General features: G+C 60.3%; 422 protein-coding genes, 10 tRNA genes and 7 pseudogenes (1 of these 439 running past the window's edge). 232 read left to right on the top strand and 207 right to left on the bottom strand.

Translation table 11 applies throughout. The features are described from left to right. Positions 1-1,268, bottom strand: the 5' portion of a protein-coding gene (locus tag VLA07_RS16315; protein ID WP_333989682.1) for a heavy metal sensor histidine kinase. Its footprint begins 82 nt before the window's first position; 1,268 of the gene's 1,350 nt are visible here — the first part of the coding sequence; it begins with the start codon at positions 1,266-1,268; its stop codon lies beyond the left edge, outside the window. Continuing rightward, complete coding sequence (locus tag VLA07_RS16310) at positions 1,268-1,948, bottom strand: heavy metal response regulator transcription factor (RefSeq protein WP_027611462.1); 681 nt, start codon at positions 1,946-1,948, stop codon at positions 1,268-1,270. Before VLA07_RS16310 ends, VLA07_RS16315 begins: the two co-directional genes overlap by 1 nt. A gap of 154 nt (positions 1,949-2,102) precedes the next feature. Between VLA07_RS16310 and copI the strand changes: the two genes are divergently transcribed. Both copI and queF read left to right on the top strand, forming a co-directional pair. Further along, positions 2,103-2,636 carry a copper-resistant cuproprotein CopI gene (gene copI, locus VLA07_RS16305; RefSeq protein WP_333989681.1) on the top strand — a complete coding sequence of 178 codons (534 nt, stop codon included), beginning with the start codon at positions 2,103-2,105 and terminating at the stop codon, positions 2,634-2,636. 61 nt (positions 2,637-2,697) lie between these two features. Beyond that, complete coding sequence (gene queF, locus VLA07_RS16300; protein ID WP_333989680.1) at positions 2,698-3,528, top strand: NADPH-dependent 7-cyano-7-deazaguanine reductase QueF; 831 nt, start codon at positions 2,698-2,700, stop codon at positions 3,526-3,528. 177 nt (positions 3,529-3,705) lie between these two features. On the opposite strand, the gene VLA07_RS16295 is transcribed toward queF, so the two are convergent. Both VLA07_RS16295 and VLA07_RS16290 read right to left on the bottom strand, forming a co-directional pair. Continuing rightward, complete coding sequence (locus VLA07_RS16295) at positions 3,706-3,969, bottom strand: DUF4404 family protein (RefSeq protein WP_333989679.1); 264 nt, start codon at positions 3,967-3,969, stop codon at positions 3,706-3,708. A 109-nt stretch (positions 3,970-4,078) separates the two neighbouring features. After that, the gene (locus VLA07_RS16290) at positions 4,079-4,699 is read right to left on the bottom strand and encodes an HAD family phosphatase (RefSeq protein WP_333989678.1); all 621 of its coding nucleotides are present in this window, start codon (positions 4,697-4,699) and stop codon (positions 4,079-4,081) included. Positions 4,700-4,896: 197 nt separating this feature from the next. Here VLA07_RS16290 and VLA07_RS16285 point away from each other — a divergent pair, with 197 nt between their 5' ends. Further along, positions 4,897-5,586, top strand: a complete 690-nt coding sequence (locus tag VLA07_RS16285; RefSeq protein WP_115989289.1) for an MlaA family lipoprotein — start codon at positions 4,897-4,899, stop codon at positions 5,584-5,586. Positions 5,587-5,638: 52 nt separating this feature from the next. Here the strand turns inward: VLA07_RS16285 and VLA07_RS16280 are convergent, their stop codons facing one another. Continuing rightward, a complete protein-coding gene (locus tag VLA07_RS16280) occupies positions 5,639-5,938 on the bottom strand; it encodes a PilZ domain-containing protein (RefSeq protein WP_096797162.1) in 300 nt (99 codons plus the stop codon). Between the two features lie 274 nt (positions 5,939-6,212). On the opposite strand from VLA07_RS16280, the gene rssB reads away from it, so the two are divergent. Together rssB and rssC are read left to right on the top strand one after the other, a co-directional pair. After that, positions 6,213-7,397, top strand: coding sequence for a two-component system response regulator RssB (gene rssB, locus VLA07_RS16275; protein ID WP_041074010.1), 1,185 nt, complete (start codon positions 6,213-6,215; stop codon positions 7,395-7,397). Beyond that, on the top strand, positions 7,394-7,876 hold the full coding sequence (rssC, locus tag VLA07_RS16270; RefSeq protein WP_003226553.1) for an anti-sigma factor antagonist RssC: 483 nt from the start codon (positions 7,394-7,396) through the stop codon (positions 7,874-7,876). Before rssB ends, rssC begins: the two co-directional genes overlap by 4 nt. Positions 7,877-8,091: 215 nt before the next feature. On the opposite strand, the gene tal is transcribed toward rssC, so the two are convergent. Together tal and VLA07_RS16260 are read right to left on the bottom strand one after the other, a co-directional pair. Continuing rightward, entirely contained in the window at positions 8,092-9,018 is a 927-nt protein-coding gene (tal, locus tag VLA07_RS16265; protein ID WP_027611470.1) for a transaldolase, read from the bottom strand. A gap of 207 nt (positions 9,019-9,225) precedes the next feature. Beyond that, entirely contained in the window at positions 9,226-10,176 is a 951-nt protein-coding gene (locus tag VLA07_RS16260) for a glycosyl hydrolase family 5 (protein WP_333989677.1), read from the bottom strand. Positions 10,177-10,467: 291 nt separating this feature from the next. Here VLA07_RS16260 and VLA07_RS16255 point away from each other — a divergent pair, with 291 nt between their 5' ends. From VLA07_RS16255 to VLA07_RS16220, 8 genes are all read left to right on the top strand, one after another. Continuing rightward, positions 10,468-10,908, top strand: a complete 441-nt coding sequence (locus VLA07_RS16255) for a low molecular weight protein-tyrosine-phosphatase (RefSeq protein ID WP_007968224.1) — start codon at positions 10,468-10,470, stop codon at positions 10,906-10,908. 38 nt (positions 10,909-10,946) lie between these two features. Next, positions 10,947-13,175 carry a polysaccharide biosynthesis tyrosine autokinase gene (locus tag VLA07_RS16250; RefSeq protein ID WP_103368824.1) on the top strand — a complete coding sequence of 743 codons (2,229 nt, stop codon included), beginning with the start codon at positions 10,947-10,949 and terminating at the stop codon, positions 13,173-13,175. A gap of 39 nt (positions 13,176-13,214) precedes the next feature. Then, positions 13,215-14,297, top strand: a complete 1,083-nt coding sequence (locus VLA07_RS16245) for a glycosyltransferase (protein ID WP_333989676.1) — start codon at positions 13,215-13,217, stop codon at positions 14,295-14,297. A 14-nt stretch (positions 14,298-14,311) separates the two neighbouring features. Further along, complete coding sequence (locus VLA07_RS16240; RefSeq protein ID WP_258675351.1) at positions 14,312-15,424, top strand: polysaccharide pyruvyl transferase family protein; 1,113 nt, start codon at positions 14,312-14,314, stop codon at positions 15,422-15,424. After that, positions 15,421-16,650: a polysaccharide biosynthesis C-terminal domain-containing protein gene (locus VLA07_RS16235; protein WP_333989675.1), complete on the top strand. Its 1,230-nt coding sequence runs from the start codon at positions 15,421-15,423 to the stop codon at positions 16,648-16,650. The genes VLA07_RS16240 and VLA07_RS16235 overlap by 4 nt, the downstream gene beginning before the upstream one ends. Further along, positions 16,641-17,744 carry a hypothetical protein gene (locus tag VLA07_RS16230; RefSeq protein WP_333989674.1) on the top strand — a complete coding sequence of 368 codons (1,104 nt, stop codon included), beginning with the start codon at positions 16,641-16,643 and terminating at the stop codon, positions 17,742-17,744. The genes VLA07_RS16235 and VLA07_RS16230 overlap by 10 nt, the downstream gene beginning before the upstream one ends. A gap of 12 nt (positions 17,745-17,756) precedes the next feature. Continuing rightward, positions 17,757-18,800, top strand: coding sequence for an acyltransferase family protein (locus VLA07_RS16225; protein ID WP_333989673.1), 1,044 nt, complete (start codon positions 17,757-17,759; stop codon positions 18,798-18,800). A 110-nt stretch (positions 18,801-18,910) separates the two neighbouring features. After that, a complete protein-coding gene (locus VLA07_RS16220) occupies positions 18,911-20,038 on the top strand; it encodes an SGNH/GDSL hydrolase family protein (protein ID WP_333989672.1) in 1,128 nt (375 codons plus the stop codon). Positions 20,039-20,128: 90 nt separating this feature from the next. Here the strand turns inward: VLA07_RS16220 and VLA07_RS16215 are convergent, their stop codons facing one another. After that, positions 20,129-20,533 (bottom strand): mannose-1-phosphate guanylyltransferase, encoded by a 405-nt coding sequence (locus tag VLA07_RS16215; protein WP_333989671.1) that lies wholly within the window; start codon positions 20,531-20,533, stop codon positions 20,129-20,131. Positions 20,534-20,570: 37 nt separating this feature from the next. Beyond that, the gene (gene galU / locus VLA07_RS16210) at positions 20,571-21,404 is read right to left on the bottom strand and encodes a UTP--glucose-1-phosphate uridylyltransferase GalU (RefSeq protein WP_333989670.1); all 834 of its coding nucleotides are present in this window, start codon (positions 21,402-21,404) and stop codon (positions 20,571-20,573) included. Positions 21,405-21,793: 389 nt separating this feature from the next. Here galU and galE point away from each other — a divergent pair, with 389 nt between their 5' ends. The 6 genes from galE to VLA07_RS16180 all read left to right on the top strand — a co-directional run bounded on the left by galE (position 21,794) and on the right by VLA07_RS16180 (position 27,991). Further along, positions 21,794-22,810: a UDP-glucose 4-epimerase GalE gene (gene galE / locus VLA07_RS16205; protein WP_333989669.1), complete on the top strand. Its 1,017-nt coding sequence runs from the start codon at positions 21,794-21,796 to the stop codon at positions 22,808-22,810. Between the two features lie 231 nt (positions 22,811-23,041). Further along, positions 23,042-23,278 (top strand): hypothetical protein, encoded by a 237-nt coding sequence (locus tag VLA07_RS16200; RefSeq protein WP_003226528.1) that lies wholly within the window; start codon positions 23,042-23,044, stop codon positions 23,276-23,278. Positions 23,279-23,422: 144 nt separating this feature from the next. Continuing rightward, positions 23,423-24,484: a polysaccharide biosynthesis/export family protein gene (locus VLA07_RS16195; protein WP_333989668.1), complete on the top strand. Its 1,062-nt coding sequence runs from the start codon at positions 23,423-23,425 to the stop codon at positions 24,482-24,484. Between the two features lie 8 nt (positions 24,485-24,492). Next, the gene (locus tag VLA07_RS16190; protein ID WP_333989667.1) at positions 24,493-25,158 is read left to right on the top strand and encodes a YjbF family lipoprotein; all 666 of its coding nucleotides are present in this window, start codon (positions 24,493-24,495) and stop codon (positions 25,156-25,158) included. Beyond that, positions 25,155-25,916, top strand: coding sequence for a capsule biosynthesis GfcC family protein (locus VLA07_RS16185; RefSeq protein WP_333989666.1), 762 nt, complete (start codon positions 25,155-25,157; stop codon positions 25,914-25,916). Before VLA07_RS16190 ends, VLA07_RS16185 begins: the two co-directional genes overlap by 4 nt. Beyond that, entirely contained in the window at positions 25,913-27,991 is a 2,079-nt protein-coding gene (locus VLA07_RS16180) for a YjbH domain-containing protein (RefSeq protein WP_027611486.1), read from the top strand. The genes VLA07_RS16185 and VLA07_RS16180 overlap by 4 nt, the downstream gene beginning before the upstream one ends. Positions 27,992-28,961: 970 nt before the next feature. Here VLA07_RS16180 and VLA07_RS16175 read toward each other — a convergent pair. From VLA07_RS16175 to VLA07_RS16165, 3 genes are all read right to left on the bottom strand, one after another. Further along, on the bottom strand, positions 28,962-30,356 hold the full coding sequence (locus VLA07_RS16175) for an undecaprenyl-phosphate glucose phosphotransferase (protein ID WP_115989302.1): 1,395 nt from the start codon (positions 30,354-30,356) through the stop codon (positions 28,962-28,964). Positions 30,357-30,742: 386 nt separating this feature from the next. Then, positions 30,743-31,387, bottom strand: a complete 645-nt coding sequence (locus VLA07_RS16170) for a winged helix-turn-helix domain-containing protein (RefSeq protein ID WP_027611488.1) — start codon at positions 31,385-31,387, stop codon at positions 30,743-30,745. A 278-nt stretch (positions 31,388-31,665) separates the two neighbouring features. After that, positions 31,666-32,406 (bottom strand): winged helix-turn-helix domain-containing protein, encoded by a 741-nt coding sequence (locus VLA07_RS16165; protein WP_333989665.1) that lies wholly within the window; start codon positions 32,404-32,406, stop codon positions 31,666-31,668. A 507-nt stretch (positions 32,407-32,913) separates the two neighbouring features. Here VLA07_RS16165 and VLA07_RS16160 point away from each other — a divergent pair. Beyond that, entirely contained in the window at positions 32,914-33,747 is an 834-nt protein-coding gene (locus VLA07_RS16160) for an undecaprenyl-diphosphate phosphatase (protein WP_123588482.1), read from the top strand. A gap of 52 nt (positions 33,748-33,799) precedes the next feature. On the opposite strand, the gene dusA is transcribed toward VLA07_RS16160, so the two are convergent. From dusA to VLA07_RS16145, 3 genes are all read right to left on the bottom strand, one after another. Further along, entirely contained in the window at positions 33,800-34,795 is a 996-nt protein-coding gene (gene dusA / locus VLA07_RS16155) for a tRNA dihydrouridine(20/20a) synthase DusA (RefSeq protein WP_247269293.1), read from the bottom strand. Positions 34,796-35,021: 226 nt separating this feature from the next. Beyond that, entirely contained in the window at positions 35,022-35,372 is a 351-nt protein-coding gene (locus VLA07_RS16150; protein WP_333989664.1) for a DUF7079 family protein, read from the bottom strand. 89 nt (positions 35,373-35,461) lie between these two features. Further along, positions 35,462-35,692 carry a hypothetical protein gene (locus VLA07_RS16145; protein WP_121186301.1) on the bottom strand — a complete coding sequence of 77 codons (231 nt, stop codon included), beginning with the start codon at positions 35,690-35,692 and terminating at the stop codon, positions 35,462-35,464. 875 nt (positions 35,693-36,567) lie between these two features. On the opposite strand from VLA07_RS16145, the gene VLA07_RS16140 reads away from it, so the two are divergent. The 5 genes and pseudogenes from VLA07_RS16140 (at position 36,568) to VLA07_RS16125 (ending at position 40,545) form a co-directional block, all read left to right on the top strand. Beyond that, positions 36,568-36,930, top strand: coding sequence for a DUF6124 family protein (locus VLA07_RS16140; protein ID WP_097088612.1), 363 nt, complete (start codon positions 36,568-36,570; stop codon positions 36,928-36,930). 447 nt (positions 36,931-37,377) lie between these two features. Then, positions 37,378-38,454 (top strand): annotated as a pseudogene (locus VLA07_RS27255) (methyl-accepting chemotaxis protein); the annotation flags it as partial. Then, the gene (locus VLA07_RS27250) at positions 38,440-39,312 is read left to right on the top strand and encodes a methyl-accepting chemotaxis protein (RefSeq protein WP_442969546.1); all 873 of its coding nucleotides are present in this window, start codon (positions 38,440-38,442) and stop codon (positions 39,310-39,312) included. The pseudogene VLA07_RS27255 and the gene VLA07_RS27250, both read left to right, overlap by 15 nt. Before the next feature lie 135 nt (positions 39,313-39,447). After that, on the top strand, positions 39,448-40,227 hold the full coding sequence (gene rimA / locus VLA07_RS16130) for a S6 modification regulatory phosphodiesterase RimA (RefSeq protein WP_115989347.1): 780 nt from the start codon (positions 39,448-39,450) through the stop codon (positions 40,225-40,227). Positions 40,228-40,329: 102 nt separating this feature from the next. Further along, complete coding sequence (locus tag VLA07_RS16125; protein ID WP_150369173.1) at positions 40,330-40,545, top strand: hypothetical protein; 216 nt, start codon at positions 40,330-40,332, stop codon at positions 40,543-40,545. 132 nt (positions 40,546-40,677) lie between these two features. Here the strand turns inward: VLA07_RS16125 and VLA07_RS16120 are convergent, their stop codons facing one another. From VLA07_RS16120 to VLA07_RS16095, 6 genes are all read right to left on the bottom strand, one after another. Beyond that, positions 40,678-41,463, bottom strand: a complete 786-nt coding sequence (locus tag VLA07_RS16120) for a transporter substrate-binding domain-containing protein (RefSeq protein ID WP_333989661.1) — start codon at positions 41,461-41,463, stop codon at positions 40,678-40,680. A 58-nt stretch (positions 41,464-41,521) separates the two neighbouring features. Then, a complete protein-coding gene (copD, locus tag VLA07_RS16115; protein WP_333989660.1) occupies positions 41,522-42,391 on the bottom strand; it encodes a copper homeostasis membrane protein CopD in 870 nt (289 codons plus the stop codon). Between the two features lie 3 nt (positions 42,392-42,394). Continuing rightward, positions 42,395-42,769: a copper homeostasis periplasmic binding protein CopC gene (copC, locus tag VLA07_RS16110; RefSeq protein WP_027611506.1), complete on the bottom strand. Its 375-nt coding sequence runs from the start codon at positions 42,767-42,769 to the stop codon at positions 42,395-42,397. A 32-nt stretch (positions 42,770-42,801) separates the two neighbouring features. After that, positions 42,802-43,668 carry a copper resistance protein B gene (locus VLA07_RS16105; RefSeq protein ID WP_333989659.1) on the bottom strand — a complete coding sequence of 289 codons (867 nt, stop codon included), beginning with the start codon at positions 43,666-43,668 and terminating at the stop codon, positions 42,802-42,804. 11 nt (positions 43,669-43,679) lie between these two features. Beyond that, positions 43,680-45,386 (bottom strand): copper resistance system multicopper oxidase, encoded by a 1,707-nt coding sequence (locus VLA07_RS16100; RefSeq protein WP_333989658.1) that lies wholly within the window; start codon positions 45,384-45,386, stop codon positions 43,680-43,682. 102 nt (positions 45,387-45,488) lie between these two features. Beyond that, positions 45,489-45,959 (bottom strand): hypothetical protein, encoded by a 471-nt coding sequence (locus VLA07_RS16095; protein WP_027611509.1) that lies wholly within the window; start codon positions 45,957-45,959, stop codon positions 45,489-45,491. A 165-nt stretch (positions 45,960-46,124) separates the two neighbouring features. Between VLA07_RS16095 and VLA07_RS16090 the strand changes: the two genes are divergently transcribed. The 4 genes and pseudogenes from VLA07_RS16090 (at position 46,125) to VLA07_RS16075 (ending at position 49,501) form a co-directional block, all read left to right on the top strand. Further along, positions 46,125-46,790, top strand: coding sequence for a ribonuclease T2 (locus VLA07_RS16090; protein WP_027611510.1), 666 nt, complete (start codon positions 46,125-46,127; stop codon positions 46,788-46,790). A gap of 135 nt (positions 46,791-46,925) precedes the next feature. Beyond that, positions 46,926-47,036, top strand: a pseudogene (locus VLA07_RS16085) (PAAR domain-containing protein); the annotation flags it as partial. A 148-nt stretch (positions 47,037-47,184) separates the two neighbouring features. Further along, positions 47,185-47,709 (top strand): hypothetical protein, encoded by a 525-nt coding sequence (locus VLA07_RS16080; RefSeq protein ID WP_097088632.1) that lies wholly within the window; start codon positions 47,185-47,187, stop codon positions 47,707-47,709. 223 nt (positions 47,710-47,932) lie between these two features. Continuing rightward, positions 47,933-49,501: a sensor domain-containing diguanylate cyclase gene (locus tag VLA07_RS16075; protein ID WP_333989657.1), complete on the top strand. Its 1,569-nt coding sequence runs from the start codon at positions 47,933-47,935 to the stop codon at positions 49,499-49,501. Between the two features lie 92 nt (positions 49,502-49,593). Here VLA07_RS16075 and VLA07_RS16070 read toward each other — a convergent pair whose 3' ends face one another. Then, a complete protein-coding gene (locus VLA07_RS16070; RefSeq protein ID WP_096796939.1) occupies positions 49,594-49,893 on the bottom strand; it encodes a hypothetical protein in 300 nt (99 codons plus the stop codon). Between the two features lie 90 nt (positions 49,894-49,983). Then, positions 49,984-50,568, bottom strand: coding sequence for a GNAT family N-acetyltransferase (locus VLA07_RS16065; protein WP_333989656.1), 585 nt, complete (start codon positions 50,566-50,568; stop codon positions 49,984-49,986). A gap of 127 nt (positions 50,569-50,695) precedes the next feature. On the opposite strand from VLA07_RS16065, the gene xth reads away from it, so the two are divergent. Together xth and VLA07_RS16055 are read left to right on the top strand one after the other, a co-directional pair. Beyond that, positions 50,696-51,490: an exodeoxyribonuclease III gene (gene xth / locus VLA07_RS16060; RefSeq protein ID WP_223009435.1), complete on the top strand. Its 795-nt coding sequence runs from the start codon at positions 50,696-50,698 to the stop codon at positions 51,488-51,490. A gap of 100 nt (positions 51,491-51,590) precedes the next feature. After that, entirely contained in the window at positions 51,591-52,418 is an 828-nt protein-coding gene (locus VLA07_RS16055; RefSeq protein ID WP_333989655.1) for an arylamine N-acetyltransferase family protein, read from the top strand. A 2-nt stretch (positions 52,419-52,420) separates the two neighbouring features. Here the strand turns inward: VLA07_RS16055 and VLA07_RS16050 are convergent, their stop codons facing one another. Together VLA07_RS16050 and VLA07_RS16045 are read right to left on the bottom strand one after the other, a co-directional pair. Continuing rightward, positions 52,421-52,753 carry a BrnA antitoxin family protein gene (locus VLA07_RS16050; protein WP_333989654.1) on the bottom strand — a complete coding sequence of 111 codons (333 nt, stop codon included), beginning with the start codon at positions 52,751-52,753 and terminating at the stop codon, positions 52,421-52,423. 3 nt (positions 52,754-52,756) lie between these two features. Next, on the bottom strand, positions 52,757-53,041 hold the full coding sequence (locus VLA07_RS16045; RefSeq protein ID WP_333989701.1) for a BrnT family toxin: 285 nt from the start codon (positions 53,039-53,041) through the stop codon (positions 52,757-52,759). A gap of 253 nt (positions 53,042-53,294) precedes the next feature. Between VLA07_RS16045 and VLA07_RS16040 the strand changes: the two genes are divergently transcribed. Beyond that, a complete protein-coding gene (locus VLA07_RS16040; protein ID WP_333989653.1) occupies positions 53,295-54,818 on the top strand; it encodes a nucleobase:cation symporter-2 family protein in 1,524 nt (507 codons plus the stop codon). A 186-nt stretch (positions 54,819-55,004) separates the two neighbouring features. Here VLA07_RS16040 and VLA07_RS16035 read toward each other — a convergent pair. Further along, positions 55,005-55,080 (bottom strand) — tRNA-Asn (locus tag VLA07_RS16035). A gap of 228 nt (positions 55,081-55,308) precedes the next feature. On the opposite strand from VLA07_RS16035, the gene VLA07_RS16030 reads away from it, so the two are divergent. After that, positions 55,309-55,539: a hypothetical protein gene (locus tag VLA07_RS16030; RefSeq protein WP_247269304.1), complete on the top strand. Its 231-nt coding sequence runs from the start codon at positions 55,309-55,311 to the stop codon at positions 55,537-55,539. Here the strand turns inward: VLA07_RS16030 and VLA07_RS16025 are convergent. Then, positions 55,536-55,736: a hypothetical protein gene (locus VLA07_RS16025; RefSeq protein ID WP_247269305.1), complete on the bottom strand. Its 201-nt coding sequence runs from the start codon at positions 55,734-55,736 to the stop codon at positions 55,536-55,538. The two genes, VLA07_RS16030 and VLA07_RS16025, sit on opposite strands and share 4 nt — an antisense overlap. Before the next feature lie 225 nt (positions 55,737-55,961). Then, a complete protein-coding gene (locus tag VLA07_RS16020) occupies positions 55,962-57,158 on the bottom strand; it encodes an amino acid aminotransferase (protein ID WP_333989652.1) in 1,197 nt (398 codons plus the stop codon). A gap of 337 nt (positions 57,159-57,495) precedes the next feature. Here VLA07_RS16020 and uvrB point away from each other — a divergent pair, with 337 nt between their 5' ends. Continuing rightward, positions 57,496-59,511 (top strand): excinuclease ABC subunit UvrB, encoded by a 2,016-nt coding sequence (gene uvrB / locus VLA07_RS16015; protein WP_007969222.1) that lies wholly within the window; start codon positions 57,496-57,498, stop codon positions 59,509-59,511. Between the two features lie 114 nt (positions 59,512-59,625). Here the strand turns inward: uvrB and VLA07_RS16010 are convergent, their stop codons facing one another. Continuing rightward, a complete protein-coding gene (locus tag VLA07_RS16010; protein WP_333989700.1) occupies positions 59,626-61,116 on the bottom strand; it encodes an MDR family MFS transporter in 1,491 nt (496 codons plus the stop codon). A 49-nt stretch (positions 61,117-61,165) separates the two neighbouring features. Continuing rightward, positions 61,166-62,215 carry an HlyD family secretion protein gene (locus VLA07_RS16005; RefSeq protein WP_333989651.1) on the bottom strand — a complete coding sequence of 350 codons (1,050 nt, stop codon included), beginning with the start codon at positions 62,213-62,215 and terminating at the stop codon, positions 61,166-61,168. Between the two features lie 229 nt (positions 62,216-62,444). Here VLA07_RS16005 and gltX point away from each other — a divergent pair, with 229 nt between their 5' ends. The 10 genes from gltX (at position 62,445) to VLA07_RS15955 (ending at position 68,482) form a co-directional block, all read left to right on the top strand. After that, positions 62,445-63,926 carry a glutamate--tRNA ligase gene (gene gltX / locus VLA07_RS16000; RefSeq protein WP_285373646.1) on the top strand — a complete coding sequence of 494 codons (1,482 nt, stop codon included), beginning with the start codon at positions 62,445-62,447 and terminating at the stop codon, positions 63,924-63,926. A 203-nt stretch (positions 63,927-64,129) separates the two neighbouring features. Next, positions 64,130-64,205, top strand: a tRNA-Ala gene (locus VLA07_RS15995). Positions 64,206-64,284: 79 nt separating this feature from the next. Further along, positions 64,285-64,360 (top strand) — tRNA-Glu (locus tag VLA07_RS15990). Positions 64,361-64,413: 53 nt separating this feature from the next. Further along, positions 64,414-64,489 (top strand) — tRNA-Ala (locus VLA07_RS15985). Between the two features lie 81 nt (positions 64,490-64,570). Then, positions 64,571-64,646 (top strand) — tRNA-Glu (locus tag VLA07_RS15980). A gap of 181 nt (positions 64,647-64,827) precedes the next feature. Further along, positions 64,828-65,367 (top strand): TetR/AcrR family transcriptional regulator, encoded by a 540-nt coding sequence (locus VLA07_RS15975; protein WP_007969225.1) that lies wholly within the window; start codon positions 64,828-64,830, stop codon positions 65,365-65,367. Positions 65,368-65,397: 30 nt separating this feature from the next. Then, the gene (locus tag VLA07_RS15970; protein WP_096796149.1) at positions 65,398-66,231 is read left to right on the top strand and encodes an alpha/beta fold hydrolase; all 834 of its coding nucleotides are present in this window, start codon (positions 65,398-65,400) and stop codon (positions 66,229-66,231) included. A 46-nt stretch (positions 66,232-66,277) separates the two neighbouring features. Then, a complete protein-coding gene (locus tag VLA07_RS15965; RefSeq protein ID WP_027611525.1) occupies positions 66,278-66,727 on the top strand; it encodes an acyl-CoA thioesterase in 450 nt (149 codons plus the stop codon). 230 nt (positions 66,728-66,957) lie between these two features. After that, positions 66,958-67,917, top strand: coding sequence for a tRNA dihydrouridine synthase (locus VLA07_RS15960; protein WP_095140142.1), 960 nt, complete (start codon positions 66,958-66,960; stop codon positions 67,915-67,917). A gap of 121 nt (positions 67,918-68,038) precedes the next feature. Continuing rightward, complete coding sequence (locus tag VLA07_RS15955; protein ID WP_007969230.1) at positions 68,039-68,482, top strand: Hsp20 family protein; 444 nt, start codon at positions 68,039-68,041, stop codon at positions 68,480-68,482. Positions 68,483-68,530: 48 nt separating this feature from the next. Here VLA07_RS15955 and VLA07_RS15950 read toward each other — a convergent pair whose 3' ends face one another. Both VLA07_RS15950 and VLA07_RS15945 read right to left on the bottom strand, forming a co-directional pair. Continuing rightward, positions 68,531-71,809, bottom strand: coding sequence for a sensor domain-containing protein (locus tag VLA07_RS15950; protein ID WP_330207050.1), 3,279 nt, complete (start codon positions 71,807-71,809; stop codon positions 68,531-68,533). Positions 71,810-71,877: 68 nt separating this feature from the next. After that, positions 71,878-72,768 (bottom strand): LysR family transcriptional regulator, encoded by an 891-nt coding sequence (locus VLA07_RS15945; protein ID WP_103367614.1) that lies wholly within the window; start codon positions 72,766-72,768, stop codon positions 71,878-71,880. 141 nt (positions 72,769-72,909) lie between these two features. On the opposite strand from VLA07_RS15945, the gene leuC reads away from it, so the two are divergent. The 23 genes from leuC to VLA07_RS15830 all read left to right on the top strand — a co-directional run bounded on the left by leuC (position 72,910) and on the right by VLA07_RS15830 (position 98,034). Then, positions 72,910-74,328 (top strand): 3-isopropylmalate dehydratase large subunit, encoded by a 1,419-nt coding sequence (gene leuC, locus VLA07_RS15940; RefSeq protein ID WP_096796153.1) that lies wholly within the window; start codon positions 72,910-72,912, stop codon positions 74,326-74,328. 13 nt (positions 74,329-74,341) lie between these two features. Continuing rightward, positions 74,342-74,986 carry a 3-isopropylmalate dehydratase small subunit gene (gene leuD / locus VLA07_RS15935; RefSeq protein ID WP_333989650.1) on the top strand — a complete coding sequence of 215 codons (645 nt, stop codon included), beginning with the start codon at positions 74,342-74,344 and terminating at the stop codon, positions 74,984-74,986. Positions 74,987-75,122: 136 nt separating this feature from the next. Next, positions 75,123-75,890, top strand: a complete 768-nt coding sequence (locus VLA07_RS15930; protein ID WP_333989649.1) for a class I SAM-dependent methyltransferase — start codon at positions 75,123-75,125, stop codon at positions 75,888-75,890. 55 nt (positions 75,891-75,945) lie between these two features. Then, positions 75,946-77,028, top strand: a complete 1,083-nt coding sequence (gene leuB / locus VLA07_RS15925; RefSeq protein WP_027611530.1) for a 3-isopropylmalate dehydrogenase — start codon at positions 75,946-75,948, stop codon at positions 77,026-77,028. 66 nt (positions 77,029-77,094) lie between these two features. Next, on the top strand, positions 77,095-78,207 hold the full coding sequence (gene asd / locus VLA07_RS15920; protein ID WP_003226428.1) for an aspartate-semialdehyde dehydrogenase: 1,113 nt from the start codon (positions 77,095-77,097) through the stop codon (positions 78,205-78,207). A 247-nt stretch (positions 78,208-78,454) separates the two neighbouring features. Then, complete coding sequence (locus VLA07_RS15915; RefSeq protein ID WP_027611531.1) at positions 78,455-79,465, top strand: aspartate-semialdehyde dehydrogenase; 1,011 nt, start codon at positions 78,455-78,457, stop codon at positions 79,463-79,465. A gap of 209 nt (positions 79,466-79,674) precedes the next feature. Beyond that, entirely contained in the window at positions 79,675-82,305 is a 2,631-nt protein-coding gene (locus VLA07_RS15910) for a FimV/HubP family polar landmark protein (protein WP_333989648.1), read from the top strand. Between the two features lie 267 nt (positions 82,306-82,572). Further along, positions 82,573-83,397, top strand: a complete 825-nt coding sequence (gene truA, locus VLA07_RS15905; protein ID WP_333989699.1) for a tRNA pseudouridine(38-40) synthase TruA — start codon at positions 82,573-82,575, stop codon at positions 83,395-83,397. A gap of 64 nt (positions 83,398-83,461) precedes the next feature. Beyond that, on the top strand, positions 83,462-84,106 hold the full coding sequence (locus VLA07_RS15900) for a phosphoribosylanthranilate isomerase (protein WP_183780985.1): 645 nt from the start codon (positions 83,462-83,464) through the stop codon (positions 84,104-84,106). 200 nt (positions 84,107-84,306) lie between these two features. Beyond that, positions 84,307-85,227 carry an acetyl-CoA carboxylase, carboxyltransferase subunit beta gene (gene accD, locus VLA07_RS15895; RefSeq protein ID WP_027611535.1) on the top strand — a complete coding sequence of 307 codons (921 nt, stop codon included), beginning with the start codon at positions 84,307-84,309 and terminating at the stop codon, positions 85,225-85,227. Further along, positions 85,224-86,531 (top strand): bifunctional tetrahydrofolate synthase/dihydrofolate synthase, encoded by a 1,308-nt coding sequence (gene folC, locus VLA07_RS15890; protein ID WP_333989647.1) that lies wholly within the window; start codon positions 85,224-85,226, stop codon positions 86,529-86,531. Before accD ends, folC begins: the two co-directional genes overlap by 4 nt. Further along, positions 86,515-87,180 (top strand): SPOR domain-containing protein, encoded by a 666-nt coding sequence (locus tag VLA07_RS15885; protein WP_097088670.1) that lies wholly within the window; start codon positions 86,515-86,517, stop codon positions 87,178-87,180. Before folC ends, VLA07_RS15885 begins: the two co-directional genes overlap by 17 nt. A gap of 98 nt (positions 87,181-87,278) precedes the next feature. Further along, positions 87,279-87,839: a CvpA family protein gene (locus VLA07_RS15880; protein WP_007961197.1), complete on the top strand. Its 561-nt coding sequence runs from the start codon at positions 87,279-87,281 to the stop codon at positions 87,837-87,839. 41 nt (positions 87,840-87,880) lie between these two features. Beyond that, the gene (gene purF, locus VLA07_RS15875; protein ID WP_003226416.1) at positions 87,881-89,386 is read left to right on the top strand and encodes an amidophosphoribosyltransferase; all 1,506 of its coding nucleotides are present in this window, start codon (positions 87,881-87,883) and stop codon (positions 89,384-89,386) included. A gap of 73 nt (positions 89,387-89,459) precedes the next feature. Further along, entirely contained in the window at positions 89,460-90,671 is a 1,212-nt protein-coding gene (locus VLA07_RS15870) for an O-succinylhomoserine sulfhydrylase (protein ID WP_027611539.1), read from the top strand. Continuing rightward, a complete protein-coding gene (locus tag VLA07_RS15865) occupies positions 90,668-91,444 on the top strand; it encodes an SDR family oxidoreductase (protein WP_003226413.1) in 777 nt (258 codons plus the stop codon). The genes VLA07_RS15870 and VLA07_RS15865 overlap by 4 nt, the downstream gene beginning before the upstream one ends. A gap of 217 nt (positions 91,445-91,661) precedes the next feature. Beyond that, a tRNA-Val gene (locus VLA07_RS15860) sits at positions 91,662-91,737 on the top strand. Between the two features lie 55 nt (positions 91,738-91,792). After that, positions 91,793-91,869: transfer RNA gene (locus VLA07_RS15855), tRNA-Asp, on the top strand. Positions 91,870-91,963: 94 nt separating this feature from the next. Further along, positions 91,964-92,040: transfer RNA gene (locus tag VLA07_RS15850), tRNA-Asp, on the top strand. Positions 92,041-92,459: 419 nt separating this feature from the next. Then, positions 92,460-95,291 (top strand): xanthine dehydrogenase family protein molybdopterin-binding subunit, encoded by a 2,832-nt coding sequence (locus VLA07_RS15845; RefSeq protein ID WP_333989646.1) that lies wholly within the window; start codon positions 92,460-92,462, stop codon positions 95,289-95,291. Next, positions 95,284-95,823, top strand: a complete 540-nt coding sequence (locus tag VLA07_RS15840) for a (2Fe-2S)-binding protein (RefSeq protein ID WP_086793210.1) — start codon at positions 95,284-95,286, stop codon at positions 95,821-95,823. The genes VLA07_RS15845 and VLA07_RS15840 overlap by 8 nt, the downstream gene beginning before the upstream one ends. Positions 95,824-95,825: 2 nt before the next feature. Further along, positions 95,826-97,061, top strand: a complete 1,236-nt coding sequence (locus VLA07_RS15835) for a c-type cytochrome (RefSeq protein WP_333989645.1) — start codon at positions 95,826-95,828, stop codon at positions 97,059-97,061. 1 nt (position 97,062) lies between these two features. Further along, a complete protein-coding gene (locus tag VLA07_RS15830; protein WP_333989644.1) occupies positions 97,063-98,034 on the top strand; it encodes an XdhC family protein in 972 nt (323 codons plus the stop codon). A gap of 147 nt (positions 98,035-98,181) precedes the next feature. On the opposite strand, the gene VLA07_RS15825 is transcribed toward VLA07_RS15830, so the two are convergent. After that, positions 98,182-99,465, bottom strand: coding sequence for an NAD(P)/FAD-dependent oxidoreductase (locus VLA07_RS15825; protein WP_333989643.1), 1,284 nt, complete (start codon positions 99,463-99,465; stop codon positions 98,182-98,184). A 184-nt stretch (positions 99,466-99,649) separates the two neighbouring features. Here VLA07_RS15825 and VLA07_RS15820 point away from each other — a divergent pair. Continuing rightward, positions 99,650-99,726: transfer RNA gene (locus VLA07_RS15820), tRNA-Val, on the top strand. A gap of 524 nt (positions 99,727-100,250) precedes the next feature. After that, on the top strand, positions 100,251-100,706 hold the full coding sequence (locus tag VLA07_RS15815) for a DUF2214 family protein (RefSeq protein WP_333989698.1): 456 nt from the start codon (positions 100,251-100,253) through the stop codon (positions 100,704-100,706). 213 nt (positions 100,707-100,919) lie between these two features. On the opposite strand, the gene csrA is transcribed toward VLA07_RS15815, so the two are convergent. Then, positions 100,920-101,114: a carbon storage regulator CsrA gene (gene csrA / locus VLA07_RS15810; RefSeq protein ID WP_003179932.1), complete on the bottom strand. Its 195-nt coding sequence runs from the start codon at positions 101,112-101,114 to the stop codon at positions 100,920-100,922. A 250-nt stretch (positions 101,115-101,364) separates the two neighbouring features. On the opposite strand from csrA, the gene VLA07_RS15805 reads away from it, so the two are divergent. Beyond that, complete coding sequence (locus VLA07_RS15805; RefSeq protein WP_047293271.1) at positions 101,365-101,733, top strand: sporulation protein; 369 nt, start codon at positions 101,365-101,367, stop codon at positions 101,731-101,733. 86 nt (positions 101,734-101,819) lie between these two features. Then, entirely contained in the window at positions 101,820-102,731 is a 912-nt protein-coding gene (locus tag VLA07_RS15800; RefSeq protein WP_333989642.1) for a siderophore-interacting protein, read from the top strand. Positions 102,732-102,786: 55 nt separating this feature from the next. On the opposite strand, the gene VLA07_RS15795 is transcribed toward VLA07_RS15800, so the two are convergent. The 3 genes from VLA07_RS15795 to VLA07_RS15785 all read right to left on the bottom strand — a co-directional run bounded on the left by VLA07_RS15795 (position 102,787) and on the right by VLA07_RS15785 (position 105,037). Further along, the gene (locus tag VLA07_RS15795) at positions 102,787-103,476 is read right to left on the bottom strand and encodes an endonuclease (RefSeq protein WP_003226397.1); all 690 of its coding nucleotides are present in this window, start codon (positions 103,474-103,476) and stop codon (positions 102,787-102,789) included. 4 nt (positions 103,477-103,480) lie between these two features. Then, complete coding sequence (locus VLA07_RS15790; RefSeq protein ID WP_333989641.1) at positions 103,481-103,771, bottom strand: DUF1654 domain-containing protein; 291 nt, start codon at positions 103,769-103,771, stop codon at positions 103,481-103,483. Positions 103,772-103,948: 177 nt separating this feature from the next. Continuing rightward, complete coding sequence (locus tag VLA07_RS15785) at positions 103,949-105,037, bottom strand: asparaginase (protein WP_333989640.1); 1,089 nt, start codon at positions 105,035-105,037, stop codon at positions 103,949-103,951. Between the two features lie 349 nt (positions 105,038-105,386). Here VLA07_RS15785 and VLA07_RS15780 point away from each other — a divergent pair, with 349 nt between their 5' ends. The 8 genes from VLA07_RS15780 (at position 105,387) to VLA07_RS15745 (ending at position 113,025) form a co-directional block, all read left to right on the top strand. Further along, positions 105,387-105,842 carry a hypothetical protein gene (locus tag VLA07_RS15780; protein WP_027611549.1) on the top strand — a complete coding sequence of 152 codons (456 nt, stop codon included), beginning with the start codon at positions 105,387-105,389 and terminating at the stop codon, positions 105,840-105,842. Positions 105,843-106,044: 202 nt separating this feature from the next. Beyond that, complete coding sequence (locus tag VLA07_RS15775) at positions 106,045-107,001, top strand: sugar ABC transporter substrate-binding protein (RefSeq protein WP_003226388.1); 957 nt, start codon at positions 106,045-106,047, stop codon at positions 106,999-107,001. 57 nt (positions 107,002-107,058) lie between these two features. After that, on the top strand, positions 107,059-108,612 hold the full coding sequence (locus tag VLA07_RS15770) for a sugar ABC transporter ATP-binding protein (protein WP_027611550.1): 1,554 nt from the start codon (positions 107,059-107,061) through the stop codon (positions 108,610-108,612). Then, complete coding sequence (locus VLA07_RS15765; protein ID WP_007961238.1) at positions 108,609-109,586, top strand: ABC transporter permease; 978 nt, start codon at positions 108,609-108,611, stop codon at positions 109,584-109,586. The genes VLA07_RS15770 and VLA07_RS15765 overlap by 4 nt, the downstream gene beginning before the upstream one ends. A 3-nt stretch (positions 109,587-109,589) precedes the next feature. Continuing rightward, the gene (locus VLA07_RS15760) at positions 109,590-110,609 is read left to right on the top strand and encodes a LacI family DNA-binding transcriptional regulator (protein ID WP_027611551.1); all 1,020 of its coding nucleotides are present in this window, start codon (positions 109,590-109,592) and stop codon (positions 110,607-110,609) included. Positions 110,610-110,633: 24 nt separating this feature from the next. Next, positions 110,634-111,551: a ribokinase gene (gene rbsK, locus VLA07_RS15755; protein ID WP_027611552.1), complete on the top strand. Its 918-nt coding sequence runs from the start codon at positions 110,634-110,636 to the stop codon at positions 111,549-111,551. Beyond that, the gene (rbsD, locus tag VLA07_RS15750; RefSeq protein WP_027611553.1) at positions 111,548-111,952 is read left to right on the top strand and encodes a D-ribose pyranase; all 405 of its coding nucleotides are present in this window, start codon (positions 111,548-111,550) and stop codon (positions 111,950-111,952) included. The genes rbsK and rbsD overlap by 4 nt, the downstream gene beginning before the upstream one ends. Positions 111,953-111,996: 44 nt before the next feature. Beyond that, complete coding sequence (locus VLA07_RS15745) at positions 111,997-113,025, top strand: nucleoside hydrolase (protein ID WP_096796176.1); 1,029 nt, start codon at positions 111,997-111,999, stop codon at positions 113,023-113,025. A 33-nt stretch (positions 113,026-113,058) separates the two neighbouring features. Here VLA07_RS15745 and VLA07_RS15740 read toward each other — a convergent pair whose 3' ends face one another. Beyond that, the gene (locus VLA07_RS15740; protein WP_333989639.1) at positions 113,059-113,271 is read right to left on the bottom strand and encodes a hypothetical protein; all 213 of its coding nucleotides are present in this window, start codon (positions 113,269-113,271) and stop codon (positions 113,059-113,061) included. Between the two features lie 132 nt (positions 113,272-113,403). On the opposite strand from VLA07_RS15740, the gene VLA07_RS15735 reads away from it, so the two are divergent. Both VLA07_RS15735 and VLA07_RS15730 read left to right on the top strand, forming a co-directional pair. Next, on the top strand, positions 113,404-113,709 hold the full coding sequence (locus VLA07_RS15735) for a hypothetical protein (RefSeq protein WP_247269524.1): 306 nt from the start codon (positions 113,404-113,406) through the stop codon (positions 113,707-113,709). A gap of 168 nt (positions 113,710-113,877) precedes the next feature. Then, the gene (locus tag VLA07_RS15730) at positions 113,878-114,195 is read left to right on the top strand and encodes an I78 family peptidase inhibitor (protein ID WP_007961248.1); all 318 of its coding nucleotides are present in this window, start codon (positions 113,878-113,880) and stop codon (positions 114,193-114,195) included. A gap of 72 nt (positions 114,196-114,267) precedes the next feature. On the opposite strand, the gene VLA07_RS15725 is transcribed toward VLA07_RS15730, so the two are convergent. Continuing rightward, positions 114,268-114,480, bottom strand: coding sequence for a cold-shock protein (locus VLA07_RS15725; RefSeq protein ID WP_003179963.1), 213 nt, complete (start codon positions 114,478-114,480; stop codon positions 114,268-114,270). A gap of 292 nt (positions 114,481-114,772) precedes the next feature. Beyond that, positions 114,773-115,072, bottom strand: coding sequence for a hypothetical protein (locus VLA07_RS15720; protein ID WP_003226370.1), 300 nt, complete (start codon positions 115,070-115,072; stop codon positions 114,773-114,775). A 381-nt stretch (positions 115,073-115,453) separates the two neighbouring features. Here VLA07_RS15720 and thrS point away from each other — a divergent pair, with 381 nt between their 5' ends. The 11 genes from thrS to VLA07_RS15665 all read left to right on the top strand — a co-directional run bounded on the left by thrS (position 115,454) and on the right by VLA07_RS15665 (position 124,275). Further along, positions 115,454-117,376, top strand: a complete 1,923-nt coding sequence (thrS, locus tag VLA07_RS15715) for a threonine--tRNA ligase (protein ID WP_247269523.1) — start codon at positions 115,454-115,456, stop codon at positions 117,374-117,376. Beyond that, positions 117,376-117,927 carry a translation initiation factor IF-3 gene (gene infC, locus VLA07_RS15710; RefSeq protein WP_170929410.1) on the top strand — a complete coding sequence of 184 codons (552 nt, stop codon included), beginning with the start codon at positions 117,376-117,378 and terminating at the stop codon, positions 117,925-117,927. The genes thrS and infC overlap by 1 nt, the downstream gene beginning before the upstream one ends. A 60-nt stretch (positions 117,928-117,987) precedes the next feature. Continuing rightward, positions 117,988-118,182, top strand: coding sequence for a 50S ribosomal protein L35 (gene rpmI, locus VLA07_RS15705; protein WP_002553160.1), 195 nt, complete (start codon positions 117,988-117,990; stop codon positions 118,180-118,182). 28 nt (positions 118,183-118,210) lie between these two features. Beyond that, on the top strand, positions 118,211-118,567 hold the full coding sequence (rplT, locus tag VLA07_RS15700; protein WP_002553161.1) for a 50S ribosomal protein L20: 357 nt from the start codon (positions 118,211-118,213) through the stop codon (positions 118,565-118,567). A 109-nt stretch (positions 118,568-118,676) separates the two neighbouring features. Next, a complete protein-coding gene (pheS, locus tag VLA07_RS15695; RefSeq protein WP_003226365.1) occupies positions 118,677-119,693 on the top strand; it encodes a phenylalanine--tRNA ligase subunit alpha in 1,017 nt (338 codons plus the stop codon). Between the two features lie 26 nt (positions 119,694-119,719). Next, positions 119,720-122,098, top strand: a complete 2,379-nt coding sequence (gene pheT / locus VLA07_RS15690) for a phenylalanine--tRNA ligase subunit beta (RefSeq protein WP_333989638.1) — start codon at positions 119,720-119,722, stop codon at positions 122,096-122,098. Positions 122,099-122,101: 3 nt separating this feature from the next. After that, on the top strand, positions 122,102-122,404 hold the full coding sequence (ihfA, locus tag VLA07_RS15685; protein WP_002553164.1) for an integration host factor subunit alpha: 303 nt from the start codon (positions 122,102-122,104) through the stop codon (positions 122,402-122,404). Further along, the gene (locus VLA07_RS15680) at positions 122,385-122,741 is read left to right on the top strand and encodes a MerR family transcriptional regulator (RefSeq protein ID WP_003179985.1); all 357 of its coding nucleotides are present in this window, start codon (positions 122,385-122,387) and stop codon (positions 122,739-122,741) included. Before ihfA ends, VLA07_RS15680 begins: the two co-directional genes overlap by 20 nt. A gap of 88 nt (positions 122,742-122,829) precedes the next feature. Next, a tRNA-Pro gene (locus VLA07_RS15675) sits at positions 122,830-122,906 on the top strand. A 90-nt stretch (positions 122,907-122,996) separates the two neighbouring features. Beyond that, positions 122,997-123,659, top strand: a complete 663-nt coding sequence (locus VLA07_RS15670) for a DUF2625 family protein (RefSeq protein ID WP_333989637.1) — start codon at positions 122,997-122,999, stop codon at positions 123,657-123,659. 193 nt (positions 123,660-123,852) lie between these two features. Then, entirely contained in the window at positions 123,853-124,275 is a 423-nt protein-coding gene (locus VLA07_RS15665; RefSeq protein ID WP_097088693.1) for an RDD family protein, read from the top strand. Positions 124,276-124,306: 31 nt separating this feature from the next. On the opposite strand, the gene VLA07_RS15660 is transcribed toward VLA07_RS15665, so the two are convergent. Both VLA07_RS15660 and rtcR read right to left on the bottom strand, forming a co-directional pair. Then, positions 124,307-124,567 carry a hypothetical protein gene (locus VLA07_RS15660; protein ID WP_247269521.1) on the bottom strand — a complete coding sequence of 87 codons (261 nt, stop codon included), beginning with the start codon at positions 124,565-124,567 and terminating at the stop codon, positions 124,307-124,309. 174 nt (positions 124,568-124,741) lie between these two features. Then, the gene (rtcR, locus tag VLA07_RS15655; protein WP_333989636.1) at positions 124,742-126,349 is read right to left on the bottom strand and encodes an RNA repair transcriptional activator RtcR; all 1,608 of its coding nucleotides are present in this window, start codon (positions 126,347-126,349) and stop codon (positions 124,742-124,744) included. Between the two features lie 204 nt (positions 126,350-126,553). Here rtcR and VLA07_RS15650 point away from each other — a divergent pair, with 204 nt between their 5' ends. The 5 genes from VLA07_RS15650 (at position 126,554) to VLA07_RS15630 (ending at position 131,936) form a co-directional block, all read left to right on the top strand. After that, positions 126,554-128,098 (top strand): RNA-binding protein, encoded by a 1,545-nt coding sequence (locus VLA07_RS15650; RefSeq protein WP_333989635.1) that lies wholly within the window; start codon positions 126,554-126,556, stop codon positions 128,096-128,098. 335 nt (positions 128,099-128,433) lie between these two features. After that, positions 128,434-129,660, top strand: a complete 1,227-nt coding sequence (locus VLA07_RS15645) for an RtcB family protein (protein WP_027611573.1) — start codon at positions 128,434-128,436, stop codon at positions 129,658-129,660. Positions 129,661-129,674: 14 nt separating this feature from the next. Next, a complete protein-coding gene (locus tag VLA07_RS15640; protein WP_333989634.1) occupies positions 129,675-130,463 on the top strand; it encodes a nucleotidyltransferase domain-containing protein in 789 nt (262 codons plus the stop codon). An 8-nt stretch (positions 130,464-130,471) separates the two neighbouring features. Further along, positions 130,472-131,500: an RNA 3'-terminal phosphate cyclase gene (gene rtcA / locus VLA07_RS15635; RefSeq protein ID WP_333989633.1), complete on the top strand. Its 1,029-nt coding sequence runs from the start codon at positions 130,472-130,474 to the stop codon at positions 131,498-131,500. Positions 131,501-131,606: 106 nt separating this feature from the next. Further along, positions 131,607-131,936 carry a hypothetical protein gene (locus VLA07_RS15630; protein ID WP_007961262.1) on the top strand — a complete coding sequence of 110 codons (330 nt, stop codon included), beginning with the start codon at positions 131,607-131,609 and terminating at the stop codon, positions 131,934-131,936. Between the two features lie 57 nt (positions 131,937-131,993). Here the strand turns inward: VLA07_RS15630 and VLA07_RS15625 are convergent, their stop codons facing one another. Further along, positions 131,994-132,407: a VOC family protein gene (locus VLA07_RS15625; protein ID WP_097088705.1), complete on the bottom strand. Its 414-nt coding sequence runs from the start codon at positions 132,405-132,407 to the stop codon at positions 131,994-131,996. 202 nt (positions 132,408-132,609) lie between these two features. Here VLA07_RS15625 and VLA07_RS15620 point away from each other — a divergent pair, with 202 nt between their 5' ends. Beyond that, positions 132,610-134,421, top strand: coding sequence for an ABC transporter ATP-binding protein (locus VLA07_RS15620; protein WP_333989632.1), 1,812 nt, complete (start codon positions 132,610-132,612; stop codon positions 134,419-134,421). Here the strand turns inward: VLA07_RS15620 and VLA07_RS15615 are convergent. From VLA07_RS15615 to VLA07_RS15605, 3 genes are all read right to left on the bottom strand, one after another. Further along, complete coding sequence (locus VLA07_RS15615; protein ID WP_333989631.1) at positions 134,418-135,362, bottom strand: alpha/beta hydrolase; 945 nt, start codon at positions 135,360-135,362, stop codon at positions 134,418-134,420. The two genes, VLA07_RS15620 and VLA07_RS15615, sit on opposite strands and share 4 nt — an antisense overlap. Positions 135,363-135,471: 109 nt before the next feature. Continuing rightward, positions 135,472-136,470 carry an NAD(P)H-quinone oxidoreductase gene (locus VLA07_RS15610; protein WP_333989630.1) on the bottom strand — a complete coding sequence of 333 codons (999 nt, stop codon included), beginning with the start codon at positions 136,468-136,470 and terminating at the stop codon, positions 135,472-135,474. A 61-nt stretch (positions 136,471-136,531) separates the two neighbouring features. Next, entirely contained in the window at positions 136,532-137,722 is a 1,191-nt protein-coding gene (locus VLA07_RS15605; protein ID WP_333989629.1) for a YbfB/YjiJ family MFS transporter, read from the bottom strand. A gap of 109 nt (positions 137,723-137,831) precedes the next feature. Between VLA07_RS15605 and VLA07_RS15600 the strand changes: the two genes are divergently transcribed. Both VLA07_RS15600 and VLA07_RS15595 read left to right on the top strand, forming a co-directional pair. After that, positions 137,832-138,707 carry a LysR family transcriptional regulator gene (locus VLA07_RS15600; protein WP_285375844.1) on the top strand — a complete coding sequence of 292 codons (876 nt, stop codon included), beginning with the start codon at positions 137,832-137,834 and terminating at the stop codon, positions 138,705-138,707. A 171-nt stretch (positions 138,708-138,878) separates the two neighbouring features. Then, on the top strand, positions 138,879-139,367 hold the full coding sequence (locus tag VLA07_RS15595; protein ID WP_333989628.1) for a hypothetical protein: 489 nt from the start codon (positions 138,879-138,881) through the stop codon (positions 139,365-139,367). A 51-nt stretch (positions 139,368-139,418) separates the two neighbouring features. On the opposite strand, the gene VLA07_RS15590 is transcribed toward VLA07_RS15595, so the two are convergent. After that, on the bottom strand, positions 139,419-140,141 hold the full coding sequence (locus VLA07_RS15590) for a pirin family protein (RefSeq protein ID WP_333989627.1): 723 nt from the start codon (positions 140,139-140,141) through the stop codon (positions 139,419-139,421). A 220-nt stretch (positions 140,142-140,361) separates the two neighbouring features. Here VLA07_RS15590 and VLA07_RS15585 point away from each other — a divergent pair, with 220 nt between their 5' ends. Together VLA07_RS15585 and VLA07_RS15580 are read left to right on the top strand one after the other, a co-directional pair. Further along, the gene (locus VLA07_RS15585; RefSeq protein WP_285375843.1) at positions 140,362-141,312 is read left to right on the top strand and encodes a GlxA family transcriptional regulator; all 951 of its coding nucleotides are present in this window, start codon (positions 140,362-140,364) and stop codon (positions 141,310-141,312) included. A gap of 90 nt (positions 141,313-141,402) precedes the next feature. Further along, complete coding sequence (locus VLA07_RS15580; protein ID WP_103367637.1) at positions 141,403-142,872, top strand: ATP-binding protein; 1,470 nt, start codon at positions 141,403-141,405, stop codon at positions 142,870-142,872. On the opposite strand, the gene VLA07_RS15575 is transcribed toward VLA07_RS15580, so the two are convergent. Next, positions 142,837-145,644: an ATP-binding protein gene (locus VLA07_RS15575; protein ID WP_333989626.1), complete on the bottom strand. Its 2,808-nt coding sequence runs from the start codon at positions 145,642-145,644 to the stop codon at positions 142,837-142,839. The two genes, VLA07_RS15580 and VLA07_RS15575, sit on opposite strands and share 36 nt — an antisense overlap. Positions 145,645-145,999: 355 nt before the next feature. On the opposite strand from VLA07_RS15575, the gene VLA07_RS15570 reads away from it, so the two are divergent. Continuing rightward, a complete protein-coding gene (locus VLA07_RS15570) occupies positions 146,000-146,569 on the top strand; it encodes a flavodoxin family protein (RefSeq protein WP_027611586.1) in 570 nt (189 codons plus the stop codon). A 34-nt stretch (positions 146,570-146,603) separates the two neighbouring features. On the opposite strand, the gene VLA07_RS15565 is transcribed toward VLA07_RS15570, so the two are convergent. Beyond that, on the bottom strand, positions 146,604-147,059 hold the full coding sequence (locus tag VLA07_RS15565) for a helix-turn-helix domain-containing protein (protein WP_027611587.1): 456 nt from the start codon (positions 147,057-147,059) through the stop codon (positions 146,604-146,606). Positions 147,060-147,366: 307 nt separating this feature from the next. On the opposite strand from VLA07_RS15565, the gene VLA07_RS15560 reads away from it, so the two are divergent. The 5 genes from VLA07_RS15560 (at position 147,367) to ycaC (ending at position 152,101) form a co-directional block, all read left to right on the top strand. Then, positions 147,367-148,290: a LysR family transcriptional regulator gene (locus VLA07_RS15560; protein WP_027611588.1), complete on the top strand. Its 924-nt coding sequence runs from the start codon at positions 147,367-147,369 to the stop codon at positions 148,288-148,290. A 214-nt stretch (positions 148,291-148,504) separates the two neighbouring features. After that, entirely contained in the window at positions 148,505-148,921 is a 417-nt protein-coding gene (locus VLA07_RS15555) for a DoxX family protein (RefSeq protein WP_098964597.1), read from the top strand. After that, positions 148,914-149,540 (top strand): antibiotic biosynthesis monooxygenase, encoded by a 627-nt coding sequence (locus tag VLA07_RS15550; protein WP_095136682.1) that lies wholly within the window; start codon positions 148,914-148,916, stop codon positions 149,538-149,540. Before VLA07_RS15555 ends, VLA07_RS15550 begins: the two co-directional genes overlap by 8 nt. 30 nt (positions 149,541-149,570) lie before the next feature. Continuing rightward, complete coding sequence (locus VLA07_RS15545) at positions 149,571-151,409, top strand: amidohydrolase (RefSeq protein ID WP_333989625.1); 1,839 nt, start codon at positions 149,571-149,573, stop codon at positions 151,407-151,409. A 68-nt stretch (positions 151,410-151,477) separates the two neighbouring features. Further along, the gene (ycaC, locus tag VLA07_RS15540) at positions 151,478-152,101 is read left to right on the top strand and encodes an isochorismate family cysteine hydrolase YcaC (RefSeq protein WP_007961287.1); all 624 of its coding nucleotides are present in this window, start codon (positions 151,478-151,480) and stop codon (positions 152,099-152,101) included. A gap of 199 nt (positions 152,102-152,300) precedes the next feature. Here the strand turns inward: ycaC and VLA07_RS15535 are convergent, their stop codons facing one another. Beyond that, positions 152,301-153,728 (bottom strand): mechanosensitive ion channel family protein, encoded by a 1,428-nt coding sequence (locus VLA07_RS15535; RefSeq protein ID WP_333989624.1) that lies wholly within the window; start codon positions 153,726-153,728, stop codon positions 152,301-152,303. Between the two features lie 177 nt (positions 153,729-153,905). Further along, entirely contained in the window at positions 153,906-154,922 is a 1,017-nt protein-coding gene (locus VLA07_RS15530) for an alpha/beta hydrolase (protein ID WP_247269504.1), read from the bottom strand. Between the two features lie 129 nt (positions 154,923-155,051). Here VLA07_RS15530 and VLA07_RS15525 point away from each other — a divergent pair, with 129 nt between their 5' ends. Next, on the top strand, positions 155,052-155,939 hold the full coding sequence (locus VLA07_RS15525; protein WP_007961294.1) for a LysR family transcriptional regulator: 888 nt from the start codon (positions 155,052-155,054) through the stop codon (positions 155,937-155,939). A 381-nt stretch (positions 155,940-156,320) separates the two neighbouring features. Then, entirely contained in the window at positions 156,321-157,127 is an 807-nt protein-coding gene (locus tag VLA07_RS15520; RefSeq protein ID WP_247268877.1) for a class I SAM-dependent methyltransferase, read from the top strand. A gap of 290 nt (positions 157,128-157,417) precedes the next feature. Here the strand turns inward: VLA07_RS15520 and VLA07_RS15515 are convergent. The 17 genes and pseudogenes from VLA07_RS15515 to VLA07_RS15435 all read right to left on the bottom strand — a co-directional run. Then, positions 157,418-157,675 (bottom strand): annotated as a pseudogene (locus VLA07_RS15515) (N-acetyltransferase); the annotation flags it as partial. Beyond that, complete coding sequence (locus VLA07_RS15510; protein WP_333989623.1) at positions 157,675-158,466, bottom strand: ChbG/HpnK family deacetylase; 792 nt, start codon at positions 158,464-158,466, stop codon at positions 157,675-157,677. The pseudogene VLA07_RS15515 and the gene VLA07_RS15510, both read right to left, overlap by 1 nt. Further along, positions 158,438-159,622 (bottom strand): GNAT family N-acetyltransferase, encoded by a 1,185-nt coding sequence (locus VLA07_RS15505; protein WP_333989622.1) that lies wholly within the window; start codon positions 159,620-159,622, stop codon positions 158,438-158,440. The genes VLA07_RS15510 and VLA07_RS15505 overlap by 29 nt, the downstream gene beginning before the upstream one ends. A gap of 4 nt (positions 159,623-159,626) precedes the next feature. Further along, complete coding sequence (locus VLA07_RS15500) at positions 159,627-160,316, bottom strand: GNAT family N-acetyltransferase (RefSeq protein WP_047293345.1); 690 nt, start codon at positions 160,314-160,316, stop codon at positions 159,627-159,629. 67 nt (positions 160,317-160,383) lie between these two features. Further along, entirely contained in the window at positions 160,384-162,303 is a 1,920-nt protein-coding gene (locus tag VLA07_RS15495; protein ID WP_333989621.1) for a hypothetical protein, read from the bottom strand. Further along, positions 162,300-163,604 (bottom strand): lipopolysaccharide biosynthesis protein, encoded by a 1,305-nt coding sequence (locus VLA07_RS15490; RefSeq protein WP_027611601.1) that lies wholly within the window; start codon positions 163,602-163,604, stop codon positions 162,300-162,302. Before VLA07_RS15490 ends, VLA07_RS15495 begins: the two co-directional genes overlap by 4 nt. Next, positions 163,601-164,602: a polysaccharide deacetylase family protein gene (locus VLA07_RS15485; protein WP_333989620.1), complete on the bottom strand. Its 1,002-nt coding sequence runs from the start codon at positions 164,600-164,602 to the stop codon at positions 163,601-163,603. The genes VLA07_RS15490 and VLA07_RS15485 overlap by 4 nt, the downstream gene beginning before the upstream one ends. A 13-nt stretch (positions 164,603-164,615) precedes the next feature. Further along, complete coding sequence (locus VLA07_RS15480; protein ID WP_333989619.1) at positions 164,616-165,752, bottom strand: glycosyltransferase; 1,137 nt, start codon at positions 165,750-165,752, stop codon at positions 164,616-164,618. Next, positions 165,745-166,713: a glycosyltransferase gene (locus VLA07_RS15475; protein WP_333989618.1), complete on the bottom strand. Its 969-nt coding sequence runs from the start codon at positions 166,711-166,713 to the stop codon at positions 165,745-165,747. Before VLA07_RS15475 ends, VLA07_RS15480 begins: the two co-directional genes overlap by 8 nt. Then, positions 166,710-168,077, bottom strand: coding sequence for an O-antigen ligase family protein (locus VLA07_RS15470; protein ID WP_333989617.1), 1,368 nt, complete (start codon positions 168,075-168,077; stop codon positions 166,710-166,712). Before VLA07_RS15470 ends, VLA07_RS15475 begins: the two co-directional genes overlap by 4 nt. Further along, positions 168,074-169,165, bottom strand: a complete 1,092-nt coding sequence (locus VLA07_RS15465) for a glycosyltransferase family 4 protein (protein ID WP_202370311.1) — start codon at positions 169,163-169,165, stop codon at positions 168,074-168,076. Before VLA07_RS15465 ends, VLA07_RS15470 begins: the two co-directional genes overlap by 4 nt. Continuing rightward, positions 169,162-170,754, bottom strand: a complete 1,593-nt coding sequence (locus VLA07_RS15460) for a GumC family protein (RefSeq protein ID WP_333989616.1) — start codon at positions 170,752-170,754, stop codon at positions 169,162-169,164. The genes VLA07_RS15465 and VLA07_RS15460 overlap by 4 nt, the downstream gene beginning before the upstream one ends. 17 nt (positions 170,755-170,771) lie before the next feature. Continuing rightward, positions 170,772-171,797, bottom strand: coding sequence for a polysaccharide biosynthesis/export family protein (locus VLA07_RS15455; RefSeq protein ID WP_333989615.1), 1,026 nt, complete (start codon positions 171,795-171,797; stop codon positions 170,772-170,774). Between the two features lie 21 nt (positions 171,798-171,818). Then, complete coding sequence (locus VLA07_RS15450) at positions 171,819-172,466, bottom strand: CpsD/CapB family tyrosine-protein kinase (RefSeq protein WP_007961335.1); 648 nt, start codon at positions 172,464-172,466, stop codon at positions 171,819-171,821. Continuing rightward, a complete protein-coding gene (locus tag VLA07_RS15445) occupies positions 172,466-173,212 on the bottom strand; it encodes a sugar transferase (protein WP_096796214.1) in 747 nt (248 codons plus the stop codon). The genes VLA07_RS15450 and VLA07_RS15445 overlap by 1 nt, the downstream gene beginning before the upstream one ends. Positions 173,213-173,230: 18 nt before the next feature. After that, positions 173,231-174,268, bottom strand: coding sequence for an NAD-dependent epimerase (locus tag VLA07_RS15440; protein WP_097088761.1), 1,038 nt, complete (start codon positions 174,266-174,268; stop codon positions 173,231-173,233). Further along, the gene (locus VLA07_RS15435; RefSeq protein WP_096796216.1) at positions 174,265-175,617 is read right to left on the bottom strand and encodes a UDP-glucose dehydrogenase family protein; all 1,353 of its coding nucleotides are present in this window, start codon (positions 175,615-175,617) and stop codon (positions 174,265-174,267) included. Before VLA07_RS15435 ends, VLA07_RS15440 begins: the two co-directional genes overlap by 4 nt. Positions 175,618-176,006: 389 nt before the next feature. Here VLA07_RS15435 and VLA07_RS15430 point away from each other — a divergent pair, with 389 nt between their 5' ends. The 7 genes from VLA07_RS15430 to VLA07_RS15400 all read left to right on the top strand — a co-directional run bounded on the left by VLA07_RS15430 (position 176,007) and on the right by VLA07_RS15400 (position 183,339). After that, entirely contained in the window at positions 176,007-177,704 is a 1,698-nt protein-coding gene (locus VLA07_RS15430) for a sulfatase-like hydrolase/transferase (protein WP_096796217.1), read from the top strand. Between the two features lie 195 nt (positions 177,705-177,899). Further along, positions 177,900-178,553, top strand: coding sequence for an ABC transporter ATP-binding protein (locus VLA07_RS15425; protein ID WP_096796218.1), 654 nt, complete (start codon positions 177,900-177,902; stop codon positions 178,551-178,553). Next, positions 178,550-181,021 (top strand): ABC transporter permease, encoded by a 2,472-nt coding sequence (locus tag VLA07_RS15420; protein WP_333989614.1) that lies wholly within the window; start codon positions 178,550-178,552, stop codon positions 181,019-181,021. The genes VLA07_RS15425 and VLA07_RS15420 overlap by 4 nt, the downstream gene beginning before the upstream one ends. Continuing rightward, a complete protein-coding gene (locus VLA07_RS15415; RefSeq protein WP_333989613.1) occupies positions 181,011-182,081 on the top strand; it encodes a lipocalin-like domain-containing protein in 1,071 nt (356 codons plus the stop codon). The genes VLA07_RS15420 and VLA07_RS15415 overlap by 11 nt, the downstream gene beginning before the upstream one ends. 151 nt (positions 182,082-182,232) lie before the next feature. Continuing rightward, complete coding sequence (locus VLA07_RS15410) at positions 182,233-182,475, top strand: hypothetical protein (RefSeq protein ID WP_333989612.1); 243 nt, start codon at positions 182,233-182,235, stop codon at positions 182,473-182,475. Positions 182,476-182,486: 11 nt separating this feature from the next. Beyond that, positions 182,487-182,669 (top strand): hypothetical protein, encoded by a 183-nt coding sequence (locus tag VLA07_RS15405; RefSeq protein ID WP_247268864.1) that lies wholly within the window; start codon positions 182,487-182,489, stop codon positions 182,667-182,669. 85 nt (positions 182,670-182,754) lie between these two features. Beyond that, positions 182,755-183,339 (top strand): hypothetical protein, encoded by a 585-nt coding sequence (locus VLA07_RS15400; RefSeq protein ID WP_247268863.1) that lies wholly within the window; start codon positions 182,755-182,757, stop codon positions 183,337-183,339. 329 nt (positions 183,340-183,668) lie between these two features. Here the strand turns inward: VLA07_RS15400 and VLA07_RS15395 are convergent, their stop codons facing one another. Continuing rightward, a complete protein-coding gene (locus VLA07_RS15395; protein ID WP_103367660.1) occupies positions 183,669-184,475 on the bottom strand; it encodes a glycosyltransferase family 2 protein in 807 nt (268 codons plus the stop codon). A gap of 286 nt (positions 184,476-184,761) precedes the next feature. On the opposite strand from VLA07_RS15395, the gene VLA07_RS15390 reads away from it, so the two are divergent. After that, positions 184,762-185,736, top strand: a complete 975-nt coding sequence (locus tag VLA07_RS15390) for a tetratricopeptide repeat protein (protein ID WP_333989611.1) — start codon at positions 184,762-184,764, stop codon at positions 185,734-185,736. A gap of 50 nt (positions 185,737-185,786) precedes the next feature. Here VLA07_RS15390 and VLA07_RS15385 read toward each other — a convergent pair whose 3' ends face one another. The 14 genes and pseudogenes from VLA07_RS15385 to VLA07_RS15320 form a co-directional block, all read right to left on the bottom strand. Then, on the bottom strand, positions 185,787-186,986 hold the full coding sequence (locus tag VLA07_RS15385) for a hypothetical protein (protein WP_333989610.1): 1,200 nt from the start codon (positions 186,984-186,986) through the stop codon (positions 185,787-185,789). A 67-nt stretch (positions 186,987-187,053) separates the two neighbouring features. Then, positions 187,054-187,401: a hypothetical protein gene (locus tag VLA07_RS15380; RefSeq protein WP_333989609.1), complete on the bottom strand. Its 348-nt coding sequence runs from the start codon at positions 187,399-187,401 to the stop codon at positions 187,054-187,056. Next, positions 187,398-190,644 (bottom strand): annotated as a pseudogene (locus tag VLA07_RS15375) (RHS repeat-associated core domain-containing protein); the annotation flags it as partial. The pseudogene VLA07_RS15375 and the gene VLA07_RS15380, both read right to left, overlap by 4 nt. 181 nt (positions 190,645-190,825) lie before the next feature. Beyond that, positions 190,826-191,125, bottom strand: coding sequence for a DUF3349 domain-containing protein (locus VLA07_RS15370; RefSeq protein WP_103367665.1), 300 nt, complete (start codon positions 191,123-191,125; stop codon positions 190,826-190,828). A 3-nt stretch (positions 191,126-191,128) separates the two neighbouring features. After that, positions 191,129-195,976, bottom strand: a complete 4,848-nt coding sequence (locus VLA07_RS15365; RefSeq protein ID WP_333989608.1) for a DUF1308 domain-containing protein — start codon at positions 195,974-195,976, stop codon at positions 191,129-191,131. Continuing rightward, a complete protein-coding gene (locus VLA07_RS15360) occupies positions 195,973-196,716 on the bottom strand; it encodes a DUF4123 domain-containing protein (protein WP_333989607.1) in 744 nt (247 codons plus the stop codon). The genes VLA07_RS15365 and VLA07_RS15360 overlap by 4 nt, the downstream gene beginning before the upstream one ends. Continuing rightward, positions 196,706-198,748, bottom strand: coding sequence for a type VI secretion system Vgr family protein (gene tssI / locus VLA07_RS15355; protein ID WP_333989606.1), 2,043 nt, complete (start codon positions 198,746-198,748; stop codon positions 196,706-196,708). The genes VLA07_RS15360 and tssI overlap by 11 nt, the downstream gene beginning before the upstream one ends. A 135-nt stretch (positions 198,749-198,883) precedes the next feature. Beyond that, positions 198,884-199,399 carry an Hcp family type VI secretion system effector gene (locus VLA07_RS15350; RefSeq protein WP_003226246.1) on the bottom strand — a complete coding sequence of 172 codons (516 nt, stop codon included), beginning with the start codon at positions 199,397-199,399 and terminating at the stop codon, positions 198,884-198,886. A 455-nt stretch (positions 199,400-199,854) separates the two neighbouring features. After that, positions 199,855-201,243, bottom strand: coding sequence for a 2-oxoadipate dioxygenase/decarboxylase HglS (gene hglS, locus VLA07_RS15345; RefSeq protein ID WP_333989605.1), 1,389 nt, complete (start codon positions 201,241-201,243; stop codon positions 199,855-199,857). An 88-nt stretch (positions 201,244-201,331) separates the two neighbouring features. Further along, on the bottom strand, positions 201,332-202,552 hold the full coding sequence (gene glcF, locus VLA07_RS15340; protein WP_333989604.1) for a glycolate oxidase subunit GlcF: 1,221 nt from the start codon (positions 202,550-202,552) through the stop codon (positions 201,332-201,334). A gap of 2 nt (positions 202,553-202,554) precedes the next feature. Next, positions 202,555-203,604: a glycolate oxidase subunit GlcE gene (glcE, locus tag VLA07_RS15335; RefSeq protein ID WP_333989603.1), complete on the bottom strand. Its 1,050-nt coding sequence runs from the start codon at positions 203,602-203,604 to the stop codon at positions 202,555-202,557. Next, positions 203,604-205,103, bottom strand: coding sequence for a glycolate oxidase subunit GlcD (glcD, locus tag VLA07_RS15330; RefSeq protein WP_333989602.1), 1,500 nt, complete (start codon positions 205,101-205,103; stop codon positions 203,604-203,606). The genes glcE and glcD overlap by 1 nt, the downstream gene beginning before the upstream one ends. Before the next feature lie 184 nt (positions 205,104-205,287). Then, positions 205,288-206,214, bottom strand: coding sequence for an alpha/beta fold hydrolase (locus VLA07_RS15325; protein ID WP_333989601.1), 927 nt, complete (start codon positions 206,212-206,214; stop codon positions 205,288-205,290). A 21-nt stretch (positions 206,215-206,235) separates the two neighbouring features. Further along, complete coding sequence (locus tag VLA07_RS15320; protein ID WP_333989600.1) at positions 206,236-207,687, bottom strand: flavin-containing monooxygenase; 1,452 nt, start codon at positions 207,685-207,687, stop codon at positions 206,236-206,238. A gap of 190 nt (positions 207,688-207,877) precedes the next feature. On the opposite strand from VLA07_RS15320, the gene VLA07_RS15315 reads away from it, so the two are divergent. Next, positions 207,878-208,951 carry a diguanylate cyclase gene (locus VLA07_RS15315; protein ID WP_333989599.1) on the top strand — a complete coding sequence of 358 codons (1,074 nt, stop codon included), beginning with the start codon at positions 207,878-207,880 and terminating at the stop codon, positions 208,949-208,951. A gap of 128 nt (positions 208,952-209,079) precedes the next feature. Next, on the top strand, positions 209,080-210,315 hold the full coding sequence (locus VLA07_RS15310) for a M20/M25/M40 family metallo-hydrolase (RefSeq protein ID WP_333989598.1): 1,236 nt from the start codon (positions 209,080-209,082) through the stop codon (positions 210,313-210,315). 963 nt (positions 210,316-211,278) lie between these two features. On the opposite strand, the gene VLA07_RS15305 is transcribed toward VLA07_RS15310, so the two are convergent. The 8 genes from VLA07_RS15305 to VLA07_RS15270 all read right to left on the bottom strand — a co-directional run bounded on the left by VLA07_RS15305 (position 211,279) and on the right by VLA07_RS15270 (position 219,565). Beyond that, positions 211,279-212,148, bottom strand: coding sequence for an isocitrate lyase/PEP mutase family protein (locus tag VLA07_RS15305; RefSeq protein ID WP_007968750.1), 870 nt, complete (start codon positions 212,146-212,148; stop codon positions 211,279-211,281). Between the two features lie 185 nt (positions 212,149-212,333). Beyond that, positions 212,334-213,368 (bottom strand): arginine N-succinyltransferase, encoded by a 1,035-nt coding sequence (astA, locus tag VLA07_RS15300; protein ID WP_098964544.1) that lies wholly within the window; start codon positions 213,366-213,368, stop codon positions 212,334-212,336. A 61-nt stretch (positions 213,369-213,429) separates the two neighbouring features. Beyond that, positions 213,430-214,446 carry an arginine N-succinyltransferase gene (locus VLA07_RS15295; RefSeq protein ID WP_333989597.1) on the bottom strand — a complete coding sequence of 339 codons (1,017 nt, stop codon included), beginning with the start codon at positions 214,444-214,446 and terminating at the stop codon, positions 213,430-213,432. 118 nt (positions 214,447-214,564) lie between these two features. Then, positions 214,565-215,914, bottom strand: a complete 1,350-nt coding sequence (locus VLA07_RS15290) for an APC family permease (protein WP_183780776.1) — start codon at positions 215,912-215,914, stop codon at positions 214,565-214,567. An 85-nt stretch (positions 215,915-215,999) separates the two neighbouring features. Continuing rightward, the gene (locus VLA07_RS15285) at positions 216,000-216,752 is read right to left on the bottom strand and encodes an N-formylglutamate amidohydrolase (RefSeq protein WP_097088806.1); all 753 of its coding nucleotides are present in this window, start codon (positions 216,750-216,752) and stop codon (positions 216,000-216,002) included. Then, positions 216,736-218,067: a glutamine synthetase gene (locus VLA07_RS15280; protein WP_333989596.1), complete on the bottom strand. Its 1,332-nt coding sequence runs from the start codon at positions 218,065-218,067 to the stop codon at positions 216,736-216,738. Before VLA07_RS15280 ends, VLA07_RS15285 begins: the two co-directional genes overlap by 17 nt. Beyond that, on the bottom strand, positions 218,064-218,708 hold the full coding sequence (locus VLA07_RS15275) for an isochorismatase family cysteine hydrolase (protein WP_027611640.1): 645 nt from the start codon (positions 218,706-218,708) through the stop codon (positions 218,064-218,066). The genes VLA07_RS15280 and VLA07_RS15275 overlap by 4 nt, the downstream gene beginning before the upstream one ends. Positions 218,709-218,710: 2 nt before the next feature. Then, complete coding sequence (locus tag VLA07_RS15270; protein ID WP_027611641.1) at positions 218,711-219,565, bottom strand: MurR/RpiR family transcriptional regulator; 855 nt, start codon at positions 219,563-219,565, stop codon at positions 218,711-218,713. Between the two features lie 389 nt (positions 219,566-219,954). Between VLA07_RS15270 and VLA07_RS15265 the strand changes: the two genes are divergently transcribed. Further along, positions 219,955-220,470 (top strand): histidine phosphatase family protein, encoded by a 516-nt coding sequence (locus VLA07_RS15265; protein WP_442969545.1) that lies wholly within the window; start codon positions 219,955-219,957, stop codon positions 220,468-220,470. Beyond that, on the top strand, positions 220,470-221,225 hold the full coding sequence (cobF, locus tag VLA07_RS15260; RefSeq protein WP_330206981.1) for a precorrin-6A synthase (deacetylating): 756 nt from the start codon (positions 220,470-220,472) through the stop codon (positions 221,223-221,225). Before VLA07_RS15265 ends, cobF begins: the two co-directional genes overlap by 1 nt. A gap of 134 nt (positions 221,226-221,359) precedes the next feature. On the opposite strand, the gene ftrA is transcribed toward cobF, so the two are convergent. Next, positions 221,360-222,334 carry a transcriptional regulator FtrA gene (gene ftrA, locus VLA07_RS15255; RefSeq protein ID WP_330206980.1) on the bottom strand — a complete coding sequence of 325 codons (975 nt, stop codon included), beginning with the start codon at positions 222,332-222,334 and terminating at the stop codon, positions 221,360-221,362. Between the two features lie 102 nt (positions 222,335-222,436). Between ftrA and VLA07_RS15250 the strand changes: the two genes are divergently transcribed. The 4 genes from VLA07_RS15250 to VLA07_RS15235 all read left to right on the top strand — a co-directional run bounded on the left by VLA07_RS15250 (position 222,437) and on the right by VLA07_RS15235 (position 226,088). Beyond that, positions 222,437-222,865 carry a rhodanese-like domain-containing protein gene (locus VLA07_RS15250; RefSeq protein ID WP_098964535.1) on the top strand — a complete coding sequence of 143 codons (429 nt, stop codon included), beginning with the start codon at positions 222,437-222,439 and terminating at the stop codon, positions 222,863-222,865. Positions 222,866-223,110: 245 nt separating this feature from the next. Beyond that, a complete protein-coding gene (locus VLA07_RS15245) occupies positions 223,111-223,890 on the top strand; it encodes an ABC transporter substrate-binding protein (RefSeq protein WP_003226194.1) in 780 nt (259 codons plus the stop codon). 198 nt (positions 223,891-224,088) lie between these two features. Then, on the top strand, positions 224,089-225,201 hold the full coding sequence (locus VLA07_RS15240; RefSeq protein ID WP_333989594.1) for a succinylglutamate desuccinylase/aspartoacylase family protein: 1,113 nt from the start codon (positions 224,089-224,091) through the stop codon (positions 225,199-225,201). A 170-nt stretch (positions 225,202-225,371) separates the two neighbouring features. Then, positions 225,372-226,088 (top strand): alpha/beta hydrolase, encoded by a 717-nt coding sequence (locus tag VLA07_RS15235; protein ID WP_333989593.1) that lies wholly within the window; start codon positions 225,372-225,374, stop codon positions 226,086-226,088. A gap of 3 nt (positions 226,089-226,091) precedes the next feature. Here the strand turns inward: VLA07_RS15235 and VLA07_RS15230 are convergent, their stop codons facing one another. Together VLA07_RS15230 and VLA07_RS15225 are read right to left on the bottom strand one after the other, a co-directional pair. Continuing rightward, complete coding sequence (locus VLA07_RS15230; protein WP_086792572.1) at positions 226,092-226,658, bottom strand: hypothetical protein; 567 nt, start codon at positions 226,656-226,658, stop codon at positions 226,092-226,094. Between the two features lie 85 nt (positions 226,659-226,743). Then, positions 226,744-227,526, bottom strand: a complete 783-nt coding sequence (locus VLA07_RS15225; protein WP_333989592.1) for a hypothetical protein — start codon at positions 227,524-227,526, stop codon at positions 226,744-226,746. A 132-nt stretch (positions 227,527-227,658) separates the two neighbouring features. On the opposite strand from VLA07_RS15225, the gene VLA07_RS15220 reads away from it, so the two are divergent. Together VLA07_RS15220 and VLA07_RS15215 are read left to right on the top strand one after the other, a co-directional pair. Continuing rightward, on the top strand, positions 227,659-228,195 hold the full coding sequence (locus tag VLA07_RS15220; RefSeq protein ID WP_333989591.1) for a chalcone isomerase family protein: 537 nt from the start codon (positions 227,659-227,661) through the stop codon (positions 228,193-228,195). 71 nt (positions 228,196-228,266) lie between these two features. Then, on the top strand, positions 228,267-229,586 hold the full coding sequence (locus tag VLA07_RS15215) for an Nramp family divalent metal transporter (protein WP_027611651.1): 1,320 nt from the start codon (positions 228,267-228,269) through the stop codon (positions 229,584-229,586). Positions 229,587-229,812: 226 nt separating this feature from the next. Here VLA07_RS15215 and VLA07_RS15210 read toward each other — a convergent pair whose 3' ends face one another. From VLA07_RS15210 to VLA07_RS15200, 3 genes are read right to left on the bottom strand one after another with little or no spacing between them, the layout of a single operon-like run. Next, a complete protein-coding gene (locus VLA07_RS15210; RefSeq protein WP_027611652.1) occupies positions 229,813-230,994 on the bottom strand; it encodes an acetyl-CoA C-acetyltransferase in 1,182 nt (393 codons plus the stop codon). Positions 230,995-231,005: 11 nt separating this feature from the next. After that, on the bottom strand, positions 231,006-231,671 hold the full coding sequence (locus VLA07_RS15205; RefSeq protein ID WP_027611653.1) for a CoA transferase subunit B: 666 nt from the start codon (positions 231,669-231,671) through the stop codon (positions 231,006-231,008). Between the two features lie 24 nt (positions 231,672-231,695). Further along, complete coding sequence (locus tag VLA07_RS15200) at positions 231,696-232,394, bottom strand: CoA transferase subunit A (RefSeq protein WP_007919568.1); 699 nt, start codon at positions 232,392-232,394, stop codon at positions 231,696-231,698. Between the two features lie 150 nt (positions 232,395-232,544). Here VLA07_RS15200 and VLA07_RS15195 point away from each other — a divergent pair, with 150 nt between their 5' ends. Beyond that, positions 232,545-233,420, top strand: coding sequence for a LysR family transcriptional regulator (locus VLA07_RS15195; protein WP_333989590.1), 876 nt, complete (start codon positions 232,545-232,547; stop codon positions 233,418-233,420). Positions 233,421-233,526: 106 nt separating this feature from the next. On the opposite strand, the gene VLA07_RS15190 is transcribed toward VLA07_RS15195, so the two are convergent. The 4 genes from VLA07_RS15190 to VLA07_RS15175 form a co-directional block, all read right to left on the bottom strand. Next, a complete protein-coding gene (locus VLA07_RS15190; protein WP_330206974.1) occupies positions 233,527-234,369 on the bottom strand; it encodes an NAD-dependent protein deacetylase in 843 nt (280 codons plus the stop codon). Positions 234,370-234,524: 155 nt separating this feature from the next. After that, the gene (locus VLA07_RS15185; protein ID WP_183780735.1) at positions 234,525-235,571 is read right to left on the bottom strand and encodes a class I SAM-dependent methyltransferase; all 1,047 of its coding nucleotides are present in this window, start codon (positions 235,569-235,571) and stop codon (positions 234,525-234,527) included. A 310-nt stretch (positions 235,572-235,881) separates the two neighbouring features. Beyond that, positions 235,882-237,183 (bottom strand): HAMP domain-containing sensor histidine kinase, encoded by a 1,302-nt coding sequence (locus tag VLA07_RS15180; RefSeq protein ID WP_333989589.1) that lies wholly within the window; start codon positions 237,181-237,183, stop codon positions 235,882-235,884. Then, positions 237,180-237,920 carry a response regulator gene (locus VLA07_RS15175; RefSeq protein ID WP_027611658.1) on the bottom strand — a complete coding sequence of 247 codons (741 nt, stop codon included), beginning with the start codon at positions 237,918-237,920 and terminating at the stop codon, positions 237,180-237,182. Before VLA07_RS15175 ends, VLA07_RS15180 begins: the two co-directional genes overlap by 4 nt. A 296-nt stretch (positions 237,921-238,216) precedes the next feature. Between VLA07_RS15175 and VLA07_RS15170 the strand changes: the two genes are divergently transcribed. Beyond that, positions 238,217-238,480: a DUF2790 domain-containing protein gene (locus tag VLA07_RS15170; RefSeq protein ID WP_027611659.1), complete on the top strand. Its 264-nt coding sequence runs from the start codon at positions 238,217-238,219 to the stop codon at positions 238,478-238,480. A 44-nt stretch (positions 238,481-238,524) separates the two neighbouring features. Here the strand turns inward: VLA07_RS15170 and VLA07_RS15165 are convergent, their stop codons facing one another. Beyond that, positions 238,525-238,986, bottom strand: coding sequence for a GNAT family N-acetyltransferase (locus tag VLA07_RS15165; protein ID WP_333989588.1), 462 nt, complete (start codon positions 238,984-238,986; stop codon positions 238,525-238,527). A gap of 228 nt (positions 238,987-239,214) precedes the next feature. On the opposite strand from VLA07_RS15165, the gene VLA07_RS15160 reads away from it, so the two are divergent. Both VLA07_RS15160 and VLA07_RS15155 read left to right on the top strand, forming a co-directional pair. After that, positions 239,215-239,487 (top strand): DUF4242 domain-containing protein, encoded by a 273-nt coding sequence (locus VLA07_RS15160; RefSeq protein WP_007962415.1) that lies wholly within the window; start codon positions 239,215-239,217, stop codon positions 239,485-239,487. A 30-nt stretch (positions 239,488-239,517) separates the two neighbouring features. After that, a complete protein-coding gene (locus VLA07_RS15155) occupies positions 239,518-240,330 on the top strand; it encodes a class I SAM-dependent methyltransferase (protein WP_247268832.1) in 813 nt (270 codons plus the stop codon). 134 nt (positions 240,331-240,464) lie between these two features. Here the strand turns inward: VLA07_RS15155 and pcsA are convergent, their stop codons facing one another. Next, positions 240,465-241,187 (bottom strand): phosphatidylcholine synthase, encoded by a 723-nt coding sequence (gene pcsA / locus VLA07_RS15150; protein WP_027611662.1) that lies wholly within the window; start codon positions 241,185-241,187, stop codon positions 240,465-240,467. Between the two features lie 260 nt (positions 241,188-241,447). Between pcsA and VLA07_RS15145 the strand changes: the two genes are divergently transcribed. The 4 genes from VLA07_RS15145 (at position 241,448) to ligD (ending at position 247,357) form a co-directional block, all read left to right on the top strand. Then, complete coding sequence (locus VLA07_RS15145) at positions 241,448-242,212, top strand: tellurite resistance TerB family protein (RefSeq protein ID WP_333989587.1); 765 nt, start codon at positions 241,448-241,450, stop codon at positions 242,210-242,212. Between the two features lie 165 nt (positions 242,213-242,377). Continuing rightward, the gene (locus VLA07_RS15140) at positions 242,378-243,757 is read left to right on the top strand and encodes an iron-containing redox enzyme family protein (RefSeq protein WP_333989586.1); all 1,380 of its coding nucleotides are present in this window, start codon (positions 242,378-242,380) and stop codon (positions 243,755-243,757) included. 10 nt (positions 243,758-243,767) lie between these two features. Next, on the top strand, positions 243,768-244,721 hold the full coding sequence (locus tag VLA07_RS15135; protein WP_333989585.1) for a class I SAM-dependent methyltransferase: 954 nt from the start codon (positions 243,768-243,770) through the stop codon (positions 244,719-244,721). A gap of 17 nt (positions 244,722-244,738) precedes the next feature. After that, positions 244,739-247,357: a DNA ligase D gene (gene ligD, locus VLA07_RS15130; RefSeq protein ID WP_333989584.1), complete on the top strand. Its 2,619-nt coding sequence runs from the start codon at positions 244,739-244,741 to the stop codon at positions 247,355-247,357. Here the strand turns inward: ligD and VLA07_RS15125 are convergent, their stop codons facing one another. Together VLA07_RS15125 and VLA07_RS15120 are read right to left on the bottom strand one after the other, a co-directional pair. Continuing rightward, on the bottom strand, positions 247,358-247,780 hold the full coding sequence (locus tag VLA07_RS15125; RefSeq protein WP_103367694.1) for a hypothetical protein: 423 nt from the start codon (positions 247,778-247,780) through the stop codon (positions 247,358-247,360). A 68-nt stretch (positions 247,781-247,848) separates the two neighbouring features. Further along, on the bottom strand, positions 247,849-248,163 hold the full coding sequence (locus tag VLA07_RS15120) for a DUF2388 domain-containing protein (RefSeq protein WP_007962425.1): 315 nt from the start codon (positions 248,161-248,163) through the stop codon (positions 247,849-247,851). 189 nt (positions 248,164-248,352) lie between these two features. On the opposite strand from VLA07_RS15120, the pseudogene VLA07_RS27245 reads away from it, so the two are divergent. The 3 genes and pseudogenes from VLA07_RS27245 to mqo form a co-directional block, all read left to right on the top strand. Continuing rightward, positions 248,353-249,108 (top strand): annotated as a pseudogene (locus VLA07_RS27245) (MCP four helix bundle domain-containing protein); the annotation flags it as partial. Next, positions 249,103-249,966, top strand: a complete 864-nt coding sequence (locus VLA07_RS27240) for a methyl-accepting chemotaxis protein (RefSeq protein WP_409347901.1) — start codon at positions 249,103-249,105, stop codon at positions 249,964-249,966. The pseudogene VLA07_RS27245 and the gene VLA07_RS27240, both read left to right, overlap by 6 nt. Before the next feature lie 448 nt (positions 249,967-250,414). Beyond that, on the top strand, positions 250,415-252,061 hold the full coding sequence (gene mqo, locus VLA07_RS15110; protein WP_027611669.1) for a malate dehydrogenase (quinone): 1,647 nt from the start codon (positions 250,415-250,417) through the stop codon (positions 252,059-252,061). Between the two features lie 70 nt (positions 252,062-252,131). Here the strand turns inward: mqo and VLA07_RS15105 are convergent, their stop codons facing one another. The 3 genes from VLA07_RS15105 to VLA07_RS15095 all read right to left on the bottom strand — a co-directional run bounded on the left by VLA07_RS15105 (position 252,132) and on the right by VLA07_RS15095 (position 255,076). Further along, positions 252,132-252,563: a nuclear transport factor 2 family protein gene (locus VLA07_RS15105; protein WP_333989583.1), complete on the bottom strand. Its 432-nt coding sequence runs from the start codon at positions 252,561-252,563 to the stop codon at positions 252,132-252,134. A 608-nt stretch (positions 252,564-253,171) separates the two neighbouring features. Continuing rightward, a complete protein-coding gene (locus tag VLA07_RS15100) occupies positions 253,172-254,038 on the bottom strand; it encodes a CAP domain-containing protein (RefSeq protein WP_333989582.1) in 867 nt (288 codons plus the stop codon). Between the two features lie 264 nt (positions 254,039-254,302). After that, positions 254,303-255,076 carry an alpha/beta hydrolase gene (locus tag VLA07_RS15095; RefSeq protein ID WP_333989581.1) on the bottom strand — a complete coding sequence of 258 codons (774 nt, stop codon included), beginning with the start codon at positions 255,074-255,076 and terminating at the stop codon, positions 254,303-254,305. 112 nt (positions 255,077-255,188) lie between these two features. Between VLA07_RS15095 and VLA07_RS15090 the strand changes: the two genes are divergently transcribed. Beyond that, positions 255,189-256,148: an aldo/keto reductase gene (locus VLA07_RS15090; RefSeq protein ID WP_190953435.1), complete on the top strand. Its 960-nt coding sequence runs from the start codon at positions 255,189-255,191 to the stop codon at positions 256,146-256,148. A 4-nt stretch (positions 256,149-256,152) separates the two neighbouring features. Here the strand turns inward: VLA07_RS15090 and VLA07_RS15085 are convergent, their stop codons facing one another. Further along, entirely contained in the window at positions 256,153-257,046 is an 894-nt protein-coding gene (locus VLA07_RS15085; protein WP_096796479.1) for a LysR family transcriptional regulator, read from the bottom strand. A gap of 97 nt (positions 257,047-257,143) precedes the next feature. Between VLA07_RS15085 and VLA07_RS15080 the strand changes: the two genes are divergently transcribed. Continuing rightward, on the top strand, positions 257,144-257,620 hold the full coding sequence (locus VLA07_RS15080; protein WP_333989580.1) for a (R)-mandelonitrile lyase: 477 nt from the start codon (positions 257,144-257,146) through the stop codon (positions 257,618-257,620). A 94-nt stretch (positions 257,621-257,714) separates the two neighbouring features. Here VLA07_RS15080 and paoC read toward each other — a convergent pair whose 3' ends face one another. The 4 genes from paoC to VLA07_RS15060 all read right to left on the bottom strand — a co-directional run bounded on the left by paoC (position 257,715) and on the right by VLA07_RS15060 (position 263,666). Beyond that, positions 257,715-259,907: an aldehyde oxidoreductase molybdenum-binding subunit PaoC gene (paoC, locus tag VLA07_RS15075; protein ID WP_333989579.1), complete on the bottom strand. Its 2,193-nt coding sequence runs from the start codon at positions 259,905-259,907 to the stop codon at positions 257,715-257,717. Continuing rightward, on the bottom strand, positions 259,904-260,860 hold the full coding sequence (locus tag VLA07_RS15070; RefSeq protein ID WP_333989578.1) for an FAD binding domain-containing protein: 957 nt from the start codon (positions 260,858-260,860) through the stop codon (positions 259,904-259,906). Before VLA07_RS15070 ends, paoC begins: the two co-directional genes overlap by 4 nt. Next, complete coding sequence (paoA, locus tag VLA07_RS15065; RefSeq protein ID WP_097088855.1) at positions 260,857-261,480, bottom strand: aldehyde dehydrogenase iron-sulfur subunit PaoA; 624 nt, start codon at positions 261,478-261,480, stop codon at positions 260,857-260,859. The genes VLA07_RS15070 and paoA overlap by 4 nt, the downstream gene beginning before the upstream one ends. A gap of 431 nt (positions 261,481-261,911) precedes the next feature. Then, complete coding sequence (locus tag VLA07_RS15060) at positions 261,912-263,666, bottom strand: L-lactate permease (RefSeq protein ID WP_333989577.1); 1,755 nt, start codon at positions 263,664-263,666, stop codon at positions 261,912-261,914. 241 nt (positions 263,667-263,907) lie between these two features. Between VLA07_RS15060 and VLA07_RS15055 the strand changes: the two genes are divergently transcribed. Next, complete coding sequence (locus VLA07_RS15055) at positions 263,908-264,114, top strand: hypothetical protein (protein WP_096796473.1); 207 nt, start codon at positions 263,908-263,910, stop codon at positions 264,112-264,114. A 45-nt stretch (positions 264,115-264,159) separates the two neighbouring features. Here the strand turns inward: VLA07_RS15055 and VLA07_RS15050 are convergent, their stop codons facing one another. Continuing rightward, a complete protein-coding gene (locus VLA07_RS15050; protein WP_096796472.1) occupies positions 264,160-264,432 on the bottom strand; it encodes a hypothetical protein in 273 nt (90 codons plus the stop codon). Between the two features lie 315 nt (positions 264,433-264,747). On the opposite strand from VLA07_RS15050, the gene VLA07_RS15045 reads away from it, so the two are divergent. Beyond that, positions 264,748-265,827, top strand: a complete 1,080-nt coding sequence (locus tag VLA07_RS15045) for a hypothetical protein (RefSeq protein WP_333989576.1) — start codon at positions 264,748-264,750, stop codon at positions 265,825-265,827. Between the two features lie 2 nt (positions 265,828-265,829). Further along, positions 265,830-266,183 carry a DUF1428 domain-containing protein gene (locus VLA07_RS15040; RefSeq protein WP_150368970.1) on the top strand — a complete coding sequence of 118 codons (354 nt, stop codon included), beginning with the start codon at positions 265,830-265,832 and terminating at the stop codon, positions 266,181-266,183. Positions 266,184-266,301: 118 nt separating this feature from the next. Here VLA07_RS15040 and VLA07_RS15035 read toward each other — a convergent pair whose 3' ends face one another. Then, positions 266,302-266,496: a hypothetical protein gene (locus VLA07_RS15035; RefSeq protein ID WP_333989575.1), complete on the bottom strand. Its 195-nt coding sequence runs from the start codon at positions 266,494-266,496 to the stop codon at positions 266,302-266,304. A gap of 105 nt (positions 266,497-266,601) precedes the next feature. On the opposite strand from VLA07_RS15035, the gene thpR reads away from it, so the two are divergent. Then, a complete protein-coding gene (thpR, locus tag VLA07_RS15030; RefSeq protein ID WP_333989574.1) occupies positions 266,602-267,141 on the top strand; it encodes an RNA 2',3'-cyclic phosphodiesterase in 540 nt (179 codons plus the stop codon). Positions 267,142-267,383: 242 nt separating this feature from the next. On the opposite strand, the gene VLA07_RS15025 is transcribed toward thpR, so the two are convergent. From VLA07_RS15025 to VLA07_RS15005, 5 genes are all read right to left on the bottom strand, one after another. Continuing rightward, positions 267,384-268,481, bottom strand: coding sequence for a polyamine ABC transporter substrate-binding protein (locus VLA07_RS15025; protein ID WP_139054667.1), 1,098 nt, complete (start codon positions 268,479-268,481; stop codon positions 267,384-267,386). A 173-nt stretch (positions 268,482-268,654) separates the two neighbouring features. Beyond that, positions 268,655-269,527: an ABC transporter permease subunit gene (locus VLA07_RS15020; RefSeq protein ID WP_123588330.1), complete on the bottom strand. Its 873-nt coding sequence runs from the start codon at positions 269,525-269,527 to the stop codon at positions 268,655-268,657. After that, positions 269,524-270,405: an ABC transporter permease subunit gene (locus VLA07_RS15015; RefSeq protein WP_371260449.1), complete on the bottom strand. Its 882-nt coding sequence runs from the start codon at positions 270,403-270,405 to the stop codon at positions 269,524-269,526. The genes VLA07_RS15020 and VLA07_RS15015 overlap by 4 nt, the downstream gene beginning before the upstream one ends. Positions 270,406-270,434: 29 nt before the next feature. After that, the gene (potA, locus tag VLA07_RS15010; protein ID WP_007962457.1) at positions 270,435-271,577 is read right to left on the bottom strand and encodes a polyamine ABC transporter ATP-binding protein; all 1,143 of its coding nucleotides are present in this window, start codon (positions 271,575-271,577) and stop codon (positions 270,435-270,437) included. A gap of 368 nt (positions 271,578-271,945) precedes the next feature. Further along, on the bottom strand, positions 271,946-272,707 hold the full coding sequence (locus VLA07_RS15005) for a gamma-glutamyl-gamma-aminobutyrate hydrolase family protein (protein WP_333989573.1): 762 nt from the start codon (positions 272,705-272,707) through the stop codon (positions 271,946-271,948). 282 nt (positions 272,708-272,989) lie between these two features. Here VLA07_RS15005 and VLA07_RS15000 point away from each other — a divergent pair, with 282 nt between their 5' ends. From VLA07_RS15000 to VLA07_RS14980, 4 genes are all read left to right on the top strand, one after another. Then, positions 272,990-274,366 carry a glutamine synthetase family protein gene (locus tag VLA07_RS15000; RefSeq protein WP_025111315.1) on the top strand — a complete coding sequence of 459 codons (1,377 nt, stop codon included), beginning with the start codon at positions 272,990-272,992 and terminating at the stop codon, positions 274,364-274,366. A gap of 182 nt (positions 274,367-274,548) precedes the next feature. Continuing rightward, positions 274,549-276,039, top strand: a complete 1,491-nt coding sequence (locus tag VLA07_RS14990) for an aldehyde dehydrogenase (protein WP_333989572.1) — start codon at positions 274,549-274,551, stop codon at positions 276,037-276,039. Positions 276,040-276,090: 51 nt separating this feature from the next. Next, positions 276,091-277,374, top strand: coding sequence for an NAD(P)/FAD-dependent oxidoreductase (locus VLA07_RS14985; protein WP_103367713.1), 1,284 nt, complete (start codon positions 276,091-276,093; stop codon positions 277,372-277,374). 394 nt (positions 277,375-277,768) lie between these two features. Beyond that, on the top strand, positions 277,769-278,317 hold the full coding sequence (locus VLA07_RS14980; RefSeq protein WP_095136571.1) for a cupin domain-containing protein: 549 nt from the start codon (positions 277,769-277,771) through the stop codon (positions 278,315-278,317). A 154-nt stretch (positions 278,318-278,471) separates the two neighbouring features. On the opposite strand, the gene VLA07_RS14975 is transcribed toward VLA07_RS14980, so the two are convergent. Then, entirely contained in the window at positions 278,472-278,801 is a 330-nt protein-coding gene (locus tag VLA07_RS14975) for a hypothetical protein (protein ID WP_333989571.1), read from the bottom strand. Between the two features lie 369 nt (positions 278,802-279,170). Between VLA07_RS14975 and VLA07_RS14970 the strand changes: the two genes are divergently transcribed. Further along, the gene (locus VLA07_RS14970; protein ID WP_333989570.1) at positions 279,171-279,455 is read left to right on the top strand and encodes a hypothetical protein; all 285 of its coding nucleotides are present in this window, start codon (positions 279,171-279,173) and stop codon (positions 279,453-279,455) included. A gap of 77 nt (positions 279,456-279,532) precedes the next feature. Here the strand turns inward: VLA07_RS14970 and VLA07_RS14965 are convergent, their stop codons facing one another. Further along, positions 279,533-279,964, bottom strand: coding sequence for a hypothetical protein (locus VLA07_RS14965; RefSeq protein ID WP_247268812.1), 432 nt, complete (start codon positions 279,962-279,964; stop codon positions 279,533-279,535). 167 nt (positions 279,965-280,131) lie between these two features. On the opposite strand from VLA07_RS14965, the pseudogene VLA07_RS14960 reads away from it, so the two are divergent. The 3 genes and pseudogenes from VLA07_RS14960 to VLA07_RS14950 form a co-directional block, all read left to right on the top strand. Beyond that, a pseudogene (locus VLA07_RS14960) lies at positions 280,132-280,518 on the top strand (hypothetical protein); the annotation flags it as partial. A gap of 18 nt (positions 280,519-280,536) precedes the next feature. Beyond that, positions 280,537-280,959 (top strand): HD domain-containing protein, encoded by a 423-nt coding sequence (locus VLA07_RS14955; RefSeq protein ID WP_247268810.1) that lies wholly within the window; start codon positions 280,537-280,539, stop codon positions 280,957-280,959. An 86-nt stretch (positions 280,960-281,045) separates the two neighbouring features. Next, on the top strand, positions 281,046-282,065 hold the full coding sequence (locus VLA07_RS14950) for an AbrB family transcriptional regulator (RefSeq protein WP_333989569.1): 1,020 nt from the start codon (positions 281,046-281,048) through the stop codon (positions 282,063-282,065). Here VLA07_RS14950 and VLA07_RS14945 read toward each other — a convergent pair whose 3' ends face one another. Genes VLA07_RS14945 through VLA07_RS14935 form a run of 3 tightly spaced genes read right to left on the bottom strand, consistent with a single transcriptional unit; the run spans position 282,066 to position 285,745 of the window. Further along, on the bottom strand, positions 282,066-283,085 hold the full coding sequence (locus tag VLA07_RS14945) for a DUF2955 domain-containing protein (protein WP_333989568.1): 1,020 nt from the start codon (positions 283,083-283,085) through the stop codon (positions 282,066-282,068). It lies immediately after the preceding gene. Further along, positions 283,075-284,199, bottom strand: a complete 1,125-nt coding sequence (locus tag VLA07_RS14940; RefSeq protein ID WP_333989567.1) for an HlyD family secretion protein — start codon at positions 284,197-284,199, stop codon at positions 283,075-283,077. Before VLA07_RS14940 ends, VLA07_RS14945 begins: the two co-directional genes overlap by 11 nt. Continuing rightward, positions 284,192-285,745, bottom strand: a complete 1,554-nt coding sequence (locus VLA07_RS14935; protein WP_333989566.1) for a TolC family protein — start codon at positions 285,743-285,745, stop codon at positions 284,192-284,194. The genes VLA07_RS14940 and VLA07_RS14935 overlap by 8 nt, the downstream gene beginning before the upstream one ends. Before the next feature lie 130 nt (positions 285,746-285,875). On the opposite strand from VLA07_RS14935, the gene VLA07_RS14930 reads away from it, so the two are divergent. Beyond that, positions 285,876-286,394, top strand: a complete 519-nt coding sequence (locus VLA07_RS14930) for a transporter suffix domain-containing protein (RefSeq protein WP_095136561.1) — start codon at positions 285,876-285,878, stop codon at positions 286,392-286,394. Positions 286,395-286,483: 89 nt separating this feature from the next. On the opposite strand, the gene VLA07_RS14925 is transcribed toward VLA07_RS14930, so the two are convergent. Continuing rightward, complete coding sequence (locus VLA07_RS14925) at positions 286,484-287,260, bottom strand: NAD(P)H-dependent oxidoreductase (RefSeq protein WP_108183059.1); 777 nt, start codon at positions 287,258-287,260, stop codon at positions 286,484-286,486. 84 nt (positions 287,261-287,344) lie between these two features. Between VLA07_RS14925 and VLA07_RS14920 the strand changes: the two genes are divergently transcribed. Further along, positions 287,345-288,238 carry a LysR family transcriptional regulator gene (locus VLA07_RS14920; protein WP_027611699.1) on the top strand — a complete coding sequence of 298 codons (894 nt, stop codon included), beginning with the start codon at positions 287,345-287,347 and terminating at the stop codon, positions 288,236-288,238. 252 nt (positions 288,239-288,490) lie between these two features. Then, positions 288,491-289,276: a DeoR/GlpR family DNA-binding transcription regulator gene (locus tag VLA07_RS14915; RefSeq protein ID WP_330206236.1), complete on the top strand. Its 786-nt coding sequence runs from the start codon at positions 288,491-288,493 to the stop codon at positions 289,274-289,276. 456 nt (positions 289,277-289,732) lie between these two features. Here the strand turns inward: VLA07_RS14915 and VLA07_RS14910 are convergent, their stop codons facing one another. The 8 genes from VLA07_RS14910 to VLA07_RS14875 all read right to left on the bottom strand — a co-directional run bounded on the left by VLA07_RS14910 (position 289,733) and on the right by VLA07_RS14875 (position 297,645). After that, positions 289,733-291,016: an NAD(P)/FAD-dependent oxidoreductase gene (locus tag VLA07_RS14910; RefSeq protein ID WP_333989565.1), complete on the bottom strand. Its 1,284-nt coding sequence runs from the start codon at positions 291,014-291,016 to the stop codon at positions 289,733-289,735. Between the two features lie 147 nt (positions 291,017-291,163). Continuing rightward, positions 291,164-292,528, bottom strand: coding sequence for a glutamine synthetase family protein (locus VLA07_RS14905; RefSeq protein ID WP_333989564.1), 1,365 nt, complete (start codon positions 292,526-292,528; stop codon positions 291,164-291,166). Between the two features lie 516 nt (positions 292,529-293,044). Next, the gene (chrA, locus tag VLA07_RS14900) at positions 293,045-294,388 is read right to left on the bottom strand and encodes a chromate efflux transporter (protein ID WP_333989563.1); all 1,344 of its coding nucleotides are present in this window, start codon (positions 294,386-294,388) and stop codon (positions 293,045-293,047) included. Between the two features lie 68 nt (positions 294,389-294,456). Beyond that, positions 294,457-294,918, bottom strand: a complete 462-nt coding sequence (gene moaE, locus VLA07_RS14895; protein WP_333989562.1) for a molybdopterin synthase catalytic subunit MoaE — start codon at positions 294,916-294,918, stop codon at positions 294,457-294,459. 2 nt (positions 294,919-294,920) lie between these two features. Continuing rightward, positions 294,921-295,172: a MoaD/ThiS family protein gene (locus VLA07_RS14890; RefSeq protein ID WP_095136553.1), complete on the bottom strand. Its 252-nt coding sequence runs from the start codon at positions 295,170-295,172 to the stop codon at positions 294,921-294,923. After that, positions 295,169-295,654 carry a cyclic pyranopterin monophosphate synthase MoaC gene (gene moaC / locus VLA07_RS14885; RefSeq protein ID WP_027611706.1) on the bottom strand — a complete coding sequence of 162 codons (486 nt, stop codon included), beginning with the start codon at positions 295,652-295,654 and terminating at the stop codon, positions 295,169-295,171. Before moaC ends, VLA07_RS14890 begins: the two co-directional genes overlap by 4 nt. Then, positions 295,651-296,502, bottom strand: a complete 852-nt coding sequence (gene fdhD / locus VLA07_RS14880) for a formate dehydrogenase accessory sulfurtransferase FdhD (protein ID WP_333989561.1) — start codon at positions 296,500-296,502, stop codon at positions 295,651-295,653. The genes moaC and fdhD overlap by 4 nt, the downstream gene beginning before the upstream one ends. Positions 296,503-296,745: 243 nt before the next feature. After that, positions 296,746-297,645, bottom strand: coding sequence for a LysR family transcriptional regulator (locus VLA07_RS14875; RefSeq protein WP_096796451.1), 900 nt, complete (start codon positions 297,643-297,645; stop codon positions 296,746-296,748). Between the two features lie 285 nt (positions 297,646-297,930). Between VLA07_RS14875 and moaB the strand changes: the two genes are divergently transcribed. Further along, a complete protein-coding gene (moaB, locus tag VLA07_RS14870) occupies positions 297,931-298,470 on the top strand; it encodes a molybdenum cofactor biosynthesis protein B (protein ID WP_027611709.1) in 540 nt (179 codons plus the stop codon). Next, complete coding sequence (locus VLA07_RS14865; RefSeq protein ID WP_333989560.1) at positions 298,467-299,672, top strand: molybdopterin molybdotransferase MoeA; 1,206 nt, start codon at positions 298,467-298,469, stop codon at positions 299,670-299,672. The genes moaB and VLA07_RS14865 overlap by 4 nt, the downstream gene beginning before the upstream one ends. A 257-nt stretch (positions 299,673-299,929) precedes the next feature. Here the strand turns inward: VLA07_RS14865 and VLA07_RS14860 are convergent, their stop codons facing one another. Beyond that, a complete protein-coding gene (locus VLA07_RS14860; protein ID WP_103368906.1) occupies positions 299,930-300,829 on the bottom strand; it encodes a bestrophin family protein in 900 nt (299 codons plus the stop codon). 35 nt (positions 300,830-300,864) lie between these two features. Then, the gene (gene moaA, locus VLA07_RS14855) at positions 300,865-301,863 is read right to left on the bottom strand and encodes a GTP 3',8-cyclase MoaA (RefSeq protein ID WP_333989559.1); all 999 of its coding nucleotides are present in this window, start codon (positions 301,861-301,863) and stop codon (positions 300,865-300,867) included. A 357-nt stretch (positions 301,864-302,220) separates the two neighbouring features. Here moaA and VLA07_RS14850 point away from each other — a divergent pair, with 357 nt between their 5' ends. From VLA07_RS14850 to VLA07_RS14830, 5 genes are all read left to right on the top strand, one after another. After that, complete coding sequence (locus VLA07_RS14850) at positions 302,221-304,545, top strand: FdhF/YdeP family oxidoreductase (protein ID WP_333989558.1); 2,325 nt, start codon at positions 302,221-302,223, stop codon at positions 304,543-304,545. 107 nt (positions 304,546-304,652) lie between these two features. After that, on the top strand, positions 304,653-306,056 hold the full coding sequence (locus VLA07_RS14845; RefSeq protein WP_333989697.1) for a cytochrome ubiquinol oxidase subunit I: 1,404 nt from the start codon (positions 304,653-304,655) through the stop codon (positions 306,054-306,056). A gap of 3 nt (positions 306,057-306,059) precedes the next feature. Next, entirely contained in the window at positions 306,060-307,076 is a 1,017-nt protein-coding gene (gene cydB / locus VLA07_RS14840; protein WP_096796447.1) for a cytochrome d ubiquinol oxidase subunit II, read from the top strand. Next, on the top strand, positions 307,063-307,218 hold the full coding sequence (locus VLA07_RS14835) for a DUF2474 family protein (protein WP_098964444.1): 156 nt from the start codon (positions 307,063-307,065) through the stop codon (positions 307,216-307,218). The genes cydB and VLA07_RS14835 overlap by 14 nt, the downstream gene beginning before the upstream one ends. A 626-nt stretch (positions 307,219-307,844) precedes the next feature. Further along, the gene (locus tag VLA07_RS14830) at positions 307,845-308,303 is read left to right on the top strand and encodes an REP-associated tyrosine transposase (protein WP_247268794.1); all 459 of its coding nucleotides are present in this window, start codon (positions 307,845-307,847) and stop codon (positions 308,301-308,303) included. Positions 308,304-308,922: 619 nt separating this feature from the next. Here VLA07_RS14830 and VLA07_RS14825 read toward each other — a convergent pair. Continuing rightward, positions 308,923-309,774 carry a CAP domain-containing protein gene (locus VLA07_RS14825; RefSeq protein WP_333989557.1) on the bottom strand — a complete coding sequence of 284 codons (852 nt, stop codon included), beginning with the start codon at positions 309,772-309,774 and terminating at the stop codon, positions 308,923-308,925. A gap of 199 nt (positions 309,775-309,973) precedes the next feature. On the opposite strand from VLA07_RS14825, the gene VLA07_RS14820 reads away from it, so the two are divergent. After that, positions 309,974-310,594: a cell wall hydrolase gene (locus VLA07_RS14820; RefSeq protein WP_333989556.1), complete on the top strand. Its 621-nt coding sequence runs from the start codon at positions 309,974-309,976 to the stop codon at positions 310,592-310,594. Here VLA07_RS14820 and VLA07_RS14815 read toward each other — a convergent pair. Beyond that, positions 310,591-311,478 (bottom strand): LysR family transcriptional regulator, encoded by an 888-nt coding sequence (locus VLA07_RS14815; protein ID WP_027611719.1) that lies wholly within the window; start codon positions 311,476-311,478, stop codon positions 310,591-310,593. The two genes, VLA07_RS14820 and VLA07_RS14815, sit on opposite strands and share 4 nt — an antisense overlap. Positions 311,479-311,581: 103 nt before the next feature. Here VLA07_RS14815 and VLA07_RS14810 point away from each other — a divergent pair, with 103 nt between their 5' ends. Continuing rightward, positions 311,582-312,970, top strand: coding sequence for an MFS transporter (locus VLA07_RS14810; protein WP_333989555.1), 1,389 nt, complete (start codon positions 311,582-311,584; stop codon positions 312,968-312,970). On the opposite strand, the gene VLA07_RS14805 is transcribed toward VLA07_RS14810, so the two are convergent. After that, positions 312,918-313,631 carry a murein L,D-transpeptidase catalytic domain family protein gene (locus tag VLA07_RS14805; protein WP_027611721.1) on the bottom strand — a complete coding sequence of 238 codons (714 nt, stop codon included), beginning with the start codon at positions 313,629-313,631 and terminating at the stop codon, positions 312,918-312,920. The two genes, VLA07_RS14810 and VLA07_RS14805, sit on opposite strands and share 53 nt — an antisense overlap. A 150-nt stretch (positions 313,632-313,781) precedes the next feature. On the opposite strand from VLA07_RS14805, the gene VLA07_RS14800 reads away from it, so the two are divergent. The 3 genes from VLA07_RS14800 to VLA07_RS14790 all read left to right on the top strand — a co-directional run bounded on the left by VLA07_RS14800 (position 313,782) and on the right by VLA07_RS14790 (position 318,415). Next, positions 313,782-315,398, top strand: coding sequence for a L,D-transpeptidase family protein (locus VLA07_RS14800; RefSeq protein ID WP_333989554.1), 1,617 nt, complete (start codon positions 313,782-313,784; stop codon positions 315,396-315,398). 426 nt (positions 315,399-315,824) lie between these two features. Further along, the gene (gene glsB / locus VLA07_RS14795) at positions 315,825-316,733 is read left to right on the top strand and encodes a glutaminase B (protein WP_027611723.1); all 909 of its coding nucleotides are present in this window, start codon (positions 315,825-315,827) and stop codon (positions 316,731-316,733) included. 179 nt (positions 316,734-316,912) lie between these two features. Then, positions 316,913-318,415, top strand: a complete 1,503-nt coding sequence (locus tag VLA07_RS14790) for an aldehyde dehydrogenase family protein (protein WP_333989553.1) — start codon at positions 316,913-316,915, stop codon at positions 318,413-318,415. A 155-nt stretch (positions 318,416-318,570) separates the two neighbouring features. Here the strand turns inward: VLA07_RS14790 and VLA07_RS14785 are convergent, their stop codons facing one another. The 3 genes from VLA07_RS14785 to cynS form a co-directional block, all read right to left on the bottom strand. Further along, positions 318,571-319,230, bottom strand: a complete 660-nt coding sequence (locus VLA07_RS14785) for a carbonic anhydrase (RefSeq protein WP_333989552.1) — start codon at positions 319,228-319,230, stop codon at positions 318,571-318,573. Between the two features lie 12 nt (positions 319,231-319,242). Next, on the bottom strand, positions 319,243-319,479 hold the full coding sequence (locus tag VLA07_RS14780) for a DUF2790 domain-containing protein (protein WP_097090279.1): 237 nt from the start codon (positions 319,477-319,479) through the stop codon (positions 319,243-319,245). Between the two features lie 83 nt (positions 319,480-319,562). Beyond that, entirely contained in the window at positions 319,563-320,030 is a 468-nt protein-coding gene (cynS, locus tag VLA07_RS14775) for a cyanase (protein WP_097090280.1), read from the bottom strand. A gap of 119 nt (positions 320,031-320,149) precedes the next feature. On the opposite strand from cynS, the gene cynR reads away from it, so the two are divergent. After that, entirely contained in the window at positions 320,150-321,028 is an 879-nt protein-coding gene (gene cynR / locus VLA07_RS14770) for a transcriptional regulator CynR (protein WP_333989551.1), read from the top strand. Between the two features lie 186 nt (positions 321,029-321,214). Here the strand turns inward: cynR and VLA07_RS14765 are convergent, their stop codons facing one another. From VLA07_RS14765 to VLA07_RS14755, 3 genes are all read right to left on the bottom strand, one after another. Then, on the bottom strand, positions 321,215-321,544 hold the full coding sequence (locus VLA07_RS14765; RefSeq protein ID WP_007966852.1) for a hypothetical protein: 330 nt from the start codon (positions 321,542-321,544) through the stop codon (positions 321,215-321,217). 511 nt (positions 321,545-322,055) lie between these two features. Further along, positions 322,056-322,559, bottom strand: coding sequence for a GNAT family N-acetyltransferase (locus VLA07_RS14760; RefSeq protein ID WP_333989550.1), 504 nt, complete (start codon positions 322,557-322,559; stop codon positions 322,056-322,058). A gap of 176 nt (positions 322,560-322,735) precedes the next feature. After that, positions 322,736-324,667, bottom strand: coding sequence for a DNA topoisomerase III (locus VLA07_RS14755; protein ID WP_333989549.1), 1,932 nt, complete (start codon positions 324,665-324,667; stop codon positions 322,736-322,738). Between the two features lie 278 nt (positions 324,668-324,945). Here VLA07_RS14755 and VLA07_RS14750 point away from each other — a divergent pair, with 278 nt between their 5' ends. Next, positions 324,946-326,352, top strand: coding sequence for a serralysin family metalloprotease (locus VLA07_RS14750; protein ID WP_333989548.1), 1,407 nt, complete (start codon positions 324,946-324,948; stop codon positions 326,350-326,352). A 283-nt stretch (positions 326,353-326,635) separates the two neighbouring features. After that, positions 326,636-327,004, top strand: a complete 369-nt coding sequence (locus tag VLA07_RS14745; RefSeq protein WP_333989547.1) for a DUF427 domain-containing protein — start codon at positions 326,636-326,638, stop codon at positions 327,002-327,004. A 149-nt stretch (positions 327,005-327,153) separates the two neighbouring features. Here the strand turns inward: VLA07_RS14745 and VLA07_RS14740 are convergent, their stop codons facing one another. Both VLA07_RS14740 and VLA07_RS14735 read right to left on the bottom strand, forming a co-directional pair. Further along, positions 327,154-328,776, bottom strand: coding sequence for an MFS transporter (locus VLA07_RS14740; RefSeq protein ID WP_097090285.1), 1,623 nt, complete (start codon positions 328,774-328,776; stop codon positions 327,154-327,156). Between the two features lie 125 nt (positions 328,777-328,901). Then, a complete protein-coding gene (locus tag VLA07_RS14735) occupies positions 328,902-330,569 on the bottom strand; it encodes a GMC family oxidoreductase (protein ID WP_333989546.1) in 1,668 nt (555 codons plus the stop codon). Positions 330,570-330,702: 133 nt separating this feature from the next. Here VLA07_RS14735 and VLA07_RS14730 point away from each other — a divergent pair, with 133 nt between their 5' ends. The 11 genes from VLA07_RS14730 (at position 330,703) to VLA07_RS14680 (ending at position 338,479) form a co-directional block, all read left to right on the top strand. Then, a complete protein-coding gene (locus tag VLA07_RS14730; RefSeq protein WP_333989545.1) occupies positions 330,703-331,587 on the top strand; it encodes a LysR family transcriptional regulator in 885 nt (294 codons plus the stop codon). Between the two features lie 184 nt (positions 331,588-331,771). After that, positions 331,772-332,119 carry a metalloregulator ArsR/SmtB family transcription factor gene (locus VLA07_RS14725; protein ID WP_095136524.1) on the top strand — a complete coding sequence of 116 codons (348 nt, stop codon included), beginning with the start codon at positions 331,772-331,774 and terminating at the stop codon, positions 332,117-332,119. Positions 332,120-332,144: 25 nt separating this feature from the next. Next, positions 332,145-332,615, top strand: a complete 471-nt coding sequence (locus VLA07_RS14720) for an arsenate reductase ArsC (RefSeq protein ID WP_047597636.1) — start codon at positions 332,145-332,147, stop codon at positions 332,613-332,615. 12 nt (positions 332,616-332,627) lie between these two features. Beyond that, complete coding sequence (arsH, locus tag VLA07_RS14715; protein ID WP_333989544.1) at positions 332,628-333,326, top strand: arsenical resistance protein ArsH; 699 nt, start codon at positions 332,628-332,630, stop codon at positions 333,324-333,326. Positions 333,327-333,398: 72 nt separating this feature from the next. Beyond that, entirely contained in the window at positions 333,399-334,238 is an 840-nt protein-coding gene (locus VLA07_RS14710; RefSeq protein WP_095136521.1) for a helix-turn-helix domain-containing protein, read from the top strand. A gap of 68 nt (positions 334,239-334,306) precedes the next feature. After that, entirely contained in the window at positions 334,307-334,885 is a 579-nt protein-coding gene (locus VLA07_RS14705; RefSeq protein WP_333989543.1) for a LysE family translocator, read from the top strand. 170 nt (positions 334,886-335,055) lie between these two features. Continuing rightward, positions 335,056-335,604, top strand: a complete 549-nt coding sequence (locus VLA07_RS14700) for a cytochrome b (RefSeq protein WP_098964407.1) — start codon at positions 335,056-335,058, stop codon at positions 335,602-335,604. 204 nt (positions 335,605-335,808) lie between these two features. Beyond that, positions 335,809-336,720 (top strand): tetratricopeptide repeat protein, encoded by a 912-nt coding sequence (locus VLA07_RS14695; protein ID WP_333989542.1) that lies wholly within the window; start codon positions 335,809-335,811, stop codon positions 336,718-336,720. A 55-nt stretch (positions 336,721-336,775) separates the two neighbouring features. Continuing rightward, a complete protein-coding gene (locus VLA07_RS14690; protein WP_333989541.1) occupies positions 336,776-337,663 on the top strand; it encodes a tetratricopeptide repeat protein in 888 nt (295 codons plus the stop codon). Between the two features lie 107 nt (positions 337,664-337,770). Then, positions 337,771-337,986 (top strand): DUF4287 domain-containing protein, encoded by a 216-nt coding sequence (locus VLA07_RS14685; RefSeq protein ID WP_150368900.1) that lies wholly within the window; start codon positions 337,771-337,773, stop codon positions 337,984-337,986. Between the two features lie 13 nt (positions 337,987-337,999). Beyond that, on the top strand, positions 338,000-338,479 hold the full coding sequence (locus VLA07_RS14680) for a GNAT family N-acetyltransferase (protein WP_333989540.1): 480 nt from the start codon (positions 338,000-338,002) through the stop codon (positions 338,477-338,479). 240 nt (positions 338,480-338,719) lie between these two features. Here VLA07_RS14680 and VLA07_RS14675 read toward each other — a convergent pair whose 3' ends face one another. After that, the gene (locus tag VLA07_RS14675) at positions 338,720-339,259 is read right to left on the bottom strand and encodes a thioesterase family protein (protein ID WP_095136509.1); all 540 of its coding nucleotides are present in this window, start codon (positions 339,257-339,259) and stop codon (positions 338,720-338,722) included. A 508-nt stretch (positions 339,260-339,767) separates the two neighbouring features. Here VLA07_RS14675 and VLA07_RS14670 point away from each other — a divergent pair. The 6 genes from VLA07_RS14670 (at position 339,768) to VLA07_RS14645 (ending at position 344,469) form a co-directional block, all read left to right on the top strand. Continuing rightward, entirely contained in the window at positions 339,768-340,130 is a 363-nt protein-coding gene (locus VLA07_RS14670; RefSeq protein WP_096796364.1) for a DUF6124 family protein, read from the top strand. A 140-nt stretch (positions 340,131-340,270) separates the two neighbouring features. Beyond that, positions 340,271-341,812 (top strand): T6SS phospholipase effector Tle1-like catalytic domain-containing protein, encoded by a 1,542-nt coding sequence (locus VLA07_RS14665; RefSeq protein ID WP_007966883.1) that lies wholly within the window; start codon positions 340,271-340,273, stop codon positions 341,810-341,812. Beyond that, positions 341,812-342,465: a DUF2931 family protein gene (locus VLA07_RS14660; RefSeq protein WP_096796366.1), complete on the top strand. Its 654-nt coding sequence runs from the start codon at positions 341,812-341,814 to the stop codon at positions 342,463-342,465. The genes VLA07_RS14665 and VLA07_RS14660 overlap by 1 nt, the downstream gene beginning before the upstream one ends. A gap of 11 nt (positions 342,466-342,476) precedes the next feature. Then, entirely contained in the window at positions 342,477-343,133 is a 657-nt protein-coding gene (locus tag VLA07_RS14655) for a DUF2931 family protein (protein ID WP_096796367.1), read from the top strand. 11 nt (positions 343,134-343,144) lie between these two features. Beyond that, entirely contained in the window at positions 343,145-343,801 is a 657-nt protein-coding gene (locus tag VLA07_RS14650; RefSeq protein WP_333989539.1) for a DUF2931 family protein, read from the top strand. 11 nt (positions 343,802-343,812) lie between these two features. Further along, positions 343,813-344,469: a DUF2931 family protein gene (locus tag VLA07_RS14645; protein WP_096796369.1), complete on the top strand. Its 657-nt coding sequence runs from the start codon at positions 343,813-343,815 to the stop codon at positions 344,467-344,469. 760 nt (positions 344,470-345,229) lie between these two features. On the opposite strand, the gene VLA07_RS14640 is transcribed toward VLA07_RS14645, so the two are convergent. From VLA07_RS14640 to VLA07_RS14625, 4 genes are all read right to left on the bottom strand, one after another. Continuing rightward, positions 345,230-348,289 (bottom strand): NACHT domain-containing protein, encoded by a 3,060-nt coding sequence (locus tag VLA07_RS14640; protein ID WP_333989538.1) that lies wholly within the window; start codon positions 348,287-348,289, stop codon positions 345,230-345,232. 172 nt (positions 348,290-348,461) lie between these two features. Further along, positions 348,462-349,586 (bottom strand): DNA alkylation repair protein, encoded by a 1,125-nt coding sequence (locus VLA07_RS14635; protein ID WP_333989537.1) that lies wholly within the window; start codon positions 349,584-349,586, stop codon positions 348,462-348,464. A 2-nt stretch (positions 349,587-349,588) separates the two neighbouring features. Continuing rightward, a complete protein-coding gene (locus tag VLA07_RS14630) occupies positions 349,589-350,194 on the bottom strand; it encodes a glutathione S-transferase (protein ID WP_333989536.1) in 606 nt (201 codons plus the stop codon). 61 nt (positions 350,195-350,255) lie between these two features. Further along, complete coding sequence (locus VLA07_RS14625) at positions 350,256-351,164, bottom strand: MurR/RpiR family transcriptional regulator (protein ID WP_115989509.1); 909 nt, start codon at positions 351,162-351,164, stop codon at positions 350,256-350,258. 414 nt (positions 351,165-351,578) lie between these two features. Here VLA07_RS14625 and VLA07_RS14620 point away from each other — a divergent pair, with 414 nt between their 5' ends. The 3 genes from VLA07_RS14620 (at position 351,579) to VLA07_RS14610 (ending at position 354,126) form a co-directional block, all read left to right on the top strand. After that, positions 351,579-351,983 (top strand): TraR/DksA family transcriptional regulator, encoded by a 405-nt coding sequence (locus VLA07_RS14620; RefSeq protein WP_003225981.1) that lies wholly within the window; start codon positions 351,579-351,581, stop codon positions 351,981-351,983. A 225-nt stretch (positions 351,984-352,208) separates the two neighbouring features. Next, positions 352,209-353,813, top strand: coding sequence for a methyl-accepting chemotaxis protein (locus VLA07_RS14615; protein ID WP_333989535.1), 1,605 nt, complete (start codon positions 352,209-352,211; stop codon positions 353,811-353,813). Positions 353,814-353,925: 112 nt separating this feature from the next. Next, positions 353,926-354,126, top strand: a complete 201-nt coding sequence (locus tag VLA07_RS14610; RefSeq protein ID WP_333989534.1) for a hypothetical protein — start codon at positions 353,926-353,928, stop codon at positions 354,124-354,126. Positions 354,127-354,132: 6 nt separating this feature from the next. Here VLA07_RS14610 and VLA07_RS14605 read toward each other — a convergent pair whose 3' ends face one another. Next, a complete protein-coding gene (locus VLA07_RS14605) occupies positions 354,133-354,369 on the bottom strand; it encodes a DUF2789 family protein (protein ID WP_095136495.1) in 237 nt (78 codons plus the stop codon). Positions 354,370-354,415: 46 nt separating this feature from the next. Then, positions 354,416-354,691: a hypothetical protein gene (locus VLA07_RS14600; protein ID WP_027612961.1), complete on the bottom strand. Its 276-nt coding sequence runs from the start codon at positions 354,689-354,691 to the stop codon at positions 354,416-354,418. 402 nt (positions 354,692-355,093) lie between these two features. On the opposite strand from VLA07_RS14600, the gene VLA07_RS14595 reads away from it, so the two are divergent. The 3 genes from VLA07_RS14595 (at position 355,094) to VLA07_RS14585 (ending at position 356,914) form a co-directional block, all read left to right on the top strand. Further along, complete coding sequence (locus VLA07_RS14595) at positions 355,094-355,564, top strand: hypothetical protein (protein WP_007966910.1); 471 nt, start codon at positions 355,094-355,096, stop codon at positions 355,562-355,564. Between the two features lie 8 nt (positions 355,565-355,572). Further along, positions 355,573-355,770 (top strand): hypothetical protein, encoded by a 198-nt coding sequence (locus tag VLA07_RS14590; RefSeq protein WP_027612962.1) that lies wholly within the window; start codon positions 355,573-355,575, stop codon positions 355,768-355,770. Between the two features lie 127 nt (positions 355,771-355,897). After that, entirely contained in the window at positions 355,898-356,914 is a 1,017-nt protein-coding gene (locus VLA07_RS14585; protein WP_333989533.1) for an ABC transporter substrate-binding protein, read from the top strand. 131 nt (positions 356,915-357,045) lie between these two features. Here the strand turns inward: VLA07_RS14585 and VLA07_RS14580 are convergent, their stop codons facing one another. Together VLA07_RS14580 and VLA07_RS14575 are read right to left on the bottom strand one after the other, a co-directional pair. After that, complete coding sequence (locus VLA07_RS14580; protein ID WP_333989532.1) at positions 357,046-359,178, bottom strand: TonB-dependent receptor; 2,133 nt, start codon at positions 359,176-359,178, stop codon at positions 357,046-357,048. 92 nt (positions 359,179-359,270) lie between these two features. Continuing rightward, complete coding sequence (locus tag VLA07_RS14575; RefSeq protein ID WP_333989531.1) at positions 359,271-359,660, bottom strand: DUF2946 domain-containing protein; 390 nt, start codon at positions 359,658-359,660, stop codon at positions 359,271-359,273. A 94-nt stretch (positions 359,661-359,754) separates the two neighbouring features. Between VLA07_RS14575 and VLA07_RS14570 the strand changes: the two genes are divergently transcribed. Then, positions 359,755-360,195, top strand: a complete 441-nt coding sequence (locus tag VLA07_RS14570; protein WP_333989530.1) for a DUF3995 domain-containing protein — start codon at positions 359,755-359,757, stop codon at positions 360,193-360,195. Between the two features lie 127 nt (positions 360,196-360,322). Here VLA07_RS14570 and VLA07_RS14565 read toward each other — a convergent pair whose 3' ends face one another. The 7 genes from VLA07_RS14565 to VLA07_RS14535 all read right to left on the bottom strand — a co-directional run bounded on the left by VLA07_RS14565 (position 360,323) and on the right by VLA07_RS14535 (position 367,563). Further along, positions 360,323-360,685 (bottom strand): Na+/H+ antiporter subunit G, encoded by a 363-nt coding sequence (locus tag VLA07_RS14565; RefSeq protein ID WP_333989529.1) that lies wholly within the window; start codon positions 360,683-360,685, stop codon positions 360,323-360,325. Then, on the bottom strand, positions 360,682-360,960 hold the full coding sequence (locus VLA07_RS14560; protein WP_003225959.1) for a K+/H+ antiporter subunit F: 279 nt from the start codon (positions 360,958-360,960) through the stop codon (positions 360,682-360,684). Before VLA07_RS14560 ends, VLA07_RS14565 begins: the two co-directional genes overlap by 4 nt. Beyond that, positions 360,957-361,445 (bottom strand): Na+/H+ antiporter subunit E, encoded by a 489-nt coding sequence (locus VLA07_RS14555; protein WP_115989518.1) that lies wholly within the window; start codon positions 361,443-361,445, stop codon positions 360,957-360,959. The genes VLA07_RS14560 and VLA07_RS14555 overlap by 4 nt, the downstream gene beginning before the upstream one ends. After that, positions 361,442-363,121, bottom strand: coding sequence for a monovalent cation/H+ antiporter subunit D (locus VLA07_RS14550; RefSeq protein ID WP_098964383.1), 1,680 nt, complete (start codon positions 363,119-363,121; stop codon positions 361,442-361,444). The genes VLA07_RS14555 and VLA07_RS14550 overlap by 4 nt, the downstream gene beginning before the upstream one ends. After that, positions 363,118-363,462, bottom strand: coding sequence for a Na+/H+ antiporter subunit C (locus VLA07_RS14545; RefSeq protein ID WP_003225953.1), 345 nt, complete (start codon positions 363,460-363,462; stop codon positions 363,118-363,120). The genes VLA07_RS14550 and VLA07_RS14545 overlap by 4 nt, the downstream gene beginning before the upstream one ends. Next, positions 363,462-366,380, bottom strand: a complete 2,919-nt coding sequence (locus VLA07_RS14540) for a monovalent cation/H+ antiporter subunit A (RefSeq protein ID WP_097090310.1) — start codon at positions 366,378-366,380, stop codon at positions 363,462-363,464. Before VLA07_RS14540 ends, VLA07_RS14545 begins: the two co-directional genes overlap by 1 nt. 247 nt (positions 366,381-366,627) lie before the next feature. Beyond that, positions 366,628-367,563 carry a DMT family transporter gene (locus VLA07_RS14535; RefSeq protein ID WP_333989528.1) on the bottom strand — a complete coding sequence of 312 codons (936 nt, stop codon included), beginning with the start codon at positions 367,561-367,563 and terminating at the stop codon, positions 366,628-366,630. Positions 367,564-367,648: 85 nt separating this feature from the next. Here VLA07_RS14535 and VLA07_RS14530 point away from each other — a divergent pair, with 85 nt between their 5' ends. Both VLA07_RS14530 and VLA07_RS14525 read left to right on the top strand, forming a co-directional pair. Further along, positions 367,649-368,212: a helix-turn-helix domain-containing protein gene (locus VLA07_RS14530; protein WP_103368869.1), complete on the top strand. Its 564-nt coding sequence runs from the start codon at positions 367,649-367,651 to the stop codon at positions 368,210-368,212. Beyond that, positions 368,213-369,607 (top strand): FAD/NAD(P)-binding protein, encoded by a 1,395-nt coding sequence (locus tag VLA07_RS14525; protein WP_333989527.1) that lies wholly within the window; start codon positions 368,213-368,215, stop codon positions 369,605-369,607. A gap of 190 nt (positions 369,608-369,797) precedes the next feature. Here the strand turns inward: VLA07_RS14525 and ppnN are convergent, their stop codons facing one another. Further along, on the bottom strand, positions 369,798-371,171 hold the full coding sequence (gene ppnN, locus VLA07_RS14515) for a nucleotide 5'-monophosphate nucleosidase PpnN (protein WP_333989526.1): 1,374 nt from the start codon (positions 371,169-371,171) through the stop codon (positions 369,798-369,800). Positions 371,172-371,392: 221 nt separating this feature from the next. On the opposite strand from ppnN, the gene VLA07_RS14510 reads away from it, so the two are divergent. Beyond that, the gene (locus tag VLA07_RS14510) at positions 371,393-371,920 is read left to right on the top strand and encodes a DUF3087 domain-containing protein (RefSeq protein WP_097090313.1); all 528 of its coding nucleotides are present in this window, start codon (positions 371,393-371,395) and stop codon (positions 371,918-371,920) included. On the opposite strand, the gene VLA07_RS14505 is transcribed toward VLA07_RS14510, so the two are convergent. Next, the gene (locus VLA07_RS14505; RefSeq protein WP_027612976.1) at positions 371,917-372,303 is read right to left on the bottom strand and encodes a DUF2784 domain-containing protein; all 387 of its coding nucleotides are present in this window, start codon (positions 372,301-372,303) and stop codon (positions 371,917-371,919) included. The genes VLA07_RS14510 and VLA07_RS14505 overlap by 4 nt on opposite strands. Before the next feature lie 152 nt (positions 372,304-372,455). On the opposite strand from VLA07_RS14505, the gene VLA07_RS14500 reads away from it, so the two are divergent. From VLA07_RS14500 to VLA07_RS14490, 3 genes are all read left to right on the top strand, one after another. Beyond that, complete coding sequence (locus VLA07_RS14500) at positions 372,456-373,154, top strand: AzlC family ABC transporter permease (protein ID WP_183780536.1); 699 nt, start codon at positions 372,456-372,458, stop codon at positions 373,152-373,154. Continuing rightward, positions 373,154-373,465: an AzlD domain-containing protein gene (locus VLA07_RS14495; protein ID WP_166497451.1), complete on the top strand. Its 312-nt coding sequence runs from the start codon at positions 373,154-373,156 to the stop codon at positions 373,463-373,465. The genes VLA07_RS14500 and VLA07_RS14495 overlap by 1 nt, the downstream gene beginning before the upstream one ends. 62 nt (positions 373,466-373,527) lie before the next feature. Continuing rightward, entirely contained in the window at positions 373,528-373,671 is a 144-nt protein-coding gene (locus VLA07_RS14490; protein WP_178085259.1) for a hypothetical protein, read from the top strand. Positions 373,672-373,711: 40 nt separating this feature from the next. On the opposite strand, the gene VLA07_RS14485 is transcribed toward VLA07_RS14490, so the two are convergent. The 4 genes from VLA07_RS14485 to VLA07_RS14470 all read right to left on the bottom strand — a co-directional run bounded on the left by VLA07_RS14485 (position 373,712) and on the right by VLA07_RS14470 (position 376,884). Further along, positions 373,712-373,984, bottom strand: a complete 273-nt coding sequence (locus VLA07_RS14485; protein ID WP_097090314.1) for a hypothetical protein — start codon at positions 373,982-373,984, stop codon at positions 373,712-373,714. 278 nt (positions 373,985-374,262) lie between these two features. Continuing rightward, positions 374,263-374,943, bottom strand: a complete 681-nt coding sequence (locus VLA07_RS14480) for an SOS response-associated peptidase (protein ID WP_333989525.1) — start codon at positions 374,941-374,943, stop codon at positions 374,263-374,265. A 48-nt stretch (positions 374,944-374,991) separates the two neighbouring features. Next, positions 374,992-375,837 carry an ABC transporter permease gene (locus tag VLA07_RS14475; protein ID WP_333989524.1) on the bottom strand — a complete coding sequence of 282 codons (846 nt, stop codon included), beginning with the start codon at positions 375,835-375,837 and terminating at the stop codon, positions 374,992-374,994. Positions 375,838-375,897: 60 nt separating this feature from the next. Then, positions 375,898-376,884 carry an aliphatic sulfonate ABC transporter substrate-binding protein gene (locus VLA07_RS14470; protein ID WP_333989523.1) on the bottom strand — a complete coding sequence of 329 codons (987 nt, stop codon included), beginning with the start codon at positions 376,882-376,884 and terminating at the stop codon, positions 375,898-375,900. A gap of 293 nt (positions 376,885-377,177) precedes the next feature. On the opposite strand from VLA07_RS14470, the gene VLA07_RS14465 reads away from it, so the two are divergent. The 3 genes from VLA07_RS14465 to VLA07_RS14455 all read left to right on the top strand — a co-directional run bounded on the left by VLA07_RS14465 (position 377,178) and on the right by VLA07_RS14455 (position 379,508). Further along, a complete protein-coding gene (locus VLA07_RS14465; RefSeq protein ID WP_027612983.1) occupies positions 377,178-378,125 on the top strand; it encodes an ABC transporter substrate-binding protein in 948 nt (315 codons plus the stop codon). Positions 378,126-378,256: 131 nt separating this feature from the next. Then, on the top strand, positions 378,257-379,156 hold the full coding sequence (locus VLA07_RS14460) for a polysaccharide deacetylase family protein (RefSeq protein ID WP_247268947.1): 900 nt from the start codon (positions 378,257-378,259) through the stop codon (positions 379,154-379,156). A 109-nt stretch (positions 379,157-379,265) separates the two neighbouring features. Next, the gene (locus VLA07_RS14455; RefSeq protein WP_097090319.1) at positions 379,266-379,508 is read left to right on the top strand and encodes a DUF1652 domain-containing protein; all 243 of its coding nucleotides are present in this window, start codon (positions 379,266-379,268) and stop codon (positions 379,506-379,508) included. Between the two features lie 4 nt (positions 379,509-379,512). Here VLA07_RS14455 and VLA07_RS14450 read toward each other — a convergent pair whose 3' ends face one another. Beyond that, positions 379,513-379,875 carry an NUDIX hydrolase gene (locus tag VLA07_RS14450; RefSeq protein WP_096796396.1) on the bottom strand — a complete coding sequence of 121 codons (363 nt, stop codon included), beginning with the start codon at positions 379,873-379,875 and terminating at the stop codon, positions 379,513-379,515. Positions 379,876-380,097: 222 nt separating this feature from the next. Here VLA07_RS14450 and VLA07_RS14445 point away from each other — a divergent pair, with 222 nt between their 5' ends. Then, positions 380,098-380,295: a DUF2188 domain-containing protein gene (locus VLA07_RS14445; RefSeq protein WP_247268948.1), complete on the top strand. Its 198-nt coding sequence runs from the start codon at positions 380,098-380,100 to the stop codon at positions 380,293-380,295. A 62-nt stretch (positions 380,296-380,357) separates the two neighbouring features. Here the strand turns inward: VLA07_RS14445 and VLA07_RS14440 are convergent, their stop codons facing one another. Next, complete coding sequence (locus tag VLA07_RS14440) at positions 380,358-380,597, bottom strand: hypothetical protein (protein ID WP_027612987.1); 240 nt, start codon at positions 380,595-380,597, stop codon at positions 380,358-380,360. A gap of 185 nt (positions 380,598-380,782) precedes the next feature. Here VLA07_RS14440 and VLA07_RS14435 point away from each other — a divergent pair, with 185 nt between their 5' ends. Together VLA07_RS14435 and VLA07_RS14430 are read left to right on the top strand one after the other, a co-directional pair. Next, on the top strand, positions 380,783-381,118 hold the full coding sequence (locus VLA07_RS14435; RefSeq protein WP_003225912.1) for a hypothetical protein: 336 nt from the start codon (positions 380,783-380,785) through the stop codon (positions 381,116-381,118). A gap of 184 nt (positions 381,119-381,302) precedes the next feature. Continuing rightward, complete coding sequence (locus tag VLA07_RS14430; protein ID WP_183780526.1) at positions 381,303-381,908, top strand: DUF6338 family protein; 606 nt, start codon at positions 381,303-381,305, stop codon at positions 381,906-381,908. 140 nt (positions 381,909-382,048) lie between these two features. On the opposite strand, the gene VLA07_RS14425 is transcribed toward VLA07_RS14430, so the two are convergent. After that, positions 382,049-382,933, bottom strand: a complete 885-nt coding sequence (locus VLA07_RS14425; protein WP_285373798.1) for a LysR substrate-binding domain-containing protein — start codon at positions 382,931-382,933, stop codon at positions 382,049-382,051. Between the two features lie 159 nt (positions 382,934-383,092). Here VLA07_RS14425 and ydiJ point away from each other — a divergent pair, with 159 nt between their 5' ends. Next, positions 383,093-386,119 carry a D-2-hydroxyglutarate dehydrogenase YdiJ gene (ydiJ, locus tag VLA07_RS14420; RefSeq protein ID WP_333989522.1) on the top strand — a complete coding sequence of 1,009 codons (3,027 nt, stop codon included), beginning with the start codon at positions 383,093-383,095 and terminating at the stop codon, positions 386,117-386,119. On the opposite strand, the gene VLA07_RS14415 is transcribed toward ydiJ, so the two are convergent. Beyond that, entirely contained in the window at positions 386,052-386,741 is a 690-nt protein-coding gene (locus VLA07_RS14415; RefSeq protein ID WP_333989521.1) for a paraquat-inducible protein A, read from the bottom strand. The two genes, ydiJ and VLA07_RS14415, sit on opposite strands and share 68 nt — an antisense overlap. Continuing rightward, complete coding sequence (locus VLA07_RS14410) at positions 386,738-387,334, bottom strand: paraquat-inducible protein A (RefSeq protein ID WP_003225887.1); 597 nt, start codon at positions 387,332-387,334, stop codon at positions 386,738-386,740. The genes VLA07_RS14415 and VLA07_RS14410 overlap by 4 nt, the downstream gene beginning before the upstream one ends. A 182-nt stretch (positions 387,335-387,516) precedes the next feature. Between VLA07_RS14410 and VLA07_RS14405 the strand changes: the two genes are divergently transcribed. Then, complete coding sequence (locus tag VLA07_RS14405; RefSeq protein WP_333989520.1) at positions 387,517-388,686, top strand: DUF1624 domain-containing protein; 1,170 nt, start codon at positions 387,517-387,519, stop codon at positions 388,684-388,686. Between the two features lie 3 nt (positions 388,687-388,689). Here VLA07_RS14405 and VLA07_RS14400 read toward each other — a convergent pair whose 3' ends face one another. Continuing rightward, the gene (locus VLA07_RS14400) at positions 388,690-389,586 is read right to left on the bottom strand and encodes a LysR family transcriptional regulator (RefSeq protein ID WP_333989519.1); all 897 of its coding nucleotides are present in this window, start codon (positions 389,584-389,586) and stop codon (positions 388,690-388,692) included. Between the two features lie 102 nt (positions 389,587-389,688). Between VLA07_RS14400 and VLA07_RS14395 the strand changes: the two genes are divergently transcribed. Beyond that, positions 389,689-391,233, top strand: a complete 1,545-nt coding sequence (locus tag VLA07_RS14395; RefSeq protein ID WP_333989518.1) for an MFS transporter — start codon at positions 389,689-389,691, stop codon at positions 391,231-391,233. Between the two features lie 132 nt (positions 391,234-391,365). On the opposite strand, the gene VLA07_RS14390 is transcribed toward VLA07_RS14395, so the two are convergent. Next, positions 391,366-392,757: an aldehyde dehydrogenase family protein gene (locus tag VLA07_RS14390; RefSeq protein WP_333989517.1), complete on the bottom strand. Its 1,392-nt coding sequence runs from the start codon at positions 392,755-392,757 to the stop codon at positions 391,366-391,368. Positions 392,758-392,860: 103 nt separating this feature from the next. Here VLA07_RS14390 and ptrR point away from each other — a divergent pair, with 103 nt between their 5' ends. Beyond that, on the top strand, positions 392,861-393,739 hold the full coding sequence (gene ptrR, locus VLA07_RS14385) for a putrescine utilization regulator PtrR (RefSeq protein WP_115990545.1): 879 nt from the start codon (positions 392,861-392,863) through the stop codon (positions 393,737-393,739). 83 nt (positions 393,740-393,822) lie between these two features. Further along, on the top strand, positions 393,823-394,485 hold the full coding sequence (locus VLA07_RS14380) for a M24 family metallopeptidase (RefSeq protein ID WP_285373803.1): 663 nt from the start codon (positions 393,823-393,825) through the stop codon (positions 394,483-394,485). 3 nt (positions 394,486-394,488) lie between these two features. On the opposite strand, the gene VLA07_RS14375 is transcribed toward VLA07_RS14380, so the two are convergent. Next, entirely contained in the window at positions 394,489-395,112 is a 624-nt protein-coding gene (locus tag VLA07_RS14375; protein ID WP_333989516.1) for a glutathione S-transferase family protein, read from the bottom strand. Between the two features lie 104 nt (positions 395,113-395,216). Continuing rightward, on the bottom strand, positions 395,217-396,632 hold the full coding sequence (locus tag VLA07_RS14370) for a purine-cytosine permease family protein (protein ID WP_096796404.1): 1,416 nt from the start codon (positions 396,630-396,632) through the stop codon (positions 395,217-395,219). Between the two features lie 360 nt (positions 396,633-396,992). Here VLA07_RS14370 and VLA07_RS14365 point away from each other — a divergent pair, with 360 nt between their 5' ends. Continuing rightward, entirely contained in the window at positions 396,993-397,904 is a 912-nt protein-coding gene (locus VLA07_RS14365) for a LysR family transcriptional regulator (RefSeq protein ID WP_333989515.1), read from the top strand. Positions 397,905-397,928: 24 nt separating this feature from the next. Here the strand turns inward: VLA07_RS14365 and argE are convergent, their stop codons facing one another. The 5 genes from argE to VLA07_RS14340 all read right to left on the bottom strand — a co-directional run bounded on the left by argE (position 397,929) and on the right by VLA07_RS14340 (position 402,146). Next, on the bottom strand, positions 397,929-399,077 hold the full coding sequence (gene argE / locus VLA07_RS14360; protein ID WP_333989514.1) for an acetylornithine deacetylase: 1,149 nt from the start codon (positions 399,075-399,077) through the stop codon (positions 397,929-397,931). Next, positions 399,074-399,751 (bottom strand): DUF1028 domain-containing protein, encoded by a 678-nt coding sequence (locus tag VLA07_RS14355; protein ID WP_333989513.1) that lies wholly within the window; start codon positions 399,749-399,751, stop codon positions 399,074-399,076. The genes argE and VLA07_RS14355 overlap by 4 nt, the downstream gene beginning before the upstream one ends. A 118-nt stretch (positions 399,752-399,869) precedes the next feature. Then, positions 399,870-400,286 (bottom strand): RidA family protein, encoded by a 417-nt coding sequence (locus tag VLA07_RS14350; RefSeq protein WP_003225869.1) that lies wholly within the window; start codon positions 400,284-400,286, stop codon positions 399,870-399,872. Between the two features lie 58 nt (positions 400,287-400,344). After that, positions 400,345-401,664, bottom strand: coding sequence for a flavin-containing monooxygenase (locus VLA07_RS14345; protein WP_333989512.1), 1,320 nt, complete (start codon positions 401,662-401,664; stop codon positions 400,345-400,347). A gap of 251 nt (positions 401,665-401,915) precedes the next feature. Next, complete coding sequence (locus tag VLA07_RS14340; RefSeq protein ID WP_027613005.1) at positions 401,916-402,146, bottom strand: hypothetical protein; 231 nt, start codon at positions 402,144-402,146, stop codon at positions 401,916-401,918. 41 nt (positions 402,147-402,187) lie between these two features. On the opposite strand from VLA07_RS14340, the gene VLA07_RS14335 reads away from it, so the two are divergent. Continuing rightward, entirely contained in the window at positions 402,188-402,556 is a 369-nt protein-coding gene (locus VLA07_RS14335) for a lysozyme inhibitor LprI family protein (RefSeq protein WP_258679482.1), read from the top strand. A gap of 37 nt (positions 402,557-402,593) precedes the next feature. Here VLA07_RS14335 and VLA07_RS14330 read toward each other — a convergent pair whose 3' ends face one another. The 5 genes from VLA07_RS14330 to VLA07_RS14310 form a co-directional block, all read right to left on the bottom strand. After that, the gene (locus VLA07_RS14330) at positions 402,594-404,723 is read right to left on the bottom strand and encodes a TonB-dependent receptor family protein (protein WP_333989511.1); all 2,130 of its coding nucleotides are present in this window, start codon (positions 404,721-404,723) and stop codon (positions 402,594-402,596) included. A 202-nt stretch (positions 404,724-404,925) separates the two neighbouring features. Beyond that, positions 404,926-406,470: a class I SAM-dependent methyltransferase gene (locus tag VLA07_RS14325; RefSeq protein WP_333989510.1), complete on the bottom strand. Its 1,545-nt coding sequence runs from the start codon at positions 406,468-406,470 to the stop codon at positions 404,926-404,928. 204 nt (positions 406,471-406,674) lie between these two features. Next, a complete protein-coding gene (locus VLA07_RS14320) occupies positions 406,675-407,169 on the bottom strand; it encodes a PaaI family thioesterase (protein ID WP_098964346.1) in 495 nt (164 codons plus the stop codon). Between the two features lie 8 nt (positions 407,170-407,177). Continuing rightward, positions 407,178-408,335, bottom strand: a complete 1,158-nt coding sequence (locus VLA07_RS14315) for a GGDEF domain-containing protein (RefSeq protein ID WP_333989509.1) — start codon at positions 408,333-408,335, stop codon at positions 407,178-407,180. 103 nt (positions 408,336-408,438) lie between these two features. After that, complete coding sequence (locus VLA07_RS14310; RefSeq protein WP_047598324.1) at positions 408,439-408,687, bottom strand: hypothetical protein; 249 nt, start codon at positions 408,685-408,687, stop codon at positions 408,439-408,441. A 170-nt stretch (positions 408,688-408,857) separates the two neighbouring features. On the opposite strand from VLA07_RS14310, the gene VLA07_RS14305 reads away from it, so the two are divergent. The 3 genes from VLA07_RS14305 to VLA07_RS14295 all read left to right on the top strand — a co-directional run bounded on the left by VLA07_RS14305 (position 408,858) and on the right by VLA07_RS14295 (position 411,095). Next, complete coding sequence (locus tag VLA07_RS14305) at positions 408,858-409,502, top strand: ATPase (RefSeq protein ID WP_333989508.1); 645 nt, start codon at positions 408,858-408,860, stop codon at positions 409,500-409,502. Between the two features lie 86 nt (positions 409,503-409,588). Then, positions 409,589-409,930, top strand: a complete 342-nt coding sequence (locus VLA07_RS14300) for a hypothetical protein (RefSeq protein WP_095136448.1) — start codon at positions 409,589-409,591, stop codon at positions 409,928-409,930. A 217-nt stretch (positions 409,931-410,147) separates the two neighbouring features. Continuing rightward, on the top strand, positions 410,148-411,095 hold the full coding sequence (locus VLA07_RS14295; protein WP_150368843.1) for a bifunctional helix-turn-helix transcriptional regulator/GNAT family N-acetyltransferase: 948 nt from the start codon (positions 410,148-410,150) through the stop codon (positions 411,093-411,095). A gap of 3 nt (positions 411,096-411,098) precedes the next feature. Here the strand turns inward: VLA07_RS14295 and VLA07_RS14290 are convergent, their stop codons facing one another. Beyond that, a complete protein-coding gene (locus tag VLA07_RS14290) occupies positions 411,099-411,995 on the bottom strand; it encodes a LysR family transcriptional regulator (protein WP_333989696.1) in 897 nt (298 codons plus the stop codon). Between the two features lie 168 nt (positions 411,996-412,163). Here VLA07_RS14290 and VLA07_RS14285 point away from each other — a divergent pair, with 168 nt between their 5' ends. Next, a complete protein-coding gene (locus tag VLA07_RS14285) occupies positions 412,164-413,174 on the top strand; it encodes a zinc-dependent alcohol dehydrogenase family protein (RefSeq protein WP_097090345.1) in 1,011 nt (336 codons plus the stop codon). Positions 413,175-413,201: 27 nt separating this feature from the next. Here the strand turns inward: VLA07_RS14285 and VLA07_RS14280 are convergent, their stop codons facing one another. From VLA07_RS14280 to VLA07_RS14260, 5 genes are all read right to left on the bottom strand, one after another. Next, positions 413,202-414,221: an XdhC family protein gene (locus tag VLA07_RS14280; protein ID WP_247268965.1), complete on the bottom strand. Its 1,020-nt coding sequence runs from the start codon at positions 414,219-414,221 to the stop codon at positions 413,202-413,204. An 11-nt stretch (positions 414,222-414,232) separates the two neighbouring features. Continuing rightward, a complete protein-coding gene (locus VLA07_RS14275) occupies positions 414,233-415,585 on the bottom strand; it encodes a c-type cytochrome (protein ID WP_247268966.1) in 1,353 nt (450 codons plus the stop codon). Positions 415,586-415,602: 17 nt separating this feature from the next. After that, the gene (locus VLA07_RS14270) at positions 415,603-417,855 is read right to left on the bottom strand and encodes a xanthine dehydrogenase family protein molybdopterin-binding subunit (RefSeq protein WP_333989507.1); all 2,253 of its coding nucleotides are present in this window, start codon (positions 417,853-417,855) and stop codon (positions 415,603-415,605) included. Next, entirely contained in the window at positions 417,855-418,310 is a 456-nt protein-coding gene (locus VLA07_RS14265; RefSeq protein ID WP_011333895.1) for a (2Fe-2S)-binding protein, read from the bottom strand. Before VLA07_RS14265 ends, VLA07_RS14270 begins: the two co-directional genes overlap by 1 nt. An 89-nt stretch (positions 418,311-418,399) precedes the next feature. Then, positions 418,400-419,332 (bottom strand): AraC family transcriptional regulator, encoded by a 933-nt coding sequence (locus VLA07_RS14260; protein ID WP_333989506.1) that lies wholly within the window; start codon positions 419,330-419,332, stop codon positions 418,400-418,402. 243 nt (positions 419,333-419,575) lie between these two features. On the opposite strand from VLA07_RS14260, the gene VLA07_RS14255 reads away from it, so the two are divergent. Then, on the top strand, positions 419,576-420,772 hold the full coding sequence (locus tag VLA07_RS14255; RefSeq protein ID WP_183780468.1) for an MFS transporter: 1,197 nt from the start codon (positions 419,576-419,578) through the stop codon (positions 420,770-420,772). 14 nt (positions 420,773-420,786) lie between these two features. Here VLA07_RS14255 and VLA07_RS14250 read toward each other — a convergent pair whose 3' ends face one another. The 4 genes from VLA07_RS14250 to VLA07_RS14235 form a co-directional block, all read right to left on the bottom strand. After that, positions 420,787-421,785, bottom strand: coding sequence for an NADP-dependent oxidoreductase (locus VLA07_RS14250; RefSeq protein ID WP_333989505.1), 999 nt, complete (start codon positions 421,783-421,785; stop codon positions 420,787-420,789). Positions 421,786-421,852: 67 nt separating this feature from the next. After that, a complete protein-coding gene (locus VLA07_RS14245) occupies positions 421,853-422,722 on the bottom strand; it encodes an alpha/beta fold hydrolase (RefSeq protein ID WP_333989504.1) in 870 nt (289 codons plus the stop codon). Positions 422,723-422,794: 72 nt separating this feature from the next. Next, positions 422,795-423,583: an SDR family NAD(P)-dependent oxidoreductase gene (locus VLA07_RS14240; protein ID WP_333989503.1), complete on the bottom strand. Its 789-nt coding sequence runs from the start codon at positions 423,581-423,583 to the stop codon at positions 422,795-422,797. A gap of 39 nt (positions 423,584-423,622) precedes the next feature. Then, the gene (locus VLA07_RS14235; RefSeq protein WP_333989502.1) at positions 423,623-424,723 is read right to left on the bottom strand and encodes an alkene reductase; all 1,101 of its coding nucleotides are present in this window, start codon (positions 424,721-424,723) and stop codon (positions 423,623-423,625) included. Positions 424,724-424,869: 146 nt separating this feature from the next. Between VLA07_RS14235 and VLA07_RS14230 the strand changes: the two genes are divergently transcribed. Next, the gene (locus VLA07_RS14230) at positions 424,870-425,454 is read left to right on the top strand and encodes a TetR/AcrR family transcriptional regulator (RefSeq protein ID WP_333989695.1); all 585 of its coding nucleotides are present in this window, start codon (positions 424,870-424,872) and stop codon (positions 425,452-425,454) included. Positions 425,455-425,568: 114 nt separating this feature from the next. On the opposite strand, the gene VLA07_RS14225 is transcribed toward VLA07_RS14230, so the two are convergent. The 5 genes from VLA07_RS14225 to VLA07_RS14205 all read right to left on the bottom strand — a co-directional run bounded on the left by VLA07_RS14225 (position 425,569) and on the right by VLA07_RS14205 (position 429,050). Then, on the bottom strand, positions 425,569-425,955 hold the full coding sequence (locus VLA07_RS14225; protein ID WP_047294860.1) for a cupin domain-containing protein: 387 nt from the start codon (positions 425,953-425,955) through the stop codon (positions 425,569-425,571). Positions 425,956-425,999: 44 nt separating this feature from the next. Continuing rightward, the gene (locus tag VLA07_RS14220) at positions 426,000-426,851 is read right to left on the bottom strand and encodes an AraC family transcriptional regulator (RefSeq protein ID WP_333989501.1); all 852 of its coding nucleotides are present in this window, start codon (positions 426,849-426,851) and stop codon (positions 426,000-426,002) included. Between the two features lie 66 nt (positions 426,852-426,917). Further along, complete coding sequence (locus VLA07_RS14215) at positions 426,918-427,286, bottom strand: hypothetical protein (protein ID WP_150368815.1); 369 nt, start codon at positions 427,284-427,286, stop codon at positions 426,918-426,920. Between the two features lie 230 nt (positions 427,287-427,516). Next, positions 427,517-428,356, bottom strand: a complete 840-nt coding sequence (gene yghU / locus VLA07_RS14210; protein ID WP_333989500.1) for a glutathione-dependent disulfide-bond oxidoreductase — start codon at positions 428,354-428,356, stop codon at positions 427,517-427,519. 73 nt (positions 428,357-428,429) lie between these two features. Then, positions 428,430-429,050 carry a LysE family translocator gene (locus tag VLA07_RS14205; protein WP_330206162.1) on the bottom strand — a complete coding sequence of 207 codons (621 nt, stop codon included), beginning with the start codon at positions 429,048-429,050 and terminating at the stop codon, positions 428,430-428,432. A 176-nt stretch (positions 429,051-429,226) separates the two neighbouring features. Between VLA07_RS14205 and VLA07_RS14200 the strand changes: the two genes are divergently transcribed. Next, on the top strand, positions 429,227-430,120 hold the full coding sequence (locus tag VLA07_RS14200; protein ID WP_333989499.1) for a LysR substrate-binding domain-containing protein: 894 nt from the start codon (positions 429,227-429,229) through the stop codon (positions 430,118-430,120). A 33-nt stretch (positions 430,121-430,153) separates the two neighbouring features. On the opposite strand, the gene VLA07_RS14195 is transcribed toward VLA07_RS14200, so the two are convergent. Further along, complete coding sequence (locus VLA07_RS14195) at positions 430,154-431,083, bottom strand: LysR family transcriptional regulator (protein ID WP_333989498.1); 930 nt, start codon at positions 431,081-431,083, stop codon at positions 430,154-430,156. Between the two features lie 126 nt (positions 431,084-431,209). Here VLA07_RS14195 and VLA07_RS14190 point away from each other — a divergent pair, with 126 nt between their 5' ends. From VLA07_RS14190 to VLA07_RS14180, 3 genes are all read left to right on the top strand, one after another. Continuing rightward, positions 431,210-431,485: a DUF2798 domain-containing protein gene (locus VLA07_RS14190; protein WP_027613035.1), complete on the top strand. Its 276-nt coding sequence runs from the start codon at positions 431,210-431,212 to the stop codon at positions 431,483-431,485. 199 nt (positions 431,486-431,684) lie between these two features. Continuing rightward, complete coding sequence (locus VLA07_RS14185) at positions 431,685-433,472, top strand: thiamine pyrophosphate-requiring protein (protein WP_333989497.1); 1,788 nt, start codon at positions 431,685-431,687, stop codon at positions 433,470-433,472. A 479-nt stretch (positions 433,473-433,951) separates the two neighbouring features. Then, positions 433,952-434,665 (top strand): DUF72 domain-containing protein, encoded by a 714-nt coding sequence (locus VLA07_RS14180; RefSeq protein ID WP_333989496.1) that lies wholly within the window; start codon positions 433,952-433,954, stop codon positions 434,663-434,665. A 45-nt stretch (positions 434,666-434,710) separates the two neighbouring features. Here VLA07_RS14180 and VLA07_RS14175 read toward each other — a convergent pair whose 3' ends face one another. Continuing rightward, positions 434,711-435,529, bottom strand: a complete 819-nt coding sequence (locus VLA07_RS14175; RefSeq protein WP_333989495.1) for an alpha/beta fold hydrolase — start codon at positions 435,527-435,529, stop codon at positions 434,711-434,713. Positions 435,530-435,717: 188 nt separating this feature from the next. On the opposite strand from VLA07_RS14175, the gene VLA07_RS14170 reads away from it, so the two are divergent. The 6 genes and pseudogenes from VLA07_RS14170 (at position 435,718) to VLA07_RS14145 (ending at position 452,014) form a co-directional block, all read left to right on the top strand. Beyond that, complete coding sequence (locus VLA07_RS14170; protein ID WP_239777530.1) at positions 435,718-436,167, top strand: winged helix-turn-helix transcriptional regulator; 450 nt, start codon at positions 435,718-435,720, stop codon at positions 436,165-436,167. A gap of 154 nt (positions 436,168-436,321) precedes the next feature. Continuing rightward, positions 436,322-438,028: a ShlB/FhaC/HecB family hemolysin secretion/activation protein gene (locus VLA07_RS14165; RefSeq protein WP_333989494.1), complete on the top strand. Its 1,707-nt coding sequence runs from the start codon at positions 436,322-436,324 to the stop codon at positions 438,026-438,028. 24 nt (positions 438,029-438,052) lie between these two features. Beyond that, positions 438,053-449,830 (top strand): two-partner secretion domain-containing protein, encoded by an 11,778-nt coding sequence (locus tag VLA07_RS14160; protein WP_333989493.1) that lies wholly within the window; start codon positions 438,053-438,055, stop codon positions 449,828-449,830. A 2-nt stretch (positions 449,831-449,832) separates the two neighbouring features. Next, positions 449,833-450,225, top strand: a complete 393-nt coding sequence (locus tag VLA07_RS14155) for a hypothetical protein (RefSeq protein WP_115989569.1) — start codon at positions 449,833-449,835, stop codon at positions 450,223-450,225. 681 nt (positions 450,226-450,906) lie between these two features. Next, positions 450,907-451,308 (top strand): hypothetical protein, encoded by a 402-nt coding sequence (locus VLA07_RS14150; RefSeq protein ID WP_333989492.1) that lies wholly within the window; start codon positions 450,907-450,909, stop codon positions 451,306-451,308. Between the two features lie 159 nt (positions 451,309-451,467). Beyond that, a pseudogene (locus tag VLA07_RS14145) lies at positions 451,468-452,014 on the top strand (hypothetical protein). Positions 452,015-452,434: 420 nt separating this feature from the next. On the opposite strand, the gene VLA07_RS14140 reads toward VLA07_RS14145, so the two are convergent. Together VLA07_RS14140 and VLA07_RS14135 are read right to left on the bottom strand one after the other, a co-directional pair. After that, positions 452,435-453,478, bottom strand: a complete 1,044-nt coding sequence (locus VLA07_RS14140) for an LLM class flavin-dependent oxidoreductase (RefSeq protein WP_150368787.1) — start codon at positions 453,476-453,478, stop codon at positions 452,435-452,437. 158 nt (positions 453,479-453,636) lie between these two features. Then, positions 453,637-454,122 (bottom strand): flavin reductase family protein, encoded by a 486-nt coding sequence (locus VLA07_RS14135; RefSeq protein WP_003225754.1) that lies wholly within the window; start codon positions 454,120-454,122, stop codon positions 453,637-453,639. A 323-nt stretch (positions 454,123-454,445) separates the two neighbouring features. Between VLA07_RS14135 and VLA07_RS14130 the strand changes: the two genes are divergently transcribed. Together VLA07_RS14130 and VLA07_RS14125 are read left to right on the top strand one after the other, a co-directional pair. Next, on the top strand, positions 454,446-455,867 hold the full coding sequence (locus tag VLA07_RS14130; protein ID WP_333989491.1) for a purine-cytosine permease family protein: 1,422 nt from the start codon (positions 454,446-454,448) through the stop codon (positions 455,865-455,867). 296 nt (positions 455,868-456,163) lie between these two features. Then, positions 456,164-457,264, top strand: coding sequence for a polyamine ABC transporter substrate-binding protein (locus VLA07_RS14125; protein ID WP_333989490.1), 1,101 nt, complete (start codon positions 456,164-456,166; stop codon positions 457,262-457,264). Positions 457,265-457,337: the final 73 nt, after the last annotated feature.

Raw genomic sequence — 457,337 nt, 5'->3', positions numbered from 1 at the left:
ACGATCGATTGGGTAATCGCCAGCCCCAGCCCCGCATGTTCACTGCTGCCTTCCTGCCGCGCCGGATCTGCTCGATAAAACCGGTCAAACAGCCGTGGCAACAACTCTGCCGAAATGCCTTCGCCACTGTTCTCCACCGACACCTGCGCTATGTGCGGTTGATCGACGATGGACAGGCGCACGCTGCCTGACGCCGGGGTGAAGCGCAGCGCGTTATCCAGCAGATTCGACAAGGCCCGGCGCAGCATGCTGCGATCGCCTTCTATACGCGCATGACCTTCGCGGCTCAGCGTCACCCCGGCGTCCTCGGCCAGTGGCGCAAAAAACTCCAGCAATACATCGCTCTCATCCGCCAGCTCCAGCACCTCACGCTTGGGCATCAGCAAACCGTGGTCAGCCTTGGCCAGATAAAGCATGTCGTTGACCAGTTGGGCCATCCATTGCAGTTCTTCGAGGTTGCTGTGCAGGGCTTCGCGGTAATCCTCGATCGGTCGCGGGCGGGTGAGGGTGACCTGGGTGTGGGTCAGCAGGTTCGACAGCGGAGTGCGCAGTTCATGGGCGATGTCGGCAGAGAACGCCGACAGCCGTTGAAACGAGTCGTCGAGGCGTCCGAGCATGGCGTTGAAGCTGTGGGCCATTTCTGCAAGTTCTGGCGGCATTTGCGCTTCCGGCAGTCGGGCGTTGAGCGAATGTGCAGAAATCCCACGGGCGACTGCGCTCATACGGCGCAACGGACGCAAACCGCTGCGCGCGGCCCACGCGCCGAGCAGCGCGGTGGCCAGGGCCGACAAGCCGACGGTCAGCCAGATCAGATGCTGCATGCGCTGCAGGAAGTGCTGGTGATGAGTGATGTCCAGCAGCAGAGTGAGCTGTGGCGAGTCGGTTTTGTCAGGGTAGAGCGGGGCGTTGAGCACGCGGTAGTCGGCGCCGTCATGGCTGATGGTCGACAGGCCCGGCTGTTGCGGCAAGTCCTGCGGTAAATTGATCGAGCTGTCGTACCAGCGCTGGCCGTCACTGCCGGTAATACGCAGCGCCAGATCGGCCTGACGGCTCAGCTCATCCGCCAGCCGCGCCTCACGCTGAACGGGTTGCACATCCTGCAAGGCACGGCGCAAACCGATCAGCTTGCCGTCCAGCAATTGCTGATCGAGCTCAATGAAGTGCGCCTCGCTGGCGCGGCTGAACAGCACCCCGGCGAATAGCGAGACCACGGCGGTGCAGGCGGCAAAGAGCAGCGCCAGACGAGAAGTCAGCGACAGGCGACGCATCAGGCCGGACGCTCTTCAAGCACGTAACCCATGCCGCGCACGGTGTGGATCAGTTTGTTGGGGAAGTCATCGTCGATCTTCAGGCGCAGGCGACGGATCGCCACTTCGATCACGTTGGTGTCGCTGTCGAAGTTCATGTCCCAGACTTGCGAGGCAATCAGCGATTTCGGCAGCACTTCACCCTGACGGCGCAGAAGCATTTCCAGCAGGGCGAATTCCTTGGCGGTGAGGTCGATGCGCTGGCCACTGCGTTCGACCCGACGGCGAATCAGGTCCAGACGCAGGTCGGCCAGTTGCAGACTGGTTTCCTGGGGCAGGGCGCTGCCCCGGCGCAGCAGGCTGCGCACCCGGGCCAGCAATTCGGAAAAGGCGAACGGTTTGACCAGATAATCGTCGGCGCCGAGTTCGAGGCCGTGAACCCGATCTTCGACTGCATCTTTGGCGGTCAGAAACAGCACTGGCGTGTCGAGGCCGGCACTACGCACCGCCTGCAGAATCTGCCAGCCACTGCGCCCGGGCAGCATCACGTCGAGAATCAACAGCGCATAATCTCCGCTCAACGCCAGTTGCTGACCGCTGACGCCGTCGGCCACCAGTTCTGTGTTGAAACCGGCCTCGGTCAGGCCCTGGCGCAGGTAGTGGCCGGTTTTCGGTTGGTCTTCGACGATCAGCAGTTTCATGGGCGACTCGGGTTGTAGGAACAAAAGCGTTATACCGTGGGAGCAGGCGACGCACGCCAACCTGACAAAGTTGTAATCTGCCTGTCAGGTAGCTGCCAGCGCAGGCGGGCTAGAGTTTCCCACAGGCTGAACCTTATCTTGTTGGAGTATGACTATGTTTTTGCGCAACCCTCTGACCGTCGCCGCCTGTGTGCTGGCGCTGAGTTCACCTGTCTGGGCCGCACCCGCGCACAGCTATGATTTCGGCCAACCGGCACCAGCAGCCAAGGCTACTCGCAGCATTGAAGTTGTACTGAACGACATGTCGTTCGATCCCAAGGCGATTCAGGTCAAGGCCGGTGAGACGGTTCGCTTTGTGCTGGTGAATAAAGGCCAGTTGCTGCACGAATTCAACCTCGGTGACGCGGCGATGCATGCCCAGCACCAGCAGGAAATGTTGCAGATGCAGCAAAGCGGCATGCTCACGCCTACCGGCATGAAAGAAATGTCCCACGACATGGCGGGTATGGATCACGGCAGCATGGGCCACGGCATGAAGCACGACGACCCCAATAGCGTGCTGGTCGAGCCGGGCAAGACCGCCGAGCTGACCTGGACCTTCAGCAAGGCCAGCAGCCTGGAATTTGCCTGCAATATTCCCGGTCACTACCAGGCGGGCATGGTCGGCAAACTGACTGTCAGTCAGTAAGCACTCAAAGGCGGGCGCAAAGGCTGATAGAATCCGCTGATTCTTCAGTCAGGTTTCCGCCATGCATCCCGCAGCCGAACATTCGCCGCTGGGCAAATCCAGCGAATACATCGCCACGTACACGCCGTCCCTGCTGTTCCCGATTCCGCGCACCGCGAAATGGGCCGAGCTGGGCCTGACCGCCGAAACCCTGCCGTATAAAGGCGTGGATTTCTGGAATTGCTTCGAACTGTCGTGGCTGCTGCCGTCGGGCAAGCCGGTGGTGGCGATCGGTGAATTCAGTATTCCGGCGGATTCGCCGAACATCATCGAATCCAAGTCGTTCAAGTTGTACCTGAACTCGCTGAATCAGACGTCGTTTACCGACATCGCCAGCCTGGAAGCAACACTGGTCAAGGACTTGTCGGCCGCTGCCGGCAAACCGGTCGGCGTACGCGTGCGCAGCCTGAAAGATGTCGAAGCCGAAGGCGTCGTGGCGTTGCCCGGCGTGTGCATCGACGATCTGGACATCAGCGTCAGCAACTATGAACATCCGCGTCCGGAACTGCTGCGTTGCGATGATTCGAAGATTGTCGAAGAGAGCGTGCATAGCCATCTGCTCAAATCCAACTGCCCGGTGACCAGTCAGCCGGACTGGGGCAGCGTGGTGGTGGAATATCGTGGCGCGGCGCTGGATCACGCGAGTCTGCTGGAATACATCGTCAGCTTCCGCCAGCACTCGGACTTCCACGAACAATGCGTGGAGCGGATCTTTCTCGACCTGCAGCGTTTGCTGAAGCCGGAGAAACTCACGGTGTTTGCACGGTATGTGCGCCGGGGCGGGCTGGATATCAACCCGTATCGCAGCACCGAGACTGCGCAACTGCCGAACCACCGCCTTGTGCGCCAATAAATAACCCCTGTAGGAGTGAGCCTGCTCGCGATAGCGGACTGACATTCAACATTGACGTCGACTGATACACCGTTATCGCGAGCAGGCTCACTCCTACAAGGGATCGCGTTTCAAATTGCGCCTATGAAAAAGCCCTGCCAGCGCTGGCAGGGCTTTTTGCATTTCAGGGGAGGAAAATCAGATCCCCATGCTACCCAGCGCATTGACGATATTGCGCAGGGTGCCGGCAATGGCCGGGTGTTCGAGTTCGAAGCGGTCCACCGCCAGGTTCACGCCATCGGCGATGCTGGCATCCTGAGTGGCGCTCTCCAGTTTGATTTCAGTTTCGATCTGCGCCATCAGCGTATGCAGATCTTCACGTTCGGCTTCGGACAGCGGCGGATTCTGCTCCAGTTGCTCGCGCAGGGTGTCGAGTTGTTTTTGCAGTTCTTGGGCGGGCATGGTGGGGTTCCTTTTATCAAGAGGCACTGGCATTGACCGCAGCCGCGCGCCAAAGGTCTATGGCTGACCTTTAGATTAATCCACTCTGCTGCAACCTGCATGATTCCGGTCAGGGCTTTTCGCCCTTGAGGCGGCGCAGGTTGATGTCGGCCAGGCAGGTGTCGAGTTCGCCCAGATGATCGATCACCGAATGCACGCCCAGATTGAACAACTGCAGGGTCGCCTTGCCGCGACGCTGCTCGCGTTCCTGCTGGCTCAAGGCTTGCCACTCGCTCGGCGACAGGCCGCACAGCGAGCCGCAGGACGCCAGGCCAATGGTCCACAACCCGGCGTTGAGGCCCGATTGCAGCAGGCGCGGCTCGCCGCTCACCAGCACGCAGCCATCCAGGCAGCTGACGTTCAAACCCATCAGCGCCTGCCAGCAGGCGTTCGGCGCGGGCCATGGATTGATTGTTGCTGAATATTGCGTCGGTTTGATCCACGCCGGCAGAGAGGCCGCCAAGGGTTGCGCGAGGGCAGGGGGCAGCTCGTCGATCCACGCACAGGGAATCTGCTGGCGCTGCAGGCTGAGCAGGCTGTCGAGAGCGCCGGGTGTGGCGTGGGCGTGCTCGGGCAGTACGCTGGCGTGTTGATGGGCACGGGCGCCGAAATCCACCAGACAGCCACTGAGTCCGAACAGCACGGCGGTCAGGCCGGGCGCGGCGACAGGCAAGACTTCAGCGTGGGTCATGGCAACGTCCCTGAAATAGGCATGAGGCTAGGGGACATCGGTGACAGTTGGATGACAGGTGTGTGAAGGCGCTCCCTGGAAACGTCCTGCATTACTCTTCACGGGCAGACTGCCCAAAACGGCTTTTGCGCTTATACTAGCGCTCTTAACGCCTGGGCCCGGGTGCCCGCGCCAGTAAAAATCCAAGGAGTTTTTCTATGCGCTGGAGCAATCCTCTCGCTCAGCTATGTGTATGTGCCAGCGTCCTGCTGGTTCCGTTCGCCGCCAACGCTGCAACGGAAGAAGACCCTTGGGAAAGCGTCAACCGCCCGATCTTCCAGTTCAACGACTTCGTTGACACCTACGCGCTCAAGCCGCTGGCGCAGGGCTATGAGTTCGTGACGCCGCAGTTCCTCGAAGACGGCATCCACAACATGTTCCGCAACGTCGGTGACGTCACCAACCTGGCGAACAACATTCTGCAGGCCAAGCCGGCAGCAGCCGGTGTCGATACCGCGCGTATCATCTTCAACACCACCTTCGGCCTGCTGGGCTTCTTCGATGTCGGTACCAAAATGGGCCTGAATCGCAGTGACGAAGACTTCGGTCAGACCCTCGGTTACTGGGGCGTCAGCAGCGGCCCTTACGTGATGCTGCCGTTGCTCGGCCCGAGCACCCTGCGTGATGCACCGTCCAAGTACGTCGACAGCTACACCGGTCCGTACCGTTACATCAACGACGTGCCTGTCCGTAACTCGGTGTTCGGCCTGAACATCGTCGACACCCGCGCCAGCCTGCTGTCGAGCGAGAAGCTGATCAGCGGCGACAAGTACACCTTCATCCGCAACGCCTATCTGCAGAACCGCGAGTTCAAGGTCAAGGATGGTCAGGTCGAAGACGATTTTTAATCTCGACCGATGACAAGAAGGCGGCCCATGAGGCCGCCTTTTTTGTGTGCGCTTATTTCATCTGCAGAATGGTCAGGCCGAGCTTCTGTCCATCGCCGTCCTGGGCCTTGACCCAGACCACTTCGGTCTCCGCCTCCAGCCCACTCAATGCGGCATGTTCGGAATCGATGCGCACGCTCAAACGGTCACCAACCGCGAACTGGCGCGGCGCTTCGACCTGCATGCCGCTGCTCGAGAGGTCGATGCACACGCCGGCGATCTCATCGCCTTCATGGATCAACACCACATCGGCATCGACCCGCATGCGGATGAAATCGCGCTTTTCGCTGTAGTCCCGACCGGTTTGACTCATGGCTTCGACCTTCCATTGGGTTACGGTTTGAGCTGTTCTTATAACTCTCGGTGATTTGACAAGTAAAGTCGTCAAGCGACCATCGGCGCATGCTTGAAACGCCCCGCGGATGGGAGTACCGTCTGCGCCTTAGAAGGGCACCTCTGGTGCAATCGCGTTCCGGGTCAATGCTCGAAAGCGGTGCAGCAGAGAGGCTAGAAAGCGAATCCAGTAGTCTGAGCCGGGCCGATGCCCCGCCTGCTACGCCAACCTAATTCTGGCGCCGTTTGCCCACATGCCAAAAACCAGTGCCACGCTGCTGATAATCGATGATGACGAAGTAGTGCGCGCGAGCCTCGCGGCCTATTTGGAAGACAGTGGTTTCAGCGTCCTGCAGGCCAGCAACGGCCAGCAGGGTCTTCAGGTATTCGAGCAAGACAAGCCCGACTTGGTCATCTGCGATCTGCGCATGCCGCAGATGGGTGGTCTCGAACTCATCCGTCAGGTCACCGAGCGCTCACCGCAAACGCCGATGATCGTCGTTTCGGGTGCCGGCGTGATGAACGACGCGGTCGAGGCGCTGCGCCTGGGTGCGGCGGACTACCTGATCAAGCCTCTCGAAGACCTGGCCGTGCTCGAGCATTCGGTGCGTCGCGCGCTGGATCGTGCGCGCCTGCTGCTGGAGAACCAGCGCTACCGCGAGAAGCTGGAGAAGGCCAACCGCGAGCTCGAAGCCAGCCTGAACCTGCTCCAGGAGGACCAGAACGCCGGTCGTCAGGTGCAGATGAACATGCTGCCGGAAAGCCCGTGGCGCATCGACGAGTTCCAGTTTGCCCACCAGATCATCCCGTCGCTGTACCTGTCGGGTGATTTTGTCGACTACTTCCGTGTCGACGAGCGTCGGGTGGCGTTCTACCTGGCCGACGTATCGGGGCATGGCGCCTCTTCAGCGTTCGTCACGGTGCTGCTGAAGTTCATGACCACGCGCCTGCTGTTCGAGTCCAAGCGCAACGGCACGTTGCCGGAATTCAAGCCTTCGGAAGTCCTTGGTCATATCAACCGGGGGCTGATCAGTTGTAAGCTGGGCAAACACGTCACAATGGTCGGTGGAGTCATCGACGAGGAGACCGGTTTGTTGACCTATAGCATCGGCGGCCATCTGCCGTTGCCTGTGTTGTACACGCCTGACAGTGTTCGTTACCTCGAAGGCCGCGGTTTGCCGGTGGGCCTGTTCAATGAGGCCACCTACGAAGATCACGTGCTTGAGCTGCCTCCGACGTTCAGCCTGACGCTGATGTCCGACGGCATTCTGGATCTGTTGCCAGAACCGACGCTCAAGGAAAAAGAAGCCGCTTTGCCCCAACGGGTGAAGTCGGCGGGCGGCAGCCTGGATGGTCTGCGGCAAGTGTTTGGATTGGCCACGCTAGGGGAGATGCCGGATGATATCGCCCTGTTGGTGTTGAGCAGGAACCTTCAATGAGTACCGGTAGAATCCAGTTCGCCGAGCAGGACGGCACCTTCGTCCTGAAGTTCGTCGGTGAAGTTCGCCTGACCCTGTGTTCGGCGTTGGATGCGACTATTGAGAAAATCTTCACCGCGTTGAATTTCAACGCGATCGTGATCGATTTGACCGAAACCCGCAGCATCGACAGCACCACCCTCGGCCTGCTGGCCAAACTGTCGATCCTGTCGCGGCAAAAGGTCGGCCTGCTGCCGACCGTCGTCACCACCCACGAAGACATCACCCGTCTGCTGCAGTCGATGGGCTTCGAGCAGGTGTTCAACATCGTCAACCACCCGGTGCCGTGCCCCGAGTGCCTGGATGACCTGCCGGATCAGGACCAGTCCGAAGAAGTGGTGCGGATCAAGGTGCTCGAAGCGCACAAGATCCTCATGGGCCTGAACGACTCCAATCGTGAAGCCTTTCATGATCTGGTGAATGCCCTCGAAAGGCATTGATGGCCTGAAATGTGGGTAGGGTCTGCTGGCCCTATCGCGAGCAGGCTCACTCCTACAGGGTTTCTCATTCGACGCATAATCTTGAGTAATCCACAGATCCACTGTAGGAGTGAGCCTGCTCGCGATAGCTCTCGTCAAAACACTAATAATCCAGCAGGCACAAAAAAAGGGCGAACCCGTTTGGGTTCGCCCTTTTTGCGTTTCAGCGACTCAGATCACAGCTTGGCCTGCAGCAGCGCCTCGAGCTTCTCCTGGTCACGGGCAAACTGACGGATGCCCTCAGCCAGTTTCTCGGTAGCCATCGCATCTTCGTTGGACAGCCAGCGGAATTGCGCTTCGTTGAGGCTCAGGCGCGCTTCGCCGGCGTGGCCCGGGGCGAGTTTGCGCTCCAGTTTGCCGGTGTCTGCCGCGAGCTTGTCGATCAGGTCCGGGCTGATGGTCAGGCGATCGCAGCCGGCCAGTTGCTCGATCTGGCTCAGGTTGCGGAAGCTGGCGCCCATGACCACAGTCTTGTAGTCATTGGCCTTGTAGTAGTTGTAGATGCGGGTGACCGACTGCACGCCCGGATCATCGGCGCCGGTGTAGTCGTTGCCGTTGGCCTTTTTGTACCAGTCGTAGATGCGGCCCACGAACGGCGAGATCAGGAACACCCCGGCGTCAGCGCAAGCGGCGGCCTGAGCGAAGGAAAACAGCAGGGTCAGGTTGGTCTGGATGCCTTCCTTCTCGAGGATCTCCGCAGCGCGGATGCCTTCCCAGGTCGAAGCGATCTTGATCAGCACGCGGTCACGGCCAATGCCGGCCTTGTCGTACAGCTCGATCAGGCGATGCGCACGCTTGAGCACGGCGTCCTGGTCGAACGACAGGCGCGCATCCACTTCGGTGGAAATGCGGCCCGGAATCACTTTGAGGATTTCCTGGCCCACGGCGACGCCGAAACGGTCGCTGGCCAGACCCACGTCGCCCTTGCAGTCGCTGACGCAGGCGTTCAGCAGCTCGGCGTAGGCGGGGATGGCGGCTGCCTTGAGCAGCAGGGAAGGGTTGGTGGTGGCGTCGACCGGCTTGACCCGGGCGATCGCTTCGAAGTCGCCGGTGTCGGCAACTACGGTGGTCATCTGTTTGAGTTGTTCCAGCTTGGAAGTCATGGGTGTGCTCTGTCCTGTGGGTTTGACGACATTACCCGAGCGTTGACAGCCACTCAAGGGCATCAAGGCGCAACGGGTTCCCCGGGGGCAACAACCTGAGAACGGCTGTTTGAACGGTGGGGCGCGGTATCGATGAATACGATGCCAAAATCGGCCGCAGGTTCAAAGCAACTGACGGCCAGCGCCCCTTGAGCACATTGATGGAGGTTATTGCTGGCTCAGCTGGGTTTTGACCGCAGTTTCTGCCGGTTTCGGCTGGCCATCGGACGTCAACAGGCCGAAATTCTTCTCGCGGTCATTGCTGCCGGTGTCGCTGTTTTTCCACTCGTAAATCGAGGTCAGGGCAATGTTGCGGGTTTTGATATCGGCGACGAATGCGCTGATTTTGCTGGCCTGACCCTCAATCCCGCCGTTGGAGGCGAGCGCCGAGATGCCCCATTCGCTGATCACCCCCGGCAGATGGAAGTTCTGCTGGATAAACGCCTGGGCGTTGCTGATCTGCGTGCCGCTCATGCCGTAGGGATGGTAGGAGACCGCGTTGAGGCATTTGGGGTATTCGCTGACGATTCGGTTGAGTGCCACGGTGGACGCCGAGCCGGCGGTGGGCGGCCGGGCGAAGCCAAAACCGATCACCGGGACAGTCTGGGGTTTGTCTTGCAGGGTCTTGCACGCTGCGCTCATGAACGGCACGAAGGTCGTGTCGAAATTGCCGGTCGGCCAGTAGGTGCCGAGGTCCGGCTCATTCCATAGCTCGATCGCCACCAGTTGTGAGCCATAGGTCGCTGCCAGGCTGGTCAGCGCGTTGGCATACGCGACCCCCGCGTTCGCCAGATCATTGGCCGGTAACGGCTTGGTCGCGCGCAGGGTCATCAGCACCGGCAGTCCGGCCGCGCGGGCCACGGCGAAGGCATCGCTGATCTGCTTCTGGTAGGCCGCGCTGGGCAGGCTGTCAGTCCATACGCCAAAACGCACGAAACTGAAGCCGGTGGCTTTGACGCGCTCGGCGTCCGCAGCGGAAAAGGTTTGGACTTTGACCTGAACCCCGATGGTTTTATTGGCGGGCAATGCCGGGAACAGTTCATTGGCCTGGCTCTGGCCGGTTGCCGCCAGCAGTAACAGGGTCAGGGCGCTCAGGGGTTTGAGATGGACTGATTTCATGTCGGTTCTCCGGGTGAGAAGTGACAACGGCGAAAAGATATCTCGAGATAACTGTTTCGAAACTGACAATGGCACTAAGTGCGCCAATGTTATTTTTTGTCAGGAAAATCAGACCTGAAAATCACAGTTATTTTTAGTCCGTTAATTGTGTTTTGGCGGCTTTTGACCCTGTGGTACTTAATACGCTGGTACTAACAGGGCGAATCTATTTCTGAGTGCAGAATGATCTAGTGGGTTCATTAAGATCCGCTCTAGATGTTGGCAGAATGATATTACACAGGAATGTAAACCTTGTTCAAAAAGATCCTCGTCGTGTGCGTTGGCAATATTTGCCGAAGTCCGACAGCAGAACTTCTGCTGCGTAACGCGCTGACCCCCTCAACCATTTCGGTGACTTCCGCAGGTCTCTCTGCGCGGGTTGGCGAAGGCATGGAAGCCTCGGCGCGCCAGGTGCTGGAAGACCACGGGCACAGCGCCGAGGGTTTCCGGGCCCGGCAATTGACCGCCGATATCGTCAATGAATCAGACCTGATTCTGGTCATGGAAAAACAACATGTGAATCAGGTGCTGAAGATCGCCTCGCACGCCCGAGGCAAAGTATTTCTTCTCGGCAAGTGGCAGAGCGAACGAGAAATACAGGATCCGTATCGTCAAGGTAAGGCCGCTTTTATTCATGCCCATGCATTGATTGAAGATGCTGTTAGCTCGTGGGCGCAGCGCCTCGGACATTGATGAATATTCTTCAGATCAGTGAATGGTAAGAAAGACTTATGCAGTTACCGTCAGTAATCGCCAACCGTGATAACGATCAAGACAGTATTGATCTTCTCGGCATATTCGGCAGTTTGATCGACCAGAAATGGTTGATCGGTGCATTCACCGGTGCCTTCATGGCCGCCGGCGTTGCCTATGCGGTATTGGCGACGCCGGTGTACCTGGCGAACGCGCTGGTGCAGGTCGAACCGAAAAAGAACGACATGCTCGGTTTTTCCGACCTCAGCAGCATGCTCGGCGGGCAATCGCCGTCGGTGACCGAAATCGGCATCATCAAGTCCCGCGCGGTGATCGGCAAAACCGTCGACGACCTGCGCCTGGATATCGACGTCACCCCCAACACCTTCCCGGTGGTCGGCGGTTTTCTCGCCCGGCGTTATCGCGGCGAAACCGAGTTCAGCGTGGCGCCGCCGCGTTTTGGCTTCAACAGCTACGCCTGGGGCGGCGAGCGTCTGGAGTTCACTCGGCTCAATCTGCCCAAAGAGTTGTTGGGCAAGAAGCTCACCCTGGTGGCTGGCGAACAACAGCACTTTCAGTTGCTCGATGACAACGACAACCTGTTGGTCGAGGGCGTCGCCGGCGAAGCCTTCGCCCAGGACGGCGTCGAGGGTTTGATCGAGCGCCTGCAAGCCAACCCGGGTACTCGCTTTGAAGTGGTGCGCAATCCACGGATCGTGACCATTCAGGGTTACCAGGATGCGCTGGATATCTCCGAGCAAGGCAAGGAGTCGGGGATTATCCGTCTGGCGCTGGCCAGCGCCGATGCCGCCGAGGCGGTGAAGATCCTCAACAAGATCGCCGCGCTCTACGTCGATCAGAACGTGCGCCGCACCTCGGCGGAAGCGGCGCAGAGCCTGGCGTTCCTGCAAAGCCAGTTGCCGCAGGTCAAGCGTGATCTGGCCAAGGCCAGCGATGCGCTCAACGCGTATCAGACCCACGGCAAGACCGTGAACATTTCCCTGGAAACGCAATCGGTGCTCGGTCAGTCCGTGGCGCTGGAAACGCGGATTTCCGAGCTGAAAATGCAGCAGGCGGAAATGGATCGCAAGTTCACCAAACAGCATCCGGCGTATCGCGCCTTGATGTCGCAGATCGGTGAGTTGACCCAGCAGCAGAAGTCGCTGGAAGGCAAGGTCGGTGATCTGCCGGCCACGCAGCAGGAATTGCTCAACCTGACCCGCGATGTGGAAGTGGCTTCGCAGATCTACACGCAGTTGCTGAACAAATCCCAGGAATTGGACATCGTCCGCGCCGGGGCGGTGGGCAATGTGCGCCTGATCGATCCGGCGGATGTTGACCTGAGCAGTCCGGTCAAACCGAAAAAAGCCCTGATCGTGCTGATCGCAACGTTCCTCGGCGCCTTTGTCGGCGTAGCCCTGGTGCTGTTGCGCAAATCGTTGAGCAAAGGTCTGGAAGGGCCGGAAGCCATCGAACAGCTCGGGCTGCCGGTGTACGCGTCGATTCCCTACAGCGCCTTGCAGCGTGACGAGGACACGAAAAAAGGCCGAGCCAAAATCACCGCCGAGACGCCGGCCTATCTGCTTGCCCTGCGCAACCCGACCGACCTGTCCATCGAGTCGATCCGCAGCCTGCGCACCTGCCTGCATTTCGCCGCGCTGGATTCGACCAACAACCGCATCATGATCTCCGGCCCCAGCCCGCAGGTCGGCAAGACCTTCGTCTCCTCCAACCTCGCCGCGGTCATGGCGCAGAGCGGTCAGCGCGTGCTGTTGATCGACGCCGACATGCGCAAGGGCCACCTGCACAAGACGCTGAATGTGCCGATCGCCAATGGCCTCTCGGATCTGCTGGTCAAGCGCTGCAGCATCGAGCAGGCGATCAACACGGTGGAAATCGACAACCTGCACTTCATCAGCCGTGGTCAGGTTCCGCCGAATCCTTCCGAGTTGTTGATGCACGCCAACTTCCGCGACCTGCTCGCCGAACTGAGTCAGCGCTACGACGTGGTGATCATCGATACGCCGCCACTGCTGGCGGTGACGGACGCGGCGATTGTCGGGCGTGAAGCCGGGATCAGCCTGATCGTCACGCGGTTTGCGGTAAACCCGGCCAAGGAAATTGAAGCGACCATTCGCCGCTTCGCGCAGAACGGCATCGAGCTCAAGGGCGCGGTGTTCAACGGCGTCGAGAAGCGTGCTGCCAGCTACTACGGCAATGGCAGCTATGGCTATTACAACTACGAATACGCGTCGGACAAATCCTGAAATCAGGGGCGTTCCAACAGGCATGAAAGTGGGTGGGTTGTGAAGAAAATACTGCACGTGGCTGAAACGATAAAAGGTGGGGTCGCCACCGTTATCCGCACCATCTCGGCGTCGCCCGAAGGCCAGGATTCGAATTACGAGCTGGTCTATCTGGTGCCGCTCGACCAGAAACAAGAGCTGCACGGCATTGATGCACAGCAGATTCGCACGTTCGAACGCAGCGGGCGTGATGTGCGTTCGCTGCTGCGTTTTGCCTGGCAACTGACCCGGGTGATGCTCAAGGAAAAACCCGATGTGGTGCATTTGCACAGCACCTTTTCCGGGGTGATCGGCCGCGTGGTCTGTGTGCTTCTGCGACCGTGGCGCAAGCCGAAAATCGTCTACTGCCCGCACGCCTTTTCGTTCCTGATGGAAAGCTCGCCGACCAAGCAGAAGATCTACGCATGGATCGAGCGGGTCCTGCAGCGGGTCACCGACGTGATCATCTGCGTCAGCCGCTACGAGATGGACAAGGCTGCGCGGTTCGGCATTCAGCGCTCGCGCATGAAGCTGATCTACAACGGCATCCACCAGCGAGACGAAGCGCCGAAGGCCGAGAGCCCCGCGCCGATCCATCTGCTGTTCGTCGGTCGCCTCGACTACCAGAAAGGTTTCGACGTGTTGCTCAAGGCCTTCGCCAAGGTGCAGCGAAGTGATCTGAAACTGACGGTGGTCGGCAGTGCGGTCAACGAGGACACGGTCGAGTGCCCCGAGATGGACGCGGTCGAGTACCTGCCGTGGGTCACGCCGGCCGAAGTGCAGGCGCTGTATCAACAGGCCGACGCGCTGATCGTTCCGAGCCGCTGGGAAGGTTTTGCCATGGTGCCGCTGGAAGGCATGGCCGTGGGCTTGCCAGTGATCGCCAGCAACTGCACGTCACTGCCCGAACTGGTCACCCATGAAGTGTCCGGCTACGTCTTTCCCACCGGTGATCACCAGGCGCTGGCCGATGTGCTGGCGCGAATCCAGAAGCCGCGGTTGCTCGACCTCGGCAGCGAAGGCCGGAACATCGTGCGCGAGCGCTTCAGTGCCGCGCTGATGATCCGCCAGACCTACGACGTGTATTGCGCTCCCACTTATTAAGTAGAACTCAGCTTATGAACGTAACGATTTTGCATGGCTACAGTGCGTCCAACTCCGGTGACGGCCTGCTCGTCGATCTGGCCATCGCGTTGGTGCAGCGCAACTTTGGCGAAGACACCGCGATCAATGTCGTGGCCTCCGACCCGCAGTCTTTCGCCTACCTGCCGCACCCGCGTTTCGATGCGCCGGTGATGGCAGCCAAGGGCCTGGGGCGGGTCAAGCAGGCAGTGTTTCTCAATCAGTCGTATGCCGGGCTGGCGGATCTGCTGCGCAAGACCGATCTGATCGTCGGCGTCGGTGGCGGCTACATGCGCTCGAAAAGCGCCTTCGAACACATCAAGCTGAAACTCGGCCACGCCAAACAACTGGAAACGGCGATCCTCAGCAAGGTGCCGTCGGTGTACCTGCCGCAAAGCATCGGCCCGTTCCATGGCGAGAGCCGCAAGATCGTCGATCACTACGCCAGCGCTGACGCGGTGTTCGTGCGCGATAACCGCTCCTCGGCAATGTTCGATGCCTGCGAAAACGTCTATCGTGCGCCGGATCTGGCAGTGCAGTCACTGGCCAGCAAGATCCTTCAGCAACCGAAGTTCACCCGCTGCGCCGCATCGCCGGCCACCGTGTGCGTGGTGCTGCGCAAGCCGCCGGAGTGGAGCAAGGAAAAGAAGGTCGCCTACGTCGCCAACCTGAAGCTGCTGCTGCAGCGCCTGAAGAACAAAAGCAAAGTGGTCTGCGCCGTGCAGAGCGCCGTTCGCGGCAACGATGACGGTGCGTTCTATCGCGAACTGGGCATCAGCGAAGACCTGCTGTCGTTGAAGGCGACGATTGCCAAATATCAGCCGGACCTGGTGATCTCGGTGCGTCTGCACGGCGCCATCGAGTCGCTGCTGTCCGGTGTCCCGGCGTACCACATCAGCTATGAGCGCAAAGGCTTTGGCGCCTATCAGGACATGGGCGTGGAAGACTGGGTGATCAACGGTGGCGACATCAATGTCGACCAGATCATCGACACCGTGTATGCGCCGAATGCCCTGTCGAATTTCGGCAAGCGCCTCACCGACACTTGCCGCGAAATCGAAGCCAAGACAGTGATGATGGACGAGATCATCAAAGGCGTCGTTCGATGATATTTCGCTTGCTGCTGCGCGGCGGAGCCTTGGGCGCGAAGTTCTTGCTGGTGTTGGCCATCACCCATTACCTGGGCTACGAAGCGCTGGGGTTTTACGGGGTGGTGGTCGCCGCGTCGCTGATCGCCTCGAAGTTTTACAGCGTCGGTTTCAGTTCCGAGATCAATCGGTTGATCAGCGTTGGCGGCAGCTCGCGGCGGGTGGTCGACAAAGTCCTGCTGCTGTACCTGGCAGTGGGGCTGCTGCTGTCGCTGCTGACGGTGGGGATTTACTCGCTGTTCCAGCAGGTCGAGGCGAGCACCGCGTTGATCCTCTGCGTGACGCTGGTGCTGCTCACCGAACACCTCTCGTTCGAGATCAACTCGTTCGTGTTTTCTGCGCAGAAAGCCACGGCAGGCGCGCTGCTGTTCTTCATCAAGACCGGTCTCTGGGCGTTGCTGGCGGTGGGCGGGATGATGCTCGACTGGGTCGCCGGCATCGCCAGTGTGCTGTGGCTGTGGGTGGCCGCCAACGTGCTGGTGATCGTCGCCGGTTACCTGATCGTGGTGAATGTGCACAAGGGTCGGGTCAGCGAAGCACTGACTACCGCGACCGTGTGGAAGGCCGGCCTGCCGTTCTACTTCGGCACGGGCTTGATCGCGCTGAGTCAGTACGCCGAGCGCTTTCTGATTGCCGATCTCGAACCCTACGCCAGCCTCGGTAAATACGTGTACGCGTGGTCGGCGGCGAACACTTTGCAGGCGCTGTCTTACGCGGTAGTGGCGGTGGTCGGCATTCCGGTGCTGGCCAAGCGGTTTCAGGCGGATCAGCAGTCATTTACGGTCAAGCAATTGTTCGTTAACAAGTGGGTGATGCGCTCGCTGCTGGTGTCGGCGGCGGTGGCGGTGCTGATCTATCTGTTCTTCAACGTGGTGCTCGATTACGTCGCCACCAGCGTGCCGCGTCCGGATAACGCGATCCTCGGTGTGCTGATCTTTTCCTTTGCCCTGCGGGCCATTGGCGACATCGTCTGGGGTGGTCTGATCGCTTCGAAAAACAGTCGGGTGTCATTCGCCAGCGCGGCGATCTGTCTGCTGGTGTCGGTGCCGATCAGCTACCTGCTGATCAAGCACTATTCGATTTATGGCGCGGCGTGGGGCAATGTCTTCGCGATCATCGTGCAGCTCGGAGTGATCGCCGTGTTGACTCGGGCGACCCGTGCCAAAGGGGCGCTGGCATGGGGTTGAAGTTGCCGTGTATCGAGTTTCGCGGCCGCAAACTCGATTCCTCGCTGTCGTTCCTGATTCTGTTCACCGGGTTGTTTCTGTCGGTGGCGATGCCGCTGCTGATCCCCCGCGCTCCGGGCCCGGATGCGATGACCTTGTGGTCGTCCTATGCCCGCGCCGACAACTGCAATTTCTGGAACCCGTTCTCGCCGGATCGCTCCTCCTACGAGTGTTCGGCGTTCCTGCTGCGGCCCACCGGGATCAACCTGACCAACGCCTGGGCCTACGGGATGTTTTGCAACTTCTTCCTCACGGCGATCCCGGTGGTGGTTTTCCGGCGCATGCCGCTGGCGATCTTCGGCACCCTGTGCCTGTGGGGCGTGGTGCGCTCGTTTTTCCTGGAAAACCTGACCAAGGAAATCATCGTTTCGGTGGCGGTGCTGAGCATCTTGTTCAGCTCGCTGACGCGCAAATACCGCGGCGGATTTTTTCTGTCGGCGGTGATCTACGGCGTGCTGATCCGGCCTTACTGGATTCTGTTTTCGCTGTCGTGGGTCGGCGTCTGCGTGATGAAGAAGTACGTGTCGCGCTTCACCTTCTTCCTGATGCTGTTCCTGTTTTACCTGGCGGTGGCCATGGCGATTCAGCTGGCGTTGGGGTTTCCGGTATCGTCGATTCGCGCCAGCAACAACGAGTTGCGTACGGCCGGGGAGGAGGGTTCGAAATCGCTGATCGTCTCGTGGCTCAGCGGCAGTGACTTCGTCTCGCAGGCGCTGGACTCGATGATCATCTTCTTTCGGCTGTCGTTCCCGGTGGAGCTGATTCTGTTGTCCGGGCCGGGCCAGGTGATCTTTGTGGCGCTGATGATCATGACCGCGCTGCTGCTGTTCAAAGTCATCACCTCCACCGACTACAAAGGCGCGCCGATCGAAACCAAACCCAAGGAGCTGATCGCGATTCCGCTGGCGTTCCTGTTGGTGCAGGGGTTGTTCGAGCCGGACTTCGGTTCCTTCGCCCGGCACTTTTCCATGGTGGTGCCGGTATTGTTTGTCGGCCTCGGCCTGATGTTGCGCGCGAACAAGCCGGTGCGGGTTGAATCACGCGTTCAGAATTGAGACAGGTGCTGTATGTCGAGCAAGAAAAAATCGCTGGAGATCGAAACCCTGCGTGGCCTGGCGTGCCTGCTGCTGGTGCTCTATCACGTCATTGGCCCGTTGGGCGGGGGCTTGAAGATCGATCTCGGCTCGCCGTTTCGGGTGATCGCCGACTCGATGGTGTACGTGCGCATGCCGCTGTTCACCTTCATTTCCGGCTACATCTATTCGATCTACAAAATTCGCGGCAATGACTTTTCCGCATTCTTCAGCGGCAAGGTACGACGGCTGATCGTGCCGCTGTTTTGCGTCGGTGTGCCGTTCTCGGTGTTGCAGGCGGTAGGGCCGGGGGTGAACAAGGATGTCGGCGTGATCGATGCCTTGTTGTCGTTCTGGGTGCCGGTCAATCACTTCTGGTTCCTGCAGGCGGTGTTCATCATTTTCATGTTCGTCGGTCTGCTGGAATGGCGCGGGATGCTGCGCTCGATGACGCGCTTGTATCTGCTGTTCGCCTTCGCTGCGGCGGTGTTTCTGTTGCCGCCGTTCAAGCTCGATGCGTTCGGCATCAATGGCGCGATTTACCTGCTGCCGTTCTTTGTGGCGGGGATGATCGGCCAGGAAAATGTCGAGGCGTTGAAGCAGCGGTTCAAGGTGGTCGGGCCGCTGGTGTTTGTGTTGATTTCGCTGACGCTGCTGTACGTGGCGGCGATTGATCGTGAGTTGATCGTCGACCGCCGCAGCCTGATCGGTCTGACCGTGGGGTGTGTGTCCTGCATTGCTTTGCTGTCGAGTGACATGCGCTCGAAGTGGCTGACCTGGCTGGGCGGCTACTCTTACGCGATCTTTCTGTTCCATGTGCTGTTCGCGGCGACTTCGCGGTTTGTCATGGGGCGGCTGGGGGTGAAAGACGAAAGCATTCTGGTGCTCAGCGGACTGCTGTTTGGTCTGTTGGGGCCGGTAGTGCTGTCGATGATTTTCAGTCGCTTCAATGTCACTTCGGTGCTGTTTTTGGGCGAGCGTGCGGCGAAGAAAAAAACGGTGGCGAGCGTTACTCCGGTGGTGCCGGTCAATAGCTGAAAAGCTTCGCGAGCAAGCCCGCTCCCACAGGGATTGTGCGAGTTGCCGAGATCCAATGTGGGAGCGGGGTTGCTCGCGAAGGGGCCATTCCAGACTGAAGGAAATAATGCATGTTGGCAGTAAATGACGCGCAACCCGTCGCAGCGTCGGTGGTTGAGGTAGGTGATGCCCGCGAGCGCTTTGCGCAGTGGCGCGAAGGCAAGGCCGGGAAGGTCTTGTCGGTCTCGGTGATCGGCGACAGCTACAGCGCCGGGCAGGATTTCTACCTGAACAAACTGGTGCAGCGCGTGGCCGGCGAGGTCGGTTTTGCCGGTCCCGGTTATGTCGGTTTCAACCATGGCGCCGCGCTTGGGGGCACGCATTTCAAATACACCCGCAGCAGCGAAAAGTACTTCGGCGGTGGCTGGCAAGTGTCTGGCCTCGGCCAGGCCAGCCCCGACAGCCGCACGGTGACCGGCAAGCCCGGTGCCTGGCTGCAAATCGATGCCAGCCCGACACCGGCCATCGACACCCAAGTCACCCAAGCGAAATTGCTCTACCTGGGCAACGGCGAAACCAGTGAGCTGCGCTACCGCTGGACGCCCTCGGAAGACTGGCAACCGTTGACGCTCAAGGGTTCAGGCGTGCAGGAAGTACCACTCGCAGGTCTTTCGGCAGCCGCAGACTGGTCATTCAAACTGGAAGTGGTGAAGGGTGCACCGACCTTGTTTGGCTTGTGGATGAGCAACGAGCAGCACGGCGTGCGGGTTTCAAAACTGGCGGCCTCGGGCGCGGCATCCGCGGATTTCTATCACCAGAACCCGCAATGGCAGGTGCAGTGGAAAGCCGCCGTGTCGAAGATCCCCGCCGACGTTTACCTGATCATGCTCGGCGGCAACGATCAGGGCTTCGGGGTCAAACCCGAACAGTACCTGCACAACGTTCAGGGCCTGGTGGCGATGATCCGCGAGATCCAGCCGGCGGCGAGCATCAACCTGATCATGCGTCAGGACACCACGCGCTCAAGTGCCTATCCGATGTCGGCGTATGCACAGGTCTTGCAGCCGTGGGCGCATGAGCAGCAGTTGGGTTTTGCCAATCTGCAATGCGCGTTCGGCCCGGACGTCAAACGCTACGCGGCGGCGATGATCGGCCCGGACAAGATTCATCCGCAGCCGGCCACGGGCGGGAAGGTGATTGCCGATTACTTCTATCGCTGGATCGTCAGTGGCATCAACGCGGACAGTTGCGACTTGTAGGAGCTGCGGCACGCTGCGATCTTTTGATCTTGCTCTTGAAAACAAAATCAAAAGATCGCAGCGTGCCGCAGCTCCTACAGGAAAGTGTTTTTATTTGAAGTTATCTATCTGGCTCAGGAGCTCCGCAGTCTTCTGCGGCATCAGTTGCGTGGCACACCGGGTCTCGACATTGATGATGATCGCCGGTTCGTTGCAGCACAGGCGTACGCGGAAGCGCCAGTCGCTGAAGATCACCTTCAGGCCATCACGATCGTCCATTTCCAGCGCCTGCTCGGCATACCGTTGTTTCAGATGGGCGAGCAGGGGATAGGGATCCGCCAGCGTCCGGCGAATGTCGCCGGACGCCGGAAACATGCCGATGCGCTCCACCAGCAAAATACTGCCCAGCCATGACTCGTTGGCGCTGGCCAACGGCTGATGGTGTGCCAGCCAGCTCACCGTGCCGAGGTTGCCCACCTCCCGTTCAATCTCTGCTGCATGCTGTGCCATGTTCATGGGTGCCTCCTGAAAAGAGAAGTGGGCGGGGACCGTCTCAGCGGCCCTTGAGGTAGACGTTGTCGTAGCAGAAGTTGGTTGCCTGCAGGTAACCCTCGGCGTCGCCGCAGTCAAAGCGCAGGCCCTTGAACTTGTAAGCCAGCACGCAACCGTTCTGCGCCTGTTTCATCAGCGCGTCGGTGATCTGGATCTCGCCGCCCTTGCCCGGTTGGGTGTCGGCGATCAGGTCGAAGATGTCCGGGGTGAGGATGTAGCGGCCGATGATCGCCAGGTTCGACGGGGCATCCTGCGGTGTCGGTTTTTCCACCATGTTATTGACCCGGTAGATGCCCTCGGAAATCAGCTCGCCGGCGATCACCCCGTATTTGTGGGTCTGATCGGCCGGGACTTCCTGGATGGCGACGATCGAGCAGCGGAATTTCTTGTACAGCTGGATCATCTGCGACAGCACGCCGTCACCTTCCAGGTTCAGGCACAGGTCATCGGCCAGCACCACGGCGAAGGGTTCATCGCCGATCAACGGGCGGCCGCTGAGAATCGCGTGACCGAGGCCCTTCATTTCCACCTGACGGGTGTAGGAGAAGGTGCAGGTGTCGATCAGCTCGCGGGTGCCAGCGAGGAATTTCTCTTTCTCGGTGCCGCGGATCTGGTGTTCGAGTTCGTAGCTGATGTCGAAGTGGTCTTCCAGCGCACGCTTGCCCCGACCGGTGACGATGGCCATGTGTTGCAGGCCGGCGTCCCGTGCTTCTTCAACGGCGTATTCGATCAACGGCTTGTTGACGATCGGCAGCATCTCTTTCGGCATGGCTTTGGTCGCCGGCAAGAAACGCGTGCCGTAACCGGCAGCGGGGAACAAACATTTACGAATCATAAAAGTATCCTGGACAGTCATGGAACACAGGCAACGGGTGCGCGCACTTATCAAAGCGCACAAGTTTCAATGATTATTGAACGAGTACTTTAATACCTGAGTCAGGTTGTTAATGGCAATTAGCGCAGGGGGTAAAACATGACAATGTTATGAGATGTCGGTTAAGGCGTTATTAGTTATTTTTAGTCGGTATCTGTTGATAGTGATGAGTGTACTTGGGGTGCTAATAAGTACCGGGCAATACAGTTTGACCTGCAAAAATATTTATTGCCAGTGGTTGAACTAATTTTGTTTAAGGCTGTTGTCGTCCTTATTTGTGTGGTGCGCCACAGATTCAATGAAAGGGACTTGACAGGCTACTTGTCACTTATCCAATGACGGACCGCGCTATGAAGATTCTGGTAACGGGTGGTGCCGGCTATATCGGCTCGCACACCACACTTGCGCTGCTTGAAGCAGGTTATGAAGTTGTTGTACTGGATAATCTTTGCAACAGCAGCGATGCGGCACTGCACGCGATAGAAGGTATCTGCGGCAAAAGTGCGCTGATGATTCGCGGCGATGTCTGCGACCGGGCGTTGCTGGACCGGATTTTCCGCGAGCATGCGATCGACGCGGTGCTGCATTTTGCCGGGCTCAAAGCCGTCGGCGAGAGCGTGCGCAAGCCGCTGGATTACTACGAAAACAACGTCGGCGGCAGCATCACCTTGTGTCAGTCGATGGCCGCAGCGGGGGTGTTCCGGCTGGTGTTCAGTTCGTCGGCCACGGTGTACGGCGAGCCTGAGCAGATGCCGATCCGCGAGGATTTCCCCACCGGCATTCCGACCAATCCTTACGGTCAATCCAAGCTGATCGTCGAGAACGTGCTGCGCGACCTGAGTCAGGCCGAGCCGCGCTGGAGCATCGCCTTGCTGCGTTACTTCAACCCGATCGGCGCGCATCACAGCGGGCATATGGGCGAAGACCCCAGCGGCATCCCCAGCAACCTGCTGCCTTACATCAGCCAGGTCGCGGTTGGCAGCCTGCAGGAATTGTCGATTTTCGGCGACGACTACCCGACGATCGATGGCACCGGAGTGCGCGATTACATCCACGTCGTCGACCTCGCCGATGGCCATCTCAAAGCCTTGCAATCGATTGCCGACCGTCCGGGCATTCATACCTGGAACCTTGGCACCGGCGACGGCTACAGCGTGATGCAAGTGCTGCAGGCCTTCGAACAAGCCAGTGGACGTCCGGTGCCGTACCGGGTGATGCCACGGCGCAGCGGGGACATTGCCGAGAGCTGGGCCGACGCCTCGAAAGCGCAAAAAGAACTCGGCTGGAAAGCCACGCGCAGTCTGCAGGACATGGTCACCGATACCTGGCGCTGGCAATCGAATCATCCGCGCGGTTATCTCGAATGATGTCGTTCTAATACTGAATGTTAGTTTCGGTCAGCTGTTAGATATCGTCGGGAAAATACGCTGGAAATGCCTTTTGCAAGTCCGTAGATATAAACCTGCCGTTCGACTTTTATCAGTTGGGTAAGACTGTGAAAGAACGACGGATCTTGTTCGCGCTTTTCGCGGACTTGAACGCTACCACCGCTAACAAAGACCGGTTTTTAACAGGTCGAATGTTAGAAAGGAGTTGATATGAAAAAAGTGATGGCGATTGCCCTGTTGACGATGTTGAGCAACTGGGCGTCCGCTGCTGAAGCGCCGCTAACTGCGGTGACCAATGTATCTGGCAGTGTTGCGGCTTCTACAGCGCCTGCTGCCAGTACTGCAATGGTTGCCAGTGCAGTCGCAGCGTCCAACAGCGGCGGAAGTGCCAACGGCGGTACCACTGGCACCACCGGTACTACCGGCACCACCGGCACGCACAACTAACAGGAACATTTGTTAGTGCAGTACAGGGTCGCCCGACGCAAGTCGGGTGACTTTATTTTTAGATTCGCCCTTGAATAGCGTAGTGCCATTATGACTCGTAGTTTTTCTCTTTTGCTGTTGGCAAGTATCGCTTTGCAAGGTTGCATGTTTTCCCCCGGCCAATACCTGAGCACCGGCGACATCACGCGCCAGGGCGCCAGCGAAAGCAGTCGGGTCGAGCTGATCCCGATCACGCCCAAGCTGATCTCGATGACCCGTGCCACGCAGAAGCGTGAGTCGGTACCGTCGGAACTGTTGGCAACGCCTGCCGAATACCGCATCGGCAGCAACGATGTGCTGTACATCACGGTCTGGGATCACCCGGAGCTGACCGCGCCATCGGGGGCACAACAGCAGATCGACGCCAACGGTCGACTGGTGCGCTCCGATGGCACGCTGTACTACCCGTTCATCAAGGAAGTGCAGGCGGCCGGCAAGACTATTCAACAGCTGCGCTCGGACATCGAAACACGCCTGTCGGCGTTCATCGCCGAGCCGCAGGTGGATGTCGCGGTGTTGCGTTTCGCCAGTCAGAAAGTGGTGGTTTCCGGCGCCGTGGCCAAGGCCGGGCCACAACCGATTTCCACCAACCCGCTGAGCGTGGTCGAGGCCCTCGGTACTGCCGGCATCGACACCAACAACGCCGACCTGTCGGGCCTGCTGCTGACCCGCAATGGCCGGGTGTATCCGCTCAATCTCGACTCGCTGAACCAGCAGGATTCCGAGTTGCAGCATGTCTTCCTCAAGGGCGGCGATCAGTTGTACCTGCCGTACAACGACAACAAGCGCATCTACGTCATGGGCGAAGTCAATCAGCCCCGTGCGCTGAGTTTCAAGACCGCGACGATGAACCTCTCCGACGTGCTCGGTTCGGTCGGCGGTCTGAGTCAGACCACCTCCAACGGCAACGCGGTGTACGTGATTCGCGGGGTGGAAAACCTCGATGTCGAGCCGGCGAAGATCTATCAACTGGAAGCCCAGTCGCCGACCGCCATGGCACTCGCTTCGCACTTTGAAGTGCGCCCCCAGGATGTGGTTTACGTCGGCCCGGCCAACGTCACGCGCTGGAACCGCTTCATCAGTCAACTGGTGCCGTCGGCATCGATTGTCGGGACCGGGGCTTCCGCTGCGAAGAACTGGAGCGAATTCAGTAACAACAGCAAATAAGGCCGACCGTGAAAACCTTGAAAGTTGGCGTCTGCCTGATGGCGGCCTTGATGTTGTGTGGCTGTAACCCGCTGATGACCGCTTCGGTGCGCAACCTCAAGTCGGCGGTGCTCGGCCCGGACGAGCTGGACGTGAGTGCGGCGCAGGTGGCCGAGGTCAAGTACCCGCAAGTCAAACTGACCACGCCGTCCGGCTCCGGGGTGCTGGCGCTGGTGCGCGAGCGTGAAGACCTGCAGTTCTGGGTCGCTTCCGGCAAACAGGTGTTGCTGCTGCGTGACGGCCTCGCTGTGCGCACCATCGGCCTCGGCGTCGAGGGCGACCTGGACGGCACGCGGCTGGCCGACGACGCGCCGTTCAAACGCGGCCTGCATCAAGTCGCCGACGGGTTCACCAGTCAGCGCTGGATCGACCTGTACAAGGGCCAGGAAGTCGGCTTGATCGTTAACAGCCGGTTCTCTCGCCGATCTACGCAAACCCTGCAAATTCTCGACAAGGAATACACCGTGCTGCGTGTCGACGAACGTATCGACGTCCCGGCGATCGGGCTGCGCGCGACCAACCATTACTGGGTCGATCCGCTGGACGGATTCATCCTGCAGAGCGAGCAGCAACTGACCACGCAAATGCGTGTGCGCATCGTGCAACTGACCCCTGATCGCAGGCATCTGCCGTGAAGCGCTTACGAATGTTATCGGCGGGTTTGCTGTTGCTCAGCGGCATCAGTCAGGCAGCGGTCACCGTCAGCGGCGATGTCGCCAACCCAGGGCCGGTGGAGTTGCCGCCGGGCGGGCGCTTGCTCGACGTGATCAGCGTGGCCGTACCGAATGCCGAGGGTTACTGGCTGGCCGGCGTGTTGCTGCGCCAGTCGTTGCTGGAACAGCAGGCGCGGCTCAAGGCCGGGGTGTTGTTTGATCTCGATGTGTTGCAGCGCATGGCCTCGTTGTTTGACCGCCCGAGCCGCGCGGCGCTGGCGCTGCGCTTGGCTGAGCAGGTGCGGCAAATGCCGGTCACCGGGCGTCAGGTGGCGGATCTCGATCCGGTCGCGGTGGAAGTCGGTTTCGCGCGCAACATTCGTTTGGACGACGGCGATCGGCTGATCTACCCGAAACGGGTCGACGAGGTGCAAGTGTTGGGCGCGGTGGCCGAAACCTGCCACCTGCCTTATCAGCCCTTGCTGGAGGCGCGTGAGTACCTGGAAAGCTGTACGCCGCTGGATGATGCCGAGGCCGATTACCTGTGGCTGATCCAGCCCAATGGTGCGGTGCGGCGCGTGGGTATCGCCCACTGGAATCGCGAGAGCGGGCAGTTCCCCGTGGCCGGCAGCAAGATTCTGGTGCCGGTGAAGAATGATGATCTGGATCCGCCTGTTCCTGAACTGAATCAGCAGTTGGCCGAATTGATTGCCACGCAGCTGGCTGAGGTGGTTCGTTGAAGTTACGTTTTGCAGCTGTGTTGTTATTGCCGTGCGGTCTGGTGCATGCCGAGCCGCGTATTACCCAAAATGATTTCGGCGGCACCGGTCTGTTGCAGACCCCGACCGCGCGCATGGCTCCGGCCGGAGAGCTGAGCGTCAACGCCAACCGCACCGAGCCGTACAGCCGCTACAGCGTGTCGTTGCAGCCACTGGACTGGCTCGAAGGTTCGTTCCGCTACACCGCGATCACCAACCGGCCATACGGCTCCGAGGCGCTGAGTGGCAGCCAGAGCTACAAGGACAAGGCGGTCGACGCCAAAGTCCGGCTGTGGCAGGAAAGCCACTGGGCACCGGAAGTCGCGCTGGGCTTCCGAGACATCGGTGGTACGGGCTTGTTCTCCAGTGAGTTCTTCGTCGCCAACAAACGCTTCGACAATTTCGATTTCAGCGCCGGTATTGCCTGGGGTTATCTCGGTAATCGCGGTGATCTCGACAACCCGCTGGGCTACGTCAGTGATCGCTTCGACACTCGACCGGCTCTCGAAGGTACCGGTGACGTCAACTCCGGCTCGTACTTTCGCGGTCGGCCGTCGTTCTTCGGTGGTGTGAGCTATCAGACGCCGTGGGATCGACTCAGCCTGAAGCTCGAATACGAAGGCAACGACTACAAGCACGAGCCGAAGGACAACGTGATCAAGCAGGACTCGCCGATCAACTTCGGTGCGGTGTTCAAGGTGGCGGATTCGGTGGACGTCAGCGCGGCGTGGGAGCGGGGCAACACGGCGATGTTCGGCATCACCTTCCACACCAATTTCGTCAGCCGCAAGGCGCCGGCCAAGACTTACGATCCGACGCCGGAACCGCTGCCGGCGAAGATGCCGACCACGCCGATGGAGCAGGTCAACTGGGCCGACGTATCGCAGCGCCTGCAGCAAAATGCCGGGTACAAGGTCGAGCGCATCAGTCAGCGTGATTCGGAGCTGATCGTGTACGGCGAGCAGCAGCGTTACTTCCATTCGTCGAAGGCTGTTGGTCGCGCGAGCCGGATTCTCGACAACAGTGTGAACGACGACATCAACTGGTTCACCGTGGTCAACAAGCGCTACGACCTGCCGCTGGAAGAGACCAGCGTGCCCCGCCAGACTTTCCGCGAAGTGATCAACAACGAGGAGCCGCTGGAGTCGTTGCACCGCACCACCGAGATCAACCCGGCGATGCCACACAACGAGAAAACCCTCTACAGCGAAGCGCCGCAGCACTTCAACTATGGCGTCGGCCTGGGCTTCAAGCAGAACGTCGGTGGCCCGGATGGTTTGCTCTATCAATTCAGTGCCGACGCGGACGCCGAGTACCGCTTCAACCGCAACACCTGGTGGAACGGCCTGCTCAGTGCCAACCTGGTGAACAACTTCGACAAGTTCACCTACGATGCGCCGAGCGGCCTGCCGCGGGTGCGTACCGATTTGCGTCAATACCTGACCACCTCGGAAGTGACCATGCCGTTGTTCCAGGTCAGCCATGCCGAGCAGTTGGACAAGGACCTGTATGGCATGGTCTACGGCGGCTATCTGGAGTCGATGTTTGCCGGCGTCGGCGGTGAGGTGCTGTTCCGGCCGACCGGTGAGCGCTGGTCGGTGGGGGCGGATCTGAACTACGTGCGCCAGCGCGAGTTCGACCAGGGTTTTGGCCTGCGCGACTATTCGGTCTGGACCGGGCACATCACCGGTTACACCGATTTGCCGTACGACACGCTGGCTGCGGTCAGCGTCGGTCGTTATCTGGCCGGCGACTGGGGCGGCACGCTGGACATCTCCCGCGAGTTCTTCAATGGGGTGCGCTTCGGTGCCTGGGCGACGATCACCACGGCTGGCAGTGCCGAGTACGGGGAGGGTAGTTTCGACAAGGGCATCTACCTGTCGATCCCGTTCGACGAAATGATGAGCATGTCGACCATGCGCCGCGCCAACCTGGTCTGGGCCCCCCTGACCCGTGACGGCGGCGCCAGGCTCAATCGCAGCTTCCAGCTGCACTCGATGACCGACAGCCGCGAGGGTGACATGTTCTACCGCAACTTCTCGAAGATTACCGAGTAAACCCCGGGCCTTCTCGGGACCTGTGGGAGCGGGCTTGCCCGCGAAGGCGTCGGCACATTCAACATCTGTGCTGCCAGATCCACCGCTTTCGCGGGCAAGCCACGCTCCCACAGTGTTTTGTGGTGAGGCACATATCCCGATCCATACCGAGATCCCCTGTGGGAGCGAGCTTGCTCGCGAAGGCGTCGGCCCATTCAACATCTGTGCTGCCTGACCCACCGCTTTCGCGGGCAAGCCACGCTCCCACAGTGTTTTGTGGTGAGGCACATATCCCGATCCATGCCGAGATCCCCTGTGGGAGCGGGCTTGCTCGCGAAGGCGTCGGCACATTCAACATCTGTGCTGCCTGACCCACCGCTTTCGCGGACAAGCCACGCTCCCACAGTGTTTTGTGGTGAGGCACATATCCCGATCCATGCCGAGATCCCCTGTGGGAGAGGGCTTGCCCGCGAAGGCGTCGGCACATTCAACATCTGTGCTGCCTGACCCACCGCTTTCGCGGACAAGCCACGCTCGCACAGTGTTTTGTGGTGAGGCACATATCCCGATCCATACCGAGATCCCCTGTGGGAGCGGGCTTGCTCGCGAAGGCGTCGGCACATTCAACATCTGTGCTGCCTGACCCACCGCTTTCGCGGGCAAGCCACGCTCCCACAGTGGAACGGGGTGAAGCGCATGTCCCGATCCATGCCGAGATCCCCTGTGGGAGCGGGCTTGCTCGCGAAGGCGTCGGCACATTCAGCGTATGTTCTGCCTGGCCCACCGCTTTCGCGGGCAAGCCACGCTCCCACAGTGGAACGGGGTGAAGCGCATGTCCCGATCCATGCCGAGATCCCCTGTGGGAGCGGGCTTGCCCGCGAAGGCGTCGGCACTGCCACCATCGCAGCAGCCTGATCCACTACCCAAATCCCGCCCACGAAAAAGGGGACTTTCGTCCCCTTGCGGTATTGCCTGGCTTGTCACCAGCCCATCAATAAATATCTTTCGACAACAACGTAAACGGCGTCTTCACCAGGATCTTCAGATCCAGCCACAACGACCAGTTGTTGATGTAATGCAGGTCCATCTCCACCCGACGCTGCATCTTGTCGATGGTGTCGGTCTCGCCACGGCAGCCGCTGATCTGTGCCAGCCCGGTAATACCCGGTTTGATTCGATGACGGGCCATGTACGCGAGGATTTTCCCCGAGTAGTAGTGGTTGTGCGCTACAGCGTGCGGACGTGGACCGACCAGGGCCATCTGCCCCTGCAGCACGTTGAACAACTGCGGCAGCTCATCCAGCGAGGTGCGGCGAATGAAGCGCCCGACCGCAGTAATGCGCGAGTCATTACGGCTGGCCTGAACCACTTCACGGTCATCGTGCACGCGCATCGAGCGGAATTTCCACACCTGAATCACCTTGCCGTTCCAGCCGTGGCGATCCTGCTTGAAGAACACCGGCCCCGGCGAGTTGATCTTCACCGCCAGCGCGATGAACAGCAGCACCGGGCTCAGCAGGATAATCGCCAGCAGCGCCACGCCTTTTTCCACCAGACTCTTGCTCAGCGCAGCGGTAGGGCGGCTGGTCAGCGGACTTTCGTTGAGGCAGATCGCCGGCAGACCATCCACGACCTTCACCGAGTGGTTGAGCAGGGTCAGACTGTTCAAGTCCGGCACCCAGACCACATCGACGTTGGCGCCGAGCAAATCGACGTACATCGCTTCGATTTTTGCGGCCTCGGCCAGCGGCAGGGTGATGTACAACCGGCGGATGTCATGATCCTTGATCAGCTCCAGCAAATCTTCCTGATCACCGACCACACGCGGCGCATCCGCATCCAGATTCGGTGTCGCGCCATTGCTGACCAAACCTACCAGCGGCAGGTTTTCCACCTGACTGATCTTCTTCGCCAGACCCAGAGCCAGCTCGCCGGTACCGACGATCAGCGTTTTCTGCGCGCTGGTGCGGGAACGCTGGTAGTACTTGGAAAAGGCATGCAGCGGCGCGTACATCAACGCCTGACCGAGGAAGCCGTAGACCGCCCAGCTCAGCGTCACCTCGCGGGAGAACACTTCGTCGGCCTTGCACACGAACGCGATGCCGGCCAGCGCCACCATGGTCATCGACCAGCCCATGAACAAACGTCCGAGACCGGTCAGGTAGTTGTCCTGCTTGCGATACACGCCGCTGAACGTATACGCCGGTACCGAGGCCAATACCGCCAGTGTCGCGCACATGCGGTAATAGAACTCGACGGTGCCCGTCTGCCGTTCAGCGAGTATGAATAGCAACGCAACAATGAAAGCCTGCGCCAATGCCCATTGGCCCCAGAAGGTAAGTCCCTTGAGGCCGTTATTTCGATTGATCCGTAGAGAAAGTTCCATGAGATATCCCCAGAAATACGTCCATTCAGGTTTCGACAGTTGAAGTCCGAGTTGCTAGATAGGCTTGTTGTTGTTATTGGACGAGTGTCCTGAGGTAACAACGTCGATAGGCCGAACTGTCGTCAATCAATAGACTAAGTTATTGCCGGAGAGGGTGTCTGACGAGTTCTAACAAGATGGCACAGTGCCAACTTTTTAATAATCAAATACAAGGGTGTTAGAAAAGGTCGCAGAGCGGGGGGTGAATAAATTATGTTGTGTTTGTTACTGTAGGAGGGGTGGAGGCAGGGAGCTATTATTACCAGGGGGGAAGCCAAACAGAGTGCTCTTGTTGTTTTTGTAATCGCACTGTTTCTGTTTGTTTTGTTCGCGGATATCGGCGGTATTTACGCAACGATTTCCTGAATGAGGCAATAACCGCGGTTTCTTACGGCACGGAACAATCGCTCACCATTACTCGCGTTTTTGAACTTGTCCTGCAGGCGACTCAGGCACATCTCCAGGCCCCGATACTGCTCCGGCTCGCGGCCGATGCTGAGGATCAGGTCATCTCGACTGACTACACGTTCTTCGTGATGGAGCATTTTGCGCACCAGCGCGGTTTCCAGTCCGGTAAGGCTGATCTCGACGCCTTCCTTGACCAGGGCGCCTTGATCGTTGTCCAGATGCCAGGTCTCGTTGCAGGTGGCGGCGTCTTCGATGGCGGCAGTGCGGTTGTCGCTCTCTGCACTTTGAAACGGCTTCGCCGATTGTGCGGACAGCCATTCCGATTCGAGGGTGGCCAATATGCGCTGGGTGTCGTGTTCAATCGTGCGGGCAACGTTTTTCCGGGTGCCCCTTGGGTAAGTGAACTCCATCAGCATGGGAGCGGAAGAGGGCGAAGTAGCACCTTCAATAAACATTTGTGCCTGAGACGTGCCAAACGAATTGAAGCGCTCGCTGGACAGAATGCTCTCAAGTTCACGCTGCGACGTTGTACTGTTGGTCACGACGACAAAATATTTTCTTGGGAGGGTTGTACTAGTTTCCATGTCTCTCTCCTAAAATGTGCACCAAAATGGGCGAAAAGGTAAATCGGCAGGCGAGCAATAACTTCCTTGGAAGTAACCGACAGGCAGGGTCTGGGCCCAAAATGGCCTCGATAAATTCCACTCGTTCTGCTGCTATGTTGTTAAGTTTATTGTTATGGTTCGGTGTAGCCGTGCTCATTCAATGGCTTGATTATTAGTAGATTTGAAGTACAACTTGAGCTGTATGGTTGCATATGACGATCCTTCGTGATTATGCAAAGAGGATGGCTGCCCGAGAGTCAGGCAGTCGATATCAGACCCCGCATCAGGCGATAGCCGTAGCCGCGGATGCTCTGAATCGCATTGGTACCATACATGTCCTTGATTTTTCCACGCAAGCGGCTGATGGATTTTTCCAGCGCTCTCGGATCGTAGAAATTGGTATTGAGCCCCATGATGCTGGCGATTTCATCATGGCTGAGAATGTGATTGCTGGTCTGCGCAAAGGCTTCCAGGATCTTCATCTCGGCGAACGAGATGTCGAGTTTCTGACTGGTGCCGCCCTGCAGGCAGATGCGCGTCGGGTCGAGCGTGAGGTTGATATCCCGCTGCCATTCTTCGCTGTTGAAGAACTCACCGAGCAACTCGTCGCCCTCGTCGGAAAGGGTATTGAGTTTGATACAGAAGTCGGCACCGGCCAGGAAATACTTGATCTTGTTGAAGGCGCCGCGACCGGTAATGACCGCGCAGATGATCGGCTTCAAGTTGTCGCTGCGCAGGCTCTCGATCAGCGCAAGATTGTCTTCCAGCGCTTGTGGAGTGTCGATAACGATGAAGATGGCTCGATACGAACCAGAAAGTTCATTGTTATAGGAACTAGTGTACGAACCGGCCTCAAGTGCCATGTCAGTGCGTACGTGCTTTGCGATCAGCGCTCTGAAATGTTCGGCCACGCCACGGGTACGACCCAGAGTAAGAACACCGGGTACGTCGTTTGTCGGGCGCGGACTTCTAGTCGCCAAGTTCCCTGAGAGCATCATGCTTTGACTCGAATTAGGTGCTGACATCGGGATGTTAAAGCACCGGTTCTCATCTGTGACTGACAATTGGTAACATTCACGCGATTTTTAGACGTGGCTCCCGAGTTTTCTAACAATAATTAAGCATTTCAAGCTTTTAGTTGATTTTCTCGGGGTTGTGAACTAGTCGTTACATGATGGCGATGTGGAATTGTGCCACTATTTTGAATCTATGGCCACGGCTTTATTCATGTCCAATTGCCACTGTCGACGATCCTGAGACAATGTGAGCTGGATCACACTTTATTGGCCAATCGAACTTTTTTCTACTATAGCCCTAAATATTTTTCGTGTAGTTCGTAGGCGGACGTTTATTAACATGGCTTGAGTGTGTCTTTTGATAAGACATATTCTCCGTCGCCTGATCAGGCAATGGGTGTCGCGTTATACCGATTGTTTAACTTCAGATACTCAATTCCTGAATACAGTTGACCGGTCGCTCATCACGAGCGCTCTGACGGAGGATTAATGGATTTCTGGACCTTTATCCAGGTGTTGATTTTGGGCGCGGTAGAAGGCCTGACCGAGTTTTTGCCGATCTCCAGTACCGGCCACCAGATCATCGTCGCCGACCTGCTGGACTTCGGCGGCGAACGCGCGATGGCGTTCAACATCATTATTCAGCTGGGGGCGATCCTGGCTGTGGTCTGGGAGTTTCGCCCGAAGATCTTCGACATCGTCAAAGGTCTGCCCACCCAACGCAATGCGCAACGTTTCACCCTCAACCTGCTGATCGCCTTCCTCCCGGCGGTGGTGCTCGGCGTGCTGTTCGCTGACAAAATCCATCAATACCTGTTTAACCCGATCACCGTGGCCATGGCCTTGGTGGTGGGCGGTATTGTCATGTTGTGGGCCGAACAGCGCAGCCACGTGGTGAGCGTCGATCATGTCGACGACATGCGCTGGTCAGACGCGTTGAAGATCGGTTTCGTGCAATGCCTGGCGATGATTCCCGGCACGTCGCGCTCGGGCTCTACCATCATCGGCGGTTTATTGTTCGGCTTGTCCCGGAAAGCCGCCACAGAGTTCTCGTTCTTCCTCGCCATGCCGACCATGGTCGGCGCTGCGGTGTACTCCGGCTACAAATACCGCGACCTGTTCCAGGCCAGCGACCTGCCAGTGTTCGCCCTCGGTTTCGTCATCGCCTTCATCTTCGCCATGATCGCCGTACGCGGCCTGCTCAAATTCATCGCCAACCACAGCTACGCCGCGTTCGCCTGGTATCGGATCGCGTTTGGCTTGTTGATTCTGGCGACGTGGGTGTTTGGCTGGGTGAATTGGACGGAAGCAGCGGCGGGGTGATGCGCACGCCAGGCGGATCAACCCGCCTGGCGCGTTTTACGGAAGGAGGGCATCAACGCCCTTGCAGCAACTCGCCAGCCTGATCCAGCAACGCCAGCGGATCCTTGGCCTTGTGAATATCCACCGACAACAACTGACGGAATTTACGCGCCCCCGGGAACCCGGTGCCCAGCCCCAGCACGTGCCGGGTAATGTGATGCATCGCACCGCCCGCTTGCAGATGCTCGGCAATATATGGCCGCAACTGCGCCAGCGCCTCGGCCCGGCTGATCACCGGCGCGCTGCTGCCGAACAGCTGCTGATCGACCTCCGCCAGCAAATACGGATTGTGATAAGCCTCACGCCCGAGCATCACACCGTCAAAGCTCTGCAAGTGCTCATGGCAGGCCTCCATCGTCTTGATCCCGCCGTTCAGCACAATCTCCAACTCCGGAAAATCCGCCTTCAACTGCGCCGCCACGTCATACCGCAACGGCGGAATGTCGCGATTCTCCTTCGGCGACAACCCCTCAAGAATCGCAATCCGCGCATGCACGGTAAAACTGGTACACCCTGCATCCCGCACCGTCCCGACGAAATCACACAACTCGGCGTAACTGTCCCGCCCATTGATCCCGATCCGATGCTTCACCGTCACCGGAATCGACACCGCATCGCGCATCGCCTTCACACAATCCGCCACCAACTGCGGATGCCCCATCAGGCACGCACCGATCATATTGTTCTGCACCCGATCACTCGGGCAGCCCACATTCAGATTCACCTCGTCGTAACCATGCGCCTGCGCCATGCGCGCGCAGGCGGCCAGATCCAGCGGAACACTACCGCCCAACTGTAGCGCCAGCGGATGCTCGGCTTCGTTGTGACGGAGGAACCGTTCGTGATCGCCGTTGAGGAGAGCGCCGGTGGTGACCATTTCGGTGTAGAGCAGGGCGTTCTTCGACAGGAGGCGTAGGAAGTATCTGCAATGCCTATCAGTCCAGTCCATCATCGGGGCGACGGAGAAGCGGCGGGAGAGTGGGGCGGGTGTGGCGGAGATAGGGGACATTGGCGGTTCTGGATTGGGTGGGGCTGGGAGGTGGGGGAGTTTATCAGGAATGGGGGCGGACGGGTTTGGAGGCTGGTGGAGGTCTGTCTTCTTTGCTCATTAATAGTGGATGCTTGGTAGTAAATAAATCTGACCTACGCAGTTGTCTATTATGTGGGCCATTTCTTACTCCTTTAACTCGTCGCAGGGAAATAGGTGTACTGGATTTATTTTTTTGTGCGCGGATTTATTTCTGATAGTGTTTTTGGATGTCCTTCCAGATGTAGCCATATCTGAATTCAAGCCAGCGTATTAGTAATTTGTCCCATTGTCGGCGGAAGTTGCTTTTCTCTCTTGCCTCCAGCATTTCATTTATGTCAGCTTTCAAGTTTTCTAAATTGAATGCTGACCATGTCATTGGAATCACCGTCTCAAGGTTCGTATGACAGACAGGTGCTACCTCATGATAAAGAATTCGCCTGATTTCCTCAGGGTCATAGTCTTCAGTTTGGCGCGCAATAGCTTCGTAATCAACTTCTGTATCAACAAAAGCGTCAGATAGCGCCCAATAGACGTAAGCGAGTTTCTCATCCATCATTGAACGTTCCATGTCAAGAGAAACATCGGGTAAAAAATTGGCGAGTTTATTTAGATAAAGCCGCCAATTTTTAGAGGCACAGCTCAGCACTACTTTGCCTGCTTCTCTTTCATTTTCTCGATGGCATTAGGTAGGTTTTGAATAAATTTAACACCTAGATAAAAGGACCCTTTGCCGACCAGCTTTGCCGCCGAAGCAGCCCGGTCCATACCCGTACCATGGGAAAAATCATCCTTAACTTCACTCCACGCTTCGCCCATCATTTTATCCAGCGACTCGTTGAAAGAAGGTCCGCTTTTTTCCTGAATCTCGTCGTCCATGCTTTTTCCTCAGGTAAGCAAGCTCACAGCGATAATATGAGCTTGCTATGCAGGTAATCTGTTGGTTTTAGGTTTCTACTGCAGAAATGATTTTTGCCTGACCGCGCTCTCGTTCCTTGATTTTTTCCTTTGCCTGACTCGCACTGCTCGCTCGTACACTGGTAGTGATTACCGAAGAGTTCGTACCGCGAGTAAACGTTATGCGGAAGTTCTTGTCGCTCATCCTTGCTTCTCCCAATGATATCAATATGCCTTGCAGGCAAATATTTATCAGTTGGGCTTTAAAAGCACAACCCTGTACGACAGATTGATCTGTCCGACGCCACTTGGCGTAAGACAGGACTACATCCACTCATGCGGTCGCGGCTACCCGGTTTAACAGGCCTTCTGAGCAAGCAGCCTTAGCAACATATGCTTGAAACGCGTTCATTCCCCAGGCTGAATTAGTCTGATGATCGCTGCAGCCAGTTTGCCGCTGTGATTTAAATGCAGTACTCCTCAAACTCCTTCCAAACGATTACTTCCACATTTGTTTAAATGAGGCCCGCTGTCGCTGTCCCGCTCCTACACCACCTTGCGCCTCCCCCTACACCTAAGACAGAATCCGCCGGCTTGTGCGTCTAGCTCGCGGGTTCTATCGTCCCTACGTCACTGAAAACCAGTGATCGGGTTTGGTAGCCCGTCTCCGTCAGAAGCACAAGACTACTGTCTTGCGAGGGCGTTTCTCGTCTTCGTTTTATGGTGGTCATGCGCGGGGCGTCTGCGGATGCGCCGGGGTTCCTGACGACCGGTCTACCAACCTGCGTATGGCCTCCACCCTTCGTTTGGTAGCGAGAGTGATGGCTCCTTTTCGTTTATCCGTCAGGAGTTACACCATGTTCAAACCAACACCCAACCCACCCGAATCCAACCCCGCATCCCCCTACGAATCCCTCGACTCCCGCAAACTCCACGAAGCCGCCGAGCGCGCCCTCGATCACTACCTCACCCCGGCCAGCCAGATCATGGCCAGTGGTGATCAATCCAGACCGATGTTCCTCGCCAACCCGGCCTACGACACTGAGTCCCTGCTCGCCAACGCCAGCGAGTCCCTGGGTTCCGCCACGACCATGCTCAATGACTTCGCCGCGTTGCTGGATGTCTCGCACCGCAAGACGCTGCTGGGCATTGCGCAGGTGGTGATGTTGGGGGAGTTGGCGGTGAATCAGGCGTTGGATAACGTCGAGTTGAAGGCGTAGATCGCTGCCCTCCGTGGCGAGCGGCCAGCTCGTGGTCGCGGAGGGCGTTCTGTCGATGCGCAAAACAACTGCCGAAAATGGCGGGTTTCAGCCTGTTTCCACAGCAATAGCGATGTGCCACAAAAAATGATGGCAATGCGTCATCACGCGCTCAAAAAAGTTCAACGATTATACAAAAATATAAAGTTGTACAACTTTTCCCAAAATTTATAGCATCCGTTCCAACACCTTTGCTGAAACGATAAATCCAGCGTCAGTCCTGGATTTGTCCGCTGGTGCGTGGGCCGTCGGTACGGCTTTTCGCGTCAGGTTGTTGCAGCCGGGTCAGTGGAAGCTGCCCGTATTTCGCCCAGGACGACGACCCCGAATATGAGCGGTAACTCCGGTTATCAGAGATCTACTTTTTGTGCCTGACGCTGAATCACGTCAGGGCGTTAGAGGCTGAACATGGCAGAAGCATCGAATTTCCTGGGCAACATCAAGGTTTCCCGAAAGTTGGGGGCCGGGTTTGGCGTTCTTTTGCTGGCGGTGGGGGCGGTGGCCTTCATTGGCTATAGCAGTAGCAATGTGCTGGTTGATCGCCTGGGTACCACGCGTTTGATCGGTACGCTCAACGATGCGACGCAGGACATGCGGCTGTCGGAGAAGCAGTACGAAGCGGCGGCGGATGTCGCTTATGCCGAGGCTTATCAGTCGCAGCTGACGGTGTTGCAAGGGCTGATCGCCAAGGCGTTGCAGACCCTGACGCGGGCGGAAAACCAGCAAGCCTTGAAGCGTTTGCAGGACACCACGCTGGCTTACGATCAGCAGGTCAAGCGTTTGGTCGAGGCGGACAAGGCAACCAGCGCTGCGCTGAAACCGTTGGGGGCGATGTCGGACAAGTACGCCGAGACCTTCAACAGGATGTTCGAGAGCACCACCGCCAGTGCGCTGGCATCTGCCGACAGCGCGCGGGTGGCGGACTTGCGCACCGTGGCGGATCTGCGCAATGGCATGGCGATGTTTCGTCTGATGTTGCGGCGTTATATCGCCGTGCCGAGCGAGGCCAACAAGAAGGTGCTGCTGGACACCACCGATGCGTTTCTGGCCGACATGAGCAAGGCGCGCAGCGGGTTGCCGGCGGCCCTGTCGAGTCAGCTTGAAGAGGCGCAGGCCGGGATGCGCCGCTATCGCGAGGTGCTGGTGCAGGTCGCCGCGCTGTTCGAGCAGAAGCAGAGCCTGCGCCAGCAGGTGGATCAACAAAGCCAGGCGATGGACAGCATCATGACCGGCCTGATGGACACCCAGCAGCGTCTGGCGCGCGACGATCAACAGCGTGCGTTTATCCAGATTGCAGTGCTGACGGTGCTGGCGCTGGTGGTCGGTCTGTTGGCTGCGGTGCTGATCTCGCGGCAGATCACCGGGCCGCTGGCGCTGACGGTGGAGCTGGCGCGACGGATTGCCAAGGGCGATCTGACGGTGCAAACCAAATCCAGCCGCAAGGATGAATTGGGCGATCTGCAAAACGCGATGCAGGACATGGCACAAAGTCTGAACACGCTGGTGCAGGGGATCGGTAACGGCGTGACACATATTTCGACATCGGCGGAGAAGCTCTCGGCGATGAGCGAGCAGACCAGCGCCGGTGTGCGTCAGCAGAAAGTCGAGGTGGATCAGGTCGCCACGGCGATGCACGAAATGGCCTCGACCGTGCAGGAGGTGGCGCGCAACACCACCGACGCATCCGCCGCCGCGACCCTGGCCGATCAGCAGGCACGACACGGCAGTGCGGTGGTCAAGCAGGCGACCGTGCAAATCAGCGAACTGTCGGTGGCGATCGAGGAGTTGGGCGCGGCGATGAACGTGCTGTCCCAGGACAGCGAGCAGATCGGCAAGGTCATCGATGTGATCAAGGCTGTCGCCGAGCAGACCAACTTGCTGGCGCTGAACGCGGCGATTGAAGCGGCGCGGGCGGGGGAGCAGGGCCGTGGTTTTGCCGTGGTTGCCGATGAAGTGCGCTCGCTGGCGCAGCGCACCCAGGATTCGACCAAGGAAATCGAAGCGCTGATTGTCACTCTGCAGCAGGGCACGCAAGCGGCATCTACGCTGATGACATCCAGCCGCGAGCGCACGCTGGACACCGTGGTGCTGGCGCAGAAGGCCGAACAGGCGATTACCGAGATCAACCATTCGATCGGCACGATCCAGCAAATGAGCCTGCAGATTTCCGCCGCCGCCGAGCAGCAAAGTGCGGTGGCCGATGAGATCAATCGCAGCATCGTCAGTGTGCGCGATGTGGCCGATCAGTCGGCCGTCGCCAGCGAAGAAAGTGCTGCCGCGACCATTGAGCTGGTATCGCTGGGCCAGGACCTGCAACGCATGACGGCGCATTTCCGCACCTGATGGCATTTCGCAATGAACTTGGCCGGAATTGACCGGTCAGCCTGTATAAGCGGGGGCCGCCAAGCGGCGCCACCCGGTCCGTACAGTGATTTTTTCTGGGCCATGGATGGTTGCAACCCGCTCTCAGGGGGCGTCATGACCAATACACCAATTTTCCCCCAGCCCAGCGGGGGGTGCCAAGGATGCCGGCAAAAAGGCGAGGCCGATATGGCGTTCTCCTTCGCGTTCCAGCCGATTGTCGATGTGCGTGATCAATCGACCTTCGCCCACGAGGCGCTGGTCCGGGGCGTGCAGGGCGAAGGTGCACTGTCGGTTCTGCAGCAGGTCGATGACCAGAACCGCTATCGCTTCGATCAACTGTGCCGCGTGCGGGCAATCTCCACGGCCGCGCAGTTGGGGCTCACCGGTTTTCTCTCGATCAACTTCCTGCCGAACGCCGTTTATCGCCCGGACCTGTGCATTCGCAGCACGCTGGAGGCGGCCCGCGCGCATGCGTTCCCGCTCGAGCGACTGATCTTCGAAGCGGTCGAGGGTGAGCACGTCGAAAGCAACAAGCACTTGATGAACATCTTGCGCGAGTACCGCGAGTTTGGTTTCAAGACCGCCATCGATGATTTCGGCGCCGGCTACTCCGGGCTGAATCTGCTGGCGGACTTTCAGCCGGATCTGATCAAACTGGACATGGCGCTGATCCGCGATATCCACCGTGATCGTGTGCGTCAGGCGATCGTGCGGGGCGTGGTGGGCATGTGTACTGAACTGGGGATTGAGGTGATTGCCGAGGGCATCGAGCACCCGGAGGAGCGGGATTTTCTGGCCGATTGCGGGATTTATCTGATGCAGGGTTTCTGGTTCGCCAAACCGGCGTTTGAGGCGATGGCGCAGATTCCGGTGGAGGCGTGGCGGGCGGTTTGATGCGAACCTGAACCCGTGCTGTCGATCGGCAAAATTTCATCTTCCCGAGTGCGGCTTAGGCCTAGGATGCTTGCACAAGATCATCCCAAGGGGAGCTGTACCATGCGCACCAATGTCGTCAAAGTGCTGTTGATCGCCGCAGCTGTCTCGGTATTGAGTGCCTGTTCGGGCGCCGGAGGTTTGACCACCACCAGTTGTTTCTCCTCGGATTGCCAATCGCCGGAGGGGCGCACCAATGCAACGACCCTCAAATTCGGTGGTAACAGTATTGGTAGCAGCTTGAATCAGTACAGCTCAGGGATGTTGCATGACGATTGATCAAAATCGAGGCTGAGACTGTGGCGAGGGAGCTTGCTCCCGCTGGGTCGCGAGGCGGCCCCTCAAAAGAAGGCCTGCTGCGCAGTCCAGCGGGAGCAAGCTCCCTCGCCACAAATGTTTGTGCCTGGAAGATTACTGCGGCAGGGCCAGCCACTCACCAATGACCTTCTGATAACTGCCAGTGACTTTGCTCAGATGCAGCCACTGATCAACGTACAGTTTCCAGCTGATGTCATCGCGCGGCAGCAGATAGGCTTTCTCCCCATACTGCATGTACTGGTGCGGATTCACCGCGCACAACCCCGGTTTGAGTTTCTGCTGATACAGCGCTTCCGAGGCGTCGGTGATCATTACGTCGGCCTTGTTGTCGAGCAGTTGCTGGAAGATCGTCACGTTGTCGTGCAGCGCCAGTTGCGCCTTGGGCAGGAAGGCATGGACGAAGGCTTCGTTGGTGCCGCCCGCCGGTTCGACCAGGCGCACGTTGGGCTGGTTGATCTGCTCGACGGTCTGGTACTTGGCCTGCTCGGCGCAGCGCACCAGCGGGATCTTGCCGTCGCTGTCGAGGGTGTCGCTGAAGTAGGCTTTTTTCTGCCGGTCCAGCGTCACCGAAATCCCGCCCATGCCGATGTCGCACTTGCCGGCCTGCATGTCCGGCATCAGGGTTTTCCAGGTGGTTTGCACCCACTCGACCTTGACTCCTAGGCTGTCGGCCAGCGAGCGCGCCATGGCGATGTCGATGCCCTCGAAGTCGCCGTCGGTGCGCTTGAAGGTGTAGGGCTTGTAGTCGCCGGTGGTGCAGACGCGCAGTTGGCCTTGTTGCTGGATGCTGTCGAGGTGCGAAGGGCTTTCCTGCGCCTGAACGCCAGCGGCCAGGGTCAGCGCGCCGCAAAGGATCATCGTGCTTTTTAGAATGGTCATGGACATCGGGCTTTTGCAGAGGACGGTGAGCCAGTGTAGTGAAAGGCCTTCTCGGGTGTCATCCCGCGTCCGGACTCAACGTGCCGAGCCACGCCACCAACGCCACGATCAGCAGGGCCATGCCCAGTTCCAGCAGCACGCTGCGCCTGAGTGCATGCGCCGCGATGACGTGCTGTCCATCGCGTAGCGATCGCTCCAGCGCAGGCCCAAGGTGAAAGCGGTTCAGCGCCGCCAGAACCAGCATCACGGCAAACAGCAAAACCTTGATCGCCAGCAACATCCCATAGGTGCCGAGCAGCACCTCATCCAGCCTCGGGCCGACGATGAACAGGTAATTCACCACGCCGCTCACTGACAGCGTCAGCACAATCGCCGCGCCGATCCATTCGAAGCGTTTCACCGCCGCAGCCAGCAGGCGAATCCGTGCTTCATCCACACCACCCCGCGCCAGCAGCACCAGCGCCAGCATACCGCCCAACCATGCCCCCGCCGCCAGCAGATGCAGGATGTCGCTGAGGAAATGCCAGACCCGCAGCGAGCCCTCGTCCATTGCTCCGTGCCCACTCCACGCAAGGGAGGTGAGGGTGACCGCGCCGGCCATCGACGCGAGCCACTTCCCCGGCTGAGCCAGCACCACGATCAGTGCAATCATGCGCAGCGCCCACGCCAACCCGACGTCCGTTTCCAGCAGCATCATCTGCAGGTGCGGCCAGAGTGCGGCGAGTTCGGTTTCGCCACTCATGGCGCTCGTCATCAGCAGCAATCCAGCCACTGACAGCAGGGCACCGAGCAACGCCAATCCACGCAACAGCGGCCTGAACCGCAGCGGCGCGTTCACGCTGCACAGCGCAAACAACGCCGCCCCGAACAACAGCAGCAAATCCACATACAACGCCAGGCGCAGAATGATGTTGATCAGTTCAGCCATCGCTCACTGCACTTTGAACGTGACGTTGCCGGTGATCGGGTGCGTGTCGGACGACACCGCACGCCACTCGACCTTATAGGTGCCGGCGGGCAACGGCGTGAGCGGGGTGACAAGCATGGATTTCGGGTCGCTGCCGGCGCTGACTCTGGCCTTCATCGGCATCGGCGAATGGGCCATGCCGGGCATCTCGGTCATCACCAGTTTGGCGCCGGAGAACTGAGTCAGCAGGCTCTCGGAAAAGTGCAGTTCGATCTTGTCGGGAGCCGCGCCGTCGGCACCTTCGGCCGGGGTTGATGACAGCAGTTTCGGGTGAGCCTGAGCGAGGCTGCTCAGAAGCAATCCGCTGGCGAGTACAAGGGTGATATTCAACGTGCGCATGCAAGACCTCTGGGGTTGTTTTTCAATGGGATTCAGAACCACAGCCGCACACCGAGCACGAGCCGTGCTTCGCTGCGATTTTCGCCTTCTTCGCGGAGGTAATCGGCGGTGTTGCCGTAGGTGCGGTGCCACGTCACGCCGAGGTACGGCGCGAATTCGCGGCGGATTTCGTAGCGCAGGCGCAGGCCGGCCTCAGTGTTCGACAGGCCGGAGCCGAGGCCCCGTTGCGGGTCGTTTTTGCCGTAGACGTTGAGCTCGGCGGTGGGCTGCAGGATCAGCCGGTTGGTCAGCAGAATGTCGTAATCGCCCTCCAGCCGCAGTGCGCTTTGTCCGCCTTCGCCGAGAAACGCCGTGGCCTCGGCTTCGAAGTTGTACAGCGCCATGCCCTGCACGCCGAACGCGGCCCAGGTTTGCGGCGCGCCGGGTTTGAAGTCCTGACGCACGCCGCTGACCACGTCCCACCACGGCGAAATCGCGTGGCCCCACAATGCCTGGAGCTCGGCGTCCTCGGTTTTGCCGTTGCTGCGTTCGCCTTCGGAGCGCAGCCACAGGCGATCGATGTCGCCGCCGACCCAGCCGGACAGATCCCAGGCCAAAGCGCTGCCGTCATCGGCGTTTTGCCATTCGAGTTTGTCGGCGAGGAAGTAGCTGTTGATCACGCTGTCGTGCACCTGATGGCCGGCGGGGCTGACGAACACGGCGGCGCGGTCGGCGTCGGTCAGCACCGGGATCGGCGTGCGACTTTCAGTCGGCGCGGCGGGCTGCATCATGCCGTCGTCCATGCTCTGCATCGAGTGATCCATGCCGGGCATCTGACTGTGATCCATGCCTTGCATGTCGTCGGCGGCCATGACGGAGCTGCCGATGATTAACAAGGAGAACGCTGCGATTCGAGTCATGATCGGCCCCTTCATTCTTCCACCCGCACTTCGCGGAACATGCCGGTTTCCATGTGATAAAGCAGATGGCAGTGATAGGCCCAGCGGCCCAATGCATCGGCCGTCACCCGATAGCTGCGACGGGTACCGGGGGGCATGTCGATGGTGTGTTTGCGCACCTGAAAGTTGCCGTTCTCGTCTTCCAGATCGCTCCACATGCCGTGCAGGTGGATGGGGTGGGTCATCATGGTGTCGTTGACCAGCACCAGACGGATGCGCTCGCCGTACTTGAGGCGCAGCGGCTCGGCGTCGGAGAACTTGATGCCGTTGAACGACCAGGCGAACTTCTCCATGTGCCCGGTCAGGTGCAGCTCGATCGTGCGCCCGGGATCGCGGCCGTCCGGGTCTTCGAAGGTGCTGCGCAGGTCGGCGTAGGTCAGCACGCGACGGCCGTTGTTGCGCAGGCCGAGGCCAGGGTCGTCGAGTTTCGGCGCGGTGCTCATGGCTTGCATGTCCACCAGCGGATTGTCCTGTTCGCTGGCGGGGTGCGATTGCATCGGGCCCATCGCCGAGTGATCCATGCCCGCCATGGCGCTCATGTCCATCGAGCCGTGATCCATCCCGGCCATGCCCATGTCATCCATGGTCACCAGCGGGCGCGGGTCCAGCGCAGGCACCGGTGCTGCCAGACCGGCGCGGGTGGCGAGGGTGGCGCGGGCATAACCGCTGCGATCCATGGCCTGGGCGAACAGGGTGCAGGCCTCGCCATCAGGTTCGACGATCACGTCGTAGGTTTCCGCCACGGCGATGCGCAGCTCGTCGACGCTGACCGGTTTGACGTGCAAACCGTCCGCCGCGACCACGGTCATTTTCAGCCCCGGAATGCGCACGTCGAAGTAAGTCATGGCCGAGCCGTTGATCAGCCGCAGACGCAGTTTTTCGCCGGGGCGAAACAGCCCGGTCCAGTTGCTGTCGGGCGTATGGCCGTTGATCAGGAAGGTGTAGGTGGCGCCACTGACGTCGGCGATGTCGGTGGGGTTCATCTTCATTTGCGCCCACATCGTGCGGTCGGCGACGGTGGCGCCCCAGCCTTTGTCGCTGACGTCGTCGATGAAATCGCCAACGGTGCGCTTGTGGTCGTTGTAGTAGTCGGACTGCTTTTTCAGGGTCTTCATCAGGCTGGCCGGGTCTTCGTCGGTCCAGTCGCTGAGCATCACCACGTAGTCGCGGTGGTACTGGAACGGCTCCGGTTCTCTGGCGTCGATCACCAGCGGCCCGTAAACCCCGGCCTGCTCCTGCAAGCCGGAATGGCTGTGATACCAGTAAGTGCCGTGCTGCCGCACCTTGAACTGGTAGACGTATACGCCACCCGGTTCGATGCCGTGAAAACTCAGACCCGGCACGCCGTCCATGTTGGCCGGCAGCAAGATGCCGTGCCAATGAATCGAAGTGCTGTCCTTGAGCCGGTTGCGCACCCGCAACGTCACCGTATCACCCTCGCGCCAGCGCAAGAGCGGGCCGGGCAGGCTGCCATTGATGGTCAGCGCAGTGCGCGGGCTGCCGGTGAAGTTGACCGGGGTTTCGCCGATGAACAGCTCGAATTCGCTGCCGCTCAGTTCGTTGATCTGCCCAGGCGGGGTCAGCGCCCAGACCGGCGCGCGCCACAGACCGAGGCCGCCGAGCAGGCCGCTGGCGGCCAGGCCTTTGACGAAGGTGCGTCTTGAGGTGTTGGAAGGCATGCGCTGGAAGTCCCCGTTTGATTCATGACGGGGAGGCTACCCAGCGCTGGCTTTCAGTTGGCTGAGAGGGGGATTACAGTTTTGACAGTTTGGCCACTCGCGTTACAGGCCGAGCCCTTCCTGCACCACCTGCAACAGGTTGTTCTCGGTCAGCGCAATCGCATCCAGTTCCTGACCGGTTTCCACCGTTTGCAACCACCAATGGCTTTCATGATGTTCATCGACGGTGCGCAGCAGATAGGTGTTGCGATCCGGCAGGGTGATCTGCACGCGGCCGGCGCCGTCTTCGGTAAACCGGGCGATGGGATCAAAGGTCAGGGTTTGCTGGTTGGCTTCAATCACCAGTTGGTCGATCGCGTAATCGTGGCTTTCGCCATCGGGTGAGCTTTCGCAAACGTGGGTCGGGTTGCGACGGATTTTCAGGCCCACTTCAGTGACTGGCTGCAGCCAGGCCTCGATGCGGTGGTACAGATCGTAGACCTGCGCCGGCCAGCAATCGATCTCCAGCGCGGCATCCGCATGGGTGTGCCGGGTTTGCTTGAGTTTGGCGGCCAGTTCGTCTGCTTTACTCATTTCGGATCCCTTGGTTTGATGTCTGCCTGTTAATCGTAGACCGTTCAACGGCGTACGGCCTTGCCTTGCGTCATGCGCTTGCAACACAAGCATGGCGAAATCAGCGCTGGCCAAGTCTGGTCAGCATCAAAAACCACGGACGCAGGCGTCCCAAGGAGCGGGTACATGAAAAAGCTGTTTACAATTCTGGCGCTGATCGCGCTGACGGCCGGTAGCATCGGCCTGAGTTCGGCGCGTCAGTCGAACGCCAGCAAGGTGCAAACGGAAGCGGTAGCGGGGCAGTTCGATTACTACCTGCTGACGCTGTCCTGGTCGCCGACCTTTTGCCTGACACACAAGGACGACGTGCAGTGTTCCGGCAAGGGCTACGGTTTCGTGCTGCATGGTCTGTGGCCGCAATACGCCAATGGCGGCTGGCCGGAGTCCTGCCCACCGCTGACCACGCTGTCGGCGGCGGAAACCACCAAGGGCCTGACACTGTTCCCGACGAAGAAACTGCTCGATCACGAATGGTCCAAGCACGGCACCTGCAGCGGTCTCGGCGCGATGGGTTATCTGGATGAAGCGGACAAAGCAGTTGGCGCGGTGAAAATTCCGCAGGAGCTGCAACCGTTCAGCTCCTCGTATTACTTCGAAGCCCAGGAAATCGCCGACCTGTTCCGCAAGGCCAACCCGGGGATCCCGGCCAATGGCATCGCGGTGATCTGCAGCGGCCCGGAGCTTTCGGAAGTGCGGGTGTGCATGGGCAAGGATCTGCAGTTCGGCGCGTGTGGCAAGGGCGTGAAGACGCAGTGCCGGGCGGGAGATATTCGGGTGCCGCCGTCGCGTTGATGTGAGTGGTTGCACGAATGAAAAAGGCGCCTCGATCGGGCGCCTTTTTTTGCCTGGAGGTTTGAAGCAACCGGAAAATTCACGCATGCTTGCGCCCCCAAAAAGGATGACCCGCAACACTGCAAGGAGCTGTTCATGAGCGGAAAACCCGCCGCCCGCGTCACCGACCCAACCGCCTGCCCACTCCCGGGACATGGCACCAATCCAATTGCCAGTGGCTCGCCGAATGTGAATTTCGACGGATTGGTGAAAAGTGGCTTATCTCCTTTGGCCCTTCATTAAACGTCAATGTAGACACAAATCATGCAAATGCTTTGGGGTTGTTTACTGCCCGTATCGCGGGGAGCAAATCGGCAGCCGATATGCTTTTTGACTCAATCATGAAGGATTTTCCATGATGTACAGGGTGCTCATTTGTTGCTTGCTCGCTATTTGCTCAGGTTGTGCGAAAGACCATACAAAGCCTCCCGCAAACCTGAACTTCGAATCTGTGGAAAGAGAAAAGTCGCTGCTATACATCATCCGGTATCAGTCGGACGTTGATGTGTTGGATCTTTTTGATCGCGGGGAGCGAGTTGGGATGATTTCGGGCATGCTTCATTGCGCATTGGCGGATGATCATGATTTCTCAGTAGGCAAAGCCATACAGTTCTCCGCATCCGGTTTGATACGATCGGAAAAAAATGAAAACAACAAGGGAAAGTTTTCCTACCTTACTCGCGCATTCCTCAGTGAAACTTCCAGCAACCGAAGTTCTGAGAGAAATCTTTCAGTAACAGAACTGAATCAACTCCTCGCGAACAAACAACAAATCCCCTGCAAAGTCGTCGTCACCGCGTACGGCTACAAACCCTACTACTCAAACACCATGAACCTGCCGGTCGCGGATCTGCTGCGCGAAATCAACAAACCCCGATAGTCGTCATCGGTGCCCTGCGCAGATACGCGAGGGCGATCGCCCGCAAAACCACCACTGAAAATAAATCGACGTGCGGAGGTCATCCAAATCCCTTGCGCGCCGATACAGCGGGGCAGGCGTGTGTTGGCGGGGCGGGTTTGCTGTGCGCACCCCGCTGGGCTACGCTCATGAAAAGTAAGGGTTTCGGGCTGCGGCCCCTGTCGTACCTGCCCAGGACACGTTTTTGCCAATCCCCATTCACGACCCCCATCAGACTCCCGGCACGCTTAAACGCCTGCCACTGCGCAAGGCGGCAGCGCTGTTCATCGTTGCGGTGTGCCTGTGCCTGTCCGGCTTGCTCTATCTGCAACTCGAGCAGACACGGCGTCAGGACCTGGCGAACGCGCAGATCGCGTCGACCAACCTGACCCGAGCCATGGCGCAGCAGGCCGAGGACACGTTTCTGGCCGCTGACCTGGTGCTCACAAGTCTCGCTGATTGGGTCGAGGACGATGGTTATGGCGCCGCGCAGCGACCACGTCTGCAAAAAACCTTCGCGCGTCGGGTGCAACAACTGGAGCAGTTACACGGCATGTTCCTGTTCGATCGCGAGGGCCAGTGGGTGATCACCTCGTTCCCGGACCTGCCCCGTGGCAATGGTGTGGCCGACCGCGAGTACTTCAGGTTTCACCAGCAGAACGCTTCTACCGTGGCGCACATCGGCCCGGCGATTCGCAGCCGCGAGAATGGCCAGTGGATCATCCCGATCTCGAAACGCATCAACGACCGCGCCGGCAACTTCCAGGGCGTGCTGATGGCCGGGATCAAGATGGCGTACTTCGACCGGTTCTTCAAAAGTTTCAGCCTCGATGACAACGGCATCATGTTTCTCGGACTCAAGGACGGCACGTTGCTGGCGCGGCGACCGTTCGACGAAGGCCTGATCGGCTCGTCGCTGGCGCAAGGCAGGATCTACCAGAAGCTGCTGCCCGAAGCCCCGGCCGGCACCGCGATGATCAAGTCGGTGGTCGACGGCGTGGTGCGCTTGTACGGCTACCGCCAGTTGGCGGCTTATCCGCTGGTGGTAGCGTCCGCCTCTTCGCGCGACACGATTCTCAAGGGTTGGTATGAGCGGGCCTTTCAGTCCAGCGTGATTGTGGCGCTGGTGATTCTTGGCGTCGGCCTGTTCGGCTGGGTGTTCATTCATCAGGTGCGTGACGGCGAGCGAATCGAGAAAAACCTGCGCAAGGCACAGCGCACACTGGAGCAGATCGCGACCCACGACAGCCTGACGGGGCTGGCGAATCGGCGCCTGTTCGAGCAATCGCTGGAGATCGAATTTGCCCGCGGTGCACGGCAGTCGAGTCCAGTCGGCTTGATCATGCTCGATATCGATTTCTTCAAGCGCTACAACGATGCCTACGGGCACGTGGCAGGGGATCACTGCCTGACTCAGGTGGCCCAGGTGTTGAAGAATTGCTCTCAACGCAAGTCTGACCTGGCGGTGCGTTACGGTGGCGAAGAGTTCGCGGTGTTGCTACCGGATACCGACATCAACGGCGTGCTGGCGATTGCCGGGCAGATTCGCCGCAGCGTGATGGATAAACGCATTACTCACAGCGGTTCGCCCACCGGTTACCTGACGGTCAGTCTGGGCTGCTACTCATTTATTCCGAGCGGCAATGACAGCCTTGAAGTGTTTATCCAGCGTGCTGACGCGGCGCTGTATCAGGCAAAAAATGCCGGACGCAATCGCGCGGCGGTGTTGTCGCTGGAGGAGGGTGTTGCCGAGTTGATGCGGTCGGATCGCTAAAGCCTCCGCGCTTGATCTGTGGCGAGGAATCGGATTCCAGCGCCACAGATTCATGCCTTCATGCCGGATCACCAGCGGTCACGCTTATTCGTTCAGCTGCCTGTGCCACCACCGGCACCGCCAGTTCCGCCGCCGGCCGAACCAGTGCCGCCCCCCGCTCCCGATCCAGAACCCATGGTGCCACTGTTGGTGCCGGTACCCTTGCCGGCGCCATCGGTACTGTCACCGTTTTTCGGAGCGCCGGGGGTGCTGTTGGGGGGCATGTTGGTGCCGCTTGTAGCACCGGATTTGGTGCCGGAGGCATCCGCCCCGTCATTGGCGGCAAAGGCGCCGACCGAGGCGGTGGCCAGCAGCCCGGCGAGCAACAGGGAAGTCAGTTTGCGCGTTGTCATGGTACGTCTCCCAAAAAGGTTCGGTTACCTGACTTTGGTCTGACGGCCGCAGCTGTTGGTGCCGATTGGCTGACGAGCGGTTGTCGAGCCTCAGCCTCGATCCTCAGCCAGTTTCTGCTCCAGCGCCTGCCGTACCTGCGGCCATTCGTCATCGATGATGCTGAAACGCACCGAGTTACGCTTGCGGCCGTCGGGCATGATCCGCTCGTGGCGCACGATGCCTTCCTGTTGCGCACCGAGGCGCAGAATCGCGTTGCGCGACTTCTGGTTGTTCTCGTCGGTGGTGAACTGCACTCGCACGCAGTCGAGCACCTCGAAGGCGTGACGCAACATCAGGTATTTGGCTTCGGTGTTGACGAAGGATTTCTGCCAGCGTGCCGAGATCCAGCTGCTGCCGATTTCCAGCTTGCGATTGAGCGGGTCGATCTTCCAGAACCGGGTCGAGCCGATCACTTCGCCGCTATCCTTCAACACGATCACAAACGGCATGACCGTACCGGCATCACGGCCGTCGAGGGCTTTTTTCAGATAGCTGTCGATGGTGCTCGCCGACGGCACCACGGTGACGGTGAGGTTCCACAGTTCGCCGTCGGCGGCAGCGCGGAGCAGGGCGTCGGCGTCGCTGTACTGAAGTGGACGCAGGATGACGCGCGGGCCTTGCAGGGTGGTGAGCATGGAATCAAGTCTCGGCAGTTCGGGGCAGTGGCGAGCGCTTATTACGTCGCAGCCGGTTGATCCGATGCAACCACCGCCTTTAGCAAAGGGTCACAAATTTCACACCTTGTTCGCCGGAGCCTGAACGATGAAAAACCTGCGGATCGCCACGTTCAACGTCAATGGCCTGCGCGCACGCTTGCCGAACCTGCTGGCGTGGCTCAAGCGCGAGCAACCGGACATCGCTTGCCTGCAAGAGCTCAAATCAGTCGACAGTGCATTCCCGGCCGCCGAACTGGAATCCGCCGGCTATGGCGCGATCTGGCACGGGCAGGCGTCATGGAACGGCGTGGCGATTCTCGCCCGCGATGCGCAACCACTGGAGAGCCGTCGCGGTCTGCCGGGCGATCCAGAGGACAAGCACAGCCGTTATCTGGAGGCGGCGGTGCATGGTGTGCTGGTCGGCTGCCTGTACCTGCCCAACGGCAACCCGCAGCCGGGGCCGAAGTTCGACTACAAACTGGCCTGGTTCGAGCGCTTGATCCGCTACGCCAAGGATTTGCAAAGCAGCGACCATCCGGTGGTGCTGGCCGGCGATTACAACGTGGTGCCCACCGATATGGACATCTACAACACCCGTTCCTGGCTCAAGGATGCGCTGCTGCAACCCGAAAGCCGCGAGTGTTATCAGCGGCTGCTGGATCAAGGCTGGACCGATTCGCTACGCCATCTGTATCCCGATGATCGCCTCTACACCTTCTGGGATTACTTCCGCCAGCATTGGCAAACCAACTCCGGCCTGCGCATTGATCATCTGCTGCTCAATCCGGCACTCAGTCCGTATCTGCACGAGGCCGGGGTAGACGCGTGGGTGCGTAACGAACCGCACGCCAGCGACCATGCGCCGACCTGGATTCGCATCGGTTCGCGCAAGCGTCGGTAGTGGTGATTGGCGAAATCAATTGTCGGAGTCCGGGGGCGATCCCGTATACATGTCGGCCATCGGCGCAGCAATGCGCGGCCACATGCAAAAGGACTGAGCAATGAGCGAGCCACGTCTGGCGAATCCGACGTTGTACCTGCAACACCTGGGGTTCGACGCTCCACCGGCACCGACCCTGGAAACCCTGCGGCAGTTGCAGTTGCGGCATACCGGCGTCTTTCCCTTCGAGAACCTGTCGACGATCACTGGCGCGCCGGTGCTGATCGATCTGGCGTCGGTCGAACAAAAGGTTCTTCACGGTGGCCGTGGCGGTTACTGCTACGAACTGAACAATCTGTTTCTGGCGTTGCTGCAGGAATTGGGCTTCGAGGCCCGTGGCATCTCCGGGCGCGTGGTGCTGGCGCAACCCGAGGGCACCTGGACGGCCCGCACGCATCGCTTGAGCCTGGTGATCATCGACGGCGAGCGTTACATCACCGATGTCGGCTTCGGTGGCATGGTGCCGACCGCGCCGTTGCTGCTCGATACCGAGGCTGAACAACCGACGCCGCACGAGTCCTATCGCATCGAGAAACAGGCCGATGGTTACATGCTGCGCGCCAATGTCGCCGGCGAATGGCGCGCGATGTACCTGTTTGATCTGCAACGCCAGGAAGACATCGATTACACCCTCGGCAACTGGTACGTCTCGACCCATCCCGAGTCACCGTTCGCCAAACGGCTAATGGTTGCGCGCACCGGCGATGGCTGGCGCCGGACCCTGAACAACGGCAGTTTCGCGATTCATCATATGGGTGCCGCCAGCGAGCGACGCGAGGTGGCGGATGTTGATGAACTGCTTGAAGTGCTGGAGCAGGAGTTCGGCTTGCGCCTGCCTGACCAGCCGCATGTGCGCCAGTCGCTGGCGCGGATGCTCGTACCGGCCTGATCTCAGGGCTTGGCCTCCGGTTCCAGCACCCGGCGGATTTCCCCGACCGCCGCCGACAGCTTTTTTTCCAGACTCTTGAGGTCGGCGGCGGTGATGCCTGTCTTGAATTGCCCGGAGTGGTGCGGCTCGACGTCCTGCGTTTTGCTGCCAGCCTCCAGCAGGGCATGGCGCAGAGTGTTGTTGATCACCGTCTGATAACCGAAGCCTTCGTTTTCCGCCACGCTGCGGGCGGCTTCGATGACCGCGTCATCGAGCATGATGGTGATGCGAGTCTTGCCCTTGGCGGGCGCCAAGGCACCGCGCTTGCCCTGCGAGAAATCGTATTCGTCTTTCATCGTTCAAGCCTCCAGAAAATATGCGCGACGTTCGCTCGATGTGGCGACACGTGCAGAAATGATTCGTACGACGTTGGCTTCGCGATAACTGTACGCAACCACCAGCAAACGTCCTTTGCCATCGAGACCGAGGGTGATCCAGCGCTGTTCGTCATGATCGTTGTCCTCGATCGTCAGCGCGCGTTCGTCATGAAAGACCGGCTCGGTCTCGGCAAGGCTGACGCCCCTGTGCTTGAGTTTGTTGGCTGCGTTCTTGCTTTTGTCGTACTGAATTTCGAATGACTTAATTATGCATACTTTATATGTATAAAAAAGAGCGCCGGTGCACCGCTGGTCGCCATGAATAATTCAGCCCAGTGCGATAAGAACCGGGGGCAGGAAGGGATGTGTTGCCGGATTTGTGGGAGATGGAGGTGGCGAGATAGAAGCTTGGGTGGCTACCTATCCATTATGTGACTGACAAGTTGTATACAACTCTATGGACATTTGTCCCGAGTATTGAATACAGTGTGCGCATAACAAAAACCAGGGAACCCCCCACATGAAAACGCCCCATGTTTCACACCAACGGCCCGAGGACGAAAATCTCGGGGTCGGCGCGAATATGGCTTACGGCCTGCAACATGTTCTGACCATGTACGGCGGTATCGTTGCGGTGCCACTGATCATCGGCCAGGCGGCCGGGCTGTCGCCGGCGGACATTGGTTTGTTGATTGCTGCTTCATTGTTTGCGGGGGGGCTGGCGACACTGCTGCAAACCCTGGGTCTACCGTTTTTTGGCTGTCAGTTGCCGCTGGTGCAGGGCGTGTCGTTCTCCGGTGTGGCGACCATGGTCGCGATCGTCAGCAGTGGCGGGGAGGGCGGCTTCCAGTCGGTGCTGGGCGCGGTGATTGCCGCGTCGTTGATCGGCTTGCTGATCACCCCGGTATTTTCGCGAATCACCAAGTTTTTTCCTCCGCTGGTGACCGGCATCGTGATCACCACCATCGGCCTGACGCTGATGCCGGTGGCCGCACGCTGGGCCATGGGTGGCAATAGCCACGCGCCGGACTTCGGCAGCATGCAGAACATCGGTCTGGCGGCGGTGACGCTGGTGCTGGTGTTGCTGCTGAGCAAAGTCGGCAGCTCGACCATCTCGCGTCTGTCGATCCTGTTGGCCATGGTGATCGGCACGGTGCTGGCGGTATTTCTCGGCATGGCGGATTTCTCCGGTGTCACCCAAGGGCCGATGTTCGGCTTCCCGACGCCGTTCCACTTCGGCATGCCGACCTTCCACTTCGCCGCGATCCTGTCGATGTGCATCGTGGTCATGGTGACCCTGGTGGAAACCTCGGCGGACATTCTGGCGGTCGGTGAGATCATCGGCACCAAGGTCGACTCCAAGCGCCTGGGCAACGGTTTGCGCGCGGACATGCTGTCGAGCATGTTTGCGCCGATCTTCGGTTCGTTCACCCAGAGCGCCTTCGCGCAGAACGTCGGGCTGGTGGCGGTGACCGGGATCAAGAGCCGTTATGTGGTGGCTACCGGGGGCATCTTCCTGGTGATTCTCGGGCTGCTGCCGTTCATGGGCCGGGTGATCGCTGCGGTGCCGACGTCGGTGCTGGGCGGCGCCGGTATCGTGCTGTTCGGGACGGTGGCGGCGAGCGGGATTCGCACGCTGTCAAAGGTCGATTACCGCAATAACGTCAACCTGATCATCGTCGCCACCTCGATCGGCTTCGGCATGATCCCGATTGCCGCGCCGAACTTCTACGATCATTTCCCGAGCTGGTTCGCGACCATTTTCCACTCGGGCATCAGCTCGTCGGCGATCATGGCGATCATGCTGAACCTGACCTTCAACCACTTCACTGCCGGCAACTCGGACCAGCAGTCGGTGTTTGCCGCCGCGGAAGAGCGCACCCTGCGTTATCGCGACCTGGCGGCGCTGCGTGAAGGCGATTACTTCAGCGACGGCAAGCTGCACGATTGCGATGGCAAGGAAGTGCCGGTGATCGAGCCTGATGAACACGATCATGGGCATGGCGCGCCGAAGACCCAGATGAAGAGCAGCGAGCATGTTTGAGCGCTGAATGGATGAAAGAGGCCGATCTGTTGTGAGACAGATCGGCCTTTTTGGTTTGAAGAGCAAAAGATCGCAGCCTGCGGCAGCTCCTACAGGGGATCGGAGCTGCAGCAGGTTGCGATCTTTTGACTTTTCGAGCGCCCACAAAAAAGCCCCTGAATCTTTCGATTCAGGGGCTTTGCTATTTGGCTCCACAACCTGGACTCGAACCAGGGACCCAATGATTAACAGTCATTTGCTCTACCAACTGAGCTATTGCGGAATTGGTGCGTATGTTACTGATTCAAAAAGAGAAGTCAAGCGTCGGGTGTAAATTTTCTGCGTTCGGCAGGACGGACGGTGTTTTGTCAGCGATTGGCGGTTACCAGAACCGCCTCACAGGTCTACCATGGTTGCCCGGAAGTGGTCACACGCGCTGCCGGCCATTCGCCGAAAAGGTACGCGCCATGACTCGAACCGTTGTTGTTTCCCTTTCACGCGAGGTGCTCGTATGAGCGTCACGCAAATCAGTCTGCCCAAGGGCGTTGGCCCGCACGCCGAGAAACTCTTCGACGCGATCACCCAGGCCAGCACCGCTGAAGAGCTGAACCGTGCTGGCGGCAAGGCCGAAGGGTTCGTGCTCGGTCTGGAAAGCACCAAGGCGGTCAAAAGCCAGATCGCCGAATCGCTCTACGTCGCGTATGACGATGCGGCCAGTCAACGGGCGACGGAACTGGCTTAACCGCCGAAAGTGATGGTGCCGAGCATCAGCTTGGCATAAGCGGCGGTGGCGGCCAGTTGCACCAGCCACAGGGCCAGGCCGCCGAGGAAGACGCCCGCTGCGACTTGCAGCACCAGGCTTTTGTCGCGTTTGGCCGGGGGGCGGGGGATGAAATCATCCAGATCGTCTCGGTCGGCGCGCAGGTTGTCGTTTTTCATAGGTGTTCTCGCAGAACTCTGAGGTGTACACAAAACCTGTGGGAGCGGGCTTGCTCGCGAAGGCGTCGGCCCAGCCAGTATTTTTGTCGCCTGATGCACCGCTTTCGCGAGCAAGCCCGCTCCCACAATGGAATCTGTGTGCAGTCTAGAGGGTTCGGATAGTTTTCCGGGACAAATAAAAAACGGGAAGCCCCAAGGCTTCCCGTTTTTCATTGCCAGGCGAAATCAGATGACCTGAACGATCGCATCCGTGACCGCTTTGATATTGCTCTGGTTCAGTGCCGCGACGCAGATGCGGCCGGTGTCCAGGGCGTAGATGCCGAACTCGTTGCGCAGGCGATGCACTTGCTCAGTGGTCAGGCCGGAGTAGGAAAACATGCCGCGCTGACGGCCGACGAAGCTGAAGTCACGCTGCGGGGCTTTTTCCGCCAGCAGGGCGACCATCTGCTCGCGCATGCCGCGAATGCGCAGGCGCATTTCTGCCAGTTCGGCTTCCCACTGGGCGCGCAGTTCCGGGCTGTTCAACACGGCGGCGACGATGCTTGCACCGTGGGTCGGCGGGTTGGAGTAGTTGGTGCGGATCACACGCTTGACCTGCGACAGCACGCGCGCGCTTTCTTCTTTCGATTCGCTGACGATCGACAATGCACCAACGCGCTCGCCGTACAGCGAGAACGACTTGGAGAACGAGCTCGATACGAAGAAAGTCAGGCCCGATTCAGCGAACAGTCGAACAGCCGCGGCGTCTTCGTCGATGCCGTCGCCGAAACCCTGGTAAGCCATGTCGAGGAACGGTACGTGACCTTTGGCCTTGACCACGTCCAGCACGTTTTTCCAGTCGGCCGGGGTCAGATCGACGCCGGTCGGGTTGTGGCAGCAGGCGTGCAGCACAACGATCGAGCCGTTCGGCAGGGCGTTGAGGTCGTCGAGCATGCCGGCACGGTTCACGTCGTGGGTGGCGGCGTCGTAGTAACGGTAGTTCTGCACCGGGAAGCCAGCGGTTTCGAACAGCGCGCGGTGGTTTTCCCAGCTCGGGTCGCTGATCGCCACGACGGCGTTCGGCAGCAGTTGCTTGAGGAAGTCGGCACCGATTTTCAGCGCGCCGGTACCGCCGACCGCCTGAGTGGTGACGATGCGACCGGCAGCGATCAGCGGCGAGTCGTTACCGAACAGCAGCTTTTGCACGGCCTGGTCGTAGGCGGCGATGCCGTCGATCGGCAGGTAGCCACGGGAGGCGTGCTGGGCAGCGCGAATGGTTTCGGCTTCGATCACCGCGCGCAGCAGGGGAATTCGCCCCTCTTCGTTGCAGTAAACACCTACACTCAGGTTGACCTTGGTGGTCCGGGTATCGGCGTTGAATGCTTCGTTGAGGCCCAGGATTGGATCGCGGGGTGCCATTTCGACAGCGGAGAACAGGCTCATTATTACGGCGGCTCTGAATGGAGAGTGGAGGGACGTGTCGCGCTCCAGCCGAATGCACTAGAGCGGTGCACAAACGGGGAGCTAGTATAGAGGCCATCACTGAGCAATGGCGACAGGCGATTCAGCTTTTCAGGCAAGTTTTTCCGATTATTTCTTGACCGTTAGTCGATTGACTCTGTCAGAGACTTTACCGGATGTAGGACGTTTGCCTTGAAAGGCGAGGCAATCGGCTCCACATTGAGCACAATCTTCGTTTTTCCTTGGGCGACAACGGTCGTTTGCGGTCATCCCCGCGGCTCGGCTGTTTTCTGCGCGAGCCGCGATCCCAGAGGTGTGTATGTCCGAATTCCAGCTAGTCACCCGCTTCGAGCCCGCCGGCGATCAACCTGAAGCGATCCGCCAATTGGTCGAGGGCATCGAAGCCGGGCTGGCGCACCAGACGCTGCTCGGTGTGACCGGCTCGGGCAAGACCTTCAGCATCGCCAATGTCATCTCGCAGGTACAGCGCCCGACGCTGGTGCTGGCGCCGAACAAGACCCTCGCCGCGCAGCTGTATGGTGAGTTCAAGGCGTTCTTCCCGAACAACGCGGTCGAGTATTTCGTTTCCTACTACGACTACTACCAGCCCGAAGCCTATGTGCCGTCGTCCGACACCTTTATCGAGAAGGACGCGTCGATCAACGACCACATCGAACAGATGCGCCTGTCGGCGACCAAGGCGTTGCTCGAACGCAAGGACGCGATCATCGTTACCACGGTGTCGTGCATTTACGGTCTCGGTAGCCCGGAAACCTATTTGAAGATGGTGCTGCACGTCGATCGCGGCGACAAACTCGATCAGCGCGCCTTGCTGCGGCGTCTGGCTGACCTGCAATACACCCGCAACGACATGGATTTTGCCCGCGCGACCTTCCGCGTGCGCGGCGACGTGATCGATATCTATCCGGCGGAATCCGATCTGGAAGCGATCCGCATCGAACTGTTCGATGACGAGGTCGAGAGCATCTCCGCGTTCGACCCGCTCACCGGCGAAGTCATCCGCAAGATGCCGCGCTTCACCTTCTACCCGAAGAGTCACTACGTGACGCCACGCGAGACCCTGCTCGACGCCATCGAACACATCAAAGTCGAGTTGCAGGAACGCCTCGAATACCTGCGCAGCAACAACAAACTGGTCGAGGCCCAGCGCCTCGAACAGCGCACCCGTTTCGACCTGGAAATGATCCTCGAACTGGGTTATTGCAACGGCATCGAAAACTACTCGCGCTACCTGTCCGGACGTCCGGCCGGTGCCGCGCCGCCGACGCTGTATGACTATCTGCCGGCCGACGCCTTGCTGGTGATCGACGAATCCCACGTCAGCGTGCCGCAAGTCGGCGCGATGTATAAGGGTGACCGTTCGCGTAAAGAAACCCTGGTCGAATACGGCTTCCGCTTGCCGTCGGCACTGGACAATCGGCCCATGCGCTTTGACGAGTGGGAAGGGGTCAGCCCGCAGACGATTTTTGTCTCGGCAACGCCGGGCAACTACGAGGCCGAGCATGCCGGGCGCGTGGTCGAACAGGTGGTGCGTCCGACCGGTCTGGTCGACCCGCAGGTTGAAGTGCGTCCGGCGCTGACCCAGGTTGACGACTTGCTCTCGGAAATCACCAAACGGGTGGCGGTCGAGGAGCGGGTGCTGGTCACCACGCTGACCAAGCGCATGGCCGAGGACCTCACCGATTACCTCGCCGACCACGGCGTGCGCGTGCGTTACTTGCACTCCGACATCGACACCGTCGAGCGGGTCGAGATTATCCGCGACCTGCGTCTGGGCACCTTCGATGTGCTGGTGGGGATCAACCTGCTACGCGAAGGTCTGGACATGCCGGAAGTGTCGCTGGTGGCGATTCTCGATGCGGACAAGGAGGGCTTCTTGCGTTCCGAGCGCTCGCTGATCCAGACCATCGGCCGGGCCGCGCGGAACCTCAATGGCCGGGCGATTCTCTACGCCGACCGCATCACCGGCTCGATGGAGCGGGCGATTGGCGAGACCGAGCGTCGTCGCGACAAGCAGATCGCCTTCAACCTGGAAAACGGCATCACCCCGAAGGGGGTGTTCAAGGACGTCGCCGACATCATGGAAGGCGCCACTGTGCCTGGCTCGCGCAGCAAGAAGCGCAAGGGCATGGCCAAGGCTGCCGAAGAAAACGCCAAGTACGAAGCCGAACTGCGCTCGCCGAGCGAAATCACCAAACGCATTCGCGCGCTGGAAGAGAAGATGTACCAGTTGGCGCGGGATCTGGAGTTCGAAGCGGCGGCGCAGATGCGCGATGAGATTGCCAAGTTGCGTGAGCGGCTTTTGGCGGTTTGATCTTCATCGTCTGACCGGGCCTCTTCGCGAGCAGGCTCGCTCCCACATTGGATCTGTGTCGTTCACAAATCCCCTGTGGGAGCGAGCCTGCTCGCGAATGGCGGCAACGCGGTATTAATGAGACTCCCCAGCCTTCAGCCCTTGCGGCAGTTTCCTGGTCAGCAAAATCGCCAGCATGCTGATCCCCAACGCAATCCCGACAAAGTGAAACGCATCGTTGTAGGCCATGATCAGCGCCTGCTGATGCACGATCTCGCTCAACTTGCCGAGCGCCGCCGTGTCACTGCCAAACCGGTCGGTCATCGATGCCAGTCGCTCGGCCACTTGCGGATTGGTCGGCACCACCGCTTCACGCAAATAATCGAAGTAAGTCTTGGTGCGCGCATCCAATAGCGTGGCGAGCAGGGCGATGCCGATCGCGCCGCCGAGGTTGCGCAGGATGTTGAACAGGCTCGATGCCGACCCCGCGTCCTGCGGCAGGATGTACGCGGTGGCGATCAGCGAAATGGTCACCATGATCAGCGGTTGACCCAGCGCGCGGATGATCTGGATCTGATTGAACTGCGGCCCGGCGAAATCCGGATTGAGCACCCCCGACGAAAAACTCGCCAGCCCGAACAACCCGAAGCCCAGGGTGCACAGCCACTTCGGCGACACGAACTTCATCAGCTTCGGCACCAGCGGAATCAGGAACAGCTGCGGCACGCCCATCCACATGATCACTTCGCCGATCTGCAGGGCGTTGTAATTCTGGATCTGCGCCAGGTACAGCGGCAGCAGATAGATCGAGCCGTATAAACCGACGCCCATGCCGAGGCTGGAAATGCTCGACAGGCCGAAGTTGCGATTACGCAGGATGCCGAGGTTGATCAGCGGGTTGGGTTTGGAGACCTGCACGATGACGAAGGTTATCAGGCTCAGCAGGGCAATGCTGCCCAGTGCCACGATCAGGTTTGATTCGAGCCAGTCCTTGCGGTGGCCTTCTTCGAGAAAGACTTGCAGGCAGCCGAGGCCGACACCCAGCGTGAGAATTCCGGTGTAGTCGGTGCTTTTCAGCAGTTCCCAGTGCGCTTCCTTCTTCTCCAGCCCGTACATCAGCCCGGCGATCATGATCAGCCCCGGCGGGATGTTGATGTAGAAGATGTATTCCCAGCCCCAGTTTTCCGTGAGCCAGCCACCGAGGGTCGGGCCGATGGAGGGGGCGAAGGTCGCGGTCATGGCGAACATCGCCATGCCCTTGGCGCGGTGGTGTTCGGGGAGTTTGATCAGGGTCAGGGTGAACGCCAGCGGGATCAGCGCGCCGCCGGTGAAGCCCTGCATGGCGCGAAAGACGATCATGCTTTCGAGGCTCCAGGCCATCGAGCACAGCAGCGATGACACCAGAAACCCCAGCGACACCCACACCGCCAGGCGCCGCGCCGAGAGCAACTGCACCAGCCACGCGGTCAGCGGGATCATGATGATTTCCGCGACCAGATACGAGGTGGAAATCCACGAGCCTTCTTCCAGCGTCGCCGACAGGGCGCCCTGGATGTCCTTGAGTGAAGAGTTGGTGATCTGGATGTCGAGTACCGCCATGAAGGCGCCGAGCATCACGCTCATCACCGCGATCCAGTCCCGCCGGGTCGGTTCGCCGACCGGGCGGATCAGCGAATCACCGGCCATCGTCAGGGGCGTCTTTGATGTTCACGGTGGCGGTGACCGACATGCCCGGGCGGATCTTGCCGTGCAGTGGGTTGTCGGCCTTGAAGGTGAGTTTTACCGGAATCCGCTGCACGACTTTGGTGAAGTTGCCGGTGGCGTTATCCGGCGGCAGCAGGCTGAACTGGGCACCGGAGGCGGCGAACAGGCTGTCGACCCGCGCTTCGATCGGCGTGTCGCTGTAGGCATCGAAGGTCAGCTCGGCTTTCTGTCCGGGCTGCATGTGGCCGATCTGGGTTTCCTTGAAGTTGGCCTGCACCCAGATGTCTTCGTCCGGGACGATCGACAGCAAATACGCGCCGGCCTGCACCACTTGGCCATTGCGTGCGGCGCGCTGGCCGACCAGGCCGCTGATCGGCGCGTGGATTTCGCTGCGAGTCAGGTTGAGTTCGGCCTGGGCGATGTCTGCACGGGCGTTGGCAATCTGCGCGTCGAGACGTTTGATCTCGGCAGTCAGTGCGTTGACCTGCTGGCGCTGGCTCTGTGCATCTGCTTGGGCCTTGGCTACCTGTGAGCGGGCGATATGGGCGTCAGCGGAGAGGGTGGTCACCCGTTCCTCGGAAACGTAACCGGGTTTGCGCAGGGTTTCAGCACGCGATAAATCCATCTGCGAGCGGCCAAGCGTGGCCTGGGTGGTGGCCACTTGCGCGTCGCTGGCGGCGATCAGGCTCGATTGCTGAGTCAATTTGCTTTGTGCCTGTAAGCGCTCGGCTTCGCGAGTGGCGAGGGCGGCATTGGCGCGATCGACGGCGAGGCGGAAATCATTGGGTTCGAGGCGCACCAGCAACTGGTCTTTTTCCACGTGCTGGTTGTCCTGCACCAGCACTTCGTCGATGCGCGCGCTCAACTGGCTGGAGACGCGGGTGATCTCGCCCTGGACATAGGCGTTATCGGTGCTTTCATAAAAGCGCCCCTTGAAAAACCAGTGGGCGAAGAAGCCCCCGGCAATCAACAGCACCAGGAGCAGGAAAATAAACAGACGACGCTTGAGTTGGGCAGGCATGAGGCAAACTGTAGTCGAGGAATTGTAAGGAAAGTTATCTGCGGCTGAATCTGGCATACCGCCGATAAACGGTAAATGCCAATGGCTGATATTCGGGCCGTCACCACGGTCTATGGGCGTTACAGACGCAAACTTGGCTTAAATGCCCTGCCCGCTGGAGCGGGGCGGGTGTCGCCTGTTACCATTCGCCGCTTGATTGTTTTGCTTTTCATTCTTTTCGAGACATGCCATGACCACCGTCCGCACTCGCATCGCGCCATCGCCTACCGGGGACCCCCACGTAGGTACCGCTTACATCGCATTGTTCAACTACTGCTTTGCCAAGCAGCATGGCGGTGAGTTCATCCTGCGCATCGAAGACACCGACCAGTTGCGTTCGACCCGCGAGTCCGAACAGCAGATCTTCGACGCCCTGCGCTGGCTGGGTATCGACTGGAGCGAAGGCCCGGACGTTGGCGGCCCGCACGGCCCGTACCGGCAGAGCGAGCGTGGCGATATCTATCAGAAGTATTGCCAGCAACTGGTCGACATGGGCCATGCGTTCCCATGCTTCTGCACCGCAGAAGAACTGGACCAGATGCGCGCCGAACAAATGGCGCGCGGCGAGACCCCGCGCTACGACGGCCGCGCGCTGCTGCTGTCGAAGGAAGAAGTCGCCGCCCGTCTGGCCGCCGGCGAACCGCACGTGATCCGCATGAAAGTGCCGACCGAAGGCGTCTGCGTGGTGCCGGACATGCTGCGTGGCGATGTCGAGATCCCGTGGGATCGCATGGACATGCAAGTGCTGATGAAGACCGACGGCTTGCCGACGTACTTCCTCGCCAACGTGGTCGACGACCACCTGATGGGCATCACCCACGTGCTGCGCGGCGAAGAATGGCTGCCATCGGCGCCGAAACTGATTCTGCTTTACGAATATTTCGGCTGGGAACAACCGGAGCTGTGCTACATGCCGCTGCTGCGTAACCCGGACAAGAGCAAGCTGTCCAAGCGCAAGAACCCGACCTCGGTGACCTTCTACGAGCGCATGGGCTTCATGCCCGAAGCGATGCTCAACTACCTCGGTCGCATGGGCTGGTCGATGCCCGACGAACGCGAGAAGTTCTCGCTGCAGGAAATGGTCGACAACTTCGACCTCAAGCGTGTGTCGCTTGGCGGGCCGATCTTCGACATCGAGAAACTGTCGTGGCTCAACGGCCAGTGGCTGCGAGATCTGCCGGTGGAAGAATTCGCCGCGCGAGTGCAGAAGTGGGCATTCAACGCCGAATACATGATGAAGATCGCGCCGCTGGTGCAGGGGCGTGTGGAAACCTTCAGCCAGGTTGCACCGCTGGGCGGCTTCTTCTTTGCCGGTGGCGTGAACCCGGATGCCAAGCTGTTCGAATCGAAAAAACTTTCCGGTGATCAGGTGCGTCAGTTGATGCAATTGATCCTGTGGAAGCTGGAAAGCCTGCGTCAGTGGGAGAAGGACAGCATCACCGCAACGATTCAGGCGGTGGTCGAATCCCTCGAGCTGAAGCTGCGCGATGCGATGCCGCTGATGTTTGCCGCGATTACCGGGCAGGCCAGTTCGGTATCGGTGCTCGATGCGATGGAAATCCTCGGCCCGGATCTGACCCGTTTCCGTCTGCGCCAGGCGATTGACCTGCTGGGTGGCGTGTCGAAGAAAGAAAACAAAGAGTGGGAAAAGCTGCTGGGCGCGATTGCTTAAGCACGTCTGACTCTGCGGTAACCGCCGAAGGCCGGGATCGTTTGATTCCGGCCTTCGGCGTTTTTCCCCCGGATTTTCGGGGGGAGGGCGGTAAGTGATTGTTATGCCGACAAAAAACTTTGAAATTTTTCAAAAATAAGTTTGACAGGCTTTCGATACGCCCTTAAGATTCGCCCCGTCCTCAGCGATGACATCAACGATGAGGGGCTATAGCTCAGCTGGGAGAGCGCTTGCATGGCATGCAAGAGGTCGACGGTTCGATCCCGTCTAGCTCCACCAATTTACACTTCGAAGCCTGGCCACACCGGCTCCGAAGCGATCAACACTCAGCGTTGATCAGTTGTATAGAAGGGTTTGCGTCCCCTTCGTCTAGTGGCCTAGGACACCGCCCTTTCACGGCGGTAACAGGGGTTCGAGTCCCCTAGGGGACGCCAGTTTTACAGAAGCGACGTTGCAAGATGTCGCTCCGCCGCGAGGCGAAAAATCCGGGGCTATAGCTCAGCTGGGAGAGCGCCTGCATGGCATGCAGGAGGTCAGCGGTTCGATCCCGCTTAGCTCCACCAATTTTACAGTTCAAGGTCTGGCCACACCGGCCTTGAATCAGATCAGATCTCAGCACTGATCAGCTGTATAGAAGGGTTTGTGTCCCCTTCGTCTAGTGGCCTAGGACACCGCCCTTTCACGGCGGTAACAGGGGTTCGAGTCCCCTAGGGGACGCCACGATTACCCGCTCTGCGGGATTTATAAGGGTCATTCAATTATTGAATGGCCCTTTTGTTTGTCTGGCGTTTGGCCAACTCTCCTTTTTCCTTACACTGTGCTTCAGACCAGCGGTCATATCCTCGACTTGCGGAATATTATTATGCGAATAATATTCTAGTCGTAATATTCGGAGGCAACGATGAACGATAAAAAAGCTCAAACCCGCGAACGCATCCTCAAGGCGGCCAGTGCCGCACTGATGCAGCGTGGCCCGGCGGATCCCAGCGTGGGCGAAGTGATGGGCGCCGCCGGCCTGACCGTCGGTGGTTTCTACGCGCACTTCGAAAGCAAGGACGCGATGATGCTCGAGGCGTTCAAGCAACTGCTCAGCCGTCGACGCGACCTGATTGCCGACATGGATTCCGAGCTGACTGGCGAAGAGCGTCGTGCCCTGGTCGCTGCGTTCTATCTGTCACGCAAGCACCGTGATTCCAGCGATGCCGCGTGCCCGATTCCGGCCTCTATTGGCGAACTTGGGCGTCTGCCGGAATCCTTCCGCATTGCGCTGAACGAACACCTGGAACTGATGATTGCGCAGTTGGCGTCCAGCCCCGAGGACACCGACAAGGCGTTGGCCGATGTGGCGTTGATGGTGGGTGGTCTGGCGCTGGCACGCGCGCTGGGCCCGGGCGATTTATCCGATCGATTGCTGCGCGCTGCCAAGTCGGCGGTGCGTTGACCTGAAGGCAACACGCCTGAGGAGAAAGCGATGAACACGTTGAAGTGGGTTCGTGGCGTTAATGGCACCTTGGGCTGGATTGCACCGCAACGAGTAGCAAGCAAAATGCGTCAGGCGTTCATGACGCCGCGCACGTTGCCGCTGCGTGATTGGGAGCTGCCGCTGCTGGCGAGTGCCGAACGCATCACGCTGCGCTTCGGCCTGTCGGCGCTGCGTTGGGGGCAGGGGCCGGCGGTGCTGTTGATGCACGGTTGGGAAGGGCGGCCCACCCAGTTTGCGGCGTTGATCACGGCGCTGGTTGAGGCCGGTTACACCGTCGTTGCCCTCGATGGCCCGGCCCATGGTCGTTCGCCGGGGCGTGAAGCCAACGTCGTACTGTTCGCCCGCGCCATGCTCGAAGCGGCCGCCGAATTGCCTCCTCTTCAAGCCGTCATCGGCCACTCCATGGGCGGCGCCAGTGCCATGCTCGCGGTGCAACTGGGCCTGCGCACCGAAACCCTGGTCAGTATCGCTGCCCCCGCACGGATCCTCGGCGTGCTGCGCGGTTTTGCTCGCTATGTCGGCATGCCGCCGCGGGCGCGCTCGGCGTTCATCCGCCAGGTCGAGCAGGACGTCGGCATGCGCGCCGCGACCCTTGATGTCGCGCACTATCAACTGGATATGCCGGGCCTGATCGTGCATGCCGAGGACGACACCTTTGTCTCGGTCAAGGAATCGCAATTGATCCACGAATCCTGGTTCGACAGTCGCCTGCTGCGCCTGGAAAGCGGCGGCCACCAGCGCGTGCTGGCCGACCCTCGAGTGGTTGATGGCGTGTTATCACTGTTGGCGGGGCGCAGCCTTCAAGCGCGGCAATCGGCCTGACATCCGTTACACTGCCCCGGTTGAATAATCTGACCGGGAGTGGGGCATGGGCTGGGATCGGGCAACGCCGTTCACCATTGATCTGCAAGTAGGCGCCGAGGACATCGACGGGCTGGGCCACGCGAACAACGCGGTGTACGTGACCTGGCTCGAGCGCTGCGCCTGGCGCCACTCGCAGCGTCTGGGGCTGGATCTGGTCGAATACCGGCGCCTGGATCGGGCGATGGCCGTGGTGCGTCACGAAATCGATTATCTGGCGGCGGCCTACGAAGGCGACGAACTGCAACTGGCGACCTGGATCGTCGATTGGGACCAGCGCCTGAAAATGACCCGGCACTTCCAGCTGATCCGCCCCAGCGACAACGCCACCCTGCTGCGCGCCCAGACCACTTTCGTCTGCATCGAACTGTCCAGCGGCAAACCCAAGCGCATGCCGGCGGAGTTCATCGAGGGTTACGGCCCGGCAATCCAGACTTCAGGGGTAGCGAAAACCTGACCTGTGGGAGCGGGCTTGCTCGCGAAGGCGTCGTGTCATTCAGCATTCATTTGACTGATCCACCGCCTTCGCGAGCAAGCCCGCTCCCACAATGATCCCGCGATTAACCACAAAACCTGCGGCAGACCCCAATACCTGTGGGAGCAGGCTCACTCCTGCAAGGGATCTGCGGTTTCTTGCGATATCCAGTAAACTGCCGCACGTTTTTTCTTCCTGAGTGTGTTTTCCCCATGCAAATTGCCCTGGCGCCCATGGAGGGGTTGGTCGACGACATCCTGCGCGACGTGCTGACCCGCGTTGGCGGCATCGACTGGTGCGTGACCGAGTTCATTCGGATCAACGATCAGTTGCTCACCCCGGCCTACTTCCACAAGTTCGGCCCGGAGCTGCTGAACGGCGCCCGCACCCGTTCCGGTGTGCCGTTGCGCGTGCAATTGTTGGGCTCCGATCCGGTGTGCCTGGCGGAAAACGCGGCGTTGGCCTGCGAGCTCGGCTCGGAAGTGATCGACCTGAACTTCGGCTGCCCGGCCAAGACCGTCAACAAATCCCGGGGTGGGGCGGTGCTGCTTAAGGAGCCGGAGCTGCTCAACAGCATCGTCGAACACGTGCGTCGCGCCGTGCCGGCGCACATCCCGGTCACCGCGAAAATGCGCCTCGGTTTCGACAGCCCTGACGGCTCGCTGGTCTGCGCCACCGCGCTGGCCGAGGGCGGCGCCGAACACATTGTGGTTCACGCCCGAACCAAGGTTGATGGCTACAAGCCGCCGGCGCATTGGGAGTGGATTCCGCGGGTGCAGGAGGTGGTCAAGGTGCCGGTGTTCGCCAACGGTGATATCTGGAGCGTCGAAGACTGGCGCCGTTGCCGCGAGATCAGCGGCGTCGAAGACATCATGCTCGGACGCGGTCTGGTGTCGCGCCCGGATCTGGCCCGGCAGATCGCTGCCGCGCGCGCCGGTGAAGAAGTGGTCGAGATGAGCTGGGCCGAGCTGCTGCCGCTGATTCAGGACTTCTGGCTGCAAGCCAAGGCGCAGATGACCGCACGGCAATCGCCGGGTCGCTTGAAGCAATGGCTGGCGATGCTGACGCGCAATTATCCCGAGGCCACCGAGCTGTTTACCGTGCTGCGTCGCGAGACAGAACCGGATCAAGTCTCGCGTTTGCTGGGTTTGCCGGTCGCCGCCGCAGCCTGAAAAAAATCTGCAAATACTCTCTTGAAATCATTTTGGCGGTCCCTATCTAAGGGTTACGCGATGCCGAATTCGGGTCGCGGAGTCAAAAGACCTTGCTGATTGTTTTCAGGAGATTTGAACCATGAGTACTGCATTTTCCCTGGCACCACTGTTCCGTTCCTCGGTGGGTTTCGACCGTTTCAACGACCTGTTCGAAACCGCGCTGCGCAACGAGCCAGGCAGCACCTACCCACCCTACAACGTGGAAAAACACGGTGACGATCAATACCGCATCGTCGTAGCGGCAGCCGGTTTTCAGGAAGAAGACCTGGAGCTGCAAGTCGAGAAGGGTGTGCTGACCATCAGTGGCGGCAAGCGTGATGCCAACGAAGGCGTGACCTTCCTGCATCAAGGCATTGCCCAGCGGGCTTTCAAGCTGTCCTTCCGCCTGGCCGATCACATCGAGATCAAGGCCGCCGATCTGAGCAACGGTCTGTTGAGCATCGACCTGTTGCGGGTGATCCCGGAAGAAGCGAAAGCCAAGCGCATCCCGATCAACGGAGCGCAGAAGCCGGTTCTGCAATAAGGCCGAGCAAAAAAGAAGGGCGCCACTGGCGCCCTTTTTTTGTGCTCGTCATTCGAGCATTTTTTTCAACGCCTCCAGCGCCACTGGCCGACTGTGCAGATAGCCCTGATACAAATGGCAGCCCAGCCCTTGCAGGAACGCCAGTTGCTCCGGCGTCTCCACGCCTTCGGCAATCACCTCCAGTTCCAGGCTGCGGGCCATGGCGACGATGGCGCGGATGATCTCGGCGTCGTTGGGGTCGGTGGTTGCGTCGCGGATGAACGACTGGTCGATTTTCAGGGTGTCCACCGGCAGGCGCTTGAGGTAGGTCAGCGATGAATAGCCGGTGCCGAAATCGTCCATGGCGAAGCTCACGCCAAGTTTTTTCAGACGGCGCATCTTGCTGATGGTGTCTTCCAGGTTCTGGATGACGATGCCCTCGGTGATCTCCAGTTTCAGCAGCGAGCAGGGCAGGCCGTGGCTGCTCATGCTGTGTTCGATGCGTTCGACGAAGTCGTTCTGGCGGAACTGCCGTGGGCTGATGTTTACGCACAGGCTGAAGTTGAGCGGGTCGACCAGTTTCAGCGCGATCAATTGTTTGAACGCCTCACAGGCCTCATCGAGGATCCAGGTACCGACCTCCAGAATCAGCCCGCTGTCTTCCAGCACCTTGATGAATTCAGTGGGCGATTGCGCGCCGAGTTCCGGGTGATTCCAGCGCACCAGCGCCTCGGCGCCAATGATGCGGTTGTCCTGCGCATCGACCTGCGGCTGGTAATGCACGTTGAACTCGCCGCGCGATAACGCCAGACGCAGGTCGGTCTCCATGCGCAGCCGTTCGCTGGCCGCCTTCTGCATGGTGTTGTGGTACATCTGCGTGGTGTTGCGCCCGGAATCCTTGGCTCGGTACAGCGCAATGTCGGCGCGCTTGAGCAGGTCGGTCGGGGTCGAGCCGTGATCGGGAATCAGTGCCACGCCGATGCTCGGTGTCACCTGCAGGCGCTGGCCGTCGAGGAACATCGGCTCCGAGAGCAGTTCGCGAATGGTGTCGGCCAGTTCCCGCACTTGTGCACTGACCTCGTTGCGCGTGCCTTCGAGGCCGCTGAGCAGCACCACGAATTCATCGCCGCCGAGACGCGCCACCGTGTCCTCCATGCGCACGCTGGCTTCGAGCCGTGCGGTGATGATTTTCAGCACCGTATCGCCGACCGGGTGGCCCAGCGAGTCGTTGATGTGCTTGAAGTGGTCAAGGTCGAGGAACAGCAGCGCACCGCGCAGGTTGTGGCGCTTGAGCAGGGCGATCTGCTGGCTCAGGCGATCCATCAGCAGGGCGCGGTTGGGCAGATTGGTCAGCGGATCGTGATAGGCCAGATGGCGGATCTGTGCTTCAGCGTTTTTCAACAGGCTGACGTCCCGGGCGGTCAGCAGCAGGCACGCCGTTTCGTTGAGGGTGATCGGTTCGATCGACACTTCAACGGTCAGCAACTCACCGCGCTTGTTGCGCCCGAGCATCTCCTGATGATGAACGCGGCCCTTGATCTGCAGTTCGGCAAGCAGCGCCGAGCGTTGTTTCTCTTCGGCCCAGATGCCGATCTGGTACACGGTCTTGCCCACCACTTCTTCAGCACGATAACCGGTGAGGCGGCAGAAACCGTCGTTGACCTCCAGATAGCGCCCGGTGTCACGTTCGGTGATGGTGATCGCATCGGGGCTGGAGTGAAATGCTTTGGCGAATTTCTCTTCGCTGGCCTTGAGTGCGGCCTCGGAGCGCTGTTGTTGGGTGATGTCGCGCAAGGTGGTGACGATGCACGGCTGATTGCCGACGCTGATCTGCCGGCTGGAAATCACGCACGTCAGCGACTGGCCGTCCTTGTGCTGGACGATGATCGCGACATTGCTCAGACCCTGTTCGCGAATCACCCGCTCGATGCGTTGCAGACTCTTCGCCGAGGCGTCCCACAGGCCGATGTCCTCGGCGGTGCGCCCGATCACGTCGGCGGCGCTCCAGCCGAAGGTCTGGGTGAAGCTGTTGTTGATCTCGATGAACTCGCCGCTGTCCTGGCGGGTGACGCAGATCGGGTCGGGGCTGACCTGGAACAGCGTGGCAAATTTCTCTTCGGAGGCGACCAGACGTTGCTCGCGCTCGACCTGATCGGTGATGTCCAGCAAGGTCCCGGCCATACGCAGTGGCGCGCCATTTTCGTCGCGGTAGAGGCGGGCGCGGCTTTCCAGATAACGTGAGCTGCCATCCGCCAGTTGCACGCGATAGGTCAGTTGATAGTTGCCGGCCGGGCCTTCGCGCAGGCTGCGGTAGGCGTCGCGCATGCTGTCGCGCTCCTCGCCGGGCACGCCTTCGAAGAACTCCTCGAATGATTCGTGAAACGGGATCGGCTCCAGCCCGTGCAGTTGCGCGGCCCGCGCCGAGCCGTAGAGCATGCCGCTGGGAATGTGCCAGTCCCAGGTGCCGAGTTGCGCCGAGTCCAGCGCCAGATCAAGGCGTTCCTGACTGTCTTTCAAGGCGTGTTCGGCGGCTTTGCGTTCGGTGGTGTCGAGAAACGTGCTGAGCAGATACGGCTGGCCTTCGAGTTCGACCTTTTGCGCACTGAGGATACCGTCATGAATCTGCCCGTTGCTGGCGCGGAACTGCACTTCCATGCTGATCAATTCACCTTTGGCCTTGGTCTTTTTCACCAGCTCTGCGCGTTGTTCGGGGTGCACCCATAGGCCCAGTTCCAGTGTGGTGCGACCAATGGCGTCCTGGACCGGCCAGCCGAACAGACTTTCGAAATACTGGTTGGCTTCGGTGATCAGGCCGTCTTCCTGGCGCGTCAGCAGCACCATGTTCGGGCACAGGTGAAAAAGTGTGGCGAAACGTTTCTCCGAGCTGCTCAGAGCCTGTTCGCGCTGGCGCTGGTGGGTGATTTCGCGAATCACCCCGATCATTCGGGGCCGGCCGTTTTTGTCCGGCAGCAGGCTGCCGCTGATTTCCAGCCAATGCAGGCTGCCGTCGGGCCAGCGGATGCGGTGGTGCATCGCCTGTTCCAGCGGGGCGCCGGCAATCACCGCGTGGAAGGCGCGCACGGTTTTCGCCCGGTCTTCGGGCGGCAGCAGGTCGAGATATTCCAGGTCCTGGGGCAACGGTTGACGTGGATCGAAGCCGAACAGCGCCTGAGTGCCCCGTGACCAGCTGATCTGCCCGCGCTCGATGTCCCAATACCAGGCGCCGAGCCGGGCGCCGTTGAGTGCGGCGAGCAATTGCGGCGCACTCTCCCAGCTCTGCTCGGAACGTCGCGGATCAATGGCCTGAATACGCGGCATCGGCGGAATTCGGTCAACAGATTTCGGCATTGTTAACGGGCCTTGAGCTGATGGTGGCGTTAGGCACAGGGACAGCGGCTCTATAGGAGTAGCACAAGTTAGCCTGGAGTCCCTGGCAGATCGATTTGCGCATCCAGCAAGGCCATGAAAGCCCTTGCCGCATTCGACAGCGTCCGTTCGGTGTGCACGATATAGCCTAGCTGGCGACTGAGCTGTATGCCCGGCAAAGGTATGCGCGCCACCTGTTCATCAAGCATGGTGCGGGGCAGAACACTCCAGGCCAGACCAATGGAGACCATCATCTTGATGGTTTCCAGGTAGTTGGTGCTCATGGCGATGTTCGGCGTCAGCCCTTGGGCTTCGAACAAGCGTTGGACAATGTGATGAGTAAAGGTGTTGCCTCCGGGAAAAACCGCCGGATGACCGGCAATGTCCGCCAGGCTCACCGCGCCATTGCTGATCAGCGAATGTTCCGGCGCCACCACGAAATCCAGCGGGTCGTCCCATACCGGCGCGGCTTTGACCAGTGTGTGCGGCTCTGGCGCCAGGGTGATCACCGCCAGTTCCGCACGGCCATGGAGAATCTCTTCGTAGGCCACTTCCGAATCAAGGAACTGAATATCCAGCGCCACCTGTGGGTAGCGGCGGGTGAATTCCCTTAACAGGGGCGGCAAGCGGTGCAGGCCGATGTGGTGACTGGTGGCCAGGGTCAGTCGACCGCTGACTTCGCCGGTCAGGTTGGTCAGGGCACGACGGGTGTCGTCCAGCACGTTGAGAATCTGATAAGCCCGGGGCAACAGGGCGCGGCCGGCCTCGGTCAGGCCGACTTCACGACCGAGTCGGTCGAACAGCCGCACCTTCAATTGTTGCTCCAGTCCGGCGATGCGTTTGCTGATCGCCGGTTGCGTCAGATGCAGGCGTTCCCCGGCGCCGGAGAAGCTGCCGGTCTCGGCGATGGCGATAAAAGCATTGAGGTTGGCCAGATCCATGGTTCGTATTCCAGTTGGTTATCCAAAGCATAAAAAATATGAATTTGAGTTATTTAATCTAACCCCATAGGATCGGCCTCACAAGCCAAAGGGTTATTGATAAGCCCAGGGCATAGAAACAAGCTGATGAGGAACCGTCTGATGGCCGGCAAAACGCTCTACGACAAGCTCTGGGATTCGCATTTGGTCAAGCAGCGCGACGATGGCTCGGCGCTGATCTATATCGATCGTCACATCATCCACGAAGTGACCTCGCCGCAAGCCTTCGAAGGCCTGCGTCTGGCCGGGCGCAAGCCATGGCGCATCGATGCCAACATCGCGACCCCGGACCACAACGTACCGACCACGCCAGAGCGCAAGGGCGGCATCGCAGCCATTGCCGACCAGGTCTCGCGTTTGCAGGTGCAGACCCTCGATGACAACTGTGATGAGTACGGCATTGTCGAGTTCAAGATGAACGACATCCGCCAAGGCATCGTCCACGTGATCAGCCCGGAGCAGGGCGCAACCTTGCCGGGCATGACCGTAGTCTGCGGCGACTCGCACACCTCGACCCACGGCGCGTTCGGTGCCTTGGCGCACGGGATCGGCACTTCCGAGGTCGAGCACGTGCTCGCCACCCAGTGCCTGGTCGCGAAGAAAATGAAGAACATGCTGGTGCGCGTCGAAGGTCAGTTGCCATTCGGTGTGACCGCCAAGGACATCGTCCTCGCGGTGATCGGCAAGATCGGCACCGCCGGCGGTAACGGCCATGCCATCGAATTCGCCGGCAGCGCGATCCGCGATTTGTCGGTCGAAGGCCGCATGACCATCTGCAACATGTCCATCGAAGCCGGCGCCCGCGTGGGTCTGGTGGCTGCGGACGAAAAGACTGTCGAGTACGTCAAGGGCCGTCCGTTCGCACCGAAAGGCGCGCAGTGGGATCAGGCAGTTGAAGCCTGGAAAGACCTGGTCTCCGATGCCGATGCCAAGTTCGACACCGTGGTTGAACTGGACGCTGCGCAGATCAAGCCGCAAGTCAGTTGGGGCACCTCCCCGGAAATGGTCCTGGCCGTTGATCAGAACGTGCCGGATCCGGCCAAAGAGATGGATCTGGTCAAGCGCGACTCGATCGTCCGCGCCCTGAAATACATGGGTTTGACCGCCAATCAGGCGATCACCGACATTCAGCTGGATCGCGTGTTCATCGGCTCCTGCACCAACTCGCGCATCGAAGACTTGCGCGCTGCGGCCGTGATCGCCAAGGGCCGCAAAGTCGCTTCGACGATCAAGCAGGCAATCGTCGTACCGGGCTCGGGTCTGGTGAAGGCGCAGGCGGAAGCCGAAGGTCTCGACAAGATCTTCCTCGAAGCCGGTTTCGAATGGCGTGAGCCGGGATGCTCGATGTGCCTGGCGATGAACCCGGACCGTTTGGAGTCCGGCGAGCATTGCGCCTCGACCTCCAACCGTAACTTCGAAGGCCGTCAGGGCGCCGGTGGTCGTACCCACCTCGTGAGCCCGGCCATGGCCGCTGCGGCGGCGGTGAACGGTCGTTTCATCGACGTTCGTGAATTGATCTGAAGGAGAGCGCAGCATGAAAGCTTTTACCCAGCACACTGGTCTTGTCGCGCCTCTGGATCGTGCCAACGTCGACACCGACCAGATCATTCCCAAGCAGTTTTTGAAGTCGATCAAGCGCACCGGTTTCGGCCCGAACCTGTTCGATGAGTGGCGTTACCTGGATGTCGGCCAGCCGTATCAGGACAACTCCAAGCGCCCGTTGAACAAGGAGTTCGTGCTCAATGCCGAGCGTTATCAAGGCGCCAGTGTGTTGCTGGCCCGCGAGAACTTCGGTTGCGGCTCCAGCCGTGAACACGCGCCATGGGCACTGGAAGAATACGGTTTCCGCAGCATCATCGCGCCGAGCTACGCCGACATCTTCTTCAACAACAGCTTCAAGAACGGCTTGCTGCCGATCATCCTGAGCGACGCTGAAGTCGATGAGTTGTTCAAGCAGGTCGAGGCCGAGCCGGGCTATCAATTGCAGATCGATCTGCACGAGCAGACCGTGACCAGCCCGAACGGCAGGGTGTACCGCTTCGAGATCGACGCGTTCCGCAAGCATTGTCTGCTCAATGGGCTGGACGATATCGGCCTGACCTTGCAGGACGGTGATGCGATTGCGGCGTTCGAGGCCAGGCATCGTGTGAGCCAGCCGTGGTTGTTCCGCGACGCGTGATTGATTCGAGATTGATGTAGTCAGGGCCGGCCTCTTCGCGAGCAGGCTCGCTCCCACACTTGAAATGCATTCCCCTGTGGGAGCGAGCCTGCTCGCGAAGACGGCCGCTCAAACAACACAAATGCAGGATGTGACCATGACCAGCACCGCCCAACACAGTCAGGTTGTACAAAAGCAATTCGGTGAACAGGCCGCCGCCTACCTGAGCAGCGCCGTTCACGCTCAAGGCACCGAATTCGCGCTGCTACAGGCTGAACTGGCCGGGCAGGGCGCGGCCCGGGTGCTGGACCTGGGTTGCGGCGCCGGTCATGTGAGTTTTCACGTGGCGCCGCTGGTCAAGGAAGTGGTGGCTTACGACCTGTCGCAGCAAATGCTCGACGTGGTCGCCGCTGCGGCTGTGGATCGCGGTTTTGCCAACATTGCCACGGTCAACGGCGCCGCCGAGCGCCTGCCGTTTGCCGATGGCGAATTCGATTACGTGTTCAGTCGTTATTCGGCGCACCATTGGAGCGACCTCGGGGTGGCCCTGCGTGAAGTGCGTCGGGTGCTGAAACCGGGCGGTGTGGCAGCGTTCATCGACGTGTTGTCACCGGGCAGTCCGTTGTTCGACACTTACCTGCAAAGCGTCGAAGTGCTGCGCGACACCAGCCACGTGCGCGATTATTCCGCCGGTGAGTGGTTGCGTCAGGTCAGCGAGGCCGGGCTGCACACTCGCAGCACCACGCGTCAGCGCCTGCGTCTGGAGTACCGCAGTTGGGTCGAGCGCATGCGCACGCCCGAGGTGATGCGCGCGGCGATCCGCCAGTTGCAGCAGTCGATGGGCAACGAAGTGCGCGAATATTTTGAGATTGATGCCGACGGCTCGTTCAGTACAGATGTAATCGTATTGATGGCCGAACGCTAAGCATTTTTCCGGGCGCGCCTGTTAGAGGCGAACCGATTGAAGACACGAGGAAAGCATGAGCAAGCAGATTCTGATTCTCCCAGGTGACGGTATTGGTCCGGAAATCATGGCCGAAGCGGTCAAGGTGCTGGAGCTGGCCAACGACAAGTACAGCCTGGGCTTCGAGCTGAGCCATGACGTGATCGGTGGCGCCGCCATCGACAAGCATGGCGTGCCGTTGGCCGACGAAACCCTCGAGCGTGCCCGTGCTGCCGACGCCGTGCTGCTGGGCGCCGTGGGCGGCCCGAAATGGGACACCATCGAGCGTGACATCCGCCCTGAGCGCGGTCTGCTGAAAATCCGTGCGCAACTGGGCCTGTTCGGCAACCTGCGTCCGGCGATCCTCTACCCGCAACTGGCCGACGCTTCGAGCCTGAAGCCGGAAATCGTTGCCGGTCTGGACATCCTGATCGTGCGTGAGCTGACCGGCGGCATCTACTTCGGCGCGCCACGCGGCACCCGCACCCTGGAAAACGGCGAGCGTCAGTCTTACGACACCCTGCCGTACAGCGAAAGCGAAATCCGCCGTATCGCCCGCGTCGGTTTCGACATGGCCATGGTTCGCGGCAAAAAGCTGTGCTCGGTGGACAAGGCCAACGTGCTGGCGTCCAGCCAACTGTGGCGTGAAGTGGTCGAGCAGGTCGCCAAGGATTACCCTGAAGTCGAACTGAGCCACATGTACGTCGACAACGCCGCCATGCAACTGGTGCGCGCACCGAAGCAGTTCGACGTGATCGTCACCGACAACATGTTCGGCGACATTCTCTCCGACGAAGCCTCGATGCTTACCGGATCGATCGGCATGCTGCCGTCGGCCTCGCTGGATTCGAACAACAAGGGCATGTACGAGCCTTGCCACGGTTCGGCCCCGGACATCGCCGGCAAAGGCATTGCCAACCCGCTGGCGACGATTCTGTCGGTGTCGATGATGCTGCGTTACAGCTTCAATCTGCACGATGCGGCCGATGCCATCGAGAAAGCCGTCAGCGTGGTGCTGGATCAAGGCTTGCGCACCGGTGACATTTATTCGGCCGGTTGCACTAAAGTCGGAACGCAGGAAATGGGTGACGCAGTAGTCGCCGCGCTGCGGAATCTGTAATCTCTCGGGCCCGCTGCGAAATTCAATACAAAGCAGCGGCCCACTTTTCAAGAAGGTGTAGTTGCGATGAAACGTGTAGGTCTGATCGGTTGGCGCGGCATGGTCGGTTCCGTGCTCATGCAGCGGATGCTGGAAGAGCAGGATTTCGATCTTATCGAGCCGGTGTTTTTCACCACTTCCAATGTCGGTGGCCAAGGCCCGTCCGTGGGCAAGGACATTGCTCCGCTCAAGGACGCTTACAGCATTGAAGAGCTGAAAACCCTCGACGTGATTCTGACCTGCCAGGGCGGCGACTACACCAGCGAAGTGTTCCCGAAGCTGCGCGAAGCCGGCTGGCAGGGTTACTGGATCGACGCGGCTTCCAGCCTGCGGATGAACGATGACGCAGTGATCATTCTCGACCCGGTCAACCGCAAGGTCATCGACCAGCAACTGGACGCGGGCACCAAGAACTACATTGGCGGCAACTGCACCGTCAGCCTGATGCTGATGGGCCTGGGCGGCCTGTTCGAGGCCGGTCTGGTCGAGTGGATGAGCGCCATGACTTATCAGGCGGCCTCCGGTGCGGGCGCGCAGAACATGCGTGAACTGATCAAGCAGATGGGCGCGACCCACGCTGCGGTGGCCGATCAACTGGCCGATCCGGCCAGCGCGATCCTCGACATCGACCGTCGCGTGGCCGAAGCCATGCGCAGCGACGCGTACCCGACCGAAAACTTCGGCGTACCGCTGGCCGGCAGCCTGATCCCGTGGATCGACAAGGAACTGCCGAACGGCCAGAGCCGCGAAGAGTGGAAGGCCCAGGCCGAGACCAACAAGATCCTCGGCCGCTTCAAGAGCCCGATCCCGGTCGACGGCATCTGCGTGCGCATCGGCGCCATGCGTTGCCACAGCCAGGCGCTGACCATCAAGCTGAACAAAGACGTGCCGATCGCTGATATCGAAGGGCTGATCAGCCAGCACAACCCTTGGGTCAAACTGGTGCCGAACAACCGCGACATCAGCATGCAGGAGCTGAGCCCGACCAAGGTCACCGGCACCCTGAACGTACCGGTGGGTCGTCTGCGCAAGCTGAACATGGGCTCGCAATTCGTCGGTGCCTTCACCGTCGGCGACCAACTGCTGTGGGGCGCGGCCGAACCGCTGCGTCGCATGCTGCGGATCCTGCTTGAGCGTTGATAGCTTGAAGTCGTGAAAGAACCCGCGCCTTGTGAGAGGTGCGGGTTTTTTTATGCCTGAGGGTTCCCGGTGTCAGGTCTGGCGCCTTCGCGAGCAAGCCCGCTCCCACCCTTGAACTGCGTTCCCCCTGTGGGAGCGGGCTTGCTCGCGAAGAGGTCAGAACGGACACTGCAAGTCCCGCAGAAATTGCCTGCATCTCACTCACCCGGTAAAGTGCCGCTCCCCCCGTTTCGCCAGAGGTAGAACCATGACCCAGACCCTTGATATTGCCGTCGTCGGCGCCACCGGTACTGTCGGCGAAACCCTCGTACAGATTCTCGAAGAGCGCGACTTCCCGGTCGGCAACCTGCACCTGCTGGCGAGCAGCGAATCCGCCGGCAGTTCGGTGCTGTTTCGCAACAAGAACGTGCGCGTGCGTGAAGTCGACGAGTTCGATTTCAGCAAGGTCAAACTGGTGTTCTTTGCCGCTGGCGCTGCCGTTTCCCTGAGTTACGCGGCGCGTGCCCACGCGGCCGGTTGCTCGCTGATCGATCTGTCCGGCGCGTTGCCGGCCGAGCAGGCGCCGCAAGTGGTGCCGGAGGCCAACGCCGAGGTGATCGCCGGTCTGAAAGCGCCGTTCCAGGTCAGCAGCCCAAGCCCTTCGGCGACGACGCTGGCCGTGGTGCTGGCGCCGCTGCTCGATTTGCTCGAACTGCAATACGTCAACGTCACCGCCAATCTGGCCGTGTCCGCCCAAGGTCGCGAAGCTGTGACCGAGCTGGCGCGGCAGACCGCTGAGTTGCTGAACATGCGTCCGCTGGAGCCGACTTTCTTTGATCGGCAGATGGCCTTCAACCTGTTGGCCCAGGTCGGCACGCCCGACGCTCAAGGCCACACGCTGCTGGAAAAACGTCTGGTGCGCGAGTTGCGTCAGGTGCTGAAGCAACCTTTATTAAAGATTTCCGCCACTTGCGTTCAAGCCCCGGTGTTTTTTGGCGATAGCTATAGCGTGACCTTGCAGTCAGCGAGCGCGGTCGACCTGGCAAAGGTCAACGCTGCGCTTGAGGATGCGCCCGGCATCGAGCTGGTTGAGGCCGGCGATTATCCGACTGCGGTGGGTGACGCGGTGGGGCAGGACGTTGTCTATGTCGGTCGGGTGCGCAGCGGTGTCGACGACCCGGCGGAACTTAATCTGTGGCTGACGTCAGATAACGTACGCAAAGGCGCGGCCCTGAATGCTGTGCAGGTCGCTGAATTGTTGATAAAAGACCTGCTGTAAAAGATACTTGGCAACAATTTGTCGACTCATTCTAGGTGAGCGCTATGCTTGCCCGGAGCACTTGATAACGTGTCACCCTCCGGGACTTTCCGGGGCATCAAAGAAATGATCGCGCGCGGCAGTCTGTCGTCGTCGCGCGCAATGCCTTACGGCAGCGGCAATCAACATCTTCTCGCTGGCCGAGGAACGTTCAAACAAAGGATGAGGCTATGGTTCAAGTTCGCAAACTGGTGTTAGCAATAGCGGCCGCCTCGGCGCTGTCCTCCGGTATGGCGCATGCCCTCGGGCTCGGGGAGCTGACCCTGAAGTCGACCCTGAACCAGCCGCTGGTGGCCGAGATCGAGTTGCTCGACGTCAAGGATCTCACCGCTGCCGAAGTGGTGCCGAGCCTGGCTTCACCCGAAGATTTCGCCAAGGCCGGCGTCGATCGCCAGGCCTTCCTCAACGACCTGACGTTCACCCCGGTGCTCAACGCCAACGGCAAAAGCGTACTGCGCGTGACTTCGAGCAAGCCGCTGTCGGAGCCGATGGTGAAATTCCTCGTGCAGGTGATGTGGCCGAATGGCCGTCTGCTGCGCGATTACAGTGTGCTGCTGGATCCGTCGAAATTCTCGCCACAGACCGCTGACGCCGCTGCGCAACCGGCACCGTCGCAGACCATCACCGCACCGACCACCGGCGCCACGCACCCGTCGCAATACACCACCACGCCGCGCGACACCCTGTGGGAAATTGCCGCGAAGGCGCGCACCGGCGGTTCGGTGCAGCAGACCATGCTGGCGATTCAGGCGCTCAACCCGGATGCGTTCATCGACGGCAACATCAACCGGCTGAAAACCGGTCAGGTGCTGCGCCTGCCGGACTCGGTGGAAAGCACCGCGCTGCCGCAATCGAAAGCGATTGCCGAAGTCGCCGCGCAGAACGAAGCCTGGCGTCAGGGTCGTCGCTATGTGGCCAAGCCGGGTACCGGCCAGCAGCAGCTCGATGCCACCAAGCGTGGTCGCAGCAATGTCGGCGCCGGCCAGAATGCCAAGGACAACCTGAGTCTGGTCTCTGCCGAAAACGCCAAAGGGCGTGGCAAAGGCCCGGCCGGCGATGCCAAGGCCTTGAGCAACAAGCTGGCGGTGACTCAGGAAAGCCTCGACACGACCCGTCGTGACAACGAGGAACTGAAAAGCCGCATGGCCGATCTGCAAAGTCAGCTGGACAAGCTGCAACGCCTGATCGAGCTGAAGAACAATCAACTGGCGAAGATGCAGGCCGAAGGCCCGGGCGCTGCGCCAGCCGCCACTGCTGCCGTACCGGCGATCACCGCCGAACTGGCTGCAACCCCTCCAGCCACCCCGGCAGAAGCGGCGCCAACACCTGAATCGGCGATTGCGCCACCGGTCGACACGCCTGCCGAGACGCCAGTGGTTGCGCCAAAACCGGTAGTCGATGAAGACAAAACCTTCAATGAACTGCTGACCAATCCGATCCTGCTGGGTCTGATCGGTGGCGGTGCGGTGGTGTTGCTGCTTCTGCTGTTGCTGCTGGCCCGTCGCCGCAAAGCCCAGCAGGAAGCCGAGAAACACCTGCGCATGGCCCGCGCTCTGGCGGAAGAGCAAGAGTTCTCCGCCGAGCAGGATCTGCCGGAAAGCAGCTTCGAAGGCCTGGAAACACCTGCTGCCAGCGTCAAGCTCAACACCCCGGCACCTGCGCCAGCGCCTGCTGCGGTAGTGGCTCCGGTGGTGATGGCTGAGCCGATTGCCGCGCCATTGGTCGCACCGTCCGCCGAGCGTTCCGATGACGTGCTGGACAAGGCGCAGTCGCACATCAATGCCGGTCGCCTGAATCAGGCCGCAGCGTTGCTGGAAGAGGGCGTCAGCCTCGAGCCGCAACGCAGTGATCTGCGTCTGAAACTGATGGAGGTTTACGGTCAGCAGGGCGACCGCGATGCGTTCGTGGGTCAGGAGCGTCAGTTGGTGGCCAACGGTGATAACTTCGCCAAGGTCGAAGAGCTGAAAAAACGCTTCCCGGCCATGGCGGTCGTCGCTGTCGCGGGTCTGGCTGCAGCGGCAGCCGCCGCCGAACTCGATGCGCAATACGTCAAGGAGCTGCTGCTCGACGAGCCAGAGGCGCCTGCGCCTGCGGCGGACGACCTGGATAGCGCGTTCGACCTGAGCCTGGACGATCTCGACAACATCACTCCTGTTGAGCCTGCACCTGTTGTTGAGCCTGAAGCTCCGGTGGAGCTGGACGAGTTCCCGGCCGACGACGATCTGAGCTTTGAATCGGTGCTGCAACAGCAGACAGAGATCAAAGAGAACCTCGACGACCTGTCGGACTTCGACCTCGATCTGGATCTGGGTGCCGAGCCTGCGCCAGCCCCGGCGGCGGATCTGGCGGAGGATGACTTCCTGCTGGATCTGGACGAAGGTGTGAAAGACCTGTCGCCGGTCGAGCCTGTGGTCGCCAACGAAGTGCCACAGGACGATCTGGAGCTGCCGGCGGATTTCGATCTGTCGCTGGCTGATGAAATGGACAGCAACCCGGCGGCCGAGCCTGACGCATTCGCAGCGGAACTGAATGACGTCAACGCCGAGCTGGATCGCCTGTCGCAGAGCATCGCCGAGCCGACCTTCACCGAAGCCGATGCGGCCATGGGCGATGATCTGGGCGAGGACGATTTCGACTTCCTCGCCGGCACCGACGAAGCCGCGACCAAACTCGATCTGGCCCAGGCCTACATCGATATGGGCGACAGCGACGGCGCACGCGACATCCTCAACGAAGTGTTGACCGAGGGTGACGAAAAGCAGCGTGGCGAAGCCAAGGAAATGCTTTCGCACCTGGCATGAGCCAGCGGTAAATAAAAACGGCAGCCCATTGAGGCTGCCGTTTTTGTTTGGGCTGGATTCTGCAGCGCCTGGAATGGCGCTTTCGCGAGCAAGCCCGCTCCCACAGGTAGAGCGCATTTCAAATGTGGGAGCGGGCTTGCTCGCGAAGAGGCCGGATCGGTCAACACAGAACTGACTGGCATCCCCGACTCACAGCCTTATAATGCCCGCCTTTGTACATCAGCAGGCTGTCCCACCTTGGCAAACATAGATAACCCGGTCGCCGAAATGGCACCCGAAGGCTTTTACCGTGTGGCACTGGGCGTCGAGTACAAAGGCTCGCGCTACAGCGGCTGGCAGCGTCAGTTGACCGGCGTGGCCACGGTGCAGGAAGAGCTCGAAAAAGCCTTGTCGAAAGTCGCCAATTCGCCGATTTCGCTGCAGTGCGCCGGGCGTACCGATGCCGGGGTGCATGCTTGCGGACAAGTGGTTCATTTCGACACGCCAGTCGATCGTTCGCTGAAAGCCTGGGTGATGGGCGCCAATATCAATCTGCCCCACGACATCAGTGTCAGCTGGGCGCGGGTGATGCCGGCGCATTTCCATGCGCGGTTCAAAGCCATCGCCCGGCGTTATCGCTATGTCATCTACAACGATCAGATTCGTCCGGCGCATCTCAACGAAGAGATCACCTGGAACCACCGCCCACTCGACGTTGAGTGCATGGCTGAAGCGGCGCAATACCTGATCGGCACTCACGATTTCAGTGCGTTCCGTGCTGGTCAGTGCCAGGCCAAGTCGCCGATCAAGAAAATGCACCACCTGCGCGTGACCCGTCACGGCAAGATGATCGTGCTCGATATCCGCGCCAACGCCTTTTTGCACCACATGGTGCGCAACATTGCCGGTGTGTTGATGACCATCGGTGCAGGCGAACGCCCGGTCGAGTGGATGAAAGAAGTGCTGGAAAGCCGCGAGCGCCGTTCCGGTGGCGTGACAGCGCATCCGTACGGGTTGTATCTGGTGCAGGTCGAGTATCACGATGAATTTCCGTTGCCCGAGCGTTTTATCGGGCCACATTTCCTTACGGGTTTCTCGGAACTTGACGGCTGACGCCCTCGAGCGCTTTTGTTACCATCCGGGACTTTCCCGAATTTGACGCGGAGTTTTTCTCGATATGTCAGCCGTTCGCAGCAAGATCTGCGGGATTACCCGCATAGAAGATGCGTTGGCAGCGGTCGAGGCCGGGGCGGATGCGATCGGGTTCGTGTTCTACGCCAAGAGCCCGCGTGCAGTGAATGTGCAGCAGGCGAGGGCGATCATTCAGGCTTTGCCGCCGTTCGTGACGACGGTGGGCCTGTTCGTCAATGCCAGCCGCTGCGAGTTGGGGGAAATCCTCGATGCCGTGCCGCTGGACCTGTTGCAGTTCCATGGCGACGAAACCGCTGAACAGTGCGAAGGCTGGCATCGTCCGTACATCAAGGCATTGCGGGTCAAGGCTGGCGACGACATCGCCGCTGCCGTCGATGCCTATCCGAGTGCCAGTGGCGTGCTGCTCGACACTTACGTCGAAGGCGTGCCGGGCGGAACCGGCGAGGCGTTCGACTGGTCATTGATTCCGCAAGCGTTGAGCAAGCCACTGATCCTGGCCGGTGGTCTCACCCCGGAAAACGTCGCCGACGCCGTGGCGCGAGTCAAACCGTACGCGGTCGATGTCAGCGGTGGGGTAGAGGCGAGCAAGGGCATCAAGGATCATGCGAAGATCCGCGCGTTCATCAATGCCGTACGTAGAAGCTCGCAGGGAGCGTCTACTTCGATGTGACGGCTGGCGAACTGCCGCCGTCCATCAATGCACTTGCACAAAGCAGGCGAGGCTGAGGGTTTCTGGAGTTGCACGCAGGTCATGTTTCGCGCTGACCGCGGCGTTCCATCAATCATCGCCACACACATGAATTTAGCTGAAGGGCATACGCGGGGCTGCGAACCAGAGCGTTCGGGCCGCCGGTACTGGAGAAAGAAAGCATGAGCAACTGGTTGGTAGACAAACTGATCCCTTCGATCATGCGTTCGGAGGTCAAGAAGAGCTCGGTGCCTGAAGGTCTGTGGCACAAATGCCCGTCCTGCGAGGCTGTGCTGTATCGCCCTGAGCTGGAAAAGACCCTGGACGTTTGCCCCAAGTGCAACCACCACATGCGCATCGGCGCACGGGCGCGTATCGACATCTTCCTGGATGCCGAAGGCCGCAACGAGCTGGGTGCAGATCTGGAGCCGGTTGACCGTCTGAAATTCCGCGACGGCAAGAAGTACAAGGACCGTCTGGTCGCTGCACAGAAGCAGACCGGCGAAAAAGACGCGCTGATCTCCGTCAGCGGCACCCTGCTGGGTATGCCGGTGGTGGTGTCGGCATTCGAATTCAGCTTCATGGGCGGTTCCATGGGCGCCATCGTCGGTGAGCGCTTCGTGCGCGCCGCCAACTACGCCCTGGAAAACCGTTGCCCGATGATCTGCTTCGCCGCCTCCGGTGGTGCGCGCATGCAGGAAGCGCTGATCTCGCTGATGCAGATGGCCAAGACGTCGGCGGTACTGGCGCGTCTGCGTGAAGAAGGCATTCCGTTCATCTCGGTGCTGACCGATCCGGTCTACGGCGGCGTTTCCGCCAGTCTGGCGATGCTCGGCGACGTGATCGTCGGTGAGCCAAAGGCACTGATCGGCTTCGCCGGTCCGCGCGTGATCGAGCAGACCGTGCGTGAAAAACTGCCGGAAGGCTTTCAGCGCAGCGAGTTCCTGCTGGAGCATGGCGCGATCGATCTGATCATCGATCGTCGTGAACTGCGTCCGCGCCTGGGCAATCTGCTGGCGCAACTGACCGGCCAGCCGACTCCGACCTACGTCGCCGCGCCTGTCGAGCCAATCGTCGTTCCACCGGTGCCTGCCAACGTATGACCGAGCGTACCCTTGGCGAGTGGCTCGCCTACCTTGAGCAGTTGCATCCATCGGCCATCGACATGGGGCTGGAGCGTTCGCAACAGGTAGCGTCCCGCATGGGACTGGGCCAGCCTGCGCCTCGGGTGATTACGGTCACCGGCACCAACGGCAAGGGTTCGACCTGCGCTTTCGTGGCGTCATTGCTGCGGGCGCAGGGCCTGAACGTGGGTGTCTACAATTCTCCGCACCTGCTGCGTTACAACGAGCGGGTGCAGCTCAATGGCGTCGAAGCCACTGACGCGCAGCTGTGCGAGGCCTTCGCTGCGGTGGAGGCCGGGCGTGGCGACACTTCCCTGACTTATTTCGAAATGGGCACCCTGGCGGCGTTCTGGCTGTTTCAACAGGCAAAACTTGACGCTGTGGTGCTGGAAGTCGGTCTGGGCGGGCGTCTGGACACGGTCAATGTGGTGGACGCCGATATCGCGCTGGTTACCAGCATTGGCGTCGATCATGCCGAATACCTGGGCAATACCCGCGAATCCGTGGCCTTCGAGAAAGCCGGGATTTTCCGTCAGGGCAAACCAGCCTTGTGCGGCGACCTGAATCCTCCGCAACCGCTGCTCGACAAGGTCCGCGAGTTGGCGTGCCCATTCTCTCTGCGCGGGCGCGACTTCGATCTGGGGATCACTGATCACCACTGGCAATGGCGCGGCACTGACGCCCAGGGTCAGGTGGTCGAATTGCATGATTTGCCGCTGCTCGATCTGCCGATGGAAAACGCCGCGCTGGCCTTGCAGGCATATCTGCTGCTCGGCTTGCCGTGGAATCGGTCGCAAATTGTTGCTGCCTTGCAGGCCACTCGTGTGGTCGGCCGGCTGGATCGCCGCTCGTTCGAATTCGATGGCAGGCGCCTGAACCTGCTGCTGGACGTGGGGCATAACCCGCACGCGGCGGAGTATCTGGCGCGGCGCCTGGCCAGTCGGCCGCCGGTAGGCAAGCGCCTGGCGGTGTTCGGCTTGCTGGCCGACAAGGATCTGGATGGTGTTGTCGGCGAATTGAATGCTAGTGTCCAGCATTGGGCGGTCGCGCCGCTGGATTCGCCACGTTCGCGTCCGGTCAGTGAATTGCACGCCGGATTGCAGAACCTTGGCGCGTCCGTCACGTCCTATGACAGTGTCGCGGCTGCGCTGGAAGGGCAGTGCGAGATCGCAACCAGCGACGACGAGATTCTGTTGTTCGGATCATTTTATTGTGTCGCCGAGGCCCTTGAATGGCTGGCCCGGCGCTCCACGGAGGAAGCGGCAAATGGCTTTGCTGGATAAAGCGTACAAGCAGCGCATGGTTGGCGCCCTGGTGCTGGTGGCACTGGCGGTGATTTTCCTGCCGATGCTGTTTTCCCGCCAGGACGAGCAACGTCAAGTGACGGTCGAGGCGCCTGCCGCGCCGCAAGCCCCTTCGATGCCGCAGGTGCAAATGGAATCGGTGGCCGTGCCTGAGCCGCAAGCTTTGCCACAAGAACCGGTGCCAGCGGATGAAGAAGTCGCAGAAGACACTGCGCCTGCTGCTCCAGTCGCGGCGGCCTCGGCCCCAACCCCGGCCCCAACGGCGCCCATAGCAATCGCCAAGCCGACTGCGCCGCCTGCGGTGGCCAAGCCGATTCCGGCGCCTGCTCAGCCAATTGCTGCTGCATCGAAACCTGACACCACGCAAAGTCGCGTCGATGCCAACGGTCTGTCGGTCAGCTGGTCGGTGCAACTGGCCAGTCTGTCGAGTCGCGCCAGCGCCGAAAGCCTGCAGAAAACCCTGCGCAGTCAGGGCTACAACGCTTATATCCGTTCCGCCGACGGCAAGAACCGGGTGTTCGTGGGACCGCTGATCGAGCGTGCCGAGGCCGATCGTCTGCGTGATCTGTTGAGTCGCCAGCAGAACCTCAAGGGGTTTGTCGTGCGCTTCCAGCCCGAGCGCGGCTAGGATCTATCGATTCGATTGAAATGCACTGAAAATCGCAGCTTACCGACAGCGGTGCGCTCTGCTAAAATGCGCCGCCTTATCCGTCTGTAGGCTGCACTGTGCCATTTACCCTGGTTGACTGGGCGATCGTTGCAATCATCGCCATCTCCGCTTTGATCAGTTTGAGCCGCGGCTTCGTCAAGGAAGCATTATCGCTGGTGACCTGGATCATCGCAGGAGCGGTTGCCTGGATGTTCGGTGGCTCACTGTCCGAGTACCTCGCCGGATACATCGAAACCCCATCGGCTCGCGTGATCGCGGGCTGTGCCATCATGTTTGTCGCCACACTGATCGTGGGCGCAATGATCAATTATCTTATCGGCGAGTTGGTGCGCGTGACCGGATTGTCCGGCACCGATCGATTCCTGGGCATGGCCTTCGGCGCGGCGCGTGGCGTGTTGCTGGTGGTCGTGGCAGTCGGGCTTTTGAGCCTGGGGCCGGTACAGCAGGACGGGTGGTGGAAAGAATCACAGCTCGTGCCAAAGTTTCTATTGGTCGCCGACTGGTCCAAAAACCTGATTCTCGGGTGGAGCAGTCAGTGGCTTGCCAGCGGAATCAGCGTACCCGCTGATATTCCGTTCAAGGAGCAACTCTTGCCGTCGGCCAAAACGCCTCAGTGAGTGTTGTTCAGTTCAGATCCATTAAGTAGGGGTTGCGTCGCATGTGTGGCATCGTCGGTATCGTCGGTAAGTCGAACGTCAATCAGGCGCTGTATGACGCGCTAACCGTGCTCCAGCACCGCGGCCAGGACGCTGCCGGTATCGTGACCAGCCATGATGGCCGGTTGTTCTTGCGCAAGGACAATGGTCTGGTGCGTGACGTGTTTCAGCAGCGTCACATGCAGCGCCTGGTCGGCCATATGGGTATCGGTCACGTCCGTTACCCAACTGCCGGCAGCTCGACCTCGGCCGAAGCGCAGCCGTTTTACGTCAACTCGCCTTACGGCATCACCCTGGCGCACAACGGCAACCTGACCAACGTTGAACAGTTGGCCAAGGAGATATACGAATCCGACCTGCGTCACGTCAACACCAGTTCCGACTCGGAAGTGCTGCTCAACGTGTTCGCCCACGAGCTGGCCCAGCGCGGCAAGCTGCAGCCGACCGAAGAAGACGTGTTTGCCGCCGTGACCGACGTGCACAACCGTTGCGTCGGCGGTTACGCGGTGGTGGCGATGATCACCGGTTACGGCATCGTCGGTTTCCGTGACCCGCACGGCATCCGTCCGATCGTGTTCGGCCAGCGTCACACCGACGAAGGCGTCGAGTACATGATCGCTTCCGAAAGCGTTTCGCTGGACGTGCTCGGTTTCACCCTGATCCGCGACTTGGCCCCGGGCGAAGCGGTCTACATCACTGAAGACGGCAAACTGCACACCCGTCAGTGCGCGACCAACCCGTCCCTGACCCCGTGCATCTTCGAACACGTTTACCTGGCGCGTCCGGATTCGATCATCGACGGCGTGTCGGTGTACAAGGCGCGTCTGCGCATGGGCGAGAAACTCGCCGAGAAGATCCTGCGCGAGCGTCCGGAACACGACATCGACGTGGTCATCCCGATCCCGGACACCAGCCGCACCGCCGCGCTGGAGCTGGCGAACCACCTGGGCGTGAAATTTCGCGAAGGCTTCGTCAAGAACCGCTACATCGGCCGGACCTTCATCATGCCGGGCCAGGCTGCCCGCAAGAAGTCGGTTCGTCAGAAGCTCAACGCGATCGAGCTGGAATTCCGCGGCAAGAACGTGATGCTGGTCGACGACTCGATCGTGCGCGGCACCACCTGCAAGCAGATCATCCAGATGGCCCGCGAAGCCGGCGCGAAAAACGTCTACTTCTGCTCGGCGGCCCCGGCCGTACGCTTCCCGAACGTTTACGGCATCGACATGCCGAGCGCTCACGAACTGATCGCACACAATCGTTCGACTCAGGATGTGGCGGATCTGATCGGTGCAGACTGGCTGATCTATCAGGATCTGCCTGACTTGATCGAAGCAGTCGGTGGCGGCAAGATCAAGATCGAAAACTTCGATTGCGCGGTGTTCGACGGCAAGTACGTCACCGGCGACGTCGACGAGGCTTACCTGGACAAGATCGAGCAGGCACGCAACGATGCCTCCAAGGTCAAGACCCAGGCGGTCAGTGCGATCATCGATCTGTACAACAACTGAGTTTCTACCGGCCCTGAGGGGCCGGTTTTGTATCTGACTTTTAATTTTCAAGAACAGGGCAAGGAGTGACAGCATGAGTCAGGAATGGGATGCCGGTCGGCTGGACAGCGACCTCGAAGGCGTAGCGTTCGATACCCTGGCCGTACGTGCCGGTCAGCACCGTACGCCGGAAGGCGAACACGGTGATCCGATGTTCTTCACTTCCAGCTACGTGTTCCGCACCGCTGCCGACGCGGCCGCGCGGTTTGCCGGGGAAGTGCCGGGCAACGTTTACTCGCGCTACACCAACCCGACCGTGCGCGCGTTCGAAGAGCGTATCGCTGCGCTGGAAGGCGCTGAGCAAGCGGTCGCCACCGCCACGGGCATGGCCGCGATCATGGCGGTGGTGATGAGCCTGTGCAGTGCCGGCGATCACGTCCTGGTGTCGCGCAGCGTGTTCGGTTCGACCATCAGCCTGTTCGAGAAATACTTCAAGCGTTTCGGTGTGCAAGTTGACTACGTGCCGCTGGCCGATCTCTCGGCGTGGGATGCGGCGATCAAGCCGAACACCAAGCTGCTGTTCGTCGAGTCGCCGTCCAATCCGTTGGCCGAGCTGGTGGATATCACCGCACTGGCGGAAATCGCTCACGCCAAAGGCGCGATGCTGGTGGTCGACAACTGCTTCTGCACGCCTGCCTTGCAGCAACCGCTGAAACTCGGTGCGGACATCGTCGTGCACTCGGCGACCAAGTTCATCGACGGCCAGGGCCGCTGCATGGGCGGTGTGGTGGCCGGTCGCAGCGAGCAGATGAAAGAAGTTGTCGGTTTCCTGCGCACCGCCGGGCCGACACTGAGTCCGTTCAACGCGTGGATCTTCCTCAAGGGCCTGGAAACCCTGAATCTGCGGATGAAGGCGCACTGCGCCAACGCCCAGCAACTGGCCGAATGGCTGGAGCAGCAGGACGGTATCGAGAAGGTTCATTACGCCGGTCTCAAGAGCCATCCGCAGCATGAACTGGCCCAGCGTCAGCAGAAGGGCTTCGGCGCGGTGGTGAGTTTCGAGGTCAAGGGCGGCAAAGAGGGCGCGTGGCGCTTTATCGATGCCACCCGGTTGATCTCGATCACCGCCAACCTTGGTGACAGCAAAACCACCATCACTCATCCGAGCACCACCTCCCATGGCCGTCTGGCGCCACAGGAGCGTGAAGCAGCAGGGATTCGTGACAGCCTGATCCGCATCGCGGTCGGTCTGGAAGACGTGGCGGACCTGCAGGCTGATCTGTCGCGCGGTCTGGCGGCGTTGTGATCGAGTTGTCTACTCCGAAGGCGGGCACCCATGGCCGCGTGGCGCTGGTTACCGGTGCTGCGCGCGGCATCGGTTTGGGTATCGCGGCCTGGTTGATCAGCGAAGGCTGGCAAGTGGTGTTGACTGATCTCGATCGTGTGCGCGGTTCGAAAGTGGCGAAGGTGCTGGGCGAGAATGCCTGGTTCATCGCCATGGACGTGGCGGATGAAAGTCAGGTCGCGCTGGGCGTTGCCGAGGTGCTCGGCCAATTTGGTCGTCTCGATGCGCTGGTGTGCAACGCGGCAGTCGCTGACCCGCACAACATCACCCTGGAAAGTCTTGATCTGGCGTACTGGAATCGGGTGCTGGCGGTGAATCTCAGTGGGCCGATGCTGCTGGCCAAGCATTGTGCGCCGTATCTGCGGGCGCACAACGGCTCGATCGTCAATCTGGCCTCGACCCGTGCGCGGCAGTCGGAGGCTGATTCCGAGGCGTATGCGGCGAGCAAGGGCGGGTTGTTGGCGCTGACCCATGCGTTGGCGATCAGCCTTGGGCCGGAGATTCGCGTCAATGCGGTCAGCCCGGGCTGGATCGATGCGCGGGATCCTTCTGCGCGCCGAGCCGAGCCGCTGGCCGATGCCGATCATGCGCAGCATCCGGCGGGCAGGGTAGGGACCGTCGAAGACGTCGCGGCGATGGTAGCGTGGTTGTTGTCGCGCAATGCCGGGTTTGTCACCGGGCAGGAATTCGTCGTGGATGGTGGCATGACGAAAAAGATGATTTACACCGAGTAGATCGCGTTCTTCTCCTGAATTTGCGTCAAATGGGTTGCCGTCTTCGCGAGCAAGCTCGCTCCCACATTTGGAATGCAATCCCCCTGTGAGAGCGAGCTTGCTCGCGAATGCAGTCTCGCAGGATGGAAACAATTTCGTCTTTTTCAGAAAAACTTCAATCCTGCTATTGACTTAGGTTCGCTACCTGCGTAAATTTCGCGGCCTCGGAGATGCAAACGGGTGATTAGCTCAGCTGGGAGAGCGTCTGCCTTACAAGCAGAATGTCGGCGGTTCGATCCCGTCATCACCCACCACTCTCCGAGAAACTTGCGAAAGCAAGAGGTAGGCTGAAAGTGCCTCCACCGACGCGCAGCGGTAGTTCAGTCGGTTAGAATACCGGCCTGTCACGCCGGGGGTCGCGGGTTCGAGTCCCGTCCGCTGCGCCATATTTTACGAGTCAGACATTGTCTGGTTCGCGATTGCAAAGCACCGAAGCTTTCAGTCAAAACGAGTTACTTGAGCGCAAGCTCAAAGCGATACGCAGCGGTAGTTCAGTCGGTTAGAATACCGGCCTGTCACGCCGGGGGTCGCGGGTTCGAGTCCCGTCCGCTGCGCCATATCTGTTTCAAGGACCACTGAACGCCTTGAAACACCGAAAGCAGCCGTTGGTTGTTTCGGAATCGATAGCAAAGACCCTGGTCGAAAGACCGGGGTTTTTTGTGTCTGAAATTTGGCTTTTCCCTCCTTTGACTCGAGCCTCCACCCTGGAATCCAACACAAATCCCCCTGTGGGAGCGGGCTTGTCTGTGTGCCCTGCGATCTGCTGCGGTGCCACGTCGCATTGATTTTTTGATTCTTTAGTCAAATTTTTGTAACTGGTTGTTTGCCGGACGCTCAGAAACCTTTAAAGTTAACCTTTCGGTCAGCTTTGCACTGTCAACACGCCCTCTGTTTCGCCAAGAAGGGCTTCTGCAAGACTCGAGATTCCCAGTAGATAACCAGAAGGGCGGACACATAACCGCCCAGAGGATGATCCATGTCCAACCGTGATATATCCCGGCGCTCGTTCCTCCAGGGCGGGCTGGTGGCGGGTGTGAGCGTCACGCTCACGCCGCTCAGCAGTCAGGCGCTGGCTGCCTTGATGGAAAACAGCGTCACCGTGCCGTCCGAGAAGTGGCTCGGCAACAACGGCAAGGCACGCCAACGTAACGACGCCCTGTCCAAGGTCTGCGGCAGCAAAGTATTTGCTCGCGACATTCGCTCCAAGGACATGCCGGGCTGGCCTGAGCAGCAAGGCCACGCCATGTTGCTGAAAACCATCAAGGCCGACCGAATCTACGAAGGCTACGACCTGTCGTGGCTGGGCGCCGACTTGCAACCTGACCGCATTGTCACAGCGGCCGATCTGGACAAGGACGGCATCGTGTTCCCTGAAGAACACGCGCCGGATCCATTGCTGCCGGAAGGCAAAGTGCCGATGTTCATCGGCCACCCGGTGGCGATCCTGATCTGGAACGATTTCGAGCGTTTTCGTCAGGCCAAGAACAAACTCAAATTCAATGACAAGGCAATTCGTTACGGTGCACAAGTGCCGTACTACGAGGGCGACCCTTATGGCAGCTTCCGCTACGTGCGCGTGGGCGGTCCGACCTCGGCCGACGAAGACGAATTCGCCAGCCTGAAAGACTCGATTCTGTTCCCGATGCTGAAAAACCGGCGTCCGGTGTGGAATTCCCAGCCGAACCTGCACGGCAACCTGACCGAGCGCGGCCTGTTCTACGCCGACCGTATGAAGCAGCAGATCGACACGCCGCCGGACAACTGGCTGGTCTTCGACGAACGCTACAAAACCCCGTCGATCGAACCGGCCGCCATGGAGCCGGACAACGGCAACGGCTGGTACGACCCGAAAACCAAGACCCTGCACTTCGTGGTCGCCACTCAGTGCCCGCTGGAAGCGGCGACCGAGACCGCGAAAATGATCGCGCCATCGCGCTTCGGCCTGGCAAACCTGAACATGCACCCGGGTTACACCGTGGGCTACGGTTCCAAAGACCACAACATCTTCGTCTACTACGCGGCCCTCGCTGCGCTGTACGGCGCCGGTGTGCCAGTGCGTCTGGCGAATGATCGCTACGAGCAGTTCCAGAGCGGCATCAAGCGTCACCCGTTCGATATCCGCTATCAGCTCGCAGTGGACAAGAACGACTACAGCTTCAAGATTTTCCGTGCCGAGATGAGCGTCGACGGTGGTGGCCGTATCAACTACAGCCCGTCGGTAGCGGCAGTCGGTGCCACGGCAGCGCAGTCGATCTATTACATGCCGCAGAACGATCTGCAGGTCACCGCTTATCACTCGCGTGGTGTTGAAGCGGGTTCGATGCGCGGTTACGGCACCCTGCAAAGCATGGCCTCGACCGAAATGATGGTCGACGAAATCGCCAATCGTCTCGGCGTTGATGCGATTGATCTGCGTCGCAAGAACGCCCTGCGTTCGGGCATGAAAAACACCCAGGGCGCGATCCCGGCGGGTGCTCTGCGCCTGCACGAGATTCTCGACAAGGCCTCGGTGCACGAAATCTGGAAAAACCGCGACGCGATCAAGAAACAGCGCGAAGCCGCCGACCCGGACAATTGGTACGGCGTGGGTTTCGCCATTTGCCAGAAAGACTTCGGCACCGGTTCCGAAGCGCCGATGGCCAGCATCGAGTTCACCGCTGAAGGTCGCATCACCCTGCGCCATATCGGTATCGAAATCGGCACCGGCATGTCCACTTCGCAAGCGCTGGTGGTGGCCGATTTCCTCGGTAGCCCCGCGCATGAAGTGAAGACCGGCGAAACCGAATGGCAGGAAATGCAGCTGATCACCAGCGGCAACCCTTACATCATGAGCCAGGCCGAGCAGGACAATCTGCTGCGCAACCCGCGCTGGGTCGGCAAGCTGGCCTCGGCGTCGTCCGCGACCAACTCGGCTTACTACTTCAGCCACGCCACCCGTGAAGCGGCGCGCGTGTTGTTCAACAACGGTTTGTGGCCGGCGGCCATGGAGATCTGGCGCCAAGGCCCATACGGCGGTCAAGCCAACCCTTACGTCGTGCGTCGTGAAGATGCGCATTGGGTCGACGGCAAGCTCACTGCCAACGGTATGCAGCCGCTGACTTTCGAAGAGCTGGCCAAGCGCGCTCACGAACGTGGTCTGGTCACCGGCGCCACCGTTCACGCGTTCAACCGCTGGAGCTGGGCCGAGGCCGAATACAGCATCGACGGTGTGCGCGAGCGTCTGCCGCTCGACGGTCTGGCGGTGAAGTACGGCGATGGTGCGCCGAAGGCGAAGAAGGCGCTGATGAACACCGCTGGTTTCCACTTGCTGGATCGCCAGAACATCAACTACCCGGTGGTTCAGTTGAACAACGCCGCGGTGACTTACTACAGCCCGGTCGCGACGCTGGTCGAGCTGAAGGTCAATAAAGGCTCGGCGGAAGTCGAAGTGCTCAACCACCATTCGTGGGTCGAGTGCGGTCGGGTGCTGGTCGAAGAACTGGTCAAGGGCCAGCTTGAAGGCGGGATCGCGATGGGTATCGGTCACGCATTGATGGAAGAGATGCCGCTGTACGAAGGCGGACCGGGGGAGGGTGACTGGAACTTCAACCGTTATCGCCTGCCGATGGCCCGTCACGTCGCGGTGTGGAAGCAGACCGCGGAGATTCTGCCGCCGCTGTCGCCTAGCGATCCGTCCAAAGGCATCGCCGAAGTGGTGATGATCCCGGTGGTCGGTGCCATCGGTAACGCCGTGGCGCATGCCATCGGTAAACGTGTTCGCGATCTGCCAATCACTGCTGCGCGCATCAAGGAGGCCCTCAATGGCTAACCGTCCGCTTCAACTGACCCTCAATGGTCAATCCGTCGGCCCGGTGGACATCCCTGATGACCTGCCGATGATCGACTATCTGCACGAATACAAGAACCTCACCGGTTCGCGTCTGGGCTGCGGCCAGGGCATCTGCCACGCTTGCGTGGTGATTGTCGACAACCCGGACGGCACCAGCGAAGAAGTGCGCACCTGCATCACCGGCGCGCATTACTTCGAAGGCAAGAAAGTCCGCACCATCGAAAGTCACGCCAAGCGTGATGAGAGCGGTCAGGTCACTGAGCTGAACCCGATCCAGCAGCGCTTCGTCGACGAATTCGCCTTCCAGTGCAGCTACTGCGCGCCGGGCTTCGTCAACGCCGCGACGGTGCTGGTAGAGAAGCTGCAGCGCCAGCCGATCGTCAAAAGCCAGCTGGAAAAAGTCATCGAGGACAGCCTCGGCCACCACGTCTGCCGTTGCACCGGGTACGTGCGTTACTACAACGCCACGCGCAACGTGCTGACCGATCTCGGTCTGGTCAAGGAGGGTTAAGCATGAAGCATCTATTGACCCGCCTGACCCTGGCGGTCGGGTTGGCTGCGCCGGTGTTGTTTGCCCACGCTGATGATCAGGTCAAGCGCGGCGAATACCTTGCCCGCGCCGCCGACTGCATGGCGTGCCATACCGCACCCGGTGGCGCGCCGTTTGCTGGCGGGCTGCCGATCGTCTCGCCATTCGGCACGATCTACGGCACCAACATCACCCCGAGTAAAGAGCACGGCATCGGCCTGTACAGCGATGACGAATTCTTCGCTGCACTGACCGAAGGCAAGCGTCGCGACGGGGCGAATCTGTATCCGGCGATGCCGTACACCTCGTATCACCTGATGCCGCGGGAAGACTCGGATGCGATTCACGCGTATCTGAAAACCATCGAGCCGATCGAGCGCGCCGCGCCGGTCACGAGTCTGAGCTTTCCGTTCAACGTGCGTCCGGGCCTGATCGGCTGGAACATGCTGTACGGCAAGGCCTTGAAGCTCGAGTCGGGCGAAGGCAAAAGCGAAGCCTGGAAGCGCGGCCAGTACATGGTCGAGGTACTCGGTCACTGCGGCGAATGCCACACGCCACGCGGCCTGCCGGGTGCGATGCAATTGGAAAAGCGCCTGACCGGCGGCATCCTCAACGGTTATCTGGCACCGAGCCTGCTCGCCACCGATCTGGCGGCGCGCGGCTGGAATCAGCAGGACCTGAGCACGTTCCTCAAGCACGGCATGAGCGCCCAAGGCACGATGTTCAACGAGATGTTCCCGGTGTTCCACAACAGCACTCAGGGCCTGAACGATCAGGATCTGGCGGCGATGGCGACGTTCCTGCTTGGCGACAAGCCGCCAGCGGCAAAAGAGCTGACTGAAGTGTCGCTGGACAAGCTCAGCACGAGCGCCCAGCGCGGCCGTCAGGAATATTTGAACGTCTGCGCCGGTTGTCATGCCGCCGGTGGTGAAGGCAAACCGCACATCGCCGTGGCCATGCGTGGCAATACCACGCTGCGCCTGGAAGATCCGCGTAACCTGGTGCGGGTGATCGAGGACGGTATCGGTGAGCAGAAATTCGCTGGATTCGAACACATGCAACCGATGCCGGGTTTCGGCGACAAGCTCAAGCCTGAGCAACTGACCGATCTGCTGAACTACCTGCGTCAAGGCTGGGGCGGCCAGTCGGCAGAGCTGGCGGTGAGCGACGTGCAGAAATTGCAGGCTGACGCTCCGGCCGTCGAGCACAAGGCGCACTGACATGCAGCATCTCGATCTACAGGTTGTGCGGCGGGCACTGGAGTGGTCGGTGGCGGGGCAGCGCATTTGGCTCTGCACGGTGCTGACCACTTACGGCTCGGCGCCGCGTGCACCGGGTTCGCTGCTGGCGGTGAACGATAGCGGCCAGTGGATCGGGTCGCTGTCCGGTGGCTGTGTTGAGGAAGACTTTCTCGAGCGCGTGACTGAGGGCGCGTTTCTCGATGCGGTCAGCGTCGTGCGTTATGGCGAAGGTGATGATCCGCGCTCGCGGGTCAGCCTGCCCTGTGGCGGCATTCTCGACGTACTGGTAGAGAAATTTGACGCCGACTGTGAGGTGCAGGCGCATCTGCGTGAACTCGAATCGGCATTGCTCGGCCAGCGCCGTTTGATTCGCGAGGTCGATCTGGCCAGCGGTGCGCGCAGTCTGTTCACTGATCGCGAGCAGGGTGCGCGCATCGAGCGCGAGATTGATCGGGTGCGGATTCGCATTGGTGCCGCTCAGCGTCTGTTGCTGGCGGGATACTCTAGCGTGGCGCAGGCCTGTGCCGAGTTCGCGGTGGGTCTGGGTTTCGAAGTGATTCTCTGCGATCCACGTGATGAAGTGCTCGAAGGCGTGGTGCTGAATGGCGTGGAGATTCGTCGGCAACTGCCTTCGGTGTTCATCGCCGATGGCGGCTGTCATCGCGATACCGCGGTGGTGGCGCTGACCCATGATCCGCGCATCGACGATCTGGCGATGATGGAAGCGGTGCGCACCGAGGCGTTTTACATTGGCGTCATGGGCTCGCAGCAGACTTCGCAGAAACGCTTCGAGCGCTTGCGCAAGATCGGCGGGCTGGGAGAGGTTGAACTGGCGCGGATTCATGCGCCGATCGGGCTTAATCTGGGCAGCAAGACGCCGGCGGAGATCGCTTTGGCGGTGCTGGCGGATATCTTGCGGATTCGTAGCGGGATTGCCCGGGATCAGCTCTGATCTGAATTCTGCAAATATTTGTGGCGAGGAAGCTTGCTCCCGCTGGACTGCGCAGCAGGCCTTCTTTCTAAATAAAAGAGGGTCCGCTGCGCGACCCGGCGGGAGCAAGCTCCCTCGCCACAGTTGTTTGTCAGTCAAGAAAGCTGATCAGAAACCCAGCTTGTCACGCAACCCGTAATACCACGCACCCAATGCCGCAAACGGCGTGCGCAGCAACTGTCCGCCCGGGAACGGGTAATGCGGCAGATCGGCAAACGCATCAAAACGCTCGGCCTGACCGCGCAACGCCTCGGCCAGTACCTTGCCGGCCAGATGCGTGTAAGTCACGCCGTGGCCGCTGCAGCCTTGCGAATAGTAGATGTTATCGCCCAGGCGCCCAACCTGCGGCAGGCGCGACAGGGTCAGCAGGAAGTTGCCCGTCCACGCGTAGTCGATCTTCACGTCCTTCAGTTGCGGGAACGCCTTGAGCATTTTCGGGCGGATGATCGCTTCAATGTTCGCCGGATCCCGCGCACCGTAAACCACGCCACCGCCGAAGATCAGACGCTTGTCGCCGGTCAGTCGGTAGTAGTCGAGCAGGTAATTGCAGTCTTCGACGCAGTAGTCTTGCGGCAACAGAGTTTTCGCCAGCTCATCGCCCAGCGGTTCGGTGGTGATCACCTGGGTGCCGCACGGCATCGATTTGGCCGCCAGTTCCGGTACCAGATTACCGAGGTAGGCGTTGCCGGCAACGATGATGAACTTGGCCTTGACCTTGCCTTGCGGCGTGTGCACCACCGGGTTGGCACCGCGCTCGATGCGCACGGCCGGCGATTGCTCATAGAGGGTGCCGCCGAGGGACTCGACCGCCGCGGCTTCACCGAGCGCCAGGTTCAGCGGATGAATGTGGCCGCCGCTCATGTCGAGCATGCCGCCGACGTATTGATCGCACGCCACCACTTCGCGAATGCGGCGCTGGTCGAGCAGTTCCAGTTGGGTATGGCCAAAGCGCTCCCACAGGCGCTTCTGCGACTCCAGGTGACCCATCTGCTTGGCGGAGAGGGCGGCGAACACGCCGCCGTCCTTCAGGTCGCACTGGATGTTGTACTTGGCCACGCGCTCGCGAATGATCCGCCCGCCTTCGAAGGCCATCTGCCCGAGCAGTTGCGCCTGCTTGGGGCCAACCGTGCGCTCTATGACGTCGATGTCACGGCTATAGCTGTTGACGATCTGCCCGCCATTACGCCCCGACGCACCGAAGCCGACCTTGGCCGCTTCCAGCACCGTCACGCGAAAACCGTTCTCCAACAGAAACAACGCCGACGACAGCCCGGTGTACCCGGCGCCGATCACACAGACATCCGTCTCCACATCATCCTGCAAGGCCGGACGTGGCGGTACGGCATTGGCCGACGCAGCGTAATAAGACTCTGGGTAAGGGGTGTTCGCCATCCTGCAGCCTCTGTTTAATATATTTTACGAGTGCTTCGATCCTACCCGAGTTGAAAAACCTCCGCCAGCCACCGGAAAAATCTTCTTCACCGGCCCGAAATTAAATATTTTGCATATTCATAGGGTTAGGTGAAAAAAAGGTGTTGACACCCCTCCGGAATTCCGTAGAATGCCGCCTCACAGCAGGCACGTAGCTCAGTTGGTTAGAGCACCACCTTGACATGGTGGGGGTCGTTGGTTCGAGTCCAATCGCGCCTACCAAACAAAATCCGCTCTGCTGGGCGGTCTGGAAGGGCTCACCGAAAGGTGGGCCCTTTTTTGTTGTCTGCGATTTGCAAAACTTTTGCAAAGCTTTTTCAAAACCCCCACCTCAGCGCACCTTCCAACACTGCATCTCTTCCGTTACCCAAGCGCTTAGCGTGTTTCGAAATAACACGACCTGCTGATATGGCGTTCTGTTCTTTTTTTGGATCCGTCGAAAAAGTGTGGATATTGAACGGGTTACCGGTATTTTTAACCGACCGGTTATCAAAAAAATGTTGTTGCTGATCGTGAACTTCAGTAACATCTGCCCCGCGTTCACCACCACGGTTTATGCATTTTTAAATCCCAAGCTTCCATCAGCTGCTTGGGATTTTTTTTGCCTGCGATTTGGCGAATTCCGTTTCTGTCTCTCTGTTTCCTGCGCGAAGCTTTCCAGCCCCATTGCTGTGTGCGGGCGCAACCGGCTTTTTTCGACTACTACTGACTGGCGTTTTCCAGGGCTTTCTCAAAGGAGTTCGTCGATGCTGGTTCACTGGTTTCTCGCCGCGATTCATCTCTTGGCTTTTGCACTGGGCTTGTGGGCTGTGTTAACCCGTGGCACGGCGTTCAGTCGTCTGGCCGCTGGCGTCGGTGAGGCCAAGCGGGTTTTGCTCGCTGATAATCTGTGGGGGATTGCCGCGCTGGTGTTGCTGGTCACCGGAGGCATGCGCGCCTTCGGTGGCTTTGAAAAGGGCACTGACTACTATCTGCACCAGCCGCTGTTTCATTTGAAGATGACGCTGTTCGTACTGATTCTGCTGACAGAGCTGGCGCCGATGATCACGCTGGTCAAATGGCGGATCGCATTGGCGCGGGGCAAGGCGCTCGATACCGGACGTGCAAAGCTGTTCGCGCGGATCAGCCATGTCGAGGCGCTGCTGTTGGTACTGATGATGATTGCAGCTACCGGCATGGCGCGCGGCGTGACGTTCGGCTAGCAGGGAGCAATTCCCTGTGTCCTCTCGGAAATGTCTGACAGCCAGGCTTGGCAGTCGCAGGTAGTATCGCGCTGCAGCAGAAGAGGGAGTAAAGGCGAGGAGGGTGTCAGGCGCCGTGCCCAGCGGAGTGGGGCGCGGATGGCAATACGGCGCGTGAATCTTTAGCCAGTCTTACGCGAAGGCAAACGGACTGGCTACTGACTGCAATGCGGCTCAGGGAGTTTGTGGCTTGTCCGGGGCGGTCAGGCCAGCCTGAATGCGCTGATAGATCTCTTCACGGTGCACGGCAACGTTTTTCGGGGCGTTGATGCCGATACGGACTTGCTGACCGCTTACGCCGAGGATGGTGATCGTAATGTCATCACCAATATTTATGCTTTCACCGACTTTGCGGGTGAGTATCAGCATGGTCTTCTCCTTGATTGCTTTGTAGGGCACCTGATTCAGACAGTGCAGAGGTCGGTGGTACGTATAGATTAGTGCGAAGTCTCACGGTTTGGGTGCCTCTTTCTGACGCGCAGATGCGGCATTAATTCCCAGGGCGTAACTATACAGAGGCTGCAATCATCAATCTCGTTGTTTTGTGCCCATTTTGCGGGCCTCGCGAAGTATTTATGAATGTTAAGATCGCCGCTTTGTGATTTTCGAGGAAAGCGTTGTGCGCAAATTGGTCTGGATGGTCGCGGCACTGGCATTGGCGGGATGTGGTGAAGGCAAGAGTGTAGACGTGCAGAAGCCGAAAACGGCCGTCGCGGCCGCACCTGCGGCAGCGTCCGCCCCGCAATGGGACCTCGAAGTACGCGGCGAAACGCCTCAGGCTGTCAGTGACCTGAGTGGCTGGTTGATCGAGCATGCGTTCGTGCCGACCGTGATCAAGGACAGCAGCGGCAAGACGCGGATCCTGATTGGTCCGTTCAACTCCCAGGCCGACGCGCAAGCGCGCAAGGTAGAGGTGGATGCGGCATTGGTGAAGGCCAAGAAGCAGAACGTCGAGTCGGTGATCGTCGAGCATCCGCTCGCGCCGTAAGCAGCACTTTCAGCGGAGCGGCCTAAAGGACATCGCGGGCGATTCGTCTTATACGAGTCAATCACGATTTCCCGAAGGAGCTCCGCATGGCCTCCGCCGCTCCCTATAAACTCTTCAATGCGGTTTTGCACCGCAAGACGCTGGTGAGTCCGCACATGATGCGGATCACGCTCGCCGACCCTTCGATAGGTGGCATGGCCACTTGGGCGCCGGATCAGCGCGTCAAACTGTTCTTCCCTGCTGAAGATGGATCGCCTGCACGGCTTGCGCAGGAAGAGGGCTGGTACACCCGTTTTCGTTCGATGCTGGCGAGCCGCCGGCCAGCAATGCGCACTTACACCATTCGTCATTTGCGCGCCGATCAGGGCGAGGTCGACATCGACTTCGTTCTGCATGGCGAGACCGGTCCCGCATCGCGCTGGGCGCTACGTGCGCAGCCGGGAGCGTCGATGCAGATTCTTGCTCCCGACACTAATTTCTCGGTACAGGACGCCGGAGGGTTCGAATGGAAACCGCCGCAGCTGCTCAAGGAGGTTTTACTGGTGGCCGATGCCACGGCATTGCCGGCCGCCATGGGCATTCTTGACGAGTTGGCTGCCATGGCTGAACCGCCTCAGACTCAGGCGTACTTTGAAGTGGACAGCGTGCCAGACATGCTCCCGGTGCCGGATTGGTCTGGGCTGTCGGTGCAGTGGCTGGTTCGCGATCAGGCGCCAGAAGTAGTGGCTGGGGCGCTGATGGTAGAGGCAGTGCAGCAGGCGTTCCTGCCGGCAGAGGATTCATCGGTCGGGCAAGCTGCCGAACTCGCCGAAGTCGATATCGACAAAGACATTCTCTGGGAGATCGCCAACACGGCCCCTGAAGGATTTTATGGCTGGATTGCCGGAGAAAGCGCAGCGGTCATGCGTCTGCGCAAATACCTGATCAAGGAGTGCGGTATCCCCCGCGAGTCACTCAATCTGATGGGCTATTGGCGCTACAACAAGGCTGGCAGCTAAAAACAAAAAAGGCCTCGAACATCACGTTCGAGGCCTTTTCTTTTGCGCTGAAGAATCAGCCGCAGGCTTTCAGGTTTACCGGGCCGACAAATTCATTGCCGCGTCCCATCACGCACGCCACGCTCTGATTGCGTTGACGTTCCCAGTCCTGCACTGGATAAGTTTTGTCCCACGCTTCGTACAGTTGCCGATCCTGTTTCGACAGGCGCAAGCCGTACTGCTTGCTCATGTAGAAATAGGTGCGTGCGATCATGCCGCGAATCGACGGGCGCGGCATGACCTTCTTGGCCTTGAAGTCGACCTGGGTCAGGCACGAGCCGTACTGCCCGGATTGCACCGGCAGCCAGCCATAGCTGAAGTTGCTGCGATCACCGTTGACCTCACCAATGCTCGGCACCAGGTTGTGCAGGTCGGCTTCGGCTTTCTGGTAGCTCGGGTCATAGCGGGTGCAGTTCTTGCGCCCGCCCGACTGCCAGCATTGACGCTGGTGACCGAACTCCCACGCCGGGACGATGTGTTCCCATTCGATGCGTGAAGCACGCTTGGCATTCTTGCGCGGCACGTAACCGCATGCCTTCAAGTCCACCTTGTTGCCGGTGTACTTGCAGCCGCAGTAAAACTCGGTGGACTGCGGTGCATAGAGTTTCCAGGCGGCCTTTTTGGCTTCGGTAAAAGTGCGGGGCGCGCCAGCCTGGGCGCCAAAAGCGATGAACAGCAGCAGCAAAGCAAAACAGCGGACACTCATTGAATCAATCTTCCTTCGGCACAACCCAAAAAATCTGCACGCCGCCATCGTCGCGATAGGCGAGTGTGACGTTGTCGTTCTCGTCGATTTCCTTGAGCAGTTGCTCCCATGCATCCACAGGCTCGTCCGGCAGACGGAAGATCAGTGCGGCTTTGGCTTTTTGTGCGGTAGGGGAATTGATGATTTTCTGAACGCGCATGCCCATGCGTTCGTAAGCGTCAGGAGCATCAGGAGAGGTGGCCACGAGGTTATCCTTATTGAGCTGTACGTGCATACAGTATTTAACTGTAAGCATTTTCGCAACTGCTTAAAATTCAAGAAAATCCTCTGACAGCGCTTTTCCGATTTTGGTGTAGGTCGGGTCGATTATTTTGTATGAAAAAGTCGCGCTCAGCGTAAGTGGCAGCACCACCCGCCGCACGGGCGAGTGGTGAGCAGGTTGCCCGACCCGAAAGGGTCAGGCGAGGGCCAATCAATATTCCCAGAACATCCGCTGCAGTTCTTTGCTGTCGTTGGTTCTGGTCAGGGCGACCATGGCCAGGATGCGGGCCTTTTGCGGGTTCAGGTCGTGAGCGACCACCCAGTCGTACTTGTCGTCAGGTTGTTCGGCGTTACGCAGGACGAAGCCGCCGGCGTTGACGTGGGACGAGCGGATGATCTGCACGCCGTCTTTACGCAGTGCTTGCAGGGATGGCACTACGCGCGAAGACACCGAACCGTTACCGGTACCGGCATGGATGATTGCTTTGGCGCCGGCCTGGGCCAGAGCCTTGTAAGCGGTGTCGTCGACGTTGCCGTAGGAGTAGGCGATTTCTACGTCAGGCAGGCTCTTGATGTTCTTGATGTCGAATTCCGAATCCATGGTGTGACGCTTGGCCGGCAAGCGGAACCAGTAGGATTTGCCTTCAACCACCATGCCCAGCGGACCCCAAGGGCTTTTGAACGCCTCGGTCTTGATGTTGATCATTTTGCTGACGTCGCGACCGGACTGGATCTCGTCGTTCATGGTTACCAGCACGCCTTTGCCGTGCGCTTCTTTGCTGCTGGCGACGGCGACGGCGTTGTACAGGTTGAGCATGCCGTCCGCCGACATGGCGGTGCCCGGACGCATCGAGCCGACCACGATGATCGGCTTGTCGGTTTTTTCCACCAGGTTCAGGAAGTACGCGGTTTCTTCCAGGGTGTCGGTGCCGTGGGTGATGACGATGCCATCGACGTCTTTACTGTCGGCCAGCTCGGATACGCGGCGACCCAGTTGCAGCAGGTTGTCGTTGGTGATGCTTTCCGAAGCGATCTGCATGACTTGTTCGCCACGCACGTTCGCCAGTTTGCTCAGTTCGGGTATGCCGGCGATCAGTTGTTCAATGCCGACCTTGGCCGCTTGATAGGTGGCGCTGTTGGCTGCGCTGGCGCCGGCACCGGCAATGGTGCCGCCCGTGGCAAGCACTACGACGTTGGCGAGTTTGGTCTGGGTTTCGACTTCTTTTGCCTGAAGGGCAGTGGGCAGGAGCAGGAGGAGGGCCAAAGCGCCCGGAACCAAGGTGTTGAAAGCAGATTTCATTATTTTTCTCTCTAGTAGTGAGACGGTGCTGATGCAGGTTCATCTAGATGCGCCCCGAGCCGATCTGAATGCCCGGGGTGCAGGCTAGGGAGCAGGATCTGTACCAGTGCTACTTTGCTTTAGAGAAATGTTTAACCTGATGATTTATATCAATATTTTGTAAGTTTTCGGATTCTTGAATGAATGGCTTATCCGGGTTTCCGAACAAAGGAAGCTTTCGTGTTCGGTTCACCGAAAGGGACTGCACCTCCTGGCGACCGCAACGGCTTGTTGGTTTCAGGTCTTCTGCTAAAGAAACCCGTCAGCAGGCCGATGGCTGTGGAAGGAAACGTTTATTTAGGGAGTTCATATGTCACTGACGATCGGTTTTTCAAATCCCGGCTCAGTCACCATTGGCGGTAAAACCGCAGCGACAATCAATGCAATGAACCAGGCGGAAGCAGATGCTGCCGACGAGGCGCTTGGCGTTGAAAAAGAACCGAGCAATCAAGTTCGCACCGGTGGTCCCGCGCAAGAAGCCAGCAAGGCGGATAGCGCTGACAGCGGCGACAGTCTGAGCGTGACCGTAAAAATGTTGCTCAAGCGCATGCAGGAATTGCAGAAGCAACTGCAAGAGCAGCAACAGCAACTGGCGGCGGCCCAGGCGGCGAGCTATCCGACGCCCGAGGCCAAGTCACAGGCGGTGATGTCCGTTCAGGGGCAGATCGCGCAAACCAGCGGCGCGCTGATGGAAGTCGCAGCGGCACTGGTCAAGGAAATGTCCAAGGATTCCACCAGCGGCAACCTGGTCAGCACCACGGCTTAAGCGGTAAGGGGTGAATCAGACGATTGCGCCCTGCAATACAACGACGATTTCTGATTGTTGACAAATGTCGGCGGGATTCGCATAGTTCGGTCTACGCAAACGTTTGCGCGGCTTCCCCGGTGCACTATTGTCCGGAAGAGAGCGCTGAAGCTTACGCCAGCGCGAGCGTTGCTCACAATAATCATAAGATCGGAGTGAACCCATGAAGCTGCCATTCGCTGGACGTCTTCTTGCTGTCGCTATGCTGGCTGCCGCAGCCGCCGCACTACCTGTCTCTTCGGCTTTCGCCGAGTCCCCGGAAAAACCCAAAGTCGCACTGGTCATGAAATCCCTGGCCAACGAATTCTTCCTGACCATGGAAGATGGCGCCAAGGCCTACCAGAAAGAACACTCCGCCGACTTCGACCTGATCTCCAACGGCATCAAGGACGAGACCGATACCGCCGGCCAGACCCGTATCGTCGAGCAGATGATTCTGGCCAAGGTCAACGCGCTCGTTATCGCACCGTCCGATTCCAAAGCCATGGTGCCGGTGATCAAGAAAGCCGTCGATGCCGGCATCACTGTGATCAACATTGACAACCAGCTTGATCCGCAGATCGTCAAAAGCAAAAACATCAGCGTGCCTTTCGTAGGCCCGGACAACCGCAAAGGTGCGCGTCTGGTCGGCGAATACCTGGCCAAGCAACTGAAGGCCGGTGACGAGGTCGGCATCATCGAAGGCGTGTCCACCACCACCAACGCCCAGCAACGCACCGCAGGCTTCAAGGATGCGATGGAGGCGGCGCAGATCAAGGTTGTCTCCTTGCAATCCGGTGACTGGGAGATCGACAAGGGCAACAAGGTTGCTGCGTCGATTCTCAGCGAATACCCGGATGTGAAGGCGCTGCTGGCGGGTAACGACAGCATGGCCGTTGGCGCTGTTTCCGCTGTGCGCGCTGCCGGTAAGGCGGGCAAGGTCCAAGTGGTCGGTTACGACAACATCAATGCGATCAAGCCGATGCTCAAGGACGGTCGTGTGCTGGCGACGGCCGATCAGTTCGCTGCCAAGCAGGCCGTGTTCGGTATCGAGACTGCGCTGAAAATCCTCAAGGGCGAAAAAGTCGACAGCGGCGTCAATGGCGTGATCGAAACGCCAGTCGAGTTGGTCACTAAGTAAGTCTTCCGGCGACACAACGGCGCTCGTCCGTCCGGACGAGCGCATGGAGAGTTTTTTATGTCAGTTTCCGCCCCGAACGCTGTCCTCTCGGTCAGCGGTATCGGTAAGACCTATGCGCAACCGGTGCTCACGGGCATCGACTTGACGCTGATGCGCGGTGAAGTGCTGGCGCTGACCGGTGAGAATGGCGCCGGTAAAAGCACGCTGTCGAAGATCATTGGGGGGCTGGTTACGCCCACCACCGGTCAGATGCAATTCCAGGGCAAGGACTACCGTCCGGGCAGTCGCACCCAGGCCGAAGAGCTTGGCGTGCGCATGGTCATGCAAGAACTCAATCTGCTGCCGACCCTCTCGGTGGCGGAAAACCTGTTTCTCGACAACCTGCCGAGCAACGGCGGCTGGATCAGTCGCAAGCAATTGCGCAAAGCCGCGATCGAGGCCATGGCGCAGGTTGGCCTCGATGCCATTGACCCGGACACACTGGTCGGCGAACTGGGCATTGGCCATCAACAGATGGTCGAAATCGCACGCAACCTGATCGGCGATTGCCATGTGCTGATCCTTGATGAACCGACTGCGATGCTCACCGCCCGCGAGGTGGAAATGCTCTTCGAGCAGATCACTCGCTTGCAGGCGCGTGGCGTCTCCATCATCTATATCTCGCACCGCCTCGAAGAGCTGGCGCGCGTCGCGCAACGCATTGCCGTGCTGCGTGACGGTAATCTGGTTTGCGTCGAGCCGATGGCCAACTACAACAGTGAGCAACTGGTCACCTTGATGGTCGGTCGCGAACTGGGCGAACACATCGACATGGGCCCGCGCAAGATCGGCGCCCCGGCCCTGACGGTCAAGGGCCTGACCCGCTCCGACAAGGTGCGCGATGTATCCTTCGAAGTGCGTGCCGGCGAGATTTTCGGGATCTCCGGGCTGATCGGGGCAGGGCGCACCGAATTGCTGCGACTGATCTTCGGCGCCGATCTGGCCGACAGCGGCACGATTGCGCTGGGTTCGCCGGCGCAGGTGGTCAGTGTGCGTTCGCCGGTTGATGCGGTGAACCATGGCATTGCCTTGATCACCGAAGACCGAAAGGGTGAAGGCTTGCTGCTCAGTCAGTCGATCAGCGCCAACATCGCCCTGGGCAACATGCCGGAGATTTCCAGGGCAGGAATCGTCAATGCCAGCGACGAAATTTCCCTGGCGCAGCGTCAGATCAACGCCATGCGCATCCGCAGTTCCAGCCCAACTCAGTTGGTGTCGGAATTGTCTGGCGGCAACCAGCAGAAAGTGGTGATCGGCCGCTGGCTGGAGCGCGATTGCTCGGTGCTGTTGTTCGACGAGCCGACCCGCGGCATCGATGTCGGTGCCAAGTTCGATATCTACGCCTTGCTGGGCGAGTTGACGCGTCAGGGCAAGGCGCTGGTGGTGGTGTCCAGTGACCTGCGCGAGCTGATGCTGATCTGCGACCGGATTGGTGTGCTGTCGGCAGGGCGTTTGATCGATACCTTCGAGCGCGACAGCTGGACCCAGGATGATTTGCTTGCCGCCGCGTTCGCCGGCTACCAAAAACGTGATGCGTTGCTCAATGAAGCGGCGCCTAGGGATCTCCCATGAAAACTGCATCTTCCGCCGGCAAACGTAGTGGCAATTTCTACGGTCTGGGCACCTATCTGGGCCTGGCCGGGGCCTTGTTGGCGATGGTGGCGCTGTTCTCGATGATGAGCAGCCACTTTCTGTCCTATGACACTTTCAGCACGCTGGCCAACCAGATTCCCGATCTGATGGTGCTGGCGGTGGGCATGACCTTTGTACTGATCATCGGCGGCATCGACCTGTCGGTCGGTTCGGTGCTGGCACTTGCCGCTTCGACAGTCAGCGTGGCGATTCTCGGCTGGGGCTGGAGCGTGTTGCCGGCCGCGTTGCTCGGTATGGCGGTGGCGGCACTGGCGGGTACGGTGACCGGTTCGATCACTGTGGCGTGGCGCATTCCGTCGTTCATCGTTTCGCTCGGTGTGCTGGAAATGGCCCGTGGCCTGGCGTACCAGATGACCGGTTCGCGCACCGCCTACATCGGTGATTCGTTTGCCTGGCTGTCGAACCCGATCGCGTTCGGCATTTCGCCGTCGTTCATCATTGCCTTGCTGGTGATATTCATTGCGCAAGCTGTGCTGACCCGCACCGTGTTTGGTCGTTACCTGATCGGTATCGGCACCAACGAGGAAGCGGTGCGGCTGGCCGGGATCAATCCAAAACCGTACAAGATTCTGGTGTTCAGCCTGATGGGGCTGCTGGCCGGGATTGCCGCACTGTTCCAGATTTCCCGTCTGGAAGCTGCAGACCCGAATGCCGGCTCCGGTCTCGAATTGCAAGTGATCGCCGCCGTGGTGATCGGTGGCACCAGTCTGATGGGTGGCCGTGGGTCGGTGATCAGCACCTTTTTCGGTGTGTTGATCATTTCGGTACTGGCCGCCGGTCTGGCGCAGATCGGCGCGACCGAGCCAACCAAACGCATCATCACCGGCGCGGTGATTGTCATCGCGGTAGTGCTCGATACCTATCGCAGCCAGCGCGCCAGTCGACGGGGCTAACAGATGGCAACGATCAAGGATGTGGCGGCGCTCGCGGGGATTTCCTACACCACGGTTTCTCACGTGGTGAACAAGACGCGCCCGGTCAGCCAGGAAGTGCGGTTGAAGGTCGAGGCGGCCATCAAAAGCCTCGACTATGTGCCGAGTGCGGTGGCGCGTTCGCTGAAAGCCAAGACCACTGCGACCATTGGCTTATTGGTGCCCAACAGTCTCAACCCGTATTTTGCCGAGTTGGCACGGGGCATCGAGGATTACTGCGAGCGTAACGGCTACTGCGTGATCCTCTGCAATTCTGACGACAACCCGGAAAAACAGCGCAGCTATTTGCGCGTGCTGCTGGAAAAACGCATCGACGGACTGATCGTCGCCTCCGCCGGTGGTGACATCGGACTTGCGCAAGGGCTGGCCGGGGTGAAGACGCCAATGGTCATCGTCGACCGCGGGCTGGATGGCGTCGACGCCGACCTGGTGCGCATCGACCATGAGTATGGCGCTTATCTGGCGACGCGGCATCTGCTGGAGCTGGGCCATCGTGACATCGCCACCATCGGTGGTCCGTCGAGCACCAGCGTGGCGCAAATGCGTCAGGCCGGTTTTTGTCGGGCGCTGCAGGAGGCGGGCATCAAGGTACGGGCCGAGCGCATGCTGGAAAGCGATTTCACCAGCACCGGTGGTTACAACGCGGCAGCGATCCTGCTTGAAAGCAATCCGCCGAGTGCGATCTTCGCCGGTAACGACATGATCGGTATCGGTGTGCTGCGCGCGGCGGCCGAGCGCAATGTGCGCGTGCCAAGCGAGCTGTCGGTGATCGGCTTCGACGATATCCAGATGAGTCGCTACGTGTACCCGGCGTTGACCACGGTCGGCCAGTCGATCCTGCAGTTGGGCGAGATGGCTGCCGAAGTGTTGCTGCGAAGGATTGCTACCCCGAGTCTGGTCACCGATCAACGGATCGTGACCCCGAGTATTGTCTTGCGCGAATCGACTGCGCCGCTGTCCGGCGTATTCACCGAGTACCGCTGAAACCGAATTGACGAGTAGTGATGTATGCCAGCAAATGTAGTGGTAATAGGCAGCCTGAACATGGATCTGGTCACCCGGGCACCACGGCTGCCCAAGGGCGGTGAAACGCTGATCGGTCATTCCTTTGCCACCGTGTCCGGCGGCAAGGGCGCCAATCAGGCAGTCGCTGCTGCGCGCCTGGGTGCGCGGGTGGCAATGGTCGGCTGTGTTGGCAACGATGACTACGGCGTGCAATTGCGTGAGGCATTGCTGGCCGAGCAGATCGATTGTCAGGCGGTGAGCACGGTCGAAGATTCCAGTGGCGTGGCGCTGATCGTGGTCGATGACAACAGTCAGAACGCCATCGTGATCGTTGCTGGCGCCAACGGTGCAATGACCCCGGCAGTGATCGACCGTTTTGATGCGGTGCTGCAAGCGGCCGACGTGATTATCTGCCAGCTCGAGATCCCGGATGCAACGGTAGGGCATGCGCTCAAGCGTGCACGTGCGTTGGGCAAGACGGTGATCCTCAATCCGGCGCCAGCCAGTCGTCCGCTACCGGCAGACTGGTTTGCCGCCATCGACTACCTGATCCCCAACGAAAGTGAAGCATCCGCGTTGAGCGGGTTGCCGGTCGATTCGCTGCAAAGCGCAGAAAGCGCTGCCAACCAGTTGATCGCAATGGGCGCGGGCAAGGTCATCATTACCCTCGGTGCGCAAGGTTCACTGTTTGCCAATGGCAAAGGTTTCGAGCACTTCCCGGCGCCAAAGGTGCAGGCGGTCGATACCACCGCCGCGGGCGATACCTTCGTCGGCGGTTTTGCTGCGGCGCTCGCCAGTGGCAAATCCGAGGCCGAGGCGATCCGGTACGGGCAAGTCGCGGCAGCGCTGTCTGTGACCCGGGCCGGCGCACAACCTTCCATTCCAACCATGTCCGACGTACAGGCGTTCAAACCCGCATGAAAAAGACTCCTCTGCTCAACGTCGCGTTGTCGCGGCTGATCGCCTCCCTGGGCCATGGTGACATGGTGGTCATCGGTGACGCCGGACTGCCGGTGCCACCGGGTGTTGAATTGATTGATCTGGCGCTGACCCACGGCGTTCCGGATTTTGTCAGTACCCTGAAAGTCGTGCTCAGCGAAATGCAGGTGGAAAGCCATGTACTGGCCAACGAAATCCTCGACAAGCAGCCGACCGCCCTGGTCGCGCTGGACGAGTTGCAAGAAGAGGGTGCCCTCGGTCGGCGCGATCTGCTGACGCATGAGCAATTCAAGGTTCTCAGCCGACAGGCGCGGGCGATTGTTCGTACAGGCGAATGTCAGCCGTACTGCAACATCGTGCTGGTGGCCGGGGTAACGTTCTAATCGGGTTCCGACCCTTTCATTTTCATCAGCACAAGGAATGCGCCATGCACCGCTATGCTCAAAAACTCCACCAATTGCTTCGGAGTCTGCTGCTTTTGTCTTTTATTACCGCCACCGGCGCTCAGGCTGCTGAAAAGATCGACCTGATCATCGACACCGACCCTGGCGCCGACGACGTGGTCGCTTTGCTGTTCGCCCTGGCTTCGCCGGATGAACTGAACATCCGCGCCTTGACCACCGTGGCCGGCAACGTGCGCCTCGACAAGACATCGCGCAACGCGCGCCTGGCTCGCGAATGGGCAGGGCGCGAAGACGTTCCGGTGTATGCCGGTGCGCCGAAACCGCTGATGCGTACGCCGATCTACGCCGAGAACATCCATGGCAAGGAAGGCCTGTCGGGTGTCACCGTGCATGAGCCGAAAAAAGGCCTGGCCGAAGGCAATGCGGTCAACTACCTCATCGACACCCTGAAAAAAGCCAAGCCGCACAGCATCACCATCGCCATGCTTGGCCCGCAAACCAATCTGGCGCTGGCGCTGATCCAGGAGCCGGAGATCGTCAATGGCATCAAGGAAGTGGTGATCATGGGCGGTGCGCACTTCAATGGCGGCAACATCACCCCGGTGGCCGAATTCAACCTGTTCGCCGACCCGCAAGCGGCGGAAGTGGTACTCAAGAGCGGCGTGAAACTGACCTACCTGCCGCTGGACGTGACCCACAAGATCCTCACCAGCGACGCACGCCTGAAGCAGATTGCCGCGCTGAACAACAACGCAAGCAAGATCGTTGGCGACATCCTCAACGAGTACATCAAGGGTGACATGGAGCACTACGGCATCCCGGGCGGCCCGGTGCACGACGCTACCGTTATCGCTTACCTGCTCAAGCCTGAGCTGTTCACCGGTCGTTCGGTGAACGTTGTGGTGGATAGTCGCGAAGGTCCGACTTTTGGCCAGACCATCGTTGACTGGTATGACGGTCTGAAGGCGCCGAAGAACGCCTTCTGGGTGGAAAATGGGGATGCTCAAGGCTTCTTCGATCTGCTGACCGAGCGTCTGAAGCGCTTGAAGTAAGGCCTGGACCCGCAGGTGCCAGCCTGCGGGTTTTTATTTTCTCTCGGTGTCGTGCGTGTTCTCGCCGTCATGCTGGTACCGCTCGAACACCTGGGCGATAAACGTTTGTGCGCCCTGGGTTCCCATCGTCTTGACCAGCAGATCGATGCTGATCAACGCCAGCTCCTCCGCACTGCCCGGGCTGTACGAGCTGTGCCCCTTCGGCCAATGAACCTTGATGTCGGCGGAGATGCTTACAGTGTTCATGAGTGCGCTCGAAAAGTTGGAAATGTCTGAAAGCGAGTTAACCACTTTGGCGGGCGTTTGGCACTGCGACTTAGGCATGAGCGCGGCGCTATGCGACACTTGGTCTTTTCCGGCTGATCCAAGGAATGTGCTGTGCAGATCGATTTGAACACCCCCGACGGCCTGACACTCGACGCTGTGCGCCAGTTGCTGGCGTCGGCCAGCGATGATGAGCACACGCAACTGCGCGTGACCAAGGGTGGGATTGCCTATATTTCCTCTGGTGTGACCGGCGGGCAGGATATTGATGGCCTGCTGTTTCGCCTAGAGACCTGGGCCAAGGGCTCGGGTTATGTCGGCAACGTCGCGGCCAGCGATGAAGTCTGGGTGATGCAGATTTTCAACGCGCTGAAAGACAACTGGCCGAATCCACCGCTCGATTACATCGACATCTATTGAGCTTCGTTAATATTCGGTGACGATTGCGTGAGGATGCGGTGCCCGCACTTCAGGCAGACTCAGCGTTTTTCCGGGTCGTGGGGCAGGGTGATGGCACCGGCTGTGAAACCAAACGCCGAATTGGCGGTCGCACGATCTCAGCTTAACCATTTGAAAAAAGGAGGCTTCATGCCTTTGAAGTTCGCGTCTCTGGGTGCACTAATGGCCGTTGCCATGTTGGCCGGTTGCAGCACAACCTCCAGCGAGTCGGCAAAGGATCCTGTGGCGACCGATGCCGGTCATAGCCGCTGTGAAGCAAAGGCAGCGGAATTTGCCATCGGTAAAAAGGCTTCGCCGGAACTGCTCGATCAGGCTCGTGCCAAGGCTGGCGCGCAAAACGCCCGCTTCCTCAAGCCAACTGACATGATCACTCTGGAGTACCGTTCCGATCGCCTGAATCTGAACACCGACAACAACCTGGTGGTCACTCGCGTCAACTGCGGCTGATCGCAGACCGCTTTTGTTGCAGGCATAAAAAACCCCGTCACATGGACGGGGTTTTTTTAGTGCGCCGGGAAATTACTCTGGGCGAACTTGTGCAGCTTGCATACCCTTTTGGCCTTTCTCAGCCACGAAAGAGACGGTCTGGCCTTCTTTCAGGCTTTTGAAACCGTCGGATTCGATAGCTTTGAAGTGTACGAACAGGTCGTCACCGCCACCTTGAGGAGTGATGAAGCCGAAGCCTTTTTCATCGTTGAACCATTTAACGGTGCCGGTTTGGCGATTAGACATGGTGTATCTCCAAGAAACATATATTTTCAGTAGTACTGTGCTGCTCAGGCCAACTGGGCACACCGGAGTATCATAGTCGAAATGTTCGCTTTGGTAGCCCCCCGGACGTGCTGTTTGCTTTCATATTGCATTGATTTCAACCTCTGAAATGTCTGCAAGCCCCGGTTTCAGTGGCTTTCAGCCGAAAGAAGAGGGTGTAAAAAAAGCTATAAAACCTGCGTAAATTATCGATTTCGGGGTCTTTTTGGCGGTTTTCAGCCTGCTGGACGCCCGAAAAAACATTCGTCAGCGCTTATTTCTGCACTCGGCAAACCGAGATTTCTTTCAGTGCGCGCTGACCCAGTTCACCACTTGGCGGGGTGTTCTTGTCCATCAGTTGCGCGATCTCTTGCGTGGTGAATTTCTTTTCCAGAACGTCGGCACCGCAAGCGCAATGTTTATTGGCTTCGGCCGGATTGACGCTCTTGCTGGCTGCGGCGGTGCAGTCGTTCATGTATTGGGCTTTGACGCCGGCAGGCCAGGCCGCGTTGGCGCTCAGCGGCAGCAGCAGGGCCAGCGGGGCCGCGAAAGCAAAAAGTCTGATAAGGCGCATGTCGGAAACTCCTTGGGTTGATATCGGCGACGATTCTCAGCCTATTTGAGGCAAAGCGTATATCCCAAGTTCACTTCGCGCCGCAAAAATGCGCAAATCAGCAACACCTCAATTCGATGACGTCGATGACCGCTCATCTGTGCTAGCATGCCGGGCTCAAGCGTTCTCAGGCTCCGGATGGCCTTCAGCCCCGGCAGCGGTCAGCGTGCGAAAATTCTGATTTGAATCCCAGTCACTCTGGTTCGGTTTTCCGGTTGGCCGCAAGGCTCCTGCCGCTGTAAGGCAGGCGTTCGTCATTGAATGGCCTGGATCGGATCTTGTACTGGCTCATCCCAACCCACGTGACCTTTGGTAGGGGTCACCACTAGGAGAGGAGGCGCCATGCCAACTATTACTCTTCCCGACGGCAGTCAACGTTCATTCGATCACCCGGTTTCCGTAGCCGAGGTCGCCGCATCCATTGGTGCCGGTCTGGCCAAGGCCACTGTGGCCGGCAAGGTCAACGGCAAGCTGGTCGACGCCTGCGACATCATCGACAGCGACGCGACGCTGCAAATCATCACGCCAAAGGATGAAGAGGGGCTGGAGATCATTCGCCACTCTTGCGCGCACCTGGTTGGCCACGCGGTCAAACAGCTGTACCCGACTGCGAAAATGGTCATCGGGCCGGTCATCGACGAAGGCTTCTATTACGACATCGCCTTCGAGCGTCCTTTTACGCCGGACGACATGGCCGCCATCGAACAGCGCATGCATCAGCTGATCGACAAGGATTACGACGTCATCAAGAAAGTCACTCCGCGCGCCGAAGTGATTGAAGTGTTCAAGGCCCGCGGCGAAGACTACAAGCTGCGTCTGGTCGAAGACATGCCGAACGAGCAGTCCATGGGCCTGTACTACCACGAAGAATACGTCGACATGTGCCGCGGCCCGCACGTGCCGAACACGCGTTTTCTGAAATCCTTCAAGCTGACCAAGTTGTCCGGCGCCTACTGGCGCGGCGATGCCAAGAACGAGCAATTGCAGCGCGTTTACGGCACAGCCTGGGCTGACAAGAAGCAGCTGGCGGCTTACATCCAGCGCATCGAAGAAGCGGAAAAGCGCGATCACCGCAAGATCGGCAAGCGCCTGGGCCTGTTCCACACCCAGGAAGAAGCACCGGGCATGGTGTTCTGGCACCCGAACGGCTGGACTCTGTATCAAGTGCTCGAGCAGTACATGCGCAAAGTGCAGCGTGACAACGGCTACCTTGAGATCAAGACCCCGCAAGTGGTCGATCGCAGCCTCTGGGAGAAATCCGGGCACTGGGCCAACTACGCCGACAACATGTTCACCACCGAGTCGGAAAGCCGCGACTACGCCATCAAGCCGATGAACTGCCCATGCCACGTGCAGGTGTTCAACCAGGGCCTGAAGAGCTACCGCGAGCTGCCGATGCGTCTGGCCGAGTTCGGTGCCTGCCACCGTAACGAGCCGTCGGGTGCGTTGCACGGCATCATGCGTGTGCGTGCGTTCACTCAGGACGACGCCCACATTTTCTGCACCGAAGAGCAGATGCAGGCCGAATCCGCGGCGTTCATCAAGCTGACCATGGACGTTTACCGCGATTTCGGCTTCACCGACGTCGAGATGAAACTGTCCACTCGTCCGGAAAAACGCGTAGGTTCCGACGAGCTGTGGGATCGCGCCGAAGCGGCACTGGCTGCAGCCCTTGATTCTGCGGGTCTGCCGTATGATCTGCAGCCGGGTGAAGGTGCGTTCTACGGTCCGAAAATCGAGTTCTCGCTGAAAGATTGCCTCGGTCGCGTCTGGCAGTGTGGTACCTTGCAGCTCGATTTCAACCTGCCTGTCCGTCTGGGCGCCGAATACGTCTCCGAAGACAACAGCCGCAAACACCCAGTGATGCTGCACCGGGCGATCCTCGGTTCGTTCGAGCGTTTCGTCGGGATTCTGATCGAGCATTACGAAGGTGCATTCCCTGCGTGGCTGGCGCCAACCCAGGCAGTGATCATGAATATCACTGATAAACAGGCAGATTTCGTCGCTCAGGTTGAAAAAACTCTCAACGAAAGCGGATTTCGTGCCAAGTCCGACTTGAGAAATGAAAAGATCGGCTTTAAAATCCGCGAGCATACTTTGCTCAAGGTTCCCTATCTTTTGGTTATCGGAGATAAGGAAGTCGAGATGCAGACTGTCGCTGTGCGTACTCGTGAAGGTGCTGACCTGGGCTCGATGCCCGTCGCCCAGTTCGCTGAGTTTCTCGCGCAAGCGGTTTCCCGGCGTGGTCGCCCAGATTCGGAGTAATTATTATTAAGCGTGAAATGAGACAAGATAAACGAGCTGCACCGAAAGCCCCGATCAACGAGAATATCTCGGCACGCGAGGTTCGGTTAATTGGCGCTGATGGCGAGCAGATTGGCATCGTCTCGATTGATGAAGCGCTTCGTATTGCTGAAGAAGCAAAGCTTGATCTGGTAGAAATCTCTGCTGACGCAGTCCCACCGGTTTGCCGGGTGATGGACTACGGCAAATCGATCTTCGAGAAGAAGAAGCAGATTGCAGCAGCGAAGAAAAACCAGAAGCAGATTCAGGTAAAAGAAATCAAGTTTCGTCCAGGGACGGAGGAAGGGGATTACCAGGTAAAACTGCGCAACCTGGTACGTTTCCTGAGTGACGGGGACAGGGCCAAGGTATCCTTGCGATTCCGCGGCCGTGAGATGGCCCACCAGGAGCTGGGGATGGAACTCCTCAAGCGGGTTGAAGCTGACCTGCTCGAGTACGGTTCGGTCGAACAGCATCCTAAGATGGAAGGACGCCAGCTGATCATGGTCATCGCCCCGAAAAAGAAGAAGTAATCAACAGGGCACGGCAGGCCTTCTGATTATGTTTATCAACTGAATGCGGAGTATCCGAACATGCCAAAAATGAAAACCAAAAGTGGTGCTGCTAAGCGGTTTCTGAAAACTGCTAACGGTATCAAGCACAAGCACGCTTTCAAGAGCCACATCCTGACCAAAATGTCGACCAAGCGTAAGCGTCAACTGCGCGGTAGCAGCTTGCTGCATCCGTCTGACGTGGCAAAAGTCGAGCGCATGCTGCGCCTTCGTTAATTTTAGTCAAGAATAGAGGAAGTAACTCATGGCTCGTGTAAAGCGTGGCGTCATTGCCCGTAAGCGTCACAAAAAAATTCTGAAACTTGCTAAAGGCTACTACGGCGCACGCTCCCGCGTATTCCGTGTTGCCAAGCAAGCGGTAATCAAGGCAGGCCAATACGCCTACCGTGACCGTCGTCAGAAAAAACGTCAGTTCCGCGCTCTGTGGATCGCTCGTATCAACGCTGGTGCTCGTGTTAACGGTCTGTCCTACAGCCGTTTCATCGCTGGCCTGAAAAAAGCGTCCATCGAGATCGACCGTAAGGTTCTGGCTGATCTGGCAGTGAACGAAAAAGCGGCGTTTGCTGCGATTGTCGAGAAAGCTAAAGCCACCTTGGCTTAAGTACCCCCGACAGTCACCCGGCCTCACCTCTGTGGGGCCAGGTGTTAAACGTCATAAATAGGGGAAGAGCCTTCAAGCTCTTCCCCTATTTTGTATCTGGAGTCTGTACATGGAAAACCTGGATGCGCTGGTCTCTCAAGCACTAGAGGCTGTGCAAAGCGCTGAAGATATCAATGCCCTGGAGCAAATCCGGGTTCAATACCTTGGCAAAAAGGGTGAATTGACTCAGGTGATGAAGACCCTGGGGAATTTGCCGGCAGAAGAGCGTCCGCAAGTCGGCGCCCTGATCAACGTTGCCAAGGAGCGTGTTACAGGCGTTCTCAATGCGCGCATGGCTCTGTTTGAAGAAGCCGAACTGGCTGCCAAACTGTCTGCCGAATCCATTGACGTGACGTTGCCGGGCCGTGGCCAGACCTCCGGTGGTCTGCATCCTGTGACCCGGACTCTGGAACGAGTCGAGCAGTTCTTCACCCGCATCGGCTACGGCATCGCCGAAGGCCCTGAGGTCGAAGACGACTATCACAACTTCGAAGCGCTCAACATCCCAGGCCACCACCCGGCCCGGTCGATGCATGACACTTTCTATTTCAATGCCAACATGTTGCTGCGCACCCATACCTCGCCGGTACAGGTCCGCACCATGGAGTCCAAGCAGCCGCCGATCCGCATCGTTTGCCCTGGCCGTGTGTATCGCAGCGACTCCGATATCACCCACTCGCCGATGTTCCACCAGGTCGAAGGCCTGCTGGTCGATCGCGACATCAATTTCGCCGACCTCAAAGGCACCATCGAAGAATTCCTGCGGGTGTTCTTCGAAAAAGAGCTGGCCGTCCGTTTCCGTCCTTCGTACTTCCCGTTCACCGAGCCATCCGCTGAAGTCGACATGGAATGCGTGATGTGCAGCGGTAAAGGCTGCCGCGTCTGCAAGCAGACCGGCTGGCTGGAAGTCATGGGCTGCGGCATGGTGCACCCGAACGTGCTGCGCATGTCCGGCATCGATCCGGAAGAGTTCTCCGGTTTTGCCTTCGGCATGGGTGTCGAGCGTCTGGCAATGCTCCGTTACGGCGTGAACGACTTGCGTCTGTTCTTCGACAACGACTTGCGGTTCCTCGCGCAATTTCGCTAGTCGTAACGAATTCTTAGGAGAGCAGGATGAAATTCAGTGAACAATGGCTGCGTGGCTGGGTTAGCCCGCAGATAAGTCGCGACGAGCTGGTTGCTCGTCTGTCGATGGCGGGTCTGGAGGTCGATAGCGTGACCCCGGCCGCCGGTATATTCAGCGGCGTGGTCGTGGGCGAGGTGCTGAGCACCGAGCAGCACCCTGATGCCGACAAGTTGCGTGTGTGCCAGGTCAGCAATGGTGCGGAAACCTTCCAGGTCGTGTGCGGTGCGCCAAACGTGCGTCCGGGCCTGAAGATTCCGTTCGCCATGATCGGTGCCGAACTGCCGGGCGACTTCAAGATCAAGAAGGCCAAGCTGCGTGGCGTCGAGTCCAACGGCATGCTGTGCTCGCAAGCCGAGCTGCAGGTCGGTGAAGGCAACGACGGTCTGATGGAACTGCCGGCCGATGCGCCGGTGGGCGAAGATTTCCGTGTGTACCTGGATCTGGAAGATGCCAGCATCGAGGTCGACCTGACCCCGAACCGTGGCGACTGCCTGTCGCTGGCCGGTCTGGCCCGTGAAGTGGGTGCGCTGTACGACACGCCGGTCACTCGCCCGGTGGTCATGACCATTTCGGCTGTGCACGACGAAGTGCGTCCGGTAGAAGTGCTGGCGCCTGCCGCCTGCCCGCGTTACCTGGGTCGTGTCATCCGTAACGTTGATCTGTCCAAACCAACCCCGCTGTGGATGGTTGAACGTCTGCGCCGCGCCGATGTGCGCAGCATCGACGCTGTCGTCGACATCACCAACTACGTGATGCTTGAGCTGGGTCAGCCACTGCACGCTTTCGATCTCGCCGAAATCAATGGCGGCATCCGCGTGCGTATGGCGGAAGAGGGTGAGAAGCTGGTTTTGCTCGACGGTCAGGAAGTCAGCCTGCGTAGCGATACCCTGGTGATTGCCGACCACACCCGCGCTCTGGCGATTGCCGGCGTAATGGGTGGCGAGCACAGCGGTGTGTCCGCAACCACTCGCGACGTTTTCCTGGAAAGTGCCTTCTTCGATCAGATCGCTGTGGCGGGCAAGGCTCGTTCCTACGGCCTGCACACCGACGCCTCGCACCGTTACGAGCGTGGCGTGGACTGGCAACTGGCCCGTGAAGCCATGGAGCGCGCCACTGGCCTGCTGCTGGAAATTACCGGTGGTGAAGCCGGCCCGATCATCGAGACCGTCAGCGAACAGCACCTGCCGTCGATCGCGCCGATCACCCTGCGTGCGCAGCGCATCACCCAGATGCTGGGGATGGAAATGGATTCGGCGCAGGTCGAGCGTCTGCTCAGCGCCTTGGGTCTGAAGATTTCCGCTGACGGCGCAGAGCAGTGGCGCGTAGAAGTGCCAAGTCACCGCTTCGACATCAGTCTGGAAGTCGATCTGATCGAAGAGCTGGCGCGTCTGTACGGCTATAACCGTTTGCCGGTTCGTTACCCGCAAGCGCGTCTGGCGCCGCAAGCGAAGGCTGAAGCACGCAGCGAATTGCCTGAGCTGCGTCGTCTGCTGGTAGCCCGTGGTTATCAGGAAGCGATCACTTACAGCTTCATCGATCCGAAACAGTTCGAACTGTTCAACCCGGGCGTTGAGCCGCTGTTGCTGGCCAACCCGATTTCCAATGATATGGCTGCCATGCGTTCCTCGCTGTGGCCGGGCCTGGTCAAGGCGTTGCAGCACAACCTGAACCGCCAGCAGGATCGCGTGCGTCTGTTCGAAAGCGGTCTGCGCTTCGTCGGTCAGCTGGAAGGTCTGAAGCAAGAACCGATGCTGTCGGGTGTTGTTTGCGGCAGCCGTCTGCCGGAAGGTTGGGCGCAGGGTCGCGACACCGTCGATTTCTTCGACGTGAAGGCTGATGTTGAAGCGGTGTTGGGCTTTGCCGGTGCACTGGATACCTTCACTTTCACTCCGGGTAAACACCCGGCGCTGCACCCGGGTCAAACCGCGCGCATCGAACGGGACGGGCGTGAAGTCGGCTTTATCGGTGCGATTCACCCCGAGCTGTCCAAAGCCCTGGGCCTGGATCGTCCGGTCTTCGTCTTCGAGCTGGTTCTGGCTGAAGTCGCTTCCGGAAAAATGCCGCAATTCCATGAGTTGTCGCGTTTTCCTGAAGTGCGTCGTGACCTTGCACTGATCGCGCACAAAGACGTCGCGGCCTCGGCTGTACTGGACGTAATCCGTGAAAATGCAGGCGAATGGCTCACGGATCTCAGGCTGTTTGACGTGTATCAGGGTAAAGGCATTGATCCTGATAGAAAAAGCCTTGCAGTTGGCTTGACCTGGCAGCATCCATCGCGCACTCTTAATGACGATGAGGTGAATTCGACGACGCAAAATATCCTCACCTCGCTCGAACAAAGGTTGAACGCCACGTTAAGGAAGTGACGTATGGGGGCTTTGACGAAAGCTGAGATGGCGGAACGTCTGTATGAAGAGCTGGGCCTGAACAAGCGGGAAGCCAAGGAGTTGGTTGAACTGTTTTTCGAGGAAATCAGGCACGCTCTTGAAGACAACGAGCAGGTCAAATTGTCCGGTTTCGGCAATTTCGACCTTCGGGACAAACGCCAGCGGCCTGGCCGCAACCCGAAAACGGGGGAAGAAATCCCGATCACGGCTCGCCGTGTGGTCACCTTTCGTCCAGGGCAGAAGTTGAAGGCCCGAGTTGAGGCTTATGCTGGAACCAAGTCATAACGACGAACTACCCGTCATCCCGGGCAAACGCTACTTCACCATTGGTGAAGTCAGCGAGCTGTGTGCGGTAAAACCACACGTGCTGCGCTACTGGGAGCAGGAGTTTCCTCAACTCAACCCCGTCAAACGCCGCGGAAACCGCCGGTATTATCAGCGCCAGGATGTGCTGATGATCCGGCAGATCCGCGCGCTCCTTTACGATCAGGGGTTCACCATCGGCGGCGCACGCTTGCGTTTGTCCGGCGATGAAGCCAAAGACGACACCACCCAATACAAGCAAATGATCCGCCAGATGATCGCTGAGCTTGAAGATGTACTGGTGGTGCTCAAGAAATAAAAAGCTGCGTTTGAATACTTCCAGTTTTCAAAAGCTTGCGATATATTCTTGAGCGCTCTTCGAGACGAAGGGCGGGTTTCAAACCAGTCGGGGCGTAGCGCAGTCCGGTAGCGCACTAGCATGGGGTGCTAGGGGTCGAGTGTTCGAATCACTCCGTCCCGACCATTATTCCTGAGTAAAATCAGACACTTAAGCCGATCATCTAGATCGGCTTTTTTGTGCCTGCGCAAAGCTCGCGCAAAAAAAGGTCGCTGGATGAAAAATTTGGATCACTTGATAGACAAGCGGGATCCGGCGCTGCCCATCATTGAAAAAATGCTGGGGGAAGCCGTACTCAACTATCAGTTACTCCCTCCCTCCACCGAAAATGGCAGAGTTCTTTCAGGTCTTCAGCTCACGACTAAATCGACTTTAGGTGCGATCGCCTTCGAAACGGGTGGGCTGTTGATTGATCACGGTTGGTTACGTGTGCTCGGCTCCGGGCATCTGCAATTACCGCGAAATCTTCTGGATTGGAATGGCGGCCGTGCTGATGCTTATATGTTGGTCGCCGACGATGCCGCTGGAGGTTTTTTTGCTCTCAATGGCGGTGGTTTGGGTGAAGAAGTTGGGGCGATGTATTACTGGGCGCCTGACACGCTGTTGTGGGAGCCATTGCACATTGCTTACACCGACTTTCTGGGTTGGGCGTTGAGTAATCGGCTCGCGACCTTCTACGACGGTTTGCGCTGGAACGGCTGGATTCGCGACCTGCAGGCGCTGGAAGCGGATCAGTGCTTTTCGTTTTTCCCGTTTCTCTGGACTCGGGAAGGCTCAGTCGAAAAGAGTCGCCGTACGGCGATTGATGTCAGCGAACAGTTCGAAATGAATGTCGAGTTGGCACGCAAGCTCGGCAATGGTTCTGCGCAGCTACTCTGATGTCGGGTTGATACTCTGCCTGTCAGGGCTGATTTACTTCTACTTCTTTACCTTCAGCGAGCCGAGCCATGTGCAGCAGTATTGCGGGGTTTGATAGACCGTACTGTCAGTGCGCTCGCCTCTGAAGCGCCACTAAATATTGGCGATCGGGTGCCGATACTCAGTCATCTAAATTCCGATCGAGCGAAGGCGCATGGACATCAGCAATACCAGCAGTGAATATCAAAAGCCGAAAAATCTCGCAGGGCTGGGCCGTCGCTGGGGTGGGCAGATCATCGATACGTTGATCACCTACTTTTTGATCCTCTTCGTAGGACGGCTGGCGGAGTTTATTGGTTTGCCGCCAAATGTGGTGGCTGTCCTGGCTCTTGGTACGGGTGTGGCGTATTACCTGTTTTCCGACGCAATGCCCAACGGGCAAAGCCTGGGTAAAAAGCTGCTGGGGATGTCGGTGATTGATGAGCGTAGCTACTTGAACTGCAATCTGTATCAATCGTTCATACGCAATATCACAACGCCGTTTCTGAACATCCTCGACTGGATTTTCATCTTCTTTGGCTCGCGCAAACGCCTGGGCGACATGCTTGCGTCAACAATTGTGATTCGTGTCAGGTGAGTCAAGTGGGGCGACGGCAGTCGCCCAGGTGTTAAGGTTTCGAACCTTGCTTAATGTCCTCCGAGTCACTGGAGGTTGCGGCGTCTTTCTGCGTTTCTTGCGGTTCGGCGCCGGAGTTTGAGCCTGACGCTTCTTCGCCTTTTTTATTGGCTTTTTCCTCGTTGGACTCTGAGCTTTGCGCCTGATTTGTGCCGGAGGAGGCCGTCGGTGTTGCTGCCGAACTGGTCTGCGTGAAGAGCGAGCCAGTCAACAGCAGGCTTGCAAGCGTCAGGGTTGCAATCGACTTGTTCATGATCTGAGTCTTCCGCGCGATGTGGGTAACTCTTTGGAGGCATGAACAGGCCTAAGGTGCTGGCCGTTGGACGAGCGGTAAAGTCACAGATACCCGGCCCAATGTGAAAGTAGAAGGATTTCTATCAAGCCGACCACAAACATGACCGCGACAAAGCGCCGCGAAAACACCGCGCTATATTTTGCGGCCTTGCAAGTCGGCCCATTCAATCCCGAAGCGGCTCAGGTATTTTCTCAAGCGATCTGCATCATTCGGCTGCGCCTTGGCCTGGCGCGATACGCCGAACAGTCTGCGTCCGGCATCCGACAGTCTGTCCGCTTGCCGACATACGTCAATTACCGCTTTCAATTGCAGTCGATCAAACAGGTCGAGGCTAGCGGCGTCTCCCGGGAGGTCATCCGACACGCCGTCCGCTTGCGCCAGCCCCCACGCATAACGCAGTCGATCAATTTCTTCCTGCACTTGCGCCTCATCAATTCGTCCGCTGTCCGCCAGCGTGGCCATCCGGGTAATCGACGCTGACAATTCGCGAAAGTTGCCCAGCCATGCCGCTTCCCGAGAGCTGGCGAAGGCGAGGTAGCGTCGGCGCGCTTCGAGGTTGAAGCGCACCAGTTGGCCGTGATCGCGAGCGTGACGTTCGAGCTCGAAATCGATGTTGGGCTCGATGTCTTCGCGGCGGCCGGCCAGGCCGGGCAAATCAAATGTCCAGAGGTTGATGCGCGCGTACAGATCCTCGCGGAACAGGCCTTCGGCGACGCGGCTGCGCAGATCGCGGTGAGTGCCGGCGATGATCAGGAAGTCGCTGTCGACCTCCTTGTCGGAGCCAAGCGGAAAGAAGCGCTTTTCTTCGATCGCCTTGAGCAGCATCGCCTGTTCGTCCGCGCCCAGCTCCCCGATTTCATCGAGAAACAACATGCCGCCGTCCGCTGCCCGTAGCAGGCCGTCGCGGGCGTTCTGCGCTCCGGTGAATGCGCCTTTGACGTGACCGAACAGAGCCGACATCGCACCGTCGCCCCGCAGGGTGGCGCAGTTGACCTCAACAAACCGGCCCTGCATTTGATGGCGGCTGCGTTTGAGTTCATAGATGCGTCGGGCGAGAAACGATTTGCCGGCGCCGGTCGGGCCGATCAGCAGCATGGGCGCCTTGGAGCGCACGGCCACGCGTTCAATCTGTTCGATGGAGCGGTTGAACGCCGCGTTACGGGTGGCGATGCCGGACTTCAAGAACTCCAGGCCCTCGAGGCGTTTGTTGGCGAAACGCGAGGCAATGCGGTCATAACGCGACAGGTCGAGGTCGATCAGCGCGTGAGTGCCGGTGGCTTGTTCATCTTCGCTTTTGCGTCGGGCGGGGGAGGTCTGGATCAGGCGCGCCGGCAGATAGCGTGCTTCGGTCAGCAGGAACCAGCAAATCTGCGCGACGTGGGTGCCGGTGGTGATGTGAACCAGATAGTCCTCGTGCTCGGTATCGAAGCTGTAGGCCGTCGTGAAGTCATGCAGCGCGCCGTAGACCTCTTCGAAATCCCACGGATTGCGCAGTGACATGGGGTGCAGGTGTACCTCGGTTTCCGGCGAGATCTGCTGGATATCGGTGCGAACCCGTTCAGCGAGGCTGATGTCGCGCGCGTCGATACCGTGAATCAGTTCCAGACGATGGATCAACACGTCCGGTTGCTGGCACAGGCCAACGCTCGGTCGCCAGTGGCTCCAGCGATTGGCGCCTTTGCCAACGCGGTCCAGGGTGGCGCCGATAAAACCGATGGCGACGGTGCGTTTGTTGGGCATGGCTATCTCAAAAGATAAATGACGATATCAAATGATAGGTTTCTCACACTGGGTTTGTCTTCGGTTCAGCTCAAAGAAATCGATAAAGAATAAAAAAACTATATAAATCAATAAGATAAAAAATAAATTTTGCGCCTCTCAAAAGCTGGCACAGCCGCTGCAATATCTATCGCAACGAACAGGACAACACAGCGAGACGCCACGATGGCCAACTTCAAACTCTTCAACACGCAATCGAAACAGCTGCCAGCCTGCGACACTTTGAATGCCTCCGGTGCCTCGGCATATGCCTACACGCCGAAGCATCAACTGGCCCAGCTGGCGGTCACCGGTTGCCTGAACCAGACGTTTTACGCCAGCGCTGAAAGCCAGCTGGATCAAGTATTGAAGCTGGTGGCTGAACTCGACAGCCGTTTCGTGGCGAAGGCTGCTGTCTACGCTCGCCAAAAGGGCCACATGAAAGACATGCCGGCATTGCTGCTCGCGGCGTTAACGGCAAACCGTTCGACGCTGGTGCCTGAGGTGTTTGAACAAGTGATCGACAGCGGCAAGATGTTGCGCAACTACGTGCAGATCCTGCGCAGTGGCGCCACCGGGCGCAAATCCCTTGGTTCGCAACCCAAACGTCTGGTGCAGAACTGGCTGAACGGCGCGACCGAACGTCAACTGCTACAAGCGTCGATTGGCAACCAGCCATCGCTGGCGGACGTGGTGAAGATGGTTCACCCCAAGCCGGCTGAGGCCTGGCGCGAAGCGTTCTTCGCCTGGCTGATCGGCAAACCGGTGGATGTGCAGGCATTGCCCGAGTTGACCCGTGATTTGCTGGCATTTCGCAGCGGTGCGAGTCGCGAAGTCCCCGCGGTACCGTTTCAACTGCTCGGCAACGAAATTCTGAGCAAAGAGCAATGGGCGGCGCAGGCCTGCAACATGGGCTGGCAGGGGTTGCGCATCAACCTCAACACCCTGGCGCGGCATGGCGCGTTCGAGGTTTCGGGTTGCGTCGATTACGTGGCAGCGCGACTTGCAGATCCGCAAGAAGTGGCAAAGGCGCGGGTTTATCCATACCAGTTGCTGGCGGCCTATCGGATGGTTGGCGATAACGTACCGCTGCAGATCCGCGAGGCGTTGCAGGATGCACTTGAGTTGTCGTTGGCCAACGTGCCGAAGCTGGAGGGCGCGGTGGTGGTTTGCCCGGACGTATCGGGTTCAATGGGCAGCCCGGCGACCGGTTATCGTCAGGGGGCAACCACCGCAGTGCGTTGCATTGATGTGGCGGCACTGGTCGCGGCAGCGGTGTTGCGCAAACAGCCGGCGGCGCGGGTGATGCCGTTCGAAGTGAAGGTGGTGGATATCAAGCTCAACCCACGGGACAGCGTGATCAGCAATGCGGAGAAACTGGCCGCGGCCTTTGGCGGCGGCACCAACTCCTCGGCGCCATTGAAGAAACTGGCGGACAGCAAGGCCAGGGTCGATACGTTGATTCTGGTATCGGACAACGAGTCCTGGATCGACACGCGGCGCCATGGAGCAAGCGAGACCATTCGCCAATGGGAACGAATCAAGCAGATCAACCCGCAGGCGCGGCTGGTGTGCATCGATATCCAGCCGGGTTATGCAACGCAGGCAGCCGACCGCGACGACATTCTGAATGTCGGTGGTTTCAGCGATGCGGTGTTCGATGTGCTTGAGCAGTTCACCAGCGGTCGTTACGGCGCGCCGCACTGGGTCGAAGCGATCGACATGCAATGAATTGATTTGTCGCAGGCGCTGAATGCCGGTGGGACTACATCCAAGACGTCTCATCAAACCCTTGTCAGCGTGTGTGACGGCACGAATGCCTGATGGCTGTACATCTGAGGCCGGTTAACCCCGGTGCGCGGCAACGCGCAACAGTCATCAACTTTTGTCGTGCCACCTTATTGAAAAAGAGGGCAGCGAATGCAACAGGTACTCCATCGGAACGCGGGTTCGAATCCCGCCCCGGCAACGGGGGCTCGACTGGCAGAGCCACAGTGTCTGTTTTTTTGTCGCTGCACATGACGGAACAACGCCGAATCATCGGCCAACGAATAAAGAATAGAGAAATGAAAGCACACACTTACCAACTGCTCGAAGTCGCCAACGGCAAGCCGATCAAACTCTGGACCGAAGGCGTCCCGGTGGAAAACGAGGCCCGCGAGCAGTTGATGAACACGGCAAAGATGCCATTCATCTTCAAGCATCTGGCGGTGATGCCGGATGTGCATCTGGGCAAGGGCTCGACTATTGGCAGCGTGATTCCGACGGTGGGCGCGATCATCCCGGCGGCCGTCGGCGTGGACATCGGTTGCGGCATGATCGCCGCACGCACGTCGCTGACCGCAGCCGACTTGCCGGACAACCTGCAAGGTCTGCGCAGCGCCATCGAGCAAGCGGTGCCCCATGGCCGCAGTTCGAACCGTTCGCGGCGCGACAAGGGCGCATGGGACGAGATTCCGCAGCAAGCCGATCAGGCCTGGGCGGGGCTTCAGCCACGTTTCAAACTGATCACCGACAAGTACCCGAAACTGACCAACACCAACAACCGTGGGCATCTGGGCACGCTCGGCAGCGGCAACCACTTCATCGAAGTGTGCCTGGATGAAGCCAACCGGGTCTGGTTCATGTTGCACAGTGGTTCTCGCGGTGTCGGCAACGCCATTGGCAACCTGTTCATTCAGATGGCTCAGGCGGATATGCGGCAACACATCGCCAACTTGCCGGATCGTGACCTGGCGTACTTCGAAGAAGGCAGCCAGCACTTCGATGATTACGTGGAAGCGGTGAGCTGGGCGCAGGACTTCGCCAGACAGAACCGCGAATTGATGATGCGCGCGGTGATTCAGGCCACGCGCCAGATCATTCGCAAACCGTTCGAGGTGGCGCTGGAAGCGGTCAACTGCCACCACAACTACGTGCAGAAAGAGCGGCATTTCGGCGAAGAAATCCTGGTCACCCGCAAAGGCGCGGTGTCGGCGAAGAAAGGTGAACTCGGGATCATTCCGGGTTCGATGGGCGCCAAGAGTTTCATTGTGCGCGGCCTGGGCAACGAAGAGTCGTTCAGCTCCTGCAGCCACGGCGCCGGCCGCACCATGAGCCGAACGAAGGCAAAGAATACGTTCACCGTCGAAGACCAGATCCGCGCCACGGCGCATGTCGAGTGCCGCAAGGACGAAGCGGTGATCGACGAAATTCCGATGGCCTACAAGGACATCGACAAAGTCATGCACGCCCAGCGCGAGTTGGTGGAAGTGCTGCACACCCTGCGGCAAGTGGTGTGCGTCAAAGGATAAAAGGATCAGCAGTCATGGAATTTGCAGAACGCCACCCGCTGTGCGCCACGATGCGTGCGCGGGTACTGGAAGAGTTGGCGCGTATAGAGCGCGAGCGCAATGTCACGGTGTTGTACGCCTGTGAGTCCGGCAGTCGGGCCTGGGGCTTTGCCTCGACCGACAGCGACTACGACGTACGGTTCGTGTACGTGGAAAAACCGCAGTGGTTCGTTCAGGTCGACACGCCGCGCGCGGTGATCGAGAGGCCATTGGACGATGAGCTGGATGTCAGCGGCTGGGAGCTGCGCAAGACCCTCGGGTTGTTGCGCAAGTCCAACCCGACGCTGCTGGAGTGGCTCGACTCGCCATTGGTGTACCGCAGCGAAAGCGCACAGGTTGCGCAACTGCGTGAGCTGGCCGAAGCGTTCTACAGCCCGCCGGCAGCCCGTAACCACTATCTGTCGATGGCGAAAAACAATTTTCGCCAGTACCTGCAAGGCGACAGCGTGCGGTTCAAGAAGTACTTCTACGTGCTGCGGCCGTTGCTGGCGGTGCGCTGGATCGATCAGGGGCGTGGGCGTCCACCGATGACCTTCGCCGACCTGCTGACCACGGTCGACGACCGCGCACTGCTGGCTGAAGTCGACGAGCTGCTGGCACTTAAACGCAATGCCGACGAGCGCGCCTACGGCCCGCGTCGTCCGGCGCTGCACAGGTTCATCACTGCCGAACTCGAACGCGATGTGCCCACATTACTCAGAACTCAGGAAGACTCGCGAAAACTGGATGACTACCTCAGGGACATCGTCGGGTTGTATGCGTAAGGATTGAAATGGAACCGCAAGTGATTGAACTGGACGGCGCGATTGGCGGCGGTCAGGTGTTGCGCAGCGCGCTGAGCCTGTCGATGGTGACGGGCCAGGCGTTTCGCATTAAACAGATTCGCGCCCGCCGCAGTCGGCCGGGACTGCTGCGTCAGCATTTGACGGCGGTGATGGCGGCCGCCGAAGTCTGCGGCGCACGGATCGCGGGAGCGGAACTGGGCTCGCAGGAGTTGCGCTTCGAGCCGGGAGCGATTCGTTCGGGTGATTACCGGTTTGCAATCGGCACGGCCGGTAGTTGCACGTTGGTGTTGCAGACCTTGCTGCCGGCGCTGTTGCAGGCGCCGGGCACAAGTCGCGTACGGATCAGCGGGGGTACGCATAATCCGTTGGCGCCGCCTGTCGATTTCCTTACGCGCAGCTGGTTGCCGTTGATGCGGCGCATGGGGGCCGGCATTGAGCTGGATCTGCTGCGTCACGGCTTTGTCCCGGCCGGTGGCGGTGAGATCGACGTCACGGTGCAGCCGTCGCAACTGACGCCGCTGGACCTGTGTGAGCGTGGGGCGCTGCTGTCGCAGCAAGCCTTGGCGCTGACGGCCGGTCTCGCACCGAGCGTCGCCGAGCGTGAACTGAATCAGGTGGCGAAACGCTTGCGCTGGGCAGCGGAAACTTTGCATCCGATCACGCTCGACCCGGCGCGAGGCCCCGGTAACGTGCTGTTACTGGAGTACGTGTTCGAGCAGGTCACCGAAGTCTTCAGTGCCTTTGGCCAAGTGTTGTTACGGGCGGAGAAGGTCGCTGATAGCGCAATCAATCAAGCGACAGACTGGTTACGCAGTGACGCTGCGGTGGCGGAACACCTCGCCGACCAGTTGCTGCTGCCGATGGCGCTGGCCGGTGGCGGATCATTCACTACCCCAAGAATGACCGAGCATCTGCACAGCAACATCGCGGTGATCGAGCGCTTCTTGCCGGTCACTATCGAATGCTCGGAAGCGGGCCCCGAGCGTCTGCGGGTTGAGGTCCGCAACGGTCGCTGACCACGTCGCAAGCCCGGATCAATCTCGCGAATGCGGCAATTTGCTGGCCCCCAGGCTTGGGCTTCCCCGGCAAAATCGCCTTTTTTCAAAAGGTTAGGTTGGCTATATGCGGACGATTGTCATAACCGTTGCAACGCTTTCCCTGGCTGCCTTCGCTTCGGCCATTGAAGCGAGGGAGTTGAGCAAGAGTCACCGGTTTGCCTGTACGTGGGGCTCGGACATCGCCGCCGGCGCACAACAGTCGAAGCTCTCGGGGATCTCGTTGTACGGCGCGCGCAAGCAGTTGCAGGTGCGCAAGTTCCAGCAACCGTGGATGCGCATGACGGCAATGGGGATTACCGAGCAGACCTACAACAGCACGTCGAAGCTCAAACCTGCAGCGGTCAAGCAGACCTATTACGAACAATGCGTGCGGCATGAGCTGGCCCAGCGATAAATCGAAAAGCCCAACCTGAAGAGGTTGGGCTTTTTCATGCCTGACGAAACGTCGGCGTTACTTGTCAGTCTCGCAATTGACCATCCACGACACGCCGAAGCGATCGACCAGCATACCGAACCGGGCGGCCCAGAAAGTCGCCTCTAGCGGCATATCGACGCGACCGTCCTTGGCCAGTGCATTAAACACCCGCTCGGCTTCGGCAATGCTGTCGACGTTGAGTGAAATCGAGCAACCACTCATACCCCCGGTCGGCCGGTCAGGCGTGGTGTCCGAGGCCATGATCATCTGGTCGCCAACCTTCAGGCAGGTATGGATGACCAGGTTGTGGTGCTCTTTCGGTACGTGTTCGGCGGCGGGTGTTTCGCCGAAGGTCATGATTGCTTCGAGTTTTCCTTGCAGCGCTTGCTCATAAAAGGTGAAGGCTTCACGGCAGTTGCCGTTGAAGATCAGGTAGGGATTGATTCGCATGATGGCGTTCCTGGCAGTAGGCGCGGAGAGAGGCGATGTTCGCCAGGTTCCGCGAAAGGCGGTTAAACCATAGCAAAGCATTGGACGCCGCAACGGCCAGAGTTTTTCCAGATGTTTTTCTTCTGAAAACGCCGCGCTTCAGCACGGATAAAACCTGCGGAGTACCATGACACCCTGTACGACCTATTGAGCTTGTTCTGCCATGCCTTTGATTTCCCGCTTCAACGCCCTGTTCGATCAGGCCCGGCGCGCCCTGTTGCTGGTCTGGGCGACATCACGCGGGTTGTTTCTGGGGTTGGTGCTGGCGACCCTGATTGCCGGCGTTCTGCCGGCGCTGGCCGCATGGCTGGGTCAGCGCATTGTCGACGCGGTGGTGACGGCGATGCAGTTGCACGCGCAGCAGGGCGATGCACCGCTGTGGCCGGTGTTGCGTTATGTGCTGATGGAGGCAGGGGTGTTGGCGCTGTTATCCGGAACGCAACGGGCGCTCTCGGTGCAGCAGTCGTTGTTGCGGGTGCAGTTGGGGCAGAAGGTCAACACGCTGATTCTGGAGAAAGCGCAGACCCTGTCGCTGGTGCAGTTCGAGAACTCCGAGTTCTACGACAAGCTGGTGCGCGTGCGCCGCGAAGCCTCGACCCGGCCGCTGGCGTTGGTGATGAAGTCGCTGGGGTTGATCCAGAACCTGATCATGCTGATCAGCTTCGGTGTGCTGCTGGTGCATTTTTCGCCGTGGGCGCTGTTGTTGCTGGTGATTGGCGCGTTGCCGGTGTTCTTTGCCGAGGCGCACTTCTCCGGCGACGCTTTCCGCCTGTTCACCCGCCGGGCCCCGGAGAGTCGGCAGCAAAATTACATCGAAACCTTGCTGTCCCATGAGGCCTACATCAAAGAGGTCAAGCTGTTCGGCTTTGCGCCGTTGCTGCTGCAGCGTTATCGGGACACTTTTGCCAAGCTCTACGCCGAGGATCGGCGCCTGACATTGCGTCGTGATGGCTGGGGTTTCGGTCTCGGCTTGCTCGGTACAGGGGCGTTCTATCTGGCTTATGCCTGGGTGGTGATCGATGCGGTGCACGGCAATATCAGTCTCGGTCAGATGACCATGTACCTGGTGTTGTTCAAGCAGGGGCAGAGTGCGGTCAGCAGCAGCCTGAGTGCGATCAGCGGTTTGTATGAGGACGGTCTGTACCTGTCGAGCCTGTATGAGTATCTGGCCGAACCGGTGTTGGCTGATTGCGGTCATCTCACCGTCGGCGCGCATCCGGGTGATGGCCTGCGTTTTGAGAACGTCGGTTTCCGCTATCCGGGGGCCAGCCGTGCCGCACTGGAAGGCATCGACCTGCACCTGGTGCCGGGCAAGAGTGTGGCGCTGGTGGGGGAGAACGGCTCAGGCAAAACCACGCTGATCAAATTGCTGACGCGCCTGTATCGGCCCGATCAGGGGCGGATTCTGCTTGATGGCAGCGATTTGCAGGATTGGGAAGAGAACACATTGCGGCGGCGTATCGGCGTGATTTTTCAGGACTACATTCGCTACCAGTTCACCGTGGGCGAAAACATCGGCGTGGGGGATACCTCGGCGTTCAACGATGAATCGCGCTGGCAGGCTGCGGCTACCGAAGGCATGGCCGCGCCGTTCATTGAAGGGCTCGACCGTGGCTATGCAACGCAACTAGGGCGATGGTTCGCCGGCGGTCAGGAGTTGTCCGGTGGGCAATGGCAGAAGATTGCTTTGTCTCGGGCGTACATGCGCCGCGATGCCGATATCCTGATTCTCGACGAACCGACCTCGGCGCTGGATCCGGCAGCGGAAGCGGCAGTGTTCGAGCATTTCAGCCAGCACACCGAAGAGCGCATGACCTTGCTGATCTCCCACCGCTTTTCCAGTGTGCGCAACGCCGATCAGATCATGGTGCTGGAGGGCGGACGGATACTGGAGCAGGGCGATCACGACAGCCTGATCGCCGCCAACGGACACTACGCCAAACTGTTCGATCTGCAGGCTCGCGGCTATCGCTAGGAATCCTGCGCGCTGCGTGCCAATGCGGGGCCGGCCACGCGCGGCGCGGGTTTGGACTGCATCATCGCATCGATCGCCTTGCGATAATTCTGCCCGCCCAGCGCCATGCTGTTGTTGTGGGTGGCACCCGGCACCAACAGCAGTCGTTTCGGTTGTCGGGCGGCGTTGAACAGTTGCTCGCTGAAACGTGGCGGCACGAATGCGTCGGCCATGCCGTGCACCACCAGCAATGGCATGTGAATCTCGGCGATCTTGTCGATGGAGTCGAATTTCTGCGACAGCAGCCAGCGCACTGGTAGCGAGGTGTTGGCCACGGCGGCAGCCACGTCGGCGAGAGAGGTGAAGGTCGATTCGATCACCAGACCTTTGACCGGCAGCGGTGTCTTGTCCCGTGCGGCGTCCTGGCCGAGTTCGGCGGCCAGATCAATAGCCACGGCGCCACCCAGTGAGTGGCCGTAGATCATGCGCTTGCTCGGGTCGGGCTGCAGGAGTTTGAAGCGCTCCCACGCCACACGGGCGTCTTCATACACGCTGCTTTCCGAAGGCAGATCGCCCTTGCTCTGGCCGAAACCACGGTAGTCGATGGCCAATACCGAGTAGCCAGCCGCGCGCAACTGCTCGATGCGGAACAGCTGTCCGGTGAGGTTCCAGCGCACGCCGTGCAGATAGAGAATCGCCGGAGCGTTCGGTCGTTCTGCGGGCCACCACCAGGCATGAATATTCTGCCCGGCCTTGAAGCTCTTGGGCTGCAAGTCGAGTTCCTGCACGCTGCCCGGCAAGCCGTGATACCAGCCGGCCGTGCCCGGTTCGATGCGAAACAGCAGTTTGCGCTCGGTGTGTTCGAGCACCGCACAACTCGTCGGCACGCCAATGATCAGCGCAGCCATGCAGGCGAACGCCAGACGGCGACGACGCAAACGGGTCATGAAGGACAGGAACATTAAACGGTTCACCACAGCGCAGACAAAGAAGGCTTTTTACCAGAAGGCTCGGTCTGCGCGTGACTTTTTCGACCACCGTCTACTCGCAACGATTACAAAATGCTGCGGCTCAGCCCACGCGCAGAACGATTTTGCCGATGTGGTCGCCACCTTCCATGCGCGCATGCGCCTGGGCCGCATCGTTCAGCGAATAAACCTTGTCGATGATCGGCAGGCAGCGTCCGGCGGCCAGCGCCGGCCAAACGTGTTCGCGCAGTTGCTCGGCAATTTCGGCCTTTTCCTCAGCGGTTCGCGCACGCAGCAATGAGCCAGTGATCACCGCACGCTTGGCCATGATCGCCAGCAGGTCGATGTCGTTGGCCTTGCCGCCACCGAGAAAGCCCAGCATCACCAGCCGGCCATCCATCGCCAGCGCGCTGACATTACCGTTGAGGTACGAAGCGCCCATGATGTCGAGAATCGCGTTCACCCCCTGGCCTGCAGTTTTTTCTGCGATGACTGTGGCGAAATCCTGCTCGCGATAATTGATCGGCTGCCCACCCAGTTTGCTGATTGCCGCGCATTTATCGGCACTGCCTGCGGTGGCGAAGGCTTCGATGCCGAACTCGCGGCAGAGCATCAGCGCGGTGGTGCCGATGCCGCTGGTGCCGCCGTGAATCAGCACGCGCTGACCGCGCTGAACGTCGCCGAGGCCGAACAGGTTGGCCCACACGGTAAAGAAGGTTTCCGGGATAGCGGCGGCCTGCACCCAATCCAGTCCATCGGGGATCGGCAGGGTTTGCCCGGCCGGGACGTTGCAGTATTCGGCGTAACCGCCACCGTTGGTCAGCGCGCAAACCTTGTCCCCGATGGCAAACTGACTGACACCGGCACCCAGCGCCACCACTTCGCCGGCCACTTCCAGACCGGGGATCGGGCTCATGCCCGGCTTCATCGGGTATTTGCCGGCCCGTTGCAGGGCGTCGGGGCGGTTGATCCCGGCGGCATGCACGCGGATCAGCACTTCACCGGCTGCGGCGACCGGTAACGGCACGCGTTTGGCTTGCAAGACTTCCGGGCCACCGGGTTGAGTGATTTCGATCCGGGTCATTTCGTTGGGCAAAGTCATGTCGATTCCTGTTGCTTGAGGTTCTGAAGATGGGAGCGCAGCCCGCGGGCAATGATTCCCTTCAATTTTCACAGACACGTTGTTCAGTCGCTGAGGGCAGCCATTTCAGGGCGTGCTCCAACAAAATCGCCACGACAATCGCCCCTGCGGCGATCACGAAGAGCATTGCGTGCTGACCGCCCGTGGCATTGAACAGCGCCGAATAGGCAAATCCGGCCAGCGCCTGAAACGTGGCAAACGATACGGTGGCACGGCTCCAGGCGATTTGCTGGCGATGGTGATCCGGCACCAGTTCATGCACGCGGGCCAAGGCCAGCGGGACGATGCCCGGCGGGAATGAACCGATGATCACTGCCAGCACGGCCAACGCGATGAAAGAGTGGGAAACCGCCAGCAGTCCCAGCGCAATCGCCTGCACCACCAATACCAGCCGGATGCCCATCCGCGCGCCAAGCCGATCCGCGAGAAAGCCGTAACTTACCGGGCCGACAATTGCGCCCAGGCCATACATCACCCAAACCAGTGCACCAATCTGCGCCCCGGCACCGAGCCCGCGAGCCACGTAATCCACCAGGAACACCATGGCCGGCACCAGACCTGCGGCCATGAAGGCGTATTGGCCGAACAGCAAATAGACGGCGGAGGGGGTTGGCTCAACCGCAGCGCCTGTGGGAGTGGCGGTCGGGTACGGTAGATCAACAGGCCAGCCAAACCAGCTCATAGCGGTCAGCAACAAGGACAATCCGCCCAGCCCCAGCCAGGTGGCGTGCAGGCCCATATTCAACAAGGGCGGGACGATGGTTCCGGAGGCGGCGATGCCCAAGCCGATACCGAGAAAAATCGCACCGCTGGCCAGTCCCTTGCGGGATGCCGGCACGTGGGGCAGAACAGTCGCCGCCACAAGCACCATAATCGCGCCGCCGGTAATCCCCGACAGCAATCGCCAGCCAAAGAACCAGCTCACCGACAACGGAAATGCGCAGGCAAAAAACGCTGCGGTGACCAGCAGCATCATCAGTCGCAGAGCGTTTTTATTGCCCAGTTGCCGCGCGATCGGCCGGCCGAGCAGGGCGCCGATCAGATAGCCGACCAGATTGGCTGCGCCGAGGTAGACCACGTCATTGGCAGAAAACCACTGCGCCTGAATCAGCGAGGGAATAAGCGGTGTGTAGGCAAAACGCGCCAGCCCAATGCCGACCAGGCTGGCGCAGAGTCCCGAGAAAATCGGTAAGGCTGAGGTTGATGTACGCATGACAGCGATCCTGAGGAAGGTCTATGGCGCTCAGAATATCGGCTATCTTTGCTGCGGTAATGCAGCGATTCGGCTTTATAGTGATGCAAATTTGCATGGGGCGGGCAGTATGAACTGGGATGATGCGCGGGTATTTCTCGCGGTATGCAGGGAATCGACATTACGCGGCGCAGCGCGGGTTTTGGGGGTGGATCAGGCGACTGTCGGGCGACGGATCACGGCGCTGGAAAAGTCCCTGAGCGCGACCTTGTTCCTGCGCACCTCCGACGGCTACGCATTGACCGCAGTCGGCGAGGCCGCGCTCAAAAGCGTGGAAAAAATGGAGCATTCGGCGCTGGAACTTGAGCGGCAGATTCAGGGCCTGGATGATCGTCTGACCGGCACCGTACGCGTCAGCACCACCGACTCACTGGCCATCGACTTTCTGATTCCGGCCATTAGTCGCCTGCACGCGCTGCACCCGGACGTGCGTGTGCAACTGGACGCCTCCACGCAGATTCTTAGCCTGGCCAAGCGCGAGGCGGACATCGCTGTGCGCAATACCCGGCCTGACAATCCCGATCTGATCGCGCGGCGGATTGCACGCTGGCCCGTGGGATTGTTCGCATCACAGGCGTATATCGACGCCCATGGCATCCCGCCGCCGGGTACGGCGTTCGAAGGCCATGACCTGGTGGTCTACCAGCCGTATTTGCAGACGCACAAGGACATGACGCTGGTTTGCGAGCCGCTGCATCGCGGGCGGATTGTCGCCAGCCTGAGTTCAAGTCTGTTGGTACGCCGCTCGATTGCGGCCGGCCTGGGCGTAGGAGAAATTCCGGTATACATGGGCGAGCGCGATGGCCTGATCAGGCTTTGGCCGGAGCGCAATCGCCCGCAACCGTATGAGGTCTGGCTGGTGACCCACGCGGACTTGCGCCACACCGCACGGGTCAGGGCGGTGATTGAGCAGATTGTCGAGGCGTTTGCACTGGAGAATGAGTGACGGCTCAAAGCGTTTTGGACAAGCTACAGCGTCTGACGAAACGCCCTACATCCACAGCAGAATCTGCCGGCTTGTGGGCTTGGAGCGCCAGTCCTAAGGTTGATGCAACTCGCAGCGCCAGGAAATCGGTGCGCCAGAGAAGGTATCGCTAACCCAGGGAAGGGGATCGGATTGAAAGCCAGGGAATTCGAGCAATATCAAAGCTTCGACACATTGAGCAAAGGTAGTAATACACAAATCATGAACGCTATCAGCCGTGAAGAATTCAACGCCAGGATCGAGAGCATCGAGGCAAGGATGGATGCTCGGGTAGAGCGAGTGCACGCAGATATCCGAGAGTTCCTTTGCTCCCAGGCAGAGCGAGACAAGGCGAATGAGCGCATCCAGTGTGAGCGAGATAAACGCTACGACTCGATGATTCAAGGCATTGCCATCGAGTCCAAAGAGGCGCTCAAAAAGGCGGGTTCCGTGAATGCCAACGTCTGGATGGCAACGGCTGTGCATCTGTTTGGTGTGGTCAGCATTGTCGTCGGTGGCTATTTCGCCAGTCAGGCCAACCTGTATGCAGCGATACAAACAACCTTGGCGGCGGTTCAGGCGGGCAAAGAAGTCGGCGCAGCCAAGCCTGCCGAGCAGCCATCACCGGTGTTGCCAAAATAAAAAAACGGCCTTCAATCGAAGGCCGTTTTTGTTGGCTTTGGAAACCCTGCCTCATGGCATTTGCGGCAGCTCTTGCGGACGCAGGTCAAACACCAGCACTTCTGCATCCGCGCCATTGCTCAGGGTCAACGCCTGTTCCTCGCGAACCCGCACGCCGTCACCTTCCTGCAGCAACTGGCCGTTGAGTTCAACACTGCCGCGAGCCACATGCACGTAGGCGTAACGGTTGGCGGACAGTTTCAGGGTGGCGCTTTCCTTGCCGTCTAACAACCCGGCGTAAACCCGCGCATCCTGGCGCACTGTCAGCGAACCATCGCTGCCGTCCGGCGAGATGATCAGTTGCAGGCGACCGCGTTTTTTCTGCGCACTGAAGTGCTCCTGCTGATAGCGCGGTTTGGCGCCGCTGATCTCCGGCACAATCCAGATCTGCAAAAAGTGCACGGGTTTGGTGGCCGAATGGTTGAACTCGCTGTGCGCCACGCCGCTGCCGGCGCTCATCAGTTGTACGTCGCCAGGGCGGATCACCGAGCCGGTGCCCAACGTGTCTTTATGTTCCAGTGCGCCTTCGAGCACGTAGGAAAAGATCTCCATGTCACGATGCGGGTGCTGGCCGAAACCTTTACCGGCGGCAACGCGGTCATCGTTGATCACCAGCAGGTCGGAAAAACCCTGTTCACGCGGGTCGCGGTAGCTGGCGAAGGAAAAGGTGTGGAACGACTTCAACCAGCCATGATTGGCGAGACCACGATCGGAGGCTTTGCGAAGAGTCAGCATGATGAAATCTCCTTGGGGGACGTGAATTCGTCCGAGTGAGGAGAAGATTACTGTTTACTCTGCGGGGTAATAAGTAGATGGAAATTGAAATACTGTCCGTTTCTGGTTGACAGTTGTGTGCGCTCGATCACGTATTTTTTTCCGACGACTGTGCCGCAGTTGGCCATAATGCTCAGCCTGTCCTGTCCGCTTACTTTTGATTATCAGTGATGTGTACCCCATGAAAACCGTGGCCATGGTGTTGTTCCCCGACTTTCTGCTGCTCGACATGGCCGGGCCGCTGGAAGTGTTTTCGGTGGCCAATCGCTATTTGAAACCGGAGTCGCACTATCAGCTGACGACCCTTGGCACCGAGCGCGGGCCGTTGCGTGCGTCCAACGGTGTGCTGGTACACACCGACCGGCATATCGAACAAGCCCTTGAGCGCTACGATTTGCTGCTGGTGCCAGGAGGGCCGGGGGCTTACAACGAAAAACACCCGGCGTTGCTGGCCTGGCTGAAAGCGGCCGTGCCCTGTGCCGAGCGATATGGTTCGATCTGCACCGGCGCCTTCGTGCTCGGCCATGCCGGGTTGCTCGACGGCTATCGGGTGACCACTCATTGGAACTACACCGAACGCCTGATCAAGGCATTTCCAAAGGCGAGCGTCGCCACCGACCAGATTTTCATTGAGGATCGCAATCTGATCACCTCTGGCGGGGTCACGGCCGGCATCGACCTGGCGCTGGCGCTGGTGGCGCAGGATCACGGCAAGAAGTTGGCCCAGGACGTCGCCAAAGTGCTGCTGGTGGTGATGAAACGTCAAGGCGGACAGGCGCAGTTCAGCCCCTTGATGGCGGCGGTGGCGCCTCAGGAAACACCGATCACCCGAGTACAGAATTACGTCCTGGACCATCTCGACGAAGTGTTCACTGTCGAGCGCATGGCAGGATTGGCCAACATGAGTGCACGGCACTTCGCGCGGACGTTTGTCCGCGACATCAATATGACGCCGATGGAGTTCCTGCAAAGTGCGCGTATCGACTGCGCACGAAATCTTTTGGAAGCCACTGACCTGCCTTTGAAAACCGTGGCCTACAAGAGTGGTTTTGGCAGTGTTCGGCACATGCGTCTGTTGTTCGCGGAAAAACTCGGCCTTACCCCTGTGCAATACCGCGAACAGTTCAGCTAGAGCGGTTCTGTCCGTTGTGCGCACCCGGATGTCCGTGCTGCGCCCTGTGTGAAGGTTGTGCCGTCATCGCAGGCTGCCAAGATAGTTGGCATGAACAGCCTCAACGATTTGCACTCGGCGTCAGTCCTGTATTTCGGCCCTTACGCCTTTCATTTGCGCCAACGGCTGATCCTCGACGGGGATCGGCAACTGCGCATGGGCGGGCGGGCGCTGGACATTCTGCAGGTGCTGGTCGAGCGTGCAGGCCGAGTGGTCAGAAAGGAAGAGTTGATTGCACGGGTCTGGCCCACTTCGGTGGTCGAAGAGATCAATCTTCGCGTCCACATTGCCGCCCTGCGCCGGGCGCTCGGTGACGGTGAGAACGGCCAACGCTACATCGTCAATGTGCCGCAATGTGGCTACAGCTTCGTTGCTCCGGTGCACGGCGACAATTTTGAGCACGTGGCCCTGGAACACCTGCAAGCGCCACAACACAACTTGCCTGTGCGGCTGACGCCGGTGACCGGTCGCGATTCAGTGGTGGGCTCGATGGTGCGGCAATTGCCACTGTGCCGATTGATGACCGTGACGGGGCCTGCGGGTGTCGGCAAAACTACGGTGGCGTTGCGTGCTGCAGAGTTGCTGTTACAGCATTTTCGCGACGGGGTCTGGCTGGTGGACCTGGCGGTAGTCAACGACGCCACGCCACTGCTCGATTATCTGTTGCACACCCTCGAAACCGATCTCGTCACGCTGGCAGCGCGTCACAGCTTGCTGGTGCTGGATAACTGCGAGCATCTGCGTGAAGCCTGCAAGGCTCTGGTTGAACGTTTACTGGAGGCCGCGCCACGGTTGTCGATTCTTGCGACCAGTCGCGAAGCATTGCAGGCGAGTCTGGAGACCGTGCAAACCCTGCCGCCACTGGCCATTCCCAAGTCCTCAGCGTTGGGCAGTGTCGAAGAGACCATGAGCTATTCGGGCGTGCAATTGTTTGTCAGTCGTGCCCGAGCCCGGCAGCAGGGTTTTACCCTGCGTGAACAGGATCTTAATGCTGTGCGCGACATCTGTCGGCGGCTCGATGGGCTGCCACTGGCGATTGAACTGGCGGCGGCGCACATTGATGCGCTGGCGTTGGTCGGCTTGCAGTCTCAACTCGACAATTGTTTACAGCTGCTCAGCCATGGTCGGCGTACTGCCGTGCCACGCCATCAAACCCTGAAAGCCGCGCTGGACTGGAGCTATCAGCACCTGAGTGAGCAGGAACAGCGGGTGCTGCAACGCCTGTCGGTCTTCAAAACGGCGTTTGCCATTGATGCGGCGATGGGTGTCATCAGTTGCTCGCAATTACCCCCGTCGACGTTGGCCCTGATGATTGATCGGTTGGCGCAGAAGTCTTTGCTGGCGGTGGAGCGGGGCAGTGCCGGGTTGCGCTATCGCATGCTCAACACCACCCGTCGTTACGCCCGCGAACAACTGGAACGCAGCGGTGAATCCAACGAGTACGAGCGTCGGCATGCGCGCTTCGTCAGCCGCAGTCGTTGGGTGTCAGGCTCGCAGTTGGCGGCCCAACTCGTCGAGTAACCAGCGCACCTTGCGCAGGTCCGGGGTAGCGTAGCCCTCGGTGAAGCGTTGATAGATCGGGTTCAATAACTCCAGTGCTTCGCGGTAGCGGTTCTGCCGTTGCCACAACTGCGCCAGCGAAGTAGCACTGCGCAGTTCCCAGGCCAGGGCGCCCTGGGTTTGCGCGATCGACAGTGCCTGGAGCAAGACCTTTTCGGCTTGCCGGGTGCTGCTGTCGGGGCAAGCCGATTGTTCAAGCAACATGCGATCGGCCCGAGCCCGCAGAATCTCCGCCGTGCTCCAGCCTGCAGCTCCGCTGTGTGCCCGCTCAAGCAACGCATCATCAACAAAGCGGCTGTCCAGGGTCACCATGATTTCTCTGATCAGACCGCTGTCATCGGTCGCTATCGGCACGGCGGCATCGGCGTCGAGGACCTGCGCGTATTGCCGTGCCCAGCGATAGAACAGCAATACGGAATGCTTCTGCGCCTGCTCCAGCAACAGCTGCAGCAAAGCACGGGCGTTTTGCGGGTCACCGTTGTAATGAGCAATCAGGCAACTGGCCAGCGCCAGGGTGTAGCAGATCGAGGTGCCGTGGTTGATTTGCACGGCGATGTCCAGTGCCTGCCTGGCCGTACGCCAGGCCTGTTCAGGGAAACCTTGCAGCCACAACACCCGGGCCAGCACCGTCAGCGAGGCGACGCTCTGGTCGTACTGCACGCCGAAGCCATGAGTGAAACGGTTGGGATTGCCGTTTTGCGCCATGTGCTGAATCACTTGCTCGGCATGCAGGCGTGCCTGCTGCTGGTCGCCGGCGTAATGCAGTGCCAACACCCGCAGGCGATGTGTACTCAGCGACAACTGCGGGTCGCCGTGCAGGCCGAGACGATCGAACTGTTCGCTCTGTTCCAGCGCCGACCGATAGTGGCCACAGCTGAGATTGACCGCCATGTGCCCGGACACTGCACGCAGTTGGCCGGCCACGTCGTCGTACTCTTGCGCCAGCGTATGGGCATCGACGAATGCGGCGATGGTTTCCGGGGTACCACCCCAGGTGTGGTAGCAGGCGCTGCCGAGCGCCAGTTTCAGCGCGATCTTCACCCGAGGGCAAGGTTCGGCAGCGTTTTCCAGCAGGGCCAGCGCCTGACGCACGTAACCGCCGTATTCCTTGAGCAGCGACAACTCTTGCCACAGGGGCGCCGAGGTCGCGGCCAGATAAATCCCCACATCATTGGGGCCTGCACCGTTCAGACTCCAGTCGAGCGCCGCGCGCAGGTCTTCCAGACCGCGTGCGTAGCGTTCGATCCACAGTGCGGTTGAGGTGGTTTCCCAATCGGTCTGCGCCTGATACATCAGCGCCAGACAACGTTCAGCGTGGCGTTCGCGGGTTTCGGCGAGTTCGGCGCCTTGCTCGAGTTTTTCCAGGGCATAGCGGCGCGTGGTGTCGAGCAACCGATAAAACACTTCTTCGTCACCGACTTCGACGTTGAGCAACGATTTGGCGACCAGTTGGGTGATTGAGCCGAACACCTCGCCGGGCTGGATGTGCTGTCCACCGATCACCGCAGCGGCGGACTCCAGCGTGAAGCCACCCCGAAACACGCCGAGCCGGCGCAGGCAGGTCTGTTCGCAATCGGTGAGCAGGTTGAAGCTCCAGTCCAGCGTGGCACGCAGCGTCTGGTGGCGCTCCACGCTGCTCTGATTGCCGGCAGCCGATACCGGCAGACGCCCTTGCAGCTGGCTGAGTAAACCCTGCAGGCCGAGTTCTCCAACCTGCGCCGCCGCCAGCTCCAGCGCCAGCGGAATGCCGTCCAGGCGCCGACAGATTTCAAGCGCATCGGGCAACTCGGCGTCGCTCAATTCAAAGCCCTCGTGCGCGGCCAGGGCGCGTTCGGCAAACAGTTGCAGTGCCGAAAAACTCAACGCCTGCGCACGATCAAGCACGGCAATCGGCGGCGGGTAATCGAGGGATTCGAGACGTTGCACATACTCGCCTTCGGCACGCAGGCTCTCGCGGCTGGTGGCCAGAATGTGAACCTGCGGCGCACCGCGCAAAATGCTCTCGCTGAGCAGTGCCATGGCGTCGATCAGGTGTTCGCAATTGTCGATTACCAGCAGCATCTGGCGCTCGCGCAGCGCATTGACGAGGTGGGTCAGCGGATCGTTGTCATGCAGCACCACATCCAGCAGGGCCGCCAGGTGCGAGCAGATCATTCGTGCGTCGTTGATCGGCGACAGATCCAGCAGCCGGATACCGTCCCGATAGTGGCCGATCATCTGCTCGGCAACGCGCAGGGCCACGGTGGTTTTGCCGATGCCGCCGGGGCCGACCAGCGTGATGCAGCGCTGGCGTGGCAACTGCCTGATCAGGCTGTCGACCAGCGGCTGGCGGCCGATCATTCGCGTGCGGCGCAGTGGCAGGTTATGCCGGGTGCCGGTCTCTGCGCAGGTGTGCTGTTCGATCGATTGCAGCCTGATCGGTGCGACAAAGCTGTAGCCGCGCTGCGCCACCGTGACGATGTATCGCTGCCCGCCCTGACCATCGCCCAGGGCTTTGCGCAACGCCGCCATGTGCACCCGCAGATTGATGTCTTCGACGACGCTGTCCGGCCACACGCCGGCAATCAGTTGCTGCTTGCTCACGACATCGCCGGCATGCGCCAGCAGGATCAGCAGAATATCCATGGCACGTCGGCCCAGGCGTAACGGCTGCTCGCCCTCAAGCAGCAGCCGTTTGCCGGGCTGAATCCGATAGGGGCCGAAACCGAGGGCCTGATTCGGGGGAAGACTCAACAGCTCACTCCTGCGAAATTTTTATAATCCTGCCCACGGCGTGTGAAGCCTCCGTGAAGGGCAGTGCGGATCAGCGTCAGCGGCACGCAAGCCTTCTAATCCGCAGTTTTGCCGACATATTCCGCAGGTTCTGGCGTCAGTGCAACGTGCAGATTGCCGGCAATGCTCGAAAGTGATGCTGCGATCGGCATTTTTGCCCGCTGCAATGTTCAGACCAGCGCTTTGTCTCGCGGACAATTAACAACGATTAACTCGTCTGTGTTCGCTTCAACCCCAAAAATCCGCTGAGTCAAGCTTGCCCTCAGGTCAGGACCTGATGGCTGCAATGGAGTGCACATGTGCGGAGGGCGGCGCAATGAGCAACGTGGTGGTGGTCTATCACAGCGGCTATGGCCACACACGGGTCATGGCAGAAGCCGTGGCGCAGGGCGTCGAACGGCACTTGGGCAGTACCTGTCGGTTGGTGGCGGTAGAAGAGGTCGAGTTCTATTGGGATGAGTTGCACCGCGCCGACGCGATCATTTTCGGTGCGCCGACTTACATGGGCAGCGCGTCGGCGGGCTTCAAGCATTTCATGGAGGCCAGCGCGGCGTTCTATCTGGCAAAACCATGGCGCAACAAGGTTGCCGCCGGGTTCACCAATTCCGGAAGCCTGTGCGGGGACAAGCTCAATACATTGCTGCAAATGGCGGTGTTCGCCGCGCAGCATTCGATGATCTGGGTGGGTCTCGACCTGCTCCCGGCGCGCTCGGTGGCGGGCTGCTTCGATGGTCAGTTGAATCGTCTGGGCAGCGCGCTCGGGGCCATGTCCCAATCCAATGTCGAACAGCCCCCCGAGCAGGCGCCGCCGCTCGAAGACCGGCGCACGGCGGCACACCTGGGCGAGCGGGTGGCGCAAGTGGCGCAGCGGTTGAGGCAGCAATGAAGCGCAGGGAAATGAGCTTGGCGCGCGACAGCGTCTAGACCGCCAGGCGTATGCCGACAGGCGCGGCCGACGCTGGTGGCTTTTCGGCCTTCATGCCCGGCACCTCACGACACCGCCAGGCGAAAGGGCTGATCCCTTCGCTACGGGTGAAGATATGGCAGAAATGTGCCTGATCGCAGAAGCCACATTCCAGGCTGATCTGCGTCAGGCTCAAGTGGGTGAGCCGGATCAACTGCTTGGCACGAGCGATGCGCTGGGTGCGGATCCAGTCCTGTGGCGAGAGTCCGGTACTGCATTTGAACGCCCGGGAAAAATGACTGCGTGACAACGAACAGGCCTCTGCCAGTTCGGTGACTTCCAGGCTTTCACCCAGGCGGTCGAGGATCAACTGTTTGGCCCGCCGTTCGCGTTGCGGACTGAGGCCGCCGATGCGCGGTGTGCGGGATTCGCTGGAGGGGGCGAGGGCGACTGTTTGTTGTAAGTGAGCCATGGCCAATGTCCGTGTCGGGGGGGCAACGCACGCTCGGCACGTTTCCCTCTGGTCAAAAAAACAATGTTTCGCAGAGGGTTTCATTGTTGGACGGGGCCGGAAGACTGACGAGTTAAACGTTGTTAATTGCGCCGCAAAACGTTGAACTCAGCACATCGCTGCAAGTCGCCGCCATCGACAAACCTTCCAATGGCTGCCGGTGGAATACGGCCCATACAAACGTGCGGCCAGCGTACCGTTGATCAAGTAAAGTACGGCGCTATCGCACCCGACTGAACACGACTTCTCAAGCAAGGAACACGAGCCCATGAACCGTAACGATCTGCGTCGCGTCGACATGAACCTGCTGGTGATTTTCGAAGCGTTGATGTTCGAAAAGAACCTGACCCGCGTCGCCGAAAAACTGTTCATGGGCCAACCGGCGGTCAGTGCGGCGCTGGGTCGTTTGCGCGACCTGTTCGATGATCCTTTGCTGCTGCGCAACGGTCGCAGCATGGAGCCGACCGCCCGCGCGCTGGCGATTCTGCAGGAGCTGCAACCGGCGATGGATGTGATCTCCGGCGCGGTCAGCCGGGCCAAGGAATTCGACCCGGCGAGCAGTTGCGACGTGTTCCGCATCGGCCTGTCGGACGACGCCGAGTTCGGTCTGTTTCCGCCGCTGCTGCGACAGCTTCAGCAGGAAGCACCGGGCATCGTTGTGGTGGTACGCCGTGCCAACTATCTGCTGATGCCGGCGCTGCTGGCGTCCGGGGAAATCTCGGTCGGGGTCAGTTACACCACCGATCTGCCGGCCAACGCCAAGCGCAAGAAACTGCGCGACATTCCCTGCAAAGTGCTACGCGGCGATGATCGCCCGGGGCCGCTGACGCTGGACGAATACTGCGAGCGCCCGCACGCAATGGTGTCGTTCTCCGGCGACCTGAGCGGCAACATTGACCTGGACCTGGCCAAGGTTGGCCGGCGTCGGCGCGTGGTGCTCGGCGTGCCGCAGTTCAGCGGTTTGCGTGCGTTGCTCGCCGGCACTGAAATGATTGCTACCGTGCCGGACTATGCCGCGTGTGCGCTGGTCGAAGGCTGCGCCTTGCGCGCTGAAGATCCACCGTTCCCGATCGACGCCGCACAGCTGTCGATGGCCTGGAGCGGGGTGCACGACAACGACCCGGCCGAGCGCTGGCTGCGCTCGCGGATCAGCCAGTTCATGGCGGCGCCGCTGGATATCCCGCATTCCTGACGCGCCAAATTTCCCTGTGGGAGCGGGCTTGCTCGCGAAAGCGGTGTGTCATTCAACAATGATGCTGGCTGACCGGACGCCGCTGTCGGATCGCCGCCCGCACCAGGCTCGCTCGCACAGGAATCCGACTCGCCTGAAAGAGAGCACATCCATTCAATTTTCCCTCGCCCGCACCGAGCATGATTCAACCCGATAAGGATTTAAGGGTAGGGTCATGAGCGCATCACAACACGATGAACAGGCACAGGATGTCGGTCTGCTGTTTCTGCGGGTCAGCGGCGGATTGTTTCTGCTGTGGGTGCACGGTTTGCCCAAACTGCTGGATTTCAACGCGCAATTGCAGCAGATCGAAGATCCGTTCCACCTCGGCGCGCACCTCACACTCTGCCTGGCGATTTTCGCTGAAGTTCTTTGCCCTCTACTGATCGTCGCCGGGGTGCTGGCGCGATTGGCCTGCTTGCCTATTCTTTTTGTTCTGCTGGTGGCGCTGCTGGTCGTGCACCCGCAATGGAGTGTGGCCGAGGGGCAGTTCGGCTGGTTGCTGTTGATCCTGTTCGCCACTGTGTTTATCGCCGGGCCGGGACGCCTGGCGCTCAATGTTCGTCTGCCCGGAGTGCTGCGTTATGCCTGAAGCCCTGAGTCCAAAAGCACCGGGGGTCGGTGAAACCGTGACCCTGATCGTCAAGCACCGGGTCAAGGCCGGGTTTGAACAGCCATACGAGGCGTGGTTGCGCAACATCGTCCGGGTCGCCGGGCAGCGCGACGGTCACCTCGGGGTCGACGTGGTGCGCGGCAAGTTGGCCGGTCTCGACACCTACACCTGCGTCCTGCGCTTTTCCTCCACCGAGGCCATGCAACTGTGGCTGGAGTCGCCGCAGCGTCAGGCGCTGGTGGATGAAGCGGCGCCGATGCTCGCCGATGGCGACCAGACCGAAGTCGCACCGGTCAACGAATTCTGGTTCGCGCCGCTGGCCGATGCCGCGAAGCCGCCGCCGCGCTGGAAGCAAGCGGTGATCACCCTGCTGGTGATTCTGCCGCACACGCTGCTGGTGCCGCTGATCTGGGGGCCGCTGCTCAAGCTGCATCCGCTGCTTTCCAACTACGTGGTCGCCACGTTCCTGATCACCCTGACCATCGTCCTGTCGGTGGTGTACGTGTTCATGCCCCGCGTGACCCGGTTGTTCGCGCCGTGGCTGGAAGCCGGTCAGGCCCATGCTCACGTCGAGCCGGCGAAACAGCCGTCACGCTGACACCCATTCATCTACTCGAAAGGAACTGCGATGAACGCCGATCTGATTCTGTTCAATGGCCAATTTCATACCGTAGACCGCAGCAAGCCGCTGGCCAGTGCCGTGGCGATCAAGGACGGCCGCTTTGTCGTCGTTGGCAACGACACCCAGGCCATGGCCCTGCGTGGTTCGGCCACGCAAGTGATCGACATGCACGGGCGCTGCGTGATCCCCGGTCTCAACGACTCGCACCTGCACCTGATCCGTGGCGGCCTCAACTACAACCTCGAACTGCGTTGGGAAGGCGTACCGTCGCTGGCCGATGCGCTGCGCATGCTCAAGGAGCAGGCCGACCGTACGCCGACTCCGCAATGGGTGCGCGTGGTTGGTGGCTGGAACGAATTCCAGTTCGCCGAAAAACGCATGCCGACTCTTGAGGAACTCAACCAGGCCGCACCGGACACTCCGGTATTCGTCCTGCACCTGTACGACCGCGCGCTGCTCAACCGCGCCGCACTGCGCGTTGCCGGTTACACCCGCGACACGCCGAACCCACCGGGTGGCGAGATCGTGCGCGATGCCAACGGCAACCCGACCGGCATGCTGGTGGCAAAACCCAATGCGATGATTCTGTACTCGACGCTGGCCAAGGGGCCGAAGCTGCCGCTGGACTATCAGGTCAACTCGACCCGGCAGTTCATGCGCGAACTCAATCGCCTCGGCCTGACCAGCGCGATCGATGCCGGCGGTGGTTTCCAGAACTATCCAGATGACTATCAGGTGATCGAGCAACTGGCCAAGGATGATCAGTTGACCGTGCGCATCGCCTACAACCTGTTCACCCAGAAGCCCAAAGAAGAGCTGACTGATTTCCAGAACTGGACCAGCAGCGTCAAGTTGCACCAGGGCGACGATTACCTGCGGCACAACGGCGCTGGCGAGATGCTGGTGTTCTCCGCCGCCGACTTCGAAGACTTTCTCGAACCGCGCCCGGACCTGCCGCAGACCATGGAGCAGGAGCTGGAACCGGTGGTGCGCCATCTGGTCGAGCAGCGCTGGCCGTTCCGTCTGCACGCCACTTACAACGAATCGATCAGCCGCATGCTCGACGTGTTCGAGAAGGTCAATCGCGATATTCCGTTCAACGGTCTGCCGTGGTTCTTCGACCACGCCGAAACCATCACACCGCAGAACATTGAGCGGGTGAGGGCGCTGGGCGGCGGCATTGCGATTCAGGATCGCATGGCGTTCCAGGGCGAATACTTCGTCGACCGTTACGGCGCGAAAGCCGCCGAAGCCACGCCGCCGATCAAACGCATGCTCGCCGAAGGCGTGCCGGTCGGCGCCGGCACCGACGCCACGCGGGTTTCCAGCTACAACCCGTGGACGTCGCTGTACTGGATGGTCAGCGGACGCACCGTCGGCGGTCTGGCCTTGTACGAAGAAGGTCTGCCACGCACTACCGCCCTGGAACTGTTCACCCACGGCAGCGCCTGGTTCTCGTCGGAACAGGGCAAGAAGGGCCAGATCAAGGTCGGGCAACTGGCGGATCTGGCGGCGCTGAGCGCGGACTTCTTCCACGTCGAGGAAGAAGCGATCAAGTGGATCGAGTCGGTGCTGACCGTGGTCGGCGGCAAGATCGTCTACGCCGCCGGCGACTTCGAAGACCTCGGCCCACGCTCGATCCCCGTGCTGCCGGACTGGTCGCCGGTGGTCAAGGTGCCGGGCCACTGGCGCCCGAACTCGCCGTTGCAGGCGCAAGTGCACCAGTGCGTCGGTGCTTGCGCAGTGCACTCGCACAGCCATGAAAAAGCCCGACTGTCGAACGCACCAGTCAGCGACTTTGCCGGTTTCTGGGGCGCGTTCGGCTGTTCCTGTTTCGCTTTCTGATTACTACAAAAAAGCGCCGGCCAACCGGTCGGCGCCTCACGCAACAACCATCCACCGAGGAGTTTCCCATGAGCGTTCCCTACAAGCGTCTGAACAAAGATGATGCGGTCGTGCTGCTGGTCGACCACCAGACCGGTCTGATCTCGCTGGTACAGGATTTCACCCCTAACGAGTTCAAGAACAACGTGCTGGCGCTGGGCGACATCGCCAAGTTCTTCAAGCTGCCGACCATTCTCACCACCAGTTTCGATGCGGGCCCGAACGGCCCGATCGTGCCTGAGCTGCGCGAGCAATTCCCCGATGCACCGTTCATTCAGCGCCCTGGCCAGATCAATGCCTGGGACAACGAAGACTTCGTCAAAGCGATCAAGGCCACCGGCCGCAAGCAACTGATCATCGCTGGTGTGGTGACGGACGTCTGCGTAGCATTCCCGACCCTGTCGGCCATTGCTGAAGGTTTCGAAGTGTTCGTGGTCACCGATTCTTCCGGCACCTTCAACACCACCGTGCAACAAGCCGCGTGGGCGCGCATGTCGGCCGCCGGTGCACACCTGCTGAACTGGTTCTCGGTGGCGTGCGAGCTGCAAGGTGACTGGCGCAACGACATGGAAGGTCTGGCGCATCTGCTGTCCGAACGCCTGCCGAACTACCGCAACCTGATCAACAGCTACACCAAGTTCACGGCCAAGTGATTGCTTGAACTGAAAGTGCCCGCTTGATTGCGGGCATTTTCATGTGCAGTAAAAAAGAGGCGCAACCCACCACCTCCTGTGGCGAGGGAGCTTGCTCCCGCTGGTCTGCGCAGCAGTCCCCGAAATCTGTGAGCGCTGCGCACTCAAGCGGGAGCAAGCTCCCTCGCCACAAGGTATGGCGTCCACCTGTTTGTCAGGGCTAGCGCTTTTGCAACCAGCCGAGAAACCCACCCTTGCGCACCGCCACCGGTTTGGCCATCAACGCCAGCCGGCTGTTCTGCTGTCGCACCGCCTGCAATTTGTTCAGCGCCTGGCCGACTTCGCTGCGCTGCTCCATGCATTGGCGGGTCAGCGCTTTGTCGAGGCGATAGATGATGCTCGACGTCAGCGCGGTGAACGTGGCTTGCGACGGGGTATCGGCGAGGATGCTCTGTTCGCCCATGACCTCACTCGGCCCCATGCGTCCGGCTTCGGTCTGGCCGTTGCCATCGGGCACGGTCGCACTGACCACACCAGTGGCGATGACAAACAGACTGTCGGGCACTTCATCCAGCCCCAGCACCACCTGACCGGCCGCGTATTGCTGCGCGACCATCGATTCGGCGAGGCGATCACGTTCCTCATGGCTCAGCGAGCGGAAAACTTTCACTTCATCGAGCAACGCCCGGGCGCGGGTCGAGGGCTCGATCACGCCATCGGGGTGCCGGGAAATTCCTGCGGCTTCGAGATGCCGATGGGCGAGGTCGAACAGTTGATTGCGCACCTCGCCTTTCTTGCTCAGTTCACTGATGAAGCCGCTGGCGACGTACTCCGACATCTCCTCACCGGCCTCTTTCAACACGGCTTTGGGCGGCGGATTGAGCAGCAGACTGCTGCTGCCTTGCAGCGTGCGGTCGAGGGCGTCGAGCACCCGCCGCGGGCGAATGTGATTCGGCACCTTGATGCTGATCGACACCCCGTGCAGGTTGGTCGGGCGACTGAGATTGACGATCTTCGCCTTGGCCGCCACCGAGTTCGGCACCACGGCCAGGGTTCCGGTGCTGGTCAACAGATGCGTGGCGCGCCAGTCGATGTCGATGACCTTGCCCTCGACGCCGTCGATCACCACGAAATCGTCGACCTGATACGGCTTGGTGGTGTTGAGCACGATCCCCGAGAACACGTCGCTCAAGGTGCTTTGCAACGCCAGACCGACGACGATCGCCACCACCCCGGAAGTCGCCAGCAAACCTTTGACCGGCAGTTCCAGCACATAGCCGGCGGCCGCGACGATCGCCGCCAGAAACACCAGCGCGCCGATCACGTCCTGCAACAGCCGACCGCTGTGGCCGATGCGCCGCATCAGTGCCAGACCGATCACCTCGGTGAGCACCCGCGCGGCGTACAGCCACCAGACAATCCCCAACGCCGTTGCGCCCAGTTGCATCACCCGGTCATCGGCGAACAGCGGCGCCTGCAACGGGCTGATCTCGGCGTTGATGATCAATGCGCTGAACGCCAGAAACAGCGCCAGGCGAATGCCGACTCTCGGTGCGCGATGCTTGAACGGGGCGAGGTGCCAGAGCAGCGCATCGAGCAGCAGCAGGGCGGCGCTCCAGGACAGTGGATGGGTGAGGAGGATGGACATGATGTGCTCCACGATGATGAGCGCTGTTGTGGCGAGGGAGCTTGCTCCCGCTTGAGTGCGCAGCGCTCACACAACCTTGGGGCCGCTGCGCAGCCCAGCGGGAGCAAGCTCCCTCGCCACAGAATGTGGTCAGGCAAAAAACTCGCCACACCGTCAGGTGTGGCGAGTGAGGGGGTCTCAGTTCAGATGCGTCTTCAGCTCAGCCGCGGCCTGGCGCACGGCCGCTTTCACTTCGGGAATCTGGCTCAGTGGGTTGAGCAAGCCAAAGTCATGAATCATCCCGTTGTAACGCACCGACGTCACCGGCACACCGGCCGCATCCAGATGCCGCGCATAGCCTTCGCCTTCATCACGCAACACGTCGAACTCGGCGGTCTGCACCAGCGCGGCGGGCAAGCCCTTGAGCTGCTCGGCACTGGCGTTCAGTGGCGAGGCGTGGATCTGTGCGCGCTCGGCCGGGTTGGTGGTGTAGTTGTCCCAGAACCATTGCATCATGCCCTTGGTGAGGAAGTGGCCCTCGGCGAATTGCTGGTACGAGCCGTCGTCGAACTGTGCGTTGGTCACCGGCCACATCAGCAGTTGGAAGCGCAGGGCCGGGCTCTGCTTTTCTTTGGCCATCAGCGCCACGACCGCCGCCATGTTGCCGCCGACGCTGTTGCCGGCCACCGCCAGGCGCTTGCCGTCGACGCCAATGTCCTTGCCATGCTCTGCCACCCATTTGGTCGCCGCGTAGGCCTGGTTGATCGCTGTCGGATACTGCGCTTCCGGCGACGGCGTGTAATCGACGTACACCGCGACCGCTCCAGAGCCGACCACCAGATCGCGAATCAGGCGCTGGTGCGTCGGGTAATCGCCCAACACCCAACCGCCGCCGTGGAAGAACATGAACACCGGCAATTCACCTTTGACCTTGGCCGGCCGCACCACTTTGAGGTTAATCGTCTGGCCATCGACCTTGATTGCCTTGTCGCTGACTTCAACCCCGGACAGGTCAACCTTTACCGACGCTTGCGCACCGGCCAGCACCGCACGGGCATCCTTCGGGCTGAGTTGCTCCAGCGGTTTGCCGCCGCCGGCGGCGAGGGCTTCGAGGAACGCCTGGGTGTTGTGTTCGACACCCGAGCTGCCGGCGGCGAATGCGTTACCGATGGACAGGGCGAGGAGGGATGCGGTCAGGGTCTTTTTGATGTTCATGCTCAATTCCATTTTCGAAAGTTATTGGTGTTGTGTCGGGCTGTTTTCAAACCGTGAGCACAGATTAATGAGCTGTCGAAAAGTGAAAAAGCGGCTATAAAGCGTTTGACTGTCTACCAGAGAGTGACAATGAACCCGTTCGAAGACATGCGTATTTTTTGCCAGGTCATGGACTCCGGCAGTTTCACTGCTGCGGCCGATCAGTTGGGCCTGTCCAAGCAGTTCGTCAGCCGCCGTTTGATGCAGCTCGAAGAGCGCCTCGGTGTGCGGCTGTTGAACCGTTCCACCCGACGCCTCGACGTCACGCCACTGGGCCAGAGCTACTACGAGTCGGCGCTGCGTCTGCTGGGCGAAGTGGAACAGGTCGAGCAGGGCATCGCCGGGCAGACTGCCGAGCCGCGCGGAACCATTCGCGTCAGTGCACCGCTGTCGTTTGCCGTGGCGCATCTGGGCTGTCTGCTGCCGCTGTTTCTGCAGCGCTATCGCGATGTCACCGTGGAGGTGGATTTGAGCGACCGCCCGGTGGACCTGCTTGGCGAAGGTTATGATCTGGCGCTGCGCATTGGTGTGCTGGAGGACTCGACGTTGATTGCGCGGCGCATCGCCGCCATCGAACGGGTGTACTGCGCCAGCCCGGCATATCTGGCCGAACGCGGCACGCCGCTCAATCCCGAAGACCTGCACAGCCACGACTGCCTGCCGTACGGCCATGGTCGTTCGGTGCAATGGCGCTTCAATGCGGGGCAGGGCAAGCCGCTGCTGGTCAATGTCACCGGACGCATGCGGGTGAACAATGGCGAGCTGTTGCGCGATGCGGCGGTGCAGGGGATGGGGATTACCTATCTGCCGACGTTCATTGTCGGCGCGGCGCTGAAGGACGGGCGTCTGGTACCTGTCCTCGACGATTACCGCCCTGAACCGCTGACCCTGTCGGCGGTGTACCCGCAACATCGCCAGGCGTCGCGCCCGGTGCAGGCGCTGGTCGAATTCCTGCGCGAACGCCTGAACCAGATGTGACCACGCCAAAAGTGTGGGAGCGGGCTTGCTCGCGAAGAGGTCGTGTCAGTCGATGAAGATGTTGGCCGGACCGACGTCTTCGCGAGCAAGCTCGCTCCCACAGGTTTTGCGACGTGTGCAAATCTTGTGGGAGCTTTTTGCAGCGATGAGGCCCGGTCGCAAAAAGCTCTACGAAGCCGCCGCATTACCCCCTGTGGGAGCGGGCTTGCTCGCGAAAGCGTTCTGTCAGCCAACATCTCCGTTGCCTGACTCACCGCCTTCGCGAGCAAGCCCGCTCCCACAGTGGAACGGCGATGTGGCTTACAAAGTCGCAACAACCGTACTGATCGGGCTGTTCTAGACTCGGGTCCGCTCAATCACGAGCATCGCCCGGAGTGCGCCATGGAAGTGCCCGACAATAAAACCGCCATCGACAGCAATCGACAGGCGTGGAACGATTCTGCTCGTCATCACCGTGAGTCGGCGGAATGGCAAGCGCTGTTGAACGACGTATCAAAGGCTGATTTCTCCTGCCTCGATGACACCTTGCGCGGTCTGCTGGAACAGGTCGGCGTCGATGGCAAAGCGCTGATTCAACTCGGTTGCAACAATGGTCGCGAAAGCCTGTCGCTGTTCGCCCTCGGTGCGTGCAGTGTGGTCGGCGTCGATCAATCGGAGGCGTTTCTCGAACAGGCCCGTGAGTTGAACCAGCGCTCGCCGTACAAAGCCGAATTCATCGAAAGCGATATCCATCACCTGCCGGCTGCGCTGCACAGCCGCTTCGACGTCGCGCTGATCACCATCGGCGTGCTGAACTGGATGCCCGACATCGGCGAGTTCTTTCGCCATGTCGCGCTGACTCTCAAACCGGGCGGCAAACTGGTGATCTACGAAACCCATCCGTTTCTGGAAATGGTCGACCCCGACGCCGAAGACCCGTACCGCCTCACCAGCTCCTACTTCCGCGCCGAGCCATTCGTGCAGGAAGAACCGATCGTCTACGTCGGCAAGGTCGAGCAGCAGGCTGCCAAGTCATACTGGTTCGTACACACCCTCGGCGCGATCTTCAGCGGTGCCATCGCCGCCGGCCTGAACATCGCGCACTTCAAGGAGTATGCGCACTCGAACCGCGAAGAGGTGTATGACCAGTACCTGAATCAGCCAGCGCAGATGCCGCTGTGTTTCACCCTGGTCGCCAGCAAGGCCTGAAGCTTTCCATGGCTCCAACCGGCCTCATCGCTGGCAAGCCAGACTCCCACAGGTTTTTGGGTCTTGCTCAACGCCCTGTGGGAGCTGGCTTGCCAGCGAAGGCGTCGGCAAGATCTCAAGTCTGGCTGAAAGAATCAGAACCAACTTCGCCCGTTTGACCCATCTGAATGCTCGAGTAAGCCTGTGCCACATAGCCGATGGCTCGAAGATGGTGTCGTACACAAATCCACTGTAGGAGCGAGCCTGCTCGCGATGGCGGCCAAAGGGCCGCCAGCGCTTTTACGATTGAATCACGCCTGCGCCGGCGCACTCGCCACCGGCCGCGCAGGTTTGCGCAGGGGTTCCAGGCGTGAGCCGCCATAGCGGCTTTCGCGGTAGAAGCGCCAGCGGCCGAACAGGCCGTAGACGTGAGTGACGCGGCCCTGTTCGTGGTAGCCCATGCGGATGTGCAGTTTCAGCGCCAGGATGTTGTGGGTTTCGCAGACGTCGATGACTTTGTCGCAGCCTTGAGCCGCCATGGCTTCCCAGAGGGCGACTTGTACATCCATCAATCGAGTGCCGCGGCACCCCGTAAAAAATCCTTGTGCAAATCGGCATAGGACACCCGTGGCACACCCGGCAGCCGCTGCTCCAGCACGTGGCTCAGGGACTCTTCGGGGTTGAGGTAGGCATCACCGAAATCGCTGCCAAGCTGATTCGGGTGGGCAACGACTTCCAGCGTGCCGTCGCTCGGCGCGGGGTCGTTACGCAGATCCACCGGCGTGCACACATAGTCCGCCGCGGCTCCGGCCAGACTCTGCAAGCGCCAGTTGAGCAAGCCTTTGAACACGCGTTTCGGCAGGCTGAGGTTCTGCCCCAGATTGCGCGCCAGACGAATCGGCACGCCTTGCCGGGCGGCAAAGCGCGCGACGATTTCGCCGATCGGCCAGATGTTGTGTACGTGCTGATGCGAGTCGATATGGCTAGGTCGCACGCCATGTTCGACACAGCGCTGCCACTGCGCCTGCAACTCTTCACGCACCGCGTCGCGATCCTCACGTCCGAGCCACAGGCTGTGCCGTGGCAGGCTCAGGTCGAACACGCCGTGGCTATCGCAGAAGGTGCGACTGCGCAGGATCGAGGTGCTCAGCGGCCGCCCGTAGGTCAGGTTGAAATGCAACCCGACCCGACCTTGCAGCGACGGATGCCGGGCCATCGCGCAGGCTGCTTCGAACGCCGGCATGTTGGCCATGGCCGTGGCCGAGCTGATGACCCCGGTCTGAAACGCGGCGAAGATCGTCGCGTTTTCGTTCGGGCTCAAACCGAAATCGTCAGCGTTGACTATGACTTGGCGAGGCATGATCGCCCTCCGTGGTGATGACGACAGGTGTGGGCGCCGGTGCCGGTCTGGCCGCACGTCGCGCGCGCCATTGCTGCACCGTCGGTTTCAAGCGCTGCCAGAGGCGCAACCCCAGCCCCAGCAACATCCCGCTGGGGCGCCAGGAATAGAAACTCCAGCGCCAGTGTTCCAGTTGTCCGGTCATGCGTTCGTGCAGTTGGTGGCTGGAGTTTTCCAGACTGACCCGCGAGGCATCGATCCAGCGCCAGTGCTCATCCAGTCCCCAGCGAATCCATTCCTCCAGCAGCACCCGGCCGCTGCCCAGATCGGCGTATTGCGGCAGGAACGCGAGGTTGTAATCGTAGAGTCGGCCCCGCTCCAGCAAGCCGAGGCGATAGCTGATGCAACGCCCGTTGAGTTCCAGCGTCACCACCCGCACCAGGCCCTGTCCGGCGAGGGCGGTGAAGGCGCGTTCGATCCATTGCCGACTGCGCTCGCTGGCGAAGATCCCCACGCCTTCGTCACCTTTCCAGCTCACCGCTTCGACTTCGCTGATCGCCCGCAACAGCGGACCCATGCTTAGCGCGTCGGGGCTGATGCGCCGCACCTGGGCGCCACACGCGGCAATCCGTTTGCGCGCCCGCCGCAGCTTGTAGCGCGGGTCGCCGGAGACCTCCTGGTGATCCGCGTCGCTGATCAGATGCACCGGCACGCGACAACTGAGGCGGCGTTCGCCCGCAGAACTGTGGGCCATCCATTCGGTCAGGGCGCTTTCCTCACCCGCCGGCTCGGACAATTCGTTGAGTTGCAGCAGGGCGTGCGGCAGCTGTCGGCGGATCAGGTGCAAGGCTTCGCGCATGTCTTCGCCCTTGAGCAATGACAGCAGCGCCAGCCGGTCCGCCAGCGGATAGCCCAAGTGGTGCAGTACACGAAACGGCACGCCGACAAAGCGCTCACGGCCCGCTACCAACGGCAGGCACAGGCGCAATTCGTCCGCTTCCCAACCGAGCAGGATGTGCAGGCGCTCACCCGCGCCCAGTGCCTGCTCCGCCGCGCACAACCAGCCCAGGTGGTTGAACGGCGTGTGATCCGTCACCTGCAGGCGCAGCGCTTCATAGGCGACTGCCGGAAAGTCGGCGGCGCACAGTGAAGTGCGCCATTCGAATCGCGCCGTCATGGGCTCAGGCCGCCGTGGCTGTGACAGGTGGACGGGACGGTTTGCGCAGCGCATCCAGCCGCGAGCCGCTGTAGCGGGTTTCGCGATAGAAGCGCCAGCGACCAAACAGAGTGTAGATGTTCATGATCCGGCCCTGCTCGGTATAACCCATGCGCAGGTGCAGTTTCAGCGCCGGGATGTTGTGGAACTCGCAGACGTCCACCACCTTGTCGCAGCCTTGCTCGGCCATGGCATTCCACAGTGCCAGTTGCACGTCCACCGACAGCTCGGTGCCCCAGAAGGCGCGGGTCAACTCGCCGCCGAATTCGAAAAACTCGCCAGGCTTCACCGGGAACATGCAACCGTAGTAGTGCCGGTCGAAATAGTCCCGCTTGCTGCCCCAGATAAAACCTACGGCATCGCCTTGTTCGTCCAGATACATGAGCCCGGTATGACCTTCGTTGGCCAACTCGGCCATGGTCCCGACACGGTCGCCGAAGTAGCGCGCGAAGGCGCTGGCGTTGTCGGCAGTGATCGTCACTGCCCTCACCGGTGGATACGGCTTGAGGTTGTGCGGCGGCACCGGGCTGACCAGATCGCGTTCCATCCACAGCAGCTCCTGATGGGAAAACACGAAGTGCTTCCACGCCTTGGCGAGGGTGACGCGCAGGCCTTTTTGTTTAATCTGTTGGCTGACTTTTTGCGCAATGCTCATGGTTTTTGCTCCTGATGATATGCAACGCGTGGCGTGCGGCTCGCGTGGCAGAACATGAATCGACGGTTCATGAAGGGGTCCAGCTGAGGGCGAACAAGGTCTGCCCCGGCAGCTCGAAACGTACGCGGCCGTCCTGGCAGAGAAACGGCGCGTCGCGGCTGCGGTTGTCCGCGCCGAAGTAATGCAATGCACCGTTATTCAGCGGGCACCGGGCGCCGTTCAATTCGATTTGCTGCAGACGCGTGCCCTTGTTTACGCCGAGCAGGCCGCGCTGGGTGTCGCTGGCCATCGCCAGCGCATCGACTTCAAAACCATCGTTCTCCAGCCACAGCACCTGATGCAGCCAGTGCTGCGCGATGAACTGCTGGGCCAGACCTACCGGTTTCAGCTCGAAACCCTCAGCGCCCATGAGCCGAATCATGCCCTTGGGGTATTCCGGTTCATCGGCGGCCTGAAACCAGTTGAGCATGCTCAGCAAACCGTCCTGCGAAGCGTTGATCACCACCGATGCCCACCACAGCGAGGCGTAGTGCGTCTCCTGATCGTAGGGGCTGAGGCTGGAACCACTGGACATATTGGTCTGATCCAGCAGCAAGGCTTTGCGCGGCTGGCCGTGGGCGTCGAGGCCGACCAGTTCGGCGGCGCCGCGCACGCTGTCGCGGTAGACCCGGGTGGCGAGCAGGTCGCGGATCATCCATTCGTGCCACGCCAGCGCGTCGATCTGCTCGGCGGATTCACCGAGCAAGCGCCGCGCCCAGTCGATGCCGCGCTTGTCTGCGGCGTTATCGGCGAACGGCCCGTTGACCAGTCGTGAACTGGCCGGCATGGCGATGCGCACCCCGGCCCTGGCATTCGCCGGATCGCTGCGCACTTGCCTGGCCATGCTGGCGAAAATCGCCCGGTATTGCTCGAAGCTCGAATAGTTGAGGTTCGGCTCATCGGCAAAACCGATGTAGTGCGTGCCTTTGCCGCACAAGGCGCGGGTGCCGGCCAGCCATGCATCGAGGCCGCCATTGCTTTGCACGTCGGCACGCAGATCGGCTTGACGCTGGCTGCCGGCGAGCAGGGTGATGTCCTGACGGATACCGAAGCGCTCCTGATAAGCCTGGCGGAACGCATCCTCGAAGTGCGGATTTTTCGCCGTGACATCGACAAAGCTGTAGTAGCTGGCGGCGGTCGCTTTCAGCGCATCCAGCACCGCGTGACTACTGGCGGGTGGCATCACGTAGGGCAGGGCGATGCCCAGATCCGGGGTGCGGCCGAGGATTTTGTCATGCAGGGTCAGGTGGATCTGGCCGGACTCTTCGCGCACAGGTTTGAGTTGCTGCGGAGTTTGCGCAAACCGATTGGCCGTGCCGTCGAGCCAGAACGCCGCTTTGCCGCTGCCTTGCAGGCGCAGGCGCCAGACCTGTTCGCGCTCGCTGACCGGTAACGCCAGTTGATCGAACTGCCAGTAGGCGCGATAGGGTTTGAGCGTTAGCGTCAGTGGCTTATCGTCGCCGACCCGTTGCGCTTGCAGAGCATTCACTCCGCCATGGAACTTGCCGGCGAGTACCGCGTGTTCCCCCGGCGCGACCTTGAAATACAACTCGTCGCCGTTTTGCGTCTGCGCGCTGAAATGCACCTTGGCCGGTTCGAACAGCGCCACGGTGCGGTCGTCGTGTTCGACCCGGTAATTGCGGAAGCTGTAGCCGGGAATTTCCAGGCGATAACTGGCGGCACCCGGCTGCAAAGGCCAGCTCTGGGTGCCACGGGTTTCGCTGGCTTTGATCAAGCGCTCGCCGTGCAATTTGCCCTGGCCGTCGAGCAGGTACAGATGCTCTTCGTTGGCATCGGCCTGCCACGCCGGGGTCCAGCGCACGGTCACGGTGTCCGGGCGATCGGTTTGCAGATACAGGCTGCCGTCGCGGATCTCGCCCCAGCGCATCGACGCGGCAAAGGCGTCCAGCGACAGGCCGAGACCGAGCAGCAGGACCAGGCCTTTCATGCGGCCTTCCGTTGCAGCATCTGCCACATCGGCGCGATGTCACTGGGCAGGATGATCAGGGTTTGCCAGAACGCCACGCCGCTCAAACGGCAGTACAACACCAGCATCGCCACCGTCACTGCCAGATAGGCAATCGACGATGCCGCCGCTGCACCGACGATGCCGTAGGCCGGAATCAGCACCAGGTTCAGCGCCAGGTTGAGCAGGGCGCCCAGGCCCATCAGCAGCGACACCGTACCGGGGCGGTTTTTCCCCAGCAGGTCCAGACGCAGGATGCTCGCGTAGCACAGGCCGAGCAGCCCCGGCAGCAAGGCGAGCAGCGCCGGATACGCCGGTTGGTAAGCGATGCCGAACAGGGTGACGATCAGCCAGTTGCCGATCACGGCCATGCTCAGGCACGCGCCGAGCATCACCGTGGCGGTCAGGCGCAGGGCCAGCGGGGTGACCTTGTCCATGCCTTCGTCCTGTTGCAACAGGCGTTTCATCAGCGGCGTGGTCACCGCTTCCGGCACGATCAGCAGCAGTTCGGCGGCGGCGCTGGCCATGGCGTAATGCCCCAGCGCGGTGCTGCCGAGCAGGGCGCCGATGAACAGGTAGTCCGAGCGCAGAATCACCTGTTGGAACAGCAGGTCCGGATGGCTGCGCGCGCTGTAGCGCAGCAGTTCGTTCTGGCTGGCGCGATCCCATTGCAACTGCAGCGGTTGCGCGCGTTTGAGCCAGACCCAACCGGCCAGCACCACCAGGCTGATCCCGGCCAGCCAACTGATCAGCGCCGCTTCCAGCGCCGCGCTTTTCCACATCCAGAACAGCGCGAGAAACAGCAGCAGTGGCGCCAGTGATTCGGTCAGGCGCAAGGCGTTGAACGCGACCACGCCACCGGAGGCGTTGTGCAGGGTCAGCAGGCCGCTTTTCAGCACGGTCAGCGGCACCGCCAGCAGCAACAGCCACGCCAGCAGACCAAGCTGCACGGTGACATCCAGTTCACTGCCGAACTCACGGACCAGCGCCACCACCAGCAGGGTCAGCAGACCCGCGAGCAAACAACCGAAGACCAGCACCTGACTCAGCAGCAGGCCCATCGGCCGTTGTTTGGCGGCTTGATACCCCACGGCCGAATTCAACCCGCCACTGGTGGCGGCGCTGATCAGGTCGGGCAAGGTGCTGAGCAGCGCGAACAACCCGCGCTCACTTGGCCCGAGGATCCGCGCCAGCAACACGTTACGCAGCAGGCGCAGGGCGATCATCGCCAGCTTGGTGCCCATGCTCAGCGCCAAGTGTTTGAGATAGTGGCTGCGGCTCATGGGCGGTTGCCACGAAAGATGCGCCACGACAGCAGCTCAGGATTGCGCGCAGTGCGCTGGCTGACGCCGAAACGCGGCAGGTTCAGCGGATCGCCTTCACCGCGATAGATGCCGGTGCCGGTGCCCAGCGCGAACGGATAATCGTGCGCGGCAATCTGTTTTCTTACTCGCTCGTCGTTGTTGCCGTTGGGGTAGCAATACACCGGCAACGGCCGGTTGCAGCCGTTGCTCAAGGCGTCGCGGCTGCGGCTGATTTCTTCGCTCAGGCGCACATCGTCCAGTTCAGTGAGGATCGCGTGGCTGGCGCCGTGCGGGCCGAAGCGCACCATCCCCGAGGCTTCCAGCGCCCGTACCTGATGCCAGTCCAGCGCTTGCGGCTGCGCTTCGGGCGGGCATTCGTCGGTCAGGCGTTCGAGCATCGCCGGTTCAAGGTTTTTCAGGCTTTGCAGGTAATGCAGCAGCGACAGGCTGCGGCGATCAACGTCGATGTCATCCACCAGCACCGGCACCGGGTGGTGGATTACGTGCAGGCATTCGATCAGATGCATGCGGGCCTTTTCGCCGTGGCTGCCCCACAGGGTTTCGCCAAGGCTTTCCCACCAGAAGCGCTGACGGCTGCCGATGAAATCGGTGGAGAGAAAAATGCTCGCCGGCACCTGGTGTTTTTGCAGCAACGGGAACGCATTGACCGCGTTGTCGCGCCAGCCATCGTCGAAGGTCAGCGCCACCCGTGGGCGTTCGCTGCGCAATGCGGTGGGCGTGAGGATGTCCATCAGCGGCACGCAATCGAAGTGCCGGCGCAGCCACACCAGCAGGTGCTCGAACGCCTTGGGCCCGACACACAGCTCATTGCGGTGCGGCAAGTCGGCGGCGCGGTCGTTGGCCAGCACCCGATGCAGCATCAGAATCACCCCGGCGCCGTGCAACTGGTTTCGTCCCACGGGCGAGTTGAGGTAAAGCCAGCCACTGGTGCGTTTTATCAGTTGTTTGATCGCCATGGCTTCGGTCCTCTCAACGGTTCTGTTCAGGATTCCACTGGGCATATCGGTGGCCGCGCAGGAACTGCCACAGGCCGAGACTCATCCCGGCGAGGGTGACCAGCAGGAACGCGGCCAGACGAAACGGTTTGGGCAAGCGATGTTGCGAATCCAGCAGTCCGGCCAGCGCAATGGCGTAGCCGAACAGTTGGGCGATCAGGGCCAGTCGATAGAAACCGTGGTCGTCCCACAGCCAGAAGTTGCTCAGCAGCAGCGGCAGCAGGAGGATCGGTGCCAGGCGCCGGATCAGTTTGTGGCTGATCAGCGCCAGCGAATACAGGCCATGTTTGAGTGGGTTGAGCAGCTCACTGCGCTGGGCGAGGCTTTGCAGGCCACCGACGGTGACGCGTTGACGGCGGCGGAACTGTTTGTCCGCTTCGTCGACACCGTGGTCGATCACTTGCGCCTCTGGCACGTACACAATGCGCTTGAAGGCCACCGGTGCACAGGTGCTGAGAAAGAAGTCGTCGTTGACCTCCGCCGGCACGCTCTGGAACAGCTCGCGGCGCAGGGCGAGCAGGGCGCCGTCGGCCGAGACCATGCAGCCGGTGCGATTCTCCACCCGACGCAGCCAGCCCTCGTAATGCCGGTACAGACTGTCGCCGACGCTGAGGCCGCCGCCGGTCACTGGAATCACCATGTGCCCGGCGCAGGCCCCGACGTTGGGGTCGCTGAGTGGGGCGAGCAGGTAGCCAAGGGTTTCCCGCGACCATTGGTTGTCGGCGTCGGTGAACACCAGAATATCGCCATTCGCCAGCGCCACCCCGGCGTTCAGCGTTGCCGCTTTGCCCTGACGCGGCAGATCGAGCACGGTGATGCGCGAATCGACGATCTTGTGCGCACAGGCCACGGTGTCGTCGGTCGAGCCGTCGCTGGCAAGGATGATCTGCAGCGTGGCCGGCTGATAGTCCTGCGCCAGCAGCGTGCGCAACTTGTGCTCGATGTGCCGCGCCTCATTGTGCGCGGCAATCACGATGCTGATGTTCAGCGCTGGCGCCGGGCTGTGGCGCCAGGCCGGGAACAGCGGCGCCAGAACGGTCAGCAGCAGCGGGTAGCCGAGGTAGGCGTACACCGGCAGCAACAGGCACAGCCAGAAAATGAATTCAGCCACGGGCAGGCCTCCTGGCGTTCCAATGACACAGACTGAGAATGAACGCGGCGCCCGCCAGGTGCAGACGCACCCAGTGCAGGCCCCAGAGTTGCAGGGTCAGAACGACATTGTGGTGCCGAGCGCTCTGACGAATGCTCAGCACCAGTGCGGGCACCAGGGTCAGCGTCACCATGATTGCAGCGTGATGCGGAAAGCCGTCGAGCAAGGCCGAGAGGGTCAGAAAGTCCAGTATCCACACGCCAAGCGAGAGCAGCGGAAAACGCAGCAGCCGCAGGCTGAACCCATGGGTGCGCAGCAGTTGCAAGTGACTGCCTTGCCGCCACATTTCCTTGCCCATCCACTCCCGCCAGTTCATTTCGTAGCCCCAGTGCAGGGCCACGCTGCTATTCACCGACAGCAGCCGCGCGCCTTGTTCGTGCAGGCGCAGGGTGAACTCTTTGTCTTCGCCGGTGCGCAGGTGTTCGTTGAAACCACCGACCTTGTCGAACCAGTGCCGGCGCATCAGCAGGTTGCAACTGGGCAGCCAATCCACCGTATGCGATGCCTGGCTCGGCGGGCGCAGCGTGCGGCGTTGCCAGGCGGTGGCGTACCACGGCGCGGCAGCGGGGGTGTGCAGGTCGAGGCCGAACACGTCGGCCTGACCCTCGGCTTGCAGCTCGAACAAGGGCTTGAGCCAGTCTTCGGGCATTTCGACGTCGGCATCAATGAACGCGATCCACTCGCCGCTTGCCAGCAGCGCACCGCGATTGCGCAGCGCGCCGATCAGCAGGCCCGGCAGCACCAGCACCTGTGCACCGAACTGGCGGGCGATGTGCGGGCCGTCGTCGCTCGAGCCGTTGTCGACCACGATCAACTCACAGTCGACCTCGGCCGCATGTGCGGCTTTTTGCGCGGCCAGCAGCGTGCGGCCAATGTGCCGCGCCTCGTTGAACATCGGGATGATGATGCTGATCCGGCTCATGGTCTGGCCTCGGTCAGTGGCGCCTGTTCGGCTTTGAGGCGCAGGACGCTGGTCAGCGCGAGCATGATCCACAGGTATTTCTGGTTCGGCGCGCTGAGGAACATCAGGAACAGGGTCAGCGACAGGAAGCTCACGCCGAGGTGGGTCATCAGATTTGCCTGTTGCCAATCGCGCCGCAGCATCCACGCGGCGCGTGCGCGAATCAGGTTGTACAGGCCCAGGCCGAGCATGCCGACGAACAGCAGGCCGGCAGGAATCCCCAGTTCACTGAAGATTTCCAGGTAGGTGTTGTGCGCACGGCGGTACAGGTCGCCGATCTTGCGGTTGGCGGAAAACGCCTTGGCGTAGCCGGTGGTCGCGTAGTGCAGCGGGAAGGTGCCGGGGCCGGAGCCGAGCAACGGGTTCTCGCGGATCATCTGGCCGCCGACCACGATGTACGAGGCGCGGCGGCCGAGGGATTCGTCCTGTGCCTTGGAGCCGGCGCTGAGAATACTCAGCGACTGAATGCGCGCGACGTAGCCGGCGGGCATCGCGTAGATCGCCAGCGGAATCACGATCGCCGCACCGAGCATGGCGAACCCCAGGTGCCGTGGACGGATCCGGGTGAGTTGCGCGCGGTAGTGCCAGCAGCCGATCAACAGACTCAAGGCCACTACCACCAGCCCGGAGCGCGATTCGGTCTTGGTCATGCCACCGAGCAGCAGCAGGCAGCAAGCGCCCCAGAACAACCGGTGCAGCAGGTTTGGCCCACGAATCACCAGCAGCAGCGCCAACGGAATGGCGAAGGCGATCAGCAAGGCAAACGCGTTGGGGTCTTCCAGAAGACCGGCAGCGCGCCCCTGATCCTGGAATTTGACCGAAAACATCGCCATGGCGCAGGTCGTGCTGACGCTCAGGGTCACCAGTCGGGCGAACAGGTCGAGATTCAGTTCACGGCCAATCAACAGGGTAATGACAAACAGGATCAGCCCGACGCTCAGTTCGCGCAGGTGTCCCAGCGACATGCCCACGTCATCGGTGTTGAGCAGGCTGAGGAAATACAGGACTAGAAACCACAGCAGAAACCGCCAGATATTGCTGCGCAGGCGATCGCCGGGAATCTGGTGCAGGGCCAGTTGCAGCATCACGATCACCGCCAGCGAGGCGCCGATCAGTTTGCTTCCGGACAGTGCACTGTCCTTGAAGAAACCTTCAAACGGTACCAGCGCGGCAATGCCCAGCAGGCCCCAGGTTGGCTTGCGGTACAGCACCGTGAACCCCACAAGACCAATGACCGCACCCGGTGCGAGAAATGGATAAGGGCTGGCGAGCAGACCGATGCAAACCAGACCGAGCAGCGTGACGATCGAGAGCGGGAAAATCATGCGCGTGCCTCCCGTGCCGTGCGGATGTACAGCTGCGACCAGCGTTCGGCCAGGGCCTTGAGGTCGTAGCGATCCTGTTGCGTACGCTTTGCGTTGTCGCACAAATGCCGGGCCAGCTTCGGCTCGCTCAACAGGTTGTCGAGCTGACGGGCGAGGTCGGCGCTGTCGGCGGGTGTCGCCAGCAGACCGTTATGCCGGTGCTCGAGCACATCGGGAATGCCGCCGACGGCGAACGCCACCACCGGCACGCCGCTCTGCATCGCTTCGAGCAGAATCATCGGCGTGCCTTCGGTGCGCGAGCTGATCACCAGCGCATCCAGGCGCTGCCACCACGGTTGCATGGCGGTCTGGTAGCCGGGTAGACGAATCCGTTGCTGCAAACCTGCGGCGTCGATCCGCGCCTGCAGCGCCTCGCGTTCCGGGCCGTCGCCGAGCATCACCGCGTCCAGTTGCGGATGCTGGTGACACAGCGGAATCAGCGCATCGAGAAACAGGTCCGGACCTTTCTCGCTGCTCAGGCGCCCGACGTAACCGGCCAGCCAGCGCTGGCGGTCAACGGTGCTGACCAGCGCGTCGGCGGCGGGCAATCCGTTGGGGATCACCTGCAGTTTTTCCGCCTGCACGCTGGCCTGACGGTGCAGCACGGCAATGCTCTCGGCCACGCACACCACCCGATCCACCGACGCCGTGCGGCACAACTGCAGACTCAGCCAGGTGTAGAACTTCTGCTTGCGGCTGCGCGGGGTGAAGCCGTGTTGGGTAATGACCAGCGGCAAACGCAACAGCGTCGCCGCGACCCAGCCGAACAACAGCCCTTTGAAATTGTGCGTATTGATCAGCGGCCGTTCGCTGCGCCGGGCCCGCAGGTGGCGCAACAACTCGCCCAGCCCGGCACAACCACGACAGTCCACCCCGGCCTCGCGAAAGCGCGCGATCAACGCTGGCGGTGCATCGAGAAACAGCACCTGGTGCTGCCCCGGTGTCGCCAGGCAGTGATCGAGCAACATGCGCTCGGCCCCATAGAAGCCGCCGCTGCTGAGCAAATGAATGATCGGCAGCGCGGCGTTCGGGGTGGACAGCGTGTTCAATTGCGCACCCAGTGCACGAAGCTTGGCACGGTCCAGTTCTTGTGCGGATTGCTCGGCAGCACGTTTTCGTCGTTGATCACCAGCAACACCGGCAGGCCCAGTTCGTGGGTGACCTGCGCCGGGTGTTTGAAACGGTGATCGAAGAACTCACGCACATAGACCAGGGCAATCGCCAGCAGCAGACCGGTGAACAGCCCGAACGGAATGATCAGCAGCGGTTTGGGGAACGCCGGCTCGGTTGGCTCGAACGGCGGGCTGAGCACTTTGGCGTTCGACAGGTCGTCGTTGAGCGAACCGGCGGTGCTGCTTTCGGCAAAGCGTTGCGCGTAGGTCGAGAACGCCGTGTGCAGCGCGTCGATTTCCGTGTCCATCTGCCGCAGCTTGCTCTGGGTCTGCTGCAAGGTGTGGATGCGGTTCTTGAACTCGGCGATGCGCGCGGTTTTCTGATCGATCACCTGTTGCACCACGGCCAGATCGTTGGTGCGCTCCTGAATGCGGTTGCTCACCACTTTGAGGAACTGCTGGCGGGTACGGGCTATCTGCTCGCGGGTCAGCAGCATCGGCTCGCTGCCGGGCTGGAACACCGCGAGGTCATTCATGTAGCGGCTGACCTGAGTGGTCAGTTGCTCGCCCAACTGTTTGATTTCCCGATCCTCGAACGCCACGTTATCGACGGTGGTGGTGAAGGTGAAGGGGAAGGTGTAGTCGTTGAGCTTGTTGCTGCTGGCGGCCGTCAGCGCGGTTTTCAGGTATTCGAGCCAGCGCTGGCTCTGTAGCAGACGATCCTGGTACAGGTTCAGGGCTTGCTCTTCGGTGTTGATCGCGTTCAGGCGGAAGGTGATTTCTTCCTTCGGATCGGACGATGCAACACTTTCCAGCAGCGCTTGCCGATTACCTTCCAGCCCGTCGAGACGCACCTGATACAGGTGCTTCTTGGTTTCGTAGAAGGATTGCGGCAGGTCGATCGATTGCAGCGCCTGACGGCTGCCCAGATAGTTCTGCAGCAGGGTGGCGACGAACGTCGTGCCCTGATGCGGATCGGGGAAGCTGTAGATGATCGAGATCACGTTGGAGCCGGGCAGGGTCTCGATCTTCAGGCTGTCGATCGCATCTTGCGTCAAGCCGTCGAGCACGGTGTCACGCACCGGATCGGTTTGCAGCCCGAGCATGTTGCGCAGCGGATTGATCACGTACTCACGCAGCGGCGAAGAGACGTAACGGCGGAACGGGTTGCTCACCAGTTTGGCGAATACGCCCACAGGCGGGTCGTACTCGCCCTTGTCGCGCAGCTCGCTGATGGTCTGGCGGATCAGCGCCGGGGACCGCAGGATGTTGCTTTCGGTTTCCATGTCCGCCAGCGACGGCGGAATGAAGGTGGCGTTATCGACCGTCAGTGACGTGGTGGCGTCACCCTGGGAGAGTTTTTTCGACTGCACGATCACCTGAGCGGTGATATCGAAGCTCTGTTTGAGCACCAGCGGCAGCAGCAACGCGATGACTGCAAAGATCAGGAAGACCCGTTTCACCAATTGCTTGTTGGCGAAGAAGATCCTGAAGAACTCATGCAGGTAGTTTTCCTTTGGATTCATGATCGGTCACCTGAGAGTCAGTTGTTGTTACTGCCTTTGTTGTCGACGCGGTAGCCGAAGCTGAAGCCCACGCCCTGGAACAGCACCACGTCGGCCAGTTGCCTGGCGAGTTCACCGGCGCTGGCCAGTTTGGTTTTCGGTACGAACAGCATGTCGTCCGGTTGCAGGTAGGCGATCTGCGACGCGTCGCCCGAGAGAGCTTTTTCCACGTCGTAGTGCACGGCCTGCACCTGGTTGCCATTGCGGCGCATGATCACCACCGAGTCGAGGCGCGCCTTCACATTGGTGCCGCGCGCAAGGGTCAGCGCTTCAAGCACCGACACTGGACGGCGGATCGGGTAGGAACCCGGTTGGCCGACTTCGCCGAGCACATAGATCTCGTTGCCGGCGGTGGACTTGAGCATCACATCGACGCTCATCCGCCCGGGCAATTGCGCGTATTTCTGGTTGAGGAAGGTTTCCAGTTGGTTGATGGTCATGCCTTGCAGCGGCACCGCGCCGATTTCCGGAAAACTCGCATAACCGTCATTGCCCACGGTGATCTCGCGGCTCATGCCGGTGGCCGGGTGATTCAGCGCGCTTTTCAGGTTCTGCTCATTGGTCAGCGGGCTGATGACCTGCACCGTCAGCTGATTACGGTTGGGCTGGAACAGTTGTTTGCGCTGGTAGGCACGCTGGATTTCATCGCGCGCCTCGTCGGCGGTCAGGCCGGCGATTTTCACCGAGGTGTTGGCGCCTGGCAGGTTGATGGTGCCGTCAGGCAGCACCAACTGGTTGCCGTTGAGCTGGCTAGCAGCGGTGAAGTTCAGGCCGATCTGGTCACCCGACTGCACGCGGTAGGCGTCCGAACCGCTGGTGCTGATGTGGAAGATCACATCCAGCACGTCTTGCGGGCGCAGGGTCTGTTCGACCTTGGGCATATCGGTGGCCTGGGCGTTGGCCGGGGTGGCGGTGAGAATGTTCACCGGCATGTTCTGGGTTTCGGAATTGCTCGAGCAGCCCGCAAGCGGCAGCATCAGCAGAACCAGTATCTTGGCGTTCATGGCGTCATCCCTCGCGTTTGCTTACAGGTTTTTGTAGAGCCACTTGGGCATGTAGTACTTGCGCCGGTTGAACACGCTGCCGACCACCTTCGCGCCGGCCTGGGTCAGGCGTTGCACGGCGGCCTGGGCGACTTCCCAGCGGGTGTCTTCGGCGCGCACCACAAACACCACGCCATCGACCTGAGTGGCGAGCACCAGCGTGTCGGCGGCGGAATACACCGCGTCGCCGTCGATCACCACGAAGCGATACTGCGTGCCCAAGCGGTCGAGCAGCGGGCTCAGGCGCTCGGCGGTCAGGTGCTCCAGGGTGCGGATCGGCCGGCCATTGGGCAGCACATGAAACGGCAGGCTCGACACCTGCACCACGCAGTCCTGCAACAGCGGCGGGTTGTCCGGGTTGAACAGCAGGTCGCGCAGGCCGCGCTCCTTGCCCAGGTTCAATTGCTGCGTGAGGTTGCCTGCCGACTGGCTGGCATCGACCAGCAACACCTGGCCGCTGCTCATCTGCGCCAGTTGGCTGGCCAATGCGAGGGCACTGGTGGTGGTGCCTGCGCCGGGGTTGGCGGCGGTCAGGAACAGGATCCGCAGATCCAGATCCAGCACGGTCGAAATCAGGTTCGATTCGCTGGGGTTGGCAATGCTCAGGCTTTTGTTGGTTGAACCGTCCATTAGCTTGCTCCGTGGCCGCTGAATACTTTGAAGGGGGTTTTCAACAAGATCTTCAGATCAAGCAAAAGGCTTTGCTCGGCGATATAGCTGAGGTCCAACTCAACGCGCTGGTCGAAGTCAATGTTGCTGCGCCCGGAGATCTGCCACAGGCCGGTCATGCCGGGGTAGATGCTCAGGCGCGCAAGGTGGTTGTCCTTGTAGCGGTAGGCGTTGAACGAAGTCGGCCGCGGGCCGACCAGGCGCATGTCACCGCTGACCACGTTGAACAGGTTGGGCAGTTCATCGAGGCTGGTACGCCGCAGGAAACCGCCGATGCCGGTGATGCGTGGATCCTTGTCGATCTTGAAGTCGATGGCGTCGACCCCATGCTTGTTGAGGTGGCGCAGCGATTCCTTGAGTTCTTCGGCGTTGCAGACCATGGTGCGGAACTTGTACATGCCGAAAGTGCGGCCGCGATAACCGGTGCGTTTCTGCACGAACATCACCGGGCCCGGGCTGGTGAATTTGATGGCCAGCGCCAGGCCCAGCAGCAGCGGCGAAAACACCACCAGAATCAGCAGCGCACCGAAGCAGGCCAGCACCCGGTTGGTGCGTGACAGCGTCCATGGCCGGCCGCCGTCGCGGCCGGTCAGCCAGCCACGGCCCTGCCGGTGGATCGCGCTATCGAGGCGCATTCGGTGCTCGGGATCCATGCGCTTGTCGCGGCGCATCTGATTGATCGGTACACCTTGTTCATGTCCAGTCATGGGGTCCTCCGCTGATGTTCAGCCGCGAGCGGCGCGTGGGCGATAGGCAGTGGGGTAGTAGTCGCGAAACCAGGCGATGAAACGCCCCAGTCCTTCATCCAGCTCGATCCGGGGCTGGAACCCGGTGGCCTGGGCCAGATCATCGGTCTCGGCACAGGTGTTGAGCACATCGCCCGGTTGCAGGGGCAAAAGCTCGACAATGGCTTTCTGGCCGAGGTGTTTTTCCATCAGTGCCAGATAGGTTTTCAGCTCCACCGGGTGGTGGCCGCCGATGTTGAACAGACACCACGGCGCCATGCTGCTGCCCGCGTCGGGGTGTTCGCGATCCCACTCCGGGTGGCTGTGCGGCGGATGGTCGGTGAGGCGCGCGATGCTTTCGACGATGTCGTCTATATAAGTGAAATCGCGCTGGTGCTCGCCGTAGTTGAACAGCTTCAGCGGTGTGCCTTCGGTGATCGCCCGAGCGAACTGGATCGGCGACATGTCGGGCCGACCCCATGGCCCGTACACGGTGAAAAAGCGCAGACCGGTGCTGGGAATGCCGAACAGATGGCTGTAACTGTGGGCCATCAGCTCGTTGGCTTTTTTGGTCGCGGCGTACAGCGACAGCGGGTGATTCACCCCGTCATGCACCGAATACGGCGTGTGCTGGTTGGCGCCATACACCGAGCTCGACGAGGCGTAGATCAAGTGCTCCACCGGATGGTGGCGGCAGCCTTCGAGAATATTCAGGAAACCGCAGAGGTTACTGTCGAGGTAGGCCTTCGGATTTTCCAGCGAGTAGCGCACCCCGGCCTGCGCCGCGAGGTGGATCACCACTTGCGGTTGCTCGCGGACAAACAGCGCTTCAATCGCGGCGGCATCGGCCAGATCGATCCGCGCCAGCGGGAAATGCCCGACCTGATCGCGCACCCATTGCACCCGATCGTGTTTCAGTTGCGGGTCGTAATAGCCGTTGAAGTTATCCAGGCCGACCACCGCATGCCCGTCGCGCATCAGCCGCAACACGCAATGGGCGCCAATGAAGCCGGCTGCGCCGGTGACCAGGATTTTCATGGGCGCAGTCCTTCCGGAGCAATGTGGCGCAGGCCGATGCCGCTGTAATGCAGACCGGCGGCGGCCACGTGTTCCGGGTTGTAGAGGTTGCGACCGTCGACAATCACTTTCGAGCGCAGCTTGCTCGCCAGCAGCTCGAAATCCACTACGCGAAAATTCTTCCACTCGGTGCAGATCACCAGCGCATCGGCATCTTCCAGGGTGTCGTCCCGGGTGGCGCACAGGTGCAGGTCGTTGCGATAGCCGTACAGGCGCCGGCATTCGGACATGGCTTCCGGATCGTAGGCCTGCACGCTGGCGCCTTCGGCCCACAGCGCGTCCATCAGGTAGCGGCTGGGGGCTTCGCGCATGTCATCGGTATTGGGTTTGAACGCCAGGCCCCAAATCGCAATCGACTTGCCGGCCAGACCCTGCGGAAACTGCGCCTTGAGTTTGCCGAAGAGGATGTGCCGCTGGCTGTCGTTGACGTCGGTGACGCTGCGCAGCAATTTCAGCGGCATGCCGTTGTGTTCGGCGGTGTGCAGCAGGGCGCGCAGATCCTTGGGGAAGCATGAACCGCCGAAGCCGCAACCGGGGTAAATGAAGTGGTAGCCGATGCGCGGGTCGGAGCCGATGCCTTTGCGCACCGCTTCGATGTCGGCGCCGAGCAGTTCGGTGAGGTTGGCCAGTTCGTTCATGAAGCTGATGCGCGTGGCGAGCATGGCGTTGGCCGCGTACTTGGTCAGTTCGGCGCTGCGGTTGTCCATGAACATCAGTTTTTCGTGGTTACGGCAGAACGGCGCGTACAGCTCGCTCATCTGTTCGCGGGCTTCGTCATCGCGGGTGCCGACGATGATCCGGTCCGGGCGCATGCAATCGGCGAGGGCGCTGCCTTCCTTGAGGAATTCGGGATTGGACACCACGCGGACCTTGAGGGCACTTTTGCCGCGACGGAGCAACTCTTCGCTGGCCTTGGCGGCGACCTGGTCGGCCGTGCCGACCGGCACCGTGGACTTGATGATCAGGGTGCGATCGGCCTCCATGTGCGAGGCGATCTCCCGAGCCACGTTCAGCACATGGGTCAGGTCGGCGGAACCGTCTTCATCGGCCGGCGTGCCCACGGCGATGAAAATCAGCTCGGCATGCTCCACCGCGTCGCTGGCCTGAGTGCTAAAGAGCAAGCGGCCGGCCTTGATGTTTTCTTCGAGGGTGCTGGAAAGACCAGGCTCACTAATAGGTGGCACAGCTTGTTGCAGTTGCTTGATCTTGTTGGGGTCAATATCGACACATAAAACCCGATGCCCTACATCTGCAAGTGCGGCGGCTTGAATTAATCCGACATAGCCGGTGCCAAATACGCTCACGTCCATCTGCGCACCCTCGATAGAGCGAAAAGAAGAAGTTCGGAAGAAGACTGTAAAAGGGGTATAGCGCAGGGTTTGGAAAGCGTGTCAGCAAAATGACATGTTGCACCTGTATAACACTTGAGCGCTTTTTGGCGATTGGCCATCAAGTCATTGCTGCGATTGGATTTGTTGTTTTTTTGCAGATTTGTTCAGATTTAAAATAAGCGATAAACGGTTGTAAGTCTTTAATTTAAAGGCTTCTAGCGTTTGGTGTGTGTCAGATTTGAGTCACCGGTTTTTTGACGCTTTCTAAAGAAAACAGTCAATTCTTGCGCTTTGATGGCTGGGTGCTAGTGTCAGGTTCTGACCGACAAACCTTTGACTCCCTGCCGTTTTGCACGAGCGGTATCGCCATGTTCAGATATGCCAAAGAAGTACTTTTAATTGTTTATTTGCTGCTTTATTCCGAATATTACGTTGATCGGTTAAATGCTATCGGCGTCGCTTTTGCTGTACTTCTTTTTGGCGCGATGTTTTTGGCGCTTACTTTAGCGTTATATCTAACGGCTTATATTCGTCAGGCTCTCATTCGCCACTTATTCGCAATAACACTGTTTGTCTCGGCGGTGTTTTTCGATGTCTATACCCGGGTCACCGCGGATTACCTGACCTACAGCAGTTTTGTCTCGCTGGTGTACTCCGGCGGCTTCATTCAGGAGGCCGCCTACCAGTATCGCGACGCGATCATTCATGGCGCGCTCAGTGGTCTGCTGTTGCTGTTCGGCATCGGTCTGAAACCGCGCCATGCACTGGTGGTGCCCAACGCGTTGCGTGTGGCGGCGCCGGTGTGTGGTGTGCTGCTGTTGAGCGCGGTGTTGTTCCTGCGGGCGGGCGAGGGCGCGCGCGGTTTGCCGATCATGTACACGCCGCTGGCCTATCTGAACCTGTTCGCTTATGAAGCGCTGCACAACACGGTCGGCCCGCGCGAGCCGGTGACGCTGGCGCGCAACGCAGTGGCGGTCAATCACGACATCGTGCTGATCATCGATGAAAGCATCTCCGGCAATTATCTGGACATCAATGCGCCGTTCGGAGTGCACAGCAACCTGAATCAGGCGCATCCGGGCGTCGACATTTTCAACTACGGCTACGCCGCATCCATCGCCAATTGCAGCGCCGACACCAACGTCACGTTGCGCTACGGCGGCACCCGCGACGATTACATGCGCATCAACAGCACGCTGCCGTCGATCTGGCAGTACGCGAAAAAGGCCGGGTTGCGCACGGTGTACATCGACGCTCAGCGCACTGCCGGCAATCTGCAGAACCTGATGACCGACACCGAGAAAAAAGACATCGATGAATTCGTCCAGTTTGACCAGACCAGCGTGCGTGACCGCGACATGGCTGCCGCCGCCAAGCTGATCGAATTGCTCAACGATGATCAACCGGAGCTGGTGGTGATCAACAAGGTCGGCGCGCATTTCCCGGTGCACGACAAATACCCCGACGCCTTCATGGCCTACCGTCCGACCTTGCCGCGCGGGCAATTCACTGAAGTGGCCGACACCGGCAAACGCGACGGTTTCAACGGCCAGCCGGATGACTGGGTGCTGTACCGCAACGCCTACAAGAACACCGTGCTGTGGAACGTCGGCGAGTTCTTCGCCCGGGTGTTTGCCCAGGCCAATTTGCACAATGCACTGCTGATCTACACCTCCGATCACGGTCAGGACCTGCATGAACGTGGCAACCCCGGGCTCAATACCCACTGCGGCGGCGATCCGGTGGAGGAAGAAGGGCTGGTGCCGCTGGTGGTGATTCAGGGCGATCAGCTGCACGGCCCGGACTGGGCGCAAGCGTTGCCGGCGAACAAGGACCGCTCCAGCCACTACAACATTTTTCCGACGCTGCTGCAGTTGATGGGTTATGACCTAGCGGGAGTCGAGGCGCTGTACGGCAAACCGTTGACGCTGCCGACGGCGGACGACTTCACCTTCAACTACCGCTTCAATGCGCGGCTGGGGGCCAAGCCCGAGTGGAAGCACATTGATCTGAAGACCATCGTCACACCGGGTGCGGCGGCGACGAGTGTGGCGACCGGGGAGTGAGATTTGTGCCGGTTTCACTGGCCTCATCGCTGGCAAGCCAGCTCCAACAGTGTTTTAGGGTGTACTCAGTATTTGTGGACAACCTCAATCCCTGTGGGAGCTGGCTTGCCAGCGATGAGACCAGTACGAACACCACTGATCCAATCAGGCCGCTATCCGCTATCCTTGCCCCACATTGACCCAACGGATGGCGGCATGCTTCAGGTTCAAGGCGTGTTCAAAAGTTACCTCACTCCCCAAGGCCCGCTCCCGGTGCTGCAAGGCGTCGACCTGACGCTCGAAGCCGGCAGCAGTCTGGCGCTGATGGGCGAATCCGGCAGCGGCAAAAGCACCTTGCTGCACCTGATTGCCGGCCTCGACAAGGTTGATCGCGGCAGCATCCACAGCGGCGAGCATCGGCTGGAGCAGATGAACGAAGCGCAGCTGGCCGACTGGCGTCGCACTGAAATCGGTCTGGTGTTCCAGCAGTTCAACCTGATCGGCAGTCTGCGGGTCGAGGATAATCTGGCGTTTCAGGCGCGTCTGGCCGGGCGCCATGAACCGCGCTGGCAGGCGCATCTGGTGCAGCGTCTGGGGTTGGGCGATTTGCTCAAGCGTTATCCCGAACAACTTTCCGGCGGTCAGCAGCAGCGGGTGGCGCTGGCCCGGGCCTTGGCCTCACGGCCGAAATTGCTGCTCGCCGACGAACCCACCGGCAGCCTCGACGAAGCCACCAGTGATGAAGTGCTGCGCCTGTTGCTCGAGTTGCTGGATGACACGCCGACCACGCTGTTGATGGTCACGCACAGCCCACGCGTGGCGGCGCGACTGGCGCAGCGGGTGGTGTTGTCCAGCGGCCGTCTGACGTGAACGTATTCTGGCAAACCCTGCGTGCGTTGCTCAGCCACTGGCGGCGGCATCCGGTGCAGTTTTTCAGTGTGCTGACCGGGTTGTGGCTGGCGACCAGTCTGCTGACCGGGGTCGAGGCACTGAACAGTCAGGCCCGCGACAGTTACGCCCGGGCCAGTCAGATGATCGGCGGTGAACCCCAGGCCAGTCTGGCCACACCGAGCGGTGCGACGTTCACCCAGCAGTGGTTCATCGATCTGCGCCGCGCAGGCTGGCCGGTGTCGCCGTTGCTGCAAGGCCGGCTGATGCTCAAGGATCACCCGGATCAGCGCCTGCAACTGATGGGCATCGAGCCGGTGTCGCTGCCGACGGACGCTGCGGTGGCCGGGCAGGCGATGCCGATCGAGCGCATCGTCGCGTTCTTCTCACCGCCAGGCAGCACCTGGATTTCCCCGGAAACCCTGCACGCCTCGGGCCTGACCGAAGGCGCCACGCCGCAAACCGCCAGCGGCCAGACGCTGCCGCCGCTGCACGCGCAAAAGGACATGGCGCCTGGCGTGTTGCTGGTGGACATCGGCGTCGCGCAAACCGTGCTCGAACAGCCCGGGCAACTGTCGCGCTTGTTACTGCCCAAGGATTTTCACGCCGAGCTGCCGGCCGCGTTCAACGGTCGGCTGCAGCTCAAAAGCAGCGCCGAGGAAAACAATCTTTCGCGCCTGACCGAGAGCTTTCACCTCAACCTGGATGCCTTGGGCTTTCTCTCGTTTCTGGTCGGGCTGTTCATCGTGCACGCGGCCATCGGTCTGGCGCTGGAGCAGCGTCGTGGCCTGCTGCGCACGTTGCGAGCCTGCGGGGTCAGTGCGCGGATGTTGATCGGCTGTCTGATCGTCGAACTGGGTGTGCTGGCGCTGGTTGGCGGCGTGTTCGGGGTCATCAGCGGTTACTGGCTGGCGAGCGTATTGCTGCCGGACGTCGCCGCCAGCCTGCGCGGTCTGTACGGCGCGGAAGTGGCGGGGCAGTTGCGCCTGAGTCCGTGGTGGTGGTTCAGCGGAATCGGTTTGAGCCTGTTCGGCGCGTTGCTGGCCGGTGCCAACAGTCTGCTGCGTGCGGCACGTTTGCCGCTGTTGGCGGTGGCGGATCCGCAGGCCTGGCATCAGCAACATGCGCGCTGGTTGCGCCGTCAGGGTTGGCTGGCGGCGGTGCTGGGCTTGATCGCGCTGCTGGCGCTGGTCTGGGGCGACAGTCTGAGCAGTGGTTTTGTGTTGATGGCCGGGTTGCTGCTCGGCGCTGCGCTGGCGTTGCCGGTGGTGCTCAGCGCAGTGCTTACTCCTTTGCTCGGGCGCAGTCGTTCGGTGCTCGGTCAGTGGTTTCTCGCCGATTGCCGCCAGCAACTGCCGGCACTCAGTCTGGCGCTAATGGCGTTGCTGCTGGCGCTGTCGGCCAACATCGGCGCCGGCAGCATGACCGCCGGTTTTCGCCAGACCTTCGACGACTGGCTCGAACAACGCCTCAGTGCCGAGCTGTACCTCAACCCGGTCAATCCGGCGCAATCGCGCGAGATGTACACCTGGCTCAAGCAACAGCCGAACGTCAGCGCGGTGCTGCCCAACTGGCAAGTCGCGGTCACCCTGCAAGGCTGGCCGGCGGATGTCTTCGGGGTGATCGATCATCCTTATTATCGCCAGCACTGGCCGTTGCTCGAGGCGATTGCCGGAGATCCGTGGGCGCATCTGGCGAACGACGATTCAGTGATGCTCAGCGAACAACTGGCACGACGGCTGAAGGTGCGGGCGGGGAATCATTTGAACGTGCCGACACCGGGCGGGGCGTGGTCACCGCGGATCGTCGGGATCTACGCCGACTACGGCAATCCCAAGGGGCACGTGCTGGTCAACAGCAGTCATCTGCTGCGGCTGTGGCCGTCACTGACACCGAACCGTTTCAACTTGCGCATCGCGCCGCCCGACATCCCGCCGTTTTTGCGCGCACTGCAAACGCGCTTTCAGCTCGATGACAGCCGCATCGTCGATCAGGCGCGGCTCAAGGGGTGGTCGGTGCAGGTTTTCGAACGCACTTTCGCCGCCACCGCCGCGCTCAACAGCCTGACCCTGGCGGTGGCCGGTGTGGCGCTGTTCATCAGCCTGCTGACCCAGAGCCAGAGCCGCCTCGGGCAATTGGCGCCGCTGTGGACCTTGGGCGTGACGCGCCGCCAGTTGATGCTGCTCAACCTTGGCCAGACGTGGCTGCTGGCGGTGTTGACGCTGGTGCTGGCGTTGCCGTTGGGGATCGCGTTGGCGTGGTGTCTGGACGCGGTAATCAATGTGCAGGCATTCGGCTGGCGTCTGCCGTTGCGGATTTTTCCGCTGCAACTGCTGCATTTGCTCGGGCTGGCGTTGCTGGCGACGCTGTTGGCCTCGGCGTGGCCGCTGTATTCGTTGTACCGCACACAACCGGCGGATCTGCTGAGGACGTTTGCTCATGAGGATTAACCGGGTTGCGCTGCTGTTCGCGCTGCTGCTGTTGGCCGGTTGCGATCAGCCTGTGCCTGAGCAGAAGGGCTTTGCCGGGCTCGGCGATCAGGCTGCGCAGTTCACCGCCGTGGTGCCAGGGCGAGTGTTCAGCTTCCCGGCGGATCATGGCGCGCATGATGGTTTTCGTATCGAGTGGTGGTATGTCACCGCCAATCTCAAGGATCAGCAGGGCCACGATTTCGGCGTGCAATGGACGCTGTTTCGCAGCGCTTTAAAGCCTGCGGCAGAGCAGCCGGGCTGGGGCAATCAGACGATCTGGCTCGGGCATGCTGCGGTGACTTCGGCCACCGTGCATCATGCCGCCGAGCGCTATGCCCGAGGCGGAGTGGGGCAGGCCGGGGTGAACGTCGCGCCGTTCGAGGCGTGGATCGATGATTGGCGCTTCGCCAGTCAGGCGCAGGATCCGCTGACCGATCTGCAACTCAGTGCCAGCGAAAAAGCTTTCAGCTATCAATTGCACCTCACCTCCAGTCGTCCACTGGTGTTGCAAGGTGACAACGGTTTCAGCCGAAAATCCGAACAGGGTCAGGCTTCGTACTACTACAGTCAGCCGTTTTTTCAGGCCAGCGGCACCCTGCAAATCGACGGCCAGACCTACACCGTCAGCGGCCCGGCGTGGCTGGATCGTGAATGGAGCAGTCAGCCGCTGGCAGCCAATCAGACCGGCTGGGACTGGTTTTCCCTGCACCTGGACAGTGATGAGTCGCTGATGCTGTTTCGCACCCGGCAAACCGACGGCGCGCCGTATCTGACCGGCACCTGGATCAACGCCGACGGCCAGACCGAAACCCTGCACGGCGCGCAGATCAGACTCACACCCAAGGACACCGCAAAAGTTGTCGGCCGCCAGATGCCGGTGCGCTGGTCGATCAGCATTCCCGACAAACACCTCGACATCAGCCTCGACGCACTCAATCCCGACGCCTGGATGAACCTGCGCATCCCTTACTGGGAAGGGCCGGTGCGGATCAGCGGCAGCCATGGCGGGCGCGGCTATCTGGAGATGACCGGGTACTGAGTTTCGTACACAAACCCCTGTGGGAGCGGGCTTGCCCGCGAAGGCGCCGGTACAGTCACCCACAGAGCAATTGCCCGGAACTCCGCCCCGTCTACCACCCTCTACCGATCAATCCCGGCCTATTTCCGAGACCCCGGCGAGGAGCCCGCCCATGAGCGACGACCAGCAACCCCCAGACCTCACCACCTGGCAGCGCCTGTTCGACGATCAGACCTACTGGCAGCAATCCCCCGACGCTCACTACTTCGACCTGCAACGCATCGCCGACGACCTGCTCGGCCAAGGCGCGATCGATCTGGAGCAGTGGCAGATCCTGCGCGCCAAGGCCGATGACCTGCACAAGGATTCGCCTGCCGTGAACGTTACCAATGAACTGGATGACCCTGACGCCTGAGGAGAACCACCATGAAACCCGTATCCCCCAGCGAACACCCCGACGAACCCCGGCCACCGGGAGAAACCGAGCGCGACAACGACGCCCTGCGCCCGACCGACCCCAAACAGCGCGAGGACAGCGGCAGGGGCACCGCCAGTGGCGAGTCCACCGCGCAGGAGACCGCCGCGGCAGAAACGAAAGCCAAGCCCTGAACAGCGTCTATGCTCAGTGGCACATTCGGCGCCAAACACACGTTGGCGCCGGTTGCTGCCATTCATTACAGGGAAAGTACCGCTTATGAAGCTCCACGCTCTGGCCAAGGCCATCACCCTCGCAACCGTCCTGTCCGCCACCAGCTTCGGCGCCATGGCGGCCGATATTCCGCTTTCTGCTACCGTCGAGGCCGATCAGGTCACCACCAAAGTGCTGGCCGTCGATGCGGCCAACCATCAGGTGGTGCTGGAAGGCGCCGAAGGTCGTCAGGTTCACGTTCAGCTCAGCGACAAGGCGAAAAACCTCGCCAACCTCAAGGTCGGCGACCTGGTAAAACTCGAAGTGCAACGCTCGGTGGCGGCTTACCTCGATACCGATGTGGATAAAGGTCTGCCTGGCACCGTCGAGCGCAGCGGCGAGCTGCGCAACGCTCCGGGCACTGAAAACCCGGGCGGGGAGGCTTATCGCCAGATTCAGGTGCAACTGAAAATCACCAAAATTGATTTGAAGAATAATCAGGTGACCCTGGAAAACCCTCAAGGTAAGTCGAAAATCCTCGATGTCAAAAAGCCTGAAATTCAGGCCAAGCTGAAAGATCTGAAAGTCGGGCAGAGCGTAGTTGTCACTTATACCGATGTATTAAAAGTGACCAGTCAGCATGAAAGCTGAGTATTAACTCTACAAGATGATTGTTCTTGTACAAATTATTGTATGAGAACAATCATCTGAAATGAGCTGAGCCGTGCTTTGAAAGTTTCACGGAAGGATTTCGTCGATAAATATCTATTAACTTTTTCGTACATAAAATTTACCTTTGTGTATGACGACATATCTGCCAACTTCTATTAAAATCCTTCCCGTTCGCCCAGTGTCAGGGCTCTTTACCGGTGCATGGATTGCCAGGCCATTACACTGGGCGAACACCTCTTCGGAGCGGATGTATACAATTTCAGATAAAAAAAGGGCGACTTTGCAGTCGCCCTTTTTTGTGTTCGCAATTATGCCGATGCCTGCCCCGCAAAGCGTTTGAGGGTGGCTTCATACATCTTGGTGCGGCGGTGGTTTTTGCCGTACGTGCCAGCGGCGGCGACGGTTCCTGCCTGGATGTGATCCAGATAGCGGAAAATCTTGCGTGGTGACAGCAGCTTGATGCCATAGCCCAGACCGACCATTCGATCCTGCAGGGTATAACCGGGCACTCGGTCATCCATGCAAAAGTGCAGTCCATGGGACTTCATCAACTTGGCGTTCCACAAAGTGCAGAAACTCTTGAGATGAGTTTCCCGATAAGGTTTCGGCTCTTTACTGCGCAAACCCAACGCAGTTTTCGCCCGGCGAATATAGTGTTTGCAAAACCGCGAAGTTAGTCGCCAGGTGTCTCTCAGAATCCCTCGATTGATTTGCTCGACACACCCGACTGCGGCGATGTCCGCAGACTTTGTACACTCACGCAGCATCATCGCAAAGACTTCCTTGTCGTAGACAAAGGTGTCGGTGTGCAGCAGAAACAGATAGTCGGTTTCAACTTTTTCCAGCGCCAGATCCAGCGCCTTGCCATGCGCAATATGTCCCGCTTCTTTGCCGGGGGAGGGACGTTCGATCAGATTGATCCAGTCCAGCGAACGCAAGTAATCCAGACTGGCATCCGCCGAATCATTGTCCACCACCCAAACCGGAATGCGCTGAGCCTGAACGTGCTGACGCAATAACTCCAGGCACATCCGGGTGATGTCCGGGGTTTTGTAATTCACCAATACAAGACTGAAATTCGGCTGCGTAACGGCTGGTAAATCAAACTGGCTCATTCGGTAAGCTCATCCGCGGTTGATCGGCGACAGGTGTCTCTCGGGCCGGGATGCTAGCGACGCAAGCTTAGTTGAAGCTTAATTTGACGTTCAGGAAGTGAGGCGAGGTGTTTCGAGACACGACATCTCACCCACGGAATCCGGTCCACACGTTAAACTGCGCGCCGCTTTAACGCTTCAGGAAAACCGGACGTATTGCTTTCGCCACCATTGATGGCGTCATCAATGCCCCCGGCGACGCGCAACGCTTTTTGCCTGGATTTTTTAAGCCACAAGGAAGTATCAAATGAGCAACAGTTTCAAAACTATCGGTGCAGTAGGTACTGCTTTTTTTTCGATGTTCATCGCCTGTAATACGTGGGCACAAGAACCGCGTGAGCTCTACGACGGGATGAAGGCAGGCAAGTGCGCACCGAATTCGGAACATCTGCATGAGCGAGCAGTTGCAGGTGATCTCGAAGCGCAGACGCAGTTTGGCAAAGCCATTCAGGAGAACCTTTGCGGGGTGGTAGAGCAGTGGTCGCCGGGCATGCCGGAAGAGTGGTTTCGCAAGGCAGCAGAACAAGGTAATGCCGAGGCGCAAGTCGGACTTGCTGAGGAGCTTAGTTGGGATCGAAGTGTTGAGGGTGAAGATGCAGGTGTTTATTGGGATCTGAAAGCGGCGGAGCAGGGTAACGCCAAAGCTCAGTTCAGTCTGGCGCAGATCTACCATCGCGGCGGCCGATCAATCAAAAATCTCAAGGATATGGACAAAGCGTTGGCGTACTACAACCAGTCGGCCGAGGGCGGCTACGTCATGGCCTATATGTTGCTGGCTCACATCTACGAAGAGGGTGACGAAGTTCCACAGAGCGACGTAACCGCAGCAAATTGGTTTCGTAAGGCTGCTGAGGCAGGAGACGCATCTGGTCAAAATAATTTCGCCGAGATGCTGGCCACCGGGCGCGGTGTAGAAAAGGATGAAAAGCTCGCTGTCGCGTGGTATCGCAAATCGGCTTTGCAAGGTAACCAGTACTCGCAATATGAATTGGCACAGATGCTGGAGCAGGGGCATGGAACTGAACGCAATGAACGCGAAGCTGCGAAACTTTATCGCCAGTCAGCGGATGCAGACTTTGGCAACGCTCAGTTGGCATTAGGAAAGATGTATGCGCAAGGGCGAGGTGGACTGCCCAAGAGCCGATCCAAGGCAGAGTTCTGGATGCTCAAGGCAGTGGGTCGCTATGCGCCTGGAGCGAAGGAAGAATTGGAAAAGCTCTGAGATACAACTAGAAAGAGGCGATTGAAGTCGCCTCTTTCTGATTGAATGAATCAGATCTCTTGATTCCAGGCTGATAAGGTGATCACCGTTCCTTCGTCCTCTTTATTTCGTATTTCGATTTTGTAAGTACCACCACCGATGTAACCCTCGACCAGCGCTTTTCGTTGATTACCGCTGATTTCGGCATCCTTCGCATGCTGCTGATAGAAATCGATGACATCTGCATAATCAGTAAAGGTACGAAGAATGACCTCGAACTCATGCTGAGGACGTCCGGCAATCTTGTCCCAATCACCCTCAATGGGTGAACCCTCCATCCCCGGCGTGGTGAATACGCCGTGAGCACCCGCACCGATCAGATGCGCCCGTTGCGGCAGCATCGCCAGCATTGCTTCAGGGAAATCGGAAGGTAACTGACCCACCGTCCAGGCACCCTGACTCGGGTTAGTGGCAGCGTATTCAATGGTCGCAATTTTTTGCGCTGCGGCTCGTCGCTCAGGATTATCGCTTTCCGCCCACATGGCCAACAGCGGCGGCAGCTGCTTGCTCCAGCCAATCAAAGGCTCTGCGTCAGCTTTTTTCGCGCCTTGCGGCTGGAAGATCGTCAGCACCGTGTCCGGCGCATCATTACAGGTCAAAGCCTCGTCACGAGACTTCACCGTGCAATGACCATTCACCAAGCCGACAGCGATCAATTGTCCTTTGTCGTCCAGCAACAAAGCCCCGCGGTCGAACCCGTTGTTGCCGTCATCCATGGCGGTGATCATTTTTCTGCCGGCAGGCACACCCTGTTCAAACATGGACATTTCCGAATCGAGCGCATCCAGGACTTGTTGCACGATCATCGTTTTGTCGTTGGTGTAGCTACCCGTTTGGTAACCAAAGAAATCAACTAACGCCGAACGAATGGCTGGATCCTTGTTGAGCTTTGGCGCTCTGTCCGGCGCTGGGTCATTGGTGAGTAGCAGGGCCGTCGTTCCGTCCGGGCGTTGTTCGGAGCGAAGGGATAATGCGGTAGCGCTGAGTGAGAAGGTAAGCGCGAGAAGAAGGTTAGAAGGCGAGTCAGGTGTTTCAAGGGGACAGTCCTTTGAGTGTGTAATCCGATTGCTGTAATGGCGGTGGGAAAAAGGGCACGGATTTATTTTCTGAAAAAACTGGGCTAGGAAAAGGTGCAAGCCGGAAAATAAATCTATCCCTTTGGTCTTGTCTCCTTTGGTCGCTAGAGTGCATGTTGCACCATTCAGCAGCATTATTTGTATAGGCGTTTTTGGAAAAATTGGGCGAACGCCATTTATAACAACACTCCCAGTTTTTTCGTCAATTTTTTTCTTTGTATTTTTTTAGGCAGTTTAGAAGAACTGACATGAATTGGCGCTTATCAGCTGGTTCCTCAGCAAGATATGTGGTGATATCCGAGAATACTCGGTTAAATTTTTCATTTTTATTTAGATAAAAGGTGAGTGTGTCGACATACCACTGCTGTTCACTCGCTATACGGCATTTGAATTCTGGCTCAATGAGCGCGTCAAATAGTTTGACTAGTTCTTCTTCACTGTTTGTGTCTATGTTCGCTATAAATGTTGCTGTGGTGTCATCTTGCTCGCTGTTTACGTCAATAGGAAATAACAGTGAAGGTAGTATGTCGAGGCTGGGTTCAAGTTTCATTTTTCATACTTTGGGAGTGATGTTTTTGGTAGGCCGTTAGTGTCCAGAATTGTAACGGCTTTAGTTTGTTGTTTGTACTTTGTTCCGCCCTTTTTGTATCCCTCTCCGATTATGCCGCCCATGCTCATGGGACGCTCAGCCAATGCCTTGTTTCCAGTATTTTTATATATTCGCATTGCACGTTTTATAGCTGTCAGCTGCGCTTTGTGACTGGTGTATCTTGTTGAGTTTGGAGTGATTGTCTTACCGTTTGGATATGTTTCTACTACGCCGGTGGTCGGGTTTTTTCCAGTAGCAGCACGTTCCATCTGCGACTGAGTGGTAGTTTGCGCACCGTGTTTTTCAAGGAAGTGATATCTTGGCGAAAGATCTTCCATTGATTTTAGTTCTTTATAAGCTATTGCCTCTGTCAGCTCATGAATCCTAGCTTGTCGTTCAGCACGAGACATTGTTGGCGCATTGGGTTCTCCGTCGTTAACTGCGGCTTTTTTAGTAGGGTTATTAACATCTTCAGTTGATGTCCCTCCGTTACTACCTGGACACCCGTTCAGCCCCAGCGGATCCACCCATCCGGTAGGGTTAGGCACATACTGGTAGTTATTCAACCCCCCAGCAAGCTTGATCGGATCCGGCGTCAAAAACCGTCCAGTGCCCGGATTGTAGTAGCGGTGACGGTTGTAATGTAACCCCGTCTCGGCATCGAAATACTGACCTTGGAAGCGCAGCGGATTATCGATCTCGCTGACGTCCAGCGCCGCGAGGTTACCGTAGGCGCGGTACTTGGCCGACCACATGATCTCGCCACTGTAGTCGGTGAGTTCCTGCGGTGTGCCGAGGTGGTCGAGTTGGTAGTAAAACGGCGTGGCTTTGCGCGGGCCTTCGCCATCGAGCATCGCCAATGGACGGAAGCTGCCGGGTTCGTAGATGTAGCTGCGGTAGCGGTTGTCGGCGCTTTCAGCAACCAATCGTTCGCCTTGCCAGAGGAACTCGGTAGTGTGGCCGTCGACGGTTTTCTCAATGCGTCGACCGAAGGCGTCGTATTTGTAGGACGCGGTGCTGCCGCCCGGCAGGCTGACGCCGATGAGACGGTGCTGGCAGTCGTATCTGTATTCGGTAACGAGTTTCTGGCCGGCGCCACGGCGTTCGCGGATCAGGTTGCCATAGGCGTCATAGTCGTAATGACGGTCGCCCTGCATCAGCAAGCGGTTGCCTTTGACGTTGGCGAGGTTGGCCGTGCCTTCGTTGTTCTGACCGAGCAGGTTGCCCGCCGGGTCGTGGGCGAAGCTTTCCGGTGTCGTGCCGCGTACGCTGACCAAGCGATCGAGCGGGTCGTAATGGTAGCTGCGATTGCCTTTGCGGCTGTCGTCAATGCCGGCGAGATTGCCGTTGGCGTCGTAGTTGTAGCGCCGCTGGAACAGGTTTTTATCACGCTGGCCGACGGTGTGTGCTTGCAGGCGGCCTTGTTCGTCGTATTGGTATTGGCTGAGCAACAGGCCTTGCTGGCGCTGTTGTTCGCGACCGGCGCTGAACTGGTGGCTGGTCAGGCGTGAGCCGTTGAGGTCGATGCTGCTCAGGCGTCCGCCGGACAGGTGACGGTAGTCGAGTGTGCTGCCGTCAGGGAGACGGCAGTGACTCAGTTGGCCAACGCTGTCGTATTCGTAACGCGTGGTGCCCCAGCCCTGGTGTTCCTCGACGAGGCGGTCTTGCAGGTCGTACTTGTAGGCGAGCGGCCAGTGACCGTCGTCGACGTTTACCAGGCGGCCGAGAGCGTCGTAGCTGTAATGAATCTCTTCGCCATCGGCGAGGGTTTTTACCAGCAGACGGCCAGCGGCATCGCGTTGATACTCGGTAACGAGTTCGCTGCCGTCATCACCGAACTCGGTTTTCTTCAGCAACTGGCCGTTGAGGTCGTATTCGTAGGCGGTACGACGACCGTCGAAGCCGGTTTCCTGCTGGATCAGGCCGTTCGAGTAGTAATCGAGTTGGTAATGTTCGCCGCGCTCGTTCTCTATTTCGGTGAGCAACAGACGCGAGTTGTCGTAGCGGTAGCGCAGCTGGCTGCCGTCCGGATTGATGCGGCGGCTGACCAGGTGCAGGTTGTCCGCATACTCATATCGCGTGACGCGACCGAGTTCGTCGCGTTCGGCGGTGACGTTGCCATAGGCGTTGTAGGTGAAGGCACGTGTTGCACCGCCCGGCAGCGTGACTTGTGCCAGGCGGTTGGCCGCATCCCATTGGTATTGGGTGATGGCGCCGGATTCTTCCTGGCGGGTAATCTGCCGACCCAGTGCGTCGTAGCGATACTTGCGTTGACCGCCGTCCGGCAGGCGTTCTTCCAGTAACTGCCCGAGGTTGTTCCAACCGAGTTGATGGCGGCTGCCATCGGGGTGGCGGATCTCCAGCAGGCGACCCTGGGCATCGTAGCTGTATAGCGTGGCATTGCCGTCCGGGTCGATTTGCTGGGTGATGTCGCCCTGACGGTTACGTTGGTACTTCCAGCTGGCTTTGCCGCGATGAACATCGCTGACGAAGCCATTGATGTATTCATACGTGGTGGCTTCGTCTTCCGGCGGGATGACGGCAGTCATCAGTCCGTTGTCGTCGTACCGGTATTCGGTGACGGCCCCTAACGGATCTTTTTCCGCGATCAACTGACCTTTGTCGTTATAGGCCTTGAGGTGTTCGGCGCCGTCCGGGTCGACCTTGCTGATCAGTCGCGCCTGGTCGTCGTGGGTGTAGACCTCTTCGCTGCCATCGGCGTTGGTTACCGTTACGCTGCCTTTATCGTCCCAGGCGTAATGCGCTTCCATCTGCGAGAAGTTGGCCCAGTGACGGATGCAACGAGACAGTTTGCCTTCGTTCTCCCACTCCCAAGAAGGTCGCGCCGCCTGCCAGTTGCCGCTCCAGAATCACGTGCTGATCGTTGTAGCGATAGCGCTCGGCTTCGCCGGCCGCGTTCTTCGCTTCGATCAGACGGTGCTGTGCGTCATAGCTGTACGTCACCAGCGTTTGAACGGTGTTCCAGGCATCTTCCAGGTTGTCCGCTGGCAGGAACTGTTGATAGTCCACAGCGATAATGTGTTTGCGGTCGTAACGCAGCAGCAGGGCGCGACCGGCACCGTTATCGAGGCGCTTGATCCGACCGTGGATATCGCGCGTGACGTGCAGCCGATTGCCATAGCTGTCGCTGATGGCGATCAGGGTGGCGCCTTTGCTGTTGAAGCGGAAATGGTAGACGGATGAATTTTTGCCGTCTGGGGCCAGAACCAGAAAAGTGACAGATTTATTCTTGTAAGAAAAAACTGTCACCTAAGCTCGGTTCTCTTTTGTTTGCGTGTCTGTGGCGCTGAGGAGCGAAAAAGAGACAAGAGGTTAGTTTTATCATCATGGGTATATAAAATATACCTGTCAGTTCTCTTATTTCTTAATCATCTACACAGATGGAGTGAAAATTGAATGGTTCTAATTTTTTTCTGACAGAGTCTACTGCTTGTTCACTGGGTTTCTGTGTGCTGACAGATGCGTAGATGTCGTTTATGACTAAGTCTGAATCGGTCTTGTTAATTTCTGAAATCAAGGAGGCTAGATTTCTATCAGAAAAATACTCATAAAGAAGAGTCAGTACAGGAAAGTAGTCTGGGGCGGATATACCTTCTGGGTAAGCCTGTTTCAACATGTGAAAAGCATCTAATAAGGACTCATCTAAATCACTTTTTGTCTTCACCTTTTACTCTCCTTTCAAAGGTACTGGGTCGTGAATGTGGACATCAAAATCAACGCCTTGACTGGATGCTCCTCGAACAAATTTGGCATCCGATGTCATTGTTTTAGCACCGATTTTATCTCCAGTACCAAAAATTATTTTATCGTTTTCGCCGACTTTTTTGGTCGTGGTTAACCTGATGGCCCTTTCAGAGGGGTCGTCTGGAATGATCTTCACTTTTTCCATGAAACGTTCAGCCCGAGCTTTTTCTTGGGGGCCAGCAATTTTACTGGTGATGTTTTTAAATTCTCCAGCAGCTGTTTCAGTCATAACCATCTGTTTGCCTTGGACTTCGGCTTTCAGACCATGCCTGATAGGCGAGTTCTGCGAGACAAAGGCGTTCGCCGTTCCTGTATCGATATTAATTGGTGTTGGCTGCCCTTCATCTACTTTCACCTTTTCCGGCGGACTTTCGACCTTTCCTGACGATTGAGATGTGCTTTTAAGGCACTCGTTATTCAGGCCCAAAGGATCTACCCAGCCGGTAGGGTTGGGCACGTACTGGTAACTGTTCAGCCCACCTGCAAGCTTAATTGGATCAGGCGTCAAAAACCGTCCAGTGCCCGGATTGTAGTAGCGGTGCCGGTTGTAATGTAACCCTGTCTCTGCGTCGAAATACTGACCTTGGAACCGCAGTGGGTTATCGATTTCACTGACGTCCAGCGCTACCAGATTGCCGTACGCACGGTATTTCGCCGACCACATGATCTCACCGCTGTAGTCGGTGAGTTCTTGCGGTGTACCAAGGTGGTCGAGTTGGTAGTAAAACGGCGTGGCCTTGCGCGGGCCTTCACCATCGAGCATCGCCAGTGGGCGGAAGCTGCCAGGCTCATAGATGTAACTGCGGTAGCGGTTTTCTGCGTTTTCGGCGATCAGCCGCTCGCCTTGCCACAGGAATTCGGTGGTGTGACCGTCGACGGTTTTTTCGATGCGGCGGCCGAAGGCGTCGTACTTGTAACTCGCGGTACTGCCGCCCGGCAGGCTGACGCCGACGAGGCGGTGCTGGCAGTCGTAGCGGTACTCGGTGACGAGTTTCTGGCCTGTGCCGCGACGTTCACGGATCAGGTTACCGTAAGCGTCGTAGTCATAATGGCGGTCGCCTTGCATGAGCAGGCGGTTACCTTTGACGTTGGCGAGGTTTGCCGTGCCTTCGTTGTTCTGACCCAGTAGGTTACCCGCCGGATCGTGGGCGAAACTTTCCGGGGTTGCGCCGCGTACGCTGATCAAGCGATCCAGTGGATCGTAGTGATAGCTGCGGTTGCCTTTGCGGCTGTCGTCGACGCCGGCGAGGTTGCCGTTGGCGTCGTAGTTGTAACGACGCTGGAAGAGATTTTTGTCACGCTGGTTGACGCTGTGTGCTTGCAGTCGGCCCTGTTCGTCGTACTGATATTGGCTGAGCAGCAGGCCTTGCTGGCGTTGCTGCTCGCGACCGGCGCTGAACTGGTGAGAGGTCAGGCGAGAACCGTTGAGATCGATGCTGCTCAGACGTCCACCGGACAGGTGACGGTAATCGAGCATACTGCCATCGGGCAGGCGGCAGTGACTCAATTGACCGACGCTGTCGTATTCGTACCGGGTGGTGCCCCAGCCCTGGTGCTCGGTGATCAAGCGGTCCTGCACGTCATATTCGTAGGCAAGCGGCCAGTTACCGTCGTCGACGTTGACCAGGCGACCTAGGGCGTCGTAGCTGTAGTGGATTTCCTTGCCGTCGGGCAGGGTCTTTACCAGCAGGCGGCCTGAGGTGTCGCGCTGGTACTCGCTGACCAGCTCACTGCCGTCATCGCCGAACTCGGTTTTCTTTAGCAACTGACCGTTGAGGTCGTACTCATAAGCCGTGCGGCGGCCGTCGAAGCCAGTTTCTTGCTGGATCAGGCCGTTGGCGTAGTAATCGAGGTGGTATTGCTCGCCGCGTTCGTTCTTGATTTCAGTGAGCAACAGACCTGCGTTGTCGTAGCGATAGCGCAGTTGGCTGCCGTCCGGGTTGATACGGCGGCTGACCAGATGCAGGTTGTCAGCGTATTCATAACGGGTGATGCGTCCGAGTTCATCGCGTTCGGCGGTTACGCGGCCGTAAGGGTTGTAAGTAAACGCGCGCGTGGCGCCTCCGGGCAGGGTGACTTGGGTCAGGCGATCAACAGCATCCCATTGGTAATGAGTGATGGCGCTGAATTCGTCTTGCCGGGTAATCAGCCGGCCCAAGGCGTCGTAGCGGTACTTGCGTTGGCCACCGTCCGGCAGACGTTCTTCGAGCAATTGACCGAGGTTGTTCCAACCTAATTGATGGCGGCTGCCATCGGGGTGACGAATTTGCAGCAGTCGGCCCTGACGGTCATAGCTGTACTGGGTTTCATTGCCATGCGGATCGATTTGCTGGGTGATGTCGCCTTGCGGGTTGTAGTCGTACTGCCAGCGACCTTTGCCTCGTCTGACCTCGATCAGTTGGCCGTTGTAATAGTTGTAACGCGTGGGCTCGTCTTCTGGGGGAATCACGGCCAGCAACCGGCCAGCATTGTTGTACTGATACTCGGTGATGGCGCCCATTGGGTCTTTTACAGCGATCAAACGGCCCTGATCGTCGTAGGCTTTTTGAGTTTCTGCGCCATCCGGAGCGGTTTCGCTGATCAGACGCGCATTTTCGTCATGCACGTAAACCTGTTCACTACCATCACCGTTGTAAACCGTTACCGTACCGTTGTCGTCCCACTCATAGCGTGTTTCCAGTGGCGAGTAGTTTGCCCAGTGGCGGACGCAACGGGAAAATTTGCCATCACGCTCCCACTCCCAGAAGAAGCTGGCGCCGCCTGCCAGTTGCCGCTCGAGAATCACGTGCTGCTGGTTGTACCGGTAATACTCGGTTTCACCGGCGGCGTTAGTTGCCGAAACGAGTTGATGTTGAGCGTTATACGCGTATGAGACTAGCGTCTTCAGGGTTAGCCATGGATCCTGGCGTTTCCCGGACTCGTCATATTCCGAACGTTGTTGCTGTTGATCCACGGCAACGATATGCCGGTCGTCGTAGCGCAGCAGTAAAGCCCGGCCGGCGCCATTGTCGATGCGCTGAATGCGCCCGACCAAGTCATAGCTGATGTGCACCTGGTTTTCATACGAATCACTGATGGTGGTCAGCCGGTTTGCGCGGAAATGATAGAAACGCGGTTTTGCCCCGGCCTGCGTAAGAATCAGTTCACCGGGTGCATCCCCCAGGAAAATCGCTGCTTGAGCAAGGCTGTTCGTGATGGCAGGTCTTTGCTCGGTCGGTATCGGGAACCGGGTTTGACGGTTTTCGTTGTCCGTCCACAGCACGCCTTCATCATTGATCTGCAGGCGATGAGAAAACGAGTGGCTCCAGCCCGGCCCCATGCGGTTATCGATTTCGACGGCGCTGCTGCGGTAGAGACGGGTCCACTCCAGCGGTAACAGGCCGCCCAGCTCACCGTCGGTGAGGGTGAGCAGTTCTTCACCGGTGACCATGGAAACGGGGTCACCGTTAGTGCAGGTTTTGTTGGCACACTGAGCGGGTTGATCAGCCTGGTTCTTGGACTGGGCGGGCGCGTTTTCAACCTTCTCCTGCTGCTCGAGGCGGGTTTCGTTCTGGGTTTTGTTTCGTGCGTGGATTTGCGCGTCGTTTTCGACTTTCCCTCCTGTCGTGGGAGAGGGGCGCTTCGGAGCGGTGGCTGTTTGTGCAGGCGTATGATCAGCGACAGTAGCCACTGCTTTTTTGCCTGAATTGGTGACACCGTTGCCGTGAAACCTCAATGAAGCGGCTGCATCCGCATGGGCTTTGGAGCGAATCCTGCTGATTTCGATGAGCTTGGCGGTGACTTTCTCAACCATGTTGATCGCTTTTTGCGCTTGCAACGTGCCCTTGACCGTTTTAGCTCCTGCGCGCAATGCAACGCCCAGTCCACCTGTGAAAATGATCCCCAGCACGATATAGAGGATTTCCGACTTCAATCTGGCCAATACTTCAGTGCGGGTCTGCGGTGGCAGCATCGACACCCACGTCCAAACGGAAGAGACATAAACCCAAAGCAACGGCTCATCACTTGCGATTAGAAAACTGGTGCGAAGTGCTTCCGTGGAAGCGTTATAGATCTTCTTGATATTTTCGTCGGTGAAGAATTTTTTGAGCGTTTCATAGTTCTCGCGAGGGTGAGTCACCAGATGAAATAGCGACTTGATATCGCCCCAGATACCCATGACGAATTTCCAGAAACCATCCAGTTCGGATTGCAACTGCTGCCAGAAGCGCCCAGCGATCGAAGCGTCGTTATGTTCTTTCCACAACGGCAGGCAAGTGGTTGTCCATTCTGAAGACAACCACTTGCTTAGATCGCCGATGACGTCGTCGTAGGATTTGAACAGTCGATCGTTGTCTGCGCTGGTCAGGCCAGGGAAAAAGCTAATCCGGTACAGCTGGCGAGGCTTCAGGTCGCTGACGACTTCAATTCCGGTTGCCCCGATGGTTTTGCGCACGACTTCCCCTGCCACAGGGTTGTTCTTCGCATCGACGGGAGTCAGGACTACTGGCGTGTTGCCAATCGGCACAAAACGCGCCGATTCGAAACTATGAATCAGCGTGAGTTTTCCATTCTCGGGACAGGTAGCGAAATACACGGCTTTGTTCTTGCTGTCCGCCGCGACGGGTTTTTTGACCTCGTCCCCAACTTGAAATTGCTGCTCCATTTCCAGGCCAGGAATGACGCGGGCAGTGGAACGGTAACTTTTCAGGCAATTCTTGAACTCGGCAATGAGCGTGTTGAAGTCAGGCTGTTTAGCGGTGACATGAGCGATCGTATCCAATGGGGTCATACCACCACCTCTTTTTCCAGATAGGCCTTCAACAGCCCGGTAAAATTTTCTTCCGTGAGTGGCGTGCGTTTTACGAACCGCGCCACTTTTTGTTTCAGGTTTGATTCGGGGAAGGAGAAATACAGATCAGCATGTTCTTCTTGCAGCCACTGCAACATATTGCCGATGACGGTCGACGGATTTTCCGCCGTCAAACCATCCAGCAAATCCTTCGGCACTTCCCACCACGGCCAATCCTTCACCTTCGGCAACACCCGCGTCCCAACCTCCAGCGTCTGCCCATTAATCAGATACCGTTCAAACATCGGCAGTACTTCCCCAGCCTTCTCCCCAAGCCCCTTCAGAATCGGGTAGATATGCCGCCCATCCCAAAAGCGGAAAAACACCTCAGTCCCGTCGGGCATCTTCACCTGTGTCAGGCTGCGCAGGTGCTCGAACACCTCGTTCGGTTCGGCGCGTGAGACGGCCAGCCAGCCCCAGTCGAGGGCGTCGGTTTCGGCGATCCACGGCAGGAATGCCGAGTTCGGTTGGAGTTCGGTGACGTAGGGCATCACTGGTTGCCAAGTGGAGTAGGGCGTGCCGCCCCAGATTAGCAGGAGCTGGGCGGTGGGTTCGGTCAGGTACAGGGTTTTCAGCGCGTCGGCATCGCTTGCTGCGCTGACGATCAGGTACAGGCGCTCGCCACTCTGCAGCGGCTGTTGTGCCAGCCAGTCCTTGGGTGTCAGTCGATCAGATGGCACAGGCACCTGCCTTGCATTTTTCGCATTCTTCGCAGAACGGCGCGTTGCGTTTGAGGGTGTTGATCTGGGCCGGGGTCAGGACCTGTCCGGCCTTGTCGGCGTCGGCCTGTTTCAGCACGCCGGGCATCAGCGGGGCGGCGCCAGTGCCGCTGCCGGGGCTGCCGCCGGAGTTGATGTTGATCACCGGGCCGCTCATGGTCACGCCGCCGGCGTCGATCTTGATGAAGCTGCCGCCGCCGACCAGAGTCAACTCGGCGCCGGCTTCGAGCACGACTTTCATTCCGCTGCTGAGGTGGATTTCCTGGCCGGCATCAATGAACTGGCCGGTGCCGATCTTGATGTGCTGGTTGACGCCCACGGTCAGGTGGTCGTTGGCGCGGGCTTCGACTTTGCGGTCTTCGTAGACGGTGTGATGTTCTTCGGCTTTGAATTCCGTGTAGCTGTTCTGCTCGACGGTGTCGTGGCGTTCGTTGCCGACGCGGATCTTCTGGTCGTGCTCGATGTTCTCGTCCCAGTCGCGCTGGGCGTGGAGGAAGATCTGCTCCTGACCTTTTTTGTCTTCGATGCGCAGTTCGTTGTAACCGCCGCCACCCATCGAGCTCAGGGTCTTGAAGGTGCTACGGGTCTTGTTTGCCGGCAGCTCATACGGGACGGTGTTTTCCTTGTGGTACAGGCAGCCGCTGATCAGCGGTTGATCGGGGTCGCCCTCAAGGAAGGTGACCAGCACTTCCATGCCGATGCGCGGGATGGCGATGCCGCCGTACTGGGCGCCGGCCCAGGCGCTGGAGACGCGCAGCCAGCAACTGGTCTTGTCGTCGGCCTGGCCTTCGCGGTCCCAGTGGAACTGGACTTTGACCCGGCCGTACTGGTCGCAGTGGATCTCTTCGCCTTTCGGGCCGGTAACCACTGCGCTCTGGCTACCGAGGATGCGCGGTTTCGGGTGGCGCAGCGGTGGGCGGTTGGGCACGTCCCACGGGGTCGCCTGAAAGCGGTTGCGATAGCCCTGATGGAAATCGTCTTTGAGGGCAGTGGTGTCGCTGGTCACCGACTCTTCGAGCACTTGCGGCTGTTTGCCTTCGTGCAGGACTTCGGTGAGCAGCCACAGGTCGTTCCACTTGGCCTTCGGGTGTTCGGTCAGGGCGAGGAAATGGCCGCTGACCAGCAATGGCTGATCGCTCTTGCCTTCGGCGAGCTGGAAGTCGCTGCGATGACGTTCGAGGGCGCGTTTGGCCAGATGCTTGCCGCGCTCGCGGTCGATGAAGCGGCCCGGGTAGTCGTAGTCTTCGAGGTCGGGCAGGGCGTCGCCACGGTTTTCGCTTTCCAGGGTCAGGCGCGGTTTTTCGAAATCGTAATCGCGGCGCGTGGTGCGGCTGGTGCGGGTCTCCAGGCGCAGGTCGAAACGCTTGATCACCGGGTTGCTGGCGACCATGCCGGAGTCTTGCTGGTAGGCCACTGGCTGGAGTTTCGGGAACACCGTCTGGTCATCGCCGAACACCAGCTTGTGCGCCGTGGCGCTGTGCTGGAAGTGGTAGTGAATACCTTCTTCCTCGCACAGGCGCTGGATGAAATGCAGGTCCGATTCATCGTATTGCACGCAGTAGATGCGCTCGGGATAGATCGAACCGGTCTTGAATTCGTAGGCGTTGCTTTGAATGCCGTGCTCTTCGAGAACCATGCCGATGATTTTCGGCACCGTGAGGTTCTGGAAAATCCGTTGGTTGACGCGGTGCGCCAGGTACGACAGTTGCGGGCGCAGGGTCACCGAATAGCGCGTCAGGCGCTTGCCGGAATCGCCCTGAGCGGCGCGGTAGATCTGGCCGTGGATGCCGCTGCCATCGGGCGACAGCTGCAGAAAGGCCGGTTTGTGCAGCAGGGTTTCGAGGTCCAGCGACGGCTGCTCACTGACCAGCTCCACCTCAAAGACAAAAGGCTGGCTGATGGCTTCCCGGCCGGTCAGGGTAAATACCTGAAAATCGGCGGAGAGCCCTTCGATGGTCAGGGCAAAGTGGGTTTCATTGGCCGGCGCGAACATCCCTTGTTCCTCGTGCTGTACAGCGGCGCTCGTCGACGGCCGCAAAAAAAGCGGCTCAACGTACGCGAAATTCTGGAGGGGCGTAAACAACATCGACCAGCAGGGCTGGTCGATGCTTGTAACGATCAGCCGTAATTAAACGACTGGAGCACGCCAGTCATCGGAACCCGAAGTACCGGATACTTCGTGGGTCCAGGTGATTTTACGGTAGGTGAACTGCACTTCTTCCAGGTGGGTGAAGTGCGAGTTGCCTGGATCCTGGCAGTTGTGCATTTTATTGTTGATGGCGACGATGATCGCGTCTTCCAGTTTGGTGGTGTAGTAGTGCTCTTGAGTACCTTGAGCCGAAGTACGGTACCACTGGATAACGATTTCGCTCATGCGCTCGCCGGAGGTCAGAGCCGCTTGCAGCAGAGGCGAAGCCTTGTCGTAGACCTTGGTGATGATCACTGGCTTGTGAACGCGCTGACCGGTTGGCTGACCGGATTGTGGGTCACGCGGGATGATCACGTCGTGGCTGAAAGCCTGAACCATGACCTGGTCTTCGTGGCCTTCCTGGTAGGTGTTGCCAACGGAGTCGGCGGTGAAGGCGCCGGCAGTGATCAGGCCTTGTTTTTCGCCGGTAACCGACATGTACGCTGGTGTTGCCATGGGGTGCTCTCCTTGCGGATAAATTTAGGGTGCCCGGGGCGGAATCGCCCGGTGGGTGCCTGACTGTTATCAAGGAGCGTGCCAGGTTTGTCGAAGGTCCCGGCAGCCGGGGGTGAAGCTGCTCTAGCCTGCGTTATGACCGATGTTTTTTGCTGAATCGAGGTAGAAAGTGCGCAACTTCTTGCGCAGTACTGCGCAAGAAGTTGCGCACTTGGCTGTAAGCCAGGCCAGTCAAGGCCTGCAGCGAGATGATCAGGTTTTTTTGCCGAACAAGTGCGCAAGAAGTTGCGCAGTAAGGCCAAGGGCCAGCGTCGAGCGTTGCGTCTTGTTGTCACGGTTGCGCTAGAGGCAACATTTGATTCTGTGGCGAGGGAGCTTGCTCCCGCTGGAGTGCGCAGCGCTCCCAAAACGAGGACCGCTTTGCAGCCCAGCGGGAGCCAGCTCCCTCGCCACAGTCAGAACAGTTTCAGGTCCAAAACCTGGGCGCACTCCTCAATCGAACGCCGCTGCGTCTGGGCATACAACCCCAGCTCATCAATCGTCGCGCGGCCCAAGGCCTGTTCAAACGCCTGACGGTTCGAGTGCTCGCCATAGTGCGTCTGCGCAGCATCCCCAAGGTTCGACTGAAAAATCCCCGCCGCACTAACCGGCAGGAAATCTTCGTACACCAAGGGTTCAGCTTTCACATGACCCTCGCGGAGCAACTCCTCCAGCGATGCGGACGTTAGGCTACCCGCTGTCAGGCCTTTTTCGGTAGGGAAGTAGCGAAAATACGTCAGCTCCTGTTCGCGCATGCCTTCGATGCTGTCAGGAAATTCGCCAAAGTGCTGAGTCATCAGCTCGTTATAGCGTGCGGCGTTGCCTTCGTTGGGGAAGTCACCGAGTTCATCGCGGGCGGCATTCAACAGGCGGTCATACAGCGCCCGGCCCTTGGGCGTCAGCGCCGCGCCGCGTTGTTCTATCTCGCCGAAGCGCGCGCTGTGGCTGCCACGGGTGTTGTGCTGGTCGGTGAAAGTGATCGGCTCGTCGAGCGCCTTGAAACTGGTTTGGCGCAGGAGGATCGGGCAGTGCCGACGCGGTGGCCCTTCGATTACCGCTTTCGGGGTGATGCCATGCACCGGCATTTGCGCCTGAACCTTGTCGATGTCCAGCGTGCGCGGGGTCAGGTGGTTGATGTGCGGGCCTTTGAACGCCACCACATCGGCGATCAGACGGTGCTGAGCGCTGAGGGTCTGGTACTGCGCGGCGGTGACGGTTGCGCTGTGGTGCCAGCGAAAGGTCTCCAGGGCCTGCAGGACAAATTCCTCCGCTTCAGGCTCATTCAGCCCACCCGCTGACTCAGCCTGCTCGATCAGGTGCAAGACAGCAGGGGTAAAGATCGATCGCTGATTCAGTACCGATTCGGCAAACGCGCGCAGCTCGGGATCCTCGATCAGTTCCAGACGCAGCAACGAAGTGAACACCCGAAACGGACTGACCTGTAGCGCCGCTTCATGCACCGCGCGAAACGCCGTGGAGTGCACCGGCACGCCCGCCGGGGTCAGGTCGTAATAACCCACCGGTTGCATGCCCATCACCGCGAACAAACGGGCGAGGGTCGCCAGCTCTTTGCCGGTACCGACGCGAATCGCGCCGTGGCGCTCCATGTCCAGCCGTTGGATTTCACCGGTGCTGTCGAGCTGCCGTGCGATGTCCGGCTGAGCCGCCAGCACTTCGCGATTGGTCTGTTCCACCAGTTCCATCAGCGCGCCGTACAGCGGCACTTCTTCGCGGTACATGTCGGACATCGCTTTGGAGAAGCGTTGGCGGATCAGGTCGGGGCTGACGAAAGGCTGCACGGTCATGAAAAAAATTCCTGCCACGGTCACGGTTTGGATGGAGGAAAAGATCGCAGCCTTCGCCGACGGCGGCAAACGAAGAATCCTACGAACTTCATTCTGCCAACGACTGATCCATCAGTTCGATCCAGTGCAAAACCTGGGTGCGCCCGGCGCCGGCCAGATGATTCTGGCAACCGATGTTGGAGGTGACGATAAGGTCCGGGCGATCGCTCTCCAAGGCATTGAGGCGGTTGTCGCGCAGTTGCCGGGCAAGGGTCGGTTGCGTCAACGAATAGGTGCCGGCCGAACCGCAACACAAATGCCCGTCCGGCACCGCCGTGAGGTTGAAGCCCAGCCGGGTCAACAGTGTCTCCACCGCGCCGCCGAGTTTCAGCGCATGTTGCAAGGTGCAGGGGCAATGCACGGCGATCCGGCGTTGGCTGGCGGCGCACAGTTTCTCCAAGGGTTCCCGGGCCAGGATCTGTACCAGATCCAGCGTCCGTTCGCTGATCTGCCGCGCCTTGTCGGCGTAGCGCGGATCCTGTGCCAGCAAATGCCCGTAATCCTTGATGAACGCGCCACAACCGCTGGCCGTCTGTACGATGGCTTCCGCGCCGTTTTCCAGGTGCGGCCACCACGCGTCGATGTTCTGCCGCGCGCGGTCGAGGCCCTTGGCCTGGGCGTCGAGGTGATAGTCCAGCGCGCCGCAGCAACCGGCCTCGGCCACCGGCGTCACGCTGATCCCCAACCGATCGAGCACCCGCGCCGTCGCATCATTGGTGTTCGGCGACAGGCCCGGTTGCACACAACCTTCGAGCAGCAGCACCCGCCGTGCGTGGCGCGGAGCAGGGCGTGTGCCAGACGCTGGCGAGCGCTGGGGCAATTTGCTTTCGAACAGGCGCGGCAGCAAAGGCCGGAACGTCGTGCCGACCCGCAACAAGCCCTTGAACACCCCGGGATTCGGCGCCAGTGCGCGCAGACCCTCGCGTAACAAGCGCTGGGCAGCGGGGCGCGGCACCGCCTGATCGACCACCGCACGGCCGATGTCGAGCAGGTTGTGATAGTCGACACCGGAAGGGCAGGTGGTTTCGCAGTTGCGGCAGGACAGGCAGCGATCCAGATGCAGTTGTGTCTGCTCGGTAGCGGGAGCGCCTTCAAGCACTTGCTTGATCAGATAGATGCGCCCGCGCGGCCCGTCAAGTTCATCGCCGAGTAACTGATAGGTCGGGCAGGTGGCGTTGCAAAAACCGCAATGCACGCAGGTACGGAGGATTTTTTCCGCCTCGGCCGCGCGCGGCAGTTGTCGGGACTCTTCGCTGAGGGTGGTTTGCATGGCTAGAACTCCGCGTACATCCGGCCGGGGTTGAACAGCCCTTGCGGGTCGAGTTGCGCCTTGAGTTGCTGGTGATAACGTATCAGCGTGCGCGGCAGCGGCTGGAACGGTGTGTCGCTGGCACCATGGGTAAAGCTGGTGGCGTGGCCGCCGAGTTCCTGGGCGAGGATTTGAATGTGTTGGTGATCGGATTTCAGCCAGCGTTGCGCGCCGGCCCAGTCGATCAGTTGCTGGCCGGGCAAGTCCTGCGGCCCGAGATTGTTCGGCAGCGACAGGCGCCACAGCGGCAGGCCTTCGTCGAAAAAGCTCAGGCGTTGCTCGTTCAAGTCGCGCCAGAACGTCGAATCCAGCGGCTCGCCGCCGAGCCGTTGATGCGCGGCGGTGACCGAGCCTTCGCCGCCCTCAAGGCGCAGATACAGGCTTTGCCCGTCATGGCAGGCGCCGCTGATCGGCAACGGTTGCTGGCCCCACTCGGCCAACCTGGCCAGCGCCCGCGCGCAGTCGATATCGAGGCGGATGCTCAGACATTGACGCGGTTTCGGCAGGACTTTCAGCGAGACTTCGGTGAGCACCCCGAGACAACCAAAACTGCCGGTCAACAGGCGCGAGAGGTCGTAGCCGGCAACGTTTTTCATCACCTCGCCACCGAAGCGCAGGTGCTCGCCGAGCCCGGTGATGACCCGAGTGCCGAGGACAAAATCGCGCACCGAACCTGACCATGGCCGCCGTGGCCCGGACAGTCCGCTGGCGATCATCCCGCCCACCGTGGCGCTGTCGCCGAAGGCTGGCGGCTCGCAGGGCAGCATCTGCCCGGCCGCGTCGAGCGCCGTGAGCAGCTCGCGCAACGGTGTGCCGGCACGCACGCTGACTACCAGCTCGGTCGGTTCATAGCGCACGATCCCGCGATGCGCGCGGACGTCGAGCACTTCACCGGCCACTTCGCGGCCGAGAAACGCCTTGCTGTTGCCGCCCTGAATCTTCAGCGGCGTGGCGTTGGCCCGGGCCTGGTTGACCTGATCGAGCAGCGCGCCGCTGGCGTCGAAATCAGCCATCAGAAGCGCTCCAGTTCGGGGAATGGCAGTTGTCCGGCATGAATGTGCATCGCGCCGAATTCGGCGCAGCGGTGCAGGGTGGGGATGTTCTTGCCGGGGTTGAGCAGGCCTTGCGGGTCGAACGCGGCTTTGACCGCGTGGAACAGGCTCAGCTCAGCGCTGTTGAACTGCGCGCACATCTGATTGATTTTCTCGCGGCCGACCCCGTGTTCACCGGTGATGCTGCCGCCAACCTGCACGCACAATTCCAGAATCTTCCCGCCCAACGCTTCGGCGCGCTGCAGTTCGCCGGGCTGGTTGGCGTCGAACAGAATCAGCGGGTGCATGTTGCCGTCGCCGGCATGAAACACGTTGGCCACGCGCAAGCCGTATTCGGCGCCGAGGCGGGCGATGCCGTGCAACACGCCGGGCAACTCGCGACGCGGGATGGTGCCGTCCATGCAGTAGTAGTCCGGCGACAAGCGGCCAATCGCCGGAAAGGCGTTTTTGCGCCCGGCCCAGAAGCGCACGCGCTCGGCTTCATCGCGGGCCTGCCGCACTTCGCTGGCACCGGCCTGGAGCATGACCTCGCGCACCCGCAGGCAATCGTCGTGGACATCGGCTTCGACGCCATCGAGTTCGCACAACAGGATTGCCTCGGCATCGACCGGGTAACCGGCGTGAATGAAGTCTTCGGCGGCGCGGATCGCCAGGTTGTCCATCATCTCCAGGCCGCCGGGAATGATCCCCGCGGCAATGATGTCGGCCACGGCGCGGCCAGCCTTTTTCACCGAGTCGAAACTGGCCAGCAAGACCTTGGCGAGCTGCGGTTTGGGCAGCAATTTGACCGTGACTTCGGTGATGATCCCGAGCAATCCTTCGGAGCCGGTGAACAGCGCCAGCAAATCGAAACCCGGCGCGTCGAGGGCCTCGCTGCCCAGTGTCAGACGTTCGCCCTCGATGGTCAGCGCTTCGATTTTCAGCAGGTTGTGCACGGTCAGGCCGTACTTGAGGCAATGCACGCCACCGGCGTTTTCCGCGACGTTACCGCCGATCGAGCAGGCGATCTGCGACGACGGATCCGGCGCGTAATACAGGCCGAACGGCGCGGCCGCCTGGGAAATCGCCAGATTACGCACCCCGGGCTGAACCCGCGCGGTACGGGCCGCCGGGTCGATGTGCAGAATATTGTTGAAACGCGCCATCACCAGCAGCAGGCCTTTTTCCAGCGGCAGCGCACCGCCCGACAACCCGGTGCCAGCACCCCGGGCAACCACCGGCACGTTGTGTTGATGGCAGAGCTTGAGCAGGGCCTGCACCTGATCGAGCCGTCGGGGCAGGGCTACCAGCATCGGCGTGGTGCGGTAGGCCGAGAGGCCGTCGCATTCGTAAGGCTTGAGTTCGTCTTCACGCCAGAGCAGGTCGAGATCCGGGAGGGCGCGCTGCAGGGTTTTCAGCAACTCGGCCTTGTTCACCTCCGGTAGCGGGCCATCGAGGCGTTCGTCGTAGAGAATGTTCATTTCGACCTTCCGAATCTTTATCGCCAAGAGGGCTTTTTGTGGCGAGGGAGCTTGCTCCCGCCGGGCTGCGCAGCAGACCTGAGATCGATACTGTGGCGGGGCAGGCTAGTCGCATGCGCTGGAGCAGGGCCGCTTCGCGCCCCAGCGGGAGCAAGCTCCCTCGCCACAGTGCCAGCGGTGGGTTTCATCGCTGGTTTCCCAGAAACTCCCGATACAACCGTGCGGTGTTCCCCGGTTGTTCAACCATCGGCATGTGTCCGACACCGTCCCACACTTCGACCCGCAGATTGGCGATGCCCTTGCTCCACACCGGCACGCTGCTGACGTCGATCAAGCGGTCCTTGCGCCCCCACAGCAGCAGCGCCGGGCATTTGATCTCGGCCAGTTTCGGCTCCATGGGTGGGCTGGCGCGAAAGTCGCGGAAGATCTCTTCCAGTTCATCACGCTGGCGTTGGTATCGCTGGGCGATGGCGTCCAGTACCAGCCCGGGCACCCACGGTGGCGAGGCCATGGTCATCGCGTAAAACTGGCGGAACTCTTCCCGGGAATTGATCAGGAACGGGTTATGCCCACGGGCGAGGTGGCGCTCCATGTCGCTGGCCTGCGGTGCAGTGACACCGGCCGGGTCGATCAGCGCCACCGAGGCGATCCGCTCCGGGTAAGTTGCTGCCAGCCATGCCGCGATGTAGCCACCCATCGAGTTGCCGATCACGTGGACTTTCTCCACGCCGCACACGTCCAGCAGCTGGATCATGCGCTTGGCCTGCAGCGCAATGTCGTAGCCGCCACCGGCCTTGAACCCGGTTTCCCCATGACCGGCGATGTCCGGAATGATCACCCGGTACTGGCGGACAAAATGCCTGGCGAAGCGCAGCCACAGATTCTTCTCGGCGCTGTAGCCGTGCAGCATCAGGATCGCGCTGGCTGCTTCATAGGGACCACCCTGCCAGGTCGAGACGGTCATTTCGGCAATCGGCACCTCGATTTTGTGCAACTTGTACAACTTGGCCTCGAGCGCCGTGCTCAGGTCGTACAACCAATGGCCGATTGCTGGATAACTCAACCAGCTCCAGGCCACGAAAACCGCGAGAGCGACAAACAGCACAAGCATCGACGTCTTCCTTTTACGTGTTCAGGACAGAATGTGGTCAGCCGGTTTCAGCGTCCGGGTCAACCGGTAGTAGCTGAAACTGAAGCCCGGAAATATCGCGATCACATGACCGCTCTTGCTCTGATACCAACTGTGACAGCCGCCGGACTTCCACACCGTGCGTTCCATCTCACGGTGGATCATTGCAGTGTAGGTACGTTCCGCTGCGGGGCGCACTTCGATGCTGCGCAGTCCTTTTGACTGCAGGGTGTGGATGCAGTCGAGGATGTAATTCATCTGCGCTTCGATGATGAACAGCGCCGAGGTATGGCCGATGCCGGTGTTCGGGCCGGTGACGATAAACAGGTTGGGAAAGTCCGGCAGGCTGGTGCCCAGGTAGGCGCGCGGGTACTGCGCCCAGACGTCCTTGAGCTGCACGCCGTGCTTGCCGGTCACCGGGTAGGAGACCACGCCGTCGGTGGCGTCGTAGCCTGTCGACCAGACGATCAGATCGACATCGATGTGCTGGCCGTCGGTGGTGGTGATCCCGGTTTCATCGAGCGCGGCGATGCCTTGTTCGCGGCTGTGCAACGTGACATTGGGCCGGGTCAGCGCCGGGTAATAGGTGCTGGACAGCAGAATGCGCTTGCAGCCGATGGTGAAGTCCGGGGTGAGTTTTGCGCGCAATACCGGGTCCGGCACCTGTTGCTTGAGAAAACGCAGGGCCTGACGCTGAACCAGGTGAATCGCGGGTTTCGAGTATTTGAAGGCGATCACCCGGGTTTCGAATTGCCAGTAGAGCAACCAGCGCAGCAGCTTGTAGGCCGGTTTCACCCCCAGCAACCAGCGCTGGAAAGGCCCGAACCTGCGATCGGCGCGCGGCAGCACCCAATGTGGCGTGCGCTGGAACACGTGCAATTGCTCGACTTCGGCGGCAATCGCCGGAATCACCTGGGCGGCACTGGCGCCGCTGCCGACGATGGCCACGCGTTTACCGCGGTAGTCGTAGCTGTGATCCCAATTGTTGGTATGAAAAGTCTTGCCTTCAAAGCGATCCTGGCCGGGGAAGGGCGGGATCACCGGTTGGCTCAACGGCCCTGAGGCGTTGATCACGAACTGCGCGTAAAAAATCCCCTTGCTGGTATGCAACGCCCAGCGCTGTTCGGCGTCGTCCCATTCGATGCGTTCGACGTTGGTTTGCAGCGCCACGCGCTCGCGCAGGCCGAAGCGCTCGATGACGTGTTCGGTATAGCGATGCAATTCGGCCTGGGCGGCGAACATCTGCGTCCAGGGAAATGGCGCAAACGACAACGAGTACAGCGGCGACGGCACATCCACCGCCGCGCCGGGGTAGGTGTTCTGGCACCAGGTGCCGCCGAAAAAGTCCCTTCTTTCCAGCAAGCGAAAATCGTCGATTCCGGCCTTGAGCAAGTTGACCGCCGCGCATTGGCCGCCAAATCCGCTGCCGATGATCAACACTCGGTAGGTCTGCATGGGCCTCCTTCTTATAGTCGTTTTTCCGTTTTCGTCCTTTCAGGTATAGCTAAAAATTTGCCCTGTGCGCGACGGCGATGGCGCGGTATTCAGCGGCTGGCCGGTGATGGCTATTTAACGGCTGCCTGTTAGACTTCCAGCACATCCGTCTGACGGTGTTCGCAGGTTCCGTTGAGTGGTCGAGGCCCTTATGCGAAACAAGGGGGGAAAGGGACTTTCATTGGCCAGGAGGCTTTATACATCGCGAACCCTCGGGCTGGTGCTGGGGCTGTTGTGCGTGAGCGCGGCGATGTACCCGCTAGACCCGCCGCTGTGGGTCTGGGCGTTGATGCTGTTCAATGGCCTGCTCTGGCCGCACCTGGCGTTTCAATGGGCCCGTCGTGCCAGCGTTCCTTACCATGCGGAACACCGCAATCTGTTGGTTGATGCCTTTATGGGCGGCTTCTGGGTCGCCGCCATGCACTTCAATCCACTGCCCAGTGCCACCACCATTTCGATGATGGCGATGAATAACGTCGCCATCGGCGGATTACGTTTTCTCGCCGCAGGCCTGGCGGCGCAGATCCTCGGTATCGGCGTCGGCCTGGTGGTTTTCGTCCCGGCGTTCATCCCGCAAACCTCGCCTCTGCAGCTTTATGCCTGCCTGCCGTTGCTGATGCTGTACCCGCTGGCGCTGGGCTGGATCTGCTTTCGCCAGGCCTACACGCTGGGCCTGCACAAGCGTGAGCTACTGGCCCTGAGTCGCACCGACAGCCTCACCGGACTGCTCAATCACGGCGCGTGGAAGGATCAACTGGAAATCGCCTTTCAACGTTGCCGCCGGCAGCAGCAGGGCGCAGCGATCGCGTTGATCGACATCGATCACTTCAAGGCGATCAACGACACCTACGGGCATGTGGCGGGTGACATCGTGCTGCGCCAGTTGAGCAAAATGCTCAAGCAGAACCTGCGCGCTGCGGACGTCGCCGGGCGCTATGGCGGCGACGAGTTTTGCGTGATCCTGCCTGACCTGCCGCTGTTCAATGCCGCGCAGGCCATGGAAGCCTTGCGCGAGCGTTTCGCCACCCTGGGTTACGAGCAGAACCCGGCGCTCAAGGTCAGTCTGAGCATTGGTCTGGCGGCTTACGATCCGGCGCATGGCGACGCGACCCGTTGGCTCAATGATGCGGATCAGGCGCTGTACGAGGCCAAGGCGACCGGGCGCAATCGGGTGATCTGCAACAGTGATGATCTGCCGAAGCAGGAACTGCTCGATTCGGTCTGACTGCCCAGCACAATTTCCTCCTACAGGTGTTCGGTGTCGGCCGCAGAGATGTCGCATCCGGTGTAGAGCCTTGCGCCGATGTCAGGTACGGTTCAATCCCCCCCCCGACGCGAAACAAGGATCGATTCATGACGTTCTCATTTTCCCGCTCGCTGCTGGCCGCCAGCCTCGGCCTGTCCCTCGTCCTCAGCTCCGCCAGCGCCTTCGCCGAACCGCACAAGCAAGTGCTGGCGGATGCCGAGCAGTATCAGCCCGAAGCCCTGAAACTGCTGGAACGGCTGGTCAACATCGACTCCGGTTCCGGTTATGAACCGGGCCTGAAACAAGTCAGCGAGATCGCCATCGATGAGCTGAAGAAGCTCGGCGCCACCATCGAACTGGTGCCCAATACCCCGGAAAAATCCAATCATGTGCTGGCGACCTTCAAGGGCACCGGCAAGGCAAAAATCCTCTTGATGGCGCACATGGACACGGTGTTCAAGGAAGGCTCCGCGGCCGAGCGCCCGTTCCACATCAAGGACGGCCGCGCCTACGGGCCCGGGGTGATGGACGACAAGGGCGGCATCGTCGCCGGGATCTACGCGCTGAAAATTCTGAAGAACCTCGACTTCAAGGACTACGCGCAAATCACCTTTCTGCTCGACGCCAGCGAGGAAACCGGCTCCGACGTCGCCACCGACCTGATCAAAAAAACCGCCAAGACTCACGACGTGACCCTCAACCTCGAACCGGGGCGTCCGGCCGATGGTCTAGTGGTGTGGCGCAAAGGCAGCGCGACCGCGCTGGTCGAGGTCAAGGGTAAGGCGGCGCATGCCGGGGTCGCGCCGGAACTGGGGCGGAACGCGGCGATGGAAGCGGCGCACCAGATTCTGCAACTGGGCAAACTCGGCGACGAAGCGAAGAAAACCACGATCAACTTCACCGTGCTCCAGGCCGGTGATCGCACCAACGTGATCCCGGATCACGCCACCGCCAAGGCTGACGTGCGTGCGGCGGTGCCGGAAGAGTTCGACCGGATCGAGAAAGACCTGGCGCGAGTGTCGCAGGACAAGCTGATCGCTGAAACCGAAGTCACCACCAGCCTCAAACGCGGACTGCCACCGATGCCGCAGACGGCAGAGTCGGATCGCTTGATGGCCATGGCGCAAGGGATTTACGGCGAGATCGGCCGCAAGCTGACCGAAGAGGGCAGTGGTGGCGCGGCGGATGCCAGCCTGTCCGCCGGCGTGGGCACACCGACGCTGGACGGTTTCGGGATTGTCGGCGGCAATATTCATACGCCTGAGGAATACGCCGAAGTGGCGAGCGTGGCGCCGCGGATTTATCTGTTGTCGCGGATGATCATGGAGTTGGCCAAGCGCTGACTCCCTCGGATTGGCGGTGCTGCAACTGACGCCTTCGCGAGCAAGCCCGCTCCCACAATGGACCTGTGCCGAACACCAATGCTGTGTTCACTGAAGATCCACTGTGGGAGCGGGCTTGCTCGCGAAGGCGGCGGGTCAGGCTAGAGGGGTGTTGAATGTGCCGACGTCATCGCGAGCAGGCTCACTCCTACATGGGATCTGTGTTCAACACCAAAGCGGTGTTCACTGAAAGATCCACTGTGGGAGCGGGCTTGCTCGCGAAGGCGGCGGGTCAGGCTAGAGGGGTGTTGAATGTGCCGACGTCATCGCGAGCAGGCTCACTCCTACATGGGATCTGTGTTCAACACCAAAGCGGTGTTCACTGAAAGATCCACTGTGGGAGCGGGCTTGCTCGCGAAGGCGGCGGGTCAGGCTAGAGGGGTGTTGAATGTGCCGACGTCATCGCGAGCAGGCTCACTCCTACATGGGATCTGTGTTCAACACCAAAGCGGTGTTCACTGAAAGATCCACTGTGGGAGCGGGCTTGCTCGCGAAGGCGGCGGGTCAGGCTAGAGGGGTGTTGAATGTGCCGACGTCATCGCGAGCAGGCTCACTCCTACATGGGATCTGTGTTCAACACCAAAGCGGTGTTCACTGAAAGATCCACTGTGGGAGCGGGCTTGCTCGCGAAGGCGGCGGGTCAGGCTAGAGGGGTGTTGAATGTGCCGACGTCATCGCGAGCAGGCTCACTCCTACATGGGATCTGTGTTCAACACCAAAGCGGTGTTCACTGAAAGATCCACTGTGGGAGCGGGCTTGCTCGCGAAGGCGGCGGGTCAGGCTAGAGGGGTGTTGAATGTGCCGACGTCATCGCGAGCAGGCTCACTCCTACATGGGATCTGTGTTCAACCCCCATGCTGTGTTCACTGAAAGATCCATTGTGGGAGCGGGCTTGCTCGCGAAGGGGCCAGACCTGACGGAAGCTTATTCCTTGACGCTCATGTATTCCTTCGCCCACAGAATGTAATCCTCAGGCTGGGTGTAGGTGTGCGTCAGTTCGGTGGCGCTCAGGTCCGAGGCCTGGGTGAAGATCTGGCGTTGTTCGCGCAGGCTGTCGTAGGTCGCCTTGATCGCGGCGAAGTAGGCGCCGTGGCCGTCGATGGTCACGCGCACCCCGAGTTCGGCCAGGCGCTTGTCGTCGCGCAGCGCCGGGTTGCCGTAGGTCACCAGCATCAGCGGGACCGTCAGGTGTTCGGCGATTTGCTCGAGCTGATCGAAGTCCTGCACCCCGACCATGCAGATGCCGTCGGCACCGGCGGCCTGATACTGCTTGGTGCGGCTGATGATTTCCTGATTCGGCAGAATCCCGGCATTGGTGCGGGCGATGATTGCCATTTCCGAATCAACCCGGGCTTCCAGCGCCGCGCGGATCTTGCCGACGCCTTCGGCGACCGAGATCAGGTCGGTGGACTTACGGCCGAATTGCGCCGGCAGCAGAGTATCTTCGATGGTCAGGGCGGCGACGCCGGCGCGTTCCAGTTCGACGATGGTGCGCATCACGTTGAGGGCGTTGCCGTAACCGTGGTCGGCGTCGGCGATCACTGGCAACTGGGCAACGCGGCCGATGCGGGTGGCCTGTTCGGCGAATTCGCTGAGGGTGATCAGGGCAAAGTCGGGGGCGCCCAGCACCTGCAGCGAGGCCACGGAGCCGCCGAGGATCCCCACTTCAAAACCCAGGTCTGCGGCAATGCGCGCGGACATCGGGTCGAACACCGAGGCGGTGTGGTAGCAGGTGTCGGAAGCCAGCAATTGACGGAAGTTACGGCGCAAATCTTGATGGGAAAGCCTGGTCATACGAGTTCCACCAATACAAAGGAATGGAACGGCTTGAGCAAAGGTGTCAACGCCGAAGAATGAAAAGGCTATCACGCGAATGGGTCAAGGTTCATGACGAATTTGCGAGTGAGGCGTTGATGAGGGATCCAGCGGCTGAAAGGTTTCATCGGCAGTCAGCGGATTTTCACTGGCTAAACCGCAGATCAGGCCGCTACCGCTTGTTGCTGTTGCCTGGGCAGCAGCACGGCGCGCACCGAATTGCCCGGTTGCAGTTGCAGGCGCTTTGCGGTGAGGCGATCGACCACCAGGGTATTGCCGACCAGACGACCGGGGGCCACGGTGATGCGGCAGTTCTCCAGGCGCCGGTTGTGGATCAGCCACAACGGTGCCTGATCGTCCGGCGTGCCGAGACTCAGGGTCAGCGCCAGGCTGTCGCGCACGGTACGAATGTTGCCGATCGGTGCTTCGATCACCGGGCCACCGTCGAAGATGTCGATGTAGCCCTTATGCACAAATCCTTCTTCGCGCAGGATCTTCAGCGCGGGCTCGGTATTGGGATGCGCCTGGCCGATGGCCGCCTGTGCCTGTTCGGTAAGCATGCAGGTGTACAACGGCTGGCGCGGCATCAGTTCGGCGATGAACGACTTGTTGCCTAGACCCGACAAGTGGTCGGCATGGCTGAAGTCCATCTGGAAGAAGTGCCGGCCCAGACTGTCCCAGAACGGCGAGCAGCCGAGTTCATCGGCACTGCCGCGCAGTTCGGCGATCATCCTCTCGCCAAACAGTTGCGGAAATTCGGCCACGAACAGCAGCCGCCCGAGCGACAGCAGCCGGCCATTGTTGCCATGGCGTTGCTCATGCTGAAGGAACAGAGAACACAGTTCCGACTGGCCGGTCAGCTCGTTATTGAGAAACAGTGTGGGGATCTGCCGCGAAATTCCCAGATCCGGTGCCGAACTCACGGTCAGGCCGACTCGGTAGTTGTACCACGGCTCGCGCAGGCCTACCGCGCCGGTCAGGGCGCTGACGCCGACCACCCGCAGGTCGTCATCTTCAAGCACGAACAGATAATCGGCGTCGGCCCGTTCCACTTGTCCGGAAAACGCGCGCTGGGCCCAACGCACCCGGTGGGCGAGGCGATCCTCATTGGCCGGGAGGGTGGTGAACCCCGGGCCGGCCTGTTGCACCAGAGTCATCAGTGCTGGCAGGTCGCTGACTTTGACCGGACGGACGATCATGCGGTAACTCCTTGTACGCGCCGGTTCGGGCACTGTCGTTGGGTATGCAACCGGGCGCGGTTCACAGGGCGGTCAGCCTGATCGTGCAGCCATCGGTGACCTTCAGCGCCGCGCACAGGGCCGGCGTCAGCGACAGCGGTTGATCGGGCTGGTAATCCAGTTCGGCGACGATGGCCCGGAAACCGTGCAGCGCGTCGTTGCTCAACAGGTAACGGCCACGGGCGTCGATCTGCGCCTGCTCGCGCACGCTGGCGGTCTGGCTACGGGCGATCGATCGGATGTTCGCGGTGCGCGCATACAGGGTCGGACCGGCGTCGAACAGATCGATGTAGCTGTTGGTTTCAAAGCCTTCGCGTTCGAGGATGTCGAAGGCTTCCTGACCGTCCGGGTGAATCCGGCCGATGCATTCCTGTGCTGCCGGAGGCAGCATCGGTACGTAAATCGGGTATTGCGGCATCAGTTCGGCGAGAAACGTGCGGCTTTGCAGGCCGCACAGGCGTTCGGCCTCGACGTAGGGCAGGTCGAAGAAGTGTTTGCCCAGTGCGTCCCAGAACGGCGAATGACCGTTCTCATCGCTATAGCCGACGATCTCGGTGATCACCGCATCGGCAAAGCGTTGTGCGTGAGCGGCGATGAACAGCAGCCGTGCCCGCGACAGCAATTCGGAAAAGGCGCTGCGCACCAGCGCGTTGTCGATGTGAAAACCGCGCAATAGCGTGTGTCCGCTGAGGTCGTGACACAGTGACAACGCCGGCACCCCGTGCTCGATGTTCAGTTCCCGCGAAGCACTGGTAAAGTGGCGATTGCGCAAGCTGTAGAACGGTTCGTTGAAACCGGCCGTGGCGAGGATCTCCGAGCAACCGACCAGCCGTTGAGTGTCGAGGTCTTCCAGCACGAAGAAGTAGTTCTCCGGGCCTTGCGCCTGAATGTCGTTGTCGAACGAGGCACAGGAGCCGGCGATTTTTTCGCGCAGGCGTTCGCTGTCGTCAGGCAGCGACGTGACGCCGACCAGGCTGTCGCGGGCCAGCTGCTGCAATTGCGGCAGGTCGGTTGTCTCGACTGGGCGTAAGACCAGCATGGATGCACTCCTGTATCAAAGGGTCCGGTGATCCCACCGAACCTGACTATCACTGTCGGTTGCCACGCTTTAAAGCGGCGGTCGCCTGATTTGATGTCAGACGCCGCTCTTTTTCTTGTCAGCCATTGCTCGGGTCAGGCAGCGCTGTGCTGGCGCCGAGCTTGTTCAGGAAGAACAGGTACACCAGACCCAGCGCAATCCAGATCAGGCCGAGTTTCTGCGCATCGACGCCCATGTTGTACATGATGGCGGCGACGATGATGAAGCCGATCACCGGACAGATCAGATGGCGTACGACCTGACCGGACTTCTGCCGACGCCAGTAGTAGTTGATCACTGTCAGGTGCAGCAGCATGAAACCGCTGAGGGCACCGAAGTTGACCAGCGAAGTCAGGGTGTCGACCGAATTGATGAACAGGTAGCAAATCACCAGCGACAGCACCGCCACCAGATAAATGCTCAGGTACGGGGTGTTGTGCTTCGGGTGCACCTTGGCCAGGACTTTTGGCAACTTGCCATCGCGGGCCATGCCGAACAGCAGGCGCGACACTGCCGCTTGCGAGGTGATCGCCACCGCGACGCCCCAGGCCAGCGCCGTGGCGACACCGGTCAGGGTGGCCAGCCAGCTGCCAGCGGCGATTTCGGCGATTTCATAGAATGCGGTGTCGGCGGACTTGAAACCCATGCCAGCAGCCAGATCGGTGGCGATCCAGGTCTGTACGACGAAAATCACGCCCATCACCACCAGAGTGATCAGCGCTGCGCGGCCGACGCTGCGGCCGGGATCGCCCTTGATTTCTTCGGCGAGGGTCGAGATCGCATCGAAGCCGAGGAATGACAGCACGGCAATCGACACCGCTTGCATTAGCAGGGCGAAATTGAACGTTTCCGGGTGATACAGCGGCGCGAGGGTCAGCTCGCCGTTGCCGCCGCCGTTGTGCAGAGCGTTCCAGGCGTAGAACAGGAAAATCCCCAGCACCACCAGCTGTGCCAGCAGGAAGATGATGTTCATCCGTGCGGTGAAGGTGATGCCGCGCAGGTTGACGAAGGTTGCACTGACCAGAAACGCCAGAATGAAGCCGACTTTCGGAATGTCCGGGTACAGATGGTTCAGGGCCATCGCCGCGTAGACGTACAGCAGCGGTGGAATCAGCAGGTAGTCGAGCAGCATCAGCCAGCCGGCGATGAAACCGACGTGTTGATTGAGGCCGCGTTGTGCGTAGGAATACACCGAGCCTGCGATCGGAAACGCCTTGGCCATGCTGCCGTAGCTCAGCGCGGTGAACAGCATCGCGACCATGCCGATGATGTAGGCCAGCGGCACCATTCCGGGCGCCTCGGCATTCACGTAGCCATACACGCCGAAGGGGGCGATGGGGATCATGAAGATCATCCCGTACACCACCAGGTCGGTCAGTGTCAGGCTACGTTTCAACTCCTGTTTGTAGCCGAACTCTTCTATTTCCATGAAGCGCAACTCCTTGTCAGCCTATCCAGCGTTTTAGTTGTTATGTCGATCCATCGTTACAGCGTCAGCAGTCTTGCAGCATTCTTTACAGCAGCGGTGCCAGGCGCTCGGCCCACAGCGAAACCGCTTCCGGGCTGCGCAGCAGATCGTTGCGCACCTCGATCAGCACCGACTCCAGCCCCCGGGCATCGCCGTGCACTGGCACGGTCATGTCGCCCAGCGGATCAACCCGGTACGGCTGGTTGCCCGCGACGTTCAGCGGGTGCTGGCCGAGGCCATCGATCACCCGTTGCGCATAGGCGCCGGCCTGACCGAACAGCACGCCGACTTCCAGTGGGCGCGGCTGGCCGTAATACACCGGAGTAAAACTGTGAATCCCCACCACCCGTACCGCTTGACCCTGCGCGACGCGTTGGTCGATCAGGGTTTGCAGCCGCGCGTGAAACGGTTTGAACAGCGTTTGGCGCCGGTATTCGCGAGTGGCTTCGTCCAGCTCTCGGTTACCGGGCACCTGATAAATCTCGCTCTGCGCCGGAATGCTGTCGGGCGCATGCCGGGGCCGATTGAGGTCGATCAGCAGCCGTGAATAGTTGGCGCTCAACAGTGTCGCGCCGAGTGTCTCCGAGAGCTTTTCGGCCAGTTGCAATGCGCCGATGTCCCAGGCGATGTGCTCGCGCGCGGCTGCATCGTCCAGGCCCAGATTGTTCAGGGCCTCGGGGATGTAGCGGCTGGCGTGCTCGCACACGAGGATCAACGGATGCGATGAATCTTCGCGGCTCAGGTTGTAGACCGGGCGGGTGTACAACCCCAGCTCGGCGGATTCAGTACAGGCGTGCATAGTGCTCACACAGGTCAGCGGGCGAGAGCTGTTCCGTCAGCGCCAGTTCCTCGGTTTTAAGGGCGTGGTACGTGTCGAGCAACGGCTTGGGCAGCCATTGATTGAAGGCTGCACTGTCACGCAGGCAATCCAGCGCCTGGGCCAGCGAGGCGGGCAGGGCCACAATGCCCCGGGCCTTGCGTTGCTCGTCGTTGAGTGAATCGGGAATTTCATCGGTGATCGCGTTCAGCGCCAGACGCTGTTCGATGCCCAGCCGGCCGGCAATCAGCAGCGCGGCCATTGCCAGATGCGGCGAGGCGGTGGCGTCCATGGCGCGGAATTCCAGGTTGTACTGCGCCGCCACGGATTTGCCGCCCAGGCTCACGGTCGGACAAATGCGCAGCGCCGCTTCACGGTTCTGCTGCCCCAGACACGCATAGGACGCGCTCCAGTGGTGTGGCTGCAAACGCTCGTACGACACCGGTGTCGGCGCGGTGAACGCACACAGCGCCGGCAGGTAATGCAGGATCCCTGCGGCCCAATGCTGGCCGAGGGTCGACAGACCGTTGCTGGTGCCGGCGTCGTAGAGCAGTGGCAGACCTTGCAGGTCGAGCAGGCTGATGTGCAGGTGCACGCCGTTGCACACCGCGTCAGCCTTGGTTTTCGGCGCGAAACTGACGTCGACGCCCATTTGTCGGGCGATTTCGCGGGTGATCTCGCGCACGTTGACCGCACGATCCGCCGCCGCCACGCCGAGGGTCGGCCGGCAGGTGATTTCGTATTGGTGCTTGCCGTATTCGGGCAGGAACATTTCCGGCTCAACGCCACCCGCGCGCAGCGCGCTGAGCAGCCAGCCGCCGAACTCGGCACCCTGACGCTGGGCTTCGAGGGAAAACGCCAGATGCTCGGCAAAACCGGCATGCAGGTTGAATTCGTGTTCGAACGCTGCGTTGACCTGCAAACCGAGGTCGTCGCGATAGCGCTCGATTTCATCGCGCAACAACGTGCGCGGGCAAGCGCTCCACGGCCGGCCATCGGTCTCGCGGATGTCGCCATGGATGAAGTCCAGCGCCGGTGCTGCGGCGTCCGGGCCATTACCGACCGTCACGCGGCTGCTCAAATCGGGAATCAGCCGCAAATCACCATAGGCGCCCCATGGGTTGGTCGAGGCGATGATGTCCTGAGGCGTCAGTGCGCTGTTGGCCGGCACCCAGCCGCACCCGGCCGCTTGATAACGTTCCAGCTGATCGGTGGGAAACGAGCGGCCACGGGTGATGCCGATCAGGTCGGTGGTGACGATGGTGGTCATCGGCAACGGCGTCAGGCGCTCGCTCATGGACGCATCTCCTGCAAGCGGCCGAGCACGGTTTGTGTGTCAGTGATCCAGCAGTAACCCTTGATCGCGTTCAGGCAGGCGTCATGCCGCGCCGGGGTGTAGGTGGCGCAGGCGTCTTCGACCAGCGTCACCAGATAGCCACGGTCGGCGGCATCGCGCACGGCCATGTCGACGCACTGGTCGGTGACGATGCCGGCAATGATCAGGTGGCGGGTTTCGAGGTTGCGCAGGACGTAATCGATGTTGGTCGAGTTGAACACCCCGGACGAGGTTTTCGGCAACACGATTTCGTTTTCCACCGGGGTCAGGTCGTCGATGATCCGCGCCTGGGTGCTGCCCTTGGGCAAGTGCATGTCGGACAGTTTGTGATCCAGCGAGCGGTCGCGACCGTCGGCGGTCAAGCTTTCGATAATCGTGTGTAGCACATTCTGCCGCGCTTCGCGAAAGGCACTGAGCAAGCGGCGCTGGTTGGGCACCACCTGCATGTGCGCGCGGGTCAGGAAATACTCGGCGTCCGGGCCGTTCAGATGCGGGTCGAACTGCGGTTCGAGCCAGGCACGCTGCATGTCCACCAGCAACAGAGCGGTGTGACCGGTGACGAACGGCAAATCCCGCGGCGAGCGGTGGGGAAGACTGAACATCCTTATTTATCCTCCAGCAGATGGGTGTTGAAGTCGTTGCGCAGGGCGTCGATGCCTTCCAGGCGATCGGCCAGATCGGGGCTGCGCAGGGTCAGGCAGGCAATCAGCGCCTCGACCTGGGCCAGCGCCGGCACCATGGTGTCGAACGGCGAGGCCGACTCCACCGGAGCACTGATGATCAGGTCCGCCAGTTCACGCAGCGGCGAGGCATAGATGTCGGTGAACAGCACCACCCGCGCGTTGTTGTTCTTCGCCGCCGAGGCCACCCGCAGGGCCTGGGACTGGTAGCGCCGATAGTCAAACAGCAGCACCACGTCCTGGCGTTGCAGATCGAACAGGCGGTCGGGCAGTTGTGCGTTGTCCTCCAAGGCAAAGCAGCCGGGCCGCAGCAAGCGCAGGTGGTTGAGCAGGTAGTTGGCCATCAGGCTGCTGAAGCGCCCGCCGAAGCAGTAGATCTGGTGCCGGGTATCGAGCAGCCAGTCGAGCAGAATGCGCACGTCTTCGGGTTGCGTCAGAACCTGGGTTTCCACCAGCAGGCGTTGGCTGTCAGCCAGATAATGGCCCCAGGCATCGTCCTTGTTCAGGTGCGAACGCGGCTGCAACAGTGTGCGCGGCGAACGCAGGCGGTGGTCCATGTCGCTGAGCAGCGCGTCCTGAAACTCGGCATAACCGCCAAATCCGAGCTTCTTCACCAGCCGCACGATGGTCGGATCGCTGACGCCGGCGTGTTCGGCCAGACGCGCCATCGGACCCAGGCCGTTGCGTGGATACTGGTCGAGCAGGGCGCGAATCACTTTGCGCTCCGACGGCGTCAGTTCCAGGCCGGGGTCGGTGATCAAGTCTCTGAGAGGGGGCATCCGGGCTCCTGCTGGATGAAGGGGGGGGTGTTGAATTCGTTTCACAATCCGTTAAAACAGTATTTATGTAACTCAGGTTACATGTCTAGTGAATTTTTAGCGTTGGCGATTCGACGTTTAAATAAGCTCACAACCCTGAGTAACAAGGGCTACACCTGAGTCTGTGCCTCTTGTAGTCCATTGCCTCCAGGCGTGTCAGACATTGCCGCTTTTTCTACTTCAGAGTACTGGGCTGGGGGTTCACGAGATCCCCTGAAGCGACCGGGTTACGGCACAATTGCCACAAGACCGGCGATTTGCCGCCGATTCAGCTGATGCTTATCGAGTGAAATCCTGTGCAGTCCACCCGTTTGACTTTGATTTGCCACGCTCGAACCGTCGCACAGAAAATGTCGCGTTTTCCTACGAACGAGCCTGTTGAAAATTCGCCATTGGCGCTCGGCGCGTTGGCCGCGAAGTTCGCCAGCGCCAGTCGTTTGTTGTGCGGGCCGGAATTGCGTACGCGCCAGACTGCCGAGTGGTTCGGTGCGGCGCCGCAAGTGGACGAAGCGCTGCGCGATTGCGATTTGGGGCGCTGGCACGGGCAAGCGATCAAGGATCTGCAAGTGCGCGAGGCCGAGGCCTTGCAGGCGTGGATCAATGATCCGCAGGCGGCACCGCATGGTGGCGAGTCGGTAATGCAGTTGAGCGAACGCGTGGCGGCATGGCTGACCAGTCTGCAAGGCGTATCGGGGCACATCGTCGCTGTCACCCATCCGTTTGTGGTGCGTGCGGCACTGATGCAGGTGTTACAGGGCGCGGCGTTCAACGCCATTGATGTTGAACCGTTGTCCATGGTTGAACTGCGGTTCAACGGCATCTGGCGGCTACGCTTGGCGGGTATCGATCTTGCGGGAGCACTGTAATGAAACGACTGCTAGTGATTGGCATCGGCGCCGGAAATCCCGACTACATCACGATGCAGGCGGTAAAGGCGCTGAATCAGGTCGACGTGTTCTTTCTGATGGACAAAGGCCCGAGCAAGGACAAACTGATCGATTTGCGTCGCGACATCTGTGCGCGTTACATCACCGATCCTGCGTATCGCTTCGTCGAATCCCACAGCCCCGAGCGCGCGCGCGGCGACGTGGACTACACCCGCGCGGTCGATGATCTGAACCGTGCCAAGCAGGAAACCTTTGAACGACTGATCAATGAAGAATTGGCTGACGAGCAGTGCGGCGGTTTCCTCGTGTGGGGCGACCCGGCGCTGTACGACAGCACGATTCGTATCCTGCAGGCGATTCTGGTGTCAGGTCGCTGTGCTTTCGAGTTTGAAGTGATCCCCGGGATTACCAGTGTTCAGGCGCTGGCCGCGCAGCATAAAGTGCCGTTGAACAGCATTGGCCGGTCAATTGAAATCACCACTGGCCGGCGTCTGGCGGCGGGGCAGGTGAGTGACACGGGCAGCCTGGTGGTGATGCTCGATGCCGAGGACTCTTACCACAGCGTGGCGGATCAGCAGACCGAGATTTACTGGGGCGCTTACCTCGGCACGCCGGATGAGATTCTGATCAGCGGCAAGCTCAAGGATGTTGCGGATCAAATCGAGCGCACGCGTAAAGCGGCGCGGGCCGAGCATGGTTGGATCATGGATACCTATCTGTTGCGCAAGCCTTGATTTGTAGGCTGTCGGTGCAGGCCTCATCGCGGGCAAGCCCGGCTCCCACAGGTTTCTGAGTTGAAATAAGGTGGTGTGTACGACGCAAAACCTGTGGGAGCTGGCTTGCCAGCGATGGCGTCCGGAAATTCACCTCAGGAAATGGCTTTGACCCCACGCCCAAACCGCTCCCGATACACCGACGGCGGCACCCCGACCACGCTGCGAAACGCCACGCGAAAACTTTCCACCGAGCGATAACCGCAGCGCTGGGCGATCTGCTCGGTGTTGTACACGCTGCTCTCCAGTAACTCCCGCGCCCGAGCCAGTCGCTCGTGTTGCAGCCACGCTTTGGGCGATTGCCCGCTGGCCTCGGTGAAACGGCGCAGAAAGGTGCGCTCGCTCATCGCCGCTTCGCTGGCCAGATCGCGCACTTCCAGCGGTTGGTGCAAGCGCTCGCGGGCCCACTGCATCACCCGCGACAAGTCGTTGCGCGGCGTCGCGCTGACCGGCGTCGGGATGAACTGTGCCTGACCGCCAGTGCGTTGCGGCGACATCACCAGACGCCGGGCCACTGAATTGGCGACCTGGGTGCCGAAGTCCCGTGCCAGCAGATGCAGGCAGGCATCGATCCCGGCGGCGCTGCCCGCCGAGGTGATCAACTGGCCGGAGTCGACGTAAAGCACATCCGGATTGACCGCGATCGCCGGGTAGCGTCGCGCCAGTTCATCGGTGTAGCGCCAGTGGGTGGTCGCACCGTGGCCGTCGAGCAAGCCACTGGCGGCCAGCACAAACACCCCTGAGCAAATTGACAGCAACCGCGCACCCTGGGCGTGGGCCTGTCGCAAGGCGTCGATCAGCGCCGGCGGCACCGGGGCCTCGCGGTCGCGCCAACCGGGAATGATGATGGTGCGCGCCTGCGCCAGCAGCTCCAGGCCGCCGTCGGCCAATACGTGAATCCCGCCCATGGCGCGCATCGGCCCTTGATCGACGGCGACGATGCAGTGCTCGTACCACGGGAAATCGAATTCCGGCCGGGGCAGGCCGAAAATCTCCACGGCGATGCCGAACTCGAAGGTACAGAGGCCATCGTAGGCCAGAATCGCGACCAATCCAGGTGAGTCAGGCATTTGGCGGAAAATTCCCGGTGAGTGTCTTGCGCGCCACTGTAGCGCCAAGTGCCGGCCCGATAAAGTCTGCTCACACCCCAACAGATGAAGGAGCCACACAACATGACCAGCTTGGTTCGCGACATTCCTGCTGCACCGTCGGCGATTGCCCTGATGCATTTCAGCAACCGTCTGACGTTTGAAACCGATTGTTCTGACGTGTACGGCAGCCAGGAAGCCGGTGAAGTCGATTTTGTCCTGGTCGATGTGCGCGGGCCTTTGGCGTTCGAGCGCGGTCACGTGCCGGGCGCGATCAACATTCCGACCCGCTTGCTGACCGCCGAAGGCCTGGCGGAGTATTCGACGAGCACGTTGTTCGTGGTCTATTGCGCCGGCCCGCACTGCAACGGCGCCAACAAGGCTGCGGTGAAACTGGCGGCGTTGGGTTACCCGGTCAAGGAGATGATCGGCGGCGTGACCGGCTGGCTGGATGAGGGTTTTTCGCTGAGTGTCGAACAGCCTGCCCGAGTTGTCATTGCCTGCGAATGCTGACAGTTTTTTCAGCCATTTCCTGGGCAGAATCGGAGTTTGTCCTACAGCCTTTGCACCATGTCGGCGCACCGTTGATCCCGGTCAACGCGTGCGCCGATTTTCTGTAAGTATTTGTCGCCTAAACACAATTTGCCCTGTGCGCGCCGCCATAGACTGCCGGCCACGTCGGTTTTTGCTGCTCAATGGCCATGACCGAACGCCAATCGAAAGCTGCCAATAAAAGCCTCCGCACACAGGAGTAATAAATGAAGAAGCTAGTGATGTTCGGTGCCCTGGCACTGTCGATGTTGTCCCTGACCGCAGTGGCCGAAGACGCCAAACCGATTCGTCTGGGGATCGAAGCCGCTTACCCGCCATTCTCGATGAAAACCGCTGATGGCAAACTCACCGGGTTCGACGTCGATATCGGCGATGCCCTGTGCAAACAGATGGACGTCAAATGCGTGTGGGTCGAGCAGGAATTCGACGGTCTGATCCCGGCACTCAAAGTGAAGAAGATCGACGCGATCCTGTCCTCGATGACCATCACCGACGACCGCAAGAAAAACGTCGATTTCACCATCAAGTACTACCACACCCCGGCGCGCTTCGTGATGAAGGAAGGCTCCGGTGTCAAAGACCCGCTGACCGAGCTCAAGGGTAAGAAAGTCGGCGTGCTGCGCGCCAGTACCCACGACCGCTACGCCACCGACATGGCCAAGGACGCCGGGTTTGAAGTGGTGCGCTACGGCTCGCAACAGGAAGCCAACCTCGACATGAAATCCGGTCGTCTCGACGCGATGCTGGCCGACTCGGTCAACCTCAGCGACGGTTTCCTGAAGACCGACGCCGGCAAAGGTTTCGAATTCGTCGGCCCGACTTACGAAGACGCCAAGTACTTCGGCGGCGGTGCCGGGATTGCCGTACGTAAAGGCGATACCGAGCTGGCCGAGAAATTCAACAAGGCCATCACTGAAATCCGCGCCAATGGCGAGTACAAGAAAGTCCAGGACAAGTACTTCGACTTCGACGTGTACGGCCATTAATACGCTGTAGAAAAAAGTGGTCCCGTTTGCGCGGTGGCCACTTTTTTTATGCTCTGCTTCATAGGAGAACCCTGTAGGAGTGAGCCTGCTCGCGATAGCGGTTTAACATTCAGCCGCTTTAGTGCCTGACACACCGCTATCGCGAGCAGGCTCACTCCTACAGGGGATCTGCGTGATCCAGCCATTCAGGAGTTACCCATGCAACGCATCGACCATGTCCTGCCCTGGAGCCATCTGGGCAGCGAACGTTCCCTCAGCGTCTTCCGTTACGGCGCGGGCAGCCGCAAGGTGTACATCCAGGCCAGCCTGCACGCCGACGAACTGCCGGGGATGCGCACCGCGTGGGAACTCAGGCAACGCCTCAACGCGCTGGAACAGCAGAGCCGTCTGCAAGGCGTGATCGAGCTCGTGCCGGTGGCCAACCCGATCGGCCTCGACCAGCATCTGCAAGGCAGCCACATGGGGCGCTTCGAGTTGGGCAGCGGGAAGAATTTCAACCGCGCGTTTGTTGAACTCAGTGCGCCGGTGGCGGCGCGAATCGGTGAGCAACTGGGCAGCGACGCCGAGGCCAACATCGCGCTGATCCGCCAGACCATGGGCCAGGTGCTCGATGAGTTGCCAGCCCCGGCCTCGCAACTGGAAGCGCTGCACCGCTTGCTGCTGCGCCATGCCTGCGACGCCGACATCACCCTCGATCTGCATTGCGATTTCGACGCGGCGATTCACATTTACGCATTGCCGCAACACTGGCCGCGCTGGCAATCGCTGGCGGCGCGACTGAAGGCCGGCGTGGCCTTGTTGTGCGAAGACTCCGGTGGCAGTTCGTTCGATGAATCGTGCTCGTCGCCGTGGCTGCGTCTGGCGCGAGCGTTTCCGAGTGCGGCGATTCCCCCGGCGAACCTCGCCACCACCCTTGAGCTGGGCAGCATGGGCGACACGCGGGTCGATCAGGCGCAGGCCAATTGTGAAGCGATTCTCGGCTTTCTCGCCGAGCAGGGTTTCATCAGCGGCGAATGGCCGGCGGCACCGAGCGAGTGCTGCGAAGGCATGCCGTTCGAAGGCACCGAATATCTGTTCGCCCCGCACCATGGCGTGGTCAGTTTCCTGCGCAATGCTGGGGAGTGGGTCGAGCGGGGCGACGCGCTGTTCGAAGTGGTCGACCCGTTGAATGACCGCCTCACCACTGTTTGTGCAGGCACCAGCGGCGTGTTGTTTGCGATCGATCGTGGGCGTTACACCCAGCCGGGGATCTGGCAGGCCAAGGTGGCGGGGCGCGAGCCGATTCGGGTGGGCAAGCTGATCAACGACTGACAGATTTCCTTGGATTTTCCGGCCTCATCGCGAGCAGGCTCACTCCTACATTTGGAATGCGTTGTCCCTGTAGGAGTGAGCCTGCTCGCGATAGCGGTCTCGCCAGCACCACTCTCTTCAGAGAGTGTTAGGCTCACCGACGAACCCGACACTCTGTGAAGGAAGGCTCTATGTTGAAGGCGTTTGCCCTGTTAACCCTGCTGGCGTCCAGCGCCGTCCACGCGCAAACCACGCTGCAAAGCGATTTGCCACTGAAATACATCGAACAGGTTCACCCGGACGCGAACACTCGGCCGCTGGTGATTTTTCTGCACGGTTACGGCAGTAACGAAGCCGATCTGATCGGCATGAAGTTTCAGCTGCCGGCGCAGTACAACTACCTTTCGGTGCAGGCGCCGTTGGCGTTGGGCGAAGGGCGTTTCCAGTGGTTTCGCAAAAAAGGCGAAGGCGCCTACAACGGTGAGACCGATGATCTGAAGGCCAGCGGTCAGAAACTGCGGGAGTTTGTCGCCCAGGCGGCGAAGAAATATCACGCCAGCCCGGACAAGGTGTACCTGATCGGCTTCAGCCAGGGCGCGATGATGACGTACGAGGTGGGCTTGCGTCCGCCCGTGGCGGTCGGCGGCATTGCGGCGTTGAGCGGACGCCTGTTGCCGGTATTGAAAACCGAGCTCCAGGCGCAGCAACAACCGTTGCCGCTGAAGATCTTCATCGGCCATGGCACCGCCGATGATCGGGTGCCATACCGCGACGGCACCGAAGCCAATGCGCGGCTGCAGAAACTCGGCTACAGCCCCGAGTTTCACGCTTATCCCGGTGTCGGCCACAGCATCAGTTCTGCCGAGCTGCGCGACTTGAACGCCTGGCTGCAGCAGCTCAATCCGTAAGGATCACTTGTCCTTGAGGATGGTTTTCACCAGCGCATCGTGACCGCTCTTGTCGCTGGCCCGGGAAATCACCTGAACCAGCGCCATGCGCTTGCCGGAGGCGGCGAGCAGGGTGGTATTGAGGGTCTGGCCGCCGCCCTGAGTGGCGGTGCTGTCGACCTGACGCACGCCGAGGCCGCTGCTTTTCTGGGTCAGGCTTTTTTCGCTGAGCTTGTTGAAGTCCGGCAGGGCCTTGCGCTGGTCATCGATGAAACTCGCTAGGCTGCCATCGAGAAATTCGTTGTCGTTGTCCTTGACGCTGGCGCCGCCGGCGATCTGGTTTTCCGCGGCGATGACCACGGTCTTGGTCGCCTGATTGGTGTACATCGTGCCCTTGGCACCGGTTGGCCCGGCCGGCAGCGGGTCGGCGGTGAAGCCTTTGGGCAGGACGAAGGTGAACTTGCCGTCGAGCATCGACACGTTGTTGGTCGAGGCCTTTTCCTTGGGCTTGGCTGCCTGGGCGTTGAGGGCGCCGAGGCCGGCGACCGCCGCAAGCAACAGGACGACGGCTTTCTTGCTGAGCAATGACATGTGAATCTCCGAGGGATGGTCGCGCCAGGGCGGCGATGATCCCACGGAGCATGCCTGGCATTCCAGCGCGGTTTGTCAGGCTGCCTCAGCCTTGAGGTTGTGGGCTTTTGGCGGGAGTCGGTCGGGCCAGCAACTTGCGGGTGACCCCGAGCATCGCCACCGACACCGCGACACCGGCGATGAATCCGCTGAGGCCGAGACTCGGCAGGGTCAGCGCCGTCACCAGGCAAAATGCCGAGAACGAGTACATGCCGGTCGCCGTCGCCCGCAGCAATGCCGCGGTAAACGCTGGGCCACGAGTCTGCTGAGAGAATACCGCCATCACACTGCCGAGCACCGGGAACACCGCGAGCAAGCCGCTCCAGCGCTCGCCCACAGTACTCGCGAGCATGGTCACCAGCAGCGTCAGCGCCGCACCGGCAATCATCCGCCAGAGCAGTTTGTCCGACTTCGGCGCCGGGCCGTTCAGCACCGGCTGCACGTCGGGAAACAGGTACGGCGCGGCGAGCAGGGCAATCGCCGCCGCAGCGACCGAGAACGTCAGTGACGACGGAACCAGCGACAACACCAGCGCCAGTCCCGCCCACACCGACAGTGACGCCGTCAGCGCCAACGGCCAGTTCGCCCGCTGCGCCACCTGCGCGTAGGTGATGCAGAAGGCGATCATGGCGAACATCGCTGACAGCGCCGCCACCGCCGATTGCGCAGCAAACTGCGGCCCCTGTTCGATGGCGAGGAAAAACAGAATCGGCCCGACCACCACCGGCAGCCCCGACAGCCACCCGGCCACGCTCGGTCCCCAGCGCTTGCCGGCGAGGGAAATTAGCAGCAGGAAACCGGGAATCAGCAGCAGTTTGAGGATCAGCACGCGGGAGGCCTCCGGGGATGGGATGGCCAAGGTAACCGATTGCTGCATTGATCGACAATTTTTGTATACAAAGTGTGCGGGTGATATCCGCTATGCTCTGAAGATCAGGGGTTTACCGGAGTCGATGCCGCAATGAGCAAACCATCGAAGTTGCTGCGTGGGTGCTGTGGCATCGGCTTGTGGGCGCTTTTACTCACGCCGACCTGGGCCAATTGGCAGGACGCCGTGCCCGGCGCGCAAATCATCGGCACCGGTGATTTCAGTGTGTTCGGCTTCGACGTCTACAACGCCCGGTTGTGGAGTGCGGCACGCCCGTTGTCCACCGAGCAGCCCTTCGCTCTGGAGCTGATCTATCGGCGCAAGATCTCCCGCGATGATCTGGTGCAGGCCAGTGTCGATGAAATCAAACGGCTGGCAGGCTCGGGCGTCAGTCCCGCGCAACTGACCAAGTGGCAAGAGCAAATGCAGCAATCGTTTGTCGATGTGCAGGCCGGCACGCGGATCACGGGCGTGTATCTGCCGGGGCAGGGTGCGCGGTTTTTTGTCGGTCAGCAGTTGCAGCATGAAATCGATGATCCGCAATTTGCCCGGGCGTTTTTCGATATCTGGCTGGATCCGCGTACGCGCAATCCCGAACTGCGTGAGCAACTGTTGGGCATGAGCCGATAGAGTTTTTGTTCTTCAAGGCGCTGACTGAAACCTCTAAGCTGCGTCTTTCGAACTTGTTTCTGGATGTGTGCGTGAAATTCAGCTTACCCAAAATCGCCACCGCGCCGTTCTGCCCGCCGGAGGTGGCCGGCAGTGTCGCGGTGGATCCGAGCGCTTCGTTCTTCAAACGCGTGCTGCGTTTTGCCGGGCCTGGCTTGCTGGTGTCGATCGGCTACATGGACCCGGGCAACTGGGCGACCGCGATCGAGGCCGGTTCGCGTTTTGGTTACAGCCTGCTGTTCGTGGTGTTGCTCGCAAGTCTGGCGGGAATGGTCGTGCAGTGCCTGTGCTCGCGTCTGGGCATCGCCACCGGTCGCGATCTGGCGCAATTGTCCCGCGAGCGCTACAGCACCCCGACCGCACGCCTGCAATGGGTGCTGGCGGAAATCTCGATCATCGCCACTGATCTGGCCGAAGTGCTCGGCTGCGCCCTGGCGTTTCACTTGTTGCTTGGCTGTTCGCTGACCTTCGGCATTGCCCTGACCGCCTTCGACACGCTGCTGGTGCTGGCCTTGCAGAACCGTGGCTTCCGTCGGCTGGAGGCGATCATGCTGGTGCTGGTGGCGACCATCGGCGTGTGTTTCTTCGTTGAACTGGTGCTGATCAAACCCTACTGGCCGGATGTGTTCGCCGGTTTCAAACCGTCGCTCTCGGCGATCAGCGATGCCGCACCGCTGTATCTGGCGATCGGTATTCTCGGCGCGACGGTGATGCCGCATAACCTCTACCTGCACACTTCGATCGTGCAGACGCGGATGATCGGCAAGGACCTGGCCAGCAAGCAGGACGCGGTCAACCTGGCGCGCATCGACACCATCGGCTCGCTGGCGCTGGCGCTGCTGGTCAACGCGGCGATCCTGATTCTGGCGGCGGCTGCGTTTCACCAGTCCGGGCATACCGACGTGGTCGACATTCAGGACGCCTACCACCTGCTCGACCCGCTGGTCGGCGGCGCGCTGGCCAGTGTGCTGTTCGGCGTGGCGTTGCTGGCGTCGGGGCAGAGCTCGACGTTCACCGGGACCATCGCCGGGCAGGTGATCATGGAGGGTTATCTGAACCTGCGGATTCCCTGCTGGCAGCGGCGGTTGATCACTCGCGGACTGGCACTGATCCCGGCGTTCATCGGCGTGTGGCTGATGGGGGATAACGCGGTGGGCAAGTTGCTGGTGTTGAGTCAGGTGGTGCTCAGCCTGCAACTGCCATTTGCGCTGTACCCGCTGATCCGCATGACCAGCGACAAGCAACTGATGGGGCCGTTTGTGAACCGGCTGCCGACCCGGGTGCTGGCGTGGGGCTTGTTTGCGGTGATCAGTGGCGCGAATGCCTGGTTGATTCTGCAGATGGTGGTGTGAGCCCTGGTTTTTCTGTTGCCTGAACTGGCCCCTTCGCGAGCAAGCCCGCTCCCACCCTGGAATGCATTCCCCTGTGGGAGCGGGCTTGCTCGCGAAGAGGGAGGTCCATTCAAAGAAGATTTTGAATGGGCAAAAAAACACCCGGTGCAACGCAAGTCGCACCGGGTTTTTTGTTGCCAGCGAGTAGCGGATGTCGTGGATCCGCCGCCCGCTGTGAACTCGGGGGTTAAGCGCGTTCCAGCGCCAGCGCCACACCCTGACCGCCGCCGATGCACAGGGTCGCCAGACCTTTTTTCGCATCACGCTTGATCATTTCGTGCAGCAGCGTCACCAGCACGCGGCAGCCCGACGCACCGATCGGGTGACCGAGGGCGATGGCGCCGCCGTTGACGTTGACCTTGTCCAGATCCCATTGCAGATCCTTGGCCACTGCCAGCGATTGCGCGGCGAACGCTTCGTTGGCCTCGATCAGGTCCAGTTGGCCGATGTTCCAGCCCGCCTTGTCCAGGCAGCGACGGGTGGCCGAGACCGGGCCGATGCCCATGATCGCCGGGTCCACACCAGCATTGGCATATGCGGCGATTTTTGCCAGCACCGGCAGGCCCAGGGCCTTGGCCTTTTCGGCGCTCATCAGGATGACTGCAGCGGCGCCATCGTTCAGCGAGGAAGCATTACCGGCGGTGACGCTGCCGTCCTTCTTGAACGCCGGACGCAGTTTCGCCAGGGATTCGGCGGTGGTGTCGCCACGTGGTTGTTCGTCGACCTTGAACGCCACCGGATCACCTTTGCGCTGCGGGATCAGAATCGGGGTGATCTCATCGACAAAGCGTCCGGCCTCAATGGCCGCAGCGGCTTTGCGCTGCGAAGCGGCGGCGAAGGCGTCCTGCTGTTCGCGACTGATCTCATATTTATCGACCAGATTCTCGGCAGTGATGCCCATGTGGTAATCGTTGAACGCATCCCACAGGCCATCGCTGATCATGGTGTCGACGATTTGCGCGTGACCCATGCGCAGACCGGTGCGTGCGCCCGGCATCACGTAGTTGGACAGGCTCATGTTCTCCTGACCGCCGGCGATGATCACCTCGGCATCGCCGCAACGGATCGCTTGCGCGCCCAGGTGCAGGGCTTTCAGGCCCGAACCGCAGACCTTGTTCAGGGTCATGGCCGGCACGGCGTGGGGCAGGCCGGCCTTGATCGCCGCCTGACGCGCCGGGTTCTGGCCGGCGCCGGCCGTCAGCACCTGGCCCATGATCACTTCATCGACCTGCGCACCGTCCAGACCGGTCTGTTCGAGCAGCTGGCGAATCACCGCAGCGCCCAGATCCACCGCGGACACGCTGGCCAGCGAACCCTGGAAACTGCCGATCGCGGTGCGGGTGGCGGCAACAATTACGACGTCTTGCATTTTCGAATTCCTCACTGGGCAGCGAACTGCATTTCCGGTACGTGATCCGGGACGATCAGTTTACCAGCGGTTTTGGCGACGATTTCCTCGACGCTGACGCCAGGTGCGCGTTCCTTGAGGACAAAAGCGCCATTTTCGATTTCCAGGTAAGCGAGGTCGGTCAGCACGCGCTTGATGCAGCCGGCGCCGGTCAGCGGCAGGCTGCACCTGGCCAACAGTTTGGACTCACCGTCCTTGGAGGCGTGGGTCATGATCACGATGATGTTGTCGGCGCCAGCCACCAGATCCATCGCGCCGCCCATGCCCTTGACCAGTTTGCCGGGAATCATCCACGAGGCGATGTTGCCTTCGACGTCGACTTCGAACGCGCCGAGCACGGTCAGGTCGACATGCCCGCCGCGAATCATCGCGAAGGATTCGGCGGAGTTGAAAATCGATGCGCCGATGCGTGCGGTCACGGTCTGTTTGCCGGCGTTGATCATGTCGGCATCGATGGTGTCTTCAGTCGGAAACGGACCCATGCCGAGCAGGCCGTTTTCCGACTGCAGCATGACTTCCATGCCGTCGGGAATGTAGTTGGCGACCAGGGTCGGAATGCCGATGCCGAGGTTCACGTAGTAGCCGTCCTGCATTTCGCGGGCGACGCGCTGAGCCATTTGTTCGCGGGTAAGTGCCATGTTTTTATTCTCCGTCAGCCTGGATTATTTGCGGATGGTGCGCTGTTCGATGCGCTTTTCGAACGTGCCGCAAATGACCCGGTCGACGTAGATGCCGGGGGTGTGGATCTGCGACGGATCCAGCTCGCCGGGCTCGACGATTTCTTCGACTTCGACCACGGTGATCTTGCCGGCGGTGGCCGCCAGCGGGTTGAAGTTCTGCGCGGTGTGACGGTAGACGACGTTACCGAAATGGTCGGCTTTCCAGCCTTTGACGATGGCGAAGTCGCCGGTGATGGACTCTTCCATCAGGTACTTGCGCCCTTTGAATTCACGCACTTCCTTGCCTTCGGCAACCGGGGTGCCGACGCCGGTGGCGGTAAAGAAGGCCGGGATGCCGGCGCCGCCTGCACGCATTTTCTCGGCGAGGGTGCCTTGCGGGGTCAGGATGACTTCGATGTCGCCCTTGAGCAATTGCTCTTCGAACAGTTTGTTTTCGCCGACGTAAGAGGCGATCACCTTGCTGATCTGGCGGTCGGTCAACAGTACACCGAGACCGAAACCGTCGACGCCGCAGTTGTTGGAGACCACAGTGAGGTCGCGCGTGCCCTTGCGTTTGATCTCGGCGATCAGGTTTTCCGGGATGCCGCACAGGCCGAAGCCGCCGGCGATCACGGTCATGCCGTCTTCAAGACCGGCCAGAGCTTCCTCGTAGGAACTCACGCGCTTGTCGAAACCTGCCATATGCACCTCTTTTATTGTTTGTCGGGCGGCTGGCTAGCCGAATGACTGGAGTGTCTCGCTGGAGAATATATTTGTTAAGTTGATTTTTAAGGTTGATTGATTGATAAAGCTCAACAATTGACTGATTGCAGATACGGAAGCATAGCGCTCATGACCATCAAACAGATCCGTGCTTTCCTCGCTGTGGCTCAGAGCCTGAGCTTCGCCGTGGCCTGCGAGCGTCTGCACCTGTCGCAATCGGCGCTGAGCCTGACCATCAAGGCGCTGGAGGAGGGGCTGGGCGGGCGGTTGTTCAGTCGCAACACGCGCAATGTGGCGCTGACCGCCGAGGGCGAATCGCTGCTGCCGCTGGCCCGGCGTCTGATTGCCGACTGGGACAACGCCGAAGACGAAATGCGTCAGCGCTTCAGCCTGCAACGCGGGCGGGTGACGCTGGCGGCCATGCCGTCGTTTGCCGGCAACCTGCTGCCGCCGATCCTCAAGAGCTTTCGCGCGCGCTATCCGAACGTCAACGTCACAGTCAACGACGTGATCAACGAGCAAGTGCTGGAAATGGTTCGCGACCGGCAAGTTGAGCTGGGTGTGGCGTTCGAACCGATGCAGAACACCTCGCTGACGTTTACCCCGCTGTACATCGATCGCTTTGTCGCGGTGGTGCCGCAGGATTCCACGTTGGCCGGGTGCACAGAGATCGACTGGGTGACCTTGCTGCAGGAACCGTTCATTACCCTGCAACGGCCGTCGACAGTGCGGGTGATGCTCGAAGAACACTTGCAGGCCCGGGGCATGAAACTGCCGGTGGAATTCGAGAGTCATCAACTGGCAACCGTCGGGCGCATGGTCGCCAGTGGCCTGGGGGTGAGTGCGGTGCCAGCGTTGTGCGCCGAGCAGATGCTGGAGCTGGGCGCGCATTGCCTGACCTTGAATGATTCAGTGGAGCGGGCGATTGGTGTGCTGACTGAGCCGGGCAATGAACTGTCGGCGGCGGCGCAGGCACTGTTCGATATTCTCAAAGCCGAACATTGATCCTGTGGGAGCGGGCTTGCTCGCGAAGGCGGGGTATCAGTCGAGGAAAGTTTGGCTGAAAGGACGCTATCGCGAGCAGGCTCGCTCCTACAGGGGAATCATCGGTTCAGGTGGTCAGACGTTGCACCAGCAACGGCAGCAGCTGTTCGCATGACGCCTCGATCTTCAGATCCAGCAGGTCATCGGCGCGAGTCTTGCCCAGATTGATCGCCAGCAACGGCTTGCCCCGATCGGCGATCACCCGGCACAGACGAAACGCCGAATAGGCCATCAGCGACGAACCCACCACCAGCAATCCCGCAGCATTCTCTGCCGCCGCCATGGCCCGCGCCGCTGTCGGTTGCGCCACGTTCTCACCGAAAAACACCACGTCCGGCTTCATCCGCTCACCGGCGCAATACGGGCACTGCGGTGTCTGGAAGCGTGCTTCGAAGGCCGGATCGAGCAGGGTATCGCCGTCCGGCGCCTGCACCGCGTCGACCCCGGCCAGATACGGATTCTGCTCGACCATCCGCTGCTGAATGTCGTCACGCGCGCTGCGCTGGCCGCAATCCAGGCACAACACCCGGTGCAGGCTGCCATGCAATTCGATCACATCGTGACTGCCAGCCTGATCGTGCAGGGTGTCGACGTTCTGCGTGATCAAGGCGTTGATCAGTCCCCGGCGCTGCAACTCGGCCAGCGCCTGATGCGCCGCATTCGGCCGCGCCTGGCGCACCCGTGGCCAGCCGAGCATGGCCCGTGCCCAGTAGCGGCGACGGGATTCCGGGGCGGCGAGAAATTCCTGATACATCATCGGCTGCCGACCCCGTCGTACGCCCTCGCTGTCGCGGTAATCCGGGATGCCCGACGGCGTGCTGATGCCCGCGCCGGTCAGCACCACAAAGCCGCCATCGGCCATGGCCTGGTGCAGGGTGTCGAGGTGTTCGCGGGTCGGGCTGTCGAGCATGGTCAGCACTCCGGGGAGGACGATGCCCGCAGGTTAGCATTAACCGTGTGGCGAGGGAGCTTGCTCCCGCTGGACTGCGCAGCAGGCCTCTGTTTTCAGGGTCGCTACACAAACCGACGGGAGCAAGCTCCCTCGCCACCGGTGATAGCGGTGATTTATTTGCGCGCCTCCAGAATCAGATTGAACGGCGTCTGCGTCGCCCGGCGAAAATGCTTGAACCCGGCCTCGGTAAACACCTTGCGCAAGCGCATTTCACCGGCCTGCGCACCCAGCCCCAGGCCAACTTCCTGGGACAGCGAATTCGGCGTGCAGATAAAGGTCGAGGCCGCGTAAAACAGGCGTCCGACCGGGTTGATGTTGTCGTCCAGCGCATCATTGGCAAACGGCTCGACCAGCAGCACCGTGCCGTCGTCCTTCAATGATTCGAACGCATGCCGTGCGGCGCCGACCGGGTCGCCCATGTCGTGCAGACAGTCGAAATAGCAGATCAGGTCATAGTCGTCGCCGGGGTAGCTTTTGGCGTTGTTCTGGAAGAATTTTGCCCGGCTGCTGACGCCGCCTTCTTCGGCGCGCTGGGTGGCGACGGTGATCGACGGCGCGTGATAATCGAAACCGACGAAGCGCGAGTTGGGATACGCCTGGGCCATGATCACCGTCGAGGCGCCGTGGCCGCAGCCGATGTCGGCGACTTTGGCGCCTTTTTCGAGTTTGGCGACCACGCCGTCCAGCGCCGGCAGCCATTCAGCGATCAAGTGACCTTTGTAGCCGGGGCGAAAGAAGCGTTCGGTGCCGCTGAACATGCACGGATGGTGATCGCCCCAGGGCAGGGCGCCATTGCCGCGCATGGCTTTGACCAGTTTGTCCTTGTCGTGGAAAAACGAGGCCACCACACCGAGCCCGCCGGCGACGTACACCGGCGAGTCTTCCACGGCCAGTGCCAGCGCCTGCTCTTCCGGCAACCGAAACTGGCCATCGTGATGTTCCATGTAGCCGGACGCGACATGCGCGCTGAGCCATTCGCGCACCAGACGCGGGTTGCAGGTGGTTTTTTCGGCGAGGGCTTGCGGGGTGACCGGCTGACTGTCGGCCATCGCCCGGTACAGCCCGAGTTCTTCGCCAACGATGACGTTCGCCAGCATCGCGGCGCCGCCCATGTCGTTGACCAGTTTGCCCATGAAGGCGTTGAGTCGTGTTTCGTCCATCACGAGTGCTCCTGATACAGGATCACCGTCCGGTGGCAAAACGTTGTCGAGGCATGGGCCGCTGGGCGGTGGTCACAGAAGTGGGCAGGGCACAGCTGACGTCGTCCTGCAATCCCCCTCGACTGGGTAATGAATCAGTCTAGCCGGGCTGGGGCAAGATGCAGCGTTTGTGCTCCATGCAAATTCCAATGTGGGAGCGGCGGTACTAAGATTCGATTTGCTCGCGAACGCGGTGTGTCAGTCGATGCATCAGGGGCTGATACGCCGCTTTCGCGAGCAAGCCCGCTCCCACAGTTGATTAGTGTGGGGATCAGCGCAGGGGCAATTTCAACTCCGCGCACAGGCCTCCGCCCTCGCGGTTGCTCAGGGTCAGTGATCCGCCGAGGGCCATGGCCAGTTGCTGGGCGATGGCCAGGCCCAGGCCGGTGCCGCCGGTGCTGCGGTTGCGCGAGTTTTCCACCCGGTAGAACGGCTGCATGACCTGTTGCAACTCGGCTTCGGCAATGCCTGGCCCGCGATCGAGGATTTTGATGCAAAGACCGTCGTCGATATCGACCTGCAACTGCGCGGCACCGGCGAATTTCAGTGCGTTGTCGGTCAGGTTCACCAGCACCCGGCGCAGGGCCTGGGGACGGGTATCGATCACCGCCGCGCTCTTGCCGCTCAGCTGCACGTCCTTGCCCATGTCCTGATAGTCGAACACCAGGCTGTCGAGGAACGAGTCGAGATCGGTGCGCCGGCTTTCCTCGGTCGAGCCGTGGATGCTGCGGGCATACGCCACGCCCTCGCGCACCAGGTGCTCCATCTCGCCGAGGTCGTTCCACAGTTTGTCTTTCTCGACCGAGTCGTCCATGAACTCTGCGCGCAATTTCATGCGGGTGATCGGGGTTTGCAGGTCATGGGAAATCGCCGCCAGCAGTTGCATGCGCTCCTTCAGATACGCAGCGATCCGCGCCTGCATCGCGTTGAAGGCCCGTGCGGCGTAGGCCACTTCGGTCGGGCCGTGTTCGTCGAGCATCACCGGGTGCGCGTTGGGGTCGAGGGATTCCACGGCGTTGGCGAGGCGGGCGAGGGGGCGTATGGCAATGCGCACCGTCAGCCAGGTGCAGGCGATCAGCAGCGCCAGTTGCCCGAGCAACACCCCCGGCAGCCACGGCGACAGCGGCGGCATGGCCGGGCGCACATCGATGGTCAGCGGGCTGCCGTCGCTGAGGCGCAAATGGGCCTGGAAGTGTTTTTTCTCCGCGGGAAAACGGCTGAAGGACAGCGGACGGGCGCCGCCGATCGCACTGCTGATCGAGGTCGCGGCCACCGGTACCTCCTCGGCGTCGAGCGGGGCGCCGGGATCGCCGTCGTTCAACCGATAATCGTAGTTGGTGCGAGCCAGTCGTGGCAGCCAGGCAGGGCGTTCCTGCGCCGGCAAGCGGTCGAGGATTGCAACCGACGTCGAAACGTCGTTTTGCATATTGCTGAGCATGGTGCTTCTGGCGCTTTGGAAACGCTCGTAATACTGCGCGCCAAACGACAGGCCCTGGGCGAGGATCAGCCCGACCAGAAAGATCAGCGACAACCGCGAAGCCAGGGTGCGTGGCCAATGCAGCTTGAGGCTCATGCCGAGGCCCCGAGGATTTCCACCGGTAGCGAAAAAACATAACCCTCGCTGCGCACGGTCTTGATGTAGGCCGGCTCACGCGCATCATCAAGCAGGCGCTGGCGCAAACGGCTGACCAGCAGATCAATCGAGCGATCAAACAGATCGGCTTCGCGGCCCTGGGTCAGGTTGAGTAACTGATCACGGCTGAGCACCCGTTGTGGATGATCGAGGAACACCCGCAGCAAGCGGTATTCGGCACCACTGAGGGCGACCAGTGTGCCGTCATTGTCCAGCAGATGCCGGGCCGAGGTGTCCAGTTGCCAACGGCCGAAGGCCAGCAGGCGACCGCTTTCGGTGACCACCAGATTCGGCGGCAGCATCCGCGTGCGCCGCAGCACCGCGTTGATCCGCGCCAGCAGTTCGCGGGCGGCGAACGGCTTGGTCAGGTAATCGTCGGCGCCCATTTCCAGGCCGATGATGCGGTCGGTTTCATCGTTGCGCGCCGTGAGCATCAGCACCGGCGTGGCCTTGTGTTTGCCCACGCGTAGTTCGCGGCACAGCTGTAGGCCATCGTCGCCGGGCATCATGATGTCGAGCACAATCAGGTCGACGGTGTTGGCTTCGAGAAAACTGCGCATCTGCCGGCCATCGGCGACCACGGTGGTGCGCAGTCCGTTCTTCTTCAGGTAATTGCCGACCAGCTCGCGGATCTCGCGGTCGTCGTCGACGATAAGGATGTGATCGACATGTTCCATCGGTGCAGAACCTCTATCAAAGGGCAATGCCATGCAGTCTATCGAGCCTGCGCCGGCTTGCCTGCCCGGGTTTGTATTGCAGTGTATCTGGCGTAATGGCGGATACACACACATGCAAAAACGCGATTTTTTCAGGGTTTTGTATCGCTGTGTATCTCCGGGCGGTGGGGATACACAGTGATTGATAGCGGTCGTTTCCTGACACAGACGCGATACCTCACGCGCCTCAAATAGGCTCCATCGAGGCCCACACAGTTTGCCTCGGCTCAACCCATACAAGCCTTGAGGAAACCACCATGACGCACAAAACCGTTGTCGCCGCCTGCCTGTTCGCCGCCCTGAACATCTGCACCCTGTCGGCCCGGGCCGAAGCCGATGTCAGCCCGCACACCTACACCTACGGCACGCACCTGGACATCCAGAAAGTGCTGTCGATGACCGAGGACAACGCGGTGAACTGCGGCATTATCGATGCGCGCATGACGTACCTGGATTCGGCCGGAAAAACCCAGGTGCTGGATTACCGCAAATTTGCCGATGGCTGTAACAACCAGAACTGAGTGCTCAGATGCATCGACAGTTACCGCCCGCGCATATCAATGGCTCACAGGTCGCGCACCATGAGCCATTGCTCGTTGTCCCAGGCGCGAAAGCGCTCCAGCACTGTCCAGCCGCGTTTGGCGTAGTAGTCCCGCTTGCTCTGCGTGTGCAGATAGAAACGCGCGAAGCCGCGCTGTTTCGCCGTCTGGCTGATGCCATCGATCAACCGCTCTGCCAGCCCCTGGCCACGAGCTTGCGGGCTGACAAACACGCACGCCAACCACGGGCCGAGATCCGGACGCAGGGCCAGATCCGCCCGGGCCAGCGCCGCACCGCCGAGCAGACGCTCGCCGTCCAGCGCAATCAGGCACGACCAGTCACCATTGTTCTGGCCGGCAGCGAACTCGCGTTGCCATTCGGTCAAGGGTTGCTCGGCGTATTCGTAGGCGAACTGGCGGTGGATCCACGCGGCGTAAGTGTCGCTGTGCTGCGGGTGATCGACGAGCCATTCAAAACGCAGGGACATGATGGAATCCATTCACGGAGGACGGGAAGGCATAAAAGCCGATTGCCCCACGCAATGGCAATCTCGGAGTGTCTCGAGGCCTTTACAAAAAACCGCCACTCATCGGCCCGGCCGTTGTTTTGCCGGCTCTTCGGACGATTGGCAGGGACGCCATCGACCCTCGGCGCGATAGTGGATGAGCAGGGCCACTGCCGGCCCTGTCACTGATAAAAAGAACGCGAGGTTGCCATGCCGAAATTCGTGATTGAGCGCGAGATTCCAGGGGCCGGAAAGCTGTCGCCGCAAGAACTCCAAGCCGTGTCGCAAACCTCCTGCCAGGTGTTGCGTGAACTCGGGCCACAGGTGCAGTGGCTGCAGAGTTACGTCACCGCCGACAAAATCTATTGCGTCTACATCGCCCCTGACGAAGAGCAGGTTCGCGAGCACGCCAGGCTGGGTGGATTCCCGGCCAACAGCGTGGCGCGGGTGATGACGGTCATCGACCCGACCACGGCCGAATGAAGTCCTTCTACCTGCTGCGGAGCACGATTGATGAGTACTCCCATTGATCTGACGGGTCTGAAAGAGCGCCAGAAAGTCGCCTGGGCCAGCGGTGATTACGCGGTGATCGGCACCACCTTGCAGATCGTCGGCGAAAACCTCGCCGAGGCCTGCGACCTGCACTGCGATGAGGAGGTGCTGGATGTCGCGGCCGGTAACGGTAATGCGACTCTGGCGGCGGCGCGACGTGGTTGTCAGGTGACCTCGACCGACTATGTCGCGGCGCTGCTGGAGCGGGGACAGGATCGGGCGCGGGCCGAGCATCTGGATGTGATTTTTCAGGTCGCCGATGCCGAAGCGTTGCCGTTCGCCGACGAGAGTTACGACGCGGTGCTGTCGACCTTTGGCGTGATGTTTGCCCCGGATCAGGCCACTGCAGCTGCAGAACTGGCGCGGGTCTGCCGAAGGGGCGGGCGCATCGGTCTGGCGAACTGGACACCGGAAGGTTTCGTCGGCCAGATGTTCAAGGTGCTTGGTCGCCACGTCCCACCACCCCCCATAGCCCAGCCACCGTCGAACTGGGGCACTGAAGCGTGGTTGCACAGCCACTTCAATGAGCGCGAATTTCTGCTGCAGGTCACCCGCCGCACCTTCAACTTCCGCTATCGCTCGGCGGCGCATTTCATCGACATTTTCCGCCACTGGTACGGGCCGGTGCACAAGGCCTTCGCGGCATTGCCGCCGGAAAGCGGGCAGGCGCTGGAGAGTGATCTGGCGGATCTGCTGAACCGCTCGAACCGGGTGGGAGAGAAGTCACTGGTGGTGCCGAGCGAGTATCTGGAGGTGGTCATCACCAAGCGCTGAATGTTCAGAACCATGCAAAACCCCTGTGGGAGCGGGCTTGCTCGCGAATGCGGTGGATCAGTAGACAGAATTGACTGGACAGACGCATTCGCGAGCAAGCCCGCTCCCACAGGTTTTAGGTGTGGCGATCAGGCCTATTTCAGGTGCGGCCGATCAAACCACTCCAGCGCCGTACGCCAGATGCAGATCCCCAGAAAGTACGCCGACGCCAGCAGCCACAACCCCATCACCAGCGGATTGATCACCGGGTGATTAAGCACCAGCGACAGGCTGCACAGCAGCCAGATGGCCGTCACCGCGATGTTGATCGGCATGAACCGGCGTACCCGGAACGGATGCAGGAACTTCATGCGGGTCACGGTCAGCAGCGCCAGACCGATGATGGTCAGAAAGGTGATCCACGGCCCCGGGTCGATGATGTACAGGCACAGGGCAACCACGTTCCACGCGGCGGGGAAACCGACGAAATAGTTGTCCTTGCTCTTCATGTTGACGTTGCAGAAACAGAACAGCGACGACACCAGAATCAGCGACACGCTCAGCAGCAGGGTGTAGTCGGGCAGGGGAATGTAGCGATAGATGAACAGCGCCGGAATGAACACGTAGGTCAGGTAGTCGATCACCAGATCGAGGATCGAGCCGTCGAAACTCGGCAGCACCGACTGCACATTGACCTTACGCGCGAGCGCTCCGTCGAGACCGTCGACGATCAATGCCACGCCCAGCCACATCAGGCAGTGAGTCGGCTGGTTTTCCAGCAGGGCGAGGGTCGCCAGAAAGGCTGTGACCACGCCGGTCGCGGTAAAACCATGGGCGCCCCATGCTTTGAGCCTGGCGATGTGTACGGTCGATATCACAGGGGCGTTCTCCAGAAAAATGAAGCATGCCGGGTATCACCCTTGGGCAAAGGGCGCCGGCAAACCGGGTCGGGGTTGCAGCTATCGACCGGTTTGGCCGGGTTAAGGTTCACCACCTTTGAATCTTAGCTGTCCGCACAAAAAATACCTCGGCGAAATCTGCAGGTGGCAGCCGGCGTCAGCCAAACGGTGCTGGCGCGCCGGCGTCGGCGGTCTATTGTTGCCTGACGCATTTATTGCCAATGGCTGAGGACGAGATCATGAACACCAGCGATTTGCTCGAACAACTGCTGCGGGGCCAGGCCTCGGCGGGACAACAAGGTGCTGGATCGGCCGGCGGTGGGCTGGGTGGATTGGGCGGCTTGCTTGGCGGTCTGTTGGGTGGCGGCGCGAGTACCGGCGCCAGTGGCGCGCAGTCTGGCGGGCTGGGCGGTTTGGGTGGATTGCTGGGGGGCTTGCTTGGCGGTGGCGGCAGCGGTGGATTGGGTGGCGCGCTCGGCGGGGCACTCGGCGGCGGGGCGCAAAGCCGTTCCAGCGGCACCAATTATGCGGCACTGGCCTCGCTGGGGATGATGGCGTTCCAGGCGTATCAGGCCTGGCAACGCAGTCAGGCGTCGGCGGCGCCACAACAGATTCCGCCAACCGCAAATCTGCTGGCCGGGCCCGAAGTCGAGGAGCACGGGCATGCTGTGCTGCGGGCGCTGATCGCGGCAGCCAAGGCTGATGGTGAGATCGATGACCGGGAACGGCAGATGATCGATGAAGAGATTGGCAAACACACCGACGATCCACAATTGCAGCAATGGTTTAACGCTGAAGTTGCCAAACCGCTGGATGCGAACGAAGTCGCGCAGGCGGCCAACGACGACCCGGCGACGGCCGCCGAAATGTACCTGGTCAGCGTGATCCTGGTGGACGATCAGCAAGACGCCGAACGCAACTACCTGGATGAACTGGCTGCCGCGCTGCAGATCGACCCGCAATTGCAGGTGCACCTGGAGGCTCAGGCCAAAGGTCAGGCCTGAAGCACCGTCAAAAATTGCGGTCTCGAGCAGCCCTTGCCGGGACCGCGATGCTCCGTCCGTCAGGGCAATTTTCATGTCGATTGAATTTTTCTCCGTAGCGGTTGCTCTGCTGATGTAGAGGCGTGAAACAACGCCCTGACCGGCCAACCGAACGAGAACACTGACATGACTGCCCTGACCCCTCTGCAGGCGCCGAGCGCGCAGCAACAGCCCATCAATGCCGACGGTGACCTGCGGCGTATTTATGAGGCACTGCTGCTTGAGGATGCGCCTGAAACCCTCGCGCAGGATTTTCTCGCCGAGCAGTTGCAGCGCGCCGCGCTGTTGCCCGAAGAACTTCCGCAGGATCCGTCGGCGTGGCAAGGCTGGGTCGCCGAACATTGCACAGAAGTTGCCCGGCAGTACGCCGATTACCTGCAACAGCGCCAGGCCGGCGGACCGCGTCAGTTCTTCAGCAACAAGGCTCACGCGTTGTACTTTCTGCAAGCCGTGGCGCCGACCAAACTGGTGGATGGCGCGTGGCTGTACGGTTTATTGGCGCAGTGGCGCGACCCGCGTTTCGACGGGTTGCTGTGTACCTATCTGGAAGAACTCGGCGACGGCAATCCGGCGCAAAACCACGTGGTGATCTACCGCAAACTGCTCGCCGAACACGGTTTGCAGGACGCCAGCGCTATGGCCGATGAACGCTACTTGCAAGGCGCGCTGCAACTGGCACTCGGTGCCTGTGGCGAAAGCATGTTGCCGGAGGTGATCGGCTACAACCTCGGCTACGAACAACTGCCGCTGCACTTGCTGATCAGTGCCTATGAACTCAGCGAGTTGGGCATTGATCCTTACTACTTCACCCTGCATGTGACCATCGATAACGCCAGCACCGGCCATGCGCAAAAAGCCGTGCAGTCGGTGCTCGACCTGTTGCCGCTGGAAGCCGATCGCGACGAATTCCTGCGCCGGGTATCGCTGGGCTATCGACTCAACGATCTGGGGCAGGGCAGCCGCGCGATTATCGAGGGTTTTGACCTGGAGCAGGAAGTGCTGGCGATGCTCGAGCGCAAGCGCCCGTTCGGTCAGCACATGCATTCCGACTACTGCCGTTTCGAAGGCAAAACCGTCAATCAGTGGCTGGCCACGCCCGAACAGCTACCGGGTTTCCTGCAGGCAATGCAGGACAAAGGCTGGATCAAACGCAACGAAGATCCGCAAGCCAGCCGTTTCTGGCAATTGATCGACGGCGACGGCGCGGCAATGTTCGGCGTGTTCAGCCCGTATGAAAAGCAACTGCTGCACGACTGGATTGCCGGCGACTGGACGCCATCCGACCAACGCAAAGCACCACGGCGCAGCCGTCAGGTCGCCACCCCGGACGCCGCCGTGCCCGAACACGATCCCGACGTACAACGCCTGATGTCTGCCCTGCAAGGTCAGGATGGACACGCGCAAATGGCCACGCTGATCCCTTGGTTGTCACCGGCCCGCCATGCCCACCCGGCGGGGCTGCTGGCGACACGTCGCTTCATCGAACTCAAATCCAGTCTGCGCTAAGGAAATCTCCATGAATCAGGAAGAACAACTGTCCGCCAATGATCTCACGCTGCTGCAACTCGGCCGGCGCTTGCAGGCCGACGGCTACCGTTTCATCACGCCGACGCCGTTGACCCATCAGCGAGTCAATCAGCGTGACGAAGGGCAGGTCGCCGATACCCTGCGCGACGTGTTCGGTTGGTCGCGTCCGTTCGAACCTGGCTTGCTGTCCGCCGATGAACAGCGGCAGTTGCAGGATGCGCAAGTGATTGACGTCTACGACGGCCGCTTGAAAAGCCGGGTGCGCTGGTCGAGTCTTGATGACTTGTTGTTCGTGCATTCCGGCTTTCCCACCGATGCTGCCGATTCGGTGTTTTTCGGCCCGGACACCTACCGTTTCGCGCAGCTGATTCACGCGCATCTGCAACAGAGCTTCGCGCCGATTCAGCGTGCGGTGGACATTGGCTGCGGCGCCGGCGTCGGCGCCATCCTGATTGCCCGCGCGCGGCGTGAAGCGCAGGTGCTGGCGGTGGACATCAATCCTGCCGCGCTGCGCCTGACTGCGATCAACGCGGCATTGGCCGAGGTCGCCAATGTCGAGGTGCTGGCCAGTGATGTACTGCAGGGCACTGAAGGCAACTTCGATCTGATCGTCGCCAACCCGCCGTATATGGCTGACCCGGCCGGGCGTGCTTATCGGCATGGCGGTGGCTCGCTCGGTGCGGGGTTGTCGCTGCGCATCGTCGAGCAGGCGCTCAATCGACTGGCGCCCGGTGGCTCGTTGCTGCTGTACACCGGCGTGGCGATGGTCGATGGCCGCGATCCGTTTTTCGACACCGTGGTGCCACGCCTGGATTCGACGCGATTCGGCTGGACCTATCGCGAACTGGATCCTGACGTGTTCGGTGAAGAGTTGTTGAACCCCGGTTACCAGCGCGTGGACCGGATCGCCGTGGTCGCGCTGACCGTGACCCGCATTGGCTGACACAAGGCAGGTGCGCCATGAACAGGAACCTCGACGATTACAACCGCATGCGCGATTTCTCGGCGACCTCGGAGCCCGCCGCGGTCAAGCGCCGTGGCCGCAGCAAGGCCACTGAACATGCGCTGCAGTTCTGCATCCAGAAGCACGACGCGTCGCACCTGCATTATGACTTTCGCCTCGAACTCGATGGTGCGCTGAAGAGCTGGGCGGTGCCCAAGGGCCCATCGCTCGACCCCAAGGTCAAGCGCCTGGCGGTGCACGTCGAAGACCATCCGCTGGATTATGCGACGTTCGAGGGCAGCATCCCCGAAGGGCATTACGGCGCCGGCGATGTGATTGTCTGGGATCGTGGTGTGTGGATTCCGCAGGAGGATCCAGCCAAGGCCTACGCCAAGGGCAAACTCAAGTTCGAGCTGCAGGGCGAAAAGCTCTCCGGGATCTGGAACCTGGTGCGCACGCACATGCCGGGCAAGAAGGAGAACTGGTTTCTGATCAAACATCAGGACAGCGCCGCGCGCCCGCAGGACGACTACGATGTGCTCAGCGCCGAGCCGGACAGCGTGCTCAGCGATCGCACCCTGATCAGCAAACCCAAGCTCGCCGCCGAACAAGCCAAGCCAGTGAAGAAGTCCCCGGCCAAGCCGCGCAAGGCGGCGTCCGGGACGCTCACCGGTGCGCGCAAGGCCAAACTGCCGGCGCAGCTCAAACCGGAACTGGCGACTCTGGTCGACAGCGCACCTGAAGGACAGTGGAGTTACGAGATCAAGTTCGACGGTTACCGGATCATGGCGCGCATCGATCACGACCAGGTGCAACTGTTCACCCGCAACGGCCACGACTGGACGCACAAACTGCCGCAACAGGCGCAAGCCCTGGCCGAGTTGGGGCTGGAATCGGCGTGGCTGGACGGCGAAGTGGTGGTCACCAACGAGCGCGGTGTCCCAGACTTTCAAGCGTTGCAAAACGCCTTCGAAGCCGGGCGCAGCGGCAGCATCATGTACTACCTGTTCGACATGCCGTACCTCAACGGCGTCGACCTGCGCGAAGTGCCGGTCGAGGAGCGTCGCGCGGCGTTGTCCACGGTACTCGGCGGGCACGAGCAGCCATTGCTGCGCTTCTCCGAAGCCTTCGATGAAACCGCGGACGCACTGCTCAACAGCGCCTGCCAGATGCAGATGGAAGGGTTGATCGGCAAACGCCTCGGCTCGCCCTACGTGTCGCGGCGCAGCAGTGACTGGATCAAGCTCAAGTGCAAGCATCGGCAGGAATTCGTGGTCGTCGGCTATACCGATCCGAAAGGTGCGCGCAGTGCCTTCGGCGCGTTGTTGTTGGGCCTGCACGATCGCGACAGTGGTGAGTTGCGCTATGCCGGCAAGGTCGGCACCGGTTTCAACGAAACCACACTGAAAAGCATCCTGGCCCAGCTCAAGCCGTTGCAGGTCAAGAGGGCTGCTGTGGTCAATCCGCCGAGCGGCTTCGAGGCCAAAGGCGTGCACTGGCTCAAACCGAATCTGTTGGCAGAAGTGGCGTTCGCCGAAATGACCAAGGACGGCTCGGTACGTCACGCCGTGTTCCATGGGCTGCGCAATGACAAACCGGCCAGGTCGATTACCGAGGAGCGCGCGAAACCCGTGAAGACTTCAGCGAAAGCCACCCCGTCGAAAAAAACTGCCTCGTCGAAGAAAGCTGCAGAATCAAAGAAAGCTGCTGAGCCGAAGAAAGCCGAACCGGCGCCGTCCCAGCTGGGGCTGGCCAGCGGCAAAGTGCGCATCACTCACCCTGATCGGGTGATCGATGCGGTCAGCGGCACCACCAAGATGCAACTGGCCGAGTATTACGCCAGCGTCGCCGAGTGGATTCTGCCGCAGCTCAAGGATCGCCCGGTTGCGCTAGTGCGGGCGCCGGACGGCATTGCCGGCGAACTGTTCTTTCAGAAAAACGCCGAGCGCCTGGCGATTCCCGGAATCACCACACTGGACAAGGACGTCACCGGGCAACCGGTGATGCTGATCAACAACGCCGAAGCCTTGATCGGCGCAGTGCAGATGAGCACGGTCGAATTGCACACCTGGAACGCCACCACGATCGATCTGGACAAACCTGACCGTTTCGTCCTCGACCTTGATCCGGATCCTTCCCTGCCGTGGAAAAGCATGGTCGAAGCCACGGCGCTGACCCTGACCGTACTCGATGAGCTGGGGCTCAGGGCATTTCTCAAGACCAGTGGCGGCAAGGGCATTCACCTGGTGGTGCCGTTGACCCGCAAGCACGGCTGGGACGAGGTCAAGGATTTCAGCCATGCGATCGTCAGTCACATGGCCAAGCTGTTGCCGGAACGCTTTTCCGCAGTGTCCGGGCCGAAAAATCGTGTCGGGCGGATCTTCATCGACTACCTGCGCAACGGTCTGGGCGCCACCACCATTTGTGCCTACGCCGCGCGAACCCGCGAGGGACTGCCGGTGTCGGTACCGCTGTTTCGCGAAGAAGTGGGGGAGATCAAGGGTGGCAATCAGTGGAATATCAGCAATGTCCATGAGCGTCTGAACGAAGTCGGCGATGAGCCGTGGGCCGACCTGAAGAAAACCCGCCAGAGCATCACCGCCGAGATGCGCAAGCGGGTTGGCATGAAAAAATGATCAGGTGTCGCGCAGCAAGTCGTGAGCGTTGAGCAGCTCGAAAGCGATTTCGGGGCGGTTGTTCAGGCCTCGGCGAATGGCCGCCGGAATTGACTTGCGGGTCTTGCGGCACAGTCCCGGCAGCGCCTCGATCTGAATCTCGATGCCGAGCATGCTGCGCACTTCATGAAAGCCCGGGGAGATTTCCACCCGCAGGCCCAACTGTTCGTGCATGCGCTGTTGCAGATGCCGCAAGTCCGCAAGGTCTTTGAGTTGTTCCAGTCGTGCGAGGAGGATTTTTTCCTGCTCGCGGGTCAGGCGCAGAATGCGCAGATCCGTGCCCGGCGTTTCCAGCAACGCGTCGCGCCCGCAATCGCAGGCGCCGGGCGGGCAGGGTGAGCGCAAAGGCGCAGGAGGCGCAAGAGTTGTCATGGCCTCCATCATAGAGGCCGTCAGACGGTTTTGCCTATGCGCCCTCAGCTGCCGTCCATCGGCCGCTGCATCCCTGGCAACTACTGATTCAGGCCTTCGTAATGCACCAGAATCGCGTTGGCGAGGTCTTCATCGCTGGCATTGAGGCCGGGGTTGTCGTGCCGCACCTGTTGCAGTACCGACTCAAGATAAACCCCACGGATGGCCCCGCCGCTGGCGACGAACGCTGACAGGTCGTCGCGCGCCGGGATCACCATTTTGTGATCCTTGAAGGTCGAGTACAGCGACGCGGAAACGCCCGCCGAGGTGGCGACGTCTCCGGCATCGACACGGGCCAGCGCCGAGCCGACAGGGAGGCAGAGCAGGAGAGAAGAAATGAGCACTAACTTGCGCATGACGATGTTCCTCCACAAGCGCGAAGCAAAAAGGAAGGACTACATAATCTCAGAGGTGCGACCTTTGCCGGAGTTCCGTTCGAACGTGTGGATACTTGCTGAAACGCTCTGAAGCGGCACATCTGCACAAATAAGCTTAACTGAAATCCTGAAAGGCGCATTCGGCGCGCCTCAGGGGAGGAACCCACCGTGTCGATCAAATTGCGTTTGCTGCTGCTGATTGCCACCAGTCTGTTGACGGCGCTGATCGTGAGTCTGGTCAGCTATGTGGGGAATACGCGCATGTCCGCAGCGGTGAACGACAACGCGGTGAGCATGACCGCGCTGCGCAATCACATGGAAGCCGACATGATGCACGACGCGCTGCGGGCCGACGTGTATTCGGCGATGCTCGTGGGCCTGGGCAAAAGTACCGGCACGGCCGCAGAGGTGCGGGACTCGATCAACGAGCACGCCACGCATTTTCGCGAAGTGCTGGATGAAAACCTCAAATTGCCGGTCAACCCGACGATCAAGTCTGCGCTGGAACACGTCAAGCCCAGCCTGGATACCTACATCGCGGCGGCCGAACGCATCGTCAGCCTGGCACTGGACAACCCGGACAGCGCGCAACGGGAACTGGGCACGTTCAATGCGGCCTTCAGTCAGCTCGAAGAGCAGATGGCGGCCCTCAGCGAACTGATCGAAAGCAACACCCGTGACACCAGCCAGGCCACTGAAAGCGCTATTCGCAACGCCAACATCGCCCTCGGCGCAGTATTGCTGGCCAGCCTGCTGCTGTTATTGGCGCAAGGGCGCTGGGTGACCCGCAGCATCATGGGGCCGCTGAAATCCGCTAACCAGATCGCGCAAAGCATTGCCCACGGCAACCTCAGCGAACTGATCAGCGAGCCGACCGGCAAGGACGAGGCCAGTACGCTGATCCGCAGTCTGGCGACCATGCAGCGCGACCTGCGCAATATGATCGACGTCGTTCGGCGCAACGCCCATGGGGTCAGCGGCATGAGCGAGCAGTTGAGCCACGGCTGCCATCAGGTCGCTGACAGCAGTCAACAGCAAAGCGCCGCGGCCGGCACCATGGCCGCCGCCGCGAGCCAGATGACCGCCAGCATCGAGGAAATCACCCGTCATGCCGAGCGCGCGCTGGGCATGGCCAATCAGGCCGAGTCGCTGGCCAAGAGCGGCGGACAGGTGATCCATCAGGTGGTCAGCGACATGGACGACATCGCCCGCTCGGCGCAACAGTCGGCGCAGGTGATCCGTACGCTGGATCAGGAATCCGAAGGCATCTTCAACATCATTCAGGTGATCAAGAGCATCGCCGACCAGACCAACCTGCTGGCACTCAATGCCGCCATCGAGGCAGCGCGGGCCGGCGAGCAGGGCAGGGGCTTTGCCGTGGTTGCCGACGAAGTGCGCAGCCTGGCGGCACGCACCAGTGCCTCAACCCAGGAAATCGCCGCGATGGTTGCACGGATCCAAAACAGCACCCGGGAGGCGGTCAGCAGCATGGAGGCCGGCGTGGCCCAAGTCGACAAGGGCATGGCGGTCACGGCTGAAGTCGAACGGGCGATTCGCGAAATCCTCGACGCCACCCTCAGCACCACGCAACTGGTCAACGACATCACCCGCACCATCGGCGAGCAAAGCCAGGCCAGCAACGAAATCGCCCATCAGGTGGAAATGATCGCGGGCATGTCCGAGGGCAACAGCAAAGTGATCGGGCAGACGGCCAATACCACCGATGAACTGTCGAGTCTGGCGGGGGCGTTGGCGTTGTCGGTGGATCGGTTTCGGTTGTAGTGCCGCCATTGCGAGAGCAGCCCATTCCCTGTAGGAGTGAGCCTGCTCGCGATGGAGCCAGCCCAGCCACCACAGGTTTCTGAATCATGTTCAGCCCAAACCGGCCGATAACGCCCAGAGCGGAAAAAGACTCTCAAGTCGGGAACAGACGCGCGGGTTTGCCCTGACGTGATATTCTTCGCGCCAACTTGGTTTGACCTTATTCGGTTTGCCTGCCTTTGGGGCAGGCTGACGGAATCCCTGTCGCTCAAGTAGCTGAAGCCAATAATGATAAGAAGTCAGTTCAGAAGGGACATTAACTGAGGTCGATGCGGTACGTCGGCCTTGTGTGCCCACCCGTCAAAATTGAAGTGTGCCGGAATCTGCGACGCGAGCCTGAGCGTCATCAAAGCGGATCGCATACAGATAACAGCGGCGGGCGGAAGGCGTTTTATCATAGGTGCAACGGATGTTTAAGAAAGTGAACACAGCCTTGCTCGGGCTGGCTTTGGCGATGGGGATGTCGTCCGCCAATGCTGCAGAAGCAAAGAAAGTCGACGTTCTGCTGATCGGCGGCGGCATCATGAGCACCACCCTGGGTGTGTGGATCAATGAGCTGGAGCCAAGCTGGTCGATGGAAATGGTCGAGCGCCTCGATGGCGTCGCCCTGGAAAGCTCCAACGGCTGGAACAACGCCGGTACTGGTCACTCCGCCCTGGCTGAGCTGAACTACACCCCGGAAGACGACAAAGGCAACGTGACGATCCCGAAAGCTGTCGAGATCAACGAAGCGTTCCAGGTGTCCCGTCAGTTTTGGGCCTGGCAGGTTCAGCAAGGCGTTCTGAAGAACCCTCGCTCGTTCATCAACACCACGCCGCACATGAGCTTCGTGTGGGGCGATGACAACATCAAGTTCCTGAAAAAGCGCTACGAAGCCCTGCAAGCGAGCCCGCTGTTCGCCGGCATGCAGTACTCCGAAGACCCGGCTGTGATCAAGAAGTGGGTCCCGCTGATGATGGAAGGGCGTGACCCGAACCAGAAAATCGCGGCCACCTGGAGCCCGCTGGGTACCGACATGAACTTCGGCGAAATCACCCGCCAGTTCGCCGGTTACCTGCAGACCAAGCCTAACTTCGACCTGAAGCTGTCGAGTGAAGTCGAAGACATCACCAAGAACGCCGACGGCACCTGGCGCGTCAGCTACAAAAACCTGAAAGACGGCACCAAGACCGAAACCGACGCCAAGTTCGTGTTCATCGGCGCTGGTGGCGGCGCTCTGCACCTGCTGCAGAAGTCGGGCATTCCTGAAGCCAAGGAATACGCTGGCTTCCCGGTCGGCGGCTCGTTCCTGGTGACCGATAACCCGGCCATCGCCGAGCAGCACCTGGCCAAGGCCTACGGTAAAGCTTCGGTTGGCGCACCGCCGATGTCGGTTCCGCACCTGGACACCCGTGTTCTGGACGGCAAGCGCGTCATCCTGTTTGGCCCATTCGCGACCTTCAGCACCAAGTTCCTCAAAGAAGGCTCGTACCTGGACCTGCTGACCAGCACCACCACCCACAACATCTGGCCAATGACCAAGGTCGGCATCAAGGAATACCCGCTGGTCGAGTACCTGGCCGGTCAACTGATGCTGTCGGATGAAGACCGTCTGAACGCGCTGAAGGAATACTTCCCGAACGCCAAAGCCGAAGACTGGCGCCTGTGGCAAGCCGGCCAGCGCGTGCAAATCATCAAGCGTGATGAAGCCGCGGGCGGCGTGCTGAAACTGGGCACCGAAATCGTTGCTGCACAAGACGGCTCCATCGCCGGCCTGCTGGGCGCATCGCCAGGCGCGTCGACCGCTGCACCGATCATGCTGAGCGTGCTGCAGAAAGTCTTCAAAGACAAAGTCGCCACCCCTGAGTGGCAGGCCAAGCTGCACCAGATCGTGCCAAGCTACGGCACTCAGCTGAACAGCGATCCGGCCAAAGTGGCACAAGAGTGGGCGTACACCGCCAAGATCCTCGAACTGCCAACCCCTCCGGTGATCGGTCAGGCTGCTGCTCCGGCTGCACCTGCAGCTGAAAAAGCTGAAGCACCGAAGGAAAATGCTGCACGTGACATGGCTCTGTAACTAGACGCCAGATACGCAAAAGCCCACTGAACCGGTAACGGTCAGTGGGCTTTTTTTGTGGCGCCTGATCCTACTTGGGTTTCGCGCTTGCCAGATACGCACCAAGCCGCCGCCCCATCTCTTCGCCGAGAGCCTGCAACCCGCTCAACGGCCGCACCATCACCTCGAACTCGACAATCTTCCCGCTCTCATCAAAGCGAATCATGTCGATCCCCTTCAACTCCTTGGTCCCGATCTTGGCGCTGAACTCCAAAACCACATTCAAACCATCGGCAGTCGCCAGTTCGCGGTGATATTTGAAATCTTCAAACACGTCGAACACGGTGTTGAGGATCATCGTCACCACTGGCGCGCCGGGGTAGGGCGAGTGGGCCATGGGCGAGCGGAATACCGCGTTCGGGTCGAGCAGTTCGGGCAAGACCTTGAGATTGCCGGTGCGGATCATCTCGTGCCAGCGTTTCAGGGATTCGGCGGCGTTGGGTTGCAGGTTCAGTTCGGACATTGACCAGTCCTGGAATTGTTGTTGTTCTTCGCGCGACGGCAATCACTCTAGTTCAAAGCGGCGGATCTCGAACCGTTGTGTGCCGATCTGAATACCAGATCATGTCCGGAGCGGATCAGATGCGCATCTGATCCGTATTTTTCTGTTGGATCTGCCTCTGTAACCGGCTCAGTCTGGCGCTCAGAATAGCCCGGCAATTCGGTCACCCGCGGCAGCCCTTCATCCCGAAGCGCCCGGTGCACCGCAAGCTCAACATTAAGGAGAGCAGCATGAACAAGATGGCGATTTTCCTCGGTGGGTTTCTGACGTTGACCATTCTGATCGGAATGCTTGCGACGATTTCTCCGGTCTGAACCCCGGTCGTTTTACTCCAGACTCCAGCGCCCTTTTTTATCGAAGGGCGCAACTGTTTCTACTGCGCTGTAACTTCTCGCATCACACCGAACTGGACTGAACCGGGAGGCGGCGCAAGCGATTGGGGGTGTCTGTACCGGCCTCTTCGCGAGCAAGCCCGCTTCCACATGGATTTGTGAACAACACAGATCCAGTGTGGGAGCGGGCTTGCTCGCGAAGAGGCCAGTAGCGTCACTGAAAAGCTCTCAAGCGAATCAAGGCGCGCCAAACACCATCGTCCAGTAAACCCCCTCATCACTGCGCGCCTCACTGGCGAACCCGGCACCGACCTGAGTGAACATCGGGTTCATCAGGTTGGCGCAATGGCCGGGGCTGGCCAGCCATCCGGCCATCGCCTTGCCCGGTGAACTCTGGCCGGCGGCGATATTCTCGCCGATCTGCCGACCTCGATAACCCGCCGCCCGCGCGCGATCTGCCGGCATATCGCCGTCCGGGTCGCGGTGGGCGAAATAGTTGCCGTACGCCATGGCTTTGCTGTGCCCTTGTGCGGCGGCGCCCAGCGCCGGGTTCCAGCTCAGGGGGCGGGCGGCGGCAAAGCGTTGGCGCCCGCACATCCGGGGGCGTGCCCGAGCGGCGTTGACTTCGGCGAGCAAGGCCTTGCCGACGCTGCGGTTGTCGCCGACACGACTGTCGAGCACCGGTTGCGCCAGCACCACTTGCCATTCACCACGGGAGCGGCTGACGCCGATGTCGGCGTACTGATCGTCGAGCAGTGCGCTGCAGTGGCTGTCTTGCAGCTGTTCGAAGGCTTCCTCGGCATCCCCGGCCCCAATGATGCGGATACTGCGTACCGCCACCGCCGAATACCCCGAAGATTTCAATCTCTCGCGCAAGCCACCGCCGTAGCCATAGCCGATCGGCAGCGCCAGATTCGATTTCAGCGACAGTGGCGCCAGGCGCTGGGCCGGGCGGCGGTCGCAGCGTTGCGGATGGGCGCGATAGTCGTTGATCGCGGCCACGAGTTGCCGCTCTTCGCTGGCGTGGGAGGTCTCGGTGAACAGTGGGGCGAGGATCAGCAGGCACAGCGAAACGAAGCGTGATGAGCGAACGACATGGCGCATGGGACGGCAGACTCAGGGAAAAGGACAGTGCTGAAGTGGGCAGCCGCGGAATACGGCGCCACTAGGACTGGGCTTTTTGCACTTGGTTCATGCTGGCCATCTGGCTTTTTTGGTGGGTGATGAAGGGGAGGGCGATCCTTGGATTTTGTGTTGTTCGCACTGGCGCCTTCGCGAGCAAGCCCGCTCCCACAGGGGATTGCATTATCAAGGTGGGAGCGAGCCTGCTCGCGAAGGGGCCAGTTCAGCCAACGCAATAATCGGCTATCAGCGATCAAGCACTTCCTGCATCCACTGCAGATACTGCACCCGCTCGGAAATCGAGTTGTGCCCCGAATCCGGCACCACGCGCAGCGTCGCCACGCCTTTGGGGAAATGCGTCAGCAGCCGCTGCGTGCTGTCTCGTGGAACCACTTCGTCATCGCTGGCCGCCAACAGCAACGTCGGCACGCGAATGTGCGCGGCATAGCGGCCCGACTCGAAGCGATCCTTGAGCAACCATTTGACCGGAAACCACGGGTATTGGCGGACGGCAATTTCTTCGAGGCTGTTGTACGGCGTCACCAGAATCAATCTGGTCGCCGGACGCTGACTCGCCAGCCGCACCGCCACCCCCGATCCCAGGCTGCGGCCGATCACGGCAATCTGCGGATGGCTGGCGTACACCTGATCAAACAGCGCCAGCGCATCTTCGGCAATCGCTTCCTCCGAAGGCGAGCCGCCGCTGCCACCGAAGCCCCGGTAGTTCAGCAAAAACACCGCGTAGTCGGGAAAAGCCTCACTGAACGACGGCAGATTGCGCGACACATCCTCGGCATTGCCGCCGAAGTAAATCAGCGCTTTTGGCCCGGCGTGTTCGCGAACGGTCACCCACACATCGGCCTCCGGCATTGCCAGTTTCAGCCGCGAATCTTCCGTAGTCACGGCGTTGTCAGGCTGGGGGAAATAGATCAGCGAGCGCTGAAAAATGAACAGCGCCCCGCACAGCAACAGGTAGAGGGCGATGAGCAAGGCGACGAGTGACATCAGTTTTCTGGACATTCGACTAACTTTAACGGGGCGCGGGTGTTCGCAGTCGCAGTGTAGTCCAGTGAATCGGGCCGGCCGCTGTCGCATACAAGGTGCAACAGATTCACGCAGCAGAGGAACCCGCATGAGCCACACTGAGGGTTGTTCCCGGCGCCGCTTGCTCACGCTGGCTGCCGGGGTTTCGGCGGTCCTGACCTTTGACCGGGCGTTGGCCACTGCCATCACACCGACTGCCACTTCGCCGAGCCAGGCAGGAGACCAGACCATGCAGACCCGCGCCATCCCTTCCAGCTCCGAGCTGTTGCCCATAGTGGGCGTGGGCACTTATCGCGGCTTTGACGTTGCTCCCGGCGATCCGGCTTATAAGCTATTGCCAGCAGTGCTCGACGAGCTGTTCAAAAAGGGTGGCACGTTGATCGACAGCTCGCCGATGTATGGCCGCGCCGAGCAAACTACTGGCGAGCTGCTATCGATTCACGAACCGCGTTCACCCGCGTTTCTGGCGACCAAGGTCTGGACCCGAGGGCGCAAGGAAGGTATCGCGCAGATGGAGGAATCCTTCCGTCTGCTGCGCACCGAACGCATCGACCTGATGCAGATCCACAATCTGCTGGACTGGCAGAGCCATCTGCCAATTCTGCGGGAATGGAAAGAACAGGGGCGCATTCGCTACATCGGCATCACCCATTACACGCCGTCGGCCTACGATGAAGTCGAAGCAGTGCTCAAGGCCGAACAACTGGATTTTTTGCAAATCAACTACGCCCTCGATGACCGTGGCGTGGAGAAACGCATTCTGCCGCTGTGCCGTGAACGCGGGGTGGCGGTGATCTGCAATCGGCCTTTTGGCGGCGGCGGGTTGCTCGCCCGTCTCAAGGTCAAGCCGTTGCCGGCCTGGGTCTCGGACGTGCAGGTCAACAGCTGGCCGCAACTGGCGTTGAAGTTCCTGCTGTCGCACCCGGCGGTGACTTGCGTGATTCCCGGCACCGGCAATCCGCGCTACATGGCCGACAACGCTGGCGCCGGATTCGGGCCGATGCTCACCGATGCGCAGCGGCATCAGTTGATTGCGCTGCTGGGGTAGGCGGTCAACCGCGATACCGCAACGCCTCCACCAACAACGCGAACGCTGGCGCAGCCTGGCGTCGGCTCGGGTAATACAGGTGATAACCGGCAAATGTCGGGCACCAGTCTGCCAGCACTTGCACCAGACGCCCGTCGGCCAGATACGGCGCGACGATATTTTCCGGAATGTAGCTGAGGCCGAAACCGTCGACTGCGGCGTCGAGTAGCGGGTAGACGCCATTCAGTGTGACTTGCCCGGATACCCGCACCTTGAGGCTTTCGTCACCCTTCTCGAATTCCCAGGTGTACAGCCCGCCGTTGGTGGGCAGACGCAGGTTGTTGCAGGCGTGGTCAGTCAAGTCTCTTGGTGTTTGCGGGCGTGCACGGTTGGCGAAATAGGCCGGCGAGCCGACCACCGCCATGCGCATGTCCGGGCCGATGCGGGTGGCGATCATGCCTTGGGCCACGTCTTCGCCCAGCCGAATGCCGGCGTCGAAGCCTTGTCCGGCGATGTCGACGAAACCGTAATCGCAGATCACCTCGACGGCGATGTCCGGGTACTGGGGCAGGAATTCCTTGAGCACCGGGCGCAGCAGCCAGTTCAGCGAATGGTCGGTGGCGCTGATGCGGATCCGGCCGGCCGGGGTTTCGCGCAGGTTGCTCAGGGCCGCCAGTTCCTGTTCGATCTCTTCGAAGCGCGGGCCGATGGTCTGCAGCAAATGTTCGCCGGCCTCGGTCGGGGAGACGCTGCGCGTGGTGCGGGTCAGCAGGCGCAGGCCCAGACGCGCTTCAAGGGCGCGAATGGTATGACTGAGCGCCGATTGCGAAACGCCGAGTCTGGCCGCGGCTTTGGTGAAACTGCGCTCGCGGGCCACGGCGAGGAAGGCGAGCAGGTCACTGGCGTTTTCTCGAAGCATTGATGAGTGTCCTGCATAAGTTTTTTCGAATTCTAGTCGATTATCTGAACAGTCCGGCTCGGTAAAGTGCGGCTATTGATCAGCGGAGACCATCGCCATGAACCCGATTGCCGCTTCTGCACTGACCCTGTCCTTAATTGCGGGTGAGGCCCAGGCCAACGAATCCCCGCGCGTCATTGTTACTCCCAATGGCTCGCAACCCTCGGCCCAAGGCCCGGCAGACTGGTTCACCGGCACTGTGCGTGTTGACGCGCCGTTCAAGGGCAGCGATGCCGCGCGTGTCAGCGGCGCAACGGTGACCTTCGAGCCCGGCGCACGTACGGCGTGGCATACCCATCCGTTGGGTCAGACGCTGATCGTCACCGCCGGTTCAGGTTTTGTGCAGGAGTGGGGTCAGCCGGTTCGGCAGATCCGCCCTGGCGATACGGTGTGGATTGCGCCGCAGGTGAAGCACTGGCATGGCGCCGGGCCGACCACGGCGATGACGCACATTGCGATTACCGAGGTGCTGGAGGGTGAAGTGGTGGAGTGGATGGAGCAGGTGAGTGCGACACAATACCCAAGATCGGAGTAACTTCCGCATCCTCGACCCCTAGCACCCCATGCTAGTGCGCTACCGAAGCCCTCACCCCATATCGATTGGGGAGAGGGCTTGAATGTGCAGATGACTAGATCATCGGCGGCAAGGAAGAGAGAATCTTGTCCAGCGTAATCGGATACTCACGCACCCGCGCCCCGGTGGCGTTGTAGATCGCATTCGCTACCGCCGCGCTCACGCCGCAAATCCCCAGTTCCCCCACACCCTTGGCTTTCATCGGCGATGAAATCGGATCGGTCTCATCGAGGAAAATCACCTCCTGATGCGGGATGTCGGCATGCACCGGCACCTCGTATCCGGCCAGGTCATGATTGACGAAAAAGCCCAGCCGTTTGTCCACCGCCAGCTCTTCCATCAGCGCCGCACCGACGCCCATGGTCATCGCGCCGATCACCTGGCTGCGCGCTGCTTTCGGGTTGAGGATCCGCCCCGCCGCGCACACCGCGAGCATGCGCCGCACGCGGACTTCGCCGGTCGCTGCATCCACCGCAACCTCCACGAAATGCGCGCCGAAAGTCGATTGCTGATATTGCTTGGCGAGGTCGGCGAATTCGATGCTGTCCTCGGCCTCGACCACGCCATCTTTTACCGCATCACGCAGCGAGAGGGCCTTGCCGCCGGCGCGCACCTGACCGTCGGCGAACTCGACGTCACCGCTCATGCCCAGCTTCGTCGCCACCGCTTCACGCAGTTTCATGCACGCGGCATACACCCCGGCAGTCGAGCAGTTGCCGCCGAACTGGCCACCGGAGCCGGACGATACCGGGAAGGTCGAATCCCCCAGATGCACGCTGACGTCCGCCAGGTCCACGCCCATCATCTCGGCCGCGGTCTGGGCGATGATGGTGTAGCTGCCGGTGCCGATGTCGGTCATGTCGGTTTCCACCGTGACCTTGCCGTCGCGCTCCAGCCGCACCCGGGCGCCGGACTTCAGCAGCAGGTTGTTGCGAAACGCCGCAGCGACGCCCATGCCGATCAGCCAGCGACCTTCGCGACGGCTGCCGGGAGTAGCATTGCGCTGGTTCCAGCCGAATTTCTCGGCACCGGTCTGCAAGCATTCGATCAGGCGTCGCTGGGAAAACGGACGCTCGGTTTTTACCGGATCAACCTGGGTGTCATTAAGGATGCGGAACTGCACCGGGTCGAGCTTGAGCTGCTCGGCCATTTCGTCCATGGCGATTTCCAGCGCCATCAGCCCCGGTGCTTCACCCGGCGCGCGCATGGAATTGCCTTCGGGCAGATCCAGCGGCGCCCGGCGCATGGTCACCCGGCGATTTTCTCCGGCATAGAGCAACTGGCTCGGCTGCGCGGCGACTTCGACCTTGCCGTCCTTGAGGTTACCCGACCAGCCTTCGTGGGCGATGGCGCTGAGCTTGCCGTCCGCCGTGGCGCCCATCCGAATGCGCTGGATCGTGGCCGGGCGGTGGGTGGTGTTGTTGGCCATTTGCGGGCGGGCGAGGGCGACTTTCACCGGGCGATTGGCGAGGCGCGCTCCGAGGGCGGCAAGGATCGCGTCGGCACGAATGAACAGTTTGCCGCCGAAGCCGCCACCAATGTACGGCGAGATCAGGCGCACGTTTTCCTTGGGCAGGCCGAGGGTGGTGGCGACGTCGCCGACGCTCCAGGCGATCATCTGGTTGGAGGTCCACAAGGTCAGATGATCACCTTCCCATGCGGCCAGGGTCGCGTGCGGCTCCATCATCGCGTGGGACTGATCGGGAGTGGTGTAGGTCTGGTCGAACTGCACCGGCGCGGCGGCGAAGGCCTTGTCGAAATCGCCGTGGGTGACGTCGGGCAACTCGTCGTCTTCGACGCCTTGGTCAAGCACGTTGGCCAGTTCGAACTCGCCCTTGGCCGCGACGTAATCGACCTTGACCAATTGCGCCGCAGCGCGAGCCTGTTCGAAGGTCTCGGCGACCACCAGCGCCACGGCCTGGTGATAGTGCTGCACCTCGGGCCCGGCGAGCAGCGGCGCCGAGTTGTATTGGCCTTTGCCGAGCTTGCCGGCATTGGCGGCGGTGACGATCGCCAGCACGCCGGGCGCCGCTTGTGCAGCGTCGAGATCGATGTGGCTGATGCGGCCCTTGGCGATGGCCGAGCCGACCATGAAACCGTAAGCCTGATTCGCCACGGCCTCGTGCTGCTCGTAGGCATATGGCGCCTGACCGCTGGTTTTCAGCGGGCCTTCGATGCGGTCGGTGGGTTTGCCGACGACCTTGAGTTGGTCGATCGGGTTGGTGGTGGCGGGCGTGTCGAACTTCATGCTTGATCCCTCGCTTGCGCCAACACCGAGCCGAGCGTGCGCTCGACCAGGGTCAGTTTGAATTGGTTGTCGTGGGTTGGCGTGGCACCGTCGAGCAAGCGTTCGCTGACGGCTTTTGCGCCTTTGGGCAGCAACGCGTCGGCGGCTTCCACCCGCCAGGGTTTCGGCGCAATACCGCCGACCGCCACACGGCCGCTGCCGTCCTTTTGCAGGATCAGACCGACCGACACCAGCGCGAAAGCGTACGACGAGCGATCACGCACCTTGTGATAAATGTGCGTGCCGCCAACCGGGGCCGGCAGGGTTACCGAAGTGATGAACTCGCCGGGCGTGAGGCTGGTTTCGATGTTCGGCGTGTTGCCTGGCAGTTGATGGAAATCGGCGATGGCGATGCTGCGTGTGCTGCCGTCCGGCTTCACCGTTTCAACCTGCGCATCGAGGGCGCGCATGGCAATCGCCATGTCACTCGGGTGGGTCGCGATGCAGGCGTCGCTGACGCCGATCAGCCCCAATTGGCGACTGACCCCGCCAATCGCCGCGCAGCCACTGCCGGGCTGGCGTTTGTTGCAGGCCTGATTGACGTCGTAGAAGTACGGGCAGCGGGTGCGTTGCAGCAGGTTGCCGGCGGTGCTCGCCATGTTGCGCAACTGGCCCGAGGCGCCGGCGAGCAGGGCGCGGGAGAGCAGTCCGTAGTCTTTGCGCACGCGGCTGTCAGCGGCCAGATCGGTGTTGCGCACCAGCGCGCCGATGCGCAATCCGCCTTCAGGCGTGGCTTCGATCTGATCGAGGCCCAAGTGGTTGACGTCGATCAGGTGCAGCGGGGTTTCGATGTCGAGTTTCATCAGGTCCAGCAGGTTGGTGCCACCGGCGATGAACTTCGCGCCTTCGACCTGTGCCGCCAGCGCTGCGGCTGCGGCAGGGGAGTCGGCGCGGCTGTAATTTAACGGTCTCATGCTGGCACCTGCGCGACTTCAGTGATGGCTTCGATGATGTTCGAGTAGGCGCCGCAGCGGCAGATGTTGCCGCTCATGCGTTCCTGGAATTCGCTGGCGATCAGTTGCGGGGCTTCGGTCAGGCTCGGGCTGACGTGGCTGGGAATGCCCTCGCGGATTTCCTTGAGCACCGCCACCGCCGAACAGATCTGCCCCGGCGTGCAATAGCCGCACTGGTAGCCGTCATGCTTGATGAACGCGGCCTGCATCGGGTGCAGGTTGTCGGGCATGCCCAGGCCTTCGATGGTGGTGATCTCGCTGCCTTCATGCATCACCGCAAGCGTCAGGCAGGAGTTGATCCGGCGGCCGTCGGCGATGACGGTGCAGGCACCGCACTGGCCGTGGTCGCAGCCTTTTTTGCTGCCGGTCAGGTGCAGGTGCTCGCGCAGGGCGTCGAGCAGGGTGGTGCGGTTGTCCACCTCAAGGGCTTGGGGTTTACCGTTTACATTGATCGTCAGTTTGGCCATGGCGGGTTGCTCCAGACTGGCCGCGTAGGCCTTGAGGCTAATGAAGGGGGGCATTGCAAACGCGGTGGCGGTCACCGCGCCGAGGATCAGGAATCTTCGTCGGGAAATCGTCATGCTTCGATTCCTCTCTGGCTTAATCAGGACGGCAGGGATTGAAGGGCCCAAACGGGCGCGCCGGCATGTTTACCGGTCTCGTTCTTGGAATGACCTGCGCGGAGGGGAAAAGGTTTTTGCGGATTTGCGCTATAGAGTTATGCGCATGGCTCATCAATCTTCTGATCGACATAGCCAAATTTGGGGGGCATGCCTATCAATGTGGAAGGGGAGCTTGCTCCCGAAGGCGTCGGAACAGTTCGTCTATGAGTTGAATGACACACCGCTTTCGCGAGCAAGCCCGCTCCCACATTGGGAATGCATTCCAATGTGGGAATGGGTTTGTGCCCACGGAGAATGCAATCCTGGTGGGGAAATAGCTTGTTCCCACAGGGCAATGCAGTCCAAATGTGGGAGCGGGCTTGCTCGCGAAGAGGCCCCTACAAGCGACATCAATGCCCGCCAACCACCATGTGCGTAAACGGCGCCACATACGCCTGCAATGTCACCAGCCCGCCCACCAGGATGGCCAGCACGATCGAGTGGAAGAACACGTAGCGCAGAATCTCGCCCTCATGCCCATACCAGCGGGTGGCGGTGGAGGCGACCACGATCGATTGCGCATCGACCATTTTGCCCATCACCCCGCCGGAACTGTTGGCTGCGGCCATCAGCACCGGGCTGATGCCCAGTTGTTCCGAGGTCACCCGTTGCAGTCCGCCGAATAGCACGTTCGAGGCCGTATCCGAACCGGTCAACGCCACGCCGAGCCAGCCGAGCAGGGTGCCGAACATCGGGTAGAACACCCCGGTCGCGGCAAACGCCAGACCCATGGTGGCGTCCAGTCCGGAATAACGCGTGAGGAACCCCAGCGCCAGCATCGCCGCAATGGTGATCAGCGAAAAGCGCACCACCCACAACGTGCGCAGGTATTGCTTGATCAGTTGCGGGATCGAATAGCCCATCAGCAGCCCGCCGACAATAGCCGCCAGCAGGATGCCGCTGCCGGTGGCAGTGAACCAGGTGAACTTGTAGATCGCCTCTTCGGCTTTCGGCGTCGGCACCACCGGCGGGACTTTCTGCACTTGCAGGTGCAGGGTGGTAAAGGTCAGCGCCGGGGAGAAAATCGGGTTGGCCTCATTCAGCGGTTTGCCTTGCGCATCGAGTTTGACCGAATGGGTTACCGGGTCCAGCGCCGGGCGCACGTCGAAGATGTTCTTGAAGCCCTGGGTGCCCCAGGCGAACACGAATACGGTGAGGATGATCCACGGCATCCACGCACGCATCACCGCCGGGCGCGCCTGATCGCTGAAAGCGCCGCTGGCGGTGACTTTTTCTTCCTCGACCCGGGAGTTGTCGACCCGCCCGGACAGGGCGGCTGAGGTGTACACCGTCGCCGGTTTCCAGACCCGCAGAAACAGGGTCAGGCAGGCCATGGAAATCAGCGCGGCGATCACGTCCACCAGCATCGGCCCGTGGAAGTTCGACACGAGGAATTGCGGCACCGCGAAGCTGACCCCGGCCACCAGAATCGCCGGCCAGATCTCCAGCATTTTGCGCCACCCGGCAAACGCCCAGATCAGCCAGAACGGCACCAGCACCGAGAAAAACGGCAACTGTCGACCGACCATCATCGACAGCTCCATCTCATCGAGCCCGGTGACCTTGGCCAGGGTGATGATCGGCGTGCCGAGGGCGCCGAACGCCACCGGTGCGGTGTTGGCAATCAGCGCCAGCCCCGAGGCGGCCAACGGCGAAAAACCGAGGCCGATCAGAATCGCCCCGGTCACCGCAACCGGCGTGCCGAACCCGGCCGCGCCTTCGAAAAACGCGCCGAAGCAGAACGCGATCAGCAGCAGCTGCAAACGCCGGTCATCGGTGATGCGTGCGAGGGAATCCTGCAGCACTTTGAACGAGCCGTTCTCGGTGGTCAGGCGGTGCAGAAAAATGATGTTGAGCACGATCCAGCCGATCGGCAGTAAACCATTGGCCGCGCCGAACAACGCCGCCGAACCGGCCATGCTCGCCGGCATGCCGAAGGCGAAGATCGAGATGAGCAGGGCTGACGCCAACGCCAACAGAGCGGCCAGATGCGCCTTGACGTGAAAGAACGCCAGCGCCGCGAGCATCACCACCACCGGCACTGCAGCCATGAGCGTGGAGATCAACGGGTTGCCGAACGGGTCGTAAATTTGCTGCCAGACCATGGTCCACCTCTGCTTGTTGTTATCGAGGCGCAGATCCGTTGCGTGGGAGTCGCTAAGCAGCAGTATAGGTGGCATTTCGCCGCTGCCCGGATGCTGGCGGCGGGCCGATCAACGGTCGTGGTCGGGCAGTGAATCAAAGTCCTTTTGTCCGGTCGTATCAGCGGCTGCGCGCACTGCGTCCTGAAGGCGCAGGCAGTGACAGCCGTTCCGTGGTCAAGACCTTGGTGTTAGGGAAGTTTGAATGAAGCGTGCAACAACCTTGCTGTTGACGATATCCGCCGCTGTATTGCTGGCTGGCTGTGTGGCGGATTTTGATGATGATCATCGCCACGGGCGGCATTACGACCGCGATCACGGGCGTTATTACGACCATGACCGGCGCTGGGATGACCGCGACGATGGTCGTCGCGACGGGCGTCGTTACTATCGTGATCGCGACGATGACTGAGTAGAAATCAAAAGGGCGTTCCCGCAACGGGAGCGCCCTCGTCGATTAAAAATGAGCGCTCGCCCGGACGCTGGAATGCGCAGGCGCGGTGGCCTCGAGATCCAGCAAATGGGTGGCGAGTATGTCGCTCAGAAAGCGGAACTGATCGTTGATGCCGACCACTTCATTGCTGAAATGATTGCTCGCGGCGGGCATCAGCACATCGTCGAAATCTTCGTTGAACAGCAGCGCCTGGGACTTGCGCGAGACGACTTGCTGGTCGTAGTAGTTGCTGCCGAACACCGGGAAGCTCACGGAGAGGGTGATGGTGCGAATCATGATGGGTACTCCTCGTTGCGTCTCGGATGGGTGAATCGTGCCTTCGCCGGGCGGCGGGCGGAAGGCAAACGTGGCGATGGTGAATATCGACGGCGTTGATGGTTGATGCTTCCCCCTGTGGGAGCGGGCTTGCTCGCGAAAGCGGTGGGTCAGCCATGAAGATGTTGGCTGTGCCGGCCCCTTCGCGAGCAAGCCCGCTCCCACAGGGGGAACGCATTTCAAAGTGAGAGCGCCCGTCCGGCCACAACCGACAAATGGCCCAATACCCGCACCTATACTCAAATCTGTTTTCCTCAATTCAAGGACTCCACCACCGTGAACCTGCGTGCGCTGAGCCTCGCCGCACTGTGTCTGCTGGCTGGCTGCGCCTCCTCGGCCCGGGCCCCGGTGGCGCCGCCGGCTGTGGTGGTATCGCCGGCGACCTGGCAGCAGATCGATCGCGACATCGTCAGCGCCTCGCAGCAATCCACCGAGCAAGTCAAAGTATTTGCCCGTGGCTCAATGGAACATTGGCGCACTCGCGTCTATCAGCAAACTGAAGAAAATTTCATTCCGTGGTTCAGCAGCTATTGGACTCAGGAATGGCTGTCGATGAAGGTCAGTTGGTACACCATCAGTGCCGGCGGCGAGCAGGACGCTTCGGCCAAGCGCCTGGCGAGCTATCTGCTTGAGCAATATCAGGAAAGAGTGCTGGCACCGGTGGCGGTGGAGATCGATCCGGATGCGATCCTCGGGCAGGCCACGGCGTTCTACGCGCAACTGATGGCCCAGCAGATGCCGCTCATCGCCCAGCGTTACGGTGTGCCGGTGGCCCAGCTCAACGGGCGTCTGCAGAAGGTCCCGGCGATTGCCCTCGGGCCGCCGCCGGCGCGTGATGCGTCGCTGTATCAAATCATCAGCACCGAGCCGCTGAACACCTTGCCGGCGTATGCCGCGCTGATCGACAAGATCCACACCGAAGGCGGCAGCAAGGGCATCGCTTCGACCGACGCCGGCATGGCCCCCGTGGCCAAACGCGCCAGCCAGCGGATGGAGGCGGAAATGGCTCCGCGCGGAGCGGCCAGTGCGGTGGCGGCTGCGGCGGGCAAGTTGGTCGGCGGGGTGATCTCGATCGGCGTGGCGGGCATCCGCGCGATCATCCAGGCCAACGACCGGCCCGACAGCGAAGCGCTGATTCGCAGCAGCCTGGGCAGCACGTTCGACAAGGCCTGGGCGAAATTGCTGCAGAACCCGACCACCGGAGTCATGGCCGGAACCCTGCATATCGCCGGACAGGTCGAGGGCAGCCTTGGCGGGGGCGAACAACCGTCGGTCGGGCAGGGCGTGAATCGTGTCGAATGGCAGCCGCCGCAATCGACTACCCGGCAGATTGAACCCAACGTGCAAGGAGAGTGATCATGGCTTACATCGATATTTTTGTAGCACCCGTGCCGAATGCCAATCGCGAACAGTACAAAAAACACTGTGAGATCGCCGCGAAACTGTTCAAGGAATACGGAGCGAAGGAGGTGGTTCAGTGCTGGGGCGATGACGTGCCGGAAGGCAAAGTCACGTCATTCCCGATGGCGGTAAAACTCAAGGACGGCGAGACGGTGTCGTCCGGCTGGCTGATCTGGCCCGACAAAGCCACCCGCGATGCCGGCATGGCGAAAATGATGGAAGACCCGCGCATGCAACCGGACGTCAACCCAATGGGGTTTGATGGGCAGCGGATGATCTTTGGGGGCTTCAAGAACCTTCTTGAATCCTGAAGACCAGCGCAAATCCATTGTGGGAGCGGGCTTGCTCGCGAAGGGGCCGGCACTGCCAATTTCTTCGTGGCTGACCCACCGCTTTCGCGAGCAAGCCCGCTCCCACAATGGCCTGTGATTACTCTGGAGAGGGGGTGATCCGGCAGCTTTTGCGGTGGCGGATTTCTTCTTCCGTGGGCCGTTCGCGGACGAATTCGAAACGCGGTTCACCTTCGCTGTAATGCACCAGCCAGCCCCATTCCAGCTCGGTTTCATCCTGCCCGGGGCTGGGTGGCTGGGCCCACCACGGTTCTTTGCTGAGGATCTCGCGCATGGCGACCTCCGGTTCGATGGCAATCCTTGAACTATAGCCGGGTGTCTCCGGTCGTCAGAGGAGCCTGTGTAGAATCGGCTGATCGACGAGCGAAGGAGCTGGCCCATGACCGATGATGCGCGCAGGGATGAACCGTTCAAGCGACTGTTTTTTGCCCTCGACTGCCCGCCACCGCAACGCAAGGCCATTGCCCAGTGGCGCGGCGAGCTGGGGTTGCGCACCGGCAAAGCGGTGCCGGCGGATAACTTTCACCTGACGTTGCTGTTCCTTGGTGCCGTGCCGCTGGCGCAAATCCATGAAGTCTGCGAGGCCGCCGGCAAGGTGCGCACGCCGGGTGAGCCATTGAAGATTGCGCTGGATCGTCTGCAGGTCTGGCATCGGGCGGGGATTCTGTCTCTGGCGCCGGAACACGCGCCGCCGGCGCTGCTGCGTCTGGTGTATGCGCTGGAGCAGGCGATGCTGCCGTTCGGCTTCGAAGAATCACCACGCGAGTTTCGCCCGCACCTGACCCTGGCCCGTGACTATCGAACAGAGGCGCCGGAGGCCACTACGCCGCCGGAGTTTTTCCTGCGCGCCGAGCGCTTTGCCTTGTTCGAATCGCACAAGGGTCGCTATCGAATCCTGCAGGATTGGCCATTGAATTGAGCGCAGAAAAAAAGGCGCCCGAGAGCGCCTGAAATTCACCTGAGCCGAGGGAGCCAGGTGAGGCCGTTCATTGCAGGGTGCAGCGGTGGTAAGGCGCTGCGTGAACGGGAAACCGTAAACTTTCAAGCTGACACCTATCTCCTGTGGGAGTGGGCTTGCTCACGAAGGCGTCAGGTCAGTCAATTCATCTGTGCCTGACACTGCGCTTTCGCGAGCAAGCCCGCTCCCACAGGGGTATTTGGTTACTTACCGAGCTTCACCCGGGTCCAGCCGCGGGTCATGATCCGCTGCGTGGCAATCGGCTGATCCGGCACCGCATACAACGTCGCCATTACCGCCTGCGACGGATACGAACCCGGGTCGTTGCGGATCGCTTCGTCCACCAGTGGCGTCGCCGCCGAGTTGGCGTTGCTGTAGCCGTTGCTGTTGGTGATCTCGGCGATGATGTCCGGGCGCATCAGGAAGTTCATGAACAGGTAGGCGTTCTCGACGTTCGCCGCATCGCGCGGGATCGCGACCATGTCGTAGAAACTGCCGGCACCTTCCTTCGGAATGCTGTAGTCGATCTGCACTTTGTTGCCGGCTTCCACCGCGCGGGCCTTGGCCTGCAGCACGTCACCGGAGTAACCGACCGCCACGCAAATATTGCCGTTGGCCAGGTCCGAGATGTACTTCGAAGAATGGAAGTACGCCACGTACGGGCGGATCTTCATGAACAGTGCTTCGGCTTCGAGGATGTGCGCCTTGTCCTTGTCGTTCACCGGGTAGCCCAGATAGTGCAGGGCGGCCGGGATCATTTCGGTCGGCGAGTCGAGGAAACTGATGCCACAGGCTTTCAGCTTCTCGGCGTTTTCCGGCTTGAACAGCAAGTCCCAGGAGTTGGTCGGGGCCTTGGCGCCGAGCACTTCCTTGACCTTGTCCGGGTTGAAACCGATGCCGATCGAGCCCCACATGTACGGGAACGCGTGAGCGTTGTCCGGATCACTGGCAGAGGCGTTTTTCAGCAGCACCGGGTTGAGGTTCTTCCAGTTCGACAGCTTCGATTTGTCCAGCGGCTGATAGACCCCGGCCTTGATCTGCTTGGCCAGGAAACTGTTGGACGGCACGACGATGTCGTAACCGGATTTGCCCGCCAGCAAACGCGCCTCGAGGGTCTCGTTGCTGTCGAACACGTCGTAGGTCACCTGGATGCCGGTCTCGTCTTCGAACTTCTTGACGGTGTCCGGCGCGATGTAATCGGACCAGTTGTAAACACGCAGCACCTTGTCGTTGGCCTGGACGCCCGTGGCGATTGCGCCCATTAAGGACAGTGTCAGCAGAGTCCTGCCAAACATTTTCATCGGTGAAACTCCATTCTTTTTATTCAAAAACCCAACATAAAAAATCGGTGCACATAAAACCTGTGGCGAGGGAGCTTGCTCCCGCTTGAGTGCGCAGCGCTCATAAGCTTTTGGGTCTGCTGCGCAGCCCAGCGGGAGCAAGCTCCCTCGCCACAGTTGTTCATCGGTGTTGCTTAGGCGGTGGCTGCGCGCTGAGGCTGCCACGCCTCATTCGCCGTCTGATCCATCGCTTCCTGAATCGCTTTCTTGCGGCTGGCCTCTGCCTTGCGGCCGAAGTACCAGACGAGGAAGGTCACCAGCGACACCGCCAGCAGAATCAGGCTGGCCACGGCGTTGATCTCAGGCTTCACGCCCAGACGCACCGCCGAGAACACTTCCATCGGCAGCGTGGTCGAACCCGGGCCGGAGACGAAGCTCGCCAGCACCAGGTCATCCAGCGACAGGGCGAACGACATCATTCCGCCCGCTGCCAGTGACGGCGCGATCATTGGAATGGTGATCAGGAAAAACACCTTGAACGGCTTGGCCCCCAGATCCATCGCGGCTTCTTCGATCGACAGATCCAGCTCCCGCAGGCGGGCGGAGACTACCACCGCCACATAGGCGGCACAAAACGTGGTGTGGGCGATCCAGATCGTGACGATGCCACGCTCCTGCGGCCAGCCGATCAACTGCGCCATTGCCACGAACAGCAGCAACAGCGACAGACCGGTGATCACCTCAGGCATCACCAGTGGCGCCGTCACCAGACCGCCAAACAGCGTGCGACCCTTGAAGCGCGTCACTCGCGTCAGAACGAAGGCGGCGAGGGTGCCCAGTGCGACGGCGGCAATCGCGGTGTAGCAGGCGATTTCCAGCGAGCGCACCACCGAGCCCATCAGTTGCGTGTTGTCGAGCAGGCCGACGTACCATTTCACTGACCAGCCTCCCCATACCGTCACCAGTTTCGAGGCGTTGAACGAGTAGATCACCAGAATCAGCATCGGCAGATAGATGAACATCAAGCCGAAGATCAACATGAACTTGGAAAAACCGAAGCGTTTCATCCCCGTGCCTCCATCTCTTTGGCCTGGCTGCGGTTGAACAGCAGAATCGGCACAATCAGGATCAACAGCATCACCACCGCCAGCGCAGACGCCACCGGCCAGTCGCGGTTATTGAAGAACTCTTGCCACAGCACACGACCGATCATCAGCGTCTCCGGGCCACCCAGCAGTTCCGGAATCACGAACTCGCCGACCACCGGAATGAACACCAGCATGCAGCCGGCAATGATGCCGTTCTTGGCCAGCGGCACAGTGATTTTCCAGAAGTTGTTGAAGTTGCTCGAACCCAGATCCGACGCGGCTTCCAGCAGGCTTCCATCGTGCTTCACCAGGTTGGCGTACAGCGGCAGCACCATGAATGGCAGGTACGCATACACCACGCCGATATACACCGCGGTGTTGGTGTTGAGGATCTCGATCGGATGATCGGTGAGCCCGGTCCACATCAGAAACGCGTTGAGCAGACCGTTGTTGCTGAGGATGCCCATCCACGCATAAACGCGGATCAGGATCGCGGTCCAGGTCGGCATCATGATCAACAGCAGCAGGACGTTTTGCGCTTCCTTGCTCGCTTTGGTGATTGCGTAGGCCATCGGGAAACCGATCACCAGGCACATCATCGTGCTCAGCGCCGCGACTTTCAGCGAACCGAGGTAGGCCGACAGGTACAGCTCGTCTTCGCCGAGCATGGTGTAGTTGCCGATGTTGAGCATCAGCTGGAATTTCTGTTCGGCGTAGGTGTAGATCTCCGAGTACGGCGGGATCGACAGCGCGGCTTCCGAGAAGCTGATCTTCATCACCAGGAAGAACGGCAGCATGAAGAACAGGAACAGCCAGATGAACGGGATGCCGATGACAAACTTTCGCCCGCTGGGCACCAGGCGCAGGAATTGCTGATTGAAGGTTCTCATGAGCGCAGTACCACGCCGCTGTCGTCTTCCCACCAGACGTAGACCTTGTCGTCCCAGGTCGGCCGCGCGCCACGGCGTTCGGCGTTGGCCATGAACGACTGGACGATTTTGCCGCCCGGCAGCTCGACGTAGAACACCGAGTGGCCGCCGAGGTAGGCGATGTCATGCACCTTGCCTTCGGACCAGTTGTAGCGGACTTCGGGTTTGATGGTGCTGACGAGCATTTTTTCCGGGCGGATCGCGTAGGTGATCGACTTGTCCTGCACCGACGTGCTGACGCCGTGGCCGACGTAGATCTTCTGCTGCAGGTCCGGGCTGTGGATGATCGCGTGACCTTCAAGGTCTTCCACCACGGTGCCGTCGAAGGCGTTCACGTTACCGATGAATTCGCAGACCATGCGGCTGACCGGCGCTTCATAGATGTCGACCGGGCTGCCGATCTGGGCGATCCAGCCCAGATGCATGATCGCGATGCGCTCAGCCATGGTCATGGCTTCTTCCTGATCGTGAGTCACCATCACGCAGGTCACGCCGACGCGCTCGATGATCTCGACCAGTTCCAGTTGCATCTGCGAACGCAGTTTTTTATCCAGGGCGCCCATCGGTTCGTCGAGCAGCAACAGCTTCGGACGTTTCGCCAGGGAGCGGGCGAGGGCGACGCGCTGGCGCTGACCGCCGGACAACTGATGGGGTTTGCGTTTGGCGTATTGGGTCATGTGCACCAGGCGCAGCATCTCTTCGACACGGGCATCGATTTCGCTGGCCGGCAAACGGTCCTGCTTGAGGCCGAAGGCGATGTTCTGCGCCACAGTCATGTGCGGGAACAGCGCGTAGGACTGGAACATCATGTTGATCGGCCGCTCGTAGGGCGGCATGTCGGTGATGTCCACGCCGTCGAGCAGAATCCGCCCTTCAGTCGGCCGCTCGAAACCGGCGAGCATGCGCAGCAGGGTCGATTTGCCCGAGCCGGAGCCACCGAGCAGGGCAAAGATTTCGCCCTGATGGATCTCCAGGGACACATCGTCCACGGCCGTGGTTTCGTCGAACTTCTTGGTGACACGATCGACTTTCACCAGAACCTTTTTCGGTTGCTGGTGGCCTTCAAGTGCCTTCCGGTAAGTGCTGGAGGCGTTTGCCATGTGAAACTCCCAACAGGTTTCGTTCGCTCGGCCAACGTGGCCGGGCTTAAGTGGATTGCAAGCCTGTAAGCGCAATTTCAGTCATTACATATCCCCCTGTAGGAGTGAGCCTGCTCGCGATGAGGCCATCTCAGTCGACATCTCTGTTGACTGGTCTACTGCTATCGCGAGCAGGCTCACTCCTACAGGGGAATTGCGCATGCCTGACTGACCTTGCGCTGCCGAGGGCTTGGTCGGCGCCGCCGTCCTGGCTGCCTGGGTCGTACTTGTTGTTATTACGGTTTGTTGTTTTCACGGATGACGGATGCGCACACGCGCAACCGCCGACCCCGCGGGGGCAGTAAACAGTTTTGAAATCCTGGGTTGAGTCAGCGCTGGTTGCGTCGCGCTGCCCGTTGCCGGCAGGCCTCGCCGAATGCCTGGAAAATCTTCAGGTAGTTCGGGTTGTCCAGCACCTGCCATTCCGGGTGCCATTGCACGCCGAGGGCGAAGGTCGGGCTGTGCTCGACCGAGATCGCCTCGATCAGGCCATCCGGCGCCACCGCTTCGGCACGCAGGCCGGGCGCGAGGCGGTCGATGCCCTGGCTGTGAATCGAGTTGACCTGGAACTCGCGGGGCAACTCCAGCGCCTCGAACACACCGCCAGCGAGCACGCTCACGGCATGCGCCGGTGCGTACTGCACGGCCACGTCCGGGCTGTCGGCTTCGCGGTGATCAAGCATGCCCGGCAGCTCGTGCACTTTCTGGTGCAGGCTGCCGCCGAAGGCCACGTTCATTTCCTGGAAGCCACGGCAGATGCCGAGCACCGGAACGCCCGCCGCAATGGCTGCACGCAATAAAGGAAGGGTGGTGGCGTCCCGCGCCGGATCGTGATCCGTGCCGGGTTCGCTGGCCGGACCTTGATAGTGGAAGGGCTCCACGTTCGAGGGCGAGCCGGTCAGCAACAGACCGTCGAGTTGACCGAGCAGGTCTTCGATTTCAGTCAGTTTGCCAAGGGAAGGAATGACGACGGGCAACCCCAGCGCCGCAACGCTGACAGCGCGAACGTATTTGTCGCCGCTGATGTGATAGGGGTGCAGGCCAATCTGTTTGACGCACGCAGTAACGCCGATCAATGGCTTGAATGCCATTTTTATTCACCTCGAAGTTTGACACTTGAACGAGCTTTTCCGGAGCTTAGCCTCGTTGATTTTAATTAACAACTGTCATGTAAAAAATTCTAAACGCCGTTCATCCAATCTTCATGATTCCAGGCCTTGCGGCGCCTGCATTGGCACGTGAGTGTTAAAAAAAGCCCGAAAAATAAACGCTGAGCGGCCAGGTGTTCGCTATTGACTTCACTTTGCCTTTCGGATTGACTGGCTCGGCGAAACAGCGGTGAACATAATAATTAACAGCTAAATAGGTGCATCATGTCGGTCCCTCTGCGTGCCGTTCAACTCAACGAAGCAAACGCATTCCTTAAGAAACATCCTGAGGTTTTGTACGTCGACCTTCTGATTGCAGACATGAACGGTGTGGTGCGCGGCAAGCGCATCGAGCGCACCAGTCTTCACAAGGTTTACGAGAAAGGCATCAACCTGCCGGCCTCGCTCTTCGCCCTCGACATCAATGGCTCCACGGTGGAAAGCACCGGCCTGGGCCTGGACATCGGCGACGCCGACCGCATCTGCTACCCGATCCCGGGCACCCTGAGCATCGAGCCGTGGCAGAAGCGCCCAACCGCACAGTTGCTGATGACCATGCACGAGATCGAGGGCGAGCCGTTCTTCGCCGATCCGCGTGAAGTGCTGGCCAACGTGGTGCGCAAGTTCGATGAACTGGGCCTGACCATCTGCGCCGCGTTCGAACTGGAGTTCTACCTGATCGACCAGGACAACGTGAACGGCCGTCCGCAGTCGCCACGTTCGCCGGTCTCCGGCAAGCGCCCGGTGTCGACTCAGGTGTATCTGATCGACGATCTCGACGAATACGTCGACTGCCTCCAGGACATTCTGGAAGGCGCGAAAGAGCAGGGCATTCCGGCTGACGCCATCGTCAAGGAAAGCGCCCCGGCGCAATTCGAAGTCAACCTGCATCACGTCTCCGACCCGATCAAGGCCTGCGACTACGCGGTGTTGCTCAAGCGTCTGGTGAAGAACATCGCCTACGACCACGAGATGGACACCACCTTCATGGCCAAGCCGTATCCGGGCCAGGCGGGCAACGGTCTGCACGTACACATTTCGATCCTGGACAAAGAAGGCAACAACATCTTCGCCAGCGAGGATCCCGAGCAGAACGCCGCGCTGCGACACGCGATCGGCGGTGTGCTGGAGACCCTGCCGGCGCAAATGGCGTTCCTCTGCCCGAACGTCAACTCGTACCGCCGCTTCGGCGCGCAGTTCTACGTGCCGAACTCGCCGAGCTGGGGCATCGACAACCGCACCGTTGCAGTCCGTGTACCGACCGGTTCGGCTGACGCCGTGCGCATCGAGCACCGCGTGGCCGGTGCCGACGCCAACCCGTACCTGCTGATGGCTTCGGTACTGGCCGGCATTCACCACGGCCTGACCAACCAGATCGAGCCAGGCGCGCCGGTTGAAGGCAACAGCTACGAGCAGAACGAACAAAGCCTGCCGAACAACCTGCGCGACGCACTGCGCGAGCTGGACGACAGCGAAGTCATGGCCAGGTACATCGACCCGATGTACATCGACGTGTTCGTCGCGTGCAAGGAAAGCGAGCTGGCCGAGTTCGAGAACTCGATTTCCGACCTTGAGTACAACTGGTATCTGCATACGGTGTGATTTGCAGACCAACACCGACCCAATGTGGGAGCGGGCTTGCTCGCGAATGCGGTGTGTCTCGCAATGAAGATGTTGGATGTCCCGACGCCTTCGCGAGCAAGCCCGCTCCCACAGGGGATTCGGTTACCCAATTCGATTGACGGGTGTTTGCCCGTCATCCATCCCCTTGTCGAGCCACAACCATGACAACCACACGCAACGACTGGGAACAACGCTTCCAGTCCCTGACCATCGAATCCCGCGCCTTCATCAACGGTGAATATCGCCCGGCGATCAGCGGCGCCACCTTCGAATGCCTGAGCCCCGTCGACGGCCGTTTTCTCGCCTCCGTGGCCAGCACCGATGAAGCCGACGCCAACCTCGCCGTCGAAGTCGCGCGCCAATCGTTCAACTCCGGCGTGTGGGCCAACAAAGCCCCGGTCGAGCGCAAACGCATCCTGATCCGCTTCGCCGATCTGATCCTGCAACACCAGGAAGAACTGGCGCTGCTGGAAACCCTCGACATGGGTAAACCGATCAGCGACTCGATGAGCATCGACATCCCGGCGACCGCCAATGCGATCCGCTGGAGCGCCGAGGCCATCGACAAGATCTACGATGAAGTTGCCGCCACCCCGCACGATCAACTGGGCCTGGTGACCCGCGAGCCATCCGGCGTAGTCGCCGCGATCGTGCCGTGGAACTTCCCGCTGATCATGGCCAGCTGGAAGTTCGCCCCGGCGCTGGCGGCGGGTAACTCGTTCATTCTCAAGCCTTCGGAAAAGTCGCCACTGACCGCGATCCGCATCGCCCAGCTCGCGCTGGACGCGGGCATTCCGAAAGGCGTGTTCAACGTCCTGCCGGGCTTCGGCCACACCGTGGGCAAGGCGCTGGCGCTGCACATGGACGTCGACGTGCTGGCCTTCACCGGCTCCACGGCGATTGCCAAACAACTGATGATTTATGCCGGCCAGAGCAACATGAAACGCGTCTGGCTCGAAGCCGGGGGCAAGAGCCCGAACGTGGTGTTTGCCGACGCTCCGGACTTGCGCGCGGCCGCCCAGGCTGCGGCCGGTGCGATCGCCTTCAACCAGGGCGAAGTGTGCACTGCCGGTTCGCGCCTGTTGGTCGAGCGTTCGATCCGCGAGCAATTCATCCCGCTGCTGGTGGAAGCGCTGCAAGCGTGGAAACCGGGGCACGCCCTCGACCCGGCGACCACCGTCGGTGCCGTTGTGGATCAGCGTCAACTGGAAAACGTGCTGCGCTACATCAGCATCGGTCGCGAGCAGGGCGCCGAGCTGATTGCCGGCGGCCAGCGCACCCTCGAAGAAACCGGTGGCCTCTATGTGCAACCGGCGATCTTCGACGGCGTGACCAACGCCATGACCATCGCCAAGGAAGAAATCTTCGGCCCGGTGCTGTCGCTGATCACCTTCGACACCGTTGAAGAAGCGCTGCAGATCGCCAACGACAGTATCTTCGGCCTCGCCGCCGGTGTCTGGACCAGCAACCTGAGCAAGGCGCACACCTTCGCCCGTGGCCTGCGGGCCGGCAGCGTCTGGGTCAACCAGTACGACGGCGGCGACATGACCGCACCGTTCGGTGGCTTCAAACAGTCGGGCAACGGTCGCGACAAATCGCTGCACGCGTTCGACAAGTACACCGAGCTGAAAGCGACCTGGATCAAGCTCTGATTTTCTACAGCGGTGGTCGCCCTTGATGGGCGACCCTCGGAGAACAATAAAATGAAGCAACAACACGTCAACAGCTACTACGCCGCCACGCGCAACGAAGTCATCGACTTCCCGACCCTTGAAGAGTCGGTCGAGTGCGATGTCTGCATCATTGGCGCCGGCTATACCGGCCTGTCCTCGGCGCTGTTCCTCACCGAAGCCGGCTACAAAGTGACGGTGCTCGAAGCGGCTAAAGTCGGCTACGGCGCCAGTGGCCGCAATGGCGGGCAACTGGTCAACTCCTACAGTCGCGACGTCGATGTGATCGAAGAGCGCTACGGTGACAAGACCGCAGAAATCCTCGGCAGCATGATCTTCGAAGGCGCCGACATCATCCGTTCGCGGATCAAGGACTACGACATCCAATGCGACTACCGCCCGGGCGGCATTTTCGCAGCGATGAACAAGAAACAACTCAACGGCCTGGCCGAGCAGAAGCGCAGCTGGGAACGTTACGGCAACAAAAACCTGAAGATGCTCGATGCCGCTGACATCCGTCGCGAAATCGGCTCCGACGCCTACGTTGGCGGCCTGCTGGACCTGCAGGGCGGTCACGTTCATCCGCTGAACCTGGCCCTAGGTGAAGCAGCGGCCATCGTGCGCCTGGGCGGCAAGATCTACGAGCAATCGGCTGCCGTGGAAATCAAATACGGCGAACCGAACGTGGTGCGCACCGCCAAAGGCCAGGTGCGCGCCAAGTACCTGCTGATCGCCGGCAACGCCTACCTGCCGCAAGGTCTGGACAACCGCGTGACCGCGAAAAGCATGCCGTGCGGCTCGCAGATTGTCGTCACCGAACCTCTGACCGAGAAGCAGGCGCGCAGCCTGATTACCAACAACTATTGCGTCGAAGACTGCAACTACCTGCTGGATTACTACCGCCTGACGGCCGATAACCGTCTGCTGTATGGCGGCGGCGTGGTCTACGGCGCACGCGAGCCTGACGACATCGAACAACTGATCCGCCCGAAGATCCTCAAGACCTTCCCGCAGCTCAAGGACGTGAAAATCGACTACCGCTGGACCGGCAACTTCCTACTGACCATGTCACGCATGCCGCAATTCGGCCGCATCGAGAAAAACGCCTACTACATGCAGGGCTACAGCGGCCACGGCGTCACTTGCTCGCACCTGGCCGGCAAACTGATCTCGGAAATGATCCGCGGCGACGCCGAACGCTTCGACGCCTTCGCCTCACTCCCGCACATGCCAATGATCGGCGGCCGCACCTTCTCCGCCCCATTGACCGCCCTCGGCGCCGTCTACTACTCGCTGCGCGACCGTTTCGGCATCTAGTTACCTCCCCGGCGGCGGTCCCCAAGACCCCGCCGGTTTTTAATACTGTAGCAACACCGCCGATGGCGGCCTGACAACCGCTACCAAGCTAAATGACACAAAACAGATCCAACTGTGGGAGCGGGCTTGCTCGCGAAGGGGCCAGTTCAGCCAACGCACATGTTGTCTGACACAGCGCTTTCGCGAGCAAGCCCGCTCCCACAGTTGCCGTATTACCAAGGCCAGAAGGACTTTTACCGCACCGTCCATCGAACCTGCTGAGCAACACCGGCAAACGTGATTTAATAGCCGCCTTTCACGGTTCCGGGACACGGGAGCAACGTGATCCGCGCCCTCGGCGCGTCACCCGCCACCCACCCCCATCGCCCTTAAGTCGTTCTCACATAAGGCTGTCATGGATACGGGTTCTCGACTCAAACTAGTACGCGAAAGCTACAAACTCTCCCAGCGCGAGCTGGCCCGGCGTAGCGGCGTGACCAATGCCACCATCTCCCTGATCGAACAGAATCGCGTCAGCCCCTCCGTCAGCTCGCTGAAAAAGCTGCTCGAAGGCATCCCGATGTCCCTGGCCGACTTCTTCACCTTCGACCAGCCCCCGCGCGAACACCAATACGTGTTCCGCGCCAATGAACAACCCGATCTGGGTCGCCACGGCCTGCGCCTGCTGCTGATCGGTGCCTCGGTGCCAAGTCGCCAGATGCGCTTGCTGCGTGAGCAATACGCACCGGGCGCGAGCTCCGGGGAAGAGCCGATTGTTCACTCGGAAGGCGAGGAGTGTGGGTTGGTGACGCGTGGCACGGTGGAGTTGACCGTGGATGGGCAGGTGAGTGTGCTGAATGCGGGGGATGGGTATTACTTTCCGACGACGTTGCCGCACAAGTTCCGGAATATCGGGGCGGATGAGGCGGAGATTATTAGTGCGAATACGCCGGCGAATTTTTGATTTGTTTCACTTTGAAATTCAATTCAATTCATTGTGCTTGAGCTTGTTTGCTGAAAGTGTACCGCTAAACTCGAGAGAGATAGCGGTACTTCTTTAAGGCGTGTAGAGCAATTTTTTATGGATCAATAAGTTCGAAGTTATTGCTTTTTCGTGCTTAGGGTTTTTTCCAGAAAATATCTTTATCATAACTTTCAGTAGGTTCCGATGATGGAGTGGGGTATTCTGGCATCTTTATTTCTATAGGGGGTAGTGTCGTGGGATCAGGTGAAGTCCTGTATTTTTCGCGATTGATTTCAAATTCCTGCGCAGTCATGAACTTTTGACTATTTTCATCGTAATACCAACCCTCTTTTATTTCCTCCGTGCATGAAACGCTTCCACCTTTAAAATACATCGCCTCAACCCCTTTCATGAGTCCAACTTTTATTATGCGATGGGCAGAAAACTCGTTGGACTTATTATAATAGGCATACACATCAGTCATGGCTAATCTCCTGAGCGATAAATATTGGTCTCGCCGAAAACATAGGTTATCGCAATAGCCGTTTTTTCTAACCTGTCATTACTGACAGGTTTTTAAATGAAAAACTAATAATCCGCCTTTTAATCAGTTATAACGCTTCACGTTTACTGACTCGACGGTACCGCTAGCAAAACGGACCATCCGGTTTTGGGGCCGCTTCGCAGCCCAGCGGGAGCAAGCTCCCTCGCCACATGAAGTGTTTTCCTACGAAGTTTTCAGATATCGAAATTGCGCGAGTCTTTCAGGGAATAACCATTCGTCCGACACACCGCACCTTCGCCGCGCACCTTCTTCCAATGCAGTAACTCACCACGTAAAGGAAGAGCCACCATGCTGAACCATAAAATCGCGGTGTTTACCCTCGCTGCGTTGCTGTCCGGCAATTCGCTGTATGCGATTGCGGCCGGCGAAACCCCGACTCCGACGGCCAACGACGGCAACAGCCAGACTCGCGACCCGGCGTCACCTGCCACCAATGCCGACCCGGATGCCAATTCGCTGCCTAAAGGTGGTGATGGTGGCAAGACCGACAATGGGCCGGTGCCTTCTGCCTCCAAGCCCAGCCCTGCGGGTCAACCGTCCGGTAGCAGCAGTGGGGGTAACGGCGGTGGTTAACGGATGTCGCGCACTAAAAAGCCCGGTCTTTAGAGCCGGGCTTTTCTTTGCCTGTCGCAAACACAGATATCAAACGCTTACTTTGCCTTCCATTGGCCCCCACCATTCTCACAATCAATTCGCGCCTGAGCCAAATGCTCCACGTCGTAATAATACGTGGTCACTTGGGCGTTATCGGGGATGTTCAGCGCCTTGGCGTTTTTGTCTTTGCTGGTGGAGTGAGGGTTGGCCAGGGATTCCTGAGTGATCGTGGCGATACACGTGGCCTGATAGTGGTCGGCACAGTGCTCGACCTTGGTTTTCGTACTGCTGAGCATGTCTTTGCTTTCGTTGCTGCACGACCAGTCGATGGAGCTGACGGGCATGCCTTCGTATTCGTAGCAGCTGTGGGTTTCCACCGCTGGCACCGAAGCGCTGGAGGATTGGGTCTGAACGTCGCAGCCTTCGGCCATGACGCAGGTGGGGATGACGGCGAAGGTGGCGATCAGAAGCAGGAGGCGAATGTTCATCGGGGTTTCCTCTTCAGGGGCGCCGGGTCTGATCGAAGCTTTTTGGCGCTTTAAAGTTTCGAGGCGACGTGGAGAAGGGAGGTTCCATCGGGTTTTTGATTTGCTCCCGTGGCACACACTGCGAAACAATCGGAAACATTCAGCGCCCAAGGATTGGAACATTGCCCATGACCGAAATCGGCAGCCGCAATAACGCGCTCCCCTCGCAGCATCCATTTCACGACATCTATCTGTTTCACATTGACCCTGCAAAGCCAGACTCGCCGTTCTGTTTCGAGCAGTCGATGTCCGGCGGGCACATGGAACACGGCGGTGCGCGGTGGTTGGCGCTGGATGAGCTGGACGCTTGGCCGGGCGAGTGGCGTGAACACCTGAGAAAAGCTGATTGTGCGTGGGTTGCCGAGTTGATCGATGCCCATCCAAAAGCCGATCAGTCCACCGTGGTCTCGCTGATTCTTCAACGTCATTCCGGGCCAGCGAAGCCAGTTGGACGATTGAAGGCAATCGGCGGCTGGCTCAAACGCAATTTTCACGTCGGCGGCCGCTACGGCGTTTACCCCACGGAGACTCCCATGACCCAGACACTCGAACGCGCCATCGCCCTCGCTGCCACCGCGCATGCCGGGCAGTTGGACAAGGGCGGTGCGCCGTACATTCTGCATCCGCTGAAAGTCATGTTGCGCATGAGTTCGCTGGAAGAGCGCATCGTCGCCGTGTTGCACGACGTGGTCGAGGATTGCGGCATCAGCCTCGATGATTTGCGCAAGGAAGGTTTCAGTGAAGAGGTGCTGAGCGCTATCGAATCCGTGACCAAAATGCCGGGCGAATCCTATGAGGATTTTGTCGAGCGTGCGGCGCAGAACCCGATCGGTCGGGTGGTCAAGCTGGCGGATCTGGAAGAGAACAGCGACCTGTCGCGCATTGCCTCGCCGAGTTGGGAGGATCTGGAACGGGTCGAGAAGTATCGGCGGGCGATTGGGCGGTTGCGCACGTAAAAACGAATACCCCCCTGTAGGAGCCTTCGGCAGCTCCTACAGGGGATTGATGTCGGGTCAGTTGAATAGCCAGGAAGGCGAAGAATATGAAATCGATTCTGTGTTTGTTGATCGCTGCCGCTGTCGGCGCTGCGTTGCAGGTCAGCGGTGTTCCTCATGGCCTGTTGCTGGGGGCGATCCTCGTCACCGCATTGGTCACCACGCGCAGCGGTTTTGCCCCGGCAACCCCTTATGGCCTGGGCTACATCCAGGTCACGCTGGGCATTGCCACCGGGCTGATGTTCGAAGCGTGGGACAGTGCGACGGCTTCGGCGATGTTGCCAAGCCTCGGCGTCCTGCTTCTATGCCTGACTGTACAGATCGCCCTCGCCGGATGGTGGCTGACTCGCGGCGCAGGCTGGAATCGCACCGATGCGCTACTCGCGGTGTACCCCGGCGCACTGGCGGCAGTGTTCGATTTGCTGGAGTCGGAAAAGGCTTCGAGCAAGGTCATCATCGTGCACCTGATGCGCTTGTTGCTGATCACGGTGCTGGTGAGCTTTTTGATTCCCGGGCAGGCATCGGTGGCGGTGGTTGAAAGCGCTCCGTTGAGTACGGGTATGGCGTTGACCGTATTCGTACTGATTGGCCTGAGCGTGGTGCTCGGGCGCTTGCTGCTGGTGATCGGCGTGCCTGCGCCATTCATGTTGACGGCGATTCTGCTCACTGCCGTGTTTGTGAAATCGGGATGGCTGCACGGCTTTCACATGCCGGACTGGAGCCTGAACCTGGCGGCGCTGATTCTCGGCGTGCGGATTGGCTCGCGCTTTCAGGGACTCGGCCTTGCGGAGCTGGGGCGGCACGGGCGGACGGCGTTGGTGTCGGTGGGGCTGATGATCGTGGTGGCGGCGGCATTTGCCAAAGTGGCGGCGCGGTGGCTGGGCAGTGATCCGCTGTCGCTGTGGCTGGCGTACATGCCGGGGGCGATCGAGACGATTGCGATTGTCGCGTTTGCCGGCGGGCTGAATGTGGTGTTCATCCTCACTCACCACTTGGCGCGGATGGTGCTGCTGCACTTTGCGCCGGCGTTGTTGGTGCAGATGCGGCGAGTACGGGAACAAAGCTGATTACGCGTTGACGCCGGACCGGTGCGCGACCAGCACATGCATCATCAACGTGCCGTACAGCGTCACCAGAATGAACAACCCCATGCGCACCGCAAATGCGCTGTAGACGTCCTTGCCCGCTGCGCTGTCCTCAACGGATTGGCCGAGCAGGATGATCATGGTGATCAGGGTGTTGAGCCAGAACCCCGGCGTCAGTTGCGTCGGGTGCAACCGATAGAGTTTGCGCGCCACCAACAGCCCGAACAGCAGCATCCACAGAAAGAACATCCACAGGTGCACGAACAGGCTCAACGCACACCAGAACAGCACCGCCAGCAGTCCGCCGAGCAAGGTCGAGCCGAGCAGTTCGCGCCCGGCATGGTGGGTGCGGGTGGTGGTGCTTTGCTGGCCGAGGCTGACGGCTTTGAGGATGATCGGCAGGTAGCTGGCGGGGTCGATCAGCACCAGCAGGAAGGTCGGCAGCACGATCAATGTTGCGCGCAACGCTACGCGGGGCACGTCTTCGGCGGGCAGGGCGGGGGCGGCTGGTGGCGCGGGACTGTTGGCCGGTTCCGGGAACAGGATGTGGCTCAGGCCGACGATGACCACGGCCAGCAACAGGCCTTTGACCAGCGCACCGATCACCGCCATCGCCAGTTCGAATGAGGCAAAACCGGCGGCGGAGATCATGGTCATGCCGATCACCAGAAACGTCATGATCAGCACGTTGCCGCCGCGCAATCCGTAGGTGAACACCAGAAACAGCCCAACACCGATCAGCAGCACGCCGCACACCGGGTAATACCGCAGCAACGGCACCAGCAACAGTCCGAGGCTGGTGGTGAATGTGGCGACCAACGTCAGCACCAGCGCCATTTTCACCGGCAACGGGCGAGGCATGCTGGCCAGCAGCAACACCGCGAGCACTGGCGACAGAAACGATAGCGGCAAGGCGAAACCGTAACTGGCAGCGGTGCACAGCGCCGTGCCGAACGCCAGACGCAAGGCCCGTTGCGCCGGCACGCTGCGCTCAGTAGGCATACGACAGCCAGCTCATTAACCAGACAAACACCCGCCCGAGTGGGTTGAGCAGATTGCCCTCGGTGGGGAAGGCCATGACTTCCGCCTGCCCACCGGCGCGGATCGCGCGACTGTCGATCAGACGCTTTTTCGCCTCGTCGCTGAACTCGATGATCACCGGAAAACGTTGCGCCGGGCGCAGCCAGTCGCGGCTGTTCTGAATGCTTGGCAAGGTGCCGGGCGCAGGCGTCTGGCCGACGCTCACGCCATAGCCGACGCTGCGCACCCGGCCGTCGAGGACTTCGCCGGGCAGCGCGTCGAGGACGATCGCCACCGGGGTGCCGGGTTGCACGCGGCCGAGGTTGTTCTCGGTGAGGTCGGCGCTGACCCACACGTCCTGGATCGTGATCAGTGTCATCACCGGACTGCCGGCAGCCGCGAACTGGCCGACGTCGGTGCGCAGGTCGGTGATCAGTCCCGCCGAACGCGCGCCGATGCGGGTGTTGGCCAGATCGAGTTCAGCCTTGGCCAGCGTGGCGGCGGCGCTGAGCAGTTTGGCGTTGGTGTCGGTGTTGCCGCCTTCCTGTTCCTGGGCACGCAGCACTTCGGCCCGGGCGGCGGCGACCTTGCTGACCGCCGCTGTATGGTTGGCCCGGGACACTTCAAGAAGTCGTACGGACACCGTGCCCGGATCTTCTTTGTACAAGCCTTCAAGCCGGCGATTGTCCTGGCGCGCCTTGAGTTCATCGGCTTGGGCTGCGCGCAGCGACGCCTGGGCCGAAGCGATGCCTGCGGTGCTGGCGCCAACTGTGCGACGGGTGTTTTCCAGATCGGCGCGGGCGCGGTCGACGGCAATCTGCAGCGGCTGTGGATCGAGTTCGAAGAGGATGTCGCCAGCCTTCACGTCCTGATTGTTGCGCACGTTGACCTTGATCACCCGTCCCGCGACTTCCGCCGCCACCGGAATCACGAATGCGCCGACCCGCGCCTGCTGGGTGTAGGGCGTGTAGCGGTCGGCCAGCAGGTACCACGCCAGGCTGAGCACGATCAACAACAGCACCCAGCGGATGCCTTTTTTCGCCGGGTCAGGTTGAACCGGAACCGGGGCGGGCGCGGGAGGCGTGGCGTCAGTCATGAGGGCTTACCTGCGGTGGAAGGGGATACGCCGGTGGGGCGGGCGGTGCGGTGAGCAAGTCGCCCCAGTGGGTGCGCTGCTGCATCTGGTGTCGGGTGGGCTCATCGACTTGTGGTTCATTGCTTTGCCAGCCGCCACCGAGGGCCTTGTACAAAGCGATCAGATTGCTCACCGCGTCGCTGCGGCTGACCAGATAGTTGTCCTGCAACTCCAGCAGCGCACGCTGGGCATCGAGCACCCGTTGAAAGTCCGAATAGCCTTCGCGGTATTGCGTGTTGGCCAGCACCAGCGAACGCCGCGCCGCGCCTTCGGCCTCGCGCAAAATACGTTCGCGCTGCAGCGCTTTGCTCAGCCCGCTGGCGGCATCGTCGGCCTCGCGCGCGGCCTGGCGCACCTTGTCGCGGTAGGCTTCGATCAGTTGCTGCAGACGCGCGTCCTGCACGCGGATGTTGTTGCGGATCCGCCCGTAATCGAAGAGGTTCCAGCGCAAGCTCGGGCCGCCGATCAGGTCGAGGCTGCGCGGGGTGGCGCTGAGGGTGTCGGTGGACCAGACGATGCTGCCGAGCAAGGTCAGCGACGGGTACAGATCGGTTTCGGCGACCCCGACCAGCGCCGATTGTGCCGCCACGTTCAGTTCTGCCGCCCGCACATCGGGGCGGCGCAGCAACAGATTGGCCGGGACGTCTTGCAACACCGCGCGATCGACAAGCGGAATCAGCCCCGCCTGCTCAGCCAGCAGCGCCGCGCCACCGGGCGGCTGACCGACCAGTACCGCCAGCGCGTTGCGCGTGCGCAGCAACTGATCTTCGAATGCCGGAATGCTGCTCAACGTGCCCAGGTACTGGGTTTTCGCCTGTTGCAGATCGAGTTCGGCGGTCTGGCCGCTGTTGAACAGTTTTTCGGTGATCTCGAAATTGCGTTTCTGCTGGGCGGCGTTTTCCCGGGCGACCCGCAGCCGCGCTTCGGTGGTGCGCAACAGAAAATAGGTGTCGGCGACCTGCGCGCGCAGCAACACCAGAGCGTCTTCGTAATTGGCCTGGGCGGCGAAGTAACTGGCGTCGGACGACTCGATGGCGCGGCTGAAACGGCCCCAGAAATCCAGCTCCCAGCCGACATCGAACGCTGCGCTGTGTTGCCAGAATTGGCGGTTCTGCGGGTTGTTGCCACCGGACTGATGACGGTCGACGTAAAGGCTGTCGACGCCCAACTGCTGCAGTTGCGGATAGCGGGCGCTTTCGGCGATACCCAGTTGTGCACGGGCTTCGAGCACCCGCAGCCCGGCGATTTTCAGGCTGCTGTTGTGCGCATCGGCTTCGGCGATCAGGCGGTCGAGCACCGGGTCGGCGAACACTTGCCACCACTGGCGCAGGTCCGGTTGGTCGTCGCGTTCACTGGCCTGCTCCAGCGCGGCGCTGTTCCATTGCTTGCTCCAGGCCTCGCCCGGCGGCTGGAAATCCGACCCCAGACGTACGCAACCGCTCAAACTCAAGGCGCCGAGCAACAACCAGTGGCCGGGGCGCGTCAGCAGGGCGGTGGTTGCAGGCATTGCGCGTGTCCCGGGTCGCAAATATCACTGGAGCATAGACGGCAGATGGCAGGTTGATCGGGCGTTTCTGCTGCTACGCTTTTCAAGCGCTCCTCAACCCCCCGCGCCCTCGATCAAAAGGTACGAAACCATGGACACCTCACAGGATTCGGTTGTACCGAGCACCCCTGCCACCTGGCGCTTCAAGGCCGGTGTAGCAATCATTTGCGTGATGCTCGGCTCGTGGCTGATGGTGCCATTGGCGGCTAGCCTTGATGTCCCCGGCTCGAAAGTCGCGGCGCTGACCGGGGTGCTGTTTATCAGCAACAAGGTGCTGTTGCTGTTGGTGATCGCGGTGATGGGCAAGGCCGGGTTTGCCGAACTCAAGCGCAAGATCGGCAGCTACGTGTCGGGGATCATTCCGACCCCGGTCGATCAGGTCGGGCCGATGCGGCACCGGATCGGTGTGGTGATGTTCTGGCTGCCGTTGGTGACGGCGTTTCTGGAACCGTATTTCGATAACTTCTGGCCGGGATTGCGCCCCAATCTTTGGCAGCTGCAACTGCTTGGCGACCTGATGTTCATCGGCAGTTTCTTTGTGCTCGGCGGCAACTTCTGGGACAAGGCGCATGCGCTGTTCGTGCGCACGGCGCGGGTGGTGTCTGTCTGAAAGCAAAAGATCGCAGCCTTCGGCAGCTCCTACAGGGAAAACCTGATTCCTGTGTAGGAGCTGCCGAAGGCTGCGATCTGTTCCGGGCATCAACGCAAATGCGCGGCGAAGCCTTCTTCACCCGGAGCGACATCATCCTTGAGCGTCAACGCCGGGATCTCGTAATCCCCGGCATTCTGCTGCCGATACGCTATCGGCCGCGTGCTCCACAACTCATCCAGACGCGTGCCCAGTGCCTCGCAGGTCTCGGCAAACCGCGCTTGATCCATGCGACTGGCGCGGTACACCAGGAAGGGCGGCACCACGTCGAAACCGGGGTAGAACAGCACGCCGTGCTGAATCGGAAACAGCAAATCATCAATCGGCCCGTTGATCCCGCGCGGGCTGTAGTGAGAATCCCAGCCTCCGGTGGTGACCAGCAGCATCGCGCGTTTGCCTTTCATCTTGCCTTCGCCGTAGCGCTCGCCCCAGCGCGCATCGGAGTGTTCGCCGACACCGTAGGCAAACCCGTAGGCATACACGCGCTCGACCCAGCCTTTGAGGATCGCCGGCATGGTGAACCACCACAGCGGGAACTGCAGGATCAGCGCGTCGGCCCACAACAGTTTTTCCTGCTCGCGGGCGATGTCGGCGGACTGCCGGCCCTGTTGGTAAGCCAGTTTCGAATCGATCGAGGCGTGGAATGGCCGGCTTTCATCGCGACCGGGCGCGTCATCGGCGTCGATCGTGGTCTTCCAGTTCATCGCATACAGGTCGGAGACCTGCACGGTGTGGCCGGCGGCTTGCAGACGCTGGACGGTGAAGTCCCTGAGCGAGCCGTTGAGCGAAGTAGGTTCGGGGTGGGCGTAGACCAGTAGCACATTCATGTGGCAGCTCCTTGGTTGAGTGCAGGCAGGATCAATCCTTGATCGGTATATTGGAAATGAATGTCTGATATGTCAGGTATAGCCATGAATAATTTACGACGTCTGGATATCAACTTGCTGTTGACCCTAGACGTGTTGTTGGCAGAACACAACGTAACCCGCGCCGCAGAGCGCTTGAGCCTGTCGCAGCCGTCGGTGAGCGTGCACCTGGCCAAGCTGCGCGAGATCTTCGGCGACCCGCTGTTGCTGCCCGGGCCACGGGGCATGCGCCCGACGGCGCGGGCCGATGAACTGCGCGAGCCGTTGCGCGAGGCACTGGAAGCACTGGAACGCGCGGTGGCGCCGGCCAGCGCGTTCGATCCGGCGCAGGCCCGCCACATCTGGAAAGTTGCGGCGACCGATTACGGCGAATCGACGGTGGTGCTGCCAGCGCTCAGCGGTTTGCGCACTCAGGCGCCGGGCACGCGGTTGGCAGTGCTCGATCTGATGCCGGCGCAGTTGGCCAGGCAAGCGGAGCAGGGCGTGTTTGATCTGGCGCTGCACATCACCGAAGAGGCGCCGCTGGATCTGCATCAACGGGTGCTGTTCACCGAGCATTACGTGTTGGCCGGGCGTATCGGTCATCCGGGGTTGAAGCGTAAGCCGACTCGCGAACAGTTCTGTGCACTGGAACACGTGATGGTGTCCCGCGAGGGCGGGGGCTTTTTCGGGGTGACCGACAAGGCGCTGGCCGAGGTCGGCCTGGCGCGCAAAGTGGTGCTGTCGGTGCCGCATTTTCTGATGGTGATGTCGGTGCTGGCGAGTACCGATCTGGTGGCGATGCTGCCGTCACGCTTGGTTCGCGACAACCCGGCGTTGCAGGTAGTCGATGCGCCGTTGCCGGTGCCGGGCTACGAAATGGCGATGTTCTGGGGCGAGCGCGCGCATCGCGATCCGGCACACAAATGGTTGCGTGAGCATCTGGCGGCGTCGGTGTGACGGATCAGGCGTGGCCCAACGCAATCGCAAAAGACACCACGATCATGCACGCAAACGCAAAATTGAGATTCATCAGCTGTTCATCCTGAGCCTTTTTAAAGTGAGGCCATTCTGAACAGACTGAATGCAAAGAAAAAATTCGGCATGTTGATTCCAATGATCGAAACAATTGATACCGGCCGGTTTGTGTTTGCCCAAAGCTTTCGCTAGTCTCGGCAAAACCTGCAACTACAAGCATAAACAGGCAAAACCATGCACGATCATTCGGTCACCGAACTGCCATCCCTGCGCCGGCAGAAAATCCTCCTGATCCTCGAACGCGACGGCAAGGTCATGGCCTCCGAGTTGAGCCAGCACTTCGCTGTGTCCGAAGACACTATCCGCCGCGACCTCGCCGAACTGGACAACGCCGGGCTGGTGCAGCGCGTGCATGGCGGGGCGCTGCCAAGGCCCAAGGACAGCGGCAAGGATTACTTCACCCGGCTGGAAGAGACCGATGAGGTAAAAGTGCGGCTGGCGCAGTTGGCGGCGCAAAAGGTCGAGGACGGGCAGATTGTGCTGTTCGATTCCGGTTCGACCGCGTTGCAGGTGGCGCGCTCGTTGCGCGCGGATATCCAGATCACTGCGGTGACCGCCGCGCCGATGACAGCGATTGCCTTGTCGGAATACAAGGGGGTGAAAGTGATTCTGGCCGGGGGACAACTGAACCCGCGCACGATGTCGGCCAGTGGGCACGAGGCGGTGCGCATGCTGGCCGGGATCAAGGCGGATCTGGCGTTTACCGGCGTCTGTGCGATTCACCCGGAGGTGGGCATCACCTCGCTGCACTTCGATGAAGTACCGGTGAAACAGGCGCTGCTCGACAGCGCGGCGCGGGTGATTGCGGTGACCACGGCGGACAAGCTCGGCGCGGTGGAGCCGTTTGTGGTGGCGTCGTGCACGCGCCTGCATACGCTGATAACCGAGCGGCATGTGGCGTCGGGGAGTGTCGAGGATTATCGGCGGTTGGGGATTGTGGTGGAGCAGTTGCCTGATTGAGATTTTGTGCGGCTGATGGCCTCTTCGCGAGCAAGCCCGCTCCCACATTTGAAGTGCATTTCAATGGGGGAGCAGTTGCCTGATTGAGATTTGTGTGCGGCTGCTGGCCTCTTCGCGAGCAAGCCCGCTCCCACATTTGGAATGCATTTCAATGGGGGGGCAGTTGCCGGAGTGAGATTTGTAGTGAGGCTGCTGGCGCCTTCGCGAGCAAGCCCGCTCCCACATTTGGAATGCATTTCAATGGGGAGGCAGTTGCCGGAGTGAGAGTTGTAGTGAGGCTGCTGGCGCCTTCGCGAGCAAGCCCGCTCCCACATTTGAAGTGCATTTCAATGGGGGAGCAGTTGCCTGATTGAGATTTGTGTGCGGCTGCTGGCCTCTTCGCGAGCAGCCTCGCTCCCACATTTGGAATGCAATCAACCTGTGGGAGCGGCCTTGCTCGCGAAGGGGCCAGTGCGATCAACGTAACTTTTCAAGCATCTGGTAATACCACATCCCCGCCGCCAACAATGGATTGCCCAGCAAATCCCCCATCGGTACCCGGATGTGTTGGCACTGCGCAAAGGTCTCGAACTGCTCCATCTGCCCGGTGATCGCGCGGCTCATGATTTCGCCCATGATGTGCGTCGTCGCGATGCCGTGTCCCGAGTAGCCCTGGCAATACCAGACGTTGTCCGAGAGCTTGCCCAGTTGCGGGATGCGGTTGATCACGATGCCCATCGCGCAGCTCCACTGGTAGTCGATCTGCACCCCTTTGAGCGCCGGGAAGGTCTGCTCGATGCACGGGCGCAGTTCGGCGGCGATGTCCCGTGAATCCTTGCCGCTGTAGTTGGCGCCGCCGCCGAACAGCAGGCGCCCGTCGGCCGTGAGGCGGTAGTAGTCGAGGACGAAACGGCAGTCGTACACCGCGAGGTCTTCGGGGTTGATCTGCCGCGCCAGATCACCCAGCGGCGCGGTGGTGACGATGCCACCCATGGCCGGGAAAATCTTGCCCTTTAGCTGGCCCGGTTCGAGCTTGTGATAAACGTCGCCGGCGAGCATCACCTGATTGGCGTCGATCTGGCCGTGGGCGGTGCGCACCCCTGGGGTTTTGCCGTGAATGATCTCCAGCACCTCACTGTTCTCGAAGATCAAGGCACCTAGACTTTCCGCCGCCCGCGCTTCGCCGATGCACAGGTTGAGCGGGTGCAGGTGCATATTGCGGGTGTTCTTGATTGCGCCGTGGTAGAGGTCGCTTTGCAGCAGGTCGCGCACCTGGCTGCGGTCGAGCAGGCGGACCTCGTCTCCGAGGCCGCGACGCACGGCTTCCTCGTAATCATTGCGCAAACCGTCCATGTGGCTCGGCTTGTAAGCAGCGTGCAGATGACCGTGCTTGAGATCGCACTGAATGCCATATTTCGCCACGCGCTGCCGGATGATTTCATGCCCGCGCCAGCGCAGGTGCCAGATGAAATCGTCGACTTCATCGCCGAGTTTCGGGCGCATCTGTTTGCGCATCGCACCGTCGCCGGAGAGGCTGCCGGTGACTTGGCCACCATTGCGTCCGGTGGCGCCCCAGCCGATCTTGTGGCTCTCGACGATGGCGACTTTCAGGCCTTTTTCGGCGAGTTCCACGGCGCTGGCGACGCCAGTGAAACCGCCGCCGATGATCACCACATCGACCTGATGCCGGCCCTGCAGGGTCGGGTAGTCGGTGTCCTGGTTGAGAGTGGCGGTGTAGTAGGAATTGCAGCGTTGGGTCATGTCGGTGTCCACACAAATTCTTCGGTTGTACGCGGTCCCCTGTAGGAGTGAGCCTGCTCGCGATGAGGCCATGTCAGACACCTTATTGCTGAATGACACACCGCTATCGCGAGCAGGCTCACTCCTACAGGGGTTAGTGGTGAGGCTTCAGGCTTCGGTCAGATACCAGCGCCAATCCTGTTCACCCACCTCGGCCATGAACTGCCGGTACTCGGCACGCTTTACCGCCAGGTACACCCCGAGAAATTCCTGCCCCAGGGCATCCCGTGCCCACACCGAATTTTCCAGCGCCTGCAGCGACGTCAGCCAATCGGTCGGCAGCAATTCCTTGGCCTGCGCATAGCCGTTGCCCTCGACCGGCGCGCCCGGATCAAGATTTTCACGAATCCCGCGATGGATCCCGGCGAGGATCGCTGCCGCCGCCAGATACGGGTTGGCGTCGGCGCCGCAGATGCGGTGTTCGATGTGCCGGGTGTTGGCCGGGCCGCCCGGTACGCGCAGGCTGACGGTGCGGTTGTCGACGCCCCAGGTCGGCGCCAAAGGCGCATAGCTGTTGGCCTGAAAGCGGCGGTAGGAGTTGGCGTTGGGGCAGAACAGCAGCAACGTATCGAGCAGCGAAGCGAGCATGCCGCCAATCGCCGTACGCAGCAGCGGGGTGCCCGCTGGATCTTCGGCGGCGAACAGATTGCGCCCTTCGGCATCGGCGAGGCTGACGTGCATGTGCATCCCGGTGCCAGCCAGATCATCGAACGGCTTGGCCATGAATGTCGCCTGCATGCCGTGGTTGTGTGCCACGGCTTTGACCAGGCGTTTGTAACGCACCGCCTGATCCATCGCGAGCAACGCGTCGCCGTGTTCAAGGGTGATTTCCACTTGGCCCGGGGCGTATTCCGAGATCGCTGTGCGCGCCGGAATGCCGTGCAGTTTGCAGGCGCTGTAGAGGTCGGCGAGGAACGGTTCGATCTGCTCCAGTTCGCGCAAACCGTAGACCTGGGTGTGTCGCGGTCGGCCACCGTCGGCATCCAGCGCCGGTTGCGGGCGACCGTTGTGATCACGTTTGGCGTCGAGCAGATAGAACTCCAGCTCGCACGCCATCACCGGGTGATAACCCTCGGCCTTGAGGCCGTCGATCACCTTGATCAACAGATGACGCGGGTCGGCGATGCTCGCCGGCATTCCCTCGCTCGGGTGCATGCTGACCTGCACCGCTGCGGTCGGAATCTGCCGCCACGGCAGGCGCACCAGACTGCCTTCGAGCGGGTAGGCGCGGCAGTCGATGTCGCCGACGTCCCACACCAGCCCGGAGTTTTCCACGTCTTCGCCCTGCACGGTCAGGCCAAGGATGGTGCTGGGCAGCGGGCGTCCGCTTTCGTATACGGCGAGCAGTTCCTCGCGGTGCAACAGCTTGCCGCGCGGCACGCCATTGGCGTCGAGGATGAACAGCTCGATCATGTCGATATCGGGGTTCTGTTCAAGGAACAGGCGTGCGTCTTCGATGGCTGCGAATTTCATGGTCAATCACTCACGATGGCGCCGCATGGGCGCGCAGGATCGGGCCGGACGCATTGAAGGCGTCCCGGCAGGGATATCAAATGGAGATCAGTCAGACGTGACACAGAACCTGTGGCGAGGGAGCTTGCTCCCGCTGAGGCGCGAAGCGGCTCTCGCTTTTTGATTCAAAGGCAGGGGACTGCTACGCAGTCCAGCGGGAGCAAGCTCCCTCGCCACAATGGATCTTTACTGACTGACAGAAATCAGCAGGCGATATCCGGCGGGCGTGCGGAGTGACGCAGCTTGGAACGGCGCAGGGCCATGGGGAGATTGACGATGCGATTCATGCGCGGCCCTTGTGACAGAGGGCGCACACAGCGGAGACGTTCAACCTTTCTGGTTGTTGTGGTGACGTGCTCATAACGCGTGTTTCCGTTGGCGGAAAACGTCGGTGGCGGGGCAGGCCCGCCGACCGGTGTGCCCGGATAGTAAGGGGGAATTCGCGGGCGTGTAAACGGGAGATTCGCAGGCCAGGATTCAGCGCATCAGATGAAAGCCCAGCCCGGCAAGGGCGCAAACGATCAACACTTCGATCACTCCACGCTTGAAAAGGAACAGCGCCAACGCAGCCAGCAGCGCCAGTCCGATCGAAAACAGATCCGCGTGCCCGGCAAATCCGTTGGGCCAGAACACGTGATAAGCGAAGAAACACGCCAGGTTGAGAATCACCCCGACCACCGCCGCGGTGATAGCGGTCAACGGTGCAGTGAATTTCAATTCATTGTGGGTCGATTCCACCAGCGGTCCGCCGGCGAGGATGAACAGGAACGAGGGCAGGAAGGTGAACCAGGTCACCAGCGTCGCCGCCAGTGCGCCAGCGGCGAATGCATGTTCCGCACCGAACGTCGGTTGCACATAACCGCCGATGAAACCGACAAACGCTACCACCATGATCAGCGGCCCGGGCGTGGTTTCGCCGAGGGCGAGGCCGTCGATCATCTGCGTCGGCGTCAGCCAGCCGTAGTGCCCGACCGCGCCCTGATAGACGTAGGGCAACACCGCGTAAGCGCCACCAAACGTCAGCAGCGCGGCCTTGGTGAAGAACCAGCCCATTTGCGTGAAGGTGCCATCCCAGCCGAACAGCGCGGTCAGCAGGCCCATCGGTAAACACCACAGCGCTGCGCCAACCAACAGCAATTGCCACAGCTTCGGCAAGCTGAATCGCGCATGCTCAGGTGTCGGTGTGTCGTCATCGATCAGCGCCGGGCCGAAGGATTCGGCACTGCTGCGCTGCCCGCCATTGTTGAAGCGCTGTGGCGCCAGGCGTCCGCCAAAATAGCCGAGCAACGCTGCACCGAGGACGATCAGCGGGAACGGCAGATTGAAGGCAAAGATCGCCACGAATGACGCCCCGGCGATCGCCCACAGCCAACTGTTTTTCAGCGCCCGCGAGCCGATACGGTGCGCGGCGTGCAAGACGATCGCGGTCACCGCCGGTTTGATTCCGTAGAAAATTCCGGCCACCACCGGCACGTCACCGAACGCGATGTACAGCCACGACAGCGCAATCAGGATGAACAGCGACGGCAGCACGAACAGCGCCCCGGCGATCACCCCGCCCCAAGTGCGATGCAACAGCCAGCCAATATAGGTCGCCAGTTGCTGGGCCTCGGGGCCGGGTAGCAACATGCAGTAGTTGAGCGCGTGCAGAAAGCGCCGCTCGGAGATCCAGCGCCGGCGCTCGACCAGTTCCTGATGCATGATCGCGATCTGCCCGGCCGGGCCGCCGAAACCGATGCAGCCGAGCTTGAGCCAGAAGCGCCAGGCCTGCCGCCGCGTGACGGGAGCGGGTTTGGGCAAATCTTCAGGTGAGGTGTTCAAACGCGGCTCCTGCGGTGGCTGCTGTCGGAGCCGCTATCTAATCAGGCTTTTGTTAAATCAAATAGCGCTCAGGCATGCGCCAGACTCCAGCGCAGCGCCGCATTCTGGTCACTCTCCCGCGCCTCGACCCAATGCGAACCCTGCGCTGTGCTTTCACGCTTCCAGAACGGCGCGCGGATCTTGAGCACGTCCATGATGAACGCGCAGGCTTCGAACGCCATGTGCCGGTGCTTGCTGCTGACACCGACGAACACGATCGGCTCGCTGACCGCCAGTGCGCCGACCCGATGCACAATCTCCACTCCCAGCAGCGGCCAACGCTGGCGTGCCTCGGCGGCGATCCGTTCGAGGGCTTTTTCGGTCATGCCCGGATAGTGCTCGAGAAACAGCTCGTTCACGCTCTGTCCGATGTTCAGATCACGCACATAGCCGATGAAATTCACCACCGCGCCGACCCGTGGATTGCGCGCATGCAGGTCGGCGGTCAACTGGCCGACGTCGAAGCTTTTGTACTGAACTCGAACCGTCATGCTCAGCCCCCGGTGACCGGTGGGAAAAACGCGATCTCGTCGAAGTCTTCGATCGCCGCGCTCGGTTGGCACAGCTCTTGGTTCAACGCACACATCAGGTTGCCGGCGCCAAGCACTTCGCGCCATTCCTCACCGCGGGCCATGAGCATCTGCCGTACGTCCTCGATGCAGGTCAGGTCGTCGCTCAGGGGGATTTTTTCCCCGCCCAGATTGAGGCGATCACGGTAGCTGGCGAAGTAGTTGATCAGGATCATTGCGCGTCCTCCCATTGAAAGTGTCCGGAGCGGCCGCCCTGTTTGCTGAGCAGGCGGATGTCGCCGATGACCATGGCCCGGTCCACGGCTTTGCACATGTCGTAAATGGTCAGCGCCGCGACGCTGGCGGCGGTCAGGGCTTCAAGTTCGACGCCGGTCTGGCCGGTGAGGCGGCAGGTGCTGGTGATCTGCACGCGGTCCGGTTCGCAGGCCTTGAGTTCAACGTGAATCGAGCTGAGCAGCAGCGCATGGCACAGCGGGATCAGTTCGTGGGTGCGTTTGGCCGCCTGGATTCCGGCGATGCGCGCCACGGCGAAAACGTCGCCCTTGGGGTGACCGTTGGCCTGGATCATCTGCAGCGTTTCCGGGCGCATCTGCACCCAGGCCTGCGCCGTGGCTTCGCGGCGAGTCGCGGCTTTGTCGCTGACGTCGACCATGTTGGCGCGGCCCTGATCATCAAGGTGGGTGAGGGTGTTGCTCATGGCAAAAGCTCCTGGATCGGGCTGTAGATTCGGGGGGCGTTGCGGTGCGGTACGTGGATCAGATTGAGCCGATGCTTGAGCGCCCAACGCACCGTCAACGCGGTGGGGGCGGACAGGCTGACAAGGGTGCCAAGTCGGGCGCGCACGGCTTTGTGGATCAGCTCCAGGCTGCAACGGCTGGTGACCACCACGAAGCCCTGGCGCGCATCGACGTCAGCGATTTGCATCGCGCCGATCAGCTTGTCGAGGGCGTTGTGCCGGCCAATGTCTTCGCGGCACAACAGCGCCTCACCGCTGGCATCGAAGTACAGCGCCGCGTGCAGGGCGCCGCTGCTGCGGGCCAGTTGCTGAGCCTGTTCGATGCGTTGGCGGATACCGTCAAAATGCGCGGCCGGCGGCAGCGCGCAGGGTTGCAGAATCTGCAGTTGCGGCAACGCCTGCTCCAGCGCCTCGACGCCACAGATGCCGCAGCCGCTGGTGCCGGCCATCTGCCGACGATGATCTTTCAGCGCCCAGAACGCGCGACTGGATATCTGCACCTCGGCCTGACAGGCCTGATCGAAATGGCTCAGGCGGATGTCGTAGATCTCGTCAACGCTGTCGATGATCGCGTTGCTCAGGCTGAAGCCCCGGATGAAATCTTCAAGGTTGCCGGGCGAGACCATCATCACCGCCTGGCTCAGGCCGTTGAAGGTGATCGCCAGGGCGATCTCCGCGGCCAGGGCGACGTGCGAGAGCGGGGCGTGCGGCAGGTATTCGCGAAACGCCACCTGTGACGGTTGCGGGGCGGGGGCGGGGGCGTTGGGTTCGGTGTTGGATTCGGTGTTGGATTCGACGTGGCAGAGCATCTTGAAAAGTCCCGAAGCGCTGAAGTGGGTTCAGGCTACGGGGGTGTTAAAAGTGCGTCCAATCGCTTGTTCTGATCTGGTGATTGGGTGGGTCGATGACCGATTCACCTCGGGGTTTGTGTTGGTCGGGCGGGCCTCTTCGCGAGCAAGCCCGCTCCCACAATTGAAATGCATTCAACCTGTGGGAGCGGGCTTGCTCGCGAAGGCGGTCTGACAGCCAGCATCAATGTCTGGAGATGTCACTCAAACCTCCGGCACCTCAACCCCGAACAACTTGCGCGCCTCGGCAAAACACTTCTCGGCAATCGCCGAACGCGGCTCGGTCTTGCGCATTACCAGCCCCAGTGGCGCCAGCACGCTGGCATCCGGCAGTTGCATGAACGACAGGTGTTCGATCGGCTCTTCCAGCCCGCTGTCCAGCGGCATGATCGAGCAGCAGAAGCCCTGGTGAATCGCCTGTAGCAGCTGATAGGTCGAATCACTTTCCATGATCGGCTGCGGATTCAGCCCGCGACTGCGGAAGCTCAGGTCGATGGATTTGCGGTAATGCATGCCGGTGGTGATCATCCCCAGCGGCAGTTCGGCGGCGTCTTCCCAGCTCATTTCCGAGCCTTCGAAATGGTAGTGACGGTTGTCGTAAAGCAGACCGACGCGGGTTTCGCCGATCTCGAAAAAATCGAAGTAGTTCGGGTTGACGTGGTCCAGATAACACACGCCCAGATCCAATTGGTTGTTGCCCAAACCGGCGATGATCTCGTCGGAACTCCCCGACGACAGGCTGAATTTCAGCTCCGGATAGGTCCCGGACAAACTCTGAATGTAATTGACCGGGTTGAAATTGCTCAGCGGCACCAGACCCAGGCGCAAGCTACCGACCAGTTGCCCGCGGCACGCCGCCGCTTCGGCGAACAGGCCGTCATGCGCGGCCAGCAGCGTGCGCGCCCAGGCCAGCACCCGTTCGCCGGCCTGGGTGAAACCCTCGAAGCGCTGACCGCGATTGACCAGCACCAGATCCAGCTCATCTTCCAGATTGCGCAGACGCATCGACAGGGTCGGCTGGGTGATGTGGCAGCGGGCGGCGGCCTGGCCGAAGTGTCGGGTTTCGTCCAGTGCGATCAGGAACTTGAGTTGTTTGATGTCCACGCAGGCACCTGCTCGTTGAGAAATTGAATGGAGTATTGACGCAGATGCGCGCAGCGCACGAAAAACGCGAGGTGTGACGATCTCACCTGCCTGTATCTGCGTCCAATCGGAAGAATTGAAAAGCCTATCGATCAGCTCTATCGCCCATGGTTTCAAAGGCGTTGGCCGAGGTCAACGGCGCCGATAGAGCAGCTCGATAATGTGGTTGGCCAGAGTGATTAGACAGTACTCATAAGTGGCACTTAGGCTGCTTGGCAATCTGATTGATTACTGCCGGAGATTCCCATGAGTGCGAAAGCGGATGCCCTGTTTGTCCCCCTGAACATAGCCGTACTGACCGTCAGCGATACTCGCGATTATGCGAGCGACACGTCCGGCCAATTGCTGGTCAGCCGCTTGCTGGAGGCCGGTCATACCTTGAGCGAACGCAACCTGCTCAAGGATGACCTGTACAAGATCCGCGCCCAGGTCGCGCACTGGATTGCCGACGACAGCATTCAGGTGGTGCTGATCACCGGCGGCACTGGTTTCACCGGGCGCGACAGCACGCCGGAAGCGGTGGCCTGTCTGCTCGACAAGCAGATCGACGGGTTTGGCGAGTTGTTCCGCGCCATTTCGATTCTCGACATCGGCACCTCGACCGTGCAAAGCCGAGCGCTGGCCGGGCTGTCCAACGGCACGCTGGTGTGCTGCCTGCCGGGTTCGACCGGTGCCTGTCGCACAGCGTGGGAAGGCATCCTCGCCGAGCAACTGGATAACCGCCATCGCCCGTGCAACTTTGTGCCGCACCTCAAATCAGTCGCTGCCTGTGGGCCGCGCGGATGAGCAAGGCAGGGTTGATGCCGGTCGAGGACGCCCTCGACCAATTGCTCGGCATGGCCAATGAGCAACGTCTGGCCGATAGCGAAATTCTGCCGCTCGACGAGGCACGTGGGCGGGTGCTGGCCAGTGATCTGGTCGCCTCGCTCGACTTGCCGCCATGGCCGAATAGCGCCATGGACGGTTATGCCTTGAACCTGGCCGATCTGCATCGTCAGCCGCTGAAGGTGTCGCAGAAGGTCTACGCCGGTCTGGCACCGGACGCGCTATTGCCCGGCACCTGCGCGCGGATCTTTACCGGCGCACCGTTGCCACCTGGTGCTACCTGCGTCGAGATGCAGGAGAACGTCGAAGTGCTGGAGGACGGCCGCGTGCGTTTTTTGCAGCCTTTGAAGGCGGGGCAGAACATTCGCGCGCAGGGTCAGGAAAACCGCGTCGGCGACATCCTGCTGCGTGCCGGCAAACGCCTCGGGCCGTTCGAACTGGCGGTCGCCGCCGGGCAAGGGCTGGCACAGTTGCACGTGGTGCGGCGCCCGCGCGTGGCGCTGCTGTCCACCGGTGACGAACTGGTCGAGCCGGGCCTGCCGCTGCGTCCCGGCAGCATCTACAACAGCAATCGTGTGCTGCTCGGCCACTGGCTGAAGGAACTGGGCTGCGAGGTGATCGACGCCGGGATCCTCCCGGATCGCCCGGCGCAGACGCGGCTCAAGCTTGAGCAACTGCAAGTGGCGGCTGACCTGATCCTGACCACCGGCGGGGTGTCTGCCGGCGATGCCGATTGCCTCGGGCAGGTGCTGCGTGAGGACGGCAAACCGCTGCTGTGGAAGCTGGCGATCAAGCCTGGCAAACCGCTGACCGTGGGGCATTTCGGCACGGTGCCGGTGATTGGCCTGCCGGGCAATCCGACCTCGGCGCTGGTGACCTTCGGCCTGCTGGCGCGGCCGTACCTGCTGCGCATTCAGGGCGTGGAAGAGGTCATGCCGTTGAGCTTCACGGTGAATGCCGGGTTCGCCTGGAACAAGGCTGGCAGTCGTCGAGAGTACTTGCGGGTGCGGCTGGAGGCGGGGCGCGCGGTGTTGTATCCGAACCAGAGTTCCGGCGTTTTGCTCGGAGCGACCTGGGCCGATGGGCTGGTGGAGGTGCCGGAAAACAGTACTCACAACATCGGGGATGAGCTGCGCTTCATTCCCTTCAGTGAACTGTTCTGACCCCAACACGAATCAAAACTGTGGGAGCGAGCCTGCTCGCGAAGGCGGCGTGTCATACAACATCAATGTTGACTGACAAGCACTCTTCGCGAGCAGGCTCGCTCCCACATTCGGATGTGTGATGATCAGCCATTCTGCGGGGTGTACCTGGAACCTGTAGGAGTGAGCCTGCTCGCGATGACGGCGGCACAGTCAACATCTTTACTGACTGGGCGACCGCTATCGCGAGCAGGCTCACTCCTACAGAGGGAGCGAGCTCAGCTCAGCACATAGTCCACCGGCAGCAACATCGGCGGCAGGTCGGTTTCGCCCAGTTCGCTGAGAATGTCACGCTCGATGGTGCGCACCAGCGAGTCGGTTGCCAAATCGTTTTCGTCGCGGCCGAACGGGTCTTCCAGTTCATCGGCAATCGCATCCAGACCAAAGAACGTGTAGCTGACAATCGCCGTGAACAGCGGGGTCAGCCAGCCCAGCGGTTCGGCCATGGCGAACGGCAGCAGGATGCAGAACAGGTAAATCGTGCGGTGCAGCAGCAGGGTGTAGGGGAACGGCAGCGGGGTGTTCTTGATCCGCTCGCATACCGCTTGTGCCTGAGTCAGGCTGGTCAGGTGATTGGCCAGCAGCATGTAGCGCCACTCGCTCAATTCGCCGCTTTGATGCAGATCCGAACACTGCTGGCCGACCTGCTGCAGAATCCGTCCGCTGTAGTCCGGCACCTGCGCATCGTGTTGCGGGGTGATCCACTTGCTGCTGGCCGCCGCTTCGCTTTCCCGACGCAACCGTGCATTCAGCGCATGAGCAAACCCGCAGAGGTTGAGCAGCAACGGCTTGCGCTGCGCCGATTCGCGGATGACATGGGTTTCGCGAATTACCGAACGAATGTGCACCAGCACATCGCCCCAGGCCTTGCGCGCTTCATACCAGCGGTCGTAGCAGGCGTTGTTGCGAAAATTCATGAAGATCGACAGAGAAAGCCCGAGCAGGGTGAACGGCGTGGCGTTGACCTTGGTGAAGTTGCTCGGGTGGAGCATTTCAATCAGCACGATGGCAGAAGCCAGCAGGGTGACCATCAGGGTGCGCAGGGCGATGCGTTTGGCAATCGACCCCTTGAGGGTGAAGAGGATGGCGAATTGGTTGACCTTGGGTCTGATGATCATGCTGGGCAATCCCGGTTACGCAGGGTGAGGGCGGCTCAGCCGCCGGTCATGTTCATGAAGCGCACGACCTGAACGTCGTCGTTCACTTCGAAATTGTGCCGATACGGCTTGAGTTTCATCGCTTCGATGATGGCCTTCTCCAGCCGCTCTGGTTGCCCCGGATGAGCGCGCAGCACGGCTTTGAGATCCACCGAATGCTCGTTACCCAGACACAGTAGCAGGCGCCCCTCGACAGTCAGCCGCACGCGGTTGCAAGTGCCGCAGAAATTGTGGCTGTGCGGCGAGATAAAGCCCAGACGAATGTCCGGCGCCTCGGCCAGCCGCCAGTAGCGTGACGGGCCCTGGGTCGACTCGGCGGAGTCGATCAGGGTGTAGCGCTCGGCGATCTTTTCGCGCACCTGGGCGCTGGAGAAAAACGACTCGGCACGGCTGTGTTCGCTGATGATCCCCAGCGGCATTTCCTCGATGAAGGAGACGTCAAGCTGGCGGTCGATGGCAAAGCTCACCAGATCGTTGATCTCCTGATCGTTGCGCCCCTGCATCACCACCACGTTGAGTTTAGTGCGGGTGAATCCGGCCTTGCGCGCCGCATCGATGCCGCTGATCACCTGCGCCAGATCACCGGTGCGGGTCATCTGTCTGAAGCGCTCGGGATCGAGGCTGTCGAGGCTGATGTTCAGGCGCTTGACCCCGGCGTCGAACAACGGCGCGGCGAGTTTGCCCAGTTGCGAGCCATTGGTGGTCATGCACAGTTCACGCAGGCCGGGCAGGGCGGCGATCTGCTCGCACAGCTTGACCACGCCCGGACGAATCAGCGGCTCGCCGCCGGTCAGGCGAATCTTGCGCGTGCCCAGCGTCACGAAGCTCTGCGCCAGTTGATAAATCTCCTCCAGCGTCAGCACCTGCTGACGCGGCAGAAACTGCATGTCCTCGGCCATGCAATACACGCAGCGGAAGTCGCAGCGGTCGGTGACCGACATGCGCAGATAGTCGACGCGGCGGTTGTAACCATCGATCAAGACACGCTCTGACATGACAGCCTCGCAGAAGTGGGAAGTCCGCATGGACGGAACCGGTTAGCGCAGATTATGGGCAACTTCAGATCTCGTCCAATCACTGTTTATGACTGCTTGATTGAGCGCGTCGATGATCAATTATTTTCTCTGGAAAGTTACCGCTTTAGTTTCGCAAAACCCCGTAAATAAAGGGTTTTTCGCCGTGATAGAGGGTTTCGATAATGTGGTCATAAATAGCGATTAGACAATGTTTTGTAACGGTTCATATCCTTGCTCCGGCAACTGAAACGACCACTTTATTGCTGCGCAAAGTCGGCCGTCGCTGTTTAACCAAGATCAGGTTCATGCCTGTGTGCATCGTCATGGAGATGTCCCATGTCACAAGTCGACCGTTACAAACCTTACAAGGGTGCCGCTGCCGGTTGGGGGGCTGTGATCAGCCTGACCAAAAGCTGGCTGGGCAGTGAAAACGCCCTGAAAAACATCCGCGCCATGCTCAAGACCAATCAGAACGGCGGCTTCGACTGCCCGGGCTGTGCCTGGGGTGAAGCACCCGGTGCGAGCATGCTCAAGTTCTGCGAGAACGGCGCCAAAGCGGTGAACTGGGAGGCCACCGGGCGTTTGGTCGACCCGGCGTTCTTCAATAAGTACACGGTATCGAGCCTGGCCGAGCAAAGCGACTACTGGCTGGAATATCAGGGCCGTCTGACCCACCCGATGCGTTACGACGCGCGGGTCGACCGCTATGTGGAAACCACCTGGGAAGACGCGTTCGCGCTGATCGCCGAACACCTCAAGGGCTTGAAATCGCCGCACGAGGCCGAGTTCTACACCTCGGGCCGGGCCAGCAACGAAGCGGCGTTTCTCTATCAGTTGTTCGTCCGCGCCTTCGGCACCAACAATTTCCCCGACTGCTCGAACATGTGCCACGAAGCCAGTGCGGTGAGCATGGGCGAGACGCTGGGCGTGGGCAAGGGCACCGTGGTCTACGAGGATCTGCATCATGCCGACGCGATTTTCGTCATCGGCCAGAACCCCGGCACCAACCACCCACGCATGCTCGAACCGCTGCGTGAAGCGGTGAAACGCGGCGCGCAGGTGGTGTGCATCAACCCGCTGAAAGAACGTGGCCTGGAACGTTTCCAGAACCCGCAGAACCCGCTCGAGATGCTCAGCAACGGTTGGGAAGCGACCAACACCGCGTACTTCCGCCCGGCGCTGGGTGGCGACATGGCGATGATTCGCGGCATGGTCAAATTCCTTCTGCAGTGGGAGCGTGAAGCCCAGGCCAGCGGTGGCGAACCGGTGTTCGACCATGCGTTTATCGCCGAGCACACTTCGGGTCTGGACAGCTATCTGGCGGAGGTTGATGCCACGAGCTGGGAGCACATTCTCGAGCAGTCCGGCGTGCCGCTTCACGATATCGAACTGGCCGCGCGCATGTATGGCCGCGCCAAAAGCGTGATCATGTGCTGGGCCATGGGCCTGACCCAACACGTGCACTCGGTGCCGACCCTGCAGGAAGTCATCAATCTGCAACTGTTGCGCGGCAACGTTGGCCGTCCGGGCGCCGGCCTGTCGCCGGTGCGCGGTCACAGCAACGTGCAGGGCGACCGCACCATGGGCATCAATGAACTGGCGCCGAAGGAGCTGATGGACGCCCTGGAAAAGCGCTTCAACTTCAAAGTGCCGCGCATGCACGGCCACAACACCGTCATGGCGATTGGCGCGATGGAGCGGGGTGAGGCCAAGGTGTTTATCGGTCTGGGCGGCAACTTCGCCCAGGCCACGCCGGACACCCCGCGCACCCACGAAGCGATGCGCAAACTCGACCTGACCGTGCACATTTCAACCAAGCTCAACCGCAGCCATCTGGTCACCGGGCGCGACGCGTTGATCCTGCCGTGCCTCGGCCGCACCGACATCGACATCCAGGCCGAAGGCCCGCAAGGCGTGACCGTGGAGGACACCTTCAGCATGGTGCATTTGTCGTTCGGTCAGTTGAAACCGAAGTCGGCGCACTTGAAATCCGAGCCGGCGATCATTGCCGGAATCGCCGCCGCCACGTTGGGCAAACACCCGATCGACTGGGAGTGGGTCGTGGGCGACTACGGGCGCATTCGCAACCTGATCGGCGATGTGATTCCGGGCTTCGAGAACTTCAACGAAAAACTGCTGACCCCGGGCGGCTTCCACCTCGGCAACGACGCCTCGGATCGGGTCTGGAACACCGAGTCCGGCAAAGCCCAGTTCACCCCGTGCGTGCTGCCGGAACACCTGATCAGCGAAGGCGTGCGCAACCTGCCGGTCAAGCCGGATCTGATCCTGCAGACCATGCGCTCCCACGATCAGTACAACACCACGCTGTACGGCCTCGACGACCGTTATCGCGGGGTCTACGGCATGCGCGACGTGATCTTCGCCAACGAACAGGATATCCAGCGCCTCGGTTTCGAACCGGGGCAGAAGGTCGATCTGGTGGCGCTGTGGGATGACGAGCGCGAGCGTCGGGTCAGCGGTTTCACCCTGATCGCCTACGACATTCCACCCGGTCAGGCCGCGGCGTACTACCCGGAAACCAATCCGCTGGTGCCGCTGGAAAGCTACGGCGACCGGACCTACACGCCGACCTCGAAATTCGTCGCGATTCGCCTCGAAGCGGCCAAGGTCAGCAACCTGATCCCGTCGTCGCTGGCCTGACCCGCTACCTATAAAAATTCATAGCAATTTGACTGGCTGCAGGCGTTCGCGCCTGGCGGTGGCCCGGCGACGTGCTGCCGCTTTTCAGCCTGGATGAGGACATCATCATGCTCAACATGGAGGCACTGGACCTGGCGCGAATTCAATTCGCGTTCACGGTTTCGTTTCACATTATCTTCCCGGCGATCACCATCGGCCTGGCGAGTTTCCTCGCGGTACTCGAAGGCCTGTGGCTGAAAAGCCGTGACGACACCTACCGCGATCTCTACCACTTCTGGTCGAAGATCTTTGCCGTCAACTTCGGCATGGGCGTGGTCTCGGGGCTGGTCATGGCGTACCAGTTCGGCACCAACTGGAGCGGCTTTTCCGACTTCGCCGGGAGCATCACCGGGCCGTTGCTGACCTATGAGGTGCTGACGGCGTTCTTCCTTGAGGCCGGTTTCCTCGGGGTCATGCTGTTCGGCTGGAACCGCGTCGGCCGTGGCTTGCACTTCTTTGCCACGGTGATGGTTGCCATCGGCACGCTGATTTCAACGTTCTGGATTCTCGCCTCCAACAGCTGGATGCAGACGCCGCAGGGCTTCGAAATCGTCGACGGGCGGGTGATGCCGCTGGACTGGCTGGCGATTGTGTTCAACCCGTCGTTTCCGTTCCGTCTGGCGCACATGGCGATCGCCGCGTTCGTCGCCACGGCCTTCTTCGTGGGCTCGTCGGCGGCCTGGCATTTGCTGCGCGGCAACAATACCGCGCCGGTGCGCAGGATGTTTTCCATGGCGTTGTGGATGGCGCTGATCGTGGCACCGATTCAGGCGGTGGTCGGTGACGCCCACGGCTTGAACACCCTGGAACATCAACCGGCAAAAATCGCCGCCATCGAAGGCCACTGGGAAAACGCCGACAACGGCCCGACGCCGCTGGTGCTGTTCGGCATCCCCGACATGCAGGCGGAGAAGACCAAGTACGCGCTGGAAATCCCGTACCTCGGCAGCCTGATCCTGACCCACAGCCTCGACAAGCAGATCCCGGCGCTCAAGAGCTTCCCGAAAGAGGATCGGCCGAACTCGACCATCATCTTCTGGAGCTTCCGCGTGATGGCCGGGCTGGGCATGTTGATGATCCTCGTCGGTGTGCTCGGTCTGGCGCTGCGTCGTGGCGGCAAGCTCTATCAGCATCGCGGCTTCCAGCGTCTGGTGTTGCTGATGGGGCCGAGCGGGTTGATCGCGTTGCTGGCCGGCTGGATCACCACCGAAGTCGGGCGTCAGCCGTGGGTCGTTTACGGTTTGATGCGCACCCATGACGCCGCGTCGCACCACTCGGTGGCGCAGATGAGCACCTCGCTGTTGCTGTTCGTGGTGATCTACTGCTCGGTGTTCACCGTGGGCATCGGCTACATGATGAAACTGGTGCGCAAGGGCCCGCAGCCCCATCACGAACATCCGCCGGAGGGCGATCAGTTGCAAACCCCGCGCCGACCTATTTCGGCGGCTACCGCCCCGATGAAGGAGCACTGAGTCATGGGTATTCAAGGTATCGATCTCTCGTTGATCTGGGGTGTGATCATCGCCTTCGGGGTGATGATGTACGTGATCATGGACGGCTTCGATCTGGGCCTGGGCATCCTGTTTCCGCTGATCCCGGATGAGCAGGAGCGCGACGTGATGATGAACACCGTTGCCCCGGTGTGGGACGGCAACGAAACCTGGCTGGTGCTCGGTGGTGCGGCGTTGTATGGCGCGTTTCCACTGGCCTACGGGGTGATTCTGGAGGCGCTGTACCTGCCGCTGATCCTGATGCTCTGCGGGCTGATTTTCCGTGGCGTGGCGTTCGAGTTTCGCTTCAAGTCGTCAGCGCAAAAGCGTCACTGGTGGGACAAGGCGTTCATCGGCGGTTCGCTGCTGGCGACGTTCTCCCAGGGTGTGGCGATCGGCGCGTACGTATCGGGCATTCCCGTGGTGAATCGGCAGTTTGCCGGTGGCGGCCTGGACTGGCTGGCGCCGTTCCCGCTGGTGTGTGGCGTCGGTCTGGTGGTGGCGTATGCGCTGCTGGGCAGCACCTGGCTGCTGGTCAAGACCGAAGGCATGCTCGAGTCGCGGATGCGTCTGTTCACTCGGCCGCTGGCGTGGTTGCTGACGGCGATGGTGGTGGTGATTGGTGCGTGGACACTGAAGTTGCACCCGGAGCTGGCCACTCGCTGGTCGACCAGCGGACACCTGATGGTGTTCGCCGGGTTGGTGGTGCTGGCGCTGCTGGCGTTGTTCGGGCTGCTGCGCACCTTGCGTCAGCGTCACACCCACTGGCCGTTCGTGTTCACTCTGGTGTTGATGCTGCTCGGTTACATCGGCCTGGCGTTGAGCATCTGGCCAAACATCATCCCGCCATCGGTGAGCCTGTGGGCGGCGGCGTCTCCGCCTTCGAGCCAGTTGTTCGCCTTGATCGGCGCACTGTTCATCCTGCCGGTGATCCTGATGTACACCTTCTGGAGCTACTACGTATTCCGCGGCAAAGTGAGGATTGGCGATGGCTACCATTGATTCGCGTGAGGTCAGATCCTCCCGCTGGTACCAGCGTCTGGGCTGGTTGTTGCTGATCTGGTTCGGCAGTGTCGTGTCACTCGCCGTGGTGGCGAGTGTGCTGAAACTGGCGATGTATGCAGCGGGGATGAGGACCCACTGACAATAAAAAAACCGGAGCCATGACTCCGGTTTTTTTGTGCCCGCAATTCTGAACATCACTGATGTCCCCTGTGGGAGCGGGCTTGCTCGCGAAGGCGTCCGCTCGGTCGACATCGATGCTGAATGTGCCGGCCCCTTCGTGAGCAAGCCCACTCCCACCCTGGATTTCGGCTAACCCACAATCCCTCATCCACCACCAATCCCACCTTGGATTTCGGCCAGCCGCAAATTCTTCATCCAGCAGCAATCCCCTGTGGGAGCGAGCTTGCTCGCGAAGGCGTCAGTTCAGTCGATATTGATGCTGAATGTGCCGGCCTCTTCGTGAGCAAGCCCACTCCCACCCTGGATTGCGGCCAGCCCCGAATTCTTCATCCACCACCAATCCCACCTTGGATTTCGGCCAGCCGCAAATTCTTCATCCAGCAGCAATCCCCTGTGGGAGCGGGCTTGCTCGCGAAAGCGTCAGGTCAGCTGACACTGATGCTGAATGTGCCGGCCTCTTCGTGAGCAAGCCCACTCCCACCCTTTTTCTGGTGCACAGACACATCCTGCCAACAAACATGTTCGGCGCACTGTGATGGCTGATCTAGCCTTTTTTTTGAATTCAACCATGAACAAGGCAAAGGAATGCCCAAACGTTATTCATCACATCGCCTGCGAACCGGCCGTCATTGCGAAGAAAATCAGATCTACCTACTAACCGCCAATACCTTGGGGCGAGAACCAGTGTTCAAGGATTACAGACTCGGTCGATTGGTTGTGCATCAGTTCAGGCAGGCGCAGGAAGAGGGATTTGCCGACACATTGGCATGGGTGGTTATGCCCGATCATTTTCATTGGCTGATCCAATTGCAAAAAGGAACACTTGGCCAATTGATGTGCCAGGTCAAATCCCTGAGTACTCGTTCAGTCAACACAGCGAGCGGTAGATCCGGAGGCCTTTGGCAGCAAGGTTTTCATGATCATGCGTTACGTCGAGAGGAGGATCTGGTGAAACTGGCCCGCTATGTAGTGGCTAATCCACTGCGGGCCGGACTGGTGGAAAAACTCGGTGACTACCCGCTATGGGACGCGATCTGGGTTTGAACTCAGGATGCGCATTCACCGCCTCACATCAGAATAAATGCGATTCCTGTGGGAGCGGGCTTGCTCGCGAAGGCGTCCGCTCAGTCGACATCGATATTGAATGTGCCGGCCCCTTCGTGAGCAAGCCCACTCCCACCCTTGATCGCGGCCAGCCCCGAAATCTTCATTCAGCGACAATCCCCAGTGGGAGCGGACTTGCTCGCGAAGGCGGCAGGTCAGTCGACATCGATGCTGAATATACCGACCCCTTCGTGAGCAAGCCCACTCCCACCCTTGATAGCGGCCAGCCCTGAATTCTTCATCCACCACCAATCCCCAGTGGGAGCGGGCTTGCTCGCGAAGGCGTCCGCTCAATCGACACCGATGTTGAATGTGCCGGCCCCTTCGTGAGCAAGCCCACTCCCACCCTCGATCGCCGCCAGCCCCGAAATCTTCATTCAGCGACAATCCCCTGTGGGAGCGGGCTTGCTCGCGAAGGCGTCAGTTCAGTCGCCATCGATGCTGAATGTGCCGGCCCCTTCGTGAGCAAGCCCACTCCCACCCTTGATAGCGGCCAGCCCTGAACTCTTCATCCACCACCAATCCCCACATCGGATCTTCGGTGTTTTCTGAAGGGGAGTTACTGCGCCCCAAACATCGCCGTCCAGTAGATCCCGGCGCTGCTCTTTGGATCGGTCGCGTAGGCGGCGCCGAGTTCTTTGTATTGCGGGTTCATCAGGTTGGCGCAGTGGCCGGGGCTGGCGAGCCAGCCGTCGACGACCTTGCGCACGGTGTCTTGCCCGGCGGCGATGTTTTCGCCGACCAGTTGCCCGCTGTAGCCGGCCAGTTCGGCGCGGTCACCGGGTGTGCGGCCGTCGCGGTCCTTGTGGTCTAAGTAGTTGTTGTTAGCCATGTCGCGGCTGTGATCCTGGGAAATGCTGCCCAATGTGGCGTTCCAGGTCAGAGGTCCGGCCGCGGCAAAGGCCTGGCCGCCGCATTGGCGCGGCTGGGCGCGGGCGGCGTTGAGTTGTTCGAGCAACTTCTGGCCTTCGCTTTGCGCATCGCCGAGCTTCGCCGACAGTAGAGGTCGCGCCAGCACGATCCGCCAGTCGCGATCGGCGCGGCTGACACCGACATCGACGAACTGCGGATCCAGCACCACCTGACAGAAGCTCTCCTGAATCGCCTTCATCGCCGACGCTGCATCCCGTGGGCCGTTGAGGGTGATCGCCTGCACGTTGACCATCGGGTAACTGGCGCTGGCCATGGCCTGTTGCAGATCGACCGCACCGGCGGCCGGCAGTCTCAGCCGTGGATCGGCCGACAGCGGTGGCAGTTCACTGGACGCCTGGCTGCCGCAACGCTGCGGTTGGCTGCGGTAGGCATTGATCGACTCGATCAGTTGCGACTCGTCGGCAGCCATGGCCGAGGCGGCCACGGCCAGGCCCACGGACAGCGCGGCAAAACGCAAGACGGATGGCATGAAGCGCATGGAAATCTCCCTTGAGCTGAGTGCGCTCATGATGCGCGAAAGGCCCCCGGTCAGTGCAATGTCTTTTTCTTCATCGAGCGGTTTTTTCTGCGGAACGTTACGTCGGTATTTGCCGTCTACACTCTCCGAAAACCCCGGGAACCGGGCGTCTCCCCCACGAAACACCTTGCCCGGAACGGGCGTTGCCGGAAGAACTGACATGGGATTGAAATGGTTGGCTGGCTGTTTCGCATTAACCCTGATGGTCGGTGTTGTAAGCGCCACTGAACAGGCGCCGATCAAGGCCAAGGCCGAAGAGAAAGCCCAGGTGCTGGAAGAGAAGGCCGCCGACAAAGTCAGCGCGGCACCAGCACCCAAATCCGAAGCGATCACCCCCACTGAAGTGCAGGCGGTTGACCCCGCCGGCACCGCGCCGCTGGACGATCCGATCACCTGCCTGGCGCGCAGTATCTACTGGGAAGCCAAGGGCCGCGACACGCTGGAAATGGAGGCGGTGGCCAACGTGGTGATGAACCGCCTCGGCCATGACGGCTTCCCCGACACCGTATGTGCAGTGGTCAAGCAAGGTTCGGAAACCAAGAGCTGCCAGTTCTCCTGGTGGTGCGATGGCAAGACCGATCAGGTCAAGGAAGACGCCGAATACACCCTGGCCAAGGACATCGCCGGCAAGGCACTCAACCGCCAGTTGCCGGATCGCACCCATGGCGCACTGTACTTCCATGATCGCCAGGTGCATCCGAGCTGGGCCAGGGAGTACAAAAAAACCGCCGCGGTCGGCAAATTCCTGTTCTATAAACCGGCCGGCGGCGATGCGCGTTAGACGCAGACTTCCCGTACACAGTTGCGCAGCCAGCGGTGCGCCGGGTCGGCGTCCATGCGCGGGTGCCAGAGCATCGACACGCTGATCGGCGGCATCCTGAAGGGCAGGGCGAAGCTGTGCAGGCCCATGCGCAGCTTGCTGGTGTGACGCTCCGGAACCGTGGCGATCAGGTCCGATTCGCGGACCAGCGTCAGCGCCGCCGAAAAGCCGCCGAATGAAGTAACGATATCCCGCGTCAGACCTGCGGCGAGCAACGCTTCGTCGACCGGGCCGCTGCTGCGCCCGCGCCGTGAGATCAGAATGTGCTGGCCGCCGGCAAAACGTTTGCTGCTGATCTTGCCCGAGCTCAACGGATGGCCCTCACGAACCACACCGATCCAGTGATCCTCAAACAGAATGCGGCTGTGCAGCGTCGGGTCGGTGCTGTCGTCGACCACGCCGGTCTCCAGATCGACCCGGCCTTCGCGCAGCGGCGTGCTGTCCTTGTCGGCTTTCTGCACAAAGCGCAGGCGCACGCCGGGGGCTTCTTCAGCGATGCGCGCGAGCAGCGCGGCGGCGAAGGTTTCGACAAAACCGTCGGTGTTGCGCAGGGTGAAGGTGCGCTGCAATTGGCCGGGATCGAGCACTTCGGCGGGACGCAACACCGCCTCGGCTTCCTGCACCAGAGCGCTGACCCGCTCACGCAATTCCAGCGCACGCGGGGTCGGCACCAGACCTCGGCCGGCGCGCACCAGCAACGGATCGCCAGTGGTTTCGCGCAGCCGGGCCAGGGCACGACTCATGGCCGACGGGCTCAACCGCAGAATGTGCGCGGCGCGGGCGACGCTGCCTTCGCGCAACAACACGTCGAGGGTGATCAACAGGTTCAGATCCGGTGTGCTCATGACATGGCGTTCCGTGCAGGTATCAAGTGCAAAGCATGCGTCTTGCGCCTTGCCTTGTCGAGACGCAGGCTATGCCGTCTGACCATTGCACCAGGAGCGCCCGATGCCCGGATCCCCCTTGCCCCCTCAAGCCCGCTGGGCGCTGACCAGTCTGGCGCTGTCGATGTTGATGCCGTCGCTGGACACCAGCATCGCCAATGCCGGATTACCGACCTTGGCTGCAGCGTTCGATGCGACGTTTCAACAGGTGCAGTGGATCGTGCTGGCCTACCTGCTGGCGGTCACCACGTTGATTGTCAGTGTCGGGCGTCTGGGCGATGTGTTCGGGCGGCGACGCCTGCTGCTGATCGGCATCGGCATTTTTACCAGTGCTTCGCTGTGCTGTGCGCTGGCGCCGGGGCTGGGCTGGTTGATCGGCGCGCGGGCCGTGCAGGGCCTTGGCGCGGCGATCATGTTCGCCTTGACGGTGGCGCTGGTGGCGGATGCGGTGCCCAAGGCGCGGGCGGGCAGTGCGATGGGCTTGCTGGCAACCATGTCGGCCACCGGCACCAGCCTCGGGCCATCGCTGGGCGGTCTGCTGATCGCGCATGTCGGCTGGCCGTCGATCTTTGTCCTCAACGTGCCGTTGGGCCTGCTCAACGCGTGGCTGGTTTATCGATATCTGTCGGCGGATCGCCCGGCCAAATCGGCAGTCGCGTTTGATTACCTCGGCACCGTGGTGCTGGTATTGACGCTGGCCGCCTACGCGCTGGCGATGACGCTCGACGGCCATACATTGATGTTGCTGCTGGTCAGCCTGTGCGGAGCAGGGGTGTTTGTTGCGGTCGAGATGAAAGCCAGGGCGCCACTGATTCGTTTGTCATTGTTCGCCGATGCGCGTCTGAGCAGCAGCCTGGCGCTGACGTTGCTGGTGACGACGGTGATGATGACCACGCTGGTGGTCGGGCCGTTTTACCTGAGCCGGGGCCTGGGACTGGGCAGCACCGTGGTCGGCCTGGCATTGTCGGTCGGGCCGCTGCTGGCGGCGTGCGGCGGGGTGCCGGCGGGGCGTTTGGTGGATCGCTTCGGTGCGCGGCGGGTGGTGCCGGGGGCGTTGTTCGGGTTGGCCGGTGGTTGCAGTTTGTTGGCGTTGTTGCCGATGAGTCTCGGTCTGCCGGCGTATCTGCTGCCGATGGCTGTGGTTGCCAGCAGTTACGCGTTGTTCCAGGCGGCGAACAATACCGGGTTGATGGCGACGGTCAGTCAGGATCAGCGCGGTGTGGTGTCGGCCCTGCTCGGGCTGTCACGCAATCTCGGGCTGATCACCGGCGCGGCGGTCATGGGCGCGGTGTTCGCCTTCGCTACGGGTGACCCAACGCAAGCCCCGGCCGAGGTCATCGGCAGTGGCTTGCACAGCACGTTCGGGGTTGCGGCGGCGCTGATGGTCGTGGCCCTGATCGTCAGCTGGCGTGGGTACTCAAGATGCTCGCCACTTGCTGCGGCTGGCAGTTGAGGTACGGCGAGGACTTCAGCCAGCGCTGGTCCGGGTACCAGGAGAACATGAACTGGCCGTCCTTGAGTTTATCGATCACCTGCTTCGCCACTTGCGGGCGCACCGCCGGGCAACCCTGGCTGCGACCGATACGGCCCTGACGCTTGCTCCACAACGGATTCACGTAGTCGGCGGCGTGGATCACGATGGCCCGGTCGCGGGCCAGGTCATTGAAGCCCGGTTCCAGACCGTCCATGCGCAGCGAATAACCGTGGGTCCCCTCGTAACTTTCCTGGGTGCGGAACAGCCCGAGGCTGGACTGGTAACTGCCTTCGCGATTGGAGAACTGGGTGGCGAAGTTTTCCCCGGAATTCGAACCATGGGCGACCAGATCGCGCAGCACCAGTTTCTTTCTGTTCAGATCGAAGATCCACAGCCGGCGGGCGGTGGAGGGCTGCGAATAGTCGATGATCGCCAGGTGGCGTGAGGGTCTCGCGCCATTGTTCACTGCGCATTGCATGGCGCTCAAGGCACCTTTCAGCGCTTGGGGATTGAGTTCCGGCGCGGCGTGGGCGAGGCTGGTGAAGAGAACCGGCGATGGTTTGCCGGCGGCGAAAGCTGGGCTGCTCACGACGACGAGGGTCGCGGTGGTCAGCAGAAGTCGGCGCAAATACGTCAACATTTATAAAGTGTCCTCACTTGCTACTTATTTGGCACTTTGGCTCCTGACTCCCAGTCATACCCGACAGACCCCTGTTTCGAGCCTGACTGTTCAGCGCACCTGATGTAAGGTTGACCGTCATTCAGACGGCCACGGATTGGAGTAAAGCAGTTGTTCAAAAAGTACGCATGCTACTTGAGCATTTGTTTGCTCGCTGCGCCGTTTGTCGCTTGCGCCGATGAGCCGCTGCCACCGTTGCAGACCCTGCCGACGCCGCCGGCGGAAATGCCGCTCGAGCCGCAAAGTCCGCTGCAAGCGGTGCTGATCGGTTTACCCCAGGCGTGCCCGGCGATTGCCGCGCACCTGAGCGGCGCGGCGCTGACGCAATTGCAGGCGTTTTATCAGCAGCAGGACTGGCTGCCGGTGTGGGCCAGCGAGTCCGGGCGTTTGCCGGCCTTGCGCGCGCAGTTGCAGCTGTTGGCCGATGATGGCCTCAATCCCAAACGTTATCCGGTCGCCACTAATCCGCCGCAGGACGGCGAGTTGTGCGCCGATATCGACATCAGCCGCTCTTATCTGCAAGCCCTGCAGGACCTGCATTACGGTCGTCTGCTGCAATCGCATTTCGAGCCGCTGTGGCATTCCGATGACACCCCGCGTGATCGTCAGGCGGAATTGCTGGCGATCGCCGTGCCCGGTCTGCACGACATCAAGACCGCGTTCGATCTGGCGCGTCCGCGTCTGGCGCAATACCAGAGCCTGCGCCACCTCTACGCCAGCCAGCGGCTGCAGGCCTTGCCGCACTGGCAGTCGGTGGGCAACGGCCCGTTGCTACGCCCGGCGATGGAAGACAAACGCGTGCCGGAACTGGCCCAGCGCCTGTTCAACGAAGGCTACCTGACTCACGCCATCGGTACGCCCGGCAATGCCTATGAGGGCGTGCTGGTGGAAGCGGTGAAGAGCTTTCAGGCCAACCATTCGTTGCAGGCCGACGGGGTAGTCGGGCCGGGGACGATTGCCGAGCTCAACATCAGCCCGCTGACGCGCCGCGAACAATTGCGCGTCAACCTTGAACGTTTCCGCTGGCTGGCGCAGGACATGGAACCCGACGGTTTGCTGGTCAACGTCGCTGCCGCCGAGCTGACCCTGTATCAGGCCGGCGTGCCGGTCTGGCAGACCCGTACCCAGGTCGGTCGCGCCGAACGGCAGACCCCGTTGCTCAAATCCCGGGTCACGCGCCTGACGCTGAACCCGACCTGGACCGTGCCGCCGACCATCTGGAAAGAAGACAAGCTGCCGGCGATCCGCAAGGATCAGACCTTCCTCAGCCGGCAGAATCTGCAGGTGCTCGACGCCCATGGCCAGCCGTTGGCCGCAGCGGATATCGACTGGGACAACCCCGGCAACATCATGCTGCGCCAGGAGGCCGGGCCGCGTAATCCGCTGGGGCAACTGGTGATCCGCTTCCCCAACCCGTTCGCGGTGTACCTGCACGACACGCCGAGCAAGGCCCTGTTCGACAAAGGCCCGCGCGCGTTCAGCTCCGGCTGTGTGCGGGTCGAGCACCCGATGCAACTGCGCGACCTGTTGCTGACCCCGGCGGAACGTACGCGCACCGACACCTTGCTCGCCACCGGCAGCACCCACGAATTCCGCCTGTCGGCACCGGTGCCGATCCTCATGACCTACTGGACGGCACAGGTCGGCAAGGATGGGCAGGTGCGTTATGCGCCGGATATCTATAGCCGCGACAGTGCGCTGCTCGCCGGTCTCGACGGCGCACACTGAATCCCGGATTTGCAGCAATCCCCCCAGTGGGAGCGAGCCTGCTCGCGAAAGCGTCAGGTCAGCCGCCATTAATGCTGACTGTACCGACCCCTTCGTGAGCAAGCCCACTCCCACCCCTGATCGCGGCCGGGCCCCCATCCTTCATCCACCACAGCCCCCTGTGGGAGCGGCCAGCCCCCAATCCTTCATCCACCAACAGCCCCCAGTGGGAGCGGGCTTGCTCGCGAAAGCGTCAGGTCAGCCAACATCAATGCTGACTGTGCCGACCCCTTCGTGAGCAAGCCCACTCCCACCCTTGATCGCGGCCAGCCCTGAATCTTTCATCTACCACAGTCCCCTGTGATAGCCAGTGTGATTCGTGGCAGTTGCGCAGCGTCTAGCCCCAGTGTCCCCGCAATCCCATGGGGCGAGACTTCGGAACCCGGCATGCAAGCGCTGTTGAACGAGATTCTTGACGCTGTCCGGCCCCTGATCGGGCAGGGCAAAGTGGCTGACTACATTCCCGCCCTCGGCACCGTGCCGGCCAATCAGCTGGGCATCGCCGTGTATGGCAACGACGGCGAAATGTATTGCGCCGGCGACGCCGAGACGCCGTTCTCGGTGCAGAGTATTTCCAAGGTGTTCAGCCTGGTGCAGGCAATCGAGCATTCCGGCGAGGCGATCTGGGAGCGCCTGGGGCACGAGCCGTCCGGCCAGCCGTTCAACTCGCTGGTGCAACTGGAGTTCGAACGCGGGCGTCCGCGCAATCCGTTCATCAACGCCGGGGCGCTGGTGATCTGCGACATCAACCAGTCGCGTTTCGCCGCGCCAGCCCTGTCGATGCGTGACTTCGTGCGGCGGCTGTCGGGCAATCCGCAGGTGATCGTCGATGGCAAGGTCGCCGAATCCGAGTACCAGCATCGCGCCCGCAATGCGGCCATGGCGTACCTGATGCAATCGTTCGGCAACTTCCACAACGACGTCGAAGCGGTGCTGCGCAGCTACTTCAGCCACTGCGCGCTGCGCATGAACTGCATCGATCTGGCCCGCGCATTCTGCTTCCTCGCCAACGACGGTTTCTGCAAACACAGCGGCGAACAGATCCTCACTCGGCGCCAGACTCAGCAGGTCAACTCGATCATGGCCACCAGCGGCCTGTACGACGAGGCCGGCAACTTCGCTTATCGCGTCGGCTTGCCGGGCAAGAGCGGGGTTGGCGGCGGCATTGTCGCGGTGGTGCCGGGGCAGTTCAGCGTGTGCGTGTGGTCGCCGGAACTCAATGCTGCCGGTAACTCGCTGGCGGGGATGGCGGCGCTGGAGATGCTCAGTTCGCGGATTGGCTGGTCGGTGTTCTAAAAAGCACCGCAGTAACTGTAGGAGTGAGCCTGCTCGCGATAGCGGTGTGTCATTCAATATGACTGCGTCTGACACTCCGCTATCGCGAGCAGGCTCGCTCCCACAAGGGTTTTGTGTTGCCTCGGAGAGCGCAGTTCCTATACATTTTCCGGCCGCCCCTCACATGGTGAATCCGCTTCATGTCTCTTGCGCTCGAACGTCTAGTCGCTGGCACGCCGATCCCTTTCGCTGGCAACCGTGTGACCGTGGTCAGCCCCGAACTGGCAGCGCGGTTTCAGCCCGGTGACCATCTGCTGGTCGAGCAGGTGAGTGGCGAGCTGTTGCTGATTCCGGTGGTCGATCAACAAGCGGCTGCAGTGGCAATCGAGCGTGCGCAAACGGCGTTCAGCGCGCTTTCGGCGGTGTCCGACGAAGCCATCAGTCACTTCTTCGACCTGTTCGCGCAACGCCTGGAAACCCCGGAATGCTGGACCTTGATCGAAGCCGCCAACCTGGCCGACATCGAACGCGCCAAGGCCCGTGGTCGCTCGACCACCCGACTGCTCGCCGACGAGCGCATGCGCCGCGACATGATCGCCGGTTTGCGCGCCTGGCGGGATGCGCCGGCCACGCGCGGTAAGGTCATCAGCTGCGTCGAACACGACGGCTGGAAGGTCGAGCAAGTGGTATCGCCGCTGGGCATCGTGGCGTTCGTGTTTGAAGGACGGCCGAACGTGTTCGCCGATGCCGCCGGTGTACTGCGCACCGGCAACACTGCGGTGCTGCGTATCGGCAGCGATGCATTGGGCACCGCGCAAGCAATCGTCACTCACGCGCTGAACCCGGCGCTGGCCGATGCCGGTCTGCCGGCGGGTGCGGTGTCGCTGGTGGAAAGCGTCAATCACGCCGCCGGTTGGGCGATGTTCGCCGACCGGCGTTTGTCGCTGGCGGTGGCCCGGGGTTCGGGGCGTGCGGTCAGCCAGTTGGGCAGCATCGCCCAGCAGGCGGGCACGGCGGTCAGCCTGCACGGCACTGGTGGCGCGTGGCTGATTGCCGATCGTCACGCCGACGCCACGCGCTTCGCCGCCGTGGTGCGTAATTCGCTGGATCGCAAAGTCTGCAACACGCTGAACGTCTGCCTGATTCACCGCGAGCGTGCTGCCGAACTGGTGCCGCTGTTTCTCGATGCGCTGAAGCAGGCCGGTACCGCACGCGGTCAGGGCTGCAAATTGCACATCGTCACAGGCAGCGAAAGTTACCTGCCGGCTGAGTGGCAGAACGCGACAGTCGAGGTCTATCGCGCCGAGGGTTATCAGACCGAAGCCCTGGCCGAAGCGCTGGCGGAATCCGAACTGGGCCGCGAGTGGGAATGGGAAGAAACCCCGGAAGTCAGCCTGATGATCGTCGACGATCTGGATCAGGCGATCACACTGTTCAACCGCTACAGCCCGCAGTTCACGGTGTCGCTGATCAGCGAGGATGCTGCTGCGCAAGAGCGTTTTTACAACGCGGTGAACGCACCGTTTGTGGGTAACGGGATTACCCGTTGGGTCGATGGCCAGTACGCGCTGAACAAGCCGGAACTGGGGCTTTCGAACTGGGAGAGCGGGCGCCTGTTTGCGCGCAGTGCGATTCTTTCGGGGGATGGCGTGTTCACGGTCCGTAGTCGCATGACTCAGATGGACCTCAGCGTAAAACGCTGAAAACGCCTTATCCCGATTGATGCACACCGGCCCTGTGGCGAGGGGATTTATCCCCGATGGGGCGCGAAGCGGCCCCAAGAGATCGGGCCTGCTGCGCAGTCCATCGGGGATAAATCCCCTCGCCACAAGTTCCTCTTCACCTCAGCGGACTTGTATCAGGCGGCTGCGCTGGCGTTTGCCTGAACGGCGCACGTCGTCGGCTGCTCAGCCAACGGCACAAACGTGCGGCGATCCGCCGCCAGCGCATCGATCGAGCCGGTCTCGATGTCATACACCCAGCCATGCAGGTTCAGCAGGCCTTTCTCCTGCGCCAGGCGCACGCTCGGGTGGGTCTGAATATTCGCCAGTTGCGCGATCACATTTTCCCGCACCATCGCACTCAATTTCGCCGCGTCATTGGCATGCGGCCGCGCCTCGTTCACCACTTTCGCCGACTCGGCATGTTGCAGCCAGCCGCTGACGGCGGGCAGGTGATCCATGCATTTGCATTGGGCAATCGCGGTCATCGCGCCGCAATCGGAGTGACCGCAGATCACGATGTCCGTCACCCCAAGCACCGCCACCGCGTATTCCACCGTCGCCGACACCCCGCCCGGATGCGGGCTGTAGGACGGCACGATATTGCCTGCGTTACGGATCACGAACAGCTCGCCGGGTTCTTGCTGGGTCAGCAGTTCCGGCACCACGCGGCTGTCGGAACAGGTGATGAACAAGGTGCCCGGGGTTTGAGTGGTCGCCAAGTGCTTGAACAGCTCGGTGCGTTGCGGAAACGCCTCGTTCTGGAACTTCAGAAAGCCTTCGATCAGGTTTTTCATGGTGTTGTCCTCTCAGTTCGAACAGCCGGTGCCGAATTCGCTGTATTGAAGAATGTGTTTTGCGCCGTGGCTGTCGAGGTAGGTCATCTCGACCGGCACAACGCCGCAGACGTCGGCGACCGGGGTGATGTTCACGATTTCAGCAATATCCAGAGTCATGCCGTAGCGGTAGGCAATCGCCTCTTCATCCGCCTGGGCCTGGGCGGCAAGGCCGGCGAGCAGGGTCAGGGTCAACAGAATTTTGTGCATGGGGCAGCCTCCAGGCAGATGTGGTGACGACTTGGCAATTGAGGTTTGGATGGGCCCGCACGCGGGGTGCGGGCCGCGGCGGATCAGAACGGACGCAGCGGCAGGAACTTGCCGTCGAGGGTGACCACGGCGCGTGAGCCGCCTTCCGGGTCTTCGACTTTCTTGATGTCGAGCTTGAAGTTGATGGCGCTGATGATGCCGTCGCCGAACTGCTCGTGGACCAGGGCTTTGAGGGTGGTGCCGTAGATCTGGATCATCTCGTGGAAGCGGTAGATGGTCGGGTCGGTCGGCACACCGCTGAGGCTTCCACGCAGCGGGATGATCTGCAGGGCGGCAACGGCGTCGGCGTCCAGCTCGAGTTTGTCACCAACCACTTGCGCGGCGTCTTGCGGCAACGGGTGCTGGCCGAGCAGGGCCGCGGTGACGTAGGCCAGGCTCAGGCCAGTGCCGTCGGCCAGATCCTGCCATGACAAATTCTTGCGGGCCTTGATGTCGAGAATGCGGGTGGTCAGGGCCAGGCTGGCATCGTTGTAGGCGTGGGACTGTTGCATGGTGTCACTCCTTTCAAGGTTGGCTTGCTGTGTGGGAGCCATCTTCTGCCGATTGATCCATAGCGTCCAAGACCGATATACAATGCTTCGCATAAGCTCTACCTATAGATGGTGATCCCATGTTGTTGCGACATTTGCGTTATCTGCTGGCCGTGGCCGATCACGGCGGCTTCACCCGGGCGGCGGAGGCGTTGCATGTGTCGCAGCCGACTCTGTCGCAACAGATCCGCCAACTGGAAGAAAGCCTCGGGGTGAATCTGTTTGATCGCACCTCACGCACGGTCAAACCCACCGATGCCGGTGAGGCTTACATCGAATGCGCACGGCGCGTGCTGGTTGAACTGGAGGCGGGCAAGCGGGCGTTGCATGACGTCAAGGATCTGTCCCGTGGCAGCCTGCGCCTGGCCATGACCCCGACGTTCATGGCCTATCTGGTCGGGCCATTGGTGCGCGACTTTACGGCGCGCTATCCGGGTATTCATCTGCAGATTTTCGAACTGTCGATGGACGACATCGAAGCGGGGCTGGCGGATGACTCGCTGGACATCGCGATTGCCTTTACCCCGGTGCGCCACCCGGACATCGAGTGCATTCCGGCGTTTACCGAAACCCTGGGGATCATGGTCGGGCGCGAGCATCCGCTGTACGAGAGTCAGGCGGTGCTGACGGCGAGCGAACTTGCCCAGCTGGATTTCGCCTTGCTGGCGCCGGACTTCATCACGCGCTTATCGATCGATGAATACTTCCGTCAGCACGGGATCACGCCAAAGGTGCGGATCGAGGTGAACTCGGTAAGTACGTTGCTGGAGGTGGTGCGGCATTCGCCGATGGCGACGATGTTGCCCGAAGCGATTGCCAGCGAAGACCGGGCGTTGCGTCGCTTGAGCGTCGAGAACGAAGCGCCGCAGCGTGGGGCGGCGTTGTTGCGGCGGCAGAATAATTACCACAGTGCGGCGGCGCTGGCGTTTGTGAATCTGGTGCTGCAAACGAAAATCTGACCAACAACACAGCCCCCTGTGGGAGCGGGCTTGCTCGCGAATGCGGTGTCTCAGTTGAGGTGATGGTGACTGACCCGGCCCATTTGCGAGCAAGCCCGCTCCCACAGGATTGTGTGGTGAATTGCGGATATAAAAAGGGCCTGCTTCTGTTGGAAGCAGGCCCTTTTTATTTATTGAAGTTTTAACTCAGTAGAACCGGTCAATCACCCGAACTTCATTCTTGTTCTGCATCGAATCCCACGCCTGTTTCAGCGTCTGCAGCACATTGCCGATGAAGTCTTTATCGGCCGCAGCTTTCTTGCCGACATAACCGTGGCCGCGGCGGTACATCTTCAGGCGGGCCAGCAGGTTCTGGTTGCTGCGGTCGAATTCTTCTTCACCAGCATGGGGCGACAGGCAGTCGATATGCACCTGACCCGACTTGCTGATCCAGAGAATGTGGCTGTCGTGGCTGTCTTTTTGCGCAGCGAACATACGAGCCAGTTCTTCGATAGTAGGTTGATTGTTCAGATTCATGATGTTTGCCCCTTGACCAGTCTGGTGATCTTTCAAAGTTGATTCGCTAATACAGGTAGCCCATCGGTTAGTTGATCCCTGGCACCGAAACCAGGACGTCAGCGGTCGCCCGTGTGAAGTACGGGGTCATGCGTCTGTTGCATGTAGTCGTGTTGAATAACTGCTACGCAATAGCGTCACAACGAGGAGAAGCAGCGAAAACCGGGAGGCTCCTTGACGACATTTTCAGGGTCGACCACAAGCGTCTTGAGAATTTTCGCCAGCGCTTCTCGTCCTTGTACTGGACGTTCAGGCCAGGTCAGCTTCTTCAATCTGCCTTGTGGGCAGCGTGTATCCGGAAAAAACAACTCGGCGGTCAGACGAGTTTGCTCAAGCGTGTTACCGATGTTCCCGATCGGGGAACGTCTTCATCATGCAAAAGCAAAACGGTGCCGTCAACGGTTTTGTAGTGATTATTTTTGCTCACTACATATTGTCGGACAAAGCGGTTTTGGAATGAGAAAAGTTCCGTTCAGGCAACGGATGCAGGGGCGCGCAGGATGTAGAAGGTGCAGGGGTAACCGTCCACGGTGCGCTGCTGGCGGGTGACTGCGCCGCCAGTCAATTCGGGGATCAACCTGGCCCAGAAGCGCTGCGCAGGCAGGTTGGCGTCGATGTGGAAAATCTGCCATTGACCGGGCAGACGGCTCAAGAGGGCAGAGACGACAAACTGCGCGACGCCTTGGCCACGAAAACGCCGGGTGAGGAAGAAGTAGCCGATGTTGTGTTCGGCGCCGTCGATGTGGGTGTCGTTATCCACGGTCACGAAGCCGGCCAGTTCACCGTCGACGCGGATCAGGAACGGTTGGGTAGCGGGATTGCGCCAGTAATCGTCTTTCTGCTGAATGCTGAAGAAACCATGTTCGCCGAGTTTCAGTGGTAGCCATTGGCTGAAGTCGTACATGTAGAACTGCATGAGGTTTTCGATGGTTTGCAGTTCGTCGCGGTGGGCGGGGTGCAGTTCGATGCTGGGCATTGGGTTAACTCCCTGCGGTGATGAACCCGATAATGTGAACTCACACCTTGTGGCGAGGGGATTTATCCCCGATGGACTGCGCAGCAGTCCTTTAGTTTAAGTAAAAGCTGGGGCCGCTTCGCAGCCCATCGGGGATAAATCCCCTCACCACAGAATCCCCACCAGAGTAAAGATCATTACTTCGTTGTGCGTTTGGCTGCCCCGGCGGTTTTGCTTCGGGTCGATTTGCGTTTCTTCTTCCACGGCGCTGCAGCCTTGCCGGCCGGTGGCGGGCCGCTGATGGTCAGGCTCAGCGCAGAACAGCGGCTGACCTGCTTGCTCATCCACGCCGCCTGTTTGGTGACGAACTCTTCCAGGCTCATCTCGCCGCTCTGCACCATGTCCAGCGCCTGTTCCCAGATGGCGGTGGTGCCGGGATCGGCAATCGCCCGGGGCACGGCGTCGATCAGGCTGAAGGCCGCCGGCGTCGCGGCCAGCGCCTTGCCGTTCTTCACCAGATAACCACGATCCAGCAGGCCCTGAATGATCGAGGCGCGCGTCGCTTCGGTGCCGATGCCGGTGGTGTCCTTGAGTTTCTGTTTGAGCAATGGATCTTCCACCAGTTTGGCGACGTTCTTCATCGCCTTGATCAGGTCGCCCTCGGTGTAGGGCTTCGGCGGCTGGGTCCACAGATCCTTGAGGTTCACGCCGGCCACGGCGCAATCGATACCTTGGCTCAACGCCGGCAGGGTTTGCGGGGCTGGCGCTTCACGGCCCTTGGCCGGGGCGAGGGCTTCGGGCAAGGCGCGCTTCCAGCCCGGTTCGATGATCTGCTTGCCGACGGCACGCAACGCTTCCCCGGCGCAATCGAAGTCGGCCTGGGTGCGATCGTATTCATGGTTGGGCAGAAATTGCGCCAGATAACGCGCACGAATCAGGGTATAGACCGCCCGGTGTTTGCCGCTCAGGCGTTCGAGATTTTTCGCCGCGGCGGTGGGGATGATGCCGTGGTGGGCGCTGACCTTGGCGTCGTTCCACGCCCGTGAGCGGCGCTGCGGGTCGAGGTGACCGTTCAACACGTCAAGGCTCGGGTCGGCCTGACGCAGTGCCGCCAGTATCCCCGGCGCTTCACTGTGCTGGCTCAGCGGCAGAAAGCCGCAATCGCTACGCGGGTAGGTGATGACTTTGTAGGTTTCGTAGAGCGCCTGGGCGATGTCGAGGGTTTCCTGGGCGCCGAGACCGAGTTTCTTCGAGCAGACCTCCTGCAGGGTGCCCAGATCGAATGGCAGCGGTGCCACTTCACGCATGCGTTCGGTGCGCAGTTTGACCACCCGCGCACTGGCGGCGCTGTTCAGAGCGGCGGCTGCCTGCTGGGCCAGCGCCTGATTCAGGCAGCGATCCTGATCGTCGCAAACGTCCGAGGGCGCACGCCATTGCGCGGTGAACGGCGTGCCGTCGTGCAGCAGTTGCACATCGATCGCCCAATACGGCACCGGCACGAAGTCGGCGATGCTGCGGTCGCGATCCACCACCAGCCGCAGTGTCGGCGTCTGCACCCGACCGACGGGCAGCACGCCCTGATAGCCGGACTGCCGGCCCAATAGCGTAAACAGGCGACTCATGTTCATGCCGATCAGCCAGTCGGCCCGCGAGCGCCCCAGCGCCGAGTGATACAGGCTGAAGGTTTCCGCCCCTGGCTTCAACGCGGCCAGAGCCTTGCGGATCGATGCTTCATCCAGCGCCGACAGCCACAAGCGGCGGATCGGCCCGCGATAGCGGCAGTGCTCGACCAGTTCCCGGGCGATCATTTCGCCCTCACGGTCGGCGTCGGTGGCGATGATCAGTTCGCTGGCCTCGCCGAGCAGGCGCTTGACCGCTTTGTACTGGCTGGCGGTGCGCGGCTTGACGGTCATTTTCCATTTGTCGGGAATGATCGGCAGATCCGCCAGCACCCAGCGCTTGTAGCGCGCGTCGTAGGCATCCGGCGGCGCGGTTTCCAGCAGATGGCCAATGCACCAGGTCACTGTGACGTCCGTTCCCAGCCAGCAGCCGTCGCCCCGACGCCTGGCGCCCAGCACGGCCGCGATGTCTTTGGCCTGGGAAGGTTTTTCACAGAGGTACAGCCGCATAACCACCGTCGTCGATCATTTCACTGGAGGTGCACAGGATGGCCGCAGTTGGCGCCCGGAGCAACTTTTATCTGTATGGATATACAGATCAAAACGTTGCCGGGGATGACCGGTATTACCGGGACGTCGCGAGCGGCTATCGAGAAATCGATTGGCAGGGCGATTGACGCCCGTGTCAGGTTCACCGGGCTTCTCAGAAACGCGAGTGACCGGACAATCTCGCCGTGGATTGCCGTGCTCGACGCGTACTGCCAACTCTGACACAAGGAAGTCCCACCATGGCTCAAGCCAAAGCAAAATCCAGCAGCGCCTATGACGAAGTGAACGCCTTCAGCCACTTGTACGACCGTGGCGTCGGCCTGGTGAACGGCAAACCGTCGTTCACCGCCGATCAGGCAGCCGACGAAATCCTGCGCAAAAACCTGTCGTGGCACGACAAGAACGGCGACGGCAAAATCTCCCTGACCTACACCTTCCTCACCGAGAAACCGGCAAACTACAACCCGAACCTCGGCAACTTCAGCCAGTTCAGCGCGCAGCAGAAAGCTCAAGCCGTGCTGGCCATGCAATCCTGGGCCGACGTGGCCAAGGTCACGTTCACTGAAGGCAAGGGCGGCGACGGCCACATGACCTTCGGCAACTACGACGTCAGCACCGGCGGCGCGGCGTTCGCCTACCTGCCGAGCGGCGGCAGCTATGACGGTCAGTCGTGGTACCTGATCAACAATCAATATCAGGTCAACAAGACCCCGGACACCAACAACTACGGGCGTCAGACCCTGACCCACGAAATCGGCCACACCCTTGGCCTGTCGCACCCGGGCGCCTACAACGCCGGCAATGGCAACCCGACCTACAACGACGCCAAGTACGCCGAAGACACCCGTGGCTACAGCCTGATGAGCTACTGGAGTGAAGCCAACACCGACCAGAACTTCAGCAAGGACGGCAGCGGCGCCTACGCCTCGGCACCGTTGCTCGACGATATCGTGGCGGTGCAGAAACTCTATGGCGCCAACTATGCAACCCGCGCCGATGACACCACCTACGGTTTCGGCTCCAACACCGGCCGCGATTTCTACAGCGCGACATCGGCGACGTCGAAAGTTGTGTTCTCAGTGTGGGACGGTGGCGGTAACGATACGCTGAACTTCTCCGGCTTCACCCAGAACCAGAAGATCAACCTCAATGAGGGTTCGTTCTCTGACGTTGGCGGGCTGGTCGGCAACGTATCGATTGCCTATGGCGTGACCGTGGAGAATGCGGTTGGCGGTTCGGGCAATGACCTGCTGATCGGCAACTCGGCCGTCAACCATCTGTTCGGCGGAGCCGGCAACGACATCCTCTACGGCGGTGGCGGCGCGGATGTGCTGTGGGGCGGCGAGGGCGCAGACACCTTCGTGTTCGGTGCGGCCAGCGACTCGACCAACAACCAGCCGGACTGGATCATGGATTTCAAGAGCGGCGTGGACAAGATCGACCTCTCGGGCATCGCCGCGTTTGCCACGGGGGCGGCGTCACTGAACTTCGTCAGCAGTTTCACCGGCCATGCGGGCGATGCGATCCTGACTTACTACGCGCAGAACGGTCAGACCGGGCTGCTGGTCGATCTGACCGGGCAGGGGCAGGTTGACTTTGCCGTGGGTGTGGTAGGGCAGGCGGTGGCGACTGATATCGTGGTTTGATGCCAGAAGAGTAGCCCTCACCCTAACCCTCTCCCAGTGGGAGAGGGAACCGATCGGGGGATGCTGAAAACATGCACCGACCTGATTGCACTTCGCTGAATCCACAATCGATAAAGCACTTTCAGGTCGGTGTAGAACGAAAGACACTTCGGCAGGCTCCTTCTACCTCCGGGAGAGGGCTGGGGCGAGGGGCTTTGGCCGTTCGGCTGCAAAATCACCCTGGTCTGAACCTATGAGCTATACCTGAACCGGTCTCTCTGCGCCGTATTCAGGAGTAACCCCAATGAGCACCACCGGCCTCAATCCCGTCATCACCCTCGAAGAACTCCCCGGTTGCCTGCTGGTGAAGTTCCACGGCATCCAGGTCGCGGCGTCCTCGCATGTGCTGGTGCTCCATGAGGCCAACTACCCGCCGGTGTACTACGTGCCCCGAGAAGACATCGACGAGAAATACTTCGCCCGCACCGACCACACCAGTTACTGCCCGTACAAGGGCGATGCCAATTACTTCAGCCTGCAAGTGCCGGGGCATGAGGGGGCGAATGCGGTGTGGACTTACGAAAATCCGAAAGTCTCGGTCGCGCCGATTCGTGACTACGTGGCGTTTTATCCGGATCAGGTGAAGTTTGAGGTGATCAAGGTTGACGCTTAGTTACTGGAGGAAGAGATTTAATTGTGGCGAGGGGATTCATCCCCGATGGACTACGCAGTAGTCCCCTTTTTCACGGGGGGCGCTACGCACCCCATCGGGGATAAATCCCCTCGCCACAGGTTTTTTTACCAAAGGATCATGTTTCAGATTCAGTTCTTATCGAGATCGATATTCTTCGTCTCTCGCAGACAGATCATCCCCACCACCAGGCTGACCCCGGTAATCAGCACCGGGTACCACAGCCCATAGAAAATATCCCCGGTGTACACCACCAGCGCGAACGACACCGTTGGCAGGAAACCGCCGAACCAGCCGTTGCCGATGTGGTACGGCAGCGACATCGAGGTGTAGCGGATGCGCGTCGGGAACAGTTCGACCATCAGCGCCGCCAGTGGGCCGTAGCACATGGCCGAGATGATGATCAGCGCGACGATCAGCGCCACGATCATCGGTTTGTTGATCTGTTGCAGGTCGGCCTGTTGCGGGTAGCCGGCGAGGGTGACCGCGCCGCGCAGGGCCGATTCGTCGTAGCCGTCGATCTTCACGTCGCCGATGCTCACCTGCACGCCACTGCCGGCCGGAGCGGCGACGCTGGAGTAGGGCAGGCCCTGCTTGACCAGGAAGGTCTTGACCTTGTCGCACGGGCTGTCGAATTTGGCCTTGCCCACCGGGTCGAACTGGAAGGTGCAGGTGGCCGGATCGGCAAGCACGGTGATCGGCGCCTGACGGCTGGCCTGATCGATAGCCGGGTTGGCGTAATGCGCCAGGGATTTGAAGATCGGGAAGTACAACGCGGTCGCCAGCAGCAGCCCGAGCATCAGCACTGGTTTGCGTCCGACCTTGTCCGACAGCCAGCCGAAAATGATGAAGAACGGCGCACCGATCACCACACTGATGATCAGCAGGCTGTTGGCCACCGCCGGGTCCATTTTCAGGAACTGGGTGAGGAAGAACAGCACGTAAAATTGCGCAGCGTAGAAGGTCACCGCTTGCCCGGCGTTGATGCTGAACAGCGCGATCAGCACGACCTTGAGGTTCTCCCATTTGCCGAAGGATTCGCGGATCGGCGCTTTCGAGGCTTTGCCTTCCTCTTTCATTTTCAGGTACGCCGGCGACTCGTGCAGGCTCAGGCGGATCCAGGTGGAAATGCCCAGCAGCACGATCGACAGCAGGAACGGAATGCGCCAGCCCCAGACTTCAAACTGATCGCCAGTGAAGTAGCGGCACCCGAGCACCACCAGCAGCGACAGCAGCAGGCCGAGAGTGGCAGTGGATTGAATCCAGCTGGTGTGGAAGCCGCGTTTGCCGATCGGCGCGTGTTCCGCCACATAGGTCGCAGCACCGCCGTATTCACCGCCCAGGGCCAGACCCTGAAGCATGCGCAGCACCACCAGAATGATCGGCGCGGCAATGCCGATGCTGGCGTAAGTCGGCAGCAGGCCGACGCAGAACGTGGCGATCCCCATCAGAATGATGGTCGCGAGGAAGGTGTATTTGCGTCCGATCATGTCCCCCAACCGACCGAACACCAGCGCCCCGAACGGCCGCACGATAAACCCGGCGGCAAAGGCCATCAGCGCGAAGATGAACGCCGTGGTGTCGTTGACCCCGGCGAAAAACTGCTTGCTGATCACCGCCGCGAGGGCGCCGTAGAGGAAGAAGTCATACCACTCGAACACCGTCCCCAGGGACGAGGCGAAGATGACTTTCTGCGTGGCATTGCTGGTGCTGGCGCCGCTCGCGGCGTCCAGCGGCTGAGCGTGTTCTGACATATCGGTATCCCTCACAGTGATTGTTTTTGTTGTTCCACTGGTGTTGCGTGTCCGGGTGTTGCGCGATGCCTTGAATGCTGTTGATTCCTGTGGGAGGGGGCTTGCTCCCGAAGGGGCCGTGTCAGTCAAATCATGGGTGAATGACACTCCGCTTTCGCGAGCAAGCCCGCTCCCACATTGGGGCTGTGAACAGGTCCTGAAAGGATCAACTGCGCCGCCTTCTCGGCAATCATCAGCGTAGGCGAACAGGTGTTTCCCGAGGTGATGCGCGGCATGATTGAGGCGTCGGCGATGCGCAGGCCGGGCACGCCATGCACGCGCAATTGCGCATCGACCACCGCTTCCGCGTCATTGCCCATGCGACAGGTGCCGACCGGATGGAAAATCGTCGTGCCGATGCGCGCGGCCGCTTCGTGCAATTGCTCCTCGCTTTGCAGGTTGTCGCCGGGCAAGTATTCCACCGGTTTGAACGCTTGCAGGGCCGGGGCGCTGACGATCCGGCGGGTCAGGCGGATCGCGTCGGCGGCCACGCGCAGGTCTTCAGGATGGCTGAGGTAGTTCGGTTGAATCAGCGGTGCTTCCTGCGGATCTGCCGAACGGATGTCGATGCGGCCACGGCTCTGCGGACGCAGATCACACACCGACGCGGTGAACGCCGGAAAGCTGTGCAACGGCTCGCCAAAGCGCTCCAGCGACAGCGGCTGCACGTGATACTCAAGGTTCGCCGAGGTCTGCTCCGGCCCGGATCGGGCAAATGCTCCGAGCTGACTCGGCGCCATCGACAGCGGCCCGCTGCGGTCATACAGATAACGCAGGCCCATGCCCATCTTGCCCCACACGCTGCCGGCGATCTGATTCAGGGTGCGGGCGTTCTGCAGTTTGTAGATCAGGCGCAGCTGCAGGTGATCCTGCAGATTGCCGCCGACCCCCGGCAGCTCATGAATCACCCCGATGCCCAGACGCTCCAGCAAAGGACTCGGGCCGATCCCGGAGCGTTGCAGAATGCTCGGCGAACCCACGGCGCCAGCGCACAACACAATCTCCTTGCGCGCCTTGAAGCTTTTCACCTGGCCTTCGTGACGCGCGCTGACCTTCGACGCACGGCCGTTTTCCAGCAGCACGCGATCCACTTCAACCCCGGTCAGCACCGTCAGATTGACCCGCTCGCGAATCGGTTTGAGAAAAGCCTTGGCCGCGTTCCAGCGCACCCCGGCCTTCTGGTTGACCTGAAAGTAGCCGCAACCCTCGTTGTCGCCCTGGTTGAAGTCGTCGATGCTGGCGATGCCGCTCTGTTCGGCGGCACTGCGAAACGCGTCGAGAATCGGCCATGACAGCCGCTGTTGCTCGACCCGCCATTCACCCTTGGCACCATGAAATTCAGCGGCGCCGGCAAAGTGGTTTTCGCTCTGTTTGAACAGCGGCAGCACGTCGTTCCAGGCCCAGCCCGGATTGCCCTCGGCAGCCCAGCCATCGTAGTCGCCGGCCTGGCCGCGCATGTAGATCATGCCGTTGATCGAGGAGCAGCCGCCGAGCACTTTGCCGCGTGGGTAGCTCAGGCTGCGACCTTGCAGGCCGGGTTGCGCTTCGGTCTTGAAGCACCAGTCGGTGCGCGGGTTGCCGATGCAGAACAGGTAACCCACGGGGATGTGAATCCATGCGTAGTTGTCGCGTCCGCCGGCTTCGAGCAGCAACACCCGCTGCTGTTTGTCTGCCGACAGTCGATTGGCCAGCAGGCACCCGGCGGGGCCGGCGCCGACCACGATGTAGTCGAATTCTTCAAGGGAAGTCTGCATTCCCTGACCTCGCTTTTTGTTTTTATTGTCGGACACTCTAGTTGTTAGCTTTCGTTAAAAGAATGTTAGTTTTTGCGCAGCCGCTGTGCGTTTTCAAACAGCCTGGATTGACGATAGCTGACAAGGACACCCCATGTTCGACTGGAATGACCTGCGGTTCTTTCTGGAGTTGCAACGCAGCGGCCGCCTGCTCACTGCTGCCCGGCGTCTCAATACCACTCACGCCACGGTGGCCCGACACATCGAGGCCATCGAAAAAAGCCTCGGCACCGCGCTGTTCGTCCAGCACGCCCAGGGCTATGAAATGACCCCGGCAGGCGAGGCGCTGCTCAAGCACGCCGAAGCCATGGAGAACGTCGCGCTGCTGGCCCAGGAAGAAATAACCCAGTCCACCGCACCGCTGGGCAAGATCCGTGTCGGCGTCACCGAAGGGCTGGGCATCAAGTTTCTCGCCAGCCGCATGATCGGCCTGTTCGAACGTTATCCGGGGCTGGAAGTGGAACTGGTCGCCGTGCCGCGCTTCGTCAGCATCCTCAACCGCGAGGCGGAAATCAGCATTCATCTGGAGCGCCCGGCAGCGGACATGCTGGTCACGCGCAAGCTCACCGACTATCGATTGGCGCTCTACGCCAGCCAACGCTACCTCGACAACGCACCGCCGTTGCGCAGCCGCGAAGACCTTGGGCGGCATGCGTGGATCGGTTATGTCGATGACCTGCTGTTCAGTCAGGAACTGATGTTCCTCAACAGCTTCTGCCGCAGTCCGCGCGTGGTGTTCCATAGCACCAGCGTCATCGCCCAGCAGGAAGCGGCGCGCTCGGGATTGGGCATTGCCGTGCTGCCTTGCTACATGGCCGCGTCGGATCCGGATCTGGTGGCGTTGCTGCCGGATGACAGCATCGAGCGCAGCTACTGGATCAGCACCCGGCGCGAGCTGCACAAGTCGGTACGGCTGCGGGTGGTCTGGGATTATGTCGTCGGCCTTTGCGAGGTGGAGCAAGGCCTGTTACGCGGCTGATCCTGCCCACACAATTCCCTTGTAGGAGTGAGCCTGCTCGCGATAGCGGTGTATCAGGCGACTTCTGCTTCACAGGCATACCGCTATCGCGAGCAGGCTCACTCCTACAAGGGATCGCATCCGGGGTTGAATAATATATGGATATCCGTATATTCGGTTTTCCACATGTTCGAGCCCGCCCCCCATGCTCACCCCCACCGAACTGTTCAAAAGCCTGGCCGACGAAACCCGCGTCCGCGCCACCTTGCTGATTGCCGAGCAGGGTGAGCTGTGTGTCTGCGAGCTGATGTGTGCCCTCGACGACAGCCAGCCGAAAATCAGCCGCCACCTCGCGCAACTGCGCAGCAATGGGTTGTTGCTCGATCGCCGTCAGGGTCAGTGGGTCTATTACCGGCTCAACCCGGATCTGCCGGATTGGGTTCACCAGATCCTCAAGGTCACGGCCACGGCCAACGCCGATTGGCTCAAGGACAATGCCTGTCGCCTGCACAACATGGACGGCCGTCCTGCCCGCGAAACCGCGTGCTGTTGAATTTCAAATATCCCCGGAGCTATCCATGCGTGTCCTGTTCATGTGCACGGCCAACAGTTGCCGCAGCATCCTTTCCGAAGCCATGTTCAATCATCTGGCACGCGAGGGCTTCGAGGCGGTGAGCGCTGGCAGTTTCCCCAAGGGCCAGGTGTTGCCGCGCAGCCTGACGACGCTGCAACAGGCCGGTATCGCTATCGACGGTTTGTACAGTAAAGGCAACGACGCCTTTGAAGGCAACCCGCCGGACATCGTCATCACCGTCTGCGACAAGGCAGCCGGCGAAACCTGCCCGGTGTATTTCGGCCCGGCGATCAAATGCCATTGGGGGCTGGAAGATCCCTCCGATGTGACGGGTGACGAGGCCGCAGTGGATGCGGCGTTCCGTGCCACGCTAGCGATCATCGAGCGCCGCTGCGCAACCTTCCTCGGTCTTCCTTTCAAATCACTCAGCCGCGTTGAGCTTCAGCGCGAACTGGATCGCATCGGCTCCCTCTGAGCCGGAGGACGTATGTCAGAGCACCTGCCCAATCTTGATCACACGCTGTTCGAAGGCCGGATCACATCACCTTCGCACGAACACAAACCACGCATCCTGCTGCTCTACGGCTCGACCCGCGAACGCTCCTTCAGCCGTCTGCTGGTGGAGGAGGCCGCACGCTTGCTGGAGCACTTCGGTGCCGAGACGTGCATCTTCAATCCGTCCGGTCTGCCGTTGCCTGACGACGCCCCGGTCGACCATCCCAAAGTCCAGGAACTGCGCGAGCTGGTGCTGTGGTCGGAAGGTCAGGTCTGGTGTTCGCCGGAACGTCACGGCGCGATGTCGGCGGTGTTCAAGGCACAGATCGACTGGATTCCCCTTGAGCTCGGTGCGGTGCGTCCGACCCAGGGCAAAACTCTCGCGGTGATGCAGGTCTGCGGCGGTTCGCAGTCGTTCAACGTGGTCAATCAACTGCGCGTACTGGGGCGCTGGATGCGCATGTTCACCATCCCCAATCAGTCTTCGGTGCCCAAGGCGTTCACGGAATTCGACGAGGCGGGGCGGATGAAACCGTCAGCGTTTTATGACCGCGTGGTTGATGTGATGGAAGAGCTGGTGAAGTTCACCGTGCTGCTGCGCGAGCGCCAGGATTTTCTGGTGGATCGCTATTCCGAGCGCAAGGAAAGTGCCGAGCAACTGATGGCGCGGGTCAATCAACGCTCGATCTGAAATGCACAAACCTTCTAGCCTCAACCCGCCAATTGTGGATTACTGGCCCCAGCCCACCACTGTACGCACGCCATGAGCAACTGGATCGACCTTGCCCGCGACCGGGAAACCGGCATCGAAACCCTGCACGCGCATTTCGCCGGGCACGCGCACGCCTACGATCCGCACTGGCACGAAACCTACCTGATCGGCTTCACCGAGCAAGGCGTGCAGCGCTTCAACAGCCGTCGGGCTCGGCATGACAGCACGCCGGGCAAGGTCTTCATGCTGGAACCCGGCGACATCCATGACGGCGATGCGCCGAGCCCGGACGGTTTCACCTATCGCATGCTCTACCTGCAACCGGCATGGCTGGAGCAGGCGCTGGACGGTTTGCATCTGGGCAGTTATGGCAGCGGCTTGCCGGGGATCGGCAGTGTGCTCAACGATGATCCCGAACTGGCCCGGGCCACCTTGTTTGCGTTCAATGCGCTGCATAAGCAGGACGTGCGCATGGTGCGCGATGTGGCGCTGGATGCGTTGCTCGAACGACTGGCGATTCATCTGTACCGGCGACCGCAACCGACCGCTGCCAACCGCGCGCCACTGATCGCCCGGCAGGCACGCGATTACCTGGTGGCCTACCACGAGCAGGACATCAGCCTGCAAACCCTGGCCGACGTCTGCGGCACCGACCGCTTTCGCCTGACCCGCGCGTTCAAGGCCGCCTATGGTCTGGCGCCGCACGCGTGGCTGATCCAGCTGCGCCTCAGCCGTGGCCGGCAGATGCTCGCCGCTGGCATGCAGCCAGTGGAAGTCGCCAGCCGCCTCGGCTTCGCCGACCAAAGCCATTTGGGCCGCTGGTTCGTGCGTGCCTACGGCATCACCCCAGGCGCCTATCAGCAACGCGCCATTGGCACGTTTCGACGCTGAACAAACGTTCAAGACCACCACGCTGCTCAGCCATCACAGTAGGCCCTGACTTTCTACAGGGCCGTGCCATGCTTGCGTTCATCCTCTTTGCCTTCGTTGCCTCGATCACCCCGGGGCCGACCAATCTCATTGTCCTCAGCACCAGCGCCCGACGCGGCTGGCGACCATGCCTGCCGATCATTCTCGGCGCGGGGGCGGGCGCTGCGTCTTTGGTTTGGGTGGCCGGCGCTGGCGCCAGTACGCTGATGCTGCCCGGCGTGCGCCCGGTGATCAGTGCGCTGGGAATGGGCTGGATGCTCTGGTTGGCGTGGCAGATCTTCACGGCGCCGACCACTGCCATCGATCCCGCCGCCGGCGAGGAAAAACCCGAACTGGGCCTGCTCGGCGCCGCGCTGTTGCAATGGGTCAACCCCAAGTCGTGGATGATGGCGATTGCGGTGATCAGCGTATTTACCGCGCAAGGGCAGGGCTTGAACGCGTTGTGCCTGGCGTTCTTTCTGGTGTCGTTGCCGTGTCTGGCGCTGTGGGCGCTGCTCGGTCGCGGTGCTGCGCGCTGGTTGAGCAATCCGGCGCAGTTGCAGTGGCTGAACCGGATTCTGGCGGTGTTGCTGGTGGTGTCATCCGCCGCTGCGTTGCTGCACAACTGAGGCGATGCGTTGAGTGAGATAGCAGAGTTTTTTTCACAAAATTTGCAGGTGAAGTGAGGATAATGAGCGGGCAATCTGCAGGGTCTTGAGGCTGCGAGGGCAGGGTGGTGCAATCGGTTCGCCCTGCCATTGCGACGAGACCGTCGCTCACGACAATCACGAGGCACGTTATGACTCGCGACACCGCCGTCACCCGTTATGGAAAACTCTCAATCACCCTGCACTGGCTGATGCTGGCGCTGTTCGTCGGCGTTTATGCCTGTGTCGAAATCAAGGGCTTCATGCCCAAGGGCAGCGAAGCACGCGGCCTGCTGATGGGCTTCCACGGCCTGTTCGGCGCGAGCATTTTCGTGCTGGTGTGGGTGCGTCTCCTCGGCCGCTTGAGCCCACGCCCGCCGATCACTCCGAAGCCGCCAGCCTGGCAGACCGGCATCTCGCACCTGATGCACCTGGCGCTGTACGTGCTGATGATCGCCACGCCGATCCTCGCCTGGCTAATGCTCGCTGCCGCCGACAAACCGTTCCCATACTTCGGCTTCCACGTCCCGGCACCGGTCGCCATCGACCCGGACTTCGCCAAACAGCTCAAGTACTGGCATGAAACGCTGGGCAGCGCCGGCTACTGGCTGATCGGCTTGCACGCGGCGGCGGGGCTGTTTCACCACTACTGGGTGCGGGATAACACGCTGGTGCGGATGTTGCCGGGGCGCACGGAATAACACTGACCTCCTTCAACCCCCAATCCCTGTGGGAGCGAGCTTGCTCGCGAAGGCGGTGTGTCAGTCAGCGATGATGCCGACTGACACGACGCCTTCGCGAGCAAGCTCGCTCCCACAGGTTTTTGTTGTGTGTTTGAGTGCTCGGGCTTTAGGTTTTGCATCTGCCTGCCGATGAAATCTGCACGATTTCAACGGATGCCGTTCATGAACAAGGTTGTTGCTCTACTGGCGCTCAGCGCCCTCATCGCAGGCTGTAAATCCAACAGTTCTTATACCCAGGTCGCAGATTTTCCCGCTCTGCGTTGCTTCGCCTACTGGGATGATAAAGCCATCACCTCGCTGGAAGTCAGCTACATCCGCGACCTGAGTCAGAGCGGTAACCTGCCGTGCACGATCATGCTGGGCAACCTGTACGAGAAGGGGCGCGGTGTACCGCAGGACTTTTCCAAAGCCAAGGCCCTCTATCAATCCGTAGCCGATAAAGACGCCAGCGCCTACGGTCAACTTGGGCGCATGGCTGAAGAAGGCATCGGCGGGCCGGTCAATGACACCGATGCGCGGCAGTTTTATCAGCGTGCCGTGAGCAAGCCCGAGCAGCAGCGCAGTGAAGCCAAACTGGCCAAATACATGGAGGTTGGGCGCGGTGGCCCGCAGGACCTGCAAGGCGCGCTGACGCATTACTTCAACGCCACGCAATATCTCGGCGATGACGCGTGGCAAGGCATCGAACGCCTGCGCGCCAAAGGCTTGCCTCTGACGATCGAGCAGCAACAGCGCTACAACAATCTCTTTGTCAGCAGCGTGCAAAGCGGCCTCAAGAAACGCATCACCGCCATAGAGAAGTCTCTGGAGAACAACGTCAATCCGACCTCTGCCAGCAAGCCAGTGCAGGTACAGCTGGAGTACACCCCGGGCGCATCGGCCCCGGTGGTTTCGATACGGCAAAGCTCGGGCGACACCGCCCTTGATCAAAGAGTGATGCAAGGCTTCAGCGATTATCGCTTTCCCGGTGACCCGATCATGCCACCGGGCCAGAAGAGCTATCAGGCGATCCCGGTCGTCAGGACGGACGGCAAGAGTCCGCGGCAGAGATTTGACGAGAGCAGAAAGAACTGAGTCTTCCCTCGATTGAATCACCTCCAACCGTCGCACCTTAAAGCGATATGAACGGATGACCCTCATGAACAAGGCAGTTGCTATTCTGGCCCTCACGATCCTCGTTGCAGGCTGCAAAACCACTCCACCCACTCCTCAGGAAGCAAGTCTCACAGGCACTCGCTGCCTGCTGTTCGCCAAGGTGAGTGACCTTTCCGCCGATCGCGTCGACTACATCCGCGACGCCAGCAACAACGGCAACCTCAACTGCAAGCTTGCGCTCGGCGCTTTGTATGAGTTTGGTCGTGGCGGTTTATCGGCGGATGTGCGCAAGGCGCGCTCCCTGTATGAGTCTGTCGCTACGGTGGACGGCGCCGGTTATGAGCAACTGGCGCGCATGGCCGAGGAGGGCCGCGGGCAGGCGCCCGACGCTGTCGAGGCGCGACGGCTTTATCGGTTGGCGCTCGCACACCGAGAAAGCTTCAACAGTGAGTTCGCGCTGGCCCGGTTGATGGAAGAGGGCCGAGGTGGCCCGCAAGACCTGTCCGGGGCGCTGACGCATTACCTCAACGCCACCCAGCAAATCGATGACCAGGCGTGGGCCGGTGTGCAGCGGGTTCGCGCCCAGGGGTTGACCCTGACTGCCGAACAGACACAGCGCTACAACGAAAAATGGTACGACGCTGTTAGCACCAGTCTCGCAAGTACGGTGTACGACACCGAGTTGCTGTTGAACAGACAGATCAAACCCGGCACCGCGAGTAAACCAGTCACGTTGGAGGCGAAAGGCAAACCCGGTTCGCTGGTGCCGCAACTCACCTTGGTCGAAAGTTCTGGCAATCACGACGTGGACCAGGCCGTACTCAAGGCCCTCAGCGAATACCGCTATCCCGCGCTGCCGATCCTCAAAGCAGGGCAGGAATCGTGGTCATCCGAATTCCCGGTGAAGGTCGGCGTGAACTGATCGGGCTGGCCTGGCCACTTGCCGGAACAGCGTCCCGCGTCCACTCTATGACCTGCCGACAAGGAGCGTCCGCCGACCCTCCGTCGTGACCCAAGGGAGCTGGCAGCATGAGCGAAGACAACAAGGTAAAAGGCCCGGCGTCGTACTTCCCCTCCATCGAAAAGAAATACGGCCAGCCCATCGATCACTGGCTGAACCTGCTCGCCGGCATCACCGACAAGAAACACATGGAACTGGTGGCGTGGCTCAAGGATGAACACGGCATGGGCCACGGCCATGCCAACGCGCTGGTCGCGCACCATTTGGCCGCAGGCAAAAAGTGAGGGCAGGGCAGCGATGAATTTCTCCCACCGGCCAGTGACGGCCGACGACGTCAAAACCCTGTGCGGCTTTCCGCAGGGCGTTCAAGAGTTGTACTTCATGTTCCCGAAAGCGCAGTACCCGCTGACGGAAGAACAAATGCACACCGCGATCAGCCAACGCTTCGACTCCACGGCGTTTCTGGCCAACGGCGAGTTCGTCGGTTTCGCCAACTTCTACCGTGCCGAGCACGACGGGGTCTGCTGTATCGGCAACGTCGTCGTCGCGCCTTACGCCCGTGGCCAGGGCGTCGCTCGCTACATCGTCGAAACCATGACCGCGGTCGGCTTTGAAAAGTATCAGGCCAGGGAAGTGCAGCTGTCCTGCTTCAATGAAAACACCGCAGGATTGCTGCTCTACCCGAAACTCGGCTTCGTCCCGTTCTCCATCGAAGAACGCCCGGCACCGGGCGGCAGACGCGCAGCCCTGATCAACATGACCCGCCACCGACAATAGCCATCCCCCCGATCCCTGTGGGAGCCGGGCTCGCCCGCGATGGCGCCAGCCCGGCCAGACGTGCTCCCGAGCCTTGCGCAGAACCTGTGGGAGCTAGCCTGCTAGCGAAGACTCCAGCCCAGTCAAAACGAGTTCCCGAGCCTGACCGCGAACCTGTGGGAGCGGGCTTGCTCGCGAAGACGCCAGCCCAAACGACACCGTGCTGCATCCATAAACACGATCATCCAGGCACCCGATGACTCAAACCTCCTCACCCCTAAGCTGACGGCTCATCAGATCGCAACTCGCCGACCACGACGTCAACCACTCCGGCATCTCCGGCGACTGTTCAGGCAACCCCAACTCCCTGACGAACTCACCCGGCGCAATCGTGCCTTTCGCCGACCGAAACAGCCCGCGCATGACCACCACCCCGATCACCCGGCCCTTGCTCACGAAGCGATGCTCCATGAAGCTCCATTTGTCGTCCCAGCCAAGCATCCGGCTGTGAATTTCAAACGCTTCAAACAGCTTCAGTTCACGCCGAAATTTGCCCCAGGTATCGCCAACGATCGGCAACGCTTTAGCGCGCAACGCCACCCGAAACGCGCCACTGCGCAACACAAAATCCATGCGCCCGACATCAGCCATGGTGAAGTAGCGACCATTGGTGACGTGCCGATTCAAATCGAGATCCAGCGGCCACACGCGCATGCGGATAACGGTGGATTCCAGCGCATTGACCGGCTTGCGCCACGGTCGGCGGAAAAGCATGCAGAGCAATCGAAACCACAGATTCATCAGTACGTCAGCCAGTTGAAAAGAGCGCTGCACTCTAGCGAGCCGGGCGATGGCGAGGTAGGTGCGTAAATGACTTTTTTGGACTGAACAGTGCATTCCGATCATTGCGGGGTGGGTGCTGGATCGGTAGCCCGTTCAACCGGCGGATAAACAGGAAATAATCGCGGTGTTTAAACGAAGCCTGCCGTTACCACCGAAGCCCTACAACGCCTTGCGCCATCGCCTACGAGTACGCCAGAATCCGCCGGCTTGTGCGTCTGGCGCGCCCTCCGTACCTTGATTCCTGTCACTGCTCATCAGTGATCGGGTCTGCAAGCCCGCCGGAAAACCAGTCGCATAGCTACGCCAAATGGACGCTCGTTCGGGTCCACAAAATGGCAGCTTTGTGCGGGAGACCTTCGGGTCTGCCGGGTTCCTGGTTTCCCGGTCTTGCAGACCCGCGCACAGCTGCCACCCATCATCTGCAAGTGATGCTGGTAGCTCCTAATGAACAATCAGGAGCTTCACCATGATCAAACCAACACCCAACCCGCCAGAAACCGACCTCGCATCGCCCTACGAATCCCTCGATTCCAAAAAACTCCACGAAGCCGCCGAACGCGCCCTCGACCATTACCTGTCCCCGGCCACCCAAATCATGGCCAGCCCGCACAAACCCGAACCCATGTACCTCGCCAACCCGAAGTGCGACACCGAATCCCTGCTCGCCAACGCCAGCGAAACCCTCGGCTCCGCCAGCGAAATGCTCAACAACTTCGCCGCCATGCTCGACACCTCCCACCGCAAAACCGCACTGGGCATCGCCCAGGTCGTCATGCTCGGCGAACTCGCCGTAAACCAGGCCCTCGACAACGTCGAAATAGCCCACTGACCACCCCGGTGCGACGAGCCCAAACCCTCGTCGCACCCAGCAATTTCAACCGAGCTGGCACAGAGCCACGCCTTGCGCCTCCAAGCCTCGGCTGTCACCCTTCGGCCCGTTCTTCAAGGATCAGAACAAGGAATCAAGGATTGAGTGGCTACGTTCCCAACCCCCCGAAAAACTACCGCTACGAAGAAGCCAAACCCGTCGACATTCATGCCCAGCGTTGGGCTGAGTACGAGAAACACGGGAAAGAACCTGCGCGCGAGCCTGAGAAAATCGGCATTGCGTTGAGGATTGGGGTGTTCTTTGATGGTACTGGTAACAATGCGAACAACACGGCAGCAGGGTTGCTGTGTGGTGCGCAGCATCCGATTGCGCCGCAGGATATTCCTGCTAGCTGTCAGCCCTATATGGGGGATCCGGACAGCAGCTATGGTGCTGGCCCTACCAATGTTAAAAAACTGAGTGAGCTTTACGACGCCCCAGAGGGAGCCGAAGGTGAGGGGCTCCGAAAGCAAGCTTTCCGCATGATTTATGTAGAGGGCATTGGTACCCAAGCGGGTAAGCAAGATAGCACCTTCGGAGGTGGCACTGGGCGAGGTGAGACCGGAGTTGCAAGTAGGGTTCAGTCTTCGTTTGCATCGATCAAATTACGTATCAAAGAACTCTTGAACGATAACCCGGGTAGCGAAGTGACTTCGCTGACCTTCGACACATTTGGATTTAGCCGGGGTGCAGCTGCTGCCCGGCACTTTTGCAATGAAGTCGTGCGTGGCAAGCAAGGTCCCTTAGGTGAAGTGCTACGTAGCAATCCTGAAGCGTTCAGCAAGACCTTTATTGATCAATACAATGCCGATATCAGAATGGGCTTTATTGGGCTGTTCGATACAGTTCCGTCTATAGCTGGCTGGTCCAATTTCGGCAACGTGAAAAGCCCCATTGCAACGGGCATCAAGCTTTACCTGGATCGTCGTTTTTTCACCGATGTCGTCCATTTGGTCGCGCGTGATGAATGCCGAGGCAACTTTGCCCTCAGCCGTGTAAAACCTGCTCATCTGGAGATCACTTTGCCAGGTGTTCACTCCGATATCGGAGGTAGTTATCTCGACGAAGCGCAGGAATGTGTGCTTGTCAGCCCTATGCAAGCACTAGAAGTCCCTCTCCAAACGGATGTTCTCACCACTTCGATTTACCGCGATGCGGTGACAGTAAAAAATCAGTGGATCGCGGATGGCTGGCCGTCCGAGATGCTGGAAATCGTCACGCCACCTGCGCTGCTGATGCCGAACAGTCCGCAAGACCGTATGAGCCCACGTGTCAAACACGTGTATGCCGCCGTACAGCTCAAGCGTCCGGTCAGTGGCTTGCTGTCCCGAGTCTATCTGCGTGTGATGCATAAAATGGCGAAGGACAAAGGCGTTCGGTTCAACGACATTTCAGACACGCCTGATCTGGCGCTACCGTCAGAACTTCAAGCTATGTGTGATCGATTTGTCTCTGGTGACTACAGAACTACGCCAGAAGAAGAGCGAATGCTCAAACTCAAGTACATTCACACGTCCGCAAACTGGAACCATCCACTAGGCCGAAGAGATGGAAGCGGTGTGAGAGCGGTGTACATCAACGCCCCCACCCCTGACGGCATACGCGTACAACATCCCCACGTACCCGACTGGACGCTTTTTTGATGAGACTTCTAACAAGCCTGCTCTGTGCAGTCCTCATGACCGGTTGTCATGCCGATCCGCTTTCAACAAAAAATGATCCGAAGTCTCCATGGTGGGAGCTTGCGTTCACCGAGCCTCATTACATGAAGGTTTGGGTAGAGGACACCGCCGTAGAAGACATCAAGGGCGAGACGTTCTTGCACACTGGCGGAGGATCCGCATCAGGCGGCCAACCGGAAGACGGCACCGACTCTGCTCGTGGTTGGCACGGCGTTGGAAGCACCGGAAAAAGTGTTGTTGGTGCGGATCTTCCCAAACGGATCTATGTCCGTTGGCAATCAATTGTTGAACCCCAAACGTACAAGGCCTGGGTAGATATCCCAGAGGAAGCCAGACAACTCATGCTCGAGTCCGTCAATCAGCGCTGCGCCAAAACACCCGAACAAGAGGGGCGCTATAACGCGTCTCTCTACTTGGGTCTGGCGCCCGGTGGTGTCGTGCAAGTCTGGGTTCGAGACTCATGCCACCATCCTGTCAAAGTCGCCAGAGCACAGGCAGAGGTCGAACCGCTGGGGCCTAGTCAAGGTAAGAACCAAGGGCGCTATGCGTATCCCGTCAGCGAAAAGTCTAAGCGGTATATCGAGAAATTCGGCATTCCGTACGGGAGTTGGTAACCCGTCCGCCAATGAAGCAATTTATATTAATTTTGAGCGTTCTACTGGTAGCAGGATGCCAGACTACGGACCCACTTTCTGCCGAGAACGATCCGAAGTCCGAGTGGTGGGGGCTGGCTTTCACTGAACCTGATTACATGAGGGTCTGGGTAGAAGACAGCTCAGTTCTTGACATCAAAAACAGGACTTTTTTCAAGGCAGGCGGAAGCACCGCTGCCGGAGGTGAACCAGAAGATGGCACAGAGTCAGCCCGTGGTTGGGGCACGGTCAGTGGTTCCGGTATTCCGGTAACCGGTGCCGATCTTCCCAAACTCATCTTTGTTCGTTGGCAGTCCATATCAGAGCAGAAAACCTACAAGGGTTTCATTGAAATTCCAGAGTCAGCGAGGCAATTGATGGTGGATTCAACGCACCAGCGTTGCCCGGAAACTCCTGAAAGGACCGCTCGATACATGGCTTCGCTTTACGTGGGGTTGGCCCCGGGTGGGGTACTTCGAGCGTGGGTAAGAGACTCATGCCATCGCCCGATTCAAGTCGCTCATGCTCAAGGCGAGCTTGAACCGCTAGGCCCGGAGCAAGGGAAGCACGGCGGGCGCTATGCCTATCCAGTCAGTGAAAAGTCTAAGCGGTATATCGAAAAATTCGGCATCCCTTACGGTAGTTGGTAGGCGGTAAACCTATGAAGTTAAGCATTGTGGCGGTATGCGCGTTGTTACTGAGCGGCTGCCAGTCTGCCTCTCCGCCTTCCGTAAAAAACGACCCGAAATCCGATTCGTGGGAGCTTGCGTTCACCGAACCCTATTACATGAAGGTTTGGGTTGAGGACAGTGCCGTCGAAGACATAAACGGCAAGCTATTCACGCGGACGGGAGGAGGCACAGCCGCTGGTGGTGAACCAGAGAATGGCAAAGAGTGCTCGCGCGGTTGGCATGCGGTGGGCGCGGCTGCGAAACCAGTGATTGGCGCTGACTTGCCCAAACGCATTTACGTGCGCTGGCAATCCATTGTCGAGCGGCAGACCTATAAGGTTTGGGTAGATGTGCCTGAAGAGGCCAGGCAACTGATGGTGCAATCGGTCAGTCAGCGCTGCCCGGAAACACCGGAGGAACAGGCCAGCTACAGCGCATCTATTTATCTGGGATTGGCTCCAGGGGGCGTTGTACAAGTTTTTGTTCGGGACGAGTGCCATCGCCCTGTCAAAGTCGCCAGAGCGCAGGCAGCGGTTGAGCCGCTGGGGCCTAGCCAAGGAAAGAATCAAGGGCGATATGCGTATCCCGTCAGCGAAAAGTCCAAGCGGTATATCGATAAATTCGGCATTCCATACGGGAGTTGGTAAACGGTAAACCAATGAAGCTATGCATTGTGGCGGTATGCGTGTTGTTCCTGAGCGGTTGCCAGTCTGCCTATCCGCTATCCGTAAAAAACGACCCGAAATCCGAATCGTGGGAGCTTGCGTTCACCGAACCCTATTACATGAAGGTCTGGGTTGAGGACAGTGCCGTCGAAGACATAAACGGCAAGCTATTCACGCGGACGGGAGGAGGCACAGCCGCTGGTGGTGAACCAGAGAATGGCAAAGAGTCCGCGCGCGGTTGGCATGCGGTAGGCGCGGCTGCGAAACCAGTGATTGGCGCTGACTTGCCCAAACGCATTTACGTGCGCTGGCAATCCATCGTCGAGCCGCAGACCTATAAGGTTTGGGTGGATGTGCCTGAAGAGGCGAGGCAACTGATGGTGCAATCGGTCAGTCAGCGGTGCCCGGAAACACCGGAGGAACAGGCCAGCTACAGCGCATCTATTTATCTGGGATTGGCTCCAGGGGGCGTTGTACAGGTTTTTGTTCGGGACGAGTGCCATCGCCCTGTCAAAGTCGCTAGAGCGCAGACAGAGGTTGAGCCGCTGGAGCCTAGTCAAGGTAAGAACCAAGGGCGCTACGCGTATCCCGTCAGCGAAAAGTCCAAGCGGTATATCGATAAATTCGGCATTCCATACGGGAGTTGGTAGTCGTGGCAATTGAGTAGTTGGGTCGCTTTGGCAATGAGAATGCTCGTAACCCTGTTGGGCGGCTAGATCGTCACTGATTGCCGTATCACAAGCACCAACTCGGATGAGTACGACCCCAATTATCCTTGGTGGGAGTTGGCATTTTTCAAACCCAACGTCATGAACGCGGGGGTTGGAGACAGCTCCGTAGAGGACATCAACGGTAAAATCTGATATCGACAAGTACGGCATTCTGTTTGGAAGGCGGTAGCCGTCACCTGATGAAACAACTTACATCGATACTTTGTGCACTGTTGATTGTCGGCAGCCAATCAATCAATTCGCTTTCAGCAAATAGAGACTCTAAATTTCCGTCGTGGGATCTTGATCTACTGAAACCAACTAAATGAAGGTCTGGGTTTAAGACATGTCGTGGAAGATATAAAGGGCAAAACATTTCTGCGCACTGGTGGTGGGGAGGATCGGGGGGGCGGAATGAAGACAGCACAGAATCGGCCAGAAGTGGAGCGACGTGGGCGTTTCTGCAAAGGCGGTGGTTGGCTCTTCAATGAATATATAGCAAGAAAACGTAGGCTCTGGTGAATATGAACTTAAGTTTACTAGGGAGTATACCCTCTGCAAGCCAAGGTTTAGAATTTATAGAAAATAACTTCGTACTCTCCACCTCCAATGAACTGTTCATGGTTTCATAGACGACAGAGTGGCGGTGCTCCGAGCTTTCCGTCTAGATGTATGCTCGAAGCACTTCGGGTCTTGGTCTCTATTGTTTGAGCGTTCTAATAAAACGGTCCTCTAAAATTTGACGAACTCTACCTAGCTCGGCTGCGGAATCTTCGTGGTCTTTTACTTTGTTTATGTGTCGACTTTTCAAACATCCGGGAAGCTCCATTATTGGCTTTCCCAATAAGGTTCCATCGACACGCATAAATTTAAGAATGAAACTAGAGAAAGAGCGTATTGAACCGGTTTCGGAAAGCAAGTTGTTGTTATTTTTTAGCCAAAAAATCAATTGGCTTAGATTTTTTGCAGAATAAAGTATTGCAATGTCCGAGTGTTTGGTTTTTTTTATGTCTTCTAGTTCGTTTCTATACTTCCTTTCCCTCAGCTTATTTTTTCTTGAAGAAATCAACATTGAAGGGATCATAAGCGCATAGGATGAAAACATGATTGACGCCATTCCTACGCCAATGCGAGAGCCAAGTGTAGGCGTTTCTACGTCAAATATCTTTGTTGATAAATATGTTCGAAATAACCAGTCTACTATATATCCTATTGCTGCGCTGGCCAACAATAATGCTGCCCCGAATAGCATTGTAGTAAATATGATTTCTAAAAAATTTTTGCTTATTAGATGGTCGGAAATCCAGTTTTTAACGTCGTTGAGTCCTATTTTTCTTCCAAGGTGTCGTACAAGAAAGGGACAAAACATAACGCAGTATGTAAGCATTAGGAGTGACATCGCGCTGAATATGGTGATGGTCATGCCAGAGGGATCTTTAATTAACTCTATGGTACATACAAACCACACAGAAAGTAGCATGAAAAATGGAAGTAGTAAGTCAAAAAATATAGGTGTGGTTTCTCGATTGGTGCTTAAATTGCTATCTGTGCTTTCTGATTTTAATAGTTTTCTTAGTAGCTCTCTGATTGGAGTGAATGGAATAATTAACTTAATGCTTGAGCCGACTTTTTTAAATAGTCCTAGGTTTTGGCGTAGTTGGTTTCCTCTAGATACCACGAAGCTTGCCCCCATGTTTGCAGGGAGTCGAGCTGCTAATGCTTCGATTGTTAGCTGGTCTGCACGATTTTTAGCTAGAATCACTTGATCGGAAAGCATTTGCAAGACAGCCGTTCTTGCTGCTTCTGGGAGTTCTGAAGTAAAAGTGGCCTGTCTAAAAGCATGTAAGCGTTCTGACTCTGTGCCGTGATTAAAAGTTTCGACAAGGTATTTAACCAATGTGTTTTGTGGGAGAAGTCCTCCTAGGCGCAGTACTTCACAGCGATCCCAAGTATCGCCTTTCAACCAGCGTGGCGCTAAAAAATCGTTTATAGCCGATGAAAGTTCTGAAGGGGTATCTTCTAGGCGACGAGCCAAGCCTTCTTGTAGGAGGCTAAGTAGTGGGACGGCTATTTCAGAGGTCCAATCAAAGTACCCTAAATCAGCAGGCAGCGGCGGAAGGGTAAATGTTAATGGGCTCTGTTGTGCCGTACAGTCTTCAAGAATTTGACGGGCGTGATTTAATAAGTTGGTTAATTCTGCTGGGTTACGTGTTTGTAGTAGCGTGACTGTGTATTCTCGCCAGCGAGGTTCTGTTAAAAGATCTTTCGCCGAAATGGCTTCTGGATTTCGAGCCAAATAGCGAACGAATAAAGCTTCCTGATATCGACGATGAGCAAATGCAAATCTGCGATCACCTTGCGCCGCATTTGGTACGTCTGCACGACCAATTTTGCAGTCCACCAAAGCTGCAATAATACGCTCGATCAACTCTTCTGGAATCTGATTTGCCGGTAATCTTGCAATAATTTGGTCTAGCGAAGGTGCTAAGCTTAATGTGTCGTCTTCTGCAAATAGTCTTGCTAAATGTTCCGCTCCGGTAATTAACTGGTCCGGTATTAACTTATATTTGCGAAGCAAGTATTCTGGTTCTCTCCTTGCGAGCCTCTCAATGTGTTGGAGAAGTATGTCGTGATCGTTGTTGGGAGCGTGATGCTCGTCTCGCACGTAACGACATAACAAAGTCAAAAATAATGGTGTGGCGCCGATGCTGCTATGCGAACGGGCAAGGTGTTGCCGCACCAAACTCATATGCTGTGTATCAAGAAATGAATTTTGTATTAATTCATCTTGTTTTTCACCGCTGAGTGGTAATATGCGTAATTTCTTCCAAGGTAGTGCTTCTGGCCCTTTAAACTCACGAGAAGCCAAAATGCCCTTACATTCCCCCATGCCTTCAAGAAATTGTCGAATTGCTTGGGAGTAATGCCGGACCACATTACTTCCTGCCTCGGAATGAAGGACAGCAGGGATCTCGTCAAAAGAGTCAAATAAGAATAACCATATCCCTCTGTTGCAGTAGTCTTCCCAGTTCTCTCTTACGTAAGCAGAAGTGTCAGCATCGCCGCGGCGTATATTATCAAGTACGAATTCACGCACGCTATTGGCATTAACTGCGGTTATGTGGCTGCTTTCCATTTCGCGTAGATTAATATAGAGCGGAACGGTTGCATTCTTGTCGTTTGATTTTCTTCCTTGTTCTGAAAATTGTTTGGCTAAATGTCGTAACGCTACACTCTTACCTGACCCGGGTTCACCTACGAGCTGCATAGCTCGCTCGGTGCTAGATGTAATTGCACGGATTAAAGATCGTTCTTTGCGCAGGCCGAAAGATTTCTTTCTACGCAGTCTATCCCAAGCTGTAGCATAGTATCCACCTTCGGTTTCAACTTCTGCTTCAAGATCAGTAAAGTGTTGGTCGTTCCAGTTTTCGGCTTTGGCCAAGTAAGCTAAGTCTGCATCAAGTACAGAGCAAAATTGTTTTCGTCTTCGCACGCGTGACTTATTAGTCGTATTAAGCCACATAGGAAGGCCGCTTGATTTATATGCTTCAATAAATTTTGCTAAATGCTCAATGGCGCTACCAAATGCTTTGAGGGCGATTATTAGTATAATTCCAGAAATGGCTACTGTTACAAAAACTAGTATTACCCAATGCCATATATCTTGAGGGTTTTCAGCCTTCCATAACAAATTAAATGTTCTCTCGGCGAATTCGAGAGATTTTTCAAGGGTACTCTGTGTGCTATCTTTTGTAGCCATGCTAATTCCTTTTGTGGCTGGCTCGTTTGCGGAAATAATTCCTATAAATAAAGTTGGTAGTGCGGATTTTCAATTGAGCAATTTGGTTTGATTTTATTTGTTTGGTTTTGATTAGTATAATTTCTCAAGAGGTTGGTTCTTGTAGGGCTGCAAGATGTAGAATTTTTCTACATCAATTTTTTATCTCGGCATCGTTAACGATGATATCGAGCGCAATACTAGCTGAGGCTTTCCCATTAATCATCACCTGAATCCCATGTTTTCCCGTATGATGCTTCCGCGTCGTAAAATCCCGAATCATCTGCCGCCTCCCCACAACCACTTCCCCAAACCCCGCCAACTCCACCGTCTTCAACTTGAAAACCTTCCCCGACACCCCGCCATTCGCCTTCACATAGTCAATCGCATAATCAATCACCAACCGCTGCTCATGCGCCACTGTCGACTTGATCGTAAACGACAACGTAATCGCTTCCCCCAGCCTCACCACCGCCGGTTCAACCCGCACATCCAGCAACTCAACCTCAGCCTTGGCCCCCGCACCAATCACCGTCAGCGCACGCAGATCGCCCTGTTTGATCAAGCTGCGCAGCGCATGCTTGGCAATCCACGCCGTGTGTTTGTTCTCCAGCGGCCAGCCTTCAATCGTGTCCAGCACCCATTCCGGATGCTCTTTGGTCACGTCGTTCAGATGGTTCGCCACGGATTTGCGCACGTACAAACTCTCGTCGGCTTTCAATCGATCGAGGATTCCGGCGGCCAGTTGCGGGTTGGCTTGCACGGCTTCGAGGCGGAATGACCAGGGCAAGCGGGGGCGGGTGCCTTCGCTGGCGAGGCGGCGGATGTGGTGGTTTTGGTCTTGGGTCCAGTCGTGCATGAGTTCCAGCGAGCGTTCGAGGTCGCTGCGCAGGAAGTGGCGGATGGCGAATTCGGAGGAGCCGAAGGTGGTGAAGTATTTGAGTGCTTGCATCGAGGTCTCGAAAGCGTGGCTGCCGTAGCTGGCGACGTAGTGCGGCAGGCACATGCTGACGAATCCGCTGTTGAGGCGGGGGGCGAGTTCGCGCAGGACTTCGAGGGAATCTTCGTAGTCCAGTGGCAGCACGGCGTGCAGGCTTTCGCTGACGCGGGCCATGCGTTGCATCACCGACAATTCCGCCAGCCCTTGGTTGGCGTGCTTGAGAAACGCCTTGGCCTTGAATGCCGGGTACACGGCGCTCATTTCGTTGGCGATGTGTTGCAGGCGTTCGGTGTTGAAGATTTCCTTTAACGCCGGGGCGGCGGTGTCGGTGCTGCTCATGGTCAGGTCATCGGGGTGCTGACGAACGCTTCGAGGGTTTCGGCGTACGCGGTGTATTGGGCGATGTGCGGATAGCGGCGGGTGTCGATCTGGTCGGGGACGACGAGGTCGGTGAAGCTCCAGGCGACGGCGAGGCTGATGCCGGCCTGAGTGAGGGTGCCGTCGGTGGGCAGGCCGGTTTTTTCCAGTTCCTGTTCGAGGGCGGTGAAGGCGGCGGCGAGTTGACCTTCGACGCGCTCGACCCACGGTTGATATTGAATGTCGGCCGGGCGCAGGTTGCGTTCGTAGTAGAGCTGCACGGCTTTTTCGCAGGCGGCGAGGCTGAGGCCGATCAGGCGCAGGGCGTGGGCGCTTTGTTTTAGGTCGCTCGGCAGCAGGCTTTTGCCGCTGGCGGCTTCGAGGTAGTCGAGGATGAGAGTGGAGTCCATCAGGACCACGCCGTCGTCGAGGATCAGCGTGGGCGCCTTGACCACCGGGTTGATCTGCTGGAATTGCTCGAAGTGGCGGAACACCGAGACCGATTCATGTTCGAGGTCGATGCCGAGGCGTTTGGCGGAGATCGCCACGCGGCGCACGTAAGGGGAGTCCAGCATGCCGATCAGTTTCATGACGCGTTCCTTCAAGTCGAACCGGTGGGAAGGCATAACCTAGCCGAGCCTGAGGCAAATGTCAGTCGTCAAAACCGGCTTGTTCGTGAATCTCGTCCACATTCAATTCCAGTCGATACGCCACCGCCACGAACAGCGCCTGACACAAACACAAGGTCGCACTCAACGAACGAAACGCCAATGCGCTGCCCTCATTCACCAGCAGCAGGCTGTTGGCGTTTTTGGCCAAGGGCGAGAGGTGGCTGTCGGTGAGGATCAGGGTGCTGGCCTGTTGCTGGCGGGCGTAACGCAGGCAGTGCTGGGTTTCCTTGGCGTAGGGGGTGAAGCTGATGGCGATGACCAAATCACCGCTACGCACGCTGCGCATCTGTTCGCGATAACTGCCGCCCAGCCCGGAAACCAGGTGAATGCGCTTGTGAGTGTGTTGCAAGTTGTAAACGAGGTAGTCGGCGACGGCGAAGGAGCGACGCACGCCGACCACATAGATGTTGTCGGCGTTGACGATCAGGTCGACGGCTTTTTCGAACGCGACGTCGTCGAGTTCGCGGCCCAGGCGTTCGATGCCGGAGCGGGTGGCGTCGATGCATTCGCGGGCGAGGTCGCCGTCGCTGGCTTGTTGCGACTGGTTGGCGATCATGCTGCGGATGCGTTGCTGGTAGTTGTGCACCGGCGAGGCTTTGTGGGTGTAGGCGGCGCGGAACAGCGCCTGCATTTCGCTGAAGCCGCTGAAGCCGAAGCGTTGCGAGAAACGTACGATGGCGGACGGATGCACCTCGCATTCCCGGGCGATGTCGCTGATGCGATCGACCATGATCCGGTCGCTTTGCTGGCTCATGTAGCTGGCGATGCGTTTGAGTTGGCGCGGCAGGGTGTCGTATTCGTCGGTGATCAGTTGCAGCAGACGCTCGGCATTGATCGGGGGGCTGGCGAGGGGGCGCTCGTCGTTGGCCGGCAGATCGGGGCGGGGCATAAGTCTTCCTTTAGGCTGATCAAATCACACAAAGTGCTGGGTTGTGGCTGATGTTAGGAGGGCTTTTGGGGTTCTGCTTGGCTGAAACGATGCACCGGAAGTAGAAAAAATCGCGATGAGACGCCAGCGGTTAGCCGTTTGTCTTCTATATACAGCCGTTGGACTGAATTTCTTGCTATAAACGCACTCCGATGACCGCCATTAAGCCTGTGTCAGACCCGTTTACGGCTGTTGTCGGACAAATTCCCGGTATTTACAGTTGCTGAGGCCTCAAACGGGCCTTAGACTGCCGCCCCTTCGTAAATTGAGTGCCGGGTGGCGTTTGCAATAAACGATGCCTTTTCGTCGACCGGACACGGTTCGCCGGAACGCTCCCTATTTCGCCTTAATGCACGTTTTTTTATAGAGATATCAATGACAAAGGACAAGTTGCTGGCCATGCCGGCAGATGACTACATGAATGCCGAGCAACACGCTTTCTTCACCGAGCTGTTGCAGAACATGAAAGTCGAAACCCACGAGCGCATTGAGCAAAACCGTATCGCCATCGAAAGCCTGGACACTCCGGCCGACCCGGCGGACGCGGCTTCGGTTGAAGAAGAGCGCACCTGGCTGGTGAACGCGATCGATCGCGACCAGCGCATGCTGCCGCAACTGGAACAAGCCCTTGAGCGCATCAAGGAAGACAGTTTTGGCTGGTGCGACGACAGCGGCGAGGCCATCGGCCTGAAACGCCTGCTGATCAGCCCGACCACCAAGTACTGCATCGAAGCTCAAGAGCGTCACGAGCAGATCGACAAGCACCAGCGTCAGGCCTGATTCCATGGCTGCCCCCTGAATCGGGGGCGCCTGCAAAAGATCGCAGCCTTCGTCAGCTCCTACACGAGCTGACGGGGCTGCGATCTTTGCTTTTGCTCGTCTGCGATATGTTGCGCGCCGTTCCATTGACCTGCTGCAGACTCCACGACTAACGGACCATGGATAATGGCGTTCTAGTGGCGTTTAATGCAGTCACAACAATGAGAACAAGCGTGGGGTGTTGAAATGACGAGAGATGGATCTCTGGTTGGGGCCTTGCCCGCACCAGTGCTGTTGCCGAAAAACCGCTGGATCGCTCCGACCCTGCAAAGCATCGCCCTGATGCTGTTGCTCGCCGGCATGACGCTGGGTGGATGGTCGCTGTACATCGGCCTGCCGCTGGCGGTGCTGATTGTCTGGCTGCCGCGCCTGCGCTCGCGGGTCACCCCTGATGCTGCGCCTGTCGATGCCGGCAGCGCGATTGCCGAACTCACCCGCGATCTTTCCTACACCACCAGTCATAACGCACTGTCAGCCGCCGGTGTGGCGTTTTCCGTCAAGCAACTGGCGAGCAAACTCGAATCGCAACTCGATGCGGCGGCGCAGATTGTCAGCAACGCCGAAGTGATGATCGCCACCGAACACGCCACTTCGCAGCTCAGTCGTGAAGCGCTGGACGCCGCCAGCGAAGCGCATCACAGCAGCGCGGCGGGGCGCACCGAACTGGTGGATTCGATTGCACGCATGCATCAACTCAGTCAACGCGCGAATGCCAGCCGTGAGCTGATCGAAGCCCTGAGTCTGCGCAGCGATGACATTCAACGGGTGACGCTGGTGATTCAGTCCATCGCCAGCCAGACCAATCTGCTGGCCCTCAACGCCGCGATTGAGGCGGCGCGGGCTGGCGAGCATGGCCGTGGTTTTGCGGTGGTGGCGGATGAGGTGCGCGGTCTGGCAGCGCGGACTGCCTCGGCGACCGGCGAGGTCGGGGAGATGGTTGCCGACATTCAGCAGCGTACGGCGCAAGTGGTGGAGCAGATCCGCGAGCTGTCCAGCGATCTGCAGACCGGCGTCGAGCAGGTCGAGAACACCGGCCAGCATCTGGAGAACATCGCGCGGCTGGCGGCTGGGGTGGAAGGTCAGGTCGGCGAAATCGCCCGTGGCGCGGAAACCAATCGCGAACAACTCGACAGCCTGTTCAAGGCCATCGAGCAGATGCGCAGCGATCTGGCGATCAGCGATCAGCAGACCCGACGCCTGGCCGAGGCCGCTGTGCAGATGGAAGGGCAGGCGGAAACCATCAGCGAGCGTCTGGCCGAAGTCGGTCTGGATGACTATCACCAGCGCGTCTATGACCTGGCGCGTGAGGGCGCGAGTCAGATTGCGGCGCGGTTCGAGGCGGATGTCGAGCAGGGGCGGATCAGTCTTGAGGATTTGTTCGACCGTCAATATCAACCGATTCCCGGGACGCAACCGGCGAAGTTTCAGACCCGTTTCGACCGCTACACCGATCAGGTATTGCCGGCGATTCAGGAGCCCCTGCTGCCGCGCCATGAGGGGTTGGTCTTCGCCATCGCCTGCACGCCGCAGGGTTATGTGCCGACGCACAACCTGGCGTTCAGTCAGCCGTTGACCGGTGACGCGCAGGTCGACGCGGTGGGTAACCGCACCAAACGCAAGTTCGCCGACCGCACCGGGATCCGCTGCGGCAGCCATCAACAGGCGGTGTTGCTGCAGACCTACACCCGTGACACCGGGGAGCTGATGCACGACTTGTCGGTGCCGATCATGGTCAAGGGTCGGCATTGGGGCGGACTGCGCCTGGGTTACAAGCCGGAGAATCCGCGCTGATAGATTGTTACCGCTCGCGCAATGAATCTGTGCACGGGCGTTGCTGTTTCCTCTGCGATGAAGTCATTAACATGGCCGTTAGTTAGGTAGCTAATGAAATCGAGAGGTCAGTATGTGCAGAGTCGATGTCGCGGTGATGATTGGCAGTGGTGTGCCCGCCGGATTGCGCGCGATGGGCCAGAGCGTCTGCTGGGTGGTGTTGCTCAATGGTGAGCGGCGTGGCGCCGCGTTCGCCAGTCGCGACGAGGCGGAGGAGTGCAAGGCTGCCTGGCTCGCGCAACTGATGGCCGAGCCTGGCGACAGCCTGCACTGACATTTATTAACGTCCGTCGTGCAGGCGTACGTTCAATTCATCGACCATCACCGCTTCTTCGCCGTCGGCGCGCAGCCACTCCTTCAGAAGTTGCGCCTGTTGCGGTGTCCAGAAGTCGGCATCGATCAACTTGGTTTTTGCGTCCAGCGGATGCGCTTCGATGAAATCGTCGATTGCCCCGTTTTCCGACGGCAGGCCCAGTTGGTCGAACAGGGTTTTCAGATCATATGCAGGCAGTTCCATCGTGTACTCCTTTTGCGTGTGCCGGAATGGCGCTGTCGCTCGCTCTTTATCTGAGGCAGCCGTTGGACAAGAGTTCGATCCGTGATTCAAGCAAGCGGGCGAGGGCGCACGCCTCGTTATGGTCTTCGCGGAAACCTCTTACACGACCGGTGGAAGATTCCTTGATATGAAAGAACGCGTTACCTGCCGGGACCACCTGAAATCGTGGGGTCTGAACGCTTTGTGCGTATTGCGCAAGTTCCGGCAAATCAGTGCCGTGCAGCACGAAAGGCGTATCCATGACTGGTTTGGAGGGCTGGGCAAAGTGAGTCAGAGTGCACATATGAAGTCCTTTTCATGAGATAGCCGACGGTTACAGGTCGGTTCGGGTAGTCGGAAGCAGCATCGCTGCTCTAGAATCGCCAGTGTCTGTTGGCGACAGGTGCCTATCTAAAGCAATTTTTTACCGGCGATATGTCGGAAAAGGGCTTTTTTTCGTCAGTTTTTTCCCTAAAGTTTGTAGTCCGTCTTCGTTGCGCTTCAATGAAGATTTTTCCTTCAAGGCCTGGCGAACATCGAGGCAAGTTTCTCGCCTGACTTTCCAGTAGTCTTGCGAACTTGTGATGTATGGGCGCTCCGCTTGTTTCAGGTGTACTGAAGTCATTCGGTAACAGCATTGGCCTGGCCGTTTTTTTGCCGTGCGCGTTTTGGCGCCGGGTACTTTTTCAGATGTGGGGATGTTTCTTTGGCAGTCAGTAACCTCGATATGCATGCTTTGTTCGTGTTGGGTGATTTGCGTGCAAAGCTGGTCAAGCTGTTCCAGTCGCGTTTTGTTTACATCACCGAACAGAACGCCGAAGGCATTTACGTGGCCGAGATCGACACCGAAAGTGCGTTGGTGGTCGATGACAAACCGGGGCTCAAGCTCAAGGTCGGCGATCATTTCAGCGCGGCCGTGCTGCCCAGCCGTGAAGGCGGCAAGATGGACATCCGCTTTCGCGAAATCAAACTCACGGTGTACGGCCTGGGCGATTACGCCTTTGTCGATACAGCGGACGGCCACGCGATCCTGTTCAAGGAAGGCCACAGCGTGGTGACGGTGTTTGCCGCGCACCAGCAACTGCAGGAAGGCCTGACCAAGACCCTGAAAGCCGTTACCGGTAAAGCGGCGAAGTGGCGCAAGGGCGAACTGATCACGTTCAAGGCCAGCGAGTGATCGGTGGTGTGAGTCGCGCCGACTTCCATTCGCAAAACCTTGACCGTGCGCGTGAAGAGGCCTTGCGCCTGTTCAACGCCAAAGCCGAGTTGCAGGGAGCGTGGCTGAACTGGGTGGCAGCGCAGATCTACACCTTGCGGCCTGCGGAATACGCCAGCATGGTCAGACGCGAGCTGCAAAGCTTGCAGGAAAAGTCTGAAACATAACCTCGCCGGGATTGGCCCCCGGAAAAAGCAGGAACCTCGGCTACAGTCAGTTGACTGAGTATTCAGAGGCTTGCGGTCTTCTGCCAGGCCATCCTGCTATTGCTGTGAACAGCACGAGGTGCAAAGCATGAAAGGAATTCGACGGCTATTGGCCGCCAGCGTGGTTTCGTTCGGTGTGCTGACGGCCGCGCAGCCGGCAGCGGCGGCACAGGCACCGATTCATTTTGCCGACCTGAACTGGGAAAGCGGCAGCCTGATCACCGATGTCCTGCGGATTATCGTCGAGAAGGGCTATGGCCTGCCGACCGATACGTTGCCCGGCACCACCATCACCCTGGAAACCGCGCTGGCCAACAATGACATTCAGGTCATTGGCGAAGAGTGGGCCGGGCGCAGCCCGGTGTGGGTCAAGGCTGAAGCGGAGGGTAAGGTCGTCAGTCTCGGCGATACGGTCAAGGGTGCGACTGAAGGCTGGTGGGTGCCGGAATACGTGATCAAGGGTGACCCGGCCAAGGGCATCAAGCCGCTGGCGCCGGACCTGCGCAGTGTCAGTGATCTGAAGAAATACAAGGATGTGTTCAAGGACCCGGAAAATCCGAGCAAGGGTCGGTTCCTCAACAGCCCGATCGGCTGGACCTCGGAAGTGGTGAACAAGCAGAAACTGACCGCTTACGGCCTGCAGGACGATTACACCAACTTCCGCAGTGGCTCGGGTGCGGCGCTGGATGCCGAGATCAGCTCTTCGATCCGTCGGGGCAAACCGGTGCTGTTCTATTACTGGTCGCCGACGCCATTGCTGGGCAAATTCAAACTGGTGCAGCTGGAAGAGCCACCGTTCGATGCCGAGGCGTGGAAGACCCTGACCGATGCCGATAACCCCAATCCGAAACCGACCCGTTCGCTGGCATCGAAGCTGTCGATCGGGGTTTCTACGCCGTTCCAGAAGCAGTATCCGCAGATCGCGGATTTCTTCAGCAAGGTGGATTTCCCGATCAAGCCGCTGAACAAGGCGTTGGCCGAGATGAGCGAGAAGCACACCGCGCCACGGCAGGCGGCTGAGGCCTTCATGAAGGCGCATCCGGAGGTGTGGCAGGCGTGGGTGCCGAAGGATGTGGCGGATAAGGTGGCGGCTGATCTGAAATGAGATGGGCTTCTGTGGCGAGGGAGCTTGCTCCCGCTGGGTTGCGAAGCAGCCCCAAATCGGCGACTGCTTCGCAGCCGAGCGGGACGGTGCGACGATTCGACAAGCTCCCTCGCCACAGGATAAGTGTCGACTCAGAACTTCGTCTGCACCGCCAATTCAAAGGTGCGCGGCGTACCCAGATAGTAAGCCGGCGATACATGCGCAAACTCGGCATACACCTCGTTGGTCAGGTTGCGCACCCGGCCGGTGACGGTGGTGTGCGAGTCGACCTTGTAGCTGAGGAAGCTGCCGAACAGCGTGTACGACGGCACGGTCATGGTGTTCGCCGTGTCCGCATACACCGACGCCACATACCGCGCATCGACCCCACCTTGCCATTGCGGCGAAAAATCGTAAGTCAGCCATAGATTGCCGACCCGATCCGGAACGTTGGTCGGCGTGTTGCCCTTGCGTGAGACCACCGCGCCGGCGGCGTTCTTTTCGGTGAAGTCGTCGTATTGCGCATCGACCCAGGCGAAGTTGCCTTCGGCCAACAGCTTGTCGGTAATCCGCAGGGAGCTGGCAATCTCGATGCCTTTCGAAGTTTGCTGTCCTACCGGGATGCTGCTGGTAGGGTCCAGCGGGTCAGTCACGGCGAAGTCCTTGCGCTCAATGGTGTACGCGGCAACCGTCGCCGAGCCACGGCCGTTGAGGTAGTCGAACTTGCTGCCGATTTCCCATTGCTTGCCGGTGGAAACATCGAAGTCCTGCGTGCCATTCGGTTGCTCGGCGGCAGTGCTGTATTGCACGTAGACGCTGGCGGATGGAATGAACTGGTAAGTCAGGCCGACACGCCCGGTGACCGGCTCCCAGCTGCGCTTGAGGTGTTTGGGGTTGGCGGCTGTCACCGTACGGTGGTTGGTCACGTCGAGGTCGATGTCGTCGTAACGCAGGCCGGTGAGCAACGCCAGTTTGTCGGTCAGTGCCAGACGGTTTTCCACGAACAGTGCCTTGGTGGTGACCTCGTTGGTCTTGTCGCTGATCAGTGCCGGGTTGGTGCCGGGAATATCGTAGAAATGCCCCGGACGGTAGTTGTTCGGATCGACCGTGCTTGCGCCTTTGATGTTCAGCGGCGAGTTGGTGGTCTGGTTGACCTTGTACTCGAAACCGCCGGACCAGGTGGTGTCGAGGCCGAACAGGGTGTTGTCGTGGCGCAGTTCGAACTGGTTGCCGTTCTGCTCGCCCTGATGCCGTACCTGATACGCGGTGGAGCGGTTAACCGCGGTGTTATCAGCGTTGTACTGATAGGTCTCGAGGTTGCGGTAATCGCGTTGGCTGTCGAGGTGATACAGCGTGTTGCGCAGGGTGGTGCTGTCGTTGATCCGGTAATCGATGATCGAACGCACCCAGATCGTGCGCTGTTCGTAGCGCCCGTCCTCGACGTTGTAGTTGTTGAAGCGATTGTGTTTGTCGATCTTCAACTCGCCGGCTTTGGGGTTGAGCACCGGCGTGCCCCAGTACGGGCTGTCTTCGTGTTCGTCCTGATATTCCAGGGCCAGGGTGTGCGACAGATCCGGCGTGAGGTCGCTGAGCAACGAGAACGCCACGCTCCAGGCATCGCGCTCCTGACGGTCGATGTAGCCATTGCTGGTGTTGTGGCTGACATCGAGCCGCGCGTAGTGCTGCACGTCGGCGCTCGGGTCGGTCAGCGCGTGGTTGAGGCCGAACGCGGTTTCGGTGGTGTCGTAACTGCCGTAGCTGACGCGACCTTCAGCGGCTTGTTCGTCGCGGGTCGCCAGTTTGGTCACGTAGTTCAGCGAACCTCCCACCGAGCCTGCGCCGTTGATCAGCGACGACGGGCCGCCCACCAGTTCGACCCGATCATAGATCCATGAATCCACCGGCCGGGCGAGGCCCCCGGAGACGTTGATGCCATTGAACATCTGGGTGATCTGGCTGCTGGTGAAACCGCGATAGGAGACGAATCCGCCAAAGCCCGGTGGTGCGCTGGCATTGACTCCGGGCAGGGTGTTGGCGGCGTCCTGAAAGTTCTGCGCGCCGTGGCGTTCGATGTCGTTGCGGTTGGCGACGGCCACCGAGGCCGGCGTGTCGCGTACGCTGAGGCCGAGGCGCGAGGCCATGCCGCTGGATTGGTCGAGGCTCAGGCCTGGTTCGCTGGTGGATTCGCCGTCGATGGTGATCGGCGCCAGGTCTACGGTGGATTGCGCCCAGGCGTTAAGGGACAGGCAGCCGCACAGGCTCGCCAGCAGAGGAATATGTTTCATTGTTGAATCCTGAATGCTTGTCTAGGAATCAGCGCACAGGCGAACGCCGCGCGTTGGCGCAGTGAGCTGAAAAATCAAAAAGGCAAAGACACTCAGGCGAGCGGTGGGGCGCGAGGGTTGGCCGAGGGCCAGGTGAAGCGGGCAGGGAGGTCAGCACTGACGATGGGCGCCAGTGGCGGGCTGTGCTGTTCGGGCAGAACCGCGAGGGTCAGGCCGGAGTTGAACGCCGGGCCCATGCCGCCGCCGACCGAGCACAGCGGGCAGCCGAACGCCTTGGACAGGGTCGGCAATTGTTCTTCGCTGGGATTGCTGGTCAGTGGCGCTTGGGTGGCCGGGTCGACCGTACAGAACTGCCCGCCGATGCCGTTGAGCTGCATCCCGACCATTTGCCCGTGACCGATGCTGCAGGCGAACACGTTGAACAGGACGCAGCAATAAAGCATCCAGGCCAGCAGTGAGCGATCGGAACGGGTGAATTTCATGGGGCGGCACTTTACCGTACCGCTGATCGGTCGTGCACTTCAAAAAATGCCAACTAGGATGTTTTGTTCAAATCCCTTGAAAGGATTCTCGACCATGACCTTTGTGTTGGCTCAATGGCTGGTGACGATATTTGCGGCAATCGCTCTGGTACACGTGTATTGGGCGCTGGGTGGGCAATGGGCGGCGGTGGCGGCGGTACCGCAAGTGCCGGTGCAAGGACTGGTGGTGACGGTGCGACCGGCGTTCAAACCGTCAGGCTGGATTACCTTGCTGGTAGCGGCAGCATTGTTGGTGATTGCCGCGCTGGTGTGCATGCGCGTCGGCTGGGGCATGCCGGCAGTGCATCACAGTGCGTTGCAATGGGTGATCAGTGCGATTGCGTTGTTGATGTTTGCCCGGGCGATCGGCGATTCGAATCTGGTGGGGTTTTTCAAGGAAGTGAAAGGGTCGCGGTTTGCGCGGCTGGACACCTGGGTGTATTCGCCGCTGTGTCTGGTGTTGGGGGCCGGGTTGTTGGCGGTAGCTTGGGTCTGACCCGGTTCATGTGTTGGCAATACCGGCCTCTTCGCGAGCAAGCCCGCTCCCACAGGGGAAATGCATTCCAAATGTGGGAGCGGGCTTGCTCGCGAAGAGGCCAGTTCAGACACCCTGGATGTAGAAACTAACTACCACTCTCGGAGCGGCGGCTACTCACCTCAGCCGGCACATCATCCCCGGCCATGCGCTTGCGGAACAAAGCCGCCCGCGCCAGCAGCAACGTAGTCACCGGCACGGTAATCGCCAGCAGAATCGGAATCAGCCAGGCATGCATCACCGGTCCGGACTTGAGTGCCGAAAAACAGATGATCGACGCCAGTGCGACACACCACGCGCCCAGTGTCGAGGCCAGCGCCGGCGGGTGCATGCGCTGGAAGTAATCCTTCATGCGCAGCAATCCGGTCGCGCCAATCAGTGCAAACACCCCGCTGAGCACCAGCAGGATCGCCACCGGAATCTCCACCCACAGCGACAATTCAGCATTCATTCGATCACCTCGCCACGCAGCAGGAATTTCGCCAGGGCAAACGAGCCGACGAAGCCGAACAGCGCGATCAGCAGCGCTGCCTCGAAGTAAGTGTCACTGGAATAACGAATGCCCAGCGTCAGCATCATCAGCATGGCAACGATATACAGGTAATCCAGAGCGAGTACCCGATCCTGTGCCGACGGCCCCTTGAACAAGCGAATCAAGGTCAGGACCATTGCCAGCGAGAACAGGAACAGCGTCAGCAGAATCGCGTTCGACAGCAGCGGGCTCATTCGAAAATCTCCATCAACGGCTGCTCGTAGGCAGTCTTGAAGTGGTGGATGAAGTGCGCCTCGTCATCCAGATCCCAGACATGCAGCAGCAGAATGCTGCGATCCAGCGCCAGCTCCGACCACACGGTGCCGGGCACCACGGTGCAGATCATCGCCAGCGCCGCCAGACCGTTGGCATCGCGCAGGTCCAGCGGGACTTTGACGAAGCCTGAGCGCGGCGGGCGGCGACCGGCGTTGAGCACGCCCCAGGCGACGATCAGGTTGGAGAGGATCACGTCACGGCCGACCATCAGGAACAGGCGCAAAATCGTCAGCGGGCGGCGGATGCGCACCTGTTTCGGACGCAGCTTGCGCATCATCAATGGTGCGGCGAACCCGAGGATTGCGCCGAGCAGCAGGTTGCCCGGGCTGACAGACAGGTTCAGCGTCAGCCACAAAACCCACAACGCCAGTGACAGTAATGGAGCCGGAAACACGCGCTTCATGGCTGCACCTCCAGCATCGCCGCTTTGGCTTCAGGGCTGGGAACGGCGCGGGTGCCGAGCACCGCCATTACGTATTGCTGCGGGTTGTTCAGCGCGTCGGCGGTGGCCTGGGTGTAACGCAGCAGCGGTTCGGCCTTGAAGGTCAGCGCGATGCTCAGCCCCAGCAACAGGAAGATCGGTGCGCATTCAAGCTTGCGCAGCAGCGGCGAAGGGCGCTCCTCGGGCGTCCAGAAACGCTGGATGCCCATGCGCGCGAATGCCATCAACGAGGCCAGTCCGGACAGGATCAGCAGCGCCAGCAACGCCCAGGCTGCGTTCGAGATCGGTGCCTCGCCGCCCAGCCCCAGCGGATTGAGCAGCGCACCGATCAGGTTGAGCTTGCCGATGAACCCGGACAGCGGCGGCATGCCGATGATCAGCAGCGCGCAGGCAATGAAACTCAGGCCGAGAAACGCCATGGTCCACGGGATGACCTGACCGACCACGGCTTTCTGCTCGTCATCGAGGTTGATGCCTTTGGGCGGTTGCAGGGATTCCTGCGGACGCGGCAGCAACTCGCTTTCGTCCTCCAGCGGGATTTCGTTGGCCGAACGCGAACGCTCGATCAACTCCGCCAGCAGGAACAGCGCACTCAGTGCCAGGGTCGAGCTGACCAGATAGAACAGCGCCGCGCCGATCAGGTTTGGCTGGGCGAAACCCACCGCCGACAACAGAATCCCCGCCGACACCAGAATGCTCAGGCTGGCCATGCGCTCCAGACGCTGTGCAGCCAGAATCGCCAGCGCCGCGCAGGCGATGGTCGCCATGCCGCCGTAGATGAGCCAGTCGCCACCGAAGAAGGCCGAGGCTCCGGCCTGACTGGAAAACAGCAGCGTCCACAGGCGCAGCAGGGTGTAGACGCCGACCTTGGTCATGATCGCGAACATCGCCGCCACCGGCGCGCTGGCCGAGGAGTAGGCCGGCACCAGCCAGAAGTTCAGCGGCCACATGCCGGCCTTGGCCAGGAATGCCACCGCAAGAATCCCCGCGCCGGCGTGCAGCAACCCACGGTCGGCTTCCGGAACCAGCGGAATTTTCAGCGCCAGATCGGCCATGTTCAGCGTACCGGTGACGCCATAGATCAGCGCCGCGCCAATCAGGAACAGCGACGAGGCCAGCAGGTTGATCGAGATGTAATGCAGCCCCGACGACACCCGCGCCCGACCCGAACCGTGCAGCAACAGGCCATACGAGGCGGCGAGCAGCACCTCGAAGAACACGAACAGGTTGAACAGGTCGGCGGTGAGGAAGGCGCCATACAGGCCCATCAGCTGAATCTGGAACAACGCGTGGAAGCTCGATCCCGCGCCGTCCCAGCGCGCCATGGCGAACAGCAGGGCGCTGACGCCGATGATCCCGGTCAACACCAGCATCAAGGCCGAGAGGCGATCAACCACCAGCACGATGCCGAACGGCGCCTGCCAGTTGCCCGGCAGATACACGCCGATGGAACCGGGCACGCCGGTGGTTTGCGTCCACTGCAGCAGCATCACCGAAATGAACAGGCCGACGAGGCTGGAGAACAGGTTGATTTTCGCCTTCAGCGGCCGATGCTTCTCGCCGAGCATCAACATGATGGCGGCGGTCAGCAGCGGCAGCAGGATCGGTGCGGCGATCAGGTGAGTCATCGCCATCATTCCTTGGGCTCCCGGCCGTCGACGTGGTCGGTGCCGGTCAGGCCCCGCGACGCCAGCAGCACCACCAGAAACAGCGCGGTCATGGCGAAGCTGATGACGATCGCGGTCAGCACCAGTGCCTGCGGCAGCGGATCGGTGTAGTGCAGCAGGTCCTGGGTCACGCCGTCCTTGATCACCGGCTCTTTACCGATGAACAGGCTGCCCATGCTGAAGATGAACAGGTTGACCGCGTAGGACAGCAGGCACAGGCCCATGACCACCTGAAACGTCCGTGGTCGCAACACCAGCCAGACCCCGGAGGCGGCGAGCACGCCGATGGCGATTGCGATGACTTCTTCCATCAGACGGCTCCTTTGCTGGCGACGGACTTGGGCAGCGACGCGGTCTTGTGACCCCGCACCGATTGGTGGGCGAGGGCGGTGAGGATCAGCAGCGTCGAGCCCACGACCACGGCGTACACGCCGATATCGAAGAACAGCGCGCTGGCGATATGGATCTCGCCCAGCAGCGGCAAGGCGAAATGCCAGGTGTGGGTGGTCAGGAACGGATAACCAACCGCCATCGCCCCGAGACCGGTGGCGGTGGCGAACAGCAGCCCGGTGCCCATCCAGCGCAGCGGTCGCAGGCTCATTTGCGCCTCGACCCACTGCGTGCCGGCGACCATGTATTGCAGGATGAACGCCACCGACATCACCAGTCCGGCGACGAAACCGCCGCCCGGCTGGTTGTGACCGCGCATGAACAGGTAGCACGACACCACCAGCGCAATCGGCAGCAACAGGCGCACCAGCACCGCCGGCACCATCATGAAGCCGAGCGCGGTGTCGCTGGCGCTGCGCGGGTTGACCAGATCGGTGACCACGTCCGGCGCGAGCAGGCGTTGCTGGGCCGGCAGTTGCAGGCTTTCTTTCGGCGGGCGGAAGCGTCGCAGCAGGGCGAACACGGTCAGCGCCACGGCCACCAGCACGGTGATTTCACCGAGGGTGTCGAAGCCGCGGAAGTCCACCAGCATCACGTTGACCACGTTGCTGCCACCACCCTCGGGCATGGCGCGACTGAGGTAGAACGAGGAAATGTCGTTGGGCGTTTGCCGCGTCAGCATCGCGTAGGACAGCAGCGCCATGCCGGCGCCGACGGCAATCGACAGCAGCAAGTCGCGCAAGCGGCGCACCCGGGCCTTGCGCAGGCTCGACGGCAGTGGCGAGACTTCTTCGATGCGTCGCGGCAGCCAGCGCAGGCCGAGCAGGATCAACACCGTGGTCACCACTTCCACCGCCAGTTGCGTCAGGGCCAGATCCGGCGCCGAGAACCAGACGAAGGTCACGCAGGTCATCAACCCGCAGACGCTGACCATGGTCAGGGCGGCGAGACGGTGATACTTGGCCTGCCACGCGGCGCCGAGGGCGCAGGCAATCGCCAGCAGCCACAGGGTGACGAACACGATGGAACCCGGAATCTTCGGCCGGTCGCCCCAGCTCAGGCTGCTGTGCAACATCGGGATCAGGCCGGCGAGCACTGCCGCCAAAACCATCAGGAACAGTTGCATTTGCAGGCGGCGGGTGCCGAGTCGTCGTTCGACCCGACGGGCCATGCGCATCATCAGCACCAGACTGCGCTCGAACAGGCGCTTGCCGTTGAAGCGACCCACCAGCGGCGGGTATTTGAAGCGGCCCCGCTTGAGCTGGTTGCGCAGCAGCAGATAGACCACGATGCCGCTGGACATGGCGATCAGGCTCATGATCATCGGCGCGTTCAGACCGTGCCAGATCGCCAGGCTGTATTCCGGCAGCGTCCCGCCCACCACCGGCAGCGCGGCAGCCGCGAGCAGTGGGCCGACCACTTGCGCCGGGAAGATCCCGACGACCAGACAGGTGAACACCAGCAGCTCGACTGGCGCACGCATCCAGCGCGGCGGTTCGTGCGGGGTGTGCGGCAGGTCGGTGGCGGTAGGGCCGAAAAACACGTCGACGGTAAAGCGCAGCGAGTAGGCGACGCTGAAGGTACCGGCAATGGTCGCGACAATCGGCAACGCTGCTTCGACCCACGCGGTGGCGTTGATGAACACGGTTTCGGCGAAGAACATTTCTTTCGACAGGAAGCCGTTGAGCAGCGGTACGCCGGCCATCGACGCGCTGGCGACCATGGCCAATGTGGCGGTGAACGGAATCAGTTTGATCAGGCCGCTGAGTTTGCGGATGTCACGGGTGCCGCTTTCGTGGTCGATGATCCCGGCGGCCATAAACAGCGACGCCTTGAAGGTCGCGTGGTTGAGAATGTGGAACACCGCAGCGACCGCTGCCAGCGGGCTGTTCAGGCCGAGCAGCAGGGTGATCAGGCCCAGATGGCTGATGGTCGAGTAGGCCAGCAGGCCCTTGAGATCGTTCTGGAACATCGCGCAGTAGGCGCCGAGCAACAACGTACACGCACCGGCGCCGCTGACGATGTAGAACCATTCTTCACTGCCGGACAGCGACGGCCACAGGCGTGCGAGCAGAAATACCCCGGCCTTGACCATGGTCGCCGAGTGCAGATAAGCCGAAACCGGAGTGGGCGCCGCCATGGCGTGCGGTAGCCAGAAGTGGAAAGGGAACTGGGCGCTTTTGCTGAGAGCGCCAATGAGGATGAGGGGAAGCAGGATAGGGTAGAGGGCATGTGCGCGAATCTGATCGCCGGCGGCCAAGACCTTGTCCAGGTCATAGCTGCCGACGACATGGCCGAGGATCATGACCCCCGCCAGCAGGCACAATCCTCCCGCACCGGTGACCATCAGCGCCATGTAGGCGCCACGCCGGGCATCCGAGCGGTGGTGCCAGTAGCCGATCAACAGGAACGAGAAGAGGCTGGTCAGCTCCCAGAAGAACACGATCTGGATCAGGTTGCCGGAGATCACCAGCCCGAGCATGGCGCCCATGAACGCCAGGAAAAAGGCGAAGAAGCGCGGCACCGGGTCGTCCGGCGACATGTAATAACGCGCATATAAAGAGACCAGAGCGCCGATGCCCAGCACCAGCAACGAGAACAACCAGGCGAAGCCGTCCATGCGCAGGACGAAATTCAAACCGAGGCTGGGCAGCCACATGAATTCTTCGCGGATCACCCCGCCGTGGGCGATTTGCGGGTACAACAGCGCGACCTGCACGGTGCCGATCAAAGCGACCAGACCTGCCAACAGGGATTCGGTATTACGCGCGTTGTGTGGCAGCACCGCTGCCAGACAGCTGCCAATGAATGGCAGAAGCAGTAGAACTATCAGGGACATAGGCTTCTAATCTGCGGAAGTTTGTGAAGCATCATACGTGCCAGCTCCCTGATTACCAAACGCCAGGATGTCTCAGAATCCTACAAAGTAGTCTGGAATTTTCTGTTTGGCATTGTTTCAGGTAGATGGATATTGCTTGGAATGGCCTCATCGCGAGCAGGCTCACTCCTACAGGGGAAACGCATTTCAATTGTAGGAGTGAGCCTGCTCGCGATAGCTACGGTTCAGGCACTAAAGATATTGCGGATTAACCTTGGGTCTCCCGCTCCAGCTCAGCGTCTTCTTCGACAACCTTACCCTTGGTCTTCAACTCACTGACAATCACCGCCGCCACAATCAACCCTGCACCCACCAAGGCAATCGCCGGCAAGCGCTCCCCGGCAAGCCGCCCGACGATCCCGGCCCACACCGGCTCACCGGCATAGATCAACGTCGCCCGGGTCGGCGAAACGCTTTTCTGCGCCCAGTTCATCGCCACCTGAATCGCCGCACTCGCCGCGCCGAGTCCCAGCGCGGTCACCAGCAAGGTCCAGGAAAAATCCGGAAGCGCTTCACCGGTCGGCACCACCAGCAGGAACGACAGCACCGACGTCATCGCCAATTGCACCACGGTCACCCGGCGCACATCGACCTGACCGGCATAGGTGCTGATCAGAATGATCTCGGCAGCAATCGCGATGGCACTGATCAGGGTGGCAATCTCCCCTGGGCTAAAATTCAGCGAAGCGCCGGAAGGCCCGGACAGCAGCATCAAACCGGTAAACGCCAGCATGATGCCGATGCTTGGCATCAACCCCGGACGACGGCCCAGCACCAGCCATTGCAGCAACGGCACGAAGGGCACGTACAGCGCGGTGATGAATGCCGACTGACTGCTCGGGATCGTTTGCAGACCAACCGTCTGCAAGCCGTAACCGAGCATGATCGCCACGCCGATGAACGATCCGGCCTTGAGCTCGAACAGGGTCAGTTCACGCAAGTGGCGCCAGGAGAACAGCGCGACAATGGCGGCCGCAGCGGCAAAGCGCAGGCCGACAAAGAACATCGGTCCACTGACGGTCATGGCGTGTTGCACCAGCAGAAACGTACCGCCCCAGACCATGGTGATCAGCACCAGCACGCACTCGGCCTTGCTGAAACGGGAGAAGCGAAGAGGCGTGGGGGAGCTGTTCACTGACGTCATGTCCTTGCGCACTATAAAAGGCAGGACGCACAATGCGCCCAACGTTGCGCAGTATACTGCCCAACCCCACCGAGTGAGCAATATAGTGCACAAAGATTCCAGCCAACGGGCGTCCGTCCTGCAACACGTCAGTCACAACGTCCGGCGCCTGCGCCACGCTGCCGACATGAGCCAGACCGCGCTGGCGGAAAAGTCCGGCGTCAGTCGGCGCATGCTGGTGGCGATCGAGGCCGGGGAAAAGAATGTCAGCCTGACCACCCTCGATCGCGTTGCCGAAGCGCTCGACGTGGCCTTCAGCGACCTGATCCAGGCCCCAGACGCACGCGATACCAGCCGCATCAACGAGGTGGCGTGGGCCGGGGTGATTCCCGGGAGCAAAGCGGTGCTTTTGTCCAAGGCCACCGCCACCCGTGAAGTCGAACAGTGGGAATGGTGTCTGCAACCGGGCGAGGTCTATCCGTCGCAACCCGACGCCGATGGCTGGAGCGAGCAGATTTATGTGTTCGAAGGTTGCCTGACGCTAACGGTGGGTGATGTGACCAATACCATTGCGAGCGGCGAGTTTTTCATGTTTGCCAGCAACCAGCCCCATGGCTATCGCAATGACGGGCCGGTGGCGGTGCGCTTTGTGCGCAATGTGGTGATTTGAATGAGTCAGAACGCAGACATCCTGATCATCGGCGGTGGCCTCAGCGGCACGATGCTGGCCGTGCAGTTGCTGCGACTGCCCGGCCAGCGTCGGATCCTGATCATCGAACCGCGCGCCGAACTCGGTCGCGGTGAAGCTTACAGCGCCGTCGAACTGGGCCACACGCTCAACGGCAATGCGGCGCGCATGAGTGTCGACCCCGATAACCCCGATGACCTGACTCAATGGCTGACCGCGCACATCGCTGCCGGTGGCTGGCCGGAATCTGCCGAGCAGAATGTGCCGATCAGTGAGCTGTTCCCGCCACGCGGATTGTTTGGCGTGTATGTACAGCAGCGTCTGGCCGAAGCGCGGGTCGTTGGTGCGCAGCACGGTTCGACGGTCGAGCACATCTGCGCCGAAGTCGTCGATCTGCAAAGCGAGGCCGATTCGGTGCAACTGAGTTTGAGCAATGGGCAGACTCTGCGCGGTGCCTACGCCGTGCTCGCCACGGGCATGTTCCCCGCCGCGCGCACGCCGCAGAAGGAGTCCAGCGGCCTGAACGCCGCAGCGCTTGATCCGTGGGATGTCGCCGCCATGCGTCAGCTCGATCCGCAGTCGACTGTGCTGATCATCGGCTCCGGCCTGACCATGGTCGATGCCGTGGTTTCACTGGAGCAGGCCGGGCATCGCGGGCCGATCGAAGTGTTTTCCCGTCACGGACTGTTGCCCCATGTGCGTCGGCAACCGCCGGCGTGGGTGGATTTTCTTGCCGAAGATCAGAGCATTCGCACACCTCGACAGTTGTTGCGCGAGCTGCGCAGGCATTGCCGCGAGGCGATCGCTCAGGGCATCGACTGGCAGGCGCCGCTGGACACGGTGCGGGCCCATATCGGACGGCTGTGGAGTCAGGCGACTGACGTGCAGCGTCGACAATTCGTACGCCATGTGCGGCCGTGGTGGGAGAGTCATCATCACCGGTCGCCGCCGCTGAGTGCCCAATTGGTCGAGCGGTTGCAGGGCGAAGGGCGGTTGCGGATTCAGGCAGCGTCGTTCAAAGGGTTAGAGCCTTGCGCGGAGGGCGGCGTGAGCATTCGCATTCGTCGCCGTGGTGATGCTGAAACCTGCTTAATTCATGGCGCAGCGCTGATTAATTCCAGCGGCATTGAATATGACTGGCGTCGGGTCGCGCGGCCATTGCCGCAGCAGTTGTTGGCGCGCGGACTGGTGCGGTCGGGGCCGTTGGCGTTGGGGATCGCGGCTGCGATTGATGGTGCGGTGCTGAACGAACACGGGCAGGTAGCGAACCGGCTGTTCGCCATGGGCCCTCCGTTGCGAGGGATGTGGTGGGAGAGTACGGCGGTGACGGATGTGGCGTTGCAGGCCAAGGCGTTGGCGGCGCGATTGGCGGGATAAGGTTGAGGGTGGTCTTTCGCGATCAGGCTCGCTCCCAAAGGGGACTCCGCTTGGCAATACCCTCTGCGCCACACACCAGAACCTGTGGGAGCGGGCTTGCTCGCGAAGAGGTCGTTTCAGTCAACATCAATGTTGCCTGACACACCGCTTTCGCGAGCAAGCCCGCTCCCACATTGGGGGGCCGGGAGAGTTACGCCACCACGCGATAGCACGGCACATACGCCGCGCCGCCCGGCAGTTTCATCCGGTGCTGGGCGACGAAGGCTTTGAGCAGCGCATCGAGCGGTTGCATGATCGCCGCGTCACCACGGATCTGGTACGGCCCGTGCTCTTCGATCAGGCGGATGCCCTTGTCCTTGACGTTGCCGGCGACGATCCCGGAGAACGCGCGGCGCAGGTTGGCCGCCAGTTCGTGGGGCGGCTGGTCGCGGTGCAGCTTGAGGTTGGCCATGTTTTCGTGGGTCGGATCGAACGGACGCTGGAAGCTTTCGTCGATCTTCAGCAGCCAGTTGAAGTGGAACGCGTCGTTGCGCTCGCGGCGGAACTGCTTCACCGCTTTGAGGCCGGCGGTCATCTGCCGCGCGACTTCGGCCGGGTCGTCGATGATGATCTCGTAGTGCTGCTTCGCCGCATCGCCGAGGGTGGCGGAGACGAACGCATCGAGTTGCTCCAGATACGGCGCGGCATGTTTCGGCCCGGTCAGGATCACCGGGAACGGCAGGCCGGCGTTGTCCGGGTGCATCAGGATGCCCAGCAGGTACAGGAACTCTTCGGCGGTGCCGGCGCCGCCCGGGAAGATGATGATGCCGTGGCCGACACGCACGAACGCTTCCAGACGTTTTTCGATGTCCGGCAGGATCACCAGTTCGTTGACGATCGGGTTCGGCGCTTCAGCGGCGATGATCCCCGGCTCGGTCAGGCCGAGGTAGCGCCCACCGTGGATGCGCTGCTTGGCGTGGGCGATGGTCGCGCCCTTCATCGGGCCTTTCATCACGCCGGGGCCGCAACCGGTGCAGATGTCGAGGCTGCGCAGGCCCAGTTCGTGGCCGACTTTCTTGGTGTATTTGTATTCTTCAGTGTTGATCGAGTGACCGCCCCAGCACACGACGATTTTCGGTTCCACACCCGGACGCAGGGTGCGCGCGTTGCGCAGCAGGTGGAACACGTAGTCGCTGATGCCTTGCGAGGTGCTGAGGTCGATGCGTTGGCTGTCGAGTTCGTTTTCGGTGTAGACGATGTCACGCAGGGCGCTGAACAGCATCTCGCGGGTGCTGGCGATCATTTCGCCGTCGACGAACGCGTCGGCCGGGGCGTTCAGCAGTTCGAGGCGCACGCCGCGATCCTGCTGGTGAATGCGGATTTCGAAGTCCTTGTAGGCTTCGAGGATGGTCTTGGCGTTGTCGACATGCGCGCCGGTATTGAGGATGGCCAGGGCGCACTGGCGGAAGAGGGTGTAGGTGCTGCCGGATCCGGCTTCGCTCAGTTGCTGAACTTCACGTTGAGAAAGGGTTTCCAGGCTGCCTTTCGGGCTGACCGAGGCGTTGATTACGTGTCGTTGGGTCATGCAATGATCCTTAAAACGATGTCATTCCACTGAAAACAAATGGCATCCGAATAGTGTGTATCCATGAATGAAGATGGCACGATCTGCGCTGTACCGCCATGTCCCCGTTGGACGCTGAAAAGATGAAAAGGGCCCCCAGCATAGCTAAATCCCCGAGAGAGGCGATAATGCGCAGCGAGTTTTTTCCGTTGCCCTTTTATCGCTCAAGGAAGTCATGCCTGATGTTCGAGATCCAGCCGATGGACCCAGCAACGTTTCGCCAGCAGACGCGCCGCAGCACGTTGATCATTGCCGTGCTGTTCCTGGTGCTGGCGATGGTGCTTTCGACGGCGGCGGTGGCGCTGTTCGGCGAGCCTGGCGGGGATAACCTGCGGTTCAATGTCGGCGGGGTGTTCGTCGCGTTTCTGCTGACGGCGGCGCTGCTGCGCGGGCAGTTCTGGCAGCAGCCGTGGATGGCACCGGCGGTCTACAGCTGGCGGCTCAAACGCAGTCTGATGAGCGTGACCAACGTGATGCATCAGGTGACCGCAGCGGTGGAACAGAATGATCCGACCGCGATGAAGGTCTTGCGCTTCTATCATCTGGGACTGACCCAGATGCACGAACTGGACGGTAACTCCAGCGATCATGCGCAGTTGCGCCGGGAAGTCGAAGCGCACAAGGAGCGGATGCAGGCACTGGGTCTGGAGATCGACCAGAAGCGCCTGGATCCAGCCTGGCTGCAAACCTTGAAACCCGCCGCGCGTTAAAACGGAATACGGCTGGCGCGGCGCAGTTTCCACGCACGGGCCAGACGCCCGTAGACCAGCAGGTTGATCACCAGCACCACGCTGCCCAGCGCCAACTGGATCTGTGGCGTCAGACCTGCGGGGTAGATGATCGGCCAGATGTAGTGCTCGATGAAGCCGCCGGCGTATTCGGTCTGCCCGGCGGCGTGGCGCATCAGGTTTTCCCAGTAGGTCAACGGACAGGTCAGGTGCAACACCTCGACCGCCACGCCCCATGCAGCGGCCGGCAGATGCAGCCACATCAGGCGTGGCCACTTGAGCACCAGCAGCCCGCCGAACAGCACAAACAGAATGAATGACAGATGGAACAGCACCAGCCCGTCGGCTGCGATTCGGTACAGCATGTCGTCTCCCTGACGTGGTTGTGAAGGCCTCCATGGTACGCCGACAGCGACGCTGGGGCGCTGCGATTTAGCGCAAGTGCGCAAGATTGTTCAAGCCACGAAGGGGCACTTGCTGGCAGAGTCTGCGACCGTTTCCTCGGTTGAAGAGCGTTATGTCTGACTCACTTATGCCGCGCCGTGCGTTTCTTCGCGGCGCTGCGGCGATCATGCCGTTATCACTGGCGACGGCGCCGTGGGGGCTGCTGGCCGGCTCCATGGCGATCGAAGCCAATCTCACGCCGTTACAGGGGCAGGGCCTGTCGAGCATCGTGTTTGCAGGGGCCGCGCAACTGGTGGCGATCGGTATGCTCAAGGGGGGTGCCGGGATTTTCTCGATCCTGCTGACCACGCTGCTGCTGACCTCGCAGCACCTGTTATATGGGATGAGCATGCGCTCTGTAATCTCGCCGCTGCCCGGGCGCTGGCGCATCGGCCTGGGCTTTTTGCTCACCGATGAACTGTTCGCCCTGACCAGCCAGCATGACCGTCAGCAGTTCAATCGCTGGTACGCCTTGGGCGTCGGCCTGACGTTCTATATCGCCTGGAACCTGTTCACCCTGGCCGGCATCGTCTTGGGCAGCAGCATTCCGGGGCTTGAGCACTTGGGGCTGGATTTCTCGATTGCCGCCACTTTCATCGCATTGATCACCCCGGTGGTGCGTAACGTGCCGACCGTGGTGTGCGTGGCGGTGTCGCTGTTCTGCTCGGTGCTGTTCAGTTATTGGCAGTGGGGCTCGGCACTGGTGTTGTCGGGCCTGGCCGGGATGACCGCAGGATTTGTCTGCAACAAGCTGTATCGGGGGCGCGCATGATGGTCTGGGCAGTGATTTTCGGCATGGGGATTCTGGTGTTCCTCAACCGTTACGTGTTTCTCGAACCGCGCCTGCCGCTGCGTTTGAGCAGTAATGCTCGGCAGTTTCTCGGCTTTGCCGTACCGGGAATGCTCACGGCGATCTGCGGGCCGATCGTGTTCATGCCGGACAAACAGTTGAATCTGCAGTGGGATAATCCGTATTTACTGAGTTCGCTCGTAGCGATCGGGCTGGTGCTGTACACCCGCAATACCTTGCTCAGCATGCTCTTGAGCATGGCGTTTTTCTTTTTGCTGCGCTGGTGGTTGTAAGTTGCCGGGAAAAAACTGTTCTACGCTTGTTGGATGACTATTTTCGACAAGGCGAGGTGCACATGACGACCGAGCAAAAGCGTCCTGATGAAGACGAAGAAGTAGACGAGCCCAGCGAAGAAGAAATCGAGCGTGAGAAACGCAAGGAACAGACGTGGAAGCACGACGATGGCAAGGAACTCACCGGGCCTGACGTGAAACTCTGACAACATGCAAGAAGCCCCGCAGCAGCGGGGCTTCTTTTTTTCAGAGGTCTTCCAGGTGCGGGAAGTCCGGGTGTGACGCCCGATAGCCCAGAGTCTTGTCGATCCATGCGTTGAGCTCGTTGACCATCACCGGCGGGTGACCGGGATAGCTTTCGAGCGTGGTGCGCAGGATGCGTTCGATGTCCGGCACTGAACGCAGGTTTCGGGTCTTGATGTAGTGGCCGATAAAACAGTCGAGTTGAAAGCGTTCTGTCATGGACAGATAAATACACTCCAGGCCGTTGGCCTGTTTGATTGCAAAATCGTCGCGCAACTTAGTTCTCTGCAAGGCTTGTTAAAGTTGTAGGGGATTCCTGGTTTTGCTGACTCTTTGGTCAACTGGTATGCCAAATGGAAATGCGGCGCGCATGCTATCCGTAGTGCATGTAAATGTATGTATGACGGTTGAAATGTCAGACAGGCGGTTGGTTCGCTCAAACGACTGTTTTTTCCGGGCTGTCTCAGCGATGAAACACTCACTGTAAAGATCGAGTGTCACCTGTTATCACCTGCGGCAGCTCCTACAGGGTAAACGCGTGAGATCACGGATCTTTAAGCCACTTCGTCAATCAGTCCGGCACCCTGATTGCGTGAATTGCCGACGGCTTTGCCAACCTTGTGCCAGGCGAAGGCATCACTGGGTTCGCCTTCAAACAGCAGCATCTGTTCGGCGCGTTCAACAGGCGTGGCGCTGTCGAGCCACTCGGCAGCCATGTCAGCGCGAAATATCACGGGTCTTCGATCATGGATATCGAGCAGGCCGCCGACGCTGTCGGCGGTGATGATCACGAATCCATCGTCTTCCCGGCCATCGCTGCCGGGTGTCGGAAATTGTCCGATGGCGGCACAGAAAAGCGGCCCGTGATCGGCACGACGGATCAGCCACGGTTGTCGGGTTTTATCCGGGCCGTCGACCCATTCGAACCAGTTGTCGATGGGCACGATCAGCCGATGACGCCAGATCGCCCGGAAGAACGGCCCGTGGGCGACTTTCTCCACGCGCGCGTTGATTGGCGCCGCGCGGTCTTTGGCCCAGTGCGGGCGCCAGCCCCAGCGCAGGTTGTCGGCATACAGGCGTTGATCATGTTGATGGAGCACCGCGAGTGACGTGGTCGGCGCCGCGTTGTATCGCTCCAGCGCAGCGTCGCCGACGTGATTGATCAGCGCATCGGGAATGCTCAGCACCGCGACAAAGTCGTGAATGCCGCGGTACTGCGAGAGTCTTCCGCACATGCGCCGAATCTCTGGGTGGACGCTTTCAGCATAGTTGGCTCTGGCCAATCAATCCTGCGCCTCCTGACCGGTGAAGGTGTCGCGCCAGATCAGCCAGCGGCGTTCCAGCACCGCGAGCAAACCGTCGCTGAGTTTGCCGAGCAAGGCGAGCACGATGATCGCCGCCAGCACGATGTCCGGCCGCGAGGTTTCGCGGCCGTCGCTGAGCAGATAACCGAGGCCCTTGGTCGCGGCGATCAGCTCGGCGGCCACCAGAAACATCCACGCCAGACTCATGCCGCTGCGCAGTCCGGTGAACAGGCCGGGCAGGGCGGCGGGCAGCAGAATCCGCCGCACCAGTTGCCAGCGGCTGAAGCCATAGATACGTCCGACCTCGACCAGTTTGCGATCGATGTTGCGAATCGCCGCGACCACGTTGACGTACACCGGAAAAAACGCGCCGATGGCGATCAGCACGATCTTCGAGGTTTCATCGATGCCCAGCCACAACAGCAACAGCGGCACCCAGGCCAGACTCGGAATCGAACGCAGCGCGGCGAACGTCGGCTCCAGATAAGCCTCGGCCTCGCGGCTCAAACCGACCCAGGCGGCGAATACCAGCGCGAGGCTGGCGCCAATCGCAAAACCGAGCAACACCCGCAGCAGGCTGGCGCCGATGTGTTTCCACAGCGCGCCTTCGGCGAGGTCGGTGAGGGTCAGGGCGATCTCGCTGGGCGCCGGCATTTGATAGGACGGCAGCCAGCCGAGACGCACGATGAACTCCAGGGCGACCACGATCAGCAGTGGCAGGGCCAGACCTTTCAGGCGCCGTCGCCATGTCGGATTGAGGGTTGAGGGACGAGGCCGCGACAAACTCCGGGGAGGCGCGGGCAATTCATTACTGCGAATGGTCATGCGGGGGCTCCGCTCACCGCTCATCCGCTTCAGACAGGGATGGGCGGTGAGTCTGGTCGGTTACTGGCGGGCGACGGCTTGCTGCACACCATTGTCGAGCAACTGATCGATGACTTGATCGACATTCACCCCACGCCTCACCAGTTCTTCAGACACCAGAATCGGTGCCGCAGCCTTGGATGCCTGCACGTCGTTGGCGGTCAGTTGCGGGCTGCTCAGATCGGTGCGCGACAGCTGCAGTTTGGCCACGTCCAGCGGCAGACCGGACTCCTTGGCCAGCAACGCGGCGAACTCTTCGGGATTTTTCAGCGCCCATTCGCGCGCCTGCTCGTAGGCTTTGATCACCGTGTCGATGGTTTGCGGATGTTCCTTGGCGTACTGCTCGGTGACGCTGACCACGCCGTAGCTGTTGAATGCCGGGTTGCGATACAGCAAACGCGAACCGGCCTGCACCTGGCTGGCGGCCATGTGCGGATCGAGTCCGGCCCAGGCGTCGACATCGCCTTTTTCCAGCGCGGTGCGCCCGTCCGGATGTTGCAGGTGCACCAGTTCCACGTCGTCTTTCTTCAACCCGGCCTGTTGCAGGCTGCGCAGGGTGAACAGGTACGGATCGGTGCCTTTGGTGGCGGCGATTTTCTTGCCCTTGAGGTCGGCGACGCTCTGGTACGGCGAATCCTTGCGCACTACCAGCGCGGTCCATTCGGCACGGCTGTAAACGTATACCGACTTGATCGGGCTGCCGTTGGCCCGGCTCAGCACTGCAGCGAGGCTGGCGCTGGAGGCGAAATCGACGCCACCGCTGTTCAGGTATTCCAGCGAACGGTTACTGCCCTGGCTCAGCACCCAACTGATTTTGGACTGTGGCAGGGCCTTTTCGAGAAAACCGAAATGTTTGAGCACCAGACTCACGGGTGAGTAGTAAGCGTAATCCAGATGGACTTCCGCAGGCGGCGCTTCGGCGGCTTCGGCCAGCGGTTGCAGGCTCAATGCCATGGCGCTGGCGACCAGCAGCGTTTTGAGGCGGGTAAACGGTAAGAACGATGTCATGGGGCGCTCCGGCAAAGGCACTGGTTGTTATGTCCAAAAATATATTTTTATCGGCTGCGTCCTGCATGAATGGAATATTGCAGGCTCTGTGCCATGTGCGTTTCGACCCATGTTTACGGGGTTTTCCCCGGTTTTAGCGCCTTTCAACTGTTGCATGGGAAACATTGTGGCAAGGCACTGTTGCGCAGCGGACAGTGAGCATTCCGAGCGCTGAGCTTATGCCTTAATCGAATTTAAAATCGGTTTATCAACAGCGTTATGGTCTATGCAAAATCCCGTCGCAGGACCTCCCCATGAAGCTCTCTCGTTTGCTCCGCAGCACACTGATGACCGCATTATTCACCGCACCGCTTGCCCACGCCGCCGAGCCGTTGGTCCTGCACGTCGGAGACCAGAATTACTACAACATCCGCGCTTCGGTCGAAGCCTCCGGCGTGTTGAAAGACGCGCCTTACAGCGTCGACTGGAAGCACTTCCAGGCCGCCGCGCCACTGGCCGAGGCGTTGCAGACCGGCTCGCTGGATCTGGGATTTCTTGGCGATTCGGGTTTTCTGTTTCTCGCCGCCAAACAGGCGCCGGTGAAACTGATCGGTGTGTCGCGGCAGAACCCGGACACTATCGCCTTGCTGGTGCCGAAAGATTCGCCGGTGAAAACCATCGCTGATCTGAAGGGCAAGAAAGTCGCCTACTGGCCCGGCGCCTGGAGCCAGCAGCTGACCTTGCGCGCCCTGGAGCAGGGCGGTCTGCCGGAAAATTACGTCGACTTCGTCAAGTTGATGCCGATTGATGCGGCAGCGGCATTGCCACAGGGCAGCATCGACGCGTTCCCGGTGTGGGAACCGTACATCTCCCAGCAAATCGTGTTCTCCGGTGCGCGGCCGATTCTCACCGCGAAAAACCTGATGCCGGGACTCAGCGCGATTGCCGCGTCGGCGCCTTCGATCGACAGCAAACGCGCAGCGATCGCCGATTTTCTCGGGCGTTTGAAACAGGCGCGGGCCTGGGTCGACAGCCACACTGACGAATACGCGGACCTGTGGGCGAAGAAAGCCAATCTCGATCAGCAGGTTTCACGGCACTGGTTGCGTCAGGCGCACATGACTGTCGGGCCGGTGGATCAGCAGGCGGCGGTCGACCTGCAAGGCACCGCGGACTTCCTGTTCAAGGTCAAGGCACTGCCGGCGCCGCTGGCCACCGCCGGGGTCATCGATACCTCGTTTCAACAGGCTCTGGCTGACTGAGCGAGCGCCGGAACCAAAGCCTGTGTACCCTATCCAAATCTGGCTCGCGAAGCCGGGCGCAGGGATGGATCAGGGCGAGGGAGTTTTGCCAGTCGACAACAGGGCCGCAACGGCCAGGCGCAAGGCAAAACATGAAATACGCGTTCAATCTTCTCTGTGCAGCGGCCATCGCGCTTGGGCTGGCCGGCTGCATTGCCGCGCCGATCGAAATGACCGCGCAAACCGAAACCCGGCTCAAGGCCCAGGCCCCGGTGCGTTTTCTGCTGACCTTCGATGATGGCCCCAGCGCCTCGAGTTTCTGGAACCCTTCGGCGACCGTGCTCGATAGCCTCAAGGTCAACCCGGTGCAACCGGACATCAAAGCGGTGTTCTTCGTCCAGACCCGCGCGCCTCGCGCCGGTAACAGTGACATTGGTCGCGGCATCATGCGGCGCGAGCACGCCGAAGGGCACATCCTCGGATTCCACACCGCCACCCATTGGCACACCAATCATCGCTCGCTCGATCCGCAAGAACTGGAGCAGTCGTTGCGCAACGGCACGGCGGATATCGCCGCGATCACCGGAGCAGCACCGATCCTGCTGCGCCCGCCATTCTGGAATTACGACAAGCGCACCTTCGCCGCGTATCAGCAGCATGGCTTGCACGTGTTGTTGACCGATTTGAGCGCCAATGACGGCAAGATCTGGGGCTTCAACGCCAGTCCCCGACGTCGGGCGAATATGCTGCGCCAGCTATCGGAAGTCCGCGAGCGCATTGCCCTCGGCGAATTTCCGACTGTGGACGGGGTGATTCCAGTGGTGGTGACCTTTCATGACCTCAACCGCTACACCGCGCGGCACACCCGCGAATACCTGCAGATCCTGCTCGATAGTGCCGCCGCCACTGGCGTGAAACTGGCGGACAAACCGTTCTACGATGATCACGCGGCGCTGCAGAAAGCGGCGCTGGCGCGCACGGTTCAGCAGAGTTCGCAGCCGGTGCAGTTGCCGGGGATGTGGAACTGGATCTGGGATCATGACGCGCACTGAGGCCGCGATGGAAATGTGATCGGGTTGGCACTTGCTTGGGCGGCAGATTATTGATCGCTCATCTATGCTGAATCGGTCGACCGACTCATCGCCTGCGAGGCGTGCGCCCATGTTAGCCATTGCCGACATCTGCCGGATCGTCGAATCCGGCTTTCCGTCGCTTGAATGCGAATGCACACAAGTGGAGCAGGGGCTGCTGCGGATCAAGGTGTATGAGCCTGAGTCCGGGCGAGTCGAGTTGTTGCTCAATGGTGTGTCGCCGGAACATCTGGTGACGATCCGCGATCTGTCCAACTTCATTGGTGAGTTGCGCACGGAAATGAGCGCCGGGCGCCGGGCATTCGCCGGGTGATACCTTACAAGCGCCGTTGAAACGCCTGCACGATACGTAACGTCGCCTCGCTGGTGGGTAGATTCTGCACCGCGTCCAGCGGATGCCAGATACATTCGGTGATCTCGTTTTGCGGGCGCAACTGCTCAAGATCGAGCACCGACGCCTCGTAGACATGATGCTGGGTGCTGCCGCTGTGCAGTTCCATCAGATACAACATCTGCTCGGCATCCAGTGCCGTTTCTTCCTGCAGCTCGCGCGTCGCCGCCCCGGCTTTGGTTTCCCCAGGCTCGACCTTGCCGCCGGGCAATGTCCAACGGCAGCGGGGTTTGCGCACCAGGAGAACGTGTCGATCCTGCTCGCAAATAACGGTGGCGCGTACTTTCATCTGTTACCTGTTTACTGCGTGTCACATAAATGAAATAAAACTGCAATATTCGAGCCGGGCCCGGATTCAAAGGTTCCCTTGGGGTTTTGAGTGTTTGGCCTGGCTGAAAGTGCCAGAGCCTTGGCGCATCGCGATGGCGACACCCGGTCGGCACAACTGCGGCATCCGGGTGTAAGTTAAAAAGGCAGAGCTGACTCCACCGTCGGCAAAAAGGAGGTACCCATGAGCATTCCGGTCTTGAGCAAAATGCACATGAACGGCTACGACGTACTCAGCGTGAACAACGGCCCGTGGCGGGTTTGTACTCAAGGCGATCGGCTTGCGTCGTTCGGTAGCAGAGAGGAAGCGCTGGCCTATGCCGCTGCGTTGCCGGGTTACAGAAAACGCTCGGTGCGAGCGCGAAGTCACACTGCAAGTTGAAGCAAATGTAACGAAAGAGCCCCGGTGATTACCGGGGCTCTTGTTGAGGGCAGGGGGTGGTATCAGTGGACCTTGGTCCGGCTGATGGAGCGCGTTTTCACTTCCCTGGCATACAGCTGCAAGCGTTCTTCATCACTTTGCAGCACCTCGCAGGACCTGAGTACCGCCTGGGCATCCGCTTCATTGCCGCTCTTGCGCAGTTGTTCGGCGATGCGTTTGAGGTCGACCGCCGACCATCTCAGATCCGATGCAACGGCTTGCAGGTCGCGCTGAAGTTCGTGTTCGTATTCATTGAGCCGCATGATCACCTCCGGAACATTCTCGGTAGAACAGAGTAGTCGCATTTTTCTTCCATGATGCGCAGCTCGTCTGCCACCGGGCTGCATGCATGTAAATATTTGTCCAAATGCCCTTGTAGCGGGGCGTCGGGATGGATGTACAACCGGTTACACGTTACATTCGCTTTTTTTCAGATCAGGGAAACACCATGCGGATATGGATCGGGAGTTTGGCGTTGGCATTGCTGGCGGGTTGCTCATTGCCAGCATCGCTGGTTCCGGGCGAGCCAAATCTCAGCAAAACCACCACCAAAGCGCCTAAAGACTATGCCGCGTGCTTGTTGCCGTTGTGGCAGCAGGACATTCCGAAGACCACGCAGACGTCCATTTCCAACGGCTACCGGATCAAGGCGCCGAGCCTCGTCACCGCCGACGAGATTCTCGACATCATCAAATACAAGGACGGCAGTCGCGTTTCCCTGTATCAGGGACCGCCATGGGCCAAGTCCGGGTCGTTGCGCAAATCGGTGCGTGACTGCCTGTAAAGCCCAACCTCCGCTGCAAAAGCCAGCCCCACAAAAAGCAGAAACCGGATCAATGGTTTCTGCTTTTTTTTGCTTTGCGAAATGCGCTGTGACAGATCGGCACGAGGCGTATCCCCAGTGTGCGCTAGGCTTTTGAGTGCCGCCCGGTAACCGGAGGGGCATGCCTTTCAAGGAGCCACGGATCATGGATGATCTGGTCAAAGAAGTTATTCCGTTGTTGCAGTATCTGATTCCCGGATTTGTTTCTACCTGGATTTTTTACACGCTCACCGCGTTCAAACGGCCTGATACGTTTGGGCAGATTGTGCAGGCGTTGATCTTTACGTTTGTGATTCATGGGGCTGTATTGGGGATAGGTGCAATCTGTCTATGGGTGGGGACGAAGGGATTTTCTGTAGGAATATGGGATGGCAAGGCGCAGACAATATGGGCGTTCTTTGTGTCAGTGACGCTCGGATTTCTTTCCTGCAATCTCGCTTCAAATGACAAGTTGCATGCTTGGTTACGGTTTCGAAATGTAACCAGAAAAACGTCATTTCCCAGCCAGTGGTACAGCACCTTTGCACGCCACGATCGGCTCATTACGCTGCATTTGAACGACGAAAGGCGCCTGTTTGGCTGGCCTTGTGAATGGCCTGCCGAACCTGCGAATGGACAGTTTGTGATGCAGAGCCCGAAATGGTTGGGTGACGATGGCGTTGCCAAGCCTTTTGACGCCGACCTGTTGGTGATAGATTCGTCGAAAGTTCAGTGGGTTGAATTCACCACCATAAAAGAGAGCCAGCCATGACCGCCGAAGCACCGAGACCCATGCCGCCAGATGTGGCACGCTACCTTGGCTCGAACGACAGGAACTCGCCGCAAACTGCCCGTGGTCCTAGCGCTCCACCACCTCCCAAGCGGTGAACGTTGCTCGGGCGAGACGATCTGTCATAACGATCGTACCAGCCAATCCCTGAACGCTTTCAGTGACGGCGACGCCTCATTACGCGGCGGATACACCAGGTAGTAGCTGCGCCGGCTGGTGATCGGCTCCCCCAGTTGCTGCAGCTCGCCGTTAAGCAATTCATCCTCCACCAGAATCCGTGGCACCAGCCCCACGCCAATATTCGCCCGGACCGCCTGAATCAGGTGCGAAGTCATTTCAAAGCTCGGCCCGATGCGCATGCTGCGGTGGGGCAAACCATGATGCGTGAACCATTCCGCCCAGGCCTGGGCATTGCTGCTGACATTGAGCAGTAGCTGCCCGGCGATGTGCTGTTCCGCATCATCGCGTTCGGCCAACGACAACTGCGCACTGGCAATCACCACCAGTTCTTCAGTGTGCAGGGGCAGGGCGCTCAGCCCCGGCCAATCCCCCGCACCGACACAGATCGCCGCATCGATTTCGCTGGTGTCGAAGTCGATCGCTTCGATGCGTGAATGCAAGTGCACGGTCATGCCGGGATGTGCGGTGTAGAAGTCCTTGAGTCGCGGCAGCAGCCATTTCGAGCCGAAGGTCGGCAGCGTCGCCAGACGCAAACTATGAATGCCGGAACCGAACGCCATGGCCTGCAACGTCGCGCTGCGGATCTGCCCGAGGGCTTCGGCCAGTTCGCGCTGATACATGCGCCCGACATCGGTCAGCACCACTTGCCGGCCCTCGCGACTGAACAGGCGCATGCCGAGCATCTTTTCCAGAATCTGCACCTGACGGCTGACCGCGCTTTGCGTCAGCGACAGTTCGTGGGCAGCGCGGGTGTAGCTTTCATGGCGTGCGGCAGCCTCAAAGGCCAGCAACAACGACATGGAAGGGGTGAGGGTTCGCGGATTCATTCGTTTTAGTCATGGATTACGGGTCGATTTTACGTTTGTCTCGATAGCACCAAGCAATGAACATAAGCACCATGAGATGGCGGGAGCGTGACGCAATCATTCATTGCGCACAACTGTTCACCGCCACACTGCCCGATTTTGACCGAGATTTCCCGACCGATGATTGCCCAGCTGTCGCCCGCCACTGCATTGACCGCCGATTACCAGAAGTTCCTCAAAGCCCTGAAAGCCAGTGGTTTTCGTGGCGAGATCAGTGCCGATTACGCCAGTCGCGTGGTGCTCGCCACCGACAACTCGATCTACCAGCGCCTGCCGCAAGCGGCAGTGTTTCCGAAGGATGCCGAGGACGTGGCGCGGGTCGCGCGGCTGATTGCCGAACCGGCCTATCAGCAAGTGGTGATCACTCCACGTGGCGGTGGCACCGGCACCAACGGCCAGTCGCTGACCGATGGCATCGTCGTCGACCTGTCGCGGCACATGAACCGTATTCTGGAAGTCAACGTCGAGCAGCGCTGGGTGCGGGTGCAGGCCGGGGTGGTCAAGGATCAGCTCAACGCCGCACTGAAGTCCGCCGGGCTGTTTTTCGCCCCGGAGCTGTCGACCTCCAACCGCGCCACCGTCGGCGGCATGATCAACACCGACGCCAGCGGCCAGGGCAGTTGCACCTACGGCAAGACCCGCGACCATGTGCTGGAACTCGACATGGTGCTGCGTGGCGGCGAACGCCTGCACGGCGCAGCGCTGGCGGAAGAAGACCTGACAGCGCTGTGCGCCCGTGAAGATCGGGTCGGTGAAGTCTATCGCTGTGCACGGCAGATCATTGACGAGCAGGGCGAGCTGATCAAACAGCGCTTCCCCGATCTCAACCGCTGCCTGACCGGCTACGACCTGGCGCACCTGCGCGAGGCCGACAATCGTTTCAACCTCAACAGCGTGTTGTGCGGCGCCGAGGGCTCACTCGGCTTTGTGGTCGAGGCAAAGCTCAACGTGCTGCCGATCCCCAAACACACGATGCTGGTGAACATTCGCTACGCCGGGTTCATGGATGCGTTGCGCGATGCCCGGGCGCTGATGGCGCTCAAGCCGCTGTCGATTGAAACCGTGGATTCCAAGGTGTTGCTGCTGGCGATGCAGGACATCGTCTGGCACGGCGTCGCCGAATACTTCCCGGAAAGCGCCGAGCGCCCGACACTGGGGATCAACCTGGTGGAGTTCTGCGGTGACGATCCCGAGGATCTGCAGCGCCGGGTCGAAGCCTTCCTCGAACACTTGAGCAGCGACACCACCGTCGAACGCCTCGGCCATACCCTGGCGGTCGGTCAGGCGGCGGTGAACAAGGTTTATGGCATGCGCAAACGCGCAGTCGGCCTGCTCGGCAACGTTGCCGGCGAAGCGCGGCCGCAGCCGTTTGTCGAAGACACCGCAGTGCCGCCGCAGCACCTGGCCGAGTACATCGCCGAACTGCGCGATCTGCTCGACAGCCACGGTTTGCAGTACGGCATGTTCGGCCACGTTGATGCCGGGGTGCTGCACGTACGTCCGATTCTCGACATGAAGGATCCGCAGCAAGCGGCGCTGGTGCGCCCGGTGTCCGACGGTGTCGCGGCGCTGACCCAGCGCTACGGCGGCCTGTTGTGGGGCGAACACGGCAAAGGTCTGCGCTCGGAATACGCGCCGGCATTTTTCGGTGAGCTGTACCCGGCGTTGCAAGCGTTGAAAGCCGCGTTCGACCCGTTCAACCAGTTCAACCCGGGCAAGATCGCCACCCCGGCCAATACCGGTGCGGCGTTGCTGAAAATCGACGAAGTGACCCTGCGCGGCGAACTCGACCGGCAAATCGACGAAAAGGTCTGGCAGAGCTACGGCGCAGCCATGCATTGCAACGGCAACGGCGCCTGCTACAACTTCGATCCCGACGACGCCATGTGCCCATCGTGGAAAGCCACCCGCGAGCGTGCGCAATCGCCCAAGGGTCGCGCATCGCTGATCCGCGAATGGCTGCGTTTGCAGGGCGAGGCAGGGGTGGATGTGCTGTCGGAGGCGATCCGTCGTCCGGCATTTTTCCGCAACCTGTGGACACGCTGGCGCAACAGCCGCGCGCAGGATGCAGACTTTTCCCATGAGGTGTATGACGCCATGGCCGGTTGCCTGGCGTGCAAATCCTGCGCGGGACAGTGCCCGGTCAAGGTCAACGTGCCGGAATTCCGTTCGAGTTTCCTTGAGCTGTATCACAGCCGTTATCTGCGCCCGGCGCGGGATTATCTGATTGCCTCGCTGGAGTACAGCATTCCGTACATGGCGCGGATTCCGGTGCTGTACAACGGTTTGATGGGCGCAACCTTTGTGCGCAAACAGTTGGAGCGTCTTGGCGGCATGGTCGATGTGCCGTTGCTCAGTCGCTTTGATTTCCACGCTGCGCTGCGCCGCTGGAAGGTGCAGCCGGCGACGGTTTCCACGCTGTCGGCGCTGACCCCGGCCCAGCGCGAGCGCAGTGTGGTGTTGGTGCAGGATGCCTTCACCCGTTACTTCGAAGCGCCGCTGCTGGCGGATCTGCTGGAGTTGATTTCACGACTTGGCTATCAGGTGTATCTGGCACCGTTCAGTGCCAATGGCAAGCCGCTGCATGTGCAGGGTTTCCTGTCAGCGTTCAACCGAGCGGCGTTGCGCAATGCGCAGCAACTGCGCGAGCTGGCGGACGTTGGCGTGCCGCTGCTGGGGCTGGATCCGGCGATGACGCTGGTCTACCGCCAGGAATACCTGAAAGTGCCCGGCATGGACCACTGCCCGGAAGTCGCGCTGGTGCAGGAATGGCTGCTCAAGGTGATGCCGGAGCAGGCTACTGCCGATGCGGCCCGGTCATTCCGTCTGCTGGCACACTGCACCGAGAAAACCAACGCGCCGGCCGCCACTCGCCAGTGGGAACAAGTGTTCGAGCGAGTCGGGCTGAAACTGGCGACGCAGGCCACCGGCTGCTGCGGCATGTCCGGCACCTATGGCCATGAAGCGCGCAACCGCGAAACCTCGGCGGTGATCTACGAGCAATCGTGGGCGCGGCAGGTTGAGGCGCCGGCGGAGCAGGGCGAAGCGCTGGCCACCGGTTACTCATGCCGCAGTCAGGTCAAGCGCCAGTCGGATCGGGCGCTGCGCCATCCGTTGCAGGTGCTGCTTGAGGTGGTGCGTCGCTGAGCGGTTCGTCGTCCGCGGCATTGTCCCAGATCAGCCGTGGGTCGAAACTCATCGCCGAGAGCATGGTGAACACCACCACCATGCCGAAAAACAGGATGCCCGGGCGTGGTTCGATATCGCCCAGCGCCTGGAACTTCACCAGCGCCGCGACCAGTGCGACCACCAGCACGTCGAGCATCGACCAGTAGCCGATCAGCTCGACGAAACGGTACAGCTTCGAACGCTCACGGCGCGCCCAGTCGCTGCCCCGCTGCACGGTGATCAGCAGCAGCGACAGGGCGACGAATTTGATCCCCGGCACCGCGATGCTGGCGATGAAAATGATCAGTGCGATGTCCCACGCGCCGCCCTCCCAGAACTCCAGCACGCCGCTCATGATCGTGCTGTCGGCGCCGTTGCCGAGCATCACCGTGTTCATCACCGGCAGTAGATTGGCCGGCACGTAAAACGCCAACGCGGCGAACAGATAGGCCCAGGTGCGCGTCAGGGAGTTGGTCTTGCGCCGATGCAGCGGCGCATCGCAGCGCGGGCACTCGTGCGGCTCGTCGGTCATGTCACAGGCCAGCCCGCAGCTGTGGCACAGGCACAGATTCAGTTCGCTGGCGGTCGCGGGTCGCTTCATAGAATGTCCCACAGGTCACGAATGTCGCGGCCGGCAATGCGGATCATCATCAGGCTCAGCACCGCCAAAGCGAACAGGCCGATACCCGGCAGCACATCGAGCAGCCCGGCCAGTTTGAATACCGCCACCATCGCCCCCAGCAGACACACTTCGAGCATGCTCCACGGACGCAGGGTTTCCAGCCAGCGCATGCACAGCTTGAAGCCCGGCGCCCGGCGCGATGACAAGGCGAAACTCAGCACCCAGATCAACAGCACCAGTTGAAACGCCGGGGCGATGATGATCGAAATCGCCGCGACCATCGCCATGAAGGTGATCGGCCCCTGACTCAGCGCCAGCACCGAATCCCACAGCGTCGCGCTGTTTTTCAGGCCCTTCATGCTGATGCTCATCACCGGGTAGAAATTGGCGAACAGCCACAGCATCGCCGCAGTGAAACTCAGGGCCAGCCGCTGCTCGACGGTCAAACCGTTGTAGCGCTGCAGCACGCCGCCGCACCGCACGCAGAGGGTTTTCTGGTGTTTGCCGAGCACGACCTTTTCGTACACGCAGTCGCAATGCTCGCAGATGATCAAGTGTTCGGTTGAGGTCATGGGCAACGCTCGACAGCAGGCGCAAAGCGCAGGGGGCGCCTGATCACTATAGAAGCCTGACGTGATTGGGCAAATGTCGTTTGGGTTGGGAATCGACATTTTAATGTTATAGAGTAACGCGAATTTTTGGCGGGGCGTGCGGTTGCGATCCCCTGATTCATTTGCTCGTTGGCGAAATCTCCATGACGATTGTGTGTACCCGTTCCAACCCGCTGCCGACCGGCCGCTTGCTGTCCATTGATGCGTTACGCGGTCTGGTGATCCTGTTCATGCTGCTGGATCACGTGCGTGAAACGTTTTTGTTGCATCGTCAGGTGTCCGACCCGATGGACATCGCCAGCACCGAGCCGGCGTTGTTTTTCAGTCGCACGTTGGCGCATCTGTGCGCACCGGTGTTCGTGTTGCTGACCGGATTGTCTGCGTGGCTGTTCGGCGAGAAGTACGCGGGCAAGGCCGATGTCAGTGCCTTCCTGTTCAAGCGTGGGCTGTTTCTGGTGGTGCTGGAATTCACCTTGGTGAACTTTGCCTGGACGTTTCAGTTGCCGCCGAGCGTGATCTATCTGCAGGTGATCTGGGCGATTGGCTTGAGCATGATCGGGTTGTCGCTGCTGGTCTGGTTGCCGCGCTGGCTGTTGCTGACGCTAAGTCTGGCGATCATTGCCGGGCATAACCTGCTGGACGGGCTGCATTTCGCGCTGGAGTCGGCACTGCATGTGCCATGGGCGATCCTGCATGATCGGGGCTGGATCGAGGTCGGTGACAGTCTGCGCTTGCGCACTTCGTATCCGCTGTTGCCGTGGATCGGCGTGATCGGTCTGGGTTATGCGCTGGGCCCGTGGTTTGCCCGTGCGGCCGACGCCGGAGTTCGTCAGCAGTGCCTGTTGCTGGCTGGTATCGCCGGACTGCTGGGTTTCGTCGGGCTGCGGTTGCTCAACGGATACGGCGAAAAGCCTTGGGCGGTCGAAGACACGACCGTGCAAACGTTGATGGCGTTTTTCAACATCACCAAGTACCCGCCATCGCTGCTGTTCATCAGCCTGACGGTGAGCGTCGGATTGCTGTTGTTGCTGCTGTTCGAACGGCTGCAGACGCGCCGCTGGATTCGCTGGCTGACGGTCTTCGGTTCGGCACCGATGTTCTTTTATCTGTTGCACCTGTACGTGCTGAAGGTGCTGTATCTGATTGCCGTGGCGCTGTTCGGCCTTAACCACGGTAGCTATTTCGGCTTCGATTCAGTCGCGGCGATCTGGCTGGTGTCGGTGCTGCTGGCGGTTGCGCTGTACCCGGCGGTGCGCTGGTTTTCCGCGCTGAAATCGCGGCGCCGCGATATTGCCTGGCTGAAATATCTGTAAGCCCTAGTGACCACTGCGCTCGCGCGCGAAGTCGATAAAAGCCTTGAGCGGCGCCGGTACGTGGCGCCTGCTCGGGTAGTAAAGATGCAGGCCCGGATAGTAAGGGCACCAGTCGGCCAACATCTGGATCAGACGCCCCGATGCCAAGTGTTCGCTGACCATGTCATCGAACACATACGCCAATCCCAGGCCTTGCAGTGCAGGGCCGACCATCAAGCTGACGTCGCCCAGGGTCAGCGGGCCGTTGACCTCGATTTCCTGGGCAATGCCATCGCGTTCGAATTCCCAGCGATACAGGGCGCCACTGGGGTAGCGGTGGCGCAGGCACGGCAAGTCGTGCAGATCTTCGGGTTTTTGCGGCGCAGGATGGCGTTCAAGGAATGCCGGCGAAGCCACCACCACCGAACGCATCGCCGGGCCAATCGGCAGCGAGACCATGTCGGCCTGCAGTCGATCGCCAAAGCGCACGCCCGCATCAAATCCGCCAGCGACGATATCCAGCAACGCTTCGCTTTCGACCACCTCCATGCGAATGTCCGGATACGTCTGCAAGAACTCGCTGGCAATCGGCAGCAATACCAGTTCGCACGCCTGGCGTCCGCAGGTGATACGCAGGTTGCCGGTGGGTTTGTCGCGAAAATGGTTGAGGTCTTCCAGTGCATCGTCAATGTCGCGGAACGCCGGTTTCAGGCGCGCGTAAAAGCGCTCACCGGCCTCGGTCAACGCCACGCTGCGGGTGGTGCGATTGAACAGACGCACACCGAGGCGATTCTCCAAAGCCTTTACCGAATGGCTCAGGGCTGACGGGGTGAGCCCGAGTTCGACGGCGGCCTTGCTGAAATTCAAGTGCTGCGCCGTACAGAGAAATACGCAAAGGTCTGCCGCTGAGGGTGATTTCATCTGTGAATCCCTTTCACAAAGTCATGCAAAATTGCTGGGATTATCGCATCAATCCAACGGCCTTAAAGTCGCAGCCTGGCAATTTCTTTAAAGGATGAATGCATGACAACGGTCGCTCATCAACCAGGCGCGCATAACAAGGTGCTGATCCTCGCGGCCGTGTGCCTGTCGGCATTGGTACTGCCCTTGAGTTTTACCGGTGGCGCGGTGGCGACGCCCGCCATTGGCCGTGATCTGGGCGGCAGCCCCGTGGCCCTGACCTGGATCACCAATGCGTTCATGTTGTCATTCGGCAGTTTGCTGGTGGCGGCGGGCGCGTTGGCCGACGTCTATGGGCGTAAACGCCTGTTCAGCTTCGGCATGTTGCTGTTCACCGCAGCATCGATTGCGCAGAGCCTGGCACCGTCGGTGTACTGGCTGGATGGGCTGCGTGCAGTGCAGGGCGTGGCCGGTGCTGCGGCGTTGGCCAGCGGCTCAGCGTCGCTGGCGCAGGAATTCGAAGGCCATGCGCGAACCCGTGCATACAGCGTACTCGGTACCACATTCGGCATTGGTCTGGCTTTCGGGCCGCTGCTGGCCGGCGCATTGATCGAGGCGTTCAACTGGCGGGCGATTTTTGTTTTCACCGCGCTGATCGGCGTGATCGCCATGGTCTTCGGCCTGCCGCGCATGCGCGAAAGCCGCAACCCGGATGCCACGGGACTGGATTGGCCGGGCACGATCACCTTCAGTGCGATGCTGGCGCTGTTCACCTTCGGCGTGATTCAGGCCCCGGAAAGCGGTTGGGGCAGCCCGCTGGTGGTCGGTCTGCTGAGTGCTTCGGCATTGTTGCTGGGGTTGTTCGTGATCATCGAAAAGCGCGTCAAACATCCGATGCTCGATCTGACCCTGTTGCGTTTTCCGCGCTTCATCGGCGTGCAGATGCTGCCGATCGGCACCTGTTTTTGCTACATCGTGCTGGTGGTGATGTTGCCATTGCGCTTTATCGGCGTGGAAGGCTTGAGCGAAATCGATGCCGGCCTGCTGTTGCTGGCGCTGTCGGCGCCCATGCTGGTGGTACCGATGCTGGCGGCGTCGCTGACCCGGTTTGTCTCGGCGGGGATTCTCTCGGGGATCGGTTTTCTGATCGCTGCGGTGGGCTTGCACGGGTTGAGCCTGTACAACGTCGGCGAGCCAAAATCCGCCTTGGTCATTGCGATGCTGTTGATCGGGATTGGCACCGGTTTGCCGTGGGGCTTGATGGATGGTCTGTCGGTCAGCGTCGTACCGAAGGAGCGCGCGGGGATGGCGGCGGGGATCTTCAATACCGTGCGCGTGGTGGGTGAGGGTATTGCGCTGGCGGTGGTGGGCGCCGTGCTGACTTCGCTGCTGCATACCGATCTGACGGGGGCAGTGGCAGGCAGTGTCGATGCGGCGTTGATTGCCGAGACCGCGCACCGGGTCACCACGGGGGACATGGCGCATGCGCTCAACACCGTTCCGGGGCTGGCCAAAGAGCGTCTGGTGCAGGGTTATGCCACGGCGTTTCAGTACCTGCTGCACGTCCTTACGCTGATTACCCTGGCCTCGGCGGCGGTGGTGCTCGGGTTGTTGAGCAAGGGGCGGGCGGTTGCGCAGCCGCAAAAAACAGCGCCCGACTTGCTATAGCGGTGTGTGCGGAATTTTCGAGTGTGGGAGCGGGCTTGCTCGCGAAGGCGTCAGGTCAGTCACTATCAATGCTGAACATGCCGGCCCCTTCGTGAGCAAGCCCACTCCCACCAGTGCGTGTTGGAGTCCTGATTATTTACGATCCAGCCACACTGTCTGCGCGTTGCAGAACTCGCGCACGCCGAAGTGCGACAACTCGCGACCGAAACCGCTTTTCTTCACGCCGCCGAAAGTCACGCGCGGGTCACTGGCCGAATAGCCGTTGATGAACACGCCGCCGGTGTCCAGTTCGCTGCTCAGTTGCTGGGCCAGTGCGACGTTGGCGGTGTAGATCGTCGCGGTCAGGCCGAAGTCGCTGTCGTTGGCCAGGGCGATGGCGTGGGCGCAATCGCGGGCAGTGATGATCGATGCCACCGGGCCGAACAGTTCCTGTTTGAACGAGGTCATGCGGTCGGTGACATCGGCCAGCACGGTTGGCTCGTAGTAGTTGCCCGGGCCTTGCGCCTTACCGCCGCCGAGCAACAGGGTGGCGCCTTCTTCGAGGGTGTCGCGCACTTGCTGGTCGAGTTCATCACGCAGATCGAAACGTGCCATCGGCCCGATGTAGGTGTCGGCGGCCAGCGGATCGCCGACTTTCAATTGACGCGTGGCCTCGACGAATTTGCGGGTGAACTCTTCGACCACGCCTTCTTCGATGATCAGGCGCTTGGCCGCGGCGCAGACCTGGCCGGAGTTCTGGTAGCGACCGATGACGGCAGCCTGCACGGCCTCATCAAGATCCGCATCATTGAGCACGATGAACGGGTCGGAACCACCCAGTTCCAGCACGCACTTCTTCAGCGCGGCACCGGCCTGAGCACCGATGGCCATGCCGGCGCGCACGCTGCCGGTCAGGGTTACAGCAGCGATACGCGGGTCGGCGATGGCGGTGGAAACGCCTTCCGGGGTGACGTTGATCACTTCAAATACGCCATCGGCGAAACCGGCGCGCTTGAACGCGTCGCGCAGCAGGTAGGCGCTGCCCATCACGTTCGGCGCATGCTTGAGCACGTAGGTGTTGCCGGCGATAAGCGCCGGAACGGCACCGCGCAGCACTTGCCAGATCGGGAAGTTCCACGGCATCACCGCGAGGATCGGGCCGAGTGGTCGGTACTCGATGCGCGCCTTGCCGCCTTCAACCTGAGTCGGTTCGGCGTCGAGCATCGCCGGACCGTTTTCAGCGTACCACTCACAGAGCTTGGCGCATTTTTCAATTTCGCCACGGGCCTGGGCGATCGGCTTGCCCATTTCCAGGGTAATCATGGTCGCCATGGCTTCGGCGGTTTCGCGTAGGGCGCCAGCGAGGGCGGTGAGGGCGCGGGAGCGATCCTGCAGCGGCTTGCGTTTCCATTTCGAGAAACCGAACGCGGCGCGGGTCAGCGCAGCGTCGAGGGCTTCGGCGGATTCAAAGGCGTAGTGACCGATCTGCTCGCCGGTGGCGGGGTTGATCGAGATGGCGTGGGTCTGGCTGGAAATCTGGCTCATGGCTGGCTCCTGCGAGTTCAGTGGATGGGCCTAGAGTAGGGTGGCGTTTGTTTTCTGGAAACTGAATAATAAAGATCGTTTCTTTCACGATTGGAGAATGACTGTGGATCTGGTGCAGCTGGAAATCTTCAAGGCCGTTGCCGAGCACGGCAGCATCAGCGCTGCTGCGGCGCAGATTCATCGCGTGCCATCGAACCTGACCACGCGGATCAAACAGCTGGAGCAGGATCTGGGCGTCGATCTGTTCATTCGCGAGAAAAGCCGTTTGCGTCTGTCACCGGCTGGCTGGAGTTTTCTCGAATACGCGCGGCGCATTCTCGATCTGGTGCAGGAAGCGCGGGCCACGGTCGCCGGTGAAGAACCGCAGGGCGCATTTCCCCTCGGTTCGCTGGAAAGTACCGCCGCCGTGCGCATCCCCGAACTGCTGGCGGCGTACAACCAGTTGCATCCCAAGGTCGATCTGGATCTGTCCACCGGACCGTCCGGGACAATGATCGACGGCGTACTCTCCGGACGATTGGCGGCGGCCTTCGTCGATGGCCCGGTGCTGCACCCGGCGCTGGAAGGCGTGCCGGCGTTCGAGGAAGAGATGGTCATCATCGCGCCACTCAATCACCCCCCGGTGCAGCGCGCGGCGGATGTGAACGGCGAGAACATCTACGCGTTCCGCTCCAATTGCTCCTACCGGCATCACTTCGAAAAATGGTTCAGCACCGACGCTGCCGTGCCGGGCAAGATTTTCGAGATGGAGTCCTACCACGGCATGCTCGCCTGCGTCAGTGCCGGCGCCGGGCTGGCGCTGATGCCGCGCAAAATGCTGCAGAGCATGCCTGGCAGCGCAACCGTGAGCGTGTGGCCGCTGGCGGCGGATTTTCGCTATCTGACCACCTGGCTGGTGTGGCGCCGGGGCACGGTGTCGCGCAGCTTGAGCATGTTCGTGCGTTTGCTGGAGGAGCGCGGGGTGGTGCGTGCGGAAGAGTAATTGACACGTTGTGTCATGACTGTATCTTGATCGGCGTTTCGCAATATAAAAAACTATACAGCGTAGCCATGAGGAACAAGCAAATGAGTGCAGCCCTGAGCGGAAAAGAAGCAGTCGGTGAGCGGTTTGTGCTGGAAACGATGCGTCATGCGCAGGGCCTGACCTGGAACGCCGTTGATGCCATCGCCAGGGTGATCAAGCCCGGCATGCGCGAGTCCGAAGCCCAGGAGCGGGGCAAGCAGATCCTCGCCGAACTGGGCATGGACCGCATCTGGCATCCGCTGCTGATTCGCTTCGGCGCCAATACGCTGAAGGCGTTCAAGGAGCGTTCCGAAGGCGATCCGGTGCTCGGTGACAACGATATTTTCTTCATTGACATGGGCGTGGTCTGGCAGGGGCACGAAGGCGATGCCGGCGCAACCTTCACCACCGGCTCCGATCCGGAAATGATCGCCTGCGCGGCGGCGTCCAAGGAGCTGTTCAAGCGTGTCGAGGCACTGTGGCGCCAAGGCGTGAGCGGTGTCGAATTGTACCGTTACGCCAGCGATCAGGCCGAAGCCATGGGCTGGAAACTCAATCTCGACATCAAGGGCCACCGCGTCAGCGATTTCCCTCACGCGATCCATCGCGGCGGCAATCTCGGCGATTTCGACCAGACGCCAAATGCCGGGGTGTGGATTCTGGAAATCCAGATCGCCCACCCGCAGCGACCGTTCGGCGCGTTTTATGAAGATCTGTTGATCTGATTGTCACGGCGTACCGTTTCTGCCGTACAGGCGAAAGCCTTCGCGTTGGCTCAGACGCTGGTAATACGCGCTGACGGCGGCATAGTCCGGATGCGCGAGCGGCGTTTCGAACCAGCGGTTGACTGACAGCCCGATGGGGATGTCGGCGAGGGAAAACTGCTCGCCACTGACGTAGGCGCCAGTCTTCTGCAACTGTTGATCGAGGATGCCCATGGTCTGCGACCATTGCTCGACGCCGTTGAGCAACGCGGCGCTGTCCTGATGATCCGGTGACTGACGCGCCAGCGACATGAACGCATACGACCACGACCGGTTCAACTCCGACGCTTGCCAGTCGATCCACTGATCGACCCGCGCACGAACTCGTGGCTCGGCGGGGTAGAGGTCGGCGCCGCCATAGGCGCCTGCCAGATAACGAATGATCGTATTCGATTCCCACAGGGTGAAATCGCCGTCCTGAATCACCGGCACCATGGCGCAGGGGTTGAGGGCGAGAAACTCCGGGGTGTCGGTGGGTTTGAAGCCCGAGCCCCAATCCTCACGCTCGAACGGGATCTGCAGTTCAGCGCAGGTCCACAGCACTTTGCGCACGTTGATCGATGACGCCTTGCCCAGAATTCGCAGCATGAGTTTTCCCTGTCTCGTGGGTGCCTGTCGGGGCATCAAGAAATACCACACCACAACGCAGAAGGCCCGCGCATGGCGGGCCTTCTTTTTACATCGAATCAATCTCAGTGACTGCCCACCAGTTTCCCGCCCATCATCCGCCGCCGATAGGCGCTGTCACGACTGGCCAGCCAGAAGTACAGCGGCGAGGTCACCAGCAGCCCCACCAGCCACGACAGGTCGGCGCCGTTGATGTGCGCCGACACCGGGCCGACGTACAGCGGGGTGTTCATGAACGGGATCTGCACCGCGATGCCGATCGCATAGGCCAGCAACGCCTGCGGGTTGTAACGTCCGTAGATGCCACCGTCGACCTGGAAGATCGACTGGATGTCGTACTGGCCCTTGTGAATGGCGTAGAAGTCGATCAGGTTGATCGCCGTCCACGGCACCAGCACCACCAGCAACACCAGCACCATGTCGACAAAGTGACCGATGAAGTCCTTCGACGCGCCGACGGCGGCAAAGCAGCAGGCCAGCAGCACGATGATCGAGATCACCGCACGGCTTTTGGCGGTCGGAATCCAGCGATAGGCAAAGGTCTGTACCAGAGTGATCAGCGACAGCACCGCGCCGTACAGGTTGAGGGCGTTGTGGCTGATCACGCTGAGCAGGAACAGCACCAGCATCAGCGGGCCGATCGAGCCAGTGGCGAGCTTGACCGCATCCATGGTGTCCATGCCCACGGGTGTCGCCAGCACGGCGACGGCACCGAAGATGAACGCCAGACTCGAGCCCAGCGCCGAACCCAGATACGTGGTCCAGAACGTCGACGAGACTTTGACGTCGGCCGGCAAATAACGCGAATAGTCGGACACGTAAGGCGCAAACGCGATCTGCCACAGCGCGGCGAGCGACACGGTGGCGAGCCAGCCGGAAAGGTTGAAGCTGCCGCGGGTGAGGAAGTCGTCGGTTTGAATATGGGTGAAGATGTAGCCGAAACCGACGACGATGCCGATCCCCAGCACCCAGGTGCCGATGCGGTTGAGCACGTGGATGAAGCGGTAGCCGATGATGCCGATGATCCCCGAACCGAGGGCGCCGATGACGATGCCGACTGGCACCGGCACGCTGTCGACCACGCCGTGCAGCGACTTGCCGGCCAGCACGATGTTGGAGGCAAAGAAGCCGATGTACATGACCCCGGCAATCAGCACCACCAGCAGAGCACCGAGCGAGCCGAACTGTGCGCGGCTCTGGATCATCTGTGGAATGCCCATCTGCGGGCCTTGCGCCGAGTGCAGCGCCATCAGCACGCCGCCGACCAGATGACCGACCAGAATCGCGACGATGCCCCAGACCAGATTCAAGTGGAACAACTGCACGCCCAGCGCGCCGGTGACGATGGGCAACGGCGCGATGTTGCCGCCGAACCACAGCGTGAACAGATCCCTGACCTTTCCGTGGCGATCTTCGGGGGGCACGTATCCTATCGTGTGTTTTTCAATGAGCGGCGCGGACGTTGTTGCAGAGGTGGACATGACGAACTCCAAGGCAAGGATGAGTACGTGGACGTACTTCGGTAAGCGCCGACACGGACGGCGCATTTCTTGTTGAAGCGATCATGTGCAAAGGCCCGGGATAGATAAATTAGTAAGTTTGTTGCTTCAGACCTTAAAAAATATATGCCCCGGGTCTGGGGGCTGTCCGGTATGTTCAACAGTGATCAATAACAAAAACTTTCAGAGGCGAACCCTTTCCTGTGGCGAGGGAGCTTGCTCCCGCTGGGCAGCGAAGCGGCCCCAAACGGCACCATTCCCCCGATATTGTGAGTGCTGCGCACTCAAGCGGGAGCAAGCTCCCTCACCACAAAAGCGTTGTCTCACTTGCAGAGGTTTTATATGGCCGCCTACAACCTGCGCCAGCTCAAATACTTCGTCACCACCGCCGATTGCGGCAGCGTCGCCGAAGCCTCGCGCAAGCTCTATATCGCCCAGCCGTCGGTCTCCACGGCGATCAAGCATCTGGAAGAAAGCTTCGGCGTGCAGCTGTTCATCCGTCATCACGCCCAGGGCGTGTCGCTGACGCCCAGTGGCTCGCGTTTCTATCGCAAGGCGCTGGAATTGCTGCGGGTGGCGCATGAGTTCGAGCAGAACGCGCTGGCGGATAACGATGTGGTCTCCGGGCAGATCGATATCGGCTGTTTCGAAACCGTCGCGCCGCTGTACCTGCCGCGCCTGATCGCCGGGTTCAAGCAGCGCTGGCCGGGGGTGGAAATCCGTATTCGCGATGGCGAGCAGCAGGAGCTGGTACAGGCGCTGACCGCCGGCAGCATCGATGTGGCGATGCTGTTTGAACATGACCTCGACACCACCATCGACACCATGCCGCTGATGCCGCCGCAGCAGCCCTATGCGTTGCTGCCGGCCGACCATCGCTTTGCACAACAGGCTAAAGTCTCGCTGTACGATCTGGTGCTGGAGCCGATGATCCTGCTCGACGTGGTGCCCAGCCGTACCTACTTCGTGAGCATTTTCGAGGAGCGCGGACTGACCCCGCATATCGTCTTCAGCTCACCGTCGATCGAGATGGTGCGCGGCATGGTCGGGCGTGGGTTCGGCTTTTCGATTCTGGTGACCCGACCGTTCGGCGAGTACACCTACGACGGGCAGAAAGTGGTGTGCGTGCCGCTGGCGGAAACCGTGACCGGCTCGGGCTTGTCGGCAGCCTGGTTGCGTCGGGTGCAACTGACCAAACCGGTGCAGTTGTTCGTTGATCATTGCCGTGAGGAATTGGCCCGACTGCACGCTTGAAGGCAGGCAGTCAGGCCGAAAGGATCAGGCGCGAATCGAGGCCAGCATCCGTTGCAGCATCGCATCGCAGGCATCGAGTTGCACACGACTGACAAACTCGTCAGGTTTGTGCCCCTGATCCATGCTGCCGGGGCCACAGACCACGGTGGGTATACCCGCCGCATCGAACAGCCCGCCCTCGGTGCCGAACGCCACGGTGCCGTATTCCCGTGAACCGCAAAACGCCGCAATCAGCTCCGCGGCCTGACTCTGCGCATCGGTGGCCAGGCCCGGATAGGCCGACAGCTCACTGAAACGAATCGCACTGTGCTCGCTCACTGCCAGCATGCGCGGCAGCACTTGCTGCTCGGCGTAGGCCTGCAACTGCTGCGCGACCAAGTCCGGATCCTGCGAGGGCAGGGCGCGGATTTCGAAGTCGAAGCGGCAATCGGCGGGGACGATGTTCAGCGCTTTGCCGCCGCTGATCACCCCAGTCTGTACTGTGCTGTAGGGCGGATCGAAACGTGCGTCGTGATGCTCGGGCGTCTTCAGTTGCTGGCCGATGCGCCCCAGCTCACCGATCAGCTCGGCGGCGTACTCGATGGCGTTGACCCCCAGCGGTGCGTAGGCCGAATGACACGGATGGCCGTGCACGTCGCAGCGCATCGCCAGTTTGCCTTTATGGCCGAGCACCGGTTTCAACTCGGTCGGTTCACCGATGATGCACAGCAGCGGTTTGACCGGCCGCTGCTGCAGCTCGGCGAGCAACGAGCGCACCCCGAGGCAGCCGACTTCTTCGTCATAGGACAGGGCGATGTGCACAGGCATGCGCAGCTCTGCAGCGACCAGCGCCGGCACCAGCGCCAGCACGCAAGCGATGTAGCCCTTCATGTCGGCGGTGCCGCGCCCGAACAGCTTGCCGTCGTGCTCGCTGAGTTCAAACGGCGCTACTGTCCAGGGTTGACCATCGACCGGCACCACATCGGTGTGCCCCGAGAGCACGATGCCCGGTTGCTCGGCCGGGCCAATCGTGGCGAACAGATTGGCCTTGCTGCGCTCGGCGTTGTAGATCAGCTCGCACGGCACGTCGAAGTCAGCGAGATAGTCGCGCACGAACTCGATCAGATGCAGGTTGGATTCGCGGCTGGTGGTGTCGAAGCCCACCAGCGTCCTGAGCAACCCGACGCTGTTCATCGATCATCACCGGCAACGCCATAGCCCGGCGCCTTGGCCGGGTCGAGCGCGCGATCAATATAGTCCTGCAACTGCGGCTGATAGGCGTCCCAGAGTTTTTGCAACTGGCCGATCGGGTCTTCGTCGGCCCAATCGATGCGCAAATTGACGATCGGCCAGGTCTGTTCGCCGACCACCACCACGGCCGCCGAATGCACTGGTCCAGCTTCGCCTCCGAGGGCCTGTGCGGCGTGCAGGGCTTTAAGCAGGCGATCGGCCAATTGGCCTTCGCCGTCTTCAAAGGCGCGGACCATCGCCTCGATGACCGCACGCCCGGCGAGCATGTTGCCAGCGGCCACGCATTGCTCGCCGCAGACTGCGTTGTGCACGCCGAGGGTTTGCGCGCCGCTGAAATGCGCGGTCTGGCCGAGGTGGTTGATCGCGGTGATCTGCCGGTACTGGCTGTAGCCGTTGCGGGTCAGCACCTGGTCCAGCGCAGCGTCGGGCGCGTGGCCTTGCTCCATCAGCGCCAGGACTTCCGGGCCGAGGGAGGGCAGAGTGATGTTCTGGCTCGACACCGCGCCGACACCCGGCAACAGCCACGGGCAACGCGCGCCGACGGCGATGCTGGAGGAACTGATGGCGACACCGAACTGGCCGGTATCGGGGCAACGGGCTGCGATTGAAAAGGTCATGGTCTAACTCCTTGTGTGTCTGGGCCGGCCTCTTCGCGAGCAGGCTCGCTCCCACAGGGGATTGCATTTCAATGTGGGAGCGAGCCTGCTCGCGATGGCCGCGACTCGGTCTGCCGACTTACTCGGGAATCACCGCCACCACATCAATCTCCATCAGCCACTGCGGCTGCCCCAGTGCCGACACCACCAGCCCGGTGGAAATCGGGAACACGCCTTTGAGCCACTTGCCGACTTCCTGATACACCGGCTCGCGATAGCGCGGGTCGATCAGGTAGGTGGTGGTCTTGACGATGTGGCTCATGTCGCTGCCGGCTTCCTCCAGCAACTGTTTGACGTTGCGCATCGCCTGTTCGGCCTGCGCGCGCGGATCACCGAGGCCCACCAGATTGCCGTCGAAATCAGTGCCGACCTGACCCCGGACATACACGGTATTGCCGGCGCGCACGGCCTGGCACAAATCATTGTCCAGCGTCTGATTCGGGTAGGTGTCCTTGGTGTTGAACATACGGATGCGGGTGTGGGTTGGCTTGCTCATGTACAGCTCCAGACTGAGTGTTCAGCGGCGCACCGGGCACCGCCGCGAAAGAGGGCAATCAAGCGTCGACGGTATCGGCGGCTTTCGTGCTGGCGGTCGAATGCAGGGCGGCTTCACGCTGCTCGGCATCCTTGTAATCGAGGTATTTACGCTGGGTGGCGATGTGATCGGCCACGTGTTTGGCGTCATGCCACACGCCCCAGATGAACGACGAACCACGGCGCGACTGCCATGGCAGCCCGAGGAAATACACCCCCGGCTCACTGGACACTCCGCGCTGGTGCTGCGGTTTGCCCTTGTCGTCAAACGCGGCGACCTGCAGCCAGGAATAATCCACGGCAAACCCGGTGGCCCAGATGATCGAGGTGATACCGGCTTCGGCCAGATCCAGATCGAGCAGCGGATTTTTCACGCACTCGGGATCCGCATAGGTTTCGCGTGCTTCGGGTTCTTCCGGCAGGTCGAGACCGTTGCGCTCGATGTAGGCATCGGCGGCATCCAGCAGCGCCAGATAGTTCTCGTCACCGCGCTTGAGGTTGTCGCGCAGGTCCTGCTTGAAGGTCACCACGCCGTTGCTGAACGACTCGGTGACGCCGACCAAGGTCATGCCGCGATGGGCCAGACCACGGAAGTCGATGGTGCGCCCGCCATGCGCGCCGCTGACCGCGATGGTCACATGCTCGCGGCCGGGTTTCATCGCCGCCTGATCCCACTCGCCGAGCACCCCCAGCCACCAGCAGAAATCACGGTTGCGATAGGCACGCGGCGGACGGTCATGCGCACCGACCGAAAGATAGACCTGCTTGCCGGAACGCTGCAATTCATCGGCGATCTGCACGCCTGACGAACCGGCACCGACCACCAGCACTGCGCCGTCGGGCAGTTGCTGCGGATTGCGATAGTCGGCGGAGTGGATCTGCAACAGGCGTGGGTCTTGCGGGGCGATCGGCGGGATCACCGGACGCTGGAACGGCCCGGTCGCCGCGACCACGCGGCTGGCCTCGATCATTCCTTCGGAAGTCTCGATGGTGAAGCCCGGACGCCCGACATTGCGCACCACGCTTTTGACCTCGACCCCGGTGCGAATCGGCGCGTTGAATTTCTTCGCATAGGCTTCGAAATAGTCCGCCACGCGCTCCTTGGGGGCGAAACCATCGGGATCTACATCATCGAATTCCAGCCCCGGAAAGCGGTCATGCCACGCCGGACCGTTGGCCACCAACGAGTCCCAGCGCCCGGTGCGCCAACGTTCGGCAATGCGGCTGCGTTCCAGCACCAGATGCGGCACACCGAGTTTGCTCAGGTGCTCGCTCATCGCCACACCCGCCTGTCCGGCCCCCACAACAAGCGTGTCTGTTTTTATTATTTCATTGCTCATTTCTACATCCTTCCTGGCAAGGCAAGTGGATTCGGATCGCTTCAGGCTTGTCCGTTTTGCTTGCGGTCAGACTAGGCAGGAGGGGGGTATCGGTAAAATATTATTAAGCTGGGCTGTGAATACAAATTGCTGAAGCAGAGGGGGGGAAGCCAGTAAAAACGCGGCTTGCAGGGCAGGGGCGGGTTGTCCCGGGCGGGAAAACCCGGGACAGACAAGGAAAATTTCTCCTTTAAGGAGGGGGGAGTGTCGCGTCAGTTGCCGTCGGCAACCTTGCGTTCGATCGCATCGGTCTTGCGCTTGAGTTCCTCGGCCTCCTGTTCCTTGGTGCGGATCGAGGTTGGCGTCAGCACCTCGTCTACTGCTTTGGTGTCGTCGTCACTGTCCTGCAGATCCCGGCGAACCACATCCACCGGTTTACCCGCCGCATCGAGCGGTGGTGCGTTATGAGGGGTTGCAGGCTTGCGGTCATCGGTGTTTTTCATTTTTCATACCTCCATTGGCTTACAACGTTGGATACGACGACATGACGCGAGTTCGAGAAATTTCACGGGTAACCGCTGCCGCCCTCGGCTGCGCACTATTGATTGCTACACAGACGGTTCAGGCGGCCAGTTTCGACTGCGCCAAGGCCCGGGCGGCGGACGAAAAAGCCGTCTGCGCCAACCGCACGCTGAACGATCTGGACGTGACCATGGGCGAGCTGTTCAGCCTCGATAAACGCCTGCTGCCGATGGGCGGGCGCGATGCTCTGATCGGTGAGCAGCAGGCCTTCCTCAAAAGCCGCAAGGCCTGTGGTGCGAAGGTCGATTGTTTGACTGAGCTGTATCAGAAGCGCGTCGTTGCGTTGCGCAACATCATCGAGACGCGAGTGATGACGCAGGGGCCGTTTTGACCCGCTGCGTTTTTCTGCTGCTGGTCAGGTCATGCCGTCAAAGCAAACTCCACGACACCCCGACATAGACCCCCAACCCTTCACCCGGCGTAGACCGCGCCGCGTCCTGGCCCTTGTCGTCATACCCCGGCGTCACCGTCGCGGCGTAGTGCTTATTGGTCAGGTTGCGCAAGTCGAGCCAGGTTTGCCAGTCGTTTTTCGGCGCGTTGTAGCCGACGGTGGCGCCGAGCAGTGCGTAGGGATCGGCGTAGTAGCTGTTGGCGTAATCCACTGCGACCTTGGACACCAGTTGTGTGTTGACCGCTGCGAAGAAACCTTGTGGCCAGTCGTGGCGCAGTTCGCCCTGGTAATAGTGCATCGGCAGGCCGGGCAGGCGGTTGTCGCCGAAACGCTGGTCGTCGCGGTAGTGGAAGTCGCTGAAGGTGTAGGCCTGACGCAGGCTCAATTTACGTCCGTCGGCGGCTGACCACAGCGTGCTCTGCAGACTGGCTTCCACGCCTTGGTGCACGGTGGGGCTGGCGTTGAGTTCGTACGGGGTGACGGCGTTGGCGTCCGGCAGTACCGACAGCAATTCGTGGCGCACTTGGGCGTAGTACCACGCCAGGCTCCACTGGCCGAGCGCGCTGTCGCCGCGACCGCCGAGTTCGAGGGTGGTCGCGGTCTGGTTCTGCAGTTTGATCGGGTCGCTCTGAGTGCCGGTCGCCGCACCGTTGCCGGCCGGGAAGCGGATGTTCGAGCTGTAGATCAGCGACCATGGGTGCGGTGCTTCGACCGAACGGCTGAGGTTGCCGAACACTTGCAGGTCCGGCGTGACCTGATAGCGCAGGCCCAGACGTGGCGCGTAATCCCAGTCGTTCAGGCTGGTCTTGCCGCCGCTTTGCGGGTAGGTGACGGCGCTTTCGCGGCGGGTGTAAATGGCGGCGAGGCCCGTGGTCAGCCACAGGTCGTCGGCGATTTCCAGGTCGTTGCCCACGTGCAGAACGGTGTCCGAACCCTGATAGGTGAAGTTGCGCATGCGGGTGCCCGGGGCATACGCGGCGGTGTTGCCGGACGGGATGCGCACGAACTCACTGGCGCCGTCGTTGGGCAGGTGTTTGGTGGTGCGCAGGCCCACAGTGCTGCGGCTTTCCATGCCGAACAGGGTGTCGCGGCGCTTGTAATCGAACGTGCCGCTGACGTCGGTGTAGGCCACTTTCAGACGGTTCGGGCCTTCGCGCAGGTCCATCGGGTAGTCGTGATAGACCAGCCCGGTCTGGATGCTCGAATCGTCGTCGATGTAGTAGGTGGTCTTGTTGCCGATGAAGGTGCTGCCCGGTTGTTTACGGCTGTCATCGCGCGTCACGTAGGCCGGGTTGGCCGCCCGTGGAGTGTGCTCGATCGAGTGTTTGGTCACGCGGCCGGCGAGGTCGTTGTCGGTCTCGCGATAGCGGAAGTAGAAGCGGGTTTCCAGGTTCGGATTGAAGCGATAACCGAAGTTGGCGATCACGCCTTTGCTCTCGCTGGCAGTGTGATCCTGATAGCCGTCGGCGTTCGAGTCGGTCAGCGACACGTAGTAATCGAAGTCGCCCAGCACCTGCCCGGAACTCACCTGACGCTGCTGATAACCGTGGCTGCCGGTGGCATAGCGCACCTGCAATTTCGGCGCGTCGTAGCCGGTGTGGCTGACGTAATCGATGGCGCCACCCAGTGCCAGTGCACCGCGATCAAAGCCGTTGGCGCCGCGCAGCACCTCCACATGGTCGAGCCACAGCGGTTCGAGCAATTCGTAAGGCGTGCCGCCGGGGCCGGTCAGCGGCAGGCCGTCGAGCATCGTGTACAACCCCGAAGCGTGCGCGCCCGGTGCGCGGTTGATCCCCGAACCTCGGATCGAGATTTTCACCCCTTCATTACCCGCCGATTGCGCGTAGACCCCAGGCTGATACGCCAGCACATCCTGATTGCTCGCCACCCGGCCCTGCAACGGCTGGCGCAGGTCGACCACGTTGCTGCCGCCTGGCACTTGCGCCAGACGGGCTTGGGCCTCGGCGACGGAGGCATCGGCGCCGCTTTGTTCTTCAGCCGAAATCAGTACTTGTCCCAACTCCATGCCTTTGGGTTCCTCGGCCATGACCGGGCAGGCGAGGGCCAGGCCCAGCAGGGCAGAGGGCAGGGATTTGGGCGACGGCATCGAAGAAACTCCAGGCAGACAGGAACGGGCAATGAACAGTGCGACGCAAGAAGGAACGACGGAAACACATGGCAATTTTGCTTTTTTAACGGGGCGCTGCGTGGCAGGTGGGGGCAGGAAGGCTCAGGAGGCGGCAGTCAGGGCCATACACGCAGACGACTGGCCGCTTCTATCGCGGCCAGTCGCCCGGCGTATATCAGGATCAAGCAATCTTCAGCGCTATAAGAATGTCCAGCGGTGTCTGGGCAAATGCCCGGGCCTGTTCGGTCATCTCGGCAAGGTTTTCTTCGGCTGTGAGCAGCGGCTGGTCACCCTTGTGCAGCACTTCGCCCTGATCACCGATGACGGCCCACGCCAACTGCGCCCAGTCTTGCGGGTCGGTCATGCCTTGCTTGATCGAAATCAGGAACAACTGCTGCACGCGGCTGATCGGTACGCCACCGCCGGTGACCGGACTGGCCAGCACCTGAATGTTGTTGTTGAACAGCGCGCGTTTGCACAGTTGCAGGTTGAGGGTGTCGCAACGTTCCTGCACCTGCCTTTCGGCGGCTTCGCTCTGGCACGGGGCGGCGACGCCCATGCCGATCAGCACGGTGACAGCCTGCACCAGGTCGTCGTAAGACACGGAGCCGACGGCTATCGACAACTGCTGCAAGGTTTTCGCTTCGTAGGCATTGGCGGCGAGCGCTGCGAGCACCGGGCGGTAAATGTCCGCTTGTAAAGACGCCTCGCCCGCAGGGCCTGTGACCGTGCCGGGAATGCTCTCAATCGCTTGCAGCAGGACAAAACGCGTTCTCAGCAGGCCATCGCGTTGCTCGGCGGCAGACAGCCGATTGGCGCCGCGTACGTACAGATCCCGGCGGAAGTTCTGATTGATGAAGTAGTCGCGCGCCTGTTCGCGCATGATCGGGTGCTCGATACCTTCCAGAAAGTCCATGCCCTCTGCACTCAGATTCAGCGCAGCCACAGTGTCCAGCGGTACGGCCGTGGTGGCGTAGTCGAGTTTGGCTGCGGTCATGGCATCGACCACGTCGATGAAATACATGCAGTCCCAGTTGCGATTGAAATACTCGTGGGCCACGTACTGACGGTTCTGGCCCTTGATGCTCTGCAACTGGGCACCCAGGGCCGGCGCCGCTCTGGCGTACTTCGGATTGGCCGCCAACAGCGTTTCGGAAAACTCCATCGCGGCATCGATGCGTTTGGCCGGGCTGGTCGAGGCCTGGCTGGCAAAGCGATTGTGCAGGCTGAACAGATTGCGCAGGGGCGCCGAAGGCGACCAGCCCGGGAAGCAGTTGTAGCTGACGTATAACATGCCGCCGGGCTTGAGGTGGCGACGGGCGAACTCGACGATCAGTTGCTGATTGTCGCGGCTGACCCAGGACCAGATGCCATGCAGGCTGATGCTGTCGAACGCCGGCAGATCATCGCGGGCCAGCAGTTGCTCGAAGCTGTCGTCATACAGACGGGCCTGGCTGTTCCAGTCGTTCGCCAATGCGATGGCATGCGCGGCCTGAGATGGCGTGAAGTCGGTGCCGACATAGTTGCCCGGGTTGGCGGCGGCGTGGATGTTGATGGAAACACCCTGGCCAAAGCCCAGTTCGCAGTGGTAGCCGCCGGCGTTCTCCAGCGTGGCAAAGCCACGCAGCAACAGGCAAAAGCGCTGGAACACCGGGTTGATTTCCCGGCTGTACGAGTAGGTGTAGCCCTCGTCGGTGAAATACCCTTCGTTCCAGGCATTGCTCATGGGTGCATCCTTCAATTCGCGAGTGAGAGCCGCTCTTATAAGGGGTTGGCAATGTGCACCACAAGCGGAAAAACATGTAAGTGAATCTTACGATTGCCGAGGCGTTTAGACGTCTGTCTGCCATCGCTGCTGTGGGCCGCAAATCGGTCATGCAGTCTTTCGGGCCAGCGCCCGGGTTAATTCGAGCACCATGCCCTGTAGGAGTCAGCGCCCGTGCGCCGCGTCCGCCAGTTGCCCGGTATCGACCCGCACGAACACCGAATCGCCCACCGCCGTCAGCACTTCTCCGGCGTACACCTCGCAGATCACCCGAGTTTTGCGCCCGACGTCGCCTTCGACCCTGGCGCGCAAGGTCAGGGTGACGCCCATCGGTGTGGGTTTGATGAACTTGAGGCCGAGGTTGCCAGTGACGCAGTCGATGCGCGGCAGGCTGCCCGGTGCACGCTGTTCGGCGCGGTAGTGGTAAGCCATCGCGGTCCAGTTGGAATGGCAGTCGACCAGCATTGCCAGCAGGCCGCCGTATACCAGGTCTGGCCAGCCGCAGTATTTGTCGTCCGGCAGGTGTTCGGCCATGACGTGCACGCCGTCCTCGTGCCAGTAGCTTTTGACGTGCAGGCCATGGGGGTTGCGGCTGCCGCAGCCGTAGCAGACGCCTTCGGGGGCGGCGAGGTCTTGCAGAGGCGTTTCGGAACGGGTCATGGGTCTGATCATCCTGAAGTGGTGAGCCCGGTCAGGCGCAGGCGGTTGCGGCCGCCGCGCTTGGATTCATACAGCGCGGCGTCGCCTTGTTCGATCAATGCCGCGAGGCTGGCCGGTGGCTGGTTGAACAGCGTTGCGCCGATGCTCAGTGTCACCGGTTCGGCGGTGGGGAATGCCTGGGCGGCGCTGCGCTGAAATTGATCGCGCAGGGCGTCGCCCAGTCTGACGATGTGATCACTCGGCGCGTTGCTCAGCAAAATCACGAACTCGTCGCCGCCCAAACGGGCGGCCAGCGCCTCATCGGTGGTCTCGGCGCGGATCATTTCGCTCAACGCGACCAGCAAACGGTCGCCGGCGCTGTGGCCGTACTGATCGTTGACCGATTTGAAGTTGTCGATATCGATCAATAGCAGGGCGCCGGGATGCGCCGCAGACACGCCCCGCAGCAGGCCCGGCGCGCGCATGTCGAGGGCGCGGCGGTTGTAGAGCGCGGTCAGTGGATCGCGGGCGGCCAGTCGGGCGATCTGCTCCTCGCGCCGGTAGCGTTCGGTGCCGGTCATCGACAGTGCGATCAGCATGATCGCCATCGCGCCCTCGACCAGCGAGATCTGGATGATGACGCCACGGAACGCAGCCAGGTCGATCAGCGTGCCGGGGATCACTACGGTCAGGGCCTTGGCCACATAGAAAATCCCATGCCCGAGCAGCACGTAGCGCAATTGCACCGCACCGACGCTCAGCGATTTGCCATGCGGGCGCAGCAGCAGGCTGGCCTTGAGCGTCGAGGCAGCGACCAGCAGCGAGTTGGCGGCGAGCATGACTTTCGACCATAGCGGCCCGTCCGGCAGCAACAGCATCACCAGCCAGCAGACGAAGATCAGGTACCAGGCCGGTGACAGGCGGATCTGCGTAAAGCGCGCCACCCCCAGCAGAAACAGGAAGTGCGCGGTCACCAGCAAGCCGTTGGCGAACCAGATGCCGATCAGCAAAAAGCCGTTGCTGCGCAGCAGGGCCAGGGTGGAACCGATGGTGATGGTGGCGAAACCGGCGCTCCAGAACAGCAGCGAAGGCTCACGAATGCTGCGCCACTCGACCGCCAGATACAGCGCGGCGGCGGCTGCGAGAGCGATCGAGATGGTCAGCATCGTTGGTGGGTCGAGCGGCATTTCCGGGGGAGCCTGTCAGAAGGTCGGTAAGGCCGCCGATTGTAAGCGTTCGGGGCCGTTTTGGCAGGCGCCGCATACGATCATCACCGACCGGCGTCCACGCTCATTCGTGAGGCGTGAGCCAAGTGTCGACGACCCGCCGATCCAGTTCTTCCCAGTACGCCATGCCCAGCACCCGGGTGGTGTTCAACCCGCGCAAATAGCCACGCAACTGATTGGCGGTATCGCGCTTGAGCTGCGCATCGGTGATGTCCTTGTCCAGCAACACGTTTTCGTACTGCACCAGGTATTCCGCCACCCGCTCGCGAAAGTCCTGCAAAACCGCGTCGCGGATCAGGTCAAAGGTTCTCAAATTGGCGTCCTCACTGTTGTTTTATTCATTGTGGATGAGTGTGTACCCGTCTTTATCGTCGGTAACTATCGCTAGAAGTAATAGTGACCATCACGAAACGCAAGTTCAGCTTTGCTGGCAATAGGCGGAAAATTGCCCTCATTGAAAACGCAGCTCAAGGAAATTGCGCGATGAAGACACTGACCCGACTGGCGCTGACCGCTCTGCTGATGAGCGGCATGGTAGCCACGGCACCGTCTTACGCCGACGACGCCTGTGCGTGTCATCTTCAGCCAATCGCCGGCAGCAGCGCGACTTTGCAGCATTCACAGACCGTGGGTGTGTTGTACAGCGAAAACACCCGGGAAAACCTGCAATACCTGACGCGCTACCACGATACGGCGCTGCACGGGGCCAAGGATGCACTGGATCCGCGAATTCGCGCAGCCTTTGTCAGCAGCTCCGACCCGGAACTGGCGATCGACTGGTTGCTCAGCTCGTTGCAACGCCAGTTCATGTCGGTGACGGTTTACGACAACCTCGATGCACTGATTCTGGCGCATCCGGACATCGTGGTGAAACTGGACACCTTCAACCGCTTGCTGACTCAGCAGAACAGCCTGTACGAGGCGCATTTCATCGCGCGTTTCTACGATGCCGACCTGCAGTACATCGGCAAAGCCGAGGGCTCGGTGGAGAAACAGATTTCGTCGGTCTGGGTGCACGACAAAGCGGCGCACGAGATTGCCGCGCAGATCGAGCAGCAACGTGACCTGCAACTCAATGCCTTGAAGCAGTTCGATGCCTCGCTCAAGGCGCTGGTGGCTTCCAGCTGAACACTCAAAACCAAAAGGGCAGCGGCGGCGCCGTGACGCTGAACCGCTGCCGGTTGAACCGAACCTTTATTTTCAGGATTACCCCGATGCGTGCTTTGTTTGCCCCGACCCTGGCCGTTGCCTCCTTGCTGCTCGCCGGTTGCGCCTCCGCACCGAACGATCCGACGCTGACCTTGCAGACCAACAAGACTCCGGCGCAATACGCCGATTGCGTGGTGCCCAAGCTGCAGGGCAGTGCGCTGAACCCGACCGTTTCGCAGACCCAGCGCAGCTACCGCATCGTGGTGCCGAGCAAGGTGTCGGCAGACAACGTGCTGGAAGCCTACAAGGCCGGCAACGGCGGCAAGGTGTTCATCTACGAGCGTCACTTGCTGGCCTCGAATTTCCTGCCTTCCAGTTTTGAACGCGCTGCCCAGGATTGCATCTGACCCGGCTGCGCAAACCGTTCTGACCGAGCTCCTTTGGTTGGCCGCAACCAACCAATACTTTGCCCCGCACCTCATTCGGTTGCGGGGCTTTTTTTGTCTGACGTTTGCTGCTGTGGCGACGCCGACAATCGACCGCTCGCCCGGCGTCGTCGGCTTCTTGCACCGTCATATTGAAATATGGTTGTATAGTACAACTAAATTTCAGCGGTGGTGTGTCATGAGTATCCCTACAGCCTTGATCGAAGAAATCCGTACAGCGTCGCGCACGATGGTGCGTGAATTCGGTTTCCTGCGCGCCACCCTGGCGGCGACCGACTATTCCGCCTCCGGCGTGCACGCATTGCTGGAAATCGAGGCCGGGGACGGCGTCAGCGCTGCACAACTGGCGCAAAGCCTTGGTCTGGAAAAGTCCAGTGTCAGCCGCATGGTCGGCAAACTGATCAAGGCCGGGGAGATCGAGGAGCGTGCCGCCGAGGACGCGCGGGTCAAGCATCTGCACCTGACGGCGCAGGGCCGGCAGACCGTCGCCGACATTCATGCCTATGGCCAGGCCCAGGTCAGCAAAGCATTGGACACGCTCAATCCGTCGCAACAACAGAGCGTGGCGCAGGGCCTGTCAACCTACGCGCATGCGCTCAAGACCATCCGTCTGGGCGCCGACCGGCCACTTACGCCGAACCTGCACATCAGCGCCGGCTATCGCCCCGGGCTGATCGGCCGCGTGGCGCAAATGCATGCGGATTATTATTCGCGGCATTCCGGTTTCGGCGCGATCTTTGAAAGCCGCGTCGCCCGTGAAACGGCGGAGTTTGTCGGGCGCCTCGATCAGCCCTGCAACCAGATCTGGGTAGCCACGCTTGATGAGCGCATCGTCGGCTCGATCGCAATCGACGGCCAGGATCTGGGCAACAATCAGGCGCATTTGCGCTGGTTCATCCTCGACGACGGCTGCCGCGGCAGTGGCGTGGGCCGGCAACTGCTGAGCGCGGCAGTGGAGTTTTGCGATCAGCAGGGTTTTGATGCGATCCAGCTCTGGACCTTCAAGGGCCTAGACGCCGCGCGCCGACTGTACGAAGCGGCCGGGTTCGAATTGACCATGGAAGAGCAGGGCAGTCAGTGGGGTAGCGTGGTGACGGAACAGCAGTTCACCCGCCACCGGACGTGATCGTTATTGTTCCAGCCAGTCAGGATAGATCTGCACAAAGTGCTGCTGCAGCCATTCGACAAATACCTGAACTTGCGCAGCCAGGTGCGTGCGGCTGGGGTACAGCAGTGATACCGGGCGCGGGGTGGGCCGATAGGCGCTGAGGATTTCCACCAGGGTGCCGCTGGCCAGATATTCGGCCACGGTGATGCCTGGCGCCTGAATGATTCCAAAGCCCGCTACGCCGCACTGCACGTAGGCATTCGACTCGGTGACGGTGATGCCGGCGTTGCTGATGAACGCGCGGTCTTTGCCTTTGACCGAGAAGTGCCAGGGCAATGTCCTGTTGTTTTGGCCGGAAAGAAAATTCACCCCGCGATGGGCATTCAGATCGTCGAGTGTCCGCGGTTCGCCGTGTTCCTGCAGATACTCGGAGGCTGCGCACGTGACCATGGTCGCCATGGCGATCGGGCGAGCGATCAAGGTCGAGTCCGGTAACTCGCCAATTCGTAACGCGCAGTCGATACCTTCACCGATCAGGTCGACCGCCCGATCAGTCACGCCCAGCACCATGTCGATCCCGGGGAAGGCGCTGGTGAAGGCTTTCAGGTTTTTGATGAAGTCCAGTTGCGCGAACGCGGTTGGGATATCGACCCGAAGCCGGCCTTCGAGCGTTGCTCCGCTGCGGTCGAACATCGAAGTGGCGGCCGAGATATCCGCGAGAATTTCCTGCACTCGCTCATAGAACAGTTGGCCTTCGGTGGTGAGCGCGACTTTTCTGGTGGTGCGCTGAAACAGACGCACACCCAGGGATGTTTCCAGCTCCTGGATGTAACGGGTGACCTGGGGGCGCCCGATGTCCAGCGATTCGGCGGCTTTGGTGAAGCTGCCGAGCTCGGCAAGCCGGGCGAACAGTCGCATCGATTGCAGCAATTCCATGATCGGGACCTGACGGAATTTAATTGTTGCTTGAGGATAGAATAATCATGTGCCTTTTTGCGTATTTATTGCGCGAGCCCAACAGCGAAAGATGTGCCCAGGCAAACCCTTGGTGGTTTGCAGCCATTAATCCGTTTTTGGAGATTCGCAATGAAAGCCTGGTTACTGAAAGATTTCGGCCTCGACAATCTGCACCTGGAAGAGACAGCGACCCCGCAGCCACAGTCCGGTGAATTGCTGGTAAAGGTCGGCGCCGTGTCCCTCAATTTTCGCGACAAGGCGATTGTTGACGGCATCTACGAGCCGCACATGGTGCCCAAACCGTTGATTCCGGTGAGCGACGCAGCGGGCACCGTGGTCGCGGTGGGTGACGGCGTCAGCCGCTTCAAGGTCGGCGATCGGGTCAACTCGCATCTGTATTCCCGCTGGCTGGATGGCGAGCCGGGGCCGAATGAACCGGACTACTGCTTTGGTTCGCCGCTGCCCGGCGGACTGGCCGAATACATGATCATCCACGAAGACAGCGCCGTTGCCGCGCCGGACAACATGAGCGACGAAGAGGCGGCGACGTTGCCGATTGCTGCGCTCACGGCGTGGTACTCACTGGTCGACTTTGGACAGATCCAGCCCGGCCAGACCGTGCTGGTTCAAGGCACGGGCGGGGTGTCGATTTTTGCCGTGCAGATCGCCACGGCGCTGGGCGCCAAAGTGATCGCCACATCGAGTAGCGAGCACAATCTGCAAGCCGTGAAGGAACTGGGAGCGGTCGCGGGCGTGAACTACAGAACGACACCGAACTGGGCCGATGAAGTGTTGCGGCTGACTGACGGCAAAGGCGTGGATCTGCTGCTCGACGTGGCCGGTGGCAACGGCATCAATCAGTCGGTTGCAGCGACCAAGGCTTCCGGGCGCATTGCACAGATCGGTTTTTTGACCGGGCAGACCGTTGCACTCAATCTGATGCCGCTGATTTTCCGCCAGACCACCATTCGCGGTATCGCCGTGGCACCGCGCTCGTCCTTCGACCGAATGAACGTCTTCCTCAACCAGCACAAGATTCGCCCGGTGATAGATCAGGTGTATCCGTTCGAGAAAGCGCGCGAGGCGTACGAGCATCTGGCGAAGGGCGCGTTTGGCAAAGTGGTGATCAAAGTCGCCTGATATAGGCACAGGGCCAAGCATCGGGGCTCAATGCGATTGCGCCAGACCCTGTTGCGCCTTGGCTCTGGCAATCGAAAACGCCTTCGGCAGGCTGGCGCCATTCTTCGCGGCCAGGATCTCGGCCATCACGCTGACGGCGATCTCCGCCGGTGTCTTGCTGCCAATGTAGATGCCGATTGGCCCGTGCAGCCGTTCGAGTGATGCCTGGGTCTCACCGAAATGCTCGATCAGACGTTCGCGGCGCAGTTGGCTATTGCGCCGCGAACCGATGGCGCCGATGTAAAACGCCGGGCTGTGAAGAGCTTCGAGCAGCGCCAGATCGTCGAGTCGCGGATCATGGCTCAAGGCGACGATGCAGGTGCGCAGATCAACCGCGAAGTCGCGCACCACGTCATCCGGCATGCCGATGATCCGCTCCACACCGTTCACCGCCCAGGTTTCGATGTATTCGGCACGCGGGTCGCACACCGCGACCTTAAAGCCGTTGAACAGCGCCATGGTCGCCAGGTACTCGGCCAGCGCGCCGGCGCCGATCATCAGCAGCCGATACCCCGGCCCGAGGGTATTGAGCATCAGGTGGCCGTCGAAACTGAATTGCTCCGGGGTGGCCGTGGTTTCCAGCGTGACGCGACCGCTGTCCAGTGCCAGGCAGCGGCGCACCAGTTGCCCGGCATCCAGTTGCACCAGCAGTTCGTCCAGCACCTGCCATGAGGGATTGAACTCAAGAATCAGCTCAAGCGTGCCGCCACAGGGCAAACCGAAACGATGCGCCTCGTCGGCGCTGACGCCGTAGCGCACCACCTCGGGCGCACTGTCCTTGAGGCCGCTGCCGCCATGCGCGGTGGTGTAGCGATGGATCAGGTCGTCCTCGATGCAGCCGCCGGACACGCTGCCCACCACGCGACCGTCGTTACGCAAGGCCATCATCGACCCTGTCGGGCGCGGCGAAGAGCCCCATGTGCGCGCCACCGTGGCGAGCAACACTTGCTCGCCGGCGGCGAGCCAGTCCCGCGCGGTGCGCAGGACCAGCAAGTCGATGCTTTCCATCAAACGTTCCTCTAACGCATTTGCAGGATGATCGGGCTGCTGCTGGCCGGATCCGTACGTTCACGCAGCTTGTTGACGGCCTGCGGTTCAATGGCACCGCCCTGATTGCCCCAGGTGCTGCGCATGAAGGTCAGCACTTCAGCGATCTGTTGATCCGATAACTGTTCACGGAATGCCGGCATGCGATAGGCGTCCGGTACTCCGGCGGCCACCACCCGCTGCGAACCGTTGAGGGTGATGTTGATCGCCGAGGCACTTTCCTTGGCCAGTGCCGAGGTGGCGCCGGCCAGCGGCGGCATCCATTCCGACTGGCCCTTGCCGTCGAGGCCGTGGCACGAAGCACAGCGCGTGACGTAGGTATGAGCACCGGGCGCGTCCAGACGTTCCGCCGCCGAAACCGTTTGGTACTGCCATGGCTGGCCGTCGCGCTGACGGTCCCCCGGCAATGACTTGAGATAGCGGGCGATCGCGGTCAGATCGTCATCGCTCATGAACTGCGTGGAGTTGTTGAACGCCTCGGTCATCGAGCCGTAAACCACCGCATGTTTGTTGCGCCCGGTCTTGAGGAACTGCACGATCTCCGGCTCGCTCCAGCGGCCCAGGCCGGTATTGTGGTCATCCCGCAGGCTCGGCGCGTACCAGCCATCGAGCAAGGCGCCGGCGAGGTACGGCGTGGCGGATTCATCCAGAGCCTTCTCGTTGAACGCCAGACCGCGCGGCGTATGGCAACTGCCGCAGTGTCCTGCGCCTTGCACGAGATAAGCGCCGCGATTCCACACGGCATCCTGCGACGGTTTGGCCACGTAAGGCTCGGTATCGACGAAGACACCGTTCCACAACGCAATCGGCCAGCGCAGGTTCAATGGGAAAGGAATCGCACTCGAGATATTCGCCTGCTTGACCGGTGTCACGCCTTTCATGAAAAACGCGTACAGCGCCCGCACATCATCGTCACTGAGCTTGGCGTAGGACGGGTAGGGCATCGCCGGGTACAGACGACGGCTTTCAGGTGCCACGCCGTGGCGCACCGCACGGTCAAAGTCCGCGAGGCTGTAGCGGCCGATGCCGGTTTCCGGCTCCGGGGTGATGTTGGTCGCGTGGATCGCGCCCAGTGGTGTGGCCATTTCCAGGCCGCCAGCGAACGGCGCACCGCCCGGCACGCTGTGGCATGCCACGCAGTCGCTGAGTCGGGCGACGTATTCGCCACGAGCGACCAGCGCCGGGTCGATATCGGCCACGGCGGTGTGGTTGTTTTCAAGGCGCGAGACAGGCTCGCGGGTGACATACCAGGCCAGCAGGCCTGCCGCGACCAGGCACGGCACTGCCAGCCAGCCAGCGGTTCTTGCGAATCGGCGGTTATTCATGGACGCTCCGGCGCTGATCAAGTGAAGGTGTGTCGGCTCATGGGCAGGCTGCGCACCCGTTGCCCGGTCAGCGTTGCCACCGCATTGGCGACGGCGGGCGCGACAGCGGGCAACGGTGGTTCGCCGATGCCGCCCATTTTTTCCCCGCTCTCGACAACACGCACGTGGACCCGGGCCATCCGCGCAGGCGGCAGGATCGGATACAGGTCGTAGTTGCGCGCGCGCGGTTTGCCATCAATCCACACGGCTTCCTCCACCAGGGTCTGCGACAGGCCCAGCGCCACCGCGCCATTGACCTGCGCTTCGACAATCGCCGGATTGACGATGCTGCCGGGGTCGATTGCCTGCCAGATGTCGTGCACCTTGACCTGACCGTTCTCGATGGAGACCTCGGCGATTACCGCCGTCTGGGTACCGAACGGCGACGCCATCGCCACGCCTCGGGCGCGTTTGCTGCCGTCCGCCGCGGTGAACGGCCCACGCTTCCAGCCCCCCGACAGCTCGCCCACTGCTTGCAGCAGCGTGGTCAGTCGTGGGTTGTCGCGCAGCAGATGCAGGCGCAATTCGAACGGGTCCTTGCCGCCCTTGTCGGCCAGTTCGTCAAGGAACGATTCGTAGAAGAAGTCGTTGAGCGAATTGCCCACCGAACGCCAGTAACCCAGCATCGCCGGGCCTTTGGCGTAGATCTGCGCGATGCGCTTGTTGGGGATTGCATAGGATTTACCCGACAACCCTTCAAGCGCCGTCGGGTCGAGTTTTTCACCCTGTTTGCCGGCCAGCGCCTCGGTCGGGCCTTCGGTGGCGCTGATCGCTTCGATCGCCAGCGGCCAGCCGTCGTTGTCTAGCGCGGCGCGGAAATTCACGGCGGCTACGGGACGCAGCACGTCGCGCAGAAACTCTTCCTCGCGGCTCCAGATCAGTTTGACCGGGCGGCCAACCGCTTTCGATAACTCGATCGCCTGCGGGTAGGGACTGGCGGCGTCGTAAAGGAAATGCCGACCGAAGAAGCCGCCCAGCAATGGCGAATGCAAGGTGATGCGCGACGGATCCAGCCCGGTGCGTTTGGCGATGTCGGCACGGAACATGTCCGGCGCCTGATTCGGCAGCCAGACTTCCAGCGAACCGTCGGGATTGAACCGGGCCAGCGCCGACGGCGGCTCCAACTGGCCGTGGTTCAGGTACTGGTTGTGGTAAGTGGCGTCAATCCGGGTTTTGGCGCTGGCCAGAACTGCAGCCACGTCGCCCTCATTTTCATCATCCCTGGTCGGGCCTTTGTCGTCAGCCAGGCGCTTGAGCCAGGCGTCGCTGGAAAAGTCCGCAGGCATCGAGCGTACTTTGCTGTCGGCCGTGGGTTCCTGCCAGTCGACCTGAATCGCTTCCACTGCACGTTTGGCGTGCCACCAGCGCTCGGCGACCACGGCCACGGCACCCGGCAGACGATGCACGGAATGCACGCCTTTCATCGCCTTGACCTGCTCTTCGTTGCGCAGGTTGCCCACGGTCATGCCCAGACGCGGGGCATGTTGAACGGCGGCGTGGAGCATGTCGTCGACCTTCAGATCGATGCTGTAGAGCGCCTTGCCCGTGGACTTGTCGTAGGCATCGACGCGCTTCACCGGTTTGCCGATCCAGCGGAACTGGCTCGGATCACGCAGCTGCACCGAGGCCGGATCGGGCACCGGCAGATCCATGGCGTGCTCGGCCAGTTCGCCGTAGGCCAGCGAGCGGCCCGACCTGGCGTGCACGACTTTGCCGGGTTCGGTGCTCAGTTCGCTGACCGGCACCCCAAGTTTCTGCGCACCGGCCTGCAGCAGCATGGCGCGGGCGAGGGCGCCGAGGCGGCGCATCACCGGGTAACTCATGCGCACCGACATGCTGCCGCCGGTGATGCGCATACCGTTTTCCATCACCACATAGGCTTCGCCGGGCGGCGCGGCTTCGACCAGGAATGTCGACGGGTCGGCATCCAGTTCTTCACCGACGATCTGCGCCATCGCGGTGAACGTACCTTGTCCGCCTTCCATGAACGGGCAGAGCAGGCGCACGCGGTTGTCCGGGCGGATTTCCAGAAACGCCGGCACCTGCGTGCCACGCTCGGCAGTCGCGGCCGCCACTGCCGCTTGCACGCGCGTCGTGCCCAGCGGCAGGCCGAAACCGAGCACCAGTGCGCCGACAGCGGTGCCGGCCAGGAAACGTCTGCGCGACACGTTGATCGGTTCGTGCAGAGCCAGTGCTGATGCTTCCTGGGACGGATCGATACGCACGTTCATCAGGCGTCTCCCTTGCCGGCCAGCTCATGCACGGCGGCATGAATGGCGTTGTACGTGCCGCAGCGGCACAGGTTGACCATCGCCGCCTCGATCTGCGCATCACTTGGTTTGGGGTTCTGCTTGAGCAGTGCCGTGGCGGCCATCACCTGCCCGGACTGGCAGTAGCCGCACTGGGCGACCTGCAGATCAACCCAGGTCGAGACCACCCGTTTACCGACTTCATCGGCCTCGATCGCCTCAATGGTGGTGACCTCGCGGCCGACCACACCGGCCACCGGTGTGACGCATGAGCGCACCACGTTGCCGTCCACCAGCACGGAACAGGCGCCACATTGCGCCAGTCCACAGCCGTACTTGGTGCCGGTCATGCCCAGATCATCGCGGATCACCCACAGCAGGGGCGTATCGGCGTCGGCATCGACCTGATAGGTTTTCTGGTTGATTCGTAGTTCCATGGTTCACCCGCTCGATCATCGGTTGACGTGCATTTTTATAAGCGGTGAAACGCTGCGTGGCGCCTCATCGGTAAAGCGTGTTCTTTTGCTCAACTGGCCGTATTGCCCAGTGCTTCTGCGGCGAAGGGATCGCCACGCAGCAGCGCGATGTCCCGACTGGGTGCGGTGCCGTACAGGCGTGCGTATTCGCGGCTGAACTGCGAGGGACTTTCATAACCGACCGCAAACGCCGCTCGCGAAACGTCCAGACGCTCCATCAACATCAGCCGGCGCGCCTCGTTCAATCGCAGCCATTTCTGGTACTGCAGCGGGCTCATACCGGTGAGCTGGCGGAAGTGGTGGTGAAAAGTCGGTGCGCTCATCTGCACCCGCGCCGCCAGTTCATCGATGCGCAGCGCCGTGTTGTAGTTGACCTTGAGCCAGTCGATGGCTTTGGCGATGCGATAACCCTGGCCATCGACGGCCGTGATCTGCCGCAGCCGCGCGCCTTGATCGGTATGGAGCAGCCGATAGTGGATTTCCCGCAGCACCAGCGGCGCCAACACCGGGATCGCCTCAGGCTCGTCGAGCAATGCCAGCAGGCGTTCGAGCGCGCCTTCCAGAGCGCACGACAGGTTGCCAATGCCAGCGCCGGTGTTCATCGACGGCTGCCGTTTCGCAGGCAAGCCACCTTTGCTGAGGATCTCGGCGAGCATGCCGACATCCAGTCTCAGCACCAGCCCGACACAGGGCTGTTCGGGGCTGGCGAGCATCACTTCGGAATTGGCGGGCAGATCCAGCGAGGTGACCAGAAACCGCGAAGGGTCGTAGCTGTAACCCTCACCGCCGACCCACAAACGCTTTTCCCCACGGCCCACCAGAATCAGGCTCGGCTCGATCATGCACACGGTCGGTGGCGCCGGCTGATCACGACGAAACAGCGACAGGCCGGGTATCGACGTGGCGAAGTCGCCCGCTACGCTCACGCGCGAGTCAATGTTCAACGCCAAAGGTGATTCGTGGCGCAGCGGGGTAGGGATCATGTCGGGCAACTCCTGTTGAACGAACTCTAATCCGCTGCACAGGCGATTCCTATACACCACCCTGCATCCTCAGAGGATCAGGCAAGCATTCAAGAGGAATGCACTAGGGCAGAGGTGAATCGACCGGGAGAATGTGTCAAACCATTACAGGAGAGCCGCGATTCGACAACGCGATCCTCGCACCGTGAAAAACAGTGCGTCCGGGCAATCGCCCGGACGCCTCTCGCAATACAGGTAATTCCAATGACTTCTCTTTCTACAGAACAACGCGGCTGGAGCGCGGTGCTGGCCATGTCGTTGGCCGCTTTCGCTTTAGTCGCTTCAGAATTCATGCCGGTCAGCCTGCTGACGCCGATTGCCGCCGAACTGCACATCACCGAGGGCCAGGCCGGGCAGGGGATTTCCGTGTCCGGAGCATTCGCCTTGGTGACCAGCCTGGTGATTGCAGCGGTCGCCGCTCGTGTCGAGCGCAAGAAGCTGTTGCTGGGTCTGACCTTGCTGATGATCGTTTCGGGTACGGTGGTCGCGTTCGCGCCGGGCTATCCGTCGTTCATGTTCGGGCGGGCCCTGATCGGCATCGCCATTGGCGGTTTCTGGTCGTTGTCGGCGGCAACCGCGATGCGTCTGGTGCAGCCTGACCAAGTGTCCCGGGCACTGGCCATTGTCAACGGCGGCAACGCGCTGGCGACGGTAATCGCCGCTCCGGCAGGGAGTTTTCTCGGCGCGTTGATAGGCTGGCGCGGCGCGTTCTTCTGTGTGGTGCCGGTCGCCGCGCTGGCGGCCGTGTGGCTGCTGATCAGTCTGCCGTCCTTCAAGCTTGAGCGTCAGGCCGGTAGCGGCAACGCCCTGCGGCTGATGAAGCAATGGCCGGTCGCCTTGGGGATGGTCGCTGTCAGCGTCTTTTTCATGGGGCAGTTCATGCTGTTCACCTACCTGCGGCCCTTTCTGGAGGGGGTCACCGGAGTCAGCGTTGCAACCCTGTCGTTGATGCTGCTGGGGCTGGGGCTTGCCGGTTTTATCGGGACCTTTGTGATCGAAAGATTCCTCGGCACCGGCCTGTACCGCACGCTGACAGTTATCCCGCTGATAATGGCGGTCATTGCACTGGCGCTGGTCAACTTCGGTGCTTCGCCGTTGCTGACTGCGGTGCTGCTCGGACTCTGGGGACTGGTCGCCACGGCGGCCCCCGTGGGCTGGTGGACATGGCTGGCGCAGACGCTGCCGGAGGATGCCGAAGCCGGCGGAGGCTTGCTCGTGGCCATCGTGCAACTGGCCATCGCCGCAGGGGCCATCGTCGGTGGACTGGCGTTTGATCTGAGCGGTTATAAAGCCACCTTCGAACTTAGCGCGGCGGTGTTGGTGATTGCGTCGGTGCTCGCCTGGTGCGCCGGTCGCAGTGCGACTGAAGTTCATCTGGTCGAGTCGAACGCGGCCGGCTGACGAGGGACACGTTGTCATTTGAGCGTAACGACGACCTTGCCCTTGGCGCGCCCCTGCTCGACGTACTTCAACGCCTCTGCCGTCGAGGCAAACGAGAAGCTGCGGTCAATCACCGGTCGGATGATTGCCTCCTCGACCAGCGTGGCAATTTTTTGCAGTTGTGCACCATTGGCCCGCATGAAGACGAACGTGTAGTTGACCGCCTGCTTGCGCGCCTTGCGCCGGATACCGAAGCTCAACAGGCGCATGACCTGTTGCAATGGCCAGGACAAGCCTTGTTCTTGTGCGAACTGTGCAGTGGGCGGTCCCGAGATGGAAATGAGCTGGCCGCCGGGCTTCAGGACCTTGAGTGATTTTTGCAATACGTCCGCGCCGAGGCTGTTCAACACCACGTCGTAGTCGTGCAGGACGCTTTCGAAGTCTTGCTGCTTGTAGTCGATGACCAGATCGGCCCCCAGTGCCTTGACCCATTCGACGTTCGCGGTGCTGGTGGTCGTGGCGACGAAGGCGCCGAGGTGTCTGGCCAACTGGATGGCAATGCTGCCAACCCCACCGGAACCCGCGTGAATCAGTACTTTCTGACCTTTTTTCAGTTGAGCGGTTTCGACCAGTACTTGCCACGCTGTCAACGCGACCAAAGGCAGGGACGCGGCTTGTGCCATGCTGGTATTGGCGGGTTTTCGGGCGACCGCGTTTTCGTCCACGGCGATCCATTCGGCGAACGTTCCGATGCGCGTTTCCGGCGGGCGAGCGTAAACCTCGTCTCCCGGTTTGAACCGCGTCACCTGTGAGCCAACCTCAACCACGACACCCGCCAGATCATTGCCCAGTATCAGCGGTAATGCATAGGGCAGAATCAGCTTGAACTCGCCGCTGCTGATCTTCGAATCCAGCACATTGACGCTGCTGGCGTGTACCTCGATCAAGACATCACGGGCACCCACCACAGGGGCAGACGCTTCGCCAATGCGTCCGGTGTTCTTTCCATAGCGATCAATCAGAAATGCTTTCATCGTAGTGCGGCTCTTGGCGGTTGTAAGGAGGGTAGCTGGCGCGTTGCGGTGTTGCTGCGCCGTGTCGTCAGGCGTCGAGGAATGCCTGCGCCTTGGCGACAAAATCAACGCAGTGCTGGAAAATCCCGCCGTGCCCGGCATCCTCATAAATCACCAGTTGTGCGTTGGGAATACGCTTGGCCAGCGCCATCGAGTTGACGCTGGGCACCATGATGTCGCTGTCGCCGTTAACGATAAGCGTGGGTATGCGCAAGCGTCCGAGGTCTTGCGGCGGCTGTTGGCCCCACGCGGTGATCGCTTTCAACTGGCGCAGAAAAGCGCTCGGCGTCGGGCCTTTGTCGCGATTGTTTTTGCGTGTTTTCAGGCGTCGCAGATACTGCGCCGCAGATCGACGGCCATTGGCTGACGAGGTGAAGAACAGGTAGACCTTGGGATCGCGCAGGGTCAGCAAGCCTTTGAGGATCAATGGCCAGGTGACCGAACCGACTCTGTCGATGCCGTCGCCACCGGCCGGACCGGTACCGGTCAGAATCAAGCGACGCACCCGATCAGGCGCCTTCAGGGCGATGTCCTGAGCAACGAAGCCGCCGAGCGAGAATCCCAGTACATCAACGGTTTCCAGCCCCAGCGCCCGGATCAACTGAATGGCATCGTCAGCCATTTCACCGACAGTCAGTGGCGCGGTTCCACCAGAGCCGCCAATACCGCGATAGTCAGTGGTAATGACCCGTCGGGTTCGTGCCAGGCCATCAATGATCGCGGGATCGAAGTTGTCCAGCACGGCGCCCCAATGGTTGAACAGCACCAGAGGCACGCCGATCGCGGGGCCGATGTCGCGGTAAGCGAAGCGAACGCCGTTGACCGTGATCGACTGGTTCGCCGCGTTGCTGAATGGCGTCGACGCGCCAGTGTGGTTATTTGCCAGGATTTGATTCATTTCTGCTCCGGATCGCGGGCCGGATTCGATGCAGTGACTTGGAATCCGCCGCGCGTGCTCGCTACCAGACAATCACTGTGGGTTCAGGTAGCGCTGGGCAACCGCAGACTGACGGATTTGCTCGATCAGGCCCTGACGTGCGCCTTGCAGATCATCCCAGCGTTGCGCTTCGTGCAGTGGCGGGATGGTCACCGGTTCGCGGCGATCGAAACCGACCAGAGCGGCATCCACCAGATCGCCGACTTCCATGATGTCACTCAAGGTGTTGATGTCGATGCCGGAGCGATCCCAGATCTCCGTACGGGTGGCGGCGGGGAGTACGGCTTGCACGTAGACGCCCTGAGGTGACAGTTCCAGGCTCAGTCCCTGGGACAGGAACAGGACGAAGGCCTTGGTCGCACCGTAGACGGTCATGCCGAACTCCGGCGCCAGGCCCACCACCGAACCGACGTTGATGATCGCGCCGTCACCAGTCTTGACCAGACGTGGAGCGATGGCGCTGGCCAGGCGCACCAGCGCGGTAGTGTTGAGGGCAACGAGTTGCGCAACGCTGTCGGTGCTTTGGTCGATGAAGTTACCGGAGAGGGCGGCGCCGGCGTTATTGACGAGGATGCCGATACGGGCGTCGTCGCGCAGGCGGTTTTCAACGGTGCTCAGATCAGCGAGTTGGGTCAGGTCCGCCGGGATCACATCGACGGTGACGTCGTGTTCGCTGCGCAAGCGGGCTGCAAGTGTGTCCAGGCGTGCCTGGTCGCGGGCAACCAGAACCAGATCATGGCCGCGTTGCGCGAAGCGCTCGGCGTAGATCGCGCCAATGCCGGTGGAGGCGCCAGTGATCAGAACAGTAGGGCGAGTGCTCATGGGGGATCTCTCTTTCAGGATGTGAGAAACAGAACGCGCTCAGTTGGCGCTGACGCTTGATTCAGCCAGCGTCGGGTAGTCGATGTAGCCTGCCGCACCGCCGCCATAGAGGGTGGCGGGATCGAACGCGGACAATGGCGCGCCCTGCTTGAGGCGCTCCACCAGATCCGGGTTGCCAATGAACGGGCGACCGAAGGCGATCAGGTCGGCGTGGTCTTTGGCGAGCTGCGAAGTCGCCAGGTCCAGGTCATAGCCGTTGTTGGCGATGTAGGTGTTTTTGAAACGCTGGCGCAGTGCGCCGAAGTCGAAGGGCGCCACGTCGCGCGGGCCACCGGTCGCGCCTTCGACCACGTGCAGATAAACCACGCCGAGGGCATCGAGTTGCTCGGCGACGTAATCGAATTGCGCCTGCGGATCGCTGCTGGAGACGCCGTTGGCCGGCGACACCGGAGACAGGCGCACACCGGTGCGATTGGCGCCGATTTCATCAACGACGGCCGCCGTCACTTCAAGCAACAGACGCGCCCGGTTTGCAATCGAGCCGCCATACGCATCGGTTCGCAGATTGGCGCTGTCCCTGAGGAATTGATCGAGCAAATAGCCGTTCGCGCCGTGAATTTCCACACCATCAAACCCGGCGGCAATCGCGTTTGCCGCAGCCTGGCGAAAATCCGAGACGATCCCTGGCAGTTCAATGGTCTCCAGCGCGCGCGGCGCCGAGACATCTTCAAAGCGATTGTTGACGAAGACTTTGGTGGCGGCGCGTAGCGCAGAAGGGGCCACGGGGGCGGCGCCGTTTTCCTGCAGATCAACGTGCGACACGCGGCCGACATGCCACAGTTGCAGGAAGATTTTTCCGCCCTTGGCATGGACTGCATCGGTCACCTGGCGCCAGCCGTCAATCTGCGCCGGCGTGTAGATCCCCGGGGTGTCCTGATAGCCCTGACCTTGTCGGGAAATCTGCGTGGCTTCACTGATCAGCAAGCCTGCGCTGGCCCGTTGGCTGTAATAGGTGGCTGCGAACTCGCTGGGTACAAAGCCTGCGCCTGCACGGTTGCGAGTCAGCGGTGCGAGGACCACGCGGTTCGACAGCGTCAGGTCGCCAAGTGTGTAAGGGGTGAACAGAGTCTGGTTACTCATCTGGTATTTCTTCCGTGCCCGTTGGAAAAGTCGCTGTGCCTGCAATTATGATGATGATCGAAATCTAAACTGTCAACGGTTTTGATTATGACCAGCATCTATGTATGATTGGCGCAAGCATTCCCAATGAACACGAGGTACTGCACGTGCGAGTGACCAAGGCCCAGGCGCAGGCCAATCGAGAACACATCGTCGAGACCGCTTCCGAGCTGTTCCGTGAGCGTGGCTTTGACGGCGTCGGTGTGGCGGATCTCATGGCGGCTGCCGGTTTCACCCACGGTGGTTTTTACAAACATTTCGGCTCCAAGGCCGACCTGATGGCTGAAGCCGCGTCCTGCAGTCTTGCCAAGTCGCTGGCAGGTGCCGAAGCGCTCGACGTGCCAGGCTTCATCGATGTCTATTTGACAAGAGAACATCGCGACGGACGTGGCAGCGGTTGCACCATGGCCGCGCTGTGTGGCGACGCGGCGCGTCAATCGGATGAGGTGAAAACGACGTTTGCCGAAGGGATCGAGCGCACCCTGCAGACCCTGGGAGACAAATATCCAACCGGGCCGGACGCCGTGGTGGGCGAGGGGAGAAAGAAAATGATCGACCTGCTGTCGCGGGCTGTCGGCGCGATTGTGCTGTCGCGTGCCTGTCCGGATGATTCCGCGCTGGCTGACGAGATTCTTGAGGTGTGTCGCGCGGAGATGCTGTCTTCGTTGCCGGTTGACGAAGAGGTGGTCTGAGGCGGCGCTCGCTCAGTAAACCCAGCATAAAAACGCCCGTACAATCAGCGGCCAACCAACGGCCCGCCACTCAAAAAAAGCGCCGTCAAATCGCAGATTGACGGCGCCTCCTGCTCAGATCCAGACGTCGTTGTCAGCCGTGCGCTCGCCACCTTCGTGCCCGGTGTTACGCACACCCCGAGGCTCGATCATCATCAGGCGCGCTTCTCCCTCCGCTGCCGTCCGATGTTCGATCCCGCGCGGCACGACGTACAGCTCACCCGGTTCGACGTATACGCTGCCATGGGGCAGGTCGATCCGCAGCGTGCCCTCGATCACAATAAAGGCCTCATCGGTTTCCGGGTGAGAGTGCCAGATGAATTCACCTTCGATGCGAACCACTTTGAACTGGTAATCATTCATTTCGGCGACCACACGGGGGCTCCACTGCTGATCGATCAGCGCGGATTTCTGCGCCAGATTGATGGCGTGCAGTGCTGGTACTTTGCTGGTATGTGGCATGACAAATCCTCTATCAGACAGAAGTCGTCAGCCTAGCGGAGGGGTTATTGGCGATGCTTGTACGATCCTGCAAGTTGCCTTTGCCCCAGGACGCGTTCCAGCCAACGCGATGGAGATACCCCATAAGTGCGGGTGAAGTGCCGGGTCATATGACTTTGGTCGTGAAAACCCGCAGCCAGTGCGGCATCCACCAGCGAGAATCGGTCAAGCAGCAGCGTGCGCAATATATCCAGGCGACGCAGGGTCACGAAGCGATAGGGGCTGGTGCCAAACAGCACTCTGAAGTCCCGAGAGAGGCTCCATCTTTCACGACCGCTGGCGCGCTCCAGCATTTCCAGCGTAATGCTCTGGTGCAGGTGAGCCATGATGAATTCTCTTGCGCGCTCGGCTGCCGGGTAATCGAGCAGTTTGCGCCCGCGAGGTTTGCCGGCCACGGCGCGTAGAGCCATTGCCAGATCAAACAGGGCGTCCTGTTCTTCCAGCGGATCAAGTGAGTAATCCATCGCCTGGACGAACGCTTCGCTGGCGCGATACAGGCGTGGGTCGCTGGACAGACCTCCGGCGATGAAGGGTAGCGGTTCACCCTTCAACACCTGCTGAATCAAAGCCGGATCGATATAGGCCATTCGATAGCGAAACCCCGCTTCGGTCCCGGCCATGCCATCGTGCAGTTCATCAGGATGCAGGAGCAAGGTGTTTCCCGGTAAGCCGTGGCGCAGGCTGCCCTTGTAGTGAAAGCTTTGCACGCCAGAGAGTGTGCGACCGATCGAGTAAGTATCGTGCCGATGTGGGTGGTAGCCATGGCCGCCAAACCGGGCTTCGATACGTTCTATCCGCCCCGGTTGAGTGCTGCGCACTACCCAATCGGAATCTGGATCTGGTCTGGACTGTTCCATGGTTTCACTGTCTCTGAGAGAAGCCTGCTGCGAGCGATGATAGCCAACCTGATCGAAAGCAGGGTGTCACCGTTGCCCGCGCGTATTTTGCGCCAGACGCTCACGCCAGTTGCCACCGTGAGTACGCTGGCACGCCTCCTCGGAGTCGAAACGCACGTTGCGCTCTGAAGGGGACAGGTCGATATCGGCTTCCCTCAGCGCAGTGGCCGTCAGTTCGAAGAGGCGTGCCTTGGCGTCAGTCAGGGCGAGGTTTTTGTCGGCTTCGGTGTCGAACACCCAAATGACGTTCAGGGTCGCCGCCAACGCGTTCAGGTCAGCGGTGTGGGTCAGCCAGGTGAAGCCGTTGATTTCAGCTTTTGCGGTTTCACATGCGTCGGTGAGCGTGGCAATCAAGCGCCGCTCGATCCGCGCCAGTTCTCGTTTTCCAGCAGGCATTGCAGATCCTTTGACGACAGTGGTGGTGTGGTCTCAATGTAATTGCTGAGGTTCACAAATCCTCATGTCCAACCCGAATTCCCTGTGGGAGCGAGCTTGCTCGCGAAAGCGGTAGGTCTGTGATGTCAGTGTTGACTGACTTGGCGCCTTCGCGAGCAAGCTCGCTCCCACAAAGGTTGCTGTGAACCGGGATGCCCCTGTCCAGCGCAAATCTTTGTGGGAATGTGGCGTCAGTCCAGATCGCTGGCCTGATGTCGCTCCGCAACCTGGCTCGCCTCGTCACCCCAGGTGCGATTGACCCGCTGGCCACGCTTGACTGCCGGGCGCTCGGCGATTTCTTCTGCCCAGCGCTGCACGTGGGTGTATTCGTGGGCCGCTAGAAATTCGGCCGCCGAATACACGTTATTGCGCACCAGTTGCCCGTACCACGGCCAGACCGCGATGTCCGCAATGGTGTAGCTGTCGCCCGCCAGATAGCGGCTCTCGCCAAGGCGCCGGTCGAGCACATCGAGCTGACGCTTGGCTTCCATGGTGAAGCGGTTGATCGGGTATTCGAGCTTCTCCGGCGCATACGCGTAGAAGTGCCCGAAGCCACCACCCAGATAAGGTGCCGCGCCCATCTGCCAGAACAGCCAGTTCAGGGTTTCCGTGCGGCCGGCGGGATCTTTCGGCAGGAAGGCGCCGAATTTCTCTGCCAGATACAGCAGGATCGAACCGGATTCGAATACCCGAATCGGCGGCTGTACGCTGTGGTCGAGCAGCGCCGGAATCTTCGAGTTCGGATTGATCTCGACAAAACCGCTGGAGAACTGATCGCCCTCGTTGATGCGGATCAGCCACGCGTCGTACTCGGCCTCGGTGTGCCCCAGTGCGAGCAATTCTTCCAGCAGGATGGTCACCTTGACGCCATTGGGCGTCGCCAGTGAATACAACTGCAGCGGGTGTTTGCCCACTGGGAGGGTCTTTTCATGCGTCGGCCCGGCAATCGGGCGGTTGATGCTAGCGAAATGGCCGCCGGACGGGGCTTCGTGTTTCCAGACTTTGGGCGGTACGTAGGGCGCTTTACTCATGAAATGGGCCTCATGGTGAACTTGCCGAGAATGACCTGACGGGTATCAGACCAGACAGCATAAACGCTCTAGCTCAAGACTGCGCAACCCCCGGAATGATCAAACACGCCGCCAGACCCATCAACGCGATCCCGATGGCCTTGTCGAGGAGCCGCTGTTTTTCCAGCAGGCGCCAGCGTAACCGTTCGGTGGAGAAAAACAGCGCGACCAGGCTGAACCACAGCCAATGAATGACCGACATGAACAGGCCATAGGCGAAGTTCAACGTCAGCGAACTGCCTGGCTCCACCACCTGACTGTACGCCGCTACCACGAACAACATGGTTTTCGGATTCAGTGCATTGGTCAGAAAACCTGAGCAGAACACCTTCCAGGCACGGGGTGCCGAAGCGCTCGCCTCGGCAAATGTCAGTACAGATTTATTGGTAAAGGATTTGATGCCCAGGTAGACCAGATACCCGGCACCCAGCAGCTTCATCATCCAGAACAGCATGGGTGACTGAGTGATGATCAGCGCCACCCCAAACACCGTGTAGAACACGTGAACCTGCACGCCACAGGCGATGCCCAGCGCAGCCAGCAAACCACTGCGCCGCCCGTAGGCATAACTGTTGCGAGTGACCATGGCAAAGTCCGGGCCGGGGCTGATCACCGCCAGAACAGTGATGGCGATTACCAGAAACAATTCATTCATCCCTACGCTCCATCGCGTTATTTGCGCTACTTGAATTCACAGATACAGAGCCTGCAGCATCGCCGCCAACAGCGTGGATGGAATTAACAGGCCCTGAGCGGCGACATGATGGAGAAGTGTCTTTGGCAAAAAAAACGATTTATAGTCGCGAAAATCTGTGAGAAATCATCGTCTATATGAACCTGCCTCCGCTGGCTGCCTTTCGCTTCTTCAACACCGCCGCCCAGACCCAGAGTTTCGTCAAGGCCGCTGAGTTGCTGCACGTCACCCACGGCGCGGTCAGCCGTCAGGTGCGCTTGCTGGAGGAGGCGATCGGGGTCGAATTGTTCGAGCGGCGTAACCGCGCGATTTTTCTCAATCACGCGGGACGCTTGCTGTTCAACGTCACCGCGCCGATGTTCGAACAGTTGCAGAGCACGGTTTATCGCCTGCAACGTGAAGTCCACGACGATGTACTGGTGGTGTCCTGCGAGCCAACCATCGCCATGAAGTGGTTGATCCCGCGTTTGCCCGACTTCCACAGCGCGCATCCACAGTTGCAGGTGCAATTGCTGACGGCCGGCGGACCGATCGACTTCGCTCGTTCAGGCGTGGATCTGGCGATCCGCCGCGACGATTTCCATTGGGACGAGACCGTGCACGGCGTGACTGTTTGTGAAGAGTGGATCGGTCCGGTTTGCGTGCTGTCCAGTCGTCCTGACGGCGATCATTTGCGCGGCGCCTGCCTGCTGCACAGCAAGACCCGCCCGCAGGCGTGGGACAACTGGATGCGACAGACCCGGATCAGCGCGGCAGGGGGCAGTCGGGTCGATTACGAGCATTTCTACCTGTGCATTCAGGCCGCGCTGGCCGGGCTGGGCGTCGGTATGGCGTCGTTTCTGATGGTGCAGGACGAACTCAAATCCGGCCAGTTGATCGCGCCGTTCGGCTTCGTTCGCGACGGTTCGAGTTATTGCCTGCTGTCACCGCGACCCTTCGAACAGAGCGCCAATGCCATGCTTTTTCGTGAGTGGATTAGCCAGCAGATGAGTGCGTGCAGCCAATGGCTCGGGGGTGATCTGCAGCTTTGAAGACAGAGCGCTGCATTCATCAGCCAGGCATGATCAACGGGCTTGCATCGGCCAGCGCCTGTTCAGCTGCTCCGTCAAATAATCCATGAAGGCTCTGACCTTCGGCGTCATCGCTGCACGTTCCTGCACGCATGCATAGATGTCCATCGGTTCGACATGCCCGTGGGTTTCACCCGGAAGATCTTCGAACAGTTGCACCAGTTGACCGCTCTCGAGATAGGGCGCAGCGACGAATTCGGCCAGGCGCGTGACACCTGCGCCGTTGACTGCCATTTGCGCCAAGGCATCGATGTCGTCGCTGATGGCGGTGGCGTTGATCGGGGCGTCGTAGCGTTGGCCGTCGCGGATGAGGCCCCAGCGCAGAAAGCGTCCATCCAGTGGATAGCGAAACGCGAGGCAGGCGTGGTGTTGCAGCTCTTGCGGTGATTGCGGCACCCCGGCGCGCGCAAGGTAGGCGGGAGCGGCGCAGAAGATGAATGGCAGGGAAACAATCCGGCGCGCGACGATGCCGTCTTCCAGTTGCGGCTTGATCCGCAGGCTCAGGTCGATGCCGTCCTGGATGTGGTTGATTTTGCCGTTGGTGGTCGACAGCTCGACCAGCAGGCGTGGATGCAGCGCGGCGAAACTGGCGAGTAACGGCGCCAGGACGTGGCGGCCGAATGCACTGGTGGAGGCGATGCTCAAGCGGCCCTGCAATTCGCTTTCATCGTTGATGATTGCGCTTTGCGCTGACTCCAGATCAGCCGCAATACGCCGCACCTTTTCGTAATACAACGCGCCGTTTTCAGTCAGCGCCATGCTGCGTGTGGTGCGCTGCAGCAGGCGCACGCCGAGGTGCGTTTCGAGGCGACTGAGGGTCTGGCTGACCGCTGCCGCACTGACGCCCAGGGTCTTGGCGGCGCCGACGATGGAGCCTGCTTCGACCACTTTGATAAAACTGGCAATCGCCGCCAACAGATTCATCCGTGTCCCGCCGCGTGGGTTTGATTCGTAAGTTGTGCTTTATAAAGTACCTGTGGCGGGCCGTCTAGTTGAGGGCAGGGGGCTTTGCTAAGGTGCCGGCTCCCTGTCAATGGATGGAAAAGCCATATGAATCAAAGAACCACTACCGATGCCTTGTATCCCAACAGGCGCAAGCTGTCGCCGCGTGCAACGCCGTACGTGTTTGCGTTGTACATGGCGACGATCATGGCGTTCCTGATGTCGCTGGTGATCACTGCGGCCAACTCCGGGATTGATAACGACTACCTGAGTAATGCGCTGCACGCCTACAAGCTGGCGATGCCGGTGGCTTTCCTTTGCATCCTCGTGGTGCGGCCGATCGTGATCAAACTGGTGGCGATGACGGTGCACCCGCATCGTTGATGAGCCCCGATCTTTTGATCTTCAAAAACAACAGCAAAAGATCGCAGCCTGCGGCAGCTCCTGCAGGGATCGGCTCGGCAATGCCGTCGGGTAAAAACAATCGAAACTTCGCGGGCGACCCGACTGTCCAGACCCATGTACCGCCCGGCGGATATCTCGCCGGGCAGGCTTCATGCACAGGTGACAGGCGAGGAACGAGATGACGACGACAGTGGGAGATTTTCTGGTTGAGCGGCTCAGCCAATGGGGCGTCACGCGGATTTTTGGTTATCCGGGAGACGGCATCAATGGTGTGTTCGGCGCGCTCGCCCGAGCCAATGGCAAGATCGAATTCGTTCAGGCCCGGCACGAAGAAATGGCCGCTTTCATGGCCTCGGCCCACGCCAAGTTCACGGGCGAGTTGGGCGTGTGCATCGCCACTTCGGGACCGGGTGCTTCGCACCTGATCACCGGGTTATACGACGCACGCATGGATCATCAACCGGTGCTGGCGATTGTCGGCCAGCAGGCGCGGACGGCGCTTGGCAGTCATTACCAGCAGGAGCTGGACCTGGTCTCGATGTTCAAGGATGTGGCCGGGGCGTTTGTGCAGCAGGCGTCGGCGCCGTCGCAGGTTCGGCATTTGCTCGACCGCGCCGTGCGTACGGCGGTTGGCGAGCGGCGGGTGACGGCGATCATCCTGCCCAATGATTTGCAGGATCTTGAGTATGAGCCACCGGCGCGGGCGCATGGCACCGCGCATTCCGGCGTCGGTTACACCAAGCCGAAAGTGCTGCCCTACGAGGCCGATCTGCAGCGCGCCGCTGATGTGCTGAACAGCGGTGAAAAAGTCGCGATTCTGGTGGGCGCCGGCGCACTGCAGGCAACGGATGAAGCGATCGCCATTGCGGAAAAACTCGGTGCCGGGGTCGCCAAGGCGTTACTCGGCAAGGCTGCGCTGCCGGACGATTTGCCGTGGGTCACCGGTAGCATCGGCCTGCTGGGCACCGAACCGAGCTACAAGATGATGCACGAGTGCGACACCTTGCTGATGATCGGCTCGGGTTTCCCCTATGCCGAGTTCCTGCCCAAGGAAGGTCAGGCGCGTGGCGTGCAGATCGATCTGCAGCCAGACATGCTCAGCCTGCGTTATCCGATGGAGGTCAATCTGGTCGGCGACTCCGCCGAGACCCTCGCCGCGCTGCTACCGTTGCTCGAACAGAAAACTTCGCACAAGTGGCGCAAGAAAATCGAAGGCTGGCGCAGCACCTGGGAAAAGACCCTGGAAAAACGCGCGATGTCCAAAGCCGATCCGATCAATCCGCAGCGGGTGGTGTATGAACTGTCACCGCGCCTGCCGGATCAGGCGATCATCACCAGCGACTCGGGTTCCTGTGCCAACTGGTACGCCCGTGACCTGAAAATTCGCCGCGGCATGCAATGTTCGTTGTCCGGTGGCCTGGCCTCGATGGGCGCTGCCGTGCCGTACGCGATCGCCGCCAAGTTCGCCCATCCCGAACGCGCGGTGATTGCGTTGGTGGGTGACGGCGCGATGCAGATGAACAACATGGCCGAGCTGATCACCGTCGCCAAATACTGGCGCCAGTGGAGCAGCCCGAAGTGGATCTGTGCGGTGTTCAACAACGAGGATCTGAATCAGGTCACCTGGGAGCAGCGGGTGATGGAGGGCGATCCGAAGTTCGAAGCCTCGCAAAGCATTCCCGACGTGCCGTATCACCTGTTCGCCATTTCCATCGGCCTGAAAGGAATTTTCGTCGACCGCGAAGAAGACGTCGCCGCCGCGTGGGAGCAGGCGCTGGCCTCGGACGTACCGGTGCTGATCGAATTCAAGACCGATCCCAACGTGCCGCCGTTGCCGCCGCACATCAAACTCGAACAGGCAAAGAAATTTGCCACGACCTTGCTCAAGGGCGACCCGGACGAAGCGGGCGTGATCGTGCAAGCCGCCAAGCAGGTGCTGGCCAGCGTCCTCCCCGGCAAAAAATAATCGTGTAGGCGCTTCGTCGCGCTCCAAATCTGTGAGCGCCGCTGAACCCTGTGGGAGCGGGCTTGCTCGCGAAAGCGTTGTGTCAGACACAGCGTTTGTGGATGTATCGACGCCTTCGCTGGCAAGCCAGCTCCCACAGGTATTTCGCCGTGCTCCAAGTCTGTGAGCGCCGCAGAACCCTGTGGGAGCGAGCTTGCTTGCGAAAGCGTTGTGTCAGTCACAGCGTTTGTGGAGGTATCGACGCCTTCGCTGGCAAGCCAGCTCCCACCGGCACTTCGCCGTGCCCCAAGTCTGTGAGCGCCGCCGAAACCTGTGGGAGCGGGCTTGCTCGCGAAAGCGCTGCGTCAGGCGCAGTGGATTGTGGATGTGACGACGCCTTCGCTGGCAAGCCAGCTCCCCCAGGTATTTCGCCATCCCTGAAATCTGTGAACGAAGACCGTGGAGATTTTCATGCGTGAAGCGGCGAGGGTGCTTTTTTGATGTTCATCGGTTGCGCGGGCTGGAGTCTGGGGCGTGAGTATTGGCCGCAGTTTCCGGCCGAGGGCACGCATCTGCAGCGTTATGCCGCGCGGTTCGACTGTGTGGAAATCAACAGCTCGTTCTATCGCCCGCATCGGCGTCAGACCTATGCGCGCTGGGCGGATTCGGTGCCGCCGGGCTTTCGCTTTTCAGTGAAGGTGCCGAAGCAGATTACTCATGAGTTGCGTCTGCAAAACTGTGAGCAAGCGCTGGATGAGTTTCTCGGGCAGTGCGAAGGCCTGGCCGATCGGCTGGGGTGTTTGCTGGTGCAACTGCCGCCGTCGCTGGTCTTTGAACCGGCAAGTGCAGAGGCGTTTTTCGTGGCGTTGCGCCAACGCTTCGCCGGTGACGTGGTGCTTGAGCCACGGCATGAGTCGTGGGTGGTGGCGGCGCCGATGTTGCAGGCGTATCGGATTTCCCAGGTCGTGGTCGATCCGTCGCGGATCAGTACCGACGGTTCGGCGCAGGGCTGGGCGGGTGTGCGCTATTGGCGACTGCATGGCGCGCCACGGATTTATCACAGTGCTTACGAGTTGCCTTATCTGCAACGGTTGGCGCAGGACATGAAGGCCTGCGCTGCGGAGGGGGCCAGCGTATGGTGCATCTTTGACAACACTGCCAGCGGTGCCGCGCTAGGTAATGCGTTAGCACTGGCAGCGTTGATCGCGGATTGAGTCAGACGGACAAGTAGTCGCACAAGATTGTCGCGTCGACGATCATCAGCGGTTCAGGAAACCCAACAGGTCTTCGTTGAGCGCCTGGGCGTGTGTCACGGCAAAACCGTGGGGCGCGCCGGCGTAGACTTTCAGCTCGGCGCCCTTGATCATCGCCGCCGCCTGTTTGCCGGTGGTTTCTAACGGCACGATCTGATCGCCGTCGCCGTGGATTACCAGGGTCGGCACGTCGATCTTCGTCATGTCCGGACGGAAGTCGGTTTCGGAGAACGCGGTAACGCAATCCACGGTGCCTTTCAGCGAGGCGAGCAGGGCGACGTTCAGGGTTTGCGTGAGCACGCCGTCGGAGACTTTCTGGCCCTGATTGGTGCCGTAGAACGGCGCGGCGAAATCAGCGATGAATTGCGCGCGATCCTTGAGCAGACCGGCCTTGATCCCGTCGAACACCGAGGTGTCGACGCCCTGCGGGTAGTCGGCTTTCTTGCCGAACAGTGGCGTCACTGCGCCGAGCAGTACCAGCCCGGCAACGCGCTCGCTGCCGTGGCGGGCGATGTAGCGACTGACGTCGCCGCCGCCCATGGAGAAGCCCACCAGCGTCACGTCGCGCAGGTCGAGATGCTTGATCAGTTGCGCGATGTCATCGGCGAAGGTGTCGTAGTCGTAGCCGGTCCATGGTTGATCGGAGCGGCCGAAACCACGGCGGTCGAAGGCAATCGTGCGGTAGCCGCGACTGCTCAGGTATTCCATCTGGTATTCCCACATGTCGGCATCCAGCGGCCAGCCATGGCTGAACAGCACGGGTTTGCCGCTGCCCCAGTCCTTGAAATAGATCTGTGTGCCGTCATCGGTAGTGAATGTGCTCATGGGAACTCCTTGCTGTGGGCGATCGTTCGGAAGGCCGGATGCCGCAATGGCCGCCCATCACTATCGGCGCAAATCGCGGCTGTCACTTGTACGCAAGTGCTCAATTGCCATGGCGGGTGGCGTGGTTCTTTTCCAGCGTCACAGTTGTAAGATGCAACCACACGCTGGATTTGATGGAGAAACACCCTGTGAAGCGCAAAAGCCTGCACGGCAACGCCTGCCCGGTCGCCCGTACGCTGGACCTGATCGGCGACTGGTGGTCGCTGCTGATCATCCGCGATGCGCTGGAGGGCATCCGCCGCTTCAGTGATTTTCAGAAGAATCTGGATATCGCCAAGAATATGCTCAGCGCTCGGCTCAAGAGCCTGGTAGAGCAGGGGATCCTGCAAACCGTGCCGGCCGCCGATGGCGGTGCCTATAAGGAATACGTGCTGACCGAACGCGGCAAGGCCTTGCAGACGGTGATCGTCGCGCTGTCGCAGTGGGGCGGGGAGCACCTGTATGCGCCGGGTGAGCCGGGGTCGGTTATGGTTGATGCGCAGCAGCGGCAGCCGATCAGGAAACTGGAATTGCGTTCAGCGGATGGCCGCTTACTGGCACCTCAGGACGTGGCGACGAAGTTGGGCGTTGCGCACTGAACCAAGGATTCCCCTCGGAAAACCGCAGCCGCGTCGATTGTTCAATCCCTGTTACAAACCCGACAAAAGGTTGAAACGATTGTTTGACGTCAAAATGATGGCCATCTAATATCGCGCCACTATTTTGATGTCATTCCGTATCGAGGGATCGAACATGTACCCACCCGCCCTCGCGGCGAGGTTGTGCGTAGCTTTGCTGTGCCTGTCTCCGCTTCAGATTGCCTTCGCTGCACCCACCCCAGGTGAAACCGACCTGATCCGCGAGCGCCAGAATCGCCTGCTCGAAGAGCAGCAGCGGCGTCTGGAAGAACTCAAGGACCTGCCCGGCAAAGATGCCAAGCCTGCGCAACCGGCAGCGCCCACCGATACCCGCTGTTTCCCGATCAAGGACATCGAGCTCAAGGGCGCCGACAGTCTGTCCGACAGCGACAAAAACCGCTTGCTCAAGCCCTACATCGACCAGTGCCTCGGGGTGCCGCAACTCAACGAGTTGCTCAAGGTCATCACCGACCATTACATCGAGAAAGGCCTGGTCACCAGCCGCGCCTACCTGCCGCAGCAGGATCTGTCTGGCGGGCATCTGAAAGTGCTGGTGGTCGAAGGCAAGCTCGAAGGCATGAAAGGCGCCGAGAACAGCAAGCTTTCGGAGCGTGAGCTGGCGATGGCCTTTCCCGGCAAGTCCGGCGATCTGGTCAACCTGCGCGAGATCGAGCAAATGGTCGATCAGCTCAATCGCCTGCCGTCCAATCAGGCCAAGATGGAGCTGGCGCCGGGCAAGAACGTCGGCGGCAGTGAAGTGCTGGTCACCAATAACCCGCAGAAGCCATGGCGTGCCGGACTGTCGCGCAGCAACGACGGCCAGCGCAGCACCGGCGAACAGCAGTGGGGCACCACCTTCGATTGGGACAGTCCGCTGGGCCTGGCCGATCAATTGAGCCTGCGCGGCGGTCACGACGCAATGACCGATCACCAGCACACCTCCAGCAACGCCATGCTCAATTACAACCTGCCGTGGGGCTGGTGGAACTTCAGCTACACCTACAGCCAGAGCGACTACCGCTCGCAGATCGCCGCCAACGGCTACAACTTCAAGCAGACCGGCGACAGCGAAAACCATCAATTGCGCGCCGAGCGAGTGATCCATCGCGACTCGGTGAGCAAGACTTCGCTCAGCGCCGGGCTGTCCTACCTCCGCACCAACAACTACATCGAAGACAGCAAGCTCAAGCTGAGCAGCAACCGCATCAGCGAAGCACAGTTCGGTTTCAACCACGGTCGCCGCATCGGCAGCGCCTTCGTCAACTTCGACGCCGGCATGCAGGAAGGCATCGGCGCGTTCGATGCGCAGGGCAGCCACGATCCAGGCCCGGGCGAACCGGACGCACGCTACCGTAAATACACCGCGACCCTGAGCTACCTGCAACCGTTCAAAGTGTGGGGCGAATCCTTCAGCTTCAGCAGCCTGATGACCGGCCAGCGCAGCGAGGACGTGCTGTTCAGTTCACAACGCACCAGCCTCGGCGGGCTGTCGTCGATCCGTGGCTACAAGGATCAGTCGTTGTCCGGCGACAGCGGCGGCTACTGGCGCAACGACCTGCGCTGGAGCCGACCGGTCACGGCCGAATGGCTGCGCCCGGTGTTCGCTGAATACGGCACCAGCCTCGGTTACGACCAGGGCGTGATTCGTGGCGATCGTTACAACGGTGAGCAGCATGGGCGCATGTCGAGCAACTCGCTGGAACTGTTCGCCCGTGGCGAGCACGTGGCCGCCAGCGTGACCTTTGCGCATTCCCTCGAGCGCCCGGACGTGCTGACCGAGCGCGAAGCGCCGATCTATTTCCGCCTCGACTTTTTCATCTAATTCAAATTCTTCGAGACCATCGACATGGATGTTCGTCAGTTCGCCTTCCTTGCAGGCCAGCCTTCTGCGGCCGTAAAAAACCGTGAGTCGTTTCTGGGCATGCCCAAGCGCGGGCTGGCGTTCCTGCTGGCGAACGTGATGTTCTGGCAACCGATGTGGGCGCAGGCCGACGGCATTGTCGTGGCCAACCCGAACACCGCGCTGGATCGGGCCGGCAATGGCGTGCCGATCATCAACATCGCCACGCCCAACGGCGCGGGCCTGTCGCACAACCAGTTTCATGATTACAACGTCGGCGCGCAGGGTGTCATCCTCAACAACGGCTCGAGCCAGACGTCGAACACACAATTGGGCGGCCACATCATCGGCAACCCGAACCTGAAAAACAGCGGCTCGGCGCAAGCGATTCTCAACGAAGTCATCAGCGGCAACCCAAGCCAGTTGCGCGGTTACACCGAAGTGGCGGGGAAGTCTGCGCGGGTGATCGTCGCCAACCCGTATGGCATCACCTGTAATGGTTGCGGCTTTATCAACTCGCCACGCGTAACGCTGACTACCGGCAAGCCGGTGCTGGATGGCGCGGGGCGGCTGGATCGTTTTCAGGTTGATCAGGGTTCTGTGGCCATTGAAGGCACCGGGCTTAACGCGACCAACGTCGACCGCTTCGAAATCATCACCCGCAGCGCGAAGATCAATGCGCAACTGCAGGCGCAGAATCTGACGATTGTTGCCGGGCGCAACGACGTCAACGCACAGACCTTGAACGCCACGGCCCGCGCCGATGACGGCAGCGCCAAACCGCAACTGGCGATTGACTCCTCGGCGCTGGGCGGGATGTATGCCGGGGCGATCAAACTGGTTGGCACCGAGGCCGGGGTCGGCGTGAAGCTCGACGGTAAACTGATCGCCAGCGGTGGCGATATTCAGCTTGATGCCAATGGTCAATTGAGCCTGGTTGATACCTCGGCGACCGGTGCGGTCAACGTCAAGGCGGCCAGTCTCGATGCGCGCGGGCCGGTGTATGCCGGAACGACATTGAACGTGCAAACCCAAGGCAATCTGACCAACCACCAGACCCTGGCTGCCCGCGACAGTATCAACCTCAGTGCCGGTGGTCAGCTGACCAACGCCGGAGTCATCGAGGCCGGGGTCAACGCCGACGGCAACCGTAACGCCAACGGTGATCTGAGCCTGAGTGCGCAAAACCTCGACAACACTGGCAAAAGCCTCATCGCCGGCCGCAATCTCACCGTCAGCGCCGCGCAAACCCTGAGCAACCAGGGCGGTACGCTCAGCGGACAAACCACGGCGATCACGGCGGGCACGCTGGACAACCGCAACAGCGGCCGCGTGCTCGGTAATGCGACGCTGAACGTCACCGCCAATCAGCTATTCAACACTCAAGGGGTGATCCATAGCTCGGGCCATCTGACCGGTAGTTTCGGTCAACTGGACAACAGCAACGGCGAGTTTTCCAGCAACGGCGTCACCCGGCTCAACGCGGCAACGGTGAACAACCGCAGCGGTCAGATCCTCGGCGATCTGGGGCTGAATATCGACCTCAGCGGCGCGCTGGACAACCGTGATGGCGTGCTCGGCTCCGGCCAGTGGGTGAGTCTGCAGGCGGCCAGCCTGGATAACCGCGATGGCGGTGTGCTGGTCAGCGACGGCAGCCTGACCGTGCGTCTGCGCGGCGCACTCGACAACCGCAACAAAGGCGAGATCACTGCCAAGGGCGCCATCGACGCGCAAACCGGCAACCTCGACAACCGCGACGGCAAACTCATCGGTAAAACCACCCTGGCACTGCGCAGCGATACCGCGGACAACCGTGCCGGCGTGATCCAGGCCGATCAGCAATTGACACTCAACGTCGACCGCCTGGACAACCGCGACAAGGGTCAGATCACCGGCAAGTCCGGTATCGCTTACGCCGGTACACGTCTGGACAACAGCGGCGGACTCATCAGTGCGGTCGGTCCGGTCAGCCTCAACGCGGGCGAAGTGCAAAACGCCGCAGGTCGGATCTCCAGCCAAGGTGATCTGACTGCGGCCATCGGGTTGCTGCAACAACAGGGCGGTGCGCTGGTCGCTCAGGGCAATCTGAGCCTGACCGGCAAGACCCTCGACAACCGCAATGGCGGTCTGGTCGGCACCACAAAAGCGCTGACCCTGACTGTCGACGATGTCGACAACCGCAACGGCGAAATCTCCAGCAGTCTGCTGCTCAACATCAAGGGTCAGCGCCTGGACAACAGCGATAGCGGCAAGCTGCTGGCCGGCACCGATCTGGGCCTCGCCGTGGCGGAACTGATCAACCTGAATAAAGGCCTGATCAGCGCCAAGGGCGCAACCACGCTGACCGGCAGCAGCCTGGATAACAGCGGTGGTCGCTTCAACAGCCTCAACGGCCTGGTGATTACCCTCGACGATGCCCTGATCAACGCGCAGGGCACAATCGGCAGCGAGGGCACGCTGACGGCCAATGTCGGCCGATTCGACAACAGTGCCGGTAGCCTGAGCACAGCCGGCGTCTTGTCGGTAACCAGCCGTGGCCTGGTACTCAATCGGGCGGGTTCGATCGGCACCGACAACACGTTGACCCTGACCAGCGCCAGCCTCGATAACAGCCAGAAAGGTTTGATCAGCGCCAAAGGCGCCAGTCATGTCGATACCGGCGACTTCGACAACAGCCTGGGCGGCAAACTCACCAGTGAAGCGTCTCTGACGCTCAAGGCCGCTCAGGTCAACAACGCCACTGGCCGGATTGCCAGCCAGCAAGCGTTGAACGTATCGGTCACCGGGCTGGATCAGCAGGGTGGCGAGCTGTTCAGCAAGGCAGACCTGACGCTTGATCTGAACAACGGTCAGTTGAACAACCAGAACGGTTTGATCAACGCGCCCGGCACCCTGCTGCTGAAAAACCTCAATGGCGTGAACAACCAGAGCGGCGAGATCTCCAGCCAGCAAGCATTCACCCTCGCCGCCAATGACCTGGATAACAGCAACGGCAAGCTGATCAGCCAGCAAGGGCTGACGCTGCGTATTGCTCAAGCGCTGAATAACCTCAAAGGCGTAATTTCTGCGGCGGCACTCGACAGCCATTCCGTGAGCCTCGACAACCAGGATGGCTTGATCAGTAGTCGCGGCCCATTGCTGCTGACCACCGACAAGACCTTGAACAACCAGTCCGGCACTCTCATCGCCGACGGTGAACTGAGGCTGACCGCCGATACGCTGGTCAACCAGCAGGGCAGCATTGCCGGCAAGTCCGATGCGTCCATTCAGGTAAAAAGCCTGAACAACCAGGACGCTCAACTGATCGCCACCGGTGTGCTCAAACTGAGCGCCGAGACCCTCGACAATCGCCACGGTGGCTTGCTCGGTTCGACCAAGAGCATGACCCTGACGGTCGATGAACTGGACAACCGTGGCGGTGAAATCACCACCAACAGCGATCTGCTGCTGACCGGTAAAAAACTCGATAACAGCGATGGCGGCAAGGTTTTCACCAGCAAGGCATTGACGCTCACGGTCGATCAGTTGTTAAACCGCAACAAAGGCCTGATCGATACGGGCACGCTGCTGAAGCTGCAAGGTCGTACGCTGGACAACAGCGGCGGTGAATTGCTCAGCCAGCAGGACATGCTGCTGAACCTCAGCGGCGACTTCACCAACCACCTCGGTAACGTCAGCAGCGAAGGCGCGCTGACCGTCACTTCCGCGCAACTGAGCAACACTGGCGGCAGCCTGTCCAGCGCTGCAGACCTCACTCTCGACAGCACTGGCAAGGTCGATAACCAGGGCGGACGAATCGTCACCGATGGCCTCCTCGTGCTCAAAAGTACCGGCCTGGATAACCGGCAGAAGGGCACCCTCAGCGGCAAAGGCGCGGTCACGGTCACGACCGGTGATTTCGATAACAGCAGCGGTTCGCTGAGCAGCGCCGACACGCTCGACCTCGTCGCCGGCCAGGTCACCAACAGCGATGCCGGCAGCATCGGCAGCCAGGGCGCACTGACCGCATCGGTGACAGGCTTCGATCAACAGGGCGGCAAGCTGCTCAGCAACACGCGCCTGAGCCTGGACCTGAACCACGGCCAGTTGAACAACATCAACGGCGTGATCAGCGCGCCCGGCACTCTGCTGCTCAAGCAACTCAACGGCGTCAACAACCAGGGCGGCACGATCTCCAGCACTGAAGCGTTCACCTTGACCGCGCAAAGCCTGGACAACAGCAACGGCAAACTCCTGAGCAATCAGGGCCTGACCCTGCGCATCGCCAATGCGCTGGACAACGTCAAGGGCCTGATCGGCGCGGCGTCGATCGATGTGCGGGCGGGCAGCCTGAACAACAGCGGTGGCAGCCTGGTCAGCCGTGGCGATCTTGAACTTACGGTCGATGGCCTGTTGCGCAACGATGCCAGCGGCCTGATCAGTGCTGCGCAGGCGCTGAACATCGGCAGTGCCGATCTGAACAACCAGAGCGGCATGCTACTGGGTGTCAGCGCGGTCACGCTCAATGCGATGGCGCTGAACAACCGTGACAGTGGTTTGATCAACAGCAAGGGCAATCTGACGCTGACCGCGACCAGTCTGGACTCCAGTAATGGCGGTGAAGTCTCCGCCGCGGGTGACATCGATCTGACCCTGACTTCGTTGACCCAGAACGGCGGCCGCCTGTTGGGCGACCAAGCCATCACGCTGGACCTGGCCAATGGCGACCTCGACAACCAGAGCGGCCTGCTCACCGCCAAAGGCCCGCTGACCCTCAAGCGTCTGCGCGACCTGAACAACCAGCGCGGTGAGATCTCCAGCAACCTGAGTTTTGACGTCATCGCTCGTGCCGTGAATAACAACGCCGGCAAGTTGATCAGCGGCGAAAAACTCTTGCTGCGTGGCACCACACTGACCAATCAGAAGGGCTTGTTGTCCGGTTGGCAGGGGTTGAGCGTCAGCGGCGACAGCCTCGACAACCGCGACAGCGGCACACTCTCGAGCAAGCTCGGCGATGTCGCGGTCGAGCTCAAAGACACATTGCTCAACAGCGGTGCCGGTGCGCTGGTCGCCGAGGGCAGCCTGACCGTCAAGGCCGGCGGCCTCGATAACAGCAACAAAGGTATTTTGAGCAGCGGAGCAGGGCAGACGCTCACGCTAAGCGGCGCGCTCAATAACAGTCAGGGCGGCTTGATCGCCAGCGACGGTGCGCTGGATCTGCTGAGCATGGCGCTGACCAACGTCGGCGGCGCGATCAATGCGCAGCAAGCGATCACCGCCACGGTTTCGCGACTGGACAACAGTGGCGGCCAGATCGCCAGCAACGACGCGATCACCCTCAACCTCAGCGGCGACCTCAACAACAACGGTGGCCGACTGGCTGGCGCGGGTCCTGTGCTGATCAAAGGCGTGACCGACCTGAGTAACCAGAACGGCCAACTCGCCAGCCAGAAGAATCTGAACCTGTCGACCGGCACGCTGGACAACAGCAACAAGGGCACCATCGCCGCCAATGATCTGCTACAGATCACCGCCAGCGGCGCAGTGCGCAACAACGCTGATGGTTTGATCTACAGCCAGAACTCCGCGCTGCAACTGAAGGCGGCGAGCCTGAACAACGGCAAGGGTGCGCTGCAAAGCGAAAACGGCCTGACCCTGGATGTCAGCGGCGACCTCGACAACCAGAGCGGCAAGGTCATCGCACAAAACGGTGATGTGAGCATCAACGCCGCCAATATCGATAACCGTGGCGGGACTCTGTCCAGCATCAAAGGCGCACTCGAAGCACGGACGGTGGGTGTGCTGCGCAATGGTTACGACCTCAACAACAACCGTCAGGGCGGCATCATTCAGGCGCAGGGTCTGAAGCTGACGGCATTGGCGGGGCTGGACAACAACGGCGGACGCATCTCCGCGCAAGCGACAGACGCGAACATCACCACGGCCGGATTCAATAACCGCAACGGTGTGCTTTATGCCAAAGGTCTGGTGAGCGTCAGCGGCACCAATCTGGACAACGGCGCCGGGCAGATTGCCGGTGAGCGCATCGACTTCGGCCTCAGCGGCGCACTGAGCAACGTTGCGGGTGTCATTGAAAGCAACACGCAACTCGCCGTCAGGGCGGCCAGCATCAACAACCAGAATGGTCGTCTGCGTTCGCTGGGCAACTGGGGCAAGACCGATTTGCAGATCGGCGGCCAACTCGACAACCGTAACGGCGTGCTGGAAACCGCCAACACCGACATGACCGTCAACGTCGGCAGCTTCCTCAATGACGGCGGGCAACTCAACCACGTCGGCCGCGGCAAGTTCGAAATCGCCACGGCCAATGTGATCGGTGCGGGTGGCAGCATCACCACCGGTGGGTTGCTGGAACTCAATGCTGATACCTGGAACAACTCCAGCGTGATTCAGGCCGGAACCTTGAACGTCAATGTCCGGCAATTCAGCCAGAGTGCCAACGGCAAGTTGCTCGCCTCGGATGTGTTGCAGGTGCGAGGCGGCAACTGGACCAACGACGGCTTGATCGCCAGTGATGGCCTGATCGATATGCAGTTGACTGGCGGCTACAGCGGTAATGGCCGACTGTCGAGCCAGCGCGGGACTTACCTCTCTGCTGCACAGATGAACATCGGCGCGAGCGGCAGTTTTGCCGCGGGTGCGACCTCGATCATCAGTGTCGGTGGGCAGTTCACTAACTCCGGGCGCATCACCTCCAGCCAAGACCTGACCGTCAATGCCGGTAGCGTGACCAACTACGGCACCCTGGGTGCCGCGCAGAACCTGAACATCAACACGCCTTCACTGCTCAATGATCGTGGGCTGATTTTCAGCGGCAACGACATGACGCTCAGTGTGGGCAATCTGACCAACCAGCACGGTGATTTCTACGGGTTGGGGAATGTGACCATCAAGGGTTACGGCGGCGCCGCGCGGGCTGCTGGGGTCTACAACATCTCCGGTTCGATGGAGAGCGTTGGTGGGTTCGCGATCAACGCCGATGTTTTCGAGAACCGTACCGAAGGTCCGGTGATGTCGGGCGATCGCAAATTGATCTCGGGTTATATCGCCAATATTTGCAATGACTGCCAGGGTGACAATTATGTCTTCACGCTGATGGCCAAAGAGTTTTATCAAAGTACGGACACTGATAGCAGCGCCTCGGCAGTGCTCAATGTCGGTAAGGATTTTGTTTTCCAGGGAGGTACGTTTCTCAATAGCAAAAGCACCGTCGCTGCTGGCGGCAATATCAATATCACCGCTGACAGTCTCAAAAACATCGGGGCGAAAAGCGGCACCATCGAACGCACAAGTACTTACATACTCAGCATGACCGACGGTGGTACCAAGCGGTTCTTTGACAGTGTCGTGACGCCTTACAACCAGCGCAATAACCCTGATTTTCCGTTTGTTTATTACATCGGAGCGGGAGGCAGCATACGTAAGGCCGTTCCCAAGTCCACGCGTATCAGAGAAGGGGGGCGCGACGGCGAGTGGTTTGACGTTGTAACACTCAAGGACAGCGAAACCGGCGCGGTCGTCAGTAAGCTGCGTGGATGGGGCAACGCGATACCAGGCCTGAATTACGGCTTTGAAACCACAACTCCCTCCCTGTATGACCCGAACAATCTGGTTGAACTGCCCGGCCAGTTGACCCAGTACAAAGCGGAGTCTGTCAATGAGGTCGCTGTGGACAGCACCGGTGCCGCGAGCACCAACACTGGCCGCAATGCAGTCATCCAGGCGGGTGGTAACGTTTCGATCACGGCTGCCAAGGAACTGGAAAACAGCGTTATCCACCAGGACTACGGTTCGGCGGGAGGCACCAACAAAGTTGGTAACACCAACGTCGGCAACACCGGCACCACCGTCATCCGGATCAACAGCCAACTGCCGCCGGACCTCGCCCAGCAGCAGGTCAACCCGCTGTCCCTGCCAGGCTTTTCCCTGCCAACCGGGGAAAACGGTCTGTTCCGCCTGAGCGGCCAGGGCGCCGCTGATACCGCGCCAGTCGCCGCGACCGGCCCGGCGCCGACCTGGACCGTGGGCGGGCAAACCGTCGCCACGGAAGCTCACGTCGTGGCTGGCAGCAGCGGTGGCCCGCGTAACCTTTTCATTGACGCGCCGCCTGCGGTCTCCGACAGCACGCGCGCAGTGGATACGTTCCACCGCACCCCGAGCGTCGTTCAGGCCGTGGCCAGCACGGTCGACGTCAACGTGCCGGTGAACGCCGCCGGCCCGGGCATGAAAGACCGCGGCAACGACGCCAGGGAGTCGATCGACACCCGTCCGGTGACCCGCGTCACCGGTCTGCCGGACACCAAGGCGCCGTCCAACGCACACAAATACCTGATCGAAACCAACCCGGTGCTGACCGACCTCAAGTCGTTCATGAGCTCCGACTACCTGCTGGAAAAACTCGGCTACGACCCCGACCAGAGCGCCAAGCGTCTCGGCGACGGCCTCTACGAGCAACGCCTGATCCAGCAAGCCGTGACCGCCCGCACTGGCCAGGCATTCATTGATGGCCAGACCTCCAACGAGGGCATGTTCACGTACCTGATGAACAACGCCATCGCCAGCAAGGACGCCCTCAATCTGTCGGTAGGCGTCGGCCTCACCTCGCAGCAAGTTGCCGCGCTGACGCACGACATCGTCTGGCTCGAAGAGCACGAAGTGAACGGCGAGAAAGTGCTGGTGCCGGTGGTTTATCTGGCGCAGGCCAATGGTCGTCTGGGTCCTACCGGGGCGCTGATTGCCGGTAATGATGTGACGCTGATTGCCGGTGAGAACCTGGATAACGTCGGGACGTTGAAGGCGACAAATAATCTGTCGGCGACGGCGGGCAAGGATCTGGTCAACAGTGGCGTGATCGAGGCGGGCAACCGACTGGATCTGTTGGCGACCAACAATATCGTCAACAAGTCCGGCGGGATCATCACCGGGCGCGACGTGAACCTGACGACTCGCACCGGGGATGTGATCAACGAACGCACCATCACCTCGTCCGACAACAGCACCCGCTTCGGCACCCAGCATCATGACTACGCCGACAACGCCGCACGGATCGAAGCGGCCAATGATCTGACCGTCAAAGCGGCCAACGACATCAACATCACCGGTGGCGTGATGAAAAGCGGCCAGGACATGGTCCTGAATGCCGGGCGCGACATTAACGTGTCGTCGGTGCAAGTCACCAACAGCGTGTTCCACGACGATCGGCACAACAGCAGCGACATCACCCAACTGGGCGCTGACATTGATGCTGGGCGTGACTTCAAGGCTGATGCGAGTCGTGATCTTACAGTCATCGCCAGTCAGATCGACGCCAAGCGTGACCTTGCGATGTCAGCTACGGAAAACCTGACTGTTAGTTCGGCTGCTGATGAAGAACATTCTTTATCCAAGAATAAGAAAGTTACCCGTCAGGAAGATCACGTTAGCCAGGTCATGTCCGGTATTACCGCAGGCGGTGATGTGGCGTTGGCTGCGGGCCAGAATCTTGCGGTGATCTCCAGCCGTATCACCTCAGGGGATGAGGCTTATCTGGTGGCCGGGGACCGTATCGATATCCTTGCCGCGCAGGACACGGATTACTCGTTGTATGACATGAAGAAAAAGGGCAGCTTCGGCAGCAAAAAAACCAAGCGAGACGAAGTCACTAGCGTCACTCATGTCGGCACTGAAATCACCACAGGTGGAGACCTGATTTTGGTCAGTGGTGGTGATCAGCGCTATCAAGTGGCGAAGCTTGATAGCGGTAACAACCTGATGGTGCAAAGCGGTGGTTCCGTGACCTTTGAAGGGGTAAAGGACCTCAAGCAGGAAAGTCACGAAAAAAGCAGTAGTAGCCTGTCCTGGAACTCCATGAAGGGTAAGGGGCACACCGACGAAACCTTGCGACAAAGTGAATTGACCGCGGAAGGGAATCTGGTGATCAGAGCGGTCGATGGCCTGAAGATTGATATCAGGCAAATCGACCAGAAAACGGTGAGTCAGACCATTGAGACAATGGTGCAGGCTAATCCGCAGTTAGCTTGGTTGAAGGACGCCGAGCAACGCGGAGATGTCAATTGGCGCAAGGTGCAGGAGGCTCATGAGAGCTTCAAGTACAGCCACTCTGGACTTGGTCAGGGTGCGATGTTGGCGATCATCATCATCGTGACCGCATTGACTGCGGGTGCAGCAAGTGCCGCTGTAGGTACGGCGGCTGGAGCGACGGCAGGGTCGGGAACCGCCATGGCGGCTGCAGGAACTTCGCTTGCAGGCACGGCGACTGCCGCCGGTTGGGCGAATATTGCTGCAACTGCTGTGTTGACGTCTGCTGCCAGTGGCGCAGTGATCAGTACGATCAATAATGGAGGGAATCTGGGAGCAGTTATCAAGGATGTCACTTCAACCGACAGTCTGAAAAATTATGTAGCGGCTGGGGTTAGTGGTGGCATTGCGGGTCAGGCTATTGGTGTTCGATTGGCGGTTAATTCGGCACTGAAAACTGTTGTCAACGGTGGGAAGTTCAAAGACAACTTGAGTCAGGCGGTAATCGGCCTGGCGGCAGATGCCTTGAGCGGTGCCATTTACGAAAAAGTCGGTGATAGCCTTCTTGGCAGTGGTTTACCAACCAAAGTCGCCGTGCATGCGATTGTCGGTGGATTGATCGGTGAAGCTGCCGGTGGAGACTTTGCAACCTCCGCATTGGCTGCCGGCGCGAACAAGGCACTCATTGACTTAGCCGGGGAGAAAATATTCCCGGGTGCTGCGCACGATCAAGTACTGGCCATGACCTCTCAACTGCTGGGCATGACGGTAGCTGCCGCAGCGGGAGGAAGCGATAAAGATCAACAAGTTGCAGGATGGGTGGCACAGCAGGCTACAGCTAATAACTACTTGACCCATGCGCAGAAAGAGGCCATTTCCAAGCAATTGGTAGAGGCGTGCGGGAAGGATGTGCAATGTCAGGAAAATGAGCTGAACAAGTGGAAGCCTATAGCCGATAGCCAGAATGGTTTCAATGAGGCTGAGCAGGCTCAATTTGACCAGGCCAGCAAGACCCTGGGAGAGAAATTGCTGCTGAATTGTCAGTCGGATTTCTGTAAGGCTTTCACTTTAGTCAGCGTAAAAATGGCGAACCTGAGCTGTGGCACTATCTCGTGTTTGCGAGAAACAGCCGGAGAAACTCAAAAGTCGCAATACCTGCTGCAAGGGCAATGGGGTAAACTTTTTCTTGATGCGTTAGGAGACGGTGGTGCCATCGCGGGTGCGATTCTCCCAGTCCTTACGGCCTCCAAGGCAGTGGGAGGTGCAGGAGCAATTGTTGATGGCGCAGGTGGTACCGCTTCAACTGCCGCCAAAACTATCCCGTATGAGCCAGTCGGAACGATGGTGATGCAGGGCAATGCACCTGTATGTGGGCCAGCGTGTGCAGCCATGGTCATCAGTGATAACACGGGAAAAACTATTAGCCTTGAAAGTGTAATTGGTAATTTTGCAAATGGAATCAGACCATCTGGCGTCAATACGGTAGAACTGTCAGATGTGATATCCGGTTCCGGCATAAAAAATACCATTGATCTGTCCATGATGCCGGAACAACTAAATCAGGCGCTGAAAGAAGGCTTGAGTGTTATTGTGCAAGTTCCTGCGGGGCAGCAAAGGCATTTTCTTATAGTTGACGGTGTCAAGTCTGTTGGAGGAGTAAATTATTATATGACGCGGGATTCGTTTGCTGGTCCGCGAGGTGTCATGCAGGGAATGCTGGATGGCGTAATGTCAGGCGGTGTTAATGCGATTGTTATAGGAAAATAGTCATGAATATTGGCGACGTTGTTGAGTTGGAAGGGTGGCTTGTGGTTATTGGTTTTAGGCTCTTTCTCGTGCCTGAGGAGTATTCTGAAAATTACGAGGAAGGTGATAGGGTCGAAATATCCAGGCCAGAAATAATGTTTTCCATAATGGATAAAATTCTTCCTTTGGGTGGCGGAAAAAGTTCTATTTTTCATCGGGCGAGGATTGCCGGTGTTTTAGAGGATGTCTTGCCGGCAAAGGTTAAGGCAACCTCTATATTTGTTGAAGAGAGAGGGGGGAGCTTTATTTGTATAGATCTTGAGGATGACAGTCTTGAGAAGAATAAGACTCGGTATGATGAGTTTCTTAGGACGAATCAAGGCATAAAGTCCGATGATTGGCTTGATTATTTGTAGGGGACAAATGGGATAGACCACGTTTAATATAATTGGCTGAAACAATCCGTAAAATTTTGCCGTCATTTGAGTCTTGCAGCGCGCTAAGCTTTCAGTTCGACCAATTGAAAGGACTCATTGATGCCGCGTAGACCCCGAGTTTTGATACCAGGCGTACCACAGCACTTGATTCAACGAGGAAATAATAGATCTGTTTTTTTTTACGAAGGAAGACTACCTTTTTTACCTGGAGCTTTTGGTCGAACAGGGTTTAAAAAGTAATTGTGATATTCATGCGTAGTGCCTAATGACTAATCATATTCATTTGTTAGTCAGTCCTCATCATGTCAACAGCGCAAGGCTGCTGATGAAAGGTGTTGGTCAGAGATGAGTCCAATATATAAATCGTACGTATGGTCGCAGCGGAAGTTTGTGGAAAAGCCGGTATCGTTCCTGCCTTGTAGAGAGTGAACGATATTTGTTGTGCTGTTATCGATGCATTGAAATGAATCCTGTTAGAGCGAAAATGGTAATTCATCCGGTGGGTAAATGGGGACGGACCACGTTTAGAAAGCACTCCGAAAATGTGGTCTGTCCCCGTTAACCCCAGCAGATAAAGTCCTACGAGAAGTTAGGTGTCAAGGTGATAAATACTTTGGATCAGCTCTTTTTGTATGGTGCAAGCAGAGGAGGGTTATAACCATGTCGTTATCGGCAATGATCATTTCATCAGAAAAGTTGAACACAGAAGACTTCAAAGAAATCATCTTGGCGCACGGTGGGTTCGTGAGTTCCGGCAAGCCCTTTCGGGGCGGCGTTAGCGAGGGCAATTCGGAAATCTGGCTGGCATTGCATTCAAAAGATGTTCTTGAAGAATTTTACGATGCCGAAGATCTGCAAGGGTGGCAGGATGTCTTGGGGGGGGAGCCGCAGGTAATGATTGAGCTTAACCTCGATCATACCGAGCATGCGAAGTTAATTTACTTGAAGGTTTTTTTGAGTTTTGCGGAAACTTGGCCTTGTGTTTTAAATGACGTGGACGATTCTATTCTTTCCCACAGTTCAGTTTGTGAGAAATACAAGAACCTTCTGGGCGGGTTATAAGAGGAGTGTCGCGATACAGATAGCACGTCGCCGCGGGTTCTGGTGACGTGGGTTATTGAGCCGTTCAATTACCCGTTGATGGCTCGTGAATCTTCGTGGGCTCAATTGTCAGTGTTGGGCCGTTGTAACGCTGGAACGGGGTGTCAAAAATTGGCCAAAATGCGATTGTTGTTTATGTTGTTTCTCATACTTTCAGGCTGCAACACCCACGTCAGAGACTCTTCCCCGAGTCTTTTAAAAGAGGGTGTCCAACTTCAGCAAAAAACGGTAACGCCAGATGCACAACACGCCAAAGTCATCATGAACTCGACAGGCTACACATACCCTGTCGAGTTCTCGGTTCGCCGGGCTTCAGATCCCGATCAACGAATGGAAGTGCTGGGTACTGTGGTGGATTCCGGGCGAGGCAAGGTGTTCGGCTGGATCGCCAAGCTTAACGAAGCGGCCAATAGCGCCACGTTCAAGCACTTCCCTCAGCTGGAAAACTCAAGCCAATGCTGACGAACCCTTTGAGGTATCGGGGCGTTCCAACGGCATGGGCACCGGCAATACATACAGCTGGGGGCCGCTGATCAGTACCTTTACGCCGGAACGAAGCAAGGTCTACCTGGTGGAGTTTCAGTTTGTCGGGCAGGGTTGCGAGCAGCATGTTTACGATGTTAGCCGGCCGGATCAACGTGTTCTCATCGGAGCCCCACGCGTTTGAAATTAACCATTGATTTCCCTGACAACCTGATCACTGATGATTTGCTCAAAAAGCGACGGATTCCGTGCCTTTGCAAAGTTTCAACGCAATTCGAAATCTCCTTCTCGGATACAGTTCCTGAATCGTCCGGGGATCGTATCTGGCTGGAATCGTGAGGAGCTGGAACGACATGCGGTCGCCGGGGCGGGTGGTCAATACACTCACTATGCCAATAGTCTGATTACCTTGAGCAAAATTGGCGAAGGCTTACCAGATCATTGATCTTGAAATGTTTTGCCCAAGTTTTGGTTGGTGCGCCGTTTTCCGAGATGGACAATATGCGCCTGCCGGAAATTTTTGGGACGATGAGTCCACGTAAAACTAAAACGCCCCGAACTCTATCGGGGCGTTTTCATTTAACGGGCTGAACCGGCTAAGTGTTTATCGAAACGCCGGCACCACATCCCTGATAAACAACTCCAACGACTTCTTCTTCTCCGCATGCGGCAGACTGTTGTCACACCAGAAACTAAACTCATCCACCCCAAGCTCCTGGTAATACTTGATCCGCGGAATGATCTCTTCCGGCGTACCAATCATCGCCGTCTTGTGCAGGCTCTCCAGCTCAAACTCCGGGCGGCCAGCAAATTTCTCTTCCGGGCTCGGAGCGAGGAAGCCGTTGACCGGTACTTCCTTGTTGCCGAACCAGGCATCGAAGGTGCGGTAGAACCGTGAGATCGCTTTCGCGCCGATTTTCCAGCCGTCCGGATCGTCCGCCGAGTGCACGTGGGTGTGACGCAGCACCATCAGTTGCGGACGCGGCACATCCGGGTTGTTATCCAGCGCAGTCTGGAACTTGTTCTTCAGGTCGACGACTTCTTCGTCGCCCTTCATCAACGGCGTGACCATCACGTTGCAGCCGTTGGCCACGGCGAAGTTGTGCGAATCTGGGTCGCGGGCGGCGATCCACATCGGTGGGTTGGGTTTCTGGATCGGCTTCGGCACGCTGGTGGAGGTCGGGAACTTCCAGATGTCGCCGTCGTGGGCGTAGTCGCCTTGCCACAGGGCGCGGACCACCGGGACCATTTCACGCAGGGCCTGGCCGCCGCTGGAGGCGGGCATGCCGCCGGCCATGCGATCGAATTCGACCTGATAGGCGCCACGGGCCAGGCCGACTTCCATACGTCCGTTGCTGATGACGTCGAGCAGCGCGCATTCACCAGCGACCCGCAGCGGGTGCCAGAACGGCGCGATGATGGTGCCGGCTCCGAGGTGAATGGTGGTGGTTTTGGCGGCGAGGTAGGCCAGCAGCGGCATCGGGCTTGGCGAGATGGTGTATTCCATCGCGTGATGTTCGCCGATCCACACGGTGCTGAAACCGCCGGCCTCGGCCATCAGGGTCAGTTCGGTCAGGTCTTCGAACAGTTGGCGGTGGCTGACGCTTTCGTCCCAGCGTTCCATGTGGATGAACAGGGAAAATTTCATGACGCTTCCTCGGGTCTTTTATTGTTGAGGCTACAAAACTGTGTGGGAGGGGCTTGCTCCCGAAAGCGCTGGATCAATCGACACCTCTGGTGGCTAACACATCGCCTTCGGGAGCAAGCCCCCTCCCACAGTGGATGTGTGTGGGGTTGAAGTTTTGCTCAGGCCAGAACGGGCAGGGCGCCCATCTTGCCGTGGCAATACACCAGCGGCCCGGTGTGCTGCTCCGGGACGATCAGATTCTTCACCGCGCCGACCATGATCGCGTGGTCGCCGCCTTCATATTCGCGCCACAACTCACACTCGATGATAGCCGTCGCATTGGCCAGGATCGGGTTGCCTAACTCGCTCAACGTCCACTCGATGCCTTGTGCCTTGTCCTTGCCTTTACGGGCGAAGGCGTAGGCTTCGCTTTGCTGGCCGCCGGAGAGGACGTGGATCGCGAAGCGCTTGTTCTTGATCAGCACAGGGTAGGAGTCGGAGCTGTAGTTGGGGCAGAACAGCACCAGGGCCGGGTCCATCGACAGCGAGCTGAAGGCGCTGGCGGTGAGGCCGACGATCTGGCCGTCATCGTCCAGCGTGGTGATGACAGTGACGCCGGACGGAAACGAGCCCATGACTTGTTTGTAGATGGCAGCATCGATCATTGGACGGTCCTCGGGTGTTGTGACGCGATTTTTATGTATTTGTTGGTCTGATGGTATACCAGTATTTTTTCTTTGCAAGGGCTTTTAGGCTGAACCGATAAACGTGGTGCTTTCGTCGGAAACTCAGCGTTTATTGGGCTTTCGGCTGGCCTGCAGGCCGCAGTATCAGTGAGGATGGCGGATCAGCTAGCGCCGCAAACTACGGATCAGTCTTGTGAAATGTTTGGAATACCATAATATGGTCTGCATCTGAGGAGCGGCCCAGAGTCCCCCCGGTTTGGCTTCATACAAAGATAAGAACAGACAAACTCGAGTTCATGCATATGTCCCAGATGTCCCGGCAAGATCCGTTGATCGAGAATCACACGGTCGACTACGTCCCACTCGCGGAACGCCACGGGAAGGCCCGCGACCTTTTCACCTTATGGTTCAGCACCAACATCGCGCCACTGCCCATCGTCACCGGCGCCATGGTGGTTCAGGTGTTCCATCTCGACTTGCTTTGGGGGCTGCTGGCGATTGCGCTGGGGCACCTGATCGGCGGCGTGGTGATCGCCCTGGCCTCGGCGCAAGGCCCGCGCATGGGCATTCCGCAAATGGTTCAGAGTCGTGGTCAGTTCGGGCGTTACGGCGCACTGCTGATCGTGTTTTTTGCGGCGCTGATCTACATCGGTTTCTTCATTTCCAACATCGTGCTGGCCGGTAAATCGATTGTCGGCATCGCACCGTCGGTACCGGCGCCGCTGAGCATTCTGATTGGCGCACTGGCGGCCACGGCGATTGGCGTGATCGGCTACAACTTCATCCATACACTGAACCGCATCGGCACCTGGGTGATGGGCAGTGCGTTGCTCGCCGGTTTCATCTACATCTTCGCCCACGACTTGCCGGCAGACTTCCTGACGCGCGGCAGCTTCAACCTGTCGGGCTGGCTGGCGACGGTGTCGCTGGGGATCATCTGGCAGATCAGCTTCTCGCCGTACGTGTCCGATTATTCGCGTTACCTGCCGGCGGATATCGGCATCGCCAATCCGTTCTGGGCCACTTATCTGGGCGCGACGCTGGGGACGATTCTGTCGTTCAGCTTCGGCGCCGTAGCGGTGCTGGCAACGCCGGAAGGCACCGAAGCGATGGCTGCGGTCAAGCAGTCCACCGGGTGGCTGGGGCCGATTCTGATGGTGCTGTTCCTGCTCAACATCATCAGCCACAACGCGTTGAATCTGTACGGCGCGGTGCTGTCGATCATCACCTCGATCCAGACCTTCGCCAGCCAGTGGACGCCAAGCATCAAGGTGCGCGTGCTGTTGTCGAGCGTGGTTTTGGCAGGTTGCTGCGTGGTGGCGCTGAGTGCCTCGGCGGATTTCATTTCGCAGTTCATCGGACTGATTCTGGCGTTGCTGCTGGTACTGGTGCCGTGGGCGTCGATCAACCTGATCGACTTCTACCTGATCAAGCGCGGCAGCTATGACATCACCTCGATTTTTCGCGCGGACGGCGGCATTTACGGGCGCTTCAATCTGCACGCGATCATTGCCTATTTCATCGGGATCATTGTGCAACTGCCGTTCGCCAACACTTCGCTGTACGTCGGGCCGTACGCCAATCTGGTGGACGGTGCGGATCTGTCGTGGCTGTTTGGCCTGGTGGTGACGGTGCCGCTGTATTATTGCCTCGCCACACGCGGGCAGACGCAGAAGCAACGTGGCGAGGGGATTTATCCCCGATCGGCTGCGAAGCAGTCGTGAAATCAGCGAGTGCGGGCCCCTTTGAGATGTAAAGGGGGCCGCTTCGCGCCCCATCGGGGATGAATCCCCTCACCACAAGTGATCCCCGTCCAGCTTCCGCATTCCAGTGGTCATTCAAATTGGCCATTTCGATCCCCTTTTGGCCCATCCCCCACTGTGCCGCGACCCCGCGGTCGGCAAGAATCAAAGCCACAACGAAACGCTGGACCTTCCTTGCCCTTGGCTACCTTTACAGCCGCTGCCGTGTACAGAACATAAAAACCATCGATCTCACGTCGCATTCTGGGGAAACAACCATGGTCACGATGAAACGCATTCTGGGTGCCACCGTGTGTGGGCTGACGCTGCTGGCCAGCGCGGTACACGCCGAGCAGCGCGAGCTGCGGGTCTACAACTGGGCGGATTACGTTCTGCCGTCGGTGCCCAAGGATTTCGCCGCGAAAACCGGCATCAAAGTGACCTGGGACACCTTCGACACCAACGAATCGCTGGAGGCCAAGTTGCTCACCGGCAACTCCGGCTACGACCTGGTGGTGCCGTCGAACCAGTTCATCGACACCCAGATCAAGGCCGGGGTGTTCCAGAAACTCGACAAGTCGAAACTGCCGAACTGGAGTCATCAGGATCCGGCGCTGCTCAAACTGCTTGACGCCAATGACCCTGGCAACCAGTACGGCGTGCCCTACATGTACGGCACGGTACTGATCGGTTTCAACCCGGCCAAAGTCAAGGCAGCGCTCGGCGACAACGCGCCGGTGGACAGTTGGGATCTGGTGTTCAAGCCGGAGAACATGGAGAAGCTCAAATCCTGCGGCGTGGCAATGCTCGATTCGCCGTCGGAAATTCTGCCGCTGGCCCTGCATTACCTCGGTCTCGATCCGAACAGCCAGAACCCGGCCGACTATGAAAAGGCCAAGGATCTGATGCTGAAGATTCGTCCTTACGTGACCTACTTCAACTCGGCCAAGTACATGACCGACATCGCCAATGGCGACATCTGCGTGGCCATCGGCTATTCCGGCAGCTTCTACCAGTTCGGTAACCGCGCGAAAGAGGCGGGCAACGGTGTGGTGGTTGACTGGCGCTTGCCGAAGGAGGGCGCGCCGATCTGGTTCGATACTTTCGCGATTCCGAAGAGCGCGAAGAACGTCGAAGAGGCGCATGAATTCCTCAACACCTTGCTCGATCCGAAAGTCATTGCGCCGATCAGCGACTTCCTCGGCTACCCGAACGTGAACAAGGACTCGATGCCGCTGGTGAACAAGGACATCACTGGCAACCCAAACCTGACGCCGACCAGCGAGGCGCTGAAAACCCTGTATGTGGTCCAGCCACTGCCGCAAAAACTCGAACGCGTGCGCACCCGAGTGTGGACCAGCATCAAGTCCGACAAGTAACGCCGCGGTCACCTGTAGGAGTGAGCCTGCTCGCGCTGCGTCGTGTCAGCCGACATTCAATAAAGGTGTCGGC

Origin of the sequence: Pseudomonas sp. S3(2024), from assembly GCF_036861315.1 — a bacterium.
In the GTDB taxonomy this organism is placed as follows: domain Bacteria; phylum Pseudomonadota; class Gammaproteobacteria; order Pseudomonadales; family Pseudomonadaceae; genus Aquipseudomonas; species Aquipseudomonas putida_A.
The sequence above is the reverse complement of the archived record's forward strand: the minus strand, read 5'-3'. Positions and strand labels throughout refer to the sequence as shown.

Coding starts and splice junctions, on each gene's coding strand:
- VLA07_RS15870 (WP_027611539.1), top strand. CDS start 89,460: ATGAGTCAGGAATGGGATGCCGGTCGGCTGGACAGCGACCTCGAAGGC.
- VLA07_RS16080 (WP_097088632.1), top strand. CDS start 47,185: ATGATGTACAGGGTGCTCATTTGTTGCTTGCTCGCTATTTGCTCAGGT.
- VLA07_RS14225 (WP_047294860.1), bottom strand. CDS start 425,955: ATGCCACATACCAGCAAAGTACCAGCACTGCACGCCATCAATCTGGCG.
- VLA07_RS14755 (WP_333989549.1), bottom strand. CDS start 324,667: ATGCGGCTGTACCTCTGTGAAAAACCTTCCCAGGCCAAAGACATCGCG.
- ihfA (WP_002553164.1), top strand. CDS start 122,102: ATGGGGGCTTTGACGAAAGCTGAGATGGCGGAACGTCTGTATGAAGAG.
- VLA07_RS15080 (WP_333989580.1), top strand. CDS start 257,144: ATGAACCCGATTGCCGCTTCTGCACTGACCCTGTCCTTAATTGCGGGT.
- VLA07_RS14930 (WP_095136561.1), top strand. CDS start 285,876: ATGGACACCTCACAGGATTCGGTTGTACCGAGCACCCCTGCCACCTGG.
- VLA07_RS14625 (WP_115989509.1), bottom strand. CDS start 351,164: ATGCCCCGCCCCGATCTGCCGGCCAACGACGAGCGCCCCCTCGCCAGC.
- VLA07_RS14185 (WP_333989497.1), top strand. CDS start 431,685: ATGACGACGACAGTGGGAGATTTTCTGGTTGAGCGGCTCAGCCAATGG.
- ligD (WP_333989584.1), top strand. CDS start 244,739: ATGAACAGGAACCTCGACGATTACAACCGCATGCGCGATTTCTCGGCG.
- VLA07_RS14645 (WP_096796369.1), top strand. CDS start 343,813: ATGAAGCTATGCATTGTGGCGGTATGCGTGTTGTTCCTGAGCGGTTGC.
- VLA07_RS15135 (WP_333989585.1), top strand. CDS start 243,768: ATGAATCAGGAAGAACAACTGTCCGCCAATGATCTCACGCTGCTGCAA.
- VLA07_RS15650 (WP_333989635.1), top strand. CDS start 126,554: ATGGCCAACTTCAAACTCTTCAACACGCAATCGAAACAGCTGCCAGCC.
- VLA07_RS15430 (WP_096796217.1), top strand. CDS start 176,007: ATGTTCAGATATGCCAAAGAAGTACTTTTAATTGTTTATTTGCTGCTT.
- VLA07_RS14965 (WP_247268812.1), bottom strand. CDS start 279,964: ATGAACATTCGCCTCCTGCTTCTGATCGCCACCTTCGCCGTCATCCCC.
- VLA07_RS15390 (WP_333989611.1), top strand. CDS start 184,762: ATGAGCAACAGTTTCAAAACTATCGGTGCAGTAGGTACTGCTTTTTTT.
- VLA07_RS14690 (WP_333989541.1), top strand. CDS start 336,776: ATGACCCTCATGAACAAGGCAGTTGCTATTCTGGCCCTCACGATCCTC.
- VLA07_RS14745 (WP_333989547.1), top strand. CDS start 326,636: ATGAGCACCACCGGCCTCAATCCCGTCATCACCCTCGAAGAACTCCCC.
- VLA07_RS14935 (WP_333989566.1), bottom strand. CDS start 285,745: ATGCCTGCAACCACCGCCCTGCTGACGCGCCCCGGCCACTGGTTGTTG.
- VLA07_RS15270 (WP_027611641.1), bottom strand. CDS start 219,565: ATGCCCCCTCTCAGAGACTTGATCACCGACCCCGGCCTGGAACTGACG.
- VLA07_RS15020 (WP_123588330.1), bottom strand. CDS start 269,527: ATGAAACGCTTCGGTTTTTCCAAGTTCATGTTGATCTTCGGCTTGATG.
- VLA07_RS14465 (WP_027612983.1), top strand. CDS start 377,178: ATGAAGCTCTCTCGTTTGCTCCGCAGCACACTGATGACCGCATTATTC.
- VLA07_RS16070 (WP_096796939.1), bottom strand. CDS start 49,893: ATGACAACGCGCAAACTGACTTCCCTGTTGCTCGCCGGGCTGCTGGCC.
- VLA07_RS14650 (WP_333989539.1), top strand. CDS start 343,145: ATGAAGTTAAGCATTGTGGCGGTATGCGCGTTGTTACTGAGCGGCTGC.
- VLA07_RS15285 (WP_097088806.1), bottom strand. CDS start 216,752: ATGCACGCCTGTACTGAATCCGCCGAGCTGGGGTTGTACACCCGCCCG.
- VLA07_RS14445 (WP_247268948.1), top strand. CDS start 380,098: ATGAGCATTCCGGTCTTGAGCAAAATGCACATGAACGGCTACGACGTA.
- VLA07_RS14330 (WP_333989511.1), bottom strand. CDS start 404,723: ATGCCGTCGCCCAAATCCCTGCCCTCTGCCCTGCTGGGCCTGGCCCTC.
- dusA (WP_247269293.1), bottom strand. CDS start 34,795: ATGTCCCCTATCTCCGCCACACCCGCCCCACTCTCCCGCCGCTTCTCC.
- VLA07_RS14790 (WP_333989553.1), top strand. CDS start 316,913: ATGTCTCTTGCGCTCGAACGTCTAGTCGCTGGCACGCCGATCCCTTTC.
- VLA07_RS15625 (WP_097088705.1), bottom strand. CDS start 132,407: ATGCGAATCAATCCCTACCTGATCTTCAACGGCAACTGCCGTGAAGCC.
- ftrA (WP_330206980.1), bottom strand. CDS start 222,334: ATGCCTGACTCACCTGGATTGGTCGCGATTCTGGCCTACGATGGCCTC.
- VLA07_RS14295 (WP_150368843.1), top strand. CDS start 410,148: ATGAGTATCCCTACAGCCTTGATCGAAGAAATCCGTACAGCGTCGCGC.
- VLA07_RS16290 (WP_333989678.1), bottom strand. CDS start 4,699: ATGACCCACGCTGAAGTCTTGCCTGTCGCCGCGCCCGGCCTGACCGCC.
- VLA07_RS15530 (WP_247269504.1), bottom strand. CDS start 154,922: ATGAACATCAAAAAGACCCTGACCGCATCCCTCCTCGCCCTGTCCATC.
- mqo (WP_027611669.1), top strand. CDS start 250,415: ATGTTTAAGAAAGTGAACACAGCCTTGCTCGGGCTGGCTTTGGCGATG.
- VLA07_RS14475 (WP_333989524.1), bottom strand. CDS start 375,837: ATGACCATTCGCAGTAATGAATTGCCCGCGCCTCCCCGGAGTTTGTCG.
- truA (WP_333989699.1), top strand. CDS start 82,573: ATGGCACCCGAAGGCTTTTACCGTGTGGCACTGGGCGTCGAGTACAAA.
- VLA07_RS15035 (WP_333989575.1), bottom strand. CDS start 266,496: ATGCGCGAGATCCTCAGCAAAGAACCGTGGTGGGCCCAGCCACCCAGC.
- VLA07_RS14150 (WP_333989492.1), top strand. CDS start 450,907: ATGTCGTTATCGGCAATGATCATTTCATCAGAAAAGTTGAACACAGAA.
- VLA07_RS14410 (WP_003225887.1), bottom strand. CDS start 387,334: ATGACCTCAACCGAACACTTGATCATCTGCGAGCATTGCGACTGCGTG.
- folC (WP_333989647.1), top strand. CDS start 85,224: ATGACCGAGCGTACCCTTGGCGAGTGGCTCGCCTACCTTGAGCAGTTG.
- VLA07_RS14615 (WP_333989535.1), top strand. CDS start 352,209: ATGACGAGAGATGGATCTCTGGTTGGGGCCTTGCCCGCACCAGTGCTG.
- VLA07_RS16230 (WP_333989674.1), top strand. CDS start 16,641: ATGGGGTTGAAGTTGCCGTGTATCGAGTTTCGCGGCCGCAAACTCGAT.
- VLA07_RS14970 (WP_333989570.1), top strand. CDS start 279,171: ATGCTGAACCATAAAATCGCGGTGTTTACCCTCGCTGCGTTGCTGTCC.
- VLA07_RS14975 (WP_333989571.1), bottom strand. CDS start 278,801: ATGACTGATGTGTATGCCTATTATAATAAGTCCAACGAGTTTTCTGCC.
- VLA07_RS15630 (WP_007961262.1), top strand. CDS start 131,607: ATGCGGACGATTGTCATAACCGTTGCAACGCTTTCCCTGGCTGCCTTC.
- VLA07_RS14950 (WP_333989569.1), top strand. CDS start 281,046: ATGAAATCGATTCTGTGTTTGTTGATCGCTGCCGCTGTCGGCGCTGCG.
- VLA07_RS14155 (WP_115989569.1), top strand. CDS start 449,833: ATGAATATTGGCGACGTTGTTGAGTTGGAAGGGTGGCTTGTGGTTATT.
- VLA07_RS16235 (WP_333989675.1), top strand. CDS start 15,421: ATGATATTTCGCTTGCTGCTGCGCGGCGGAGCCTTGGGCGCGAAGTTC.
- xth (WP_223009435.1), top strand. CDS start 50,696: ATGAAAAACCTGCGGATCGCCACGTTCAACGTCAATGGCCTGCGCGCA.
- VLA07_RS15230 (WP_086792572.1), bottom strand. CDS start 226,658: ATGTCATTGCTCAGCAAGAAAGCCGTCGTCCTGTTGCTTGCGGCGGTC.
- VLA07_RS14760 (WP_333989550.1), bottom strand. CDS start 322,559: ATGCCCAGCATCGAACTGCACCCCGCCCACCGCGACGAACTGCAAACC.
- VLA07_RS14780 (WP_097090279.1), bottom strand. CDS start 319,479: ATGCACAAAATTCTGTTGACCCTGACCCTGCTCGCCGGCCTTGCCGCC.
- VLA07_RS15610 (WP_333989630.1), bottom strand. CDS start 136,470: ATGACTTTGCCCAACGAAATGACCCGGATCGAAATCACTCAACCCGGT.
- galE (WP_333989669.1), top strand. CDS start 21,794: ATGAAGATTCTGGTAACGGGTGGTGCCGGCTATATCGGCTCGCACACC.
- VLA07_RS14505 (WP_027612976.1), bottom strand. CDS start 372,303: ATGCTGTACCGAATCGCAGCCGACGGGCTGGTGCTGTTCCATCTGTCA.
- VLA07_RS16065 (WP_333989656.1), bottom strand. CDS start 50,568: ATGCTCACCACCCTGCAAGGCCCGCGCGTCATCCTGCGTCCACTTCAG.
- VLA07_RS14280 (WP_247268965.1), bottom strand. CDS start 414,221: ATGGAAAGCATCGACTTGCTGGTCCTGCGCACCGCGCGGGACTGGCTC.
- csrA (WP_003179932.1), bottom strand. CDS start 101,114: ATGCTGATACTCACCCGCAAAGTCGGTGAAAGCATAAATATTGGTGAT.
- VLA07_RS15765 (WP_007961238.1), top strand. CDS start 108,609: ATGAAAACTGCATCTTCCGCCGGCAAACGTAGTGGCAATTTCTACGGT.
- VLA07_RS14985 (WP_103367713.1), top strand. CDS start 276,091: ATGAAGCAACAACACGTCAACAGCTACTACGCCGCCACGCGCAACGAA.
- glcE (WP_333989603.1), bottom strand. CDS start 203,604: ATGGCTGATTTCGACGCCAGCGGCGCGCTGCTCGATCAGGTCAACCAG.
- VLA07_RS14165 (WP_333989494.1), top strand. CDS start 436,322: ATGTACCCACCCGCCCTCGCGGCGAGGTTGTGCGTAGCTTTGCTGTGC.
- VLA07_RS16175 (WP_115989302.1), bottom strand. CDS start 30,356: ATGGAACTTTCTCTACGGATCAATCGAAATAACGGCCTCAAGGGACTT.
- VLA07_RS14525 (WP_333989527.1), top strand. CDS start 368,213: ATGAGTCAGAACGCAGACATCCTGATCATCGGCGGTGGCCTCAGCGGC.
- VLA07_RS15815 (WP_333989698.1), top strand. CDS start 100,251: ATGCTGGTTCACTGGTTTCTCGCCGCGATTCATCTCTTGGCTTTTGCA.
- VLA07_RS15760 (WP_027611551.1), top strand. CDS start 109,590: ATGGCAACGATCAAGGATGTGGCGGCGCTCGCGGGGATTTCCTACACC.
- VLA07_RS15455 (WP_333989615.1), bottom strand. CDS start 171,797: ATGAACGCCAAGATACTGGTTCTGCTGATGCTGCCGCTTGCGGGCTGC.
- VLA07_RS14495 (WP_166497451.1), top strand. CDS start 373,154: ATGGTCTGGGCAGTGATTTTCGGCATGGGGATTCTGGTGTTCCTCAAC.
- VLA07_RS15310 (WP_333989598.1), top strand. CDS start 209,080: ATGACGTTCTCATTTTCCCGCTCGCTGCTGGCCGCCAGCCTCGGCCTG.
- VLA07_RS14440 (WP_027612987.1), bottom strand. CDS start 380,597: ATGCGGCTCAATGAATACGAACACGAACTTCAGCGCGACCTGCAAGCC.
- VLA07_RS15930 (WP_333989649.1), top strand. CDS start 75,123: ATGACCAGCACCGCCCAACACAGTCAGGTTGTACAAAAGCAATTCGGT.
- VLA07_RS15200 (WP_007919568.1), bottom strand. CDS start 232,394: ATGGCAGGTTTCGACAAGCGCGTGAGTTCCTACGAGGAAGCTCTGGCC.
- VLA07_RS16240 (WP_258675351.1), top strand. CDS start 14,312: ATGAACGTAACGATTTTGCATGGCTACAGTGCGTCCAACTCCGGTGAC.
- VLA07_RS16030 (WP_247269304.1), top strand. CDS start 55,309: ATGAGCGTCACGCAAATCAGTCTGCCCAAGGGCGTTGGCCCGCACGCC.
- VLA07_RS14395 (WP_333989518.1), top strand. CDS start 389,689: ATGACAACGGTCGCTCATCAACCAGGCGCGCATAACAAGGTGCTGATC.
- VLA07_RS14925 (WP_108183059.1), bottom strand. CDS start 287,260: ATGAATGTGCTACTGGTCTACGCCCACCCCGAACCTACTTCGCTCAAC.
- VLA07_RS14725 (WP_095136524.1), top strand. CDS start 331,772: ATGCTCACCCCCACCGAACTGTTCAAAAGCCTGGCCGACGAAACCCGC.
- VLA07_RS16040 (WP_333989653.1), top strand. CDS start 53,295: ATGAAAACGCCCCATGTTTCACACCAACGGCCCGAGGACGAAAATCTC.
- moaC (WP_027611706.1), bottom strand. CDS start 295,654: ATGAGCAACACCCTCACCCACCTTGATGATCAGGGCCGCGCCAACATG.
- VLA07_RS16220 (WP_333989672.1), top strand. CDS start 18,911: ATGTTGGCAGTAAATGACGCGCAACCCGTCGCAGCGTCGGTGGTTGAG.
- VLA07_RS15670 (WP_333989637.1), top strand. CDS start 122,997: ATGAAAAATTTGGATCACTTGATAGACAAGCGGGATCCGGCGCTGCCC.
- VLA07_RS15475 (WP_333989618.1), bottom strand. CDS start 166,713: ATGAGCCGGATCAGCATCATCATCCCGATGTTCAACGAGGCGCGGCAC.
- VLA07_RS14510 (WP_097090313.1), top strand. CDS start 371,393: ATGTTCGAGATCCAGCCGATGGACCCAGCAACGTTTCGCCAGCAGACG.
- VLA07_RS16250 (WP_103368824.1), top strand. CDS start 10,947: ATGCAGTTACCGTCAGTAATCGCCAACCGTGATAACGATCAAGACAGT.
- VLA07_RS15435 (WP_096796216.1), bottom strand. CDS start 175,617: ATGGACGTGAGCGTATTTGGCACCGGCTATGTCGGATTAATTCAAGCC.
- VLA07_RS14565 (WP_333989529.1), bottom strand. CDS start 360,685: ATGAATGCTGAATTGTCGCTGTGGGTGGAGATTCCGGTGGCGATCCTG.
- VLA07_RS16160 (WP_123588482.1), top strand. CDS start 32,914: ATGGATTTCTGGACCTTTATCCAGGTGTTGATTTTGGGCGCGGTAGAA.
- glcD (WP_333989602.1), bottom strand. CDS start 205,103: ATGAACATTCTCTACGACGAACGCCTCGATGGCCCGCTACCGGAGGTG.
- VLA07_RS15305 (WP_007968750.1), bottom strand. CDS start 212,148: ATGACCAGGCTTTCCCATCAAGATTTGCGCCGTAACTTCCGTCAATTG.
- rimA (WP_115989347.1), top strand. CDS start 39,448: ATGACCAATACACCAATTTTCCCCCAGCCCAGCGGGGGGTGCCAAGGA.
- VLA07_RS15280 (WP_333989596.1), bottom strand. CDS start 218,067: ATGAGCGAGCGCCTGACGCCGTTGCCGATGACCACCATCGTCACCACC.
- VLA07_RS15745 (WP_096796176.1), top strand. CDS start 111,997: ATGCACCGCTATGCTCAAAAACTCCACCAATTGCTTCGGAGTCTGCTG.
- VLA07_RS14160 (WP_333989493.1), top strand. CDS start 438,053: ATGGATGTTCGTCAGTTCGCCTTCCTTGCAGGCCAGCCTTCTGCGGCC.
- VLA07_RS15250 (WP_098964535.1), top strand. CDS start 222,437: ATGACCAGCTTGGTTCGCGACATTCCTGCTGCACCGTCGGCGATTGCC.
- VLA07_RS14220 (WP_333989501.1), bottom strand. CDS start 426,851: ATGGAACAGTCCAGACCAGATCCAGATTCCGATTGGGTAGTGCGCAGC.
- VLA07_RS14340 (WP_027613005.1), bottom strand. CDS start 402,146: ATGAAAAACACCGATGACCGCAAGCCTGCAACCCCTCATAACGCACCA.
- VLA07_RS15120 (WP_007962425.1), bottom strand. CDS start 248,163: ATGCGCAAGTTAGTGCTCATTTCTTCTCTCCTGCTCTGCCTCCCTGTC.
- VLA07_RS14205 (WP_330206162.1), bottom strand. CDS start 429,050: ATGAATGAATTGTTTCTGGTAATCGCCATCACTGTTCTGGCGGTGATC.
- VLA07_RS15830 (WP_333989644.1), top strand. CDS start 97,063: ATGCAGCATCTCGATCTACAGGTTGTGCGGCGGGCACTGGAGTGGTCG.
- VLA07_RS16125 (WP_150369173.1), top strand. CDS start 40,330: ATGCGCACCAATGTCGTCAAAGTGCTGTTGATCGCCGCAGCTGTCTCG.
- VLA07_RS14275 (WP_247268966.1), bottom strand. CDS start 415,585: ATGAATAACCGCCGATTCGCAAGAACCGCTGGCTGGCTGGCAGTGCCG.
- VLA07_RS15155 (WP_247268832.1), top strand. CDS start 239,518: ATGAGTACTCCCATTGATCTGACGGGTCTGAAAGAGCGCCAGAAAGTC.
- gltX (WP_285373646.1), top strand. CDS start 62,445: ATGACCACCGTCCGCACTCGCATCGCGCCATCGCCTACCGGGGACCCC.
- VLA07_RS16165 (WP_333989665.1), bottom strand. CDS start 32,406: ATGATGCTCTCAGGGAACTTGGCGACTAGAAGTCCGCGCCCGACAAAC.
- VLA07_RS15885 (WP_097088670.1), top strand. CDS start 86,515: ATGGCTTTGCTGGATAAAGCGTACAAGCAGCGCATGGTTGGCGCCCTG.
- VLA07_RS15640 (WP_333989634.1), top strand. CDS start 129,675: ATGGAATTTGCAGAACGCCACCCGCTGTGCGCCACGATGCGTGCGCGG.
- VLA07_RS15295 (WP_333989597.1), bottom strand. CDS start 214,446: ATGCTGGTCTTACGCCCAGTCGAGACAACCGACCTGCCGCAATTGCAG.
- VLA07_RS14955 (WP_247268810.1), top strand. CDS start 280,537: ATGACCCAGACACTCGAACGCGCCATCGCCCTCGCTGCCACCGCGCAT.
- rssB (WP_041074010.1), top strand. CDS start 6,213: ATGCCAAAAACCAGTGCCACGCTGCTGATAATCGATGATGACGAAGTA.
- VLA07_RS14375 (WP_333989516.1), bottom strand. CDS start 395,112: ATGCTGCGAATTCTGGGCAAGGCGTCATCGATCAACGTGCGCAAAGTG.
- VLA07_RS14370 (WP_096796404.1), bottom strand. CDS start 396,632: ATGTCCACCTCTGCAACAACGTCCGCGCCGCTCATTGAAAAACACACG.
- VLA07_RS14500 (WP_183780536.1), top strand. CDS start 372,456: ATGTCTGACTCACTTATGCCGCGCCGTGCGTTTCTTCGCGGCGCTGCG.
- VLA07_RS15125 (WP_103367694.1), bottom strand. CDS start 247,780: ATGATGGAGGCCATGACAACTCTTGCGCCTCCTGCGCCTTTGCGCTCA.
- VLA07_RS14455 (WP_097090319.1), top strand. CDS start 379,266: ATGTTAGCCATTGCCGACATCTGCCGGATCGTCGAATCCGGCTTTCCG.
- VLA07_RS16005 (WP_333989651.1), bottom strand. CDS start 62,215: ATGCCTGCCCAACTCAAGCGTCGTCTGTTTATTTTCCTGCTCCTGGTG.
- VLA07_RS15320 (WP_333989600.1), bottom strand. CDS start 207,687: ATGCAGACCTACCGAGTGTTGATCATCGGCAGCGGATTTGGCGGCCAA.
- VLA07_RS14425 (WP_285373798.1), bottom strand. CDS start 382,933: ATGAATCCGCGAACCCTCACCCCTTCCATGTCGTTGTTGCTGGCCTTT.
- VLA07_RS15910 (WP_333989648.1), top strand. CDS start 79,675: ATGGTTCAAGTTCGCAAACTGGTGTTAGCAATAGCGGCCGCCTCGGCG.
- VLA07_RS16170 (WP_027611488.1), bottom strand. CDS start 31,387: ATGGAAACTAGTACAACCCTCCCAAGAAAATATTTTGTCGTCGTGACC.
- VLA07_RS16310 (WP_027611462.1), bottom strand. CDS start 1,948: ATGAAACTGCTGATCGTCGAAGACCAACCGAAAACCGGCCACTACCTG.
- VLA07_RS14890 (WP_095136553.1), bottom strand. CDS start 295,172: ATGATCCTGATCAACTACTTCGCCAGCTACCGTGATCGCCTCAATCTG.
- VLA07_RS16055 (WP_333989655.1), top strand. CDS start 51,591: ATGAGCGAGCCACGTCTGGCGAATCCGACGTTGTACCTGCAACACCTG.
- VLA07_RS14270 (WP_333989507.1), bottom strand. CDS start 417,855: ATGAACGTGCGTATCGATCCGTCCCAGGAAGCATCAGCACTGGCTCTG.
- VLA07_RS14735 (WP_333989546.1), bottom strand. CDS start 330,569: ATGCAGACTTCCCTTGAAGAATTCGACTACATCGTGGTCGGCGCCGGC.
- queF (WP_333989680.1), top strand. CDS start 2,698: ATGCATCCCGCAGCCGAACATTCGCCGCTGGGCAAATCCAGCGAATAC.
- VLA07_RS14710 (WP_095136521.1), top strand. CDS start 333,399: ATGAGCAACTGGATCGACCTTGCCCGCGACCGGGAAACCGGCATCGAA.
- VLA07_RS14920 (WP_027611699.1), top strand. CDS start 287,345: ATGAATAATTTACGACGTCTGGATATCAACTTGCTGTTGACCCTAGAC.
- VLA07_RS15170 (WP_027611659.1), top strand. CDS start 238,217: ATGACGCACAAAACCGTTGTCGCCGCCTGCCTGTTCGCCGCCCTGAAC.
- VLA07_RS14400 (WP_333989519.1), bottom strand. CDS start 389,586: ATGAAATCACCCTCAGCGGCAGACCTTTGCGTATTTCTCTGTACGGCG.
- VLA07_RS15440 (WP_097088761.1), bottom strand. CDS start 174,268: ATGAAAATCCTGGTCACCGGCGCAGCCGGCTTCATTGGCGCCCATTGC.
- VLA07_RS15975 (WP_007969225.1), top strand. CDS start 64,828: ATGAACGATAAAAAAGCTCAAACCCGCGAACGCATCCTCAAGGCGGCC.
- yghU (WP_333989500.1), bottom strand. CDS start 428,356: ATGAGTAAAGCGCCCTACGTACCGCCCAAAGTCTGGAAACACGAAGCC.
- rplT (WP_002553161.1), top strand. CDS start 118,211: ATGGCTCGTGTAAAGCGTGGCGTCATTGCCCGTAAGCGTCACAAAAAA.
- VLA07_RS14990 (WP_333989572.1), top strand. CDS start 274,549: ATGACAACCACACGCAACGACTGGGAACAACGCTTCCAGTCCCTGACC.
- VLA07_RS14750 (WP_333989548.1), top strand. CDS start 324,946: ATGGCTCAAGCCAAAGCAAAATCCAGCAGCGCCTATGACGAAGTGAAC.
- VLA07_RS15825 (WP_333989643.1), bottom strand. CDS start 99,465: ATGGCGAACACCCCTTACCCAGAGTCTTATTACGCTGCGTCGGCCAAT.
- VLA07_RS14910 (WP_333989565.1), bottom strand. CDS start 291,016: ATGACCCAACGCTGCAATTCCTACTACACCGCCACTCTCAACCAGGAC.
- fdhD (WP_333989561.1), bottom strand. CDS start 296,502: ATGCTCTGCCACGTCGAATCCAACACCGAATCCAACACCGAACCCAAC.
- VLA07_RS15485 (WP_333989620.1), bottom strand. CDS start 164,602: ATGGCGATCAAACAACTGATAAAACGCACCAGTGGCTGGCTTTACCTC.
- VLA07_RS15535 (WP_333989624.1), bottom strand. CDS start 153,728: ATGTCCATCCTCCTCACCCATCCACTGTCCTGGAGCGCCGCCCTGCTG.
- moaA (WP_333989559.1), bottom strand. CDS start 301,863: ATGTCAGAGCGTGTCTTGATCGATGGTTACAACCGCCGCGTCGACTAT.
- VLA07_RS27240 (WP_409347901.1), top strand. CDS start 249,103: ATGCAGCGCGACCTGCGCAATATGATCGACGTCGTTCGGCGCAACGCC.
- VLA07_RS14130 (WP_333989491.1), top strand. CDS start 454,446: ATGTCCCAGATGTCCCGGCAAGATCCGTTGATCGAGAATCACACGGTC.
- VLA07_RS15160 (WP_007962415.1), top strand. CDS start 239,215: ATGCCGAAATTCGTGATTGAGCGCGAGATTCCAGGGGCCGGAAAGCTG.
- VLA07_RS16260 (WP_333989677.1), bottom strand. CDS start 10,176: ATGAAATCAGTCCATCTCAAACCCCTGAGCGCCCTGACCCTGTTACTG.
- VLA07_RS15105 (WP_333989583.1), bottom strand. CDS start 252,563: ATGTCCGAACTGAACCTGCAACCCAACGCCGCCGAATCCCTGAAACGC.
- copI (WP_333989681.1), top strand. CDS start 2,103: ATGTTTTTGCGCAACCCTCTGACCGTCGCCGCCTGTGTGCTGGCGCTG.
- VLA07_RS14740 (WP_097090285.1), bottom strand. CDS start 328,776: ATGTCAGAACACGCTCAGCCGCTGGACGCCGCGAGCGGCGCCAGCACC.
- VLA07_RS15605 (WP_333989629.1), bottom strand. CDS start 137,722: ATGCGTACATCAACCTCAGCCTTACCGATTTTCTCGGGACTCTGCGCC.
- VLA07_RS14785 (WP_333989552.1), bottom strand. CDS start 319,230: ATGAAAAACCTGATCGAAGGCTTTCTGAAGTTCCAGAACGAGGCGTTT.
- VLA07_RS16295 (WP_333989679.1), bottom strand. CDS start 3,969: ATGCCCGCCCAAGAACTGCAAAAACAACTCGACACCCTGCGCGAGCAA.
- moaE (WP_333989562.1), bottom strand. CDS start 294,918: ATGACGGTTCGAGTTCAGTACAAAAGCTTCGACGTCGGCCAGTTGACC.
- VLA07_RS14135 (WP_003225754.1), bottom strand. CDS start 454,122: ATGATCGATGCTGCCATCTACAAACAAGTCATGGGCTCGTTTCCGTCC.
- glsB (WP_027611723.1), top strand. CDS start 315,825: ATGCAAGCGCTGTTGAACGAGATTCTTGACGCTGTCCGGCCCCTGATC.
- VLA07_RS15555 (WP_098964597.1), top strand. CDS start 148,505: ATGAGCGCATCACAACACGATGAACAGGCACAGGATGTCGGTCTGCTG.
- VLA07_RS15915 (WP_027611531.1), top strand. CDS start 78,455: ATGACCCAGACCCTTGATATTGCCGTCGTCGGCGCCACCGGTACTGTC.
- argE (WP_333989514.1), bottom strand. CDS start 399,077: ATGAACAGCGTCGGGTTGCTCAGGACGCTGGTGGGCTTCGACACCACC.
- pheT (WP_333989638.1), top strand. CDS start 119,720: ATGAAATTCAGTGAACAATGGCTGCGTGGCTGGGTTAGCCCGCAGATA.
- VLA07_RS14765 (WP_007966852.1), bottom strand. CDS start 321,544: ATGAATCTGAACAATCAACCTACTATCGAAGAACTGGCTCGTATGTTC.
- VLA07_RS14545 (WP_003225953.1), bottom strand. CDS start 363,462: ATGGAAGAAGTCATCGCAATCGCCATCGGCGTGCTCGCCGCCTCCGGG.
- VLA07_RS15395 (WP_103367660.1), bottom strand. CDS start 184,475: ATGAGCCAGTTTGATTTACCAGCCGTTACGCAGCCGAATTTCAGTCTT.
- hglS (WP_333989605.1), bottom strand. CDS start 201,243: ATGACCGTGCAGCCTTTCGTCAGCCCCGACCTGATCCGCCAACGCTTC.
- uvrB (WP_007969222.1), top strand. CDS start 57,496: ATGTCCGAATTCCAGCTAGTCACCCGCTTCGAGCCCGCCGGCGATCAA.
- copD (WP_333989660.1), bottom strand. CDS start 42,391: ATGGCTGAACTGATCAACATCATTCTGCGCCTGGCGTTGTATGTGGAT.
- VLA07_RS15800 (WP_333989642.1), top strand. CDS start 101,820: ATGGCCTCCGCCGCTCCCTATAAACTCTTCAATGCGGTTTTGCACCGC.
- VLA07_RS16195 (WP_333989668.1), top strand. CDS start 23,423: ATGTTTTCCCCCGGCCAATACCTGAGCACCGGCGACATCACGCGCCAG.
- VLA07_RS14470 (WP_333989523.1), bottom strand. CDS start 376,884: ATGACATCGTTCTTACCGTTTACCCGCCTCAAAACGCTGCTGGTCGCC.
- VLA07_RS14845 (WP_333989697.1), top strand. CDS start 304,653: ATGCTCAACATGGAGGCACTGGACCTGGCGCGAATTCAATTCGCGTTC.
- rssC (WP_003226553.1), top strand. CDS start 7,394: ATGAGTACCGGTAGAATCCAGTTCGCCGAGCAGGACGGCACCTTCGTC.
- VLA07_RS14585 (WP_333989533.1), top strand. CDS start 355,898: ATGAAAGGAATTCGACGGCTATTGGCCGCCAGCGTGGTTTCGTTCGGT.
- VLA07_RS14815 (WP_027611719.1), bottom strand. CDS start 311,478: ATGAGCACACCGGATCTGAACCTGTTGATCACCCTCGACGTGTTGTTG.
- leuB (WP_027611530.1), top strand. CDS start 75,946: ATGAGCAAGCAGATTCTGATTCTCCCAGGTGACGGTATTGGTCCGGAA.
- cobF (WP_330206981.1), top strand. CDS start 220,470: ATGAAACGACTGCTAGTGATTGGCATCGGCGCCGGAAATCCCGACTAC.
- VLA07_RS15470 (WP_333989617.1), bottom strand. CDS start 168,077: ATGATTTTCCCGCTCTCGATCGTCACGCTGCTCGGTCTGGTTTGCATC.
- VLA07_RS15070 (WP_333989578.1), bottom strand. CDS start 260,860: ATGAGACCGTTAAATTACAGCCGCGCCGACTCCCCTGCCGCAGCCGCA.
- thpR (WP_333989574.1), top strand. CDS start 266,602: ATGACCGATGATGCGCGCAGGGATGAACCGTTCAAGCGACTGTTTTTT.
- VLA07_RS15095 (WP_333989581.1), bottom strand. CDS start 255,076: ATGTCCAGAAAACTGATGTCACTCGTCGCCTTGCTCATCGCCCTCTAC.
- glcF (WP_333989604.1), bottom strand. CDS start 202,552: ATGCAAACCACCCTCAGCGAAGAGTCCCGACAACTGCCGCGCGCGGCC.
- pheS (WP_003226365.1), top strand. CDS start 118,677: ATGGAAAACCTGGATGCGCTGGTCTCTCAAGCACTAGAGGCTGTGCAA.
- VLA07_RS14555 (WP_115989518.1), bottom strand. CDS start 361,445: ATGAAGCGCGTGTTTCCGGCTCCATTACTGTCACTGGCGTTGTGGGTT.
- galU (WP_333989670.1), bottom strand. CDS start 21,404: ATGATTCGTAAATGTTTGTTCCCCGCTGCCGGTTACGGCACGCGTTTC.
- copC (WP_027611506.1), bottom strand. CDS start 42,769: ATGCGCACGTTGAATATCACCCTTGTACTCGCCAGCGGATTGCTTCTG.
- VLA07_RS15055 (WP_096796473.1), top strand. CDS start 263,908: ATGAAGCGTGCAACAACCTTGCTGTTGACGATATCCGCCGCTGTATTG.
- paoA (WP_097088855.1), bottom strand. CDS start 261,480: ATGACGATTTCCCGACGAAGATTCCTGATCCTCGGCGCGGTGACCGCC.
- VLA07_RS14350 (WP_003225869.1), bottom strand. CDS start 400,286: ATGAGCAAGCCAACCCACACCCGCATCCGTATGTTCAACACCAAGGAC.
- VLA07_RS15385 (WP_333989610.1), bottom strand. CDS start 186,986: ATGCTGCTGAATGGTGCAACATGCACTCTAGCGACCAAAGGAGACAAG.
- ppnN (WP_333989526.1), bottom strand. CDS start 371,171: ATGACCCAACGACACGTAATCAACGCCTCGGTCAGCCCGAAAGGCAGC.
- VLA07_RS14415 (WP_333989521.1), bottom strand. CDS start 386,741: ATGAAGCGACCCGCGACCGCCAGCGAACTGAATCTGTGCCTGTGCCAC.
- VLA07_RS15600 (WP_285375844.1), top strand. CDS start 137,832: ATGAACTGGGATGATGCGCGGGTATTTCTCGCGGTATGCAGGGAATCG.
- VLA07_RS15590 (WP_333989627.1), bottom strand. CDS start 140,141: ATGCTGACTCTTCGCAAAGCCTCCGATCGTGGTCTCGCCAATCATGGC.
- VLA07_RS16120 (WP_333989661.1), bottom strand. CDS start 41,463: ATGACCATTCTAAAAAGCACGATGATCCTTTGCGGCGCGCTGACCCTG.
- VLA07_RS16090 (WP_027611510.1), top strand. CDS start 46,125: ATGAAAAAGCTGTTTACAATTCTGGCGCTGATCGCGCTGACGGCCGGT.
- VLA07_RS14835 (WP_098964444.1), top strand. CDS start 307,063: ATGGCTACCATTGATTCGCGTGAGGTCAGATCCTCCCGCTGGTACCAG.
- VLA07_RS15525 (WP_007961294.1), top strand. CDS start 155,052: ATGAACCCGTTCGAAGACATGCGTATTTTTTGCCAGGTCATGGACTCC.
- purF (WP_003226416.1), top strand. CDS start 87,881: ATGTGTGGCATCGTCGGTATCGTCGGTAAGTCGAACGTCAATCAGGCG.
- VLA07_RS15790 (WP_333989641.1), bottom strand. CDS start 103,771: ATGCTTACAGTTAAATACTGTATGCACGTACAGCTCAATAAGGATAAC.
- VLA07_RS14430 (WP_183780526.1), top strand. CDS start 381,303: ATGGATGATCTGGTCAAAGAAGTTATTCCGTTGTTGCAGTATCTGATT.
- VLA07_RS15660 (WP_247269521.1), bottom strand. CDS start 124,567: ATGAACAAGTCGATTGCAACCCTGACGCTTGCAAGCCTGCTGTTGACT.
- VLA07_RS14355 (WP_333989513.1), bottom strand. CDS start 399,751: ATGACCTTTTCAATCGCAGCCCGTTGCCCCGATACCGGCCAGTTCGGT.
- VLA07_RS15780 (WP_027611549.1), top strand. CDS start 105,387: ATGTCACTGACGATCGGTTTTTCAAATCCCGGCTCAGTCACCATTGGC.
- leuD (WP_333989650.1), top strand. CDS start 74,342: ATGAAAGCTTTTACCCAGCACACTGGTCTTGTCGCGCCTCTGGATCGT.
- VLA07_RS16105 (WP_333989659.1), bottom strand. CDS start 43,668: ATGACTCGAATCGCAGCGTTCTCCTTGTTAATCATCGGCAGCTCCGTC.
- VLA07_RS14345 (WP_333989512.1), bottom strand. CDS start 401,664: ATGAGCAATGAAATAATAAAAACAGACACGCTTGTTGTGGGGGCCGGA.
- VLA07_RS15645 (WP_027611573.1), top strand. CDS start 128,434: ATGAAAGCACACACTTACCAACTGCTCGAAGTCGCCAACGGCAAGCCG.
- VLA07_RS14980 (WP_095136571.1), top strand. CDS start 277,769: ATGGATACGGGTTCTCGACTCAAACTAGTACGCGAAAGCTACAAACTC.
- VLA07_RS15460 (WP_333989616.1), bottom strand. CDS start 170,754: ATGAATCCAAAGGAAAACTACCTGCATGAGTTCTTCAGGATCTTCTTC.
- VLA07_RS15325 (WP_333989601.1), bottom strand. CDS start 206,214: ATGCTTGTGCTGTTTGTCGCTCTCGCGGTTTTCGTGGCCTGGAGCTGG.
- VLA07_RS15580 (WP_103367637.1), top strand. CDS start 141,403: ATGAACAGCCTCAACGATTTGCACTCGGCGTCAGTCCTGTATTTCGGC.
- VLA07_RS16285 (WP_115989289.1), top strand. CDS start 4,897: ATGCGCTGGAGCAATCCTCTCGCTCAGCTATGTGTATGTGCCAGCGTC.
- VLA07_RS15165 (WP_333989588.1), bottom strand. CDS start 238,986: ATGTCCCTGCGTTTTGAATGGCTCGTCGATCACCCGCAGCACAGCGAC.
- thrS (WP_247269523.1), top strand. CDS start 115,454: ATGCCAACTATTACTCTTCCCGACGGCAGTCAACGTTCATTCGATCAC.
- VLA07_RS14685 (WP_150368900.1), top strand. CDS start 337,771: ATGAGCGAAGACAACAAGGTAAAAGGCCCGGCGTCGTACTTCCCCTCC.
- VLA07_RS15190 (WP_330206974.1), bottom strand. CDS start 234,369: ATGCTCGACAGCCCGACCCGCGAACACCTCGACACCCTGCACCAGGCC.
- VLA07_RS15175 (WP_027611658.1), bottom strand. CDS start 237,920: ATGGAACATGTCGATCACATCCTTATCGTCGACGACGACCGCGAGATC.
- VLA07_RS15545 (WP_333989625.1), top strand. CDS start 149,571: ATGAACGCCGATCTGATTCTGTTCAATGGCCAATTTCATACCGTAGAC.
- leuC (WP_096796153.1), top strand. CDS start 72,910: ATGGCCGGCAAAACGCTCTACGACAAGCTCTGGGATTCGCATTTGGTC.
- VLA07_RS14680 (WP_333989540.1), top strand. CDS start 338,000: ATGAATTTCTCCCACCGGCCAGTGACGGCCGACGACGTCAAAACCCTG.
- VLA07_RS14180 (WP_333989496.1), top strand. CDS start 433,952: ATGTTCATCGGTTGCGCGGGCTGGAGTCTGGGGCGTGAGTATTGGCCG.
- VLA07_RS14325 (WP_333989510.1), bottom strand. CDS start 406,470: ATGAGCAATGCCTGGAACGAAGGGTATTTCACCGACGAGGGCTACACC.
- VLA07_RS14915 (WP_330206236.1), top strand. CDS start 288,491: ATGCACGATCATTCGGTCACCGAACTGCCATCCCTGCGCCGGCAGAAA.
- VLA07_RS15490 (WP_027611601.1), bottom strand. CDS start 163,604: ATGAGCCGCAGCCACTATCTCAAACACTTGGCGCTGAGCATGGGCACC.
- rtcA (WP_333989633.1), top strand. CDS start 130,472: ATGGAACCGCAAGTGATTGAACTGGACGGCGCGATTGGCGGCGGTCAG.
- VLA07_RS14560 (WP_003225959.1), bottom strand. CDS start 360,960: ATGAGCCCGCTGCTGTCGAACGCGATTCTGCTGACGCTGTTCCTGTTC.
- VLA07_RS14945 (WP_333989568.1), bottom strand. CDS start 283,085: ATGCCTACTGAGCGCAGCGTGCCGGCGCAACGGGCCTTGCGTCTGGCG.
- VLA07_RS27250 (WP_442969546.1), top strand. CDS start 38,440: ATGCAGGACATGGCACAAAGTCTGAACACGCTGGTGCAGGGGATCGGT.
- VLA07_RS15840 (WP_086793210.1), top strand. CDS start 95,284: ATGGCTAACCGTCCGCTTCAACTGACCCTCAATGGTCAATCCGTCGGC.
- VLA07_RS15265 (WP_442969545.1), top strand. CDS start 219,955: ATGTCGCGTTTTCCTACGAACGAGCCTGTTGAAAATTCGCCATTGGCG.
- VLA07_RS14695 (WP_333989542.1), top strand. CDS start 335,809: ATGAACAAGGTTGTTGCTCTACTGGCGCTCAGCGCCCTCATCGCAGGC.
- accD (WP_027611535.1), top strand. CDS start 84,307: ATGAGCAACTGGTTGGTAGACAAACTGATCCCTTCGATCATGCGTTCG.
- VLA07_RS14450 (WP_096796396.1), bottom strand. CDS start 379,875: ATGAAAGTACGCGCCACCGTTATTTGCGAGCAGGATCGACACGTTCTC.
- VLA07_RS15245 (WP_003226194.1), top strand. CDS start 223,111: ATGAAGAAGCTAGTGATGTTCGGTGCCCTGGCACTGTCGATGTTGTCC.
- rtcR (WP_333989636.1), bottom strand. CDS start 126,349: ATGCCCAACAAACGCACCGTCGCCATCGGTTTTATCGGCGCCACCCTG.
- VLA07_RS15425 (WP_096796218.1), top strand. CDS start 177,900: ATGCTTCAGGTTCAAGGCGTGTTCAAAAGTTACCTCACTCCCCAAGGC.
- VLA07_RS14175 (WP_333989495.1), bottom strand. CDS start 435,529: ATGAGCACATTCACTACCGATGACGGCACACAGATCTATTTCAAGGAC.
- VLA07_RS14190 (WP_027613035.1), top strand. CDS start 431,210: ATGAATCAAAGAACCACTACCGATGCCTTGTATCCCAACAGGCGCAAG.
- VLA07_RS14865 (WP_333989560.1), top strand. CDS start 298,467: ATGAGCAAGGCAGGGTTGATGCCGGTCGAGGACGCCCTCGACCAATTG.
- arsH (WP_333989544.1), top strand. CDS start 332,628: ATGTCAGAGCACCTGCCCAATCTTGATCACACGCTGTTCGAAGGCCGG.
- VLA07_RS15315 (WP_333989599.1), top strand. CDS start 207,878: ATGCGAAACAAGGGGGGAAAGGGACTTTCATTGGCCAGGAGGCTTTAT.
- VLA07_RS15495 (WP_333989621.1), bottom strand. CDS start 162,303: ATGAAAGGCCTGGTCCTGCTGCTCGGTCTCGGCCTGTCGCTGGACGCC.
- VLA07_RS15005 (WP_333989573.1), bottom strand. CDS start 272,707: ATGGCATTCAAGCCATTGATCGGCGTTACTGCGTGCGTCAAACAGATT.
- VLA07_RS14405 (WP_333989520.1), top strand. CDS start 387,517: ATGACGATTGTGTGTACCCGTTCCAACCCGCTGCCGACCGGCCGCTTG.
- VLA07_RS14535 (WP_333989528.1), bottom strand. CDS start 367,563: ATGACGTCAGTGAACAGCTCCCCCACGCCTCTTCGCTTCTCCCGTTTC.
- VLA07_RS16145 (WP_121186301.1), bottom strand. CDS start 35,692: ATGGACGACGAGATTCAGGAAAAAAGCGGACCTTCTTTCAACGAGTCG.
- VLA07_RS14575 (WP_333989531.1), bottom strand. CDS start 359,660: ATGAAATTCACCCGTTCCGATCGCTCACTGCTGGCCTGGATGCTTTAT.
- VLA07_RS14480 (WP_333989525.1), bottom strand. CDS start 374,943: ATGTGCGGAAGACTCTCGCAGTACCGCGGCATTCACGACTTTGTCGCG.
- VLA07_RS14830 (WP_247268794.1), top strand. CDS start 307,845: ATGCCCAAACGTTATTCATCACATCGCCTGCGAACCGGCCGTCATTGC.
- VLA07_RS14700 (WP_098964407.1), top strand. CDS start 335,056: ATGACTCGCGACACCGCCGTCACCCGTTATGGAAAACTCTCAATCACC.
- VLA07_RS16150 (WP_333989664.1), bottom strand. CDS start 35,372: ATGATGGATGAGAAACTCGCTTACGTCTATTGGGCGCTATCTGACGCT.
- VLA07_RS15565 (WP_027611587.1), bottom strand. CDS start 147,059: ATGGCTCACTTACAACAAACAGTCGCCCTCGCCCCCTCCAGCGAATCC.
- VLA07_RS15730 (WP_007961248.1), top strand. CDS start 113,878: ATGCCTTTGAAGTTCGCGTCTCTGGGTGCACTAATGGCCGTTGCCATG.
- VLA07_RS14435 (WP_003225912.1), top strand. CDS start 380,783: ATGCGGATATGGATCGGGAGTTTGGCGTTGGCATTGCTGGCGGGTTGC.
- cynS (WP_097090280.1), bottom strand. CDS start 320,030: ATGCAACAGTCCCACGCCTACAACGATGCCAGCCTGGCCCTGACCACC.
- VLA07_RS15770 (WP_027611550.1), top strand. CDS start 107,059: ATGTCAGTTTCCGCCCCGAACGCTGTCCTCTCGGTCAGCGGTATCGGT.
- VLA07_RS14215 (WP_150368815.1), bottom strand. CDS start 427,286: ATGCCTGCTGGAAAACGAGAACTGGCGCGGATCGAGCGGCGCTTGATT.
- VLA07_RS15365 (WP_333989608.1), bottom strand. CDS start 195,976: ATGACCCCATTGGATACGATCGCTCATGTCACCGCTAAACAGCCTGAC.
- VLA07_RS16095 (WP_027611509.1), bottom strand. CDS start 45,959: ATGAGTAAAGCAGACGAACTGGCCGCCAAACTCAAGCAAACCCGGCAC.
- VLA07_RS14255 (WP_183780468.1), top strand. CDS start 419,576: ATGACTTCTCTTTCTACAGAACAACGCGGCTGGAGCGCGGTGCTGGCC.
- VLA07_RS16020 (WP_333989652.1), bottom strand. CDS start 57,158: ATGAGCCTGTTCTCCGCTGTCGAAATGGCACCCCGCGATCCAATCCTG.
- VLA07_RS14570 (WP_333989530.1), top strand. CDS start 359,755: ATGACCTTTGTGTTGGCTCAATGGCTGGTGACGATATTTGCGGCAATC.
- VLA07_RS15025 (WP_139054667.1), bottom strand. CDS start 268,481: ATGAAAATGTTTGGCAGGACTCTGCTGACACTGTCCTTAATGGGCGCA.
- VLA07_RS15665 (WP_097088693.1), top strand. CDS start 123,853: ATGGACATCAGCAATACCAGCAGTGAATATCAAAAGCCGAAAAATCTC.
- VLA07_RS15960 (WP_095140142.1), top strand. CDS start 66,958: ATGCAAATTGCCCTGGCGCCCATGGAGGGGTTGGTCGACGACATCCTG.
- VLA07_RS15450 (WP_007961335.1), bottom strand. CDS start 172,466: ATGGACGGTTCAACCAACAAAAGCCTGAGCATTGCCAACCCCAGCGAA.
- VLA07_RS15970 (WP_096796149.1), top strand. CDS start 65,398: ATGAACACGTTGAAGTGGGTTCGTGGCGTTAATGGCACCTTGGGCTGG.
- VLA07_RS15145 (WP_333989587.1), top strand. CDS start 241,448: ATGAACACCAGCGATTTGCTCGAACAACTGCTGCGGGGCCAGGCCTCG.
- VLA07_RS15240 (WP_333989594.1), top strand. CDS start 224,089: ATGCAACGCATCGACCATGTCCTGCCCTGGAGCCATCTGGGCAGCGAA.
- VLA07_RS15380 (WP_333989609.1), bottom strand. CDS start 187,401: ATGAAACTTGAACCCAGCCTCGACATACTACCTTCACTGTTATTTCCT.
- VLA07_RS14335 (WP_258679482.1), top strand. CDS start 402,188: ATGACGCGAGTTCGAGAAATTTCACGGGTAACCGCTGCCGCCCTCGGC.
- VLA07_RS14705 (WP_333989543.1), top strand. CDS start 334,307: ATGCTTGCGTTCATCCTCTTTGCCTTCGTTGCCTCGATCACCCCGGGG.
- VLA07_RS15725 (WP_003179963.1), bottom strand. CDS start 114,480: ATGTCTAATCGCCAAACCGGCACCGTTAAATGGTTCAACGATGAAAAA.
- ydiJ (WP_333989522.1), top strand. CDS start 383,093: ATGATTGCCCAGCTGTCGCCCGCCACTGCATTGACCGCCGATTACCAG.
- VLA07_RS16025 (WP_247269305.1), bottom strand. CDS start 55,736: ATGAAAAACGACAACCTGCGCGCCGACCGAGACGATCTGGATGATTTC.
- VLA07_RS15140 (WP_333989586.1), top strand. CDS start 242,378: ATGACTGCCCTGACCCCTCTGCAGGCGCCGAGCGCGCAGCAACAGCCC.
- VLA07_RS14240 (WP_333989503.1), bottom strand. CDS start 423,583: ATGAGCACTCGCCCTACTGTTCTGATCACTGGCGCCTCCACCGGCATT.
- paoC (WP_333989579.1), bottom strand. CDS start 259,907: ATGAAGTTCGACACGCCCGCCACCACCAACCCGATCGACCAACTCAAG.
- VLA07_RS14810 (WP_333989555.1), top strand. CDS start 311,582: ATGCCCGGATCCCCCTTGCCCCCTCAAGCCCGCTGGGCGCTGACCAGT.
- VLA07_RS14630 (WP_333989536.1), bottom strand. CDS start 350,194: ATGAAACTGATCGGCATGCTGGACTCCCCTTACGTGCGCCGCGTGGCG.
- VLA07_RS15050 (WP_096796472.1), bottom strand. CDS start 264,432: ATGATTCGCACCATCACCCTCTCCGTGAGCTTCCCGGTGTTCGGCAGC.
- VLA07_RS14850 (WP_333989558.1), top strand. CDS start 302,221: ATGTCACAAGTCGACCGTTACAAACCTTACAAGGGTGCCGCTGCCGGT.
- VLA07_RS14605 (WP_095136495.1), bottom strand. CDS start 354,369: ATGGAACTGCCTGCATATGATCTGAAAACCCTGTTCGACCAACTGGGC.
- VLA07_RS15415 (WP_333989613.1), top strand. CDS start 181,011: ATGAGGATTAACCGGGTTGCGCTGCTGTTCGCGCTGCTGCTGTTGGCC.
- potA (WP_007962457.1), bottom strand. CDS start 271,577: ATGGCAAACGCCTCCAGCACTTACCGGAAGGCACTTGAAGGCCACCAG.
- VLA07_RS15945 (WP_103367614.1), bottom strand. CDS start 72,768: ATGGATCTGGCCAACCTCAATGCTTTTATCGCCATCGCCGAGACCGGC.
- VLA07_RS14250 (WP_333989505.1), bottom strand. CDS start 421,785: ATGAAAGCATTTCTGATTGATCGCTATGGAAAGAACACCGGACGCATT.
- VLA07_RS15585 (WP_285375843.1), top strand. CDS start 140,362: ATGAAAACCGTGGCCATGGTGTTGTTCCCCGACTTTCTGCTGCTCGAC.
- VLA07_RS14265 (WP_011333895.1), bottom strand. CDS start 418,310: ATGGAACTACGAATCAACCAGAAAACCTATCAGGTCGATGCCGACGCC.
- VLA07_RS14245 (WP_333989504.1), bottom strand. CDS start 422,722: ATGAATCAAATCCTGGCAAATAACCACACTGGCGCGTCGACGCCATTC.
- VLA07_RS15505 (WP_333989622.1), bottom strand. CDS start 159,622: ATGACGGCGCGATTCGAATGGCGCACTTCACTGTGCGCCGCCGACTTT.
- VLA07_RS15060 (WP_333989577.1), bottom strand. CDS start 263,666: ATGGTCTGGCAGCAAATTTACGACCCGTTCGGCAACCCGTTGATCTCC.
- VLA07_RS14670 (WP_096796364.1), top strand. CDS start 339,768: ATGATCAAACCAACACCCAACCCGCCAGAAACCGACCTCGCATCGCCC.
- VLA07_RS15775 (WP_003226388.1), top strand. CDS start 106,045: ATGAAGCTGCCATTCGCTGGACGTCTTCTTGCTGTCGCTATGCTGGCT.
- VLA07_RS14320 (WP_098964346.1), bottom strand. CDS start 407,169: ATGACCCGTTCCGAAACGCCTCTGCAAGACCTCGCCGCCCCCGAAGGC.
- VLA07_RS15720 (WP_003226370.1), bottom strand. CDS start 115,072: ATGCGCCTTATCAGACTTTTTGCTTTCGCGGCCCCGCTGGCCCTGCTG.
- VLA07_RS14390 (WP_333989517.1), bottom strand. CDS start 392,757: ATGAGCCAGATTTCCAGCCAGACCCACGCCATCTCGATCAACCCCGCC.
- VLA07_RS14905 (WP_333989564.1), bottom strand. CDS start 292,528: ATGAAATTCGCAGCCATCGAAGACGCACGCCTGTTCCTTGAACAGAAC.
- VLA07_RS14660 (WP_096796366.1), top strand. CDS start 341,812: ATGAGACTTCTAACAAGCCTGCTCTGTGCAGTCCTCATGACCGGTTGT.
- VLA07_RS14940 (WP_333989567.1), bottom strand. CDS start 284,199: ATGACTGACGCCACGCCTCCCGCGCCCGCCCCGGTTCCGGTTCAACCT.
- VLA07_RS15520 (WP_247268877.1), top strand. CDS start 156,321: ATGGAAGTGCCCGACAATAAAACCGCCATCGACAGCAATCGACAGGCG.
- VLA07_RS15965 (WP_027611525.1), top strand. CDS start 66,278: ATGGGCTGGGATCGGGCAACGCCGTTCACCATTGATCTGCAAGTAGGC.
- VLA07_RS15785 (WP_333989640.1), bottom strand. CDS start 105,037: ATGAAATCTGCTTTCAACACCTTGGTTCCGGGCGCTTTGGCCCTCCTC.
- tal (WP_027611470.1), bottom strand. CDS start 9,018: ATGACTTCCAAGCTGGAACAACTCAAACAGATGACCACCGTAGTTGCC.
- VLA07_RS14460 (WP_247268947.1), top strand. CDS start 378,257: ATGAAATACGCGTTCAATCTTCTCTGTGCAGCGGCCATCGCGCTTGGG.
- VLA07_RS15845 (WP_333989646.1), top strand. CDS start 92,460: ATGTCCAACCGTGATATATCCCGGCGCTCGTTCCTCCAGGGCGGGCTG.
- VLA07_RS16225 (WP_333989673.1), top strand. CDS start 17,757: ATGTCGAGCAAGAAAAAATCGCTGGAGATCGAAACCCTGCGTGGCCTG.
- VLA07_RS16140 (WP_097088612.1), top strand. CDS start 36,568: ATGTTCAAACCAACACCCAACCCACCCGAATCCAACCCCGCATCCCCC.
- cynR (WP_333989551.1), top strand. CDS start 320,150: ATGTTGTTGCGACATTTGCGTTATCTGCTGGCCGTGGCCGATCACGGC.
- VLA07_RS15085 (WP_096796479.1), bottom strand. CDS start 257,046: ATGCTTCGAGAAAACGCCAGTGACCTGCTCGCCTTCCTCGCCGTGGCC.
- astA (WP_098964544.1), bottom strand. CDS start 213,368: ATGATCGTCCGTCCGGTCAAAGTCAGCGACCTGCCAGCACTGATGACT.
- VLA07_RS14195 (WP_333989498.1), bottom strand. CDS start 431,083: ATGAATCTGTTGGCGGCGATTGCCAGTTTTATCAAAGTGGTCGAAGCA.
- VLA07_RS14200 (WP_333989499.1), top strand. CDS start 429,227: ATGAACCTGCCTCCGCTGGCTGCCTTTCGCTTCTTCAACACCGCCGCC.
- moaB (WP_027611709.1), top strand. CDS start 297,931: ATGAGTGCGAAAGCGGATGCCCTGTTTGTCCCCCTGAACATAGCCGTA.
- VLA07_RS14125 (WP_333989490.1), top strand. CDS start 456,164: ATGGTCACGATGAAACGCATTCTGGGTGCCACCGTGTGTGGGCTGACG.
- VLA07_RS15405 (WP_247268864.1), top strand. CDS start 182,487: ATGAAACCCGTATCCCCCAGCGAACACCCCGACGAACCCCGGCCACCG.
- cydB (WP_096796447.1), top strand. CDS start 306,060: ATGGGTATTCAAGGTATCGATCTCTCGTTGATCTGGGGTGTGATCATC.
- VLA07_RS15040 (WP_150368970.1), top strand. CDS start 265,830: ATGGCTTACATCGATATTTTTGTAGCACCCGTGCCGAATGCCAATCGC.
- VLA07_RS14300 (WP_095136448.1), top strand. CDS start 409,589: ATGCGTGCTTTGTTTGCCCCGACCCTGGCCGTTGCCTCCTTGCTGCTC.
- VLA07_RS14640 (WP_333989538.1), bottom strand. CDS start 348,289: ATGGCTACAAAAGATAGCACACAGAGTACCCTTGAAAAATCTCTCGAA.
- VLA07_RS15510 (WP_333989623.1), bottom strand. CDS start 158,466: ATGCCTCGCCAAGTCATAGTCAACGCTGACGATTTCGGTTTGAGCCCG.
- ycaC (WP_007961287.1), top strand. CDS start 151,478: ATGAGCGTTCCCTACAAGCGTCTGAACAAAGATGATGCGGTCGTGCTG.
- VLA07_RS14260 (WP_333989506.1), bottom strand. CDS start 419,332: ATGATCCCTACCCCGCTGCGCCACGAATCACCTTTGGCGTTGAACATT.
- VLA07_RS15740 (WP_333989639.1), bottom strand. CDS start 113,271: ATGAACACTGTAAGCATCTCCGCCGACATCAAGGTTCATTGGCCGAAG.
- VLA07_RS14820 (WP_333989556.1), top strand. CDS start 309,974: ATGGGATTGAAATGGTTGGCTGGCTGTTTCGCATTAACCCTGATGGTC.
- VLA07_RS14720 (WP_047597636.1), top strand. CDS start 332,145: ATGCGTGTCCTGTTCATGTGCACGGCCAACAGTTGCCGCAGCATCCTT.
- VLA07_RS14140 (WP_150368787.1), bottom strand. CDS start 453,478: ATGAAATTTTCCCTGTTCATCCACATGGAACGCTGGGACGAAAGCGTC.
- VLA07_RS16280 (WP_096797162.1), bottom strand. CDS start 5,938: ATGAGTCAAACCGGTCGGGACTACAGCGAAAAGCGCGATTTCATCCGC.
- rbsD (WP_027611553.1), top strand. CDS start 111,548: ATGAAAAAGACTCCTCTGCTCAACGTCGCGTTGTCGCGGCTGATCGCC.
- VLA07_RS15620 (WP_333989632.1), top strand. CDS start 132,610: ATGCCTTTGATTTCCCGCTTCAACGCCCTGTTCGATCAGGCCCGGCGC.
- VLA07_RS14305 (WP_333989508.1), top strand. CDS start 408,858: ATGAAGACACTGACCCGACTGGCGCTGACCGCTCTGCTGATGAGCGGC.
- VLA07_RS14620 (WP_003225981.1), top strand. CDS start 351,579: ATGACAAAGGACAAGTTGCTGGCCATGCCGGCAGATGACTACATGAAT.
- VLA07_RS15290 (WP_183780776.1), bottom strand. CDS start 215,914: ATGGAAATAGAAGAGTTCGGCTACAAACAGGAGTTGAAACGTAGCCTG.
- VLA07_RS14655 (WP_096796367.1), top strand. CDS start 342,477: ATGAAGCAATTTATATTAATTTTGAGCGTTCTACTGGTAGCAGGATGC.
- VLA07_RS14290 (WP_333989696.1), bottom strand. CDS start 411,995: ATGCGACTGTTCGCCCGGCTTGCCGAGCTCGGCAGCTTCACCAAAGCC.
- VLA07_RS15220 (WP_333989591.1), top strand. CDS start 227,659: ATGAGCAAACCATCGAAGTTGCTGCGTGGGTGCTGTGGCATCGGCTTG.
- VLA07_RS15955 (WP_007969230.1), top strand. CDS start 68,039: ATGAGTACTGCATTTTCCCTGGCACCACTGTTCCGTTCCTCGGTGGGT.
- VLA07_RS15205 (WP_027611653.1), bottom strand. CDS start 231,671: ATGGCACTTACCCGCGAACAAATGGCTCAGCGCGTCGCCCGCGAAATG.
- VLA07_RS14600 (WP_027612961.1), bottom strand. CDS start 354,691: ATGTGCACTCTGACTCACTTTGCCCAGCCCTCCAAACCAGTCATGGAT.
- VLA07_RS15835 (WP_333989645.1), top strand. CDS start 95,826: ATGAAGCATCTATTGACCCGCCTGACCCTGGCGGTCGGGTTGGCTGCG.
- VLA07_RS15090 (WP_190953435.1), top strand. CDS start 255,189: ATGAGCCACACTGAGGGTTGTTCCCGGCGCCGCTTGCTCACGCTGGCT.
- VLA07_RS15615 (WP_333989631.1), bottom strand. CDS start 135,362: ATGTTCCTGTCCTTCATGACCCGTTTGCGTCGTCGCCGTCTGGCGTTC.
- VLA07_RS14380 (WP_285373803.1), top strand. CDS start 393,823: ATGAGTGCAGCCCTGAGCGGAAAAGAAGCAGTCGGTGAGCGGTTTGTG.
- VLA07_RS15195 (WP_333989590.1), top strand. CDS start 232,545: ATGACCATCAAACAGATCCGTGCTTTCCTCGCTGTGGCTCAGAGCCTG.
- VLA07_RS16050 (WP_333989654.1), bottom strand. CDS start 52,753: ATGAAAGACGAATACGATTTCTCGCAGGGCAAGCGCGGTGCCTTGGCG.
- VLA07_RS15445 (WP_096796214.1), bottom strand. CDS start 173,212: ATGACTGGACATGAACAAGGTGTACCGATCAATCAGATGCGCCGCGAC.
- VLA07_RS15950 (WP_330207050.1), bottom strand. CDS start 71,809: ATGCCGAAATCTGTTGACCGAATTCCGCCGATGCCGCGTATTCAGGCC.
- VLA07_RS14860 (WP_103368906.1), bottom strand. CDS start 300,829: ATGATCATCAGACCCAAGGTCAACCAATTCGCCATCCTCTTCACCCTC.
- VLA07_RS14540 (WP_097090310.1), bottom strand. CDS start 366,380: ATGTCCCTGATAGTTCTACTGCTTCTGCCATTCATTGGCAGCTGTCTG.
- VLA07_RS14635 (WP_333989537.1), bottom strand. CDS start 349,586: ATGAGCAGCACCGACACCGCCGCCCCGGCGTTAAAGGAAATCTTCAAC.
- VLA07_RS14365 (WP_333989515.1), top strand. CDS start 396,993: ATGGCCGCCTACAACCTGCGCCAGCTCAAATACTTCGTCACCACCGCC.
- VLA07_RS14730 (WP_333989545.1), top strand. CDS start 330,703: ATGTTCGACTGGAATGACCTGCGGTTCTTTCTGGAGTTGCAACGCAGC.
- VLA07_RS15235 (WP_333989593.1), top strand. CDS start 225,372: ATGTTGAAGGCGTTTGCCCTGTTAACCCTGCTGGCGTCCAGCGCCGTC.
- VLA07_RS15500 (WP_047293345.1), bottom strand. CDS start 160,316: ATGAGCATTGCGCAAAAAGTCAGCCAACAGATTAAACAAAAAGGCCTG.
- VLA07_RS15410 (WP_333989612.1), top strand. CDS start 182,233: ATGAGCGACGACCAGCAACCCCCAGACCTCACCACCTGGCAGCGCCTG.
- VLA07_RS14550 (WP_098964383.1), bottom strand. CDS start 363,121: ATGATGGCGATGACTCACCTGATCGCCGCACCGATCCTGCTGCCGCTG.
- VLA07_RS16100 (WP_333989658.1), bottom strand. CDS start 45,386: ATGCCTTCCAACACCTCAAGACGCACCTTCGTCAAAGGCCTGGCCGCC.
- VLA07_RS15210 (WP_027611652.1), bottom strand. CDS start 230,994: ATGCAAGACGTCGTAATTGTTGCCGCCACCCGCACCGCGATCGGCAGT.
- VLA07_RS14610 (WP_333989534.1), top strand. CDS start 353,926: ATGTGCAGAGTCGATGTCGCGGTGATGATTGGCAGTGGTGTGCCCGCC.
- VLA07_RS15100 (WP_333989582.1), bottom strand. CDS start 254,038: ATGCGCCATGTCGTTCGCTCATCACGCTTCGTTTCGCTGTGCCTGCTG.
- VLA07_RS15560 (WP_027611588.1), top strand. CDS start 147,367: ATGAACCGTAACGATCTGCGTCGCGTCGACATGAACCTGCTGGTGATT.
- rbsK (WP_027611552.1), top strand. CDS start 110,634: ATGCCAGCAAATGTAGTGGTAATAGGCAGCCTGAACATGGATCTGGTC.
- VLA07_RS14805 (WP_027611721.1), bottom strand. CDS start 313,631: ATGTTGACGTATTTGCGCCGACTTCTGCTGACCACCGCGACCCTCGTC.
- VLA07_RS15400 (WP_247268863.1), top strand. CDS start 182,755: ATGAAGCTCCACGCTCTGGCCAAGGCCATCACCCTCGCAACCGTCCTG.
- VLA07_RS15185 (WP_183780735.1), bottom strand. CDS start 235,571: ATGGACGAAACACGACTCAACGCCTTCATGGGCAAACTGGTCAACGAC.
- VLA07_RS16215 (WP_333989671.1), bottom strand. CDS start 20,533: ATGAACATGGCACAGCATGCAGCAGAGATTGAACGGGAGGTGGGCAAC.
- asd (WP_003226428.1), top strand. CDS start 77,095: ATGAAACGTGTAGGTCTGATCGGTTGGCGCGGCATGGTCGGTTCCGTG.
- VLA07_RS14235 (WP_333989502.1), bottom strand. CDS start 424,723: ATGAGTAACCAGACTCTGTTCACCCCTTACACACTTGGCGACCTGACG.
- VLA07_RS15680 (WP_003179985.1), top strand. CDS start 122,385: ATGCTGGAACCAAGTCATAACGACGAACTACCCGTCATCCCGGGCAAA.
- VLA07_RS15795 (WP_003226397.1), bottom strand. CDS start 103,476: ATGAGTGTCCGCTGTTTTGCTTTGCTGCTGCTGTTCATCGCTTTTGGC.
- VLA07_RS15275 (WP_027611640.1), bottom strand. CDS start 218,708: ATGTTCAGTCTTCCCCACCGCTCGCCGCGGGATTTGCCGTTCGTCACC.
- VLA07_RS15550 (WP_095136682.1), top strand. CDS start 148,914: ATGCCTGAAGCCCTGAGTCCAAAAGCACCGGGGGTCGGTGAAACCGTG.
- VLA07_RS14285 (WP_097090345.1), top strand. CDS start 412,164: ATGAAAGCCTGGTTACTGAAAGATTTCGGCCTCGACAATCTGCACCTG.
- VLA07_RS15900 (WP_183780985.1), top strand. CDS start 83,462: ATGTCAGCCGTTCGCAGCAAGATCTGCGGGATTACCCGCATAGAAGAT.
- VLA07_RS14675 (WP_095136509.1), bottom strand. CDS start 339,259: ATGAATCTGTGGTTTCGATTGCTCTGCATGCTTTTCCGCCGACCGTGG.
- rpmI (WP_002553160.1), top strand. CDS start 117,988: ATGCCAAAAATGAAAACCAAAAGTGGTGCTGCTAAGCGGTTTCTGAAA.
- VLA07_RS14315 (WP_333989509.1), bottom strand. CDS start 408,335: ATGCCGCTCGACCCACCAACGATGCTGACCATCTCGATCGCTCTCGCA.
- VLA07_RS15350 (WP_003226246.1), bottom strand. CDS start 199,399: ATGGCAACACCAGCGTACATGTCGGTTACCGGCGAAAAACAAGGCCTG.
- tssI (WP_333989606.1), bottom strand. CDS start 198,748: ATGTTCGCGCCGGCCAATGAAACCCACTTTGCCCTGACCATCGAAGGG.
- VLA07_RS16200 (WP_003226528.1), top strand. CDS start 23,042: ATGAAAAAAGTGATGGCGATTGCCCTGTTGACGATGTTGAGCAACTGG.
- VLA07_RS14825 (WP_333989557.1), bottom strand. CDS start 309,774: ATGCGCTTCATGCCATCCGTCTTGCGTTTTGCCGCGCTGTCCGTGGGC.
- VLA07_RS15000 (WP_025111315.1), top strand. CDS start 272,990: ATGTCGGTCCCTCTGCGTGCCGTTCAACTCAACGAAGCAAACGCATTC.
- VLA07_RS15570 (WP_027611586.1), top strand. CDS start 146,000: ATGAGCAACGTGGTGGTGGTCTATCACAGCGGCTATGGCCACACACGG.
- VLA07_RS14580 (WP_333989532.1), bottom strand. CDS start 359,178: ATGAAACATATTCCTCTGCTGGCGAGCCTGTGCGGCTGCCTGTCCCTT.
- VLA07_RS14490 (WP_178085259.1), top strand. CDS start 373,528: ATGACGACCGAGCAAAAGCGTCCTGATGAAGACGAAGAAGTAGACGAG.
- VLA07_RS15180 (WP_333989589.1), bottom strand. CDS start 237,183: ATGAGCCTCAAGCTGCATTGGCCACGCACCCTGGCTTCGCGGTTGTCG.